Origin of the sequence: Paenibacillus sp. FSL H7-0350, from assembly GCF_038593195.1 — a bacterium.
Classification (GTDB): domain Bacteria; phylum Bacillota; class Bacilli; order Paenibacillales; family Paenibacillaceae; genus Paenibacillus_AQ.
This window is the reverse complement of the sequence record NZ_CP151972.1, coordinates 1326445-1787817: the sequence shown is the minus strand read 5'-3', so window position 1 is coordinate 1787817 and position 461373 is coordinate 1326445. Positions and strand designations below refer to the sequence as shown.

Below are 461373 nucleotides of genomic sequence, written 5' to 3'. Positions count from 1 at the left end.
AGACGCTACGAAAGCGGTAGATGCTGTTTTTGAAGCAATCACAGGTGCACTGCAAAGCGGCGATAAGGTTCAGCTGGTTGGCTTCGGAAACTTTGAAGTGCGCGAACGTTCCGCACGTAAAGGTCGCAACCCGCAGACTGGTGAAGAAATCGAAATTCCTTCAAGCAAAGTACCGGCATTCAAACCCGGTAAAGCGCTGAAAGACGGAATCAAATAAAGATTTCTACATATCTGCCCCATAGTCCTTGAATACCAACGATGCCGCCTTCCAGGGCGGCATTTGTTTTTGAAAGGCTCATAAACTTTGAGGAGGATTACAATGACTGAGAAGAAGAATGAAGTGAATCCTGCACCGTCCGGCAGCGACTATATCGTAGTCAAGGCCAAGGAGAACGGTGTTCAGGTCATCGGGCTGACCCGGGGGCTGGACACACGGTTTCACCATACGGAGAAGCTGGACAAAGGCGAGGTGCTCATTGCCCAATTCACCGATCACACCTCAGCAATGAAAATCCGCGGCAAGGCTGAAATTTGGAGCAAACACGGACAATTAGAGAGTGAAAGCTGAAAAGCAGGCATAGCCTGCTTTTTTTCAAAATATAACTAGGTAAGGGCCGATCCGCGGCGCCGTATAATCCTGCATAGCAGCGGAAACTATGAGTAGGGGGCATGTTATGAACCGGAGCTGGCTGATCGGAACGGCGTTGCTGCTTAGTGCGGCTACTACCTTGCTGTTGCCGCAACTGGCCGGCAACGTTATAACTGCCCAGAGCAAGTATAGCGCAGTACAGACGATAGGTCCGGATGGCCTCATACTGGAGAATGACAATCTGGTAGATGCGCTGAGTGAGATTCCGCTGAGTCTGATGATTGACAAGGCAGGCTGGGAGAACCGGGTATTGTCTCTCGATCTCAAGGTGAACGGTGATGCCCACGAACCGCAGGAGCTGTACCGCAATATGGCTCTGGCTATCGGGTTCGCAATTCAGGAGACCTCGAACGTGGACCAGCTGCTGCTGCGTGTGGTGGCAGAGGACAGGTGGCTGGATACCCGCCGCCTGCTCCTCGCCGGTGATATCCGCCGCAGCGAGTGGACTCCCCTGATGCAGGAGGCGCTGGAGAACGCAGGCAATTCGCCTCTTCCCGATTCGCTGAAGAACGGCTTCCGCATTAGCGAAAGTGAGCTGTGGAAAAAACAGTTCATTTATCCCTGAACCGGGTAATTGAAACTAGAAGGCTCCACCCGTGCGTGACAAAAAAACATGTGATATAATAGACAAGATTGTGAACAATGAGTTTGACAAACGTCAATGGCTTCGGAGGCTAAAATGAAACCGTACCGCATACCGCAACTGGCTAAACCCTACACCGACTACGATATGATTCAGCGGCATACGGAACTGCCGCCGTTCTCAGACGGGCGGGGTCATTTGTTATATATTTTTCTCGGCAGAGGCCGGGGGGCAGACTTCCAGCAGGCAGAACTGTTCACCCTGGTGACTGGACTCGTCCAGCTTGGACTGGATACACATGAGAGCATTGACCGGAATCATGAAGAACCCGGCGGCGATATTATGCGCACCCGCCAGCTGAAGGTTCTGGCCGGTGATTATTTCAGCAGCTGGTTCTACCATCTGCTCGCGAAGCAAGGTCAGATTGAAATGGTGGGCACGCTCAGCGCGGCTATCGCTGATTTCAATGTGATGAAGGCCAATCTTTACGGCAAGATGAGCGGAACGCTTGTCCCGGCCGAACAATACTTGAAGCACACGGTACAGCTCAATATGCGGCTGTTTCTTTCTTTTACACCGCTGATTGAAGAGTCCCTGAGAGACGTCTGGCAGAAGCTGCTGGCCGAATTCAGCCAGTGTGAGACTGCAGCCCAGGAATTGCGCCGGGGGGCAGCTCCGGGAAGTGCGCTTACGGGCTATGCTTACTGGAAGGTGATGGAGTCGGCGACCGAAGAGGAGCGTCAGCGTCTTAAGGGGCAGACTCTGGACCCCAAGGACTGGCAGAAGCTGAAGCTGAGGTGCAAATGTGATACACTGCTGACGGACAAGCTACATAGTTCGCTTGCGTCCATTCAGTCGTTATTGCAGAGCATCAGGGATGAGGAACTGGCGGGTCAGCTTAGATCAGCACTGGACCGCCTGCTTCTGCAAATGAAAATTTCCGGACAAGCTGCCGTGGAGGGTTAGAGAATGACAGTAGATAAAGCTACCGTAACAGGCGGGCAAGGCGAGAAGCCGAAGGAGCAATTTGTCCATTCGGTATTTGAGAGCATTGCCGGCAAATATGATCTGATGAATGATATTCTGAGCTTCCGGCGCCATAAGGCCTGGCGGAAGTTCACCATGCGCAAGATGGGCATGAAGCGGGGGGACTCGGCAGTGGACCTGTGCTGCGGTACCTGCGACTGGAGCATTGCCCTAGCTGATGCGAGCGAGAACGGAAATGTTATGGGACTGGACTTCAGCGCAGGCATGCTGGAGGTGGGACGGCGCAAGGTGGAGGCGCGCGGACTGCAGGACCGTATCTCCCTGATTCAGGGGAATGCGATGGAGCTGCCATTCGGTGATAATTCCTTCGATTACGCGACGATCGGCTTTGGACTTCGTAATGTGCCTGATCCTGTTCAGGTACTAAACGAGATGAAGCGCGTGGTGAAGCCAGGCGGTATGGTGGTATGCCTGGAGCTGTCGAAGCCGATGAAGCAGCCGTTCAAAGGTATTTATTATTTTTATTTCCAGCGTGTGCTTCCTCTGCTCGGCAGGCTGTTCGCCAAGCGGTATGAGCAATATAAATGGCTTCCTGAATCACTGGCACTCTTCCCGGACAGGAAGCAATTAGAGGAGATCTTCCGGGATACCGGACTTACAAAAGTGGAATCGTTCCCCTTGAATGGTGGCATCGCGGCGTTACATCTTGGACTCAAGGAGAACTGTAATGTTTAAGAAAATCGGTATTTTTCTACAAATGATTAAATTTGAGCACACGGTTTTTGCTTTACCCTTTGCCTTTATGGGGGCTTTGCTTGGTTCAGTAGTTATGTTCGGGGAACTGCCCTCCTGGAGCCAGATCGGATGGGTAGTTGTTGCTATGTTCGGCGCACGCAGCGCGGCTATGGGGCTTAACCGGCTGATCGACCGGATCAGTGATGCGAAGAATCCCCGGACAGCGGGTAGAGCCATTCCGGCAGGATTATTGAAGGTTGGAGAGGTATCGCTGTTCATCGCTTTCTCGTTCTTTTTGCTGTTCTGGGCAGCCTTGAGGCTCAATCCGCTGTCAGCGAAGCTGCTGCCGATTGCTGTTTTTCTGCTGGTCATCTATTCCTTCACCAAACGCTTTACCTGGGCCTGTCATCTGATTCTCGGGCTTACGATTGCCCTTGCGCCTCTCGGCGGTTGGGTTGCGGTTACAGGAACGGTAGACTCGACTGCTATGATTTTCTATTTCACGATCGTATTTTGGACAGCAGGCTTTGATATCATCTACTCCTGCCAGGATGTGGACTTCGACCGCAAGGAAGGTCTGTATTCGATTCCGGTGCGCTTCGGGGTGGCCCGTGCGCTGGGCATTGCCAAGGTTTTTCATCTGCTGACAGCCCTGGGCTTCATCTCCCTGTTGTTCATCACGGATCTGAGCTGGTGGTATGTGGCCGGCATGGTGATTGCTTACATTATACTTTTCTATGAGCACTACATTGTGTCTCCGGGTGATCTTAGCAAGCTGCAGACCGCCTTCTTTACCATGAACGGCGTGCTTAGCATTGTGGTCTTTTCCTTTACTCTGATTGACCTGGTGGTGCAGTTCTACAAATGACCGAACTTAAGCCTAAGAACTTAGTGGTTGGCATTACCGGTGCGAGCGGGGCAATCTACGGCATCCGGCTGACAGAGACCCTGCTGTCCCTCGGTTATACAGTACATCTGGTTGTCAGTAATGCAGGCTGGCGTGTTTTCAAAGAGGAGTTGGGCTATGCCGTAACTGACCGGGAAGGACTGCTGAACGAGCAGTTCGGCAGCTATCCCGGTTCTCTTGTGTACCACCCGGTACAGGATATCGGCGCTTCGATTGCCAGCGGCTCCTTCCGGACAGAGGGGATGATTATTATGCCCTGCTCGATGGGAACACTGTCTGCTGTAGCGCATGGCAGCTCGGACAATCTGATGACGCGGGCTGCGGATGTCATGCTGAAGGAGGGGCGTCCGCTGGTTCTGGTTCCCCGGGAGACACCACTGCACGCGATTCACCTGGAGAATATGCTGAAGCTGTCGCGAATGGGTGTCAAGTTGATTCCGGCAATGCCGGCGTTCTATTACGGTCCTGCCACGATGGATGATCTGATCAATTTCATGGTGGGCAAGGTACTCGATAGCTTCGGAATTGAGCATACTTTATTTCGCAGATGGGGGGAATGAAGGATGACAGACCTGGAACACACCGTCATCGGCAAAATCAGCTATACCAATTCATGGCCGGTCTATCATTATTTCGATCCCTCTGCTTTAAGCTTTCCTGCTGAAATGGTGAGTGAGGTGCCTGCTGTGCTTAACCAGGGCATGGCAGCAGGAGATATTCATGTCGGGGCTTTATCCTCCTTTGCTTACGCAGCGGCCAGCGACCGGCTGCTGCTGCTGCCTGGTCTGTCTGTCAGCGCGGATGGTCCGGTGCGGTCGATATTTCTTTTCTCCAAAAAGCCGCTACAGCAGATTGGCAGCGGAACGATAGCCGTGACGAACACCTCGGCTACCTCGGTCAATCTGCTGAAGATCCTGATGCACAAGGCCTTTAGGGCCAGCCCGGAGTACATCAGCAGCAATCCCGATCTGAATACCATGATGCAGCAGGCGGATGCTGGTCTCCTGATCGGCGACCATGCCATCCGCGCCTCCTGGCAGGATCAGGGCTATGAAGTGACGGATCTGGGTGAGCTGTGGAAGGAATGGACCGGCCACAGTATGACCTTTGCTGTATGGGCGGTTAACCGCAAGGCTGCAGCCCGGAATCCTGAGGCTATTGCTGAGATTGCTGAAGCCTTCGAGCGGAGCAAGAGACGCGGCCTGAATGATCTGGGACCGGTAATTCACGAAGCCTGCTGTACGATCGGGGGCACGGCCTCCTATTGGAGAGATTACTTCCGTAATTTATGTTATGACTTTGGGGAAAGGCAGCAGGAAGGTCTGAACCTCTATTTCCGCTATGCCTATGAAATGGGCCTGCTGCCGCAGGAAGTGAAGATGGAGCTTTGGAGCCACAATCTGCTGACACGGGTGAAAGAATGAAGCGACTGCAAATATTCGGCTTGCTGAACAAAGATATGGATCAGATTGAGAAAGAGCTGTACCGCAGTGTCCAGGGGGATGATGACCTGCTGAGCGAGACTTCGCTGCATCTGCTGAGAGCAGGGGGCAAGCGGCTCCGGCCGGTATTCGTTCTGATGGGCGGCAAATTCGGGACCTATGATCTCGATAAGCTGAAGCGTGTCGCTATTCCGCTGGAGCTGATTCACAGCGCCTCGCTGGTCCACGATGATGTCATTGACGATGCGGAGCTCCGGCGGGGAGAGCCTACCGTCAAGGCGAAATGGGGCGACAAGATCGCCATGTACACCGGTGACTATATTTATGCCAAGGCACTTGTGATGACTTCAGGGCTGAAGAATCCCCTGATTCATCAGATTCTCTCCAAAGCCATGGTAGAGATGTCCATCGGAGAGATGGAGCAGATCCGCGACTTCTTCAACAGCGGACAGAGCGTGCGCCATTACCTGCGGAGAATCCGCCGGAAGACAGCACTGCTGATTGCTGTCAGCTGTCAGCTTGGCGCTCTGGCTGCAGATGCGGAGCCGGGAACTGCCAGGCTCCTCTATAATTACGGATATAACGTTGGGATGGCGTTTCAAATCCGTGATGATCTGCTCGATCTCTCCGGAACGGAGAAGCAAATTGGCAAGCCGCCCGGAAGCGATATGCGGCAGGGGAACATCACTTTGCCTGTCATCTACAGTCTGCAGGATGAGCGGCTCCGCGGCCGCCTGCTGGAAGAGCTTGAAGCGATTCGTGAAGGGAAGAGCGGGGTCGGGCGCGCGATTGATCTGATTCTCTCCGGCGACGGGATCTCCCGTGCAGAGGAGCTGGCTTCCCGTTATATCGCCAAGGCACTTGATGCGCTGGAGCAGCTGCCCAGCAACCGGACGAAGCGCAATTTGCGCGATATCGCCTTTTTCGTGACCGGCCGGGCTTATTGAAAATATAAGAGCCGTTTCTACTTGTCTTATAACACACCTGCAAATTTACGTTCACAGATGCCGGGGTTTCTGATAATATCAGACCATAAACCGCCCATTCATTTAGAATAAGGGAAATTGGAGAGTGACTCTATGGAACAAACGTATCTGATGATCAAACCGGATGGTGTACAGCGCGGACTAATCGGACGCATCGTTGCCCGTCTGGAAGACAAGGGATTCAAGCTGGTCGCTGCCAAGCTGATTACCGTTACTGAGGAGCAGGCCAAGAAGCATTATGCGGAGCATGACGGCAAGAATTTTTTCCCGGAGCTGGTAAGCTTCATCACTTCCGGCCCTGTGTTCGCCATGGTATGGGAAGGGGATGATGTCATCGCATTATCCCGTCTCCTGATCGGCAAAACTAAAGTCGGTGAGGCCCTGCCGGGCACCATCCGCGGGGATTATGCCAGCCACACTCCGCTTAATCTGATCCACGGATCGGATTCACCGGACAGTGCAGCACGTGAAATCGCCAATTTCTTCGCTCCGGATGAGCTGGCACAGTATCATAAAGACATCGCGGCCTGGATGTAAGATCCAGGCAGGAGACAGGAGAAAATTATGGCTGAACGAGACGAATCCTCATTAACCCCAGACCCTGATTACACCGGATTTATTCATAATATCAAACAAAGCACCGGCATTGATCTTGCGCAGTATAAGGAAGCACAGATGAAGCGTCGGCTGACGACGCTCCGTATGAAGAACGGGTTCAACACCTTTAACGAATTCTATGCGGCCATGATGAAGGACAAGACACTATTCTATGAGTTTCTGGACCGCATGACGATCAATGTCTCTGAATTCTGGCGGAATCCGAACCGCTGGGAAGTATTGAGGGATGTGATTCTGCCGGATCTTCAGCGTTCCGGCCGCAGACTGAAGCTATGGAGTGCTGCCTGTTCGACGGGGGAAGAGCCCTATACACTGGCGATGATTCTCTCGGACAAGAATATTCTGGCCCAGACCGGAATTCTGGCAACAGATATTGATGACGGGGCGCTGGCCAAAGCGAAACAGGGAATCTATCTGGAGCGCTCCTTGAAGGATGTGCCCAAAGATGTGGCAGACCGGTATTTCACCCCAGAAGGCCCAGTCTTCAAGGTCAGTGAAGGACTGAAGAAAAATATCGATTTCCGCAAGCAGAATTTGCTGTTGGATAAATTCGACGAAGGCTTCGATCTGATTATCTGCCGCAATGTCATGATCTACTTCACCGAAGAAGCCAAGAATAAGCTGTATCACAAATTCTCGGCCAGTCTGCGGCCCGGAGGCTATCTGTTCGTAGGCAGTACGGAGCAGATCTTCACACCAGCGCAGTATGGCTTTGAATCGACTGAAACCTTCTTCTACCGCAAGAAATAGCATCTGTCTTCTGGAAATATAAGGAATTATACGTTTCACTCGATAACTTATCCTTCTATTTCTCGCTGAAACGAACCGTCCCTGAAAAGGACGGTATATCCGTTTCCACTTGTGTCTCCCTTGGTGCAGGGTATACTTTTGGTGTTTTTCAGTGATACTGGGAAGTAGCAAGAAACCTAACGCCAAGTGAAAGGTCGTTAACCCAGATGGACAAAAGCAAGGTCATCACCGCGTACCGGCGGGGGTTCCTCACCGTCCGCGAATGCGGGCAGATTCTCGGCATTGAGGAGCTGCAGCTCCAGAGCCTGCTCACTGCGGAAGAGGGCAGAACCGGCGGCCGCCTTCCGGCACCAGGCAGCGACAGTCTGGAGACAGGCTCCTGAACGGAGGAGAACAGCAGCGCCGCTTCTACTCGAAAGAGCAGGAGCGGCGCTTGTTTTGTATAGCAGGCAGCGGCTGTTCCGTCTATTGCTTTCTTGTCAAAGCGGGGAGCCTATACTATAATAAGCAAAGACATTTAACATTTTAGCGGTTTACAGTCTAAAAGTGTGAAGGGGGAACGCAGCATGAGTTTACGCTACTTAACAGCGGGGGAAACGCACGGCCCCCAGCTTACAGCCATTATTGAGGGATTGCCCAGTAATTTGACACTTGATTTTGAAGAGCTTAATTTCCAGCTGCACCGGAGACAGAAGGGCTACGGCCGCGGACGCCGGATGCAGATTGAGAAGGATACTGCCCAGATTGCCGGCGGTGTACGCCACGGCTATACTACCGGAGCTCCTGTAGCGCTCATTGTGGAGAACAAGGACTGGACACACTGGAAGAACATTATGAACATTGAGCCGATTCCGGGCAGTGACGAAGAGAAGCGCCGGGTAAACCGTCCGCGTCCCGGTCATGCGGACCTGAACGGCGGACTTAAGTATAATCATACCGATCTGCGTAACGTGCTGGAGCGCTCCAGCGCCCGTGAGACGGCAGCAAGAGTAGCCGTAGGCGGAGTAGCCCGTCAGCTGCTTGCAGCCTTCGGAGTGAAGATTGCCGGACAAGTCATCCGGATCGGAGAGATTGAAGCACCTGCTAACGATCTGCCTATCGATGAGCTGATTGCCCGGACTGAAGAATCCTCTGTGCGGGTAGTGGACAAGGAAACGGAGCAGAAGATGGAGGCTTACATAGACAAGATCAAGGAAGAGGGCGACTCCATCGGCGGGATTGTGGAATGTATTGTCGAAGGTCTGCCTATTGGCCTTGGCAGTTATGTACAGTCCGACCGCAAGCTGGATGGTGCCATCGCCGGAGCCGTGATGTCGATCAATGCCTTCAAGGGCGTGGAGATCGGGATCGGCTTCGAAGCCGGGAGGCTGCGCGGCTCACAGGTCCATGACGAGATTATGTATGAAGCCTCTCAGGGTTACTACCGGGCGAGCAACCGGCTGGGCGGGTTCGAAGGTGGAATGACCAATGGAATGCCAGTGGTCGTTAGAGGGGTAATGAAGCCGATCCCGACGCTGTACAAACCGCTGCAGAGTGTGGATATCGATACGAAGGAGCCGTTCACAGCCCAGGTGGAGCGCTCAGACGCCTGTGCAGTTCCGGCGGCTTGTGTCGTACTGGAGAGTGTAGTAGCCTGGGAGATTGCCAAGGCGTTCCTGGACAAATTCGGCGGGGACTCTCTGGAAGAGATCCGCGCGAACTATAATAATTACCTGGCTCAGCTGGAGAGCTACTAAGATGCGCAGCATTACTGTGGATTTAGGCGAACGTTCTTATCCGATTTATATCGGCAGCGGTCTGCTGCAGAGTATCGGCGAACGCTGCACCGAAGCCGGGTTCGCGCAGCGAAGCCCGCTCCTGGTGGTGAGTGATACAGAAGTAGCCCCGCGTTATCTGGAGCAGGTGGAGGCCTCTCTCCGCAGCAGCGGATATACGGTGGTCAGCCATGTCATTCAGGCGGGTGAAGCTTCGAAGTCACTAGCCGTCTATGAAGAAGTGATTACCACTGCCATTCAAGGCGGTCTGGACCGCAGCTCAGCCGTGATGGCGCTTGGCGGGGGAGTTGTTGGCGATTTGGCCGGCTTCGTTGCCGCATCTTATATGCGGGGAATCGGGTTCATGCAGATTCCAACGACCATTCTCGCCCATGACAGCAGTGTAGGCGGGAAGGTGGCCGTTAACCATCCGCTGGCCAAGAATATGCTGGGTGCCTTTTATCAGCCGTCTATGGTGGTATATGATCTGGACACCTTAACTACGCTTCCACCCCGGCAGGTCGCTTCAGGCCTGGCTGAGGTGGTCAAGCACGGGCTGATCCTGGACCGTGAGTTCGCTTACTGGTGCCAGGCGAATGCGGACGAGTTGTTGGCACTGGACCCCGGGGCGCTGGGATATGCGCTGGAACGCGGTTGTGCCATCAAGGCGGATGTAATCGGCGGTGATGAACGCGAGCACGGACAGCGAGCGATTCTGAATCTGGGGCATACCATCGGACATGCCATCGAAGCTGTCGGCGGCTATGGAACCTTCCTGCATGGAGAGGCGATTGCCATCGGGATGGCCGGATCTGCTCTGCTCGCAGCGAAGCTGGGCCGGGACAGACAGATCTACGAAGATACCGTATCCATGCTCACCGCCCTGTCGCTGCCCACCCGGCTGCCTTTGCAGTATAGCGGGGAAGAGCTGATGGAAGCGATGATGCATGACAAGAAATTCAAGGAAGGCCGAATGACTTTTATCGTGCCGGAGGCCATTGGTGAAGTTAGCATCATCAGTGATGTGCAGGCAAGCGATGTATCAGAGGTCATAGCCCAGCTTAAGAAGGAGGGGAGCCCATGGTGAACCGGGGCATACGCGGTGCAACGACCGTAACCCAGAATGAAGAGACAGAAATTCTACGTGAAACGGTGATCCTGCTGAGGGAAATTGTGGAGCGTAATGATGTGATCGCAGAGGATATCTGCAGTGTGTGGATTACGATGACTACGGATCTGGATGCGACCTTCCCGGCACGGGCGATCCGCGAGATTGAAGGCTGGGAGATGGTTCCGCTGATGTGTTCCGTGGAGATCCCTGTGAAGGGCAGCCTGCCGAATTGCATCCGCCTGATGGTGCAGGTGAACACCGACAAATCCCAGCGCGATATCCGGCATGTCTATCTGAATGAAGCCCAGCGGCTTCGCCCGGATCTCTCACAGAGCAAGTAATAAATTATAGTTACGGGGTTGTCAATGACTACCGTCATCATGTATAGTGAAGTTAGCCGAGTAAAGCAGAGTTTAGAATGAGTTGAGTAGAGTATAGTTGAGCAGAGTGTAGGACTTATAGCAGAACAGACCCTTAATTGTCAGTGTTCTTTTTTGGCATACCTGTATAGCCGTAACTTATGATAAGTTGCATCTGCGCTATCCCTGTATCCATCGAGGAATCTCTTGCATTCGGCTTTGTTCATGCCGGTCCGAGGCGCTAATTCACATACTGACTATCAACAAACCTCTACTCCGGTAGAGGTTTTTCTGTATTTCGGACAATATCCGTTATCCCCCTAGGAGGTTACCCAAGTGACGAATCCGAGCATTGAAGAAGTGGTGTCGCTGTCGCGCGAATATAATCTGATCCCGGTCGTAACAAGATTGCTGGCTGATATGGAAACGCCGATCCGGCTGTTCCAGCGGTTTGCAGAGCAGGATCGCGCATTTTTGCTGGAGAGTGTAGAGGGCGGCATTCAATGGGCGCGTTATTCTTTTATCGGCAGTGATCCGTTCCTGATGATCTCCGGCAAAAAGGGGCAGATCCAGGTGGAGGTTGGCGGCGAGAAAAAACAGCTGTCCGGCAAACCTGTCGAGGAGCTGAAAGCGCTACTCCGTTCCTACCGCAGTCCCAAGCTGGACGGCATGCCGCCGTTCACGGGCGGAGCCATCGGATTCTTCGGCTATGATCTGCTGCAGTATTATGAGAAGCTGTCCGCACATGCGGTAGATGACCTGAATATGGATGACATCCGTTTTATGTTCTGTGACCGTATTATCGTCTTCGATCATGTGAAGCAGCAGATCCTGCTGGTGGGTAATCTTCATATTAAGGATGGCGATACGGATTCGGATATCCGGGCTAACTACGAGGAACTGAGCAATCGCTTAGTGAATCTGGCAGAAGAGCTGCAAAAGGAAGGCCCGAAGGAGAACGTCAACCGCCGCAGCATTCCGCAGGATATTGAGCTTGGAGAGATTCACTCGAATCTCACAAAGGAGCAGTATATAAGCAACGTAGAGCAGGCCAAAGAATACATCCGTGCCGGAGATATCTTCCAGGTGGTGCTGTCACAGCGGATGCACATCGAGACAGAGGTCTCTCCGCTGCATGTGTACCGGATGCTGCGCATTCTGAACCCTTCTCCCTATATGTATTATCTGAAAATGGATGAAGAGATCATCGTCGGCACCTCGCCGGAAGCGCTGGTCAAGGTGGATGGCGGACGGGTGGAGACCCGGCCGATTGCCGGTACCCGGCCGCGCGGAGCGACGGCGGCAGAGGATCATCAGCTCGCCGCAGAGCTGATGGAGGACGAGAAGGAACGTGCGGAGCATCTGATGCTTGTAGACCTGGGCCGCAATGATCTGGGGCGGGTCTCGAAATTCGGCAGTGTGAAATGCAATACATTCATGGAGATCGAGAAATACTCGCATGTCATGCATCTGGTCTCGAATGTGACCGGAACGCTGGCCGAGGATAAGGATTTCTTCGATGCCTTCCTCTCCTGCCTTCCGGCAGGTACGGTATCGGGAGCGCCGAAGCTGCGGGCGATGGAGATTATTGCTGAGCTGGAGCGGGAAGCCCGCGGCGCTTATGCCGGGGCAATCGGATATCTAGGCTTCTCCGGGAACATGGATTCCTGCATCACGATCCGCACGATTATCTTCCGCAAGGGCCGTGCTTATGTGCAGGCCGGAGCAGGGATTGTCTGGGATTCCGTGCCGGAGAAGGAATATGAGGAGACGGTGAACAAGGCCAAAGGAATGCTGAAGGCAATCCGTATGGCGGAAGCGATGTTCCCCGCTGAGGTGAAGGAGAAGCAAGTCATTAACCAGGATTATATGTACGAATATACCCCGTGAACCGGGAATTAGCAGAGATGAGATCAGAAGAGCAGAGAATGCTCCATAAAACTTAAAACTTTTAGGAGGACATCCACTATGGACGCAAGCCAGTTACTACAATCAGGAATTGCCGGTTTAATCGAGGGTAAGGATCTTACCCGTACGCAGGCCCGGGAGATTATGGGCACGATTATGGAAGGTGCAGCTTCACCAGCGCAGATCGGGTCGCTGCTGACCGCGCTGCGGATCAAAGGGGAGACCGTTGAAGAAATCACCGGCTTCGCAGAGGCGATGCGCGGTTTCGGCACACAGGTGCTTACAGAGCGGAGCCAACTGCTGGATACCTGCGGCACGGGCGGCTCCGGCATTCATAAATTCAATATCTCCACAGCTTCGGCAATCATCTCTTCCGCTGCTTCTGTAAGAGTGGCGAAGCATGGCAACCGTTCGGCATCCGGCAGAGCGGGCAGTGCAGATGTGCTGGAGGCGCTTGGTGTTAATATTCATCTGAATGCGGAGCAGGCGCGGCAATGTCTGGATAGTATCGGCATCTGCTTCCTGTTCGCACAAATCTATCATCCGTCCATGAAGCATGCCGCTGCTCCCCGCCGTGAGCTGGGTGTGCGGACGGTCTTCAATATGCTGGGCCCGCTGACCAATCCGGCCGGAGCAGACCGGCAGCTGATGGGCATCTACGACCGTAACAAGACAGAGACGGTTGCCAAGGTCCTGGGTGAGCTCGGCTCCAAGCGGGCGATGATTGTCAGCAGCCTGGACGGCCTGGATGAGATCAGCATCTCGGCACCGACTCAGGTCTCCGAGCTGAAGCAGGGCGTAGTCAGCACCTACGTAATTACACCGCAGGAGCTTGGCCTCAGCCAGCATCCGCTGGAGGATGTCATGGGCGGTGATGCCGCAGAGAATGCGGCGATTATCACTACAGTGCTGGAGGGTAATATCAATCCGTACCGTGATATCGTACTCGCGAATGCCGGAGCTTGCATCTATGTCGCCGGTCTAGCGGATACACTTAAGGAAGGCGTGGACCGTGCCAGAGAGGTTGTGGATTCAGGGGCGGCCCTGAGCAAGCTGGAACAGTTAAAAGCGATGACAAAGGAGCTTGATTATGTATCTTGACCGGATTGTTGCCACGAAGGTAAAAGAGGTAGAAGCGTTAAGCGTGCAATTCTCGCTCGCTGCGGCGGAGCGCTCCATTGCAGGTTTGCCTGCTACCAGAGGCTTCCGCAGTGCCCTGACTGAACGCCGGAACCGGGAGATGGGGCTGATCGCCGAAGTGAAGAAGGCCTCGCCGTCCAAGGGGCTGATCCGGGCCGATTTTGATCCGGTGACGATTGCCCGGGGTTATGTAGCGGGAGGGGCCGATTGTCTGTCCGTGCTGACGGACAAGGATTATTTTCAGGGCAGCGGCGTGTATCTCCAGCAAGTAAGAGAGGCGGTGAAGCTTCCGCTACTACGTAAGGACTTCATTATCGATGAAAAGCAGATCTATGAGGCCCGCCTGCTTGGAGCAGATGCCATTCTGCTGATTGCGGCCATTCTGACCCCGCAGCAGCTCGCCGCGTTCACTGACTCTGCTGCCGCGCTTGGGCTCGATATCCTGATTGAGGTCCATGACCGCAGCGAACTGGAGACGGTGTTGTCTACAGGTAAGGCCGAACATCCCGGGGTTCTGCTGGGCATCAATAACCGGAATCTCAAGACGTTCGAAACGTCGCTCTCCGCTACGGAGGAGCTGGCAGCCCTTCTACCCGCTGGTCTTCCCGTAATCAGCGAGAGCGGGATTACCGGGCCGGAGGATATTGCGTATCTCCGCAAGACACGGGCAACCGGTGTGCTGGTCGGAGAATACCTTATGCGCCAGCCGGATGTAGAGCAGGCAGTCTATCAGCTGCTCGGTCCGCTTCCTGCCGGGAAGGATCGTGTGCAGCGTGACTGAACCTCTCGTAAAAATCTGTGGACTTCAGGGCGTTGAAGTGCTAAAATCTATGAATAGTTTGCCGCTCGATTATATAGGCCTGGTATTTGCACCCAGCCGCCGAAGGGTTACCGCGGGTGTGGCTGCGGAGCTGATTGCAGAGCTGGGCAACTGGAAGTCTGAGCCTGTGCCCCGACCGGTGGGCGTATTCGTTAACCCCGGCCTTTCTGAGCTGGCAGAGCTGCTTCAAACGGTACGGCTGGATGTTGTGCAGCTTCATGGACAAGAGAGTCCGCAGTTCTGCGCGGAGGTCAAGGCGGCTTTTCCCCAGGTTAAGGTCTGGAAGGCTCTTTCGGTTGCCGGACGTAATACTGATACAGGGGATGAGATTCAACCTCTGCTGGACAGCTATGCGGGCATCATTGATGCACTGCTGCTGGATACCTATGATCCGCAGGACAGCGGCGGAACGGGCCGTACATTTGATTGGGAGCAGATCCCCTTATACCAGCAAGCGGCGGCGAAGCATGCGCTGCCTTTATTTATAGCCGGAGGCTTGCATCCGGACAATGTGAACGAGCTGTTGGACGGCTACGCCCCTTATGGCGTGGATGTCTCCAGCGGAGTAGAGAGTAACGGCAGTAAGGACATTGCCAAAATGACAGCTTTCGTAGAAAGGGTGAAGCAATCATGATACAAGTACCGGACAAAAATGGACGTTTTGGTTCTTTTGGAGGCCGCTTCGTTCCTGAGACCTTGATGACTGCACTGATTGAGCTGGAAGAGGCTTACCATAAATTCTCGGCAGACCCGTCCTTTCAGGAGGAAATAGATTATCTGCTCAAGCAATATTCGGGGCGCGAAACCCCGCTATATTATGCAGAGCGGCTAAGTAAACAGCTTGGCGAGGCCAAGATCTATCTGAAGCGGGAGGACCTCAATCATACAGGCGCCCACAAGATCAACAACGCTATCGGACAAGGCATCCTGGCCAAAATGATGGGTAAAACCAAGGTGATTGCCGAAACCGGCGCAGGCCAGCACGGAGTAGCTACAGCTACGGTAGCCGCCTTGCTCGGTATGGAATGTAAGGTGTTCATGGGCGAAGAGGATACCCGCCGCCAGGCGCTGAATGTCTTCCGGATGAAGCTGCTCGGGGCAGAGGTTATTCCGGTGACCTCCGGCTCCAGAACGCTGAAGGATGCCGGGAATGAGGCGCTCCGCTACTGGGTGAGCAATGTGGAAGATACGTTCTACGTGCTTGGCTCTGCGGTAGGCCCCCATCCGTATCCGATGATGGTCCGCAACTTCCAGCGGATTATCGGGGATGAGACCCGCCGCCAGATTCTCGAGGCCGAAGGGCGTTTGCCGGATCTGCTGGTTGCCGCAGTAGGCGGAGGCAGCAATGCCATCGGTATGTTCTATCCGTTCATGGAGGATGAGCAGGTGGCGATGATTGGTGTTGAAGCTGCCGGTAAAGGCGTAGACACTCCGTTCCATGCAGCAACCATGAGCAAGGGAAGCCATGGCGTGTTCCAGGGCTCGATGAGCTATCTGCTGCAGGATGAGCATGGACAGGTCATCGAGGCCCATTCCATATCGGCCGGACTCGATTATCCGGGCGTGGGGCCTGAGCATTCCTATCTCAAGGACATTCAACGTGCCCAGTATGTACCGGTGACCGATGCGGAAGCGCTGGATGCGCTCAAGCTGCTCTGCGTGACGGAAGGTATTATTCCCGCCTTGGAGTCGGCTCATGCCATTGCCCATGTGGTGAAGCTCGGCAAGACGCTGACCAAGGAAGATATTGTGGTGATCTGCCTGTCGGGACGCGGCGACAAAGATGTCGAATCCATTATGGCTTATACGGAAGGGGCGGAGCAGCAATGACAACTGAGACGACAAACCGGATGGACCTGACGTTTAACCGATTGAAGGCGGAAGGCCGTACTGCCCTAATTCCGTTCCTTACCGTAGGCGATCCTGATCTCGAGACTACACTGGATATTATCGCTGAGTTGGAGGCAGCCGGAGCGGATATTCTGGAGCTTGGTGTTCCTTACTCCGATCCGCTTGCCGACGGTCCGGTAATCCAGCGTGCGTCCGCAAGAGCGCTGCGCAGCAAGGTTCATCTGCGCACCTGTATGGAGACGGCGCTGAAAGCAAGGCAGGCAGGCAGCGGGCTGCCGTTCATCCTGTTCACGTATTATAATCCGGTGCTGCAGATGGGGCTGGATACGTTTTTTGCGGAGCTGAATACCCATGAGATCAGCGGGCTGATTATTCCAGACCTGCCGGTTGAGGAATCAGAAGATATGCGTGCACGCAGCCGTGCCGCCGGAGTGAATCTCATTCCGCTCGTGGCCCCGACCTCCAGCGAACGGATTGCCCGGATCGTATCCGGCGCAAGCGGCTTTGTCTATTGCGTATCCTCGCTCGGTGTAACCGGGGAACGCTCAAGCTTCCACAGCGGAGTAGATGAGTTCATTGCGTCCGTCCGCCGGTCTACGGACCTGCCGGTCGCTGTAGGATTCGGAATTTCTACTGGAGAGCAGGTATCCCGTTTTGCCAAGATCTGTGATGGTGTAGTAGTGGGTAGCGCCATTGTCCGCAAGGTCGAGGAGGTTATTCCCCTGCTGTCCCAGCCTCAGACGAGAAGCGCCGGACTGTTGCAAATTCGTGAATTTGTGGCACAATTAAGACCTAATTAACTTTTGGAGAGCGAGGATCACCCATGAATCCAAAACCGAATATTGTTGACCTTCCTGTCTACAAGCCCGGGAAACCAATTGAAGAAGTCAAGAAAGAGCTGGGCTTAAGCGAAGTCATTAAGCTGGCATCCAATGAGAACCCTTACGGGGCTGCACCAAGTGCAAAGGCCGCTATTGTAGCGGAGCTGGATAACCTCTTTTTATACCCGGACGGCTCTGCCGCTGAGCTGACGGCAGCGCTGGCTAAGCATCTGGGCGTGGCGGGTGACCGTATTATTTTTGGATGCGGATCGGATGAGATTATTGCTCTGATTGCCCGTGCCTTCTTCCTGCCCGGTGACGAGACGATTATGGCCGATCAGACCTTCTCTGTATATAAGAGCAATGCCGATATAGAAGGGGCAGTAACCACAGAAGTCCCGCTTAAGGACGGAACGCATGATCTGGATGCGATGCTGGCGAAGATTACTGACCGGACCAAGATCGTCTGGATCTGCAATCCGAACAATCCGACCGGTACCATTGTGCCCGAGGATGCTCTGATTTCGTTCCTGGATGCAGTACCTGCTGGCGTTATGGTAGTTCTGGATGAGGCCTATTACGAATATGTGACCGATCTCAGCTACACCGACGGCATTAAACTGATCGACAAATATCCTAATTTGGTAGTCCTTCGTACCTTCTCCAAGATCTATGGTCTTGCTGCGCTCCGTATCGGCTATGGTGTAGCCAGCCAGCAGGTGATTTCTCTGATTAATCAGGTGCGTGAGCCGTTCAATACGACCCGCCTGGCTCAGGTGGCAGCAGTGGCAGCACTTTCCGATCAGGAATATGTGCAGCAGTGCCGTGCGCTTAACAGTGCAGGGATTGTGCAGCTTGAGGCGGAATTCGCGCGTCTCGGGCTTACGTCGTTCCCGGCTCACGGCAACTTCATTATGGTGGATGTACGCAAGCCTGCTAGTGAAGTCTTCGATACGTTGCTGCGCCAAGGAATCATCGTCAGAACAGGCTTCCACCGGTATCCGACCTACCTGCGGGTGACCATCGGCTCCGCCGAGCAGAACACAGCCTTCGTAGCTGCCCTGGAGCAAGCGCTGAAGGAGCAGGAAGTTCGCGCATAACCGTGAGGGCTCAGAAGCTGGATTGACGATACCACAGAAGGCAGGTAGTACTAAGAACATGACGACAAAAATAGCAATTTTCGGTGTCGGCCTGATCGGCGGCTCACTGGCCCTTTGCTTCAAAGGCAAGGAGGGTCTGACCGTTGTAGGCCATGCCCACCGGCCTGAATCTGCGACTAAATATGTGAGCAGAGGTGTGGTTGATCAAGCAACATTATCACTTGAAGAAGCAGCACTGGATGCGGATTATATTTTTCTGTGTGTGCCGGTTGGAATGCTTGAGGACTATCTTCAGCGGTTAAGCAGGTTGCCGCTGAAGCCGGGCTGCATCATTACAGATGTCGGCAGCACCAAGGCCAGCATCGCCGCGTGTGCCCTTACACTGGATATTCCCGGTGTACATTTCATTGGAGGCCATCCCATGGCCGGATCAGAGCGTTCAGGCGTAGAGGCAGCCTCCTCCTTACTGTTCGAGAATGCGTACTACGTGCTCACGCCCCCGCCAGGCGTACCTGAAGAGGCATACCAGGCTCTGGAGTCGCTCCTGCTACATACGAGAGCCCAGATTGTCCGGCTTGATCCAGAGCGCCACGATGAGATTGTTGGAGCGATCAGCCATCTGCCGCATATTATTGCGGTAGCCCTAGTGAATCAGATTCATGCATATGACCATTCGGATTCCTTGTACAGCACACTTGCTGCGGGGGGCTTCCGTGATATTACCCGCATTGCTTCGAGCGATCCGATCATCTGGCGCGATATTCTGCTGAATAACCGCTCTGTGATGCTGCGGCTGCTGAAGGATTGGAACGATGAAGTGTCCTCATTCATTCATCTGCTGGAGAGCGGGGATGGTGCAGGGATCGAGTCGGCCTTCCAGGAGGCGAATCAATTTCGCAGCCAGCTTCCTGAGCGGCGCAAGGGAATGATCACTCCGCTGTTCGATCTGCATATTGATGTACCCGATCATCCCGGCATTATCGGCCGCATTGCTACGGAGCTGGGCGACCAGGGCATCAACCTTAGCAATGTGCAGATTATTGAGAGCCGCGAGGATGTTCCCGGGATCATGCGCTTGTCCTTCCGCCAGGAGAACGATATGGAGCGGGCCAGAATTTTGCTGCAGGAGAATGATTATACCGTATATATGTAAAAGTAGGGCCGGGGCCGGATGCTCCGGCTCTTATTTATAAATGGAGGAAATCCAACTGCTATCAGAGGATGCCCCGGCTCCCGCAACAAACAAGCGCTCAGTAAATACCCAAATGTTCGTAAAAATGGACAAAAAAAAGACCGCTTACATAATAAGCGGTTACAGTTCACAATTTCTTGGAACCGTGTAGTGTTTGGATAGGAGTGGAGAGAAACCATACTGTACTTTTATTATATGTATCCGTTTACATTTTGTCAACACTTTATTCAAAGAAAAAAAAGACCGCTTTCATCGGTCTGTCTGTGCTTCTCTCAAAGTCTATTAATTTCCTCCTGTTAGAAACTGTGCTATACTGGGTTAAGTATGTTTATAGATTCCTTCCAAGTATAGGTAACCGCTTGCTGAACAAGTGGTGACGGGCTGTGTTGTCCTTTAGGGAGAATGCTGCCATTCTTCTGTCTAGAAAATGAATTGAAGGTTGGAAGCCTTAAATAACGGTAAGTTGAATATACATAGGAAGATTGGATTTTTGTGCTGCAAATTTGAAGGAATGCCGCAACTTTTTGTTACCTGCCCGGTATAAGTAGATACGGACCGGACGGGATTACACGTGCAAGGGCGAGGAGGGCCGACTCACCATGACGGATTCCCAGTTGATCCAGCTAATCAAGCAAGGCGATACAGAATTATACTCGGAACTCATGCGACGATATCAACGCAAGATATTGGCGTTTGTGTACCACATGCTGAAGAACTCCCATATGGAGCTGATTGCCGAAGACCTCTGTTCAGAGACCTTCTACAAAGCCTTCCGGAGTCTTCATTCCTTCAGGGAAGTGGATGCTTCGTTCTCCACATGGCTGTACACGATTGCCCGCAATACAGTGCTGAGTGAACTTCGTAAGAACCGTGCCGGGAATGTATCGCTCGAAGAGAGCGGATATACGCCTGTGGCACCGCTTGATGTTGCCCCGGAACAGGCAGCATTACGCAAGGAACGGATGGAACTCGTCCGCGAAGCAATTAACAATCTCCCGGAGAAACAGCGTTCCGCGCTGATTCTGCGTGAATATGATCAGATGGATTACCAGGAAATTGCCGTGATTTTGGATCAGAGCGTTAGCTCAGTGAAGTCACTGCTGTTCCGGGCAAGGAGCAGTGTGAAGCTGCAGCTCGAATCCTATTTCTATGAGCCTGAAGTTGAAGAGCAGGCTGAGAGGGTGTAAGGCCTATGAATTGCAGGGAAGCGCAGGATTCCATTCCACAATTGTGGGACGCTCCCCCCACAGATCCCAGGCGGATTAGACTTGAGAGACATATCGCAACCTGCTCCTACTGCAGTGCTGAATGGGCGCTGTGGCAGGAGACCAGTGAGCTTATGCAGGATACAAGATTTGATGTCAGCGACGAGCGGGCAGAAGCGATTAACAGTAAGGTAATGGAGCGGATCTATCTGGAGAGCCCCTGGCTTATGCCCGGTGACGGGAAGTCTGCGGGGAGTTCGGCCGTATTCCGGCATCGCTTAACCCTCTGGATTGCCTGTTTCTTAGCGGTGTTTATCTCCAGCTTCTTATATTTCACCGTGTTCAAGACTCCCTCGAATACGACGGCGGCACAGAGCGGAATCGTTGAGACAGGTGTGGCAGGCTTAACGCTGGACTGGTCTTCTTCATATCCGGTGGAGTCTGAGGGCGGGATCATTGAGCCGCTGGTGGCCAATATGGGCCCTGCACATCCGCAGTACTGGATGGTATTGTCGACGCTGGGCGTCGGATTATCCATATTCCTGCTGGTCCGTCTGAACCGGTACCGCAGACAATGAGAACCCCCTTCCCGAGTATGGAGAAGAGGGTTTTTGATTTGAATATAAGAATTTATATGTTGCACACTATAAATTATCCTTCTATTTCTCGCTGAAATGGTACCATCCTTTAAAAGGACGGCAATGCCGTTTCCACTTGTGTTAAAAAAGAAGACATTTGTTTTCATTCGTGTTACATTATTAAGCAAACATCAAAGGGAAGGGAACGGTGATAGGCGATGCTGATCGGCTTAATACGCCATGGGCTGACGGATTGGAATGCGGTAGGTAAAATTCAGGGACAAAGTGATATTCCGCTGAATGATGAAGGCAGGCTGCAGGCTGAGATGCTGGGTGACCGGCTGCTGCGTGAGCCTTACCACTGGGACTATTGTATTACCAGCAGCTTGTCGCGTGCAGCAGAGACCGGCAAGATCGTAGCGGCCAAGCTGGGTATTCCTCTGCTTGAGCCGGATGACCGTATCCGTGAGCGTGCCTACGGCCAGGTGGAGGGCATGACAGCTGAAGCCCGTGAAGCCAAATGGGGCAAGGATTGGAAGCTGCTGTCTTTGGGGCAGGAGAGCGATGAGGCACTTCAGGTCCGGGGTCTTGCATTCCTGGAGGATATTACGGCCCGCTTCCCGGGTAAGAATGTTCTGGTCATCTCCCATGGAGGATTCCTTGCGCAGCTCTACACCGCGCTTTACAAAGACAAATATTCGGAACGGCTCGGCAATCTCTCACTCACGATTCTGGAGAAGAACGAGCAGGAATGGAATCCTTTAGTGTACAACTGTACCCGTCATATATTACAAAAACAGCATTAACCCGACCCTTCGGGTTATTTTTTTTGCGCAAAAGGAATAAAAAGGGCTGTATTTCCCATAATGGTAGTAAAACAGTGAGGCGATGAGAGATGAATCTGGCGGATATGCTCACTTATGCAGACATTGGTCAGCTGACCGCCATTGCGGGACGCTATCAGTGTGAGTGCAAACGGAATTCCAAACATGATTTGATTCAGAGTATATTGATCACCTTGGGCAGCCGGGAGTTCATGGAGTCTCATATTAAGGGGAGTTCCTCGGGAGAGCTGCGTTTGCTGAACAGCCTGCTCTTCGATGAACGCAGTCACTTCAGCCTGGAGGATCTGCTGGCTGCCGCCAGGCAGGCTTCCTTCGATGTCCCGCCCGGCAAAAGCGGTGACTACCGCGAGCTGGTCAGCCGGCTTAAGAACAGCGGCTGGCTATTCAGCGGAGCCTCCCAGCAGAGCCGGTATCTGTTCCAGGTCCCGCTGGATCTGAAGAAGCGCTTCCGTGAGCAGATGGGCCAGTATTTGCAGCAGCGAATTGTTCCTGTCCCGGAGCCGGCGGTGTATAGGGGGGAGGGGGATTTGCTGGCCGGAGATCTGCTGCTGTTCCTGCGGTATGTGAAGGAGAATGAGCCTGAGCTGAACCAGGAAGGCGCGCTCTATAAGCGCAATCAGCAGGGAGTGATGAACGCGCTGCAGATTGCGGAGCCCTTGCTCGGCAAGGGTGGCTGGAGGTTCGGCTACGGCAGGGCTTGTGAGCATTATCCGCCCAGATTTGCCCTGCTGTATGATTATGCCCGCCACCGCCGCTTTATCTCTGAGGAAGGCTACAGGCTTCAGCTTACAGCCGCAGGCGAGTACTTTCTGGCGGAGGGAAAATCCGAGAAGCTGATGCAGTTATTCTCCTTTTGGTTAAGACTGTATAAAGGGGCTATTCCCAATTTGCCTTCGCTGGTCTACTGGATCAGTCTAAGTGCCGGCAGATGGGTGACCACAGCCTCGCTGTCAGAAGGGATCGGCTGGCTGATCAAGCCCTTTTATTACGATGACGCCGCTTCCATTCTCGAACAGCGCATCTTGCGGATGATGCTGCATCTGGGCATGCTTAAGCTTGGTGAGGAACCCGCAGGAACAGTGGTCATGATGACACCCTGGGGATGTGAGGCGGCAGTGCCGAAGCATCTGCTCAGGTAAGGGGGAGAGAGATGCGGATTGCCTATGGGAGTTACATACCGCAGCTTGACGAATCAGTATATGTGGCGGAAGGCGCAAAGCTCGTTGGCGATGTAAGAATAAGCAAACAATCCAGTGTCTGGTTCAACGCCGTACTTCGCGGTGACCTGGCACCGGTGATTATCGGGGAGCGCTGCAATATCCAGGACGGCGTGGTCGGCCATGTGGCGGAAGGATTGCCGCTGGTGCTGGAGGATGACATCTCGGTCGGGCATTCAGCAATCATCCACGGCTGCCGGATAGGCAAGGGCACATTAATCGGAATGGGTGCAATTGTACTGAACGGAGCAGAGATTGGTGAATATGCTTTAGTAGGAGCCGGCTCCATTGTAACCGAGAACAAAATCATTCCTCCGTACACGCTCTCCTTGGGCACACCGGCCAAAGTGGTCCGTGAATTGACTGAGCAGGATCTGCTGAGGATGGCACGCACAAGTGAAAGCTATGTAAAAAAAGCATTGGAATACGGAATTTCTTAAACAGCGGAGGTGTATCGAATGGACAAAATGAAGGCTACTTATGAAGTGATGCTGGGGCTGGCCGCGGAAATGGTGTGGGATGAAGCGTTAAGAAAGCGTCGTACCGACATGTTGTACCGGAAGATCGACACGGCGCTGGCTGCTGGTGATGAGGCGGCTTTCCGGAATCTGACTGAAGAACTGAAAAGTTTGGCATAGGAAATGCGCCTGGCGCATTTCTTTTTTTCTGTAATAGGGATTGCCAAGCCGTATACACTTGTTTATGATGCTTTTAAAGTAACAATGCATGCTGCGGGATGCGGCTAGAGGGGGCGAATCTATGAAATTCAGTGATTTTGACAGAAGAGCCTGGGAGATTGACGGTCAATATTATGATACCTGCATCATTCCGTATAGCGGACTTCAGGGTACGGAGAATCCGCCTGAGACCGCCACGTTACTTGAACGGCAGCGTGATTTCCTGGAATTGGCCGAACAACCGTACAAGGGGCGGGTCGTGACTTATCCGGCGGTACAGTATGCAGGGACCGGAATGACAGCTATTGTGAATGAACTTTGCCGAAAAGTCAAATCCAGCGGCTTCCAGTACGTAATCGTGATGTCTGCTAATGCAGGGCTGCGTAAGGAGGATGTTTTTGAAAGCGATTTACTCCTTTGCCTGCCTGAGATAATGTCTGATTCCAGAGCCTCGGTAAGCGCTTATGTACGTAGTGAAATCCAGGCCTTATGGCAGAATGGGAAATGAGTTAAATGTGACGGAAAATCAACAATTTACTAAAAAAGCACCGGAAACGCCTGTCACAATTTAGACAATATTCTTGACGGGTTTTGGACCCTAAGCTATGATTAGGATGAACTTATATGAACTGTGATATTTTTCATTGAAAACGGATTTTTTACCTAAAATACCTATGCAACAACTCTGCAGGTGCCTTCTCACATTTTGAAAAGGGGGTTACATACAGTATGAGCAGCCTTAATGAAGAAGAAGAGTCACTTCCGCAAGAACCGCCCAGCCGAAACGAGATGTCACGCAGACAGTTTTTGACCTATACGCTAGGAGGGGCTACCGCCTTTATGGGTGCCGGAGTTCTTTTGCCGATGGTCCGGTTTGCTGTAGATCCGATTCTGCAGAAAAAAGGCGAGGGAGAATTCATCAAGGTAGCGGAAGCGTCCAAAATTACAGAGGAGCCCCAGGAGTTCACTTTCGAGCTTCCGCAGCAGGACGGATGGTATGCCAGTACAGCGATGCTTACGGCGTGGATTCGTAAAGACGCGAACGGAGATATTTATGCGCTTTCACCCATCTGCAAGCATCTGGGCTGCACGGTAGGCTGGAATAATGACAAGGCGTTTCCAGATGAATATCATTGCCCTTGCCATGGCGCCCGCTATACGAAGCAGGGCCGGCAACTGGCGGTGGCTGCCAAGCCGCTGGACCAATACACCACCAAGATTGACGGAGGCTGGGTATATCTCGGTGAAATCGTCCCTAATACTGTTTCGGCGAAGGAGGCGTGAACGGCGTGTTCAAAAACGTATATAACTGGATTGACGAACGTCTGGATATTACACCGATCTGGAGAGATGTTGCCGACCACGAGGTCCCCGAGCATGTCAATCCCGCACACCACTTTTCAGCCTTTGTATACTGCTTCGGCGGACTAACGTTCTTCATCACTGTAATACAGATACTCTCTGGAATGTTTCTGACCATGTATTATGTCCCGGATATCATTAATGCCTACGCCAGTGTGGAATATCTGCAGACCAAGGTCGCCTTCGGTAAAATCGTCCGCGGCATGCACCACTGGGGCGCGAGCCTCGTCATTGTCATGATGTTCCTTCATACGATGCGTGTGTTCTTCACCGGTTCGTATAAGGCTCCGCGCGAGATGAACTGGGTAGTGGGGATGCTGATTTTCTTCGTCATGCTGGGACTGGGACTGACCGGTTACCTGCTTCCGTGGGACAATAAGGCGTACTTCGCCACCAAGGTTACGCTGGAGATCGCCAATTCGGTTCCGTTCATGGGGCCGGTGCTCAAGGAGCTGATGCAGGGCGGCAATATTGCCGGCGCCGAGACGCTGACTCGGTTCTTCGCCTTACATGTATTCTTCCTCCCGGCGGTTCTGCTTATACTGCTTGTCGGGCACTTCATTATGATCCGCAGACAAGGCATATCCGGTCCGCTATAAAATAACGTATAGGAGGCACGGTCATGGCACACGGAGACGACTCCAAAGAGAAGGTGGTATTCGTCGGGGATTCCCGGGTCCGCAGAGGAAACGGATTCATTACCCCGCCGGATTATACGGCGTATCCGGGCAAATCGGAAGCCTTTATCCCTAACTTTCTGCTCAAGGAATGGATGGTTGGCGTAGTGGTGCTAGTGGGAATTCTGGTTCTGACCATCTCGGAGCCGGCTCCGCTCGGGTTCCCTGCCAATCCGGCAGCATCGGTTATTCCGATTCCCGACTGGTATTTCCTGTTCCTCTATCAGTATTTGAAGCTTCCTTATGCTTCAGGTGATTATATCGTGCTCGGAACGCTGGGCGTGACAGGCGTGGCCTTCGGGGCCCTGCTATTGGCTCCTTTCCTGGATACCGGCCCGGAGCGGCGGTTCTACCGCAGACCGATTGCATCCTCGCTGATGTTCCTGTCCCTCGCTGCAATCGTCTATTTAACCAACACAGCCTGGACAGAATACAAGCATGAGATGGCTGAAACCGGCCAGATTCCAGAGGATGTTCAGCGCGAAGAAAAGGCCGCCGAGAACAAGGCCGCGGGCTTGCCAACCACAAGTGCCGTCAAACCGAAAGCTATTGCCATTGTGGACAAGGATGATCCGGCCATGGAGCTCTATAAGAAGGCTACCTGCATCTCCTGCCATGCGGCAGAGCTAAAGGGAGCGAATGGTCCCTCACTTCGCGGTGTAGGCGATAAGCATGATCAGGCGGCGATCCTTGCTATTATAAAAGAAGGTAAGGGCCAGATGCCGCCAATGGTTGAGACAGCTATGGGGGCAGGACTGACCGAGCAGGATATCGATGAGCTGGCCGGCTGGCTTGCCAAACAAAAAAGCGGACAGTAAAATAACAGTAACGCAGGACCTGATCGTATATGCGCTCAGGTTTTTGTTATGTCATGAGTGTTGTAATGAGATCAGTCTTGTAATGAAATGAAGCTGCTACAGTCGGGGGGAAGTTGTTCGTATGCCGGGTCATTGGTTTGAGAAGTTATTTAGGGACCGAAGAATAATATGGCTGCTGTTTATCGTGAATCTGCTGGGGACGGTCTACGGATATATGTGGTATGGCAATCAGCTCACGTTCACAGCGCAGACTGATCCGCTCTGGCTGCTGCCGTTCGTTCCCGACAGCCCTACGGCTAGTCTGTTCTTCACAGCTGCACTGCTGCTGTTGCTCTATCCGCCAAGAGGGCTTACAGGAACGCTGGTGCGTGAGCTGATTGAAGCGTTGGCTGTGTTAACATCGGTGAAGTACGGGATATGGGCGGTCAGTATCATTGTGGCCGGTGGTTATCAGGGGGATTCCATTACCTGGAAGGACTGGATGCTGATGATCTCCCATACCGGAATGGCTGTGGAAGCCCTGATCTATGCCCGGTTCTTCACCTTCCGGAGGATGCTGCCAGTGGCGCTTGCGTGGACGTTCGCTAATGATATAGTGGATTATTCACAAGGCGTGTATCCATGGCTGCCCTCAGTGCTTGATGATGATCTTATCGTTGTTCAGTACTCCACCATGGGGCTTACGCTGTTCAGTACGGCCGCTGCCTGGCTGTTCTGCGGCCGGACAAGGCGTCCGGCACTTCCGCACAGAACTGCCGTGAAGCGCTGAGCCTCCGTTCTAACTCTTGTCCTTCCGCCATACATTAAGGTGGGAGGGATGTCTTATGCCGCGCAGAAAAGTATTCATAATGTCAGGAATCCTGCTGTGCTGGCTGCTCGCCGGTATTAGCGGAGGCCGCGTTCAGGCTGAAGCAGGGGATGCCGCTGCAGACCAGGGAAGTACAGCTTACATAGAAGCAGCCGCAAGTGTACCCAGTGATCCCGCTGCGCTTACGGCCAGAAGCGGAGCGCAGCGGCTGGAGCAGTCGGCGGAAGCTCTGTACGGCTATGTGCTTGAAGGCGATGTGCTGAAGGCCCGCCAGGAAGCAGAGGAGATTTCACAGATCTTCATCTCTTCATCCTTTGAAGGGATGACCTCAGTAGAGGGGGTCAATGCTCTATCATCTGTGATCCTGGATATGAAGTCGGCACTGGCTGCGGCCCAGCCGTCCCCGGAGAGATGGGAAGCGGCTGCGGCGAAGCTGCGGCTTGCCGCTAACAGCCTGAATCATCCCCGCCAGCCCATGTGGCTGCAGTATTATAAGCTGGTCCGTGAGGATCTGAACGATATGGAGCAAAGCGCCGCCGCGAATGACATGAAGCGCTGGACAGCGGCGCTGGCAAGACTTCAGAGCCGGTATGCGAATATCCGGCCTGCGGTCATCATCTCCCGGCCTGCTGAAGCGGTGAACGCCTTTGATTCCTGGCTGTCTTACGCAGGAGGGGTGGCAGGTTCGGAGCAGCCAGTGGAACGGGCCCGCCTGCTCGAGATTGTATCCTATGGGCAGGATGCAGCAAGAGTAATGTTCGGCAAGGAGCGGAACGAGCCGGTTCTGTCGCTGCCGCTGGCTCCGCAGCAATACGGGGGCTGGGCTCTGCTGGCAGGCGCGTTCATCTTTACGGTGCTGGTGTATACGGCTTATCGTAAGTACCGCGGCCAAAAGCGGGATTTGAAGACCGTGTAGCGTTAAGCTGAGGTAACAGAGGATACAAAAGAGGGCGGACTCCACTAGCAGCTATTGCCTGCTTGCGGGGGGCCGCCCTTATGTGTGTGTAGATCAGGTCTCCCGGAAGCCTTCGCCATGAACATCATGAACGTCACTGATTATTACGAAGGCTTTAGGGTCCACAGACTTCACCAGCAGGCTGAGCCGGCGGATCTCCTGTCTGGAGACCACACAGTAGACCATGTGCTTGGCCTGCTTAGAATAGGCGCCGATTGCCGGGATCAGCGTCACGCCGCGTTCCAGCTCTGCGGTGATCAGCTCGGCAATCTGCGGAGCCTCGTCGCTGATAATGGTGAAGGCTTTGGCGGCGTAGGCCCCCTCCTGAATGAAATCAATTACACGTGAGGCGATGAAGACTGCCACGAGAGTGTATAGTATTTTTTCGCGGGGAATGTAGAGCAGGGAAGCCCCGATAATGATGATATCTACGGCCAGAATAATCTGACCCATACTCCAGCCGAACTTGCGTCCGAGTATCCGTGCAACAATATCTACACCCCCGGTGGTGCCCCCGAAGCGGAAGACAATCCCCAGACCCAGACCCAGGGTAACCCCTGCATATAATGAAGCAAGAATAAAATCATGCTCGGTACTGAACGTCACAATCCACCCTGCCTTGATCATCCGCTCAAATAACCAGAGGAAAAAAGACAGGGCGCCGATGCCTAGTCCCGTATAGACGATCTGATTCGCCCCGAGCACCCTCCAGCCGAGCAGAAAGAGCGGGAGGTTCAGCAGCAGTGTGGTTAAGAAGATCGGGATGTTAAAGGCGTAATTGAGCAGGATGGTAATCCCGGTAACTCCGCCCTCCATCAGCTGGTTGGGAATAATGAAATACAGTAGTCCGAATGCGTATATGGCCGTGCCCAGCATGATGGGGGCCACTGTTTTGCTGACTGTGCTGATTTTAACGGTTGAACTCATAACATCCCTCGCCTACGCCTCTAAATGGGCAATTTATATGTAATGATCCCCCCGGAGAGCACGTAAGCTCCAGGCGTCATTGCAAAAAAGATTTGTCTTCAAAACGTCTTTACGATAACATAGGGGCAAACAGAAGGCAAGAATACACGGGGGTGAAAGGGAAATTTATGGATAAAAGTCTTGGTGACATTCAGCGTGAGGTGGATGCCTATATCTCACAGTTTAAAGAAGGCTACTTCAGTCCGCTGTCGATGCTGGCCCGGATGTCCGAGGAAGTCGGAGAGCTGGCGCGCGAAGTGAACCATCAATTCGGCGAGAAGCCGAAAAAAGCGGATGAAGCTGATAATTCGATTGAGCTGGAGCTGGGCGACATTCTCTTCATTACCGTTTGCTTCGCCAATTCACTCGGTATAGATTTAACTGAGGCACATAATAAGGTTATGCATAAATTCAATACGCGTGATGCCGGGCGCTGGACACCCAAAAACACCGATTAGGCCTATGCTACATATGCTGTACCAAACGAACGGGATTTAGCCGTAAGGATGGTGAGGATATGGATCATAATGATTATGTAAAAGCGGCCTACCGCTCGATACTGCGCAGTGACTTTGCTGAGGCCATCATCTTGTTCGAGGCGGCCATTGCTGCTAGTCCTGATGATGCAGAAGTCAGATACCGCTGCTCTATTACCTATGCCCGCAGTGGCATGCTGGATAAAGCACTTGAACATGCTATAGCCGCACGCAGGCTGGATGGGACCAAACCGGACTATCAGCTGCATCTTCAGCATCTGCAGGCCCTTAAGCTTGTACAGGAAGCGAAGCGGCTGCTGGAGGATGAAGCAGCGGACAGTGTGAATCCGTACCATCCGATTACACTGCTGAAGGAAGCTGTATCGCTTGACCCTCTCTACGGGGATGCTTATGTATGGCTGGCGATTGCGCACAGCCGGATGAATGAACATCTGCAGGCGATTGCAGTATTGAAAGAAGTCATGTCGCTGCACCCGGATGACAGCGGACTGCGTCTGCTGATGAAGGATCTGCAGAAATCGCTGCAACACTATATACAATAATAACAGAGCCAGGGAAAGCGGGGAGAATTCATTTGAGTGACAAGATCAGGATTGTTGTTTCCGGAGCCGGAGGCAGAATGGGCAAAGAGGTTGTGAAGCTGGTATTGCAGGATGATGAACTCGAGCTGGCAGCAGCGGTTGACCGCTCTGCACATGGCAGAGATGCGGGACGGCTGGTTGGCCTTGAGGATTGCGGTGTACTTGTGACTTCGGATCTGGAGACTGCGCTTGCAGATACAGAGGCTGATGTGATGGTAGATTTTACCATTCCACAGTCGGCATATAGCAATACTGCACTGGCGGTCAAGTACGGCGTCCGTCCGGTTATCGGTACCACCGGCTTCACGCCGGAGCAGATCGCCGGGCTGGACAAGCAATGCCAGGAGCAGGGAATCGGCGGATTAATTGCGCCTAACTTCTCCATCGGTGCGATCCTGCTGATGAAATTCGCTGCCCAGGCCGCCAAGTATTTCCCTCATCTCGAAATTATCGAATATCACGGAGACCAGAAGCTGGATGCTCCTTCAGGAACAGCGATTAAGACGGCAGAGATGATCTCTGAGGCGCGGCAGGAGCTCCGCCAGGGACATCCGGAGGAAGAAGAGACTATTGAAGGCTCGCGCGGCGGGTATTATAACGGCTTCCGTATTCACAGTGTGCGTCTTCCGGGTGTTTTTGCCCAGGAGGAGGTTGTGTTTGGCGGGTTCGGACAGTCGCTGAAGATCCGTCATGACTCCTATGAGCGTGCGGGTTATATGCCTGGAGTCAAGCTCGGGATTCAAAAGGTGATGGGCTATACCGGCATGATTTATGGTTTTGAGCATTTTATAGAATAGACGGGGAGAGAAACAGAATGTTGAAAATTGCTTTTATCGCACATGACCGCAAAAAAGATGAAATAGTTAATTTCGTAACCGCTTATGAGCATGTCTTCGAAGGGCATAAATTATTCTCCACCGGAACTACGGGCCAGCGCATCATGGAAGTGACCAAGCTCTCCATTCACCGGTACATGTCCGGGCCGCTTGGCGGCGACCAGCAGATCGGCTCGATGGTCGCTACGGATGAGCTGGATTTGATTATTTTCCTGCGGGATCCGCTGATGGCCCAGCCGCATGAACCGGATATTACGGCGCTGCTCCGGCTGTGTGATGTGTACGGGATTCCAGTTGCCACGAATATTGCTACAGCAGAAATCCTGGTGAAGGCTATTGACCGGGGAGATTTCGGCTGGCGTGAGCTGGTACATAAATATAAGCCGGGTGTGGACGAGTCATGAAGCTTGACATCCTGGTATTCGGTGCGCATGCGGATGATGCCGAGATCGGCATGGCAGGTACGATTGCCAAGCATACTGCCTCCGGCTTCAAGGTGGGAATGTGCGATCTGACCCGGGCAGAGATGTCTTCGAACGGAACGGTGGAGCTTCGGGAACAGGAGGCACAGCAGGCTGCCGTAGTGCTGGGCGCGGCGGTGCGAACGAATCTGGGGCTGCCTGACCGTGGCCTGTATATGACAGAGGGCCATTTGGCGGCTGTAACAGCGGAAATCCGCCGTTATGCTCCGTCCATCGTATTTGCTCCTTACTGGGAAGACCGCCATCCCGATCATATTGCCTGCAGTAAGCTGGTGGAGGAAGCGGTTTTTAATGCCAAGCTGCGCAAATATATGCCGGACAAGCCTGCCATTCCGGAGCCTGAGTTATATTTCTACTTCATTAATGATCTCGGGCGGACGGATCTGATTGTCGATGTGACTGCGCAGTATCCGCTGAAGGAGCAGGCATTGTCCTGCTACCGTTCCCAGTTCGGACTCGCTCCGGGTGAAGATGCCGTTGCAACGCCATTGACGGAAGGGTATATCGAGCGCGTCCGTTCAAGAGATATGCTGCTCGGCCAGCGCAGGCTCATTCCTTATGCCGAAGGGTTCGCTGGTAAGGTTCCGTATACTGTAGATCTGTTCAGCGCTGCACGCGGATAAGGCGCAACTCGACAAAGCCCGGAAAACAACTATAATTAATTCATATCGTTACTTGAAGTAATAGAGCTAAGTTAAATGAAGGGGCGGAGCTATGGAGCGGCTAAAGATAGGCATCACTTGTTATCCTTCTCTTGGCGGCTCGGGTGTGGTGGCAACTGAACTGGGCAAGCTATTGGCTGAAAAAGGCCATGAGGTTCACTTTATTACCCACAGCATCCCGTTTCGGCTGGGAACATTTCAGAAAAACATCTTTTACCATGAGGTAGAGGTTAACGATTATTATGTATTCCGCTATCCGCCATACGATCTGGCGCTGGCAACCAAGATGGCGCAGGTAGCCAAAATGCAGAATCTGGATCTGTTTCATGTCCATTATGCGGTCCCGCATGCGGTATGTGCTTATCTGGCCAAGCAGATCCTTGGCAATGATATCAAAGTGGTTACCACGCTGCACGGCACGGATATTACAGTGCTGGGCCAGGATGAATCCCTGAAGGATCTGATCCGGCTGGGCATTAACGAGAGCGATGCGGTAACCGCAGTCTCCCGTGATCTGATCAAGGAGACCCGCAAGGCGCTTGATATCACGCGTGAAATTGATCTGACTTATAATTTCGTGGATAAGCGTGTCTATTATCCCCGGGATGTAACGGATCTGCGCGGCGACTTCGCAGCCCCGGATGAGAAGATTCTTATGCATATCAGCAATTTCCGCCCGGTCAAGCGGGTAAGTGATGTGGTGGATGTGTTCGCCAAGGTGAACCGGCAGGTGCCTTCCAAGCTGCTGCTGGTTGGCGAAGGCCCTGACCTGCCTAAGATTCAAGCCAAGATCAGCGAGATGGGTCTCGACGATCATGTCCGCTTCCTGGGTAAGCAGGATGAGATTGCCCAGGTGATCTCTCTGGCGGACCTGCTTCTGCTGCCTTCTGAGAAGGAGAGCTTCGGGCTGGTCGCTCTGGAAGCGATGGCTTGCGGCGTTCCGACCATTGGCTCGCAGGCCGGGGGAATTCCGGAGCTGATTCAGCATGGCAAGACCGGATTCCTTGCACCGGTCGGCGATACGGAATCGATGGCAGAATATGCCGTCCGGCTTCTCTCGGATGAGGCGATGGCTGAGAGCTTCCGGCGCGCCTGCCTGGAGCGGTCCTGCAATGATTTCAGCAGAGATATGATCACCAATCAATATGAAGATATTTATTACCGTGTGCTCGGGCGCAAGGTATCCGGATTAGACCCGATCCTGGGGTAAGGAGTACGATATGGAATGGAGAATGGCACCACCCGGCATGGCTGAAGCCGCCGGGACTGTTATTGCAGGCCTAGCGGCAGGCGGCCATGAAGCTTATTTCGTCGGCGGCTGCCTGCGCGATGAGCTGCTGGGCCGTCCGGTGCATGATATAGACATCACTACCTCCGCACTGCCGGAGGAGGTGATGGCCCTGTTTCCGCGCTGTGTTCCTACCGGACTGGCGCATGGCACGATCACTGTGCTGCAGGAGGGCTACAGCTTAGAGGTTACGACCTACCGGACGGAGAGCGGCTATGCCGATCACCGCCGTCCGGAGCATGTTGTATTCGTCAGGGATGTGCGGGACGATCTCCGCCGCCGTGACTTCACGATCAACGCTATCTGCTGCGGTCTCGACGGCGGGCGGATTGACCCTTTCGGGGGGGAGCGTGATCTCAAGCTCCGCGTGATCCGTTGTGTAGGCGAAGCGGAGGAACGCTTCGAGGAGGATGCGCTGCGGATGCTGCGCTGCGTACGTTTTGCTTCTGTGCTGGATTTCGCGATCGCGAAGAATACCTGGCGCGGTCTGCTGCGCCAGCGTGACAAGCTGGCGCATATTGCTGTGGAGCGGGTGCGCGCCGAGGTGGAGCGCATCTTGGAAGGCCCGCACCCGCAGCGCGGGCTGGGGCTCCTGCTGCGCAGCGGCCTGCTGCCGCGCGGCAAAGCGCCGTTCCCTTGGACCGGCCGTGACCTGGCGGCTGCCGCCGCCTGCCTTGCCGGTCTCGGGAACCTGGAGAGCGCCCGCCTGCGCTGGGCGCTCCTGCTGCATGCCCTGGGATCATCGGCGGCTTCCGCCGATGAGCTCCTGCGGGCATGGACGTTCCCGGGGGCGACGCGCACTGGCGTCGTCGCCGTGCTCCGCGTCCGCGAAGCTTGGGACGCGGCGTTGTCCTCGGCGCGGCCGGAGGCTTCCGGCGCCGGGGAGTTGCTGCGGCGGCGGTGGATCGCCGCCGTGCTGGGCCATGGCCAGTCAGCCGCCGAAGGGTGGCTGACGCTGCTTGAGGCGGCGGGGGCTGACGCCGCGCCCGCTGTTGGCGCAGGGGCGCGCAGCCCGGCCACAGCCGCAATTGCGCGAGGCACGTCGGCAGATGTCCATGACTTTCTCGCTGACGCACCCGCCACGTCGGATGACGTCCCTGCCACAGTCGAACCCTCCACAGCGGAGGATGTGCCTGTTGCATACGCTGCCGCACCTGCCACATCGGCAGCCGTCCCTGAAGCGCCTACAATGGCAAGCTCCATCCCCCCTGTCACCACCAGCCTCCTGCGGTCCTGGACCGCAGAGATAAAGGTCCGCACGCTCGCTGAGCTGGCGGTGAGCGGCCATGAGGTGACAGCGGCGCTGGAGAAGCGTCCCGGCCCTTGGCTGGGCGTATTGCTGCACCAGCTTCTTCTGGCTGTCGCGGCAGGCGACCTTGCTAATGACACCCAATTACTGCTGCAAGCAGCGCAAAGGATGGATAGCGATGAATAGCGGTCATGCGCAGCGTTCCGGCGTGCTGAAGCGGGAGGCGTTCGTTCCCGGCTGGTCCAAGGGAATTCAGCGGCTGGATACAGTCGGTTCGACACAGGAGGAAGCCAAAAAACTTGCCGAGGGCGGCGCCCCGGAAGGAACAACGGTCATGGCCGAAGCGCAGACCGGCGGGCGCGGGCGGATGGGCCGCAAATGGCATTCCCCTCACGGCAAAGGAATCTGGATGAGCCTGGTGCTGCGTCCGGATCTGCCGCTGGCCGTGACTCCGCAGCTGACGCTGCTGGCCGGAGTGGCTGTCTGCACAGCGATCCGTGAGGTTACCGGGGTGCCTGCCGGCATCAAGTGGCCGAATGACCTGCTGGCCGGCGGCCGCAAAATCTGCGGAATTCTGCTGGAATCCTCACTTCGGGAAGGCGGGCTGCATTACTGTATCGCAGGTATCGGCATCGCTGCCAATCTGACCGGAGAAGATTACCCGGAGGAGCTGCGCGGGATTGGTACATCGCTGCTGATCGAAGGCGGCGGCATTCCTGTAGACCGCACGAGGCTTGCGGAAGCTGTGCTTGCGGAACTCGAATATTTATATCATGTCTATCTGGAGCAAGGCTTCCAGCCCGTGAAGGAGCTGTGGGAGTCGATGTCGGTAACACTGGGCCGTCAGGTAAGCTTGAACACTCCCCAGGGCCGCACCGAGGCCACTGCTGTCGGACTGAACGACAACGGCGGGCTGCTGCTGCGTAACGAATCCGGTGAGGTAGTGAGCGTACTGTCCGGCGAAATTGAAATGATTTAGAAGAGCATCAGATTTAACTAGTACCTCATCAGATTTAAATTAGTGGAGCAGAAACAGTTCTCCTTCAATTCACATCACATCTTTTCCAAGCGGGGGTTGTTCTTTAGGGCGTTTGGCTTAGCATAACGGACTGAGGTGCTCTTATGCATAAAGAAAGTCGTCACTTGGGCGGTTAACGGACCGCAAGGACCTTATCCCCTGCAATTCAGCTCCAAAACGTCTCGCACAAAGATGATAAGATCTCCTGAGTCCGTTACGCTGCAAAAGGGGCGTTATCGTGGGAATAAGGTCTCTTCAGTCCGTTAGATTTTTTGGGGTGAAAGGGTTTCATTACACGAACCCCTGAATCTCTGTTTTTAGCTGCGAATGCAGCCTTCTATTTCTCGCCGAAACGGTACCGTCCTTTAAAAGAACGGCTAAGCCGTTTCCACTTGAGGTGTTTATTTTTGTGTTTTTTTGGTATACTGTGCTCATGAGGCGGCATCGCATGGCGAGCTGTACTCACGTAAGTTGTATCTTTGAACAGGACATTGTTTACCGGATGTACCTTCATAACTGGATGTAACGGTTACGTTGGATTCTGCTCTGAGCCGTAAGGACCGAGACAGAAGGGACGATCGCGAGTGACTCTTTTTTGCCCTTCGGACCTTTTTAGCGGACCATGCTAAAAGGTTTTTTTGTTTGCGCGGAGAACGCGTATTTTATGGAAAAGGGGAATGAGAGTAACATGGCAGACAAACACGCACTGAATATTATCAAGATGAAAAAAATGAAAACGGACGGTGTGCCCCTGAGCATGCTGACCGCTTATGACTACCCTTCAGCCCAGTTGGCGGAAGAAGCCGGCATTGATCTGATTCTGGTCGGTGATTCTTTGGGGAACGTCGTGCTTGGTTATGATACCACGCTGCCGGTTACCATAGAGGATATGGTCTACCATACCCGGTCGGTGAAGCGCGGGGCGCCTAATACTTTTATAGTGGCAGATATGCCGTTCATGACCTACCACGGAAGCGTGGATGAGACCTTGCGCGGTGTGCGCAGACTGATGCAGGAAGGCCAGGCCCATGCGGTCAAAATGGAAGGCGGCCTCGAAATCTGCTCCGCAGTATCCGCTGTTGTCGCTGCCGGAGTTCCGGTGCTCGGCCATATCGGCCTGACCCCGCAGTCGGTCAATATGATCGGCGGCTACCGGATTCAGGGTAAGGATGCCAAGGATGCACAGCGGCTGATGGACGAAGCGAAGGCGCTGGAAGCCGCAGGGGCCTTCGGCATTGTGCTGGAGCTGGTGACAGAAGAGGTGGCTGAGGCGATCTCCCGGGCGGTCAGCATACCGACCATAGGCATTGGTGCCGGGCGTTACTGTGACGGACAGGTTCTGGTTTTCCATGATGTCCTGCGGTATGCCTCCCCTTACCGGGAGAAAAAATTCGTCAAAACCTACGCCGATGTAGGCTCCCTGATCCGTGAAGGCATCACCAGCTATGTTCAGGAAGTGAAGGACCGCTCGTTCCCTGCGGAAGAGCATGTGTTCAGCGCGGACGAGACGGTTCTGGAATCTTTATACGGCAATGCCGGCAAAGGAGCGAAATAACATGAGAGTCATCCGAACGATTGCTGAACTGCGCGAAGCGCTTGAATATATGCGTCAGGGGGGCCATGGCCCTGTTGGTTTTGTACCCACCATGGGATATTTGCACGAAGGACATGCCAGTCTGCTGCGTAAGGCAGGGGAGAAGAGCGGCACGGTGGTGATGAGTATTTTTGTCAATCCGCTGCAGTTTGGCCCGAATGAGGACTTCGCTTCCTATCCACGGGATGAACAGCGGGATCTGGAGCTGGCTGAACGTGAAGGTGCGGACCTGGTGTTCATCCCTAGTGTTGAAGAGATGTATCCGCAGCCGATCCGTACAGGCGTATCGGTCTCCGCGCTTACCACACAGCTCTGCGGCGCTTCGCGTCCGGGACATTTTGACGGGGTAACTACTGTGGTCAGCAAGCTGTTCCATATCGTGCAGCCGGATTACGCCTTTTTCGGACTGAAGGATGCCCAGCAGGTAGCTGTTCTCCGCCGGATGGTGTCTGATCTTAACATGAACGTGGACATCATCGCCTGTCCTATTGTGCGCGAGGAAGACGGGCTGGCGCTCAGCTCCCGTAATGTCTATCTGAGCAGCGAGGAGCGCAGACAGGCGCTGGTATTATCGCGTTCCCTGCGCGAAGTGCGCCAGGCTATGGAAGAGGGCGGCATCCGTACGGTAGATGAAGCACGCGGTCTGCTGGTCTCGGTCATTTCTGAATCGCCGTTTGCGGTCATTGATTATGCGGAGATTCTAACCTTCCCTGATCTGGAAAAGCTGGAAGGCGCCAGCAGGCTGACGGAAGCGGGCGGAGAGGTTATAATGGCTCTGGCTGTGAAGTTCGGCAGAACCCGTCTGATTGATAATAATGTATTTATTCCTAAGGAGGCGCACGCTCTTGTTTAGACATATGATGAAATCCAAGATCCACCGGGCAACGGTCACCGAAGCCAATCTCAATTATGTGGGCAGCATTACCATTGATGAGGATCTGATGGAAGCCGCAGACCTGCTGGAGAACGAGAAGGTGCAGATCGTGGATAATAATAATGGTTCCCGTCTGGAGACTTATGTCATTCCAGGTCCGCGCGGCAGCGGCGTCATTTGTCTGAACGGGGCAGCAGCTCGTCTGGTACAGCCCGGCGATACCGTGATTATTATTTCCTACGCTGTGGTGTCCTCAGAAGAGCTGGCAGCGCATAAGCCGACGGTGGTGTTCGTTGATGAAGGCAACAAGCCGGTGAAGCTGGCGGATCATGAGATTCACGCTACAATTGCCTGAAGTCCGCGCTTTGAGCCATGTAATCAATGGCAGGGATGAAGACACCTGTACTTGCTAAAAATGAAGGAAGGCAAGCTTAAGCTGACTTCATTATCAGTAAGGGTGGGATGTCCGGTGTTTCAACATTTATTTGCTGAGATGAACAAGATGCTCCAGGAGATCAAAACCGACTATCCTACTGCGGAGGGTGCCCGCCGAAGCGATCTTTTATCCAAGTATAATATGCTCCACCGAATCAGTGATAATGTAATGGATGAGTGGCTGCTCTTCGCTGAGAAGCTGAGCGAGTTCCGGGAACAGGCCGATTTCCAGGGTCCGCCAGAGGAGTTGCCGGAAGAGGAAGCGCCCGAGCTTGGGATGGATGCTTTTGTCAGGGGCCAGGGCTATTACAAGCTGCTGATGTACCGCAAGTGCATTGAACAGTTCAGGGAGGTTACGGCACAATATCCGGATAGCCTCGCTGCCCGCCTGTATCTGGCCATGGCTTATCTGCAGGAAGGTGAAGGCGAGATTGCCTGGGGACATCTGGATCACATGCTGGGCCTGATCCGTGAGGTGAAGCTGAAGGCGATGATCTATAATGCGCTGGGCTGTATCCGTGCTTCCCAGGAACGCTTTAATGAAGCCAGTGAGCTGTTTAGCCTGTCGCTGCTGCATGACCCGGATCTGCCGGAGCCGAATGTGAATCTGGAGGTATGCCGCAGACGGGGCGGGAAGCTGGAGTTTGGCCATCAGCTGGTTTCGCTTTTATAACTTTTTCCCGGTTCCTTTAGGCGATGCGCCCCACCACTTTCTGGGGTGTGCATCGCCTTTTTTCGTAACTTCTGTTATGCTGATAAAGAGTCTCAAGTGAAAGGGAATAGAACTTATAATGAAATTTGCCGTGCTTGATTTTGAAACTACGGGAACCCAATCTGTGGGAGAAATCATCCAGGTTGGCCTTGCCATTATAGAAGAAGACGGGACGATCTCCCGGGTGTATGGTTCCTACGTCAAGCCCGGAGCACCCATTCCTCCTTTTATTACGGGCCTGACCGGAATTACAGACAGTGATGTACAGGATGCGCCAGAGCTTGATGAGATGATGATGGAGCTGGTGCCGCTGCTGGATGATGTCGTCCTCGTCGGACACAATGTAGCGTTTGATTTTCATTTTTTGCAGAATGCGCTGGACCGCTGCGGCTACCTGCCGTTTCAGGGGCGGATTCTGGATACCATCGATTTTCTCAAAATATGCTTTCCCTCGCTGAGCACCTATCAGCTAGGCGCGGTAAGCAGCCACTTCGGCATTACGCATGACCGTCCCCATCAGGCTGACAGTGATGCGCTTGCCACGGCTATTGTGCTGCTTAAATGTCTGGAAGAGCTGCACAGTCTGCCGCTGTTGACTATTCAGCGGCTGAATGAGCTGTTCGCAGACGAAGACAGTGATTTGGCCTGGTATTTCGACGGTCTGCTGCGGGAGCGGGAGATGGAGACCTTTCAGCCGGAAGGAGAGCTGAGCTTCTACCGCCAGCTTGCGCTGGCTGTGGGGGATTGGGCAGAGTTGGCAACGCCCCGGGAGGAAGGAAACGTCAATCCGCTGGAGAATATTACCTTTGAAGAGTATATGGATGAGGTAACGAAGCGGCTGAAGGCTGTTCTTCCACAGTATGAGAGCCGTGAGGCCCAGGAGCTGATGATCCATGAGGTCATTACAGCGCTTGAGCAGGACAAGCATCTGCTGATTGAAGCGGGAACCGGCACCGGCAAGTCGCTGGGTTACCTGCTTCCGGCCATCTACCATAGTGTGAAAAGTGATCAAAAGGTGATGGTCAGCACTCATACCATTAACCTTCAGGACCAGTTGCGTGAGCGGGATATCCCACTCTTAACCAGCGTTGTGCCGTTCCCGTTCAAGGCCTCCATCTTTAAGGGAAGAGGGCACTATTTGTGTCTGCGCAAGTTCGAACATAGAATGAATAAAAAGGACTTTACGAGTCCAAGAGAAGAAGCGCTCACCGCTGCGCAAATGCTTGTCTGGCTGACCCAGACGACGACCGGCGATGATGAGGAGCTTAACTTAAGCGGACGGGGCGGCGATTTCTGGGAGACTGTAGCCAGTGATACCGACTCCTGCCTGGGACGGGCTTGTCCCTGGTTTCGCAAATGCTATTACCACCGGGCCAAGCATGAAGCCGGGATCTCTGATGTGGTGGTCACCAATCACTCCAAGCTGTTCGCAGATGTCAAAGCCGGGCATCAGCTACTTCCGGCTTACGATCATCTTGTGATTGATGAAGCCCATCATCTGGAAGATATTGCCGGCAAGCATCTTGGCATGCAGATGAAATATTTCACATTCGCCCATACCCTCACCCGCCTCTATAAGGATAGCCGGAGCGGGCAGCTGCCTGCCCTCCGCCAGAGTCTGCAGTCTTCGGGCAGTGAGCAGGCTTCCGAATGGAGCGGCGTGATCGACCGGATCTATCCCGATCTGCTGACGGTGAAGGAATCTTGGGATGCGCTCAGCGACCGGCTCTTCAGCCTGCTGCCCGAGCGCAGCGATGCCGGAGCCGGTGAAGCAGGCCAACTGGTGGCCCGCCTGCAGCCGGGCAAGAAGCCGAAGGATTGGGAGGAGTTGGCGGCCCTTGAGAATACGCTGAACCTCAGTCTGAGCGATATCATCCGCAAGGGTGACAAGATGCTCAGTGAGATGCGTGACACGGACAGCCAATCCTCCTCGGACAGTCTTGTGACCGATATCGGCGGGTTATTTAAGGATCTGGCATCCATTAGAGAGCAGATCCGCTTCTTCATGAGCCTGAACGATGAGAATATCGTGTATTGGCTGGAGGGAAGCGGTAATTATAAAGGCAAGTCGCTGCAAATGTATGCCGTTCCTGTAGATGTCAGTACCCAGCTCAGGGAGCTGTTCTTCGACAAGAAGAAGAGTATTGTCCTGACCTCGGCCACCTTATCCGTGGATAAGTCCTTCCAGTTCATGATCGATAACCTGGGCCTTGGTGAAGCTGCGGAGCAGGGGCGTCTGATGACAGCGCTGCTTCCGTCGCCGTTTAAATACCGGGAGCAGGCTCTGCTGGTCATTCCCCGCGACTTCCCGAGCGTCAAGGGAAGTATAGGGGATGCCCGTTTTGTGGACACGCTTGTTCATTCCCTCGCCGAGACTGCTGTAACTACACGAGGGCGAATGCTGGTGCTGTTCACCTCCTACAAGATGCTGCGCCAGGTCTATGACCCGCTGAAGGAGGCGCTTGCCTCCCAGGATATCGCGGTGCTCGGACAAGGTGTGGAGGGCGGCAGCCGGAGCAAGCTGATCCGCCGCTTCCAGGACAGCCCGGCTTCGGTCCTGCTCGGTACCAGCAGTTTCTGGGAAGGGGTAGATATTCCGGGAGAAGCATTGACCTGCCTGGCGATTGTCAGACTGCCGTTCCAGCCGCCGAATCACCCGCTGGCAGAAGCGAAGTCGGAGCTGCTTCAGGCACAGAAGAAGAACCCGTTCATGAAGCTGTCCGTGCCGCAGGCAGTCATCCGCTTCAAGCAGGGCTTCGGGCGGCTGGTCCGCACGGCGCAGGACCGGGGCATCGTAATTGTGTACGATACTAGAGTAATTGAATCGCATTACGGAAAGTACTTCCTGTATTCACTCCCCGGTCCCAAGATGGAGCATATGCTCACCGAGCAGATGGTCCCGAGAATTGCCGAATGGCTGGAAGACGGCGGGGTTTCCTAATTCATCTGCTATTGCTATTATTAATAAGTCATGATTAACCTGAAGATCCGTTCCCGCCCTGTCCTGCCGATCCGGCAGGCGGGGGGCACGGTTGCTATAATTGAACGGGTATAACACAACTATTAAGGAGGAGAATACATGAAATCGGATAAAATATCGGAGGCCGTCGTGCGCAGGCTCCCAGTGTACCTGCGTTTCCTGAACGATCTCCAAAAACGTGAAATCTCCACAGTCTCTTCTCAGGAGCTGGGCCAGAAGCTTGATCTGAATCCCGCCCAGATCCGTAAGGATTTGGCTTACTTCGGTGATTTTGGCAGGAAGGGTATCGGCTACGATGTATCCTATCTAATTGAGAAGATTCGCCATATCCTGAAGCTTGACCAGCAAATTAATGTTGCACTGGTTGGAGCCGGTAATCTCGGTCATGCCTTGTCTAACTACAACGCTTACTTGAAGGATACGATGAAGATTACTGCGATCTTCGATGCCTACCCGCCGAAGGTGGGCCAGCAGATCAACTCGCTGGTTGTGCAGCCGATGGAGGAGTTAAGCAGCACAATCCGCTCGCAGGGCATCCGCATCGGGATTATTACCGTACCTGACAGCGAAGCCCAGAATGTAGCTGATATTCTTGTGGACTCCGGCATTGAGGCGATTCTGAACTTCGCACCGGTTATTCTCAGGACGCCTGCCAATATCCGGATTCATGCCGCAGATTTCACCACAGATCTGCAGAGCCTGGCCTATTATTTGCATGATGGAAAGGATGAGGCAGAAGATGAGCAGTAAGATCACGATAATCAAGAACGGGCACTTCCTGGTTCCGGGCAGCGACAAGCCGGTTCTAAGCGGGTATATGACCCTGGAGAATGATCTGATTACTTACATAGGTGAAGCTGAGCCGGTAGTGGAGGATGGCGCTCAGGTCGTAGACGGCAGCCGTCTGCTGTTCATGCCGGGTCTGGTCAATACCCATGGGCATACGGCCATGTCACTGCTGCGCGGATACGGCGACGATATGGTGCTTCAGACTTGGCTGCAGGAGAAGATGTGGCCGATGGAAGAGAAATTCACTGGTGATGATGTATATTGGGGAACCTCGTTGTCCGTACTGGAAATGCTGAAGGGCGGCACAACCACCTTCCTCGATATGTATGATCATATGGACCGGGTAGCGGAAGTAACGGAGCAGTCCGGTATTCGTGCGGTGCTGATGCGCGGCGTAATTGGGCTGTGCCCGGAAGAGGTACAGCAAGCAAAGCTCGCTGAGGCGGTTGCTTTTGCCCGTAACTGGCACTGCAAGGCTGACGGCAGAATTACAACTATGCTCTCACCGCACGCTCCGTACACCTGTCCTCCAGAGTTTTTCATGAAGTTTGTGCAGGCTGCCCATGATCTGGACCTGCCGATGCATACCCATATGTCCGAGACGCGCCATGAAGTGGAGCAGAACGTTGCTGACTACGGCCTTCGTCCGGTCGCACATCTGGAGAAGCTGGGGATGTTCACCCGTCCTTCGCTCATTGCCCACGGGGTTCATCTGAACGATGAAGAGATCGGGATTCTGGCCAGCTATAACGTTGGCGTGTCGCATAACCCCGGCAGTAACCTGAAGCTGGCCAGCGGGGTTGCACGTGTTCCTGAGCTGCTGCGAGCCGGGGTTAAGGTCTCCCTGGGTACAGACGGCGCGGCAAGCAACAACAATCTGGATATGTTCGAAGAGATGAGGCTGGCGGCTCTGATCCACAAGGGCGTAAGCGGTGATCCTACAGCGGTACCGGCTCCTGAAGCGCTACTGATGGCCACGGAATACGGGGCGCAGTCTATTTTCCTAAGCGGGGTAGGCCGGCTTGCAGCAGGAATGAAGGCCGACTTCATCGCGCTTGATATTGACCAGCCGCATTTGCTGCCGCATACCGATCTGCTCTCCCATGCCGTCTATTCGGCAAGTGCCAAGGATGTGGAGCATGTATGGGTGAACGGCCAGCAGGTTGTGAAGCATGGACAATGCCTGACACTGGATGAAGAAGCTATCCGCCGCAAAGCACAGGAGACGTTCGAGAGCCTGCTTAAACGGTAATTCAGGAGAACGGGAAAGGAAGCAGCGTTGTGAAGAAGAAGAGGAGAAAATGGATCTGGCTGGGGCTTACCGTGGTGCTGCTCCTTCTGTTCGGATTAAGCCAGTTCTATGCCTACATTATGAAGGACCAGTGGAACGAGCGGAATGAGGCCAAGGAGCTGGCCCGGACGCGTGCCGGACTAACGGAGGTAACCAAGGCTCAGAAATCCGTCTGGAATGAGAATGAGATCTACTGGGTGCTAACCGGCAAAAATGAAGCCGGGATCGATCTGATGGTGTGGGTCCGTTTCACCTTGGAGGGCAAGCCTGCCGGAGGCGACAACGACCTGTATGCTGAAGAGCTGAGCAAAGGCACTTCCGAAGAGAAAATGCGCGGAATCATAGCCGATCAGTTACCGGACGTGAAGATCGAACGGCTGCTGCCCGGTGTATATAACGGGGAATATGCCTGGCAGCTATTTTACAAAAAAGACGGGCGATTCTATTACAACTTCTACCGCTTCAAGGATGGCAGCGCCATCGGTGAGGGGTACAGTTTGCCCAACCGTTAAGCTAAGCGCTCAGCAGAATAACATGCGGGGGAACAGATTATCTGTTCTTCCGTTTTTTTGTATCCATCATGTCGAAAATAATCTGGAACTGTTCTGGGACTGGTGGCAGACGGGGAACTGTGGCTTAATGGAGATATATGGTTTGAGATACATCGATTAATATACTTGAATTGATATACTGATTGTATTCCTCGAATGCTATCGCCAACCTGCATATATGTCTCTCAAGGAGGATGATGAAATTGGAAGTTTTAGCATATTTGGATCAGGCGGTGGATTTGTTTAAGGAAGAGCTGGGGGATAATCTGTCGGGGATTTATCTGCACGGTTCCCTGGCCATGGGCTGTTTTCAACCGGATTCAAGCGATATTGATCTGCTCATTGTCGTAGAGGACAAGCTACCCGCAGAGGTCAGTCATAGCCTTGCCGGTCGTATCGTAGCCTTTCATGACAGTCTGCCGAATAAGCGCGGAATTGAACTGTCTATCGTCCTGAAGACATACCTGCATAACTTTGTGTATCCTACGCCATTTGAATTTCACTTTTCAGAAGCTCATTTAGAGCGGTATAGAACCGATAAGAATTATCTGTGCGGCGGCTTTGAGGATGCTGATCTGGCGGCACATTTTGCAGTAGTCTACCATCGCGGGTTTATCTTGTACGGGGAGCCGATACGCGAGGCCTTTGCGCCGGTAGACCAGAGGTACTATCTGGATTCCATTATCAGGGATGTTGATGATGCGCCGCAGAATATTGGGAATGCTCCACTCTATTACACACTGAATCTATGCAGGGTACTCTACTATGTGCAGGAAGGTCATGTCTCTTCCAAGAAGGAAGGCGGGGAGTGGGGACTTCAGCATTTGCCGGAACGCTTCCACGGGCTGCTTAGACGGTGTCTTAAGGAATATAGCGGTGCTCGCGCCGAAGGCTATGAACTGGAGCTATTAACTGATTTTGCGGAATATATGATGGCTGAAATTGAGCGTTAGCCGGATGTAGTGTACGCCGGAATATGAAAGTAGCAGCGGCATTTCAGGATATAAATCTGAGCTGCCGTTTTTTCATGGTTCATGAAACATCCAGAAATTAGTATCAAAAATTTTAAATATATTCACAACTTTATGTAAAATCGTATATACACCTATGATATACTACTACTTGTATCAAGACATGCTTAAGAGCATGTCAGTCTCGGATTGGCGCTAGACACGCTGGCTGGTCTTTATTATAGAGTTAAGCTTGGTCATTATTGAGAGGAGGACGTTTCTTGAAACTTCGTCTTATGCCTGTGCTGCTAACGTCTCTGCTGTCTGCTGCATTATTGTTTGGTGGCTGGTATTCTTACCGTCAATTCGCGGTGCAGAAGCCGCTGCAGAAGCTGGTATCATCCTACCAGGGTGTGAAGGATTCCCATATTACTATTAAACGCAATGAAGTCACTTTGAAACTGGATTTGCAGCCGGGCACGAAATTACGTGAGCTGGTGCAGTATGTATCACGAGAAGGCAGCACCGCTATTGACGGCAGGACCCTTAAGCTGGATGTGGAACAGAAGCCGAGTGAACTGCTGGATGAGTATTGGGATAAAGCGATGTTCTCTGTAGCAGAAGCTATGGAGAGCCGGAAATATACATTGATACCAGCGAAGCTGGACGGACTGAAGGAGCAGGACAGTAAGTACAGCGGCGTTACAGCTACCACAGAGATTGACGACAACAATGTCTATGTAAGCCTGAGCAACGGCACAGAGAGCAAATTCATCATTCTGCCGCGTGCAGCAGCCAAGATGGGAGTGTGGAACAATGCCTAAGTACTGGAAAGAGGTTGTAGCCGGATTTGTTCCGGTCATGCTGATTTTTATGGCTTTTGTGGGAATTAATATCTTTCCTGTAATTATAGCGATGGGCATGGTTGCCGCGCTCCTGTTCATTGCCCATGCCCGCGGCGGTCTGACGGTCAATGCAGGTGCAGATAAGAAGCGTAAGAAGAACGGTCCCTCCAAGCTAACCTTTGAAGAGATCGGCGGACAGGACAATGCCAAGCAGGAGCTGCGTGAAGCGCTGGACTTCCTGATCCGGCATGAAGAAATCAGCAAGTTCGGGATTCGTCCGCTCAAAGGAATTCTGTTAACCGGCCCTCCAGGAACCGGGAAGACGCTGATGGCCAAGGCTGCGGCGCATTACACCGATTCTGTGTTTGTAGCTGCTTCAGGCAGTGAATTCGTCGAGATGTATGTCGGCGTCGGAGCCGGACGCGTGCGCGATTTGTTCAAGGATGCCCGCACACGCGCACTCAAGGAGAATAAGCAAAGTGCGATTATTTTCATCGATGAAATTGACGTTATCGGCGGGAAACGCGAAGGCGGACAGCAGCGTGAATACGATCAGACCCTCAATCAGCTGCTGACGGAGATGGACGGGATTTATAACAATGATACCCCGCGCATTCTGCTGGTAGCCGCAACGAACCGCAAGGAGATGCTTGATTCTGCGCTGCTGCGCCCGGGGCGTTTTGACCGCCATATTCAGGTGGATATGCCTGACAAGAAGGGCCGCAAGTCGATTCTCGACCTGCATGCCAAGAACAAGCCGCTGCATGACACCGTGAATCTGGATAAAATCGCCGAAGAAGCTTACGGCTTCTCGGGTGCGCAGCTGGAGAGCGTGATGAATGAAGCCGCGATCTACATGATGCGCGAGAATCTGACCCTGGTGGAGCAGCGTCATCTGTCGATGGCGATCGACAAGGTCATGATGGGTGAGAAGACCGACCGTGAGACCAACCATGAAGAGAAGAAGCGGGTAGCGATCCATGAGCTTGGACATGCTATTATGGCTGAGCTGCTGCGCCCCGGAAGCGTTAGCCAGGTAACACTGACCCCGCGCGGCCAGGCTCTAGGGTATGTCCGGCATAATCCGCAGACCGAGCAGTATCTGTACACGAAGGATTACCTGGAGAACCAGATCATGATTGCCCTGGGCGGAGCGGCTGCCGAAGAGATGTATTACGGAGGACGCAGTACCGGTTCCCGTGGAGACTTCGATCAGGCGCTGAATATCGTTGAGACCATGATGAAGTCAGGGCTCACCTCGCTCGGCATTGCGAATCTGCAAATGGTTACCACTGAAGAATTAATGAAGGAAAATAGTAAAATACTGGACGAGTTGATGATCCGCACGAATGACCTGCTGGAGAAGCAGAGAAATATATTTGATTACTCCCTTGACATTTTAATGAAGGAAGAAGTTCTCTCCGGAGAGCAATTTCGTTGTCAATTTCGTGACAGTGTCCTTTTACCGGCATAATTCTTTATGCCGGTTATTTTTTTTTACTTTTCAGACATGCTAAGATATCATTATATGTCGGGCTACTTATTTTTTCGACAGACAAGGTACAATACAGAAGTATAGATACCTGAAAGGATGGAGACTTTTACATGAATTTTAAGAAGATCGGTGTCATCGGCGGAGGCACAATGGGACAAGGGATTGCCGAAATGCTGGCAGCCAAGGGCCTGGATGTCATGCTGGTGGAAAAAACTGCAGAACGGTTGAACTACTCCTACGAAATGATCGAGACCAGTCTCGACAAGCAGCTGGAGAAATGGGCGATTACCCAGGCGGAGAAGAAGCTGATCCTGGCCCGTATCCAGAAGGTTACACACTTCGCTGAACTGAGCTCATGCGATATGGTCATTGAGACCATCGTTGAAGATCTGGAAGCCAAGCAAAAGGTATTCAATCAGCTCGATCAGGTGTGTCCGAGCCACATTATTCTTGCCAGCAACACGTCAACGCTTAGCTTGACTGAGCTTGCAAGCTCTACAATGTATCCGGAACGCGTTATCGGCATGCACTTCATACACCCTGTAGGTAAGGTGGATCTGGTTGAAATCGTGCGCGGTCTGAAAACCTCGGACAGCACATTTGAAGATACCAAAGCCTTTGTCGATGAGATTGTTGAGAAAAAAGGCGTTATGATCTACGAATCCCCCGGATTTGTATCTTCACGCCTCATTTGCCTGTTCATTAACGAGGCTATGCATGTGCTCCAGGAAGGGGTTGCCTCTCCTGAAGATATTGATGATGCTATGCGCATCGGCTACCAGTTCCAGAACGGGCCGCTTGAAATGGCAGACCGCTTCGGTCTGGATTCCGTTCTTGCCGCACTGGAGAACATGTTCCGTGAATACGGCGAGCTTAAGTACCGTCCTTCGACCATTCTCAAGAAGATGGTGCGTGCAGGACAACTGGGTGCGAAATCGGGCGAAGGCTTCTTCAAGTATGACAAGGATGGTGACCGTATATGAATATCTTAGTAATTAACTCCGGCAGTTCCTCATTGAAATACCAGTTGTACAATATGACAGATGAATCTGTACTCGCCAAAGGGCTGGTAGAACGTATCGGTATGGATTCCTCCATTCTGAACCACAAGCCGACCGGCAAGCAGGAAGTAACCGAAGTAAGCGAAATTCTGGAGCACAATACGGCAATCCGTAAAGTGCTTGCTTGTTTGACAGACAAAGAGCATGGCGTTATCGCATCCACCGATGAGATTAATGCAGTGGGCCACCGTGTAGTGCACGGGGGGGAATTCTTCAAATCCTCCGCGCTGGTCGATGCCGATGCGAAGACCAAGATCCGCCAGCTGTTCGACCTTGCGCCGCTGCATAACCCGGCTGCGATGATGGGGATTACCGCATCCGAGAATAATATGCCCGGTGTGCCGCAGGTCGTTGTGTTCGATACCGCCTTCCACCAGACGATGCCTGAGAAGGCTTATATGTATGCCATTCCGAGAGTGCTTTACAACAAATACAAAGTACGCCGTTATGGCGCGCACGGAACCTCCCATGATTTCGTCAGTAAAGCAGCTGCTGATTATCTGGACCGTCCGCTTGGCGAGCTTAAGATCATCACCTGCCACATCGGCAACGGTGCCAGTGTAACTGCAGTGGACGGCGGAATTTCAGTTGACACTTCGATGGGGATGACTCCGCTGGAAGGCCTGATGATGGGTACGCGCAGTGGCGACCTTGACCCGGCAATTGTTCCTTATGTGATGAACAAGGAAGAGCTGTCCGTCGGTGAAGTGAACTCCATGCTGAACAAGCACAGCGGACTTCTGGCCATCTCTGGCGTGAGCAGTGACATGCGTGATATTATTGACGGTGCGGAGAAAGGCGAGCCTAATTCGACGCTTGCTTTTGAAATGTACGAGTATCGTCTGCGTAAATATATCGGTTCTTATGCAGCTGCCATGAATGGGGTAGACGTAATTGTATTCACCGCTGGTGTAGGCGAGAATGCTTCCCTGCTGCGTGAAAAAGTACTGAACAATCTTACGTTCCTCGGAATCGAGCTGGATGCAGAAGCCAACAAGGTCCGTTCGGGTGATCCGCGGCGTATCTCTACTGCCAATTCCAAGGTACAGGTGCTTGTGGTTCCAACGAACGAAGAGCTGGTGATCGCACGCGATACCTATCGTATTGTGCAAGGTGTTAACGGCTAAATTAGAGGAGAGATAGTAGGCATGGCTAACAAAAGTGTAATCAAGAACGTGAATGAGCATGTCGGAGAGACTGTTGTCATCGGATGTTGGGTGAACAACAAGCGCTCCAGCGGTAAAATTCAGTTCCTGCAGCTTCGCGACGGTACCGGTTATATCCAGGGGGTTGTGGTGAAATCAGAAGTCCCTGAGCAGGTCTGGGATGATGCCAAGAGCCTCACCCAGGAAAGCTCGCTGTATGTGACCGGAATCATCCGTGAGGAGCCCCGCAGCCAGTCAGGCTACGAGCTGACGGTTACGGGCATTGAAGTTCTGCATCTTACCGAGAATTATCCAATCACACCTAAGGAGCATGGCGTCGATTTCCTGATGGATCACCGTCATCTCTGGCTGCGTTCCTCCAAGCAGCGGGCGGTAATGGTGATTCGTGCGGAGATTATCCGCGCGGTTCAGCAGTTCTTCAATGAGCGCGACTTCACGAAGGTGGACCCGCCGATTCTGACACCAACGTCAGCAGAAGGCACGACCAACCTGTTCCACACCAAGTACTTCGAAGAGGATGCGTATCTTACCCAAAGCGGACAGCTGTATATGGAAGCCGCAGCCATGGCTCTGGGACGCGTCTATTCGTTCGGGCCTACCTTCCGTGCAGAGAAATCCAAGACCCGCCGCCACTTGATTGAGTTCTGGATGATTGAGCCAGAAATGGCCTTCACCGATCATGAAGAAAGCCTGTGCGTGCAGGAGGATTTCATCAGCTTCGTGGTACAATCTGTACTTACGAATTGCCGGGCTGAACTGGAAGCGGTGGGCCGCGATGTCTCGAAGCTTGAGAACATCAAAGCACCATTCCCGCGTATCAGCTATGACGATGCGATTAAGTTCCTGAATGAAAAGGGCTATGAAATTGCCTGGGGCGATGATTTCGGGGCTCCTCATGAGACGGCGATTGCCGAGATGAGCGACAGACCGGTCTTCATTACCCACTATCCGGCTTCCTTCAAGGCTTTCTATATGAAGCCGCATCCTGATCGTCCGGAAGTGGTGTTGTGTGCGGATATGATCGCTCCTGAAGGCTACGGGGAGATCATCGGCGGATCACAGCGTATTGATGATCCGGCGCTGCTGGAAGCCCGCTTCAAGGAACATAACCTGTCGATGGACACCTACAAATGGTACATGGATCTGCGCACCTACGGCACGGTTCCGCACTCCGGCTTCGGTCTGGGGCTGGAGCGCACAGTAGCCTGGATCTGCGGTCTGGACCATGTCCGTGAGACGATTGCCTTCCCTCGTACACTGTACCGTCTTTACCCTTAAAGAATAGGGAAAGGGGGCTTAAGTATGGACGGAAAAGGTTGGAATACCTGGGGCGAGGGCGTAGCCTTCGGCCTGGAGAACGGAATGGCCGTCATTCCTTATGCACTCCTGAAATATTACCGGAAGCTGAATCTGACCGGCAGTGAATCCATGCTGCTGATTCATCTGCTCTCCTTCAGACAGGTGGAGGGGATTGACTTCCCTTCCCTGGAGGAGCTTCAGGCAGTAACCGGGCGCAGTATTCCGGTGATTGCCGGAGAACTGCAGAAGCTGATGAAGGAAGGGTTCATCAGCATCGACGGAGATAACGACGAGCTGAGGGACATCCATTATGAGCGTTATAATTTCTCCGGCCTATACGCGAAGCTGGGCGCTTATCTGGCAGAACTCTCACGGGAGAATGCCCAGGGGAAGCCCAGCCAGAGCGGGCGGGAGCCGGGGGCCCGGGCAGTGGCTCATTACTCCGGGGCTACTGCACCAGATGGTGGCTATGGCCGCCCGGCTGTGCCGGGTGACAAGGAGTCGGAGGACGGACGCAGTCTGTTCAGCATTTTCGAGAAGGAATTCGGGCGTCCGCTATCCCCCATGGAATGTGAAACTATTTCCGGCTGGGTGGATGAAGACCGTTATCCCGAGGAACTGATCCTGCTCGCCCTGAAGGAGTCGGTCTTTGCAGGAAAGGTCCATTTCCGTTACATTGACCGCATTCTGCTGGAATGGGCCCGCAACCGGGTGAAGAATGCCCAGGATGTCAAAGCCTATTCCCAGAAATTCCGGAGCGGCGGCAGATGAGCGAAGCGAGGTAGATATATGCCGGTCCAGGGCAAGGCCCCGCTGGTAAAGGTGTCCTTTAAGTCATATATATGGCTTAAGGGGCACTTTTTTTCATTTTTTGCTTGGAATTGGGAGTTAGCTGAAAGTGTGCGGGGAGCGGGGGTGAAGAGCAGAAGTGCCCCTGAAATTAGGAAAAGTTTGTTTAATGAGTAGATGAAGGGTACAAATACACTTGATTCAAGCAAAAGTGGCCGGATGAGCAAAATGAAAGGTATAAATGCACCTGATTTCGCCGCTCCCATCACACAGCCCGCAGTCCCTTCACGTGGAAGGAACTGCGGGCTGATGTGTTGTAGTAAGAATATCAAAAACTAGGACAAGAATTAGTGCAGCTCCTGCTCCAGAGCCGAGCCCATCTCGCGGGAACGTTCCGCACACCGGTTGACGGCGGCAATAACGGTCTCGAAGAAATCGCCGCGCTCCAGCACTTCAATCGCCGCCTGGGTAGATCCATTCGGCGAGGTGACCTTCTTGCGCAGAGAAGCAGGCTCTTCACCAGTCTGCTGAACCATTCGTGCTGCGCCCAGCACGGTCTGGACAGTCAGCTCACGGCTTTGCTCCAGCGGAAGCCCTCCGCGGATGCCGGCGGCAATCATCGCTTCCATCATGTAGTAGATGTAGGCTGGTCCGCTGCCGGAGATCCCGGTTAAGGTCTCCATCCGTTCTTCGTCAATAACCGCCGTCATTCCGACCGCTTCGAAGATATTAAGCGCTGTACGTCGGCTGTCCTCGCCAACTTCCTTAGAGAAGGCAATCCCGGTAGCACCGAGGCCGATGGAGCTAGAGGTGTTCGGCATGGTGCGGACCACAGGCTGCGGATTACCCAGTAAGCCTTGTATCGTACGGATGGTCAACCCGGCAATCACGGAGATCACGAGCTGATCCGGCGACAGCAGCGGCCCCAGGGAACGGAGCGCTTCGGCAGCGTCTTTGGGCTTCATGGCTAGAACGATGACCGGCGCAGACCGCAGAGCCTCGAGCTTGGACTCAGGAGCATTATAGCCGAGCACGCCGTATCGGCTGCGGAGTTCAGCCAGGCGCTCGCTGCTGCTGCGGTTCAGCATAATAATTCGGCCCGATTCCACTACATTCCGGGCAATCAATCCCCGCACAATGGCCTCAGCCATCGAGCCTGCGCCATAAAAAACGATATTATGATTGATGAGCGGAATTGCTGGTTGCTGGCACATGGCTGGCAGTCCCCCTATAAGTTGAGTGAGTTAACCCCTGATTTGGCCGGAGCCGTGAATCATATATTTGCTTGAAGTCAATGCAGGAAGTCCCATAGGCCCGCGGGCATGGAGCTTCTGGGTGCTGATGCCGATCTCGGCGCCGAAGCCGAATTCAAAGCCGTCCGTGAACCGGGTAGATGCATTGTGATATACAGCCGCAGCATCAATCTCCTGCAGGAAGCGTGCAGCATTCGCCAAGTCCTCTGTCACAATACATTCGGAATGCTTGGTGCCAAACTCCGCGATATGTCCGAGAGCCTCTTCTAGCGTGTCCACGATACGAATATTTAAAATATAATCGTTGTATTCTGTAGCGAAGTCCTCTGGCGTGGCAGGCACAGCCCAAGGGATAAGAGCAACAGTATCCTGGCAGCCGCGCAGCTCCACACGGGCCTCGCGGAAGGCTTCAGCGAGTGCGGCGAGATGCTCTTCGGCGTAAGCGCGGTGAACCAGCAGCGTCTCCATTGAATTGCAGACCGAAGGCCGCTGGGCCTTCGCATTCACGCTAATGCGCCGGGCCATTTCCGGATTAGCACTTGCATCCAGATAAGTATGGCATATGCCTGCCCCTGTTTCAATAACCGGTACGGTGGCATTTAGAACCACATTCTGAATTAGGGAGCTTCCTCCGCGCGGGATGATGACATCCAGCAGTCCGTTCAGCTTCAGCATTTCATCCACGGAGGAGCGGTTAGGATCTTCGATCAGCTGCAAGGCATCCGGCGGAAGGGCGGTACCTGCAAGTGCGCGGTGAAGCACCTCGGCGATGGCGCGGTTGGAGGAGAGGGCGGAGGAGCCGCCGCGCAGCACCACAGCATTGCCGGTCTTGAGGCACAGTCCGGCAGCGTCAACGGTGACGTTGGGGCGTGCTTCATAGATAATGCCAATCACCCCAAGCGGAACCCGTACCTTCTCGATGTGCAGGCCGTTTGGCCGTTCGATCGTCTCCAGATTGTCCCCTACCGGATCAGGCAGTGCGGCAATCTGCTGCAAGCCTTCGGCTATACTGTCAATCCGTTCCGCATCCAGGGCCAGCCGGTCGAGCATCGACTCCGGTGTCCCGTTTAGGCGGCCGCGTTCCAGGTCTTCGGCGTTGGCGGCAATAATGTAACCAGCTTCGGCACGCAGGGCAGCAGCCATTACCAGCAGAGCATCATTCTTCTGGGCGGTAGTCAAGCTTGCAAGTACCCCTGTGGTTGCTTTGGCCAGTGTTGTCTTGTTAACCACTTCACTCATGGCAATTCCTCCTAAAAGTTATGTTGGCAGATGAAAATACAGTAGGTTGTGTAAGATTAACGCAGCGTGATCCATTCGTCCCGGTGAATAACTTCCAGCCGGTGTACTTCACCGAGCTTGGGCACAATCTCGCGGCTGGGAAGCCCCTGAATGCTGCGGAGCTGGGTGTCATCGTAATTGACGATGCCCCGTCCAAGCAGCTTCGCATCCGGGCCGAGCACTTCGACGACATCCCCTGAATGGAAGCTTCCCTCAATACGTCTAACCCCGACCGGCAATAGGCTATGGCCTCCGTGGAGCAGCGCTTCAACAGCACCATCATCGATATATAGTGATCCGAGCGGGGTGGACATGAAGCCCAGCCATTGCTTTTTGACCGGCAGAGAAGCGAGTGTGGTGGCAAAATAAGTGCCTTTGCCCGTTCCGGCTGCGGCCTGTAATAAATCCCCTGGCTTCTTAACCTGGCCCACGAAGACAGGAACGCCGCCCCGCGTGGCAATCTTGGCCGCGTCGATCTTGGAGCGCATGCCGCCGGTGCCCACGCTTGAGCCTGCACCGCCTGCAATGGCATAGATCTCAGGCGTAATCTCTTCTATGTGCTCATACCGCACAGCATCCGGGTGCTTGCGGGGATCGCCGCTGTAGACGCCATCCATGTCGGTCAGGATCAGCAGGTGCGATGCCTTCAGAAGATTGGCAACCAGCGCCGATAAGGTATCGTTATCACCGAACTTCAGCTCATCCACCGATACGGTATCGTTCTCGTTGAACACGGGCACTGCGCCTTGCCGGAGTAATTCTTCAACCGTCATCATGGCGTTGTTCATGGCCCGGCGGCTGCAGAAGTCCGTACGGGTCAGGAGGATCTGAGCAGTAGGAATGCCGTGGCCTGCAAATGCCTCCTGATAAGCCTGCATCAGCATAACCTGTCCTACTGCTGCTGCCGCCTGCTTCTCATGCAGCAGCCTTGGGCGGGAATCATAGCCGATGCCCCGGAATCCCGCTGCGACCGCCCCTGAGGTGACCAGCAGCACTTCACAGCCGTCCTTGCGGAGCGCTGCAATCTCTGCGGCGAAGAAGGCGACCGCCTCACGATTGAGGCCGCCTTCGGGACCTGTGAGCGAGCTGCTGCCGATTTTGACCACAATTCTTGTCGTCATTGTCTTTCACTTTCCTCTCGAATTGAAATACCTGTAACGCCCGAAAATGACAAAAAGCCCCCATCCTTAGCTTAGCAAAGGACGAAAGCTTGATTAACTTCCGCGGTACCACCTTCATTGATGAGGGTTCATCCGACTTCATTCTCATAACGGGAGTATCCGTCCTGCAGGGCAGGCCGCTCAGGGGTAGGATTCAGAATGACCTTCGCGGTAAATTCTCCCAGCCTTCAGGAATTTACTCTCTGCACACGAATATACGTCCATTCTTACTGGTCCCGTCAGCACGTTTCACTATTTGACACTTAGGATACCATGGGGCAGCGGGGTTTGCAAAGAGGCGCAGACAAATTTTTTCATGCAGCGCAGGCAGCGCGATTTATGTTTATCCTGTGGGGCAGAGGACCTGTAGATGAGAGCACCGCCCGTATGCGTGCTAAGGCTAGTTATCGGTCAGACCGGCCACGGTAGCCTTGAATGTCTCGATAAAAGCTTCGGCGGCACGGGATAAGTACCGTCCGCGCCGGTAGGCAATGACCAGCGTCCGGCCTGGCACTGGCTCAGCCAGCGGAAGGTAGACCGGTACGAATTCACTCCTGGCAGCCCGTGCAATAAAATGGGGCACCAGGGTAACGCCCATCCCGGCAGCAACCAGCGACTGGACCGTCTCCATATTGTTGCTCTCGAAGACAATCCGCGGCTCAAATCCGGCCTCGCGGCATAACTCCACGGTCATTTTACGGAAGCCCTGGCCTTCCTTAAGCACGATAAACGATTCATCTTTAAGCTCGGCCAGGCTGGTACGGATGCCTAGCGGTTCACGGCCGGCTAACAGATGCCCCGGTGGAACGGCAAGATCGATCCGCTCCTCACCGAGCACCTCGTAGGCCAGGGTTGGAATTTCGAGTGGCAGGGAGAGTAGGCTGAGATCGGTCTGGCCGCTGGCTGTCAGCTTCTCCAGATTCATGGATGAGTCCTCCAGCAGGGTGATTTCAACCTCGGAGTATTTGCTCTTGAATACAGGCAGTACATGCGGGAGCAGATGTGCTCCGGTAATCGGCATGCTGCCGACCATTACGCGTCCTGTGCGAAGCTGGGAGATATCGGACATCTCCTGCCGCAGCAGTTCAACGGCATCGATGATCCCCTGGGCCTGTTCAACGAATTTCTCACCGGCATAGGTCAGCTCCACCGAGCTGGTATTACGCTGGAAGAGCAGCACGCCAAGCTCCTTCTCCAGCTTCGACAGCTGCTGGCTGAGCGAGGGCTGGGCGATATGCAGCTTCTCCGCCGCGCGGGAGAAGTTCCGTTCTGCTGCAATCTGCAGCGTGTATTGCAATTGTCTTAGTTCCATACATAAGCTCCTTTAATGAGTGGATCATCTGTTTATAAGTATAACCTATAAACCCTATAGAAATCATATCTTGGAATTATAAACGCACCGATGTTATATTTAGAACATTCAAGAGAGACTCCACGCTCTCTTCATAGGAACGATTCTACTATATGAGGTGAAATTCATGGGCAATAAGACAATGTTTGAGAAGATTTGGGACAATCACGTTATTCATCAGGAAGAAGGCAAGCCGAGCATTATTTATATCGATCTTCATCTGGTTCATGAAGTGACTTCCCCGCAGGCGTTTGAAGGACTTCGCCTGAGCGGCCGTCCGGTCCGCCGTCCGGGACTTACCTTTGCCACAATGGATCATAACGTGCCTACCAAGGACCGTTTCAATATTACTGATCCGATCTCCAAGCAGCAGATTGATACGCTTTCGCAGAACTGCCGTGATTTCGGCGTAAGATTGTTTGACCTGAATGATATTGACCAAGGTGTCGTTCACGTCATGGGTCCTGAGATTGGCCTGACCCATCCCGGCAAGACGATTGTCTGCGGAGACAGCCATACCTCCACACACGGAGCCTTCGGTGCACTGGCCTTCGGGATCGGCACCAGCGAAGTTGAGCATGTGCTGGCCACCCAGTGTCTGCAGCAGTCCAAGGCAAAGACCATGGAGGTTCGCTTCACCGGCAGCCGTAATCCGGGAGTGACCGCCAAGGATATGATTCTCGGCGTAATTGCCAAATACGGAACGGACTTTGCGACTGGCTATGTTATCGAATATACCGGCGAAGCGATCCGTGAGCTGTCGATGGAAGAGCGTATGACCGTCTGCAACATGTCGATCGAAGGCGGAGCCAGAGCGGGCCTGATTGCACCGGATGAGACCACCTTCAGTTATCTGCGCGGACGCCAATATGTGCCGCAGGGTGAAGCGTATGATGCCGCCGTTGAGACCTGGAAGGGCCTTGTTAGTGACGAAGGTGCCCAGTATGATACTGTGGTGGAATTCGATGTAGAAACACTTATCCCGCAGGTTACCTGGGGCACCAGCCCTGGTATGGGAACGGATATCAACTCCACCGTGCCGAATCCTGCTGATTTCACTACCGAGAATGAACGCAAAGCCGCCGAGAAGGCGCTTGAATATATGGATCTGGCTCCGGGTACGCCGATCTCCGAGATTGGAATTGATTATGTCTTCATCGGCTCCTGCACTAACGGCCGGATTGAGGATCTGCGGGCCGCGGCTGAAGTAGCCAAAGGCCATAAGGTATCTGACAAGGTTACAGCGATCGTGGTGCCAGGCTCCGGGCGCGTGAAGATGCAGGCCGAGAAGGAAGGTCTGGACAAAGTATTCACCGAAGCAGGATTTGAATGGCGTGAAGCTGGATGCAGTATGTGCCTGGCGATGAATCCGGATGTTCTGCAGCCGGGACAGCGCTGCGCCTCTACCTCCAACCGTAACTTCGAAGGACGCCAGGGACGCGGCGGACGCACACATCTGGTCTCTCCTGCCATGGCGGCTGCGGCAGCCATCAAAGGACGCTTCACGGATGTGCGTGACTGGAACTACAAGACGGAAGCCGTCAACTCATAATTGAGAGAGCAGGAGGATACAGCAAATGGAAGAATTCAAGAAGTTAACAGGAATTGTAGCCCCGGTAGACCGGGTTAATGTAGATACGGATGCGATTATTCCCAAGCAGTTTCTGAAACGGATCGAGCGCACAGGCTTTGGCCAATTTCTCTTCTACGAATGGCGTTTTGATGAAGCGGGAAATGACAATCCGGCATTTGAGATGAACAAACCGCGTTATGAGGGAGCTTCTGTACTGATCTCCCGCGCGAATTTCGGCTGCGGCTCCTCCCGGGAGCATGCTCCTTGGGCCATCATGGATTACGGGTTCAGAGTGGTCATAGCACCATCCTATGCCGACATCTTCTATAATAACTGCTTCAAGAACGGCATTTTGCCGATCAAGCTCTCGGAGACCCAGGTAGACGATCTGTTCAGCCGCACGGCCGAGCATGAAAGCTACACGCTTACTGTGGATCTGGAGAACAATAAGCTGAGTGATGAGTATGGTCTTGCTATCACCTTTGAACTGGATGAGCACCGCCGGCAGTTCTTGCTGCAGGGGCTGGATGATATCGGCTTGACACTTCAGCATGCCGATGAGATTGCCGCTTATGAAGAGCGACATGCAGCTAAGCTTTTTGCCTAAGAGATAAGATAAGTTAACGGGTGAAGCATATTTATTCTTATATTTACACAAAACTTCTATTTCCGGGTGTCGGAAATAGAAGTTTTTTTGCTATAATCGAGATATTATTGCCTGCGAAGGCAACTTTTGGGGGTTAGTGTCGTCTTAATCTTATCTGCAAATCTATCAATGGACCAAAGGAGAGGAAAGGATGAAGAAAGTCGGACAACGGGTGTTGCTTCTACTGCTGCTGCCACTGCTCCTCCTGTCATTCGCCGGCCACAAAGCTGCGGCAGCCGGAACAAACCCCGGTAAGATCGTGATGGACAGCAAGGAGCTTGCATTGCCTAAGGGGGTAATCCTCGAGAATGTGAATGGAAGCGTTATGATTCCGGTCCGTGTAGTGGTGGAGAATCTGGGCTTCAAAGTGCTGTGGGAACAAAGCAGCCGCAAGGTAACTCTCCAGCAGGACGGCAAGTCTGTACAGCTTGCAGTCGGCAGCACCACCGCTCAAGCTGATGGTGCTAACCTGACACTTAATGCTGCACCCAAGCAGAACGGCGGGACGGTACTGGTGCCTGTCCGCTTTGTCAGCGAGCAATTCGGTCTTAGCGTCGGCTGGGACAATACAGATAAGACAGTGTACTTGAGCGGAGGGGCAACGGAGGCTGCGCCAGTCACTTCAGATCCGCTGCCGTCAGCTACCGCAGCTCCATCCGTGTCAACCGGAGCGGATCCAGTGGCTGTTCAGTCTCCGGTACCGACCACTCCGCCTCAGACGGGCACAGAGACTGCGGAGGAAGTGAACGGAAGTATTATGGCTACTCCGACTCCTGCTGCTACATCACCTGTAGTGAAGGGGGCGGTATTCAGCGAGAACCGGCTGATTGTAGCCGCTGCTGGAGGGGCCAAAGCTACGGTTACAAGAGTTACCGGACCCGACCGGATTGTGGTGGATTTTGCCGGAGCGGCATTTGCCCCTGATTTCAGCGGGAGCTTCCCGGGCGTCTCTACAGGAGGAAGTCCGCAGGGTAAGCTGGATGTGAGCGGCTACCCGCTTGTGTCTGAAATACGCTATGCGTTGTTCAGCACCAGTCCCTCGACGGTCAGGTTCGTAATCCAGACTACAGGTTACCAGAATTATCAGGTAAGTACGGATGAGAGTACGGGATTAGTCACAATAGATCTCAATGCAACGGGTAGCGGGACCGGAACACCCGTGAATCCTGTGTTTTCCGGAAGACCGATTATTGCGCTGGATGCCGGACATGGGGGCAAGCAATCGGGTGCGGTCAGTCTTACCGGCAAGCTGGAAAAAACCTTTAATCTCGCAGTTATCCTGAAAGCCGGAGCTATTCTGACACAGGAAGGCTGGGCCGATGTCATCTACACCCGTACTTCGGATATCACTCTGGGTCTCCAGGATCGTGTGAACATTGCCCAAGCAGCGAATGCCACGCTGTTCGTATCTCTTCATGCCAATTCATTAGATGTATCCTATCCAAACAGGAGCAAAGTGAATGGCAGTGAGACGTACTATAGCCGCAGTGAGAGCCTGCCGCTTGCCGAGATTATGCAAAAGCATCTGGTCACGGGAACCGGCCTCAAAGACAATGGAGTGCGCTCAAAGAGCCTGCATGTTACCCGGGAGACCCGGATGCCTGCAATTCTGCTGGAGGCGGGGTATCTGACCAATCCGGGAGATGAAGCAGCCCTGTACAGCGAACAGATGCAGGATAACCTCGCGCGGGAGATTGTAGCAGGAATTAAGGAATATCTTGGTTTGTAACATTGCATGAGCGTGGTTGTCTGTAACCGCACTACATACCTTTTAGCTATAGGGAATACACAGACATTTCCGCGTTAGTTGGGATTTATTCGCAACTTTTAAGTTCTACGAACGTCTACACTATGTCGAAGGTTGTCAGTTGGCATGCCATCAAGAACGCCCGATTGGGGGCGGAATACTAGAGTCTTAGAGGTGAAGAATGAAGAAATTTGCTTTTATGCTGTTGCTGCTGCTCTTTGTTGTGGTACTGCCAGGGCATGGACAAGCCGCTGCTGGCCAGAACAAGATCTTCCTGGATGGCCAGGAACTGAATGCAGGACAAGACGTTCCGGTGGAAAATGTAAATAACTCCATCATGGTGCCGCTAAGAATGATCGCTGAGAACCTTGGATACAAGGTGGATTGGAATCAGACAAGCAAGACCATCAAGATTGAACAGCAAGGAAAGACCATTCAGCTGATCGTAGATCAGACTGCGGCATCCGTCGACGGTAAGACGGTAATTATGTCAACAGCCCCTCTCCTGCGGAACGGTACGACACTCGTACCGATACGGTTCATTGGAGAGCAATTCGGTCTTACGGTCAAATGGGATAACACGAAGAAGGTTGTAGATCTTATTACCCCGCCCATTCCCGAGCCTAACATTGACCCGGGACTAAGTAATGGGGACGGAGGGACGGTTGTAGTGCCGCCGGGAGAACCCTCAAGCAGCCTGAGCATGATCAATGGGATCAGCTTCAATGAGAACCGGTTCACGATTGCCATAGACGGATATGCCGAGCCGAAGATCTCCAAGATCAGCGGACCGGACCGCATCATCATTGATCTGCCGAATGCCACGTTCTCGGATATATTCGGAACAGGACAAATACTTGACCCTGACCTGAACGGGAACCTGACAGTTACGGATTATCCGGATGTCTCCGGTATCCGCTATTCGCTGTATAGCACTAATCCTTATACTGTCCGATTTGTAATTGATCTTAAAACTCCCAAAAATTATAGCGTAGAGGTATCGGGAGATTCCTCAAAGCTCATTGTCATTGATTTGAACGCACAGGCTCCAGGCGATACTTCAACGCAGCCGGGCAACAGCGGGCGCAAGCTGGTTGTACTTGATGCCGGACATGGCGCGAAGGATTCAGGGGCTGTAGGCATTACCGGCAAATACGAGAAGAATTTCAACCTGGCCGTAATTCTGAAGGCGGCTGCGCTGCTAAAGCAGGAGAACAAAATTGACGTGGTGCTGACGCGCAGCGACGATACCTTCCTTGAACTGAAGGAAAGGGCGGCAATTGCCAATAACCTCGGTGCAGATTTGTTCATATCCGTCCATGCCAACAGCAGCGGATCAGCGGCTTCCAGCGGAACGGAGACCTACTATCAGCGGGACGCGAGCAAGGCTCTGGCCAATGTGATGCACAAGTATCTTGTGCAGGCTACCGGGCTTAGCAACAGGGGAGTTCGTTACGGCAACTTCCATGTGATACGCGAGACAAAGATGCCTGCGGTACTGCTGGAGGTTGGCTATCTCAGCAATCAGAAAGACGAGGCTCTGCTGTTCACTGAAGCACTGCAGAACAATGTGGCCGCATCAATGGTCAGCGGAATTAAAGAGTATCTCGGGATTCAATAACAACGGGCGGCAGCAGGGGCCGCAGAGTCGGATGCAGACCCTATAATGCGGTCAAAAGGACTTTGCGGTCCCTCCTGCCCATATTCATCTGAGGGGGTTAATCAAATGAACAAGAAATTGACATATGCAGGGATCGCTGCAATGCTGCTTCTCGTAATTTCGGGCTGCGGCGATAAACCTACTGCTGCACCGGCCGATGCGTCCGGTCAGGATTCAACCTCGGTATCCAGCGGTGCTGAAGGAAACAATGCCGGGAATGACACTCCCACTGCCACACCGGCAGCTACAAGTACGCCTGAGCCTACAGCAACTGTGACTCCAGCGGCTACGGAGGCACCGGCAGTGCCTGAGAAGCAGAGCCTTAAGATCAAGACGTATTATACTGACCTGCAACAGAACGACTTAATTCCGGCTGAAGTCTCTATCAGCTTCAAGGATGCTAAGGAGAAATATACGGAAGCCTTCAAAACACTCCAGAAGAGCGATAAGGCTGACCAAATTCCTCTATGGAGCAAGATTGAACTGAAATCACTGGAATTCTCCAATGGACAGATTGTGATGGATATTCATAAGCCGGATGAGGCACAGCTTGGTGCAGGCGGCGAGTCTCTGGCGATTGGCGCGTTGTCACAGATGTTCTTCCAGTTCGATGAAGTGAAGAATATCGATGTGCTGGTAGATGGAGAACAGGTAGAGAGCCTGATGGGGCATGTGGATCTTGTGCATCCAATTACCCGCGAGAACAACGGATTGTAGGCATTAGGCAGGAATAAGCCGGATGGCTGACGAAATTACCAACATAGAAATCCAGATGAGCCATAGAGAGGGGAATATCGAATTGTCCGGTCCAAAACAATTAAAGCGTACGGTTCAATCTTATTCTGTAAAAGCGGTATCTGCCGTTCTGGCCGGTGCGATGGTGCTTGGCGGGGCAGGGGCTGCCTTTGCCGATAATTCTTCAACCGGAGCAGCCGTTGCTGCTGTAACTCCGCAGACGGCTGCAACTGGTTCAGGGATCTTCAGTGATGTCAAGACGGGCTTCTGGGCCGAAAAGCATATCTACAAGCTGGCAACTCAGGGCATTGTGGTTGGCAATAACGGCCTGTTCCGTCCTGGCGATTCTGTGACCCAGCAGGAAGCAGTGCTGATGGCGCTGCGCTTCATGAAGCTGCAGGGAAATGTGAACACCAGTACCGAAGTTGCGCTGCCTAATGATTTTGTGGTTACGAACTATTATAAGCCATATGTAATCCTGGCCTTCCAGCACGGACTGCTGGATAAGACCACGGAGATGGCTGCAGATAACCTCAAAAGCTCGTGGGGCGAGCGGAAGGCCAGCCGTGAATGGGTTGCGGAGCTGCTGATCCGCGCGCTTGGCCAGAGTGCATCGGCGTCAGCGGCTGCAAGCCGGCCGACAGGCTTTGCCGATGATGCCAAAGTGTCCGCGAACAAACGCGGCTACATTAATACAGCGGTGGAGCTGGGACTGGCGAATGGGTTAACCGGCAACCGCTTCGATCCGCAAGGCGCTGTGACCCGTGCGCAGCTGGCTACCTTCTTTAGCCGTGCTGAAGCGCATAATAGCCTGGAATACGACAATACGTTCAAAGGAACGGTCAGTTCACTCAAGGACAGCAAGCTGGGATTGTACACTAACGGCAGTACGCTGGAATTCACTCTGAATGCCAATACCGCCTACTACACCAGTACCTCCGAGAATCGCATCTCATTGAACGAGATCCAGCCCTATACGAAGGTGACTGTAATTGGAGCTACCTATAGCGCAGCTTATGTAGAACTCACAGATCCGGCAGTCCAGGTTGAGCAGGCTGAAGGTGTGTTCACCAAGCATACACCGGGTATCATCTGGGTCGATTCCGCGAACGGATACGATCAGTATCCCTACGATTCAGACACGGCTTTCCTGGATGTGAACGGAGCGGTTATTCAGCCCGCTTCCATCACCGCCGGCAGCAAGCTTACGCTGCTGCGTGAAACCTTCACCGGTTCCCGCAAGGTTGTGAAGGTGCAGGTCACCTCCGGTATTGTGAACAAGACGGCTAAAGGCACGGTTCAAAGCGTTGACACTGCAGCCAAGAGCATCACATTTAAGAATGCCGACGGCACAGTAGAAACCTTCAAATGGGAAGATGGGACTACGCTGTTCAGCTCCCCGAACTCTATCATTCAGCCCGCAGAGCTGAATGCCGGTGCTGCTGTCTCTTATACCATCAAGGACAATACGATCCGTTCGGTGGAAGTAACCTCTGGTGTTGAACGCGTAGTGAAGGGCTTCATTTATGAGCTGACAGATTCAACGATTGTCTACCAGAAGAGCAATGGCACCCGTGAGGTCAATCTGCTGGCTGCCACACCGGCTATTGTGATTCCTAACGCCGTAAGTCCGGTAATCGCAGACCTGATCGCTGACAAAACATCCGGAGACAATGTGCAGCTAACGCTGAACGGCAATGATCAGGTGACCAAGATTGAGGTGCTCAGTCGCCAGATTGAACAATATGTGGCTGCTAGCGTTGTGGATTATAACACCAAGACCCAGTATCTGACCTTCACGGACAATAACGGCAAGGCTCATGTGGTCAAAATGGATGAGAAAACTAAGATGTCGTACGGCGGAATGCTTACCTCTTCACTGTCCACCATGGGGCCCAGATTGGTTGAGAACCGCAAGATTGATGTGACCTCTATTAATGAGCGTGCAATGTCTGTTGAACTCACAACCAAATATTCCGGCACCCTGACGGCTATCAATACTTCAACCAAAACGATTGTGTTCAAGCTGGGCAACGGACAATTGCTGACGATGTCTTATCCGCAGGCCATTGAAATGTTTGGCAAAAGCGGCGCCGTCATCACCGATGTTCCGCTCAATGTGCCGGTTACGGCAGTGCTTGCCAGCAACCAGGAGCTCATCTCTGTGCTGCGTGTGAATGGGTCGTCCCAGTTCGAGATTGCTACCATCAATGCGGGCACTAACAAGATGACCGTGAAGCTGGAGGGTGGCAGCAACAGCAGCGAGTTAAACCTGGTGAATGTGCCGCTTACCAACGAAGCAGGCCAGAAGATCGCACTGACTGAGCTGAAGGCCGGAGATTTCGTGAATCTCAGCTTCGACGGTTCCACACCGCTGTCCCTGCAGACGGTTAAACAGGTTGCCGGACAGGTAACGGCAGTGGATGCCGCAGCAGGTACATTCACTGTGAAGGATTATACGGGAGCCTCCCAGCCTTATACTGCGGGCAGCGGAGTAAGAATCCTCCGGGATGGTGTTGCAACGAACGCTCTGAGCGGTCTTACCACAGCAGACCGGGTATTGGTGCGTAAGGATGCGACTGGTGTAGTGATCATCTCCGTGTTCAGTCAGTTGAACCGGACGTTCGCCCGTTATGAGAGCGCGACGAATGAAATATACACTAAACGTGCCACGCTGAATGAGAATAATAAGTTTGGACTTGCCCTGAATGCATATATTCATCAAGGTGACACGACTTTACCCGTGCAATCTCTCAAAGAAAATGATAATATTATAATGTATTTCAATAACGACAAGGTTGTAGAGATTGTGAAACAATAATCGTTTTGGTGATTTTCCGTGTGAAACACCGTCTTGATCCTTGAATTTTCCCTGGATCAAGGCGTTTTTTTTGAAATATAAGGGCAGTACGGTGTTCGCTTGAACGCTACGAAAGTATACGATATAATGTATCTTTGCTTATATTTCTTCAGACTTGAGTAGATATGCTGCAAGAGGACTTGCAGTCATACCTGCTCCGTGGAGGGGACGCTATGAAAGCTGCAGAGGTCCGCCACATCCTGGACACTATCGGTGGCATGTTCCCTGATGCACATTGCGAGCTGAATCACAGCAATGCTTTTGAGCTTACCATAGCGGTGCTGCTTTCAGCCCAATGTACGGATGCAACAGTGAACAAGGTGACCGAGGACCTGTTTCAGAAGTACAAGGCTCCGATCGACTATATCTCAGTACCGCTGGAAGAGCTGGAGCTGGATATCCGGCGGATTGGTCTATTCCGCAACAAGGCCAAGCATATTCAGAACCTCTGCGCAATCCTGATTGAGCAGTACGGGGGTGAGGTGCCTCAGGCCCATGATTTGCTGGTAACTCTGCCTGGTGTCGGACGCAAGACTGCGAATGTGGTCGTATCGAATGCGTTCGGAGTGCCAGCGATTGCCGTGGATACTCATGTGGAACGGGTAGCCAAACGGCTCGCACTTGCGGGCTGGAAAGATTCCGTGCTGGAAGTGGAGAAGAAGCTGATGAAGGCGGTGCCGCGTGACGAATGGACGCTGACGCACCACCGGCTGATCTTTTTCGGGCGATATCACTGTAAGGCTCAGAATCCCGGGTGCCAGATCTGCCCGCTGCTGGATGTATGCCGGGAGGGCAAGAAACGTATGAAAACTGCTGTAATCAGGAAAGCTAAGGATCATACGAAAGCTAACCAAGAATTAGAGAAGAAGAGGATGGGATAGAGATGAAGTGCATTTCTGTATACACCGATAATTTTGAAGCATTTTCCGATATTTTTGACCGCGTAGTGGACAGCCCGATGGAAGAGAACGAAGAACAGGAAGTGGAAGGTATCACAATCAGCCATTCCGGCGATGTGCCTGAGTTCTACCTGGAGCGTATGTCCGCGAAGCCAGAGGTTGTAGTAATGAAAGACAAATCCCGTGGTTTGACCATCCTGCAGCACGGCAAAGTCTTTGAAATCCTGCTTCCAGTGCTGGAAACAGCTTAATTTGGTTAGAGTTAGGTAGAGAGCCGGCCCTTTGGGCCGGCTCTCTTTGCGTTTCACGAAGCTCTAGTGCGGCTGACTATTCTAAGTAATGTCTAAGCCTCAGAGTATACGCGATATAGACCATAATAGAAGGGAGAAAGAGCATGGCGCACAGCAACATAGACACACTCGTCAGATGATGAAGCAGCTCAAGATTCCATACGTGAATGGACAGGTATCTCATTAGAAAGGTAATTAACATCAGCAGGGTGACTGTGCCAGCTATAATTTTACTGGTATGAGTAATTGTGCGGTATTTCTCATAGAGAGTAGAACGGTCAGTATGAATGGGAACTGTGCCGGGTTCCGCAGCAAATATATGCATATTTCCGGCAGAACATACATACGCCCAGCCGCTGTCGGCAAAAAGCTCATGGTATTCCTGCACCTCCTGCTGAAGTACATGCTGGATATCCAGACAATAAATCCGTCTTCGGGCTGTTCCTCTACGGACAATGTAACCAGACCCTAAGCGGGAAAAACGCTCCAGTATCCAGCCCTGTTCCGACAATCTGCTTAATTTATCCATTTCCTCTTGCTCGGCAAAAGCCAAGCCCCAAGACATAATATAGCGTGTCTGCTTATTGTTTCCCCTCATTGTAGCTCCTCCTTCGCATTTAGCTGTGCCAATCTCCCGTGTTTTGACATTCTTAACCGTCGTTCAATCTCAGCTTCTACCATAGCCGTTCCCGCTTGAGTAAGCTGATAGGTCTTGCGCCGTTCATCGTCGTCTTCGTGTAAAAGGATGTAACCGGATTTCTGCAGCTTCTTGATGAGTGTATATAATGTCGCAGGACCCATGGTGATCTCGCCTTCGGTAAGCTCTTCGATGTATTTCATAATTGCATAGCCATGCTTAGGTAAGAGTAAAGCGAGCAGGATGTAGTAAGCAGAATCGGACATTTGCTCAGTTTTCAAGGGGGTATTCTTAGGCATACCATTCCTCCTATCAAAAATATTGAGATCGAATGATATATCCATAATGGATATATCCGTCATGGATATAGTATATGATTATGGTATTATCTGTCAAGCGATATATGGCATCTGCGAAATCTAGTTTTTCGTGAAGGTTTATAGGTGATTTTGTAAATGTGGATATTTGATTTGTGACGATCTGATGATAAAATATAATTATTCTATTCTTGCAGTGAAATAAATCATACAAATGTAATAATTATGAAAGAAGCTATAGAACGCAGCAAAGGCGGGGATGTCGTGGGAGCAGAACGGGAAAGAGTGGAGCAGGTTACAGCGGGATCATCAGCGCTTAGGCTGCTGGAGGAGCGCATGAGGCAATGGGGAGAACAGAAGAGTGCGCAGATTGTAGCAGATCTAAGGGTTAAAGAGCACGCAGATGAGCTGACGCTGGCATTCTGCGGACATTTCTCGGCAGGGAAGTCAAGCATGATTAACAAGCTCTGTGGTAAGCCTGTGCTGCCTTCGGGTCCGGTTCCAACCAGTGCGAATATTGTATCGATCCGCAGCGGAGCACCGCAGGTGCTGCTGCATCCGGTGGACGGAAGTTCCGGAGGGAATCTTGGGGTGATCAAGACTACGCCTGACCGGCTTCAGGATTACTGCCGCCAGGGGACTGAATATTCAGCGATAGAGGTGTGGGAGGATGTCCCGGTGCTGGGGGCTCACGGTGTGCTGATGGACACTCCCGGCGTAGATTCGACAGATGAGGGCCATCAGGCGGCGACGCGCTCGGCGCTGCATCTGGCGGATGCCGTGTTCTATGTGATGGATTACAATCATGTGCAGTCGGAGAATAATCTGGCGTTTGCCAAAAGCCTTAGTGACTGGGGAAAGCCGCTCTACCTGATCATCAATCAGATCGACAAGCACAGGGAGCAGGAAATCCCGCTGGAGGAATACCGGGGGCAAGTGGAAAACGCTTTCCGGGAATGGGGGGTTCATTCTGCGGGGCTGTTGTTCACTTCACTTAAGGTGGAGGGGCATCCGCTGAATCAGTGGAAGGATCTGCTGTCGTTGATCTCCGGTCTGCTGGAGCAGCGGCAGGTACTGCTTGAATATAGCTTGTCCCGTTCCATGCATCATACGGCGGATGCTGTAATTGCGGATTATCGTGAGCAGCAGCAGGAGGAGCGGGCTGCGCTGCTCGAAGAGGCAGACGGTGCAGCGGCTGAAGCTGTGGAAGCAGAGCTCCTGGCAACGATGCAGGAGGAAGCGTCGCTGGAGAAATTGCCTGAACAGTCGTGGGTCGATCTGCGCAGCAGGCTGGACGCTCTGCTGGGCAACACGAATCTGATGCCGGCCGATCTGCGGGATGCAGCGGGCGCATACATCGAGAGCCTCCAGCCTGGCTTCCGGCGCGGCCTGCTCTTCACCGCTGCGAAGCGGGAGAAGGAGCAGGGAGCGCGGCTGCTGCACTGGCATAGCCTTCAGCAGAGAGAGATCACTGCCCAGCTGGAGTGGCACACTCTCGAGCTCGTGCGCGAATGGGCGGAAGGCCTGGAGCTATGGCAGGAGGAAGCGGAGCCTATGCTGAAGCAGGCCTTCCCGGCGGTGAGCCAGCAGTGGCTGGCGGATCAGGTGAAGCCGGGAACCGGGGCTTCGGGCGAGGCGCTGCTTAATTTCTGCCGCACGCTTGCGGCAGAGATTAAGGCGCAGTTCCGCCGCGCGGTCCTTGCCTTCGGCGAGCCGCTGCTGGATGCGCTGCCGCCGCTGGTGGAGGAGCGGCGCGCGGAGCTCACGCGCCGCGGGGCGGCCCTGCAGCGGCAGGCGCATGCGCTCGCCGCGCTGGCCGCTCTGGACCGCGCGGCTGCCGCTCGCGCGGACGCCCTCGCGGCGCTGCTGCCGCCGCGCCGCACCCTCACCCCCGGCGCGCTGCCGGGGGTGCCGCCCCTGGCGGCTGGCGCGCCTAGCGCCGCCAGCCTGGAACCGCCGCCGCGCGTGGCAGCGGCGGCAAGCTAGCGCCGCCCCGGCTTGGGCGGCGGGCACGACACAGCCGGCGGGCGGGCGCGCCGCCGGCTGACACAGGCCGCAGCGGCGCTGCACGCGGCGGCCGGGGTGCTGCGGAGCGAGCCGGCTATGGCCTCGGCGGCGCGCAGCCTGGCGGCGCGGGCGGAGGATCTCGCCGGCGGCCGCTTCACGATGGCGCTGTTCGGAGCGTTCAGCGCCGGCAAATCCTCCTTCGCCAACGCCCTGCTGGGCGAAGAGGTGCTGCCCGTGTCGCCGCATCCGGCAACAGCTGCCGTCGGGCGGATTCTGGCGCCGGAGGGCGGCTTCGCCCATGGGGCGGCGGCCATCACCATGAAGCGGGCGGAGGAGGTCTGGGAGGACATCCTCCATTCCTTCAGTGTGCTGCAGCTGGCACCGCCGCAGCACCACTCGTGGACCGCAGCCGTAGCCCGGCTGCAGACCGGCGGGCTTCATCCGTCCGCGCTGCCGCATGCCGGCTTCCTGCGGGCAGCTGCCGCCGGATGGGAGGAATCCCGTCCGCTGCTCGGGACAGAGCGGACCGTCAGCCTGGCGGAATACCGCAGCCTGGTTGCAGACGAGAAGCGCGCCTGCTTCGTGCAGAGTACTGATCTGTATTATGACAGTCCGCTGACACGGAGCGGCATTGTATTAGTGGATACGCCGGGTGCGGATTCCTTACATGCCCGGCACACCGGTGTTACCTTCGGCTACATGAAGAACGCCGATGCCATCTGCTTCGTGACCTACTATAACCACGCCTTTTCCAAGGCTGACCGCAGCCTGCTTGCCCAGTTGGGTAGAATCAAGGACAGCTTCGCGCTCGACAAAATGTTCTTCATCATCAACGCCGCAGACCTCGCAGCGGACGAGGCTGAGCTTGAAGAGGTGAAGCAGCATGTGGCGCAAAATCTGCGGGCCGGAGGCCTGACCTCACCGCGGATTTACAGCGTGTCCAGCCTGCTTGCGCTGAAGGGCAAGACAAGCGGAGCGGGGGAGGCTTACGAGGCCTCCGGGTTCGGCAGCTTTGAAGCCGCACTCTCCGCGTTCGCCGGTGATGAACTGCCGGGACTGTCTTTGGCAGCAGCCAAGGACAGCCTAAGCTCGGTGCGCGGGCGCGCCGAAGAATGGCAACGCCTTGCGCTGATGGAAGCAGACCAGCAGGCGGAAGGAATGAAGCAGTTCCGGCAGCGCCGGGAAGCGGCGAATCTGCGGCTGGCTGCGCTTGCGCAGGAAGACCGGCCGCTCCGGGACCTGCGCCGTGAAGGTGCAGAGCTTCTCTATCATGTCCGGCAGCGGATTGCTTTTTCGTTCGGGCGTTCCTTCCAGGAGTCCTTCCATCCATCCATTCTCCGGGAAGACGGAGGGAACCTGAAGGACATCTTCATCGCCTGCGGGCGGGAGCTGGAGCGCAGTCTTCTGCGTGAACTGGAGCAGGAGCTGTGGGCAACGACCCTGCGGCTGGAGTCGGCAGGGCGCAGATTCGTGACCCAGGCGGCCACAGCGGCTGCAGCCGAGCTGTCCATCCCGGATCAGGAGCTTCAGCTGCTGGAGAATCCGGATGAGCGCTGGCCCGCACCTGCGAAGCTGAACTGCGTTCTGGCTCCGCTGGACTGGGCCGGACTGTGGAGCCGCTTCAAATCTCCGCGCCACTTCTTCGAGGGACCGGGCCGGGCAGAGATCCGCGCGGCTGCCGAGCCGTGGTTCAAAGAAGCGGTGGCTGCGGCGGCGCAAGGACAGGAGGACTCTCTGTTGACATTCTACACCGATGCAGCGGCAGCGGCCTTATCCCAGGCCGCAGACCAGCTGCGTGAAGGCCTGTCCGAACAGGAGGCAGCCATGTCAGCGCTGCTGAAAGGGGGTGATGGTGCGGAGCATTGGGGCCGGATCGCCCAAGAATTACGGCTCCAGGAGCAGACTTTCGTTGAAATATAAAAAATTATAGGTTTTTCACTTGATAAACCGTTTTTAATTGTCTGTTGAACAGCGATCTGTGAAGTTTGTAGGAAAATGTCGAAGAACACTTGCAATCTGGTGGATGATGGATGAAAATAAAGAAGACTGAAAATTTACAATCAAACTGCGACATTTTACAGAAACAGAGAAGTCAGCAGACAAATTTGCGAAAAGAGGTTGGAGTCGACAATGTGGGGAGCTCCTTTATCAGCCCGGAGTAAAAAGCTGCTGCTGCTCGGCAGCGGTGAACTGGGTAAGGAAGTCATTATCGAAGCTCAGCGCCTTGGCGTAGAGACCGTAGCTGTGGATCGTTATGAAGCGGCACCCGCGATGGGCGTGGCCCACCGCTCTTATGTACTGGACATGCTGGATGCAGAGGCACTCAAGCAGCTTATCCGTACTGAGAAGCCGGATTTGATTGTACCGGAGATTGAAGCCATTGCTACAGGGGCGCTGGTGGAGCTGGAGGAAGAAGGATTCCTCGTTGTTCCTACCGCCCGTGCTGCTCGGCTGACCATGGACCGCGAAGGCATCCGCCGTCTGGCGGCAGAAGAGCTGGGCCTGCCTACAGCGGCCTACCGGTTCGCTGACAGTCTGGATGAACTTCGTCAGGCCGTGTCAGAGCTGGGAACGCCTTGTGTGATTAAGCCGATCATGAGCTCATCAGGCAAAGGCCAGAGCGTGTGCAGAACACCAGGCGATGCGGAAGGCTGCTGGAATACGGCGCTTGAAGGCGCACGTGCGAAGGGGACACGCGTCATCGTGGAGGCTTTTGTTACCTTTGAGAGCGAGATTACACTGCTTACCGTCCGTTCGGTTAGCGGAACCGTATTCTGTCCGCCGATCGGCCACATTCAGCAGGATGGCGATTATGTAGAGTCCTGGCAGCCGCATCAGATGAGCGGGGCGCAGCTGGAAGAGGCTGAGGCTATCGCCCGGGCGGTTACCGATCAGCTTGGCGGTTATGGAATTTTTGGTGTGGAGCTGTTCCTCACCGCGGATGGGGTTCTGTTCAGTGAAGTGTCCCCCCGGCCGCATGACACAGGTATGGTTACAATGATTACGCAAGATTTGTCGGAATTTGCTCTGCATGTCAGAGCCATTCTTGGATTTCCGCTGGAAGCGGTACGTTTGTTGACACCGGGAGCTTCGGCCACCCTGAAGACGGATGGAACCGGACAAGCTTTTGCGGTGACCGGGATTGAAGAGGCATTGGCCCTTCCCCGCACGCAGGTCCGGATATTCGGTAAGCCGGAGATCCGCCCAGGGCGGCGGATGGCAGTAACACTCAGTTCAGCGGAAGATGTTGAAATCGCGCGGATGACGGCCAAGCAGGCTGCGTCTAAGCTACAAGTGGAGGTATACAAGGATGAACAGTAGTACTCAGGAGCAGGTACTGCAAATTCGCAAATGCGGCATGAATGATCTGGAGAGAGTGACAGCCCTTTTGCGTGAATTCGGCTATCCGACAACGCTTAGCGTGATGAAAGAGAGAATGGAAGGCATGGAGCATGATCCGTTCCACTGCACACTGGTCGCAGAGCTCAATAACGAAGTTGTGGGAATGATCGGTTTACGGCAGGTGAAGTCCTACTACAAGCATGCCGATTGTATTACGGAGATTACCGCGCTGATCGTATCAGAGGAGCTTAGAGGACAAGGCCTTGGCAAAAGACTCGTGAGCGCAGCGGAAGAATGGGCACGCCATCAGGGCTGCTGCCAGCTGTTCCTGCGGAGCGGCAACCGCGTTGAACGTGCACCTGCACATGCGTTTTACCGCCATATCGGCTTTGAAAAGACAACTGGCTACCGCTTCAACAAAGCCCTGCTATAATCCTATACGTGTAACCGAACATCCCCATCCCGGCGTAATCGGGATGGTTTTTTTTTGGAGATAGCGTGACAACCCCGCCACTGCTGGTCTGGAATGCTCCCCGCTCCGCCTTTTCCCCGAGGTCGCCCCAGGAATTTAGTGGGAAAAGAGCATCTATTTCGCCCGAAATCCCCCTATCTAGAACAGCAGTTGGAAAAAGTACATCTATTCGTCGGTAACCCCAGCGTTATGAGCAAATCCGCAGAAATAAATGTCATTTATCTACTGAAATTAGCCTTAATGGTTAATATGATCAAATTAAGTGCGCGAAATCCACTTGTTGATTAAAAAGAGTACAACTCAAAGCTTGGTCGTCGCTGCGGTGAACATTTGGCCCTCCGGCCGCTATCGCTCCTATAGTTCCAAATTTCCCCTCCGCTTCTTTTGCTTTTTGTTAACTTCTTAAGTGCTCTAACCTATGTACATAATTTCCGCTTGCGTTATATCAGGACACGCTATATAGTAAATTGCTCCTTCTATATAAACATAGATCGGACCATTTGAATCAGCTATTATAGTTCTGTGAACCTCCATATCCTATGCCGAAGAGGGATGAAGCATGTACAAATTAATACTCGCCGAAGACGAGGAAGATGTAAGAGAAGGAATTATTGCCCAGATTGACTGGGAGCAGTACGGCTTCGAGGTTGTTGAGCAGGCCGAGAACGGGCGGGAGGCGGCGGATGCGATCGACCGGCTGCTGCCGGATGTGGTCGTTACCGATATCCAGATGCCTTTTATGAACGGGTTGCAGCTCGCAGAATGGATACGCAGCCGCCATCCGAATACGAAGATTATCATTCTGACCGGCTATGATGAATTCGAATACGCCCAGAAGGCGATCAAGCTGCAGATTGATGAATATATCCTGAAGCCCTTCTCGTCCCAGGAGCTGATTGATGTTCTGCTTAAGGTTCGCGCGACGATCGAGACCGAGATCGCCGAGAAGGAGAATGTGTTCGTACTGAGCGAGCATTACCGTAAGAGCCTGCCGCTTCTGCGTGAGCAGTTCCTCTCTACCCTGGTGTCCCGCCGTTTGCGTTCTGCAGAGATCGCTGAGAAAAGCACTGAGTACGGCATCCCCCTTACCGGTGAATTGTTCCAGTCCTCGGTGATCAGCATCGATTATATCCGTCCGGACCGTTCCCCCGGGCTTCAGGAAGGGCGGCCCGTGTCCCTGCGGGATACCGGAGACCGTAATCTCCAGCTCTATGCTGTGCTGAACATCGCGGAGGAGATCTGCCAGAAGCATGACTTCGGCAAGGTATTCATCCACCGGGATGATGTTGTGCTGCTCTCGGTCAGCCAGAGCCCGGAGGAGAGCGACATCACCGCCAGAACCTTTGCCATTCTCGAAGAGATCTGCCAGAATGTGCAGCGCTTCCTGAAGCTGACGGTAACTGCCGGGGCCGGCACTGTCTGCAAGGCACCGTCCATGCTGTTCCATTCCTTCGGGGATGCGCTGCAAGCGCTTGATTACCGGCTGATCCTCGGCAACAACCGGGTCATCTGGATTGAGGATGTGGAGTCACGGTCCAGCCGGATGCTGGACTATGATGAGCTGACCCAGCAGTCGCTGATCCGCACGATCAAGCTGGGCACCGTCCAGGAGCTGCGCGAAGTCGTGGACGAGCTGTTTCGGGGACTGGATACGGAGCAGGTGTCGGCGCAGGATTATCAGATCTTCCTGCTGGAGATCATCACCTCCATTCTGCGGGTGGCGAAGGAATCCGGGAGCGGAACGAATGATTTTATCGGACCCGGCCTGACCTCGCTAAGCGATATGAACAAATTCAACAACCTGGAAGAAGCCCGGCAGTGGATTATTACCGTATGTACCCGGCTGATGGATTCCATTGCATCGGGGCGCCAGTCGAGCTACAAGCAGCTCATAGACCAGGCTAAGGAATATATCCGCAGCCACTATGAAGAATCCGATATGTCCATCGGCAGGGTATGCCAGCATCTGCATATCAGCACGGGCTATTTCAGCAGCATTTTCAAAAAAGAAATGAAGATGACCTTCGTCAGCTATCTGCTGCAAATCCGGCTGGAGGCCGCGAAGGAGCTGCTTCGTTCCACCGAGCTGAAGGCGTTCGAGATCGCCGAGCGGATCGGCTTTGCCGACCCGAATTATTTCAGCTTCTGCTTCCGCAAGAAATACGGACAATCCCCTAAAGAGTATAAGAACAGCGCGCGGGGAGAATAGTCATGAACAAGCCGAAGGGTTATTTCTTCCCGCTGCGGCCTGGGCCTGGCAAGAGCGGCAGGCTGCGCCTGTCCTCGAAGCTGCGGAGCATTCAGCTGATTATCACGCTGACGTTCATGGCGGTGACTGCGGCGGTGGCCGTGATCGTCAGTGTGATGCTGTACGGCAAATTCGCCAACACGGCGGAGGAGAATGCCAATCTCAACATGCAGCAGATCATTGAACAGGTGAACTATAACCTGGAGCTTTACGTGAAGGGGATGGGCAGTATTTTTGCGACCGCCGAGAAGCAGATTACCTCTACGCCCTCCATCGATTCCCCGCTGCTCTATGAACGGATGGATACACTGATGAGCAGCCGCGAGGATCTGGTGTCTGTGGCTGTTTTTACCCCGCAGGGACAGTACGTCGTAGGGACGCCGGGGCAGACGATGCGCATGAACACGGGGCTGGAGAGCCAGAGCTGGTTCACTACAGCCAAGCGCACCTCGGAGATCTCCTATTCCGCCCCGCATATCCAGAATCTGTTCAAGGGCAGGTATACCTGGGTGGTCTCCATCTCCAAGCTGATTCAGTACAGAGAGAACGGGGAACTGAGAACCGGGGTGCTGCTGCTTGACTTCAACTTTAGAACGATTGACGAACTCAGCAAGCAGGTCAAGCTGGGCAAAAGAGGCTACGCCTACATCCTCGATCCGCTTGGCAATATCGTCTACCACCCGCAGCAGCAGCTCATCTACGCCGGGCTGAAGTATGAGAATGTGGAGCCGGTGCTGGAATACGCCTACCGCAGCTATCTGGACGAATCAACCGGGGAGAAGCGGTTTATTACCGTACGCACACTGGCGCAGACCGGCTGGAAGATTGTCGGGGTAGCCTATTACGATGAGATTGTCACTACCAAGCGGGATCTGAACCAGTTCCTGGCGTGGTTTCTTGGTGTTGTGCTCGTCTGTGTTATTGCGGTCTCGGTCTTCCTGTCCTGGCTGATTGCAAGCCCCATCCGCAAGCTGGAGCGTACCGTGAAGCAGGTGGCGGAGGGGGATTTGAATACGCCGATTAATGTCAGCGGAGCCTATGAGGTAGAGCAGCTGTCGAGGCGCTTCAACATGATGCTCCAGCGTATCCGCCAGCTGATGGAGCAGATTATTTATGAGCAGGAGACGAAGCGTAAGGGCGAGCTTGAGGTGCTGCAATCGCAGATCAACCCGCATTTTCTGTACAATACGCTGAATTCGGTTATCCGGCTGGCCGAACGCGGCAAAACGGATGAAGTCGTCACCATGATCCAGTCACTCTCAAGATTCTTCCGTATCAGCCTCAGCAAAGGCAAGAATATTATTACCATCCAGGAAGAGCTGGACCACATCCGCCATTACCTGGTGATTCAGAGCTTCCGCTTCAAGAATAAATTCCGTTATGAGATCACGGCGCAGGAGGAGGTCCTGGAGTGCCAGACGATCAAGCTGATCCTGCAGCCTATCGTGGAGAACGCGCTCTATCACGGGATCGAAATGCTGCCGGACGAGGGGCTGATCTCGATCACCGCCGGGCTTCAGGACGGGCTAATTATCATCAAGGTCAGCGACAACGGCCTTGGCATGTCCAGGGAGACGGTGAACGGCATTCTAAGCGGAAGCGTCAAAAGCACCAGCGGATCAGGGGTCGGCGTCCGGAATGTGCATGAACGGATCGGCCTGTATTACGGGCGGGAGTACGGGCTTGCTTTTGAGAGTGAGCTGGAAGAGGGGACGGTTGTTACGATTGTGTTCCCGGCCCGCCCGGCGGGAGAGGCTACGGATGAGCAGAAGGAGGAGACGAACCTGTGAAAAGCCTGCGTGTATGGCTCACCGTGCTGCTGTGCGGTGTGCTGTGGATCTTTGTGTCCTCTTGCTTCAATGCCTCGCCAGCTTATATCAGCACCAGCAAGACGCGGAATATCCACCTGATTGTCAAGATGAACCAAGGGGACTACTGGAACACCTTGAAGCTGGGAGCAGAGGCTGCGGCGAAGGAATTCAATGTCAATCTCACCTTTAAGGCACCGGATTCGGAGAGTGATATTGAGGAGCAGGTCGTCATGGTGGAGGAGTCCATTAAGGAGAAGGCGGATGTGATTATTCTCGCGGCCAGCAGCTATATGGGACTGGCACAGGTAGTGGACCAGGCGGCGTATTCCAGAATTCCGGTCATCTCAGTCGATGCGGAGGTCGGCTCGGCCAAGGTTCGGACTTACGTGGGATCGAACGGCTACGAGGCCGGACAGAAGTCCGCCGAGCGTCTGATCCAGCTGCTGGGGGGCTACGGCGAGATCGGGATCATTAACTTCACCAATTCGTCGCTTACCCCGGACTCCGGCAAGAATGGCAGTATCGACTATGGTGCGCGGGATGCAGATGAGCGGGAAAAGGGTTTTCTGAATTACGCCGCCCGCTTCCCGAATGTTAAGGTCGTACCGATCGCCTACACCTCCTCCAGCACCTCCGACGCCGAGAATCTGACCCGGGAGATGCTGAACAAGTATCCCGAGCTGCGTGGTATTGCCACCCTGAATGAGATTGCTTCACAAGGCGCGGCCAGGGTGATTCAGGGCCTGAAGAGGGATAGTGTGCAAATGATTGCTTTTGACAGCTCGCCCTCCATGATGGAATCGCTTCAGGATGGCACTGTGCAGGCTACCGTCATCCAGAATCCGTTCAGCAACGGGTATCTGGCAGTGAAATATGCTGTGGAGGCACTCGAAGGGATGGATATTCCCGAACGCGTGGACACCGGCACCAAGCTTATCGATCTGGAGAATATGCTGTGGCCGGAGAATCAGAAGCTGCTGTTCCCGTTTGTAAGATAGCAGAATTTTCATGAAACTGAGTAGGATTTTATATTCGCAACCGTTTTCACGTAGGGCATAATAAGGATGTACCCGGGACACACCGGGTTCATCCAAATAAAGAAATATCCTCAGGAGGTCAATTAGACATGAAAAAAATCACTTCCGTTTTACTTGCCAGTGCATTGCTGGGTGCTGCTCTCGCAGGCTGCGGCGGCAACAATAACAAGGCGTCTGATGCTGCTAACACAGGAACTGCGGCTAACACAGCGAATTCGGGTTCAACTGAGACTCCAAAGGTCGGCGTAGCGATCTACAAATTCGACGACACGTTCATGACGGGTGTCCGCAACGCCATCGATGCTGCTGCTAAGGGTATTGCCACGGTTGATATCGTAGACAGCCAGAATTCCCAGCCAACACAGAACGATAAGGTGGATCTGTTCATCACCAAGAAATATAACGGCATGCTGATCAACCCGGTAGACCGCACTGCTGCTGGCGTCATCATTGACAAGGCCAAGACAGCGAACATTCCAGTGGTTTTCCTGAACCGCGAGCCGCTGCCGGAAGATATGAAGAAATGGGATAAAGTCTACTACGTAGGCGCCAAGGCTGAAGAGTCCGGCACCATGTCCGGCCAGCTGATCGTGGATTACTGGAAGGCACACCCTGAAGCCGACAAGAACGGTGATGGCGTACTGCAATATGTCATGCTGAAGGGCGAACCGGGACACCAGGATGCCGAGCTGCGCACCACGTACTCCATCCAGGCGATTGAAGATGCTGGCATCAAGGTAGAGAAGCTGGCTGAAGATACCGCGATGTGGGATCGTGTAAAAGGCCAGGAGAAAATGGCAGCCTTCCTCGGCTCCCACGGCGACAAGATTGAAGCCGTACTGGCCAACAACGATGACATGGCACTCGGCGCCATCGAAGCTCTGAAGGCTCAAGGCTACTTCAGCGGCGATAAGTACATGCCGGTTGTAGGCGTGGATGCCACAGCTCCTGCGGTTCAGGCTTTGCAGGATGGAACGATGCTGGGTACTGTACTGAACGATGCCAACAACCAAGGTAAAGCAGCGATTACCCTGGCCGCTCTGCTGGCCAAAGGCGAAACACCAACCAAAGAGAACGTAGGCTTCGACATCACAGACAACCAGTTTGTATGGATCTCCTACAAAAAAATCACCAAAGACAACGTAGCAGACGCGAAATAATTCGTTAACAGGTGCAAGGATACAGATACAGATACATTTCATAGATACCAGTCCCGGAGGGCGCTGTACCGCGCTCTCCGGAATTCCTTACGGGTAGGGAGCAGGATGGAACCGCTGTGCCTCTCATGGAAAAAGAAAAAAAGCGTAGGGGGCGTAACAACATGGCAAATACGGAATTTTTGCTGGAAATGAACGGTATTACCAAAGAATTTCCCGGCGTTAAGGCGCTGGATGGAGTCAGCATTAAGGTTCGTCCGGGCTCGGTTCATGCACTTATGGGCGAGAACGGGGCAGGCAAGTCCACACTGATGAAATGTCTTTTTGGAATCTATTCACCGGATGCCGGTGAGATCTTCCTGGATGGCCAGAAGGCCTCCATCACAAGTTCGAGCGAAGCACTGAAGCACGGCATCTCGATGATCCATCAGGAGCTGCACCCTGTACCTTTCCGCAGTGTGATGGAGAATATCTGGCTGGGGCGTTTTCCGACCAAGGGCATCGGGCCGCTTCAGTTCATTGACCACAAAAAAATGTTCACAGACACAGAAAACTTATTTAAAGATCTGGATATCGACCTGAATCCCGAAACGCTGGTGGGCAAGCTGTCTGTATCCAAGATCCAATCTATCGAAATCGCGAAGGCGGTCTCTTTTCACTCCCGCGTTATTGTCATGGATGAGCCAACCTCGTCCTTAACGAGCGTGGAAGTGGAGCATTTGTTCCGGATCATCCGGGACCTGCAAAAAAGAGGCGTAGCTATTATCTATATATCTCACAAAATGGAAGAAATCCTGGAGATCTCCGATGAAGTGACGATTATGCGTGATGGTAAAAAGATCGGTACCTGGCCTTCGGCCGAGCTGACCACGGACCTGATTATCTCCAAGATGGTCGGGCGCGATCTGACGAACCGTTTCCCGGAGCGCACCAATGTTCCAGGCAAGGTGTTCATGAAGGTAGAAGGCCTGACCTCACCGGAGCCCAGATCCTTCAAGGATGTCTCCTTCGAATTAAGACGCGGGGAGATTCTGGGGGTCGGCGGTCTGGTCGGCGCACAGCGAACCGAGGTCATGGAAGCGTTGTTTGGACTTCGCGCGGTGAAATCCGGCTCCATCTCGATAGACGGCAAGAAGGTGAAGATTAGCTCTCCGCAGGATGCCAAAAAACACGGGCTGGCCTTGTTGACCGAGGAGCGCCGCGTGACGGGGATTTTCCCGGTGCTGTCTGTGCATGAGAACGGCGCCATCGCCAACCTGGACCGCTACAAGACGCCTTATCTGCTGCTGAACGGCCGCAAGAAGAAGGTTGAAGTCGATAAAATGATTGAAAAGCTGCGCACCAAAACACCAACGACCAAGACGCAGATTATGAACCTCTCCGGCGGGAATCAGCAAAAGGTGCTGCTGGCCAGATGGCTGCTCACTGAGCCTGAGGTGCTGCTGCTCGATGAGCCGACACGCGGAATTGACGTCGGTGCGAAGTTCGAGATCTATACGATCATTGCCGACCTGGCGAAGCAGGGGAAGAGTATCATCATGATCTCCTCGGAAATGCCCGAGCTGCTGGGGATGTCTGACCGTGTCATGGTAATGTCGGAAGGACGGCTGACAGGAATATTAGAAGGTACGCAGGCTACAGAAACCGAAGTGATGCGTCTCGCTGCACAGCATTAATCAGGAGCTACAGCTCACAGGACGGCGAAGGCAATAGGGCTGCTGCAAGGCTGAAGAAGCTCAGCAACGAATGCTTAAACTTCGCGTAACAATTAAGGAGGAACACAATTATGACTATTAAAAGAGCGCAGTCCTTCGTGACTCAAAACGCTATCTACATCGTGCTGGTACTGCTGATCATGGGGATTATCATATACGAGCCAAGCTTCATGTCCATTAACACCTTGCGGGATGTACTGATCCAGTCCTCCACACGCGTTATTATTGCTCTCGGGGTGGCCTTTATCCTGATCACCGCCGGGACCGACTTGTCGGCAGGCCGGGTGGTCGGCTTCACAGCGGTGATCTCAGCTTCCATGCTGCAGATACCCGACTACTCCCGCCGTTTCTTCCCTGATCTGCCGCAGGTGCAGGTCTGGCTGCCGATTCTAATCGCCATTGTGGCCGGTCTGCTCTGCGGGCTCGTCAACGGGATTATTGTCTCCAAGCTGAACGTTCCGCCATTTATCGCCACTCTGGGTACGATGCTGATCGTATACGGCCTGAACTCCCTGTACTTCGATATGGACCCTAACCAATCCCAGCCGATCGGCGGCCTGCGCCGGGACTTCACCGATATCGGCTCCGGCTTCATCGGCAGCGGCCAATATTCCATCCCGTACATCGTACTCATAGCCCTCGGAGTCGCGGCGATCGTCTGGGTGCTGTTCAACAAAACCAAGCTGGGCAAAAACATGTACGCCATCGGCGGCAACATGCAGGCAGCCAAGGTATCCGGGATCAACGTCTCCAAGAACCTGATCTACATCTACGCCATCGCTGGTGCCCTGTACGGTCTGGCCGGTGTGCTTGAAGCTGCAAGAACAGGCGGCGCTACCAACAACTACGGGAACATGTACGAGCTTGACGCCATCGCAGCCTGCGTCGTCGGCGGCGTATCCACCACCGGCGGGATCGGCACCGTACCGGGTGTCCTGGTCGGGGTTATTATCTTCACCCTGATCAACTACGGCCTGACCTTCATCGGCATCAGCCCGTACTACCAGCTGATCATCAAGGGCTTGATCATCATCGCTGCGGTATCGTTTGATATGCGTAAGTATTCTTCGAAGAAGTAGCTTGGGGTTCGGTGATTAGTCGTAACTGCGGGGATTTTGGACTTTCGGCCGCTGCTGTCCCCAGATTTCTTGATTTAAACCGCTAATCGCGGTAGAAATCCGGAGACAAAGGCGGACGCTCCCGCTCCTACAGTTCCAAAATCCCCTCCGATACTCCTATCACCTCACCAAGGGTGGGGTAGGCAGCCAAAGAGCGTTTGCGGTACCCTCGCAAACGTTTTTTGGCTTGTCCCGATTTGTCGCAGCGTTGCTCCAAATCATCTGATTATACGTGCCTGCGGTGGTGAGTATTGGACCTCCAGATGCTACCGCTCCTCCAGCTCTCGAATTCCCTCCGCTACTCGGAACAGGTGATCATGATTTGTTGCAATAAATGCAACTCCGGCGAGCTGGAACAGGGGACTCGGGGGGATTGCTGCACGAATTACAACATTTTCTCTTCTAAGTGGGGTGTGGGCGAGCAAATGCTGCATTTCATACAACAATGTTAGTTTAAAGTCGGTGCAGGGAGTCGAATGTTGCATTTTGGGCAGAATTGTGCAGCTTCCCGTAACTAATTATTAGTTTTTATTCTGTTCCAGAGGCGAAGAGGTTAGCGGTAGACAGCAGCTGTTAGTGCCCAGGTGGCAGACAGTTAGCAGTCAGACGGCGGACAGCGAGTGGCAAGAGGTTAGAAGTCAGGCAGCGGTTAGGTTCGACATGTATGCACATTTACTTATTTATCCAATCCATAGAATAGAGTTTTATACTTTTATCTTTTATAGAGTTTTACTAATCCTTTGCCAGCCCAGCAGAAAGATTAGTCTCATATTTCAAGGGCAGGCACAGCAGCCCTTGTATCCCCGGCACACACCCTCCGAAAGGGTGTGTTTGTGTTGCCCTTAAGGTTCACCAACAGAAAGGCAGCAGTAACGGAGGGGATTTTGGAACTGGAGGAGCGGGAGCGTCCGCCTTTAGGTTTGGATTTCTACCGCGAGCAGCGGTCCGAATCAGGAAATCCAAACTGGGCAGCGGCCGGAAGTCCAAAACTCACCGCAGTTACGACATCGCCTTTCTGTTTTATTAACGTTTTATTACCGCTTTATTATCGCCCAAGCACAGACACACCCTTTCCCCCTCACGTTCATATTCTATAGGCAAAAGCCTTTGTAAAGGAGAAATACAGCATGCTGAGGATTAAGCTGAACGAGCTGGGAAAAGGGAATGACAATGGTCTGATTGTGGCGGAGGTATGGCGGTGGGACGGTATCGGCTGGAATGAGTGTATTCCGCAGCAGGAGGAGGATTTCATCCGGGCGGAAGAGGATTTGTTCGCGACGATCCCGGCAGAGGCGGGCTTATACCGTGTAGACTACTCCAAAAAGCCGCTGGAGGCGCTCATTGTGCTCCCGGATGACGGCGGAGGCCTGCGGGCAGAGCTGCTGCATCCGGCTCCTTTTAACCTTAAGGACGGGACGCTGTGGGGATATATCAACAACGACGGCCGGATTGTGATTGAGCCGAGATATGACTATGCAGAGGAGTTTCAGCAGAATGGCCTGGCGGTGGTGCAGCGGGGAAATGTCAGCGGTCTGATTGACAGCTCCGGGCGGGAGCGGGTCAAACCGGTCTATTCTTTTATTGGTCCTTTTTCCGAGGGGCGGGCCGTGGTGTCGGATGCGAAGGGCTACACTTTTATTGATGAAAAAGGCAAAGAAGTGACGTCCGCGCGCTATGACTATCTGAATTCGCTGCACGAAGGCCGCGCACTGTTCTCCAAGCAGAATACTACCGGAGGGAACTCGCTGTATGGCTATCTGGATGCCCAGGGCAAACAGGTGCTGCCAGCCATCTATCTGGACGCCGGGGATTTCTCGAATGGGACTGCACTAGTCAAAATAGCCGAAGGGGAATATGCGCTGATTGATGTTCATGGCGCGATGCTGCATACGTACAAACATCCTTTTGTCGGGTATCCGGGGGATGGGCTGCTGGCCTTTCAGGCAACGCAGGATGGAAAATACGGTTATCTCCACACGGACGGTACGATTGCTATCCAGCCGCAGTATACGGCAGCATTGCCGTTCTCGGAGGGCCGGGCGGTGATTAACACAGCTGCGGATTACGGCAACGCCTACGGTCTGATCGATAAGCAGGGTAAAATGATTATTCCCGCCGTCTACTATGAGGTGCAGCAGCTGGGAGAGAACCGTGTGGCGCTGGGGACCCCGCTGTATGCGGATCAGCCCTACAGAGGCTCCAGCTATGTTATAGCCGATGCGCTGACCGGACGGATTCTCAGCACCCACCCGCTGCTGGGCGTGAACAATTATCAGCAGGGACTCGCGTCGGTGTACGATGCCAAGGATACGTATTTTATTGATACCAGCGGGAAAAAATCCGCCCAGCCTCCGGTCATCCCTGGCTCAGGGTCACTGTCCTTCAGCGGCAGCCTGATCCGTGCGGATATTGATCTGCGGACCTCCTATTATGACCGTAAAGGCAAGCAGGTCTGGCGTCAAAACGGGGTCATACCGCTCAGACCGCCATACTCTGTGCTGGAGAAGAAATACAAGCCGAACCGGGATTATCTGGTCTATTATCCGGTCGTGGAAGGGATCGCGGTTGCCGAGATCTCGAAGGCAGTAAATGACAAGCTGCGCATCCTGTCGCTCCCATACGGCGCGGGGACGGGTGGAGGCACACAGGATTTCAGCTATACGGGAGATTTCGCCGTATCCTTCTTCCGCAAGAATCTGCTGGTGCTGGAGCTTAGCGGTTATCATTTTCCGTTCGGCGCTGCGCACGGCATGCCTACCCGGATCTACGAGCATATCAACCTGCGCACCGGCAAATTCTACACGCTCAGCGATCTATTCAAGCCCGGCAGCAAATATGTGCAGAAGCTCAGTGACATTGTCGGCAAGCAGATTGCGAATGATCCGCAGTATTCCTATGTTTTCCCTGATACGTATAAAGGTATCACAGCGGATCAGCCCTTTTATGTGGATGCGGAGGCGCTGTATCTGTATTTTGCCCCTTATGAGATTGCTCCTTATTCGGCAGGATTCCCAACCTTCCGCATTCCGTATGCAGAGATTATGGGCCTGATTTCGACCGAAGGGGAGTTCTGGCAGTCTTTTCATTAAAATAAATATTATATCGATTGTACTTTGAAGTTTTCTTATAGGGGTGGGCGTGACTCCAGAGAATGTTTGGTCCTCCGGCCGCTGTTGTCCCCAGATTTCTTAATTTGTACCGCAATTTGCGGTGCAAATCCGGTGACAAAGGCGGACGCTATCGCTCCTACAGTTCCAAAATTTTCCTTCACCACTTCCCCTTTAAGTATTTTCTATGCTCAATCTCTATAGAAGCGCCGATATATAGGGTAGACACAGCCGTCCTGAAAAGGACGGCAATGCTGTTTCATATGCCGCTGCTGGAGGGGACAAGCCTCTTTATCTATAAAATTACAAAATTTAGAAGCGCACAGCTGATAGTTTTGTGTTACAATGACTTAGGAACAGATTACAACTTTGTAACATTTGTGGACCGACACCCCTGGCAGCACGAGATACCACAACAAAGATTAAGGAGATGGCAGAATGAAAAGCAATACTTTGAGAAGAGTGATAGGTGGAAGCGTAGCCGCAGTTATGGCGCTTGGTATTTCTCTTCCATTACAAGCAAACGCAGCAGCAGCCGGTGCCCCTACGGCAGCCGGATCAGATATGAATTTCACACAGCTCATGGAATATTTCACGCAGAACAATTCGAAGACTTTTGTACTGGGTGGTAATACTTACACTGTCACTAAAACCTTTGTATACACAACGCCAGTTGCAGCTTCCCCGGCAGCACAGCCGGTAGCTCCGGCTAAGCCGGTTGTCACAGCTGCACCAGCGGCTACAGCAGCCCCGGCAGCAACAGCTAAGCCAGCACCGGCACCCGTTGCCACTGCAAAACCTGTGGTAACCCCGGCTCCGGCTCCATCTGCAGTTCCTGCGGTTGGTACTAACGCCTCAAGTTACACACAGCAAGTAGTTGCTCTGGTGAACAAAGAGCGCGCTGCAGCTGGACTAGCCCCTGTCTCTGCATTGGACAGCCTGAACAAAGTGGCTGCGGCGAAGGCAGCGGACATGCGCTCGAACAACTATTTCTCACACACTTCTCCAACCTACGGATCACCTTTCGATATGATGTCGGCCTTCGGCATTACGTATAAGGCGGCTGGTGAGAATATCGCTATGGGCCAGAAGACCCCTCAGGAAGTTATGACGGCGTGGATGAACAGTCCGGGTCATAAGGCTAACATCCTGAGCGCGAATTTCAACTATATCGGCGTTGGTTTCGATAATAACTACTGGGTCCAGGAATTTATCGGTAAATAATCCGAAGTATCTCAAAGTAACGTTAACTCCGCCCTCCGGCACTGCCGGGGGGCGTTTTTATGTTTTTTAGGATATGGAAGTAATATTGGTCTTTGCACGATCAGCGCAGCGCTATCGTGCCGCCCTACTGCTTTCACCGTTTAGGTGTGAAGCGGCGGAGGGGATTTTGGAACTGTAGGAGCGAATGCGTCCGCCTTTGTCTTTGGATTTCTACCGCGAGGAGCGGTTTGAATCAGGAAATCCAAAGACAACAGCGGCCGTAAGTCCAAAATCACCGCAGCCGTGCCCCCCACCTAAACTCACCTCTTTCGTTTGCAAATTGTGCAAAGAAGAATTATGTTTATCTACATAGTTAATAATGCTGTGAATAATGGGCTAAGCAGAAGAGTACGGCAGATGGAGGGATAGCATTGAATGATTCCAAATGGACCTGGAGGACAGTGAGCCTGGTGTCCATCCTGGCAACTTTACTGTTGATTACAGGATTTGTGTATGCAGTGGGCGATATCATGAACCCGAAGGGGGAGCAATTCCTCTCCTCCCTTCCGCAGGAGACGGCTGCAAAGGCAGCCGCGGTAAGTGACGAATACAAGATCCTGGCGCTTGGCGATTCTCTGGCCAAAGGGACCGGCGACAACTCTGGGCAGGGCTTTGTTAAGCGGACCGTGGATGCCTTGTCGGCCAATGGAGGAAAGGCAGAATTGCTGGGCAATATGGGCATTAACGGCCTGACCACAGCTGCCTTGCAGAGCAAGCTTCAAGAGGAAGGGGTGCAGTACGCGCTGCGTCAGGCGAATGTGATCCTGATCTCCATTGGCGGGAACGATCTGTTCCGGGGCTCGGATATTCTGGGCACAGGCGGGAGCAGCGGACAAGCAGCCGCTTCAGCGAAGCCTTCGGAGCAAACGGCACCTCAGAGCACAGCCCCTGCGAATAACAAGGTAGAAGGCGTAGCGCCGGTTCCAACCGCATCTGCGGGTGATCTGACCCCGGAATCGCTCCTCTCCGCTCTGCCCGGGGCCGCTAAACGGCTGGGCAGCATACTGGATACAGTTGCAGAAGTGAATCCGCAGGCCCAGGTCTATTACATCGGACTGTATAATCCCTTCGGAGATATCGAGGGGCTGCTAATTCCCGGTAATCAGGCGGTAACGGCGTGGAATAATGCGGCGATGGATATGATCAACAGACATCAGAACATGACGCTGGTCCCGACCTTTGACCTGTTTGACCGCCATTTGGCGAAATACCTGTCGAGCGATCATTTTCACCCGAACGGGGACGGTTATCAGCGGATGAGCGAGCGGATTGTACAAGCAGTTCGTTGATCAAGAGATTATTCGAACAGAAATGACTGTGGCAAGGAGCTGTATAAAATGGCGAGAACTATTCATGAGGCACCGGGGGAAGAAGTCGTCCTGTCCGCCCGGGGTGTCCGCAAAAAAATCGGCCGCAAATGGATTATAGATGATGTCACGTTTGATGTGAAAAAAGGCGAGATTTTCGGCTTTCTCGGTCCGAATGGAGCCGGCAAAACCACAACCATCCGCATGCTGGTGGATCTGATCCGCCCGAGTGAAGGGATGATTACCGTCTGCGGCTACAATGTGAACCGGAATCCGGAAAAAGCGCTGCAATACGTCGGCTCGATCGTCGAGAATCCCGAGGTCTATACGTATCTGACGGGCTGGGAGAACCTGCAGCATTTCGCCCGTATGCAACCCGGAGTAGACGCGCAGCGGATTAACGAGGTCGTTGAAATCGTGCGGCTCGATCAGCGCATTCAGGATAAAGTCAGCACGTATTCGCTCGGGATGCGCCAGCGGCTCGGTATTGCCCAAGCCCTGCTCGGCCGTCCCCGGCTGCTGATTCTCGATGAGCCGACCAACGGCCTTGACCCCAAGGGGATCAAGGAGCTGCGCGAATTCATCCGTAAGCTGGCAGACGAAGGACTGGCGGTCTTTGTGTCCAGTCATTTACTGAGCGAAATTCAGCTGCTGTGCGACCGGGTAGCCATTATCAGTAAAGGCCGCGTACTCGCTGTAGGCGCTGTAGACGAGCTGGTTGCCCGTAACTCACCGTATGTCCTGTGGGAGCTGGAGCCGCTTCAGCGGGCAAGAGACATCATGGCTAGTCGGCCGGATATCGCTCTGCTTCATCTGGACGAGGTTACCCTGGATGACTCGGTCATCGCAGGCATGGGCGTGAATTCCCTGGTTACGGTGATGGACGAGGAGCTGATCCCGGAGATTGTCGCCGTGCTGGTTGCACAAGAGGTGGAAGTCCGGGCTGTGCATAAAATCAACCCTACACTGGAACAGCTATTCTTGAAGCTAACGGAAGGTGAAGCCATTGACTAACCTGCTGCCGCTCATCCGAAATGAGTGTCTGAAGATTATTAAAAAGAAACGTTTCTATGTCATCTTGCTCATCTTGCTCGTGCTGGTCCCAATGTTTACCTATGCACAAATGCGTATAGCCGAACGCAGCCGTGACAAATTTAACTCTGACTGGAGACTGGAGATCCAGCAGCAGATTACCGACAACCAGAACTCACTCGGCAGCGACCGGATACCGGAGGAATGGAAATCGTACCGGCGGATTTTCCTCCAGCAATTACAGTATTATCTGGATCATGATGTGAATCCGAATGAGCCGAGCGGAGTGACGTTCACCCGGGAGTTTGTCAATAATTCCGTCTCTCTGTTTATTCCGCTGCTGATCATGGCGGTTGCTTCCGACCTGGTCTCCGGGGAGCGGACGACAGGCACGATCAAAATGCTGCTGACCCGCCCGGTCAGACGCTGGAAGGTGCTGTTCAGCAAAATGGCGGCGCTGCTGATGTTCGTCTCGCTAATAGTCCTGTCCGTATTCGTAATCAGCTATCTGATCTCGGGGCTGGCTTTTGGCTATAAGGGGTTCAATGTTCCGGTCTTCACAGGCTTCCAGCTAAACGGTGATACTGTGGATATGACTAAGGTTCATGCCGTAGAGCAGTGGAAGTACCTGCTGATGCAGGGCGGTCTGATCTGGTATGTCAGCATCGTAGTGGCCCTGCTGGCCTTCATGGTATCGGTGCTGGTCCGCAGCACGGCAGCGAGCATTGTAGTGATGATGGCTGCGCTGATTGCTGGAACCATCCTGACCAACATGGCTTCCGCCTGGACGGCGGCCAAATATTTATTTATGGTCAACATGGAGCTGACTACTTATTTAGCGGGCACTCCTGCGCCGATTGAGGGCATGACACTGGGCTTTTCGATGGCGGTTCTGGGCATTTGGGGGCTTGCGGCCGTAATCATTTCATTCGCCGTCTTTACGAAACGGGATATTTTGAATTAGAATGTACAAAGTGAACGAAAACGTTTGTTTGCATTTTAGAGAGATAGGAAGACAAGAGAAGGAGGAGCATGAATGCTCGAACAGATCGATATGTTTGCAAAAGTCTCTAAGAACGGCGAAGCAGCCCGGACTGGATACGATGCTGACGACATTCAGGTGCTCGAAGGTCTGGTTGCGGTCCGCAAACGGCCCGGCATGTATATTGGCAGTACGAGTTCCTCGGGTCTGCACCATTTAGTATGGGAAATAGTAGATAATGCCGTAGATGAGCATTTGGCGAAGTTTTGCTCGAAGATTGATATCACCCTCCGCAAAGACGGATCGGTAACCGTGATTGACAACGGACGCGGAATACCAACCGGAATGCACAAGACAGGAGTCCCAACGCCGCAGGTGGTATTCACTATTCTGCATGCAGGCGGCAAATTCGGAGGCTCTGGCTACAAGAAGTCGGGCGGCCTGCACGGTGTCGGGGCTTCGGTAACCAATGCGTTGTCCGAGTGGCTGGAAGTAGAGATCTACCGGGAAGGCAAAATTCACCGCCAGCGCTTTGAATACTGGATCGACAAGAGTGGCAAAGAGCATGTCGGTGAGCCTGTAACCGGTCTTGAGATACTGGGGAATACGAATAAAACCGGTTCGAAGATTACCTTCAAGCCGGATATTCGCGTCTTCTCCGCAGGGATATCGTTTAACTATGATACGCTGGCGGAACGGGTGCAGGAGATTGCCTTCCTGAACTCAGGGCTGCGGATCAATCTGAGCGACGAGCGCAGCGGGCGTCAGGATGAATTCTTTTATGAAGGCGGCGCCAGCCAGTTCGTGCAATTCCTCAATGAAGGCAAGGATGTCCTGCACGATGTGATCCATTTCAGCTCCGAGAAGGACGAGATCGAAGTGGAAATCGCGCTGCAGTATAATGCGGGATATACGGAGACCATTGCTTCATTCGTGAACTCCATACCTACACGCAGCGGGGGGACACACGAGACAGGCTTCAAGACAGCCTATACCCGTGTGCTGAATGATTACGCCCGCCGGACGCAGCTGCTCAAGGAGAAGGACAAGAATCTGGAGGGCAATGATCTGCGCGAAGGCATGATGGCGGTCATCAGCATCAAGATGTCGGATGTGGAATTTGTCGGACAGACGAAGGATCAGCTGGGGAGTGCTTCTGCCCGCAGTGCCGTGGACTTCATTGTCTCGGAGAAAATGGCCCGCTTCCTGGAAGAAAACCCCCAGGTGGCGCAGAGCCTGCTGAAGAAATCGATTCAGGCCTCCAAGGCCCGTGAAGCGGCCCGTAAGGCCCGTGATGAGATCCGCAGCGGCAAGAAACGCAGCGAGAGCTCGAACCTGGGCGGCAAGCTGTCGCCTGCACAGTCCAAGGACGTTACACGTACCGAGATCTTCATCGTGGAGGGCGATTCGGCCGGAGGCTCTGCGAAGCAGGGCCGGGATTCCAAGATTCAGGCGATCCTGCCGCTGAAGGGCAAGCCGATGAACCCGGAGAAGGCCAAACTGCTGGATATCCTGAAGAACGATGAATACAAGGCGATTATTTCGGCAATCGGTGCGGGAATCGGGCCTGATTTTGCCGTGGAGGACAGCAATTATTCCAAAATCATTATTATGACCGATGCCGACACGGACGGAGCGCATATCCAGGTGCTGCTGCTGACCTTCTTCTACCGCTACATGAAGCCTCTGATCGATGCCGGTAAAGTCTATATCGCTCAGCCGCCGCTGTATAAGCTGACGCGTAAATCGGGTAAGCTGGAGACGGTCCGCTATGCCTGGAGCGATGAGGAATTGCAGAATTATCTGAAGGAATTCGGGAAGAATTTCGAGCTGCAGCGGTACAAAGGACTGGGTGAGATGAACCCGGACCAGCTGTGGGAGACCACGATGAATCCCGATTCGCGTACGCTGCTTCAGGTGCAGATCGAGGATGCCGCCAAAGCCGAACGCCGCGTCTCCACTCTGATGGGTGATAAAGTCGATCCGCGCAAGCGCTGGATTGTCGAGAACGTCGACTTCACGGAGATCGTGGAGTAAATGTAAGAGAGTAATGGGAAGTGACGATTACTTCCGCGTTTTTAATTTTTTGATGATTGGTTTACGCGCAGCGGTTGGTTCTTGAATTCAATGGATTGTGAACTATGTTTTGTTAAACTGATACAAGGGAAAGTAACGGAGGGGATTTTGGAACTGTAGGAGCGTCAGCGTCCGCCTTTGTCTCCGGATTTTTACCGCGATCAGCGGTTCTAAATCAGAAAATCTGGAGACAACAGCGGCCGGAAGTCCAAAATCACCGCAGTTACGGTCTTACCTGTTATCAAAATATTGTTTGGTTTTTGAATTTAATAACGCAAGAGCGCAGCGGTTAGATCATCAATCTTTAAAAAAGCGGACAGAATGAGGAACAGAAGGTGAAGAGGATATGAGCAGTTTATCAGAGCAATTTTTGCCGGCTTTTCTGGAAGAGGTCGTCGGTGACCGGTTTGGCCGGTATTCCAAATATATCATTCAGGACCGGGCGATCCCCGATGTGCGCGACGGGCTGAAGCCCGTGCAGCGCCGGATTCTGTATGCCATGTACGATTCCGGCAATACGCCGGATAAGCCATACCGCAAGTCAGCCAAAACCGTCGGTGATGTCATGGGTAACTACCATCCCCACGGGGACTCCTCGATCTACGACGGGATGGTGCGGATGGCACAGCCGTGGAAGATGGGGCATGTGCTGGTAGATGGACATGGCAACTGGGGTTCCATGGATGATGACCCGGCAGCGGCAATGCGTTACACAGAAGCGCGTCTGTCTCCGATTGCCATGGAGATGATGCGCGATATTGAGAAGCGCACCGTTCTGTTCAAGGACAACTTCGATAATACGGCCAAGGAGCCGGTGGTGGTTCCCTCCCGTTATCCGAACCTGCTGGTGAACGGGACCAGCGGGATCTCAGCCGGATTCGCCACGGAGATTCCCCCGCATAACCTGCGGGAAGTCATTGACGCTTGTATTGCTGTCATGCAGAAGCCGGACATTGCACTGGAGGATATCATGACCTTCATCAAAGGGCCGGATTTCCCGACAGGCGGAACCATTATGGGCGGAGACGGCATTATGGATGCTTACCGAAGCGGTAAAGGCCGTATCTATCTGCGTTCCAAGACGGAGATTGAGAACCTGCGCGGCGGGAAGCAGCAGATCGTAATCACCGAGGTGCCTTTCCAGATCGTGAAGTCACGGCTGGTGACCTCCATGGAGAACATCCGTCTGGAGAAAAAAATCGAAGGAATCGCCGAGGTCCGCGATGAGAGCGGCCGTGAGGGCCTGCGCATCGTGGTGGAGCTGAAGAAGGAGGCAGATGCACAAGGCGTCTTAGCCTACCTGCTCAAAAAAACCGACCTCCAAGTCACCTACAACTTCAATATGGTTGCCATAGTTAATAAGGCTCCGCAGCAGCTGGGGCTCAAAGCGATCCTTGAAGCCTACATTGCCCATCAGCGTGAAGTGGTCACCCACCGTACCCGGTTCGATCTGGAACGGGCGGAGGACCGTGCCCATGTCCTGGAGGGACTGGTCAAGGCGCTGAATATTCTGGATGAAGTCATCGCTGCCATCAAGGCTTCGAAGAACCGTCAGGATGCCCAGAATAATCTGGTATGGATGTTTGGCTTCAGCGAACGGCAGGCGGATTCCATCCTTACCTTGCAGCTCTACCGCCTCACTAATCTGGAGATTAACTCCCTTCAGAAGGAACTGGATGAGATGCTGGCCCGGATTGCTGTGCTTCAGGGGATTCTGGATAGCGACAAGAAGCTGATTACCGTTATCCGCAAGGAGCTGCTGGAGATCCGTGACAAATACGGAATCGACCGCCGTTCCCTGATTCAGGGAGAGGTAGAGGAGCTTAAGGTCAACATGGAGGTTCTGGTTAATGCGGAGGATGTGCTGGTTGCACTCTCTGCGGACGGTTATATCAAGCGGACCGGTATGCTGTCATTCACCCGTTCGGGCGGGGAGCGCCACTCTTCAGGTGTGAAGGATGGCGATCATATCGTCAAGCTGCTGGATCTGAATACCCGGGAGAGCCTGCTGGTCTTCACCCGCAAGGGTCAATACTTCCTGCTTCCCGTTCATCAGATTCCAGAGTTCAAATGGAAAGATCCGGGGACGGCCATCGTTAACGTGCTCGGACTGGCGAAGGGAGACGGTGTCGTCAGTGTGCTGCCAGTCGGCAACCTGGAGGATCCGCAGGCAAGTCTGGTCTTCATCACCCGCAAGGGCCAGGTGAAGCGTACAGAGCTTAAGGAGTACTCTACAAGCCGTTCCGGAGCCGTTGCCGCCTGCAAGGTGGCCGAAGGCGATGAGATCATTACAGTCGCGCAGAGCAGGGGTGACAAGGACATCGTGCTGGTTACCCGTGACGGTATGAGCATCCGTTTCCGTGAGAATGAAGTGAATCCTATGGGCCGGGTGGCCACAGGAGTTAGGGGAATACAGCTCCGTGAAGGAGATGAAGTGGTCTCCTGCTTCTGGGTCAGTGAGGATGAAGGCGAGATTCTGGCTATATCCGACATCGGCTATGCCAAGCGTTCCCTGATGGTGGATTATCCTTCCCAGAGCCGCGGAGGCAAAGGGATGCCAACCTTCGAGTTCAAGGAAGGCAAGCGTGTCCGCCCGAATGGCAGCAGGCTGGCAGGCGCATTCTATTGCAAGGAGCCGCTGGAGCTGACCGCTATCACCCAGAGCGGCGTTGTACATTCGTTCTCCTCCGAGTCGGCACCGATTGCTGAGCGCCGTTCTACAGGCAAGCAGCTGGTTGCTGTCGAGAAGAAGGACGAGATCTCTATTCTTTTTCAGGCCGTCAAGTAAGAATATAAGACCGCATGGAATGGTGCGGGCAGCTCAGGATTAACGGGTTGCCTGCGCTTTTAATTTGGGGGCAACAGTTGCAGATAAGATTTTATTTTTCGTCCTTGAAGGATTTGGAATTTTTCTGGCGAAAAAGTTAATATACCGGATAGAGATCCGCAGGAAAGGAAGGAATAAGTGTGCACTCCACTGAATTCAGTAAAATCTGGCATAAGATATTAAAGGACTATAAGCTACATATGGACAGCAAGCTTGCCCCTACACTGACTGATGCCCAGCTAACCGTACTGGAATTGCTGCAGGAGCGTGATGCGATGAAGCCTTCTGATTTGGCCCCTCATCTGGCGACCAGCCCGGCGGCCGTGACGATGCTGCTTGACCGGATGGAGAAGCATAATCTGATTGTTCGTGAACGCGATGCCGCGGACCGCAGAATTGTCTGGGTGAGCATCACCGAGACAGGCCAGCAGGAGACGCTGCGCGGACTGAAGGTCCGCAGTGACTTTTTTGCAGAAGCGCTGGACCCCATTTCCTCCCATAACCAGCAGCTGCTGCTCTACCTTATGGGAAAGATGGCGGTTGCCCCGGCAGTGGACGCCGCAGCTTCGGTACAGTCCGTATAAGCACCAACTGAGAACCTATTCATTTAATAATGTAAAAAAGCAGGCTGTCCGTTAAAGGATAGCCTGCTTTTGAATTTGCGGAGTCCATAGATTCCAGGGATAGGACCGGGGAGGCAGGGAGAGCAGCTCCACTTCCTCTTTGGTCACCGGATGCGGGAACCGGGTGAGAGCGGACCATAAGGCAATCTGCTGTCCCGGTCTGTTCACGGCCGCGCCGTACTTCTGATCTCCATAGAGCGGACAGCCAATGTTGCTGAGCTGAACGCGGATCTGGTGGGAGCGGCCGGTCAGCAGGTCAATCCTCACCAGAGAATAGCCTTCTGCGGTACCGATCACGGTATAATCAAGGATGGCTTGCTTGCCGCCCGGCGTCCCCTCCCGGACAGCCTGGACGGTATTGCTCTTAGGGTCCTTCAGCAGCGTATGCTCCAGCCGGCCCTCTGCGCCCGGAAGCTGACCATGCACCACTGTCAGATACACCTTCTGGAAGGCATGGGTGCGGACACTCGCAGATAGCCGGGAGGCTGCCTTCGAGGTCTTGGCGAAGATCATCGCCCCGCCTACAGGCCGGTCAAGCCGGTGAACCAGTCCCATGAAGACGTTGCCCGGCTTCGCGTAGCGTTCCTTCACATCTTCCTTCAGCAGGGTCAGGAGATCCGGGTCGCCTGTAGCATCCTCCTGAACGGGAATGTTGACCGGCTTAACAATGCCTAGCAGATGGTTGTCCTCATAGAGAATCTCGAACCGGGAGGGGCTGCTGCCGGACTCTCCTGCTGTACCGTTATTCGTTCCGGTCATGGCTTACGCCTCCCAGCGGCCCAGAATTCCGCAAGGCAGATTCATGCCGGAGGCTGTAATCGGCAAGCCGATCTCACCGGAATTCAGCTTGCCGCCATAGCGCTTACCCATGGTCATCGACAGCATGTTGCGCAGTACGGTTGGCGAGATACCGGTCGTGTAGGAGTTAATCAGCATGAATAACGGACGGTCGCTCATTATCTCCATGCAGCTCTCCAGGAAGGGATAGAGACTGGATTCGAGCTTCCACATTTCTCCGCCCGGCCCTCTTCCGTAGGACGGAGGGTCCATAATAATAGCATCGTATTTGCTGCCGCGGCGCTGTTCGCGCTGGACGAATTTGAATACATCATCGGTAATGAAGCGGAGCGGCTTGTCAGCAAGACCGGACAGGGCTACATTCTCCTTGGCCCATTGCACCATTCCTTTGGCCGCATCAACATGCACGACGGAGGCTCCGGCACTTGCTGCCGCAACAGTGGCTCCGCCGGTATATGCGAACAGGTTGAGGACGGAGATCGGGCGGTTAGCCGCTGCGATCTTGTCCATCATCCAGCGCCAGTTGGCCGCCTGCTCCGGGAACAGCCCGGTGTGCTTGAAGTTCGTCGGGCGGAGGTTGAACTTCAGCTTGCCGTAGCTGATTTTCCAGTCCTCCGGTATCGTCTTCTTCATCTCCCACTGTCCGCCTCCGGCGGAGCTGCGGTGATAATGTCCGTGCACATCCCGCCATTTGGCGCTCTCGCTGGCCAGCGGCCAGATGATCTGCGGGTCCGGCCGGCGCAGGATAATATCGCCCCAGCGTTCGAGCTTCTCCCCGCCCCCGGTATCGATCACTTCATAGTCTTTCCAATCACTGGCTATATACATTATTAATCCATCCTTCAAAAAGTCATTTAGCCTTTATTGTACAACATTTAAGCCCGCAGCTACAAACAAAATGGTTGCAAAGCTGCGACTATTCCCAGTGTAGCCAACAAGCAGCAGGCGTATAATATTACCAGGAAATGCAGGACAGATCCGTTTACAAGATAATCATTCGATAAGCAGAGCGCTTATTCCATCGAAAAGCTGGCGTTCTGGCGCTTCGTACAGGGATTGTGTATGATCTGAATACAAGGTTACAGCAAGGGAAGGAGGCTGCACTCAGTTGTATAATCTTTCGGCGCTGTATCATCCGATTACAGCCAATCCGGCCGGGGGCGGCGAGTATCTGCCGGGCAGGCTGCTTCAGCCGTATATCCGCTGCTTCTGGGAATCAGGAGCACAGCCCCCGCCGCCGCAGCGGACGGAGACCGTTATACCTGACAGTTGCATGGATATTATATGGGAATGGGATGAGCGGACAGGGGAGTCGGGCGGTATTTTTTGCGGGATTAATGACAGTCCGTTCGAGACAGGACAAGCAGCACAGCCTATGTCGGCGCAGCGTTTCGCTATCCGGTTTCATTTCTGGGCTGTTCATCTCTTCGCAGACGAGCCGCTGACAGAGGTACTGAATGTGCATGTTCCGGTAGAGCATTATTTCCGGACCTTCCGTAAGGAACTGGGAGACAGGCTCCAGCATATCCGTACAATGACTGAGCGCATTGCTGCTGCTGAAGTCTTCCTTCTGCGTAGACTGGAACGGGGAAATCGGAGCAGTGACGGGATGATGAACGCGGTTCATAGGCTGCTTACTTCACGCGGGATCATGACGGCAGGGGCACTGGAGAGCAGCTCGGGCTTAAGCAGCCGCCAGCTTGAACGGCTGTTCCGGCAGCATATAGGTCTTCCGCCCAAAAAAGTGGCCGATCTGATCCGCTTCCAGAATGTCTGGCTGGATCTGTACCGTTCTGAGCAGACCCAAGGTGTAATGCAGGATCTAGTGTTCACCTACGGGTACAGCCATCAGTCGCATTTGATCAACAACTTCAAGAAATTCGCAGGCAAGACCCCGCTGGATGCGCTGAGCCATGCCCGGAGCTGATGTCGCTTTTTTGCAATACAAGCCATGCAGGCAGAAGTACAATGAGCATAGAACGGCTGACACCAGCCCGATCACATCACAAGCAATGAAGGGAAGGATATCATTATGATCACAACATTTGACGGCATCAATCTGTACAGTAAAGACCCCGCAGCTCTGGTAGCATTCTACTCGGAGGTACTCGGCATTCCTGTTCCATTCGAGGGCTATGGAGAAGCTGGCGGGGCCAAAATTGCGATAGACGCCAGCCAGCCCGGCATCATTATATGGAACGCTGACAAGTGGGAGAACCTTACTACCGGAACCGTTAATTTGGTATTCTCCTGCGGGAGTCTGGATGAAACGTACGAGCAGCTGAAGGCGAAAGGACTGGATTGCCAGCCTCCGGCAACCATGGAGTACGGCGGTAAAGAGATGAATTTCCGTGATCCCGACGGCAACGCAATTACCTTGCTGGAAGGCGGGTATTAATCGTTCCACACTTCATATGACAATAGCAATAATGAGCAGCGTCAGCTCCGGGCAGCAGTTATGTCCTGAGCTGGCGCTGTTTGTGTTGTGCGGGAAGGATGACCAGGATAAGAGCAGAAGCGCTTTTTAATTGTTGACAATGATAATCATTATCAAATAGAATGAGATTAGCACAGCGTGAAGTAAGCAAGACGAGGTTGGCTTAGGAGACCGGATATAGAGAATAATTTCATTTGTACCTTGGGAGGATTAAAGTCATGGCTAAAGTGCTAGTGGCATATGCCAGCTTAACTGGCAATACGGAGGAAATCGCTGAACTGATCGTGGAAGGAATACGCGCGGCAGGCGGAGAGGCGGTACTGAAATCGGTCACCGACTGTAATGCGGATGAGATAAAAGCTTATGAGGCTGTACTGCTGGGAGCATACACATGGGGAGACGGCGAGCTGCCGGATGAATTCCTGGATTTCTATGAAGAGCTGGATGGGCTTGATCTTAGCGCCTGTAAGGCGGCGGCCTTCGGAAGCGGAGATACCGGGTACGAGATCTACTGCGGAGCGGTGGATCAGATTGAAGAGAAGCTGAAGGAGCGCGGAGCCGAGATTGTGCAGCCCAGCCTGAAGATTGAATACGGTCCGAATGCAGCGGAGAAAGAGGCTTGCCGCACCTACGGGCGCCAGTTCATCGAGACCTGCGCGGCGGTCTCTTAAGGATGGGCGCGGCGGCAGGAGACTTCACAGGAACGAAGCCGGATACTGAAGCTGGCCGGTATAGACGCCTGAATGATTACCGCATGGAGCACATCATGCTGGGCGGGGCCGAGGTGGCCGGCAGCGGAGCTCCTGCTACCGGCCTTCCCCGCTGGAGACAGCAGGTTCAATATGCAGTCGGACATACGCTTAATGACTTCTACAGTCTCCGGCCCGAGGTGCGCCGGGAGACGCCGGTCCAGTTTCTGCTGGAGCGCCGCTGGCCGCCGAAGGGCAACGCTTTTCCTTCCCTAATGCAATACTGGGATGTCAAGCAGGCAGTGGCCGATGAGTTGATGCGGATTGTCACGGGCAGTTTCGCCCGGGAGATTCCGGTGATGCGTTTCGAGCAGTGGCATGTTCCTGTCCGGGAGCTTGAGATTGAGCTGGCGGTGATTTTTCAGCTGGCCTGGAATTCGGAGCTTACGGGACGCAGTCTGAATATCCAGAAATTCATGGTACACGCTGACCAGCAGGTGATTACCGGATTTCTGCATATGGCGAATGTATTCTGCCATAAGGCTTACGGGAAGCCGGCGGAGACGATCGCCATCTACTCGCTGCTGGATGGCCGCAGGCAGCTGTATGACGGGGCAGACATGCCCCTGCAGGAATCGCTGGATTATGTGCGCTTGCTGTCTGTCTTCCTGGAGCGGGAAGAGCAGGCAGCAGGCTGCGTGAAATGCAGCAACCGCCGCAGTGACCGGGATGAAGCCCAGGTGCGGGGCTATGGACTGATGTAGAAGCAGACGCTGAAATGAAGACGACACAAAAAGCATCTCCTTCCGGGTCATTTGACCGTGAGGGGATGCTTTTTGCTTGTTTAGGAATTGTATGCGAAAAACAGCATACATTGTGCTCGCGCGCAGGTATATGGGCCCAATGTATGCTTCTTGAAATAATCGCTGCGAGGCTAACTGTTTAAAGGAAAGGTGTAATAATCCTGCTGGTTAAGCACGACGAATCCGCAGCTCTCATAGAGCTTCAGCGCATTCGGGTTATCCAGCGCAACCTCCAGATTCACTCCGTTATAATTCCGCTGCTCCCGCTCGATGGTCTGCTGGAGGGCACTCCGGCCGATGCCGAGACCGCGCAGCTTTTTGTCCACCACAAATCCGTAGATCCAGGTCTCGTTGTCCTCGGACCACAGGCGCATTTTCCCGGCGGGCTGGCCGCTTAGCTCAATGATAATGTGCTCCTGTGAGCCTTCCTGTTCATTTAGCTCATACATTTCAGCGGCGTCCTCTTCGGTCATCTGGAATCCGTCGCAGTCGAAGGCGATGAGCAGAGGCGTCTCCTCAGGGCGAGCAGGCCGGAGCAGCACATTGCCGGAGGCTGAACTGACCTCTGAGGCTCTGACTTTGCTGCCCTTACCCTCCCATTTCATCTGAAACTCCGAATGGCTGAGGGCAACCGGCAAGGTCTTCAGATAGGCATTGCCTGAAGCCGAAGCCGCAGGGGTGTTCAGCAGCAGTGTCTTCACTTTGTCCTGCCGGATGATGGTCTCTGCCTGCTTCCAGAGGGAGCTGAAGATCCCCCGGCGGCGGTAGCCCGGCCGGACCATACCGCAGACCTCCATATCACCGCTGATCCCGTACAGGCCGATGAATCCGGTCAGCACATCATTGTCATAGGTCACCAGGTATTGCGCACCGCCTGCTTCTCCGGGATGCCGAAGCATGTCCCAGTTCAGCTTCAAGGCAATGCCCTCATATTGCTCGCAGCGCCGCTGCAGCTCTTCAATCTGTGTCAGTGTATCTGTATTCGTCAAACGATCTTCCTCCTATTTGAGCACATCCTTGTATTCCGTGTGCTTCTCGAATTGATGGGCCGCATACGGGCACACCGGTACAATCTTGACATTCTGCTCACGGGCCAGGTCTACAACCGCCCGAACAAGCTTCTCTCCCGCACCCTGGCCGCGCAGATCTTCGGAGACAAAGGTATGATCAATCACCAAATTCCCTGTGTTCTCTTCGGTTCTGTATGTAATCTCGGCCAGGTCTTTTCCGTCACCAGCGATATAGAAACGTCCTTCTCCCTTAGGAATCAGTTCCATGTATCTTCACTCCATTCAGGATATAGTGCTTTTATTTTACTACCCTGTGCTGCAAAAAGCGAGAAAGGAGAAGAGCGGCACCGGAGGCCATTTTTAGTCTGTTATTTAGCATAATCATTTTTAAATATGGATTGGATTTGAAAAATACCCTATTTTGACTTGTTTATTTCCCGGTGCTATACTGATTCCATAGCAGGCAAATATGGTTAATAAGAGACTGATTAGACATAAGGGCTAATTGGTCTTGTTTTTTATTGCAGCTATGCTGACACTACTTGGCGTACGCCGCCCCCGGGCGATTTGCCCGGCTTTACGAACGAAGGGCGTAGCGCTCAAAAAACTATTAGGAGGAAATATCATGAATACCACAGTACGCTTGACTGAAAGATCCGGATCGAATTCTTCCCAGCGCAGTAAAGGTTTTGTACCGGTTGTAGTATACGGTGCAGGTTCAGATACCCAGTCCTTCTCAGCAGATGCCAAAACACTTAATGATATTCTCGGCAAAAACCCGCGTGCCATCCTGAAGGTCGAATTCCCGGGCTCCGGCTCGAAGAATGCAGTTATTCAGGAAGTGCAGCGCCAGCCGTTATCCCGTACACTGCTTCATGTAGATTTGCAGCAGATTGATATGAAGGCGGAGCTGGATACCAAGGTAGCCTTCAACTTCACCGGTGACCCTGCCGGCGTCAAGAGCGGCGGCGTGCAGCAGATCGAGCTGTATGAGCTGGACATCCGTACCCTGCCGGACAAGCTGGAAGCTTCCTTTGATGTAGATATTAGCAGCCTGGAGATCGGTGATCAATTGCTGGTATCCGATCTGCCGAAGCATGAAGGCTGGGAGATTCTTACCCCTGAAGATACGTTGATTGTACGGATCTCGCCTCCGCTCGTGATGGAAGAGCCGGCTGATGAAGCTGCTGTCGCTCCAGCCGAGGGAGCAGCCGAAGCTGAGAAGTCTGAAGAATAAGACTTTTCTGGCTGCAGCCATCGAATCGCTATAAGCAGAGCACTCCGCAGATAGCCTGAGATAACGGCTGTATGGAGAGTCATAGTCTTTGATCAACCAGGAGCAGACATATCCTTAGCAGGGAATGGTCTGCTCCTTTTTGCAGAACGCGATCTGGTACATCCTGGAATTACATATGAGAGAGTAGGAGAGTGCATTCATGAATCCTAATATAATCAAGCTGGTAAGCGGCTCCAATGCGAAGCTGGACGAGGCTTCCACCCAGGCAACCGTGAAGATATCCTGCAGCAGTTCTCCGGCTATTCTGGATATCAGCTGCTTCATGGTGGGCGAGAACGGGAAGGTACCGTCCGATGATTTCTTTATCTTTTATAATCAGCCGGCTGACCCCAAGCACACGGTCGTATTCAATTCTATTGATAAATACAGCGGGGAGTTCGCAATTGATCTAAGTGCGCTTAGCGCCTCGGGCATCGATAAATGTGTCTTCGCGGCTACGCTGGACGGCCCCGGAACCTTCGCCGATGTCAGAGGTTGCAGGATCAGCGCGGCAGGGAAGGACACGGAGCTGGTGTATGAGATTGTGGAAGGCAATGCCGAGACCTCGCTCGTGCTGGCAGAGCTGTACCGCCACGGCGGGGGCTTCAAGCTGCGCGCGGTCGGACGGGGCTTCCATGGCGGACTGAAGCCGCTGGCGGAAGCGCACGGGGTTGAGGTAGAAGACGAGGCGCCGGATAACGGCAGCGGAGCAGAGGCTGGGCCGGTATCAGGCCATACCGAAGCAGCGGCTACATACAGCGGACCCCCTAAGGATGCAGTCCAGGAGGAGGCTCCCCGGCCAGCACTGAATTTGACGAAGATTGATCTTCTGAAGCAGCAGGTTGGAATTTCACTGCGCAAGAAGAATCTCGACCAGGAGAAGGCAAGGGTGGCCGTGGTGTTCGATGCATCTGGCTCTATGGCGCAATTATATGCGAAGGGAGTCGTGCAGCGGGCTTTTGAACGGGTGCTGGCTGTGGCGGCTAAGATGGATGATGACGGGATGCTGGATGTCTGGTTCTTCGCCACCAAGAGTAAGAGAATGCCGAGCGTGAATGAACACGGCTATGAGGATTATGTGAAGCGGACCTATCCGGGACCGAAGATGTTCGGGGGACTGGGCATCGGGAACAACGAGCCGGTGGTTATGGCGGATCTGATCAAGAAATATACGAAGGAGGAGCCGGGCGACCTGCCGGTCTATGTGGTGTTCTTCAGCGACGGGGGCATCTATGAGACGCCCAAAATATCGAAGCTGCTGATCCAGAGCTCGAAGCATAATATCTTCTGGCAGTTTGTAGGGCTGGGCAATGCCGATTATGGCGTACTCCGTGAGCTTGATGATCTGCAGGGCCGTTATGTGGATAATGCCGACTTCTTCGCGCTGGATGATCTGGACGAGGTGAGCGATGAGGACCTGTATGACCGGCTGTTCAACGAGTACCCGAAATGGCTGCGGGAAGCGCGGCAGAAGGGCGTTGTGCGTTCTTAGAATGGAGTATAGAGGGCAGATCCGAAGCCGGGGAAGGGCTGGGGTCTGCCCTGTTTTTTAAAAATATAAGTATTTATATGTTTCACACGATAAGTTATCCTTCTATTTCTCGCTGAAACGGTACCGTCCTTTAAAAGGACGGCTATGCCGTTTCTACTTGTGCATGAGTGGAGAGGAGAAGTCGCCTTTGAACAGGAGGGGGCAGTTTCAGGCTGCTTGTTAGTTTACAACGTAACAGTGTTATGTTACGATAGATGCAAGGAGTGGTGATATGGAAGAGGATTTAATCTCCAAAAAAGAGCTGCTCGATGAGACGGGAATCTCTTACGGGCAATTGTACCGCTGGAAGCGGAAGCAGCTGATTCCTGAGGAATGGTTCATCCGCAAATCTACCTTTACGGGACAGGAAACCTTTTTTCCGCGTGCGCGGATTTTGGGGCGGGTGCAGCATATTTTACAAAAGAAGGATGATCTCTCCCTGGATGAATTGGCAGATAAGCTGTCAGAGCCGGCATCCCCGTACAGAATAAGGTTAACCGTATCCCAGCTAAAAGAACGTAACATTGTTACGGTTAGCAGTCTGGAGCGGTTCGGTAGACCGGAGGCTGAGGATTTACCGTTGACCTTCGAGCAGATTCTGAATGTATTCGCGGCAGATGGTCTGCTCAGCAAGGGGGAGCTAAGCTGGGAGGAAGCAGACCGGCTCTATCAGACGCTGGAGAGTCATGCGCCGGGATACGGGGAGAAGGGGTGGGAGCTGTTTTTTGTGCGGAAGATGGGGGTTAGCTTCTTCATTATGGCATTGCCGGGCGCGGGGTTGGCCTTCGATGAGGGGGTACGGGTGGTGAGCAGGCTTCGTTCTGCCGATCTGGCGGAACTACTGAATGGGCGCTTGAGTGAAGGCGGCTTATAGAGCAAGGAATAGTAAACTAGAGGAGGCTGGACCATGGAGAAGAGTGAACTGCCGGATCTGGTGATGGATGGGGTCAACACGGCTGCCGGGGGCAGATATCACAGCGTGAATATCAACGGCGTCAGTAAAATTAACGGAGCGCTCCACGCACATACCTATAGCTGCGACGGCGTGATGAAACAGAAGGGCGACCTCACGGCCGATGAGCTGGAGATGAACGGAACCCTCAATCTGAAGGGCAATCTGCAGGTTGGTGAAATGAAGCTGAATGGAGTGGTGAATGCAGAGGGTAGTCTGCGGGGAGAGCGCTGTGTAATGGACGGGATGCTGAAGCTGAAGGGCGATTGTGAACTGGAGGAGCTGACCGGTGAAGGGGTATTCACGGTGGGGGGCCTGCTCAGTGCGGGCCGGATTGAGTTCGGGCTACAGGGGCAGTCTGAGGCGGGGGAGATTGGCGTAGAGAGCCTGGTGATCCGCAAAAAAGGCAATGCAGCCTGGGGCAGACTATTAGGCGGGATGATTCCTAAGCTCAAAATCGGGCTGCGGGCCAAGCTCATCGAGGGCGATACGCTAGATCTGGAATACGCGAGTGCAGATGTAGTTAGAGGCGGGACGGTTATTATCGGAGAGGGCTGCTCGATTGGCCGGGTGGAGTATAGATCGGGACTGACTGTACATCCCGGTGCCCAGGTGGGAGAGGAGGAGAAGATCGGTGAATGAAGCGGTAGAACGTCATGATCTGAAGATACTTGGGACTTCGAGCTCTGTCGGCGGAGTTTTTAAGGATGTGAAGGTGACGGGAGAATGTACCTTTGGCGGAGATGTGGATTGCCATAAGCTGGCGCAGACCGGAGAGGTTGCGATTAAGGGCAATCTTCGGGCGCAGGATATCAAAATCACCGGAGAGTGTGAGGTCAAGGGCAGGGTGGACGCAGCCAGCCTGCGCGGACAAGGAGAGCTTACGGCAGGCGGCGGGCTGCGGATTGAGGATATCAAGCTGACCGGCGGGATTATAGTTACGGGCGATTGTGAAGCAGAGCAGGTGCAGCTTACCGGAATCCTGGAGGTCAGCGGACTGCTCAATGCGGAGAAGCTCGACCTGACGTTGTTCGGCCCCTGTAGAGCGGATACGGTCGGCGGCGGCAGGATCTCGATCAAGCGCAGCCGTTCCGGCGCGTTGCTCAGACCCGGGAAGAAGCTGAGCTTCACGGCCCGGCTGATCGAAGGGGATCAGATTGAGCTTCAGCATACACAGGCGCAGACTGTCCGGGGCGGAAGTATTGTGATCGGCCCCGGCTGCGAGATTGAGACGGTGGAGTACCGGGAGGTGCTGGAGGTTCATAAGAGCTCAATAGTACGGAACACGGTGAAAATGTAGCGTTAATCCTGCCGGGCGGCCTTGAACCGCAGCACGGTTCGCAGCTTCTCCGGGCTGGCACGCCGGGCATCCGAGATATAGATTTCGCGGTGCAGGAGAGACTCCCGCAGCAGTCCCTGGGCAGCGCAGAACTGCTCCATTCTGGTAAAGCTGTGCGGTTCATCATCATAGGAGCCGATATGCGTCATTTGTACACTGAGGCCGTCTTCGCAGCGGGCGAAGACAGCCTTGTCCAGCAGCGGATGCGGCTTACTGCGCTTGACCTGCTCCAGGACTACAGCGGCCAGCGCCGGGGTCATGAAATCCGGCTGGCGGATCATTAAGGTGTATACCAGCTCGTTCTTATCAAGAACGGCTAAGCGGCGTCCGGCTTCGCTGAGATCCCATACCCCTTCCAGCGGGAAGACGGTGTAGTCGTAGTAGCCTTCGGGTGCGGGGCCTTTTTTCGGCAGCATTTTGACTGCGTAGGATAAGGAATACAGCACAGCGACTGCTTCCGCGAATGCGCTGCCGTTGGGATTACCTTCACCCTGCAGGGTGAAATAAGGGAAGGCGGGTACCTGAATCAGTCCCGGTTCGGCAGGAGGCAGGTATAGGGCTTTGTCTTGTTTTCTCCATTCGAACTTCATATGGGTCACCTCATTCATAGGATTGTGCTGCATTTAGCATATCATGCGAACCGGACAGGTGTATGTCAGGTTGGAGGCTGGAGGGGCAGTAGTACATAGAAAGTATATATTCGAGGAGGGTTTATATTGAGCGGAACGATGGAATGCGTGGTTGCTGCGAAGGCGGCACTCGGAGAAGGTCCTCATTGGGATCACAGGAAGGGCAGATTGTATTGGATGGATGTTGACAGCAATGAATTACATCTCTATGACCCTGGCAAGGGTACAGATGATATTCATTCCTTTGAGCGAAAGGTAAGTGCAGCCGTACCGGCGGAGCGAGGCGGCTGGATTCTGACGATGGAGGACGGGATCTACAGATATATGGAGCATCAGCCTGTGGAGCTGCTGGCAGTGGTGGAGTCCGGAATTCCCGGGAACCGGCTGAATGATGCCAAATGCGACAGCCGTGGACGGTTGTGGTTCGGCTCGATGAACAGAAGGTTTGCGGGAAGAGACGGCAGCCTGTATGTAATGGAATCCGCTGGTAAGGTCCGGCAGGTGTTGACTGGAATCGGCATCTCCAACGGCTTGGCCTGGAACGACAGCTTAGGGGTCATGTATTACATTGACACGTTGACCAAGGGGATCGATGTGATGGATTATTCGCTGGCAGACGGCTCGGTAAGCGGGCGCCGGACGGTCATCCAGTTGGCGGAAGGCGAAGGCTGGCCGGATGGAATGACGATCGACAGTGAAGGCATGCTCTGGGTCGCCCACTGGCGCGGGGGCTGTATCTCGCGGTGGAATCCCCATACAGGCGAGCAACTGGAGAGAATTGAGGTTCCGTCGCATTACGTAACCTCCTGCACATTCGGCGGCGAGAATCTGGACGAGCTGTACATCACTACAGCATGCGGATACATGAGTGCAGAAGAGCTTGAACGCTGGCCGCAGGCGGGCGGATTGTTCCGGTTCAAGCCGGGAGTGAGGGGCCGTGAGGCTAATCGGGCGGCTTTTTAGGGAGGACAGCGGGAGAGAAGTCGGGCGGGTAGTCTTGCCTAGCACCTAATAGCAGAAGTGGAGTTGTTTCTACGGCGGATATTCTGCCTGTGAGCAGCTCTTTTTATGTTCCGCCTTTTTATTTTCAGAATAAACAAAATATGGTATTGTATCTATATATTGAAACGCTTCCACGAAGAGCGGTGAGAAAAGCGGAACCCAGTATCAATCATTATTCCTATCAAAAGCAAGGAGGACTTCGATGATTAAGGCTGTTGTCGTAGATGATGAGCGTCTGGTGCGCAGGGGTTTCATCTCACTGCTGGATTGGCCGTCCCTCGGGGTGGTGATTACCGGAGAGGCCGGGGACGGGCAAGCAGCGCTGGAGCTGCTGCGCGAGCAGGAGACAGATCTGCTGTTCGTGGATCTGTCGATGCCGGGTATGACCGGGTTCGAGCTGATCCGAGAGGTGAGGCTGCGGTATCCCGCGGTACGCTGCGTAGTGCTGACCTGCCATCATGAATTCGATGAGGTGCAGGAGGCGCTGCGGCTGGGAGCGGTGGATTACATTGTCAAGACGCTGCTGGAGCCGGAGAATGCCGATGAAATCATCCGCAGACTGGTGGAGCGGATCAGGTGGGAGGACGGGAACAAAAGCACCCCTGCAAAGGCAGAGCATAGGGTGATCGCTGAGGACAAGGCGCTGCTCTATGTGCCGCTTACGGCGGAACTAAAGGAAGAGCAGCTGTATGCGCTGTCTCTGGTGAGAAATTCCACACTACATGCTATGCAGGGGATGTGGCTGTCTCCGCTGCCGTATCCTGTGGATGCAGCGCGGATCGGAGGAGAGGTGGGAGCGGTGCTTGGGACAAGCTGGACAGCGGCGCTGCTGGAGGGGGTGCGCGGTCAGCCGCTGAAGAGAATCGCTGCGGTGCTGGAACAGTCGGCCCGTCAGGCGCTGTTCTATGCTGCGGGCGGCCAGGCGGTCCCGAGGCTGCACTATGGTGAACTGCAGGCGCTGGCCGTGCGGCAACGGCCGGAGACGGGCGGCCCTTCCGCGCTGGGACAGGCGCAGAATCTCCGCTGGACGCTGGAGCGGAGAGAATGGGACCTGTTCCTCAGCGGGGTTGCGATGCAGCAGCCGGACCCTGAGGCAGTGGCGGACTTTGGCCAGGAGCTGCTGCGGAGCTGGAGCCGGCTGCTGCTTACAGCGGAGGAAGCGCAGCAGCTTGCGCTGGCGGCAGAGTGCAACCGGCACTGGCGGCACTGGCAAGTCTGGCTGAATCAGTTCGCGGGGCATGTCCAGCGCCGGATGATTGAGCTGGGCCTGAGCCAAGAGGTGATGCTCTGCCTGATCACCGCTGTGCGTTATATGAGGAGCCATGCCGGGGATAAAATCAATCAAGGCGATGTTGCCGCTGCCATCCATATGAGCCGCGGCTATTTCAGCCGGTGCTTCGCCCGCTTTGCCGGTGAGACTTTCGGGGAGTGCCTGCGGCGCATGCGGCTGGAGCTGGCGAAAGCGCTGCTGCTGGAGACCCCTGTCCCGGTGTGTGAAATTGCCTGCCGGTCCGGCTTCGGAGATGAGCGTTATTTCAGCAAGCTGTTCCGGGAGCATGTCGGCAAGCTGCCGAGTGAATACCGCGCTGAGGGCAGGCTTCAAGATGCACGCTTCGCAGCTGAACCCGGGGACAGCAAGGACAGCCTGATTTTCTCCACTTAATTAATACACTCAACCCTGCCCGTTCAGCCGGTCTGAGTTGCGGGTGACCTTGCGGAGCAGATCTAACAGCACATCCAGCTCACTCTCGGTGAGATCCATGGACAGCTCGCGGTTGAAATCGTCCAGCAGCGCCTGGAAGACAGGGGCGAAGTCGAGCGCCTGGGGAGTTGGATACAGCAGGAAGGAGCGGCGGTCATTCGGGTCCGTCCGGCGTTCGATATATCCCGAGGCCTCCAACAGCTTGACGGAGCGGGTAGTTGTTGCTTTATCGCATTTAATCCGGCTGGTCATCTGATCCTGGGTGATCCCTGGATGACTCAGCACCAGCTTCAAGAAGCTATGCTGGCCACCGCTGCCGATTCCGTAGGGAAGCAGCTCCTTGGCCAGTATTTTTTGGTTCTGACGGTGGAGATGGGAGATCAGCTTCCCGATGGGTTCTCTGATCGGTTCACTGTTTGGTTCTCTGTTTGGTTCAATGACCGGTTCTTTATTTGAAGTCACAATGGACACCTCGCTGAGGATTATAACGGTAGCCTGCCTAAGAAAACCGTATGCCTCAGATCTTACCGTAATTTTGTTGCGTACGCAACTAATTTGCAGTACACTGTGTAGGATTAGTTTGTTGCGTGTGCAACTATATTACATTGGATACAAGAGGTGTTATAGGATGAGCAGCTTAGAGGCGACCTATCAGGAGGATGCCGGGATACAGAAGAAGCGCTGGCTGATTCTGATCGTTCTTAATTTGTTTACTTTTATGTCTACACTGGATGGAAGTATTGTGAATATTGCGCTGCCGGTGCTGGTGAAGGAGCTGGGGCTGCCGGTAGCCCAGGTGGAGTGGGTGACAACCGGATATCTGATGGCGATCTGTTCAGTGATTCTGTTCTTCGGGAAGCTGGGCGACATCGCCGGCAAAATCAAGATGTTCAAGCTGGGCATGGTCGTCTTCACCCTCGGCTCGCTGCTCTGCGGATTAAGCCACAACTTGCCGTTACTCATTGCTTCGCGTGTAGTGCAGGCGGTCGGCGCTTCGATGACCATGGCGAACAGCCAGGGCATTGTTACGGATATTTTCCCGTCAACGGAACGCGGCAAGGCTCTCGGCTTGATTGGAACCTTCGTGTCCCTCGGCAGTATAGCGGGGCCCAGCCTGGGCGGAATTATCGTATCATCGATGGGCTGGGAGTATATTTTCTGGGTTAATGTGCCGATTGGAATTCTGGCGATTGCGCTGGGCTGGAAGGTGCTGCCGAAGGATCTGGTACGTGTGAAGTCAGGGATTGATGTTCCCGGCAGCCTGCTGTTTGCCGTCTTCATTGTTTCTCTGTTCGCAGGACTACTGCTCGGCCAGCAGCTTGGATACGGGGATACGCGGATTCTTGCCGCACTCACCGCTGCGGTAATTACCTTCATCGTCTTCCTGATCGTGGAGCAGCGCAGTGCTCAGCCGCTGCTTCAACTTACCCTGTTCAAGAATCCCTTGTTTTCATTGAGCATATTCTGTGCCTTTCTGGTGTTCGTCTCGAACTTCTGCTTCAATATTATCGCACCGTTCTATGCGCAGAATATGCTGAACATGTCTCCCTTCGATGCAGGGTTCCTGCTTATGCTGTACCCGATCTGTATGGTGATAGTTGCTCCGTTAAGCGGGGCGTTGTCCGACAAAATCGGTTCGGAGCTGCTCACCTTCGCAGGGCTGATCGTGATGGTGGTAGCCCAGTTCGGGCTGGCCCGGCTGCATGAGGGCAGCCCGGTTATGCTGGTCGGTGTCTGGATCGCCATGCTCGGCATCGGCAGCGGGATGTTCGGCTCACCGAACAACTCGCTGATTATGTCCACAGTGCCGCGAACACAGCTGGGCTCGGCAGGCAGCGTGAATTCGCTGGTCCGTAATGTGGGGATGGTTGTCGGAATTACCGTAGCCACTTCGATCCTGTTCAATGTAATGAGCAGTAAGGCCGGCTACCGGGTAACCGGGCTGGTGGAAGGACATCCGGAGCTGTTTCTCTCGGGGATGCATGTAGTCTTCCTGACTTCGTCCGGAATCTGCCTGTTATCGGCGCTGCTTACCGGTTGGCGGCTATTCTCTTCGAGAAGGGCTAAGAACCTGAGCGTATAGAGTGTATACAAGAGCAGGGCTGCGGAATTTCGCTGTTCTGCTTTTTTTTGAAAAAAATCAGAGTTTTGGGGCCCCCGCAAAGACCTGATTCATCATCGAGCTAAAGCTTCACTTTGTGTAATGTTTTCGGGGTCCCCGCAAAGTATTTGAATTCACTCCGAAGCATTACTTCACTTTGTGGGGAGAGTTTGTGGGGATGTTTTGTCACAACATCCGGCTCCATCTTGTCTACAGTTATGAAGAGCAACACAACCACAATGGAGGCGACCCAATATGAGTCTACGAATGAATTATCGTGAGGTTAACGGTCCGGCGTTCCGGGCAATGATGGCGCTGGAGCAGCATGCAGGAAGCCGCAGCAAGGATAAAGTGCTGTATGAACTGGTTAAAATACGGGTCTCCCAGATCAACGGCTGTGCGTTCTGTCTGGATATGCATGGCAAGGATCTGATGAAGCTGGGCAACTATGCCGATCATATTCTGCTGCTGAGTGTGTGGCGCGAAGCGCCGTTGTTCAGTGCGAAGGAACGTGTGCTGCTGGAATTCGCCGAGCAGGTCACGCTGATCAGTGAAGCGGGCGTTCCGTTGGAGCTGTATAATAAGATGCTTACGCATTTTAGCGAAGAGGAACTGGTAGACTGGATTATGGCGATCAATACGATCAACAGCTGGAACCGGATTGCCATTACGACCGGGATGTTCCCGGGCTGCTTCGGCTAAGGATAATGACAGGAGTGTAAGGAAGGAGAGCTGCGTGAAGTGGACAGGGGTAAAATAACGGCTCAGGCCCAGACACCTGCGGCTGAGAATTCGGGTATGGAGGAGCTGTACCGGAATTATAAAAGCTATGCCTTCTCCATTGCGTACCGGATGTTAGGCGTGGTTGCCGATGCGGAGGATGCGGTGCAGGATATGTTCGCCGAGCTGCAGCACCGGGACCGGAGCGGCATTCAGAATATCAAAGCCTATGTGGCCAAAGGCGTGACGAACCGCTGCCTCAATATGCTGAACTCGGCTCGCAGCCGCAGAGAGACTTATATCGGGGAGTGGCTGCCGGAGCCGGTAAGCGAGGGATACGATGGCCCGGAAGCGGCGGCAGAACGTAAGGATAATTTGTCGTATGCCTTTCTGGTGCTGCTGGAGCGCCTGTCTCCCACGGAGCGTGCGGTATTCGTACTGCGGGAAGCCTTCGAATACGACTATGAAGCCATTGCCGGAATGGTAGGCAAATCGGGCAGCAACTGCCGGCAGATCTTCAGCCGGGCCAAGCGAATCCTGCAGACAGAGCCGGCTTCCCGGTTACCCTCGCTCCGATATGGAGCAGTCACCGAGAAACTGCTGGTCCGCTTCACTGCCGCGTTCACCTCCTATGATGTGGGCAGCATGCTGGAGCTGCTGGGCGAGCATCCGGTCCTGGTTGCCGACGGCGGGGGCCGCGAGGTGCATACGATTCTCCGGCCGATGACCGGCCGCCGGGGAGTTACTGCACTGCTGACCTCGAAGCGGGTTATGCACTATTTGCGGGAATGGAAGCCTTCCAGCGGGCTTCTGAACGGTGAGCCGGGTCTGATCTTCACGGATCAGGGAGTCGTGAAGTGCGTGCTCTGCCTGAGCACGGATTCCAGCGGAGAACGGATTCAGAACCTGTATCTCTTAATGGACCCTGCGAAGCTGTCCCACATTACCGTACCGCCAGAGCCGCCGCAGCGCTGATGCCCGGTAACAACTAATAAAGACACGTTACTCTCCCTGATCGGGAAGGCAACGTGTCTTATTAGTTGTTAGGGGTGATATGAAGAATAATTCAAATCACATCATCCGCGATGTAAGTCTTCAGCTCCCAGTGAAATTTAGAGATAGTTGTAGAACGTACACTTAAAAACAGCGAAAATTCACACATGCCACGTTTAAATGTAGTCTGTACAACTAAATCTGCCTAAAAGTGTGAGTAGTAAAAATAAACGGCCTTATAGATGTACTATATACAACTAAACTCAGAATGGGTCGAAAATCAGTAGGTTTAGATGTACAGAATGCATTTAAGCCTGCACGCCCACTTAGTTCTTGAAGCTATGGATTGGCGCGGGAATCCGTCCGCCGCGGTTGACGAAGCCCGCACAACTGAACGGATTGACAGCCATGACTGGAGCGTATCCGAGCAAGCCGCCGAATTCGACCATCTCACCGACGTCCTTGCCGATAACCGGAATGACGCGAACCGCCGTGGTCTTGTTGTTGACCATACCGATGGCGGCTTCATCGGCAATGATGCCTGCGAGGGTCTCTTTGCTGGTGCTGCCGGGAATGGCAATCATGTCAAGGCCTACCGAGCAGACACAAGTCATAGCTTCAAGCTTCTCCAGAGTCAACGCCCCGCGCTGGACCGCCTGGATCATGCCGTGGTCTTCACTGACCGGGATGAAAGCGCCGCTTAAGCCGCCGACATAGGAGGAGGCCATGACTCCGCCTTTTTTGACATTATCGTTAAGGATGGCCAGTGCAGCAGTGGTGCCTGGAGCACCGGCTTCCTCCAAGCCCATGACCTGGAAAATCTCTGCTATAGAATCGCCGATCTCAGGCGTAGGCGCCAGCGACAGGTCGATGATGCCGAAGGGCACATTGAGGCGCTTGGAGGCTTCCTGGGCGACCAGCTGGCCGACACGTGTGACCTTGAAGGCGGTACGCTTGATTGTCTCGCACAGTGTCTCGAAGTCCTGTCCCTTCACTTCTTCCAGCGCCCGCTTGATCACACCCGGGCCGCTTACGCCCACGTTAATCACACACTCCCGCTCGCCCACCCCGTGGAAGGCGCCGGCCATGAACGGGTTATCCTCGACTGCGTTACAGAATACAACCAGCTTGGCACAGCCGATGGAGTCGCGGTCCTTCGTGCGCTCCGCCGTCTGGAGAATGATGTCACCCATCAGCTTCACTGCGTCCATGTTGATGCCGCTGCGTGAGGAGCCGACGTTGACGGAGGAGCAGACTCTCTCGGTTACCGCCAGCGCTTCCGGGATACTGTCAATCAGAATCCGGTCGCCCTTGGTACAGCCCTTCTGCACCAGCGCGGAATACCCGCCGATGAAGTTGACGCCTACCTCCTTGGCAGCCTTGTCCAGAATCTGGGCGACAGGCACGTAGGTATCGGTATGTACAGCCCCCGCAGCTATCGAAATCGGCGTCACGGAGATCCGTTTGTTGACAATCGGCACCCCGAATTGGCGCTCCAGATCCTCACCGGTCTTCACGAGCTTCTCGGCAGAGCGGGTAATTTTGTCATACACCTTCTGGTTGAACACCTTCATGTCGGTATGGGCACAGTCCATCAGGCTGATACCCATCGTAATGGTGCGGACATCCAGATTCATTTCCCGGATCATTTTATTCGTCTCCTGAACTTCTACAATCGAGATCACTAGCGCTCACTCCTCTCCTCGCCGGTTAAATCCGGTGCATAATATTGAAGATATCCTCATGCTGCAGCTTGATTTCCACACCGATGTCTTCCCCTACCTGCTGAAGCTCCTCCACAATCTCCTCGAACGACTTACTGGGGGCAGAGATGTCCACGATCATCATCATGTTGAAATAATCCTGCACAATCGTCTGGGAGATGTCCAGAATGTTCAGATTGTGCTCTGCGAGGTATGTACATACTTTGGCGATAATGCCTACCTTGTCTTTCCCGAGTACAGTAATAATCCCCTTCAATTGAAAAGCCTCCCGTTATCCATGATCTATAATCTTCGCTCATTGCCGCATTAACGGAATGAACGATTTTAATTATTATGTCAAATCAAGGATAGGTTATCAACCAAAGCTTTTGTGTCGGGCTGATCAGAGATTTGAGCTTGCATTTTCCTGAGGTTATAATAACATTGACACTTGATGTAAAATATGATTTATTGGATTTTTGTAGGATAAGCTGGACTGAAGGAGCTATTATGACAACGAGAAAATATAAAGAGCTGGTTGAAGAGCGTACCAGAGAAACGCTGCACAAATGGTCGGAACAGTCAGCAGTCGAGGAGAGGGATATCTACCGTTTCCTGCATAACTTGAAGGGCACCTCGGGCACTGTGGGTCTCGATGCTGTAGAGAGATTCTCCGGCAATGCGCTGCTCTATTTCTCGGATGATAACCATAGAAGCTGGACGGAAGCAGAGTGGGGCGATTATATTTATCCGCTGCTGGAGCTGTTTAAGGAGCCGGAGCCTGTGGGTGCGGTGCCTCCGCTGACTCCGGGGATCGCATTGTCCCATGGCAATGTCCATCAGCAGTTCGAGATTTTGATCGTGGACGATGATGTGGAGCTGGTTTCTATTTTGCGGGAATCGCTGGAGCGTAAGTCCTATTATGTCAGCATTGCGCTGTCGGCCGGACGCGGACTGAAGCTTTTTTATGAGACGAAGCCGGATTTGATTCTGCTTGATATTCTGCTGCCGGACCGCAGCGGGATTGATGTACTGAAGCAGATTATCGGCAAAGCCAAGAAAGAGCGGATTCCGATCATTATTATCAGCGGCGAGCATTCGATTGAGGTTCAGAAGTATGCCTATTCGCTGGGTGTCATGGATTACATACAAAAGCCGGTAGACATCGAGCTGTTCCTGGTCTTGATCAAGAACCGCTTTGAGCTGAAAAAAGAATGGCAGGAATCCATTATTGTTGACGAACTGACCGGGGCGTTCAACCGCAAGTACTTCAACCAGACAATGAAGCAGCTGATCGCCGATTTCAGACGGACAGGCCGGACCTTCTCCCTCGCTCTGCTGGATCTGGACCTGTTCAAGCAGGTTAATGATACTTACGGGCATCTGATGGGAGACGAGGTGCTGCAGAGCTTCTCGGAGCTGGTGAAGCAGTCCATCCGCACGGAGGATACCTTCTGCCGCTATGGCGGGGAGGAGTTTGCCCTGTTCATGCCCAATACTCCTGCGGAGCAGGCGCTGCTTGTGATGGAGCGGATTCAGGAAGTCTTCGCTGCCCGGGAATTCCAGGCCAAGCGTGAGAGCTTTCATGTAACGTTCTCCTGCGGAGTGACCGAGATCACCGGAGCGGTGCAGGATGCCGATATATTGGTAGAGGAAGCCGATCTGGCGCTATATGCCAGCAAGCATAACGGCAGAAACCAGAGCACTCTGTACAGCGAGGAACTGCTGCTGGGCCAGCGCGAGACGCTGCTGAATGTCATTATTGTGGATGATGATCCGCTGATCCGCAGAATCGTGACGACCCAATTCGCTGCCTGGCAGCCCGGGGCTAACGCAAGAGTGAAGGTTACGAGTTATGCGGACGGTGCGCTTCTGCTGGAATCGGACTGGTATGCTCCTGAAGAGAAGTATGTTATTCTGCTGGACGGTGTCATGCCGGGGCTTGACGGGCTGGAGGTGCTGGAGAAGATCCGCAGCAGTTATCCTGAGCTGAACATCCTAGTGATTATGCTTACCGGCCGTAATAACCAGCGGGATATTATCCATGCTCTGCAGATGGGGGCGGACGATTATGTCATTAAGCCGTTCCATCTGCCGGAGCTGCTGACCCGGATTGAGCGCCTGTCCCACCGGTTTCTGTTCTAAATGTCTAAATGCAATGCATCCCAAGCAGGGATGACTGAAAGGTGAGAGTGGGCTATGGTACAAAAGGTACTGATTGTAGATGATGAAGAGGTTCTGCGCATGCTGATTGAGGATACGCTGGAGGATCTGGAGAATGTGGAGGTTCATACCGCCGAGAATGGGGGCGAGGCGCTCGCCAGGCTGGCGGCAGAACCTTATGATCTGGTCATTCTGGATTACATGATGCCTGTAATGACCGGCATTGAAGTGCTGTGCGAGCTGGACGGGGAGCTGAAGAGCCGGACGCCGATTATGATGCTGACCGCCAAGGCACAGGAGATGGACCGTAACCGGGCCAGAGAGGCGGGAGCCCGATATTTTATGCCCAAGCCTTTCAGCCCGATGGAGCTGTTGCAGCTCGTGGAGGACATTCTGAGTGAGAAACCTTAAGCTTAAGCTTGCCGACCGGAGCATCAAAACGAAATATTACCGGATTCTTCTGCTCCTGTTCGTTGCCATCATGGCGGGAGGAATCGGGCTTGTCTTCTATATCAATGTCCAGCAGGAACAGCTGGATCACAAACGTGAAGTGCTGCAACATAAGACGGGGACGATCAACGAGCTGGCGGTGACGCTGAACGAGGTCTTTTTCCGGGCGAGAGGTTATGTGGCTACTCAGAGTGACAATGAGCTTGCGCTGCTGAACGCTGCGCTTAAGAGGCTTGACGGTATTCTGGAGCAGTACTCCTCCCTGAAGCTGTCAGCTGAAGAAATCCGGTACAGAGATGACCTTAAGGTGTTCTATGAACAGTACAAAAGCCAGACCTTGCCCGAAGTGATGCGGCTGGTGAAAAATAATGATTACGTGGGAATCCGGAGCTTGTCCCAGAGCGGCAGCACCAAGGCTGTGAACGAATACCTGGGCTATACCAAGCAATTCGAAACCAATTCGGATGCGCTGCTGAATGAGCTGAACTCCCGCTCCATCAGGCAGGCGGATACATTCACCTTCATTGCTTTTCTGCTTAGTACCTTGTTGCTGCTGTTCTTCACCCTGCTGATCTGGCGGATGCTCAAAATTATCATCGATCCGATTGTGAAGCTGGAGGAAGCAACGAATTCGCTGGCTGCCGGGGATGCGGTTCTGCTCGGTAAGCTGCATAAGCAGGATGAGATCGGGCGGCTCTATGACGCCTTCCTGAATATGGCCCATAGCATCCAGGACAAAGAGGAAGAGCTGATGATGCAGAATGAAGAGCTGCACGCCCAGCAGGACGAGCTGCAGGACCAGCAGTACAGGCTGGAGCGGTCACTCAGTGAAATCGAGAGCATGATGAAGGCGCTGAATCAGACCTCTGCCGTCGGCATTCTGTCGAACAAAGGCGTGTTCACTTACACGAATGATAATCTGAGCGTCTATACAGGGTACAAGAGCTCCGAGGTTATCGGATACACCTACCGGTTGTTTGAGCTGCATAATATTTCGGATTCCCAGGTGGAGCAGATGATCCGCAAGCTGTCGACCGGCGGAGTGTGGAGCGGGGAGACGAAGCTTGCGGCGAAGGACGGTTCGCCGCTCTGGCTGCAGCTGACAATCATGCCTTACTTGAACGATGAAGGCCAGATATACCAGTATATCCTGATTGCCAATAATATTACTTCAATGAAGAATGTGCAGCAGGAGCTGGCGGAGACGCTGAAAAGCACGGAGCAGACGTCCATGATGCTGGAGCTTAACAATCAGCTGAATCATGAAATTACCTATACGCTCGACAAGCATGAATTCGCCGAAAAGTTCAACAAATTCATGAACCGTCTGTTCTCGTTCGACTCCAGTCTTTTCCTGCTGGTCAAGGATAAGATAGCGGTGGTCAAAGGGGTACCGCCGGAGAATGTGGAGCGGTACATCGGTGAGGGCAGCAAGGAGATTCTGTACCGCCTGAGCGTGGAAAAGTCGTATGTGGTGAAGCGGGTAGGCTCGGTCAGAGAGCAGGGGATCTCCGCCAATGAGGTATATTGTTACGACTACTATACAACTGTAGTGAATGCGGAGGATGAGATTCTGGCGGTCTTCTGCGGAACCCGCATCGGACATCCGTTCACAGAGGAAGAGACCAGTGAAATTCAGGGGATAATGAACCGGGTCGCCCTGGCCATTGAACGCCTGTTCATGTACGAGGAGATTGAGAATGGCCGCAAGCTGAATCAGGATATTGTCAACAACGTCAATGAGGGCATCCAGTTTGTCAGCACGGACGGCGTCATTCAGCACATCAACAAGGCGCTGAGCCAATTGTTCAGCTATGAGGACTGGACGGAAGGCATGCTGATTCCCAAGGAGCGCTGGATGGAGCACTTCACCCTCAGGGTGAATGAATCCGAAGAGCTGGGGCGCTTTTACCTGAAAGCGATGTCCGAGCATACCGTTGACTCCAGTGCGATGAAGTATTCTATCGGCAAGGAAGACTTGAAGCATGTGGATGCCTATGCCATACCGGTCTTCCGCCGGGAGGTCCGGGTGGGGACGCTATTTGTCCACCGTGACATTACCCGCGAATATGAGCTCGATCTGATGAAGTCGGAACTGGTCAGCACGGTCAGCCATGAGCTGCGGACTCCGCTGTCGAGTGTACTAGGCTTCACGGAGCTGCTGCTGTCCAAAACGATGAAGCCGGAGAAGCAGCTGAAATATCTGGAGACGATTCATAAGGAAGCCAAGCGTCTGACGGAGCTGATTAACGACTTCCTGGACCTGCAGCGGATGGAGTCCGGCACACAGCTGTACAATGTGGAGAAGGTCAACCTTAGTGAAACGGTCCTGAGTGTCATAGATCAGTACAAGCTGAGCGGTACCCACCATATTCTGCTGGAGGATGAGGCTCTGAATCCAGAGGTTGAAGTAGACAAGGATAAAATTATCCAGGTGCTGACCAACCTGCTGAGCAATGCGATCAAGTTCTCGCCGGGCGCAAGTGAAGTGAAGGTCATGCTTCATAACGAACCGGGCAACATTATGGTGAGGATTCAGGACCATGGACTCGGGATTCCGAAGAATCAGATCGGGCAGCTGTTCCAGAAATTCCGCAGAGTGGACAATAGTGCATCCAAGCGGATTGGCGGTACGGGGCTCGGCCTGGCTATCTGCAAGGAAATTATTGAGAAGCAGAAGGGAACAATCGGGATTGAGTCTGTTGAAGGCGAAGGTTCGACGGTATGGTTCCGTCTTCCGTTGATGCAGGCCGAGACCGGCCACCCGGAGGAGGAGCCTTCCCATAGATGGAACGCCAGCAAGGAGCAGAAGCCGAATGTAATGATTGTGGAGGATGATTACAGCCTGTCGCTGCTGCTCTCGGAGGAGCTGAAGGGCAAGGGCTTCCGGGTCACCCATCACTATCATCCGCAAAAAGCTTTTGACCAGGCCGTCAAAACGCCCTTCGTAGCGATTATTGTGGATCTGATGCTGGGCGATGAGCTGGACGGCTGGGATCTGATCTGCATGCTCAAGAATGATCCCCGGACCGAGAAGGTGCCGATTGTCATCTCCTCGGCGCTGGATAAGGACAATAAGAGCATGATGGATAACGTGCGGAAATATCTGACCAAGCCCTATCCGCCTGGCGAGCTGTCGGGTACGCTTCAGGAGATTGTGGACATTCAGCTGAAGACAGGCGAGGTGCTGTTCCCGGATAACGGTGAGGCCGGACATGGTTCGGCGCTTGGCGAAAGCTAGAGTGAGTATCGAGTAGTGCTGAGTATCTGCTTAGTGAGTATATGGGTAATGCAATAATATGATGGAATATAGTTATAGCGGAACAAGTCTCTTTCGGGGGGCTTGTTTTTTTGTATGCTTATTCGGTTCCCGGCAAAACTTGCTTTAGAGTAGACTCTAAGGGTTATAGTGAATATGAAGCAGCCAATCTAGCAGGAGTGAAAGGGAGGAATTGCGATGAAGTACAGTTATTTGGGTAAATCGGGGCTGAAGGTGAGCCAGTTGTGTCTGGGGACAATGAATTTCGGGCCGGAGACGGAGGAGAAGGAAGCCTTCAGAATTATGGATGCGGCCCTCGATGCGGGAATTAATTTCTTCGATACAGCGAATGTATACGGCGGCCAGGACCGGCGGGGCTGGACGGAGGAAATTATCGGCCGCTGGTTTCAGCAGGGCGGCGGACGGCGCGAGAAGGTAGTGCTGGCCACCAAGGTCTACAATGACATGTTCGACGAGCAGGACGGTCCTAATTCCGGCTCAGGCTTGTCTGCCTACAAGATCAGACGGCATTTCGAGGGCTCGCTGCGGCGCCTGCAGACCGATCATATTGAATTATATCAGATGCATCATATCGACCGGAACGTATCGTGGGACGAGCTGTGGGGAGCATTCGAGATCCTCGTGTCCCAGGGTAAAGCCGACTATATCGGGTCCAGCAACTTTGCGGGCTGGCATATCGCTGCTGCCCAGGCGAAGGCGAAGGAGCGCCATTTCCTCGGCCTTGTCTCCGAGCAGCATCTCTACAACCTGCTGGAACGGACGCCGGAGCTGGAAGTGCTGCCCGCCTCACAGGAGCTGGGCCTGGGTGTCATTCCGTGGAGTCCGCTGGCCGGAGGCCTGCTGGGACGTAATGCACTCGCCAAGACCGGGGTGCGCAGCGCCCGTTCAGCCAAGCTGGAGCAGCACCGCAGCCAGCTGGAACAGTTCTCCGCGCTCTGCAAAGAGCTGGGGGAGCATGAAGATCAGGTTGCTCTGGCCTGGGTACTGGCGAATCCGGCTGTGACCGCACCGATTATCGGGCCGCGCACGATCCAGCAGTTCGAGGACTCTCTGCGGGTGACCGAGATTACGCTGGATGAGGCCACGCTGAAGAAGCTGGATGAGATTTTTCCGGGACCGGGCAAGCCGGCACCGGAAGCGTATGCCTGGTAAGCAAAGTCAACGAATGTTAACCATGCCTAAGGTAAGCAGGGTTTGGAACCCGGCATATCCCGCAGCAGGTGTATGATACGGAATCATCTGACCAATTACGGCCGGACTGTCCCTGATGGGATGGTCCGGCTATATTTTTGTAAGTATCCAGATAAATGTGGTAGACTGATCCTGTGAGTTGAACAACTAGAGAAGATAGGGGAACTGCCGATGCTTTTTTATCTGATAGCTGTCCTCGTTCTGATGCTTGATCAGGCAACGAAATGGATAGTGCGTACCCATATGGAGCTTGGGGAGATGCTTCCCTCCTGGACACCGCATTTGCGGTTTGTATACTATGAGAACAGCGGCGCGGCCTTTAGCTCATTTCAGGGGTTTGGCAAATATTTTGCGATTGTTGCCGTGATTTTTGTAGCAGCAATCTTCTATTACCGGCGTCAGGGTAAAATCCGCGGCCCCTTGCTCGAAGCAGCCAGCGGCTTCCTGGTAGGCGGGGCCATCGGTAATGCCATCGACCGGGTACTCTATCACCAGGTGACTGATTTCCTGGTCTTCGGGGACCGGGGAGGGATTCTTAATCTGGCCGATCTGGCGATCAATGCCGGAGGCCTTCTGATCCTGGTGTACCTGCTTGTGGACCATTTCCGGCAACCCGCAGCCCGCAGACCGTTATAAATTCCAGCCTCTTAGCACTCCGGTCTATCATTTTATCTAATGCAACTTATCATAATTAGTAATGAACCCGGCTAAATCAGAGCGTTTTACTATGATTTAGCCGGGTTTTGTGCATTTTATGCAAGTATTTACCTTTTTAAGAACATGATGGCTGTTATAAGATTCGTTGATCGTTTGCCGGTATTGTGTTAGCCTGAGTTCATGATATTAAGAGGAAAGAAGATTGCACGCTAAGGAGAGGTCGATATTGTTGCAACTACAAGTTACGAACAGTCCTTTTAATGAGAACCAGGCAGAGCTGCTGAACCAGCTTCTGCCTACGCTGACACCTTCACAACAGGTATGGTTAAGCGGGTATTTATCTGCGCTGTCGGTGCAGGGCAACCAGGGATCAAGCGTCCAAGCAGTATCCGCTGCTCCAGCAGTAGTAGTAGAGTCAGCAACAGCCGCTTCGCAGCAAGCATCGCGTGAAGTGACCGTATTGTTCGGCTCCCAGACCGGCAACTGCCAGCGGCTCGCGGTGAGCCTCTCCCGCAAGCTGGAGGAGCAGGGATTTAAGGTCACAGTCTCTGCAATGAACAGCTTCAAGCCGAATGGACTGAAGAAGACAGAGAACCTGCTGCTGCTGGTTAGCACCCATGGCGAGGGGGAACCGCCGGATAATGCCCGTGCCTTCCATGAATTCCTCTACAGCAAAAGAGCACCGCAGCTTCCAGGCCTGCGCTTCTCGGTACTCGCGCTAGGCGATACCTCCTATGAATTCTTCTGCCAGACCGGCAAAGACTTCGATCAGAAGCTGGAGGAACTGGGCGCTCAAAGGTTAAGCCCGCGTGTAGATTGCGACCTCGATTACGATGAGCCAGTGGCCGAGTGGTTCGGCCAGGTCATCAGCTCGCTTAACGGCGCACAGAACGTTTCAGGAATTGCGGATGCAGCGGTTCAGGCTGCTGAGAGCGCGGAGTCGCTGGAATCAGGCTTTTCACGAAATCATCCTTTCCATGCCGAAGTACTGGAGAATCTTAATCTGAACGGCCGCGGCTCAGACCGCGAGACCCGTCATCTGGAGCTGTCGCTTGCCGGATCGAATATCACCTTTGAGCCGGGGGATTCGCTTGGCGTCTATCCCGAGAACCATCCGCAGCTGGTAGAAGAGATCATTGCCGCTATGGGCTGGGATGCGAATGAACGTGTTCCGCTGAACAAGAAGGGCGAAGAAGGCACGCTACAGGAAGCGCTGCTGCGGCATTATGAAATTACGGTGCTGACGAAGCCGCTCCTGGAGCAGGCTGCCACGCTTAACTCGGCACCTGCCCTGAAGGACCTGCTGGCCTCCGGGCGGGAACAGGAACTGAAGGAATATATCCAGGGCCGTGATCTGCTGGATCTTATGCAAGACTATGGACCCTGGAATGCTCCGGCCAGCATCTTCGTGACCATCCTGCGCAAGCTTCCGGCCCGCTTGTATTCCATTGCCAGCAGCTACAATGCCAACCCGGATGAAGTACACTTCACGGTGCGGGCTGTGCGTTACGAGTCACATGGCCGTGAGCGTTACGGTGTCTGCTCGGTACACTGTGCTGAGCGTGTACAGCCGGGTGCTACTTTGCCGGTATATATCCAGAACAATCCGAACTTCAAGCTGCCCGCTGATTCCAGTGTACCGGTAATTATGATCGGTCCGGGCACAGGCGTTGCCCCGTTCCGTTCCTTCCTGGAGGAGCGTGAGGAGCAGGGTGCTGAGGGTCCGAGCTGGCTGTTCTATGGAGACCGTCATTTCGTTACAGACTTCCTCTACCAGACGGATTGGCAGCGGATGCTGAAGGACGGTGTCCTCAGCAGGCTGGATGTGGCCTTCTCACGCGACACTGAGGAGAAGGTGTATGTACAGCACCGTATCCTGGAGCAGAGCAAGGAGCTGTACCGCTGGCTGCAGGAAGGGGCACATATCTATGTGTGCGGCGATGAGAAGCATATGGCTCATGATGTGCATTCCGCACTGCTTACAGTGATCCAGGAGGAAGGCGGACTAAGTGCAGAAGCGGCTGCCGCCTATCTGGAGACCCTTCAGCAGGAGCAGCGTTACCAGCGGGATGTTTATTAAGCGGGACTTAAGCGGAAGAGGAGAGAATCAGCAATGGCAAACAATGAACCAGCGGTGAAGCCGATTGGCGGACCGCCGAGTGATGTTGAACATATTAAGCTGGAGAGTAATTATCTGCGCGGTGCGCTTGTCGAGACCCTTAGCAATCCGATTACAGGAGGTCTGCCGGAGGATGACAACCGGCTGCTGAAATTCCACGGCAGCTATATGCAGGATGACCGGGATCTGCGCAGTGAGCGGGAACGCTCCAAGCTGGAGCCGGCGTTCCAGTTCATGCTGCGGGTAGTAGCGCCCGGTGGTGTGGCGTCTGCTGCACAGTGGCTGGTCATGGATGAGCTGGCCCATAAGTACGGCAACGGGACACTGCGCCTGACGACACGGCAGGCTTTTCAGATGCATGGGGTGCTGAAGTGGAACCTCAAGAAGACGATCAGAACGATCAACGACACCCTGATGACCACGCTTGCGGCCTGCGGAGATGTTAACCGTAATGTGATGAGCGGTCCGAACCCGTATCAGTCGGAGGTTCATGCCGAGGTCCAGGAGTGGGCCCACAAAATCAGTGATCATCTTGCCCCGCGTACCCGTGCGTATCATGAGATCTGGCTGGACGGCGAAAAGGTTGTGGACAGCAAGGTGGTTGAGCCGATCTACGGCCCGGTCTACCTGCCCCGCAAATTCAAGATTGGCCTGGCGGTGCCCCCATCCAATGATGTAGATGTGTTCTCCCAGGATCTGGGCTTCATCGCCATTCTGGAGGACGGCAAGCTGGCTGGCTTCAACGTCTCGGTCGGCGGCGGTATGGGAATGACGCATGGCGATACGAATACGTATCCCCAATTGGGACGGATCATTGGCTTCTGCCGTCCGGAGCAGATGATTGATCTGGCCGAGAAGACAGTTACGATTCAGCGTGATTACGGCAACCGTTCAGTCCGCAAGAACGCCCGCTTCAAGTATACGATCGACCGGCACGGGCTGGAGTGGTTCAAGGGAGAGCTGCACGAACGGCTGGGCTGGACACTGGAGCCGGCGCGCGACTATCACTTCGATCATAATGGCGACCGCTATGGTTGGGTGAAGGGGATGGACGGCAAATGGAACCTGACGCTCTATATCCAGAGCGGACGGATTCAGGATCAGGAGGGCTACCTGCTGATGACCGGCCTGCGCGAGATTGCCAAGATTCACAGCGGAGACTTCCGGCTGACCCCGAACCAGAATCTGATTATCGGCGGAGTGACCCAGGCGAAGAAGCGCAAGATTACAGAGCTTGCCAAGCAGTACGTGCTGACGGACGGGGCCCATCATTCTGCACTGCGCAGAAGTGCGATGTCCTGTGTAGCCCTGCCGACCTGCGGGCTGGCTATGGCGGAAGCAGAGCGTTATCTGCCGCACCTGCTGGATAAGCTGGAGGTTATCATAGATGAAGCCGGGCTGCGCAATGAAGAGATTATCATCCGTATGACCGGCTGCCCTAACGGCTGTGCCAGACCGGCGCTGGGCGAGATTGCTTTTATCGGGAAAGGTCCGGGCAGATATAATATGTACCTGGGTGCAGGCTTTACCGGAGACCGGCTGAACAAGCTGTATAAGGAGAACATTGACGAGCGGGAGATTCTGGACACTCTTGGGCCGATTATTCATGGTTATGCCAGAGAGCGCCTTGCCGGTGAGCACTTCGGCGATTATGTGATCCGAAGCGGGTATGTCAAGGCAGTTACTTCGGGGCTCAACTTCCACGACTAACAGCTGATGCCTGGCGGTCTGTATATGCTATAACTACCAGTAACTTGTACGGAATAGCCATCATAGGAAGGTTAGTTATGAGCCTGTTTTCTGGTGTTTTTGCGGAAGACAGGTTTATTTTGTTTGTTTATTTGGATTTTCGGCAGTTTTCTTACATAATATAGAGTAGCAATACCCCATTATAACCAAGAGCCATTATATATAGTGAGTAATGGATTCTGTACAGAAGAGGCGAATTGAATGATCATTATGAAATCAATGGAAGAGATTGAGAAGATGCGGGCAGCCGGCAAAATCCTGGCGGAATGCCACCGGCAGATTGCCGGGTTGATTAAGCCGGGAATTACGACCTGGGAGATCGACCAGTTTGCCGAGAAGTTCATCCTCTCCCAAGGGGCGACCCCGGAGCAAAAAGGCTATCACGGTTACCCATATGCCACCTGCGCATCTGTGAATGATGTCATCTGCCATGGCTTCCCGAAGCATGAGGAGCTGAAGGATGGAGATATTGTAACGATTGATATGGTAGTCAACCTGAACGGCTGGCTGGCGGATTCGGCCTGGTCCTACGGAGTGGGTACAATTAGTGAGCAAGCGGAGAAGCTGCTCGCGACGACCAAGGAATCTCTGTTCAAAGGCATCGAGCAGGCTGTAGCCGGCAATCGAATAGGCGATGTAGCACATGCTATCCAGGTATATGCCGAATCTAACGGCTATTCTGTCGTCCGGGACTTCATCGGTCACGGGATTGGCTCTGAGATGCACGAAGCACCTGAAGTGCCTCATTACGGCCCGGCCGGTAAAGGCCCGCGGATTAAGGAAGGCATGGTGTTCACCATTGAGCCGATGCTCAATACAGGCAGCTACCGGACCAAGGTGGATGCAGACGGCTGGACAGCGCGCACCATTGACGGAGGCCTGTCGGCCCAGTATGAGCATACGCTGGCGGTCACCCCGCAGGGCACGATTATTTTGACAGAGCTATAGAAGAATTAAGGGGTTAAAGACCCGCATCACGCAGCAAAGGCAGGGCCGTCCATGTAGGACAGTCCTGCCTTTGCTGCAGCTGCATCTGAGTTAATCTGTAATATTCCGTGTGTAATACTCGATGATATCCTTGCGGCGGATGATGCCGAGGAAGATTCCGCTGTCGTCCACTACCGGGACGAAGTTCTGGTCTGCTGCCAGGGTCAGCATATCCTCCATCTGCGCGTGGATCTCTACGCTCTCGTTATGCACATGACGCTGAATGGAGCCAACAGTCACCTCGTTCATATTCGCGAAGCTCAGACCATCGGTGTTCTTCAGTTTCCATAGCAGATCGCCCTCCGACAAGGTCCCAACATATTTACCGGCATCGTCAATAATTGGAATGGCCGAATAATAATGATTCTCCAGCTGATCCAGCGCTTCCCGCATAGAAATCGAGGAGGTGATGAATGCCACTTGATCCTTGGGCAGCAAAAATGAGGATATTTCCATAAGTTAGTCTCCTTTACAGTAGGATGAAATACATAACGTTATTACAATTAAAACATAGAACAGGATGTAAGCGCATTAAAAATCAGGTTACAACTTTGAAATGTTACGTTTACGCTGGGATTATGAGGCCGCAGAAAAAAAGGATATGCTGTCCTTCCAAGGGAAGAACCGTCATATCCTAAGCGCTTTTGTGAATAGGAAACTACTAAGGGAGTTAGCCGTTCTGGCCGTTGTCGTGGCTAATCTGCCAGTGAATGCCGAATTTGTCCTTCAGGTTCCCGTAGGCCTTGCTCCAGAAGGTCTCCTGCAGCTCCATGTGTACAGTTCCGCCTTCCTTCAGCTTGTTGAACCAGAGACGAATCTTCTCTTCATCGGTATCCGTCACCGTTAGGCTGATATTATTCCCTTCCGTGAACGGCATGCCGGGGAATACGTCAGAGAACATGACCGGGCTGCCGGCAATCATCAGATTGGCGTGCATGACAAGATGTTTAGCTTCTTCCGGTATGGGATGGGACGGATCGGGCGGAGCCTCGCCGAAGGTCATGATATGCGGAGGTTCGGTCCCGAATACTTCAGCGTAATATTCTACAGCCTCCCGGGTATTGCCATTGAAATTCAGGTACACATTAATTGCCACATCTGTCACTCCTCTTGTGTTAAATTAAGGCAAGGACGTTACGGTCCCATTGTATCATGTGCCTGTGTAATCACAAATATTCGGGGCAGGCTGTGCCATCATCGCGGAGGAGAAGCCGGAGGATTCTCGGGGACTCCGTTTAGGATATGATCTACCCATGCATAACAACGGTCCAGATCTTGTGCGGAGATGAGGTCAGAGCGGTGCTCGAACATGATTTTCACTTCACTGTTCTCCTCACGGATAATGGTGAGATAGTCTTCGATAGGGGCCCAGCCCTCCCCGGTGCTTAACTCCGGCAGGACCGGGTAATGGCCGTGCTGGATAGTTTCGTTAATCTGAACATTGGACAAATGGATCAATGCCGCATATTTGGTGTATTTTCTCAGAAGGGCTCGGGCATTGAAATTAGGGTCAAGCTTATCCTGCTGATACAACCGGCCCGTATCCAGACATAGCTTAATATCCGGATAGGCAAGCAAGAGCTGTTCCAGAAAATTATGCTGGCAGATATAACTGTTCAGTCCGTCGAACTCCAAAATGGGCTGGAACCGGTACTCCCGGCCCTTCCGGCTAAGCCAGTCGAAGAGAACTTTGCTGTGCTGTATCAGTTCATTCAGAGAGAGGTCATTCTCATAAATATATTCTTTCCTGTCAGCAAATCGCCAGGAGCTCCAGTCCAACTGAGGATCTAGGATAACCGGCTTGGGATAATGAAATAATACGTAATCGGGTTGTAGCCTCACCATATAATCCAGCTCTTCCTGGATCTGCTGGAATGCTTCAGAACGCACGTAATCATCCGGTGAGAGAAATAGGGCATCTCTTAGTCTGGCAGGATTGGCCCGGAGCGGGTAATGGACTCCTGTGTGGAATCCGTACTTCTGTGCTGCATCAATCAGCGTCTGGCAAGCTTCATCGGACGGGAAAGAACAAGCCTCAATGCCATAGAATTCGGCTTTGAAATCCCTGTGGAACTTGCCATAATCAAATCCTCCATATTGACCTATCATAAATCGCTTCATTTATACACCCCGCATATAATAATTGATCCTAAGGATAAAGAATTCGCCGAAATCCCGTGTTCACCTGCAACTATTAATGGGCAAATTTCCCTGATTTATGCTATTATTATAGAGTTATCGCTAGCCAGTCACACTAAAGGAGAAATGCCGCATGAAAGGGATCAGACAGTTGCTGCCGGGTGAGGAGAAGCTGATTACTCCCTTGATCCGGGAGGCGTTTGATATACATATTGCCGCCAATTATTCGGCGCAGGGTGTTATTGAATTCTACAGGTACATTGAGCTTGCCGCCATTATTAGGCGGATGCAGGAGGATCACGAGATCTACATCGCGCTTAGCGGGCAAGAGGTTACAGGAATCATAGAGCTGCGCAATCATCAGCATATCTCTCTGCTGTTCGTGAAGAATGCTTATAAGGGAACCGGAATCGGCAAGACCCTGCTGCGGTATGCGGTAGACCGGATGAGGACGGGAGGGAGCACGCAAATTACGGTGAACTCTTCCCCGAATTCTACTGGCTTCTATGCCTCCCAGGGATTCGTATCGCTTGGTGAAGAGGAAGAAGAACACGGGATACGTTCACTGAGCATGAAGCTGGATTTGAAGGAATAATGGGTTCTGTTGCCCCGCACAGATGCTCCATACGTCATGGAAATGGACGGTGGGGCATTTTTTTGTGTGCGGCCAGCAGGAATAAACTGGAGTGTTATCGAATATTAGCGATTATCAACAAAATTCGACTTTCAACTACATACATACGCGGGGGTTTGCGCAATGAAAACATGGAAAAAGACAGCATTCTTGATCGTTACCTTCGGACTGATCTTTCTGCTCCCGTTATTCGGAAGTCTTGCGAAATGGAAGGGGATGCCGCCGGGTTACGGGGATTTCCCGGCCCAGAAGGTCGAAGCGGACCCCGGATTCAGCCTGCTGTATTTCTCGCTCGCCTGCGTCGTGGCCCTGATCATCACACTGGTTCTGGTATTCCCCGGATGGTTCGGCTTCAAGAAGACGGAGGAGGCACCCCGGAAGGCGGGGGCGGCCACTCCTTTTCCTGTCTGGTTCTGGTGGAGTCTGCCGGTGCTTGCGCTTAGCTGGTTCCTGATGTGGGCACGGGTGAAGCTATTTATCTCTCTGGAGCATTACACCTTTGTTCCCCTCTGGTGGTCTTTTATCCTGATTCTGGACGGGCTGGTCTACCGGAGAAATCACGGAGCCTCGATCATCTCGCGCAAGCCTCATGTCATGCAGCTGCTGGCGGTGGTGTCCTGCTTCAGCTGGTTTGCTTTTGAATACCTGAATTTCTTCGTGCTGGAGAATTGGTATTACCCTAATAATGAAGTGTTCTCTAACTTCGGCAATGTGTTCTGGTTCTCCTTATCCTATACCACCGTCCTTCCGGCCATCTTCGAATGGTACTTACTCCTCAAGACCTTCCGTCTGCTGCGCAACCGTTATAGTCATGGGCCTAAGCTGAAGGTGTCACGCATGTGGCTGATCATCTATTATATTCTCGGGCTGATTCTGGCCTTCGGCATGGGCTATTATCCGTACCTGCTGTTCTGGGTACTGTGGGTTGCGCTGGTTCCGATGCTGTCCGCAGCGATGGCGCTTGCCGGTTACTGGACTCCCTTCACCCCGGTGAAGAACGGGGACTGGTCCAAGGTGATTCTGGTGGGACTGGCTACGGTGTTCAACGGCTTCTTCTGGGAGTTCTGGAACTTTGGCAGTGAGTGGTTCCATGATGATGCCCCTACCAATCCGAATTACTGGAAATACTCGGTGCCGTATCTGGACAAATTTCATATTTTCTCCGAGATGCCGGTTCTGGGCTATTTCGGTTATCTGTTCTTTGGGCTGAATTGCTGGATTATCTGGCTGATCGCTGCCTATGTATTTAAATTCGATGCCGATATTGAGGTTACGGGAGAACAAGGCTAAAGGTGGAGTACAATGATTGCTAATGACCATTACCAGGTCCTGGAGACCATTTCAGATAATCCTATAAAAGCCGTGTACCGGTGCACAGAGGCTTCCTCCGCAGAAACGGTCATTCTCAAGGTGTTAAAATCGGAGTTTGCCGGCACCGAAGCGGTGATGCGCTTCAAGCAGGAATATAAGCTGCTTACAGAGCTTAGCACTAGCACAGAAGGGGTTATCCGTCCCCTGCGGCTTGAGGAGCAGAACGGCCTGTACGTCATGGTCCTTGAGGATATAGCCGGACGTTCGCTGAAGCGGATTCTGGCGGAAGAGCAGCCGGGGGAGGAGGCGTTACTGAAGCTGGCGGTCAAGGTTGTGGATATTCTGGGCTCCATTCATGAGCAGAACGTGATTCATAAGGATATCAAGCCGTCGAATATCATCTGGAACCGGGAGCGGGATATTGTTCAGGTGATTGATTTCGACCTTGCGGTGAAGCTCTCCAAGGAGAGACGGGATTTCCAGAACAGCGGCGTGCTGGAGGGCAGTCTGCCGTACATCTCACCGGAACAGACCGGCCGGATGAACCGCAATATTGATTACCGGAGTGACTACTATTCACTGGGCGCCGTCCTGTATGAGATGATGACCGGCATCATGCCGTATCCATCATCCGAGATGCTGGAGCAGATCTACTCCATTATTGCGAAGGAGGCACTCTCTCCCTACAATGCAACCGGAGGCAGGGTTAGCAGCGGCTTGTCGGCTGTCATTATGAAGCTGATGGAGAAATCGTCAGAGGACCGGTACCGGAGTGCTCACGGCATCAAGGCCGATCTGAAGAAATGCCTGGCCGGGCAGGAGGATTTCGAGATTGGAACGGAGGACCTCCTGAACACCTTCCGCATTCCGCAAAAGATAGTCGGCAGACAGCAGGAGCTGTCCTGTCTGGAAGCGGCCTTCCGCAGCAGCGTTAATTCGAATTCCCAGCTTATGCTGGTCTCCGGTGATGCGGGTGCAGGCAAAACCGCACTGGTCCATGAGCTGCACCGGACGATTAGCCGGGAGAAGGGGCTGTTCGCGGAAGGGAAGTTCGATCAGTACAATAAGAACATTCCGTACAGTGCGCTCATCCAGGCCTTCCGCAGGCTGGTCAGCCAGCTGCTGGAGAGTCTGGATGAGGACTACAAGAGTGAGGTCAGCCGCTCGCTGACCCGGCTGCTTGACGGCAACGGCGGTGTGATTACGGGATTAATCCCTGAGCTTGCCGCCTGGATCGGGACCCAGCCGGAGCCTGAGCCGCTGAGTCCGGCCGAGGAGACGAACCGGTTCTTCCTGACCTTTGCCAAGTTCGTACAGGGAGTGACGCATCCGGACCGGCCGCTGGTCCTCTTCCTGGATGATGTCCAGTGGGCAGATTACTCCAGCCTGCAGCTCGTGGAGAAGCTGGTGCTGGATAACCATCTGCAGCGGATGTTTGTGATTTGCTCCTTCCGGCAGAATGAGATCCACGAAGGTCATCCGCTGTTCGCCGCGATGGTTAAGATCGGCAAAAATCGTGAAGTTGGACGTATTCATCTTCAGCCGCTGCAAGAGACGGATGTGCAAAGCCTTGTGGCTGACACGCTGTACAGCAGCATGGAACGGGTCGAAGGGATTACTGGATGGTTATACAAGCGGTCGAAGGGGAATTCCTTTTTCCTGACGGAAATGCTGAAGGATCTTCACCGGCGGGGGATTATCTATTTCGACAAGCAGAACGGGGAATGGAGCTGGAGCCTGGAGCGGCTGGAGGCGCTGCCGGTCCATGACAGTGTGGTGGATTTCCTGGTTGGACAGCTACAGCATCTCCCGGGGGAGGTCCGCCATATCCTGATGCTTAGCTCGGCGGCCGGCAGTGTGTTCGATTACGGGATGCTGATGCTGATCGGAGAAGAAGCGCCGGAGGTGATTGCTGCTGCGATTACACGGGCGGTCCAGGAAGAATATATCGTGCCTGCCGATCATAAATACGCCATATTCTCGGCTACACTTGCTGAATCCGGGCGCGAGGCTGCCCAGATGGGCATCCGGCTGAAATTCGCCCATGACCGGATTCAGCAGGCCTTCTATCAGCTGCTTGATCCTGAACGGGGGAAGAGGCTTCATCTTAGTATCGGCAGGCTGCTGCTGCGGAATCTCGGAGCGGAGGAAATCGAGGACAAGCTGGTCGATATCGCCACCCATATTAATAAAGGGCTGGAGTTAGTCACCGATAGCTCGGAGGCGCGTGAGATCGTCGCTCTGAATCTGCGGGCAGCCTACAAGGCCAAGGCAGGGTACGGGTATGATTCGGCCTTCCTGCTGCTTGAAGCGGCAATGGAGTTGCTCCCGGAGCAGATCTGGAGCACAGATCCGGGGCAGGCGGCGGAGATCTACAGGTTGTATGCGGAATGCAGCTATCTCACTCATCACATCGATCAGGGGGACCAGGCTTGCCGTCTGCTGCTGGAGCAAACTACGGAGCGGATGGCTATTGCGGAAATCTATGAGATGCAGACCAATCATTATATGTACCTTGGCATGATGCCTGAGTCAATTGCTTCGGGGAGACGGGGGCTGAAGGCGCTCGGAATTAAGATTCCGGCCAAGGTTGGAATACCGGCCGTCCTTAAGGAACTGCTGGCCGTTAAGGCTGCGCTGCGGGGGAGAACACCAGAGACGATTTTTGCACTGCCGGAGATGCAGGACCCGGAGATGAAGCTGGTGATGCGGCTGCTGGTTAACTTTATACCGCCTGCATTTATCTCCGGAGAGACCTCGCTGTTTGGTCTGGTGGTGCTGAAGAAGGTGGGCTTGACGCTGAAATACGGGAATTCGCCTGAGTCGGCGCTTGCTTTTATCGGCTATGCCATGCTCTTGTCCGGCTTCGGGGATACCCGGGGGGCCTTCGCTTATGGACGTCTCGGGATCAGAATTAACGACAAATTCAATGATCTGCAGTGGAAAGGCGCGGCGCATGTTCTGTATACGCTGTTCAGTCACGCCTGGACCGAGCCTTGGGATACGCTGCAGGACTGGTTCGGCACCTCCATTGAAGCCAGTCTGCGGACAGGAGATCTGCTCTACTTGGCCCATTCCGCCTTCTATGTGAATCTCTGGAATCCGACGATGGACATCCCGGCTTTGCTTCAGGAAAGTGCCCGTACGATCTCTATGATCGAGAATACGAAATACAGGGAGTCGCTTGCCACAGCGCAGCTGGCCCGCCAGTATTATCTCAGTCTTGCCGGAGAGCTGCATGAGCGTACCTCATTTAACAATGAAGACTTCAGTGAAGAGGTCTACCTGCACGAATTGCAGGAAGCGAGGTATTACTCGGGAATTGCCATCTATTATATCTACAAAATGAAGCTGCTGTTTCTCTACGAGAAGCATGATGAAGCGCTGGAGTATATCGAGCGGGCGTATCCGATTATCGGGACGCTGGCCGGATCGGCTTTTATGGAGGAGTTCGCACTGTACACCTTCCTGAATCTGGCTTATGCTTACAAGGATTTGGGTGTGAACGACAAGTGGAAGGCCAGGTCCAAAATGCGCAAGGAACTCAGCCGGGTACGCAAATGGGCCAGCAATGCACCGGGAACCTTCCGCCAGCATGAATATCTGATGAGAGCCGAATGGGCCCGGATCTCCGGGAACAGTACCCGCGCAGGCTATTATTATGATCTGGCGATTGAGGCCAGCGAGCAGGGAAGCTTCGTCCGTTATAAGGCACTCTGCAACGAGCTGGCGGCCCGGTTCTATATGGACAAGGGCTTCAACGAGTTCGCCGCTTATCTACTCAGACAATCCGAATACTATTATTCGGTCTGGGGGGCCAAGGAGAAGATCGCGTTCATCAAAGAGCGATACCCCGCTCTTGCCCAGAAAATCAGCACCAAGGAGTTCATGCACGGCAGGACGGTGACCGATTATACCGAGAGTATTGATCTGAATTCCATTATTCTGGCTTCACAGGCCATCTCCAAAGAAATTGAGCTGAACCACCTGCTGGAAGCGCTGATGGAGATTGTAATCATGAATGCCGGGGCGCAGCGGGGCTGCATCCTGATGACTTCCAAGGCGAATCTTCTGGTCGAAGGGGAATATAAAGCGGACACGGACCGGATCTCCGTGGCCATTCATGAGTCGCATCAGCTGGACAATTTGCCTGCCGCGATCATCAGACAAGTGGAGAAGAGCCGGGAGAGCCTGATCTACAATGATGCCTATTCCGAGACTCCGTTTGTGAATGATCCCTATATTGTGAGGCAGCAGCCGAAATCGATGGTCTGTATGCCGCTGATTAACCAGAATAAGACGATTGCCATCATCTATCTGGAGAATAATCTGGTGACCGGCGTATTCACCGAGGAACGGATGAAGATTATTAATCTGCTGTCCAGAGAGATGGTCTTCTCGCTTGAGAACGCCAGTCTGTATACGGAGCTTGAGCGTTCAGAGGAGAAATACCGCCAATTGGTCAACAACCTGCAGGACGGGGTGTTCGTGGTCCAAGATATGCGGTGTGTCTATGTTAATGAGGCGCTGGAGCAGATGCTCGGCTATAAGGCGGGCGAGATGCTGGAGCAGCCCTTCGGGAATTTCATTACGCCCCCGGAGCGGGAGAAGGTGATGCATTATTATGCCAGACGAGTCGAGGGCAAGCAGGCACCGGAAGAGTACGAGACAAGGCTTGTGCATAAGGATAAGTCCCTTGAAGTCATCGCCATTCACAAGGTCGTCAGAATCATGTATCAGGATAAGCCGGCGATTCAGGGAACGATCAAGGATATCACTGAGCGAAAGAAGGCGGAGGAGGAGCTACGGCGGCACAAGGAGCATCTGGAGGAACTGGTGGCCGAGCGGACGAAGGAGCTGGAATTCAACAACGGAGAGCTGAGCAAGTATATCGGGCTAATTGAACGGATCTCCATCACCGATGAATTAACCGGCCTGTACAACCGCAGATACTTCAATAAGCTGTTCCTGGATAAGGTGGATAAGGCTGCTGCCGGCAAACAGTATTTAACCTACTTGATGCTGGATATTGATTATTTCAAAAAATTCAATGACACCTACGGGCATTATGAAGGCGATACGGTACTGCGCAGAATAGGCGGGGTACTGAAGGAGCTGGCTGAACAGGCGGACGGAACCGCGTTCCGGCTGGGCGGGGAGGAATTCGGGATTGTGGCCGCCGGACTGACCCCGCCAGAGTCCAGCGCGTACGCCGAATTGATTAGCCGAAGCATCGCGGAGCTGGGGATACAGCATGATCTCAGTCCGGAATACGGCAGAATTACTGTCTCTATTGGCGTAGCCGCCGTACTTGTGGACGGTCTGCGCGAGGAGGATATCTATAAGCTGGGTGACGATGCGCTGTACCAATCCAAGGCGCAAGGCCGCAACTGTGTTACTTTGTTCGAGCGATAAGCGATGTACATAAATAAATAGGATTAGGGAGCTGTTGAAGCAATGAGTACAGAATATGAATTAGAACACGAATCCGAACAGGAAATAGGACAAGAATCAGAAATGGAGCAGCTGCGGAAGGCGCTTGAAGTATCTTTGCCCCTGGTGCAGCGGCTGTTCCCGCTGGATGTAATGTTTGCCTTGGCAGATCGGGACAAGTTCATTTATTATCTGCAAGGGAAGGAATTGATAGCCAAGATTGAACTGGGTTCTCCGGTACCGCCCAGCGGGGGAATCCGGGCTGCGCTGGAGAGCGGGGAAGAAGTTAGCACTACGATTCCAAGAGAAATCTACGGAATCCCTTTTAAATCGTCATCCATGCCTATCCGGGACCGGAACGGGGTTGTGACAGGGGTATTCACGATCGGAATCAGCCTCAGTAATCAGGTAACGCTCAGCGATGCAGCGAATGCGCTGGCAGTGACCTCTGATGAGATCAGCTCGACTTCGGTAGAGATTGCGGGCACGGCCTCGGATCTGGCGAATACCGTCGGCGATCTGAAGGAGCTGGGCCAGAAGGTGGTTGAGGACCTGCAGCAGACGGACGAGATTCTCGATTTCATCCGCAAGGTAGCAGATAATTCCAACCTGCTCGGGCTCAATGCAGCGATTGAAGCGGCGCATGCCGCTGAGCATGGACGGGGCTTCGGTATCGTGGCCCAGGAAATCCGCAAAATGTCAGTGTCCAGTGCTTCATCGGCGAAGGATATTGCCGGCATTCTGCAGATGATCAAGCAGAAGATTAACCAGATGGATGCCGTGCTTACGGATTGTCTGGCGCAAAGCGAACGTCAGGCCGCAGCCACAGAGGAGATTACCGCCTCCATGCAGCAGCTCGCAGCTTCCGCCGTGGAGATTGAGAGTATCGCTCGTCTGATCTAGTCCGCACCTGTCTTTAGTGTCAAAGAGTTCCTCCCCTGCATACAGTATCTGGACGAATGCCCAGTGTTACTTAAGGCTACAATCCAGTCTGAGGAGGAACTAATCATGCTAGATCCAGTATTGCAGGCACCGGACCTGAAGCTTGCCGCCGATTCTAATCAGGTGCTTAATTATAAGCGGGATGCGAACAATTATATTACGCAGCTTTTTGGCGAACAGCTTCCGGCGATACGCAACGGGTTCTTCAATGCCCATATGAGCAGAGGCTTCATTGTTCAGCCGCACTGGCACACGAATGTGACGGAGATGATCTTCGTGATTAGCGGGGAGCTAATTGCCTCCGTGTTCGATCCGTTCACCCAGAAGCTAATGACCTATCATCTGAAGGCCGGACAAATTGCTGTCTTCCCGAAGGGCTGGTTCCACTGGATTCTGGCCGAGAGCGAACAAGCCCATTTCCTGGCGATCTTCGATGCGCCGACACCGGATATTGTGTATGGTTCAGACTTCCTGCGGGCTGTGCCCAAAGAGGTCATCCAGCGCGCTTATTGTATTAATGAAGAGGAGTACGCCATGGCTGTGGCTCCGCTGAAGGAATCGATTATTCTTGGACCCCCTCCGGGCTGCGCCGCCCCAGGATCTGCCGGGGAAATGAATATGGGCCCGCCCGCCAAAAGTATGCCCGCCTACGCAGCCCAACAACCGGCTGCTGCATTCTACCCTTATCCGATGTATCCCCGCCGTTAGGCGGCGGCTACGCTATACGAATTGTTCTGAACAGAAAAAGCAGGCCAGGGAGGAATTCCTTGGCCTGCTTTTCTAATGGATACAGGGTATGCGCGGTTTATTTCGCTTCTTCCAGCTTGTAGTTAAGGTCCTTATATTGTTTCAGCAGTGCGGACAGTGCCTGCTTAATTGCTGCTGCATCTGTGGCTTGTGCAGCCTCTGCCAGGGCAGCCTGCTCTTTGAATACGCCGTCGATATATGCCACATGTATGGTTACCGCATTGGCAAGCTTGCCGGATTCCAGATGGTTAAGCCCCGCTAATGTGAGGTTAACAGCTCCTGAGGCAGACAGGGCTGCCTCAGCGTGGCCCCCGGCTGTCCCGTATTCCGGTATAGTGGCAAGCGGAACCGTTTCGGCATCTGTCAACGTTCCAGTCGTTGCTAATTGCACCTCCATAATGCCGGTTTTGTCTGTCCATGGAGTGGCAGACATTGACGTGGTGATATCCACGCTAAGCGCCTTCGTGCTTGTTAAGGCATGGTAGCGGCTGAGTGTATCCTGCCAGTCCTGGGATGTGTCCGGTGCATAGCTGTCCACCAGCGCCAGAACCTGCGGTTCAAGCAAGGGGAGCAGATTACTGCCAGTTGTGGCTGCAGCGGCCGTGCTTATGGTGGCAGTGGGTCCCTGTGCGGGGGGCGAAGCGGTTCCCGTATCCGCGAAGACCGGGGTGGCGATACTGGACAGCAGCAGGGTGGATAGAGCCATTCTTTTCACGATTAGACGATTCATGTACGAACACTCCTTCAGGTGGTTTGTCTTACAGCTCTCACTATAGCGGGCTTCTGTGGCAGGAGAGGGTCAGTAATGTGGAAAAACAATGTCATTGCCCTATCCCGCTTAGCCGCTTGCTATAATGGTGAAGAGACAAATCACGGAGGTTACCTGGATGAACAATCAAACGGTCATTGCCGTTGTGGACGATGACGAGAATATACGCAATCTGGTGGAAGCTTATTTACATAAGGAGAATTACCGGACGGTTGGACTTGGAAGTGCCGAGGAGGCGTGGGATTTATGGAGGAATGATCCTCCCGGCATGTGGGTGCTCGATATTATGCTTCCGGGAATGGACGGCTATGAGCTGTGCAGGCGTATCCGCGATGAGGCGGAGGTGCCGATTATTATGATCTCTGCCAAGGATAATGAAGTGGATAAAATCCTGGGTCTGGAGCTTGGCAGCGACGATTATCTGGTCAAGCCCTTCAGTCCCCGTGAGCTGGTAGCCCGGATTAACCGCCAGTTGAAAAGGTGGGAACGCCTTCACCCCTCTCCGTCTGCGGCTGCTCTGCCTGCAGTGCATTCAGGGATAGAGCTGGGAAGTCTGCTGCTGCATCCTGCGGAGAGAAGATCCTTCTGGCAAGGAGCTGAAGTGGAGCTGACCAGCAAGGAATTCCTGATGCTGATGGTCTTTGCGGGAAGTCCGAACCGGGCCTTTACGCGCGAAGAGCTGCTGGGCCATGTCTGGGGAGAGGATTATTTCGGCAGCGACCGCGCTGTCGACCATCTGATCAAGCGTATCCGCAAAAAAATGGACGGCCTGCCGCTGGAATCGGTCTGGGGACACGGCTACCGTATGAGAGAGGTGCAGGAATGATGGGGATGGCGGAAAGGCTAAACCTGCGGATGAAAAAGCTGAAGCTGGTGCATCAGATCAACTTTGCTTTTGGGCTGTCTCTGCTGCTGGTCCTGTCCATCACGGGAGTGATGATCCATTATGTGCTGATGGACCATTTCATTGGCACGGAGCAAGAGGGATTAAGGACGCTGGGTGCTTCCCTTACCGCGAGTCTGGAGCAGGCTCCATTCACCGAAGGAGGTGCATTCACATTGGGGAAAAGCGAGCCGCTTACGGCTCCATATCCTACGCTCTCCAGCGGAGTACAGGCCATCGTGAGCGACCAGCAGGGGAATGTGGTCTCGGGAAATCTCCCGGCTCTGCCCGTGCAGTCCGGGGTAACGGTGGATGTCACAGCTATGAAGCAGGGGAGCCTGCAGAGCTTATGGGATGGCAATGATCCGCGTTATCTGGTGCAGGTCAACACGCTTCCCCAAGGTAAGCTCACCCTGCTGACGCCTGTCAGCAGAATCAAGGTCATCGAGCAGTCACTCTTGAAACGGCTGATTCTTGTCTTTGCTGCGGGAGCGGCAGTAATGCTTCTGTTCAGCCTGTTCATTACGCGGAAGCTGATTCATCCGCTGATCAACCTGCGTCAGGAGCTGGGGAAAGTGAAAAACCGCCGGTTTGCCGAGGTGAATCTGATCCGGGCAGGCGGTGAAATCGGATCTGTCGCCAGGGCGGTATACGAGATGGCCGGTGAGCTGCACCGGTTCAACCGGGTGCAGAAGCAGTTTTTCCAGAATGCTTCGCATGAGCTGAAATCTCCGCTGATGTCGATAGCCGGTTATGCGGAGGGTATTAGGGATGGGGTATTTGAAGGAGAGGCCGTCCGTAAAGGACTGGATATTATTCTGAGTGAAAGCGGGCGCTTACGTGACCTGGTCAGCGAAATGACTCTTCTGGCGAAGCTGGACAGTGAAGAGGATATTTATAAGGCGGAGGATACGGACCTGGAGGCGCTGCTGAGCGAGGCGGTGGAGCGGGTCAATCCGCTGCTGGCGGCAAGGAAGCTGTCGCTGCATCCGGCAGTCTCCGGGGACCACGGGGGGACGGTAAGAGCGGACCGGGATAAGCTGCTGCAAGCTCTGCTGAACGTATTGTCCAATGCGGCCCGATATGCCGGGAAGCGTATTGAAGTAGAGGTGCATACAAGCAGGGGGAGGATTGTATTAACGGTTGCTGACGATGGTCCGGGCATTGCAGAGGAGCTGCTGCCCAGCCTGTTTCACAGGTTCGTCAAAGGGAAAAATGGCGAATCCGGGCTGGGACTCGCCATCGCACGTGCTATTGTGGAACGCTGCGGCGGAGAGCTTAGTGCCCGGAACCGCCCGGAGGGCGGCGCAGTCTTCACCTTTGAGTTCCCGCCATCTGCGGGCAGGGTTTAGTACTCGTTGAACATTGCGGCTATTTCATCGTAGCCGGTGGTTTGCGTCAGGGCGAGGGAGAGCAGGATTCTGGCTTTTTGCGGGACCAGGCTGTTGCAGGGAATAGAATTGGCAGACAAATCAATGTAGGAATCCTTGAGTGTAATTCCGCTGGAAATCCGCGAGCAGCGGACTACCGGGATGTTATTGTTCTTCAGCTCCCCCACCTTGTCAATCCAAGGCTTGCTGTAGATCCCTCCGCCTGCTCCGGCAATGACAATCCCCTTGGAGACCGTAGCCAGATAATCCAGAATTCCGGGATTGGCATCCACATGGAAATAAGCTACGGACACTTCGGGCAGCTCCTGGATTACAGATACATCGAACTGGGTTGCGGTGGTATGCCGCTTCAGGGTGCGCGTATAGAAGAAGGCATGGCTGTCACGCATATATCCCAGGCAGCCGAAATCGCGCTCATCGAAGGCGTTGGCCTTGAAGGTGTTCACCTTTTGCACATCCCGCCCGCTATAAATGCCCTCAGCAAAGACAACCATCACGCCTTGGCCGGAGGCCTCAGGATTCGCTGCCAGCGCTACGGACTGATACAGATTCAGAGGGCCATCGGCGCTGATTGCGGTAGCCGGGCGCATAGAGCCGGTAATAATTACCGGCTTGTCAGTCTTGATCACCAGATTCAGGAAGTAGGACGTCTCATCCAGGGTATCGGTGCCGTGGGTGATGACGAAGCCGTGCACATCCTCCCTGAGCGCAAGCGTGTTAATGTAGGTTGCCAGGGTAAGCCAGTGTTCGCTGGTAATATCAGCGCTGCACAGATTGCTGACCTGTACCCCGGCGCAGTTCGCCAGCCGTTCCAGATGCGGCACACTATCCAGCAGGTCCTGCACGGGCAGGGCGCCGGGCTCGTAATTCAAGGTTTTATGGGCTTCGCCGCTGCCGGCAATCGTACCGCCGGTGGCGAGGATGACTACATTTTTGAGGCCGGGATTATAGTAAGGGGAAGCCTCGAAATTCACTTCAGGAATAGTATTAATCATAGGTCGTTTCCTTTCAGGTTGAGCCAGGATTCAAGTCATTCGCATGACAATGAGTGTATTATAACATTCATTTATTCATGCGTGACATAGTAAGGTATAATAAGTAGAAAAATATAGATGGGAAGATCTGTATGTTCAGGGTAGAGGAAGTAGCGCAGGGAGTGTGGGCCGCAATTGTTATTCCGGGCCGGGGCGCGGTAGGCAATGCGTCGATCATCGATCTTGGGGATTGTACAGTCGTAGTAGATACCTTCAGCCTGCCGGCAGCAGCCAGGCTTCTGCGGGAAACGGCCGAGAATCTGACAGGGAAGCCGGTCAAGTACATAATTAATACTCATTATCACGGGGATCATCATTACGGTAATCAGGAGTTTCCAGGCAGCATCATTCTATCAACAGAGCTCACCCGTGAGGTGCTGACAACCCATGCACCACCTGCTCTGGAGGAATGGCAGGAAGGTCTGCAGAAGCAGATCACAGGATTACAGGAGATAAGCAATGCTGCTACGGATTCCCGTCTACAGCAAGCGCTCGTTAATGAAATATCCGACAAACAGGCGTTGTTGGAGGCCACGCCAACAATCCGCAGACTGAGAGCAGGGATGACCTTCAGGGATAGTCTGGATATTCACGGATCATCGCGTTCCCTGCATCTGTTCACGTATGGCGGCGGTCATACCCTCAGCGATGCTATGGTGTACGTTACAGATGTTCAGGTGCTGATCGCAGGAGATCTGGTTCTGAACAGATTCCACCCGGCGATGCTCCATGGATTCCCGGAAGCATGGACAACTATTGTAGAGCGGATTGGCAGGGAGATTGATTTCAAACGGCTGATTCCCGGTCATGGGGAGGTTGCCGGACGGGAGAGCATCCCTGAAATGCTACGCTATCTCACAGAGATCCAGGAGTATGCTGCAGCAGCAGCCCGAAGCGGGGAAAGTGCAGAGCACTGGATGGCCAAGGGAATCCCGGAGCCTTTTAATACATGGGAGGGCTCTCATATCTTCGAGTGGAATTTCCGCTGGCTGTTCAATATCTATACTAATTCCTAAGAAAAGAGGAGATAAGCATGCTGAAGCTAGATAGCCGGGATTACGCCCTTGCCTGGACGCTGTTAAAGGAAGTGAAGATTAACACCCTGTTCGCTGAAGGCGTTCTGAGCGGGCAGACGACAGGTAGTGTGTATGTGGACTCGCTCCATAACCCCCGTACCTTCTACGTGGCTCATGAATACGGGATGTCGCTGGTCTATGGGGATTCGGTGAATGAGGAGTTTAACCGGAGCTTGTCGGACTATATTACGAACAAGACGGGGCACCGGCATTCAGCAGAATGGCTGCAGGCTGATCCGGCAGGGGGCTGGGACCCGCTGATTGAAGCAATGCTTACTGAGCATAATTCACGGCTTGATGCGGCGGATTCACGCAGAATGTACATACAGACCCGGGTGAATTTTACGTTCGAACCGGAGGTCTATAACCGTGCGAAGGCGCAATGGTTCCGGCAGGATGCGGAGATTGTCCAGATGGACGGAGAAGGATTCGGCGAGCAGGAGGGTGCAGTGATTCCCAGGTATTTCTGGCTTGACGCAGAGCGCTTCCTGGCTTCAGGCAAAGGATACACTTTATGGTGGGAGGGAGAGCAGGCCTCCAGCGCATTCTCGGCTTACCGGACAACGAATCAACTGGAGATTGGAATTGAATCGGCACCGGGTCACCGGGGAAATCATTTTGCCTTCTCAGTGTGCTGCAAGTTAATTGACTACTGTCTGGAGCAGGGACTGGAGCCGGTGTGGGGCTGCCGCCAAGAGAATGTGGGCTCTTACAGACTGGCGCAAAAGCTGGGCTTCAAGCCGCTATTGAACATACCCTACTACCGTTTGGCCGAGCTTCCCGCCTAACAAAGAGCAGCAACTCCCCTTATGGATGGGGGATTGCTGCTCTTTTGCATTAAATGGGAAAATCGTCAAATCCGCCGTGCATCCACAAAGCAATGCAGGTGCAGCGGTGACAGCACCTTCAGCCCTTCACCCAGCCCAAAGCCTCTGCCTTCGGCCAGCTGGCGGCCTTGCTCGCCGAAATAGATCCGGTACATGGCGAGCTGCTCTTCATTGAACTGGCTGACGTGCAGGGCCATGGCCGCGAACTTGCGCTCGAAGTGGTCCGTAATGTCGATGACCGTATTAGGCTCAGCGGTGAAGTAGAAGCCGATGGCCTTCGGCTGCCATGGCCGGGTAAGGGTACCCCTCGGATACAGGGGAAGCCCGGAAGACAAGACAGCCTGGGCTGCGGCTCTGCCTGTAACGATATGATCATAATGCGCCTCATAGCTCAGCCAAGGATCAGGACACAGTATCGCATCCGGCTGGACCGTCCGGATGATCTCGGCAATCTCGCCCGCGAGGGCGGGGATATGCTCCAGTGTTCCGTCGCCATGGTCCAATTGGTGGAAAACTGTCGCTCCCAGCAATCTCCCGGCTGCTTCTAGTTCGCTTGCTCGGATGGCGGCGATACCGGCGGAAGACAACTGCTCATCCAGCGCGCCCAGATCTCCGTTCGTGACGGTAAGATAATGAATCTCGCAGCCCTGCTGCGCGAATGAGGCAATGGTGCCGCCGATGCCTACCTCATTATCGTCCGGGTGCGGCTGTATGCATAATACCGTCCGGCACCCGCTAAGATCTGGAGGAGACATCAACGCTGCTAGTGTGGATATATCCATAATCCAAATACCTCCCTATTAATCTGTGGCAAGGGTATAGTTAGTCCCTCTAAAGGTTGGATGAAGAGAAATTACTCAACCGGGCCTACTCCTTATGGACCGGAAGCCGTTATTTACAAGAAACAGACTTATTTGGTTGCCTTGCGGACTAAGGCGCCCTTATTTGCTCCATAATCAATGTTATGGCGCGGAAAATCCGGCAATAAGGGCCGTAGTCCCTTACTTGCTCCAATCTTGCCTTTTGGCAGAAATAAGCGCAGCTGAGTCCGTTACACCCAGCCGCACCCCTGACCATGAACGATTCAATCAGGGAAAAGTAAATCCCCGCCATCATCTCTCCTCCATCCGCTCATCTCCCCACCAGCCCCACTACAGGGACCGGCTATGATTCAGATCGCTCAGGATCTGCACCCGCTGCTTCTCCGTTATATTGTAGAACAGAATCGGCAGAATAGCGGCCAGGAAGCAGAGAGCAGGCAACAGGAACATCACGAAACTAAGGCCGTGCTGGAGCTGCGGAGTCGCCGGCTGATTCTCCACGTAGCTGAGCAGACCGAGACTGGCTCCAATAATCATCCGCGACACCGCTCCGCTGAACTTGGTAATGAAGGTGTTCGTGGAGAACACAATGCCCTCGCCCCGGAAGCCCAGCTTCCATTCCGAATAATCAATCGTATCGAGCAGCATTGAGGTACTGGCAATCGTTGTCATGCCGGAGAAGAAGAAGCTGACCCCGAAGAACACTAGCGTGTTCAATACGTTATGGTCACCCAGCAGATAAGGCAGAATGCAGGCTACACTCCCCAGAATACAGGAGATAATGAATACCTTCTTTTTGGCGAAGCGGCGCAGCAGCGGCGGCGTAGCGATCATCCCCAGCAGCATACCGGCCACCAGAGCGATCCCGACCTGTGTGGCATACCCCGCATCTCCCCAGACATAGACCACATAATAGAGCTGAATACTCTGCCGGATGCCGTTCACCAGGTTGATAATCAAGAGAGAGGCGAGTAGGGTGAGCAGCGGCTTGTTTTTGTATACCGTTTGCAGGTTCTGGCGGAATGAGATCTTCTCAGCGGAAGGGACGACCCGTTCCTTGGTGAGCATCCCGGTCAGGACAATCGACAGCGCCGCGATGACCCCGATAATGATTGCCGAGTACAGGTAAGCCTGCGTATTCCGTTCACCGCCGAAGGCGAGGAGAAGCTGGATACCTCCGATGGTGATAACGACCGCGCCGAGTGTTCCGCCGATTTTGCCCAATGTGACGAATAAGGTCCGTTCTCCCGGATCAGTGGAGACTACGGATGACAAGGCCCAGAGCGGTGTGTCACAGACCGTGTACAGCATTCCCCAGAGCAGATACGAGACGGTAGCGATTACAAGGGTCACCGTCCGGGAACCGCCGAAGTCCCAGAAACAGAGGATGGTCGCCAGCGCGATCAGGCAAGGGGCAAACAGCAGATAAGGCCGGAATTTCCCCCATCTGGAGCGTGTTTTATCGGTAATCATGCCCATGAGCGGATCAAGACAAGCATCGATAATGCTTGCTGCTACCAGAATGACACTGGCGGTGGTTGCCGGAATTCCCAGCAGATCCGTATAGAAGAACAGGATGTACATCGACATGAAGCTGTAGAGCATATTCTGGCCCAGCAGACCGCCTGAGAACACCAGTTTTTCGGCCACAGGTACTTTTGATGACATGGCAGGCCTCTTTTCGCGGAGGATAAAATTGGATTGAATCAATTGCTAATTATGTTTATTTATAACTTATTTCTATGTTCTGTCAAGCGGATTCTGCATCAAACTACGGAATAGTGAAGATTTCGATTTGTAAAGGGTAGGATTAAACTGAGTTTTATGAAAAAAATATGAAAAACTCAAATTGGAATATAAATTTTTTGATATAAAATGTCGAAATATAGCTAATGATGTCCCGCCGGCTGATAGGGGAGTGTAAGATTAACGCCGACAAGAAGGACGCTATGATGTAACCACAGGGGGAAGCCACATGAAATGGTTCGGGAATTTGAAAACAGCTACAAAGATCGTCACCGCTTTTTTGATCGTCTCTTTAATCCTGGCAGGACTTGGAGTCTATTCGGTCTTATCCCTGCGCACCAGCAATCAGAATATGAAAGAAATGTACAGCAACAATCTGATCTCGGTCAGAGATCTGTCTGCCGCCCAGATTAGCTATCAGCTTAACCGGGTGTATATCCGTGATATGAGCAATACAACAGATACGGTGAAGATTGCTGAGTTTAAACAAAAAATTGCTGATGGCCGCGAGGAAATCACCCGGAAGGTGGATAACTACCGTCCACTGGCGACGACTCCCCGCGAAGTTGAGCTGCTGGCCTCTTTTGACCAGGAGTATGCAGGCTATGAGAAGCTGTTCGAGCAGGCGCTGGTTCTGGCGGAGCAGGATGATGTCGCTGCCTTCAATACATTTGTGAGCACACAGTTGGCCGTCCAGGGGCAGACCGTGCTGAACAATCTGGATGGCCTGATCAAGGTGAACGTTGAGCTGGCAGAGACGGCAAACAACCTTTCACAGTCTGCGTATTCCTCGGCGTTCATCCTTACGATCTCAGTGGTCATCGCGGCGGTTATCCTTAGTATTATAATCGGCTACCTGATCGCAAGATCGATTTCCAGACCCCTGATGCAGATGCTGCATGTGGCTACTGAAGTGGCTAATGGTAATCTGACGCAGCAAGCGGATATATCAACTAAGGATGAAGTCGGACAGCTTGCCACAGCCCTCAACCGGATGGTTCATAACCTGAAGGAATTAATCAACGGGATTGTGATGAATTCACAGAGCGTTGCGGCCTCTTCCGAACAGATCTCAGCAAGCACCCAGGAGATTGCCAGCACCAGCACGAACCAGTCGGCGGCGGCGACCAATATCACCGAGCTGTTCAAGGAGCTGTCGCTGGCGATTGATTCTGTAGCCTCCAGTGCTGAGGAAGCGGCAGAGCTGTCCAATGATACGGTGCGGACCGCCCGCGAAGGCGGATATGTGGTGGAGACTTCGCTGCAGGGGATGCAGAGCGTCAATCACCAGATGAAGCAGCTTGAAGACGACTCCAGCAAAATCGGGGATATCATCGAAGTGATCGACGATATCGCCGAGCAGACCAATCTCCTGGCCCTGAACGCAGCGATTGAAGCGGCACGTGCCGGAGAACAGGGACGCGGCTTCGCCGTGGTGGCGGACGAGGTCCGCAAGCTTGCTGAACGCAGCAGCGATGCCACGAAGGAGATTACAAAGATTATCAAGGTCATCCAGGAGAATACCAAGCAGAGTGTCCGGGCGGTGGCTGAGAGTGTCGAGCAGGCCTCGATGACCAGCCAGGCCTTCGAGCAAATTATTCAGATGGTCAATACCTCCGCACTCAAGGTTAACGAGATTGCTGCCGCCTGCGAAGAGGAATCCGCCCAGGCTGCGGAAGTAATGGACTCGGTTCAGTCCATTGCGGCTTCCAGCGAGGAGTCGGCAGCGGCTTCTGAGGAGACGGCGACAACCTGCCAGGCTCTAGCCCTGCTGTCTGAGGATCTGGCCCAATCGGCAGCCGCATTCAAGACCCATTAATTCAATAGACGGAAGGTGAAGCCATGTCATCCTTACAGAAGGAACAATACATCGAGCTTGCGGTAGGAGCCGAGACCTGTGCCATTCGTATTGAAGAGATTCATGAGATTATCAAAATGCTCAGTATTACAGATATCCCCTTTAGCCGGAATGAAGTCAAAGGTGTAGTCAATCTGCGCGGCAAGGTGGTCTGTGTCATGAGCCTGCGCAATCTGCTGGGAATGGCTGATGAGCCGTATACCCGGAGCACAAGAATTATTGTGGTCAACTACCGCGAGGAATTCGTCGGACTGATTGTAGATAAGGTGAACAAGGTGACTACGTACGCCGAGATTCATCCGCCGGCCGGCGGACATAACCGCAGCCGCGATGCGGTGTTCCACGGAGTGGGGCAGCGGGATGATCAGCTGATCGGTATTCTGAAGCTCGAAGAAATATTGGGCGGGTAAAAAGGGGAACAAGCAATGATGATGGAACTGTCGGCTTACCGCGATATATTCATAGAAGAGCTGAACGAGCAATTAGAGCGGATCGACCAGTCCCTGCTTGCGTTGGAGCATGCTCCAACCGCTGAGTTGATTCAGACGATCTTCCGTGCAGCCCATACGATCAAGGGCTCAGCCTCCACAATGGGCTTCCGTGAGATGAGCGATCTCACGCATGAGGTGGAGTATGCGCTCGAGTGGGTGCGGGAGAAGAAGCCGGAGATTACCGGCAATCTGATTGATACGCTCTTCCGGGCACTGGACGCGATGAAGCTGCTGCGTACTCAGTATGTTCGCGGAGAGGGCTTCACAGATTGCTCCGCTGTGGTGGCGGAGATCAAAGCGCTGATTAATAAGCCGGCTGAACTTCAGCCGGTCCGGCTTCCGGTCTTAAATGCAGCGGAGCTGCTTCAGGCGGATGAGGCTGTGGCAGCAGGATACTTGCTGCTGGCTCTTGTAGTCACCTTGAGAGAGGACTGCCAGATGAAGGCGGCCCGGCATTATATTCTCTTACAGCGTATGGAAGAGGTCTGCGGGCCGGTGATTGCTGCTGCCTTGGCGCCACCGGCGGCGCCTGGAGCCGATGAAGACGCCCGCTACAGCCAATTTGCTGTAGTCGCTGCTTCCCCGCGCGAGATCCGGCAGGTGTCCGAGCAACTGGCAGGGGAGACAGATGTCGAAAGTATTGTCATTACACCGTTCGTGCCCGCACCTGTTGCCGGGACTGACATCCAGACTACGGCCGAACCGGTGCCTGCTGAATCTTCGTCCTCTGCTCCGGGCAAAGGTAAATCCCATGAGGTACAGTCAACGGTCCGGGTGAGTGTGGAGCGGCTGGATCATTTAATGAATCTGGTGGGAGAGCTGCTGATTGAGCAGACCTCTCTGGCCGATCTGAGCGCTACGGGACAACGTACTGATCCCGCCAAGGTTCTGCCTGATATCGGCTCGATATCGGATCATATGGGCGGAATTATCAAAGAGCTTCAGGAAGGGGTCATGAAGACCCGGATGCTGCCGATGGATCAGCTGTTTAACCGTTTTCCGCGGCTGGTCAGGGATTTGGCCCAGAAGCTGGGCAAGGATATTGAACTGCAGATTCAGGGAGGCGAGACCGAGCTGGACCGGATGATCATTGAAGAGCTAAGTGATCCGCTAATCCACTTGATCCGTAACAGCGCCGATCACGGAATAGAGAGTCCAGAGGTGCGTGTGCAGCAGGGCAAGGCTCCGAAGGGCAGAATTACGCTTACTTCTTTTCATGAGGAGAATCAGGTCGTGATTCGCCTGGAGGATGATGGGCAGGGCATCGATGCCGCCCGGATTACAGCCTCTGCGCTCAGCAAAGGGATCATTACAGAAGAGCAGGCAGGGTACTTAACCGCGCAGGAAGCCGTTAGCCTGATCTTCGAGCCGGGCTTCTCCACAGCCTCCGAAGTCAGTGAAGTGTCAGGGCGGGGCGTGGGAATGGATATTGTCCGCAGTCAGATTGGACGTCTCAACGGAATCATAGATATTCAGACCGAGCCGGGGGCAGGCACTCTGTTTACGATCCGCCTGCCGCTTACACTGGCCATTATCAAGGGACTGCTGGTCAAGGTCTCCGGGCGTGTGCTGATCCTCCCGATGTATAATGTGGCCGAGATTGTGCGGATCGCTCCCGAAGAGATTCAGGTCGTTCAAGGGGAGCAGGCGATTATCAACCACGGGCGGATTGTTCCGCTCTCCTGGCTCAGAGACAAGCTGCATTATCCGCGTACAGAGCGCCGCTCCAAGACGATTCCGCTTGTGATTGTAAGATCTGTTGACCGGATCGCTGCGTTCGCTGTTGATGAAATCATCGGCAACCAGGAGGTCGTCATCAAGTCCCTGGGCGCGTATCTGGGGACGATGAACCATCTGTCCGGGGCAACCATCCTGGGCAACGGCCGGGTCGCCCTGATTCTGGATGCCTCTTATCTCGTTAGCCACTGATTACTTTCCGAGTGCCGCAAGCTGGTATAGAACTGGCAGTAATGGTGAAAAATATGGAAAGAAACACCGGAAAGGGGTGAAGAGTTGGATATTACAATGGCTTCAGATGAAGTTATCAGTAGGATCAAGCAGCTTCAATCTGGTGGGGGCAACATGAACAAAAAGCAGATCAAGCAGCAGGAGCCCGAGCTGATGAGAAGTGCGCTGTATTATTTTCCAAGCTGGGAACACGCCATGAAGAACGCAGGACTGCTGTAAGGGAATAAGCAAAGCCAAAAAACCGGAACAGTCGCAGCAAGTATTGCGGCCCTTCCGGTTTTTTTGAAAATATAAGAATTTATATGTTTCACACGATAACTTATCCTTCTATTTCTCGCTGAAACGGTGCTGTCTTATTAAAGGACGGCAAAGCCGTTTCCACTTGTGTTACAGTCTAAGGTTATAGAGGTCTACTTCCGGTTACTCATAGGCCCCGGGCTCTTGAACTGCAGCTCGATGGCCTGCTGGTTCAAATGAAGCTCAGCCATATACGCCTTGATCTTAACCTGCAGCTTATGCAGCATTTCAGTATGCATATCATCAATACGGTCCTCTATACAGAACGCTGAACAAGCCAGAAAGCCGTCTGTATAGGTTTTGGTGTCATCCACTACCGTATTCAGTTTTTCTTTGTAGATCCGTTTTACCGGTCCGCTCTCCGGCTTGATCTCATAATAGCGGTTCGTTTCCACCAGCAGCCGCCAATGGCTTACCTCAAGGCCATATTCATCCTTTTCCAGCTGCACGGTCACTTTGAAGATTTTGATAGGATTGTTCATGTTGTTGTTCCATTCTTATTGTGGGATTGAGAGATTATAGCATGTACAGACCGCGATGCCCACTGGAAGATTATAATAGTATAATTCCGCAAAATGGCTTACAATTAATCCATTATTGTCCTGAAGCGGCAATACGTTAGTCTACTATAAAGGAGATCAGAAATGAAGAACACTGCTGCACAAGGACGTCCTATCGTTTACTCGCTGGTATGGGGAGTAGTCCTGACCCTGGCTGTATCCGTTGCCTCCGCTGTATCCATGGTTATGGAGTTCGGCGACATGGGGATAAGGAATGCCCAAGCCTGCGCCTTTCTGGTTATGGGTATTATTGTAACCCTCTATATGAAAAGAAAGGATTCCACGCTCGTCAGCTTCGGCTTCCGCAAGCTGGAGGCCAAGCCGTCCAGAGCGGTACTGTTCTACATCCCGCTGCTCATAATTGCGGTGGCCCAGCCGCTGATGAATGGAATCAATGTCGAGCTTGGAGCGCCTGAAGTGATCAGCATTGTTATTATGACGCTGCTGGTGGGCTACACTGAGGAATCTATTTTTAGAGGAGTGATCTGGAATTATCTTAGATCTAAAGGCCCTCTGTTCTATATTGTGTTCTCATCCATCTTCTTCGGAGTTCTACATATGGCTAATGCCTTTGGCGGAAATAATCTTATACATACGCTTCTCCAGGTTATCAATGCGCTGCTGCTGGGTTGTGTGCTCGCCTTGCTAATGGAGACAGGCCGGAATATTGTTCCGCTGATCGCGTTCCACTTTATCTACGATGCGCTGGCTATGGTCAGCAATGAGAATCTGGAGCATGAGGTACTAATCGTCTCTATTCTTAATATTCTGTATCTCCTCTATGGAATTTATCTGCTCATGGTATTAAGCCGCAAGTCCAGAAATCATAGTCTCACTCTGTAGATGCACCGGCCTGTCTGGAGAGAAAATCATCAGTCTGGCCGGTATTGTTCTGACAAAATGATAGCGCATACATGATAATGAGCAGCTAACTGGAGTAAATAATCCGTAAACGAAGCAATTTATAGAGATAGGCACTTTATTTACAATTCTCCTGAAATATCGCAGATTCTGCGGGGATATGCAGGTTTTTGAAAGTTTAAATTTAAGCATTCCTGAGGTATAATGTAGACATCACCACAGGAACCACAGCAACAAGAGCCCCAAGCATTACAAGTGGTACCGCAGGTGATGGTCTCATTCCTAAATTTAGCAATGAATGAAGGAAAGGAGAGAGCCCCGATGTACTAGCGTTAGCGAAGCATGCCGGAATCGGCTGCTGATGAAGAAGGTGGATGATAACATCTTCTGGCAGATCGTGGGTATGCGGGAACCCAAGAAGCAAATCTTTATTGGAAGAAGAACGAAGCTAATTATTCAAGCAAGAGAAGGTTCTTGCGGAAGAAAGAGCGTGATTCCAATGAAAAAGGTTAGCGAAGCGTACAACTGCGATTCATCACAGTAGGGAAAACGTCCGTGAAAACGTTTTTCGTGAAATCGTGTACGCGGGAATCCACCCCATATGCAGGACATGGAGCAATACTCCGAAATGGAGCGAACGGGCAACACGGAAGCATGAAGGAAACATGATATTGAGAACAATCACCATGTCAGGGATATGGCTTTTGTTACTTGGAGGAAATGATTGAATTGAATAGCGTAATCAACACATGAATCCCCGGGCCTTAAGCAATAGGCAGCGGGGATTTGTGCGTATGTACATAAAAACCCCCTTCTCTCCTACCCGGAGGGAAGGGGATTTTTTGATGGGAAAGCCGCTGCTGCTTGGTTTTGAAATAAACCAACTTAGGCAACACTGGATTACATAACTATGCCGATACGCAGCAGGGAGAGGCACACATGAAATTTCATGAACAACATCCCAGTCACTTGCACAATGAGCATCCTCAGCAGCTGAGCCGGGAAGCTCACATCAATACGGAGCTGATCTGCCGCAGACTGGGGAACAGCTCGGATATAAGCGTCCGTTCGCTTCGTCTGGATTGGACCCATGCACAGCAGGAATGCGTCATTCAATTAATCTTCCTGGACGGAATGGTGAATAACCAGGTCCTGGAGGAGTCATTTATTCCGGCGATTCAATCGGCACCGCCCGCCCCGGACGGGCACAGCCTGCTGGACTATTTCAGCAACCACATCCTGAGTGCGGGACAGGTTAGAACGGCTGGGGACCTGAGCGGAGCGGTCAAGGATATTTTATCCGGCTGTGTCCTCGTGTTGATTGATGGCTGCGAAGAGGCCCTTGCGCTTGCCATCCAGGGCTATGAGAAGAAGAATATTGATGAAACCAAGACGGAAACGGTGATTCGTGGGCCGCAGGAAGGCTTCACCGATGATCTGCGCACTAATATTACGATGATCCGCAGGAAGATGAAGGATGAGCGGCTGAGAATTGTAACCCGTTCGGTGGGGCAAGTCACGCAGACGGATATTTCAATCCTCTATATCGAGGGGCTGGCCGATCAGCAGGTGCTGAACCGGATAACGGAGATGTTCGATCAGATCGGGCTGAAGACTGTCCTGGAAGGCGAATTCATCGAGGAGTATCTGCAGAGCAACAAATACACGGTGTTTCCGACAGTGCTGAACACGGAGCGGCCGGATAGCATCACGGCAGGCCTGGCTGAAGGCAGAGTTGCCATTATAGTGGATGGGACACCCTTTGTCATGATTATTCCCTCTCTGTTCCTGGATTTCATCCAGTCGGCGGAGGACAGCTATCAGCCTTATCTGTTCTCCAGTCTGATTCGGATCTTGCGGCTTACCGCTGTAATTATCAGCATCTTTGCTCCCGGACTATACATTGCCATTACAACCTTCCATCAGGATCTGCTGCCTACCCGGCTGCTGCTGAGCATTATGTTTCAGCGCGAGGGCGTGCCGTTCCCGGCTTTTGTTGAAGCCACGCTCATGGAGATCACCTTCGAAATCATACGTGAAGCCGGAATCCGTATGCCCCGTAACATCGGTCAGGCGGTATCCATTGTGGGTACTCTGATTGTAGGGCAGGCGGCGGTAGACGCCGGAATTGTCTCGGCAGGGATGGTTATCGTGGTGGCGATCACCGGAATTTCAAGCTTCGTCATTCCGGCCTATAATATGTCGATCCCCATCCGGCTCATCCGGTTTCTATTCATGGGGGCGGCGGCTTCCTTCGGAATATACGGGATCACTGTGGGGTTCGTCATTCTGACTGTGCATATCTGCAGCCTGGAGTCTGCGGGTGTCCCTTACATGCGGCCTTATGCGCCTTATTTGAAGAGCGAGCAGGGAGATGGTGTCTTCCGCAGTCCTTACTGGTCCGGTTCGCGGAATAAACGCACCAGGAACGGGGCTTAGCCATGAGAAGGATGGTAATCCTGATCTGTGTGCTGGTCCTGATGAGTACGCCGTTAACGGGCTGCTGGAGCCGCAAAGAGCTTAGCGATTTGGCAGTCGCCATCGGTCTTGGCATTGATCGTACGGACAAGGGCTACCGGGTAACCGTGCAGATTGTCGCGCCCAGTCTGGCGGCTGCCAGCAGCGGTGGTTCGGGAGGACCTCCGGCCCTTGTGGTTGCTACGGAGTCAGCAACGATTATGGAAGCTCTGCGCAAATTGACCACTATGCTGCCGCGTAAGATATATCTATCCCATCTGAGCATGCTGCTGCTGGACGAGGCCATGGCCAGGGAGGGCATCCGCAAGCCGCTGGATTTTCTGTTCAGGGATCACGAAGTCCGGCCGGATTTCGATGTGGCCATCGTCCGGGAAGGGACGGCTTACGATGCCTTATCCATCATGACCCCGCTGGAACGGCTGCCGGCCAGAGATCTATATGATTCACTTAATGGGTCTCAGCGGAACTGGGCACCAACCTCGGCGGTACGTCTGCTTGATCTGATGAAATGGTTCGATCTGGACGGCCAGGAGGCCGTATTGACCGGTCTGCATCTGGTGGGGGATCTGGAGAAGGGAAAGACGAAGGAAAACGTCGATTCCATTAACAGCCCGCTCAAATTTGAGTACCGGGGCATCGGAGTGATGAAGGATGATGTTCTGCTCGGCTGGCTGAATGAATCGGACAGTAAGGCTTACAACTATGTGACCGGAAAGGTTAAATCGACTGTAGGCAAGGTGGATTGTCCGGACCTGGATGGAAATTTTGTAATGGAGGTACTGGATGCCAAGACCTCGATTAAGCCTGAAGTGCGAAACGACGAGCCTTCGGCCACTGTCAAGGTGAGAATTGAGGCTAATGTGGGTGAGGTGGAGTGTAACCTTGATTTGAACAGCCGGGAGACGCTGGGGAAGATGAAGGAGATGGCCATAGTACGGACGGAGGCGCTAATTGCTACTGGAATAAGGGATGTGCAGAACCAATTTGGCGTAGATATCTTTGGCTTTGGCAACAAATTTCATCAGAAGCATCCCCGGTACTGGAGTAAATGGAAGGATCAATGGAATGAGAAATTCAGCAGGATGGATGTGAAGGTGGTTGTGGAATACATCATTAAGGGTCGAGGAAGAATCGTAAATCCGCCATTAAAGGAACCGGACGCATGAATGCTTGTCTAATCTCAATCAATGTGCTGTTATGGATGTGGCAATTCAGCCGGTACCGCAAGAGACGGGGCAGACTCCGGGAGAGAACGCTTGTGTACGCTCTGTACGCGCTAGCACTGGGCTTAAATATTGTGTCGGCCAAAGACGGGTTCACTCCGGATCTGCTGCGGCCGTTCATTAACCTGCTGCAATTCTTGAAGCCATGGGACATTCTAGGCTAAATGGAAGTAGATTCAACAAAGGAGGGGATGTACAGATGAGCTCCCGGCAGTTAATGATGCTGCTGACGCTGCATTATTGGGGAAGTGCCTTGCTGGGGCTGCCTTCCATGATCATCGGATTGTCCGGTAAAGATTCCTGGGCGCCGATTCTGCTGGGTATGCTGATTCAGCTGCTGATCATCCGGTTATTTGTGGCGCTGTATTCCGAGATGAACGGCGATACCCTGGGGCAATTTCTAAGCCGTGTTCTGGGGAAGGCGGGCGGTAAAATCATGCTGGCCCTGTATATATTCTGTGTGCCTTTTCTCATCTTCATCTTGACACTCCGCAGCCTTGGCGACTTTACCAGCAACGACCTGTTTGTAGAGACTCCGCCATCAGCGATCTATGTCCTGATCCTGTTCGCCTTGGTCTATTGCCTGTATAAAGGTATTATTGCGGTCGGCCGGTCTGCTGAGATTACTTTCCCGGTTGCCATGGCCCTCCTATTGCTGTTCTTACTGTCCCTGCTGCACGGTGCGGAATGGACGAACTTCCTGCCCGTCTTTGAGAAGGGGGTGCAGCCGGTATTTCAGGGCACGGTTATGTTCCTGAGTTATCCGAGCAGCGAGGTGGCCTTAAGCCTGTTCCTGGTTTCCTTCATCAAGGACAAAGCTTCTTATCGAAAAGCGCTCGTCCACAGCACCTGGATTACCAGTATCGCCCTGCTCCTGCTGACGGTGCTGATTATTGCGGTGCTGGGCGAAAGCCTGCCGCCGAACATGCCTTATGTCAGCCAGTTTGCGGCCAAGACAGTAACGATAGGCGGATTCTATGAGCGGATTGAGACCATAGTCACGGTCATCTGGTTCATCGTTATTTTTTACCGGCTGATTCTTACCCTCTTCATCGCTGCCTATGGCTGTGCTGAGTTATTCGGAATTAAGCAATACAAGGGACTGCTGATTCCGCTGGCCTTGGTCACCATTCCCTTGGCGATGAATATCTGGGATAATCCCTCGGTGATTGCCGAGTTAAATGATGTCTGGTATCTCAATGTATTCTTCTTCAACCTGCTGTGTCCGCTATTATGGTATGCTGCCAGCAAGCTCAGGAGCAGGCTTAAGTAGACCCCAATAAAGGCACGATATAGTCACGGAACACATCCGCTGGAGGATTATTCTTCCCGCGCTTGTTATCCTGGGTCAGCACAGCGATAAGCTGAAGCTCCGGCACTACATATATGAATTGTCCGGCGTACCCGCGGGCGTAATAGTAGTCTACCAGACTGAATTCTCCGGCTGCTGTGCTGCGGGACAGGGCATCTGTCCACCAGTGCCAGCCGTATCCCCCGTGACGGGGAGGCTCCGTGTGCATGACTGGCTGTACCGAACGTACGGCCCAACTGCCGGATATGATCTGCGAATTCTTCCATACTCCCTGCTGCAAATAGAGCTGTCCAAAATTTAGCAGGTCTGCCGGACGCAGCTTCAGCCCGAAGCCGCCGGTATGGATTCCCTGGGGGTCCGATTCCCAGTCATAGTCCCGGATACCGAGCGGTCCGAAGAGAACCTGTTCGGCATAGCTGGCTGTGCTCTGTCCTGTGGCTTGTACCAGAATCGAAGACAGTAACTGCGAGATTCCAGAATTGTATTCCATCCGGGTGCCCGGCTCATCCGCAAGCGGCTGCTCCAGCACATAATTCACCCAATGCGGGGTACGGGTCATCTTCGGGAAGGAGTTGGCCCCGCCGAACTCCGTCCAGCGAAAGCCTGCGGACATGGTCAGCAGCTGCTCGAGCGTAATGTCCTGCTTCCGTGCGTCCTTATCGCGAAGAACCTGCGGGAAAAAGCCGCTTAGCGGGGCCGAAGGGCCGGGCAGCAGCCCCTGGTCTATGGCGATGCAGATCAGCGCGGAGAGGATGCTCTTGGTGCAGGAGTTGATCTTGGCCAGCTCGGAGGCTGTGCGCTGATCTCTATAATGCTCGAAGATCAGCCTGCCTTGCTGCTGAATCAGACAGCTGCGAAGATTCAGGGGTGCAAGTGAGGCGGATAGGGTGGACAGGTTCATTGGGATTATCCTTTCTGCATATACATATATAGGCACGACCACCGAGTGAATGGTGGCCGTGCGCCGAAAGATTATGCGGGACATGTTGGAGCTTTAAGTGTAATTGGTACAACTCAGACGTCTGGTTTACCACGAATGGAGTAACAAAGTGCAGTTAGGCCGCCCCCAACTCCCTCTACTGTTCTAAACCGAAATGTGTCTCAATTCTGGCAAGCATCTCTTCGGTAGTGGTCTGGGCATTTCGTATATAATACTGGACATGCTGCTGTCGTGCTTGCTGTAAAGATTTGCGGCTATTCGCAATAATTCCATCCATAGTCTCGCGCTTAGCGCGTTCCGGGTCTGAGAGGGCCGGGAAGAGATCCAGCATTCCCCGCACATGATCACGGTTGAAATAATCCCTGTGGATGAGTTCATCCTCTGCATATAAGTATACGATCCGGTTATCATCGGCAATCCCCCGAAGAAACTCTGGAGCAATATCTGTATCAATGATTATAGGCTTGCTGTTGCCCATCTGTAGCAGCTCCAGCAGGATGAATTCTACACTTTCTTCCGCTGCCGAGACCAGCCATTGATTCCTGTCATTGCCTTGCCCGAGGAAATACCATTCCCAATTGACGAAATACCTTAGAATGGCCGGATGGTCCTGCGGATTAGCGAGTTGCTTATATTCAAACGCATGATCATCAGATGAATAGTAGTTCATTCCCCGCTTAGTGGAGATTAGCCCGGCCATAGTACTTTTCCCCCCGCAAGGTCCGCCGCAAATCCAGTATACGTGCTTCAAATATTGTTTTATTAACCGGTCAGACATTCTCATTGTTCATTCCCCCTGTAGATGATTAGTTAACAGTAAGGGATACTCTGATTCTGCTTGCATGAAATGTCCAGGTTGCTGGCATCTGCGTACACCACCTTTGATGAATTCCCCTGTATTATCTCAATCTGACGCCGGGAAGTCCAATTTGTTTATACACATTTATTACCAGCCGCGGCTTGCCATAGTCAGTTATTATAAGAAGTACGTCAGGCATACAGGAGCGGAGGAGATTTATGGTTCAGGATCATGAATTGCGGATACGTCCAATAGCTGAAGGGGATCTGCCCAGGCTGTGGGAGCTCGCTTATAAAGAGGAAGCGCCGGAATGGAAGAAATGGGATGCGCCTTATTATGAACATAAGCGGGTTACATGGGAGACGTATTACGGGAAGCGAGCCGAAATTATTGGATGTGGGAACAATTGGGTTATAGAAGTAGAGGGTGTTATTATAGGCGACGTCAGCTACTACTGGGAGCATGAGCCGTCATACTGGCTGGAGATGGGGATTGACATCTATGATCCTGCTTTTTGGAGCAGCGGTTACGGGACTAGAGCGCTCAAGCTGTGGATCAGCCATTTATTCACTACCCTTCCGCTCGTCCGTGTCGGCTATACCACCTGGTCCGGGAATGAGCGCATGATGAAAGCAGGAATGAAGCTGGGTATGACAATGGAGGCCAGGCTGAGAAAATGCCGATATTATAACGGAATATTCTATGATTCTATCCGGATGGGGCTGCTTAGAGAGGAGTGGGAGGATACTTTGAAAGAGTAAATATGAATGTTTGTGAAAAAAGACACAATTTCGTGAAAATTATCACGTTGTATTCATAAAATTTTAATATATAATAAGATTAACTTAAAGAAACAGGGGGAATTAAAATGAAATTATTTAAAGTATTAGTAGTAGCAGGCGTATCGGTAGCTTTGTTGTCGGGTTGTGGATCGGATAAAAACAATGCAGACAAAGGGGCAGCAGCAACAACTGCACCAGCAACAGAGCAGACAGATGCAGTTACCTCCGCTTCAATCGTGAACCAGGCAGATGCTTTCATTAGTGCAGTAAGCGACAAGGGAACCTGGATCGTTGCTATTCTGAATGATCTGACTGTGGACAAGGATGTAGTGGTAGCAGGCGAATTCCACGACAAGAACGATACAGCAAAGCCAATCTACCGTAAGCTGGCCCTGTACGCACAGGATGCAGACCACAAAGTTACAGCTACTTACACTCTTACAGCACCGAAAGTAACTGTACAGAGCGAGAACTTCCGCGTTCAAGGCGGTACGATCAAAGGTGATGTCTACGTAGAAGCTAACGGCTTCAACGTGTACAAGGATGCTACTATCGACGGCAACCTGTATTTCTCCAGCGAAGATGTAAAGGCAACGGCTGTACTTGAAGGTAAAGTAACCGGAGCTACTGAAGTTAAATAATATCATTCATAGCATAAATGTGAATGACATAAGCCAGCAGATGAAGGCCCACTTGGAGCCTGGTCTGCTGGCTTTTTGCAAATATAAGAATGTATATGTTTCAAGCTATACATTATCCTTCTATTTCTCGCCGAAACGGTACCGTCCTTTAAAGGGACGGCAAAGCCGTTTCCACTTGATGAATAAATATATGTTTACAGCTTGCTGCAGGGGTAATTTTGTAATCTGACCGGAAATATTCTATAGTTAGATGGAAGCCTTTGTAAGCGTAAACACTTGGGATTGGGGATGTATAAAGAGATGAAAACTACCCGTAGATGGGGGATAGCAGCCGGAGTGATTCTTGCTTCGGTAGCGGTACTCTATATCTTATTATATATGTATGAAAAACCAGGCGGCTGGTCTGACCGGCGGATGTCGCAATCCTTAGGGCTGAAGCAGACCCTCCAGATTCCGCTTGGCGGCAGTCCGGAGGAAGCGGTGCGGTTGTTCCGTGAGTCGGATTCCATGACGGTGGTACATGAGGAGACTGTCGGCAGGGGAGAGCTTGTGTTCCTTACCCGGTCAGGCCAGCAAGAAGGCGGCGATCTTCAGGTAGAGTATGTCCGCAAAACCTGGCTTGGATGGAAATGGGTCTGGGGAGCAGGGTATGGACAGGGCGAAGCTCCTTCCCCAGCGGCTATGAATTATATGAGGGTGCCTGAAATAGAGCAGGTCTCCACGCCGTTTCCTATGGTATTCGGAGAGGTGCTGGACCCAGCCATTAAGCAGATCGTTGTTCAGCAGAAGGAAGCCGGGACGGACAAATCCGAAGCGAAGCTGATTACAGCGGCTTCCGGCCGGATGATCTGGTTCGCTTTTCAACCGGCGACGGCGGGCGTTCCGTTCGAGATCGAAGGACTGGATCAGGCCGGGAAAATAATCGCAACCAAGGTTATTACAGATGTCCGGGGGAGCGGGACAATTGTGCCCCCGGTAAATAGATAAATTTCCGAAGGAGGAATGTCGATAGACTCCAAGTCATCCTGCAGTAAGTGATTCCGTTAGTAGTGCCGATCCCATGGTTCCAGCCTCTAAAGAGCTGAATTGTAGATGGTAGAGTTCAGCATAGAGTCCGTTTCGCTCCAGAAGTTCATCATGAGTCCCTTCCTCGGCGATTGTCCCCTGGTCAAGAACTATAATCCGTGAGGCATCCCGTACCGTTGACAGTCTGTGGGCTATCACGAGGGTGGTTCTGTCTGTCATTAGCCGTTCGAGTGATTGCTGCACCAGCCGTTCGGACTCATTATCAAGTGCTGATGTAGCTTCATCCAGCAGCAGGAGCGGTGCATTACGCAGGAATGCTCTGGCGATGGCCAGGCGTTGCCTTTGACCACCGGATAAGGAGGAGCCATGTTCACCAATCATTGTGTCATAGCCTTCCGGCAGGCGCATGATAAATTCATCTGCACCTGCCAACCGGGCGGCTTCTCGTATCTCCCCGTCACTTGCCTCAGCTGCGCTGAATGCAATATTCTCCCGGATACTGCCGGAGAATAAGCAGGGGTTCTGCGGCACATAGGAGATCATCCGGCGGGCCTCTTCCAGCTGACCGTTTATGTCATTACCGCACACACTAATACTGCCGGCTTGCGGTTCGTACAGTCCGCAGCATAATCGCACCAGCGTTGTTTTACCCGAGCCGCTGGGTCCGACAACAGCGACGGTCTCGCCATGCTGTAGCTGGAGATTAATCTCAGATAAGCCGGTCTTCTCCTTGGACTGAGGCCCAGCGAAGCTATAGCACAGCCCTTGTATTCTTAATACATTTCCCTCAGTAGTGGCAACTTCTCCAGGGGAAGAGAAGCGGCCGCTGTATGCTTCTCCTTCCAAAGCAGCATCAAGAACTTCAAATACACGATCAGCTGCACCGAGTGATTCCTGTACCCCGCCCCAGGTCTGCGACATTTCGACGAACGGCCATTGAACTCGTCCCATCAGGAGGATGAAGGCAAGCACTTCACCTGCCGTGGTCTCTCCCCGCATCGCTGATCTTGCAATAAGTACAGCACAGCCGATCATTACAGCGTTGTTGATGAAAGCGGAAGAATGCCAGAGCAGGGCATTCAGCAAGGTTCTTTGCTTTTGAAGCTGGTTCAGCTTTCTGCGTTCAGTGGCATACCTGCTCAGCAGCATATTCTCCAGTGAAAATGAACGGACGACCTTCATCCCTTGGGTAGTCTCCTGCAGAATTCCCCGTAACAGAGCTTCCTGGGCATAGATCTGCGTGAACAGCTTGCGTAGTCTGCGGTCAAAGAAACGTCCTGACAGAAAGACCACGGGTCCCGTGCCAAGGGCAAGCAGTGCGAGCCATACATCCATACTGGCTAAATACAGAAATGCTACCAAGCAGAGCAATAGATTATAACCCAGATCGTAAACCAGACTACTGATCATTCCCATGGCTGTTCCCGCATCCTTAGTATTACGCGAGGTCAGATCGCCGGAGTGCATAGCTTGCAGCTGGCTATAGGGCAGCCGGTGACTGGTGTCAAAGAGCTTTGCCCGGAAATCCCAGGACATACGGCTGTGAACGGTGAAGCGGAGGTAATGCTGCAGCATAAGACAGATGATAGTCACTAGACAAGCCAGAGAACAAATGACGGTTATCCTTGTCAAGGACTGCATATCGGTATTGTTAATAGTATCAATGAAAACCTGCTGAATCGTTGCAAACCCTACATCCAGAGCAAGCTTGGCTGTGAGCAATACTACAGCTGTCAGAAATCCGAGCCGGTATGGCTTGATATAAGGGAGTAGCCGCTTGAGCGCTTCCCGAAGCCGGATTCGCCCAGTTGAAGATAAATTAGCATTCATTTTGTAATCCTCCTCCGGCAATTGCCTCTGTCTGGACACCTGCCTGGGCCATAGCGTGGTACTTGCCCTGCATGGCCATCAGTTCTCCATGTGTCCCTTGTTCAGCAATCGCTCCTGCTTCCATGAAGTAAATATGATCCGCATGCCTGATGGTTGACAGCCGGTGAGCAATCACCACCGTGGTCCGGTTCATCATCAGCACCTGCAAAGCCTGCTGAACAACCTCCTCATTATGGCTGTCAAGGGCAGCAGTAGGCTCATCAAGCAGCAACAGCCCCGGTTCGCGGACGAAGGCCCGGGCAATGGATAGCCGCTGACGTTCACCTCCTGATAAAGTAAGCCCCCTTTCACCGATGATCGTCTCATATTGCAGGGGAGTTCCCATAATGAACTCGTGAATACCCGCATTATTGGCAGCGGATATAACTTCTTCACGGGATGCCCTGGGTCGTCCCCAGGCAATATTCTCGTATAGCGTACCGGAGAATAGATAAGGCTCCTGGGATACGTAGGCGATATGTCTGCGCCAGCTATGCGGTGGAATCGTATGTAAAGGCATGCCGCCATGATGAATGCTCCCTCCATCAGGCACATAAGCTGCAAGCATTAGCTGAAGAATGGTGCTTTTGCCGCTGCCGCTCGCACCTGCAAAGGCAGTTACCTTTCCGGGCTCAATCCGCAGATGGATGCCGGCTAATACGTTGTGTTGTCCGTACCCGAAGGTGATATTACGGAATATAAGGGGCAGCTGACCGGCTACAGGCTGATTATCTTCAGTCCATGCTTCAGAGTGCTGTTCTGCAGCGTCTGTATTAGCCGGGCTCTCACCTTCCAAGGGCAGATCCATAATCTCAAATAAACGTTTACCTTGTGCCAGTGAAGCTTGTAATTCAGTCCATAGATTGGCAAGCTTGGATATCGGGTTAGAAATTTGCTCAAAACAGATAAGAAAAGCGGCAACGGCCCCTACATCAAGCCGGCCTCCGACTACCAGATAGCCACCATAAGATAGAACATAGAGCAATCCGCCGAGGGTAACAGCCAGAGGCATATTGTATCCTACGGCTTCAACCCGTGATACTGACAAATGAACAGTGTTAAACTGACGGACTCTATGGTTGAACTGCCCTAGCAGGCGGGAAGCAAGGGAGAAAGCACGCACGACCTCTGCGCCCTGTATCGAATCTTGAACGAATGCCTGTTGTTCACTCTCAATACTCTGGCGCTGCTCATTCATCCTGCGAAGCCTGGAGGTAAAGGGGAGCATGACCAGCGGGACTAGCGAACAGATAAGTATAGTACCTAGGGTTAGAACAAACTGCAGAGACAGAAGATAAGTCAGCAGAAAAGCGATTTGCAATAGATTGCTGATCAGTTCGATGGTCTTCCTGTTAATTCCTTGCTGGGCGGCTGGCGCAGAATCGTTCATCCGGCTGATCAGATCGGCGGAATGATAACGGTCTAGCTCTTTCATCTGAATGTTCATTAATCTTGTCAGCAGGGAGACCTGAAGCCTGGAGGTGGATTTGATCTCCAGCAGTCCTGAGAGATAGGTATTCAGAAAGTGGACTCCAGCATCGATAACTATAATGACAACGGCAAAAGTCATCGCGGCTGCAAGACCGGAAGTGTCATGGTGTGTAGCCGCATTAATAATACGCCGTAGAATTTCAGCAATACCTACGCTTGTAAGTGAGGTGATGGCTGCAAAAAAACAAAGGATGATATACCAGCCAGTATAAGGTTTGCCTAGCTTCAGCAAACGGATAAAGATATTCTGGGCAGCGGCGGGCTGTTTATCTAGTGGTACTGCTCCGGTATTAGTGGTCCGATTCAAGGGGAACCCCTCCAGTTAATAATTGAGTCTTAGTCCAGCATGACTTTTGTTGTTAAGGCAAGCAGATTGCGCAAAGTATCGGTTCTGAGCACATAATACAGGCGGTGATCCACCCGTTCGATGTCTAGAAGATCCAGGAAAAACAGGAAGTTGGCATGATAATTCACAGCAGCAGGTGTGATACCGAGCGCAGTCGCAATTTCCTTACCATAGTGCGGCCGCTGTTTGAGTAGAAGCAGGAGATCCAGGCGCCGTTTATCCGAGAAGGCTTTGAGGAACAGCTCTGTCTTCTCCCGGTCGGCAACGGGTCCGTATACGCGGTCATTGTGTACGCCGAAGATGACCCAGCCTATCAGCCCGGTTTCCGTATGGAAATTGTAGAAGCTGTTGTTCACCTGTGAAACAAAGCTGACATGGAAGGTAGCAGGGAAGTCAAAGAGTGCAGGCTCATTCTTATGAAGTTCACGAATAAAAACCTCCGGATTACTACGGAACTGGGCCTCATAACGAAGTGAGGCCTGTTCAGAGATTGCTTGAATCCGGTCTTTCCAGTGAATGAAAACATCCTGATGGAATTGACGCAGAAGCTGTATGTAACGCAGCTTGGTTTCTTGCGGACGAGCAAGGCATTCAAGCAGCGGACCATGGGCTTCTATCACTTCAGGCTGAGGTTGCGTGTCGGAAGCAAGTTCCAAGAGCTTATTGAGATCCTTTTTGACCACCTCCCAATCGTTGCCCTTCAACAATGCCTCCATATTATCGTGGTAGACACCATAGACCATCTCTGAAACGATGTGCTCAGCAGGGCTGTCCGCTAGTCTGTTGATCCATTCTTCGGCAGTCTGCGCTTCTGGATAGGAACAGGCGGATTCAAATAACGGGAAATCCAGTGCATTGTGAAAAAAGTTGTGACGGAAAAAAAACATCAGCTCACGAGTGAAATGAGGTGACAATAACTTTCGGGCATCTTCAAAATAGGTCCCCAGCAGCTCATCAATTTCGATTTTATATTCCGCTGCCAGATCTGCCAGCTGATCCTCACAGGCCAACATTCCCATGGAAACAATAAACTCAATAGCCTCGTTATACGCAAAACGGATATTTTTCATCAGTGTCTCTTGCAAAGAATAGTTCATTTGTTCCTCCTGTTTAAACTCTTTGTTATAAATATTGAATATTAATTATTAATGATCAACATTTAATATTTACTTAATGTTAAAATAAGCTAAAAACAGGAGTTTGTAAAGTAGGAATTATGTTCGGATGAGAATTGTATGGATGGTGAGCCTTTCAGTTTACGGGTGGAACGCCAAATAACTGCCTCACCGGAAGCCCTAAACAGGACTTTGATGAGCCAGTTCGACCGCTGAATTGCGGCTTTTGGAAGAATTTTAATGGAGGAGACCGGAAATAGTTATGCTAGAGTTACCAGAATATACACCCGGCGTGACAAGGACTATAGTACATTATTGCAGCTTGAACTACTTGAAATGGTCATCCCATTAGAGCAAAAGCAAGATCCCCATGATGATAAAAAATGATCCAATCCACAAGAGTACGGCTCCGGTGAAGCGTCTGGAGCTAAGATAGGCCTCGCTCGGTTCGGCATCCCCCTTCATCTTCCAGCCTTCATTCATCCGCCAGAAGGCGTCGGGATTTCTACGAACAAATAAACCTCCTGCATTCAGTAACAATCCCATCAGTATGGTGAAAACTCCGTTAAATATTTCGATGATAATCAGCTCCTTAGTTAGTGTTATTTCCTCTGGAGATCGATAGTCCTTTAATAAACTACGTACATATTGAGTCATCCGTTGCGGAGAATGCGGCCTTTTCTATGAACAGATCGTGATTTGAGGTAGAATGAAGGGAATATGCGGATTAACGAAATACCTGCTGAGGGAGAGTCCTTTGTGTTCAAAATTATGCTGATTGAAGACGATATTACGCTGTTCGGGGAGATCCGGGAGCGTCTGGCCCAATGGTCGTATGAGGTGTACGGGGTTACGGACTTCGGTAAGGTCCTGCAGGAGTTCTCTGAGGTGAAGCCCGACCTGGTGGTGATTGATATCCAGCTGCCGCGCTTCGATGGCTTCCACTGGTGCCGGATTCTGCGCAGCCACTCCAAGGTGCCGATTATTTTCCTCTCTTCCCGGGACCATCCGAGCGATATGGTGATGTCCATGCAGCTGGGTGCCGATGATTTCATTCAGAAGCCCTTCCATTTCGAAGTGCTGATTGCTAAGATTCAGGCCATTCTGCGCCGTGTCTATAATTACAGCATGGAAGGCACAGAGCTGAAGACCTGGCGCGGAGCGGCGATTGAGTTCGTGAAGAATACGGTTACGGGGAGCGGGGGAACGGCGGTGCTCACGAAGAATGAGATGCTGATTCTCAAAATCCTGCTGGAGCGCAAAAACACCATTGTAGAGCGTGAGGAGATCATCACCAGCCTGTGGGACAATGAGCATTTTGTCAGCGATAATACGCTGACTGTGAATGTGAACCGGCTGCGCAAAAAGCTGGAGCCGCTCGGCCTGGATGCCTATATTGAGACCAAGGTCGGTCAAGGGTATATGGCGACAGAAGAGGCGGAACAATGATAAGGAAATATCTGAGCGAGAAACGGAGCTGGCTGCTCCTGCTGGCCGCCTTCCAGCTGATTATTATGTTCGTAGCCTACATTGACTCTGCCATCCCGCTGCTGCCGATCCTGTACATTGTACTCCTGAATACGCTGCTCTGTCTGGCCTTCGTTTTCCTGCGCTATTCCCGGGAGACCCGGTTCTATAAGAGCCTTGCCTCTTGGGATCAGATCTATGAGCTGCAGGCGGTCCTCGAGCCGGGTAGTCCGATGGAGCGGCTGGTCCATGAGGCGGTAAGCGCCCAGACGGACCGCTACAAGCGCGAATCCTCCATGAATGTCCAGCTGCTGGAATCGGAGAAGGACGAGCTGCTCAGCTGGATACATGAGGTTAAGACTCCGCTGACTGCTATGCAGCTCATGATAGAACGCCTGCCGGATGAGACTCTGCGGAGACAGATGATGTACGAATGGCTGCGCATCCACCATCTGCTTGACCAGCAGCTGCATCAGAAGCGCATTCCCTTCATCCGTAATGATCTGTTCATTGAGAAGGTCGGTCTTGCTCCTATTCTTAATAAAGAGATCCGGGCACTGAAATCCTGGTGCATCTCCAAACGCATCGGGTTCGACATGGAGCTTGAAGCTGAAACGGTACTGACAGACGGCAAATGGCTGGCCTTCATGCTTCGGCAGCTCTTGACCAATGCTGTGAAATACAGCGAAGCCTCCGATATCGTCATCCGGAGCCGTGAAGAGGGCGGCCATGTTGTGCTTATGATTGAAGACAGCGGCCAGGGGATTGATCCCAGGGATCTGCCGCGGATCTACGATAAGGGCTTCACCTCATCGCGCTTCCGCCAGGAGGGGGCAGCTACCGGCATGGGGCTGTACCTGACCCGGCAGGTTGCGGAGCCGCTGCTGATCAGACTTCACGCTGCTTCCGTGCTTGGGCAGGGGAGTGTATTTACGCTGACCTTTCCAAGGGAAAATGACTTTCAGCGCCTGACAGGCATGTGACAATAGTGTCACATGCCTATTCCGTTTGTTCGGCGAAGCGCAGGAAAATGATCATCCACCCGCTTATGATAGAAATATAGAAAAGGAGTGGGGAACAGATGCTTATTATGCAGGCTAACAAAATCTATAAAACCTATGGCAACAAATTCAATAAACAGGAAGTTCTGAGGGGCATTGATCTTCAGGTGGACAAGGGTGAGTTCGTAGGAATCATGGGACCCTCGGGTTCAGGCAAAACGACGCTGCTGAACGTTCTCTCCTCGATTGACCGGGTAAGCAAAGGCACGATCGAAATTGAGGGCAAGGAATTCACGGGGATGAAGGAGAAGCAGCTCGCCGAGTTCCGCAAGCATCATCTCGGGTTTATTTTCCAGGATTATAATCTGCTCGACACCTTGACGGTCAAGGAGAATATCATGCTGCCGCTGTCGATTACAGGCATCTCCAAGAAGGAGGCGCATCAGAAATTCGACCAAGTGGCCGGTGAGCTGGGAATCCATGAGCTGAAGGACAAATATCCGGCGGAAATCTCCGGCGGGCAGAAGCAGCGTACGTCGGCGGCGCGGGCGTTCGTGCATGATCCGAGCATTATTTTTGCCGATGAGCCTACAGGAGCCCTGGATTCCAAATCTGCGTCCGATCTGCTGAACAAGCTGGCCGCCATGAACAGCAAACGTGAAGCTACCATTGTCATGGTTACGCATGATGCCGTTGCCGCAAGCTACTGCAGCCGCGTGGTCTTCATCCGGGACGGGCAAATCTACACTCAGCTGAACAAGGGGGAGGAATCGCGGCAATCCTTTTTGGGTGATATTATCAGCACGCAGGGCGTACTTGGTGGTGTCGCGCAATGAGTCTGAATTATATTATCCTGCGGAACCTTAAAAAGAATGTTAAGAACTATTATCTCTACGTCTTCGCCCTTATTTTCAGTGTGGCCCTGTACTTCTCCTTCGTGACTCTTCAGTTCGATCCTTCTATGGATGAGGTCAAAGGCTCCGTCAAAGGCGGGGCTGCCATCGGCGCATCCTCCGTCCTGCTGGTTGCGATTGTAGCCATCTTCCTGCTCTATGCGAACACGATCTTCATCAAGCGCCGAAGTAAGGAGATCGGGCTGTTCCAGCTGATCGGACTGACCAAGAGCCGAATCTTCGTGCTGCTGAGTGCGGAGAATCTGATTCTGTATTTCGGGTCGATGTTCGCTGGAATCGGCGCAGGGTTCGTGATGTCAAGGCTGATCCTGATGATTCTGTTCAAAATCCTGGAGGTTGACCAGCTGGCAGCTCTTCACTTCTCACCCGAGGCCTTGCAGCGGACGGTGCTGGTGTTTGCCGCCGTGTACGTACTGATTATGATCATGAATTACACCTTCATCCGTGCCCAGAGCATTCTGTCGCTGTTCAAGGCAACGGCCACTTCCCAGACACGTATTCAGCGAATGTCGCTGTGGGAGGTTGTGATCGGCGTCCTTGGAATCGGCAGTATTTTGGGGGGATATTATATCTCCGGGGAGCTGTTCAGCGGCAAATTCACGGGCATGAACGGATTGATGTATGCGATGATTGCCATCCTCACACTGGTGATTATCGGAACTTATCTGTTCTACAAAGGCTCGGTCAGCTTCCTCTTTAATCTCATCCGCCGCAGCAAAAAAGGCTACCTGTCCATTCGGGAGGTATTATCGCTCTCTTCCATTATGTTCCGAATGAAATCGAACGCCCTGCTGCTGACGGTCATCACTACAGTATCTGCGCTGGCCATCGGCCTGCTCTCCCTAAGCTATATCTCTTATTATTCGGTGGGGGCCTCTGCCAGAGAGAGTTCACCGCATGATTACGGTTTTCTGCAGAAGGCGGATGAGACGGCATTCCGGAAGGTGCTGGATCAGGCTGGCATTGGGTATGCTACTCTGGAAATTCCAACGGTCCAGGTAGAAGTCGATCTTAAGAATGTTTTGGATACTAGAAATACCCCGGGTAATGAAACCATTCTCTCAGCAACTGTGATCAGTGACAGCAGTCTGAAGGACATGGATTTGCAGCCGGGCGAGGTACAGATTAAAGGGTATACGACTACAAAGCAAACTATGCTGAGGCTCAAGAAGGAGGGGGAGCTCTATTTCTCCACCAAGGATGGTGTGATGAAGCAGCAGCTCGCGGGTTTATCAGAGGAGACTGTGCTGCCGTTCTATTTTGGCGGGGGAGTCTTGGGGGTGTTCGTGGTGGATGATTCTGTCTTCCAGGAATTACTCCAGCATAAAGACCCGGATGAGCAAAAAAGAGTGAAAGGCGGAGGAATCTACTACGGTATCAATCTTACGGGATCTTCGCAGGCCAAGCAGGCGTATGAGATGTATAAGCAGCAAAAGCCAGAGCTGCAAAGCTTCTCACAATATGAGTTTGAGTTCAACCAGCGGACCAATATGGGCCTCATTATGTTCATTGTCGGCTTCTTGGGCCTGACGTTCCTGATTACCTCCGGCTGTATTCTCTATTTCAAGCAGATGGATGAAGGCGAGGAGGAGCGGGAAGGATATACGATCCTGCGCAAGCTGGGCTTCACTCAAGGAGATCTTCTGCGCGGCATCCAGTTCAAGCAGCTGTTCAATTTCGGTATACCGCTGATTGTCGGCCTGTGCCACAGTTATTTTGCGGTAAAATCCGGCTGGTTCCTGTTTGGAACCGAGATGCTGACCCCGATGTTCGTAGTGATGGGACTATATACCGTGCTGTATTCGATCTTCGGCCTCCTGTCGGTCCTGTATTACAAGCGGGTAATCCGGGAATCACTGTAATTATATGCAACGATGAGGATGGCCTTCGGGCTGTCCTTTTCTATTTTGCTGTCCGGCTCTTGCCTTACGCAAAACAGGCAGAGATAATGGTATAATAAGACTGAATTGGAGGCTGGACTGGCTGAAGCTTTCTACTGAATCCTTACACCGACAAGGACTCTCCTCGGGATAAGCAGTCTATTCTCGACATTCGGGCCAAGACGACTGAGGGCGAAATTATCAATGTAGAGATGCAGCTGTTCAACAAATACGACACCGAGAAAAGGACCCTTTACTATTGGAGCAAACAAAAGTAGCAGACTATCAGATTATAGACAGAAGAGGTGGGGGCGTGTCAGTTACAGTTGGGGAGATTAAATCGATTAACCGTTATCCGGTGAAATCCTTTGCGGGGGAGGCGCTGGAGTCCTGTAAGGTTGTAACTTACGGAGTGGAGGGGGACCGGTATTGTTCCTTTTATGATATGACCAAAAAAGACTGGTCGCAGTATATCACTGCCCGGAAGATTCCCAAAATGATGTCCTATAAGGCTGAATATACGGGGGAAGATATTCGCGTGACGGCTGCAGATGGCCGGGTATTCGGCTGGAATCAGGAGCTGCTGGATGAAATTCAAAGTCTGACTTCCACAGAAATTACCATGTCTGAGTTCATGGCACCACACCCGGAAGAGAAGCACCCGGAGCTGTTATCGGTAGATGGAGCGAGTATTCTGCTGGTGACGGATAAGAGCCTGAAGAAGCTGGAAGCCCTGTGGGGCAAGCCGGTCGATCAGCGCCGCTTCCGGGGCAACTTCCTCGTGGAAGTGACTGAGGACTCGCTCGGGGAGGAAGAGTGGCTCGGCCGCCGTCTGTCGATAGGCAGTACAGTGCTGCAAGTGGATAGCTATTGTGAGCGCTGCGTGATGATTACCACGAACCCGGATACCCTCGAACGGGACAGCTCCCTGCTTAAGCAAGTCTACAAAGAGCTGAAGCAGCAGTTCGGCGTCTATGCTTCCGTCATCACTCCGGGAGAGGTCCGGCTCGGTGATCAGATTGTGATGCTGGATAACTAAGCTGGACAGACGTCCTACGTTCCTGTCAAAGGTGAGCGGTCACCTACATAATGACTTTTGCGACTATAATGTTGTAAGTTTTACAACTTTGATATCTCAGCAGCGGCACCGTTGGGAGAATTGTTGCACAGATTGCAGGAATTGTCCGGAATAGCTGCCTTATGCGAAGGAATTGCTGCATTTTATGCAATATTCTCGGGTTAGCGGGTGTTCGATCCGGGGAATGTTGCAATTAGTGCAGGATTGCAGGATATGTAATTACGGACAGTTAAAGGGGGTGAGCGAGATACTGGAACTATCCATGGAACATGCGGATGAGCTGGTGAAGGTGACACATGCATTGTCTACGGAGCTTAGGTTAAGAATGCTTGCGCTGCTCAACAGCCGGCGGATGAATGTGGCGGAGCTGGCGGAAGCGCTGGAGGTCCCGGTATCCACGGCAGCCTCCAATGTGAAGGTGCTGGAGCAGGCAAGGCTGATTGAGACGGAGCTGTTGCCAGCGTCACGCGGCGCAATGAAGGTGTGTAGCCGGATCTATGATGATATTAAGATCACGATCAATGCCCCGCAGCGCCGCCTGCAAGCCGATCAAGGCGAATATTGCTATGAGATATCCATGCCGATCGGCAATTTCACAGCCTGTGAAGTGGCACCTACCTGCGGGATGGTCAGTGAGAACGGACCGATTATTACGGAGGATTCACCGGCGGGATTTTTTCATCCGGACAGAGTGCAAGCCCAATTACTCTGGCTGCGCAAAGGTTATCTCGAATACCGCTATCCGCTGGAGATTCCGCAAGGAGCGGTGCTTCACCGGATTCAGTTCTCCATGGAGATCTGCTCGGAGGCACCGAATTACGAGAATGAGTGGCCTTCGGATATCACACTGTGGATTAACCAGGTGGAGGTGGGGACCTGGACCTCGCCCGGTGACTTCGGCGGCAGACGCGGGAAGCTGAATCCCTCGTGGTGGATCGATACGGGTACCCAGTTCGGCGCACTCAAGACCTGGAGCGTAGACAACATCCGCAGCACGATCGACCATCAGGAGCTATCCGCTGTTAATCTGGAGCAACTGCAGCTCACAGGCCAGAACCACGTGGATCTGCGGCTGGGCGTGAAGGAGGATGCCAGGTACAAGGGCGGAATGAACTTGTTCGGCAAGAAGTTCGGCGACCATGAGCAGGACCTGGTGATGAAGATTTTTTATAGTGTGAAGGCCTAACGGGAACACGAATTGGGCTTATTGTGAAGAACCTGCTGCTTCCGGTGGGTTCTTTTTCGTTTTTGATTAGAAATTGGCGATGGCGCAGGCATTTTGTTCTGATAAGCATTGTGCATTGACATTTCGGCGGATTCTGCAATAATCGATACATAATTATTGTATTAAAACAAAATTATTGTTTATAAGGAGCGTGCGCATTTCCATGACAACCCGGCATTATATCAAGGATTATCCGCGGCCGCAGTTCGTACGTGACGCCTGGCAGAGTCTGAATGGGGAATGGGATTTCCGGTATGACGATGACAACACGGGGGAACGGGAGAGATGGCATGAGGAGCTGCACGGCGAGCTGAAGATTCAGGTTCCGTTCACGTACGAAACGGAGGCGAGCGGAATCGGCGAGACTGTGTTCCATCCGTATGTGTGGTATGAGCGGGAGGTACAACTACCTGACAGCTTGGGCAACAAGCGGGTGCTGCTGAATTTCCAGGCGGTGGATTATATCGCAAAGGTGTGGGTGAACGGCAGCTATGCCGGGGGCCACCAAGGCGGGTACGCGGCTTTTACACTGGATATTACCGATGATCTCAACACGGGAGCCGGAGCAGTGAACCGTCTGACGGTCAAGGCAGAGGATAGCCAGAGCTGTACACAACCACGGGGCAAGCAGCGCTGGGTGGATGAGAATTTCGAGTGCTTCTATGTGCAGACCACGGGAATCTGGCAAAGTGTGTGGCTGGAGTATGTATCCCCTTCGTATCTTAAGTCTGTCAAAATCACCCCGGATCTCGATAACCGCTCGGTACATTTTGAATACAATACCCATGGAGCGAGCCCTGATCTCCGGTTGGAGACGCGGATCAGCACCGGGGAGAAGACCTTCAAGCAGGTCTCGCTGCAGGTAGACCGGGCCTCACTACAGCTGGATGTCGAGCTGACGCATGAAGCGAACGGGCCATGGAAGCTCCAGTCCTGGTCGCCTGCCGCACCGGTGCTGTACGAGGTAGAGTTCGTTCTGTACCAGGCGGAGCAGGTAATAGACCGGATCTACTCTTACTTCGGACTCCGCAAAATCTCCATCGAACAGGGCAAGGTGCTGCTCAACAATACGCCAGTGTATCAGAAGCTGATTCTGGACCAAGGCTATTGGCCGGACAGCCATCTGACCCCGCCATCGGAGGAGGCGCTGATTGCTGACATTGACGCGATTCTCGCAATGGGCTACAACGGGGTCCGCAAGCATATGAAGATTGAGGATGCGCGCTTCCTGTACTGGTGTGATGTGAAGGGGCTGCTGGTCTGGTCGGAGATGGCGGCCACCTATGAGTTCAATGATGAAGCAGTGGAGCAGTTCACGAAGGAGTGGACAGAGATTGTCCGGCAGCAATATAATCATCCCTCGGTGATCACCTGGGTGCCTTTTAATGAATCCTGGGGCATTCCGCAGGTCTACACGAACAAGCGTCAGCAGCAATTCACTGAGGGCATCTATCATCTGACCAAAGCGATGGACCCGGATCGTCCAGTGATCGTCAATGACGGCTGGGAGCATACCATCAGCGATATTATTACCCTCCATGACTATGAGGAGAGCGGTGCTGCGCTGCTTGCGCGTTATGCAGATTCGGACAGTGTGCTTGGCGGCAGTTCCTCGTTCAATAACTGGAAATACGCAATGGCCCAGGGATACGAATACCGGGGTCAGCCTGTCATAGTCAGTGAATTCGGGGGCATTGCCTTCGACACCGGCGAAGGGTGGGGCTATGGGGAGCAGGTGAGCAGCACTGGGGCGTTTATTGAACGATTCCGCAGCATCACACAGGCGATCAAGGATACCCCGTACATCTGCGGGTACTGCTACACTCAGATTACGGATGTCCAGCAGGAAGTGAACGGACTATTGACGGCGGACCGGACACCGAAGATTTCGCTCGAAGAGATTCGTAAGATCAACCGCTAGCAAGGTCTATCCGCAGAGCGGAGATTAAGTGACCAGCTCCGGGACCGGACAGAACCCGGGGTTCGCAGCGCACAGAGCTGTGGTGAAGTCCGGCCGGGTTAACCTCAGCACAGCGAAATAACTACGGATGACATGGTTCAGCTCAGGGCTGCCATTCTGAAAGGACAGGGATTTCAAAGTCTGTACATGGGTGTAATAGTATTTGGTCTTCTGCTTAGGCAGCTTGTAGACGGTTGGCGGAACATACGTTGTGATGTCAAAAAGATTGGCATAGCGGTAGCTGCTGCGCACATACCGGCTGAAGGCCTTGGAGAAATCCGGGTCCCCGACACGCGGAGACCCGTAGGTATACAGCCGCGGAGCGGTGAAGGCAGAATTGGCGGCAACATCCAGCGCACATAGGGTGGCCAGTGCCCCGCCAAGGCTATGGCCTGTTACATATAGCGTCTTCTCCGGGGTCAGAGTACCAAGCACAGAGAGAATGGCATCCCGAGCGGATGCATAGATATCGGTGAAGCCCCGATGAGTCATGCAGGGCTCTTGAATGTATTTGAATTTCTTTTGCGCGGCATTCATGTTCGAGAGCCAGTCATTGGTGGAGATGCTTCCGCGCCAGGCTATAATGATCTCCTGCGGAGATTCCAGAATGAAGCCGAACAGCTCCCAGACATTGCCCATCGATTTCGCCTGGAAGCTGTGCACGGCCGTGAAGCCATCCGGCACCACGAACGCACCCTCCACATTGGCAAATTGGGTATAGGTCTGTCCGCAGACAGCCGCCAGCACAATCGCCCATTCTTCTTCATTTCTACTGTTACGCATTCCGCATCCCGCCCTTCTTTTCTATCTGTGTATGATTAGAAGGCGGGATTGGTGCAGCCCTAACTCCACCTCAAGCATAAATAAGCCCGGTTCAGGAGATATCTCCCGAACCGGGCTTTGTCCATTTACTCGCTCAGTTCCGTCTCTTCCACCGGGCGGTCCGGCAATTGCGTCACATAACTGTCGGACATGCGCAGCAGCTCCAGCGCCCGGGTAAATTCATCCTCCGTCGATTGAAGCAGATCCATTCCGTCACCGGACAGGGTGTAATGCTGGCCGTCCTCGAACCCGCTGCCTGACAGAAACAGCTCTTCATTATTAACGAAGGACCCCGTAGGGAGATAATAGCGCTGCGGCAGCAGGTTGTATGCTGTCTGATTAAGCAAATCCTGTCCGAAGTGGATATGATAGTCCAGCGGGACCCCAAGCAGATTCGCAACGGTCGGCAGGATGTCTACCTGGCCGCCTAATTGCTCCTTCAGTGCCGGTGTCGTAACACCGGTGGCTGAGATGATCAGCGGAACATTAATCAGATCACGCTCAGTATAATCATGCTCCAGGATTTCCTGCAGCAGGACTTTATCCCCATCCTTCAGTGAGAAGATCGGAAGCCCCCGGTGATCGCCGTAGAGGACTACTACGCTGTTATCCCACACACCGCTGCTCTTCAGCTCGTCGATGAATTGGCCCAGTGCATAATCCGCATAGTTCTCGGCCCGGATGTAGTCGCCGACCAGCGTTCCCTCGTAACGCTCCGGCAAGGTCATCTTGTATTTGCTCTCCGGGATGGAGAACGGATTATGTGACGACATTGAGATGACATGCGCATAGAAGGGCTGTTCACGCTGATCCATCCGCGCAAGCTCCGCAGAGGTCTTCCTGTACAGGACTTCATCCGAGGAGCCGTAGAAGACCGCATCCTCTTCGCCGAAGTAGGCTTTGTCGTAATATTGATTGAAGCCCAGTGCCTTGTACAGCTCCCCGCGGTTCCAGAACTCTACATTATTGGTATGAAAAGTTGCGGTGTCGTAGCCCTGGGCCTCCAGCAGCTTCGGCAGACTGGGCAGAACCTTCGGAGCATACTTATCTGTGGCCGGACCGTCCGGCGGCACATAAAAGGAAGTGTTGACGATGAATTCGGCATCTGAAGTATTGCCCTGGCCTACCTGCTGAAAGAACCGGGGGAAGTAGTAGCTCTCGCCAGCCAGCTTATTCAGGTTAGGCGTAATTTCGGTTCCGTCCACCGACAGGTTGATCAGGAAGGTCTGCAGAGATTCCATTTGCAGGATGATCAGATTCTTGCCCTTGGCAGCCCCGAACAGGACCCGACCCGCCTTCTGCTGGATGCCCTTCGTCATGTCGATGCCGGCCTGGGAGATCTGTGCAGGGTCCATAGGCTCTTCTGCGGGTTCACGCAGCAGGGCGTAGGCTTCATAATTGAGAATGCCCATTTGCTCTGCCTTGACGTTCTCATTCATACTGGCTTTGTTGGGGAAAATATTCATCATGCACAGCATAAGCGAGATGCAGAACAGGACAGCCACCGCCTTGCGGTTGCTGGGGCGGGACATGGAATGCTTCCAGGCGAGTGCTTTTTTGCGTCTGAGCATGATCAGGCTGATGATAATGATGTCTACGAAGATAAGCATATATTGCGGATGCACGACGGCGAATATACTTTTTTTGACGGCGCCTACCTGCTTGACCTGACCGAAGACTTGGGACGTAGCAATCATTCCAAAATGATTATGATAGACGATGAGAGAGAAGAACAGGACGGTAATGAGCAGATTGACGATCAGATAGATGGCGACCTTATGCTTGGTGGCGAACCATTCGATGAGGCAGAACAGCAGCAGCACGAACGGGATTTCCTTCAGCCAGGTGGTCCAGGTCGGACCGTCCTCGAACAGGTAATACCAGGCGAAATAACTCTTCACGAGCATAATCAGCGAGAAGAACAGAATCGACCTTTTTCGTAGAGAACGTGATTCCTTGTAAGGCATTGCGTATGCGCATCCTTTTCTATATAATCCATTAATTTTATTACAAGGCCGAGTTCAAAATCAATCGGATTTAAGGGCAGTTTGGTGAAAAATAAAGGTGAAAATTCGCCGCATATACGTTATTCTCTAAGAAGCATCCGGGAAGTTGAGCCGTTGATAAACGAAGCAGGAGGAACAACCATGACCAAAGAATTCTCGCGCCAATATACAGACAGTGTGAAGCAGGAACTATTGAACAGACTCGGCCTGAAGCAGGTGTATTTCAAGGGACAGCAGGGCGAGGACCTGTTATATGAAGCAACGGGCTTTGACCGCGGAACCTCGCATAAGTTCTGTGTTAGAACGCGGAAGGGCACCGTTGACGAATGGGTAGGCGGGAAGTGGATGAAGGTCCGCAGCTTCTCGATTGCCAGCAAACAGGAGGGATCTGAATGAGCAGCCATTCCCATTTGCAGTTACAGGTACAGCCTTTGACAGAGATCAAGCATCTGAAGATTCATGGCAGAACGACTGGAGCGCTCAACCCCCTGACGTTATTCTGGACGGGCAGTGCGATAGAGGTGAACCTCAGGGCCTCCGAGCTGTGGCTTGAAGTGGAGTCCGGTTACGATTATCACGAGTCCTGGATCAGTATAGTGATCAACTCCGTTCCCGTCAGCAGACAGATGGCGAATGCCGGAAGGCACTGGATCTGCGTATTCAGAGGGATGAACCCTGAGACTGTGAAGAATATCCGGATTGTAAAAGAGGTCCAGGCGATGAGCGGCGACCCCGGCGCCTATCTTCAGTTCCATGCGGTCCGCACAGACGGCAGCTTCCTGCCTGTTGAAGCGAAGCCGTACCGGCTGGAGTTCATCGGTGACAGTATCACCTCAGGTGAGGGCGTCATTGGTGCCAAAAGTGAAGAGGACTGGATTCCCGCCTGGTTCAGCGGCGTTCATAACTACACAGCGATAACTGCCGAGGCCGTGCAGGCCGAATTCCGGGTGATCTCACAGAGCGGATGGGGCGTGCTCTCCAGTTGGGACAACAATCCTGGAGGCAATATCCCTGACATCTACGAGCAGGTCTGTGGTCTGCTGACAGGTCCCCGTAATGAGGCACTTGGGGCACATCAGGTGAATGATTTTGCTGCCTGGCAACCGGATGTGGTTGTAGTTAACCTGGGCACCAACGATGACGGCGCGTTCAACTCCCCGGAGTGGCTGGAGGAGGACACCGGGCGCATCTATAAGCAGCGGCTGAATGAAGATGGAAGCTATCATGAGGAGGATCTGGCCGCCTTCGAGGCCGCGGTTACGAGGTTCTTGGCGAAGCTGAGAAGCTATAACCCCGGGGCGCATCTTCTCTGGGTGTATGGTATGCTGGGCCTCTCCCTGATGCCGGCGATCTACCGGGCGGTGGATGGATACATGAGGTCTACGGGCGACAAGAACGTGTCGGTGTTCCAGCTGCCTAATGTGACGTATGAAACAATGGGAGCACGGACCCATCCGGGCCTGCCGGCGCACGAGCAGACTGCCGGGGAGTTAAGCGGCTATATCCGGGGACTTTTGTCAGAAGCTTAAGGATGGCAGCATATCCTTTCAATAGGATAGATTACAGGAGCGCTCATCAGCTGATGGGCGTTTTGTGCTGCAATCTGCTTGACAAAAAAACCGTCTGGACGGTATAGTAAATGATGAGGTGATGATTGTGAACAGTAATTCCAAACGCAGCCTGATTCTGGCTGCAGCTTCAACGGTTGTTAGGAATAGCGGAATTGAGAAGCTTACACTTGAAGCGGTGGCTGCTGAAGCAGGAGTGAGCAAGGGCGGTCTGCTGCACCATTTTCCGAATAAGGACGCATTAATCCAGAGCATGGTCTCGGGCATAACGAGTGGTTTCTCAGCCGATGTTCAGAAGAGGGCGGCCCAGGATACACGGGAGCAAGGGAAGTGGAGCCGTGCTTATTTGCAGTCTACCGTAGAAGCTGATCAGGACGGGCAGGACATGAATGTTGCTCTTAACGCAGCGCTTTTTACAAACGGGGTTCTGCTGGATGAACTAAGGGAACAGTATTCTGTATGGCAACAGAACATAGAGAATGATGGTATTGATCCCGTGATGTCTTCGATTGTCCGGCTGGCAGTAGACGGCCTGTGGTTGTCGGAGGTGTTCGGAATCGGCGAGATCGGTGATGAAATGCGTGGCAAGGTGATCCGTAAATTACTGGAAATGATTGATTAGGAGGCAACCCCATTGAATTCTTATGTGTTATTATCGTTAGCTATTGTAAGTGAAGTCTTCGGCAGCTCCATGCTTAAGGCCTCGAACGGCTTCAAGAAGCTACTTCCTTCCATTGCGGTGGTCGCTGGCATGGGCCTGGCGTTCTTCAATCTGTCACTGGCGCTGAAGGACATCCCTCTCGGGACAGCTTATGCCATCTGGTCTGGCGTGGGAACGGCGTTAACCGCATTGGTTGGAGTGCTGGTCTATAAGGAACGTCTGAATGTGCGAAAAATAGCAGGCTTAATCCTCATCATTGGCGGTGTGGTTCTGCTGAAGCTGTCAACGGGGGTGTAGAGATGAGAGGTTACTTAGCGCTAAGCATCGCCATTATCTCGGAAATCTTCGGAACGACGATGCTCAAGCTCTCTGACGGATTCAGCAGCCTGCTGCCATCCATCGGCGTGGTGATTGGAATGGGCCTGGCTTTTTACTGCTTATCGATCAGTCTTCGTACCATACCTCTGAGCCTGGCTTATGCCGTCTGGTCTGGCGTAGGTACAGCGCTGACGGCACTGATCGGCATCCTGATCTGGAATGATCCGTTCAATCTGCTCACCGGCATCAGTCTGCTGATCATCATCGGAGGGCTGGTGCTGCTGAATTCATCGGATAAAGCCGGCCGGGAGAGTGCCTCTTAAGCTGAGGAGAATTAGTTCTTGCTTATCAAGCCTTCGGTATGCTGAAATGGAAGTAGGCAACGTGTAGGAAGTGAGCGAGAAGGAGCAACCGGAATGAGGAAAATGTACCTGATAGCCGCCGTATGGCTCAGCCTATTGCTGCTGGCGGCATGCAGCGATGGCGCCGGGAAGGGTTCAGGCGGGAAGATTGCCGATACAGGTCTAAGTGCGGCCCCGGCTGAGGATTCGGCCATTCGTGTACCCCGAAGTACGAGTCAACCGCAAAGCAGCAGCCAGCCCTACCTGGGCAGGGTCTATAAGGTTGTGGTAGATCCGGGGCACGGCGGGGATGATCCCGGGGCTGTCTCTGTCAGCGGACGTATGGAGAAGGATTTCAATCTGGGCCTGTCAGAGAAAATCGCAGCCAATGTGGAGCAGGACCCGCAGCTTGAGATCCTGCTTACCCGGACCGGAGATGCTTTTATCTCCTCACAAGAGCTGTTCCGGCCCCAGTTCGCCAATAATTTGCCCGCAGACCTGTTCATCTCCATTCATGGCAATACCTATGAGGATGCATCGGCATCGGGTACAGAAACCTTTTATTATCATGAAGAATCCTTGGCTTGGGCCGAGACAATACATAAGCATGTCATTCAAGCTACCGGCCTCAAAGACCGCGGCGTGAAAAAAGGGAATTTCTTCGTCCTGCGCGATACGGTAATGCCGTCGGTGCTGCTGGAGCTGGGCTACCTGACGAATCCCGGCGACGAGGCGAAGATGTGGACCTCCGGGTTCCAGGAGAGCGTGGCCTCCGCTGTTGTAGATGGGATTAGGGAGTATCTGGGGCTGGAATGATGGATCACTATGATGTCAAAATGCATAAGGAGAAGCCTATGAACCGGAGTTTAATTCTCGGATCAGGAGGATCAGGCAAGTCTACCCTGGCCCGTCAGCTTGGTGCTCTTCTACATCGGAGAGCAGACTGAGGCGTGCGGATGTCATTATTTTTCTGGATTTACCCCGGATGTTATGTATGTACCGGATTGTGAAGCGTCGTGTCATGTACCGTAACCAGACCCGCCCGGATATGAACGAAGGCTGCCCGGAGAAGCTGGATTGGGCTAAGGAGTTGCTTCATCATTTCGCAGAATGCTGATCAGCGCCGCACATACAATCCCTTGCGGTCCAGCTGCAGCTCACTTGAGATCAGAAGCAGGATCAGTTCCTCGATTGCAGATAGAGTGGCTATTAAGCATACAGCTATTGTCCAGATCGCCTGATTCACATAGGGAAGCAGCAACGGTGTAAGGAATAGCAGCAATCCGGCCAGCTTGTTCCCGTAGGTATGAATGCTGCCGTAGGTGCTGAATTTGCGCAGCGCGGTCAGGATGGAGGCTCCCCGGATAACGGCAATCAGCACGATCCACAGGAGGAGGCCGAAGGTCAGACCAAGGAACGGATATAAGGTATAGAGTGCAGTGCCTGCCAGCGTCATATCGGCCACGGAATCGAGCTTGGCACCGAGGCTGCTAACTGTACCGGACATTCGGGCAATAGGGCCATCCAGCAGATCGGTAATTCCGCACAGGAGGTAGACTACAGTGAAGCCCGTGCCCAGCGGCGCCAGGTACAGCAGCAGAAGAGCCAGCCCGATCCGGCTGAGCGTGATGCAGTTGGGGACAAGCTTCATGGCAACCTCCCTTTTTAACCGCGTAATAGGGACTTCCTGTCTCGCTTATTCGTATATATTCTATGCTTCATTATGCCTCTAAATTAGCGGATTGTCTTGAATGATTATGGATTTGGGAATTATTCATGCGGCTATGAAAGTATCCGTTAATATGGTGCAGGAACTGTCGGATGCTGTCCCGGTACAGCTGTTAATCTGATGGTGAGGAAAGGGAGGTACACAATGAATCTGCTGGAAGATATGAATGCTGCACTCTTCTACATTGAAGAGCACCTGGACGACGAGATCGATGTAAAAGTGGCAGCGGGCTACGCGTTATGCTCGGAGTATCATTTTACACGGATGTTCTCCTTCCTGGCCGGTATCCCGCTCTCCGAATATATCCGCCGCAGACGTCTCACGCTGGCTGCCTTCAAGCTGCAGGGGAGCCAGCACCGGATAATTGATGTTGCCTTGGAGTATGGATATACTTCGCCGGATGCATTCACCAAAGCCTTTCAGCAGCTTCACGGCGTAACGCCTTCAGAAGCAAGAACGGCAGGGACACCCCTGAAGGCCTTTCCTCGAATGACTTTTCAGTTGACCATCAGAGGAGGCAGTGAAATGAATTACCGTATTGAGGAGAAAGAGGCTTTCCGGATCGTTGGGCTCAAGAAAAGGGTAGCCATCCAGTTCAGCGGGGTGAACCCGGAGATCGCTGCCATGTGGCAGAGTCTGAGCATGGAGATGATAGGCGAGCTGAAGGGGCTGTCGAATATCATTCCGGCGGGAATGATCAGCGCATCGGTGAATTTCTCGGAAGGACGGATGGAGGAACGCGGGGAGCTGGATCATTATATTGGTGTTGCCACCACTCTGGAAGCTCCGCCATCCTACGCCAAGCTTGAGGTTCCTGTGTCTACGTGGGCTGTATTTGAAGCAGTGGGGCCATTCCCGGACACACTTCAGAATATCTGGGGTCGGATCTACTCCGAATGGTTCCCTTCTTCCAATTATGAGCAGGTCGAGGGGCCGGAGCTTCTGTGGAATGAAGGCAAGGATACCGGTTCGCCAACTTTTAAAAGTGAAATATGGATTCCGGTGCGGGAAGCAGGGCGCTCTTAACGGTGCAGGTATCCAGCAGGACCGGGCGCCGCTTGGGTAGAGGTGAAAAATTGGCGGTAGGCATGATATACTAGGCTGGCGGACACAGGTTACTGTGGCCCCGGCTTTTTTGCCAAGTAAGAATTTATATATGTTTTGGGGTCCCTGCAAAGTACCTGAGTCATCACCTACGCTAAAGCCTCACTTTGTGGGGGTACTTTGCCAGGAGAAGGGCAGGTATACATAACAGGTAATTAACTGAGAGGAAGGATTAGAATGATTGAATTACAGTCTAGTGAGTATAGTAGAATCAAGCATCTTCTAGCGCATAGAGAAGGAGAATTCATCTTTGTATTTGTTCATGGGGTCATAGATCTTGATCAGCCAGGCAGAATATTTGTGAATAACTTAGATCAGCCGACTGCGGGGCTTGTCACAAGCCGAGGCGGAAAATATTATCTGTTCGGGCAGGAAGATGATGAGCAGTTCAATCGAAGCCTGCTTGATTTCTTAGCCAATCCGGCCAATCACGCGAATTTCTATGATTTGTACTTCTCCTCCAGTCAATGGCTAGCGCTGCTGAAAGAACCTTTGAAAGACAACACAGTGGAGCTCAGTAGAACTCATTATAAGATGAACAGTAACGCTAAAGCGCCTGCTGACATTCAGGAGGATTCTGGAGAATTTGTTTTAACTAGAATTGATGAGCAGTTGTTTGAACGCTACATTCAGGAGATGGATGATAGTTACCGGTTACTGTGGACTTCGGCTGAGAGCTATCTGGACAGGGCCTTTGGTTATTGTTATTTGAATGAGAGCGGATTTGTAAGCGCTTGTAATACTTTTTATGTGGGTGGCGGCTATATTGAACCGGATATCATCACGCACAAGGAATACCGTAATCAAGGGTTGGCGTTCAGACTGTGTCAAGAATTCATAGCGCTTGGCCGTCAGCGGCAGCTAACAACATATTGGGATTGTGATACCGGCAATACTGGCTCCAATCATCTGGCCGCTAAGTTAGGTCTGGTGAAGGTAGGCGAAGTTCCTATTCTGTGGTGGCATGAGAGTAAGGAAGTCATTGCGAAATATTTAGCCACCTACAACTATACTACCTAAGGAACGGGGAGACAGACAATTCATGGGAGGAACGAATGTATGGGATGCGGAGTGGGAGGTTAGCGAAGAACAGGCGCGGACGCTGATCGGCAGACAATTCCCTCAGCTGTCTTCGAAGCAAGTGAAGCGACTAGGCTGGGGCTGGGACAATACGGTTTTTCTCATCGGTGACGAGTACGTGTTCCGGTTTCCAAGAAGGACGTTTGCAGTTGGCGCGATTCGTATGGAGGGGAAGCTGCTGCCGAAGCTGGAGGCCTATTTGACTATCCCCTATCCGAAACCGTTGTTTTATGGCGAAGCAAGTGACGAATACCCGGCACCATTTCTTGGCTATGCTCACGTGCCAGGCGATTTCCCCATCGGTTTGACGGAAGAACGCCGGGCTTTATCGGCAGAGACGCTGGCGAAATTTTTGCGGAGATTGCATGAGTTCCCGGTGCAGGCGGCGCTGAAGTGCGGAGTTCAGCAAGATCATCGAAGCTTGACGGACATAGCATCGCGCAAAGTGAAATTGGAGGGCTTTCTATCGAAGGTGGTTGGACACTTGTCGCCGGAGGAGTCAGGTAGGATCGAAGCGTATATTAGCAGGCTGCAAAAGGACCGTGTCGAGGCGGTGAATGTACTGCTGCATGGCGATCTTCATTTCAAAAATATGCTTGTGAATGAGAACGGAATCGTCTCCGGCATCATTGATTGGGGAGATCTGAGCGTAGGCCATCCGGCTTGCGATTTGAGCGTTGCTTATAGCTTTTTACCACCTTACGCCCGCGGCGTGTTTTTCGAAACGTACGGAGGAGCGGACGAGGAAACGAAGCTGCTGGCGCGGCTGATCGCGGTATACATCCCCATGCTGATCCTAATGCAAGCGGTCGATGACGGAAATGAAGCGATTGCGGCAGAGGCGAAATCCAACATCATGCGGGCACTGTCGGATTAGGCTCATTATTTCGTTGCGGCTAGAATTCACCATAGCTCTTTGAAGATAGACATTGTGGAGGTGACCACCCTGAGGCCTATATATTACTTGCTGCTGGCCGTACTGCTCATAGCTGGCTGTAGCACGAATAAGGATGCACAACCCGCTCCGGAACAGCCGGAGGTATTGGGAGAGATGCCTGAGGACATGCCTGCTGATTTCGATTTTTTCGTCCGGTACGGGTATGGGGAGGTCACCAAGAATGAGATTAATACGTATCAGGATACCGTGGTAAAAGATCTGATTATGAACGGAACAGCCACAGCGGATATTACATTGACCGAAGATGAAATGCGTAGCATTTATGAGCGGATGAGAGGCATCGGCATCATGGGGAAGCTTGCGCTTGTGCCCCTCAAGCAGGGCTGTGCGGTGGTTCCTTACCAGGAAGATAGCTGGAGGATCACTGTCAACGGGTTCACACGGAATTGGTCCTGGTCCGGCGGGAAATGTGAGCTTACGGAAGATGCAGAGCAGCTGCTGGAGCTGCGGACCTTCATCGCGGAGATTGTAGCCGGTAAAGAAGAGTACCAGGCATTGCCCGAAGCTGAAGGCGGCTATGACTAAGGAGAACAGCATATAGAGTGTACGACTGCAAGCGTACTCCGCAAGTCCGATCCCAAGGGATCGGATTTTTGGTTTAATGGGATAGGGAAACAGCAACCGGATAGTGGAGGAGGGGGTTTAAATTCAGTTTAAATATGCCGGTTACTATCCTTATAGATTCAGCAATCAAGGAGGAATGAAGCATGAAGCAGACACAATCAGCAGGGCAGAGCAGCAGCTACGCCATTGAAGCGCAGGGATTGGTCAAAATCTACGGGAGCAACCGGGCCGTGGATGGGGTGGATCTCAAGGTGGGCACAGGAATGATCTATGGGGTGCTGGGTCCCAATGGTGCCGGGAAGACAACCGTAATTCGCATGCTGGCGACCCTACTGCGGCCTGACGCAGGTTCGGCGCGTATCTTCGGACATGATGTGGCAAAAGAACCGCAGATCGTGCGTCAGTTAATCGGAGTGACGGGTCAATATGCATCGGTGGATGAATCGCTTAGCGCAACGGAGAATCTGGTGATCTTCTCCAGGCTTCATGGCCTGGGGCGTGCGGAGTCGCGCAGCAAGGCCTCTGAGCTGCTGGAGGAATTCGGCTTGACGGAAGCAGCGAAGCGCCCGCTGAAGAATTTCTCCGGAGGGATGCGCCGGCGGCTGGATCTGGCGGCCAGTCTAATTGCGCAACCGCCGCTCATTTTCCTGGATGAGCCGACAACGGGACTTGATCCCCGGACGCGCAATCAGATGTGGGAGACGATCCGCAGGCTGGTGAATACGGGATCAACGGTCCTGCTGACGACCCAATATCTTGAAGAAGCGGATCAACTGGCGGACCGGATTGCCGTGATTGATACCGGTAAGGTGGTTGCAGAGGGAACCGTTGATGAACTCAAGAGCTCGGTTGGCAGCTCCTCGCTTCACCTGAAGGTGGTCCAACCGCAGCAGTTGCTGAAGGCGCAGCAGATTGTGGAGCAGGTGCTTCAGGTACGCTCTAACCTGTCCGCAGAAGCAGCCAAAATTATTGCACCGATGGGGAACGTGGACCGGGTAACCGATCTGCTGATCGCCCTTCGCGAGGCCAGCATACCGCTCCTTGAGATGAGTGTGCAGAAGCCGACGCTGGATGAAGTATTCTTGACCTTAACCGGTCATGGCGTCAAGGAAGATGCGGGGCTTGTCACGGATAGCGCACAGAAGAAGGGGGTACTAGCATGAGTACTTTAATCAAGCCGGGTGTAGACCGTAATTTAAAAAACCATACCAGCTTCGGCCAAGTGGTACGTAATTCCTTAACGATGGCCTACAGAGGACTGCTCAAGATCCGGCGTACACCGGAGCAATTGTTTGACGTCACGTTTCAGCCGATTATATTCACCTTGATGTTTACATATATCTTCGGCGGGGCGATTGCCGGTGATGTGGCAAGTTATCTGCCGGTAATCATTCCGGGAATCTTGGTGCAGACCGTAATTACGACCTCTGTCGTCACCGGTGTCCAGCTGCGGGAGGACATGGAGAAAGGGGTGTTCGACCGCTTCAAATCGCTGCCGATTGCCCGGATTGCCCCTCTCGCAGGAGCGCTGTTAGCAGATACTATACGTTATACGATTGCTACGGTACTCACCTTCGTAATGGGCTACATCATGGGCTTGCGGCCGGAAGGCGGCATCGGCGGGGTTGCCCTGGCGGCGGTTCTGGTCATCGGCTGCTCCTGGGCCATCAGCTGGATCTTTGCCTTTTTCGGTGTAATCGCCCGCACGGCATCCAGTGTACAGGGGATTTCAATGATCGTGTTATTCCCGCTAACGTTCCTCTCGAATGCCTTCGTGCCGGTTGAAACGATGCCGAAATGGCTTCAGTGGTTCGTGAATAACAATCCGATCTCGCATCTGGTCACTGCTGTCCGTGAACTGGTCAACCATGGAACGGTAGGCAGTGATCTGGTCTACTCCCTGATCGGAGCCGCTGTGATTGTGGCGGTCTTCGCTCCAATTACCGTGCGTGCGTATATGCGCCGGACGTAAGCCTGGTTTAGTAAGACGTCAACGAATGCAGGGATGCATCGGTTGGCGTTTTTTTTGTTGTATAGAAAATTATAGTTTCCTGCTGCTGTGGAAAAGGTGAGTGTAAATTTGTGGATAAGAGTTCTTTGAATGATTTGTAGAATAAATAAGATGCTGAATATAATTTAGTGAAAACCCTGTGCTTCAAATAGATAACGGATCAGCATTTTTAAACACTGTGTGCCTTGCCCCATAGTTGCATCCCGGATAATCAAGTTCCCTTGTTCCATATACATTTTGTACACCTCCAAGACTCCAGATCAGCATAGCTTCATCTTAACATGCCATGATTTCTACGAGAATGGAGAGCATTGTTTTATGGAAATTGTACAAGGGTTAAGAGCACTAGCAGCGATAGATTCAGCAACAGCCCCAGTATAGATAATTTGTTCCGCTTAACAATTCCAAGCACGCTGATGCAAATAGCGATCAGCAGAAGGAAGTATACCAGGTAGAGGGAAGTATCGGCGTAGAGCGTCAAGACCTTGTACCCTACGTCATTTACAAACTCACCATCATACAGATTCTTATATCTGCTGTTAGCATAAATGAATACACTGGTGATACAAACTGAGGAGAATAACACAGGAATAGCCGTTAGACCTCTTGTCTTTTTCTCATATCTGCCTGCTGTAATGGACCATACTCCATAGATGACAAATCCCGCAAGCAGGCAGATGAAGTACATCTGATAGAACATCAGCCCTTCCTCCCGGTCCCCGGTTCCGCCTCCATCCGGTCCTGAAGCATATAATAATAAGTTTGTAATGACCAGCATGAAATTCAGGAGTGCGTATTTAACAGTACTGATTCCTATTCCCTTAAGTTCTCTCATCTTACCTCCGCTAACTTGGGTTACTCTTCAGATGTCTCATTGTCGGTTTGTTTATTAATAGTGACTTCATTTCTATCGATTTCTACTTGATAGTTAATTACTTTGCCTTGTTCGAATTTTTCACTGACCTCTTTACTTACTGAGTAGTTCTTTTTCGGATTGAGCGTAATCTTAAGACTATGATTTCCATTCTTGATCCTGAACTTTGCGACTTCTCCAAATTTGATATTACTATCAATTTGAGAATTAATGTGAATATCGTCTTTTTGATCTACAGTCACAACTACACTTTTCAAAAATAATGGGCTGTTATTAGTAATTGTCAAATTATACTCTTCATTATCTGCTGCCGTGAGATTATTGGAAGGTTCGCCTTCGCACCCGGATAATAAGGTGACTGAAAGTATTAAGAGTATAGTTGGAATTCTGAACGGTTTAAAAGTCATAGGTACCTTCTCCAAATCTGTAATTTATAAATCTGCCGATATCTTTCTAATCAATATAATACAAAATATAGGATATAGTAAGTTTAAGATCCAAAATATTACTTTCCAGAAAATCGAACTCTATGAAAAATTGTTGCCATACATGAATGAACAGCTGAAGGCAGCCTATTTCAGTCTTTTGACCACAACGCCTCAGTTGTATCCTTATCTGGTTCAAGTAGAGCAGGTAGAGAGGTTGAACGGCTTCCGCAGCTTTGACTTTCAGATTACGCTGAGAGCCTTCCCTACGGTGGGACCGCATATCAGCGTGGGCGAGGATCTGTTTACCTATAGAATCTCATCATCACAAGTTAAGCTAGTAGAATACAAACACCTAAAGGGACCGGAGCGGCATCCATTTTCCGCCAAATTACCTGGATATTTTAAGGTGAAATACAAATGAAGCAGGCTTTTTTCAGAAACCTTCTGGAGTTGTTGCGCGTTAGCCTTTATAATATGACGAGAATATAGAATAAAGGAAAAGGTGTAACTTCATGAGCATATTAAATGTAGAAAAGCTTAGTCACGGCTTCGGCGACCGGGCCATCTTCACGGATGTCTCTTTCCGTCTGCTGAAAGGTGAGCATATCGGTCTGATCGGCGCCAATGGTGAAGGGAAATCGACCTTCATGAACATCATTACCGGTAAGCTGCAGCCGGACGAAGGCAAGGTGGAATGGGCGAAGCGGATGCGCGCCGGTTATCTGGATCAGCATGCGGTGCTTCAGCAGGGGCAATCCATCCGGGATGTGCTGCGCGGGGCCTTCCAATATCTGTTCGATATGGAACAAGAGATGAACGACATGTACGGCAGGATGGGAGATGTGACCCCTGAGGAACTGGAGCAACTGCTGGAGGATGTCGGAACGATTCAGGACATGCTGACCAGCCAGGACTTCTATATGATCGATGCCAAAATCGATGAAACCGCACGCGGGCTCGGTCTGACCGATATCGGTCTGGACAAGGATGTCAACGACCTCAGCGGCGGTCAGCGGACCAAGGTGCTGCTGGCGAAGCTGCTGCTGGAGAAGCCGGATATTCTGTTGCTCGATGAGCCTACGAACTATCTGGATGAACAGCATATCAACTGGCTGAAGCGCTACCTGCTGGATTATGAGAATGCCTTCATCCTGATCTCGCATGACATTCCGTTCCTTAATAGTGTGATCAACCTGATCTACCATATGGAGAACCAGTCGCTGTCGCGTTACGTGGGCGATTACGAGTATTTCCAGCAGGTGTACGAAGCGAAGAAGTCGCAGCTGGAATCCGCGTTCAAGCGCCAACAGCAGGAGATATCAGAACTAAAGGACTTCGTTGCCCGCAACAAGGCCAGCGTAGCTACCCGCAATATGGCGATGTCCCGGCAGAAGAAGCTGGATAAGATGGAAGTCATCGAGATTGCCAAGGAGAAGCCGAAGCCGCAGTTCAATTTCAAGCAGGGGCGGACCTCCGGCAAAATGGTTTTTGAGACCAAGGATCTGGTCATCGGATATGATTCCCCATTGTCGCGTCCGCTGGACCTCAGCATGGAGCGGGGGCAGAAGATTGCCCTCGTCGGTGCGAACGGTATTGGTAAAACCACGCTGTTGCGCAGCATTCTCGGACAGATTCAGCCTATCTCAGGCACAGCCCGTCTTGGCGATCTGCTGGAGATCGGGTATTTCGAACAGGAAATGAAGGAATCGAATTACAACACCTGTATCGAGGAGATCTGGAACGAATTCCCGTCCTACTCCCAATTCGAGATTCGTGCAGCGCTGGCGAAGTGTGGTCTGACCACCAAGCATATTGAGAGTAAAATTGCTGTCCTGAGCGGCGGCGAGAAGGCCAAGGTACGTCTGTGCAAGCTGATTAACCGGGAGAGCAATTTGCTGGTACTCGATGAGCCTACCAACCATCTCGATGTCGATGCGAAGGAAGAATTGCAGCGTGCGCTCAAAGCCTATAAAGGCAGCATTCTGCTGATCTCCCATGAGCCTGAATTCTACCGGGATATCGTGACCGATACCTGGAACTGCGAATCATGGACGACTAAAGTCTTCTAGAGAACCGAACCGGCAATAACGCCGGTGTTGAGCTTGACCCGTAGGAGGGGCACTTTGCAAAAAGTGACTCTTACGGGTCATTCGTATTACAGTGGAGTAAGAATGCAGGGGGATCCTATGAACGCAGTGAATGAGGAGACAGTCGTGAAGCCATCCAAACGCAGTCTGGTCAATATTATTATTGACGGCATTTCTGGTATTTTTCTTCCCATAGTTAATATATTGAGCGCGGCAGGAATCATGAAGGGGCTGCTCGCGGGTGCGGTTGCACTGGAGCTCGTCAGCAAGACGGAAGGGACCTACACGGTGCTGAATGCCATGGCGGACAGCCTGTTCCATTACCTTCCGCTGCTGCTGGCGTTTACGGCAGCCCGTAAATTCGGGGCCAATCCTTTTACGGCGGTCGTGATAGGCGGGGTTATGCTGTATCCCAGTCTGACTACATTATTCGCGAACAACGAAATCATTGAGTTTATGGGCATGAGCATTAGGCCGGTGAATTATCCTGCAAGCGCTATTCCCATCATTCTGGCGGTAGGCCTGCTGGTCTATGTCGAGCGATTCTGTGTCAAAATATTGCCGGAGGTCATCAGCGGCTTCTTCACTCCGCTGATCTCTGTGGTTGTGGTCTCATCGGTGACGCTGCTGGTATTCGGACCGATGGGGGCGCTGGCCGGGGATGCCCTGGCAGACGGGTACCGTACAGTGTACAATTTCAGTTCAGTCGGCGCTGGAATGGTACTGGGGGCGGTCATTCAGCCGATGGTGATCTTCGGACTGCACTGGAGTCTGGTGCCGCTGGCGATCAACAATATCAGCACAGGCGGATCAGACACGATCCTTGCGCTGATGGGTCCTGCTGCCTTCGCCCAGGCGGGAGCCGCGCTGGCGGTATTTATCAAAGCCAAAGACAAGCAGTTCCGTACCCTAAGCCTGTCGGCATCCATATCGGCCTTGTTCGGTGTAACGGAGCCTGCCATGTTCGGGGTCAATCTGCCGCTGCGTAAGCCGATGATTATTGTCTGCTGCGCAGGCTCGATTGGCGGCGGGATGGTCGGGATGTTCGGCTCGTCTGCGATTTCATTCGCTTTTCCGGGGCTGGCGACGCTGCCTGCTTATCTGGGGGACGGATTCGGCGGCTTCCTGATCGCATGTACCACCGGATTCCTGATTGCCCTGATAGCCACGCTGTGTGTAAAGCTTGGACCCGAGCCGGCCATCGAACCCCTTGCCAAATCCTAGCTAAGGAGGATTACATATGAGAGCCATTAGAAGAACTAAGACGGTGGAGGGGACTTCCATTCCCGGAATCATCCATAACGGAGGAAGTTACTTCTATATTAATGTAGATGTGTACGAAGACGGCATGGTCAACTGCTGGGAGCTTATAGATCTTAAGGGCTTATCCGGCAAAATACAATCGGGCTGGCTGACGCCGGCAGCCCCGGCAGGAGAGCAGCTGTCCATTCATGGTCTGGGGGCGTATACCATGGAGTCGGCGAAGTGGACTTATAATGAAGCAAGCTATTATCAGCATATTCAGGATACGGTGGCCCGTCTGAATCCTGAGCTTACGAATATCTATGACATTTCGGAGCGGGAGCAGGAGCGCAATGAGGCGCGCCGGATTGCCCATTCACCTTCCGCTACGGAATTCTATGTCAACAGCGAAATGTTCTACCAGACGACGGAGGGCAAAAGTGTCCATCTGTTCATGAAGTATGGCGGTAAGAATTATTTAGCCGATGTCGTGGTGTACATGGACGGGCGGGTAGCCATTTATAACCTGCCGGATGAAGTGGAGTACAAGCTGGAGGAGCTGGATGCTCTTGTTGCAGATAAGACCTTTTTCACGACAATGGATACTCCTGTAACGGTACACATTCTGCAATTGGGCGAGGTTATGTTAGGCGAAGCCCTATACTCTGCCGATGTGGAAGAGAAGCTCAAAGAGCTGCACAACCTCCACAAGAAGCTAAACGGCGAACAAACGGCCCATGAAGCGTGCCGGGCAGCCTATTATGCTTATCTGGAGAATCCAGGTGAATACTACCGGGAGCAGCTTAGAATCAAATATGAGCTAGTGCCGGAGCATGAACGGATGTATCTGGGCGATATGGATTCGAAGGATTGGGATTACCAGCGAATTCTGTATCATCCTGAAGAGACAAGGGAAGTATGAACGGATTAAAGTAAAGAGATAGAGGTGGCAGGATGGAGACAATCAGCTTTCATTATGGACGGCATATTTCCAAGGTGGCGAGGGCCCTATATTTCCACTCGTGGAAATCTATATTGGCCATTGGAGTTCAAGCGGTATTTATAGCGGTGTGTATGATTCTGTATATTCAGAACCAATCGGTCATTCTGCTCGGCATATCGATCACGCTGATTCTGACCATGGGGATGTCGATCGTGATGCGAACCTTGCTTTTACCGAAGATTTTGTCGGCAGATACAAGGTACAATAAGGAATTTGAATATCTTTTCGATGCAGAGGGAATCAATTTCAGTCCGGAAAAGGATGCGTCCGTGATGACATGGGACTCCTTCACCCGGGTATGGGAGAACCAGAGTTATTATCTGCTGTTCCATGGGCCACAGGAGTATTGGTTCGTTGCGAAGCAATCGTTCGAGGATGCTGCACAGGAGAATAAGTTCAGAGCGTATGTGTCAGATCACCGTAAGATTGTCAGTGGCGTGATTTGGTGACAAGTAGAAACGGCCTTGCCGTCCTTTTAAAGGACGGTACCGTTTCAGTGAGAAATAGAAGGACATGCTACCCGCGCATGTCCTTTTCTGTACCTGGAAGCGTGGGAGCGGATGACTAGCCGCAGCTATACCCGCCAAAAGCTTGTGCAATCCGCCTTGTCGGCGATATTGAACTCGATTAACTGTCTCAGCAGGCCGTAATCCACCGGATTCGTCCATTTCATGCGGATCAGCAGCTTGGTGTGATCTACTCCGCCTTGCTTCAGGACCTCCTCGAAATGATCCATGCCCGCTTTTTCCGGGGCGACGGCCATATGCCCTTTGGCTACACTGAAGCCGATAATGTACGTTCCGTGATCGGTGAACATCGGCTGGTTCCAGGCGATTCTAGGTTCAAGTTGCGGGAATTCCTGCAATACCCAAGCGAGTACTTCCTCCACCGTAGCCCGGTGCACCGGATCATCAATCTTCGCCAGATACTCTGCAAACACATCCATGGTTCATCCTCCTGATCTCTGTGAGCCCTTATGCCATCCATGATATCTTCTAGCTGCTGGATAGTCAAAAATTTTAATGAATAAATTTGATTAAGGGGTTAACGGAGTAGGAGATCAATGATTTGCAAAAATAGAGAATGAATGAGGGAGCATCCTTTGGGGGACAGTCCTCTTTCATTGTTGTTTAGAAATTTGCTGCAAGAAGTGCAACAATGCTGTCTATTATAAGCGCCCCATACTGAAATCCTGCATAAAAGGCAACAAAACCAGCTCTAGTTTGCTCTGAATACTGGAATTCCTGCAAATGATGCAATAATGTACCAAATATAGTAATTATTCTTAAGTAATCTTGCAAGAAGTGCAACAATGTTGCTTAATACAAGCGGTCGATGGGAGAATAAACACTTAGACTCAGAACATGTTGCTAAAAAAGCACATGGGCCGGTTAAATGTCGTCAGACCCTCATCCCTTCCTCATTCCAGCATTTCCCTGTATGATAGAAGAAGCTTGTTGTTCTTAAGGATAATTAGAAGGGGGTTATAGGATGGATAAGATGATCGTGTTAAAGGGTAAACGTCCTGCTGAATTGCTGGCCACTATAAGCGTGATTGCCCTGATGTTATTCTGGATATGGTATATCCTTGGGTTTGACCGAACTACTCCGCTGGAGCATTTTTTGGTCTATCTCGTCGTCGGAATCGCAATCGCCGTTGCGGGAATTATGATATATCGTTTGTTTACCTTTAGCAGGGCGTTCAACATTGAAATAAGGCCGGAAGCTCTACAGATCAAGGATATAGAGATTGAAGCCTCTACTGTTAAGCGGATTTACATCAAAGGCTACTTCATGCCCGTGATCGCAGTTAAGCCCAGAGCCTATCTGCTGGTTGCTTATAAATATTGTTTTCACTTCCCCGAGCAGGAAGACCAGGGGATACGGGCGCTAACGGAATGGGCAGAGCATCATCAGATCGAAGTGGTACATAAGAAGTTTGTGAGATGGTTGTAGTTAACTAAGGGACGGAGAACAGGAGGAGCTGCTCACATGAAAGTCGCCGGATTCAGTCACATCACCCTTCTGGTACAGGATCTTCAGTCTTCATTGAAATTCTATGAAGGGATTCTTGGGATGAGCGTTAGACACCGCGGGAGGTCGGATGCTTATTTGGAGTGGGGCAGCGCCTGGGTATGTCTGGTGGAACGGACGGAGGCCGGGCAGCAGCCGGGAGGATATCCCGGGATGGATCACGTAGCTTTTTATATCGCAGAGGAGGATTTCAAGGAAGCTGTCGGCATCTTGCAGAAGCATCACGTTGAGATCGTCAGAGGACCTGTTGAGCGGGGAACCGGCTGGTCGGTGAATTTCCTGGACCCGGACGGAATTCAGCTGGAGCTGCATACTTCCACTCTGGATGAACGGATGAAGGTCTGGCGTTAGGCGGAGTACAGTCAACATAATAATCAGAATCGGGGATGCGGGATGAATAAACCTTTTCATGAAATGCTGACATCGGAAAATGAGCTGAGAGAGCTTCTGGGCTATCCGAGTGAAGTGGTGAAGCGCAAATCGATCCATTATCTGGATCATCACTGCCGTGATTATATAGCGATGTCCCCTCTATTATTCTTGTCCACAGCAGATGAACACGGGTCTTGCGATGTCTCTCCGCGCGGGGATGCGCCCGGTTCGGTGCTGGTGCTGGATGAAGGGCATCTGGTCATTCCGGAGCGGCCGGGGAACCGCAGACTGGACTCTTTGCTGAATATCCTGGCTAATCCGCAGATTGGTCTGATTTTTATTATCCCGGGACTGGAAGAGACCCTGCGGGTTAACGGGCAAGCTTATATCATTAAGGATGAGCCTATCCTGGATCGGATGCGAGCCAGAGGCAAGCGGCCTGCGCTGGGAATTGGAGTGAAGGTGGAGGAATGTTATATGCACTGTGCCAAGGCCTTCAAAAGATCGCAGGTCTGGGACCCCGGCACATGGCCTGCTGAAGCCCTGCTCCCATCTGCTCCGGCCATCATTGCGGCGCATGTGAATACAGCGGAGTTCACGGAGGATGTGGTGCGGCGCGGTATAGAGGAGAGCTACGAGAAGCGGCTGTATTAAGAAGGGGAGGGAATAGCGGGAATGGATACAGAGCGGCTGATACGGATTTTTGACAGGCAGGCCACGGACTATGACCGTAAAAGAGAAGATCCGAAGCAGCGGCGCTGGCGCCAGAAGCTAATCGGTTCTGCGAGGGGTGAGGTGCTGGAGCTTGCCGTCGGAGCCGGGGCGAACTTCCCGTTCTATCCTCATGGCGTCAAGATCACAGCTGCGGACTTCAGTGGAGCTATGGTTGAGAAGGCCAGACGGGCCGCCGGACAGTACCGCCTGGATGCCGAGTGTATATGTGCGGATATCGAAGATATGAGCTTTGCTGCGCATTCGTTCGATACCATTGTCTCTACGCTGTCCTTATGCAGCTATAAGAACCCGCTGAACCTGCTGGAGAAGCTTAACCGCTGGTGTAAGCCGGACGGCACCATCCTGCTCCTGGAGCATGGAATTGGTTCTAACCTTGTGGTCACTACGCTGCAACGGGCGCTGAATCCGCTGCTCTATCGAATATACGGCTGCCATCAGACCCGGGATATTCTCGGACTGATCCGGGAGTCGGGGCTGCAAATCACTAGAGTGGAGAGCTCTTCGCTGAATATGGTGCATTTGATCTGGGCGGGGCCGCAGCAGCTTTAAAAGCTGTTGGAAGCGATTGCTGTATTCACACAACTAGAGCTGTCCTCCAGCCATTCCATGGCTAGGAAGACAGCTCTTTAGGCTAGAATCAGACGGCTGTCCAGCCCCCGTCCACATATAGCGTCTGGCCTGTCGTGTAGCTGGAAGCATCCGAGGCGAAGTAGAGGACAGCGCCGTTCAATTCATCGGGGTTGCCGGGACGTCCCATGGGGCATAGCGTATTATACTGCTCCAGGAAGTGGTCCTGATAGAGTGCGCGGGTCATCCCGCTGGGGAACAGGCTGGGTCCGACCGCATTCACCGTGATCCCGTAAGGAGCAAGGGTCGCACCCATGCCGCGGGTCAGATTCACGACTGCGCCTTTGGAGGCATTATAGGCATGCAGAGCGGCCAGCTTGCTGCCCTTCACACCACAGATGGAAGCAAGGTTGATAATGCGGCCTTGCTGGCGTTCTTTCATGGCCGGGATCACTGCTTTGGACATGAGGAAAATACTTTTCACATTGGTACCCATCACCCGGTCCCATTCCGCTTCGTCCAGTTCCTCGACAGAGCCTGCGGAGGCGACTCCGGCATTATTCACCAGGATATCTAGCTGTCCGAAATGCTCCAGAATGCTTGCTACCGCCGATTCAATCTCTGTTCCGCGGGTTACGTCACATTGGACCGGAAGCACCCGGCGGCCCTGGGCTTCAATCTGTTGCCGCGCCGGTTCCAGCTTGTCTACTCTTACATCCAGCAGGGCGACGTCCGCGCCTTGCCCGGCCAGAGCTTGAGCCAATTCTGCGCCTATCCCCCCGGCTGCTCCTGTCACCACCGCTACTTTTCCACTCAAATCAAATGGATTTCTCACTGGCACACCTCCATTAATTCCACCAGTCCCAGCGCAAGTTGGAGTAAGGAAGGAACTGTACAGGATCTACAGCAGTCAGGACCTCACCGCGTTCAAGGACGGTATTGCTGACCGTGTAGATGCCGCCCAGCATACGAACGACTTCCAGTTCAGCCCAAGGGTCATGCGGAGAGTCATGCAGGTGAATCTCTACTTCTGCCGCTGTGCGCACGCTGACATCCATAGAGGCTGTCTGCCGGATCAGCAGCGGTCCAAGATCGAAGCCTCGGCCATCCGGAGACTTGGAATACTTCATGTTGAAGACAGGCAGTCCGTCACCATAATGCTCGGAGATGATGCGCTGTCCGTTCCCGGCATTCATTTTCCCGCTAAGCGCGGCCTCTACATGGAAGAATTCAGTGCCCCGCCGGGAGACGCTGCCTGCCACATGCTGATCCTCCTTCTGCAGGCTGATGTCGGCCATCTTCTTGGGGAAGCCGTAAATCTCACGCCCCAGGCCCATCGCGATATCATCGCTGATCGGCATGGAGAGGCAGTAGGTGCCCGGTTGCCCATTGTAGGCTGCCAGGACGAAGACCGCGGCTTCCCGGTAAGGCTCGCAGAAGCTGGTGCGGGGATAGTTAGCTACAAAAGCGTGCACAAGCGGCCTTGGACCCGGCGTAAGCGGGGCGGGCAGAATGCTGCGGATCACTTCGGGCGAAGTCTCCCAATAGACGGTTAGGGTCTCGGCATTATAGAAGGTCGTAGGTGTATTGATTCTTTTGGTAATTTCATTCACATCTTTTACGAAGCTGCTCATCTGAATCTCCTCCTGTGTTATAGGGTCACGAATAATGTAACATGACTATTCCAGTGATTATATATATGGAAAATATAAAAATAAATGGGAATCTTGTGCGCGGCGCACTATAATAAGCAGGGGGTGAGAGCGATGAGTGTTACCTTTGAACAGATTAGCAGACATTTTAGTAAGCACGCCGTACATATCCAGTGGAACAAAGCATTAACGACTGCCTATTCAGATACGATGCTGATCACGAAGAGCCTGACGCATTTTGCACCTGAATATATCTATGTGGGCTACCAGTCCGGATTACCGGATGATGCTGAGGGGGTGGATCAAGCCAGCCTGATGCTAATTAATGACATGGTGGAGCCAGCATCAGGCCAGCAGCAGATATATAGCGGACAGAACCGTATGGAATTCGGGGCGGAGGAAGATGTGTTTGAGCTCTATAATCAGATCCGGGAGCTGTTCCTGGAAGAAGCTGAACGGGAGCAGGCTAAGAGCAGGATGCTTGCGGCCTGTGTCGCCGGCAAAGGATTGGATGTAATCGTGTGTGCTGCGGCAGAGCTGATGGGCAATCCGGTGATTATCATCGATGTAAGCTATAAGGTTCTGGCTGCTTCGGATTGTAGCGGGGTTACCGACCCCATCTGGAGCGATAATCTGCACAAAGGCTATTGCTCCTATGATTTCATTGCTGCCGTCCACCAACTGAAGAGCGTGCAGACCGGCATAGAGTCGCTGGAGGCTTATGAAGTGGAATGCAGCGGAAGCCAGGTGACCAAGCTGGTCGCCAAGATTAGGATCGGCAGCAAGCCTGTCGGAAATGTAATTGTGCTGGGCGACACACGCCCGATTGAACAGAGGGATCATGAGCTGGCGGGTTTTACGGCCGGGCTGGTGGCGGCGGAGCTGGCGAAGAACAGCTTTTACCGGAACTCCAGCCAGGCGGAATATGAAGAGCTAATCTATGGATTACTGGAGAATGAAGAGAACGGACCGCTGCTTATTCAGGAGAGTCTGCGGAGCGGTATGCATCTGCCCAAGGGCAGATTGTCCGTTCTGGTGCTGGATCTTGCGGGGTATGATGCTTCGGTTTCCGGCAAACACACCGGTTATTTAAGAGATCAGCTGCACCTGCATTTCGGGGAGGAGCGGCTGATCTTTTACCATGAGCATATGGTGGGGGTGAGTGATGGTGAGTGTGTATCTTCCAGGTCAAAAGAGGTTGATCCAAGCTTGCGCGAATTTCTCGTCAGCCATCAGATCCGCCTGGGGATCAGCCGGGAATTCAGCGATCTCACGGACTGCCGCAAATATTATCTGCAGGCGCTCAAGGCGCTGGAGATCGGGCGAATTGTCTGGCCTGCGGAGCCGCGTGTGCTATATGCTGATGTGCAGCTGTATGACCTGTTATCCCCGCATGCGCAGCATGATTCCCGGGATGTCAGCCATCCGGCGCTCACAGTCCTGCGTGAATTCGATGAGAAGCATCATGCGGACCTGTATCATACCCTCTATTCCTATTTGAAGAATAACCAGCAGCTGCAAAAGACCGCCGACGAACTATTCGTACACCGCAACACTTTGCGGTACCGCTTACGTCAGATCGACGAACTGATTCAGCTTGATTTGAGCCAAATCGATCATGTTCTGAGGCTGTATATGTCCTATCAAATGACAGATTATTTGGAAAAGCTCGGTGGGAGAGGGAGCCCTTGTTGCTCCTGATTCAGGCGTGTTACTTACCCATATTATGGGAATGCATCTTTTTGAATTTTATTTGGAGCAAATGATAAAATATAACAAAATATTAGAAGAATATGCTAAAATAGTTCTATCTTAAAAAAGAGGTGGAAAATAATGATACATCAGATTAGTGGCGGAACATCATCTCTAGAACTCTATGAGGATTATCTAGTAATTAAGCCAAGTAACATACAAAAATTAGGAGGGCATACTCAAACAATTCCATTGGATTCTGTGGTAACAATCAGCATAGTTAAGCCTTTTCTAAAAGTGCCTTATTTACAAGTTATTACACCGGGTCTTCAAACATCCAAATCTGATAATACAAAAGGAGCAAGTGCAAACGTTGTATTGATTCAGCCTGGAAAAATGAAAACCGCCGAAAAAATTCGTGAATATATAGCAAGCTATAAATCTGAGAGAAGCAATCGCCAAGCGCCGCCTGCATCTACTGGTTCGATTGATGATCTGAGACAGCTTGCAGAGCTTCGAGATTCTGGTATCATAACTCCAGAAGAATTTGAAGCCAAGAAAAAACAGATACTTGGTCTATAAAAACAACATTCCTTAGCAAGGTACCTCTTTTAATAATGGTACCTTGTTTTTATTTAACTCGATGATAAAACAAACAAAGATTTCGACTCCGGATTAACCACACCATTTATTACGCATCAGCTTCATACACACCAGAGGCTCTTCCTCCACTTCCCTGCAAGGCTCACACCCCTCAAACCCGAACTTTCGCACCGTTGCCATCGAAGCAGCGTTCTGCGGATGGGTCAGGATATAGATACAGTCCACGTCAAGCTGTGTGAAGCACGTATTGAGAAGAATGGGCAGGGTCTCCGACATATAACCCAGTCCCCAATAGTCCTTCCAGATGTCATACCCAATCTCCACTTGCTTCCGCTCTGCGTCCCAATAATGATAGCCGCAAGTGCCAATGAAGGCCTGGGTCTCCCGGTCAAACATTCCATAACGGTGATGGCCTTTGCCCTCAGGCTGGGAGTAATGCTCAATGATCTCCACAGCTTCGTTGTAATCACAGGGCGGCTCACTGAAGTATCTGCACATGTCCGGGTCCGAGAATTGCCGGTAGACAGCAGCGATGTCGGACTGATTCAGTAGGCGGAAGTGTAGACGTCCGGTTGTAAAAGGTTCGGATAGATTCATTTATGTTCACTCCTATTTATGACAAACTGGCACATACCGTAATTATGTGTATTTGAAATGATATTGTCTATGTAGCAAACTCTTTAATAGACAAATGTATATATGTGGAATAATATGTTTTTATATGGATAATAAGGAGGGTTTGAAGTGGGAGAGTTGAAACTAGATAACATAGATAACCTTGATTCACTTGCAAACATGTTAAGACTAACCTTTGCGAATGAAGATTGGCACAATATGATTGGAGTTGCTGACAGGCTCTACGAAGCGTCTAGTGTTTTGTACTACTATCAGCTTACGCAGTCATCCCGCAAATCATCTCAAGACAGGCCCTTAATCTACTACCTTGGATATTCACAGTTATGTAAGGGCGTAGCTTATCAGAAGCTGAAACGATATTCAGAATCATGAGATTGCATCCTGAAATATAAAGATCTTTCATGGGTCAAGGGCGTAGAGGAGAAAGACAAGTTTATTATACAAGATTTTAGTGTATTTGCCTAGGAAACAAATACACCATTGACTTGATGGAAGGCAAAGAGGAAGTGCTGAAAGAGTATGTTCAGTATTTAAAACAGTATCCTAGAGAAATAATTGCCGGAATGGTCACAATATTCGAAAGTGCTATTAAAAACAATTTATCCATTGAGTGGGCTCTAACAGATTTGTCAGACGAGTTGAACGCTATAGAGACTTATCCGGATAATAAAATAACAGCAAGATATTTGATGAGATATTTGTGCTTATTTTCACTATATAAATTTTATCAGGAAGATTATAAGGATGCGATTGATAAGAACCTGGAAGCTCTGGCTTCAAGTGTAGTTCTTGGAGATAACATATCAATAAAAAAATTGATAGCTCTTTTTGAGTCGTTTAGAGAATTTGCTAATAGTGAGCAGGTTAAACGGTATCAAAAGCAAATGAAAAAATTTCTAGAATGCTGATGATTTAAAGAGACAATTAACAGCTCGCCTTGCAGAGATGCAGGGTTTTTTGCATGAAGTGGATTGTTAATGTATGGTAAAATATAAGCACTACGTCAACTTATTGAAAGGGGTGTACCTATGAGGCCAACCAGATGGACAAGAAGCCTGGCAGCCGCGCTTGCCTCCGCACTATTATTGACAAGTACCGGGATTACCGTTCTTGGCGCTTTCCCGCAGAAGATTGAGGCAGCGGCGGTGAAGCCTACAACAGCCTTTATTTTATTTGAACAGAGATTGCAAAAGCCGTCTTCACTTGGCCTGGCCCAGGCTACGCTGGTTAACCGGATCGGCCAGATGACGCAGACAGAGGCGAATCTGGCTGTGCTGCATCTGGAGAATGCACTGAAGGCTTACCTGCCTGTGGCAACCAAACGTATGAATGCGCCTGTCGTCCAACTGAATATCAAGAACATATATACGGCAGGCATGCCTATGGCGCTGGCACGCTCTAAGGTGAGACAGGCCGAGGTGCGTATGGTCCTCCAGGATCTGGAGGGCATGGGCTACAAGCTGGTGGAGGATGGGGGATTCGTACCAGCCATTCCTTATAAGAGCTTCAAAGTCTTCAAACCTTATGTCAGTAAGGATCTGCAGGTCTATATTGACCTGATGGCGACAGAGTCGGAGCAGCCGATGGTAGCTGGCGAAAGATTGATGGTGGACTGGTACCAGGTCATTGAGCGGGCCGTGCAATATGAGGATTTTGTGCAGATATATAAGACTTCTAACCGTGCTGCGGCGATGACGGAAGTGCTGGAACGCGCCAAGAGAATTGTGTTTAATGGTGCGCCCAAGACCCCGCTGTTCGACAAGAAGACACAGGTCATTCTTGAAAAGGCAGCGATCGCTTATGAAAATACACTGTCGGAGGCTGGCCCGGAGAGAATTGAGGGCAGCAGACTGCTGACCCAGCTTGATGATTTCCTGCTGCTTGTAATGAAGAATGGCGATAAGCGCACACAGGCTATTATTGATTATCTGAAAGCGATGTAAGAGGGACGAACCCTATATACTGTAGTAGAGGAACCGGGCTGCTTACCCATGCAGCTACGGTTTTTTTTGGTTATTTAGGAAATTGTGATTTACGTCTGCCAGTGGATAAGAGCTCTTTACGGAGGAGGGGACTGGTATGTAATCGGAAAACCGATTAGAATCGGCACCCGCGAGTTGTGAGGACCAAATGTAATCGAAAAACCGATTACAATTTAATGCTCCTCATGGCTACTGCTCCCTCCAGCTAGCAAATTGGCAAATATAAGTGAGGTAAAACTTAAGATGATCAAAGGACAAGTAACCTATCATCCCAAGGGTAATTTATGTGTGTGGTCTGGCTGAATAGACCCTGAGTACATATGATCCTATAGGCCTGAAGCATCATTAATCACAGAAAAGGAAAACGATTACAATTATAATGTAAGCGTTATCTAATGATCTTGTTCATTTATACGCAAAAGGAGGAAGACGGCTTGAGTGTCCCGAAGGTTTCCTTTAACATGCTTGTCTTTATCGGTTTTAGCCTTCAGTATGCATTGATGCATCTCTTGTCTGCAGGTGAGGTGATTGTGATTTCATCCGCTGAGCTTATCATTTATATGCTGCTTACCTTTGCCGGGCTCGGCAGGTTCTTTCGGCGCAGGAGGAGGGTTCTGAATGAGAGGGGCTGCGGAAGCACCGGACTTTTTTTCAGCGTGTTATGGACGGTGTCACTTTGCTCCCAGTTCCGTAAGGAGAACTACCCGGATGCGCTGACTATTATTAATTCACTGGGCGTGTCAGCGGCCGGGCTGATTCTGCTTACTGAGATTATTATTCTGTTCAAGGTGTAAGCCAGCTGTACATGAAGAAGCCCCTGTCCTAGGTGAAGGATAGGGGCTTCTTCATGTAACAACGGATAGGATTAATAGATATAATCATGCTTCATCAAGTAGGTGAGAATGAGCTCGGTGGACTGATCCTCGCTATGCTGCTCGGTATCCACAATTATCTCGGGCCGGAGCGGTTCCTCATAGGGGGCAGTCAGGCCGGTGAAATGCGGAATCTCTCCGGAAAGCGCTCTACGGTATAAGCCTTTGACATCCCGTCTTGCACATTCCTCGAAGGAGCATTTGACGTAGATTTCCACGAAAGGCTGGATGCTCTGCCGGATTTGCTCCCTCATGTCCCGGTAAGGGGAGATGAAGGAGGCCAGGACGATGATATCGTTGCGGGTCAGGAGCTGCGCCAGATAGGCTGCGGTTCTTACATTCAGCGACCGGTCTTCTTTAGAGAAGCCTAACCCGCGGAACAGTTGATTCCTCAAAACATCACCGTCGAGCAGTTCTGTCCTCACGTTCATTTGCTGCAATCTCTGACTCAGGCAGCGGCAGAGTGTGGTTTTTCCAGAGCCGGACAGGCCGGTGAACCATAGTGTTACTCCGGTATGCAATGTGCAGCCCCACCTTCCATGTCAAACGATTAGGTTACCAGTTGTAATCTGTCTCATAGCCCATGGGGAAGAGCAGATGGCCTGCCACCTCTTTGAAGCAAGTCTTCACCTCTTCATTGAACTCGGTCCGCCAGTTCCCGGTTGTGCCGGTGCGGAAGGTATAGGAGGCCTTAGGGTTAATGTTCTGCACCATAGCGTCCAGAATTGTGTCTAGCGGTAATGGCAGCGGCTTGTCAGCCCAGAGATAATGAATCAGCTGCTCCATCGTCCGGCGGCGTGAGCTGTGGCTGTCTACCAAATGTTCAAAGGCGATCTGTAAACAGTCCGCTTCCCCGCTCCATCCGGTGAACTGCCCATACCAAGCGGCAATACTCGGGTAATGAAGCTCTGGTATTCCCTGGATTAAAGCAAGAAATTGCTGATTCCTGTCCGGCAGAGAGAGCAGATAGGGGCGCAGCGGATGATTAGGGTATTTGTCTGTTATGAAATACGTATACGAGATTACAATATCTCTTAGGTCACGGTTTAGGAATATCGGCTTGATCTTCAGCTCCCGAAGCATACCTGACCACCGGGGTGAATAGTACACATGCCCTGCTGTGAAATGTCCGCTGCGGACGAACTGCAGCCGCTGGTAGTGTAGGCCGGAATCTTCCGGATAGCCTTCATAGAATTCATGAGGGTTCTGCGTCATTCCCGGAATGCCTTCTAAGATCTGCTTCATCAGATGGGTACCGCTCTTGGGGACCGAGTTCAAAAATACTATAGGATATTCACCCGAAGGAACGAATGTATTCATATTCTTGTGCGTTCCTTTCTCTTAAATAGCTGCTAGTCATACTCCTCTGTTTATCATATGAAGCTCCGACTATTACTGACTAGACATTGTACATAAAAAGTTAGGAAAAATATGTATGTCCAAGCGTTGCTCCTGCTGAATTTACAAGTCCTGATAAACTATATTTATGAGTTCAATCTTTAAGGTCTGAATCGCCTCTTCCCGCGGCAGCATAATGAACCGGGATAAATATTCGATGTCCACCGAGAACAGGCTAAGGATATCCTCCATGGACGCTTTATCGCCGCTTTGCGCCTTTTTTACAGTCTCGATGAAAGGGTAAGATTTTCCTTCAGGACTTCCAGTCCCTTGCGCTTCCATTTACTAACCCCCTGTTGAGTCATTTGCAGCTCGGCTGCTACTTCTTGTTCGGGCATTCCTTCTATGACTGTTTTTTGGATGATATATCTGCATTTCTCCCAAGGCAGCATATCCAGAAGCTCATCGACGAACAACTCAGATACGACCATACTTTCAAAGCTGTTGTCGTAGACCTCATTATCGTAGAGCGGATTACTTTCCCGTATCAGCTGAATACGCGTCTTATACTGAATTCTCCATGCTGAGCGTTTTAATAATTTCCTGCAGGTTTCAACTAGCTCGTCATCACAGGTAACCATGAATTTTCCTCCCCATGTTCAATAGTACCTTCATTCTCGGGTCTAGCGGAGCCTGTTCCCCCAGGCCTGACCTAACTCTTCGCTGATCCCCTCACATAACAAGTAAAATATTCCATAGATTCCACAACTGACAAAAACAAAAATTTACATGATTACTATATTTCTAGCGAAAGTTGTAAAAATTAATTCCCGGTTACCTAGTATTACGAGAATAAAGAATAATAGATTGTCGAATTATCCATTTAGGAGGCGATGACGATGAGTGACTATGTAACACCTCAGATGATGAGCACCCTGATGACCGTGCTGATTATTCCATTGCTGGGGCTGCTGGCGAGGTCTGTAATTGCTTATATTAAGCGGGAAATTGCCGGGCTTGAGCAGAGAATCGAGAGTGAGGCATTGAACAGCCTGCTTCAGCGGGCGGGGGATGCTGTTGAATCCGCCGTGATTGCCGTCAATCAGACGTTCGTGGAGACGCTCAAGCAACAAGGTGACTTCGACACGGAGGCGATGAAGAAATCTTTTCTGCTGGCCAAAGAGAAGGCGTTAGCGATCCTCGGAGAATCCGCACGGAAGGAGCTGAGTCTTGTGATCGGGGACCTCGAAGCATGGCTCGAAACGAAAATCGAAGTTTGTGTGAACCGGAATAAACAGTTGTAAAATCCCGTCCGCGGTTCCCTTTGATTAGTAAAGGAGGGCCAGGCTTCACCATGATCAGTATGCTCATTACTAAAAAGTTAGGGGATGTATGATGAAACATTCAAAAAGGAAATGCAAGCTTATGCAGCAAGGACGGTTGGGCATAATCAGCAGATGGCTGTGTCTCTCGCTTCTAATTCTGATGCTGGCGCCGGGCGCTGTATTCGGGTCGGGGAAAATAGTCCATAACATTCTTCCAGGGCCTGAAGCGGACACTGCCTCTGCAGCAGTGTATGAGGCAGAGCCGCCTATACCGCAGCCGCAGCTTCATCGGGGGGCAACGGTTAAGGATTCGGTCTATAGCTCCGTCTATCAATCGGTGTATGAGATAGACCCTACCTTGGGAGTCATCCTAAATCCTGGAGCCTATCAGATGAGTCTGATGGCGCTCAGTAATGTCGAGGGGTCGATGAGCCCGGTATCGCCGCTGCTGCAGCAGATCCGGTTGTCGCAAGCCTCGGGTGTAGTTCCAGGGGGGCGCGGCTTCATGCTTCCGCAGGTAGTGGCGGTCAAGGATCTGGCGGGTAATCCGCTGCCGGGTATTCCCGTTACCTTCACCGTCTCGGAGGACAGTACAATTACTGCGGTCATGCGCGGGCTTAACAGTACTGGAATTACAGTGGTGTCGGATGCAAACGGATATGCATCTGCGGCTAACAACTATACAGGTTATATAGGCGAAGGCTATCAGGTCTATTCGAAGGGAACCGGGGTCATTAAGACCATGGAGGTAAAAGCTGCCGTTCCCGGTCTTCAGCCGGTTACCTTCAAGGTAGAGGTCGGTGCCGTAGGCTCTAACCTGATCGATACGACGCCACCTTCCATTAAGGCCACAGCGGTTACGGATAACGGTACTCTTTACATTGCCGGGACCTGGACCAGTCAATCCGTGATTGTACATTATACGGCAGAGGATACGTTGTCAGCGATCAAATCACTGACCCCGGATCAGAAATTCACCGCTGAAGGAGCAGGCCAGACAGCAACGGGCAAGGCTGTTGACAGTGCGGCTACCAGTGATGAGGATAAGAACCATTATTCCATCGCAACCTTCGGTCCCATCCATATTGATAAAAGCGCTCCGGTTACAGAAGTAGCTGTAACAGGCGCTGAATCCGGCAGCTGGAGCCGGGGGAAGGTAGCACTGCATTTTACCGCTGAAGATCCATATTCCGGTGTGGATGCTGTGTATTACAAGCTGGGTGAGAATGCAGCAGTGAGAACTTCCGGCTCCAGCGCGGCGCTGGAGCTGGAACAGGAAGGAGCGACGACCGTCAGCTACTGGGCAGTGGACAGAACCGGGAATGCAGAAGCTCCCCGCACGGTAGTGGTGCAAATTGACAAGAGTGGTCCGCTGATCGCCAGTATTCTCAGTCCTGAAGCGAATGAGAAGGGCTGGAACAGCACGGATGTTACGGTCTCTATTACCGCATCAGATGTCCATTCCGGAGTGAAGGAGATCCACTATAGACTCGGAGCGGATGGCGAAGAACAGAGTGTGGCAGGCAGCACGGCTGCTTTTGACGTCTCGGTGGAGGGAATTATCCCTCTGGAGTTCTGGGCCGTTGATCATGCAGGCAACCTGACCGCTATACAGAAGACCGAAGTGAAGATTGACAAGACGGTCCCGGTCATTACCGTTCCGGCGAATATTATAATGGAGGCGAAGGCGGTACGTACCCCTGCCGATATTGGAAAAGCCTCCGTTCGGGATATCTCGATTGCGGATGTTCTCCTGACGAATGATGCACCTGCAGACTATCCAATCGGGACAACTACCGTAAAATGGACGGCGGTGGACCCGGTAGGACTGACTTCCTCACAGGTTCAGAGAATTACTGTAAAAGACACTACAAAGCCGGTACTAACCGTGCAGGGAGATATGGTTGTGGAAGCTACAGCGGTTAAGACGCCGCTTGTGGTCACCGGAGCGTCGGCTACGGATATTTTCCCGGTTATTGTGGTGAGTGACGCGCCGAAGGAATTCCCCATTGGTCCGACTACCGTTACTTGGACGGCGACCGATGCCAACAGCAATGTGACTACAGCAACACAGAAGGTCACCGTAGTAGACAGAACTAAGCCGTTACTGACGGTTCCAGCGGACATTACAAAAGAAGCTGTAGGCCGAAGAACTGTGGCAGATCCGGGGAAGGCCGCCGCCACAGATATTTTTAAGGTGAATGTTACGAATAACGCGCCTGAGGATTACCCGGTGGGCGTAACCAAGGTAAGCTGGACGGCTAAGGATGAGAATGGAAATATCTCTACAGCAGATCAGCTGATCCGCATTACCGATACCACCAAGCCTGTACTGACAATTCCGAAGGATATTACCGTAGAAGCTACGGCTAGACGGACGAAGGTGAATATTGGGCAAGCCGAAGCCAGCGATCTGTTCGATGTACTGCTAACCAAGGATGCCCCGGCGGATTATCCGGTGGGTGTAACCATGGTTACCTGGACCGCCACAGATGAACATGGCAACGTCACCGAGAAAGTGCAGAAGATTACAGTTACAGATACAACGCCTCCACAGTTAACTGTGCCTGGAGACATCACCGCCGAGGCAACCGGCATTAAGACTCCAGTGGAGCTGGGGGAAGCGTCTGCCAAGGATATTTTCAGTGTTACTGTAACCAATAACGCCCCGGAACGCTTCATCTTCGGGACAACAGTCGTTACCTGGACGGCTACAGATGAGAATGGCAATACCACCAAGACCACGCAGACCGTTAAGATCGTAGACACGACGAAGCCGCTGGTCACACTGCCAGGAGGGATAACGGCAGAAGCTACGGGAGCAAAAACGAAGGTAGACATCGGCCAGCCGGTGGTTACAGAAATTTTTGCCGTGACAATCAAGAATGATGCTCCGGCGGAATTCCCGCTTGGAACCACCAAAGTGACATGGACGATAACGGACGAGCATGGCAATGCAACTAAGGGAACGCAAGAGGTCAAGATCGTAGATACGACCAAACCGGTCATTACAGCACCGGAGGATCTAACGGTAGAGGCCACAGCGGTCAGATCCAAGGTCGCTCTGGGCGAGCCGGTGGTCTTCGATCTGTTCGAGACTGAGATTATTAACGATACTCCGGCTGATTTCCCGGTCGGCACCACGCTGGTTACCTGGATGGCCAGTGATCCAAGCGGAAATGTGGCAATTGCGAAGCAGAAGGTGACGGTTGTAGATACGACTGCGCCTAAGCTGTCTGTCCCGGTAGACGTCAAGGCAGAGGCTACAGGAATCAGAACTCCGGTTGTGACTGGAGAGGCCACGGCTACGGATATTTTTCCGGTTTCTATAACGAGCAATGCTCCCGAGAATTATGCCGTGGGCGTTACCGAGGTGATCTGGACGGCGAAGGATGCCAACGGTCTGGTAACTACCGGCAAGCAAAAGGTGACTGTAGTGGATACCACCTTGCCGATTCTGACGGTTCCGCAGGATATCAGTGTGGAAGCTACCGCAGTGAACACTCCGGTTCAAATCGGCAAGGCTACGGCAACGGATCTGTTCCCGGTCACGGTGGTCAGCAATGCTCCGGCCAGCTACCCGCTGGGTAAGACCATTGTCACCTGGAAGGCGACAGATGCGAACGGCAACTTCAGCACCGGCACGCAGACGATTACGGTAAAAGATACAACGGCCCCGGTAATCGCTGATATTCCGGACTACATTGCAGAAGCTACCGGACAGACGATGCAGATTAAGCTGCCGGTGCCAGCGGTCACCGATATCTTCGGGATTGCCGCAGTGAGCAGCAATGCCCCGGCTTCCTATCCGCTTGGCGTGACTGAAGTCACCTGGACAGCGAAGGATGTGAACGGCAACGTATCCATGCGTAAGCAAAAGGTTACTATCTTGGATACCACGAAGCCTGTACTTACAGTACCGGAAGATATTAATGTAGAAGCGGCGGCGGTAGAGACTCCGGTGGAGATCGGAGAGGCCACGGCTACAGATATTTTCAAGGTGACGGTGAAGAACAATGCCCCGGAAGCTTATCCGCTTGGGGTAACAGAAGTGATCTGGACGGCAACCGATGCGAACGGCAATGTGACCACGAAGGTGCAGAAGATTAAGGTTGTGGACACGACGAATCCGACACTTACTGTGCCGGAGGATCTGACAGTGGAAGCAGCGGCTGTTGAGACTCCGGTGGAGATCGGTCAAGCGTCTGCTACAGATATTTTCAAGGTGACGGTGAAGAATAATGCTCCGGAAGCGTATCCGCTGGGCGTAACAGAAGTGATCTGGACGGCAACGGATGCGAACGGCAATGTGACTACGAAGGTGCAGAAGATTAAGGTCATGGACACGACGAAGCCTGTGCTTGCTGTACCGGAAGATATTACTGTAGAAGCGGCGGCGGTAGAGACTCCGGTGGAGATCGGCGAGGCCACGGCGACAGATATTTTCAAGGTGACGGTGAAGAATAATGCCCCTGAAGCGTATCCGCTGGGCGTAACAGAAGTAGTGTGGACGGCAACGGATGCGAACGGCAATGTGACTACGAAGGTGCAGAAGATTAAGGTCGTGGACACGGCAAAGCCGGCACTTACTGTGCCCGAGGATCGGTCCGTAGAAGCAACGGCGGTAGAGACTCCAGTGGAGATCGGTCAAGCGTCTGCCACGGATATTTTCAAGGTGACGGTGAAGAATAATGCCCCCGAAGCGTATCCGCTGGGCGTAACAGAAGTAGTGTGGACGGCAACGGATGCGAATGGGAATGTGACTACGAAGGTACAGAAGATTAAGGTCGTGGACACGACGAAGCCTGTGCTTGCTGTACCGGAAGATCTGTCCGTAGAAGCAACGGCAGTGAAGACTCCGGTGGAGATCGGCGTGGCAAAGGCTACGGATATTTTCAAGGTGACGGTGACATCGGATGCTCCAGCTGCTTATCCGCTGGGAACAACGACAGTTACCTGGAAGGCCAAAGATATCAATGGTAACGAGGTAACCGGGGTTCAGCGGATTACCGTAGTGGATACGACACAGCCCTTGCTGAAGTTCGAAGGACCACTGCAGCTGACCAAGGAAGCAACAGCTCTGGAAACGCCGGTAGAACTGGAAGTGCCAGTGGCACTGGATTTCTTCCCGGTTACTCTAACGACAGATGCTCCGGGAGAGCATGGCGCAATCACCTCAGAGGAGAGCTTAACCGCGAATTTCCCTATCGGTACTACGATTGTAAAATGGACTGCTATAGATAGCAGCGGAAACTCCGCAGTGGGCATCGTGAAGGTGACCATTGTCGATACGGTCAAGCCTGCTCTTAAGCTTCCCGCTGACATTACTCTAGAAGCATCAGCCCTAAAGACGCCGGTGGAGATCGGCGTGGCAACAGGAACTGACATTTTCAAGGTAACAGTAACTAGTAATGCCCTTGAGAGCTATGCGCTAGGAATCACTGAGGTTACTTGGACCGCTACGGATGCGAACGGCAATGTTAGCACGGGTGTGCAGAAGATCACGGTGGTGGATACCACGAAGCCGGTATTGAAGCTTCCGGCGGACAAGACGGTGGAGGCAACGGCGCTGAAAACTCCGGTGGAGACCGGCGTGTCAACAGGAACTGACATCTTCAAAGTAACGGTAACCAGTAATGCCCCTGAGAGCTATGGATTGGGAGTGACCGAAGTGGTCTGGACCGCTACGGATGCGAACGGCAATGTTAGCACAGGCGTGCAGAAGATTACGGTGGTGGATACGACGAAGCCGGTATTGAAGCTTCCGGCTGACAAGACGGTAGAAGCAACGGCGCTGAAAACTCCGGTGGAGATCGGCGTGGCAACGGGGACTGACATTTTCAAGGTAACAGTAACAAGTAATGCCCCTGAGAGCTATGGATTGGGAGTAACCGAAGTGGTCTGGACCGCTACGGATGCGAACGGCAATGTTAGCACTGGCGTGCAGAAGATTAAGGTGGTGGATACGACGAAGCCAGTGTTGAAGCTTCCGGCTGACAAGACGGTGGAGGCATCGGCGCTGAAAACTCCAGTGGAGATTGGCGTGGCAACAGGGACGGACATTTTCAAGGTAACAGTAACAAGTAATGCCCCTGAGAGCTATGCGCTAGGAACCACTGAGGTCACTTGGACCGCTACGGATGCGAACGGCAATGTTAGCACAGGCGTGCAGAAGATTAAGGTGGTGGATACGACGAAGCCAGTGTTGAAGCTTCCGGCTGACAAGACGGTGGAGGCAACGGCGCTGAAAACTCCGGTGGAGATCGGCGTGGCAACGGGGACTGACATTTTCAAGGTAACAGTAATAAGTAATGCCCCTGAGAGCTATGCGCTAGGAATTACTGAGGTCACTTGGACCGCTACGGATGCGAACGGCAATGTTAGCACAGGCGTGCAGAAGATTACGGTGGTGGATACCACGAAGCCTGTGTTGAAGCTTCCGGCGGACAAGACGGTAGAGGCAACGGCGCTGAAAACTCCGGTGGAGATCGGCGTGGCAACGGGGACTGACATTTTCAAGGTAACAGTAATAAGTAATGCCCCTGAGAGCTATGCGCTAGGAATTACTGAGGTCACTTGGACCGCTACGGATGCGAACGGCAATGTTAGCACGGGTGTGCAGAAGATCACGGTGGTCGACACCACCAAGCCAGTGTTAAAAGCTCCAGCAGATGTTGCTGTTCCGGCAACCGGAACCAAAACGCTTGTGAACCTGGGCCAAGCTACAGCGAGCGACATCTTCGGAGTTGTGCTGAAGAATGATGCTCCGGCTGACGGCTTCCCGTTAGGGAAAACAGTGGTCACCTGGACGGCTACGGATGTGAATGGCAATGTATCGACGGCGGTACAGAATGTAACTGTCACTCAGACGTTCAAGGTTCAATCGTTTAATGCGAGCCGAAGCAGCGTGACGAATACGATTTTCCCGAGAATATCCTTTGAGAATACCAGCAAGTCGACCCTGCAGCTCTCCAGCATCAAGCTTAGATATTACTACACCATCGATGGAGAGAGATACCAGAGCTTCTATACGGATTATGCCAGAGTATCAGGCTCAAATACCAGGGTGATTCAATCGTATGTCACAGGAAGCTTCCAGAAGACAACAGGCAAAACCGGCAGTGATTATTACCTGGAAATCGGCTTCACCAGCGGTGCGGGAAGTCTTAAGCCTGGAGAAAGTGTAGAAATTCAGTGCAGATTCTGGAAATCGGATTTCTCTAATTACTATCAGACTAATGATTATTCCTTCAATGGACTGGCCACGGGCTTCACAGATACCAGCAAAATTACGGCCTACTCCTATGGCAATCTGATTGCAGGAATGGAACCGTAAGCGGCTAAGTACAGCATTGCACGGCCTCCAGGCTGCTTCCAGATCAGAGGTTGCAGCTTGGAGCTATTCATTAACGGGAGATCAACCAGCTCCATTAGCGGGGGTACGATATGCCAGACGACATGAATGAAATCCTTCAACGGTTGACCCGGGTGGAAACCAAGCTCGACATCATGAACAGTGCAAGGGATATTGCGCTTGAGGCTATGCAGAGCAGCAAATCAGCGCATTTGCGGATGGATGAGATGCGGGATGAGCTGTCCAGATTGAAGCTCAGGCAAGGGGAGAATCAGCGCTGGCTGGTGGGCACGATCATTAGCAGCGTGGGGATGTGTATTGCCGCAGCGGGACTTTTGATGAAAATATTAATCGGGTAGCAGACAGGAAGAAGGAGATGGGGGAATGGCCAAAGGCTTTGATTGCGCAGCACCGCTAACACGCACACTGGCGAAGAAATTCAAGGAGGATGGCTACGAATTCGTATGCCGTTACCTCGTGCCCTCCGGCTGGAAAAGGTTAACCCAGGCGGAGGCGGTTGCTATCAGCGCTGCGGGGCTGCAAATTGTCTCTGTGTATGAAACGACCGCCAGCCGTGCGCTGGGAGGCCGTGCAGCCGGTCTGACAGACGGGGCGATTGCCGCACAGACAGCCCTTGCGGTTGGACAACCTGCCGGGAGCCGGATCTACTTTGCCGTTGATTTCGACGCTTCTGCGAAGCAGATGGACACGGTGATCCAGTATATTACGGCAGCGGGAGAAGCCGCCCGGAATTACCAGTCGGGTGTCTACGGGAGCGTTACGGTTATTGAAGCTGCAATGGCCGCTAAGGCCTGCACCGGTTTTTGGCAGACGTATGCCTGGAGTAAAGGCCGGAAAGCGGAGGGTATCCACATTTATCAATACGACAACGGTCCCAAGGGACTAGGTCAACCGGTTCACGGAGTGAATGTAGACCTCAACCAATCCAGCGGAGAAGCCGGCTGGTGGAGTACGCAGTCTGCCACGGTTCCTGCACCAGGCAATGCAATCGGAGAGGGGAAAGACTATATGATGAAGAAAGAGGATGCGGGTAAGATCATTGCTTTTCTTCAAGCAGCCTATATGGCAGCAGGTAATGCAGAGTCTGGAAAAGAATTTCACCGTCTGGCGAATGAGCTGCGCAAAGCCTCGGGCCAAGCGGCAGACCCGAATAATCGTTAATCCGCAGCAAGGGTTACAGGCTGCCTTAGGGCGGCCTTTTTGACATGTGAATATACATAAATATTAGAAATATTGGATTTATTTATAATTCCGGCTGTAAAAAGTGCTATGGATTTTACTTTATCTATAGGATCGATTTTTTACAGAGGGGGGACTCCATTGCAGACCCAAGCAACCGTAAGTAAGGAGAAAGATAAAGCGTCCGGCGGCCATAAACCATACAGCAATCCGCAGGTATTCATTCGTCCGGCAGCCGCGAAACAACCGGACCCGGTAGAGATTATCCGGCGTGTCCGCCAGAATCCGGATTCCTTAAGCCGTGAAGACAAGCTGGCGCTCCAGCGAACACTCGGCAACCGGGCCGTGGTTCAATTGTTATCGAGTCTGAAGGAGGATGGCAAGAAGAAAGAGCAGGCAGATCAGGGAACCCAGGCGGCTGGAGCAAGTAAGAGCTTGGCCGCAGAAGCTCAAGTGGAAGAGCATACGGATTCACCGGAACCGGTGCAAGCAGAAGCAGAGCAAGCCAGCACTCCGGCTGAATCCAAGATGCAGCGTAAGGAGGAGCCGGAGGGGCAGGCAGCAGACGCTATTGCGTCTGTCACACAAACTAAGCCTGCTAGTGGCGGCAGTTCTTCAGGTCCCGTAGCCGTCAAAAAGACGCCAGCGCCTGCCCGGACGAAGGGGAGAGCAGAGGCCACTGTAGAGGGGCAAGCTAAAACGGCAGAACGAGAGGAAAACGCTCCGTTTGCGGAAGAAGCAAGAGGAGAGCCGTCTGGGGAACCGTTGAATTCCGGGAAGGCGGAGGAGTCCGCAGCAGCTCAGGGAGAGGATGCGCTGGAGCCAGCCAAGAAGTCCGCCGCCTCCAAAGGAGCAGATGCACCGAAGAAAGCGGCCAAGGAGCCATCGTTTGGAGCAGCACTCGGTGCCTTAGCGGGAGATGGGAAGGAGAAGCCGGCGAAGGGCAAGACGGTGAAGATCAGCGGTGAAGATCCGGGGCAGATTCTGGATCAGCTGACACAGGTTCAGCCCACAGAGCTGGGGGATGCCTATGCCCAGGCTGTGAATGTATCCTCCGGTGCCTTCACGAAGCAGACGCAGAAGACCAAGCAAGGGCTGCCTGCTGTTCCGGTACCGACCGGCTTGAAAGGGAAGGTCCTGCAGGCCCGGAAGAAACCGGCAGCGCTGAAGCACACTGTGAAGGAAGGCTTCAAAAGCGAGCGTACCGGCGGGGCTGTTAGTGCAGGCAAGCTGGATAAAATGAACATTAGTTCATCCGGTTCCGGGGGCAATCCGGAGGCGATGTTAAGCGAGATCCGCTCCGCAGCCGCCCAGCCGCCGGGAATCAGCATGACCGGGGAGGCAGATCCCTCCCAGCTGGAGGGTTTTCATCAGGAGGCCTCCCAGCAGGTGAGCGCAGCCAAGCAGGCGGAGATGGGCCAGATCAAACAGCCGTTCGGGGAGAATGAGATCTATCCCGAGCCGGATGGCACCGTGGTGAAGGCTGATGCAGGGCTGAAAGGCGGGCAGGCACCCGGGGCCAAAAAACTGCCTGCGCTGGCACTGCCTGCAGATATGACTGCCGGACTGAACCGTAGTCTGGCACCAGAGATGAAGAAGCAGCTTGGTACCAAGCAGGCGGAATATAAGAAGGAACAAGCCAAATTCGATAGTAAAGTGCTGAGCTCCAAGGCCGACAGCCAGGCGCAAATCCGGCAGGCCGAGACCGAGGCGAAGAACAAGCAGATTAGCCAGCAGACTGGAGCCAAAGCAGAAGTCACCCAATTGCAGGGCGAGTGGAAAAAGGAGCTGGATGCTGCCGAGACGGACTATACCAAACAGGCCGGGTCAGCCGCCCAGCAGAAGAAGCAGGAGATCAACAGCGTCCGCACAGACAAAGAGCGGGAAGCTCAGAAGAAGCAGTCTGAAGCGGAGCGGGAAGCGACGCAGGCCTACAGTAAAGCTAAGAAGGAAGCAGACGGCAAGCATGAACAGGAGAAGGCCAAGGAAGAGAAGAAGGGCGGCTTCCTCGGCTGGGTGAAGGATAAGCTGGAAGCTGTCGTCGAAGTCGTTAAGAAAGCAGTCAACTTCATTTTTGAGGGTCTCCGCAAAGCAGTTAAGTTTATTTTTGACAAAGCGAAGCAGGCTGTGCTGGGCATCATTGAACTGGGCCGCAAGCTGATTACAACCCTGATCAAGGGACTGGGTGTGCTGCTTAAAAAGCTGGTGTCTGTTGTATTTGCCAAGTTCCCTGGTATCGCCGCAAAAATATGCAGCAAAATTGACGGAGTTGTCAATAAGGCCATTAAAGCGGTCAACCAGCTAGCCCAGAAGCTCAAGACCAAGGTCACTCAAGTTATGGATTTCCTGGCCGCTAAGGTGGATCAGGCGCTGGCAGCAGTGCAGAACTTCTATTCCAAGCTGATCTCCACCCTAGGCAGTCTGCTGATTGCCACGTTCCTGGATGTGTTGTCCCGGATTGGAGCGCTCGGCCAGGCGGCGAAGCGTTCCTTCAGCCATCTGGAAGGAAAGATGTGGGAGTATCTGCTTGGGGTAGATATCTCCAAGCCAATGGGCGCTGGAGCAGCTGAAGGCGGAGCTGTAGAGCAGGCTGAGGGAGCTGGCGCTGGTGCGGCAGCGGGCGAGAAGCTGACCGCTGAAGATATCGAGATGGAATCGGTGGAGCAGGGCGAGATGGACCCTGCACTGGTGCAGGAGGCAAACCTGAAAGACGGAGAAACCAAAGAGATGTCCGGCAGCCGCGACCCGGCTACAATGGACAGCATAATGGCGGAATTCGACACCGGAGCAGCCAACCAGAGCCTTGGCGGCAAAATTGCAGACGGTGCGAAGCTGCGCGCAGGCAATGCGAAAATGTTGTTTGACCAAATTAAATCATTTGTAATAAAATGGATGAAGGCCCATGGATTACAGCTGCTTGCGGGCATAGCGGGAGTATTGGTTGCTGTTGGCGCAGCTTTTGTCATCAGTGGCGGTGCCATTACTGTTCTTATTCCCCCTATTATTAATATTATCACGGTTGTGATGCAGGCTCAGGCAATTGTTTCTATTGCGCAAGCCTTAGCGCAAGCCGCCGGCTACATCGGAACTTACCTGAGCCAGGGCTGGCAGAAGATGATCGAACCTGCCGCGATTGCGCTCGCTACTGCATTGGCGATGGGACTGGTTGAACTGGCGATGGCGGGTGGCTTCAAAGCTGTCGGAGCCGACCTCAAGAAAGCCGGACAAGCTGTCAAGAAGGGCGTCGGAGCGGCAGCCAGCGGGGTGAAGAACGTTGTAGGCGCAGGAGCCAAAGGCATCAAGAGCCTGCTGAAATCCGGGGCCAAGCTGGCCTCCAAGAGCGGCAGCATGATTATACGTAATGGTAAAATCGTGATCAAGAGCCTGCAAAAGGGGCTCGTGAAGGGGGCCAAAAATCTCCGGGGCCTGCTGGACCGGATTCTGCAGAAATTCAAGTTCAAGAAGTTTAAGCTGGTGCGCAAGGGCAAGCATATCCGTCTGTATGGCGAGGTTAATCCTTGGGTGTTGCTGGCTGATGGAACGATATTAGAAGTAGATGAAAAGCAATTAAAAGAGCTTAAACGTAGTCGAAAGAAACCAATTACTCTTACTAAATATGAGAGTACTAAACTTAAAAAATTTGATGCTAAAGATCTGGAGGAAATTGCTCAGTTTGCGGATGGAAACAAAGCCCGGCTAAAAAGAGCTGTTCGTAAAAAGAGCAAGCTAGCAAACAAACTTGATACTGTTGGAGAAATTAGCGATAAATTTGACCTTAGGGTTGCAAAAGAATACGAAAGAAAAATTGCCTATAAAGATTTCAATCATGACAAGGGAGACTTTGGCGAAGAGGTTGCGAGGATTGTTGCCAAAGAAAATAACCTAGGTAAGGATATTTCATCAATGTTTCAAAAAGGTAGGAACGGAATTGATGGAACATTTTTATCCCAAGGTCCACCACCAAAATTGACAATGATTGAATCTAAAGCATCAGAAATGGGAAGCTTTTCATATTCTAAAGCTCAACTATCAGGCGGCAAAGAGTATTTTAAGCAGATGCTACATGGGGGCACCAGGTATGATGGTTTTCTTGAGAAATTTGAGCAATTAATTGAAGAAAATCCTGAATTGAAATTTGAGTTTATTAGAGTTGAAACAGATATTAAGAGAACCTCAATGGGTTTTGGTGTAGATGTATTGAAAATAAAAGTTTGGAACAAACAGTAGGGGAGGAAATCATGTTTAATCAAAAAAAGGCGGAGTTGGCGTATAAGAAATATGTTAAAAATTTTGAAGATAGGGATATTTATGAAAAAAGTATAGTTAAATACAATGGATTGAAAGATGGAATTGAACAAATCATTAAAACTAATGAAAAAGAGAAAGATCATATTCTACTAGTTAGGATTGGTTCGATTTTTGCGCATTACCATTTATTGTGGAAGAAGGATATATTAATCGATGGAAGTCATTCAATAGATAGTTTAAAGCAACTACAAATAGCTTTATTTTATCAGTGTCTGTCGCGAGATATATATATAATTCGTTATCCAAATATGATGGTAACTTACAGTTTTAAGGATATCATTTCATGCTTAATACACTTTACAATGTTCGGTTGGGAACAAGAGGAGCATATCTTGTTTAACTTTATAGCAGAACATATAGGAGATAGCTCCATTTCAGCTAATAATTTAAACAGGCACACCTGGTTTCTATTAGAGCTTTATTTGCTGTATAGAAATCAATTGATTATGGATACCAATGAAGATGTGTTTATTGCTGTAGAAGAAGAACTTATAGAACGGGAGGCCCCACACGATCTGATACCGGATGATCTGGGAATTTACGATGAAGTACTGAAAAGCTGGTCAACTCCCGTAGAAGAAGAAATAACTGCTTTGATAGGACAAATGATCAATTATCATTCCGAGCTGGCCTCTGAACTGGGGAAATCTATTGAATTTGGTGACTACCGATATGGATTCTATCCATATGAAATCTTGTTCCTAATTCATGTAAGGAAAAAGAGTGGGCTGCCAGTTCCTCAACACTTTGAGGATATATTGATGAATACTCCAGAAGCGAAAATGGTGTTTAAAGATCCTGAGCCATATCCGGAGAAAGATCCTCTACTGGTGCAAATTGATAGCTTTTATCGTAAAAATTATCCGGATTATTTCTTGAATCAATATGGGGAAGAGCTGTTTCAATAATGCATAACGGAGGATAAGCAGATGTTGGATAAAGGAATACTGGAAGTCCTATTTCCGGGCCAGGAGGATGCAGTAGCGATTCTGGAAGGGGAGGATCGTACAAGCCATTATGAAAGAGTATTAAAATATGGCTTGTCGAGCGGAGCCTTTCTCTTTCTGGATTACAAAGGAGAGGAAGACAATGAAATTGTAAATTATATTTTGGATTATGAGTTTGAGCGTGGAATAGAGCTTGCAACACAAGATGAACTGGAAGCGCTCGGTGAACTGGAGTATGAATTCTTGCCTGATAAGATCCGGGAAACGAACAGCCTATTAAAAAATAGAAATTACGGTTTATTTGTCTTCCCATCATTAGGAGATTATTATGCATTGTTCATCTCCCGGTTAGAGAATAAAGCGGTACTAACCAGTGCAGAACTGCTAGATGTTGAGATGGTTCCTCCAAGGGAAAGATATATCCAATACTACACGGGGACGGAGGTATAGCTGATACTCCGCTTCCAAGAACATTAGGATAACATAATGGGGAAAGGTTAATCTAAAGGATTTTGTATCCGGTGATTAACCTGTTTTTTTTCTCCCCAAGTTGTACTCCCCCGGCTAAAACTCACTAAAATCATATGTAATAAAACTATTAAAAGAAAATGTTTTAAACTTTCAGGGCAGTCATCGGGATCTTGGCAGGGATCGTGGTCGCAGACCATTGTCCAGGCCTCCGTTTACGTCGGTACCTACCTGAGCCAGGGCTGGCAGAAGATGATCGAACCTGCCGCGATTGCGCTCGCTACAGCACTGGCGATGGGATTGGTTGAGCTGGCAATGGAGCTGGGCTTCAAGGCCATCGGAGCAGGAGTCAAGAAAGCCGGACAAGCAGCGAAAAAGGGTATTGATGCAGCCGCGAAGGGTGCCAAGAACTTAGCGGGTGCTGGAGCCAAGGGCATCAAGAGCTTGCTGAAATCCGGAGCCAAGCTTGCATCCAAGAGCGGCAGCATGATTATACGTAATGGTAAAATCGTGATTAAGAGCCTGCAAAAGGGGCTCATGAAGGGGGCCAAAAATCTCCGGGGCCTGCTGGACCGGATTCTGCAGAAATTCAAGTTCAAGAAGTTTAAGCTGGTGCGCAAGGGAGATAACGTACTTCTCTATGGAGAAGTTAATCCTTGGGTTTTGCTAGCTAATGGAAGCATCAAAAAAGTAAAGGATATTGACGGTAAAAAAGCTGGGATCAGTACTCAGGCTGAGTATGACAAAATCAAGAATCTTAAATCTTCTGAGAGAATAGAAGTCTACAATAAAGCAATAGCTAAAGAAGATGGTAAGATTGATTTTGATAGTCTTTCTAAGACAATTGATTCACAACAGTGGTCTGCTGATAAAAAAAATTATTCAGTTGCCTACGAAATGAACTTACCTAAACACATGTATCCAGAGATGAGTGATGCTAGACATTTTCAAGAAGCAAATAAGAGACTGCATGAAGCTTTCCAAATTGATTCTAATTTTGCTCGAGAAATGGAGGAGCTTTATCCAGGAATAATTGAGGGTGTCAAACCAGGAAAAAGAGGAGCTTTCCCAAGAAAAGCACCGACTCCGGAAGTTACTTGGCATCATGAGCCATACAGAGAAGGTATATTGCAATTAATCCCCTTTGATCAACATACATCAAAGGGGGAGATACAATCAGTGCTGCATCCTGATGGAAAAGGGGGGGGGGAAATTTGGGGGGGAGGAAGAAAAAGAAAAAAATAATATCTGGAATTTGATATAGCACTTTTCTCTATGAGAATGGGAATAGTTGAAAGGAGATAAAATGGAATTTATCGATTTACGAAAAGTACTAAGCAATATTAAAGAGTACAATTGGTCTGATGCATTATATCTTCCTGAAGATGAGACTTGGGATTTGGAAACAAAAGCTGCTATCATAGATCCAGATGATGTAGAAGATGATTCTGACGAAGTACCTTTATTTGCAAAACATAATTACTTAATGTACGCATTAGATATTCAAACTATAAAAGGAATTATTAATAATGCACTAATGCAAAAAAACGATTGCACACATTCAGATCTACTTGAAGCCTTTTTGTACTATTATGATAATGATGCTTTTATAGTAATTAATAAACATCATAAATAAATTAATTTAGTTATTTTAAACTTGATGGGCTTTAAGCCTATCAAGTTTTTTAGCTATTAGTTCCTTTTTCACCTCGCATTAAAACTTCTAAATCCCCCCAGTTGTATTCCCCCTCCCAAAACTAACTTTATATATGAAGTAGAAATATAGAGTGAGGACAAAAGTGCCGATGAAATTCAAAAAAATGGCTAAAAACTTTCGACAGGAAACAGCGGAAGCCACCGGTGATGTGGAGCTAGAAGAAGCATTCGTTCTAGAAATCACCTCTGCTCATACTGAAACTTTTCCTGAAGAATCGTCCAAGCAAGAAAGCACCGAACCTGCACCGACTTAAACCTCCAACCAGGAGCAACTGGTCGAAAAACAGGTACTGCTGGAGCCACGACTCAAGCTCAGGTGCTTGAAACACCGCATCCGTACGCAGATCTGGCTCTATGTACGAAGAAATCCGCAGCTGATCTCAACGCTCGGCAATCTGCTGATTGCGACTTTCCTGGATGTGCTTGTCCGTAAAGGAGCGCTCGGGAAGGCGGCGAAGCGTTTGTTCAGCCATCTGGAAGGGAAGATGTGGGAGTATCTGCTCGGAGTAGATATTTCGGGGCCAATGGGGGCTGGAGCAGCAGGAAGCGAACCTGAAAGACGGAGAAGAGAGGGAGATGTCCGGCAGCCGCGACCCGGCTACAATGGACAGCATTATGGCGGAATTCGACACCGGAGCAGCCAATAAGAGCCTTGGCGGCAAAATAGCCGATGGTGTCAAGCTACGTGCGAATAATGCGAAAATGTTGTTTGACCAAATTAAATCATTTGTAATAAAATGGATGAAGGCCCATGGATTACAGCTGCTTGCGGGCATAGCGGGAGTATTGGTTGCTGTTGGCGCAGCTTTTGTCATCAGTGGCGGTGCCATTACTGTTCTTATTCCCCCTATTATTAATATTATCACGGTTGTGATGCAGGCTCAGGCAATTGTTTCTATTGCGCAAGCCTTAGCGCAAGCCGCCGGCTACATCGGAACTTACCTGAGCCAGGGCTGGCAGAAGATGATCGAACCTGCCGCGATTGCGCTCGCTACTGCATTGGCGATGGGACTGGTTGAACTGGCGATGGCGGGTGGCTTCAAAGCTGTCGGAGCCGACCTCAAGAAAGCCGGACAAGCTGTCAAGAAGGGCGTCGGAGCGGCAGCCAGCGGGGTGAAGAACGTTGTAGGCGCAGGAGCCAAAGGCATCAAGAGCCTGCTGAAATCCGGGGCCAAGCTGGCCTCCAAGAGCGGCAGCATGATTATACGTAATGGTAAAATCGTGATCAAGAGCCTGCAAAAGGGGCTCATGAAGGGGGCCAAAAATCTCCGGGGCCTGCTGGACCGGATTCTGCAGAAGTTCAAGTTCAAGAAGTTTAAGCTGGTGCGCAAGGGAGATCACGTACTTCTCTATGGAGAAGTTAATCCTTGGGTTTTGCTGGCTAATGGAAGAATCAAAAAAGTTGACGATATTGACGGTAAAAAGGCTGGGATCAGTACCCAGGCTGAGTATGACAAAATTAAGAGTCTAAAGCCTTCTGAGAGAAAAGAAGTCTATAATAAAGCAGTAGCGAATGAAGACGGCAAGATTGATTTTGATAGTATTAAAGAACCGTATCAGAAGTTTACAAAAGAATAACTTTCGACTAAACCTCGGAATTCTCGCGATCCGAAAAAATGGAAAGATGCTGGTGGTAGCATAACAATTGATGAGTATGGGACATGGACCTATGTTAATAGTGAAGGGGTATCTGTTAGTTATCCAGGAGGTTACCCAGATTTCAAACCTTATGCACACCCTGATGTAGCACCGGTTAAAGTTAAAATTGCGAGCCCAACAAATCGACCAGCGGATTATAGGGCAGCGAATTTAGAAGCTCACTTAAGCAAAACTTCTAATCCACCAGTCCCAGCTTTAGATGAACCACCTAAAGGCTATGTGTGGCACCACGTCGAGGATGGAGAAACAATGATATTAGTAGACGAGAGAGTCCATCAAGAATTCACCCACAGTGGAGGAGTTTCAAAAGTTAACGGGAAAAAGTAAAAATATAGATAGGAGAGTGCAATCATGACGCGGATTATTGATTCTAATGGACCTTTATCTTTTGAGCAAATTGAGAAGTTTGAGTCGAAACATGGAATAAGTCTCTCAGAACAGTACAGAGGTTTTCTACATGAATATAACGGGGGGCGCCCTATACCGAAAATGTTCAAAATATCGGATGAACAGGGACCAGACATAGTGAGGATTTTTTTTGGTATCGGTGACATGTCTAATAGTTTAGATAAAAACATAAAAATATATGAAGATAGACTCCCAATAGGATTTGTTCCTATTGGTTGCGATCCTGGAGGCAATGTAATCTGTATTGGAACAGATGAAGAATTTACAGGTAGAATTTATTTCTGGGATCATGAGGAAGAGTCTGAAGATCCTGATGATATGAGTAATGTTCATTTGATTGCCGATTCATTTTCTGAGTTCCTTGATCAATTGTATGGGGATTCCTGCGATTACTAATAATTATAAAATAGGCCGATTACAGTTCATTGACTGAATAATCGGCCTATTTTTTCACTGTGGGCTCTCACAAAATCGGGTTTGAATTCTCTTGAAGGCTCTGTAGAAGTTCAAGAAGTTTAAGCTGGAGCGCAAGGGTAAGCATTCAAGAAGTTGACAGTTTGGATGGAAGAAAAGCTGGGATTAGTACTCAGGCCGAACTGGATAAGATTAAAAGTCTGAAACCATCTGAAAGAATTGATGTTTATAATAGAGCAGTCGCCAAACCAGATGGTAAGATTGATTTTGATAGTATTAAAGTGCCTGATGAAAATATGCTGTCTCCTAATGGGAAATTTAAAGATGCAGAATTAGAGACAGACTATGAAAAATATGTGAAACGCAAAAAGAAAGAACGAAAAAAACCAAGAGATCGAACGGAGTGGAAAGAAGCAAGAGATTACTGGTTAAATGATTCTCCAATGGCGAGAGGAAATTCATTTAATAAAAAATCAGTTCTTGAAGAGTGGTACCCGTGCAATGAGGTGCATTTAAGTAATGGGAAACGTTTAGACTCTTATGATCCTGAGAAGGGGTTAATCGTTTCTAGAAAGGCCACCGATTTGGATGAAATAGAAATCGCAACTTTTGAGTCTTACCTTAAAGAACTAAAGGATAAGTATAAACCGGGTACTATTATTAGAAGTAATAAATATGCCGATTTTAAAATTCCAATTGATGGGAAACCTCTTGTTGGTAAGCAAATACTTGAGATACCCGCTTCTAATCTTAGTTCACCGAATATAAAATCCTATATTGATTTGGCTAAAAAATACAACATTGAATTAAATTTTAGGGGGGAATAAAAGTTGCTCGATACAAACATTAAAAAAGTTTTGAATAACATCAATTTCATTGAACGTTACAAAAATTTATCTGAAAAATATCAATTCGATTACAAAGATAGTTTTGAAAGTTATGATTACAATCATGTCCTAGAAATTTTAAGCGAATTAGGGTATGCGTTTAAATTTGATAAAAAGGAGAAATTTTTCAGATTAATTGAAACTGTAGCTGAAAATAAATTTCAATTTACTATTTCGCTTAAATATGGTGCAATGGAATTTATTTGGTCGGCATGGAAGAATACAGATCTTTTGGTTGGTGGAACTTGGGGAATAATAAAAGAACAGCTGAATGCCCAAGATAATGAAAAGTTTAAAAAACCGATTTTTCGAAACTACTATGAGTTAAAAGAAATACTTGCTGAAGGGCTTCGTATCTATGAGGATTTTAAACGAGAGTTTGGACTAATACAAAGCTAAGGTCTGACAGTCAGAAAAAAATGCTATTAAGATAATTTTCTATCTTTGTAGGCTGAATCCGGAGCCAAGCTGGTCTCCAAGAGCGGCAGCATGATCATGCGTAACGGTAAAATCGTGATTATGAGCCTGCAAAAGGGGCTCATGAAGGGGGCCAAAAAGCTCCGGGGCCTGCTGGACCGGATTCTGCAGAAGTTCAAGTTCAAGAAGTTTGAGTTGGAACGCATAAAGAATCATATTATTCTCTATGGGATATTTAATCCGCGTATTAAGCTAATAGACCTTAAAACGAAAGATCCTGATAAATTTCAAAGCGCTTATGATAATGCGATGGAGGATGCTGCCAGAAAACAATCTAAGTATAATAAGAAACCTAACAAACCGAGAAATTATAAAAAAATGGAGCCTCATGAAGATGGAACCACTACCTATACTTTTCTTTCTAAAAAAAGTGGTAAGGAGTATAGAGTTAAATATGATGCTGAAGGATATCCAATACTTGATTCCAAGCATGATATAACTTTACCTGAAAAATATTACCTTGAGTCTGATAAAGTTCAATTCGATTACCTTTCAAAGGAGTTATATAAAGAAATATTAGAAAACCCAGAACTCGCAAAAAAATTTACTGCAGCTGAAAGAAATCTACTAAAAGAAGGCAAAGTACCGGATACTTTTACCTGGCATCATCATCAGGAAGCAGGGCGGATGCAAATTATAGATTATTTTGAGCATCAAGTTTCTGGTCATACAGGAGGCAGAGCCATTTGGGGGGGGGGACGAAAAGGAAGAAAAGGTAAGATAAAAAAGAATATATTGGAGATGATGGTATGGGAGTGAATAAGTGGATTAATGGCGAAGAATTACACGATGAAACACTAATAAAATTAGTTGAAAATAATTTTGGAGTAAAGTTTCCAGAAGATTATAAGAGATGCATTCAACTGTATAACGGAGGTTACCCAGAACCGAATTGCTTCGATATGAACGACGGTGAACAGGGAGTATTAAATAATTTATTAAGCTTCACAAATGATAATTTAAATATAACAATGTTTTATGATTTTGAAGAAGAGACTTCAATTGCCGGACTTGTACCTATTGCAAGAGATCCGTTTGGAAATTTATTATGTTTCGATTATCGCTTAAAGGTTCAGTCACCTGAAATAATATTTTATGATCATGAGGAGATTGGGGAGGATGCAATAATTCCTGTTTGTAGTACATTTACAGAATTACTAAATGGATTATATTCTGCAGAATAGAGGGGTTGTATCTATGGAAATTGAATTTGAGTTTTCATTTGAACCGGTTTTAGAGCAGGAGCTAGTTGTTTTTGAATCAAAGTACAATCTCATTTTGCCAAGTGATTATAAGAGATTTATAAAAAAATATAATGGTGGTAAAAGCGTTTTGAGAAGATTTCAAACGTTGGATGAAGTCGTAACTTCTTCAATTATGCTTTTCTTTCCATTTGATGTAAGAGAAGAGCATAATATCGAAGGATTCTATCAAAAATATAATCTAACTAATATAATTCCTTCAAATTTTCTCCCTATTGGTAGAGACCCTATGAACAACATCATATGTTTGGCTGTTAGCGGAGAAGATATAGGAAGAGTATATTATTGTGATCTAACCCATTTGGATGAAGATAAAGGTTTAATCAAAGAGTTAGTAAGATTAACAGCATTGAGCTTTACAGAATTTATACAATCACTATATAAAACAGAATAATATTCATACAGAGGCTGTCCCAAAAGTAGTCTTTCTACGAGTAAAGACAAACTCTTCACATTTTTCACACAACCTCTAACTATCAATCCATCAGGTCGATTTCAGTTTAATAACTGAATAATCGACCTTCTTTTTTCTTTATTCTCTCAGTAACTTTTTGGAAAGCTTCCGATGACTATTAAAATCATCACCGTATACCTGCAGGCAGATGCGATTAAATCCGTGGCGCAGACCCTTGTCCAGGCCTCCGGCTATATTGGTACCTACCTGAGCCAGGGCTGGCAGAAGATGATTGAACCTGCGGCCATCGCGCTCGCAACGGCACTGGCCATGGGACTCGTTGAGCTCGCAATGGAGCTGGGCTTCAAGGCCATAGGAACAGGAGTCAAGAAAGCCGGACAAGCTGTCAAGAAGGGCGTCGGAGCGGCAGCCAGCGGGGTGAAGAACGTTGTAGGCGCAGGAGCCAAAGGCATCAAGAGCCTGCTGAAATCCGGGGCCAAGCTGGCCTCCAAGAGCGGCAGCATGATTATACGTAATGGTAAAATCGTGATTAAGAGCCTGCAAAAGGGGCTCATGAAGGGGGCCAAAAATCTCCGGGGCCTGCTGGACCGGATTCTGCAGAAATTCAAGTTCAAGAAGTTTAAGCTGGTGCGTAAGGGCAAGCATATTCGTCTGTATGGCGAGGTTAATCCTTGGGTGTTGCTGGCTGATGGGACTATGAAGGACATCAAGGAGCAGGACTTCAATAAAGAATTTAAAAAATTAAAGAAAGATGGAATGAAGCCGGTTGAACTCGATCGCTTTGCTCATTCCAATCTTAAAAAGCTAGATGATATTGAAAGACTTAAGGTTGCCGAGCTTGCAGGGGGAAATAAAGCTAGCTTAAACAAAATCATTACTGCAAAAAGCAAGCTTGCCAATAAACTTGACGCAACGGATGATATAAGCGAAAAATTTGATCTCAAGCTGGCTAAAGAGCATGAAAGAAAAATTGGTACAACATCAACTGTTTATAATCATGACAAAGGAAACTTTGGTGAAGAGGTAGCGAGAATTGTCGCTAAGCAAAATAATCTCGGCGATGACGTCTCGTCACTATTTCAGAAGGGTAGGAACGGATTAGATGGTGCGTTTTTATCTAAAGGACCACCACCAAAGCTAACTATTATTGAAGCAAAGACTTCGGAGAGAGCCCACTTTGTTTACTCTGATGCTCAGAAGTCAGGTGGAGGACAGTATTTCGAGAAAATGCGATTTAGTAATGATCCCAGATATGCTGGTTTTAATGATAGGTATAAACAGTTAAAGGAGGAAAACTATGAATTAGAGATAGACTTTATCAGGGTTGAAGCTGATTTAAAGAAAACGGATATTGGTTTTGGAGTAGATGAGTTGAAAATCAGGGATTGGTCAAAAAGAATAGAATAATTTTTATGAAGGAGAATCTAATGCTAAATTCTAAAAAATTAAGCATGTCCTATAAAAAATATCGCAATAACTTTGTCAATGAAAGCTTTATTGAGCATGGGAAAACGGAGTATGAGAGGTGTATAAGTAAAATTGTTGATATTGTTGAATCCAATAATGTAGACAGGGATCATGTCTTGTTAATTAATCTTGGAACGATATACGATAACTATTTAATGACATGGAAGGAGGACGTATTAGTCCAAAATACAAATCGTATTGAAGGATTAAAAATGATGTATCCCGCTGTATTTTATCAATGTATATCGCAGGAGTTATATAGAATCCGATATCCTAATTCGACAGTGGATTATACATTTAAGGAAATAATTTCGACCTTAATTCATTTTACAATGTTCGGTTGGCAGAAAGAAGAAAGAATTCTTTTTGATTTTATTGCTGCATATATATCAGATCGTTTTATTTCATCTAATGATTGGAACAAGCACACGTGGTTTTTGCTGGAGCTATACTTACAGTATAGAAATAAAACTCTTTTAGGGGCTAGCCGGAATGTCTATACTTTTGTCAAAAAGGAGCTTGAGAGCAAAGACCTCAGAAATGATCTTCTACCTGACGATTTGGGGATTTACGATAAAGTACTGAAATGCTGGTCAACTCCTATAGAAGAAATAACCGCTTTGATAGGACAAATGATCAATTATCATTCCGAGCTGGCCTCTGAACTGGGGAAATCTATTGAATTTGGTGACTACCGGTATGGATTCTATCCATATGAAATCTTGTTTCTGCTCCATGTTAGGAAGAAGAAGGGGTTAGCGGTTCCACAACATTTTGAAGAGCTGTTGATGAATACACCTGAGGCGCAAATGGTGTTTCAGGAGCCAGAGCCATACCCGGAGAAAGATCCTCTACTGGTGCAAATTGATAGCTTTTATCGTAAAAATTATCCGGATTATTTCTTGAATCAATATGGGGAAGCGCTTTTCCAATAATGCATAACGGAGGATAAGCAGATGTTGGATAAAGGAATACTGGAAGTCCTATTTCCGGGCCAGGAGGATGCAGTAGCGATTCTGGAAGGGGAGGATCGTACAAGCCATTATGAAAGAGTCTTAAAATATGGCTTGTCGAGCGGAGCCTTTCTCTTTCTGGATTATAAAGGAGAGGAAGACAATGAAATTGTAAATTATATTTTGGATTATGAGTTTGAGCGTGGAATAGAGCTTGCAACACAAGGTGAACTGGAAGCGCTCGGTGAACTGGAGTATGAATTCTTGCCTGATAAGATACGGGAAACGAACAGACTATTAAAAAATAGCAACTACGCTCTATTTGTCTTACCATCCCTGGGAGATTATTATGTATTGTTCATATCCCGATTAGAGAATAAAGCGGTATTAACCAGTGCAGAACTGCTAGATGATGAGTTGGTTCCTCCAAGAGAAAGATATATCCAATACTACACGGGGACGGAGGTATAGCTGATACTCCGCTTCCAAGAATATTAGGATAACATAATGGGGAAAGGTTAATCTAAAGGATTTAGTATCCGGTGATTAACCTTTTTTTCCTCCCCAAGTTGTACTCCCCCGACTAAAACTCACTAAAATCATATGTAATAAAACAGATTAAATGAAAATATTTAAAACTTTCAGGGCAGTCATCGGGATCTTGGCAGGGATCGTGGTCGCAGACCATTGTCCAGGCCTCCGTTTACATCGGTACCTACCTGAGCCAGGGCTGGCAGAAGATGATCGAACCTGCCGCGATTGCGCTCGCTACAGCACTGGCGATGGGATTGGTTGAGCTGGCAATGGAGCTGGGCTTCAAGGCCATCGGAGCAGGAGTCAAGAAAGCCGGACAAGCAGCGAAAAAGGGTATTGATGCAGCCGCGAAGGGTGCCAAGAACTTAGCGGGTGCTGGAGCCAAGGGCATCAAGAGCTTGCTGAAATCCGGAGCCAAGCTTGCATCCAAGAGCGGCAGCATGATTATACGTAATGGTAAAATCGTGATTAAGAGCCTGCAAAAAGGGCTTATGAAGGGGGCCAAAAATCTCCGGGGCCTGCTGGACCGGATTCTGCAGAAGTTCAAGTTCAAGAAGTTTAAGCTGGTGCGCAAGGGCAAGCATATTCGTCTGTACGGCGAGGTTAATCCTTGGGTGTTGCTGATTGACGGGACTATGCAGGACATCCCAAAGAAAGACTTCGAACAGGAGTTTAAGCGATTAAAGCAAGAGGGTAAGCAACCGGTTAAGCTTAATGCTGCAGAACATAGCAAACTAAATAAATTAGATAGTGATAAGCGAATAGAAATCTCAAAGAATGCTGACGGAGATAAAAGTAAGATTGATTTTGATAGTATTAAAGAACCGACTCCTGAAAAAAATCTAGAAATAAGCCGAAAGAAAGACTTCCTAGAACAGGTGGTAAATGGGAAGGAGAACCTGGGAACGGGAAATGGTATTCTGATCATTCAGAAGTAAAGGAAGTAATAGGAGACGAGCCTATAATATTCAAAGATGGCAAGCCTGATTTTTCAAGATGGTCAAATTATGAATTAGAATTTGAATTGGGACAATTAAATGGAACTGATGCTGATTTTAAACTTGTTTATAATAGGCTCGTAGAACTGGGATTAGCTAAAAATAAAACTCAAGCCAAGGCACTATTAAAGTCTCAAGGATTGACGCCTCACCATTTAAGTAATACAGAAATACAAATGATTCCGTCAAAACTTCATGGAAATATACCACATAAGGGTTCGGCATCTGAAATGAGAAACGCAATGGATTAAACCACGTCAAAAAGATCTAAAGAGAAGAAAGTAGTAGCAAATATAAACTTAAAGGAGCTCAGATAACGAATGAAAGAGATAAACAAAACCTTTAATCGTATGGAAGAACATTTAAATGCTATAGGATTACCAAGTAGAGATATAGTTGATCCCATGGTTCGTGTTTCTAATATTGAAAATAAATACAATATTTCATTTCCTGAATTGTATAAGCTTTTTGTACTTAAATACGGAAATTCTATATTCAATGAAAGTGTTACCTATAAATCAATAGAATTATCTCCTTGTGTAGATAAGAATGGCCTTAGTACTTTTGATTCTTTTTTTGGTTTTGATGGTGGCGTGGATGACCTGGAAAATAAAATTAATCAGTATTATGAAAGAATTCCCAGCTCGTTAGTGCCTATTGCGGACGATGGGAATGGAAATCTTATATGTATCGGTGTAAAGGGTAATTACAATGAGAAAATTTATTTTTGGCATCACGAAGATGAATTGAGTGCAAATTTAATGCTTAATGAAAAAAAATATAGAAATATTGGTTTAGATGATTATTGGGATAATATATTTTTAATTTCAAATACTTTTACTGATTTTATTAATAGTCTTGAAATTGAACAGCCAGAAGAACAAAATGTTGAAGTGAAAATTGTAAGAGAAAGAATGAATAGTGACTTTATTGCTAATATGTTAGCCGCTAGAGCAGAATTGGAGGCAAAAGAAAAAGAAAGAAAAGACAAGAAAAAGGGCAAGGGCTGAATATGGAAGCTGTAGGGAGACTCTTTACTAATTAAATCACCAAAATCAGTAAATCTCTTTTCAGACACCTGCGGCAATCGCGCTCTCAGCAGCATTGGAGTCAAGGTCATCAAGAGCTAATGGGGAAGCGAATGAAAAAGATTTAGGAATTCTAAAAGAATAACAATATCAATTATTGAAGCTTATTCCCTTTAAAGTAATGGGTTAATAAGCTTCTTTTCTTAATATAGTTCATCATAATTTTAATTTCCCCCCTCCCTCCAGTTGTAATCCCCCTCCCAAAACTTACTTTATATATGAACAAGAAAATATAGAGTGAGGACAGAACTGCCGATGAAATTTATTAAATGGGCTAGAAGCTATCGAAAGGAAACAGCGGAGGCTGCTGATGGTGTGGAACGGGTCGAAGCTGCCGAGCTTGGCACAAGCGCTGCTCTTGCTTCCGCTCATGAACCAGCAGTTCCTGAAGCAAATTCCGAAGCAGCAGCTCCCCGAGAGGAGAGCGGCGAACCCGCTCCGCCCTACAGCTCGAACCAAGAGCATCTCGCAGAAGAGCTGCAACTGCTGGAGCTCCGGCTCAAGCTCAGGTACCTTGAAGGACCGCAGCCGCACGCAGAGCTGGAGCTTGTGGACGAGGAGATCCGCAGTTTGCTGGATGTCCAGCCGGAAGATGAGCGTTACATCAATCTCTTAACAGCGGAAATAGCTCAGCTGGAACGGAAGATCGCTGCCAGACTGAGGACTAATTTCCACCCATCAGCAGAGCATTCACCCAGTCCCGCGCCCAGGCTCATGCTCCCGGAGGTCGCTTCTGCACTTAACCTGTCAGGGCTGGAGGTAAGCATCCTGGTTGCTTGTCTGGCGCCTGAGCTGGACGGCAAGTACGGGCGAATCTATGCCTACCTGCAGAATGATATGTCGGACAAGCGCCCTTCGGTGGGTGGGGTCCTGGAGGTATTCGCCGGGGCAGAGGAGGAGCGGCAGGCGGCCCGCTTGCTGTTCGATGTCCGTGCACCGCTGATGAAGCTGCTGCTGGAACGAAGAGGGGAGTACGGCGACAGCCGCATTCCGTTAATCGCCCGGCCGCTGAAGCTGGAGGATTGGGCGGTGAATCTGCTGCTCGGCTATGAGGTGCTGGATGAGCGTCTGACGAAGGCGGCGAAGCTTAGCGCGGTGCCTCTTCCCCAGCAGATCCATTTTCCGGCTGAGCTGGAGCAGAAGCTGCTGCGGTTCGTGAAGCATTACAGCTGCTGCGGAGCCGGCAGCCCTGATAGCTCCAGCAGCCTGCTATACATTAGCGGGCCGGATGAGGCTCTGAAGCTGGGCGGTATCCGCGAGGTCTGCGGCACCCTGGGACTCTCTGTCCTGGTTGCCGATCTGGAGAAGCTGCTGCGCCCTGAGGCTGATTTCAGTGAAATGCTGAGACTGCTTGGACGGCATGCGCTGCTGATGAAGACGGCCCTCTGCTTCACTGGCTTCGACAGCCTGGTGACAGAGGATGACCGATACAGTCTGCAGATCCGGCTCCTTATGGAGATGCTGGCAGACTGTGCACCGCTGACGTTCATCCTTGGAGAAGCGCAGTGGGGAATCAGCTTCACCGGAATTCCGCTGAACTTCATGCAGATCGACTTGCCCTTTCCGGATGCGGCGGCCCGCAAGGCTGCGTGGACTGTCTTGGGTCAGGAGTATAAGCTGTCTCCGCAGATGGAACTGGATGAAGTCAGCGGCAGCTTCCGCTTCACGGCAAGCCAGATCCGGGCCGCTCTGAACGGCGGTGAGAACATCGCCGTCTGGAACGGCTTCAGGGAGAACGGGATCAGCACGAAGGATCTCTACGAAGCCTGTTACTTCCAGTCCAGCCGCAGAATCCAGGCACTGGCCTCGAAGGTCCAGGCCATGTATACCTGGGACATGCTGGTGCTTCCCGAAGAGCAGCTGAATCAGCTGGAGGAAATCTGCCGTCAGGTGAAATACCGCGCACTCGTCTATGGAGAGTGGGGCTTTGCAGGACGGCTGTCGCTCGGCAGAGGGCTGAACATCCTGTTCTCGGGGCCGCCAGGCTCCGGGAAGACGATGGCCGCTGAGGTGATTGCAACTGAGCTGAGTCTGGAACTCTACAAGATCGATGTCTCACAGATTGTGAGCAAGTACATCGGGGAGACCGAGAAGAATCTGTCGCGGATTTTTGATGAGGCGGAGACCTCGAACGCCATTCTCTTCTTCGACGAAGCGGATGCCTTGTTCGGCAAGCGCTCTGAGGTCAAGGATGCGCATGACCGGTATGCGAATGTGGAGATCAGCTACCTGCTGCAGAAGATGGAGGAGTATACGGGAATTGTGATTCTGGCGACCAACCTGAATCAGAACCTGGACGATGCCTTCGCCCGCAGGCTGCACTTCAAGCTGGAATTCCCGTTCCCGGAGCAGCAGCAGCGCGGCCGGATCTGGCGGGGAATGTTCCCGGCGGGAGCGCCGCTTGATCCTGATCTGGATTATGGCTTCATGGCAGAGAAGTTCATTCTGGCCGGAGGCAACATCAAGAACATTGCCTTGAATGCAGCCTTTTATGCGGCGCATGAAGGCTGTTCCATCGGGATGAAGCAGATCATGCTGGCAGCCAAGCGGGAGTATCTGAAGCTGGGCAGAACCTTTTTGCAATCGGATTATGCGCCCTATCACACACTGATCGAGGTGAAATAAGCATGGCCGTGGATACAGGTACGGTAATAAGAGATGTCAGCACCAGCCTGAAGGCACTATTGAAAGCACATGTACCTGAGCTGAACGATGACAGCTTCATCAGCTTCGGCTCTCCGAGTGACATTGACAGCTCAACGATGAAGCTGTCCATGTGTTTGTACTATTTGAGCCATAGCCCGAGTATGCGCAACAGTGAGAAGGAAGCGACCGGCGGCAAGAATGAGTTCATGTATCCGCCGGCTTATCTGGATTTGTACTATCTGCTCACGCCATACGCCAAGGACAGGGAGACCGAGCAGCTGATCCTGGGCCGGATCTTTCAGCTGTTCCATGAGCATCCGGTGCTTAGCGGCAGCGATCTGCGGGGGAACCTGGCCGAATGCGGCAATGAGAAGATCCGGATCTCCTATAACAACCTGACGATTCAGGATATCAAGCAGCTGTGGGAGGTGTTCCCCGGGAAGCCGGCTAAGGTGAGCCTGTCCTATCTGGTGTCGCCGGTGCGGCTGCCTGCGGATAAGACGATCCTGATCCCACGGGTTGAGGTGAAAGAGCTGGGCGTTCATCCCATGTAGACCAAGCTGGCAGAGACTGCTTCTGTGAAGGGAGTGATTCATGGAGGGAATGACATGCAAGGCACCCGTACCAGCGGATATTCCGCAGACAAAGGCAGCTGTGCCTAACCGGATTGTGTAAGCTGATCTAACTTTAGTTTATGCTTTCTCAGCCAGTTATGCCGAAGGTTTCTCTCAGAAGCAGAAGCTAATTAAACTTTTTTAGGAGGGTAAGAGATGGCAAATTATTTATCGCCAGGCGTATATGTGGAGGAAGTCTCAAGCGGGGTCAAGCCGATTGCCGGTGTGGGCACCTCAGTCGGGGCCTTCGTCGGAATCGCAGAAAAAGGGGTCATCGGCAAAGCGGTACTGGTCACCAACTGGAGCCAGTTCGTCAATGAGTTCGGTCAGTTTATCCCTAATGGCTATCTGGCTTATGCCGTGTATAACTTTTTTGCGGAAGGAGGCACCTCCTGCTACGTAGTGAGAGCGGCATCCACCGATATCCGGCCGGCTTCGCTTGCGGTTCGCGATACCGATAATCTGGATTTGTTCAAGGTAGTTGCACGTTCGGAAGGGGAGTGGGGCAACCGAATTTCGGTCAAGATCAGCCCGTCCTCCAACAAGCAGCAATTTGGCTTCAAGATGATTGTGCAGTATTTGCTGGACAGTGATTTCAATAATGAATACAGCGGAGAAGACGAAGAGGGCAAAATCGTCGAAATCTTCGACAACATGCTGCTGATCAATTTTGAAGAAAAGGTGAATCAGGTATCCGCCTTTGTCAGTGTGAAGCCGCTGGTGGACCTGACCATTCTGGAGAATATGGAGAAAACGCCGGCGTTCAATGAAGCAGCCCTGTCCCTCAGCGGCGGTGTGAACGGGATGTCCCCGATTGACTTCCTGGGGGATGCGGTCAAGCGGGCCGGTATCCACGCATTCGATACGATTGACGGCATCAACATTGTAGCGGCTCCAGACCTTGCAGATATGGCGTACAGCCGGGGCACCATCCTGGATATGCTGAATTACTGCAAGCTGAGAAAAGACTGCATCTTCATCGTAGATCCTCCGCATGGCTTAAGCCCGCTGGAGGTCAAGGATTTCAAGGAGGGGGCGGGCGATTATTCGGGCAATTCATTCAATACGTCGTACGGTGCCCTGTACTATCCTTGGGTCTACATTAATGATCCGCTGACCGGGAAGCAGAAGCTTGTGCCGCCGTCCGGGGCGATTGCCGGTACGTACGCTTATGTCGATGCTGTTCGCGGTGTCCACAAAGCACCGGCTGGCACCACCGACGGCTATCTGGATTCCGTAGTAGGGATTGAGAAGATCATCACGAAGGCGGAGCAGGAGCTGCTGAATCCCGGCGGCATCAACGTGATCCGCTCCTTGCCGGAAGGCATCTGTGTCTGGGGGGCCAGAACGTTGTCCGCCGATTCGGAGTGGAGTTACGTCAACGTCCGGCGGCTGATGATGTACATTGAAGAGTCGCTGGATGAGGGCAGCCAGTGGGTCGTGTTTGAACCGAATGATCCGAGCCTGTGGGGCAAGGTCAAACGCAATCTCACCGCCTTCCTGACCCGCGTATGGAGAGATGGTGCGCTCTACGGAACCACGCAGGAAGAGGCCTTTTTCGTCAAAGTGGACGAGGAGAACAATCCGCCTGCTGTAAGGGATGCCGGCCAGCTGATTATCGAAGTGGGCGTAGCCCCGGTCAAACCTGCTGAATTCGTAGTCATCCGGGTCAGCCAGAAGACCTTATCCAAATAAGAGATTGAGAGGAGATTTATGCTATGGCAACCGGCAAAAGATTGGATCCCTACCGCAATTACCGCTTCCGCGTTGTAATTGACGGCATTCAGACCGCAGCCTTTGCGGACGCAACGATTCCGGATACATCCACAGAGGCTGTAGATTACCGGGAGGGCATCGATGCCCCGCATGCGCGCAAGCTGTCGGGCTTGACCAAATTCGGGAACATTACCTTGAAAAAGGGACTGACAGACTCCTTGGAGCTCTACAACTGGCGCAAGTCGATTGAGGACAAAGGCGCGCTGAAAAACCGCAAGAGCTTGTCCATCATCCTGGTGGATGAAGAAGGCAATGACAAGGCGCAGTGGGATATCCTCGAAGCCTGGCCGATCAAGTATGATGTCAGCGCCCTTAGCGCTAAAGGCAACGAGGTCTCTGTCGAGTCGATGGAGCTGGTGCATGAAGGGGTTCGCAGAGTGAAATAGCCTTCCCGCTTATCGTCATCGTCACTGTGGATGTGATGCAATACGCCAAAACATAAGCTGGACGGTATGGACATCATATTCACGGCCGGGGACGCCGGAAGGAAGCGAAGGCATGAGGATGGTCTTGATGAGGAAGTGAGGGAGAACATGGAACTATTACAAACTGAATTCAGCTTCACCCTGCCCAAAGGGTACGTGGATGAAGCGGGCACGCTGCATAAGCAGGGCACCATGCGTCTGGCTACCGCAGCCGATGAGATTACACCGCTCCGGGATTCCCGGGTTCAGCAGAACCCCGCGTATCTGACAGTCATTCTGCTCTCCAGAGTGGTCACCGGACTAGGTGGACTGGGCATGATTACGCCGAGAGTCATCGAAGAATTGTATACGTCGGATTTTGCTTATCTGCAGGATCTGTACAACCGGATTAACCAGAACGGGAGCAATGCGGTTCATGCGCAGTGTCCCAAGTGTGAGCAGCGCTTCGAGCTTGAACTGGAACCGCCGGGGGAATAGTCGGCTACCCCCTTGACCGCCTCTACGAGGAGGTAGCCTTTCTGACCTACTATCTGCACTGGGACTATACGGCGGTGCTGAACCTGGAGCATGCTGAACGGGACCGCTGGTGCAGTGAAGTCAGCCGGATCAACCAGAAGCTGAGTGGCGGGGAAGAGAAGAAGAACTTCTTTGAGGCTTAGGAGAGGATAACATGAAGGCAAATATGCTAAATATCGGCGCCAAAAGAAGCTGGGTGCCCGGGTACCGGGAAGATCCCTTTCTTGCTTATAACTTCATCGTGGAAATTGACGGGATCTCCGTGGCGGGATTCTCAGAGGTCTCAGGCCTTAGCGTGGAGACACAGGTGGAGCGCAAAACCTTCGGCGGTGAGAATCATAAGGAATTTGTGTTCCTGGGACCGACCAAATACTCGGATCTGACGCTGAAAAACGGGGTCACGAATGATGAGTATCTGTGGAACTGGTATCAGAATGTGGTGAACGGGGTCATCCGGCGGCGCAGCGGGTCCATCTGTCTCTTGGATCATTCCGGCACGCCCAAGGTGTGGTGGAACTTCATCGAAGCCTGCCCCATCAAGTGGGAAGGACCGGCGTTCAACGCCAGCAGCAGCGCGGTAGCCGTTGAGAGCCTGGTTCTGACTCACAACGGGCTGTACAGGTACCGGTAATGAGCCGGAGTATTCGGATGGCGGCAGCTCCTGCGAATCAGAAGCAGACTGAGTTCATTCAATCGATTCTGGCAAAATACGGCTTGACCCGCTGGCGGAGCAAGCTGAAGAGTCTGATCCTGCGGCACGATCCGCTATATGCTGCGCAGCCGGAGACATTGCAGCGTACGGACCTGGTGACCAACCATATCCATCAGACATTCTATTATAAGGTAGTGCCAGAGAAGGTACAGCCGGGACCGGCAAGCCGCATCCTGTTGGTGACTCAAAGCGGCATCAGGCCTGGACTAAGCGCTCCATCTGCTTCTCCTGGTCAAGCTGAGGATCTGCGGAGCGGGCTTCATTCAGCAGCCGGACGACTTAACTCCGTACAGGTGCTGCAAGAGAGAGTCTGGCAGTATAGAAGTAATAAACATCAGGTAACAACGGAGTATCGCAAACAGAATGCAGCACTTCATCCGGCTGAACCTGTAACTGTTCAGCCTGCCGGATCAAGACCGGCGCAAGTCTCTGCACCGTCCGGGTTGTCTGTTCTGAAGCCACTGCCTTCAGGCGCTACTGGCGAAAGAAGCCAGAGAGACCGTCAGACCAGAGGCGATCTGCGGACTGCTTCTGTCCTTCCAGGGCAGCAAGACAGGATAACAGGCAGACCGGCACATGCAATTAATCATCATCATCAGCTGGTTCAGGTAATGCAGCTGCTGCGGAGCTATGGCCTTAAGCAAGAACGGGAGACCGGAGCGGAAGCACAGCCCTTGAGGCAGCAGCCAGGGCATCCGGTACGGGCACAAGCATTGAAGCATGAACGGGAGACCGTCCCAGGCTCAGCCGGGACCGCTGTGGAAGCACAGCTTAAGACTCCCACGCTAAGCTTCAAGCCCGGTAATCTGTCGCTTCCGCATTCAAGCGTAAGTACCAGCCTTCAGCTCGGCTTAGGTCAGCAGCTGACGGCAACGCTTGAGCAGCTGGAGAGCAGGCAGGAGCTTCTGAGCCCGCTGCCCGCTGCCGTTAGTACGGTTCATCAGAGGCAGCCGATGAAGTCATTTCAGCTGGCGCAGCCGCAGATCCTGCTGCCGATTGGGGGCGCGTCAGGTGCACCAGCTGCGGCCGGGCAGGCGGCTTCTGCGCGAACGGCTGGAGCCGCAGGACGGGCAGCTCCAAGAGGGCCGGGACCTGCGGCTCCGGTGGAGGCCAGCCTGATCTACGCTGCGGACCGGACAGTGCTTCCGTCCGCCCCGCAGCGAAGAAGGCCGGCCAGTCCGCTTAGGGCGGATGGCCCTGCTTATGAACCGGACCTTCAGCCTGCCGCCAGTCTTAGCCGCCTGGTATTGCGGAAGCCTGAAGCACCGCGCGCGGCTCTGCCGGAGCCCATGCAACAGCAGCTGGAGCGGGTGCTGCAGGAACATGCGGCAGAGCCTCCGGCGCAGACCTTCACCAAGGCCGTTCCGCCGCCGGTCATGAATGCAGCAGAGCTGAATCAGCTGGCTGAGCGGGTCTATCAGGTGCTGGAGAAGAGAATGGACATACGCAAGGATCGGAGGGGGCTAAGATAATGGCGGAGAAAGCGAAGATCATTCCTCTGGATATGCCCGTCGGAGCCATTGAGGTGATGTTTAACCCCAATGAGTACACCGTTTCTTTTGAAGGCAAATATACCGGGGAGAAGAATAACAAGCAATTCCAGATTACAGAGACACCGGAGTTCAAGGTCTCCTTGTTCTACGATACCTACGAGCAGCGCAAGGATGTCCGCAAGAAGACCCGGCAGCTGACCTCGCTGCTTGATCCTAAGGTCAGCGGCAAAAGCACGAAAAAACCGCCGGTGTGCATGTTCGTCTGGGGCGGCTTCACCTACCGCGGCTTGCTGAGCAAGATCGAGCAGAAGTTCACGATGTTCATGGATAACGGCACGCCTGTCCGCTCGCTGCTGGATGTGACCTTCATTACAGATGAGCCGGATAAGTCGGTGGAGGACAGCCAGGGCTTGAATGCCTGCCGGAAGCTGTGGGTGGTCAAAAGCGGGGACCGGCTCGACCTCATTGCGAATGAGGCGCTGAAGGAGCCGCTGGCCTGGCGCAGAATTGCCGAGCTGAACAGGATCGCCAATCCGGTTGGCTTTCCTGGCAAAAATGATATCGGGAGAACTCTGGTTATCCCGGATTAAGGCGGGGATTGCATGGGCACCAGTGTAGCGAATTACAAAATTGAGCTGAACGGAAGCAAGCTGTCCGCTGAACTGACAGCGGCAGTGGAAGGCGTCACGCTGGAGGATGAGCTTAATCTGCCGTCGGTATTCTCTATCCAGATGAATATGGTGAATGCCGGAAGCGGCATGTGGCGGGGAACAGATCTGACGAGCCTGAAGCCGGGCGACCAGCTGAAGCTCTCCCTTGGACTCGACCAGCCGGAGCCGATGATCAGCGGGGAGATTACCTCGCTGGATCTGAACTTTGCGGAGCACTCGGTGCTGGATATCCGCGGATATGATCTGCTGCACCGGCTGCGTATGGGGACGAGAAGCAAAGCTTTTCTGAAGAAGAAGGATAGTGATATTGCGGGGGAAATCGCCAAGGAGCATGGATTGACCCCTGTGGTGGAGGATACCGGAACGGTGTATCCCTACCTCTACCAGAATAATCAGAGCAACTATGAATTTCTGCTGGAGCGGGCAGCCCTGCTTGATTATGAGCTGTTCGCGGCAGATAAGAAGCTGCATTTCGTCAAGTCGCGGTCCGTGAAGGCCCCGGTGCTGCCGGAGATGAGCTTCAAGAAGGATTTTGAACGGCTGAACCTGGAGCTGAGGGCTCTTACCCGGGGGAGTAAGGTGACACTTAAGGGCTGGGATGTGAAGGAGAAGAAGGAGCTTGAGGCTATCGCTAAGAGCGGAGAAGAGACGACCAGAATGGGCGGGAAGGAAGGCGGCTTCACCATCAGCACAGCAGCGGTCGGGGAATCACCGATTGTCATTATGGCCGAGAATCTGCTGGATATGAACGAAGCCAAGGTGCTGGCCGCCGCTGCTTACAACAGCCGCCTGCGCGAGTTCATTGCCGGGGAAGGCATGTGCTGGGGGAACCCGAAGCTCCGGGCAGGACAGACGGTGAAGCTGATGGGTCTGGGCGAGCGCTTCAGCGGAATTTATTACATTGTTGCCACGGTTCACAAGATCGACAGCAAGGGCTATACCACGACGTTCAAGGTGAAGAGGACTGGCCTATGAGTGAAGGACCCGGAATTAGTAATTTTATGGACAGCATCATGAACGAGGGACGGATCTTCGGCGTAATGGTGGGGATTGTCATCAATAATGACTCTACGAACCATGCGGACAAGCCCGGCCCCGGATTGGTGAAGGTGAAGATCCCGCTGATGGGGATGCCGGAATCCAACTGGGCGCGCATGGCGTCCTGGATGGCCGGGAAGGAGCGGGGAGCGTTTTGCCTGCCGGAGGTGGAGGATGAGGTGCTGGTAGCTTTTGAGAACGGGGATGTCAACCGCCCCTATATCATTGGCTCCTTGTGGAATGGCAAAGACATACCGCCGGAGACCAACAAGGATGGCAAGAATAATATCCGCCTGTTCAAATCCCGCAGCGGGCATGTTCTGCAGTTCGCCGATACCAAGGGGGAAGAGAGCATCACGCTTACCTCCGCCAAGGGCCACGTAATCAAGCTGGATGACAAGGGCGGCGCGGAGCAGATCCATATTAGCGACAAGTCAGGCAAGAACCGGATCATCCTGGATACGAAGGCGAATAAGGTATCGGTATCCGCTGGTGCAGATATTGAAATCTCGGCGGGAGGCAAGCTGTCCCTGTCCGCCAAATCCATTGCAATGAAATCATCGGCGGGTACCGCTATCGAAGCTTCGGCCGGGATGGAGGTCAAAGCCGCCGCCAGTATGACGATCAAAGGATCTGTGGTCAACATTAATTAGAGAGGGGGTGCCCTCTATGGGCCAGCCAGCAGCGAAGCAAGGGGACCGGATTCTGGCGACCGATACGCATATCGTCATGCTTCCGGCCGGTGGAGGCCTGGTTCCCACCCCGTTGCCGCATCCCTTCACGGGGATTCTGGACGGTGCGCTGAGCACGAATGTCAAGATTATGGGGCAGCCGGCAGCCACTGTGGATTCTACGGCTACGAATACGCCGGCTCATGTTCCGCAGGGAGGCCCGTTTCAGAAGCCGCCGACCAATAAGGGGACCATCAGCGCCGGAAGCACAACAGTATTCATCAACGGGAAAAAGGCTGCCAGAAACGGTGATCCGGCGGTGACATGCAATGATCCGGCCGACCTTCCGGCAGGGAAAGTGTCTGCTGCGGGGACGGTCTTACTAGGAGGCTGAGAGATGGAAGTTGTAGATTTTTTGGGACGGGGCTGGACGTATCCGCTTGCTGTCCAGCGGGGCAGCGTCCGATCCTCCGGTGGAGAAGACTCCATCCGGGAATCCATTATTCTGATTCTGTCAACGGCCCGCGGCGAGCGGGTCATGCGGCCGGATTTCGGCTGCAGACTGAACGAGCTGGTGTTCTCGCCCAATACCATGAGCACTGCAACCTTGCTGCGAAGCTTCATTGAAGAAGCCTTGCAGAACTGGGAGCCGCGCATTGAAGTGGACGACATTACGGTCACCCCGCGCTCAGACCGCTCCGAGCTTGAGGTGTCCATTGACTATTCAATCAGGGCCAGCAACAGCAAATATAATCTGGTCTATCCATTCTTCCTTGAAAGCGTGGGGAAATAATGCCAAACCAAATGCCTATTATTGATAAACGGGAACAGGAACAGCTGGTTCCCGAGCTACGACGCTTAATCTACCAATACTGCAGCCGGGAATGGACGGATGTGACGGAGCTTGAGGCAGACAAGAAGGCAGATGCCCTGGTCCATATCTTCACCGGGATGATGGGCAAAGTAATCAGCCGGCTGAATCAGGCGCCTGCGAAGAATTTCACCTCCTTCCTGAATCTGATCGGCATTCATCCTACTCCGCCCCGTGCTGCCAAAGTTCCGCTGCTCTTCCGGCTGAAGCCGGATTCGGGCAGCTATAACACGGTTCCGGCCGGAACCCGGGTATCCGCCCAGCCGGAGCAGGGGGCGGAGGTAGTTTTTGAGACGGATAAGGATTTGACCGTCATTATGGCGCAGCCTGTCCGGGCGGTGAGTCTCGATCCGCAGGAGGACCAGTGGAGCAATCAGGATCATCTGCTAGCCGGGGGAGCTGCCGGCAGACCTGCCCGGCTGTTCAGGGGGGATTCGACAGTTGTCCACAGATTGTATCTGGGACATACAGAGTTGCTCGGATTCCAGGAAGCGGGCAGCAGCTTATCGGTCTATTTCAACAAGCCGGATGCAGCCGCGTTGAGCAAGGCCGCGCCGGAGCAGGATAGAACCGGAGATCTGCTGAACCATATCGACTGGTTCTGTTTCGATGATGAAGGGAATTCTGTGCAGCTGTATCCTTCCTCGATAGCCGAAGCACAAGAGGACGAAGATGCTCTGTGGAGGGCGGTGGTCCGGTTCGACCGGCTGACTGGCGTGCATACGAAGACGCTGGCCGGGTACGAACCGTCCGGGGTGCTGCGGGAATGGCCGGGCAAATGGATTTTCGCTGAGCTGAAGAGGCCCATAACTGCCGGTACGCAAATGCCGGATATCGAAGATATCCGCCTGGAGCTTAACGTGGTGAGTCCGCAGCCGCTCCCGCCGGATGTGACGGTGAATAATGGGAACCTGCTGGATATGGGCAAGGATTATTATCCGCTGGGGGACAAGCCCAGAATCAATGATACGTTCTATATCGCCTGCGGGGAGGCCTTCTCGAAGCCGGGTGCCCGAATTACGCTGAGGGTAGAGCTGTCAGAGCCGGAGATCAGCAAGCTGCCGGACACACCGTATGTGAGAATCGGCTGGGAATATTGGAACGGGCAGGAATGGCTTGCGATCACCGGTCTTGAGGAGAGAACGGACGAAGGCGGTGCAGCTTATGGCGGCGCTGCCCTCCGTGCGGTCAGCAGCCTTACTGCCAGCGGAACGCTGAGCTTCGTCTGTCCGGGTATCCAGAAGCTGACGCTGGGCGGTGAAGAGCAGTACTGGGTCCGGGCCCGCATCACCGGCGGGAATTACGGCGAGGATGCGAAATACGAATATCAGGATGAAGAGGTCAAGCTGGGAGAAGGCAGCATCAATGTAGCCAAGCTCAAGGTGACCCAGGCCACATACGCGCCGCCTTCCATCCGTAAGCTCAGTATAGCCTACAGCTACACACTGGAGGCGCACCCGCAGACCGTGCTTACAGAGAATAACTTCAGCTTCGCTGACAAGTCGGCGGCCTGCCGCAACGAAGGCGAATATTTCAAGCCCTTCTATCCGTGCACCGAGACGGAGCCGACCTTCTACCTGGGCTTTGACCGTGATATCAGCGATCTGCCCGTGTCGCTCTTCTTTCCGCTAACCGGTGAACAGCTGGGACGTCCGGTAGTGGCGTGGGAGTATTGGGACAGCAGAAGATGGCTGACGCTCAGCGTGAATGATGAGATCAGAGGCTTCACCCGCAGGGAGATTCTGCAGTTTGCCGTGCCGGGAGATATTGCGAGACGGCCGCTGTTCGGCACGGAGCAATACTGGATACGTGCCCGGCTGGATGAAGGCCGGTTCGAGATAGTCCCGCAGGTGGACGCTATTCTCGCTAACGCGGTCTGGGCCCGCAATTCCAATACCGCTGCGGGAGAGCTTCTGGGCTCCAGCAACGGTGAGGAGAATCAGACCGTTCAGTTGTCCAAAATACCCGTGCTGCCCGGCCAGCTTCTCAAGGTCCGGGAAGCCACAGGTCAGGGGACATGGATACCGTGGGAGGAAGTCAATACGTTCTCCGTATCCGGTTCAGATTCAAGGCACTATATGCTGGACAGAAGCACCGGAATGATCATGTTCGGGGATGGACGGAGCGGAATGATTCCGCCTATGGGCACAGACAACATCGTGTGTGACTACAAGCATGGCGGCGGAGCGTCCGGGAATGTAGCCGCAGGCTCGGTATCCCGGATATGGGACAGCTACAGCTGGCTGGATTCCGTAACTAATCCGGTGGCGGCGGACGGCGGCTTCGATCAGGAGGAAGCAGAGCAGGCTGAGCTTCGCGGGCCGCATACGCTGAAGAGCTGGAACAGGGGCGTAACCGCTGAGGACATGGAATGGCTGGTGCGCGAGGCGATGCCTCAGATCGCCAAGGTGAAATGTCTTAGTGCTATGAACCGGGAGCTGGATTTCACCCCGGGTAGAGCTACCCTGATCGTGGTGCCGGAGACGGACGATCCGAGGCCGGTCCCGAGCCAGGAATTGCGCAGTGAGATTGAAGCCTATCTGTGTGAACGGATCTCAGCCCCTCTAAACACCGCCGAGCCGCGGATTGAAGTCATTGGCCCGGACTATGTCCGTACTGCTGTGGAGGCAACCGTAGTCTTTACCTCTCTGGACCAGCGGAAGGTAGCTGAGGGACGGATCATTGACAACCTGAAGCAGTTTTTTCATCCGCTGAAGGGCGCAGACGGGAACAAGGGCTGGGAGCTGGGACAGAACCTGTATGTCTCCGAGGTCTATGCCGTGATTAAGAATACGCCGGGTGTTGACTATGTATCGGATGTGCTCGTCAAAGCTTCAGTGCAATGCTTCACGCTGAAGCTGGAGCCGCTTGAGAACGGGCCGTATAAGCCACAGGCCGCTTATCCGAAATACAGTCTGGTCCGTTCTGAGGACAACGCGCTTCAATTTGCTCTTGCCGAGGCGGTGGATGCCGGGGATGAAGTGAAATCGCTGGTGCTCAGAGGGTTCAAGGAGAACGGAATCATCAGGCTCCGCTACAGATCCCGGAAGCCGGTAGAGCTGATTGTCCTCACCATCGACGGTGACATGCTCGAATGCCAGACCCTTGACGAAGAACCGCTTGCAGAGAGCTATCCCGAGGGCAGCGATCTGGAATTTGATCTTACGGATGATCTGACGGTCCGGACGTATATCCTGAGTAGGCTGGATTCGGGGGCGGTAACCTTTGTTGTGAAGACCGCTGTATTCGAGGAGAAGGATATTGTCTTCCTGAGCCGGACGGATGAATACATCAACACCACACCGCTCAAGATCCGTACCCTCACCAGCGGCAATATTCATCTGGAAGAGGATGAGCTGATCTGCGGCGGGCTGCATCTGGTGAACAAGCCGGAGGAACATCCCTTTCCGTATCTTATGGATAAGCGGGCGGGCCTGCTGCATGATTTGACCGCAACCACGGCAGCGTGCGGGCTGGAGACTATCCGCAGGGAAGAGCGGAGGTATCTGACGGGGCTGTCCGGTATTCCGGACACAGTGGTGCGGTGTCCGCATTGTAATACTTTGGAGCCGTAACTACAGAAAGGAGGAAGAACTTATGCCGCTTCCAGTATTGAAGCTGGATGATCTTAGCTTTGACCAGCTTGTGGCCGATGCCACTGCGCTGATTCCGCTCTACGATCCGGATTGGACGAACTATAATCCCTCCGATCCCGGCATTACCCTGGTGGAGCTGTTCGCCTATTTCACGGAGATGGTTCTCTACAGGCTTGACCAGGTGACCGATGAGAGCAGGCAGCAGTTCCTCAAGCTGCTTGGTATCACCCTGGAGGACGGGGAGGAGCTCGCCAGCGGAATATCACGCGGGGCGAAGCAGTTCTCCGAATGCTATAGGGCTGTGACGGCAGAAGATTACCAGCTGCTGGCGAGGCAGAGCCTGCTGGATATCCCGGGGATTCGGACCACGTATCCAGACCTTGCAGTCCGTACGCTCTGTCTGATTAATACGGATATGGAGAACGGCACCGGGCGGGATAAAGAAGCCTTCGGGCATGTGTCCGTAGTTCTGGTGCTCCAGACCGCGAATCAGCAGGATCTGCGCAGAGACATGGCGGAGATCAAGCAACAGGTTAAAGCCATCCTGGAGCAGAGCAAGCTGCTGACGACCCGAGTCCATGTTGTTGAGCCAGATTACCGGGATGTTGTGATTGAGATGACGGTTGCCGCCGGGAATCAGAGCATCGGAAGCATCGTCCATGGCAGCATTGCACAGTTTCTGGACCCGGTTAACGGGGGGGAGCACGGACAGGGCTGGCTTCCGGGGAGGAAGCTGTACGCCTCGGATCTGTATCATCTGGTAGAGGGAATCGCCGGCATTGATCATGTGACCAGCGTGAACCTGGACTCGCCTGACCTGCTGCCGTTCCAGTTATTTAAGCTGAAGGACCTGAAGATTGAGGTGGAAGCATGAGCAAGACAGACGGATACAGTTATGTCGAGTATCTCCCCCGGGTGTTCCAGCAGAAATCGGGGGAGCCGGATGAACAGTTTTTTCTGGGACGGTTCCTGAAGGCCTTCGAAGCCATGCTCTCGGGCAATACGGGGACGGCAGGCGCGGAATCTGCGGGAATGGAAGCTTTGCTGGACGGATTGCAACAATACTTCGATCCGCAGACGGCTCCCTCGCAGTTTCTGCCCTGGCTTGCAGGCTGGGTAGGCCTCCAGTTGGCGGAAGGTGTGGAGTATGACGGTGAGGAGGATAACCAGGAGCGCACGCTTGCCCCTACGCAGATTCTTCCGCTTGCGGACACCCGCAGCACCGTTAACCGCAAGCTGATCAGCAGCATCGTCCAGCTCTATAAGAAACGCGGAACCCTGGGCGGTCTGGCCGAATATTTGCAGGTTCACGCCGGTGAAGAGGCGGCCATCCATATCTATAGCTACGAGGAGCCTGTCCGTCTCGGTAACGCCCGGCGTATAGGCATTAATACGATGGTCGGGGCGGCTGAGCCGAGCTACTTCTCCGTCCATATCATCCTCCCGGCGTACAGCCGGAGCCTGCTGCAGCAGAAGGTGCGGAATCTGCAGGAGGTGATCCGGAAGGAGCGGCCCTTTTACACCAATTCCAGCTTGAATATTGAAGTTCCGTCTATGCGTCTGGGGGTCTATGGGCGTGTGGGGATGGAGACCTTAGTCGGGGGTATGACAGAGCAATAGAGATTATAGACCGGGAGGCAAGCGAATCATGGGAAAAGAATTAAGAAGAATGCGCTACTTTGACGGGCTCTTCCTGAACGCTGAGGATTACATGCTCGATCAGGAATTTCATCTGCGCCTGCAGCGGTTGCATAACCGCTATCTGCATACCTGGGGGATTGTATGCGGGCTCAAGGTACTGCCCTCTGCGAAGCCGGGGGAATCCATGAAGGTGAATATTGCAGAGGGGCTGGCCCTGAATCTGGTGCTGGTCAAGAATGGTGACAAGTATGAGAGCATCAGCCAGGAAATCCTGATCTATGAGGGGCATCCGGATAATCCGGTCAACCTCTCCGAGTATAACGCCAATGAGAATATCTACATCTGGGTCAGCTATGAAGAGGTGAAGGCCGACTACAGCATCGAGCGTGGACAAGGGGAACAGATCCATATCTGGGAGCGGGGGAAAATCAGTTATGGGACCACCAAGCCTGAGGGTACGGACACGATCCTTCTGGCCCGGGTGGTTCCCCGTACCGATGGGGCGGGAGTGACCATCGACAGTACATGTATATACGATTACGACAGCGATGCGGCCCGGACGCCCTTAAGAACCTATGCCGGTGCCGCCGGCAAGAAGCTGGTCACGGAGAAGCTGGTAATCCCGGTTCAGAGTGAAGACAGCATGGACAGCGCGGGGCTGAGTGAAGCCGTTCTGGCAGCGATGCCGTCCATGTCTACACTGCAGGCTGGCAAAGTGCTGGAGATCAGAGCTCCCGAGACACGCTTCACCGGGGCTATGAGCGTAGCCGGAGCGCTAACGATTGAGGGCGAGCTGATTCTGAAGAGCAAGGACAAGGCCCAGAGCGAGATGCGGATTATGAACAGCTTCGTCGAGGTAAATAGCCCCAACACGGATGATCCGAACTATGTATTTCCCGGTGCGCGTGATGGCGGTCTGGAGGTATACCGGGGCGACGAGGGCAAGCATGATGCGCGGATTGTCTGGGTGGAGGAGGATAAATGCTTCAAGGCCGGGCTTGGCAACGATCTAAAGACCATTGCCTACGGCAACGAGTGGGACAGCCTGATCAAGTCTGAATTCGCTGATCTGCTGCACCGGCACAGTAAGCTGTCTTCGCCATCAGGCCTGAGCTTAGGCTTCACTGGAGCGGGCAAGCTGTACAGTGATGCTGATCTTGCCCTTCAGGATGACAGAATCCTGCTGCTGAAGGGGACGAACCCGGACACGGTTGACCATTCGCATGGCCTGGGCTGGTTCGGCGCCGGGAAGCCCTTCGCTGCGGCAGAGGTAGAGGGTCCGGTGTTATTCGGCGGCAGCGGCGGGGCACTCGGTACTCGGACGGTTAATGCTGATGGCTCCCGCACAGACAAGCAGGCATTATCCTGGAATAAGAACGGCTATGTCGGCATCGGCCCGCAGAAGGTACTGGAGGATTCGCTGGATGTCGAGGGCAGCGTACGCCTGCTCAGCGGCCGGAACCCGCTCCGCTTCACCTCGGCTTGGACGGGCTTTCCCGACAAACAGACGAACGGTGCGGAGATCTGTAACGATACTACAGACTACAAGGCCCTGATGATAGTCGGCAATAACTCTGCCGGGCAGAAGAGAAAGGTCGCTATCTGGGACCGGCTGGATGTGAACGGATTTCTGTATGTGAACGGGACAATGCAGGCCTCCCAGGAGATTATTCCTAGCGCGGGGAACGGGGAGCACAGCGGCATTATATTCCCGGCCAATCCGGGCGGAGGCGGGTATGATCAGGCTTGGATCAAGTACTATCCCCGTACAGGCGAGGATTGCACACTGGAGATCGGTACCTCCAATGACAGGAGTGACCATATCTCTCTGATAGCTTCCGGTAATGTGGGCATCGGCACACTGGAGCCTGCGGACAAGCTGGACGTGGCAGGGGAAATGCGTATTCTGAGCGGGCAGAATCCGGTTCGCTTCACCTCTGGATGGACAGGCTTCACGGGTCAATCCCCCAAGAATGCCGAGATCAGTAACGATACCACGAACTACAATTCATTGATGATCGCGGGTAACGGGATGTCGGGAGTCCGCAGAGTCTCCATCTGGGACAATCTCGATGTCAATGGCTCCCTGCAGGTGAAGGGGGGCGCCTATATTGGCGGTGATCTTGAGATCAAAGGCAGTATCAAGACAGACGTATTTAACTTCGCCGGCAAATTCAAAAAGCTGGATGTGGCTGAGGAATTCGCCGCCACTGTTCGCTGCGCTGATTTCTGCATCGGTTATCCCGGACGCCGGGGGGCTCCCGGCCGGGCGCTAGTTGATAATGGCAGCCATCTGGTGCTCAATTACGGCAACGACTGGTCTTATGCTTCTGTCCACAGCAGCCTGGAAGTGAGAAATGCCCTGATCCCGAGCGCGGGCAGCGGCAACAACGGGATTATCTTCCCGTCCGATCCCGGCGGAGGCAGCGGCGACTCGGCCTGGATCAAGTACTATCCGACCAGCGGGGAGAACTGCGTGCTGGACATCGGAGTCTCTAATGATGCCGGCGACCGCATCTATCTTCATGCCAGCGGCGGGGTCTATGCCAACGGCAGCATGTACTGGTGGTCCTCGCGCGAGCTGAAGGACAATATTGCGGATATTCCGGTCAAGGAAGCGAAGCAGCTGCTGGACGGGCTAAATCCGGTCTCTTTTAAATACAAAGGAGGCACCAAGCAAAAGACCCTCGGCTTCATTGCGGAAGAAGTACCTGCTGTTCTGGCCGATCCGGATCAGCGGGCGATCAGCGGGATGGATATCATTGCCGTTCTGACCAGCGTCATGAAGGATCAGCAGAAGGCAATTACAAGAATGCAAAAACAAATCGACACCCTGCAGGGTGCCTAAACCTTAGGAGGATGAACTTATGAAAGAACAATTGGAAGCACGTATGAATGAACTGAAGGCAGAGCTGGAATCCGGGCGGCAGATGATCCAGGAGCTGGACGAGAAGCGTACCAATCTGGGATATACCCTGACACGCATCAGCGGGGCCATACAGGTGCTGGAGGAGCTGGCTGCCGCTGAAGAGGAGTCCGTTCAGGCCTAAGCAAGCTGTAACTATGAAGAGCCGGGAGGAGTGGGATTGTGCCAAAGGATATGAAACGCATGAATTATTTCAACGGGCTGCTGCTGAAGGAAGAGGATCTGACGCTGGATCAGAATTACCATAAGCGTGTGCGGCAGCTGCATAACCGTCATTTCCATGATTGGGGAGTCGTGGATGGGCTTAAGGTCACCATGCGGGACGGGATAACCATTGAGATTGCTCCGGGCTTTGCTCTCAACCGTGTCACCGACCCGGAGCACAATGAGGAGATCAGCCAGGAAATTATGGTCAGTGACGCTCACCCTAATCGGGTGATTAACCTCTCGAGGTACAGCACTTCGGATCAGATCTATATTTACATCAGCTATCAGGAAGAGCTGACGGATAAAGATCTGCTCAAGGGAGGAAATAATCCCATCCATGTGCTGGAGCAGGCCAAAATAGAAGTAAGCTCCCGGAAGCCCGCAGATGTACACCAGAATATCCTGCTGGCCCGGGTGAATCTGAAGCATTCCCAGGACGGGTCCTTAACAATCGGCGGGATCTATGAGACGGATGTTGACGGGTCTCAGCTGGTGACGAAGGCCGCAGGCGGGACGGTGCTTAAGGCGGATCAGATCATTATCGGCAAAGAGAAGAAGCCTGAGACGCCTTTCCTCAGCAATTCGAAGGACCTCGATGGCGAGGAAGGGAGCCGGCTTAATGTTCACGCTTTGCTGACAGAGTTCACGGGTGACATCAAGGCGGGGGCCATCAGCACTTATGGATCAGTGGATATAGACGGCACGTTATCTGTAACCTCGGGCAGCGCAGCGGTGTTCAAGGTGAATGAGTCCGGCGATCTGGAGGTCTCCGGCGCATCGACCATGGAGGGGCCCTTCTCCGCGAAGCAAGGGATTGAAGTCAGCGGTGGGATGGCGATGCTGGATGTTCCCCAGGTTATCATTGGCGGCAGCAAAGTCACCCTGAATCAGAATGTGGCTGAAGATGACCGGATGGGCATCGAGATCCTGCGCAAGGATCATTCCAGCGCCAAGCTGCAATGGGATGAGAAGAATAAGAGCTGGATGATTGGAACCGAAGTGCAGGCAGGTGACGACGCCAGCGGAATGTCCAAGGTGGCTTATGGCGCAGACTGGGAGCAGCTGCATCACGGTGCGAATGCGGATAGTCTGCATAGCCACAGCCAGCTGAAGGCTGCGGATGGCAAGCCGTCACTTCGCACGGACAACGAGGGGACGGTCCTAGTTGACCGGGGGATGAGCGTATCCGGGACGCTGGTATCCCAGAAGGATGGCCTGGAGGTCTTCCGGGGAGCCACGCTGCCCAATGCCAAGATAGCCTGGAATGAAGCTGTGAAATCCTGGCAGACCGGCACCGCTAACGGGGATATGACCAATATTCCTGACGGGAAGCAGTGGGAGGAGCTGACTGGCGGCAACCGGAATGCAGATGCTCTGCATACCCACAGGCAGTTCCATAATGAAGACAAGAGCCTGCTTGCGCTGGAGATCGGTGCGGACGGCAATGTGAATATCCCCCATGAGCTGATGGTCGGCGAGACTCTGACCGTGAACAAGCTGATCGTCCGGGAAGAAGAGGTGGTCATCCGGAAGGTTGAGCAGGAGGTAGCAGACAGCTTCCTTACGGTCAATAAGGCGGAAGACCACTCAGTTCTGGGTAACAAGGGAGGGCTGGATGTCTACCGGGGCAGTCAGCTTCCGGCAGCACGCATGGAGTGGAACGAAGCAGACCGCAAGTGGAGAATCGGGCTTGAAGGCAGCATGTCCGACATTCCCTACGGGAACAAATGGGACACGCTGACCAGCGGGTCCGTGGCGGATGCTTCCCACAAGCACAGCACACTGAGTACACCGTCCGGCGGAACGATTCTCTCGGCAGACGGACAGGGACGGCTGTCGGCATCCGGGAATATGGAGCTCGGCGGTACGCTGCTGGCCAAGGGCAGTACAACGCTGAAGTCGGACCTGAGTGTCGGAGGATCGGCCACGATTGAAGGTAATCTGACGGTCAAGGGCACCACTACCTTCGTCAAAAAGGAAGATCTGGTGGTGGTCAGCAACCGGATTGAACTTAATAAATTCGAGGGGAACAGTTCCTCCCTGAAACAGAGCAGTATTGAGGTCTACCGGGGCAAGCTGAACCCGAGCGCCAAGCTGCTCTGGGACGAGACGGATGGCAGATGGAAGCTGGGACTCGGCGATGAACTGTCCAATATAGCCTACGGAAGTAATTGGGATGCGTTGACCGGAGGGGTCAGCTCGGATGCCGATGGATTGCACCGGCACAATTCCCTGAGCGATAGCGCGGGCAATACGGCTGTCCAGGTTACAGCAGATGGTGATTTTGAAATGATCAATGATGCTGAGGTACAGGGCTCCCTGACCGTCAATAACGGGGTGGAAGTCAGCGGCGGTCTGGCGGTTCAGGGTCTGGTTAAGGTAGACGGCAACCTGATCGTCAAAGGCACCACGACCACGCTTAACCGTGAGGATCTGGTCGTCACCAATAACGTCATTGAGATCAACAAATTCGCAGGGGATACCCCGCCAGCCGCCGAGAGCGGCATCGAAGTGTTCCGGGGCGAATCGCAGCCGCCTGCCCGGATGTTCTGGAACGAAAGCGAGCGGAAGTGGAAGGTGGGTATCGGAAATTCGCTGGAGAATGTCGCCAGCGGCAGCTCCTGGGACAAGCTGACACAGATGGCGAGTGCGGATGCTCTTCATCTTCATAGCCAGCTGTACAATCCGAAGAGTGACATTCTGGCACTGAGCGCCAGCGCCGAAGGGGATGTGGATATTCACCATGACTTGACGGTGGGCAGCAATCTGACGGTAGCCGGAGAGTTGGAGATCCGGGGAACCTCGGCCAAAATTGCCACGGATGAGCTAGATATCGGCAGTCCCTGGATTACCCTTAATAAGGATGCTGGAACAGTCAAGTCTCTTGCAGGCGGCGGACTGGAGATCTATCGCGGCCCGGATCAGAATCCGGTCAAGCTTGCCTGGGATGAGGTCAAGGACCAGTGGCAGCTGGCAACACCTGCGGATAGTGCGGCGGTTGTAGTCGATTCATCCGGCAATATCCAAGCCTCCGGTGCAGTGAAGGCTGCGGGTGCTGCAATTACAGGAGCAGTCACTGCCGCCAGCGCGGCAATTGCAGGAACAGTGACGGTCGGAGACGGCATTGAGGTGCTGCAAGGCACCGAGACTAACGCGCAGATCAAGTGGGCCAAGGACCGCTGGAAGCTGGGCACTGCCGGCAGAACGGTACTCAGCCTGACCCGCAGCGGCAAAATGGGTGTGGGCACGGATAATCCGACTGAAGTGCTGGATGTGGCAGGCAAGGCGGTCTTCCGGACGGAGACAGAGGTCTCTGGCGCGGCATCCTTCTCAGGTAAGCTGACCGCTCATAGTGATGCTGTATTCGAAGGCACGGCTTCTTTTAACAAAGGGATAAATGCAGCGGGTGCCGTAATTAGCAATCATGCGGTGGTGTCCGGGAATGTGACTGCCGGAGGGTTCGAAGCTCCTCGCGGTCTGAATAAAGATGGAATTCTCCTGCCGAATGCCCGGATCTACTGGAATAATGAGCTGAATTCCTGGTTCTATGGCGATGGGGAGAAGTTCGCTGAGTTCGGCACCGGGAAGGGCGGCCAGCATCAGCTGTTCAATCCGCTAGGCAATGCGGTTACCTTGTCTTCGGATGCAAAGGGTTATATCGGCATCGGAACTACGGCCCCGCTGGCCCTGCTGGATGTTAGAGCAACTGGCGGAGACAGCTTGTTCAGTGTTACCAAAAACGGAGAGGTCGGCATCGGAACCTTAAGCCCTGACCCTAAGTCCAAGCTTGATGTTCAAGGCAATACAGTAATCCGTGGGGAGCTTAGTGCAGTCAGCGCCTCCATCTCCAAGGATCTGACGGTGAACGGGAATCTGACGGTGAATGGCGATGTTGTGACGATCAATGCGGCTCAGCTTGAGGTTGAGGACAACATTATAAGAGTTAACAAATATGACCCTAAGAGTGATCACATTGTTCAAAATGCCGGTCTGGAGGTATTCCGCGGCGGCAGCGCTCTTCCAGCCCAGCTGCTATGGGATGAGACTGCAGATGAATGGCTGGCCGGAGTTTCAGATACCCTGAAGACCATAGAATTCAAGGGACATATCCACCCCGAGTATGCTGCTCTGGCGGAGGCAATCACTGTTGATGGAGGCAATGTCGGGATTGGTACGGATGCCCGGGCCGCTAAGCTGGAGGTCAAAGGGAATGCCGTGGTCAGCGGATCATTGACGGTCACAGAGGCTTCATTAAGCGGTGGCTTGGCAGCAGCAAGTGCAAAGATCAGCGGCCTGGCTGCGCTTAAGGAAGTCACCGTCAGCGGAGGTTTCACCGCTCAGGATGCTGCCATCACCGGCGATCTTACCCTCAGTAAGGGAATTGCAGTGGACAGAGGAACGGATCAGAAGGCACAGCTGCTCTGGGATGAAGCTCAGGATGTCTGGACGGCGGGAATTGCAGGAAGCATGAAGCAGCTCTCCTACAGCGGCCATACACACCAAGAGCTGTCGGAGCTGACCGGGGTGCTGAAGATCGCCTCCGGGAATGTCGGAATCGGCACCGCAGCGCCAACGTCCAAGCTTGAGGTGAACGGCAATGCGGCGGTATCCGGCCGTATGACTGTTACAGACGCGGCAGTCAGCGGCATGTTAACGGCTGCGGATACCGAATTTAGCGGAATGCTCCGCACGAAGGATGCTGATGTTACGGGCAGCCTTACGCTTAGCCGGGGGATTGATGTGGGTAGGGGTACAGGTGCCAAGGCACAGATTGTATGGAACGAAACGATGGCTGAATGGCAACTGGGACTTGCAGGCAGCCTGAAACAGCTCTCGTACAGCGGTCATACGCATAAGGAGCTTACAGATCTGAACGCTGTGCTTAAGGTGGCTTCCGGCAATATCGGAATCGGCACCGCTGCACCGGCCGCCAAGCTGGATGTGAACGGTAATGCGGCGGTATCCGGGAAGTTAACCGTCACTGATGCTGTTGTGAACGGATCGTTATCCGTGAAGAACGCAGTGATCGATACATTACTAAAGGCAGCGGATACCGAAATTACAGGAATGTTCACCGCGAAGGACGCCGCCTTCACAGGCACATTGTCAGCAAAGGAACTGAAGCTCAGTGATACACTGACAGTGAAGGATGCCAAGATCAGCGGCAGCCTGACGGTTACCCGGGGGATTGAGCTTGACCGGGGCAAGGATAAGAAGGCACAGATTCTCTGGGATACTACGGCAAACACATGGCAGGCGGGCATTGAGGGAAGTATGCAGAAGCTGGTCTGCCAGGATTCTGTCTATGATGAACTTGTCCAGGTGGCGGGCGCATTAACGCTAGATTCCAGCAGCAATGTCGGGATTGGCAAAGCGCCAGCAGATAACTACAAGCTGGATGTGAACGGCAACCTGCGGGCAACGAACTTCGCGCAGACCTCCTCCCGGACCTACAAGGAAAACATTGCCAGCCTGCCGGTGAAGAAGGCGCTGGAGCTGCTGAACAAGCTGAAGCCGGTGACCTTCAACTACAAGACGGAGAACGGCAAGCAGCAGAATATCGGCTTCATCGCCGAGGATGTGCCACAGATTTTCTCTACTGCGGATCACAAGTCTGTAGTATTGATGGACATTATCGGCGTACTGACTACGGTGGTTCAGAAGCAGCAGAAGGAAGCTCAAGACATGCGTAAGCAGGTAAATGAGCTCAAGGTTCAGGTTACGGCCTTGGCCGGCGCTTAATGGCAACAACTCCTCAGCACATAAGGTAACAAAACAGCTCCTGCCGCAAATATGCAGCAGGAGCTGTTTTGTTAGGCAGAGTACCATAGTCATTTCTTGCTGCATGCCATCCACCGGAATGTCTTTCGCTTCTGCAGTCCAGACGGCAATTTGCGGGCAAATCTGACAGAGGATGTCAATGAAATTTAAACCCCATCGTTCCTGTAATGTCTGCTAATCGCACAGGCCAATTCCTGAATCTGCTCCTTCAGCTCCAGAGGCTCATGAATACGTATGGAAGTGCCGAAGCTCAACAGATATTTGGGAAGGTATTTATTCATAGAGGGAGCATCCAGCAGGAACCTCGCCTCCCGGTCGGTCCGCTCCGTAAGGTAGTGCCGCAGATGCCAGTTGCCGCATAGCTTGTTCAGCGCATCCGGCTCTCCTTCGATACGGATCATGAGCTGAGGAGCATTTTCTTCCAGCTCCAGCTCCAGCTGGGTGCGGAAATAATCAGATACCGAGAAGGGCTCCGGCTTAGGGAAGCAGGCTTCCGTTAACGCAAGCTTGACAATGCGGTCCACACGATAGGTCCGCATGGCCTGTGACCGGTGACAGAACCCAACCATATACCATTCCGAACGGTCGTAAGCCAGGCCATACGGATCCACTACACGCTCCTCGTTCTGTGCTGCATTCACTTTCCGGTAGGTGAGGTGAACCGTCTGGCCCGCCTTCACAGCCTGCTCCAGCTCCCGCAGCAAAGGGACGACAGACGGGGGGCGGGACGGAGCGATCACATCGAGAATGCCTGTCTGCAGCGACAGGTCTTGGCGCTGTTCATCGTGCAGTCCGTTCTCTACCTTTTTGAGTGCGTTTTCCAGCTCCAGGGCGAAGGGATAGCCAGCGCTTTGCGCGAATTTATAGGCATCGAGCAGCGCTCTCAGCTCCATGGAGCTGAAGAACAGGGGCGTCTCACTGAAGCTCTCCAGAATATGTACCCCGCCGTCATGCCCCGATTCGGCGACTACCGGCACCCCACTGGCACATAAGGCATCGATATACCGGTACACCGTGCGGACACTGATCTCCAGCTGATCTGCAATCTGAGCGGCAGTAAGCTTCTTGCCGGACCTCAGCATCCACAGCATTGCGAGCATATTATCCCATTTGGCCATCGGGTTATTCTCTCCTAAGTTCTCAATTCGTTAACGGTTGAGTCGTGTATTTTCCTTATATTTCTCGCTGAAACGGTGCCGTCCCTAAAAGGACAGTAAAGCCGTTTCTGCTTAGTCTACCATTTAGTATTCGGCTGTACCATCTGTAATATGCTATGATAGGAAATATGGTATTTTCTGAGAAATGAAGGGGGTACGTTATGATTACATTCAAAAAGCTCATGCAGATCATTGGAATTAGTATTCTTGTCACGAGCGTGGCTCATTCTCCTGCCCCCGCTGTTGCTGCCTCCGGTACAACTCAGTCCGCCACTGCTGGGGCACCCGCGATCCAGGTCTATCTGAACAAAGAGCAGATTACTTCAACCGCTGGGGGCGCTACGCTAATCAACAATACAGTCATGCTCTCGCTGGATAAGCTGTATGTGAGAGGGGCGACTATTACATATGACGAGCATTCCAGAATGCTCACCATTCAGAATCTGCTCACGCAGGGCAGCATGAAGATCGGCAGCACTCACGCTTCTGTCAACGGGAAGCAGATCACCTATTCCGCTGCCTTCCAGCAGGTGAACAAGCAGCTCTATATCCCTCTACGCTTCGTGAATGATGCGATTGGCGGGTCACTGGAGTGGGATGCCGTCCACCGTGAAGCGTACATCAGCTATCCTGAATTCGCCGGTGAAGGCCTGACTAACAAGAACGCATATTTCTTGAATGGGGTAGACGGCACCTTGTACAAAAGAGATATCACGGGTAAGGTTCATACGGTGGGAGCTTCTACAGCAAAGCTTGATCCATATTATATTGCAGGCACCCGGATTACTGCCGAGAAGATATCTGATGATGCCGACTTGGTGACCATTCAATATAGCAGCGGGGAGCCATCCATAAACCTGACCGTATACAATCTGTTCGTGAGAAAAGGGGTTATCCTGCGCCAATCTAAAGCGAATTACTGGCAGTTCTCCCCTGAGGATATCAAGATCTATGAAGGAAATGCCGTGATGAATGACGGTCATTCTGTTCGCTTAATCGCCCCGGATGGTTCCGTCAAGCAGATCTGGAATCACTCCAAGCTGGCAGGGACACCAGAAGCAACCTATACTATTGAAGGGATAAGCGGCAGTATTCTGATTGTCCGTTCTTCACAAGACGGCATACTTACTCTAATTGATACAGTAGCTAAGCAGGCGGTTGTTCTTTATGAGGAATTCGGTATCGATCCTACAGAGCTGGCCGGGTTCACATATGACGGAATTCAGTTCACCGGAGTAAGTGCAGATCGGTCTGAATTACAGTTTATGTTCACCAATAACAAGAAGGCGAGCAGCGTATTTACGTATCGGTTGGAGACTTAGTGCTTATATTATCGGTACGGGAAGATTCCAAGTGATCCATCCAGAACTCCTTCAGATAGCCGATAAAAGTATGGGTTGCTTTGGTGATGTAACGGTCTGCCCGGTAGATTAAGCTGAGCTTGCGGATGGGCGGCGAATCCAGGATGGGAATGGAGCGGAGTCCGCTGTTCTTTATTGCGTCCATGAGACTGCCCGGCTGCACGGTACCGCCAATTCCGGCCTGCACCAGCTGGATCAGCGAGGTGGCCGATCCGGTCTCCATAATCGGTTCCAGCGCGAAGCCGGCTTCCCGGCAGGTGTTCTCGACCAGCTCTCTGCCGATAAAAGTCCGCGGGTACATCACAAGCTGGATACTCTGAAGCTCAGACAGCTCGATATGGCTCTTGGCAGCGTAAGGGTGATCCCCCCGGACAATCAGATGATACGGCTCCCAGCCCAGATCAACCTTGGTTAACAGTTCATCGCGCGGCCCCTGGAGACAGATCCCGATGTCCAGCTTGTTATCCAGCACCTCCTGTTGAATGACCGTCGAGGCGAATACCTGAAGCCGTATATTTGGATAATCCTCGTGGAATTTAACCAGCAGCGGTGTTAACTGGTAATCAAGGTCGGAAGGCAGCAGCCCGAGCCGGATGGTGCCGCGGTTGTCTAGACGCAGTTCATCCATGGCCGCCTTGGCGCTGTGTTCATTCTGTACCATCTGGACTGCGTACTCCTTCAGGAGTGCACCAGCCTCGGTAAGGGCAATTCTTTTGCCGATCCGGTCGAAGAGGGGGAGCCCCAGCTCACCTTCCAGCACCTTGATCTGCTGGCTTAACGTGGGTTGGCTGATTCCCAGCTTCTCAGCGGCCCGTGTGAAATGCAGTTCTTGACACACAGCCAGAAAATAATGCAAATGGCGGGTTTCCAAATGAATCACTCCGTTCAGAGAATAATCATAGTTATATACTATTATAATAATAGAAATAATAGTATTGAACAATGTATGGCGCATATTTATACTCGAGCTATACAAGAATGACACAAATTATACTACTTGGAGTTGATATCGTTGCCTTTCCTGTTATTATTCATCGCCCTACTGGCTGCCTCATTAAATATGCGTCCGGTTATTACGTCCGTCTCTCCGCTGCTTAGCAATATTCAGGGGGACCTGGCAATGAGCAGCCTGCAGGCGAGTCTGCTGACTACGCTGCCTGTTCTGTGTATGGGCCTGTTCGCACCGGTTGCAGTGAGCATCAGCCGCCGTTTCGGAATGGAACGTACAATCTTTGCATCCATGGTGCTCATCGGGGCGGCAACTGCCGCGCGGGGCGTGTTATCCTCGGCCTCTGGGCTCATTCTGACCGCACTCGCAGCAGGTGTGGGAATCGGAATCGCCGGTCCGCTGTTGTCAGGCTTCATTAAGCGTTATTTCCCAGGGCGTACTGCTATGGTAAGTGTGTATTCTGCCGCGTTGGTGCTGGGCGCATCGCTGGCGGCAGGGCTGTCTGTTCCCTTGTTCACCTGGTTGGACAGTTCCTGGCAGCTGTCGCTGGCAGTATGGGCGGTACTCTCCCTGGCAGCTCTCCCGGCTTGGTGGAGAATTACAGCAAAGTCGCTGCAGCCGGAGGCTCAGAGTGTGCACGCCAAGCTGCCCGTGGCGAACAAGCGGGCCTGGCTGCTGACCGTATTTTTCGGCCTGATGGCCAGTGTCTTCTATTCGCTGACAGCTTGGCTGGCCCCGATAGCCATGTCTATGGGCTACAGCCGTCATGATGCGGGTAACCTGCTCACATTGTTCACCCTGATTCAGATTCCGGTAAGTATTCTGGTGCCAATCCTTACGTCCAGATTCCAGCGGCGCACCTTATGGCTGGTGCTGTGCAGTCTGTTCGAGCTAAGCGGACTGCTGTTGCTCCTCGGATCAGGCTCTCCATTCCTGAGTGCAGTCCTGCTCGGGATCGGTGCCGGAGGATTGTTCCCGCTGGCGCTCATGCTGCCGCTGCTCATGACGCAGCGGGCGGAAGAGGCCAGCGCCTGGTCCTCACTGAGCCAGGGCGGCGGCTATATTCTCGGAGCCTTGGGTCCCCTCGCAGTAGGCCGCATCCTGGATGCTTCGGGTTCATTCCGGCTTGCCCTGACCGGCCTGGCTGTGGTCACTGTGCTTATGATCGCGGTACAGCTCATGATCGGCAGAAGCTCCCGTGAAGGGCAACGCGCTAAGGAACAGTTAAATTGAGGGTGTGGACTTCCTGATCCATATGCCTGCACGGCAACCTGTATTTAGCTTCCGGTCTTCGCATAAGGCAGAACAACAACCGTTTCGTACTTCCCGGGCTTGACCGTCGTTCTCAGATGCCCGCCGTATTTGCCCGTAACCTGCTGAATAGTACTTAAGCCGATTCCGTGCAGCTCCGGATGGGCCCGGCGGCATGGCGCTGCTGTGCTGGCGGGGGCGGCCATGGAGTTGCCGATATAGATAACGAGGGCATTGTTGTTCGCATGGATATGAAGCTGAATGGATCTGTTCTCAGCCGGCCGGACCTGTCTCGCAGCATCTATGGCATTATCCAGAAGGTTGCCAAGTAATATACACAGATCATAGCGTTCAATGTTAACAGGTGCACCGGTGAGCTGTACCTTATGCTGCATGGCAATATCCAGGCAAGAGGCGTGGTGAAGCGCATGGCTGACCAAGGCATCCACCGCCAGGTTGCCGGTAGTGATGGTGTTGCAGGAAGCCTCGATCTGGTGCAGAATTCCGTTAATATGATCTGCGCCTTTTGCCGCATGGCCTGCTTCAATACAGGTGCGTATGTATACCAATTGCTTATTCATATCATGAATGATTCGCTTGATGTCCATGAAGGAATGTAAGGTATCCTGATAGCTGAGCTCCTGGGCTTCGAGCTGTCTGTGCAGACGGCTATTCACCTCAGCCAGCCGCGCGGCCTCATTCCTCCTCCTGAACCATAAGACCATTGTTATCCTCTCCCTTGAATTTCTTCCAGCACATACCCCGCATAGACATCCTTGAAGGCCTTCGACTGGGAGCGTCCAATAGGATATTCTTCGTCACTTGACATGACCACAGAGTTCGTATTGAATCTGCGGACATGCTCCAGATTGACAATAATGGAACGGTGAATCAGCAGGAACGGATTGCCCAGCTTGTCCGCATAGCTCTGCAAGGTGCCATTAATGAGGTATTCCTGGGAGACAGTGATGAGCTTCAGCTTATTTTGAGCGAGCGAATGCTTGATTTTGACAATGGCAATAATATCGGGCCGCCGCAGCACCACCTGATCGTCCCCTACCTTAATGGTGAAGAAGCGGTTCTGGCTGGAATGAATATAGCTGCACAGCTTAAGTATTTTGTCTTGGAATAATTCATAAGGGACCGGCTTGAGCAGGTATTGGAAGGTCTGAACGTCAAAGCTGTCCATAATGTATTCAGGATAGCTGCTCAGGAAAATAATTTGCACATCGCGGTCGGGCAGGGACCGGATAGCCTGAGCGGTCTCAATTCCGCTGATTCCGGTCATTTCGACATCCAGAATCAACAGGTGATAGGTGTATTCTCCCTGCATGGCTTTGTAATCCTGCAGCAGCTGTTCGCCGGCCTTATCCAGAGCCAGGCTGGCGATGGAGCTGCACAATGTATCATTCTCATACGGCGGCGCTCCCGCAGTATTACAACATATTAATCTGCAAATCGGCAAAGGCGAGAGCATAGTCCTGGTCGGTGAGAACGGCAGCGGCAAGAGCACCCTGGCTAAAATTATGGCGGGCCTGCTGAAGCCGACGGAAGGAAGTGTTCACAGTTACTGTGATACAGCTACCGCAGCTTTTCAGGATTATGCCAAATTCGAATTCTCGGTCCGGGATAATGTTGGCCTTGGCGATGTAGCGAGTATCAACGACAACGATAGAATCAAAGAAGCAACGGTTAAAGGCCAGATTCACCAGGTCATTCAGCAATACCCCAAGGGACTGGACACGATTCTGGGCAAAAAGTTCGATGCGGACGGAATTGAGATGTCGGAAGGCCAGTGGCAGAAAGTGGCGATCATCCGGGCGTTCATGCCCGAGGCTGATTTTATTATCTTCGATGAACCGTCTGCTTCCCTGGATGCGTTGTCGGAGATTCAGCAGTTCCGCAATATCGGCAAATATTTTCGCGGCAAAAGTGTTGTGCTCATCTCGCACCGGATCGGAATTGCCAAGCTCGCCGACCGGATCATATTTATGAAGCAGGGGGAGATCGTGGAAACGGGCACCCATGCCGAGCTGATGCAGCAACAGGGTGAATATTGCAGCTTCTTCAGGGGTCAGGCCAAATGGTATGATACGGGAGATCAGGTCATATGACTACGAAAATACTGGTTCATGTCCGCAACCTCAAGATGATCGTCAAGCTGTTCTGCACCAAAGATTTGTACCTGTCACTGGTGCTCATGGCGCTCAGTGCACTGCTGGCCCCGCTGGGAGCCTGGCTCTACAAGCTCCTGATCGATGGCCTCGCCTTCGTCCAGTCTGCCTCCGCCGTAACACACAACTGTTAATCCTTGTCGCCGGATATACCGTGCTGAAGATTGTCCTGGAAGGGATAGAGCATATTACGGCGCATGTTAACAATCGTCTGAAATATAACATTAACCGTGAATTCATCAGACAGGTGAACAAGAAGCTGTCTGTTATTGATATGGAAGAGCTGGAGAATCCGGCTGTCTATGATCTGTTGGAGCGGGTCCAGTCCAAAGTGAACAAGGGGATTCTGGCCTACGTCAACAACTCCTTGTCTGTCGTACTTCCTATGTTCTCCATGTTCTCCTTTATCGTGCTGCTGTTGAAGATCAATCTGTATTTTCCCGTTATTGCGGTGCTTGCCACCATACCGTATTTGCTGCTGATGAATGCACAGGGCAAGCGGAGCTACTTCCAGGCGGTTGAACAGAGCAAGCCGCTGCGCCGGTTGAACTATATGTACGATGTGCTGACAAGCCGAAGATATGCCAAGGAGATCCGCATGTTCGGATTAATTGATTATTTCAATGACCGCACGGAAGAGATCCGCAGCGAGGTATGGAGAGAGAAGTTCGGGCTGCTGCTGCATTATACGCTGGGCGGAGCGCTCGTTGATCTCTTGCGGAATATTGCGCTGGGAATCTGTCTGCTCATCACCTGCTTAGGCGTCTTAGAGAATAGAATGAGTATAGGCGATGTTATGCTGGTGATCACAGCGATGCAGGCCATAACGGGCGCACTGAGCAGTATGGTGAATAAAATCAGTTCCATGAACAATTACACACTGTATATGGAAGATATGCAGAATTTCCTGGATCTCCCCGAGAATGCCGGCGGCGGGCATAAGACGCTTGCGGATGCTTCCACCCTTCAGTTCAAGCATGTGGATTTCAAATACCCGGGCAGCGGGAGCCTTACACTTAAGAATATTGAATTAACGATCAACAAAGGCGAGAAAATTGCCTTAGTGGGCGAGAACGGCAGCGGTAAAACGACCTTCATTCATGTGCTGCTCGGCCTGTACAAGCCGACTTCAGGGGAGGTGCTGATCGGTGGAGACCCGTTAGCGGATGTCATTGATTCGTTCAGAAGGAAGACGGTCTGTGTATTTCAGAATTTCATTAAATACCAGTTCTCGGTCGCGGATAATATCCGGGCGGGAAATTTCGGACAAGAGTTCCAGAAGGAGTCGCTGCGGATCTTCCATATGGAGGACTTCATCGATCAGCTGCCGCAAGGCCTGGATACCCAGCTAGGCCAGCTGGAGAACAATGATACAGAGCTGTCGGGCGGACAGTGGCAGCGGCTGGCGATTGCCAGAGCGCTCGGCCGGGCGGACAGCGAGATTCTGATTATGGACGAGCCGACAGCCAGCCTGGACCCCAAGGTGGAGACGCAGATCTATGAAGAATTCTCCGCGCTGTGTGAGAACAAGACGACAATCATGATCTCGCACCGGCTCGGAGTGACCCGGCTCTGCGATATCATCTATGTATTCGACCAGGGGGAGATCTGTGAAGCGGGCTCGCACACAGAATTGATGAACCGGCGCGGGAAATATTATCAGATGTATACGGCCCAGAGCTATTTGTATGCTTAATGACATGGAATAAATAAGGAGTAAAAGGATATAATTAACATCAGATGACTACTGGAGTAGTATTGGAGTATGACTACTACAGTAGTCAAACGAAGGGAGGCTGGTGCATGGAGATTAAGCTGTATGATTCCGAGCTTAAGGTCATGGAGATTCTATGGAGGGAAGGCAAGCTGCCCGCAGGGGATCTGGCCGCAATTCTGAATCAGGAGACAGGCTGGAACAGGAATACGACCTATACAGTGATTAAGAAGCTGATTGCCAAGGATGCTATAGAGCGGACAGACCCCGGCTTTGTCTGCACAGCCCTGATTGCCAAAGAGCAGGTGCAGACGTATGAGACCAAAGAGCTGATTAACAAAATGTATGGCGGTTCGGCGGAGATGTTCTTCTCTGCATTTCTTAATGAGAAGAACCTCAGCAAAGCCGATATCGACAAGCTCAGGCAAATCGTGGAAAGCTTGCGCTGAGGCGAGGGATGATGGATATCTTACAGATAAGTATCTCAGCAAGCGTGCTGATCGTTCTAGTGATCGCGCTGCGCTCTGTGACCCTGCACAAATTACCCAGACAGCTCTTTCTGGTCCTGTGGGGCATTGTCATCGCCAGACTGCTAATTCCGGGTTCTGTGCCGATTCTTCCGCTGCTGTCACCTCAGGCAGAGGTTGCTGCTGCGATTGATCAGGTTAGCACGCACACAGCAGCCGTAGTGCAGTTGCCGGAACGCTCAGCCCTGCACACAGGGATGTTCGCCCGGGATATAGCATTCACGGCCTTTGCGGGCGGGGAGCCGGAGCAGCCGTTCCTAAAGCCGGAGCAGCTGGGTGTCATATGGCTTGGCGGCGCTGCACTGCTGCTTATGATCCTTGCGGTGATCTTCTACAGAAGCAAGAGAGAGCTGCGGACAGCACTGCCTCTGCAGAGACAGGAGCCTGTAATTGAGGCCTGGCGTGCCCGGCATCCCTTGCGGCGTAAGCTTACCATCCTGACATTTGACCGGATGGATACACCGGTTACGTGCGGAACCTGGCGTCCGAAGATTATCCTGCCTGCGAACCTGAATACCGGGAACGCACAGGCTATGGATTATATTCTCACCCATGAATATATGCATATCCGGTATTTCGATACAGTATGGAAGCTAGCTGCGTCCGTGGCTCTATGCCTGCACTGGTTCAATCCGCTGGTCTGGCTGATGGTTTTCTATCTAAACCGGGAGCTGGAGATGGTCTGTGATGCCAGAGTCATCCGTAAGCTGGGTGCAGAGCACAAGGCGGATTATGCGTTATGTCTCTTGGAGGTGGCGGAGCAACAGAGGGGGTTCATGCCCCTGTATATAGGCTTCAGTACAAATGCGGCCAAGGAAAGGATCGTGTCGATCATGAAACTTCAGAAAATGACGGTATTGACAGCAGCCATATCAGTCATTCTGGTGGCCGGAGCGGTATCTGCGTTCGCAGAGCAGTCCAGCGGGGCCGTGAGCGGAGTGCAACCAGACAGCGGCGCTGCGCAAATGAGCGCAATGGAGACTGGTGACAGCAGCGGGCCGGATGTGGCCGCAGCATCGTCGGATGGAAGCGGAGCTCTCACCGATTTCAATTACGATGCATTGAAGGATTATGTAGCCTACGGCTTAACGTATGACAAGGCCCAGGACCGCTTCCTGTACAACAGCAAGCATATCCGCCTGTTCATGGACCCTGACCTTCAGCATGAAGGCAAGTTCAACAAATTCTACTATGACGGGAACGGCTCGGCTGATTTCCGGGTCATCAGAGACAAGGACAACGCTGTTAAGGAGATTAAGCTGCTGGAAGACAGTGAGCTTCAGGCTTTGGCCAAGGCGTATGGCTTTGAACTGGGCAAGGAGGGCCTGAAATTCAGCAACGCCAACTAAGCTTTCGTTAGGATGGCACCTGCAAGTGAGCGCGCTTCCTTGAGCTTCATCTGGGAGTGCGCTTTTGCTATAATAAGAGCGGATTACAGAAGAACAAGTGAAGAGGAGAGGAAACACATGACCACGAAGCAACCCTCCGAGCAACTGGTGGAAATGCTGGGCCAGCCGTATGATCCCAAGCGTATTCAGGCCCTGCTGAAGCCTTACGGTGTCCGGAGACTGCCCACACCAAAAAGCTATTTCAACGACGAAATCGTCTGGACAGCGAAATCATCACTACGCATGGATCTGTACCGCGGACCCAAGCTGGAGAATCTGACCGGACTCCGGCATCCAGACCCGCAAGAATGGATTATCGGTGCTGTTCAATTCCTCGCACCCGGAGCGGATGACCGGGTCAAGACTCCTTATCCCGGGCTGCTTCCCGGGAGCCTTGCAATGAGCTCCTCTCCGGTACAAGCGATGTCGGCATACGGCCAGCCCGCGATGGATGAGGAATGTGAGTGGCCCGGCTTCTCCGGCCGGATTCTCGCTTGGCGGGGGCAGGGCATCAATATCGTCTTAGAGTATGAGGACAGCCTGAGCGGGCGGTAGCTGAAAAGCTGCACAGCCTGCCTGATCGGCTGCATCGGTGCTTGGACGAGCGACAACCCGGAGGTTTTTGCTCCGTGAATAGCATAAGAGGCTCTTAATGCGGACAAGCTCCTGCGAAATCGCAGGGGCCTGCAGGATAGGGGCACAGAAGCCAATCAACAAGGAAACCTAGCTTCGAAAAAAGGCACTTGTTCCTGCCGAATTATACCCCTTTCAAGCACCCCGTTAGTGCTCGAATAGTTGTACTTTTTCCACTAGATTCCCTCCGTGCGCAATAAACAGAACATTCCTTCCACTCTGCAATTCATACCACTGGGCATACTTGCTAATTTGTATTTACAAATTATGGAATACATGCTATCTTTGCTATGAAAGCGCAACCATGATCTGATAGTTTAACCAAGGTTTTACCATTTTGTTCATGGGGAGGAAAGAAGAAAATGAAGAAATGGCTCAAAAGAACAGGAACAATGCTACTAGCGTGTACGCTGCTGCTTGGAGGGCTTACTGCACCGCCTGCGGCCCGCGCTGACCCTGCACTGATCACCATCGAAAGCGAGAATGCCCAGCTCACCCCGGATCTGCAAGTGACGACCCAGATTTACGGAACGCCGAAGCCCGGATATTCGGGAAGCGGTTTTGTCTGGATGCAGAACTCCGGTACGCTAACCTACACTGTAACTGTCCCGGCAACCGGGATGTATACGATCTCGACCCGTTATATGCAGGAGCTGAGCCCGGATGGCAGACAGCAGGCATTAATCGTTAACGGTGCTGCGAAGGGTTCGTATATGCTGCCCTACACCACTACGTGGAAGGAGTTCAACTTCGGCTATCACAAGCTGAATCAAGGCAGCAATACTATTCAGGTAAAAGCAGGCTGGGGATTCGCTTATTTCGACGCCTTAACGGTGGATCATGCGAACCTGGACCCCCTGATTGTACAGCCGGTTCTCTCTGATGCTCAGGCCACGCTCGAAACCCAGCTCCTGATGAATTATTTGACGGAGGTATACGGGAAGCATATGCTATCGGGCCAGCAGGAGATTTACGGCGGAGGGAATGACGGCAACTCCGAGCTGGAGTTCGACTGGATTCACAATCTGACCGGGAAATATCCGGCAGTCCGCGGGTTCGACCTTATGAACTATAATCCGCTGTATGGCTGGGAGGATGGCACTACCACCCGCATGATCGACTGGGTGAATACCAAGGGCGGGATTGCGACCAATAGCTGGCATCTTACGGTTCCCCGTGACTTCACCTCCTATCAGCTAGGGGAATTTGTGGATTGGAAGCAGGCGACCTACAAACCAACCGAGACCAATTTCAATACCGCTAATGCTGTGATTCCAGGGACCAAGGAGTACAAATACTTGAAGCTGGCGATCAAGGACTTGGCGGAGCAGCTGCAGATTCTGCAGGACAACAATGTGCCCGTGATCTTCCGTCCTTACCATGAGGCAGAAGGCAACGGCGGGCTGAATGGGGAAGGCGCGTGGTTCTGGTGGGCTTCAGCAGGTGCGGAGGTGTACAAGCAGCTCTGGGATCAGCTCTATACCGAGCTTACAGAGACCTACGGCCTGCACAACCTGATCTGGACCTATAACAGCTATGTGTACAGCACTTCTCCGGCCTGGTATCCAGGGGATGATCAGGTGGATATTGTCGGCTACGATAAATACAATACCATTTACAACCGTTATGACGGACTGTCCGGCGTGCCGAATGAGGACGCGATTAGCTCGACTTTTTATCAGCTGGTGGATCTGACTGGAGGCAAGAAGATGGTAGCCATGACCGAGAACGACACCGTTCCCAGCGTGCAGAATCTGACCGATGAAAAGGCGGGCTGGCTCTACTTCCTGCCATGGTACGGAGAGCATCTGATGAGCACGGCGTTCAATTTCCCGGCTACGCTGACCACTCTGTATCAGAGTGATTATGTCATTACGCTAGACGAGCTGCCTGATCTGAAGGGGAATAACCCTCATCCGAGTGCGTCTATTACGCCATCCATGGTGGAATTTGACAAAGCTCAGGCGCATCAGGCCGACCAGACCGTCACTATGAATCTGAACGGCAACACGTTAACGGCCCTTCGTTCCGGCACTACCGTGTTGACTGAGAACGAGGACTATACCTTAAGCGGGAACACACTGCTGCTCACTAAGGCGTTCCTGGCAACGCTGCCGGTTGGCGAGCATTCGATCGTCCTGGATTTCAATCAGGGCCAAGATCCCGTGTTAAAAGTAAAAGTCATCGATACAACGCCAGGTGCTGCCATCTCACCAGACCATGCGGTGTTTGACCGGGCGGCGAATCTTGCACAGGATATTTCCGTAGCGCTTACCTTACAGGGGCATCAGCTGACAAGCCTGAAGAGCGGCAATTACACCCTTATCTCCGGTCAGGACTATACGGCCACAGACACTGCGGTTGTTCTGAGAAAGGCTTATCTTGCCACGCTGCCGCTCGGCCAGCATGCGGTCACTTTTCATTTTAGCGGCGGAGCAGAGGTTGTGCTTACTGTGAACGTAGAGGATAGCAGCGTTCCGCTGCCTTCAGGTGACTTGACCATTCAGGCCTACAACGGCAGCACCGGTGCTTCAACCAATGGAATCGCACCCAAGTTCAAAGTAATCAACACCGGGAATGCACCGGTCCAGCTCAGCGATGTGAAGCTCCGCTATTACTATACAATCGACGGCGAGCAACAGCAGAGCTTCTGGACCGACTGGTCCAGCATCGGAAATGCGAACGTCACCGGGACCTTCGTGAAGCTGGACACCCCGGCCGCCGGTGCGGATTATGCTCTGGAGATTGGCTTCACCAGTGCTGCGGGCACCCTGAACCCCGGCCAGAGCGCCGAGATCCAGACCCGCTTCGCTAAGATCAACTGGTCGGGCTACAATCAGGCCAACGACTATTCCTTCAATGCCACCAGCACCCAGTTCGCCGATCATGAGCAGGTTACGGGTTATGTGAACGGACAGTTGGTGTGGGGGATTGAGCCTTAACTTTAACTGCGCGCAAACGTAGATGTTGACCCATTCTCCGGGTTTCGTTTCGGCTGGATTAACCAATACTCTGTTTTATAATGGATATATTTTGATGTTCGGAATATCTATAGCGATGCTTGTGTCTTGCCTGATAATAAGAATGCAATCCAAGCAATTTCGTCGTCCATAAATAAGCTTGTAACCGTTTTCGTGTGACGCAATTACTATAAGAACGGAGGTTCTAATATGTTAGCCAAAATCAAAAAGTACGGAGTATACAGCGTAGCTCTAGTATTACTGGCTTCCACCTTGCTCGGCAGCACGGGTTCCCGCGCCTCTGCGGAAGAAACGTCAGCTGCGCTGACTTCAGACTTCAGATCGCTGCAGGCTTCACAGATTGTCAGCGAGATGGGGGCCGGATGGAACCTGGGCAACTCGCTCGAAGCTTCGGTGAACGGGATTCCCAGCGAGACCGCCTGGAATAACCCGGCCATTACGCCGCAGCTGATCCAAAAGGTCAAAGCAGCAGGCTTCAAAACCATCCGCATCCCGGTCTCCTACCTGAATTATATCGGGAGCGCCCCCGGCTATACGATCAACTCAGCGTGGCTGGATCGTGTGAAAGCAGTCGTGGATTACGCCTATAATGAAGGCCTGTATGTCGTCATTAATATTCACGGGGACGGCTTCAATTCTGTTCAGGGCAGCTGGCTTCTGGTGAATAGCGGCAACCAGACAGCCATTAAGCAGAAGTATCAGAAGGTGTGGCAACAGATCGCGAATAAGTTCGCTAATTATAGCGAGCGGCTGATTTTGGAGTCGATGAACGAGGTGTTCGACGGCAGCTACAACAATCCGAATCCGGCGTACTACGCCAACCTGAATGCTTACAATCAGATCTTTGTGGATACGGTCAGACAGACAGGCGGCAACAATAACGCCAGATGGCTGTTGATTCCGGGGTGGAACACAAATATCGACTACACGGCGGGCAATTACGGGTTCGTGCTCCCAACTGACAATTACAGATCATCCACCATACCCGGCTCGGAAAAAAGAATCATGATCTCCGCCCACTACTATTCCCCTTGGGATTTTGCCGGTGAGGAATCGGGGAATATCACGCAGTGGGGAGCGTCAGCGACGAACCCTGCCAAAAAATCCACCTGGGGACAGGAGGATTACCTGAACTCGCAGCTCCAATCCATGTACAATAAATTCACGACTCAAGGTTACCCTGTAGTGATCGGTGAATTCGGTTCGATTGACAAATCATCCTACGATTCAAGCAATAATAACTACCGTGCCGCCTATGCCAAAGCCGTAACCGCAACCGCCAAGAAGTACAAGGCCGTACCGGTCTATTGGGACAATGGCTATAACGGCCAGCATGGCTTCGCCCTGTTCAACCGTTATAACAACACCGTCACCCAGCAAGGCATTATCAATGCTATTATGCAGGGGATGCAATAAAGAGGACTCCGCCGGTATACAAGCAAGAAGCTCTTGGGATCATCCCAAGAGCTTTTTGCTTGCGCGCTGTACACAAGCTTCCGGCTATGCCGATGCTGTGTACAGCTTAGTGCCATACTGTCGTGCGGTCAACCGCCAGGCGGGTGGAAGGGTGGCCGGCGGCCGCGGCTTTGCCAATGGAGATTAACATAACCGGCACATAACGCTGTGCATCCAGTCCGAAGGCACCGGCAATCTGGTTTTTATCGTATCCGCCTATGGGATTGGTGTCGTAGCCGTGCGCACGCGCAACCAGCATGAACTGCATGGACACCAGACCGGCGTCAATTAATACGGTATCGCGTTTTTGTTCCAACGACAAGCTTTGCAGGAGGGGCAAGTAGGCAGCCATGAACTGCTCCTTCACCTCTTGTGGCATGTAGCCAGATGCAACCGTGTCGCTGAAGATTTCGTCCATATACTCGGGGAAATTCAGGTCACCGAATACAGCCACTACCGCGGAAGATGTCTCCACCTGCTTGCTGTTGGAGCTGGCCAGCGGAAGTAGCTTGGCTTTGGCTTCAGGACTTTCGATCACGACAAAACGCCAAGGCTGCAAGTTGACGGAGGAGGGGGCCAGCGAAGCTTCTTCCAGCATTTGCGACATTTCCTCCCGGCTGATGGTAACGGAGGAATCATAAAGCTTGACCGACCGGCGGCTTTTAACCACTTCCATGAAATCTTGAACTTTTTGTATACTGCTCATATTAGACAGCTCCTTCGAGGGATTAGAGGTTCTGGGCATTATGGTGCATCCGTTCCAGCATGTCTGCCAAAGCCTGGCGTTCTTCGGGATTGAAGCCGGCAAACAGTCCTTCCACTACTTCTGAATTAGCCTGCAAAAAATGATTAACATGCTGCCGGCCATTCTCATTGAGACTTACGAGAGTAATGCGGTTATCGTCCGGGCAGGTACGCCGGTTGACAAATTGGAGTAACTCTAGCTGCTTTAAATGGCGGGTCACCGCGGCACCGTCAATGCCAAGGGATTTCTGCAGGGCGCTCTGGCTTACTTCCTCGGTAGCAAGAAGTTCTTGCAGCAAACGGAAGCGGGAGGCACTAAGGCCGGTACAGCCGGAAAAAGCGCTGCTGATCCGGGTATTCAAAGACTGCATCCTTTGCAAAATACACTTTTCAGTTAAGCCCTCATTCATCGGTTCCCTCCTTTTGAAATTTAGTTGACTCCTCAATGATTGATGGGTCAATGATTGATACATCAAATAATATAAGGGATGAGATATAAAAAAGCAAGCGCTAATTATCCGTGATTTTGTGCAAGAACCTCCCAGATAGCTCAATCATATATCATTCATGCAATCTTTCGGGTTGTGCCATTGCGGGCTATACAGGTTGTTGGGAAAGTACAGGATATGTTATCGTAGCAGGGGAATTGCTGATTGCTGAAGTGATGAACTATATGAATCTGTTGTCCGTGGAGAAATAGAACCTGGAAGACAAGGAGAGAAGCTATGCTATGAATCGTGCTACTGGGACCCCGCCACCAGGCAAAAAAGAATTCAATCCGAAAGACGCTGTACTGGTTTTCCTCGCCTTCGCTCTGATCAGCGCAGCCGTTATCTTTGCCCTTGTTATCTACGAAGTCCTGAACCTGAAGGACCTGTTATCCTTTGAAAATCCGCTGCAACTGGCAATGTATGTTGTCCTTCCCCCAATCAGCTTGCTGCTGTTCGGAATCATCCTGACTCTAATTACGCCTGCCAGCTATATTGACGAAACGAACAAGAGCTATCAGAATTACTCGCTCACGGCAATCCTTGCCTTCACTTTTGCCGGTGCGTTATTTGAGGAGCTGCTCTTCCGGGGAATTATACAAAATGTACTCACCCTCTACCTTCCCAACCTCCGGGTCGCTATCGTACTCACCACGGTTCTGTTTGTGGGAATGCATGTCCAGTACTATACTAAGCCGCTAATGCTGTTGAACATCACCATCCCGAGTCTGGTCTTCGGGTGGGTCTATGTGCAGACGGATAATTTGCTGGTTCCGATCCTTGTTCATTTTCTGATGAATCTGGGGATTACGCTGTTGTTCAAATATAAGGTGATTCAGATGAGAGGGGAGAAAAATAGTGAATAAACTGACAGGAATTTGGTCGGTGGACTGTATGTACGGGCCTGGGGCGCAAGGGGATGAACGGATTATTTTTCAGGACAATGGGTTTGGTTGGATTGAGATCATGAATTGGGACTCGATATTGATTGAGACCTTCCATTGGACGGCGGAAGGGAACCAGTTACAACTTCGGGGGGAGCGGGTCTTGAGTAATTATGAGGCACCCCAATCTTCTGATCTTAATCTGGAGGGAGTGGGATTTGTAATTGAAGATGGGGATACACCCTCAGGTCGAACAATGCCGCGCTTACGCTTTTCCATACCTCTAATTGTGGATATTACGACATTGGGGTTAATGGAGAATAAGGTTGCAGAGGACTACTATTCACAGCGGTTGAAATTCGTAGAGAACAAGGTGGGGGAGTAGAATGGATTCCCTATCTGTCCGCGCAGAGATCGAAGAATTAATCAAGTCGCTGAAGCTGGACCGGAGCGGGCTACATGAAGTTCGCAAAGACCAGTGGAGGCACATTTTGAGTGAAATTGAGGAACGGTTTCTGGTAAAGACCCATCATACGCAGGGCTTACACTGGGGCTGGAACCGGCTGCAGGAACCCCAGTATAGCGCCAGCTTCGTAGACAAAGACTATGCCAAGCTAAGAGACATCATCCAAGATGAATCCATCTGGTTCATTGCCGAGGATCGGTATGATAAGCTGTGGATTTATGAGGGGAAGACGGTGGCGATTCTCCAGGTGATCCCTGAGTTATGCCACCTGAATGAGTATTACCTGATCTCCAAAAAGCTTCAATGGCTCCTCTGCGAAGATCACCATGACATGCTCCACCTGAGCGGCCAGCCGGTCATTGACCGGTGTATGAGATATGAAAGCTCTAACCCTTAGGGGATAAAGCTTTCTTCATGCAGATTATAAATTCCCATCCCGCCAGGAATGGCATTTAACCAAGATTCTTCGATATGATGATTTTCCCCCGTTTGGTTGACTCTTCACTTTTGCGATACGCTTGAAGAAGGCCTTGGGCAGTGAAGGGATAGGCCTCATTTATATGGATATTCAATTTATTCTCTTGCATTTGGCGGACAATGGATTCAAAATCGGTACGGTTAGCTCTTGCCTGGAAGAAGTAGGCGTGAATACCGCGGACCTTCGGTTGTTGATTGAGCGCGAATGCCACCAGTGAAATATAGGTTCCGCCATCCTTGATGACCGAGTAGTTCTTCCTTCCGATGTCTCCCGGTAACCCGGTACCGAAAGTGGCGGGGTCCATAGCAGAATCCAATACAAAATCAACAGGCTCTGTGATTTGGGTGGTGAAGTCGGTTTTCGAGTAATCGATCACCTCGTCAGCACCGAGTCCTTTGACGAAATCGTGATTATAGTCCCTCGCAGTTGCGATTACATATGCTCCATGTTGCTTCGCTAACTGGACTGCAGCATGTCCTACTCCTCCAGCGCCAGCTTGAATAAGGATGCGTTGTCCCGGTTGAAGATGGCCATGCTCAAACAGCGCTTGCCAGGCTGGCAAGGCAACGGCAGGCGCAGCGCCGGCCTCTTCGAAGGAAAGGCTCTCAGGAATAACGGCCAGGAGATCTTCCTCCACGGCAACATAGTCCATGTAGGAACCTCTCGGAATCATTCCCATGACATGATCCCCCGGCTTGAAATGCCGGACTTTCCCGCCAACCTCTTTAACAATGCCGGCTACTTCATTACCAAGAACAAGCGGTAATTGAAATTGATCCTGGAATTTATCGGCCATCGGACTCTCAAGAATTGCGCCGCTGCGAAATAGAACATCTGCGGGATTGATGGATGAGGCGCGCATTTCGACGAGAACCTGTGTGTCGGTGAGTGCGGGAACGGGTACTTCCAGTTCTTCTAGCGCTTCGGGAATTCCAAAGCTTGTCAAAGCAATAGCTTTCACGATTAAATCCTCCTCTTAAATTAAACATAAGAATGATTCACACATTGTTTAAGCAACACCTGTTTGATATGATAATAATATTGCCTGCTTGAGAGTTCAACCGGCAGAGTTAGAGGAAAGTTGCATAGGCAACACATTAAGATAATTGATGTTTAACAAGGAGATACAGGGATGGTAAATCAGGAAGATCCGAGGGTATTGCGTACACGAGAGTTAATTAGAACAGCGTTCAGAGATTTGCTGCAGAGAAAAGGATTTGATGCAATCACCATCAAAGATATCGCTCAGGAAGCAACCATTAACCGCGCCACTTTTTATGCCCATTTTGAAGATAAATATGCTTTGCTGGACGAAGTCACAGAACAGGCTTTTCATGAGAGAATTCCAGAGCAAGTGGTGAATGCACAGGAGTTCACGGATGATATATGTGAACAGTTGATCATAATGACGCACCAATACATCGTGGATTTTTATCGGATCTGCAGAATAGATTCCAATCCGATGGCTAAGCTGGTCGATGACAAAATAAAAAAACTGCTGCAGCAAACCATAGAAAACATTTTTCTGCGAGGGGAGGACCGTTATAGGGCGGACGTTCATCATATCAAAATGATGGCGGCCATGACAGGTTCAGCCATCTATGGCGCTGCACATTATTGGTTAAATGCCGGGGAGAAGAGCGGGACCGGTGTGCTTACAGACATTGCTCGTCCCTATGTAATGAACGGTCTGGGCAGGGAAATATTCAGGAGGTGAACCATGGAATGGATCAGTTAAATCAACAACTATGGGCTGCTGTTCAGCAAGGCGATATGGATCTTGTGACCCGTTTACTGGAAGAGGGGGCTGATATCGACGCTACAGATTCCTCAGGCAGAACACCTGCAATGATCGCTGTACACACGAATCAATTAGAGCTTTTCAAATTGTTGATTGAACAAGGGGCGGACATCGATATTCGCGATAACCGCTTAGACAATCCGCTTCTTTATGCGGGAGCAGAAGGGATGCTTGATTTCGTTAAGGTGGCTATTGCCGCAGGTGCGGATACATCCATCCTGAACCGGTTTGGGGGAACGGCACTGATTCCTGCTGCTGAACGCGGTCATGTGGACGTTGTGGAAGAGCTGCTGACCACTTCTGACGTCGATGTGAATCATATCAACAATCTTGGCTGGACGGCACTGCTGGAGGCGGTTCTTCTGGGTGATGGTGGAGAGGCACATCAGGCTATTGTACAACTGCTGATCGATCATGGGGCAGACGTGAATCTTGCCGATTCCGAAGGCGCTAGTCCGATTGAGCATGCCCGAAGAAGCGGTTATCTGGAAATCCTGGAAATGTTGACGAAAAGAGCAGGGAAGAGCGGTTGAATACTTCGTATATAAGACATTCTAAAGCTCTAATAACCTGGCATCGAGACCCCGGCAAATTTTCAAGAAATGAATGGATACGTGATATCGTTGTTGACTATGGGGAGATCAGACGGGGTCATGCAAGGGGGTACCTGGACCGTATTGGTCTGGATTACTCTATAACGCTATTTTCATATACTTTACTCATACTTGTTCCACAGAATTCCCGCAATCGCCTGCTAAGATGAAGATACTTTCAAAGAAGAGGTGATTGAAATGATCAAATGGACAAGAAGAGTAATCGCAGTGTTGGCAGTAGTGAGTGTAGTGGGCGGCTCAACAAGCGCATTCGCAGCAACGGCACCTGTTGTGAAATCAGTGAAAGAGGTGAAGGTGACTGCACCAGTGGTGAAATCTTCCACTCCAGCCAAGATAACTCCAGTGAAAGCTTCGACTCCTGCTAAAGCAGTAACCTCTGTGAAGAGTACAGCAGCCACTAAAAGTCCGGTCAAGTCTACAACGCCAACCAAGCACAAAGCAGCAGGAAAGACAGTAGCCTCACATGCCAAACACAAAACAGTATCCAAAGCTGTGACACCTTCCAAATCGGCCGGCAAGATCATCGTGACACCAAAGAAGAAATAATGCTAATGCATCCATTGCAGTCTTCCGCAGCAACATACTTATAAACACAGAAGGCGGGGCTCATGAAGAGTCCCGTCTTTTGATCTATACATCTAACTAACTCTAACCTCCGTCTACGGCGTGTCCAAAAATAGCTTCAGACAAATGGTTGTCCTCGATGAACTGTAAGATAAGCTTCGAACTGGTGGCAAAGGAACGGGGTTCACCAAGGATCGTGGAGGAGATTACGCCGACTATTTTATCACTCGAATCCATGACAGCACTGCCGCTGTTTCCGGGCCAGGTCTGCACATTGAATTCCATGGAGTGCGTGTACACATCGGGTGTTGACGCATTTTTCGATTTGCGGATTACGGCCACATCATCGGCGGTGAATGTTCCGTAGAGCGGTGTCCAGGGGTACCTCTTGGTATTCCCAGTCTCCGAATTTCCTATTGGCTTAGTAGGGTGCCCGATGACCGTCACCTTTTCATTGGCTGTTGGCACAAGCTTGAACTCCTTGAAATAGCTGTCCTGATAGGTTTTTGGGATTTTGTTAGCGTCAATCTTCAGCAGGGAGAGGTCATCCTTAAGATTTGTTGCCACAAGTGTGCCTAGCAGATACCCGTCCGATTTTTGCGCATAAAAAGTGATTTGGAAGCGCAATTTCTTTCCATTATAGCTGGCGGGGGCCACGTGATTATTAGTGATAATGTATCCGCCGGGTAACATGAAGCCTGCACCAATACCAATCTTTGTCTTGCTCCCTTGACCGGACATTACATACTTGTCTATCATAACGACACGTGTCAGATTCTTATAATTACGATAGGCTTCGGCTTGCTCTTCTTTGGATAATGCGGCGTTGCTAGTGTAAGGCCCGACCTTGATCCCGGATTGGATGACCGTCGTGGATGTAATGGAGACTTTGCTGACAGCAGAAGCTGCGGCGATGTGGATGCCCAATGTTAGAACTGCAACAGCCAGTAGGCATGAGAGGAATCTGCTAACCCTGCGAGTCATAATCACTCCCCCTTTAGTTGTATACTATTGAGGAGTGAGACATGTTGTGACGGTCAGTCTGCGGATATGTAAGAACAGAGCTTCACATTTTTTCGAAAAAGGGGAAGGCGAGGATTAAGACGAGTCCTATCTTTAATCTACCTATATAACCCTGTATGATAGAGCTAGATTAGGACGGTAAAGGGGTATACATTATGGCCAAAATAGTAGTCGTAGACGACGATCTTTTCATTTTACAGCTGCTCTCTGAATATTTGCGTAAGGAAGGGTATGACGTAACTTCGTTCTCTAGCGGCCGCACTCTGATCGAGCATGTCCGTGTAGAGCACCCGGATTGCCTGATTCTCGATATTATGATGCCCGGGATTGACGGTCTGGCGCTGCTCACCGAACTACGTACCTTCACCGAACTCCCTATTATTATGATCTCTGCACGCGGCGAAGAGAGTGACCGGATTCAGGGGCTGGAGCTGGGCTGTAGTGACTTCCTGAGTAAGCCGTTCAATCCGCGTGAGCTGGTGGGCCGGGTGAAGTCTATGCTGCGTCTGGCTAGAGCGGGCAATGCTGCTGCGGAGGAGATCTCCCAGGTAGTGACGGCGAAGCAAGTCTGCAAATCCGGGAATGTGGAGATTGATGCGGATTACCGGACAGTGAAGGTGAATACGGAGGATGTGAGTCTGACCTCCCGTGAATTCGATCTCCTGCTCTTCCTGGCCTCTCACCTGGAACGGCCTTTCGGGCGCGAGCATCTGATTCAGCAGGTGTGGGAATACGACTTTTTCGGGGATGTCCGGGTTGTAGATGATGTGGTCAAAAGAATCCGTAAAAAGCTCGCCGAGCACCACTCCACGCTTCTAATTGATACGGTGTGGGGCTTCGGATACCGTGCATCCGTGCGGAAGGTGTAGCCATGCGGACCATTCGCGGTAAAATGTTGTTCTCGCTCTGCATTGCCATGCTCGTCACTGTAGCGATTACGGTGATGCTGTTCGTGCATCTGATCGACGACATCCTGATGAATCAGGTGAAGGCTGAGCTGCATGGACAGGTAGGGAGGGCGCAGAAGCTGCTAAGCGATGGTGACCTCAACAATCTGAACAGCACGCAGTTCAAGTATGTCGTCAAGGGACTGATGATGAACGCGGACTATATGATTCTGGATGCGGATCAGAAGATTATTGACGCCAGCAATGAGAAAGAAGAAGGGAAGCAGCTGCATTACACGCCTACGGGGAAAAATGGAATAGCCCTCCTGCACGGCAGGAAGGTATTATATGCGCAAGAAAAGCTTAGAGGGCTGTCCGATGAAATCTTCATCTATTCGCCGCTATCTTCGCTTAGAGCCTTATACGGCTCACTAATGCGAACTACTTTGCTGTCTATCGGAGTCAGCTTTGTGGTGATTCTTGCGATCGGGTTGTTCGCCGTCTCACGGGTGGTGCGGCCGCTGAACCGGTTGAAGGAAGCCGTTGGGCGATATGAACCTTCCTATGCGCAGGGCAATCCATTTCCGCAGGGAGACCGGACCGAGATCGGGGAGCTGATGACCACCTTCCAGTCCATGTCGGGGCGTATCCAGCAGCATCAGCGCAACCAGCTTGAATTCCTGCAGAATATCTCACATGAGCTAAAAACCCCCCTGATGTCCATCCACGGCTTCGTGTTCGCCATTCAGGATCAGGTGGTCACGCAGGAGGAAGGCCTGGAGGTAATCACCACCCAGTCGCAGCGCTTGATTGATATGGTAGACAAGCTGCTCCAGCTCTCCCGGCTGGAAGCCGTAGACGAGCATTGGCCTGCCGCCACCGTTGACCTGCGAACCATGGCCGAAGAAGCCGCCATGCTGCTCATGCCGGAGGCCAGCCGGCGGGACCTGAAGCTCACCGTGGAAGGGGAGAGCCTGCAGGTTACGATTCCCGGTGAGCAGCTGTTCCGTATCCTGGTCAATCTATTGCAGAATGCGGTTAGGCATACAAAGGATCGGGTGGTTATCCGGGTAGAGCCGGAGGTTCCGGGAGCTGCGTGGGCGGTCCATATTGAAGATAACGGCCCGGGTCTGGCCGAGGAGGAGCGTGAAGCCGTTTTCGGGCGTTTCTATACCGGAGCTAATGGAGTAACTGGCCTCGGGCTAGCCATCTGCCGCCAGATTGCGGCACGGCTGAACGGGGAGCTGACCTATTCCCGCTCGGAGCTGGGCGGGGCGCGGTTTAGTTTTAGAAAGAAGGTTGGGTAATAAGTTGCCGCGTGTGTAAAGTAACAGCAGCAGAATTAGACTAAATAAGTCTTAGACTGCTGCTGTTGTCGTTCAACTAACCTTACCTGTTTGCGTAATGTTTCGTTTGTAAATTATGATACGGTTCACCGCGCTGTCTGTAACGGCAAGTTTTAATTCTTTTCAGGCAGATTGACTTTTATGTTCAAAAGTCTGGTTGTTGTTATCATACCCGCGTTTTCCAAAGTTCTTTTGGAAGCCTCGTTATAATACCAGCATCCGCAAACCGGCGAAAGGTCATGGCTATAACACCATTTTTTTAATTTAAGAATAATACTTTTTCCAATTCCTTGCTTGCGATACGCCTCGTTTGTAAACATGCCAATACTCGCCAGGCCATGAAGCATTTTGCTCTTTTCCAAAACCCCAATTCCCATTAGGGTAGCGCCACGGTAATACGTAAAGAGTTCCCCGTTAACTATCCTTTTTTCATATTGATCAAGGAATTCCCCGCACATATGTTGAATGGGGAGGAGTTCGTCCAATGTTGCCGGAGCAAAAACGTCGCTTTTATAAGATTCATTTTCCGGAATTTTTAGCTGGCTATCCTGAAAGAAGTAAGCCTGTTTGGTGAGTTGAAAGTCTTTATCCAAAGCCAAACTAAGAAACAACTCATCACAAGTGGGAACAAAGAGAGACTTCACCCTATACTGTTCAATCACTTGGCTGAATAACGTTTGGGCATCCTTAACATATGAGGGCTGAATGTAAAATTGCGTAAGCAGTTGGCCATCATGAATCGCAAAATAGCCAATCTCTCTTATTTCATCACAGATTACGTAAAAATCAGATGCAAGAATGTGATCCTCCAAAAAAGAGTCAAATGGCGAGGATAAGGTATGAGTATAATCATGGATGAGATGCTGTACTTCGTGCAGCAGGCACTTTGTAAATATCACGTTAATCACCTTCTCGAAAATTGATCGACCTTTCTTCATTTTAGTTCCTTTTCGTTGGGTAACAGCATTATTTTCATCGGCACTCTTCATACCAACCATCTTCAAGATTTTGAATAGTATCCAATAAAAGATCTGAAAATGTTGGAGCTATAAAATAAACAAAATCAGGGTCATGTACATAAAAGATAACTTGCCCAACTGTACCATGTTCTGTTGGGTCAAAGTCTAACATTAAATACATTGCCCCACCTACAACCTGTGCAAAAGGAAACCAACGCTTGTTAAATAAATAGGGCTTAATACGAGAATCTAGCTTACTAATTTCCTCATCGCTGTAATATTCGCTCATTAAATTATCGCGATCGCAGAAAAACTTTTTCGTGTCTCTAATATCATCTAAGGAAAGCAAGGTGAATGGAATAACACTATCTCCATATGAAGTATATAAAAGATTAAGCGGATAACCGCTGCCATCCTTAATTGCATAAAACTCCTTAAAATCTGTTGGTAATAAAATGTTAAAATCTCTTTCAAAGTCGTCAATCTGTTTATCCATTACTCCAGTAATCTTCTTGTAATCTTCAAAGTACTCAATGTCTTCATCCACAACTTTTTCAGCTAATAAATCCTCTATTTTTGTGTGTAATTCATCGATTTGAGAAATCTTACTCACCTCCAAATAGATTACACCTTAGAATACTAATCGCCGGGCATGTGCCAACCTGTTTCCTCATCCCAAATAACATCCGTATCATCTAGATGCACATGCCAATCCCCATTAGAAATACTTCTTCTAATATCCGTCAAACAGGTCAACCAATAAAACAGCGCATGCAATGTATCTTCAAAATTGTCTGATAGGGGCAGTTTTGTTGCACCTGCAAAGATTACTGTTGGTTCATCCTGGTCATAGTCATACACATGAAATGTTTCTCCAATATCCTTCATCTCAAAACCCACATTGTATTTATCAATGATGGCCGTGATCTCTTGCTCCTCACTGTTGGTAAGGTTATGATTTCTCGTACATGTGTAATAAATAGAAATCCCCATGCTACATTCCTCCACTATAAAAAATAATCACTCAAGAACTTATATTCTCTTTATTATGCCATATTAATCCAATACAAGTAAATTCTCATTGCATTAAATAGCCCACTCTATCAAGTAGATTCCATTCGCAATAACATCAAGAGATCCTCGCAGATTCCAGGTGTCGTGAATACAACCTCTTCACCATAAAGTTCTACAGGGATGTTATCTGGCACCGCTTGTACATGGCAAGTCAATCCTCCCGCCTCCCGTGCAATCAAACCAGCAGCGGCTACGTCCCACGGTGAGAGACTTTCTGTATGAGCATCTAACTTTCCGGAAGCCACATAACATATGTCTATTGTTGGAGCGGCGAAACGCCTAATGTCACGACAGTTTTTTCTGAGCCGGTTCACTCTTTCAATTGCTGGCTGAACTTGAGCTGGATCATGCGGGAAACCTGTACCAATGACAGCATCTAGTAGTGAAGTGCATTCACGAATTCTTAAAAGCTCACCATTGCAATAGGAGCCTTCTCCTTTAATTCCTATATAGGTACTATTCAAATCGGGTGCATACACGGCTCCTGCCAGTACTACTCCATCAAGGGCAAAAGCCAATGATATGCCGTAATGCGGCAGGTTCCGGGCAAAATTAACGGTTCCATCTAAAGGGTCAACCACCCAAACCGGACCGTCAAAATTGAACTTATCCCAGTTATGCACTCCATCTTCTTCCGAAAGAATTCGATGACCTTGAAATGTCCCCTTTATGGCTTCTTGAATGACTCTTTCCGATAGCAGATCAGCTGATGTTACGAGCTCACCTGCATTCTTGTAATTCACTTCAATTTTTTCACGGCTGCGCAAATCGGAAATTCTGTCACCTGCTTTGGTTACGGTCTGTTCTGCAAACAACGCTAATTCTCGAAGGTCGAACTTCATTTCGTTCTCATTCCTCCTTACAGTGCGTAATTTTTTCAGACATAGATCATATTCGTTCGGTATCACATCCCTTCTTAAGGATTAAATCTCGTTTTTTACTGTTTGGAACTAGCATTTCGGGATCAGATGGTCACGCAGGAGGAGGGGGGGAGATAATCACCAGTTTCCGGCTAGTTGAACGCGGGCTTCGTTACATGCACATACAATACGGTAAACCTTGACGCAGGGGTAAGGTTTTTTTACCGAATAGGTACTGCTAAAATGACATGCAACAATCGATTTACTTTAAGATGTTTCGTGATGTATCCGCTATCCTCTAATAAATCAATGAGCTTGGGGAGTAGAATAGAATCCTCATCACTTTCATGGACTGTGCTTTCTTCCCCGTCAATCATCAAATCCGCGATGCAGATCCGTCCGTGAGGTTTTAATACCCTGCGAATCTCCTGAATAGCGAGCGGCATTTGGTCACTCGTCAAATGATGCAGAGCAAAGCTCGAAACAATAAAATCAAATTTCCCGTCAAGGTACGGCAATGCCAGGAAATTGCCAAGCTTGGTCTCCATCTCTGGAAATTTGCGCTGACACTCCTTTAACATTTCGTTGGACTGATCCACTCCAGCCATCACCGCGCCTTCATGGATCAGTCGGCCAGCCAAATTCCCCGTACCCGTTCCAATATCCAATCCTCTTTCTCCATGAATGGCTGATACCCACTTTACGACAAGGCGCAGTGCCTCATCATAGTCCCCATATTTCCGTGTGTCCACTTGAACCAACTGATCGTGAACGCCAGCCAAGCGGTCATACCCCCACTTATCCTTCCATGTCCGTTGTTCCCTCAGTCTTCTCGAACCCTCCGCCAGAATGTAAATGTCATCTAGTGGAAGTGCATGGTCCTGCTTGAGGGTTTCAATCATTTGGTCTGTTGTCTCAATAATCTGCTGCATTTCGACCCACTTAGTGAACATGACAGATCGCTGGAGTTCCAACAAATATCGTAATTGACTGTTTCCTTTGGCTTCAATATCCAATAGTGCAGTCCTAATGTCACTAACCGGCATTCCTAATTCCCGGAGTGCAATGATCGTCTGCAAGCGCCAAATATCTTCTTCGTCAAACATCCGATACTGATTGTCATCTTGTTTGGAAGGAGCAATAAGACCTTTTTCTTCGTAAAACCGAATCGCGCGCTGAGATATTTTCAGCATATCAGCGACTTCTTTTATTTTCATGAGATAGACCCCTTTATGTTCTTGACCCTCACTCAACGTCAAGGTTTAGTATAAACCCTAGAAAAGGAGGCTGTCACGATGAAGACATTAATCAAAGGAGCGACGATCTTAACCATGGGAAACGAGGAACCCTATATTGGAGATATTCTCATCGACGGAGACCGCATAGCGGATATTCAGTCCATCATATCCACTGGGGCAGATGTGGTCATTCATGGCGAGGGTATGGCAGCAATGCCTGGGCTAATCAACGCCCACCAACACACACCCATGAGCTTGTTGCGGGGGTTTTCCGACGATTTGAAACTTATGGATTGGTTGAACCAAAAAATGCTCCCTGCTGAAGCACGAATGACTCCAGAGGACATTTATTGGGGAGCGAAGCTCGCGATGGCGGAAATGATTAAATCGGGTACTACTGCTTTCGCCGACATGTACATCCACATGAATGAAATCGCTGCAGCGGTAGAAGAGGTTGGTATGCGGGCTTCTTTAACACGGGGGCTCACTTTCCTCGAAAATGACAAAGGTCGGCGAATGTCCGAGGCACTCCATCTCATCCGTCACTGGAACGGTAAAGCAGAAGGCAGAATTACGACGATGCTGGGCCCACATTCCCCTTACACAGTTCCTCCGCAGCCCTTTAGAGAGGTTATCGATTTGGCGGAGCAGGAGAACATTCCGTTACATACTCATTTGGCCGAAACGAAGGAGGAAGTCATTACGATTCGGGAAAAGTATAATCAGACCCCAACCGAATATTTGTATCACCTCGGTTTGTTTGAAAAGGCGCATGTGCTCCTCGCACATAGCGTGCATCTAAATCGTCGTGATATCGGTTATCTGAAGAGTATGCGGGGTGGCGTGTCCCATAATCCAGTAAGCAATCTCAAACTTGGCTGCGGCATAGCGCCGATTAAGGATATGGCTGAGCAAGGGATTACTATAGGTTTAGGCACGGATGGGGCGGGCAGCGCCACTACGTTAGACATGTTTGAGGAGATCCGGGCAGCAACATGGCTGCAAAAGTTGGATTACGGCGATCCTACGAAGCTTCCCGCAATGGATGCTCTTCGCATGGCGACGGCTGGAAGTGCGGAATTGCTCCGCATTGCCCATGAGGTGGGCACATTGGAAATTGGGAAGAAGGCAGATATCATCTTGATTGATATGAGAAAACCCCACTTGCAGCCAATACACAACCTCCATTCACTGCTCGCATACTGCGCTAATGGTGCAGACGTGGACACCACCATTGTTAACGGAAAAGTGTTAATGCAAGGCCGTCAACTGCTCACCATTGATGAAGACGAGTTATTGGAGCAAGTATCGCTGCGCTCTAAGCGTATCGTTAAAGACATCTAATATTCCTGAGTACTTTATTTTCTTTAACATCGCCACAGAGGCTTGTTTTTGTTGAGGTTGTGATCTATGCTAATACTGCATAAAAAACAATATATTCCAACTTTATCAGTTACACTTGATTGGTAGGGGGCACTATGCTCCACAAGTATACGGATCACATTCAAATGGAGGCCTGATAATCATGATTTTGGAGGATTTGTATTATGGGAGTTTGCATCCCAATGAGCGGATTAAACCAAACGATCCGGAATTGCAAAGCTACAAAGTGAATCCTGTTCGTTGCATTCGGCATTATCTTTTGTCCAAGACTACAAAATAGGTGCGTTAATGATGATTGAGGTTTTTGGTGGGGAGAGAAGTTAACTAAAATAAAAAGGAGGGCCACACGATGAAACTAGGAGCAACCTTATACATCAAAAATACCATTGAAGCTGTAGCATTTTATTCAGAAGCCTTCGGACTTACCTTGGGCTACCATGAGAAATTCCCGGATGGCACATTTATGCATGCGTCTTTACTTAGAGACGGACAAGAAATATTTGCTGTCAGCGAATCACACAATGATAACTTGGTTAGAATTATGCTCTCATCATCATTAGAGGGATCACGCCCAACGATGAGTTATGGGATTAATTTTGAGCGTGAAGAAGAAGTGAAGAGAGCTTACGAAATGCTAGCGAAGAGCGGTACGGTGTTATTTCCGTTAGGCTCCCTTCCATGGAGCTCCTGCTGTGCAGAAGTCGTAGATAAGTATGGTGTGTACTGGTATATCGCTGTATAGATCTAGCCTTCAAGCTCCCTCTGCTCAATGAAGCTCACCGTATTTCCATCCGGATCAAGGAACCAGAACGAATAGGCACCCCACGGTCTACGCTCAGGTGGAGAGGTAATCCCGATACCGGGGATGGCTTGCTTTAGTCGAGCATATTCAGCCAAGACATCATGGACGTAGAACATTAGAGACATATTCTTGTCATTGACTACGTTCACTTGGCCCGGATTATAGACCGCAAGCTGAGCACTGTCAAATCCGTAATGCTGTCCTTCAGCAACATTTTGGATGAAATGGGTTACGCTCATTATCCTAACGGGCCAGTTCTGTCCATGTCTCGTTCAACCACTGAGCAAACTTTTCTTTCTCTTCGAAATGCGGATAATGCGCCGATTCTTGGAACACTACAAATTCCTTTTGTGGTGCTTTCAGTTCATCCAGATATTTACGTGCCTCGTTCACCGAAGTTAATTGGTCATATTTCCCCATCACAAAATAGACAGGGATCTGAATAGTATCCACCAGTTCCGTGAGATCACGATGTGTTACTTCTGTCATAAGTATAGGTTCTGAAACCGAGATGCCTCTGAAAAAGCGGACGGCATCCAGTAAATTATATTCCGTCCCCCAAAACAAGCCTTTAACCAAATCCGCCTTATCGTCAATCTGCCTTACTGATCCTCCATATTTTCTAATGGTGTCACGGGGAGTGATCGAGTCTCCAGTCGTAATTGGCTCTCTCAATAGTTCCAGATTTTCCGCCTCAGTATTATTGCCGGCAAGCCTCGCTTGATCAATTGCAAACTTCAAACTCTCCAACTCGCTATTAACCCAATTCCCCATCTGCCCGATTCCAATGTAGGCACTGAACTTGTCAGGCGCCTTGTTTGCAGCCTGCGCCGCAATGTATGTTCCAAAGGAGTGACCGATCAGCAATACTTTCTTCTGCCCAAATTCCTTCTCAATATAATCCGTAAGAGCCAGCAGATCATTCACTAACGTATCAGATGATAGATTTGAATAAACCTCTGAGAAAAGATAAGATTTCCCGCTGCCCCTCTGGTCATACTGAACAATAGTGAAATTCTGTTCTAGTACATCCTGGTATTTCCTTACATATGGAGTCTCTGGTACCCCCGGCCCACCATGCACGAAAATCACTAGCGGATTTCTCCGATCCTTCCCCCGGATCATTACTTCCTGCTTCTTACCATTAATCTCAATCTGCTGCAAAGTACTTACACTGTTATTTCCATTAATGCTAGGGGTCCATGTTGGGAAAACCAGCCCCACTCCAACAAGCACCACCATCAGAAGTAGACACAACATGAACACCCGCAAGGCTATCTTTACTTTTGATCTCTTCTTCTTCACTTTCGTACTCCTATCTACACTTATTTCAATTGTTTGTGTCATTCGATCTCATAAAACCGTTTCGCTATATTCGTCGCATTCGTGTGCCAATCAATTGCACCATCAATATGTATTACAGGACACGTTAGAGTTTCCGCCCATTGTTCAATTCTTGACAGCGAACGCGAAGCCACGAAATCTGTAAATTTCAAATGTTGCTCGTACATATCACCGCCTTTGCGGATACGTTCTCCATGTTCGTTATACGCTCGTTGCTCTACACGTTCCATACGCAGTTCAATTGGTGTTGAGATAAATACAGCGAGGTCGTAATACTTAGGAATTGTGTCGCCAAAATCACCCGTGACAGCGGTGAGGACAAACGAACGATATTTCTCAATGTCGGAAAGTATTAAACTCAAACAGTCCTCATAAGGACGGACTACGGTATATGGAATTACTGATTTTTTAAAGTGGTAATCCTCGTGATCCATATGCTTAGAGTTCAATATGTGCGCCAGTTCACGTCCAAGTGTAGTCTTTCCGCTTCCATTTGCCCCGAACAAAATTATTCCATGAGTTTTATTCATTTTGCTGCCCTCCAACGCTAATCTAGTACTTTAGTTATAGGTGCGTTAATGATGATTGAGGTTTTTGGTGGGAGAGAAGTTAACTAAAATAAAAAGGAGGTCCACAGAATTAAACTAGGAGCAACCTTATACATTAAGGATACCATTGAAGCTGTAGCATTTTATTCAGAAGCCTTTGGACTTACCCTGGGGTACCATGAGAAATTCCCGGATGGCACATTTATGCATGCGTCCTCACTTAGAGACGGACAAGAAATATTTGCTGTCAGCGAATCACACAATGAAACCTTGGTTAATCTCATGCTCTCATCATCATTAGAGGGATCACGCCCAACTATGAATTATGGGATTAGCTTTGAGCGTGAAGAAGAAGTGAAAAAGGCATACGTAATGCTAGCGAAGGGCGGCACGGCGCTGTTTCCGTTAGGCGCCCTTCCATGGAGTTCCTGCTGTGCTGAAGTTGTCGATAAGTACGGCGTGTACTGGTAAATTACAGTAGATCCTTCTTCTCAATGAAGCTTACCGTATTGCCATCGGGATCAAGGAACCAGAAAGAATAAGCGCCCCACGGTCTGCGTTCAGGTGGAGAGGTAATCCCGATGCCGGGGATGGCTTGCCTTAGACGGTCATATTCAGCCAAGACATCATGGACATAGAACATTAGAGACATATTTTTGTCATTGACCACGTTCACTTGGCCCGGATTGTAGACTGCAAGCTGAGCGCTGTCGAATCCGTAATGCTGTCCTTCAACGACTGGAGACTCCTTGAGCACGATTTTATAAAAAGCAGCCAGGCGCGGCGCATTGTCAGTGAGGATACAGACACCACAAAGTTTCATATGTATACCTTCTTCCTTATTTTAGACGACATAGGTTACGCTCATTATCCCAAATCCTGTTAAGCATCACAAGTTATTCATGCGTTGCTCTTACTAATAACATAGTTACAGCAAATAACCGGGGGATAGTCAACTTCGGTTCTTTGTTGTTGAAATCACCAATCGTGCAGGGAAGGGCTGCTGCAAGCCGTCATACTAGATAAGTGTAAATTGATCCAGATGACCCAACTTGAAGGAGCATAACGATGAAGAGAACAACTTGGAGAAAAGAAATACTGCTGAAAGGCATAGCGGTGCTGCTGATCGTGATCCTTGCTACGGCTGCATGTTGGCATGAGATTGGAACTCTTTTGGCCTCAGGGAAGGTTGACAATGAGTCCGTTATGGTGCAGAGCATCATGGACAAGACAGCGACTCCAGGTATAGCGATTCTATCCGCCAGTCACGGTAAGACCGAATTCAAAACCTACGGCAATGCCGATAAGGAGCAGAGAAGGCCGGTTACGGCGGAGTCACTTTTTGAGCTAGGCTCAACGACTAAGGCATTCACGGCTCTGGCTGTGAGTATGCTGCAAAATCAAGGGGACTTGGCTTATACCGATGATGTCTCGCAATATCTGCCAGAGTTTGCTCCGGCCTACAAGGGGGAGAAGGTTGAGATCACGATTAACCAGCTACTCGCACATACCAGCGGAATTCCGTCCTGGAGCATCCGCCTGATCCCTGAAGGTTCAGGTAAAGAGCAGCTTGCAGCGACCATACATACGATGTCCAGTCTAGCGCTGGATACCCAGCCGGGCAGTGCCTATCAGTACGCAACAGTGAATTACGATATTCTGGCAGCAATTATTGAACAAGTTACAGGGATGAGCTATCAGGATTATGTGACGGAGCACATTTTGAAGCCGCTGGGGATGAACGACAGTTATTTCTCGACAGGACAGGAACGGAAGCCGGAGCAGCTTGCGCAGGGGTATCGGGTGTTTTTTGGCAAAAGCATGGCTTACGATGCCCCTAGATACTACGGAAATATAGCCGCAGGTTATCTGGTGACGAGTCTGAACGATTTACAGCACTGGGTCAACGCCCAGATGGGAAGCAGCGCGATCCCGGATGATCTGCAGAAGGCCATTCAGCAATCGCATGAGCCTGACCTCCGAACAGCGGGACATGAAAGTGAAGACTTACTCTATGCCTTCGGCTGGAGCCAAGACCCGGAGACGCGGGTAATCCGTCATAGCGGCAGCAACCCAAATTATTCTTCCCAGGCGATCATTGATCCAGCGCGGAAGGAGGGGGTGTTCGTACTGGCTAATCTTAACTCTACCGCACCTGCGCTGATTGCCCAGAATATCTATAACCAGATGCAAGGGAAGCCGATGAAGGCCTTCAAGTATGACGACACCTATATCCTAATGGACGGGATAGCTTCGTTGTTAGTTGTGTTCACTGTGATTGGTATTGTGTTTAAGCTCATTCGGTTGGCGGGAGGGAGAAGCACATACACCATGGAAGAGAAGGTCATTCGCCATCAAAAGATCAAGGCGCGTATTACGCTTCTAATCAGAGCGCTGTTGCTAATATTTATGCTGGGCTGGCCTTTTTTGGTAAATTACAATTACACTATGATTAGTGTATGGATGTCCTATTCCGTATTGCTGTGGATGGGGCTGGCTTCGCTTAGCTGCGTATTGTCCATGATTCTGGCAGGCAGACATTGGCGTTAATTATAGAGAGGGAGATGATCCTTATTAATCGCTGTACAAAAATAATATTGAGTATGCTTTTATGTTCATTACTTGTGGCACTTACCGCTTGTGATAGTAGTCCTAAGAGTACCGTTACCATTCTTGGCGGAAAAGAAAATATTAAATATGCGACTCTAAATAGTGATCCAAAGGCCTCTTTATCCGATCAGACAGCTTCACCGTTTTCCTTTGCGTTTGAGGAAGAGAATCCTTCAGACATTCAATATTTGAAAAATGGCGAAGAGATTTCAATTGATTTTGGATCGAATCCGCCTGACACACTTTCCATAAGCGATGGATTACTTGATGCTAATGGAGATTATTTATATACATCCAAATTAATAACCGACGTTCCCTATGTTATAAAGAAAGGCGTGTATAGTTTCAATTTAGAAACGAACATCGCTTCTTCCTTAAGCTCTTACTATGAACAAGATAAAAAGGAATTTAGAGGTTTTATCATCAATGCATTCTGGGAGAAGCAGGAAAAGAAATATGCTTTTGCGATCCAATCAAGCGCTTACTGAAAGGGGCAGATGATGCGGAGGCTCGTTTTTGGCTAAAATAATTGACCGTAGTCTATGTTTTACTAACTTTGATACTATTCTCGATCATATAGTTAATAACTTTATCGCTCACATTAAATTTATCCAATACAGGCAGCCCGCGTTTAACGTTTTCGTGGTGCTCATCAATCTCTTCTTTCCAACTTCAAGGACGATCCATTGCGATCTAAACTTTCGGGCGGTACCTGATGGAAAGTCCTTGATTTTTTGTCGTACCCTTGAAACACTTATATCCCACTTCTGTGCTGCTTCGGATAATGTCAGGATTGTTTCATCGTTAAGATTGATATCGTTCATACATACACTGCTCCTATTCGTGAGGGAATATGGCTTGTTCTTATTATCAACTGAACTCGCAGGCCAGGCAAGGGAATGGAGACAAAGGAAATTCTGACTTAGGAAATAACAGTCGGATACAAGTTTCAAAAGGGAGCAAACAGACATCATGGAAAAAATGTATACTATATTCAGAATATTTGGAGGAGAAGGCGGGTATCATAAAATATTTAAAACTTTTCGATCTTTATGACGATAATAGAGGAAACATATCCCAAAAGGGAGTGCTTACCTTGAACAAGTTTATATCTGGGTTTATCACAGGCGCGTTATTGTTTGGTGGGGTTTCTGCTTTTGCTGCCTCATCAGGACTTATCGGTCAGAAAGTACAAGGTCTCTTTACAATTGAAAAGGCGGGGGTAAAGGTAGCTGATGCTGTAGTTATAAAAGGTTCAGCTTAGGCTCCTGTACGTGCTGTGGCAACTGCGATAGGAGCGGGGGTGATAGTAGAAGAGAAAAAAATAATTATGGAAGACTCAGTGTCGCAATGGGAGAACACGAAAAAGGAAAGAATGGTTATGCTTGAACAACTTAAAGCTGAACTGAACACACTCCAACAACAACTTTCTGATTTAGATGCTCAAATCAAGGCGCTGCAAAAAAACATACCCTTTGGAGAATATTAAATGAACAAAATTTTAATTATCATCTTTTCGAGTGCTCTTCTATTCGGGGGAGTTCATGGTATTTCTTTAGACAGCCTATCTTCATCGACATCTGTATCAGATAAGGCTGGGTTGAATGATCGCTTAGAAATGTTAAAGATTGAGCGCGATGAAATGGAATCTCAGATTCTAACAACAGAAAGCTTCATTGATAGTTACAAGAAAAATCAGGTGGATAAATGGAAAATTCAAATAGAGAAAAATCCAAACTCTCCCATGGTTCCCCAATGGCAAGAAGCATTTACTGACACTAGTGAATATTTGGAAGAACTTAAAGCTGATCTTGCCGCGCTTCGACAACAACTCATCAAGCTAGATTCACAAATAGAAGCACTCAGCCAATAAACCGTAGTACCGGAGTATCCTTAATCAATTACATTATAGTCATAAGAAAGCCTCTCCAATTTTGGAGGGGTTTTTACTCATGCTTGGAATGAGGAAAACAGGTGGTAGTGATAAAGAAACTTGAGTTATCCATTAGCCTCACAAGACCGACTGAAGAAATTACTGAAGCTACCATTACAATAATGGAGTTCTTTCCAGGGCGGCAGCTTGGTATTTTGCAGCAGGTTGATCAGAATATCGGCGATATACTGGCCGCGATGCAGCCGAAGGAAGATCAAGGACCTGTAGAAACGGCTAAAGAATCAACGTAGAAAGAATAAATTATCACAGCGCCGATTTAGGCGTTTTTATTTTGCCCTTTAATTGTATTTTATGGTTTGGGGGCTACTTATTATTAGGGAGAACTCATAGAGAGGTCGGGGGAGAATGGATGACAAGGTTCACATGGTAAAAGCAATAGCTGCAACTGCTGGGGCAACTGTAGGCTACTTATGGGGAGGGTGGACCGTTATGTTACAAGCGCTGCTTGTGCTAGTCATTGTTGATTTTGTAACCGGATGAGCCGCCGTCTGGATTATTGGGGAGCTACGCTCTATGAAAGGTTATATCGGCGTAGCTAAGAAGATATCTATTTTTATGATTATTACCGTTGCACATGTCATCAATATGGGGCTCGGAGATATATAATCCAGGGAAAATAATTTGGGAACGTGATTCTGCACCAGCACAATCTCCTTCAAGTGGGCAGGCTCCGTCAGGAGCAGACGGGAATGGCCGCGGTGAAAATGGCGAGGGTGGCGTAACTGGTCAAACAGGAGTATCGGGAGTAATGGGAGCAACTGCGCCGAATTTAACCTTAATTATTGGAAAGGTTCCAGGAAGCGGAGTAATAGTTGATTTTCAAGGTCAGGTCGGCGGGGCTGGAGGTATGGGACAACAGGGAGGTAAAGGAGGACATGGGGGGCCGGGGAGAGATGCTAAACAAAACCTAGTTACGTGTCTCAGTGGAGCGGGAGATGGGGGAGATGGGGGCACAGGTGGAACTGGAGGAGCAGGCGGAAACGGTGGACAAGGCGGAAAAGGCGGCACAATCAATATACTGTCGGTGTCTGAGAACTCTAATTCAATAGGTCAGAAATTTAGATTTCTGATTTCTGGAGGCGTAGGTGGACCAGGAGGACCTGCCGGACCGGGAGGCGTAGGTGGTTCTGGCGGCGGCGGCGATGAGGCTTCCCCACATTGTCAAGGCGATGGAAGTGACGGAAATACTGGTGCTGTAGGTACTACAGGCGTTGTTGGTAAACCAGGAGAAAAAGGAGTTGACGGTGACTATTTGATTGCACAGATAGATTCAGTTGAACTAGATACGGTAATCAAAGGTCTTACTAATCAGCCAGTAACAGCAACATAGAATTTTCTGGATTCTGAGCAATAGGGCGTCGCATCCCTATTGCTCTTTTTTAATGCTTAGAAAAAGGCATTCTGTCATAAAAAATTACCTACCATTCATTAAATCTGTCAGATAAGTTAATATGATTCTTCAAGTAAATCCTTAGAATTGTTACGTACATTGCCGACAGCTGTTGGAACTTTATAAGCCCTCATCTTGGATGAATCATAAAGCTTCAGCAGTCTTAATAAGGCTTCAACATCGTTATTGTCCCTCCCCAGCCAATCAGCCTCATCCTCCGGCCGGAGAATGACTGGCATGCGGTCATGAATATCCTCCATCAAACTGTTCGGAGTAGTGGTGATGATGGTGCAGGTACTGAGTTTCTTTCCCTCCGGATCTTCCCAGGTGTCATACAATCCGGCAAAGGAGAAGAGGCCGCCATCACTCATGAGGATTCTATATGGCTGTTTGCTGCTCCCGTCCTTTTTCCATTCATAGAAACCATCAGCAGGAATAATACAGCGCTTGGATTTCACTAAGCGTTTAAAGGCGGGCTTTTCACCTACTGTTTCCGACCGGGCATTAATCATCTTGTTGCCTATCTTCTCATCCTTGGCCCATACCGGCACCAATCCCCAGCGAAGCTCCCCAAGGCGTTTCGCTTCGTCTGTGGCGATCACAGCAGGGATATTATGCATTGGTGCTACATTATAGTTAGGTTTTAGAACGGCTATTTTGCTGTCATCGATCAGGTAATGTGTAATCAGTTCTTCCAGGGTAACTGTTATAGTAAATCGTCCACACATATAATCAACCTCCAAATAAGGATGTCTCTATATTAATTATAAAATGATGCGTTTAAACTTAGAGTCTGTAATGGCGTAGATGAAGTGAACATAAAAAACTCCTCATCCAATTATAGCTCTTGGCTACTTTGGATAGAGGAGGTAAGTATTGGGACTACTTATTCGGTTGCTGTATACTCACTTACTTCAAAGGTTAAGATCTTATCATGTATTACGTATTCTGTTCGTTTAAAAAATGGACCTTTGTTATTATCGTGTTTATCAATACCATACCGACTAGATCCAGAAGACGAATCATACCATGACAGAAATTCATTTAATTCAGACATAGGAATGTCAAATTCTTTTTCAAACCCATTATCCAAAGTGATTGTTAAAATAGAATGCATTCCTGAAGAAGTATCGGGAGTTGGAGTAGCGATTGCAGTTGCAGCTGGAGAAACCATATTGGAGAATACATCGAACTCAAAAACTTTTATATCATAATTTTTCCCTTCATTCACAAGAGCAACATAGGACACATCATTAATAGGTGTGTTAGTTAGATTACCATTTACAACTGCAGCATTATCGAATAAAACATTTTTACTATTATCGTAAAATTTAACACGGAAATAAGTGTCGTCATTGCAGATCAATTTATAACTACTAATGTTAACTGGACTGCTAAACTTATACCAGAGTGTATCGTTTTGTGTGCCTGCTTTTTGAACTGTTACGGAAGGCGAAGAAGGGTAGGTATCATTATTATCTGTAGCTTGATTAACAGTACTTTGCGTGTCATCCAAATCAGAACCTAAATTGATAGCTAAACCATTTAGTAGGCCGCCTGAGTAAGCGTAGGTTGGTGAATGAGTGGTGATTGTGCTGACTAAAGCAAATAATAGAGCAATTGCTAGAGTGGATGCTAAAATTTTGATTTTTTTTGACATATTTGTTTTCTACCGCTTTTGTCTTATAGTGATTTAATGATAATAAGGGATGTAGTACCTGTCTAAACATAATTTCTTATATATGGGATATATAGATTGAAGACATTAAAAGTACATAATTATGGGAAGATAGGCATAAACGTTTGTTTGGTTGTAATACAAACAAACGTTCCTGTTATATCGGAGGCGATCAGCCATGAGAATGAGCAGCGGTCAGACTATTGAAATCATATATCTGGACAAAGCGTGCAAGATTACGCAGCGGAAGATTGAGGTACGTGGGATTTGGGACGGCCGTATCCAGGCCACATGTCTGACCACCGGCGCACCCCGGGTATTCCTGGCCGCCAATATTCTGTCGTGGATTCCGGTACCGGAGCGGCAGTATGCTTGATGATACCCCGCGTAAGCTGCTGCGGATCATCGTCCAGTTTAAATACCATTTTAAACGTATGCCCTCGATCCGGGAGCTGGGGAGGTTAAGCGGACGGCGACCAACGGAGATCATCAGGGGTTTTAAAGTTTTAGCTGAGAAAAGTATATAGAGTGGGATGCAGGCAAGCCCATTGAGAAAGTCGCAGTCATTGAGATGTGGGAGCGCAACGTACAACTAGATACAGGGCCGCAAGATGGCACACAGGGCGGCAGGCGTGGCGGTAATGCTGATTAATGGCTGTACCATTAAGAGGAAGTATTTATGAGTAAGCTAGATGGTAACGAGCGGTGGAAGACAAAGATGCTCATGACGGAGCATGTGGAAGAGTATGAGCAAGCGGAGCGGGCGGCCACGAGTGACAAAGATGATATTAGAATTGCTATCGCGGCATATCGCGACAAAAATATATGAAATCAACCGTCTCTAATTATATAACACTTGAGGAACTTATGAGGATTTTAAGCACCCAAGAAGAAAAGGAAAGGTTTAGTACGGAATTGTTGAACAAAACGATCCCATGTCTACGGATTGGGAAATCAATGCTTACCTAAACTTATTAATTCAATAACCCGATAGTAGCGCTACTTGCCCCAAACTAACCCATCCCACCTGAACTTCAACCCCTAACTTCATGTTAGTGTCTTTTTCGTATGTTCCTAAGCTTCGCCATACTTCCGCCATGTTCTGGTTCCATCTACTCTGACATAATACGGTAAAGAACAGAGGTTGGTTTAACATCAGCTCTTTAAGGAGGAATTGGCATGTTTCATAAAACAGTGACGCTGCAGCCTTTTGCTGATATTTCGGTGCATACCCAGGGGTTCGAGATCGTCTCAGCTCAATTAGGTGGAGATGGCTGCATATATGTCCTGCTGATTAACCAGATCCCGGAACGGAAACGAGGAATGTTCGTCCAACCGGCATTGAAGGAACCGCATACCTACAAGGTTTTGATGGTAGAAAGTCAACATTACATCGATGAAATTACATTTCCGGATCAGCATTTTAATTATCATTATGTTCAGCCGCTCCGCAGACATCTGCTGCTGGTTGGAGCACGCTGCTCGTATTATGGTGCAGGTAAATATGATCTGAACGCCAAAGTATGTGATTATACAGGACGTATCGTTCGTGAGTTCCTGCTTGGAGATGGGATTCAGAATGTTCAGGTGACGGAGAAAGGAACCATCTGGACCAGTTATTTTGACGAAGGCGTGTTCGGGAATAACGGGTGGGATCAGCCTGTCGGTGAACACGGCCTTGTGGCCTGGGATGAGCATGGAAACAAATTGTACGAAGATCATGTGTCTAATATTGCCGATTGTTATGCTTTGAATGTTGTCCGTGAAGAGCAGGTCTGGTTTAATTATTATACGGACTTTTTACTCGGCTGCATCTCAGGCGGACCCAGTCAGCCCAAGGTTACGTTTATGAATCCTGAGATTTCCGGTTCGGCCGGGTTCTGCACGGATGGTTATCACTTCCTGTTCGATGGCGGTTACGGCAAACACGGAGAATATGTTATCAAGAAGCTTGAACAATCCAGCTTGACCAAAGGGCATAAGGTAAAGTTTCTGAATGAAAAATCCGTGCCGCTTGAACTAAAGTCGCAAGATTTCCGGGAAGACCGCGTGCTGTTCTGTGCAGATGATACATTGTATCAGATTTCGGTTAGTGATTTGCTCTGAGGGTGCGGGGTGCGGGGAAGTGACACGTACCCCATAATATGGTAGGGTTATTGCATTACGCGGAAATTGAGGGTGGCATACATAATGAAGGTTAAGATTTTATTTATTTTATTGACAGTTTCCTTAACAGTAAATGTAGTAATATTTTATGGATTATCGAAGTTTGATTTAGTTGAGAAAGGAAGTACAATTTCGAGTATCAATAAGTCAGCTTCAACTTCTATTGATATGCCTAACACAAGTAGTACTGGAATAAGTAGAACTAACACAAGTAGGAAAGAAGATTCATTGACAATAATAGATCAAGATATAATAGCAGCAACAGTAAAATCGGGTTACGGATATATCTATAGCTTAACTAATGATCAAATTATGAAGGCGATCAATGAAGGAAAAAGAGATCCTGGCTATATCGGCGAAGACTTCAAATTGCCTGTATTTTCATCCGCCAATAGAGATAGTGCATTTGAATACATGGGCGTATTTATTGATACACCTTACAGATATGTAGCCATATATTCAAGCGACCTATACGAGAATTATGGCAGGACGTCGTCTATTAATGAAGTGTATAAATTTATCGGCTATGATCATATTTCATTCTCTGCTTACTTATTCGATGGATGGGCTCAGAGGTTAGCCATGGAATTGAAACAGGAGGGTGAAATCATCCAACCCTATAAAACCGAAGATAATGAGAACGGAGATATCAAGAGCATCAATTTTGATGTAAATGATATAGATTTTCGGGAGCCCGCTTATTTGAAAATATACGAAAAAAGTAATCCCGCAAAATATGCTGAGTATAAGATCGCTTTCGAGAATTATGTGAAATAATATCCATTAGATTGAGGTGAGTGATATAACGATCCTGCCTGTTATAATATTTATCTTAGTATTTGTACCTTCCATTGTACTCATTGTGAGTATGCCGTATTTAACAAAAGAGACGATTAGTTTTGGAGTCACCGTCAGTGCTGTACAATTCTACAGTGAGCAGCTGCGCCAGATGCGGAAGTCGTATGCCAGGATTAGTGCTTTTTTACATACCATCCTGTTCATTGTTGGCATCCTATGCTTAATCTACAGTGATGAACATTCGAGGCAAGTCAGTTGGATCATTATTACCTATGCACTCGCCATGCTCGTAATCTCTCTGGTCATTAACATTAGGTATCATTCGAAAATGAAAAGCGTACTGTCTATGCTGCCTCCTGCTCCCGAATCATCGGTCATGGAGATGAAATCTGCATTTCGGAAAGGAAATGTCGGACTATCGGTTCAATGGTTCCTTATTCATGCTGTTATTATTATGGTTAGTATTGTAACAGTGCTGCGCAACTACGATTTGATTCCTGACCAGCTACCTGTCCATTTCGACAGCAGTTGGACTGTAGACCGCTATGTAGATAAATCTTATAGTATCGTGTTTATACCTGCGATGATGCAGGTGTTAGGGACACTTCTGTTCATTTATGAATATTGGAGAATGCGCAGAGGGAAGCAGCAGGTTAGAGAAGACGTATCTTACCGCCGTGCCTGGTCCAATTTTATGATTACAGCAAGCTTCTTGTTCGTTATCCTGTTATCCGTCGTGCAGCTAAATATGATCTCTCTGCTTCACATTAATTTTGTTATCCCCGTTGTCCTAAGCATTATTGCCTTTATCATCCTATATGCCTGCACCTTAACGTACTGGGCTGGTCAGCGTGAAAGCCGCAACACTTAATTAATAGTTGAGCGCTAGATCAGCCACACCTCAAATTTTGAGTACAAGCTGATCTAACGCGCTACAACGCAACGAAGTTGCTTTTACCTACAGCCTAACGTTATTTCCACTTAGTGGAGTCCTCAATCTGCCTTCCGCTTCTTCACCGGCACCCATACTTCAACTTCGGCATCCATAGGATTGCCATTGGTCAGTACCTCCGCAATTGGGTGTCCGGTATACACGTACTCATAATTATCGTTCAGGATGGCACCGAATGCCTCATCCTCCAGCCGGTCAAACGCAAGACGCGACAACCCGCCCTGACCCGACAATACTAAATACTCTCCTCCCGGAAAAAGCACTTCACCCGCAGCATCCGGCTCGGGCCCCAACGACTGAACGCCTGCAACATACAGGATCTTCCCATCCTCCTGAGCAATCGCGGCGAAGCCGTAGGGACTCTCAGACAAGGGAAGCAGAGAGGCCATGGAGCCGTTCTCCAGCGTGCTTTTGAAAAAAGCCGTTTTGAGCGGAGAATACGCCGGATCGTGCACCGCCTCGCCTTCACTTATAGCCGTCTTGTACCCGATGATGCGGAATGCTTCTTTCGTTTCAATTCTGGTCGAAATCATGACAATGTACCTCCTGGATCGTGGGATTTGTGTATTCCAAGCAAGCATAATCTACCAACTGTGACATCTGTATGGCATACTTGATTAGAGGTGGTTAGAATGAAAATGGATCGCTTGATTGCGCTCATTATGATCCTGCTGGAGCATGAGCAGATTAGTGCGCGCGAGTTAGCAGAGCGTCTCGAAGTCAGCAGACGAACGATTTACCGCGATATTGATACGCTGAACAGAGCCGGCCTGCCGATCTATACGCTCATGGGAGCATGGGGCGGTATCGGCTTGATGAAATCCTACAAAGTGGGCAAAACCTTGTTCACCCCGCAAGAAATTCAGAACCTGCAGAATGGGATGCAGAGCTACAAGCAGCTTTTTGGGAGAAGGGAAATGGTGTATGCAGCGGAGAAGCTGAACGCTCTCTACCCGGACAACGCAGAGCGCCAGCCGAATGCGCCGTTCGTCATGGATCTGTCCTTGAATCAAGGGAACGAGTCGCTGCGCACTCTATTCGGGATGATTGAGACGGCGATGAATGAGCACGCTGTGCTGGCTTTTGCGTATACGGATGCGCGGGGGCAGATTAGTGAACGGCGGGTGGAGCCGTATCAGGTGGTTTTCAAGGAGAACAGCTGGTACCTGCAAGCCTATTGTCTGGATAAGCAGGACTACCGGGTCTTCAAGCTGGCCAGGATGAGTGGTCTCCAGGTGACGAAGGAGCAGTTCGTTCCGAGAGCGTTCACCCCTCTTCCCATGGACGGAGGAGATTGGCTAAGTCAGGGCTGGCTGGAGGTTACGATCCGGCTGGACCGCTCCGTCATGGATCGCGTGATTGAACGGTTCGGCGCTGACCATATTCTGCGGGTGGATGAACACCACTGCTGGGCCAAGTATCCCATTATTGCGAATGACTATGGCTATGACCGGCTGCTCGCTTTTGGAGATAAATGTGAAGTGCTGGGGCCGCCCGAGATCCGTAGCGGGTTTAAGGCATATGTGCGGAGGATTATGAGTAAGTATGAGGATTAATGTAAACTGGAGGTGCGGAAGATGGGAAACACAGTTAGGGAGAGAAAAAAATTGGAGCAAGCGATTATCTGGCTTTAGCATTGTATGCGTTTGCAGGGTTTGGACTTGAGATCGTGTTATCTATGCTGTTGCCTTCGATCCTGGGAGTTAGAAGCTCTGAATACACGCTCATTCATCATTGTATCCATTGGGGACTAACCTGCTTGCTATGGGGAAGCATGGCCCTATTCCTGATCAGGCTCTCCAAGCGCAAATACGATTTTGACATGATGAACTTGCACGCAGCGCCGGACGTGAAGGAATGGTTGCTCGCGGTGGTGGTGTCGGTGATCGCCATTGCAGCTACAACTATCGTATGGGAGGGGTTTAAGCCGGTTCAGGAATACAAGGATGCGGTGAGGTTCGTTTTTCAGAATATCTATTACTTGTTCGAAGCTGCGCTGATCCTGCTGACGATTGCTTTTGGACAGAAATTCGGTGAAACGCTCTTCAAAAGAGACGGGCTGCCCTACGGAGGGATGTTCCTCGCACTCACTTGGGGCCTGATCCACATTCTGCTCCAGGGCGGGGCAACGGGCGTTTATGCGTTCTTCATGTCACTACTTTACGGAACGATATACATAATGTTGAGAAAGAATGTGCGGTATTCGTATTTGGTGATTGCGGTTGTGTTTGTTTTGTGAGGCAGAATGGGGAGAGGCTAGGGTGAATGAAATGAAGTATTCGATATGGATTGAAGCTGAAGAATGGGTTGAAGGGGAATGGAACTAGACGAATGCAGTCGTAAGCGGATTGAAGAGGTAATTGCACATTTAGTAGTTAGTGGTGAGTTATGAACTATCTCATTCTGAAAAAGTACCACAAAAGTCAATCATAAAGTGACACTAGGTTGTGAAAAACTATTTTATGAGGAGTAGTCGCATGCTTACAGATCTTATTCACAGACTTGGCCTCACATTGCCTGTTGCATTAGTTGAGGAGTTGGAGCTGCACAAGGAGAAACAAAAGGATCAAAACTACTTTTTGAGATTAATGGAAGCTGACGAAATTGTTGAATTAGTTGATTATTTGTCCAAAATAGAGGCTTATCGGGATATGATTCCTTTGTGGAGTGACGATCATTCAAACTATATTGGCTTGTACGTACAAGGCACATGCAAATACAGGATATGTTATATCGATCATGAGGAAACGGATGTATCTCCGGCCTTTAGAAGTATACGTTCATTTATAACGAAAATCGAAGAATATCCTGATCTGGATTGGCATGATTTGAATAAAGACTATCCAGCAGAATTTGAAGTTAGTCAAACTGAAATGAATGAAGACCTCGCTTGTATTGACGAGTTGAATCGAATGATAAGCTCTGACCAACTTATAAGCGATGATATTCGCTGTCAGTATATTTTTTCGATTATGGCATTAACGCCAAAAGGAAATCTTAATTCCATCATAAAATATCTAGACGATGAAGATATGTTTGTTCAAGAAAGAGCATGTGAGATTATTGGATTTCATACTTATATACCAGCTAAGGAAAAGCTGGTGAAGATCTCCAAAAACGGAATGCATAATGGGAAAATAGCAGCCAAAAGAGCATTAGAAAGGATAAGGGAAGACCGAAAAAATGAAATTTAAAAGCTCTGAATTGCTCGTAAATCGACTCGAACTACTAGGAAATAGAGTACACAAAAGTGAATTTATAAATGAGATAAGAACTAGAATTATGGAATTTATTAAGGAGATTCAAGCGATAAACAGTGAACTTTTGAAATCTGTTTATTTTTCTAAGTTGTTGGGGTTTTGTGATAATCAGAATAAAGGAGAGACAACATGCTGCCATCACTAACGTTTCTGAAACATCAATTAGAGGGGATTCTGCGTAATAAATTTGCACAGGGACATCAAACCTCCGGTTATTTAGCCCGATTGGAACAGCTTCCCTCAAGCTACGATGCTTATCTGGAATTCGCCCATAGCTTGGCTGATATTCCAATGCGGGACAACTGGCCTTACTATGAGCCGGACGATTTGCAGGAGATATGGCGGGAATGCGACCCGGATAGACCTCTAGGCCAGATCGGAGTATTGAATCTGAAGGACAGTGCCAAGCGTGTAGAGGCAGGCTTCCTCGCTTCAGTCTGTGGTTCAATGCTGGGCAAGCCGATCGAGGTCAATCCCACGTTGCCAGAATTACGTCAAGCGTTAACCGCTATAGGGGAATGGCCGCTGAATGATTATATTTCTGAAAAAGCTCTCCATGCTTTGGATCGTCGCCATTGGTCCTGGTTCGAGACGACGCGGGGGCGGATTCGCTATGTGGCACCTGACGATGATATCAACTACACCTTAATGGGAATGATGGCGTTAGAGCAATTCGGTAAGGGTTTTACGAAAAGAAACCTAAGAGATTTATGGATCAATCATCTTCCGATAAGTACAACCTGGGGACCGGAGAGGGCCATCCTGGTTCGGTCGGGGATAAGCTATCTAGAGCATGACCAGGAATTATTCAATCATTCTGAGATGGAATCTTGGCCCGACTTCCTGGTGCAAGGTACAGAATTATGCGGTGCGGCAATTCGTGCAGATACTTACGGCTATGCCTGCCCCGGTCAACCTGCGCTTGCGGCCGAGCTGGCTTGGCGTGATGCCAGTTTTACACACCGCCGGACAGGAATTTATGCCACGATGTTCATTGCCGCTGCAATTGCCGCCGCACATGTGCTGCGCGATCCGCTTGAAATAATAAGTACTGCACTGCAATTCGTCCCTAGAAGGAGCCGGTTCTATGAGATTACTGCGGATTGCCTGCAGATCGTAGGGGATGCAGATAACTGGCTGGACGCTTATCAGGACATTCATCAGAAGTACGCGAATCATTCCCACTGCCAGGTATATCAGGAAATCGGCACCTTGATAAATACCTTTCGATTTGCTGAGAATACCGGAGACGGAATATGCAAGCAGGTCATGCAAGGCAATGATACCGACAGCTTCGGAGCAACAGCAGGCTCGCTGCTCGGAGTGTATTTCGGCCCAGACAGCTTGGAAGCGAGATGGCTTGAACCTTTCCAGGACCGGATTCATACGGGCTTATCTTATTTTCATGAGCAACAACTCTCCCGCTTGGCTGAGCGCGTAGGGCGTTTGCCAGAGCTATTGCACACCGGTCAGCACCGTATTCAACCCAGCGAGCTGTATTTATGAAAGAGGTGAGTAACATAGCGAATTTAAGAAATGAAATAGCAGAAGCCATTGGAATAACATCTCCTAATCCCATAACTAATATCGAATATAGAATACTGGATTCAACGAAGGAAGATGGATATACAAGGAAATTAATTGAATATGATTCTTACGGAGACAAAGTTATTGCCTATCTTTTGCTTCCGGAAGTACTTGATAAAAACCCAGCGATTCTCATCCATCACCAGCATAATAGGGAGCATCATTTTGGAAAGAGCGAAGTGTGTGGATTAGCAGGAAATCCGTTGCAAGCTTTCGGACCGGAATTGGTCAAAAAGGGATTTGTTGTGTTAGCTCCTGACTCCATATGCTTTGAGGACAGACGTACAAATGCACACGGAATTGAACCTCTCTCAGGCGACGCTGACTTTTGGCAACATTATAATGAAATGTGCTACCGTATAATACAAGGCGATTGTTTGATGAAAAAAGTGATAGATGATGCTATGAATGGTATAACATTGCTTTCTAATCTCTCTTTTGTTGACAATGAGTGTATTGGCACACTTGGACATTCATATGGAGGTAATACTGTTCTATTTCTATCTGCGTTAGATGAACGAATAGCTTTTAGCTGTGCAAGCGGCAGTGCGTGTACTTATGCAAATCGAATCAGTAACAATGTTGGGATCGAGATGGCGAGTGTAATTCCGAACTTCCACAGTAAATACGATATATATGATTTAGTATCTTGTATTGCACCAAGACGACTGCTTATTGTATCTGCGGATGATGATAAATATTCAAGAGATGCTGCATATATTGTTGAAAAAGCCAGTCCAGCCTATCTAGAACAGAAAGCTCTACATAATTTGCAACACAAAAGATTTCAAGGCAGTCATGGATTAACGGAAGAAAGATTCGATTATATTATTGGCTGGCTTAAATCAAATGGGAGACATTGTTAATCGCGTAATTTATATTCCCGCCATACGTTTTCATAGTCTTGGCTTTTTATGAAATAACGGTCTTCGAAGACATTGCTTTTGTAGATTTTAAGACCAAGTTGAATTCCGTCTTCCGTATCAGTTACGTTTCCCGTATCTACCAGTGTGGTCTCATCCATCTGGTCATAAGTAGTTGTATAAAAGTATTTGTTTCCATCAATTGTGAGCCAAGTCACGGGATCGCTATTGGACAAATTATTGTTGCTTGTAGCTTTGGTATTTGAACATCCTAATAAAAGAAAGCAAACAGATATAATAAACAGAAGTTTTTTCATTTAATTAAGTCCTCCGGAGTTTTTCGTAAGCGCTATAAACATAGTTTATGGCGCTTACGAAGATTAGTTTAACTTTTGGAGTAAGGTTTCTTTTGGTTCGTTTGGTTAAGTAAATAGTCAGTACTCGTCATATGAAAATCTGCCAGCTTGATCAGAATCGCTGTGGGAATATCGACATCACCGCGTTCATAATTACTATAATCCGCTGGCTGCATTGCAAAAACTCCGCCATTTGAGTTTGCGTCAAATCCTTATCTTCGCGTAAATCCCGGATATGTTGATACATATCAAACACCTCCATCGCAAGCATATCTTAGCGAATTATTCGCTAGTGTAAACCTTTGAAACATCCAATAAAACAAAACATGACAATAAAGTACAAAATATACTATTGACTAATAGATTTATGCTATCCTTTATAGGATGGAATAAGATGCATTTTGAAGGGACGATTGTTTATGAGGAAAGTAATAGGATTGCTTATTTTTTGCATGATATTTATTAGTTTTTCAGAGATGGGAATTTCAGAAGCCAGCCAGCAATCAAAATATTTAACAAAGGAACAGAGTATCGTACCCCCGGTAACATTTTATGATAGTTCTGGAGAGAAGACAAACACATCGTTGAATTTTCTGACCAACGGTACATATGAATGGAAATGGACGATTCGCAGTGCACACCAATTTAGCTTTGATAAATTTTCGGACAATATGGTTTATTATAAGGACTTTAATGACATTTATACAGCAGTTGATGGAGAGGGAAAGAGAAACTGGATGTTTTTTGACGAACGGGCAAATGTATCTCGCACTACGAAGGGGACGCTTATTTCTACATTTTATGATCAAACAAGCACCCTTCAGATTATAGATGAAGAACCAAGAACTATTACTCAGCATGGATATATAAAAATATACAATTCAGATGAAACAGTTCGGGCAACTCTAAACTTTGTAAAACCTAATAGTCCTTTCTCAGAAATTTATTGGTTGGATAATAATGAGAATATAATTGTATTGGAACAAACAGGAATAGTTTCTTACAATAAAACCGGAAAGAAAAATTGGACGTATGAAACAGATGTTTTGGTTTCGGAGGATCGTCTTTTGGGCACAACAACAAATGTAGACAATATTTATTTTTCTGATTTAAACGGATATCTCATTGTTGAAATAGGCAATAAGATGATTTTATTGGATGATCAAGGCAAACCGGTTAATAGCGAGAAAATAGCGGGGAATTTACAAAGCTCATTCACAAATAATGATGATACCAATCAATGGAAAGGTGGCTCTTATGAAGCTGGTGAAGGTGCAATTCTAATCGCAAAAAATTTATCGGGGAAAATAAAATGGAGCTATAAATTGAGGAAATATGGACCACCTGAAAATATTGTTGCGAATTCTAAAGGACATGTGTTTTTTTCGGATAGTAACGGTAATATTTATGGACTAGACGAGATGGGAAATGAGATGTTCTGTTTATTACGTAATAATTCAGGGCTGACCCTCACTGAATTACTTGTGAACAATGAGGGCGACTTAATCGGAATCACAGATAATATAGGCATGTTTAAAATAGGTCTGAGGAAAGCTTCAATGCGTATTAATGGAGAGTTATTTAAACTCTCTAACCTGCCTATTGTGAAAAGTGGAGTTGTATTGGTACCCTATCGCGATTTACTTGAAAGATTGGGGTTCAAAGTAGTAGAGAACCAGAAAACACACGAAATCATAGGGAAAATGGTAAGTAAGGAAATTCGGTTTAAGCCAGGGGATACCACTGTATATCTTAATGGTAAACAGCGGAAACTTGCAGTTGGGGCTGAGATTCACAATGGAACAACTTATATTCCACTTCAACTCATTGCAGAAGTATCAGGGTTGGCAATGGAATGGGACCCAAGTATAAAAGAAGCGCGATTAGGCACAGCGTCTAGTATTGCTCAAAACGCAGTTGAACGCTTCTTGCTTCAAGTTGAACAGGGGGATGAGATTAAGATAAAGAATTCCTTAGTTACAAGTAACAATTTGAATTTGAAAGTTGCCAAACTTCTTGGAACTCATCACAGTTTTAAACAAATATATGATCTAAAATCAATCTCTGTTAAAGCTGTTGGTGAAGATGAAATGATTGTGGAAACTGTACAACGAAATCAACAATATTTTCAAGAAAATCAAGCAATACTTGATAAAGTAATGACAAATCATTTTACAATTAATCGGATGAAAGACGGACAATGGAAGATCAGTGATTTCGATTTATAGGTTTATGTCGATGTAGTCGGAACCCTAATGATCATGAATTTCCGGTCCCTTACTAAATACTTGCGAACGAAAAATTACTTATGTAATCTGAATATTTAAAGGAGGTAGGTAATCTAATGGGTATTATAAAATTTGCACTTTTTACAGATTTACATCATGATGTTATTCCAGATGGGTTAGAAAGATTAAATAGTTTTATAACAAGGGCACGTGAAGCAGAGGTGGATTTTATAATTGAGCTTGGGGATTTCTGTCATCCATGCCATAATAATGAAGAATTGCTATCAATATTTAATGGTTTTGAAAAGCCACATTACCACGTAATAGGCAATCATGATACTGACCTGTATACTAAAAAAGATGTTATAAATTGGCTTGGTATGGAACACTCATACTATTCATTTGAATGTGGAAATATAAAGTTTATAGTGCTTGATGCAGCTTTTATTCGATACGGTAATGAATTTGAAGTATATCATAAGCGTAATTATGAAGTAACAGATGGTATATATCCATCAATACCTGATTTTGAATTAATTTGGCTACAGCGAGAAATTTCAGAAAGCTTGCTACCTATAGTTATATTTTCACATCACAGCTTAGAAAACAGCTTTAGAAAACGTGGTGTATCAAACCGAGAAGAAGTACAAAGTATCATTAATCAAGCAACGGCTAATGGGAAGAAAATATTACTTTGTGTTAATGGTCACGACCATACAGATTCAATAGAAAAAATTAACGAAACTTATTATTTTACCCTTAACTCAATATCTTATAAATGGTTTGGTCCAGAATTTGAACATTTTTGCCACTCCAGTGAAATTCACGACAAATATCCATATATGAAAGATATTGTATTACATAGTGAACCTTTATCTGCTATTATATCAATTGATGAACAATACAATATTGAGATACAAGGTATGGAAGGTGGCTATCAAAAAATTACACCAAAGGAGTTAGGGATTACTGGTCCTTGGGATGGAAGAATAATTTCTCCTAATGTATCTTCTATGCGGTTATTGTTTGAATAGTATAAATTAGCTTTATTAACTTTTCGCATAAAAAGACACTAACTCTCGTTAGTGTCTTCTCTCTTCTATTGGGTAATACTAAGAATGGTACATCCTGCTTAAGGAGGTTACACAAATGAAGATTGAAGAAAGCCGGCAGCCTAATCGATTGACAAATGAAAAGTCCTCATATCTATTACAACACGCCCACAACCCCGTGGATTGGTATCCATGGGGAGAGGAGGCTTTTGCCAAAGCGCAGGCGGAGAACAAGCCAATCTTCTTATCAGTCGGCTATTCGACTTGTCACTGGTGCCACGTAATGGAACGCGAATCATTCGAAGACACAGAGGTCGCACAGCTCCTCAACAATCACTACGTAGCCATCAAAGTAGACCGCGAGGAGCGGCCGGATATTGATGCGCTGTATATGTCGGTGTGTCAGGCGCTGACGGGGAGCGGGGGATGGCCGCTGACGGTGCTGTTGACGCCGGAGAAGAAGCCGTTCTATGCCGGGACGTACTTTCCGAAGCGGCAGATGTTCGGGCGGATCGGGCTGATGGAGGTGCTTGAGCAGATTCATGCGAAGTGGGAGCAGGATGGCGAAGCGCTGGATAAGCTGGGCGATGATCTGCTGGCTGAGCTGCACACGCTGGATCACAAGAATGCGTACAATCCTGAAACTTCGGGCGGTATTCCCGGAGCGGAGCTGCTGCATGAGGCGTATGAGCTGTACCGGCGGCAGTTCGATGAGGAATACGGCGGGTTCGGCAATGCGCCGAAGTTCCCTTCGCCGCATAATCTGTCCTTCCTGCTGGCGTATAGCCAGCTGCATGATCAGCCGGAAGCGCTGCGGATGGTGGAGCATACGCTGGAGTCGATGTATAAGGGCGGCATGTACGACCATGTGGGCTTCGGCTTCGCGCGGTATTCGACCGACCGGGAGTGGCTGGTGCCGCATTTTGAGAAAATGCTCTACGACAACGCTCTCCTGGCTAACGTCTATCTGGAAGCCTTCCAGCTTAAGGGGAAGCCGCTGTATGCGGAGATTGCCGAGCAGATCTTCACGTATGTGCTGCGCGATATGACTTCGCCGGAAGGTGCCTTCTACTCCGCAGAGGATGCGGATTCCGAAGGGGTGGAAGGGAAATTCTATGTCTTCTCCCGCGAGGAGATTGAGGAAGCTTTGGGGCTGGAGGATATGCATTCCTACTGCAATGTTTACGGGATTACGCCGGAGGGCAACTTCGAAGGGGAAAATATTCCGAATCTCCTTCACGGTCTGCCGGAAGAGATTGCGGAGCGTATGGGCATGAATCCGCTTGGTCTGCGGACCCGGATGGAGGAATGGCGTACGAAGCTGTTCGAGTACCGGGAGCAGCGCATTCATCCGCTTAAGGATGACAAGGTGCTGACCTCGTGGAACGGACTGATGATTGCTGCGCTGGCCCTGGGGGCCAAAGCCCTCCAGAAGCCGGAATATGCCAAGGCCGCCGAACGTGCAGCGGACTTTATCTGGGACAAGCTGAGGCGTGAAGATGGACGGCTGCTGGCCCGTTACCGTGACGGGGAGTCAGCGATTCCGGCGTATGTGGATGACTATGCTTTCCTGATCTGGGGCTTCAGCGAATTATATGAAGCTACAGGTCATGCGGTCTATCTGGAACGGGCGCTGGTGCTGAAGGACGGACTCTTGGAGCTGTTCCAAGATACGGATGGCGGCGGCTTCTTCTTCACGGGTCATGACGGGGAGAAGCTGCCGGTCCGCTCGAAGGAATTGTATGACGGGGCGATTCCGTCCGGGAATTCGGTGGCGGCGAAGCTCTTATGGAAGCTGTCAGTTATTACTCAGGATATGGAGTTAAAAGAGATCGCGGAGCGCACCGCTGCGGTGCTTGCTTCCGCTGCATCAGAGTATCCGCCGGGGTATGCGATGTATTTGCAGGCCCATCTGGGGATGGTCTCCGGGGGCAGAGAATGGGTCCTCTCCGGCAAAAAAGAAGATCCCGCACTGCACGCCATGCTCGCTCAGGTCCAGCAGACCTATCTGCCGGACGCAGCGCTCATCGTCAACTGGGAAGGGGACAGCGGAGAGATGCTCCGTCTGCTGCCGCATCTGGCTGACAAACCGGCCATCCGCGGCGAAGCAACTGCCTATGTCTGCCGCAACTTTGCTTGCCGGACTCCGCTTACGAATAAGGAAGCGGTTCGGGAGCTGCTGGCTTCCGGCAGCCTAGAAGAGTAGTTCATATACGAAGAGCAGCCCTTCATCCGGGCTGCTCTTTGCCATACCTTATTGAACGAAAGGAGCATAGAACGAATCTGCAGGTATCGCCTGAGCGGCTCTAACCATGTATTCTCTCATGTCTGAGAGGACCCGTTTGCCCGGCCAGTGGTCCGGCAGCAGCTCATCCGGGAGATAGGGGTCGGCCATGAACAGTCCGCTTAACTCTTCACCCATTTGCAAATATAGCAAGAACAGCTGTAACGGTTGCCCCGCCTGAAGTCTATCCGCTAATCTCGGAGCGAACTCTTCCTTCAGCCAGACTGCTTTCTTCCGGTATAAGGCTTCGATGTCGTCCAGGTGCCAGATGGTCTGCGCTTTGAGCGGTGTAATCGTGCCTTCCTGAAATTGGCCTTGCAGGATGGACACCTTGCCTTCCAGCTCCAGCTTCTGGATCTGGGCTAAGACTTCGTCCTGATAGTTCCACGGTGAGATGTACACACTGTTATATAAAAGCCCATAACCCAGCTGCCCGAGTGCTGAGCGGAACAGGTCACGCTTCTTGCGCTCGGATTCGGGCACCTCCAGCATCACGACATCCCAGGTATGGTCCCACTGCTCCTGGTAACGGGCGGGCTTGCTGTTTATTGCCTTAATGTAGGCGAGGCCCTCGGCAGTGACGTTATACCAGGAGCGGGCCGGGGATGCGATATAGCCCTCTTTTTTCAAGCGGGATAGGGCATTGCGGATATAGGTGGAGGTGTACCCCCTGTGTTCATAGATCTCGACAAACTGCTGGGCGCCCATCTGCTCCACCTTAGATAACAGAAACAGCATTGTTTTCTCAACGGACAGCAACTTCTTCACACCTCTCTTGACAGCTGGCAGGAATAGATATATCATAAAAACAAACGAACGTTATTATTTATGTTATATTCGTCAATCGCACTGCTGGATTTGGATGTAGAGCAACTTGGTGTCATTGTAACGTAAACCTTGGGTTTTTGCACGATTCATTCCTAAGGACTTATTAAAATCTAATCATGAAGAGGAGAGGAATTCTATGAAAATTACCTTCCACGGCCATTCCTGTGTTCAAATTGAGGTCAACGGCAAATCGCTGATCATCGACCCGTTCATTAGCGGTAATCCGGCGGCGGTGACGACTGTAGAGGAGATTAAGACCGATGCGGTGCTGCTGACGCATGCCCATATGGATCATATGCTGGATGCCGCACCGATTGCTAAGCGCAATGATGTGCCGATTGTAGCGATTGTGGAGCTGGCGGGTTACCTTGAATCCCAAGGCGCACAGACGATTGGCATGAACATCGGTGGAACGGTAGATCTGGGGTTCGCCAAGGCGACGATGATCCATGCTTTCCATACCTCAAGCATCACCCTCGAAGACGGACAGAGTATCTATGGCGGCACACCGGCGGGCTTCATTATTGAGGCGGACGGACACACGGTACTGCATGCAGGGGATACAGGGCTGTTCGGCGACTTGAAAATGTTCGGGGAGCTGTATGACATCGATCTCGCGATCCTGCCCATCGGTGGACATTTCACCATGGGGCCGGAGCATGCGCTTATCGCGGCGAAATGGCTGGGAGCAAGACAGGTACTTCCGGTTCACCATAATACCTTCCCGCCGATCCGCCAGGATGTAGGAGCCTTCGTTCAGGCGCTGGAAGAGGCGGGAATACGCGGCTCGGCGCTTGGCTATGGAGAGACGCTGGAGCTGTAGCGATCCCCTCTAGCCGCCGTATAATTTCTGCATTAACCACAGGGCTGCCCCAAATCGCTATTTCATGGCTTTTGGAGCAGTCCTGTTCAGGTTATGCATATAATCTACTGGGCGAACCGCGACAGCTCACGGTTGAACCGCTCCCGTTCGTCATAGAATAATCCGTGTCCGCTGTTCTCAAACGGAATAAGTACTGAATTCCTGATCCCTTGGTGCTGCGCTTCCGCAAGCGGGTACAAGCAGACCTGATCATGGATGCCGTGAAGAATCAGCGTAGGTACATGAATTTGGGGGAGATCCAGGAATAGCTCTTCTTGCAGCCAAGCCTCAGAGACAGCGATAGTGGACCAGCTAGCCGCCTCTAGTCCTAAGAGGAAGAACCAGTCCGAGAACGCCGGAGAGACTTGGTGATAGAAGAAAATCTTGCCGAAATCCTGCAGCATATTTGGCCGGTCCTCATAAGTTGACTTAATAATCTGCTCTATAACTTCTCTGGTTGTGCCGTAAGGGAAGCCCGGCCGCTGAATCAGACTGGGGGCTGCCGAAGCGAATAGGGCCAGCTTGGAGACTCCGTATCCCTTATGCCGTGCCATATAACGGATCGCGACAGCCCCGCCGGTAGAATGCCCGCCCAGCGTAATATTGCTCAGCCCTAAGGCGCCGATTACGCAGCGGATATCATCAGCGAGACGGTTGTAATCGTATCGGCCCAGCGGTTTATCTGATTTGCCGAAGCCCCTCATGTCAAGGCCAATACAGCGATACCCTTGAGGTACCAGCTGGTTGTATTGATACTCGAACATCTGGTGGTTCGCAGGCCAGCCGTGAATGAACAGGATGGTTTTACTGCCTCGTGGATTGATATCATTGACATAGATCTTCACGTTCGGTTCTACTCTGATCCAATGTTCCATTTCGCTTCCCTCATTTACTGGAGTTGTCTGTTTGCCTCATTGTATTCAGCATGCTGGGGAAAGTGCCTAGAAGACTGGCTTAGGCTGGTCATTCATACGAAAGGGGAATACAATATTATGAATAAGATTCTGAACGGTATCCGCTGGCAGGAGCAGGGCGCAGATAGTGAAGGCCTAATAGCAAGGCTGGAAGAGGCGGCCGTAACACAGATGAAGGGCGGGTTGGAAGCCGAAGTACATAGAATTACACTGCCGGATACGAAGCTTGTGCTGAAAATTTGGAACCGTGAGTCCCGGCCGGACATCTCGATCCAGTATCAAGTGCTGGAGCAGCTGTTCCGGCAGGGATGCGCGGTCTCACGGCCGTATGCTTGGGGGCTCGACGCTGAGGGTCATCAGGTGCTGTTAACCAGCTTCGATGGTATGCCCGTTAAGAAGGTGAATGCCGACAGCCTTACAGCCATAGCAGCCAATCTGCTCGATGTACATAAGCTGGAGATCGATTCTTCCAGCAGCTTGAGGGTTCCTGCATATGATTTCGCAGATTACTTTTTCCCTTCCTGGGCAGAGCAGCCGGAGATCCGATCGCTGGCGCAGGAGCTGGCGGAGCGGGGCAAACTGACTGCTCACCAGCTCATTCATGGCGATTATCATCTGGGCAATGTTCTGGAGTCTTCCGGGAAGTTCACTATCATCGACTGGACCAATGTCCAGCATGGCGATCCGAGGTATGATATTGCGTGGTCTATTCTGCTCTTTAGAGTGTATCTGGCGGAGCGGAATGCCAGCGTCTACCGGTCAGCCTTTGCCGCCAAATGCAATTATAGCCCGGCAGAGCTGGAGCTGTTCGAGGCACTGGCTGCTCTGCGCTGGCTTCAGCTGCACCGGACAACGGGTGTCCCGGTGCAGCGGAACACGCTGAAGGTGATGCGGACGCTAATACGGGAGAACCGGTATTTGCCGGATAGTCTGTCTGAATCGTTGTAGCTGATACCCCGCTTGGCTATTTCCCGTCCTCACAAGCACTACGTTCTCCAACCAACCAGTGCAAGCAGAAACGGCTACGCTATCCTCTTAAGGACGGCGTAGCCATTTCTGCTTGCATGATAAGAAAGGTTGAGGAGTAAATATGCTCCCATAGAATGAGAAGCATTTCAGCCATTAAGCTGCTTAATTCTTACGCTCCGGGTTCTGCGGCTTCACACGGGCGGGCCGGGTGACCCAGTTGCTGCGGTTCATCGGCTTGACCGTATCAATCCGCTCGTTAATAACCTCAGCTTGTGTCTCCTCTGCCGGAGCAGACTCTTCGCTGCTGTCCGTGTCCACGGCAGCCGGGGTTTTCTTGGACAGGCCGGCACCATTATGCTTGCCGCGGTTCCATACTCTATTCTTGCTCATCTAAGTACACTCCATTTCTGTAACCATATGCTTCAACCATATCACAACTAGGACTAAGCACAAAACTCTGATTTTGACAAGTTATAAATTGTACTATTGATCTCCGGAAAGGGTAACTATAATGGTATAGAATTGAAAGGAGAGCATTCTGATGCCCATCAAGATAATAACGGATAGCGGTTCGGATCTACCCCCTGAATACACGAAGCAGTATGACATCTCCATTGTTCATTTGCCGGTCCATTTCGGCCATGAGCTGATGCCGGATGATATGAATGCCAAGGATTTCTATGACAAAATGCATGAATCGAAGGAGTTGCCTACGACTGCAAGCCCGAGTCCGCAGACCTTCCTGGACAGCTTCAAGCAAGTGGAAGCAGGCACTGACATTCTGGTCATCTGCATGTCCTCTAATATTAGCAGTACTTATCAGACCGCAATGATTGCCAAGGAGATGTACGAGGAAGAAGGACATCCGAATGCGATTGAAATTATAGATTCCAAGCTCTTCTCCGGCGGCTTGACCCTGATTGTCGCTATGGCGGCCAAATGGTCACTCACCGCAGCAAGTCTGGCTGAACTGAAGGACAGAGTGCTAAGCAAGGTCGAAGAGACGACTGCGTACTTCACACTGGACACCCTGGAAAATGTGATCAAGGGCGGACGGCTGAGCCGGATCTCCGGCGCTGTGGCTTCCGTGCTGAACATTAAGCTGCTCCTGAAGATCAGCGACGAGGGTATCGTTGAAGTGGTCGAGAAGACGCGCGGACTGCCCAAGGCACTGACTCATCTGCTGGCCAAGCTGGACCAGAAGCAGCATGATTATGAGCAGGCGGTAATCGCAATTGTGCATAGCAATTGTGAGACGCTGGCGCTGGAGATCAAGCGGCGTATTCTGGAGAAGCATCCCTTCAAGGAGGTTCTTCTGTCCACGATGGGACCCGTGATGGGAACCTATGCCGGGCAGGGCGGAATCGGCGTGGCATTTTAATTATATTAGGAAACTATAGTTTCCTGCTGCTGTGGAAAAGGTGTGTGTTGAACCAAATGTATATCAAAAAAAGCATACATTGTGCTCGCAAGCAGGCATGCGGCCTGAATGTATGTTAAAAACAGCATACATTGTGCTCGCGCGAAGGTAATCTTACTCGCCCTCAGGGTGATTTTGTCCTTATTCCCAGAGTAAAGCACTTGTAGAGTATTAATAACTAAGCCGTATACCGGACTTTCCGGTGTACGGCTGTTTGGTCTGAGTATGCGGATAGTATGAACGGCGGGAAGCAGGCTAGGCACACCGGACTGGGCAGGTGCATAGTATGAAGCAAATCCAATTACACGGAGGTCAACCACTTATGTCGACAACTTCTTCCGGCCAGCAAACGTCGGTAATCTATCAGGCAGACCCGGCGGTGGTTCAGCATCTGAACGGGGTCCGCGATTCGCTTCACCAGTCTTGTAAGCCGTATCTGAATCACAAAGTGCAGGTGCAGACCCTTGACGGTCAGATGCATGAGGGTACGATTGCCGGTATGGACAGCAAGCATATGTACCTGGCTGTAACCATAGCCACGGATATGGGCCGCGGATATTACAACCCATACTATAAGCCTTATCCTGGTCCAGGATATCCTGGCCCGGGCTACCCGTACCCCGGTACGGTGAACAGCAATGTGATTATGCCGCTGGTCTTGTTCGAGCTGCTGGCGATTTCGTTACTCTAAGCAAGGCTCATAGCCCCAGGATGTGAAAGGACCGGATCAGCCTATCGCTGATCCGGTTTTTCAGCTGTGCGGATGATATTCACCGGGAGATCTGCAAATTGCACACGTGAAAATAATCATGGAACCGCATTCATGAAAACGCTATAATTTAATGGAGTCTATCAAATCAAAGGGGAAACACAATGAGCAAAGGAAGAATGTTCTACAGCATCTTTATTCCTATATTAATTCTGGGCGTGGGACTGGTGGTCGGCTTCGGAAGCTATATCTACATCAGTACCATCGATTCAGTGGTCGAGCGGTTCTCCAGCAGCAAGCAGAGCTATATCGAGCAGATCAAGAACAATCTGGAGCATAAGATCCAAACGATAGAATATGCGTTCAACACCTATAGCACCACCAGCTCTTTTCAGGAGGTTGTGACCCACCCCATTACTGAGCAAGACTTCATCGCTTACCGGAATGTGAACTCGCAGCTGAATTATATCGCCTCCATGGCGGCTGAAGGGACGGAATATTCGCTGATCAGTCTGGTGCAGAACTGGCAGATCCTGAATGAGAAGCTCAGCAATCTCAGTGCCGAAGAGGTCCAGCAGCTCCGGGAGCAGTATATTGAGAATCAGGAGCAGAGCCTCTTCTGGATGAAGACGGACAAGGGCATCCGGTTCGTGAATACACTGCCGGTGTTCTCCAGTAAGAAGCAGGCGATTGCCTTATCCGACATTTCATTACATACCCTGAATGCCACGATGAAGAGCGAGGAGGATGCCTACGTCTACATTTTGAACAAGCATGGAGAACTGATGTATGAATCCGATCCTGGCAAGGGGCTGTTAGCCCCGGAGCAATTCGGTCGGCTTGCCGGAACGATCAATTCCATGGAGGACAAGGGGACGGTCCAACAGGAGATCTCCGGCCGTGACAGCCTTAAGCTTATCTATGCCAAGTCCTCGTATAATAACTGGATTTATCTTACTGTACTGGATCAGGCGGAGATTACCCGCTCTCTGGAGATGACCAAGTTCGGGATCTCCGCGATGGGGCTGCTGTTGATTCTCCTGATCTGGGTGGTGGCTTATATGATCTCCCAATATTTCACCAAGCCGATTGAGCAGCTCAAGCGCAGTCTGCCGGTTATTCCGCAGATGAATTCCAGGAATGAGCTGGAATATATCCGGCATTCTATTGATACGATGATCTCGGAGAAGGCTTCGCTTGAGAGTCTGATCGAATCGGAAATGCCCCGGCTAGAGACACAGTTGATCCTTAATCTGTTCCGCAGCCGCGTCTCGGCAGAGGAGCTGGAGCAGAGTCTGCTCCGGTTCGGGTACAGCCTGTCAGAGAAGCGCCGATATGCGGCGATGCTGATTCAGCTGGATAGTATGGGCGGCCGGGAGGCTTCGGACAAGGATGTCCTGCTGCTTGCCGTCAATAAGATGGTGGAGGAGCTAATCCCGCCTGGGCACCGGCTGCTGCCTATTATCCTGAATGATGATACCCAGGCCACGATCCTGACCTTCGCCGGGTACAGTGATGCCGGGATGAACAAGGAAGTGACTGATTATGCGGCAGCCCTGCTGAAGGCGGTGCGCGATTATCTTAAGGTGTCGATCAGTATCGGCATCAGCAACTTTTACAGCAATCTGTTAGAGAGTAAGGAAGCCGGGGAGATGAGCAAGCAGGCCCTGCATCAGCGGCTGAATCTGGGTAAGGAATCGATTATCTTCTATGAGGATATATCCATGGTCGTCTCCGGTCCGGTGTCGCTGCATTATCCGGCAGAGCTGGAGACGCAATTGTTCAATGCCATCCGGCTGGGGGATAAGGAGCAGGTCACCGCTGCGCTCTATCCGTTCCTGGCGGAGCTGATGGGCAAGAACAAGAGCACTCTGAAATTCGAGGTCATGCTGGTGCGGCTCGTGAATAACCTGATCCAGCTCGAACAGCATCTGGGAGTTAGCGTCCTGTTGACACAGGATAATAATAAGCTGTATCACCGCCTGCTGGACATCCGGAATCCCGAAGAGATGGAGCGGATGCTGGTGCAGGAGGTTATTTACCCCATGATGTACAGCATGAAGGACAAGACCAGCCAGCAGTTCCGCTGTCTCTCGGATAAGATCACCGACATTGTGCACGCGGAATATGACCGTGAGCTTACGCTGGAGGGGATCGGCGAGCGGCTTCATTACAATCCGAATTATCTAAGCAGCATCTTCAAAAAAGAGTACGGCACCGCCTTCAGCGAATACCTCATGAACTACCGCCTGGAGATGGCCAAACGGTGGCTGACGGAGACGGATATGACGATCAAGGAGATTGCCGAACGGCTGCAGTATCATAATCCGCAGAATTTCATCCGTTCCTTCCGTAAGAAGGAGCAGGTTACGCCTGGCGCTTACCGGAAGCTGAAGCAGGGCGAGTAGTGGTTGATTTTAGCGGGAATAGGGGATATTGGCTTAGGAGCTTGTATCAGGGGTCATGCAGAAACGGTACCGTCCTTGCTTCAAGGCGGTACCGTTTCTGCATATGTTCTATATTTTTGGATGGAAGCTGAACGGCGGACCGTCAGCCTTTGACTGCTCCGAGCAGAGCGCCCTTGGTGAAATGCTTCTGAACAAAAGGATAAGCGGCCAGCATCGGCACGGTGGCGATGACAATGACCGCCATTTTGATCGTCTGGGCCGGCGGCACAATATCGACTGAGCTTCCTTCGGCCTGCATCCCGCTGGAGACAATGACGATCTGGCGCAGCAGCACCTGGATCGGCCATTTTGCCGAATCATTCATGTAGAGGATCGCGTTCATGTACGTGTTCCAGTAAGCAACCGCGTAGAACAGGGAGATGGTGGCGATGGAAGGCAGGGCCAGCGGCAGCATAATCCGCATGAAGATTCCGAAGTCATTGCTCCCGTCGATCTTGGCGGACTCCTCCAGACTGTCAGGCAGCGCCTGGAAGAAGTTGCGCATGATAATCATGTTGAAGGCATTGACGGCAACCGGGAAGATCAGGGACCCGTACGAGTTGATCAGGCCGACGCTTTTGACGACTAGGAAGGTGGGAATCATTCCGCCGCTGAACAGCATGGAGAAGACGACGATGAAGTTAATCGTATTGCGGGCAGGCAGGTATCTCCTGGACAAGCCGTAGGCCATCAGCGCGGTAAGCAGCATACTGACTACGGTTCCTGCAATAGTGACACCCACGGATACCCCGAGTCCCCGGAAGATGGTAGGCGTCGAGAGAATGTAGCGGTATGCATCCAGAGAGAAAGTGGTCGGGAATAAGATGAACCGCTTGGCCATGACCTCCTGGGTGGTAGCGAAGGAGCTGGCAATGATATTGATGAAGGGCAATAAGCAGACAAGCGCAATCAGAACGAGTATGGCTGCGTTAACGAAGGTGAAGATCCTTCCGCCGACTGATTCTTTTCTACGTGAGCTATGGTTCATTCTGTGATCCTCCTCGTATTTCAGTACCTCTTCACTGTAACAAGGGGCAGAAATTACGTATATAATCCGGGCATGAGGTGTTCGCAGACCAGCCCTGTGCAGCACGCCTCCGCAGAATAATCATTAGCCTAGGCAGATAATCCTCAGAGGAGATCTGACCGGCCTTAATCCCGCAGCCACGCGGGTTCTGTAAACGCTATCACATAATGATTATATACGTAATGTAAGAAATTTCTTACGCTGGGATCGTAACAGGAACGAGCAAAGGAGGCTGACATGTGAAAGCAACAAGCATCACCGCAACACCAAATCTGACCATAGAAAAGGGGAAAGGCGCACGCGCTCTTACGGCTCTGAACAAATACAAGCTGCTGTATCTGATGATCCTGCCCGGGCTGCTGTATTTCATCATCTTCAAATATCTGCCCATGGGCGGGCTGATCATTGCGTTCCAGAATTATCAGCCGTTCCAGGGAATTACCGGGAGTGAGTGGGTCGGCCTGAAGCATTTCATCCGGTTATTTACGGAGCCTACGTTCATGCAGCTGCTGCGCAATACCCTGATTCTGTTTGCCATGAACATTGTGATCTTCTTCCCTCTGCCGATTATTGTAGCTTTGATGCTGAACGAGTTGAAGGGACGCTATCTCAAAAACTGGATTCAGACGATTATCTATATCCCGCACTTCATGTCCTGGGTCATCATTGTCTCTATTACGTATGTGTTCCTGACGGTGGATGGCGGGGTCATCAATGAGCTGATCGCAAGTCTCGGCGGCAACAAAATCAGCTTCCTCACCTCCTCCGAGTGGCTGCGGACGATCTATATCTTGCAGATTATCTGGAAGGAGCTCGGGTGGTCGACCATTATCTATCTGGCAGCCATTACTGTAGTGGACCCGCAGCTCTATGAAGCTTCAGAGATGGACGGGGCAAGCCGTCTGCGTAAGACCTGGCATGTTACACTGCCGGCCATCCGTCCCGTGATTATTACTCTGCTGATTCTCAAAATCGGCAGCACGCTGGATCTCGGTTTCGAACATATGTATCTGCTGCTGAATTCGCTGAACCGCAGTGTCGCTGAGATTTTCGATACCTATATCTATACGGCGGGCCTGAAGAACGGGCAATTAAGCTTCAGCACCACGATAGGTTTGTTCAAGGGTGTTGTCGGGTTAATTCTCGTGATGCTCTCCAACAAGCTGGCCAAGAAGATGGGCGAAGACGGCGTGTATTAAGGCTAAGGCTAACTATTTCTATCTACCAAAGGAGAAGTGTTATGAACAAAAAATGGGTCACTCTAATTGCAATCGCTACAATGGCTACCACTATGCTCTCGGCTTGCGGCGGAGACAAGGAAGAGAAGAAGAATGCCGCTGAAGAGGATCTGAACTCGACACTCGAAGTAACCTGGCTGAATATTCTGCACACGGCGTCACCGCCGACCGATACGATCAAATCTCTGCTTGAGGAATATACCAACAGCAAAATCACCTTCAACTGGGTGCCCGATGCTTCCAAGGAAGAGCGGATCACTACGGCGCTGGCCTCCGGGGAGCTTGCAGACATTGTCACCCTGACCATGATGACCAATTCATCGGTTAGAAGCTCACTGAAATCAGGGCTGTTCTGGGATGTGGGGCCGTATCTCGCAGAGTTCAGTAATCTGGCGAAGATTGCTCCTGAGCTGAAGGAAGCGGCTTCGATTGAAGGCGTACTGTACGGCGTTCCTTTCCAGAAGAATCTGGCGCGTTCCGGTCTAATTTTCCGCAAGGACTGGCTGGATAAGCTGGGTCTGCCGGTTCCGAAGACGCTGGATGAGGTGTATGAAGTAGCCAGAGCGTTCACAGAGGACGACCCGGACGGCAACGGTGTGAAGGATACGACAGGCTTCGGGGACAGATCAGAGCTGAAATACAGCAGCTTCAAAACACTAAGCTCCTATTTCGGCACGCCGAATGGCTGGAAGGTGGATGATAGCGGCAAGTTTACCCCTGAATTCGATACACAAGAGTATATCGACACGATGAATTACTCCAGAAAGCTCTACGAGAACGGATATCTGGCGCAGGACTTCGCAGTTACAGCCAAATCAGACCAGCAGCAGCAATTCGCACAGGGTAAAACCGGGATTTATACCGGTATGGTGGACATCACCAGTCTTAGAACACTGGCGCAGGATCTGCAGCCGGGCATGGAGCTGGTGCCGGTGAACAAGATTTCGGGTGGAGATGAACAGTATCATATCTGGTCCGAGGGCAGCGGGATCGGCGGATTGATGGCTTTTCCGAAATCAGAGGTGAAGACCGAAGCAGAGCTCAAGCGGCTGCTGAAGTTCGTCAATGACCTGATCGATGAGAAGGCGTTCATGCTTATGACCGGCGGGATTGAAGGCACTCACTTTGAATACGATGAGAACGGCGCCTTCAAGATTCTGAACACCGAGCTGTGGCAGGCGGATGTGCAGCCTTTCTCCTCCAGCAGACCTAGTGAGATTGCCTATACGCTTAAGGATGCGAACCCTGAGAAGCAGCTGGCTAATGAGCTGATCCGCGAGAATGACAAGTTCGCTGTGCTTGACCCGACTGTTCCCCTAGATTCGGCAACCAACAATGAACAGGGAACGGAATTGCAAAAGATCATCACAGATGCTACCTTCAAATATATCATGGGCCAATCCGATGAGGCGACCTTCAAGAAAGACGTACAGACCTGGAAGGATTCCGGCGGAACCAAGATCACCGAAGAATATGAAGCTGCATACAAACTGACACAGAAGTAAGTAAGTAGGGTTTATGCGAAGGCTAGAGTCTGAGAGGGGATGGGAAAAGGGATGCTGGTGGGCAAGGAGGGCTTTTGCGATTACTCTACCATTCAAGCGGCAGTCGATGCCCTGGAACGGCTGGACCCGGACATAGAGGCTACGCTCTACATTATGCCGGGAGTGTATAAGGAGGAGGTGCGGGTCTACCGCTCCTGTCTCCGTATCATCGGCATCGGACAAGTGGAGATCACGATGAACCGCTATGCCCGGGAGCTGGATGAGAAGGGGGAAGAGATCGGGACCTTTGCCACTCCCACCCTGTTCCTGGGCGGCCAGAAGCTGGTGCTGGAGAATCTGACTATTTCTAATACAGCGGGACAAGGCAGTGAGGTAGGACAGGCTGTGGCGGTGTACGCCCATTGTGATGAGACGGTATTCCGAAATTGTACATTCAAGGGCCATCAGGACACACTGTTCACTGGTCCGCTGCCGCCGGCTCCCAGAGAGCGTCTGCTGTTCGGCGGGATTCCGCTCAGGGAGCAGCACGCGCAGTACCGCCAGCTGTACCAGCACTGTCACATTGAGGGAACGGTAGATTATATTTTTGGCGGAGCAACGGCCTACTTCGAGCATTGTACGCTGCACAGCCTGCGGGGTAGCGGAGGCCATGCAGGCTACATCACGGCAGCCTCCACTCCCGAAGGGCAGGCCTACGGCTACGTGTTCAGCCATTGTTATCTGAGCGCTGAGCCGGGCACAGCTCCTGTATTCCTGGGCCGCCCATGGCGGGAGCATGCCAAGACTGTCTTTGTGGATTGCCGGATGGGCCAGCATATCCACCCCCAAGGCTGGGCTCATTGGGGCGAGCCTGCCAATGAGCAGACGGTCAGGTATGCGGAGTACACTTCTGAAGGAACTGCGGCGATTCTGAGGCAGCAGCGTGTGCCTTGGGCTGAGCTGCACGGAAGCGGCGCATCGCGGGTTGGCAGGGACGATGTACTGGCCGGGTTCCATACGCCGGAAGGATAAATTATCTTGTGGATATAAGGCGCTGACAATAAAAGGTAGGGAAACTAAACAGCAGAAGAAAATAAAAGGGATGACCCCGCTACCCGGGGTCATCCCTTTATTCGATCAAGTCTTCAACGCTTACGTGTTCACAACTGCTGTAATCTCTTCGTCCAGCTCCAGCCGAACATCTTCACGGTAGGCTCGGATGCCGTATTCGCTGTGTACGTAGCGAAGAATGGACTCAATCATGTTGGACTCTACCAGGTACTGGCTGCGTCCTTGTATCCAGACCTCTGCGGTGTATCCGGTGTCCTCGTCCCAGCTCAGTTCCACCTGGACTTCCTCCACCCGAACAGCCTTGCGTTCCGCCATATGCAGGCAGATCGCATTGATAATCTCGTCCATACTGAGAACGGTAACACCCATTAGTAGCGTCCGTCTCTTTCCTGCATTCTGCGTCGTTCCTGTCTGCGCTTGAAGAAGGACATAATCAGCGTAATCACGAAGTAGATGGCCAGCATGTTAATCAGGAATCCTATGATATTTCCAAAAGCACCCATTCCGGCGAACATTCCGCCGAAGAGGAAGCCGGCGATCCCGCCGATCATCAGGCCTTTCATCAGTCCGCCGCCGCTGAAGAAGCCGCGGTTTGCATTCGCAGCAGTACCAGTGGTACTGCCTTTGGTGCTATCGCTTTGTTTCACATTATTCGTTGTTGATTTCTTCGGGGTCGTCGTGAACCCCCGGCTTCCTGATTTGAAGCCCCCGCCACGGCGGGCATCTGCGAAGTCAGGAACAGTGACGGCGAAGAACAGTGTGAAGGCCATGACAATCATCATTACACGTTTCATTGGTTTCATTTAGTACGAGAACCTCCTAGAAGTTTGGTAACACCCAGTTTACCTGGCGTATGCCTGATAATACGAAGAGTGGAGGTTAAGGTTTCAATTTTTAAAATATAAGAATTTATATGTTTCACACGATAACTTATCCTTCTATTTCTCGCTGAAACGGTATCGTCCTTAAAAGGACGGCAAAGCCGTTTCCACTTGTTATCACAAATATAAATGTTATCATCCGGCATTGGCCTATGAACCCGGACACAAAAAAAGCGCGGGTCCGGGACCCGCGCAAACAGCAGTATCAGAGAGTTGCCTTAGTCCGCGTAGCCGTCCGAGACAAGCTCAAGCGCTCCGGTAGCCGGATCGATGATCATGCCGTGAATAGGTACGTTTGGGGGGAGTAAGGGATGGCGCTTAATCAGCTCCACAGTCTGAATTACCCCTTCCTCGACATTGTCAAACCCGCGCAGCCATTTCGTCAGCTTAATTCCCGAATTCTCCAGGGTGCTGAGCACTTCATCAGACACTCCACGCTCCTTGATAGAGTTAATCATCTTGTCCGCGTTCAGGGAAGCCATGCCGCATTCATAATGCCCCACGACGATGACTTCGTCTGCATCCAGCTCGTATAGCGCAACCATGACGCTGCGCATAACGCTGCCGAACGGCTGGGAGATGACGGCTCCGGCGTTCTTGATGATTTTGACATCGCCGTTCTTGAAATTCATGGCCTTAGGCAGAAGCTCAACAAGCCGGGTGTCCATGCAGGTGATGATCAGCATTTTTTTATCCGGGAAGCGGCTGGTCAGATAGCTCTCATATGCCTTTTCCTCTACAAAATGCTTGTTGAACTCCATAATGTCTGTAATCTGACTCATGAGCATGCGCCTCCTTAATTGATTAAACTGTAATTCATTGTACTGCGTCTAGCCGTGAACATAAAGGGCTACCTGTAATCAAATATTGCAAAATCTAAGCGGAGTCTGTCTCCGTGCCTGTGAGCCGTTAACTGCTTCAAATTTGAAGAGAAACAGCCCGAATTTGATTATACCGATTATAAAAAGTATCATCAAGAGGAGTAGAAAAAAATGACAAGGCAGGTGCTCAGACATGGAACAGCAGGTCCGGGAACAATGGGATAAATTCAGCGAGCTATTATTTAAAATCAGAGGCTATTATGAAGCAATTGGACTTCTGGGCTGGGATCTGCGTACAGGCGCGCCCCGCAAAGGCGTAGAGACCCGTTCTGCCACGCTCGGTATGCTGAGTGGAGAGGCGTTCAGACTCCAGGTATCTGAGGAGATTGGAGCGTTCACAGAGTATCTCAGCCGCCCGGAAGTAGCGGAGCAGTTGGACGGCAATCAGAATAAGATTGTCAAGGATACGCGCAAGGAGTACCAGCGGAGCAAGAGCATTCCTTCCAAGACCTTCGAGGAATATTCGGTGCTCACCGCCCATGCGCAGACCGTGTGGGAAGAGGCTAAGGATGATAATGATTTCGCCTCCTTCGAGCCATATCTGACCAAGATTGTGGCCTTCAAACAAGAGTTCGTTGATTACTGGGGCGTACAAGGCTCGCGGTATGACACACTACTGGATATGTACGAGCCGGATTTGACGGTTGAGAAGGTGGATGCCATCTTCACCCGTCTGCGCAGCCGTCTTGTTCCGCTGGCCGAAGCGATCAATGCTTCGCCGAACAAGCCGGACACCGAATTCCTGAGCCAAATCTTCCCCAAGGAGCAACAGGAGAAGTTCGGCCTCTTCTTACTCGAACAGATGGGTTATGATTTCGAGGCAGGACGTCTGGATGAGAGTGTGCATCCGTTCGCAACGGGCCTGAACCCCGGCGATGTCCGAATTACAACGAACTATCTGCTCGACAATGTGACCAGCTCCATCTTCAGTTCGCTGCATGAGGGCGGACATGCTCTGTACGAGCAGAATTTCGGTGAAGAGCTGATCGGTACACCGTTGGCACAGGGCGCCTCCATGGGAATTCATGAATCCCAGTCCAGACTGTGGGAGAATATGATCGGCCGCAGCCGGGCCTTCTGGCAGCGTTACTATGGCGATCTGCAGCAGCATTTCCCGGAGCAGCTTGCGAACGTGGAGATGGAAGACTTTTACCGGGCAATCAACAGCGTAGGCAATTCCTTCATTCGGATCGAAGCCGATGAACTGACGTATAACCTGCATATTATTGTGCGTTATGAGATTGAGAAGCTGATTTTCAATGAAGGGCTTGAAGTCAAGGACTTGCCTAAGACCTGGAACGCGAAGTATCAGGAATACTTAGGTATTACACCGCCTACGGATGCGCTTGGCGTGCTGCAGGATGTTCATTGGTCCGGTGGAGATTTCGGCTATTTCGCTTCCTATTCCTTGGGTAACATGTATGCGGCCCAGATGCTGAACACTCTGCGCAAGGAGCTGCCGGAGTTCGAAGAGCTGATTGCTGCCGGTAACCTGCTGCCGATCAAAGAATGGCTGACGGGCAAGGTATACCGCTACGGCCAGAGCCTGACCCCTTCCCAGATTATCGAGCAAGTCACAGGCGAACCGCTGAATCCCGATTATCTGGCAGATTATCTGGAAGCGAAGTATACAGAGCTCTACAAGCTATAAGATTTGAATAAGCCTTGCTGCATCAGCAAATGATGGCTTCTTAAGCGATTAAATGATACAGCAGCAGCCTGCCCTGCGGCGTCCCTAAGCTGGAAGGACTTCGGAGAAACGGCTATAATAGAAGGAAACCGCAAACGGAAGGAATCGTGGTATGGCTAATACTCACACTTACAGCCGCAAGGAAGAAGTAGCTAATGCGGTTACTCACGGGATCGGCGCCGTCTTAAGCATTGCTGCGCTGGTGATGCTGGTCGTATATGCCGTTCAGAACGGCACGGCTTGGCATGTAGTCAGTTTCTCCATTTACGGCGCTACTATGCTGCTGCTGTATTTTAATTCAACCATGGTGCATAGTCTCAGGGAGGGGAAGGCGAAGGATTTCTTTGAATTCCTTGACCACTCCTCGATTTATTTATTCATTGCCGGAACGTACACCCCGTTTATGCTGGTGGCGATCCGCGGACCGCTGGGCTGGACCTTATTCGGTATCGCTTGGGGAGTGGCGGTGTTTGGTGTCTTCTTCAAGGCATTTTTCGTCAAAAAATTCCTGTTCATGTCCACCATCTTCTACATTGCGATGGGCTGGATGATCGTAATCGCCTGGAGCCCTCTGTCCCAGGCTGTCGCCAGTGGCGGGATGACACTGCTGGTAGCAGGGGGGTTGATGTACACCCTCGGCACCGTCTTTTATGTATGGCGGGGCTTCCCGTACCATCATGCAATCTGGCATTTATTCGTGCTTGCCGGAACCGTTCTGCACTTCTTCGTTGTATTGTTATACATTCTCCCTATTCATTAATGCGGGAAGTTAGGGCAGGTATGGCGCCTGATTTCAACACGGGAATGCCGGTATTGGGCAAAGTGAAAGATGACAAGTAAAAAGACTTGACATCTTTCTTTGTTTTCGGTATCATAAGGGACGTTGTGAAGCTGTAAAGTGTTTTTCCTTGACGAAGGGAGTGCCCTTAATGAGTCAGGAGAATAGGCTCGAGAAAACCAACCGGATTAACCTGTTATTTGCTTTCTATGAACGGCTGCTTACTGACAAGCAACAGACGTTTCTCAAATATTATTTCCATGATGATTTCTCCCTGGGGGAGATCGCAGCGGAATTTGAAATTAGCCGCCAGGCTGTGTACGAGCATATTAAGCGGGCGGAGCAAGTGCTTGAGAATTATGAAGAGAAGCTTGGACTCCTGTCCAAGCATGAAGACCGCAACAAATACTTAGAAGAACTGCGCAGATTGCAGGATACGGCAATGCTGCCTGAGCAATATAAACAGCAGTTCATGGAACTCATGGAACAGCTGCAGAAGTTAGAGTAGGAAGAAGGGAGCGAGCCGCCTATGGCATTTGAAGGATTAACCGGAAGATTGCAGAATGTGTTCAGCAAACTGCGCGGCAAAGGGAAAGTATCCGAAGATGACGTAAACGAAGCGATGCGTGAAGTGCGGCTGGCCCTTCTGGAAGCCGATGTTAACTTCAAGGTCGTCAAGGACTTTGTGTCTAAGGTGAAAGAGAAGTCTGTTGGCACGGAAGTGATGGACAGCTTCACGCCAGGCATGGTTATCATCGATATTGTGAACAAGGAACTGACTGAGCTGATGGGCGGAAGCCAGGCGAAGCTGGCTAAGTCGAACAAGCCGCCGACGGTCATCATGATGACGGGTCTGCAGGGCGCGGGGAAGACGACCACATCCGGTAAGCTGGCGAAGCTGCTGCAGAAGGGCAATCACCGCCCGCTGCTCGTAGCCGCCGATATCTACCGTCCGGCTGCAATCAAGCAGCTACAGGTGCTCGGAGAACAGATCAAGGTTCCTGTCTTCTCGCTGGGTGATCAGACCAGTCCGGTAGAGATTGCCAGACAAGGTGTTCAGCATGCGAAGGATAACAACCTGGATTATGTCATCATCGATACGGCAGGCCGCCTGCATATTGATGAAGAGCTGATGGAAGAGCTGAAGCAGATCCATAACGTGGTAACTCCAGACGAAGTGCTGCTTGTAGTCGATGCCATGACCGGTCAGGATGCCGTGAATGTGGCGGACAGCTTCAACAAGCAGCTGGAACTTACCGGCGTAGTGCTTACGAAGCTTGATGGTGACACCCGTGGTGGTGCTGCGTTATCCGTCAAGGCGGTCACCGGCTGCCCGATCAAATTCGCCGCTCTCGGCGAGAAGATCGATGCGCTGGAGCCGTTCCATCCGGAGCGGATGGCTTCACGGATACTCGGCATGGGCGACATGCTGTCGCTGATCGAGAAGGCTCAGGCCAACATCGATACCGAAAAAGCCAAGGAAATGGAACGTAAGATGCGCAATGCAGAGTTCACGTTCGATGATTTCCTGGAGCAGATGGATCAAGTGAAGAAGCTTGGACCGATCGATCAGATTCTTGATATGCTTCCCGGCATGAACAAGGCCAAGGGCATGAAGGACCTGAAGGTGGATGATAAGCAGATGGGCCGTGTCGAAGCCATTGTTCATTCCATGACCAAGGCCGAGAAAGCCCAGCCTGAGATTATCAACCACAACCGCCGCAAGCGTATTGCGGCAGGCAGCGGTACCAACGTCGCTGAGGTGAACCGGCTCATCAAGCAATTCGATGAAATGCGCAAGATGATGAAGCAGTTCTCCGGCATGATGGGCGGCGGAGGCGGCAAGGGTGGTAAGAAGAACGCCATGAAGCAGCTCAAGGGCCTTGCCGGCAAAGGCGGAATGAAGTTCCCGTTCCGCTGACCTTAATCTTTCAGGTTTAATGTTTAGGTTCTAGGTTTAAGATTTACCCCTAGATCTGAAATAGTACAACATCAGAAGATCGAATGATCTTTTGACCTTGACCTTTAGTCTTTCTAATAGATCTGAAATAGTACAACATCAGAAGATCGAGTAGTCTTTTGACCTTAATCTTTTGATCTTAAAATCTTTAAAACCTCGTTGCCAGGGAACGCCGCCAGTCAAGCGTATCCCGCAGGGAGGAAAAGCGGTCTCCGCTCGAACCCATCCAAGTCCCGCCAATCTGAACGCCTACGCTAGTTGCACTTAGCGGGTGTCCAGAGGGCAGAGCCCTTGGGGCCCTCCCTTCGGGAAGGGAGGGTTTGGGAGGGATCGAAAAAAGGTTTACCAAACTCTTTCCCTATATTTCGATATTCTTTTAAGGAGGTGAATTTCGTGGCAGTACGTATTCGTTTGAAAAGAATGGGAGCACATAAAGCGCCTTTCTACCGTGTAGTGGTTTCCGATTCCCGGTCTCCTCGTGACGGCCGTTTTATCGAGGAAATCGGTTATTATAATCCGATCGAAGTACCGGCAGTCGTTAAGATTGACGAAGAGAAGGCTCTTAAATGGCTTCAGACAGGTGCACAAGCATCTGATACCGTCCGCAACCTGCTTTCCAAAGCTGGCGTGATGAAGAAGTTCCATGAGTCAAAGCTTCAGAAATAATGACTGATTGCGAGGGTCCTCTATGGAAGAATTAGTTGGTGTTATTGCTAAGGCTTTAGTGGATCATCCGGAGGATGTGGCCGTACGGACCGTGGAGAAGGATCACCTGATTGTCTATGAGCTCTCCGTGCATCCTGATGATGTCGGTAAGGTCATCGGCAAGCAGGGACGGATCGCCAAAGCGCTTCGTACCGTAGTCACATCTGCAGCAGTCAAAAGTGATAAACGCGTTACCGTGGATATTTTATCTTAAGGATGCGCACAAGGAGGGGCTAGGGATAGTATATCCCGGCTCCTTTTTGTTGAAAATATAAGAATTTATTAGCTGTACGCAATCAACGTGAAGGAGATGAACACATGACAGAAGAGTTAACCGTAGGCAGACTGGTGAATACGCACGGCATTCGCGGAGAGGTCAAGATCCTGTCGCATACCGATTTCCCGGAAGTGCGGTTTGCACCCGGCAACAAGCTGCTGCTGATTCCCGCAGACGGAAGCCCGAAATTCGAGGTTACGATAGAATCGGCGAAAGAACATAAAGGAATGTATATCGCCAAGCTGAAGGGGTATACGAATATTAATGAGATCGAGAAATACAAAGGCAGTATGCTCAAGGTGCCTAGTGATAATCTGGTTGAGCTGCCGGAGAACGAGTATTACTTCCACCAGATCGTAGGCTGTGAAGTCTACACGGATGAAGATGCCAGCCAGCCGCTGGGAACGATTACAGAGATTCTGCAGCCCGGGGCCAACGATGTCTGGGTAGTGAAGCCGAAGAAGGGCCAGGATATTCTGATTCCGGTTATTAACGATGTAGTGCTGGACGTCAATATTGCAGACAAAAAAATCACCGTGCATCTCATGGAAGGGCTGCTCCCATGATCCGCATCGACGTGCTGACGCTGTTCCCGGATATGTGTGAAGGCGTCTTCGGCACCAGCATTCTCGGTAAGGCCCGTGATAAAGGCATTGCTTCACTGAACACTGTGAACTTCCGCGACTTCTCGGGCAACAAGCATAATAGCGTAGATGACACGCCTTATGGCGGAGGGGGAGGCATGGTGCTGAAGCCTGACCCTATCTTCGCAGCGGTGGAGCATGTGCTGGCTCAGAATAACGCTGGCGGGGAGCATGGGGACAACGGGGATACAGAGGCAGTGAAGCCGCGTATTATTCTGATGTGCCCCCAGGGCCGGACCTATAACCAGCAGATCGCCGAAGAGCTGGCACAGGAACAGCACCTGATCTTCATTTGCGGTCATTATGAGGGCTATGACGAGCGAATCCGTGAGCATCTGGTGACGGACGAGCTGTCGATTGGCGACTATGTGCTGACCGGCGGTGAGCTGCCTGCCTTGACCGTAATAGATTCGATCGTGCGGCTGCAGCCGGGGGCGCTGGGTAACGAGACCTCTGCAATCTCTGACTCCTTCAGCACCGGGCTGCTGGAGTACCCGCATTATACCCGGCCGGCAGAGTTCAGGGGCTGGAAGGTGCCGGACATGCTGCTCAGCGGACATCATGCCAATATCGAAGTGTGGCGGCGTGAGCAGGCGCTTCAGCGTACCCTCGAACGCAGACCGGATCTGCTGGAGACGGCTGAGCTGACAGTGAAGGACAAGCAGACGCTGAAGCGGCTGCAGGAGCAGGCAAGCCTTAAGAATAATTAACTGTAAATTTGGGCCTGAATAGAGTCATAGCTGGCGTCTTTTTAACGTATATTACGTTAGGGAGGCGTTTTTTGCTGTGTGCTGGGGATTGTAAGACATGTTTCATGAATGTGACAGGTAGGCAGGAAGAGTAGCTTTTTATTTGAAAATAGAAGCAGGGGTGTGTCGGTACCCATGTAGAGGGGTAATAATAAGAGGCGCCGCAAGAGTAGATGCAGCTTAAGACACAGCTAGCTTAACTATCGAAAGGAATGACTGAAGTGACTACGAATACGCATGAACCATTCAAGCCAGCCGTGGACACAGTCCACAACAAAGAAGCGGAGCCGCTCCGCACAGTAAGTGATATTATCGATTTCTATAAGAATCGTAAATCATAACTAAGATGTGCAAGGAATGAATTAGACCCTGGTATCAGGTTCCATAGCCTCAGTAATACAGCAGATTACACCAATAACCGCTTGAACAGAAGGACTTAAGGTCCTGATGGCTCAAGCGGTTATTTTTAGATAATAAGCAGGTAAATAAAAAAGACCGTCCGAAGACGGTCTCTCTACCCGAGGCGCTAGTTTGTAACTTTGATCCGTATCCCGCGCCACCAAGGCTAAACCATTCAGCCGTTGGTCCGGGTAAGGGATACGTTCAGCATGTCATGCTTGATGTGAACGCACCTCCTTTCCTTGTGCCAAGAGTATAGCACAGCCTTTACGGAAAATCCATTAAATTTTAATAACATCCGAAAAAATATTGAACTCCATAAAAACGCTGAACTCTATTTGAAACTACTGCACTAGTGAGGTATATTTATAGTATAAGTAGTTAGTAACCGCTTACAGTCATATTATGTATTAGATGAACGTATGTTAATCGTAGGTATGCGGCAGACGTAAGTATGAAGGAATGGATTGATTTGAAATGTCGGGGTATAGCGCAGCCTGGTAGCGCGCACCCTTGGGGTGGGTGAGGTCGCAGGTTCAAATCCTGTTACTCCGATTATTCCCGTTTTCGTTTAAAATAAAAAACACTTCCGTCAGCGCAGCACGCTCTGTAGGAAGTGTTTTTATTTAGGTGATAAGGCTATGTGCGGTTAAACTAGAACCTGCCCCTGTCTCTATCCCGGCGGGTAAGCATAATGACTCCCGTAACCAGTGAATACAAGGCAACAACCATAAGCAATACAATGGCCCAAGTATAATTGCGCACCGTGTAGGTGAGCGAAGCGAAAATGATAAACCAGGCGATCCGCAGTACTCCTTCATTAATAAAACGTCTGCCTGCTGTACTCATGATTCCTGCCTCCTTATGGATTGTAGAAGATTGTTCACAACCGTAAGCGGTTAATTGTTTTGTTACTTTAATATTACCCCTTTTTACACAAAATTGATACACAATGTTCACAAGTTATTCATTTCACAGCTAATTTAATTATAGACAGCTGCTGCGTGACGATAGCCGTTACCGGCTTATCCCTCCCCTCATAAGATACAGAACCACGATTAAGGAGGAAACAGCAGATGGAAGCTTATTATAATTGTCTCCATTGCAAGGATAAGCGTGTACGCATTATGACTTCTGACGGCAAACGTCATGAAGGAATTATTGTGGATGTGGACCGGAATAATGTGTATCTGAAAACAAAGGGCAATGGTAGAATGCAAACTTCGGCCTTCTATCCGGGCGGTGCAGGAAACTACTATGGCGGATACTATGGCTACGGCAGTCAGATCCTTACCTTGAGCCTGTTCACGCTTCTGGCGATTGCGCTAATCTGACGATGGCCTGAACAACACAAAAAAGTGGGCTCCTGGAAGTCAGGAAGGCCCACTTTTTGCGTGAATAAATTATAGGATGATATAGTATACGGGTAAAATGCGCTCAAGGTAGAGGCTGTTAATTAACGGATATAGCTCCGATCTGCGTGGTTAACGATAGCAGCGGACCGCCGCCATTATAATCCTTAGATGTACCGTTGTCAGCGCCGGAGATGTGGCCAAGTTCGCTGCGGGCTTTGACCGTACATGCGGTTGATGCTGACAGATCGGCGGAGATTCTTCCGATATCGCTCTTGGCCTTGAGGCTGCTGCCCTTGGTCATGCTGGATACTCCAAGCTCAATACTTCCCGTATTCGACTCCACACTGGACTTGCCTGTGAACACGGTGTCTTGAAGGATGATGCTGCCCACATTGCTGTTAATCTCAAAAGTCCCCTCGAGCCCGCGGAGCTGAACGGTGCCTACATTATTATCAATCTCAAACCGGTCAACGGTCTCTGGAATCCCGATTACATAATTAATGCTGAAGTTGGAATCGCCGTACTCATGCTGCGCCCATTCCCAGAGATCCTTCTTTGCATTGCCTTCACCATGAGCAGAGACGATGAGAGCGTCACCTTTATGTTCAATAGAAACTTCCGTATGATCCAGTACACCGGATACCAGCTTGTGGCCTGTCTGCTCATGGACAATGACGGTGGCCTGGACAGTAATCTCGTCACCTGAAGCGGGCGCCACTGCGACTTCCCCCACCGAATTATCTAACTTAAGGACAGAAGCCGAAGCAATAGGCAGGGAGGTGGAGAACTTCCGGCTGATTCCGCTAGTGTTCATTTGATCTTCAATCATGCCCGCTGTGTTCTCGATGGCGTCGCCTACAGCATCACTGGCATCGCTGAGACTCTGCTTCACGGCTTCTGCCGCTTCCTGGGTGAAGCTGCCGGAGATCGTCTGCTCCAGTTGGCTATCCGCTGCTTCCTTGCCGGGAAGCTCCCGGCAGCCGGTAAGTGCAATAGAAAATACGGCCATTGCTGCAATAATTGCTGTGCTGTGATGTTTCTTCATTATATAGGCCCTCCTAAAGGCATGATTATTTGCTTATGTATACTCAGTATTATATATTATGGGAAAACACTGGATAACAGCCTGGCGGCGGGTTGTTGTACTGGACTATAGTCCAGTAAGCCTGCGGCTACATTTCAACTCTGCATTATGGTACACTAGCGTTAGATTAAGGAACGGAAGAATGAAATGTGACAGCTGGAGGGCCGGCACGGAAGCAGACCCGGGAGACGGTCTGTTTACTATTTTGACTGAACAAGTCAGAGGGGCGGATGAGCCAAATGCAGTATGCAGCTTTCCTGATCGTTGTGTTGGTGGGCGCAGTTGTCTATACCGTGTACCGCAGCCGGATGAGCCAAGAACAGACTGAAGCGCCGAAGCAGGGGAAGGCCAGTAATGTGATTTCTATGGAAGGGCACCGTAAGGCCAAGCAGAATGCTGCGGATCAGCAGTGCTCCTCCTGTAAGAAGAAGAACGGCAAGCTGATTTTTTATGCCCAGGATGACGGAAGTGTGGTCGGACTCTGCAAGGATTGCAAGGTGAAGGCGAAGAAACGGGATATGCTGCCGCTTTAAAGAATAAATATATGTTGCATGAGCCTGTCTTTTATGATAAAATTACTTCTGTTGTGTGGAATACGGTGGTCCTCTGCGGATAATGAGGGAGAGCAACGGCTCTCCGGAAGAGGCAAGAACACCTGTACGGAAGGAGGAAGTCCTTAATGAATATCCTACAAGCAATTACACAAGAGCAACTTCGTAAAGATATCCCGAGTTTTCGCCCGGGTGACACTTTGAAGGTGCATGTAAAAGTTATCGAAGGAACTCGTGAGCGTATCCAGTTGTTCGAAGGCGTTGTAATCAAACGTCGCGGCGGCGGTATCGGTGAGACTTTTACGGTTCGTAAAATCTCTTATGGTGTTGGTGTGGAAAGAACATTCCCAGTTAACTCCCCTAAACTCGAGAAAATCGAAGTGGCTCGCCGCGGTAAAGTTCGTCGTGCGAAGCTGTACTATCTTCGTGACCTGCGCGGTAAAGCTGCAAGAATTAAAGAAATTCGTCGCTAGAATAGTGACAAAGGAAAGGGGCTTGAATTCAAGCCCCTTTCGTTTATTTCTTGTAATTAAAGAATTGTGCTCCCCGCAAAGTACCTGAGTAAGAATCGAAGTTCAAGCATCACTTTGTGGGTTTTTAGACATATGTGCCTTAGGAACAGCTTCTCCGAAAAGGCCTCCTGAAGGAGTAATCGCGGGGGAGTTTTTGGCAGGAGCTTTTTTGTATTGTATAGTGGAGATAACAATTATTGGAGAGGACGGTGAACTATGCAGCAGGATTTGCAGCAAGGGCAAGGCGAAGTGATTGATTCAAACGGCCAGAGCCCCCGGAAGCCAAAGAATGAAGTCCTGGAATGGATTAAAGCGATAGCGATTGCATTGGTTCTGGTTATTCTAATACGCTGGCTTTTGTTCAAACCGTTTATCGTAGACGGCCCTTCCATGAAGCCTAACTTCCATACCGGCGAAAGAGTGATTGTTAACGAAATTCTCTACGATATCCGCAAGCCGGAGCGCGGAGAAGTCATTGTGTTCCATGTGCCTTCAGAGGGCCGGGATTTCATTAAGCGTGTCATTGGTGTGGCAGGCGACACAGTCACAGTTGAAGGGGATGTCGTTACAGTTAACGGAGAGCCTGTGAACGAAACGTACATCCAAGGCGCGATTGATGATGCGCATAATAACAACATTTTGTACAACAATAAGAACTTCCCGAATGAGCAGTTTACGGACAATAAGGTGCCGGAAGGCCATGTGTTCGTAATGGGGGATAACCGCTCTGACAGCACGGACAGCCGGATGATCGGTTATGTGCCGCTGGGGGATATTGTCGGCCGTGCAGACCTTATTTTCTGGCCGGTGAAGAATATTTCATTAATAAATCATTAATTCATTACGAAGCTGACAGAAGTCAAAGGAGGTGACGGCATTGGCCATTCAATGGTTTCCTGGTCATATGACGAGGGCTAGACGGCAAATCGAGGATAAGCTGAAGCTAATTGATGTTGCAATAGAACTGCTTGATTCCCGTCTGCCGATTTCGAGCCGCAATCCGATGATTGACGATATTTTGCGGGACAAGCCAAGACTGATTATTCTAAATAAAGCAGATCTGGCCGATCCGGAAGCTACGCGCAAGTGGCTGGCTTATTTCAAGGAGCAGGGTCATGTTGCCTATCCGGTAGATGCTTCTACTGGCACTGGAATTAAAGAAATTCCGGAGCAGGTGAAGCTGCTGCTAAAGGACAAGATCGACCGGCAAATTGCCAAGGGCATGAATCCGCGTGCGATGCGGGCACTGATTGTGGGCATTCCCAACGTAGGCAAATCGACTCTCATTAACCGGATGGCAGGAAGAAATATTGCAATTACCGGTGACCGTCCGGGGGTTACCAAGGGCCAGCAATGGATTAAGACCGGCGGTAGTCTGGAACTATTGGATACGCCGGGGATTCTTTGGCCGAGGTTCGAGGACCAGGCGGTAGGCTATAAGCTGGCAGTAACCGGGGCCATTAAGGAAGAAATCCTGAATATTGAGGATATCGCTTATTATGCGGTGAAATATCTGGTGAAGGATTACGGAAGCCGGTTCAAGGAGCGCTTCGATATCAGTAAGCTGCCGGAGGACTTAGAGAACCCGGATGAAATCGTAGCCGTTATGGAAGCGGTAGGGCGTAAGCGCGGTTGTCTGATGAGCGGTGGCCGTGTAGATCTGGAGAAGGCTTCACGCGCGCTGCTGCATGAGCTTCGTGCCGGGAAGCTTGGACGCTTCACGCTGGAGACACCTGAATAGTAGAATGTAGTATGGAATGGAAGAGCCATCCGTGAATGTGGGGTGGTTCTTTTTTTGCGTATTAGAGGGTTGAGGAAGAATGGGCTGGAAGTCGTTAGTGCTGTGAAGTGTGAGAAGGAGCGCGAAAAGACATTGGGAGAGTTGGAGAGAACAAGGGTGGGGGTATGAGAAGATGCGTGAAGCAATCATGTAAGAATTGCAACTTTTCTCTATTAATATTGGACGGAGCAGCAGAAGTGTTGTTTTTCATACAACTTTTTTGGATTTGCGCAGTATTAATGAAGGGATTGTTGTATTCAGTGCAGAATTTTAAGATTCTGAGACTGGGATTGGATGGAAATGAGTGCAAGTTCGAAGCTCTTTTGGGATTCGCATTCTGTCATATATTCGTAGGAAGATCATAGATGTAGCTTATTTTAATTTTAGTGGGCAGGTGGAGAGACGATGAGTGAGATAGATATGCTTGGGTATGAAAAAGAAGGCTGGGGACAATCTTTCCGTCACATCGCAGGTGTGGATGAAGTGGGCCGGGGGTGTTTGTTCGGGGATGTGGTGGCTGCAGCGGTAATTTTGCCGGTGGGGCTGATTATTGAGGGTGTGGATGACTCTAAGAAGCTGACGGCCAAAAAGCGGGATGCTCTGTATGAGACCATTATGGAGCAGGCGCTGGCGGTAAGCTTAGGGCATGTGGGGGCAGCGGTGATCGATGAAATTAATATTAAGCAGGCTTCGCGTTTGGCGATGCGCCTGGCGGTAGAAGGTTTAAGCCAGCAGCCGGACTATATGCTGATTGATGCGGAGAAGGTGGAACTGCCCTTGCCGCAGCGCGCCATCATCAAAGGGGATGCCAACAGCCAGTCGATTGCTGCCGCCTCCATTATAGCCAAGGTGACCCGTGACCGGCTCTGTGAGGGCTTGTGGGAGGAATTATACCCGGATTATGGGATTAAAGTACATAAAGGATATGCTACCAAGCTGCATCGTGAACAGATCAAGCTACTTGGTGTAACTCCGATGCACCGGCGCAGCTTCATCGGCAATATTCTGGCGGAGCAGGAACAGCTGGCTTTATTCTAAGCGTGTGACCCAGATAATCACAAATGAAGGCGAAATACCGATATAAATAGAAAGAAGGGAGGCGGACAACATGAACATCGGATCACTGGTTCGCGGTTTGCTTGGCGACAGTAAGGCGGGAGAGGCCAAATCTGTAGAGCTTAAGGAAGGTCAGGTTGTTCGCGGCGTTGTGCTTAGCGTATCCGATTCCGGAAAAGAAGCGGTGGTGCAGATTCAGGGAACGCCGGTACGGGCTGAACTGGAAACACCGCTGGCAGCCGGTCAGACGCTGAACCTGCAGGTGGGTGCACCAGGAGAAGGCGGCTTGCCGGTGCTTAAGCCGGTATCTCTTGGGGAGGCGGCTATGGTCTCGCCGCAGAGTATGGGCGAGGCACTCGAGTCGCTTGGACTTGCCAATTCCAAGACGGGCCGGGAGATTGTTCAAGCGATGCAGGCTGGAGGACTGGCTTTCACTAAGGAGACTGCGGCGAAGCTGGATGCAGTAATGAATGCCAAACCTCCCGGTGTCCCTGCTTCAGAATGGCTGGAGGCGGCTGTAATCTCGGTGAAGCGAGGCTTGCCTGTAACGGCTGAGACGGTGAAGGGGCTGCAGCAGGCTGTATTCGGACCGAAGTTGCATGATCTGCTGGCGAAACTGGAGACTGCGCTGAACGTATGGGTGAAGCAAGGGGCGGAAGGCGACGGATCAGGTCAAGCTGCGGGGAATAGCAGACCTGCGGCAGGGCTGCTGACAGGCGGAGTGAATGCTGGGCTGGCTGGCAATGGAGGGACTGCCGGGGTGAATACTCAGGCGGGACAGAGCGGTAATGCGGGCACTTCGCAGGCTGTGGGTGCCAATGGACAAGCTGCATTGGTATCAGCGGGAGATGCAGAACCTGCAGGAAGCGGGGATGCGGTTGGAGTGCGTGAAGGTGCAGGGAACGCAGCTGGAGCACGTGGCGGAGGTGCGGGGAACGTAGCAGGAACGCATGGTGAAGGAGCGGGAAGCGTGGCTGGAGCGCGAGAAGGCGCGGGAATCGCGGCGGGAACGCGTAGTGAAGGTGCGGGAAATGCAGCCGGAGTGCGTGAAGGAGCGGGGAACGTAGCAGGAGCGCGTGGCGAAGTTGCGGGGAGCGTGGCAGGAACGCGAGAAGGAGCGGGGAATGTAGCTGGAGCGCGTGGCGAAGGAGCGGGAAGCGTGGCTGGAGCGCGAGAAGGCGCGGGAATCGCGGCGGGAACGCGTAGTGAAGGTGCGGGAAATGCAGCCGGAGTGCGTGAAGGAGCGGGGAACGTAGCAGGAGCGCGTGGCGAAGTTGCGGGGAGCGTGGCAGGAACGCGAGAAGGAGCGGGGAATGTAGCTGGAGCGCGTGGCGAAGTTGCGGGGAGCGTGGCAGGAACGCGAGAAGGCGCGGGGAATGTAGCTGGAGCACGTGGCGAAGTTGCGGGGAGCGTGGCTGGAGCGCGAGAAAGCGCAGCAATCGCGGCGGGAACGCGTGGCGAAGGTGCGGGTACCGCAGCTGGAGTGCGTGAGGGCGCAGGCGTTGCCGCGCAGACGCAGAGCGCTGCGGGGCCTGCCCTGCTTGCGAAGCTGCAGGGTGTGCTCTCCGAGCTGCGCGGCACTCTGCCGCAGCTCGCCGAAGCGCCGCCCGCCTCCGGCGCGGCGGGCGGCAGTGCAGCCCCTGCGGCTGCGCCGCCGCAGGGGGAACCCGCCGCCACCCAGGGGACTGACCCCTGGGTGGGGCGGATCTTGAAGCTGCTCGGTGCGGAGCACGAGCAGCAGATCCTGCGCGGCGGCGGGGCGCACACCGCCGCTGCGCAGGCAGCGTCCGGCGGCGCAGAAGATGCCGCCGGTACGCTCAAGGGCGTGCTGCTGCAGGTACTGGGCAGCAGTGAGGCCCCGCCCGCGGTGAAGGAAGCCGCGGGCCAGCTGGTTCAGCAGCTGACAGGCCAGCAGCTGCTGCTGAATACAGACCGCACCGCGCCGTTCGCGCAGGTGACGATGTTCCTGCCGCTTCACGGGCCGGATGGCCGGGAGACGGCCTCCGTCCAGATCCAGTCGCGGCGCGGCAGCAAAGGGGAGCTCGACGCGGCGAATTGCCGCTTGTGGTTCGATCTGGACATGAAGCAGCTCGGCCAGACGATGGTCGATGTGCAGGTGGTGGACCGCATCGTCAGCCTGAAGCTGCATAACGATGAACCTTGGGTACTGGAGCTGCTGGAGGGCCGCCGCGAGGAGATGAAAGCGGCGGTCGAAGGCATAGGCTATCAGCTGTCCAGCTTGCGCACGGAGGCATTGCCGGAACGGAGCGTGGCCGCTGCTGCGGTGAAGCCGTCCGATTATGCTCCTCAGGAGTACAAAGGAGTAGATTACCGCATATGAGTGAGTCTGAGCAGAAGGTTCCGCAGAATCTTAAGAAGGCAGTGGCGCTCAAATATATTCCAGGGCAGAGCGAAGCACCGGTGGTTGTTGCTAAGGGGCAAGGCTCGGTTGCGGACATCATCCTGCAAAAGGCAAAGGAAAACGGAGTGGCGGTCCAGGAGGATGCTGCGCTGGTAGAGGTGCTGTCGAAGCTGGATCTCGACCAGCAGATTCCGCCTCAGCTCTACCAGCTGGTGGCTGAGATTCTCAGCTATGTATACCAGAGTGACCGGACAGCCGGGGAACGGAGACAGAAGTGAGCCATAACGGGGATGGCAGAACCTACACCCGCCAGGAGAAAGGCGCTGCTGCCGAGCAGGCGGCCCGAATGTATCTGACTTCACGGGGCTACCTCATCCGGGATTATAACTGGCGCTGCCGTAGCGGAGAGCTGGATATTATCGCAGAGTATGAAGGCGCTCTGGTCTTCATTGAGGTGCGCAGCCGGAGCGGTTCAGCCGTGCAGGGCACTGCGGAGGAGTCGGTCGATGCGCGCAAAATCCGTCAGGTGAGAGAGACAGCCCGGGTCTATCTGCATATGCAGGGACTGCAGCCGGCTGCAATTGCCTTTGATGTGATTGCTGTACAGCTTCAGCCGGACTTAAGCATCGGCTCCCTGCGGCATCTCCGGGAAGCCTTTTAACGGTCTCTGTTTGCGAAAAACGGGTAGAATTTAACAATTATCCTTGACAGATGCCGGACTTCATGGGTCATTTCTCAAAAGAAGTGGGTAAACATTAGTGTAACTTTTAATGCCACCATGAGGAGGGCTGCCGGAATGAGGAATCAACCAATGAATATACAGGTAAGCTTTACTTGCCAAAATTGTGAGCATAATATAGTAACGGAACTTGGCGCAGAGCCCTTATCCGTTGTATGCTGCAGTAATTGTAATAAGACATTTACCGTTATGCGGCCTGCAATAGCGGAAGAGATATTGATTGACTGGGAGAATGAAGCGTTATTCCACAAGATGCGTGCTGAGAAAACTCAAGACAGCAACAGCAGCCTCTTGTCACTGGTCATCAATGTGATCGAGCTGCTGACCTGGCGCGACAAGGGCAACGGACAAGTGGAGGCTATTAAGGAAATGCGCAAATGGCTGATCGAGCATGAGGAAGCGCCGCCCGTGGCAGAATTAATACAAATGGATGTGAACCGGCGCGGAGCCAAACGGAAGTGGAATGAATAAGGAATCAGGCACTTAGCGAAAGCGGGGAGCGGTCTTGTCCAAAGTATTTTTTACCTCAGATCATCATTTTGGCCATAACCTGATCATTGATTTTGAATCGCGGCCTTTTGCCGGTGCGGAAGAGATGGACAAGGTGATGATTGCGAACTGGAATGCTGTCGTAGGCAAGGAGGACACAGTTTTTCATCTTGGGGACTTTTCCTTCAGGAATCAAGAGGATACCCGGAGCATTGTGGCTGCCCTGAACGGGTACAAGATATTGATTCTTGGCAATCATGACCGTGGACGCGGACGGAACTGGTGGCTGGAAGCCGGGTTTGATGAGGTCAGTGAGTATCCGATGATATACAAGGAGTTTTTTCTGCTCTCGCATGAGCCGATGTATATGAACAAGCATATGCCTTACGTGAATGTGCACGGACATATTCATGGACAGAAGTATGAAGGCAATCATCATTTTAATATCTGTGTGGAACACTGGAATTACACCCCGCTGTCCTTTGAGCAGATCAGGAATTCGGTGGTAGCCAGTGAAGAAGGCTGAATAAAATGATTCTTTGGTCATGATTGCGCAATTATGCAAGACTATTAAAAGCTGATTTTTGTGCAGCGTTATATGCGCAATAACCTTGCATCTTGTGTAGGGTTACGGCTATACTGAGTGTAATTAAGCTTACGGAAAAAGAGGAAGCACCTTTTTTCCTGGAAACGAACGCCCGCTGCGGGCGTATTTCTGGAGAAGAGGTGCTTATTTGTGTACGGAAAAATGCATAGCGCATGCCTGTATGGCATTGAAGGTGTAATGATTGGAGTAGAGGTGGATCTGGCTAACGGCTTGCCGCAGACCATTATTATCGGCCTGCCAGATTCGGCAGTCAGGGAAGCGGTCGAACGGGTGCGGGCCGCTGTCAAAAATTGCGGGTACAGCTATCCCCAGCAGCGGGTGACGATTAATCTGGCCCCGGCGGATCTGCGCAAGGAGGGCTCGGCGTTTGATCTGGCGATTGCCCTGGGGATACTGACGACCAGCGGCCAGCTTGTCATGCCGGAAGCCGGGCAGATGCTGCTGATTGGTGAGCTTGCGCTGGACGGAAGTCTGCGGCCGGTAAATGGGGTATTATCCATGGCCCAGGCTGCGCGGCAGGCCGGAATTCATGCTGTCCTGGTGCCACCCGGCAATGCGGCGGAAGCTGCGTTGATCGCGGGAATGAAGGTGTACACTGCCGGGCATCTGCGGGAGCTGCCTCAGCCCGGTCAGATTATTCCGCCGAATTCGGTTGAACGATCTGAAGTGGCCGGGTCTGAGCTGCTGCAGGCTGATTTACCGTTTCCAGTATCAGTATCTGTGAGTGCTGAAGCGTCTTCCAGGAAACGTCCGCCCGTTCTGGCTTTGTCCCTTGACCATTTGAGATATCGTTCTGAGCCAGCGGAGAAGATTCCTTCCCAGCTTGGGGTGAAGCAGCTAATGAATGAAGATTACAGCGATGTTATTGGCCAGAATCATGTGAAGCGGGCGCTTACGATTGCGGCTGCCGGGATGCACAATATTATTCTGATCGGCCCTCCAGGTACGGGGAAGACCATGTTGATTAAGCGGTTACCCGGAATTCTTCCCGATCTTACCGATCAAGAATCGCTTGAGGTGATGAAGATATTCAGTGCTGCCGGGAAGCTTAGAGACGGCGGAGGCGGCTTGCTGCGGGAACGTCCGTTTCGTTCACCGCATCATACCATCTCAGCAGCCGGATTGATCGGCGGGGGAGGAATTCCGAAGCCGGGGGAAGTTAGCCTTGCGCACCGCGGTATTCTCTTCCTGGACGAGCTGCCCGAGTTCTCCCGGACTGTGCTTGAAGTGCTCCGTCAGCCGCTGGAGGATGGGATTGTCACAATCAGCAGGGCACGGGCATCCTTCACCTTCCCGGCCCAGTTCCTGCTCGCTTGCTCCATGAATCCCTGCATGTGCGGATTTCTTGGTAATGGCAATGCGGAACAGAGGTGCAGCTGCAGTCCGGCCAAAATCGCTAAGTACCGGGGCAAAATCTCGGGTCCGCTGCTGGACCGGATGGATATGCAGGTTGATGTGCCGCGTCCAAGAGAAGGCGACAGAAGTGTACCTCCGGTCTCAACGGCACAGATGCGTTCTGCGGTTCTGCGGGCTCAAGCCATTCAGGCGAAGCGGTATAACACTCTGCCGATCTCCTGGAACAGCGAGCTGTCAGGGGCGGCGCTTCGCCGTTATGCTGCGCTGCGGCCGGAAGAGGAGATGCTGCTCAGCAGTATTCTGGAGAGTCTCGGGCTTAGCATGCGGGCGCATGACCGGATTATTAAGCTGGCCCGCACGATTGCCGATTTGGAAGGAACGGAGGAGATTAGCGCTGCGCATCTGGCCGAAGCAGTCCAATACCGCAATCTGGACAGGCAGGTCATGGTGGAGGAGGAAGCCTGACACGCCAAAACCCCCGTCCGGGGCCGCCGGGCAGGGGGATGGCATTCTGAAACGGTACCGTCCTTTAAAAGGACGGCAATGCCGTTTCCACTTGGGAAGCTATTCTTACAGCACGTTCAGTTCAACTTCGATATTGCCGCGGGTCGCGCGGGAGTAAGGACAAGCTCCGTGAGCTGCTTCTACGAGTTGCTTGGCGGTCTCACGGTCAACACCCTTGACAAGAACATCCATCTTTACGGCAATGCCGAAGCCGCCGTCTTCCACTTTACCGAAGCTGACAGTAGCCGTAACTTCTGAGCCTTCGATCTTTACCTTGCCCATACGTGCAACCATATTCAGCGCGCTGTCGAAGCAAGCGGAGTATCCGGCTGCGAACAGCTGCTCAGGATTGGTACCTTCACCGCCGGCGCCGCCCATTTCGCGTGGTGTGCTAATCGCAAGATTAAGCTTAGGGCTGTCGGATTCGATAGAACCTTGTCTGCCGCCTACGGCTTTTACTGTTGTTTCGTACATTTTCTGTTGGATGGTCATCATATTTAATCGCTCCCGTTCGTTTTCATAATGTATTGTACACAACTTAATTTAACACAATTAAAATAAAAGTCAATCTATTTCCCGCTATTAACATGATATTATGGATGAATTGTGATAAACTAATGTCACAAAGGCAGGTGAAGAAGAAATGCAAAAAGAATCTACTACAACCCCTGAGCTTATGCTGGAGAACCAGCTCTGCTTTACGATTTATGCCTGTTCGCGTGAATTTACGAAGCTATACCAGCCTCATCTGGATAAGATCGGATTAACGTATTCGCAGTATCTGGTTATGCTGGTCCTGTGGGAGAGACAGCAATGTACAGTCAAGGAGCTGGGTGAAGCTCTGTTCCTCGATTCAGGGACGCTGACTCCGCTGCTCAAGCGTCTGCAGGCTGCAGGACTAATTTTGCGTGAACGTTCTTTGCAGGATGAGCGGAAGGTGCTGATTTCATTAACAGCCCAAGGCTTAGCGCTGCGGCAGGATGCTATGGGCATTCCCGGCAAAATGGCAGAAGGCACGATGCTCTCCCCGGTAGAGTTCATAGACTTGCTGGGACAGTTCAAAAATCTCCTGAACCGGGTGCATGAAGCTAACGTTAGCAATTCGAAATCGTAGTCTCGCTCCCATATAAGAGTATAGGTTTCACCGTCCTGAATAAGGGCGGTAAAGCCGTTTCTGCATGGATGTCAATGCAATCGTTCGCATTCCGGCATGAAACCGAGCGAAAATGTATGTATAAATAGTGAAAGTTTTTAAGGAAAGCGTTTTTAAAACATGTTACAATATTCTGGGTTTCACATTCTGGCATATAGGTAATTATAGATATCACCTTGTGATAGGAACTATATGCTACTGGCAGAGAACTGTACCGTTTGCAGCGTATGCTTCAGGCGCCGGCGCTCTGCTTGTACCGGGATATTGCCGGTTAACAACCGGTCTGGACCCGGCTTTGGACAATCAAAACGGAATGCGGAATGACCGCAGGCTGCCTGCACAGGTCACCGCAACACTTTAGGAGGCTTCCGGAATGAATATCCACGAGTATCAGGGAAAAGAAGTACTTAAGAAGTATGGCGTAGCCGTACCGAACGGAAAAGTTGCTTATACAGTGGACGAAGCAGTGGAAGCTGCCGCAGCGCTGGGTACACCTGTGGTTGTAGTCAAAGCGCAGATTCATGCTGGCGGACGCGGCAAGGCCGGCGGCGTCAAGGTGGCGAAGAACAGTGATGAGGTTCGCGCGTATGCGTCCGAGATCCTTGGCAAGACACTGGTCACCCATCAGACGGGACCCGAAGGCAAGGTAGTGAAGCGGCTGCTGATTGAAGAGGGCTGTCAGATTGTCAAAGAATATTATATTGGTCTGGTTGTGGACCGCGCTTCCGGACGTGTCGTCATGATGGCATCCGAAGAGGGCGGTACGGAGATTGAAGAGGTGGCGGCTACACATCCCGAGAAGATTTTTAAGGAAATCGTGGATCCGGCGGTGGGGCTTCAGACCTTCCAGGCGCGCAAACTGGCTTACAGTATCGCTATTCCTCCCGAATTGGTGAACAAAGCAGTCAAGTTCATGCAAGCGCTATATCTGGCTTTTGTGGATAAAGATTGCTCAATTGCGGAGATCAACCCGCTGGTTGTTACTGCTGACGGTAATGTGATGGCGCTTGATGCTAAGCTTAACTTCGATTCCAACAGTCTGTTCCGCCACAAGGATATCCTGGAGCTGCGTGATCTGGACGAAGAGGATGCCAAAGAAATCGAAGCGTCCAAATTCGACCTCAGCTACATCGCACTGGACGGCAACATCGGCTGTATGGTGAACGGTGCGGGCCTGGCGATGGCAACTATGGATATCATTAAATATTATGGCGGCGAACCGGCCAACTTCCTCGATGTAGGGGGCGGTGCGACAACTGAGAAGGTAACGGAAGCTTTCAAAATCATCCTGTCCGATGACAAGGTGAACGGTATCTTTGTTAATATTTTCGGCGGAATTATGCGTTGTGATGTCATCGCTACCGGTGTAGTCGAAGCGGCAAGACAGCTTGGCTTAACCAAGCCGCTGGTCGTACGTCTTGAGGGCACGAATGTGGCACTGGGCAAGGAGATTCTCGCCGGCTCCGGACTGAATATCGTTGCTGCTGATTCCATGGCGGACGGTGCCCGCAAAATCGTTGCTCTTGTGTAAGCATAGCTGCCTTTGTGGGGAGCCAGTCTCGTATTCGACAATATAAGTGAGGATGTGACCTATCGCATGAGCATTCTTGTAGATAAAAATACGAAAGTCATCACCCAGGGAATTACCGGCGCTACGGGTTTATTTCATACAAAAGGCGCGCTGGACTACGGTACTCAGATGGTTGGCGGTGTAACACCGGGCAAGGGGGGCACTACGGTTAAGATTACCCTGGACAACGGCACCGAGAAGAGTCTGCCTGTCTTCGACACGGTTGTTGCAGCTAAGGCTGCCACTGGTGCAACTGCAAGTGTCATTTACGTACCGCCTGCTTTTGCCGCAGATTCGATTATGGAAGCGGTGGATGCAGAGATGGACCTGGTCATTTGTATCACAGAAGGCATTCCGGTGCTCGATATGGTCAAAGTGTCCAGATACATGGAGGGCCGCTCCACAGTGCTGATCGGTCCCAACTGTCCGGGTGTCATCACGCCTGGAGAATGCAAAATCGGCATTATGCCTGGTTATATTCATAAGCCGGGGTATGTCGGTGTAGTCTCCCGAAGCGGAACCTTGACCTATGAGGCCGTACATCAGCTGACGGAGCGCGGAATCGGCCAATCCTCAGCGGTGGGCATCGGGGGGGACCCGGTGAAGGGCTCGGAGTTCATCGACATCCTTAAGCTTTTCAATGAAGATCCGGGCACCAAAGCTGTTATTATGATCGGTGAGATCGGCGGCACAGCTGAGGAAGAAGCAGCTCTGTGGATCAAAGAGAACATGACCAAGCCTGTAGTGGGCTTCATCGGCGGGGTCACGGCACCTCCGGGCAAACGGATGGGTCACGCCGGGGCAATCATTTCTGGCGGTAAAGGGACGGCGAGCGAGAAGATCGCTGTGCTGGAGTCCTGCGGCATTAAGGTAGCGCCAACACCTGCTGAAATGGGCTCTACCCTCGTCAGTGTGCTTGAGGAACGCGGCATCCTGAATGCCTTCACAACCCACTAGAGCGCTTCTACGCTAGTTCGAAATGTTTTGGGGTCCCCGCAAAGTACCTGAGTTATCATCGAAGCTAAATCTTCACTTTGTGGGGTTGTTTGGTCACAGCTTTTCCTGCTGAAGCAGGTATAATGAATGTTGAAGGTAAGCAACCTTTTGTCCCGGATTATGCGGATGAAAGGTTGCTTTTTTTGGTTTAAGTCAGGTTGGGTTTAAGACAATAAGGAAGGCTGGCCCTTCCGCACGGGGAGAGAATACATATGGAACTTCGGGAGCTATTGTTCGGTCTGCATGAGATGGAGGGGATAGGGTGGAAAAGTATCGACAAGATCCGCCGGGCGGGTCTTTTGACGAATGCTGTCTTCTCCTGTTCTGCTGAGGAATGGGAGCGGGTTGGAATCAACGGTGTAATATCCGCGCGCCTGGCTGTAGACTTTAATGAAGCATGGGTGCTGAAGCGCCGCTCTTTAATGGAAGAAAGCGGTGTAGCGATGGTCACCATTCTGGACGATCACTATCCTATGCAGCTGCGGGAAACCCCTCAGCCGCCTTGGGTATTGTACTATCGTGGCCGTCTGGAGCTGGCTTCCCGTCCTTCTGTTGCTATGGTTGGGACCCGGGTGCCTACCGCTTATGGGCGCAAAGTGGGGGAGATACTGGCGGGACAGCTAAGTGCAGCCGGTCTCACGGTTGTAAGCGGCCTGGCGAGGGGGATTGACAGTGTCTGTCATGAAGCGGCGCTAGGCGGAGCAGGAGGGACTATTGCCGTGGTGGCAACCGGCCTCAATAAGGTCTATCCTCCGGATAACCGTGAGCTGGAGCGGCAGATTTCGCGGGAAGGGCTGGTTCTTAGCGAATATCCTATCGGAACTCCGAGTCATCCCGGATTATTCCCGCAGCGCAACCGGATTATCGCAGGTCTGTCACTGGGAACACTGGTAGTGGAAGCAGATAGCCGCAGCGGGTCCCTGATCACCGCTGATGCTGCGCTTGAAGCAGGTAGGGATGTGTTTGCCGTACCGGGGCCGCTGACCTCTCCCAAGAGCAGAGGGGCACTGGAGTTGATTAAGCAAGGTGCGAAGCTGGTAACCTGCGCCTCAGATATTGTGGAAGAATACGTCTCCTACCTTCCTTCCAAGGGGGCTGAATCAGCTTTAGCAGGAGCATTAGAGCAAGAGAGTCCAGCCGATCTGATGGAAAAGAAATTGACAAGTGAGGAGCTGCACCTTTACCATATACTGCATCAAGGCCCGTTTACACTCGATGAACTGCTGGCGTCAACGAGGTGGGATTTTGGACATTTGCATTCAGTTCTGTTATCTTTAATCATAAAAAAAGCGGTAACACAATTACCGGGTGCAATTTATAAGGTAATTTAATATAGAAGTAACTGTGGTAAGCATAGACATCCTGGTTCAGCCGGGTCCGAGGACTGGTTCAGGAGGTGATCTGCTTACGAACTTTTGGGAGGAAAACCTATGGCAGATGCGTTGGTTATTGTAGAATCACCATCAAAAGCAAAAACGATTGGTAAATATCTGGGCAGCAAATATATTGTTAAGGCATCAATGGGGCATATCATAGATTTGCCAAAAAGCCAGATCGGTGTGGATGTGGAGAATCAGTTTAATCCCAAATATATAACGATCCGGGGCAAGGGTTCTATCTTGAAGGAACTTAAGGATGCCAGCAAAAAAGTCAAAAAAGTTTATCTCGCAGCTGACCCGGACCGCGAAGGGGAAGCCATTGCCTGGCATTTGGCAAATGCACTGAATTTGGACAACACTCAGGAATGCCGGGTGGTCTTCAATGAAATTACCAAGCAGGCGGTGAAGGATGCCTTCAAGACACCGCGCAAGATAAATATGGATCTGGTGAACGCCCAGCAGGCGCGGCGGATTCTGGACCGGCTTGTCGGTTACAAGATTAGCCCTCTATTATGGAAGAAAGTCAAAAAAGGCCTCTCCGCCGGACGGGTACAATCGGTAGCGGTCAAGATTGTGATGGACCGGGAGAATGAAATTTCCGAATTCATTCCTACAGAATACTGGAGCATTACTGCTAAGCTAGCGATTCGGGATTCTGAATTCGAAGCCAAGTTCCACCGGCTGAACGGCGAGAAGAAGGAACTGGGCCAGGAGAGCGATGTGCAGGAAGTGCTGGAAGCGATTAAGAACGCGGCCTTCCAGGTCAAAGAAGTAAAGGAGAAAGAGAGACAGCGTCATCCATCCGCTCCGTTCACGACAAGCTCACTGCAGCAGGAGGCTGCCCGTAAGCTGGGCTTCCGCGCGTCCAAGACGATGTCTGTCGCACAGCAACTCTATGAGGGAGTTGAGCTGGGCAAGGAAGGCACTGTCGGATTAATCACTTATATGCGTACGGATTCCACGCGTCTATCCACTACAGCCCAGGATGAAGCCAAGGAGCTGATCCAAGCCAAATACGGTGAGAAGTTCATTCCCGAGACGCCGCGCCAATATTCCAAGAAGGCTGCGGGCGCCCAAGATGCGCATGAGGCGATCCGTCCGACTTCTGCACTGCGCGAGCCGGATATGGTCAAGGAATTCATGAGCCGTGATCAATTCCGGCTGTATAAGCTGGTATGGGAGCGTTTTGTGTCCAGTCAGATGTCTTCTGCGGTGCTGGATACATTGTCGGTAGACATAACAGCCGGTACAGCGATATTTAGAGCGGTAGGGTCCAAGGTCTCGTTCCCGGGCTTCATGAAGGTGTATGTGGAAGGCAATGATGACGGCACGACAGACGAAGAGAAATTTCTGCCGCAGCTGAAGGCAGGCGATGAGCTGGTGAAGCGCGAGATCGAGCCGAAGCAGCATTTCACCCAGCCGCCGCCAAGATATACAGAAGCCCGTCTCGTCAAGACGCTTGAGGAACTGGGCATAGGCCGTCCAAGTACCTATGCGCCGACCCTGGAGACGATCCAGAAGCGCGGGTACGTGGCGATTGAAGAGAAGAAGTTCATGCCGACTGAGCTTGGAGAGCTAATCATAGAGCAAATGGAAGAGTTCTTCCCAGAAATTCTCAATGTGGAATTCACCGCCCATATGGAAGGGGATCTTGACCATGTGGAGGAAGGTGCGGAGAATTGGGTGAAGGTACTCGCCCAGTTCTATGAATCCTTTGAGAAAAGACTCCTATATGCGGAAGAAGAAATGAAGGAAATTGAGATTGAAGATGAGGTCTCCGATGAACTGTGTGAGAAGTGCGGCAAGCCAATGGTCTATAAGCTGGGCCGGTTCGGCAAATTCCTGGCCTGCTCCGGATTTCCGGAATGCCGCAACACTAAGCCGATCATTAAGGATATCGGTGTAAGCTGTCCGAAATGCCATGAAGGCAAGGTAGTGGAGCGGCGCAGCAAGAAGGGGCGCGTCTTCTACGGCTGCGATCAATATCCGGGCTGTGACTTTGTCTCCTGGGATAAGCCGTCAGTGAAGCCTTGTCCTGCTTGCGGCTCCTGGATGATCGAGAAGCGCAACAAGCAGGGAACCAAGCTGCAGTGTACTTCATGCGATCATACAGAGGCTGTAATCGACAGCGATGAGTTAGCAGAATAATAGGGTTACAGGAGGAACGGAAATTGACAGAAAAAGCACAAGTAACCGTTATCGGCGCAGGTCTGGCCGGGAGTGAAGCCGCCTGGCAGATCGCTTCGCGCGGAGTTCCAGTCAGACTATATGAGATGCGCCCAGTGGTGAAGACACCGGCGCATCATACGGATCAGTTCGCCGAGCTGGTCTGCAGCAACTCACTGCGGGCCAATGGCCTTGGGAACGCGGTGGGTGTACTTAAGGAAGAAATGCGGCGTCTAGGCTCCCTGGTGCTGGGTGCAGCCGATAGGCATGCTGTTCCGGCAGGAGGCGCTCTTGCTGTTGACCGGGACGGCTTCTCCGGCGAAATCACGTCCACGCTGCATAACCACCCTCTGGTGGAAGTCATAAACGAAGAACTTACGCATATACCGGAGGAAGGGATTGTTGTTATTGCCACCGGGCCGCTGACTTCACCCTCCTTGTCTTCGGAGATTAAGGCACTGCTGGGTGAGGAATACTTCTATTTCTATGATGCAGCAGCGCCGATTGTAGAGAAAGACAGCATCGATATGAGCAAGGTCTATCTGGCCTCCCGCTATGATAAAGGCGAAGCCGCCTATCTCAACTGTCCAATGACAGAAGAGGAATTCGATGTTTTTTATGATGCGCTGATCTCGGCCGAGACGGCTGCACTCAAAGATTTTGAGAAAGAGATTTACTTTGAAGGCTGTATGCCGATTGAAATTATGATGAGACGCGGAAAGCAGACGGCACTGTTCGGCCCTATGAAGCCTGTAGGACTGCTCAATCCTCACACAGGCAAGCTGCCTTACGCGGTTGTGCAACTGCGCCAGGACAATGCTGCCGGTACGCTGTACAATCTGGTTGGTTTCCAGACTCATCTGAAGTGGGGCGAGCAAAAACGGGTATTCTCGCTTATTCCGGGCCTGGAGCAAGCTGAATATGTGCGTTATGGGGTTATGCACCGCAATACCTTTATTAATTCTCCCAAGCTGCTTCAGCCGACTTACCAGATGAAGGGACGGGAAAGACTGTTTTTTGCCGGCCAGATGACCGGGGTTGAAGGTTATGTAGAATCTGCGGCTTCCGGTATGATCGCCGGTATGAATGCAGCGAGAGCTGCGCTTGGCGAAGAGAGCCTGATCTTCCCTGAGGATACGGTGCTGGGCAGCATGCCCGCCTATATCACTTCGGCCGATCCTGAACATTTCCAGCCGATGAATGCCAACTTCGGCCTGCTGCCGAAGCTGGAGGCCCGGTTCCGCAGCAAAAAAGAGAAGAACGAACGTCTGGCTTACCGGGCGCTTGACAGCCTTGCTGCTTATGCTGCAGCCCATGAATTGACGTATACAGAGCCGGAGCCGGTGGATACTGATCCGGCAGAAGCGGATAGTCCGGCACAATAGGTTCAGACCTGTATCACCTAATCTGAGGAGGGTGTCCATCATGTTACCCAGCTTTCATGCAACTACGATTTGTGCGGTAAGACATAACGGCCATGCGGCGATTGCCGGTGATGGCCAGGTTACGTTCGGAGAGAGTGTCATTATGAAGACGACGGCCAAGAAGGTCCGCCGCTTGTACAGAGGCCAGGTTATTGCCGGGTTCGCAGGCTCCGTTGCTGATGCGATTACCCTGTTCGAGAAGTTCGAGGGGAAGCTCGAGGAGCATCACGGCAATCTTCAGCGGGCGGCGGTGGAGCTGGCCAAGGATTGGCGCCAGGACCGCATTCTGCGCAAGCTGGAAGCGCTCATGATCGTAATGGATAAGGAAGGCATGCTGCTGATCTCCGGCAACGGTGAAATTATCGAGCCGGATGATGATGTGCTGGCGATCGGCTCCGGCGGTAACTTTGCGCTGGCTTCCGGGCGGGCACTTAAGCGTCATGCTCCTCAAATGGGTGCCGGTGACATTGCCAGAGAAGCGCTGCAGATTGCATCCGAGATCTGTGTATATACCAATTCCAATATCATTGTCGAACAGTTATAGGCAAGGTGCCATATATAAAGGGAGGAAGTCACAATGGTGAATCAATCGCTTACGCCACGCCAGATCGTAACAGAGCTTGACAAATATATCGTAGGTCAAAAGCAGGCCAAGAAATCAGTGGCTGTTGCCCTCCGCAACCGGTATCGGCGGAGTCTGTTGTCCGAGGAGCTGCGGGATGAGGTTGTGCCTAAGAATATACTAATGATTGGACCTACCGGTGTAGGTAAAACAGAGATTGCCCGGCGTCTGGCCAAGCTTGTTAACGCCCCGTTCATCAAAGTTGAGGCCACCAAATTTACGGAAGTCGGCTACGTGGGGCGCGATGTGGAGTCGATGGTCCGCGATCTGGTTGAGACCTCTATCCGTATGGTGAAGCTGGAGCGCACCGAAAAGGTGAAGGACCGCGCAGAAGAGCTGGCGAATGACCGGATTGTGGCGATCCTGGTCCCGTCCTCCTCGAAGGGTAAATCGCAGCGCAATCCGTTTGAGATGATTTTTGGCGGAAACAACGGCGGGACGGAAGATACTAAGGAAGAGCCGGAGGACGGAAGCCTGAGCGAACGCCGCAGAGGGATCAAGTTCAAGCTGCTTGCCGGCCAGTTGGAAGATGATGTCATTGAGATTGATGTCGAGGACACGACGCCTTCGATGATGGATATGTTCGCGGGCCAGGGGAACGACCAGATGGGCATGAATATGCAGGAGATGTTCGGCAACCTGCTGCCTAAGCGTACGAAGAAGCGTAAGTTGCCGATCCGTGAGGCCCGCAAGGTGCTGATCCAGGATGAAGCGGCCAAGCTGATTGACACAGACGACATGATTCAGGAGTCAGTAGCCCGCGCAGAGCAATCCGGGATTATTTTCATCGATGAGATCGATAAGGTAGCCAGCCAAGGCAAGGGCTCAGGTCCCGATGTATCTCGTGAAGGCGTGCAGCGTGATATTCTGCCAATCGTCGAGGGATCAACAGTCATGACCAAATACGGGCCTGTGAAGACAGACTACGTGCTGTTCATCGCTGCAGGCGCTTTTCATATTGCCAAGCCTTCAGATCTGATCCCTGAGCTTCAGGGACGTTTCCCGATCCGTGTGGAGCTGAGCAGTCTTACACTTGAGGACTTTGTATCTATTCTTACGGAGCCTGAGAACGCACTTACGAAACAATATGTACATTTGCTGCAGACGGAGAACATTGAAATCCAGTTCCAGAAGGAAGCTATTCAGGAAATTGCCAAGATCGCGGCCTCCGTGAATCAGAATATGGAGAACATAGGGGCACGGCGTCTTCATACAATCCTGGAAAAGCTGCTGGAGGATCTATCATTTGAGGCGCCTGAGCTGACGCTCGACAGGGTGGTCATCACTCCGGAGTATGTTCGCGAAAAACTGGCAGGAATCGCGCAGGACCGCGACTTAAGCCAATATATCCTTTAAGATGACAGAGCCATAAAATCATCAATATAGGTAATTCGAATTATGGTTATGTAAATTTGATTCTAAATTCATGCATAAAAAGTTAAAAAATTCTATAATAAAGCAGTAAATGTAATATAAAAGGAAAATAATTGTAAAAACATGCTTTAAGCCCTCTCTTTTCTGAAAAGATAGGGCTTATTTCTTATTGTAATAATATACAAATTCTAAGAGAATCAATGTATGTGAGATTGATATAAGAATCATTCATCGACATGGTTCGACTTAATGACGAATATGTTGTGAAAAAAATGACTTTATTTGTCGAAAATAAGCAGGGATTTGAACAAAGTTGTGGAATTCTTTTCATTATGATAGGTTTGGAAGGGGGATTACTATGGGTTTGCTGAACAGTGTCAGTTTTCAAAGATTACAAGGAGGCCTTGATGCCGCCACCAAACGACAAAGTGTTCTGGCTAATAATGTAGCAAATAATGATACACCAAATTTTAAACGTTCAGATGTTAGCTTTGAGAGCTTCCTGAGAGATCAGGAGGGCGGACTTAAAGCTACTCTGGGTGCGAAGGTTTCAGACTCCCGCCATTTCCGCTTCGGGACAGTAACCGGCATGCCGGCTGCTGTGGTCAGTACCGATGAGACTACATCTATGAATAACAACGGCAATAATGTGGATATGGATCGTGAACAGGCGCTGAGCGCCGAGAACCAGCTGAGATACAACTCTTATGTAGAACAGCTGAACAGTCAGATCACAATGATGCGTACAGTTGTACAGGGAGGGTAATAAATAATGAACTTTGGCAGCAGCTTTGGTATTAGCGCCTCGGCTTTAACCGCCCAGCGTCTGCGGATGGATGTGATCTCCTCCAATATCGCCAACGCCGAGACCACAAGAGCCTCCGTGGTGGACGGCAAAGCCGTACCTTACCGCCGTAAGCTCACAGTTCTGGAAACTACCCAGGCTGACAGCTTCGCGAATATACTCGGCTCCAAGATGAGCGGCGGCAATGATGGCGTCAAGGTGAAATCGATTATCGAGGATTCTTCTCCGCTCAAGCCCGTATATAATCCGAGCCATCCTGATGCGGACGCTGACGGTTATGTATATATGCCGAATGTGGATGTGACCAAGGAAATGGTGGACATGCTGTCTGCCTCGCGTTCTTACGAAGCGAATGTTACGATGCTGAACGCATCCAAATCCATGGTGACCAAGGCGCTTGAAATCGGCCGGTAAAATGAATTGACTGTCTAGGAGGAGAAGAATTGATACAGAATTTATTGATCGGGAACCAGGCGGTTCAGCCGCTCGCTATGAAGTCCGTAGCTGCAGAATCCTCAGCCGTGCAAGAGCCGGGACAGAGCTTCGGTTCATACCTGGAGAATGCGCTTAACCAGGTAGCAGATCAGGAAGAACAGGCGAAAGACATGAGTAACAAATTTGTACTGGGAGAGGTCAACATTGATGAGGCTATGATTTCGTCCCAACAGGCATTGCTGAGTTTGCAGTTGACTACACAAGTCCGGAACAAAGTAATTGAAGCCTATCAGGAAATTATGAGAACTCAAATCTAAATGATCCTAGCTACGTTTCGGATGGGGTGACACTGTGAATGAAAGATTGGCCCAGTACCGGGAGAAGATAACCCAGTATTGGAACAGATTCAGCGGTAAACAGAAGATAATGTTTTTCTCCACTCTGTTTATTATCATTATAGTAATCGTAGTTACGACTATGCAGTTATCGAAGGTAGAATACGAGGTTGCTTTTCAGGACCTGGACAGTACCGATTCAGCGGGAGTTATGAGTTATTTGGATACATCAGGGGTGTCTTACCGTTTAAGCCCGGATGGCAAAAGTATCTCCGTTCCCAGCACGGATGCTGCACGTATCAAGATAGCTGTTGGTTCTCAGGGGATCGTTCAGCAAGGGTCAATCGGGTACAAGGTGTTCAATGAATCCTCGTCCATGATCGGCACTACAGACAGTGAATTCAATGTTAAATACAACAATGCGCTTAATGGTGAAGTTGAACAGCTGATGAGAAGGATGCAGGGGATTAAAGACGCCAAGGTTCTCATTACTCTGCCAAAGGAGACGGTATTCGCCTCACAGGAGGATCAGGAGAAAGCGCAGGCTTCCGTGGTGATGAGCTTTGATCCGGGATTCAGACCCTCCCAGGAGAATATTGACGGTTACTTCAATCTCGTGAAGACCGCTGTCCCGAATCTTCCCATCGACAACATTACGATCACTAACAACGAGGTGGAACTGAAACCGACGGCCAAGGGCGGCCAGGCGGGGATCTCCAGCCAGGTTGAAGAGAACTTCGCACTCAAGAAGAAATTCGAAGATGATGTCAAGAAAGATGTCAAACAATTCCTGAGTACCCTGACAGGTCCCGACAAGGTCGATGTCCTGGTGTTCTCCAAGCTTAATTTCGATAAGGAGAACAGAAAGGAAGATGTTGTAGTACCGGTGGATGCTGAGAATATGAAGGGGATTGAGATCAGCTCGCAGATTATCAGCAAAACGTTCTCGGGCCAAGGGAACACATCCGGAGGAGTCGCGGGTACAGGGTCTGAAGATGTTGCAGGTTATCCTGCTGGGGCTGACACAGGTGCTTCTTCTTCTGAGGAATCATCGGAGACAAGGAACTTTGAAGTTACGAGAATCACCAAAGATATTATCGCAAGTCCATATACTGTAAAAGATTTAACCATAAATGTCGCGGTTGAACCACCTGCAGGACAAACAACTTTGGACGAGGCTACTTCAGGAGCGATACAAAACATTCTGGTCAACATTGTCCGCGCCTCGCTGGCAGATTCAGGTATTACTTATACAGACGCGGACCTGACCAAAAAAGTTTCGGTATTCTCGCAACAATTTGGAGGTGCCACTGCCGAGAATACATCCGGAGGACTGGCAACTTGGATGATCTGGGCCATCGGTGCGGCTGCTCTGCTGGTCGGTGCAGGCGGAGGTTATCTGATCTACCGCAGCCGCAAGAACAAGCAGGAGGAAGAGGTGGAAGAAGATATTCCGCTGCAGGTTCCTACCGAGTTCCCTTCAATTAATATGGATAGCGTGACGAATGAAAGTCAGGTCCGCAAGCAGCTGGAAAGTCTGGCGAAGAAGAAGCCGGATGAATTCGTAAATCTGCTCCGCACTTGGCTTGCTGAAGAACAGAGGTGAAGAGATGGCAAAAGCTAGCCAGCAGGGACTCAGCGGCCGTCAAAAGGCGGCGATCCTGCTTATCACACTAGGGCCTGAAGTATCGGCACAAATATTCAAGCATCTGCGGGATGAGGAAATCGAACAGCTGACGCTGGAAATTGCGAATGTACGCAAAGTGGACAGCGGGGAAAAAGAGTCGATCATGTCCGAATTCCATCAGATCTGTCTCGCACAGGAATATATCTCTCAGGGTGGTATCAACTACGCCAAGGAGATCCTTGAAAAGGCGCTCGGCTCGGCAAAGGCGCTCGAAGTGATCAACCGCCTGACAGCAACACTGCAGGTAAGACCCTTCGATTTTGCCCGCAAGGCAGATCCGAATCAGATTCTCAACTTCATCCAGAACGAGAATGTGCAGACCATTGCACTTGTACTCTCTTATCTGCAATTTGAACAAGCGGCCTCTATCCTGTCTTCTCTGCCTCAGGAGAAGCAGGCCGAGGTAGCCAGAAGAATAGCGATTATGGACAGCACCTCTCCAGAGGTCGTAACCCAGATCGAACGTGTGCTGGAACAGAAGCTGTCTGCTACAGTCACCCAGGATTATACGAATGCAGGCGGTATCGAATCGATTGTACAGATTCTAAACGGTGTTGACCGCGGTACAGAACGGACTATTCTCGATTCCTTGGAAATTCAGGACCCGGAGCTGGCCGAAGAAATCAAGAAGCGGATGTTCGTCTTCGAAGATATCGTCAATGTGGATAACCGTTCCATTCAGCGGATTATCAAGGATATCGACAACGCGGACTTGCAGCTTGCGCTCAAAGTGGCCAGCGAGGAAGTGCGGGATGTTATCTTCCGCAATATGTCTAAGCGTATGGCTGAGACCTTCCGCGAGGAAATGGAGTATATGGGACCCGTGCGGCTGCGTGATGTGGAAGAAGCACAGACCCGCATCGTAGGCACGATCCGCAGACTCGAAGAGTCTGGTGAAATTATCATCGCCCGTGGCGGAGGAGATGACATTATTGTCTAAGCTGATCAAACATTCTCAATATATTCCCGTAGATGTGCTGAAGCGTCTTGAACAGGCCAGACATCATGCAGGCCTGACTGAAGAGCCGGCTCCAGAAGAGCCTTCAGGTGAAGTCCACTACCAGGACCCCGCCAGGGAGGCAGCGGAGCAGTCCCGCAAGCAAATGCTGAAGGATGCTCAGGAGTTCGCGGAGAGTCAAGTCCGCAGCGCTTCCGAGGAAGCGGAGAATATTGTGGAATCAGCACGGACTGAAGCTGAAGAATGGTGGCGCGAGCGTAGAGAACAGGATGAGCTGCTGATCGAAGCCGTCAAATCCGAGGGCTATCAACAGGGGTATCAAGAAGGTCTGGCCCAAGCAGAGCAGGAGATGTCCCGGCGTCTCGCCGAGATGATGGACGAAGCGCAGACCGTGCTTCAGGAAGCGTACCGGGCAAGAGATGTAATTATTCAGGAGGCGGAGCCGTTTCTTGTAGAGCTAAGCTGTGATATTGCTGAGAAAATCGTGGACAAGCAACTCACCGTTGAACCGCAATTTGCGATGGATCTGATCCGTAAGAATCTGGCCCGCAAACGTGAGCAGGGGCTGATCTCACTCTGTGTGTCTCCTGCACAGTTTGCTTTTGTCAATGCGGCCCGTGAAGAACTCTCGCTTGCTGTGGACTCTCAGGCTGAGCTGCAGATTCTCCCGGATTCAACGGTCAGAGATCTGGGGTGTGTGATCCGGTCTTCCTTCGGCAGCATCGATGCCCGGGTTGATACCCAGCTTGCCGAAATTAAAAAAGAACTGCTAAGAATCGCTCTGGACTCAGATGAACACAGAAATGGGGACGACGATGCTTGACAGCAGAAGATACAAAGATCAGCTGCGTAACTTCGATCCGGTAAGGATTAACGGTAAGGTTACTCAGGTTATCGGGCTGATGGTGGAGTCGGAAGGGCCAGACGCCAGCATCGGTGATGTGTGTTATATCTATCCTGCCAAAGGAAGTAAGCCGCTTCAGGCAGAGGTTGTAGGGTTCCGTGATAACAAGGTGTTGTTAATGCCGCTTGGCGAACTGCAGGCTATCGGGCCTGGTTGTGATGTAGTGGGCACCGGCAAGCCGCTTAGCGTTCAAGTCGGCTCGGAGCTGCTCGGGAAGGTTCTCGACGGTCTGGGACAGCCGCTGGATGGTTCACTGATACCGGCCAGAATGCCGCACAGCTCCACCTTCAACATTCCGTCCAATCCGCTTAACCGTCCGCGGGTCGCCGAACCGATCAGCATTGGAGTCCGGGCTATTGATGGACTTTTGACTATCGGTAAGGGGCAACGTGTAGGGATTTTTGCCGGCTCGGGTGTGGGGAAGAGTACCCTGATGGGCATGATTGCCCGAAACACCTCGGCAGATGTCAATGTGATTGCGCTGATCGGTGAACGGGGCAGAGAGGTGCTTGATTTCATTGAGCGCGATCTGGGACCCGAAGGTCTTCAGCGTTCGGTGGTCATTGTGGCCACTTCCGATCAGCCTGCACTGATCCGGATTAAGGGGGCGCTGATCGCCACTACGATTGCCGAGTACTTCCGCGACCGTGGTCTGAATGTCATGCTGATGATGGACTCGGTAACACGTTATGCGATGGCGCAGCGTGAGGTAGGGCTAGCAGTCGGCGAGCCTCCGGCGATGAGAGGGTATACACCTTCTGTATTCGCCAGTCTGCCTAAGCTGCTGGAACGTGCTGGGACGGGCCCTACAGGCTCAATCACCGCGTTCTACACGGTGCTGGTTGACGGTGACGATATGAACGAGCCGATAGCAGATGCTGTGCGCGGCATTCTGGACGGACATATTGTTCTGAACCGGAATATAGCCAATAAAGGACATTTTCCAGCGATCGACGTTCTCGCAAGCATCAGCCGGGTGATGAAGGATATCGCCCCGGAGGAACAGATTGCAGCGGCCGAGAATGTGAAGCGCTTGATGGCGGTGTATAAGGATTCCGAGGATCTGATTAACATCGGAGCCTACCAGAGGGGCTCTAACGCGCAAATCGATGAGTCGATGCATTACATCGACAGCATCTGGGATTTCACCAAGCAAAAGGTGAACGAGAAGGTAACCCTCAGCGAAGTGCAGCAGACTTTAATTTCACAGTTCTCGAGGAGTTGATTGATCATGAGATTCCATTATACTTTTCAAAAAGTGGTGGACTTGAAGGGTAACGAAAAAACACAGGCAGAGTGGATGCTCTCAAGCGCGCTCGGAGAACTGCAGGCACAGGAAAAAAGCCTTGATGAATTAACTGGTCAGCGCAGCACGCTGATGTTGTCCCTGCAAAGTGCAGCACAGCAGAAGACACCGATGGCTAAGCTTCGTGAAATGCAGGATTACGTGGATTATCTCGACAAATGCATTGCCCGTAAGCATTCCGACATTAGTAGGGCACATGTCGAGGTTCAGAATAAGCAGGATCACCTGAGTACGAAGGTTCTGGATGAGAAGGTATGGCTCAAAGCCAAAGACAAAGCACAAACCGCATTTCTGCAGAATATGAGTTTACGGGAACAAAACGAACTGGATGAGATGGCTACCGTCCGCTTCGCGATGAAATCCCTCTAACCCGGGAGGTTTCCGCTAGTGGCAAATAATCAGATGGAACTTGAAGATGAAGGGTCGGCAGGCAAATTAGAGCGTTTTTTGTTCTTGATGATTCCAATCATTTTCACGCTTGTACTGCTTGGGGTACTGCTCACCCTATTTAATATGGATATCCGCAATAACGTGTTGGCGATTGCCAACAAAATTCCTGTTATAGAGAAATGGGTGCCTGATCCGCCCGCGGACCCGGCAGCGCCGGGTGAAGCCGCAGAGGAGAATCCGCCCGCAGAGAGTAAAGAGCAGGCCGCGAGCTCCGCGAGCACGATCAAAGAACTCAAAGCTCAACTTACCGCTGGGGAGGAAAAACTGAAGAAGGCTGAAGAAGACAAGGCGGCGGAGACCACCAAGGCCGAAGCACTTCAAAAGCAGGTTGATGAGTTAAAGACCGCTGCTGAAACGGCCGCAGCCACCGAGGAAGAGGAAGATCCTTATCTGAAGAAAGTGACGGATCTGGCTAAGCTGTATGCCGGGATGAAGGCCTCCAAAGCGGCGCCGATTATGGAGAATTTGACTACCGATGAGATGGTTCAAATCTTCAGTGTGATGAACAATGCCAGCAAAACGGCCATCCTGGAAAAAATGGATGCCAAAAAAGCGGCAGATGTCTCCATAAAGCTAAAAGAAACCACAAATTCAACCGATATGGCTATTGCAGCCCTGCAATCCCGGCTAAAGCAGGAGGCTGGTACTGCTACTCCCAAGCCTTCAGCTAATCTGGATCAGGAGAAGCTAGGCCAGACCTTCACCAGCATGCCCGCTGCGGATGCGGCAGTGCTGCTTGGCTCCATGTACAGCCTGAGTCCGGATAAAGTCATCACGGTGCTGAATACGGTCAGTGACTCGGTCCGCTCCTCCATTTTGGGGGAGATGACCAAGAAAGACAGCAAGCAGACAGCCAAAATTGTCAACCGTCTGATGGGCGGGAAATAACTTTTGAAGGGAGGTGAAAAAGATGAGTATTATTCTACAAACCTTAACCGCAGGCAATCTGGCTGCTTCCGGCGGAACAACGCAGGGGACAACCGGGACAGTTAACCCGTCGATGCCATTTGCCCAGACGCTTGTGCAGAGCATGGGGGGAGTTACGACTGCCAAAGGCACTGAGACTCCCGTAGCCGGTAATTTAGCTTCATTATTGCAGGGACTCCTCAGTGCTGTTCAGGCTAAGGGAGAAGAGGCAGGTAGTACAGATGTTAAGCAAACGAAGCTGCTGGAAGGTCTTGTGCAGGATATAGAGAAGCTTGACACCAGTCTGGAGGCTGATCCGGCACTAATTGCTGCGCTTCAAAGTTGGCTGCTTCAAGTATCTGCTCTTGTGTCCGGCAATCCCTCTCCAGGTTCACAGGATGCCTCAGCTACTGTTGCTGACACATCCATCAGCTTGTCGCCACTTGCCAAGAACCCTGAAACCCTGCGCTTTGCCATTCAAGATGAACTGAACAGCCTGGTTCAACGGGTTCAGATAGCAGCTGTCAGCGGGGATCAGGAGACTGCTGCCAAAGGAGCTGCGCTTCTAAATCAATTCTCAGCTATTATGGCGGAGAGTGCACCTGTTAATCACAAGTCCATGGCTAACAAGACTCCAGCAGTTGTTGATGCTCCAGCGGTGTCGCTTAAGCAGGCAACGGAAAGCGAGCCTAGGGTGGGAATGTATAGCAAGGGAGATTTGGCAACGGATGTCCGTAGGTTATTGGGGGCTTCAGCGAGCACAGGTTTCATGTTGAATGCAGCAGCTGTGGCTGGCAATTCCGAAGCTGTAACTGCACCTGAGGGTTCCACTCCTATTGCCGCGGTAGTGACTGCCACATTGAAGGAGACAGTGTCTGCCGAAGATCCTTTACTATCTGGAGAAGGGACGACTCAGGAGCCGGAGGTTGTAACGGCCGGCCAATTATCGCTGCGGCACGGAATTACTGCACCGCTGAAGGCGGAAGCCGCGCCAGTGCCGGTCCAGCAATTCGCCCAGGAGATGAACACCTTCATCAGCGGTAAGCTTGAGATTGTCAAGAAGGGCGGAGTGGCTGAAGCTACGATCACCTTATTCCCAGAGAATCTTGGACAAGTGGATGTGAAGATTACCATGCAAAACGGAAATCTGGTGGCACAGTTCATGACCCAGCATGCCGGAACCAAGGATATGCTTGAGCAGCAGATGAGCCAGCTTCGATTGGCATTGCAGTCCCAGGGACTTCAGGTAGAGCGCCTCGAAGTGACGCAGAACAACAACTCCCCTCAGTCACAGTGGACCGGAGGGCAGGGTCAGCAGACAGGCGCGGGCGGACAGCAGCAAGGCAGACGTTCGCGGGAACACCAGGAAGAATCGGCAGATGCCGTGCTCGCCGCAGAGCTTAATGGCGAATGGAAGGATTGGGTTTCTGCTACCCAGCAAGATACCAACCAGAGCGGCGGATTCTCAACCAAGATTTGATGAACAGAACAAGCGAGGTGAAATAATATGGCAACGAATCCCGTGTCTAACAGCAACCAGTGGAATTATGTAGCGAATGATAAGACACCCAAGACCACAGGCACCTCTACACTGGGCAAGGATCAGTTCTTGAAAATACTGATTACCCAGCTGCAGAACCAGGACCCGATGCAGCCGATGGAGGATAAGGAATTCATCGCTCAAATGGCTCAATTCTCATCTGTAGAGCAGCTTATGAACATATCCACCCAGCTTACAGCACTGAATCAGTCTCTTGGCTCTGTGTCAGGATTGATCGGGAAGGATATCACCTGGACGGATGCTGAGACGAAATTGCCGAAATCAGGCAATGTTGAATCGATTGTTGTCAGCAGCGGGGTGCAATACGCAGTGGTAGGCAAGGAGCGTATTGCTCTAACAGATATTACGCAAATTCAGAATGCTGGTACTACACCTCCAGCGGGCAGTGAGACTCCAGCGGCTAGCGAGAGTCCAGCAACCAGTGAGACTCCGGCAGCCAGTGAGACTGCGACAAACGGGGAGAGCGGGGAGACATCATGAGTGACAGAATAACTATCGGACAATTATATCCGGCAGCTGTACATCCTTCCGCCTTGCAACGTCAGCAATCTGTTAAGGGCTCCTCAAGTCCTGAAGCGTCGTTCGAGAGTGTGCTGCAGAAGAATATGTTGAAGTTCAGTAACCATGCAGCCAAACGCCTGGAGCAGCGGGGAATCGAGCTTGGCAGCCGCCAACTGGATCAGATCTCCTCTGCGGTAGACAAAGCAGCCGCCAAGGGCAGCAAAGAATCTCTGATTCTTATGAAGGATATGGCACTTATTGTTAGTGTGAAGAACCGGACAGTTGTTACAGCGATGGATGGCAATTCAATGAAGGACAATGTATTCACGCAGATTGACAGTGCAGTAATTATATCTTGACATCGGCTGGTCCTTACTGGAGAGCCGATAGTGGCTGCCGACCGACTGACGCGGCCACCACTCCAGCTTCATCTTTCAATTCTTAAGAGTCAGAAGACTCTATAACCGGGAGGACGATTAATAATGTTAAGATCTATGTACTCAGGGGTTTCAGGTATGCGCGGATTCCAGACCAAGCTCGATGTCATTGGTAACAATATTGCGAATGTCAATACCATCGGCTTCAAGTCAGGACGCGTGATGTTCAAGGATATCATGAGCCAGACGGTCTCCGGGGTTACAGCACCCGTGGATGGCGGACAAGGCGGTGTCAATGCCAAGCAGATCGGTCTTGGGGTGTCCATCGGTTCCGTTGACACCCTGCATACTGGGGGGAGTGCGATGACTACCAACAACCCTACAGATCTTCGAATTGAAGGAGACGGATTTTTTCTGGTGAAGCTCTCGGGCGATCAGGATGTTCCCTTCCTGACCCGTGCCGGAGATTTCCATGTGGATGCCAGCCGCAATCTAGTGACCTCGGACGGACTGCATGTCCTTAATTCAAATTCAGAAGCTATTCAATTAGACGAGGGTGCTACATCATTCTCTATCTCCAGTGATGGTACGATTTTGCAAACGTTGGGGGATGGGACAATAAATTCAGATTTATTGATCGGTGTTGCCAAAGTCAGCAATCCGGGAGGCCTTGAGAAAATCGGCGGCAACTTGTACCGGATGACCTTAAATGCAAGTGCTGAAGGTGCGCTGGAGCCGACAACTGCCAACAATGCAGAAGTAGGGACAGGTACTATCGTTGCCGGCCAGCTGGAAATGTCCAATGTGGATCTGACCGGTGAGTTCACGGAAATGATTGTTACCCAGCGTGGATTCCAGGCGAATTCGCGGATTATCACCACTTCCGATGAAGTATTGCAGGAAGTAGTTAATCTGAAGCGTTAAGCTTGATTATTAATATGTAACTTGCTGAAAAATAACGTTTTGCCCGCAGCGGAAATGTTATTGCAGTCGTGGGGGAGGATCTCCTCCCCCTATTTAGGTTAGGAGGCCTGTCATGATTTCGGTAACAAGATTGAACGGGGCGGGGATGTGGCTGAATGCCCTGCTGGTTGAAATGGTTGAAGAATCACCGGACACGTATATTACGCTGGTAACCGGCAAAAGACTGATCGTGCTTGAAAAAGCCGATGAAGTCATTAGCAAGATTAAGGAATATAACAGGGACATAGGCACACACGCTGCCACCATTAAAGTCCAGTCAATGGAGGAGCTTTCATGAAAAAGATGCTGCCATGGCTCATCACGATATTGCTGGCCGTTACACTTATCGTAGTCGCTGCATTCTTACTAATGGACAAAATTTTCCCAGGTGATGGGAATGAAGTGAGCAAGGCTGTCCAGAACGTGGAGACGAAGAAGATGACTGCTGATCAAATTGTTGAGATGACAGCCGAAATCAAAGATATCAAAACTAATCTTGCCGATCCCGATTACATCCTTTCAGTTGACATCGCGCTTCAATTAGATTCGGCGTCGTCCAAGGAAGAATTCGAAAAGATAAAATCTATTAAAATAACACCGCTGATTATCAAAGCGATTGCCGATGCCAAACCCGAGGAGTTGAATGGGGCCAGCGGCAAAGATCAGTTCAGCAGCAAACTGGTGAATATCATCAATAAGAACCTGACAGAAGGTTCCATCACCCAGATTGAATTCACCAAATTCATACTGGCATCTATGTAGCTGCAGGCGGGTCTATTCTTTGATGGGGGGGTGATTGAATTGGTTGATGTACTATCACAAAACGAAATTGATGCTCTGCTTGCTGCACTTTCATCCGGTGAAATGGATGCCGACGAACTTAAAAAAGAAGAAACCACTAAAAAGATCCGCTCTTATGATTTCAAACGGGCCGTGCGTTTCTCCAAAGATCATATCCGCAGCCTTACCCGGATTCATGATAACTTTGCCCGCTATCTTACAACGTACTTTTCGGCCCAATTGCGCACCTTCGTGCAGATCAATGTCGTTCAAGTAGAGCAGCTCCCTTATGACGAGTTTATCCGCTCCATTCCCAAAATGACGATATTGAATATTTTTGAGGCCGAGCCGCTGGAGGGCCGGATGGTGATGGAGGTGCATCCGAATATTGCTTTTGCAATGCTGGACCGTCTGCTTGGCGGCTTCGGAACGGCACCCTCCAAAATCAATGCGTTGACTGAAATCGAAACGACCATTATGGAGAGGATTTTCAGCAGATGCTTTGAAAGTCTGCAGGAAGCCTGGAAGACAGTGCTTGATATCCATCCCAGGATGGAGGCGCTGGAAACGAATCCGCAGTTTATGCAAATTGTATCGCCAAATGAAACGATTGCCCTGATCTCCCTCAGTACCAAAATAGGAGACACGACGGGGATGATCAACCTTTGTATCCCGCACGTTGTGCTGGAGCCGATTATGTCAAGGCTCTCGGTGCACCAGTGGTTTGTCTCCGAGAAAAAGGTGCGGGATGAGGTAGAGCTCGAAGCCATCCGGGCACGGGTTCACCGGGCGCAGCTTCCGATCGTGGCGGAGCTTGGCGAATCGAATTTATCCATTGCTGAATTTCTCGGGCTCAGCATCGGCGACGTGATTTCTCTTAACAAGACGGTGGATTCCGGTCTGTCGATTAAGGTGGGGGACAAGCTGAAATTCATTGGAAGTCCGGGGATGATCAAAGAACGTGTGGCTGTGCAAATAGACGAGATTGTCAGCGAAGGGGTTGAAGAGTTTGACGAGTAAAGATTATTTGTCCCAGGAAGAGATAGATGCTCTTCTTAGACAGTCTGCGGAAGGCAACTTGGCTCCTTCACCGAAGACCGTGGATGATTACTTAACACCTTTTGAACAGGATGCACTGGGAGAAATTGGGAATATCACCTTCGGAAGTGCGGCAACCGCACTCTCCACCCTACTGGGTAAGAAGGTAGACATTACTACCCCTAAGGTTTCCATTATTACACGCGGAGAGTTCGAGGAAGCCTTTCCCAAACCTCATGTGGCTGTTCACGTACAGTATGTCGACGGTTTCCAGGGCATCAATTCTCTGGTTATCAAGATCAGGGATGCACAGGTCATTGCCGACTTGATGCTCGGTGGGGAAGGAGATCCTAAGGACGAGGAACTGAATGAGATTCATATCAGTGCCGTGCAGGAAGCGATGAACCAGATGATGGGTTCTTCCGCTACCTCAATGTCAACGATCTTCAACAGATTCGTCAATATTTCTCCGCCAGGCATTGACATTCTTAACATGTCGAGCGGAGAAGGTGTAGGAAGCCTGCCGGATGATGAGACGCTAATCCAGATTTCCTTCCGCCTCAAGATCGGCGATCTGATTGATTCCACCATTATGCAGCTGCTGCCTGTACAATTCGCCAAGGATATGGTGACCATGCTGCTAGGCGATGTCAGCCAGGCTGACCAGGAAGCGGCCGTCTCCTCTGCGGAAGCAACACCGCCTCCGGCTGCGGCAGCCGCACCAGCGCCTGCACCGGAACCGGCACAGGCTCCGCCTACAGCTCAGCAGCAAATGCCAGCGCCGGAGGCGGGAGGGTACCCTCCGCAATATCCGCCGCAGGGCCAGGGAATGCCGCCTTATCCGGGAATGCCGGAAGGGGGATATTATTATCCTCCGGCAGGGATGCCGGCGTATGGGATGCAGGGCATGCCGCCTTACGGAATGCCGCCGCAGGGCATGCCCTATCCGCAGCCTCAGGCGCAGAATCCTGCACAGGGCCGTAATGTAAATGTGCAGCCTGTGCAATTTGCGAATCTGAGTGCAGGGGCTTTTGGCAATATTGACGAAAATAATTTAAATTTATTGATGGACATACCACTGAAGGTAACCGTAGAATTAGGAAGGACCCAGAAGCAGATTAAAGATATTCTGGAAATGTCGCAAGGTTCAATTATTGAACTGGACAAGCTGGCAGGTGAGCCTGTTGACATTCTGGTTAACAACAAGCTCATTGCCAAGGGGGAAGTCGTAGTTATCGACGAGAACTTCGGTGTCCGCGTTACGGATATCGTCAGCCAGTGGGACCGTATACAAAAATTACAATAAGCATACTTAGGGAGGATTTTGTAAAAATGGCTAACCGAATTCTAATCGTGGACGATGCAGCATTTATGAGAATGATGATCCGGGACATTTTGTCGAAAAACGGATTTGAGGTAGTGGGTGAAGCCCAGGACGGTTCACAGGCTATAGAGAAATTTAAGGAACTGCGTCCGGATCTGATCACGATGGATATCACCATGCCTGAAATGGACGGAATTGCCGCCCTTAAGGAAATCAAAAAAGTAGATGCCAATGCCAAAGTCATTATGTGTTCAGCCATGGGTCAGCAGGCTATGGTTATTGATGCAATCCAGGCCGGTGCCAAAGACTTTATTGTGAAGCCGTTCCAGGCAGACCGTGTCATTGAAGCCATCAACAAAACGCTGGGTATATAGGAACGAGGTATGTTATTTGCTTCCGGAACGCTCGGAGACAGTAGTAATGCCCTGCTGAATTTATTGAAGGTTGTTTTTTTTCTGGCAGTCATTGTTATTCTTATCGTGCTGCTGATCCGTTTTCTGGGACGCCGCAATCAGACTCTGATGAGCGGCCGTTCCATCCGTACGCTGGGTGCGCTGGGGCTGGGTCCGAATAAGTCGATTCAGGTCATTGAGCTGGGCGGCAGCCTCTATCTGATCGGAGTGGGCGAGGACATCACTATGATGGATAAGATCACCGATCCGGCAGAGGTGGCGCTGATTATATCCGCTTTTGAAGACCAGGCCTCAGGAACAGACAACTTCATTGCACCGCTTATCGGCAAAATCAAGTCCAAGCTGCGCGGTGAGGTGCCGTCCCAGGAAATTGAGATTCATGAGACTTCGTCTTTCTATGAGACGCTGCAATCCAAGCTTGCCCTGTCGCCAGAGCGCAAGGAGAAGCTGGAGGAACTGCGCAGGGATGAGGATCTCAGGAAAGAGTCGGAGGATTTATGAAAAAAAAGCTGATTCTTTCTTTTTTGTTGCTTGGTATTTTCAGTGTGCTGCTCCTGCATCCGGTTCATGCTGACCCGATTCCTAATATCAATATCTCGGTGGGAGACAATGATGCTCCAAGCGGGGGTACGAGCTCCATCTCTATCCTGCTGCTGGTAACGGTGCTTAGCATTGCTCCTTCATTCCTGGTGCTGATGACCAGCTTCACGCGGATTGTGATCGTACTGGGGTTCGTGAGAACCTCACTGGGTACACAGCAGATGCCACCGAACCAGGTGCTTGTAGGACTGGCTCTGTTCCTAACCTTGTTCATTATGTCGCCGACACTGGCAACTGTGAACGAGACGGCCTTACAGCCCTATATGAAGGGCACTCTGACCCAGAGCGAAGCTCTGAACAAAGCGCAGGAGCCGATTAAGGAATTTATGTTCAAGCAGACGAATACGAAGGACCTGCTGCTGTTCATGAACTATACCGGCAATAACGCTACAGTGAAGCCAGCCAGCTATAATGATATTCCTTTAACAGTAATGGTACCTGCTTTTGCAATCGGCGAGATGAAAAAGGCGTTTACCATGGGCTTTATGATTTTTATTCCTTTTCTTATTATTGATATTGTGGTGTCCAGCACCCTGATGGCCATGGGGATGATGATGCTGCCGCCGGTAATGATATCGTTGCCTTTCAAAATTATGCTCTTTGTGCTGGTGGACGGCTGGTACCTAGTAGTCAAATCACTGCTGCTGAGTTTTAACACCTGACTTGTAAGAGGAGGTACATGGGATGAATGCGGAGTTTATTATCGGCCTGGCCGGCCAAGCCGTATATTTAGTGCTGGAGACCAGCGCCCCCATGCTGATTCTTGGTCTGGTGGTAGGACTGATCGTCAGTATTTTTCAAGCCACAACCCAGATTCAGGAGCAGACCCTGGCGTTTGTTCCCAAAATCGTTGCCGTACTGCTTGCTTTACTGCTGTTCGGTCCGTGGATTATAACGAAGCTGGTGGATTTCACCAGCCAAATTCTGGGCAGTCTCTATATGTATATCGGTTGAGTCTATGAATATAGAGACCCTGGTGCAAAGTTTTCCTGTCTTTCTGCTGATTTTTTGTCGAATTACCGCCTTTTTTGTTGTCGTTCCTGTCTTTTCGTCGCAAAGCGTGCCGACAACGTTCAAAATTGGTTTGTCTTTTTTTGTATCGATGGTCATCTTCAGCTCAGGCAGCATGAATATTACAGTTCCGCAGGATCTGGGGTTTATCCTCCTGATTATCAGGGAGGCATTAATCGGGCTGTTGCTTGGGTTTATCGCCTACCTGATGTTTATGACGATTCAGACTGCGGGCTCTTTTATCGATATTCAGATCGGGTTCGGGATTGCGAACGTCATTGACCCGATGACCGGGGCATCGGCACCGATTATCGGTAACTTCAAGTATATGATTGCACTGCTGCTGTTCCTGAGCATGAATGGCCACCATTACCTGCTGGATGCTATTGTATACAGCTATAAATGGGTGCCGATCGATAATGACCTGTTCCTCAAAATGATCGGCGGAAGCTTGTCAGAGTTTCTGATCCGCACCTTTGCTCAATCCTTTATGCTGGCCTTTCAAATGTCGGCTCCGCTGGTCGCTGCACTGTTCCTGACGGATGTAGGCCTGGCCTTCCTGGCGAGAACGGCTCCGCAATATAATGTGTTTGTCATCGGTGTCCCGCTCAAAATCATTATCGGTCTGGCGCTGCTTCTTATACTGATGCCGGGGATGGCTGCGCTGTTCCAGAATCTCTTCGAGATTATGTTCGAGTCCATGCACAACTTGCTTGGCCTCATTGGGAAGAGTCCTTAGGCTACGGTAAGGAGAGATTGTCTTGGCAAAACAGGCAAGATACAAACTGAACCTTCAGCTGTTCGGAGGAGATAAGACAGAGAAAGCCACTCCGAAGAAACGGCAGGACGCCCGCAAGAAGGGGCAGGTTGCCAAAAGTGCTGAAATGTCAGGCGCAGTGGTCCTCTTCTCGGCGCTGCTGTCACTGAGCGTCTTCGGCGGCTTCATGAAAGAACGGTTTATCAAGCTCTACACAGATGTGTTCCAGAACCGGATGATGCTTGAGGTAACACCGGAGAATATCACTACGCTGTTTAACCAGTACGGGCTGCAGATCCTCATTCTGCTTGCTCCGCTGCTGGGCATCACCTTCCTGCTGGCGCTCGTGGCTAACTTCGCACAGGTAGGCTTCATGGCTTCAGGCGAAGGAATTACGCCTAAGTTCAGCAAGATAAACCCCATCAAAGGCTTCAAAAATATTTTTTCCATGCGTTCCGTAGTAGAGTTCCTCAAATCTATCTTCAAGCTCATCCTGATTGCCTATCTGGTCTACAGTACGCTTTGGGGACAGAAGGAGAGTTTTGCACGCCTCTCGCATGTCGATGCGGAAGGGGCATACGCCTTCGTTGCGAAGCTGACCATGAGCCTGGGCATCAAGATTGCAGCGGCTCTTTTTATAATGGCGGTACTGGACTATATCTATCAGAAATACGAGCATGAGAAGAGTCTCAAGATGTCCAAGCAGGACATTAAGGATGAGTACAAAAAGATGGAGGGCGACCCCATCATCAAAGGCAAGATCAGGGAACGTCAGCGCAGAATGGCGATGCAGCGGATGATGCAGGAGGTCCCCAAGGCTGATGTTATCATCACGAACCCGACCCACTTTGCAGTCGCCCTGAAGTATGACGGTTCCACAATGGAGGCTCCTCAGATTATAGCCAAGGGCCAGGATTATGTGGCACTCCGCATCAGGGAACTGGCCAAGGAGCATGGTGTTGTAACGATGGAGAATAAGCCGCTGGCACGGGCATTGTTCCAGAGAGCGGAGATCGGTGATGTAGTGCCGGCCGATCTGTTCCAGGCAGTTGCCGAAGTGCTGGCCTATGTATATAAGCTTAAAGGCAAGAGGAGATAAGCCGGGGGAGGTTAAGGACATTGAAAGCTAAAGATTTAACAGTTCTACTGGGCATTATCGGTATTGTGCTTATGATGATTCTGCCCATCCCTGTCTGGCTTTTGGATGTACTGTTAATTGTCAATATCTCGATAGCCCTGACCATTATATTGGTCGCCATGAATACCAGAGATCCGTTGCAGTTCTCAATATTTCCTTCACTGCTCCTGATCACAACGCTGTTCCGCTTAGCGCTGAACCTGTCAACAACCAAGCTGATTCTGGCTGATGGCCATGCCGGGGAGGTCGTAGCGACCTTCGGAAGCTGGATTGCCAGGGGACAGATCGCTATCGGGTTCATTGTCTTTCTGATCCTGGTTGTGGTTCAGTTCATTGTTATCACCAAGGGTTCGGAGCGCGTGGCCGAGGTAGGCGCCCGCTTCACGCTGGATGCGATGCCCGGTAAGCAGATGAGTATTGACGCGGATCTGAATGCGGGGATGATTAATGAGCAGCAGGCACGGGAACGCCGCCGTAATGTCGAACGCGAGGCGGATTTCTTCGGAGCCATGGATGGTGCGAGTAAGTTCGTTAAAGGGGACGCCATTGCCAGTATCATCATCCTCATTATCAACCTGATCGGCGGCTTCATTATCGGTATGACCGTTCATGGTATGTCGTTCCAGACAGCACTCTCAACCTACTCTGTCCTGACCATCGGTGACGGTCTGGTCAGCCAGATTCCGGCCTTGCTGATCTCCACGGCTTCCGGTCTCATCGTTACCCGCGCGGCTTCGGAGGGCAATCTGGCCGAGGATCTGACCGGACAATTGCTGTCCTATCCGAAGCTTCTATACATAGTGGCTGCGACCATTGCGTTTCTGGGGTTCTTTACCCCGATTACGATTATGTCCACGCTTCCTTTGGCGGGGCTGATGGCTTATGCGGCTTACAGTATGGGACAGAAGGCCAGCAGGCAGCAGATTGCCGATGAACAACTGGTCGAGGAGAAGCAGATCGAAGAGGTGCGAAGTCCCGAAAGTGTTATCAATCTGCTTACGGTGGACCCGATCGAATTCGAATTTGGTTATGGTCTGATTCCTTTGGCGGATACGGGGCAGGGCGGCGATTTGCTCGACCGTATCATCATGATTCGACGGCAATGTGCACTGGAGATGGGTCTTGTCGTGCCGGTTATTCGTATACGCGACAATATTCAACTAAAACCGAATGAATATGTCATCAAAATTAAAGGAAATAACGTTGGCGGCGGTGAATTATTACTTAATCACTATCTTGCCATGAGTCCCGGGTATGATGACGAGTCGATTAGCGGGATTGAGACTATCGAACCATCCTTTGGTCTGCCTGCCTTATGGATCGATGAGTCGGTGAAGGAGCGGGCTGAGTTATCCGGTTATACCGTGGTTGACCCGCCTTCCGTTGTAGCCACGCATCTGACCGAGCTGATCAAACGGTATGGACACGAATTGCTGGGCCGTCAGGAGACGAAGCAACTGGTCGACAATCTCAGGGAGAATTACCCTGTGCTGGTGGACGAGCTCATTCCTTCCATTCTTGCTGTCGGGGATGTTCAGAAGGTGCTGGGCAAGCTGCTGCGGGAGAAAATATCCATCCGCGATCTCGTCACCATCTTCGAGACGCTTGCTGATTACGGCACTTATACTAAGGACCCTGATATTCTGACTGAATATGTACGGCAATCTCTCTCCAGACAGATTACCCAGCAGTTCTCTCAGACGGGGGAGACCCTGCGTGTCATTACCGTAGGTCCCGGGCTTGAGAAAAAGATTTCCGAGAGCGTACAGCAGACCGAGCAGGGCAGCTACTTGGCGCTTGATCCGGTATCTACCCAAACCGTCTATCAGCGGCTTACAGAGCAGATCAACCGTCTCCTGCAGTCCGGCCAGCAGCCGATTGTACTGACCTCTCCAACGATTCGCATGTATCTGCGACAGGTTATTGAGCGAACCATGCAGGATATCCCTGTGCTCTCCTACAGCGAGCTGGAGCCAAACATTGAAATTCAAAGCGTCGGGGTGGTGAACTTATGAGAGTGAAGCGTTATGTGGTCGATACGATGCCTGACGCCATGCATTCGATCCGCAGCGAGCTTGGAAGCGATGCCGTTATTTTAAGCACCAAAGAAATAAAGGTTGGCGGATTCATGGGTATGTTCACAAAAAAGAAGATTGAGGTTGTGGCTGCTGTGGAGAACGGTGCAAAGGCGGCTGCGCAGGAGAAGATTCCTGCACCGCCGATGAACGTACCGCGAAATGCAGTGCCAGAGGCCTATCAGAAGGCTGCCTCAGCCGCTGCTCCTCCTCTCCCGCCGCCTGTGACGGTAAGGGAGGCGGCAGCAGCCAAGTCGTTTGCCGAGATTGCCGCAGCACTGGCTGATCCACTGGAGCAGGGCGGAGGTGTCGCTGTGATGCCGCCTTTAGCCAAGACTGAGCCGCCGGTTATCCGCACTGAGGATATTGCAGCAGGCCAGCCGTCTGTACCGCAGCCGGAGGAGAGCCGGAAGAAGCTTGCAGCCATCTATGAATCGCTTGCAGCAGAACAGCCTGAACCTGAGAGTGCGAGTGCCTCTGCCACTGAGAGTGATGTCCTGCGGGAGATCCGGGATATGAAGCAATGGATGGAACGTATCGCACGTTATTCCTCAAGGGCTGCCGAGCTGCCGGATGCGCTGGAATCCTTACGTAGCCGCCTGATTGACCAGGAGACTGACGCTGTTCTCGTAGAGGAATGGATCGGATATGTTCTGGAGAGTTACCGTGAGGAAGGAAGCAGCTGGGGGCCGGAGCAATTCGAGGCTGTGCTTAGAGAGCAGATTGACGGTTTTCTGGCGGGACGAATTGCCGGCGGTATTGCCCCGGATACCCGGATTGTATATATTGCCGGGCCGACAGGGGTCGGCAAGACGACAACGATTGCCAAGCTGGCAGCGGAGCAGCTGTTCAAGCAGGGACGAAAGGTCGGGCTGATTACCTCGGATACTTACCGGATATCAGCCGTTGAACAGCTTAGAACCTACGCCTCCATTCTCAACGTACCGCTGGAGGTTGTCCAATCACCTGGAGATCTGCAGCGGGCGATGTTCCGGCTGGAGAGCTGTGATCTGGTGCTCATGGATACCGCCGGACGCAATTTCCGCAATGAAATGCTGGTGGCTGAACTACAGAGTCTGCTGGCCAAGGAGCTTAAGAGTGAGACCCTGCTGGTGCTGAGCCTGACCTCGAAGAGCCGTGACATGAAAAAGATCGCGGAGCACTTCGGCAGATACCAGCTGGATAAGGTTGTATTCACGAAGCTGGATGAAACTGGGAGCTATGGCCCGCTGTTCAATGTTCTGAATGATTACCCGCTAAAGCTCTCTTATATTACCAACGGACAAAATGTTCCTGATGATCTTCTAATGGCAACAGGGGAGCAGATTGGCGGCATGCTGCTGGGAACAGGGGGCGGGTGATGGACCAGGCGCAGGCGTTAAGACGGCTGGTCTCCAGTCAGGATACAAGGCAGGCTCCCGGAAGCGGTGCCTCTGCACGGATCATCACGGTATGCAGCGGGAAGGGGGGAGTCGGGAAGTCGAATTTCACCCTTAACTTCGCGCTTGCACTGAAGGCCATGGGACGGAGAGTTCTTCTGTTCGATGCCGATATCGGCATGGCTAATATTGATGTCCTTATGGGTGTCTCATCCAGATACAATCTGTACCACCTGCTCAAGCGGGAAGCAGATATCGGACAGATCATTCAGCTCGGACCGCAAGCGTTGCCCTTCATTGCAGGGGGTTCCGGGATGGACGAACTGTTCACACTCTCGGAGGCGGATCTGAATTACTTTACCACACAGATTGCAAGCATTGCCGATACCATGGATTTCATCCTGTTCGACACAGGGGCGGGGCTGTCCAAGGAAACGATGAAATTCATCACTTCTGCCGACGACTGCCTGGTGGTCACCACACCTGAGCCTACAGCAATTACAGATGCGTATGCACTGATGAAGGTTGTTCATAATTCGCATCCGGAGGTCTCGTTCAGACTGATTGTCAATCAGGCAGGGGATGAACGGGAGGCACGGGCTACCAGCGACAAAATCCGGATGGCGGCCAGCCGGTTCCTGCAGCTTGAGCTTCCCTTCCTTGGTTACATCAGCAGCGATCCGCATGTGGTACAGGCGGTTAAGAAACAAATTCCATTCTCAGTGGCTTTTCCGAACAGTATTGCAGCCAGGGATGTGCAGAGGCTTGCACAGAGTTATCTGGCTGTTGATTCAGTAGAAACCGCTAAAGTACAAGGCATCAAGGGATTCATCAGCAAGTGGTTGAAACGAAACAGATAATTGTTCTGAATTTGAGGGACAGAGGTGGAAAGCTATGAGGCCATATAAAGTTCTGGTTGTTGATGATTCTGCATTCATGCGCAAGATCATTTCCGATTTAATAGAGAATGATGCCGACTTTCAAGTCACAGCGACAGCTGCTAACGGACGTGAGGCGATTGAGAAGGTTAACGAGCTTTGTCCGGATCTCGTAACCATGGATGTGGAGATGCCTGAAATGAATGGCCTGGAGGCGCTAAAAAGTATCATGGCCCAGCGTCCGCTCCCGGTGATTATGCTGTCCGGTATCAATGAAGAGGGTATGAAGGAGACGATTCTGGCCTTGGAGTGGGGGGCTTTCGATTTCATCCGAAAGCCGTCCATTTCAAACTCCCAGGATATCATCGCTGTCGGAGAATCCCTCCGGGAGCAGATGAAGGAGGCGATGCTGGCGCGCGAGCGGCGTGAAGCCCGCGCTTCTGCCGTCAAATTGCCTGAGCCTCCTTCTCCTGCTGTTGAACTAACTGCTCCGCGGGCTAGTGTGGAACCGGTGAGACGAAAGCTGGAGCCCTCCAAGAGAGAGGCGGATAAAGCACCGCTTCAGGGCACGGAGAAGCCGAGGGTCAAGGCACCGATTGAACCGCCTGCTGACAAACGGAAGCCGGAGGCCGGAGCTGAGCCAGTTACTGCGAAGCGGGTAATCAAGCCCGCGCCAGTAGTGCCCAAATCGGCTCCCGAAAGGTTTAAAGGCCGTTCCAAGGAAGTGCAGGGCGCCGGATGGACTGGACAACGTGCAGCTGCTGAAATTGCTGCAGGTTCGTTCGTTGAACCTCCTGCAGCATCAGGAGGCCAGGTAAGCGGAAGCCGGGGCGTGCGTAAGCTGGTTGCTGTAGGCTGCTCAACAGGAGGTCCGAGAGCACTTAAGGCGTTCCTGGAGAACATCCCTGGAGACTTCCCGGCACCAATTGTCATTGTCCAGCATATGCCGCCTAACTTCACCAAATCGCTGGCCCAGCGCCTGAATACCTTTAGCGCGCTGGAGGTCGCGGAAGCGGAGCACGGTATGGTTCTCCGGCAGGGAGCAGCGTATATAGCCCCCGGGGGCTATCACCTGACAGTGGTTCCTGCGCCTGGCGGCCAATACATGATAGAGCTTACTAAGGAAGAGGTCCGCAATGGACATCGTCCTTCTGTAGATACACTGTTTGAATCGGTATTGAAGCTTACCTCGCTGGAACGTCATGCCGTCATTATGACGGGGATGGGCAGCGACGGGGCCCGTATGATGAAAGCACTCTACGATTCAGGGGTGACATCAACCTTTGCAGAGAGTGAAGAAACCTGTGTGGTTTACGGAATGCCGAGGTCTGCAGTAGAGTTGAAGTGTGTAAGACACATCCTGCCTTTGCAAGAAATTGCTCCAAGGCTGGTACAAGCCGTTAAATAATGGAATAGCGAACTCGAAGGGGAGGTACCCGCTCATGGACATGAACCAATACTTATCCATGTTTATTGATGAGTCAAATGATCATCTGCAGTCTTTGAACGAGAGCATGATGGGGCTGGAAGCGAATCCGGAGGATCTGAGTATTGTTCAGGTGATTTTCCGCTCCGCCCATACCTTGAAAGGTATGGCGGCTACAATGGGTTTTGAAGATTTGGCTTCGCTTACGCACCAAATGGAGAATGTGCTCGATTTGGTGCGCAATAACAAACTGCGGATGCAGGACTTCATTTTTGATACCCTGTTCAAAAGTATTGACGCTCTGGAATCCATGGTGGAGGATATCACCGGCGGGGGGGCGGGCAAGGCCGATGTAACAGCCATTGTCTCTTCCCTGCAGACTATCGTTCGCGGAGAGGTTCCTTCTGCCGGCAATGCTTCTGCTGAAGTCACTGCTGCTGCGTCCGGCAATGCCAGTGCGGCCCAGGTGTTCCTGGATGAATTCCAGTACTCTGTGCTGGAGCAGTCCCTTCAGGAAGGCCATCAGGTGCTGTATGTGGATGTGGCTATCCGCAAGGACTGTCAGCTCAAAGCCGTACGTGCCTACATGGTCTTCGACCTTTTGGAGCGTTCAGGAGAAGTCGTCAAATCCTTCCCTTCGGTTCAGGACATAGAGCAGGAGAAATTCGATTACGGATTCTCCCTCTACTACATAACCCAAAAGGATGCAAGTGAAATTCAGAAGATGATTCTGAATTTGTCGGAGATCGAAGCGGTTACTGCTGTGGCGCTTGATCAGGAGTCACTTCGCCAAATGGGACAAGACACTGCGGCAGCTACCGCCGAAGCGCCTGCCCCGGCTCCGGTGCAGGAGGCTGCTCCCACAGCTGCCGGTATTGCTTCACCTGCTGCTTCTGTGCACCCCAAGGAAGAGAACGGCAAAGCTGCCCCGGCCCGGGCAGGAGGAGCGCCGTCGCCTTCACGGACCATCCGTGTTGATATTGAGCGCCTGGATGTGCTGATGAATCTGTTCAGCGAGCTGCTTATTGACCGTGTCCGGCTGGAGCAGCTGGCCTCTGAGGTCCAGAACGGTGATCTTACCGAGACAGTCGAGCATATGGGCCGGGTCAGCGGAGATTTGCAGAATATTGTCATGAAGCTGCGCATGGTTCCGGTAGACACCGTATTTAACCGGTTCCCGCGTATGATCCGCGATCTGGCGAAATCGCTGGACAAGAAGGTGGATCTAATCATCACCGGCGCGGATACAGAGATGGACCGTACCGTAATTGATGAGATTGGTGATCCATTGGTGCATCTCCTGCGTAATGCGGTAGACCACGGGATTGAATCTATCACGGACCGTATCGCTGCCGGGAAGTCGGAGACAGGAACCGTTCATTTACGAGCATTCCATAGCGGCAATCATGTCTTCATTGAGATTGAAGAGGATGGTAAGGGCATCTATCCCAAGAATGTACTGGCCTCTGCCGTCAAAAAGGGTGCAATTACCCAGGAACAGGCTAATACGATGTCGGATGACGAAGCGTACCAGCTGCTCTTCGCGCCGGGCTTCAGTACGGCTGAGGTAATCTCTGACGTATCGGGACGTGGCGTGGGTCTGGATGTGGTCAAAGCCAAAATCTCTTCGCTGGGCGGCAATGTCACCATCTATTCAACACCGGGCAAAGGTACGAATTTCTCCGTTCAGCTTCCGCTGACCCTGTCGATCATTGCAGCAATGCTGGTTCGGCTTGGCTCAGAGAAATATGCCATTCCGCTCTCTTCCATCGTAGAGACTGGAATTGTGAAGCAATCCCAGATCCGCACCATTCACGGCAACCGGATGCTGGAGTTCCGGGGTAGCCATATTCCGCTGGTCTCCCTAAGCAAGATCTTCTCTATTCCGGACTATGATGAAAGCACGGAAGAGGAGACGGAGATCGTGGTTGTCCGCAAAGGAGAACGGCTGGTTGCCTTGGCCGTGCAGGACTTCATTGGCCAGAACGAAATTGTAATCAAGAACCTCGGCAAGTATTTGCCTGAGGTGCAGGGGATTTCCGGAGCCACCATTCTTGGAGACGGACAAGTAGCGCTTATTATCGATCCGAATGCTTTTATCAAATAATCAGGTTAGAACAGGGAGGGTCATTCCATGGCTGAAGATATTAAAGTAATTGTATTCAAGCTTGGCACTGAAGAATACGGCATTGAAGTAGAGAAGGTCCAGACGATTGAACGCATGATGCCGATTACCCGCGTACCGAAGACCTATTCATTTATCAAAGGTGTGATCAATCTGCGCGGTGTCGTGATTCCGGTTATTGATCTGCGCGGACGATTCGGCATCGAGGAAGCGGAGCACACCGACCAGACCCGAATCATTATCGTAAATGTGAATGAGATGGAAGTGGGCTTCATTGTCGATTCAGCCAACGATGTCATCGACTTGAACCGTGACATTATCGATGTACCGCCGGATGTTGTGGGCGGCATCAAGGCGAAGTATCTGGACGGAGTAGCTAAAATAGGGGATGACCGTCTGCTGATTATGCTTAACCTGTCTGAAGTGTTGAACAAGAGTGAAATCGTGCAGCTGGAAAGCCTGGAGGGCTAGCCTATGGAGCTATTCAAGAATTTCAAAGACTTCAAAATGGATGTGCTTAAGGAAGTTGGGAATATCGGTGCCGGCAATGCAGCCACGGCCTTGTCCCAGCTGCTCAATAAGCCGATTGACATGGCCGTGCCGAAGGTACAGCTACTCAGCTTCGAGGAGATCACCGATAAGGTGGGCGGAGCGGAGGAACTAGTATACGCGGTATTCCTGCGTGTGGAAGGTGAAGCCCCGGGCAACCTGTTCTTCATCCTTACCCCGGAAGCGGCAAGCAGTCTGCTCAGCCGGATTGCCGGAATAGAAGTCTCCGGCGGCGATGAGTTGAGTGAGATGGAGTTATCCGCACTAAGTGAGATCGGAAATATTCTGGCCGGCTCATATCTCTCTTCCCTGGCGGACTTCACTTCCCTGTCCATGTATCCGACAGTGCCGGCGCTTGCGATGGATATGGCTGGTGCCATTCTTGGCTACGGGCTGCTGCAGTTCGGTCAGATGGGTGACGATGCTCTGCTGATCGATACGACTTTTTTAGAAGGCCAAAATGAAATTGAAGGACAATTCTTCCTTATTCCCGATCCGGAATCGTTCCCCAAAATATTCAAGGCTTTAGGAGTACCGTTCGACAATGATTGAAGAGCAGAGCATCATTAAAGTAGGTATGGCGGATCTGAACGTAGGCAGCCAGGACAGCCTTATTCGTACGACCGGTCTTGGCTCCTGCGTAGGACTGACTCTGTTTGATCCCGGTAAAAAGCTGGCGGGGATGGCTCATGTTATGCTGCCCTCGTCAGAGATTGCCCGGGAGGGACAGCTGAATATCGCCAAGTTCGCAGATACTGCTGTACCTGAGCTTTTGGCCCGCCTGCTGGGGCTGGGGGCGGTTAGAAGCCGGATTGTGGCTAAGATGGCCGGGGGCTCGCAGATGTTTGCTTTTGCCGGAGGGAGTGACACCATGAGGATCGGGCCTCGGAATGTGGAATCCTGCAAGCTTGCTCTGGACAACCTTCGTATTCCTCTTATCGCGGAGGACACGGGCGGCAATTATGGGCGCACGATAGAAATCTCTTGCACCACAGGAGTGATTTTTATCCGCAGCGTTCAAAAAGGCCCGAAGGAAATTTAGCCATGAGCAGGAAACTATTGCTGAATATTGTGGCCGGACTGATCGGATTTCTACTAACCTTCCTTGCGAATAACGGACAGAACCTGCTGGGTACCAGCCTGATCCGTGGCATGTACGGATTTATTATCTGGTTTGTGCTTGCTTTCTTCCTGAGATGGGTATTGGGTTTTATTATCGGAAAAGAATCCTCAGACCCCGAAGCCAGTTTGTTCGATAACGAAGAGTCACTTGGCGTGAAGCTTGATATTAGTACACCTGAAGAGGATCAGGAGCTCAAGGACCTGCTAACCCCAAAACGGGAGGCGGTCAGTGAAGAGCCTGGGGGGTTCACGCCTTTGCAGCCTCCGAAGCTAGTCTCTATGAAAGATCCTGAAGAATTGGCCAAGGCCGTTCGTCACCTGAAAGAAGAATAAGCGAGTGTTGCGGCGAAAGTCCGTCATCTTGCGCCGCATGTTTGCCCGCTGACTAAACTTTGGGAAGGGTGAAAGCCGTTGAACGAGCGTAAAGCAGCTCAGTCGGAAACAGACCTGCTTTGGGAGCAGTGGAAAGAGCACGGCGATCCTGAAGCTAAAAAAAAGCTGATTGAGAGTTATCTCCATATTGTTGATTACGTGTCCAGCCGTCTGGCAGTAGGGTTGCCCAAAAACGTCTCCAAGGACGATTTGGCCAGCAACGGTGTCATGGGACTCATTGATGCCATCGAAAAATTCGACTACAAGCGGGGGCTTCAATTCCAGACCTATGCCTCGTGGCGGGTACGGGGAGCAATTCTCGATTCTCTGCGGCAAAGTGACTGGGTTCCCAGATCCGTACGCGAAAAAGCGAAAAAAATCGAGGATGCCTACCAGCAGCTGGAACAGAAGTATTTGAGATCGGTAAGTGACGATGAAATGAGCCAGTATCTGAATATTTCGGAAACGGAGTTTCAGACGATGCTGCAGGATGTTGCAGTAATGTCGCTCTGTTCATTGGAAGATCCTATACGTGAAGAAGAATCAGAGACACGAATGTCCATATTGGTAGATGACAAGGCCAAGAATCCGGACCGGAAAGTAAATGAGTTCTACCTGCGGGATACGCTAACCAAGGGCATCGAGAAACTAACAGTGAAAGAACGGACCGTCGTGTCCCTTTTATATTATGAAGATTTATCTTTAAGCGAGATTGCGGAAGTGATGTCACTGTCTCCTTCGCGAATCTCCCAGCTTCATTCCAAAGCTATTTTGCGGCTAAGAGGAACACTTGAGAAGAACCGGGACCTTCTAATGCAAAATGATTAACCGGGTGACGGTGACAAGGGGGAGCAGAAATTGATCGGTCAATATGTATTGAGCCAATACCTAAGCATTACTTTTTCGGAGGATAAGGGGATTGCTTACCTTCAGTTCACCAAGAAGGATGAGAATTTCACCTGTTCGGTCGAGGACCTTGAGAGCTTCCTGTTCAGTCACAATATTCGTTTTGGTATCCAGCATGATATTGTTCAGCGGATTAGCAGCAACCCGGAAGAATATTTCTGGAACCGGGTGCCCATCGCGATTGGACAGCCTGCTGTCAATGGTAAGGACGGCCGGGTTGTGCTGACCGTTGATATGGAGGAGGACCGCAAGCCTCTGGAGAAAGAGGATGGCAAGGTGGATTACAAAGAGCTGGTCCGTCTGCATAACGTGAGGAAGGGCCAGCTTATTGCCAAGGTTATTCCGGCAGAGAACGGCGTGAACGGCAAAATGGTAACAGGGGAAGAGCTTCCGTTCCGGGCAGGGAAGGAGGCTCATTTCAAGGTAGGCAAGAATGTGGTGGTGGATCAGGAAGAGACCTCCATGTATTCGGCGATTGACGGATTGGTTACGCTGACAGACAAAGGGAAAATCAATGTATTTCCAGTGTATGAAATCAATGGGGATGTGGATTACAGCACAGGGAATATTGATTTCGTAGGAACAGTGGTCATCCGCGGCAATGTGCTTACCGGTTTCACTGTCAAATCCGCAGGAGATATCCGGGTGGTCGGCGGGGTAGAGGGGGCCGAACTGATATCGGGCGGGTCCATCGAGATTACCGGCGGCATCATTGGATATAATAAAGGCCTTGTAAGCGCCGGTAAAAATGTTAAGGTCTCGTTCATCCAGGATGGCAATGTTGTGGCCGGGGAGGATATTGTAGTCTCCCAAAGTATTATGCATTCCAGCATCCGGGCAGGCCATGATGTGCTGTGTAACGGGGCCAAAGGCTTAATCGTAGGCGGTATCGTACAGGCAGGCGAACGCGTGATCGCCCGTACCATCGGCAATACCATGTCTACAGCTACAGCGATTGAAGTGGGCGTTGTTCCCGAGCTGAGAAATGAGATCAACGAACTGCGCCAAGAGCTCCGGCAGCTTCTCGAGAATGAGGACAAGACCAATAAAGCGCTGTATCTGCTTAATCAGCTGGCGAACAACGGCCAGCTATCGCCGGATAAGGTGGCACTTCGCGTCAAACTTAATGCAACCAAGCAATCCCATATGCGTGATGAAAAGAGAATTAAAGAGCGTGTGCTGGAGATCGAGCGCATGCTGGAGGACACCGGCAGAGCAAAGGTTGATGTGGTCAAGACGATCTATGGAGGCTCTAAGATCGTAATCGGCAGGTATACCAGGTTCGTCAAGGACCCGACAGAGCGGGTATCCTTCATTTATAGTGAAGGGGACATATCCATAATACCGTATGTGTAATGGCGGGCAGCCGAGGCGGCCTGCTATTCCTTGATTCTGAAACCAATGAGTGGAGAAGAGGGATCTTATGAGTCTGAAACCGGTGGAACTGCAAATTGCATTGCCCCGTACCCATGATGCGGGCAAAGTTCAGAACAACCTTCAGCAGCGTCCTGCACTCGACCAGCAGCAATTGGCAGGCCAGAATGTCAAGCATAGTCAAGAAATCTCTCTGCGCAGCACTGAGGTTGACGAGTCTGCCGAATCGGCGCTGCGGGACGGCGGTAAGGGGAATGGCTCTGGCAGTCAGCCTCATCCGCGAAAGCCGGACAAGCAGGAGAATACTCATGATGCTGAACATCCCTATAAGGGGCACCGTATAGATTTCAGTCTCTGATTGGGACCAGAATAACCGCAAATGCAGTTAAGACATCCTATGAATTAAACGCAGAAGGAGATTACACATTTGGAACCATGGGTATACATCGTGCTGGTAGGCGCAGTTGCTATTGTTTATGCCCTGCGGCTGCCGGCCAGGACGGGCAAGGAAGACTCGGAGAAGAAGAGCCTGAAGGAGACGGAGGCGGCTCTCGAGCTTTACATGGCTGATATCGAGCATGAGAATTCCGAGCTGCTGAAGCTGGTGGGCAGTATTAAGACACAGTCACAGAGCAATAAGGTGGCCCTTCAGGAAGAAATCGGTGTATTGCGTGAGCAGGTGGGCGAACTGCAGAGGAGCCTGCTGCTGATGGATACGCGGCTGACTGCGGAAGAGAAGGGACTGCTTCAGCTGGCTGCCACCTTCTCGCGGGAAGCTTCGTCCGGCCATACAGAGAAGCCCCAGAACATGGAGCAGGCGGCTGCGGCAGTACCTCCGGCTAAGCCAAGGCCCGTCAGCTCCATTAAGCTGCGGTATCCCCGGCTGTTCGAGCTGCATGAGCAGGGGAAATCAATCGATTCTATTGCCAAGACCGCCGGCCTGCAGCGGGGCGAAGTGCAGCTGATCCTGCAGCTTGCCCAGCAGGAGGAATCCGTATGATTAAGAACCGGTTCTTTATGCTGGGACTAGGGATCGGGCTGATAGCCGGCGCGCTGCTGCTGCAGCTGATGATAGCCGGGCGGGCTCTGCCTCTAACCAAAGAAGAGCTGATCCGGCAAGCTGCTAGTATGAACCTGACCATTGTAGATCCGGCAGAAGCTGCTGCAACAGCAACGCCATCCCCGGAGAAAGCGGTCGAGGCCAAGACCTCCGGGGCGCCAGCAGCAACACCAGCCTCTACGCCTGTTGTTCCGCCCAAGCCGGCCGCAGCGCCAAGCGTCGCAGCGACTCCGGGCAAGCCTTCAGCTCCTGCGCAGCCGCAGAGCACGGCATCGCCTGTTACCAAGACTCCGGTTACGCCTGAAGCGCCTGCGGCTGTGGTGGACGGGGTAATCTCTTTGAAGATTCCCACTGGAATTACTCTAGCCCAGACGGCAGATCTGCTTGCGGAAGCCGGGGTTATCGAGGACAAGAACAAGTTCCTCCAGACGGCCGACAGCCGTAAGGTGAACACTATCATTCAATACGGCAGTTACAGCTTCAACAAGGGAGAGAGCATCAACTCCATTATTGACAAGCTGATTACCGTAAAAAAGTAATCGTTGCATAGGTTGTTTTAATATGATATATTAATTGACGGTGTTAAAACACACGCCGGTTGATTTCGACAAGAGGTGCTTTCTTCTGAAGAAAGTCTTGCTGAAAGATGACGCGCGGCGGAGGAGACACACAATAAACCAAAACTAGGAGGTGTGTGAAGATGGCAGTAATCTCCATGAAGCAGCTTCTCGAAGCTGGGGTACACTTCGGTCATCAGACTCGTCGTTGGAATCCAAAGATGGATCGTTATATCTTCACTGAAAGAAACGGAATTTACATTATTGACTTGCAAAAAACAGTCAAGAAGGTAGAGGAAGCTTACAACTTTGTAAAGAGCGTCGCTGGCGACAACGGCACAATCCTATTCGTAGGAACAAAGAAGCAGGCACAGGATTCCGTAAAAGAAGAAGCTGAACGTTCGGGTATGTTCTTCATTAACCAGCGTTGGCTCGGTGGTACCCTGACTAACTTCCAGACCATTCAGAAGCGTATTGACCGCCTGAAGAAACTGGAAGCTTGGGAAGAAGACGGTACCTTTGCAGTATTGCCTAAGAAAGAAGTTATCCTTCTCCGCAAAGAGAAAGATCGTCTTGAGAAATTCCTGGGCGGTATCAAGAACATGAAAGGTCTTCCAAGCGCGCTGTTCATCATTGACCCGCGTAAAGAGCGCATTGCAGTGGCAGAAGCTCGCAAATTGGGTATTCCTATCGTAGCTATCGTTGATACTAACTGCGATCCGGATGAAATTGACTACGTAATCCCAGGCAATGACGACGCTATCCGCGCCGTGAAGCTCTTGACTGGTAAAATGGCTGATGCTGTTGTTGAAGCTCATCAGGGCGAAGACACAACTACAGCTTAAGGTAGTAGCCGGAACATAAAACATGAACTTAAATGAAAAGGGTGGTTGGCAGGTGGATAACCTCTCACTGCCCTTTTTTTAAAATGCAAGTAAGTATCGCTTGATGTCCTCGCATGACAACGACTATGACCCTGGAGGGAATAACAATGGCAGTAGATGCAAAAGCAGTGAAGGAACTTCGCGAAAGAACAGGGGCAGGAATGCTCGATTGTAAGAAAGCGCTGGAAGAAGCAAACAACGATATCACCAAAGCAGCAGAATTGCTTCGTGAAAAAGGATTGTCCGCAGCAGCCAACAAAGCAGGACGTATTGCTACTGAAGGTACTGTAGAATCCTATATCCACGCTGGCGGCCGTATTGGCGTTCTGGTAGAAATCAACTGCGAAACTGACTTCGTAGGTAAAACGGATTCCTTCAAAGAATTCGCACGCGATATCGCTATGCAAATCGCAGCAGCGAACCCGCTGTATGTTCGCCGTGAAGAAGTACCTTCTGCAGACGTAGAGAAGGAAAAAGAAATTCTTAAGGCACAAGCGCTGAACGAAGGCAAGCCTGAGAAGATCGTTGAAAAAATGGTGGAAGGCCGCATCAGCAAGTTCTATGAAGAATATTGCCTGATGGAGCAATCCTTCGTTAAAGACCCGGACAAGACAATCTCCCAGTTGCTGAATGAAAAAATCAGCACCATTGGCGAGAACATCACCATCCGCCGCTTTGTTCGTTTCGAACTGGGTGAAGGTCTTGAGAAGAAAGTCGATAACTTCGTAGAAGAAGTTATGGCACAAGTAAAACAATAATAACTGCATGTCATTGAATAAGAACTGAATACAGGCAAGCATCAAAAGAGCGGAACACATACAAGTAGTGTTCCGTCTTTTGTAGAAAGTGAGGGTATATAATTGGAACAACCGGTATTTAAGAGAGTAGTCCTTAAGGTAAGCGGTGAATCGCTCGCCGGACAGAATGGCTATGGCATCGATGCCGATACGATCATCTCTATTGCAGAGCAGGTCAAAGAAGTCGTGGAGCTTGGAGTTCAGGTTGCGATTGTGTGCGGCGGTGGCAACATCTGGCGCGGAATCGCCGGAAGTGCAAGCGGTATTGACCGGGCAACAGCCGATTATATGGGGATGTTGGCAACAGTGATGAACTCGCTGGCATTGCAGGACGCTTTGGAACAGATCGATGTCCCAACCCGGGTTCAGACCTCTATCGCCATGCAGCAGATTGCTGAGCCCTATATCCGCCGCCGGGCGATCCGGCATCTGGAGAAGGGCCGCGTAGTTATTTTTGCCGCAGGGACAGGGAATCCGTTCTTCTCGACCGATACTACGGCAGCGCTTAGAGCAGCCGAGATTGAAGCCGAGGTTATCCTCATGGCCAAGAATAAGGTTGACGGCGTCTACTCAGCAGATCCGTTCAAGGACAGCACAGCCGTGAAATACGAGCAGCTGACTTACATGGATATTCTGAACAAAAACCTGGGGGTTATGGATTCTACCGCTTCCTCACTCTGCATGGATAATAATATACCGCTCATTGTGTTTGCTATTACAGAGCAAGGCAATATCAAACGCGTCGTTCTCGGCGAAAAGATCGGAACGATCGTTAAAGGGAGTGTAAATTAAATGCCACAATCGGTTAAGAAAAATGCCGAAGAGCGTATGGAAAAAGCGATTCTCTCGCTGAAACGCGACTTGGCAACACTGCGGGCAGGACGCGCTTCGACGTCGCTGCTGGATCGCATCCAGGTTGAATATTACGGTGCTCCAACTCCAATCAATCAACTGGCTAACATCAGCACACCGGATTCCCGGACCCTGCTGATCCAGCCGTGGGACAAAACCTCAATGTCAGACATCGAGCGGGCAATTATGAAATCGGACATCGGGATTACACCTGCTAATGACGGTACAATCATCCGCCTGTCGATTCCTCCGCTTACCGAAGAACGCCGCAGCGAGCTGGTGAAATTCACCAAGAAGTTCGGGGAAGAAGCCAAGGTAGCGATCCGCAACATCCGCCGCGATGCCAACGATGACATCAAAAAGATGGAGAAAAACGGCATTTCAGAAGATGAATCACATGGACATCAGGAAGATATCCAGAAAACAACGGATAAGTTCATAGCTGAAGTCGACAAAGTGCTCTTGTCCAAAGAAAAAGAGATTATGGAAGTATAACGAAATTCATGAGACTTCAGGCCCCTCCGTTAATGGTGGGGTTTGTCTCTTTCTGATAAGAGCTTGGAGGAAACGGAAATGATCAAACGGATTCAAGAATGGCTGAGCCGTAAAGACAGGCAGGAGCCAGTCGAGATTTCACCGGATAATATTCCCCGGCACATAGCGATAATTATGGATGGCAACGGGCGCTGGGCGAAACGGCGCGGTATGCCTCGGGTTGTAGGCCATCAGAACGGGATGAAGGCGGTCAAACGTGCTACGATTGCAGCGAATGACCTGGGCGTTGAATTCTTGACCCTGTATGCTTTTTCTACGGAGAACTGGAGTCGGCCGAAGGATGAAGTGGATTTCCTGATGCGTCTCCCCGTTGAATTTCTGGCGATTGAATTGGACGAATTAATTGAAAAGAATGTACAGGTTCGCGTAATGGGCGATATCGACTCGCTGCCTTCCCATACGCGCAAAGCGATGGAAGAAGCGGTAGCCCGCACACAGAGCAATACCGGACTTATTCTGAATTTTGCACTCAATTACGGCGGGCGTAAGGAAATTGAGGATTGTATGCGCGGCATGGGCAAGGATATTCAGGCAGGAGTCCTGTCCCCTGAAGAGATTACTTCAGAGCTGATAGACAGCAGAATGTTATCCGGCGGATTACCTGATCCTGACCTGCTGATCCGTACCAGCGGTGAAATGCGGCTTAGTAACTTTATGCTGTGGCAGATCGCGTATAGTGAATTTTGGTTTACGGATGCATACTGGCCGGAGTTCGATAAGACGCATCTGATCCAGGCTGTTGCTGAATATCAGCGCCGCACACGCCGTTATGGTGGACTGAAGTAGCCTGATGGGAGAGGGATTCTTTGAAGCAGCGATTGATTACCGGAATTGTTGCCGGGGCCTTGTTTTTAGGGTTATGCTATTGGGGTGGCTGGCCGTATCAGCTGATGCTGACTGCCATGGCCCTCATCGGCTATTATGAATTTGTCAAAATGACGGGTACAGCAACCTTCGGACTGACTGCTGTATTGGGTTACGCCTCTGTAGTAGGCTTTATGATTCCTTGGGATCTTCTGGGGACGAATAAGTTATTCTCCTGGGAACAGGGGATATGGCTGGTATTGCTGCTGTTCCTGCTGGTCACTGTCTTCAGCAAGAATAAGCTGGATATCAAAATCACCGCGATGATGTTCACGGGCATTGTTTACATAGGAATGGGGTTCTCGTATATGGGAATCGCCCGCAGTGCGGGCGATAGCCATGGCCTCTTCTGGACGATCCTGCTGCTGTGCTGTATATGGGGCAGTGATGCCGGAGCCTATTTTGTCGGCAGAAGCTTCGGGAAGAACAAGCTGTGGCCTGCAATCAGTCCTAACAAGACTATTGAGGGCGCACTTGGCGGAGTATTGATTTCTGCTGTCATTTCGATTGTGTTTGCTTTACTGGTTCCTGATCTGCTGACTACGGGGCGCGCGCTGCTGATTGGAATTGCTTGCGCTGTGCTCGGTCAGCTCGGAGATCTTGTACAATCTGCCTATAAACGGGTGTACGGTATTAAGGATTCAGGCTCACTCTTGCCGGGTCACGGAGGCATCCTGGACCGCTGCGACAGCTGGATCATCGTATTTCCTTTCGTACATATCGTAATGCTGATGCCTTACTATTAACGACAGGGAGAAGGAAAGCAACTGTGAAAAGAATTAGTATTCTCGGCTCCACGGGTTCCATCGGTACCCAGACGTTGGATGTGGTAGCGATGCATCCGGAAGCTTTTGAAGTCGATGGACTGGCGGCGGGAAGCAATACTTCACTGCTGCTGGAACAGGTCCGCCGCTTCAAGCCGCGCCGTGTATCGGTATCCACGAAGGAGCTTGCAGAGGAGATCAGATCCAGTCTGCCTGCCGGTGTAGAGCTGTATAGCGGAAGTGAAGGTCTGGTGGAGATTGCTGCCGGAGGCGATGCACAGACGGTCGTAACTGCGCTTGTAGGAAGTGTAGGACTTCAGTCCACGCTTGCGGCGATTGAAGCCGGCAGACACATTGGACTGGCTAATAAGGAGACGCTGGTGACCGCCGGTCATCTGGTTACAGAACTGGCTGGACGCAAAGGCGTGAAGCTGCTGCCAGTGGACAGTGAGCATTCGGCGATTTTTCAATGCTTAAATGGGGAGAATCGTAAAGATGTGGCTTCAATTACCATCACTGCCTCGGGCGGCTCGTTCCGTGATTTTAAGCGTGAACAGCTTACGAATGTAACCGTAGCAGACGCACTGCGTCACCCTAACTGGAGCATGGGGGCCAAGATTACTATTGACTCGGCAACCATGGTTAACAAAGGTCTTGAGGTTATTGAAGCCCACCATTTGTTCGCCCTTCCGTATGAGCAGATTGATGTGGTGCTGCATCCGGAGAGCATTATTCACTCGTATGTGGAGTTCTGCGACAGCAGCATTATTGCTCAGCTCGGGACTCCTGATATGCGGGTTCCTATTCAATATGCGCTCACCTATCCCGACCGCTGGCCGTCTCCTGCGAAGCGCTTGTCTCTGGCTCAGGTAGCCAGCCTGACCTTCCGGGAGATGGATTATGAGCGCTATCCGGCGCTGAAGATGGCCATTGACTGCGGCTTAGCGGGTGGTACATTCACAACCGCCTTCAATGCAGCCAATGAGGTCGCCGTAGCCCGCTTCCTGCGCGGTGAGATTCCCTTCCTGCGGATTGATGAGATTATTGATGAAGTGCTTCAGCGTCATCACAATGAGGCGAACCCCGGTCTGGAACAGATTCACAGTAGCGATTTAGCCTCCCGGGAGCTTGCGGCTGTCCTGTAACGGGATAAGAGGCTTTTATAAACGGTGAATATGGCTGTACCCTGAAAAATAGGTGTGGACTGTTGATTCTCTTGTGCCCTGCCTTGGAATAATGATAAATTAAGAGGACATACTTCGGTCTTACACCTTAAGGGGGAATGTTGCGCTATGGAGATGGTAAGAGTTGTTTTTTTAACGGTGTTTATGTTCTTTGTTTTGGTGACTGTCCATGAATGGGGACATTATTATTTTGCCAAACGTGCCGGAATTCTTGTACGGGAATTTGCGATCGGTTTCGGTCCGAAACTGTTCTCTTATAAACGCGGTGAAACCCAGTTCACGCTTCGCCTGCTGCCCTTCGGGGGATACGCCCGGATGGCCGGTGAAGACCCCGAGATGGTTGAGATCGGCCCGGGGCAGACCATTGCCGTCCGGCTGGGCCAGGATAACAAGGTGAAGAATATATACATCGATTCACTGGATACGCGCAGAAATGTTATTCGCGGTGAAGCGCAGTTCACCGATCTGGAGAATGAACTGAAAATCCGCCTCGATGTAGACGGTGAAGTGACCACTTATGATGTGAATCCGCAGGCGATGATGATCAAGGGCACCCAGCAGACGCAAATTGCGCCTAGGGACCGCCAGTTCGGCGGCAAAACCGTCGGTCAGCGTGCGATAGCGATCCTGGCCGGTCCAGTGATGAACTTCATTCTGGCGTTTGTGCTATTTGCACTTCATCTGCAGATGGCCGGAATCCCGGTGGAGAATCCGACCTATGTGAAGATCGGTGACGTCAGCTTAGGAATGCCTGCGCAGGAAGCAGGTCTTCAGAAGGGCGATATCGTCGTCACTGTGGACGGGCAAGCCATCGGCGGAGATTACCAGAAGATGATCAAGCTGACCTCGGCCTCCAAAGGCAAAGAAATGAACTGGACGCTGAAGCGCGGCGAAGAGACCTTAAATGTAACCATGATTCCCCGCGGAATGGAAGGGGAGCAAGGCGGCAAGGTTGGAATTACGCCAGAGCTGCCTACCCGCAAGGCCGGAGTGGGGGAGACGATTACCAAGTCCGGTACAGCTATGGTCGACACCACCAAGCTGATTTTTATCGGCTTCAAGCAGTTGATCAATAAATTTAATATGGATGATATCTCGGGGCCAGTAGGCACATTCCAGTTGACCGGACAGATTGCCCAGCAGGGCATTCAGTATCTTACCTACTGGGCGGCTATTCTTAGCCTGTACTTAGGGATCTTCAACCTGTTGCCGATTCCTGCATTGGATGGCAGCCGGCTTGTCTTCCTTGGTGTTGAGGCACTGCGAGGCAAGCCGGTCGACCCGAGCAGGGAAGGCATGGTCCACTTTGTAGGCTTTGCCCTGCTGTTCCTGGTGATGATCGCTGTTACGTATAATGATATTTTACGCCTCATAAGCGGCTGACGGATGTCATATCATTTTTATCCCGTGATGCATTGGATTGGGCTTCACAGCTAATGTGCAATCTGAGGGGCGAATAATAGGAGGATTTCTTCACATGGCCAAAGACAAGCAGTTCGTTACAGAGATCACGCCGCAGGGCGAGGATTTCTCACGCTGGTATATCGATGTTATCAAAAAAGCGGACCTGATGGATTATTCACCGGTCCGCGGCTGTATCGTATTCAAACCGGACGGCTATGAAATCTGGGAGCATATCCAGGAGGAAATGAACCGCCGCCTGAAGGCTACCGGTCACCGGAACGCCTACTTCCCGCTATTCATTCCTGAGAGCTTTTTCCAGAAGGAGAAGGAACATGTGGAGGGCTTCAATCCGGAGCTGCCTTGGGTCACTGAGGCCGGAGGCGATGTGCTGGAAGAACGTCTGGCAATCCGTCCTACGTCCGAGACCATGTTCGGTCATATGTATTCCAAATGGATTCAGTCTTACCGCGATCTTCCGGTGCTAATCAACCAATGGGCCAACGTGGTCCGTTGGGAGAAACGTACCCTGCCGTTCATCCGCACGACGGAATTCCTCTGGCAGGAAGGCCATACCGCGCATGAGAATGAGACGGAAGCACGCGAAGAAACGATGAAGATGCTTGATAACTACCGCGACTTCGTGGAGACCTTTCTGGCTATTCCGGTAGTGACCGGACAGAAGACGCCATCCGAGCGGTTCGCCGGTGCTGTGGATACGTATTCCATTGAAGCGATGATGAAGGATGGACGGGCCGTTCAGGCCGCTACCTCACATTATTTGGGTACCAAGTTCGCGGTTGCTTTTGATATCCAATATCTGAACCGGGAGAATGTACTGGAACATGCGCACACCACCTCATGGGGCTCTACCACGCGTCTGATTGGTTCGCTCATCATGGTGCATGGTGACGACCGCGGATTGGCCCTGCCGCCGAAGGTAGCGCCTACGCAGGTCATTATGATTCCAATCGGACCGCCTAAGACCCGCGAAGCGGTCATCGGACGTACCGACGAACTGTTTGGTGAACTCAAAAGTGCCGGAATCCGTGTGCGTGTAGATGACCGTGCGGATGTAACCCCGGGCTGGAAGTTCAATGAATATGAAATGCGCGGCGTCCCTGTCCGTCTGGAGCTTGGACCGCGTGATATGGAGAATGGAGTCTGTGTGCTCGTATCCCGGATCAGCGGTGAGAAGAAGGTCATTCAGCAGGAGAACCTGGTTGAAGAAGTGAACGCCATGCTGGAGCAGGTCCATCGGGAGATGTATGAGCGGGCACTGAAATTCCGTGAGGATCATTTCTATTCCGTAGACACTCTTGAGCAGATGAAGAATTCTATGGAGGAGAAACGCGGCTTTGCGCTTGCAGGCTGGTGCGGCTCTGAAGAATGTGAGGATAAGGTCAAGGAAGAGACCGGCGCAGGCAGCCGTAATATTCCGTTCCATCCGTCAGAAACGAAAGAAACCTGTATCTGCTGCGGCAAGCCTGCCCAGCATACGGTTGTATTTGCCAAAGCGTATTAATCGGCAACCTTATAATTGTTAACTTTTTTATATCAGCTTCTGGCGAGAGGAGTCGGCGGGCCGCAAGTACCCAATGCTTTTCAAGCCGGAGGCTTTTTCTTACAATAGAATGACGTCGAAGTCTTACGCCAATTATTGCCGAGTTAGGTGGGGAATGCATGGAGCAGAACGTGGAGAGAAGAAAGAGATTTGAGCTGTTGATGAAGCAGGGGGAGATTCCGCCTGCCATGATTGATCCTTATTTTGTAGACGGACAGATTGAACGGGTGGAGATTAGCCGCGGCAACCATGACTGGCATATCGTGATTGCGAAGACAACCCTGATTCCCGCCCAGACCTACCGGGCCTTTATCCTAAGAATGCGTGAGAAGCTGCAGCATATTGCCAAGGTCAGCTTCTTGTTCCTATATGATGATACTGTAAGCAGAGCCGATATTGTGCAGGAGTACTGGGGCATGTTCCTCGAGTGGGTCCAGCGTGAGATTCCTTCCGTCAACGGTTGGCTGACGCGTTCCAGTCAGGAGCTGCGGGACGGAACGCTCATCCTTAGCCTGAATGATACCATGTCGCTCGAGCTGGCCCGTAAAAAGGGTATCGAAGCCGCCATTATTAAATATTATGATAAATATTTCGCACTTCCCCTCAAGGTCAAGCTGCAAATGGCCGAGGACGAGAGTAAGAGCAAGGCGGATGCCTATGAGGAATTCCAGCAGAAGCTCCAGCAGGAGCAGCGTGAGCTGGTAGAGCTGATGATGATGAATAGCGAGCCGGACGAGCCTGAAGAAGCCGGGGACCCGAATGAGGTCATTAAGCTTCAGGTAGGGAATGACATCAAAGAGCAGGCCGTCTCCATTCTGGAAATTCAGGATGAAGAGAAGAAGATTACGATCCAGGGGACGATCTTCGGGCTGGACCGCAAGGAACTGCGTAACGGAAATACGCTGTTCACCTTCTGCATCACAGATTTTACAGATTCCCTGCAGATGAAGATGTTCGCCAAGACCAAGGAAGAACTGAAGATCATGGGCCAGTTGGCTAACGGCAAATGGGTCCGGGCGCGCGGCAAAGTGGAATATGACCGGTTCATGCAGATTCCTGAGCTGGTGATGATTCCTTCGGATCTGACCGAGGTGTCGGCGCCGCCTGCCCGTAAGGACAATGCCAAGGAGAAGCGTGTGGAGTTCCACTTGCATACGACTATGAGCACGATGGATGCGGTAGCACCGATTGATGCCTATGTCAAAACAGCTGCGAAATGGGGCCACCCGGCACTTGCAGTTACCGACCACGGCAATGTTCAGAGCTTCCCGGATGCGAATCACGCCGCCCATAAGCATAAGCTCAAGATGCTCTACGGGGTGGAGGCTAATGTCGTCAATGATGCGGTCAATATCGTGGAGAATGCGCAGGCGCTCGAGCTCAAGACGGCAACCTATGTCGTCTTCGACATTGAGACCACGGGGCTGTCCATCACACGCAACAACATCACGGAGCTTGCGGCGATCAAGATGTGTGAAGGCAAGGAACTCGACCGTTACACCACCTTCGTCAATCCGCATGAGAAAATCCCCTACCACATCCAGCAGTTGACGAACATTACGGATGAAATGGTCAAGGATGCCCCGGATCTTGCGCCGGTACTGGGGGAGTTCGTGGAGTTCGTAGGAGACAGCATTCTCGTTGCGCACAATGCGCGGTTCGATATGGGCTTCATTCAAGCTTCTCTGAAGAAGCTGGGGCAGCCGGAGCTGCCAAATCCTTCACTGGATACGCTGGAGCTGGCGCGTCTGCTCTTCCCCAAAATGAAGAACCACCGGCTCAATACGCTTGCTGACAAGTACAAGGTACTGCTGGAGAGCCATCACCGTGCGGTGGATGATACGATTGCACTGGGCGGGATTCTGAACGGTCTGCTGTCCGATGCGGAGAAGATGAAGGGCATGACCCGGCTGGACCGGCTGAATGATTATGTAGGCAATGACTTGTCGAATGTACGGCCGTTTCACTGCGGAATCTATGCACTGAATCCGATCGGCAAAAAAAACCTCTACAAGCTGATCTCTATGTCGCATACCGAGTACTATAAGCGCGTACCCTGCATTCCCAAATCGAAGCTTGAAGAACATCGTGACGGACTGCTCGTCATATCCGGCTGTGAGCGGGGCGAGTTCTTCGAGGCTGTGCTGAACAAGACCGTGGAAGAGGCAATTGAGGTTGCCCAGTTCTATGATGTGCTGGAAATCCAGCCGCTGACCATGTACATGCATCTGGTGGATAAAGGGTTCGTAGCGAGTCCAGAGGACCTGCGGGGTGTTGTACGCAAAATTTGTGAGATCGGCGAACAGATGAATAAGCCGGTGATAGCCACTGGGAATGTGCACTATCTGGAGCCGCGCGATAAGCTGTTCCGCGATATTACGATCCACGGGATTACGGGGTTCAGTCCGCTAAAAGACCAGAACAAGCCGGATGCCCACTTCCGTACAACCGATGAGATGCTTGCCGAGTTCGAATACCTGGGTGCAGCCAAAGCGAAGGAAGTCGTGGTCACGAATACTGTTGAGCTGGCTGAGCGGTTCGAAGAATACGATCTGTTCCCAAGCGATCTCTTCACGCCTATTATTGAAGGTGCGGATGATGAGATCCGCAATACCTGCTATGAAACAGCCAAATCGATCTACGGCGAGGAACTGCCGGAGGTTGTGGTTGCCCGTCTGGAGAAGGAGCTTGCCCCTATTATTAAATACGGGTTCTCCGCCAACTATCTGATCTCGGAACGGCTTGTCAAAAAGTCGAACCAGGACGGTTATCTCGTCGGTTCCCGTGGCTCGGTAGGCTCGTCTGTAGTGGCAACATTCCTTGGAATCTCGGAGGTTAACCCGCTTCCGGCTCACTATATTTGTACCAATTCGGAATGCCGGCACAGCGAATGGTTCCTGGACGGAAGTGTGCCGAGCGGGTTCGACTTGCCGGATAAGGACTGTCCCGATTGTGGCGGGAAGCTGAAGGGAGAAGGTCAGGATATTCCGTTTGAGACCTTCCTGGGCTTCAAAGGGGACAAGGTTCCCGATATCGACCTTAACTTCTCCGGGGAGTATCAGCCGAACGCCCATAATTTCACCAAAACAATGTTCGGCCCGGACAATGTATTCCGCGCGGGAACCATTGGTACGGTAGCGGAGAAGACCGCCTTCGGCTTCACCAAGAAATATGAAGAACATCACCAGAAGCGCTGGCGCGGCGCAGAGGTCGGACGGCTTGCCGCCGGCTGTACCGGTGTGAAGCGCAGTACGGGGCAGCACCCCGGCGGTATCGTAGTTTTGCCGGATTACATGGAGATTGAAGATATCACTCCCGTGCAGTTTCCGGCGGATGATGTTACAGCCGAGTGGAAGACTACCCATTTCGACTATCACGCCTTCGATGCGAACCTGCTGAAGCTTGATATTCTCGGCCACGATGATCCGACCATGATGCGGATGCTGCAGGATCTGACCGGTGTGGACCCGACGACCATTCCAATGAATGATCCGAAGGTAATGAGCATGTTCAACTCCACGGATGCTCTCGGGGTAAGACCCGATCAGATTCGTACCCCGGTGGCCACTTATGGAGTGCCGGAGATGGGAACGAAGTTCGTCCGCCAGATGCTTGTTGAAGCCAAGCCTTCCAGCTTTGCCGACTTGCTGCAGATTTCCGGGCTGTCCCATGGAACCGGCGTGTGGCTGGGAAATGCGCAGGAGCTGATTAAGAACAATACCTGTAACATTAAGACGGTAATCGGCTGCCGTGATGATATCATGCTCTACCTGATTTATAAGACGGGGATGGATGCCAGTCTGGCCTTCAAAATTACAGAGAGCGTGCGTAAAGGGAAGGGCTTGCCGCCGGAATGGATTGAGGAGATGAAGAATTGCAAGGTGCCGCAGTGGTACATTGATTCCTGTCTCAAAATCCAGTACATGTTCCCGAAGGCCCATGCCGCGGCTTATGTTATTTCAGCGGTGCGCACAGCCTTCTTCAAGCTGTATCATCCGATAGAATACTATGCGACTTACTTCTCGGTCCGCGCGGCGGATTTCGATATCGAGCTGTGCTGTAAAGGCTACGAAGCCATTGCGCGCCAGCTTGTGGAGATCGAATCCAAGGGCTTCCAGGCGCTGCCTAAGGAAAAAGCCATGCTTCCGGTCCTGGAGATGGCCCTGGAGATGACCGCACGCGGCTTTACCTTCAAGAACATTGATCTGTACCGCTCGGATGCTACCAAATTTACGGTGGACGGCACCAGCCTGATTCCTCCGTTCTCCTCGCTTGCGGGAATCGGGGATAATGCTGCAATTAATATCGCCGCTGCCAAGGATGCAGGAGAATTCCTCTCCATTGAGGATTTCCAGCAGAAATCCAAGGCCAGTAAAACGGTGATTGAGCTGCTTACGGGAATGGGCTGCTTCCGGGGATTACCGGAGAGTAACCAGCTTTCACTGTTCTGACAACCGGCTCAAGTGATGGCATATACAGCCCTTTAATGTCCTCTTAGAAAGGGGAGTCAAGGGCTGGTACTTGTCAGTGCTGCCTCTCTATGGTATAATTTTTTTGGTAATAATGAGATAAGTCCGTTGTGTAAAGAGTGGGGAAACCCACTCTTTATCTTTGGTATATAGCAAAAGACAAGTTCGTGGAGGTAATCTTCTTTTGAGCACACCCAAATCCAAAATTAAACAAACGGTAGAGCAGCTGCTCGGGTCCTATCTCGAGGACAATGGTTTCGAACTGGTGGACGTTGAATACGTGAAGGAAGGCTCCAACTGGTTTCTGCGCGTATTCGTAGACAAAGAGGGCGGCATCGATATCGATGACTGCGGTACTATCAGCGAATATATCAGCCAGAAGCTGGATGAGAATGATCCGTTCTCTGAAGCGTATTTCCTTGAAGTCTCTTCGCCGGGAGCTGAGCGTCCGCTCAAGAAAGCTGCGGATGTCACCAAGGCGGTAGGCAAGGACGTATATGTAACGGTCTATGAGCCGATTCAAGGAATCAAAGAATTCGAAGGTCGTTTGCTCTCGTTCGAGAACGAGGAACTGCTCATCTCCGCGGGCAAAAAAGAACATGTGGTACCTTACGCCAAGGTCGCCAGTGCGAGGTTGGCCATTATTTTTTAACGTCTTGAAAGGGGGACCGGAATTTCATGAGTATGGAGTTTATTGAAGCTATGAATGAACTGGAAAGGGAGAAAGGCATCAGCAAGGATGTGCTGTTTGAAGCCATCGAAGCGGCGCTGATCTCCAGCTATAAACGCAATTTCAATGCGGCGCAGAATGTGCGTGTGGATATGAACCGTAACACAGGCGTAATCAAGGTGTTTGCCCGCAAGCTGATTGTGGAGGAGGTTCTCGATGCACGGACCGAGATCTCGCTCCTGGCTGCCCGGGAGATCAACCCGCATTTCCAGCTGGAGGATATCGCCGAGCAGGAAGTCACGCCGCGTGATTTCGGCCGCATTGCCGCCCAGACTGCGAAGCAGGTGGTTACCCAGCGTATCCGCGAAGCGGAACGTGGCCTGATCTATAACGCTTTTATCGACAAGGAAGATGATATTGTAACCGGCCTTGTACAGCGTCAGGATATGCGCAACATCTATGTGGATCTTGGCAAAATCGAGGCGGTTCTTCCGCTGAGCGAGCTGATGCCTGGAGAAAAGTTCAAGCAGAGCGAGCGTATCAAAGCTTATATCACTAAGGTGGAGAACACGACCAAAGGGCCGCAGATTATGCTGTCCCGCAGTCATCCAGGTCTCCTGAAGCGTCTGTTCGAGCTGGAGGTGCCGGAGATTTTTGACGGGGTGGTGGAGATTCGTTCCGTTGCCCGCGAAGCTGGCTTCCGCTCCAAGATCGCCGTGTTCTCACGCAATCCCGAAGTGGACCCGGTCGGCTCTTGCGTAGGGCCGAGAGGCACACGTGTACAGACCATTGTGACTGAGCTTCGCGGTGAGAAGATTGATATCGTCAGATATTCCGAGCTGGTGCAGGAGTACGTAGCCAATGCGCTTAGCCCGTCCAAGGTGCTTGAGGTTCAAGTCTTTGAACCTGAGAAAATGGCCCGCGTCATTGTTCCTGACTATCAGCTGTCACTGGCCATCGGCATCAAGGGGCAGAATGCCCGTCTTGCCGCTAAGCTGACCGGCTGGAAGATCGATATCAAGAGCGAGACGCAGGCGGAGCAGGAATACGGCAGACCCAGATCGTCCAATGATGAAATGCATCAGGATTCCGTCTCCATCGATTAATGAATGCTGACTGACGGGAGGTGCTTTGTTATGAAGCAAAGAAAGGTGCCGCTGCGTAAATGCGTTGCCAGCCAGGAGATGATGCCCAAGAAAGAGCTGATTCGCGTGGTGAGAACGCCTGAAGGCGAGGTGCTGATTGACCTGACAGGCAAGAAGTCGGGCCGTGGCGCTTATATCTGCGGTAAACTGGAATACTTTAAGCTAGCACAGAAGACCAAAGCACTTGACCGGGCATTGAAATGTCAGGTCAGTCCTGAAATCTATGCCCAGCTTGCCCGGGATTTTGCATCCGTGGAGGAGCAGTTTTTGGCAGCGAAGGATAGTGAGGACAATGAGTAAGACACTTTCTTATTTAGGGCTTGCGATGAGAGCAGGCAAGATTGTCACCGGCGATGAGGCTGTGCTTAAGGCAGTACGGTCTTCAGAGGCGAAGCTGGTCGTCCTGGCAGGTGACGCTTCAGATAATACCCAGAAGAAGTTCCGCGATAAATGCGGGACCTACGATATTCCACTAGTAATCGCATTTCACCGGGATGAACTCGGTGCAAGTATTGGTAAGGACCAGCGCGTAGTGCTGGCCGTTACGGATAAAGGATTCGCGGAAATGATCTCCAGAACGCTTGGAGATACTGTCGGAGGTGGAGTTATTGACTAAAGAAGATAATAAGGATAAGCTGCGCGTATACGAATATGCAAAGTCTTTGAACATGAGCAGTAAAGAAATTATTACCATTCTGAAGCGTTTGGATGTCCCGGTGAATAATCATATGAGTGTCATGGAGAATGGCTCCGTGAACAAAGTTGAACAGTTCTTCAAGGACATCAAGTCAAACGCTGCAGCCAAGCGGGACACCGGCACCAGCAGCCGTCCGGTAACTACCGGAACGGTAACCGCCGAAGTACGCAGTGCTCAGAATACCAACAAAATTCAATCGGAAAAGCAGGTAGGTATGAACAGTAACCAAAACAACAACCAATCGACGACGTCCCCAAGGCCCCAAAGCGGACAAGATTCCCGCAGAACACAAACATCAGGCTCCGCTCAGAATTCTCGCCCGCAGGGCAGTTCAAGCAGCAGCCGTCCACAAAGCAGTTCGACTGGCAGCCGCCCACAGGGCAGCTCCACTGGCAGCCGCCCACAGGGCAGCTCCACTGGCGGCAGCCGTCCACAAGGCAGCTCCACTGGCGGCAGCCGTCCACAAGGCAGCTCCACTGGCGGCAGCCGCCCACAGGGCAGCTCCACTGGCGGTAGCCGTCCACAAGGCAGCTCTACTGGCGGCAGCCGCCCACAAGGCAGCTCCACTGGCGGCAGCCGTCCGCAAGGACAAGGCGGCGCACCACGTACAGGTGACCGTCCGCAAGGTCAAGGCAATGCAGGCGGAGGTTTCTCACGCAGCGACGGCCCTAAGAAGAACACCACTGGCGGCAGACCTGGCGGCAACAACAGCGGCCAGAAACGTTACGACGACAACAAGGGCGGCAACTATCGCGGCCGTGGCGGCAAGAACAACCGCGGCAGAAACCAGCCGACCGTATATCGTGAGAAGATTGACAACACACCTAAGAAGATCATTGTCCGTGGCAGCATGACCGTGGGTGAAACCGCGAAGCTGCTTCACAAGGATGCTTCGGAAGTGATCAAGAAGCTGATCTCGATGGGGGTTATGGCCACAATCAATCAGGAGCTTGATATCGATACGATTCTGCTGCTGGCCGGCGAATTCGGCGTAGAAGTAGAAGTGAAGATTCCGGTTGATGAAGACAGCTTCGAGACCGTGGAAGAGAACGATTCCGAAGATGATCTGATGACCCGGCCACCGGTTGTAACGATCATGGGTCACGTTGACCATGGTAAAACAACCTTGCTCGATGCCATCCGTTCCACGAATGTATCCGGCGGCGAAGCAGGCGGAATTACGCAGCATATCGGTGCCTATCAGGTTGAGATTAATCATAAGAAAATCACATTCCTTGATACTCCGGGCCATGAAGCTTTCACCGCCATGCGTGCCCGTGGTGCCCAGGTTACAGATATGACGATTATCGTTGTAGCGGCAGATGACGGCGTAATGCCTCAGACTGTAGAAGCGATCAACCATGCCAAGGCAGCCGGACTTCCGATCATTGTGGCAGTTAACAAGATCGACAAGCCGGGCGCAGACCCTGACAAGGTGAAGCAGGAGCTTACAAGCTATGAGCTGGTGCCAGAAGAGTGGGGCGGCGATACAATCTTCGTCAACCTGTCGGCTAAGCAGCGCATTAACCTTGAAGAGCTGCTGGAAATGATCCTGCTCGTTGCCGAAGTAAATGAGTACAAGGCGAACCCGGACAAACGGGCACGCGGTACTGTTATAGAAGCTGAGCTTGACAAGAACCGCGGACCGGTTGCCCGTATTCTCGTGCAGAATGGTACGCTGAAGGTCGGAGACGCATTTGTAGCGGGTAACTGCTTCGGCCGCGTACGTGCCATGGTGAATGACAAGGGACGCAAAATCAAGGAAGCGGGACCTTCCACTCCAGTGGAAATTACCGGTCTGACCGAGGTGCCGCAGGCGGGCGATCCGTTTATGGCCTTCGAAGATGAGCGTAAAGCACGCGCGATCTCTGACAGACGTTCTACAACGCAGCGCCAGTCCGAGCTGAACACGAACACCCGCGTTACGCTGGATGATCTGTTCAAGCACATCAAGGACGGCGAGATCAAGGATCTCAACGTTATCATCAAGGGTGACGTTCAGGGTTCGGTAGAGGCGCTGAAGGGCTCCTTGGCCAAGATCGAAGTCGAAGGCGTACGCGTGAAGATCCTTCACAGCGGTGCCGGCGCGATTACGGAATCCGACATTACCCTGGCAGCAGCCTCCAATGCTATCGTGATCGGTTTCAACGTTCGTCCGGATGCCCAGACGAAAGCGGCGGCCGAGCAAGAGAAGGTGGATGTGCGACTGCATAACATCATCTACAATGTCATTGAAGAGATCGAAAGTGCCATGAAGGGCATGCTTGATCCTATATTTAAAGAAAACGTTATCGGTCATGCCGAAGTGCGCAACGTATTCAAAATCAGCAAAGTGGGCAGTGTCGCAGGTTGTATGGTTACCGACGGCAAAATTGCCCGCAATGCTGAAATGCGCCTGATCCGCAGCGGTATCGTTGTCTTCACAGGCAAAATCGACACCTTGAAGCGTTTCAAAGATGATGCAAAAGAAGTGGCACAGGGTTATGAATGTGGCATAACTTTGGAACGCTATAATGATGTCGTTGAAGGCGACATTATCGAAGCATTCATCATGGAAACGGTAGAGCGCTAAGCGAAGAGGTGAAATAAGATGTCTAAAATCAGAGCGGGACGGGTTGGCGAGCAGATTAAGAAAGAGCTGAGCCAGCTCATCCAAAGCGGACTGAAGGACCCGCGTGTCGGGTTCGTAACTGTAACTGGCGTAGATGTGACGAACGATCTGTCACAGGCCAAGGTATACCTGAGCGTATTCGGGGACGAGGAGCAGAAATCAGACTCACTTAGAGCGATTGAGAAGGCCAATGGCTTTCTCCGCTCGGAGCTTGGTAAAGCGATCCGCCTGCGCCATACGCCTGAGCTGATCTTCAAGATTGACGAATCCGTTGCTTACGGAAGTCACATTGAGAAGCTGCTCGGCGAAATCGGCAAAAACGAATAGGCCACGGAACATAAAGGAGACGGCGAATGCAGAGCTATGAACAAAGTCTCCAGCAGACGCGTAAGTTTCTGCTGGAACACGACGATTATCTTGTAGTGTCGCATGTTCAGCCGGACGGAGATGCAGTCAGCTCCACCCTTGCGGTGGGCTGGCTTCTCTCATGTCTGGGCAAAAAATATCTGATGCTGAATGAAGGCCAGATTCCGCAGCGAATGGAATACTTATGGCATGCCGATCAGATTGTCAATCTGTCTGAGGGTTCGTTGCCCCGCCAGTACAGCCATGTGATATGTGTTGACTGTGCGGATTTCCAGCGTGTAGGGCTGACCCAGCAGCATTTCACCAGTGATGCACTGATCTTGAATATTGACCATCATCCAACGAACAACGGCTACGGCGCGGTGAACCTCATCAAGCCGGATGCGGCAGCGACAGCAGAGATACTGTTCGATCTGCTGAAGACCTTTGAACTCAAGTGGGATATTGATATTGCCACAGCCATTTATACTGGACTGTTAACGGATACCGGCGGTTTCCGTTACAGCAATACTTCTCCTAAAGTGATGGCGGCGGTATCCGAACTGCTGACACTGGGTGTGAATGGACCGGACCTGGCTGAGACCCTGCTGGAAGAGATGACGCTTCCCCAGGTGAAGGTGCTAAACCGTGCACTTAGCACATTACAGCTCAGCTCTGAAGGAGATATAGCCTGGGTGTATGTTACACCTAAGGATATGCTGGACTCTGGAGCGGCCAATGAGGACCTTGAAGGGATTGTCAACTATCCGCGGAATATCCGCGGTGTAGAGGTAGGCATTCTGTTCAAGGTTATTGATGACCATGCGGTGAAGGCCAGTCTTCGTTCAGCAGGTAAGGTGGATGTGGCCGCACTTGCGCAAGCCTTCGGCGGCGGAGGACACACCCGGGCAGCAGGCGCGCGTATTAATGGAACTCTGGAAGAAGCTGTGACACAGGTGCTGGAGGAGGTCAAACGTCATTTATGAGTGAGCTTACAGGAGTTCTGGCTGTATATAAGCCGGCAGGGTTCACTTCACATGATGTTGTGGCCAAGGCGCGGCGCATTCTGGGCATGAAGCGGATTGGACATACCGGGACCCTTGATCCTCAGGTAACCGGAGTATTGCCGCTCTGTCTGGGCCGGGCTACTAGAGTAGTGGAGTATATTCAGGAGCTGCCCAAGGAATATGTCGCCACGCTGCGGCTGGGAATGGCCAGCGATACAGAGGATCTAACCGGGACGATTACGGAATCCGTGGAGGAGGTTCATGTCACAGAAGCCGAAGTGCTGGCTGTGCTGAACTCCTTCCAGGGCGTGATCTCACAGGTGCCGCCGATGTATTCCGCAGTGAAGGTGGACGGCAAGCGTCTGTACGAGCTGGCCCGGGAAGGCAAGACCGTAGAGCGCAAGAGCCGTGAAGTGGAGATTTATGAGATTGAGATGCAGCAGATGGTCTGGAATGGCAACTATCCGGAGATCACTTTCCGGGCGTTATGCTCCAAGGGGACCTATATCCGTACCCTCTGTGTAGATATCGGACGTAAGCTCGGTCTTCCTGGTGTAATGGTGAAGCTGGAGCGGACGATGTCTGCCGGGATCTCTGCCAGTCATTGCCTGACTCTGGAGCAAATTGCGCAGCACAAGGAAGGCGGCACACTGGATGAGCATCTGATTGCTGCTGACGAGGCGATTTCACATTTGCCCAGACATACCGTTGCCGCTGAGAAGAAGAAAGCAGCCCTGCAGGGGCAACGTCTGTCGACCCGGTTTGTAATGCCGGAAGTGAAGCAGGCCGGAGATTTCCGTCTCTATGATCAGCAAGGGGAGTTCCTCGGTATTTATGCTCTGGAGGCTAACGGAGCTATTGCACCTGTCAAGGTGTTTGCCCAGGTCTAAACTTTAATTTATTTGCGAATGTAGGTGAGAAACAGCGTGAGAACCGTAACGTTAAGCTATCCGATGCTGCCTGAGGCGGCAGCACAGTATGCGCAGCCTCAAGTAGTTGCCCTGGGACAGTTCGATGGACTGCACCTCGGGCATGCCAGTGTTATCACATCAGCTGTTGCTCTGGCCCGCGAGGCAGGTGTACCCGCAGCGGTGATGACCTTCTACCCCCATCCCAAGGATGTTATGGGCAAAGGGGATTATGAGGGATACTTGACCCCCTCTAAGGATAAGCAGGAGCTGCTTGCCGGGATGGGTGTTGAGCTTTTATATATAATTGAATTTAATGAAGAGCTCTCCCGGGTAAGTCCGGCGGACTTTGTCTCTGTGATGCTGCTGCCGCTGCAGATTGTAACTGCAGTTGTAGGGTTCGACTTCCGCTTCGGCTACAAAGGTGAGGGAGATGCGGACAGGCTCTCGGAGCTGGGACAAGGTGCGATGAAGGTAGAGACGGTCGCCCCGTTCCTGCTTGAAGGAGAGAAGGTCAGTAGCTCAGGTATCCGCAAGAGCTTGCTGAGCGGGGAACTGGGTAAGGCTAATGCCTGGTTTGGACGTTGTTATCACCTGCGCGGTACCGTAGGGCACGGGGAGAAGCGGGGCCGGACCATCGGCTTTCCGACAGCCAACCTGCAGCTCGAAGACCGCTATGTTATTCCGGCCAAGGGCGTATACGCCGTCAAGGTCTTTTACCGGAATGAGGTCTTGTACGGGGTGATGAATGTCGGCGTGAAGCCAACGTTTCACGAAGGCGTGACCACTCCGAGCTTTGAGGTACACCTGTTTGATTTTGCCTCAGATATCTATGGGCATGAGCTTAAGGTGGAGCTGGTTTCCTATATCCGGTCTGAACGCAAGTTCGGGTCCATCGATGCCTTGATTGCACAGATCGGTGCAGATGCTGAGACAGCCAAAGGGCTGCTGGGATATCATTCCTAATCTTTCCGGACAAGCCGTTTACTTTTGTCTGTGAAGGTGCTATACTGATTAACGTTGCTGGAATGACAGCATCAGAACCTTAGCTTGGTTACTTGTTCTCACCGACGGTGACGAGGCTATTGGCGATTATAATGAAGGAGGTGAACAGGATGGCATTGACTCAAGAACGTAAACACCAATTGATCGACGAGCACAAAACTCACGAATCCGATACTGGATCCCCTGAGGTGCAAGTTGCTATCCTTACGGAGAACATCGTTAATTTGACTGACCACTTGCGTACGCACAAGAAGGATCATCATTCCCGCCGCGGACTGCTGAAGATGGTTGGACAACGTCGTAAACTGCTGGCGTATTTGAAGAACAAAGACATCAGACGTTACAGCGCCCTGATCGAAAAACTGGGATTGCGTCGTTAATTTTCCATAAGCTCAGCCCAAAAGCAGCCTGGTTGTATACCGTATGTCCTTCTTACGAGCGACAGCGGGACAGCCGGGTTGCTTTTTGAAAATTTAGGGTAAACTTTTACAGCTGACAAGTTGATAGCATTCGCAAAAACGGCTATAGCACTTCTGCGGAGGACAAGCCGTTTTTGCTTGTAGAACATACAGGAACGTATTATTACCATTCAAGGAGGGGTTTTATGGAACAACGTGTGGAAATGCAGCTGGGCGGAAGACGCCTTGTGCTGGAAACAGGCCGTCTGGCCAAACAAGCGAACGCAGCCGTGATGGTGCGTTACGGGGATACTTCAGTATTGTGTACGGTTACAGCATCCAGTGAGCCTAAAGATCTGGATTTTTTCCCGCTTACAGTGAATTATGAGGAAAGATTATATGCAGTAGGCAAAATCCCGGGCGGATTCATCAAACGTGAAGGACGTCCGAGCGAGAAAGCAATTCTGTCCAGCCGTCTGACAGACCGTCCAATTCGTCCATTGTTCCCGGAAGGATTCCGCAATGACGTTCAAGTCTTGAACCTGGTAATGAGTGTGGATCAGGACTGTGCGCCTGATATTGCGGCCATGATCGGTACTTCCGCTGCGCTCAGTATCTCTGATGTGCCGTTCAACGGACCCATCGGCGGCGTGGCTGTCGGCCGGATTAACGGGGAATTCATCATCAATCCTGATCAAGCCCAGCAAGCAATCAGCGATATCTATGTGGTTGTGGCCGGTACGAAGGATGCCATCATGATGGTAGAAGCAGAAGCCAATGAAGTGACTGAAGAAGTAATGCTTGAGGCGATCATGTTCGGACATGACGAGGTCCGCAAGATTGTGGCAGTGATTGAACAACTCGTAGCCGTTGCCGGTAAAGAAAAGATGGCTGTGAAGCTGCATGCGGTTAATGCGGATGTGAATACAGAGGTTCGTGCTTTTGCGCAGAGCCGTCTGGTGGAAGCTGTAAGAATTGCCGAGAAGCATGCCCGTCAGGATGCTATTGATCTGGTGAACAACGAAGCGGTGGCGTATTTCGCAGAGAAATACATAGAAACTCCAGAGCTTCTTAAGGATGTTAAGGAAGCCCTGCATGATATCGTGAAGGATGAAGTTAGACGTCTGATCACACATGACAAGGTTCGTCCGGATGGACGGAAGCTGGACGAGATCCGTCCGATCGAATGTGATACAGCTCTTCTGCCGCGCACGCATGGTTCCGGTCTGTTCACACGCGGCCAGACACAGATCCTCAGCGTATGTACACTGGGCGCACTGGGCGATGTGCAGATTCTGGATGGTATTGATCCGGCTGAAACCAAGCGCTTCATGCACCACTACAACTTCCCTCCGTTCAGCGTAGGGGAAGCCCGTCCGCTAAGAGCACCGGGACGCCGCGAGATCGGGCACGGGGCACTCGGCGAACGCGCGTTGTCCAAGGTGATTCCAAGTGAGACTGAATTCCCGTACACTATCCGTTTGGTATCCGAAGCGATTGAATCCAATGGCTCCACCTCCCAGGCAAGTATCTGTGCCAGTATTCTGGCGATGATGGATGCAGGGGTACCTATCAAGGCGCCTGTAGCCGGTGTAGCGATGGGTCTGATCAAGGACGGGGAGCATGTATCCATCTTGACCGATATTCAAGGCATGGAAGATCACCTCGGCGATATGGACTTCAAGGTAGCGGGTACAGCAGAAGGCGTAACGGCGATTCAGATGGATATCAAAATCGACGGCATCGACCGCAAGATTCTGCAGGAGGCGCTTGAGCAGGCACGAGAAGGCCGGATGTTTATTCTGGGCAAAATGAATGAAGCGATCGCAGCTCCAAGAACGAGCCTGTCTAAATATGCTCCGAAGATCATTATCATCAATATCAATCCGGACAAGATCCGTGATGTAATCGGTGCCGGCGGTAAAATCATCAACAAGATCATTGAAGAAACCGGCGTGAAGATTGACATCGAACAGGATGGCCGCGTATTTATCGGTTCTTCTGATGAAGCTATGATCCAGAAGGCCCGTGGCATCATTGAGGGTATTGTAAAGGAAGTTGTGGTCGGTGAGATTTATGTGGGTACGGTTAGACGCATTGAGAAATTCGGCGCTTTTGTTGAATTGATCCCTGGCAAAGACGGCCTTGTGCATATTTCCCAGCTGTCCACAGACCGTGTGGCGAAGGTGGAAGATGTTGTGGCGATTGGCGACACGATCACCGTGAAGGTAACAGAGATCGACCAGCAGGGCCGCGTCAACTTGTCACGCAAAGCTGTACTGACTTCAGAGAGCGGAGCGAAGGCGTAAGAAGCATTACGCTGACGCTTCACCGTTATCCTTACTATAGATAAGAAGAAGAGACAGAAGCAGTACAGTTCTGGCTCTTTTTTTTGGAAAAGTATACGCTGCGTTACCGTCCTGACTGACGGTTATACCTTACCCGCTTGCAGGCGTCATAGATGCAGTATGCATAATTTGCACTCTGCATACATAGGCTGGGACAAAGCGTCCCCGCACGGCTTGACCCTGGTGCGGAGACGAAACAGACCGTTTGTGCCAGGGAGGTATAACGTCATGAAGACGGACAAGGCGGCGCTCGTGCTGGCTTGCATCGCAGTAGTAATTGGAATTGGCAGCACGAACGGACCCGTGAAAGAGATGATTGCCGGGCTTAAGCCTCAGGCGGATGCAGCCGTAATGAGCTATGCTCTGAATCAGACAGAGGATGATCTGCGCGCTCAGATTACCCGCCGGGCCGAGGCGCTGAATGCGCAGCCGGTGAATGCTGTTGTGGACCGGGTATGGAAAGCCATACCGGGGTATAACGGGCTGGAGGTCGATGTGGAGGCAACCTACCGGAGCGCGCTTTTACGGGGACCCGAAGCAGGGCTTAAGCTGATGTACCGCCAGATTAAGCCTAAGGTATCACTGGATGATCTGGGAGCACAGCCGATCTACCGGGGGAATCCGGCGAAGCCGATGGTCTCGCTGATGATTAATGTGGCCTGGGGGAATGAGTATATCCTTCCGATGCTGGACATTCTGGATGCGGAGAAGGTGAAGGTCACTTTTTTTCTGGACGGAAGCTGGTTAAGCCGCAACAAGGAGCTTGCAGCAGAGATGCTGAAGCGCGGGCATGAGGTAGAGAACCATGCGTATACGCATCCTAAGATGAGTATTCTAAGCCGGACGCGTGCCACTGCAGAGATTGAGAAAACGCAGAAGCTGCTGAAGGAAAGCCTGGGTGTGACGAATAAGTGGTTTGCTCCGCCGTCAGGAGACTTTAATCAGCAGACGGTGGAAATCGCCGCCTCACTGGGACTGAAGACGGTATTATGGACGCTGGATACGGTTGATTGGCGCAATCCGTCCCCGGAATCAGTTGTTGCCAAGATCAGCAGGCGGGTAGAGCCGGGAACCCTAATTTTAATGCATCCGACGGCATCCTCCTCGCAAGCGCTGAGAGGGATGATCCGGGGGATCAGAGCCAAGGGCCTGCAGCTGGGAACCGTCAGTCAGACGCTCTCCGCTGAGCGTATCGTGACTGCGGAAGTTGAGTGAACGCCCTATTTCTGATAGGATAAGAGGCGCGAATAACAAATACAGACAGAACAAGGCTGTGCCAGGAGGATTACACATTGGACAAAATATTATTATCAAACGGACTCCGGGTGGTTACCGAGAAGATCCCGACCGGCCGATCCGTATCTTTCGGAATCTGGGTTAAGACGGGCTCCCGCAATGAGAACCCGTTAAACAACGGGATTTCCCATTTCATCGAGCATATGCTCTTTAAGGGGACAGACCGCTATAGCGCCAAGGATATTGCCGAACAGTTCGATGCCATTGGCGGGAACGTCAATGCTTTTACCTCGAAGGAATATACATGCTTTTATGCTAAGGTGCTGGATGAGCATCTGCCGATTGCTGTGGATGTGCTGGCAGATATGTTCTTCCGTTCACGGATGGATGCCGAGGAACTGGCCAAGGAGAAGAATGTCATCCTGGAGGAAATCGCCATGTGCGAGGACACACCGGATGATCTTGTCCATGAGCTGATGTGTGCTGCCGCTTACGGCGAGCACCCGCTGGCCTATACGATCCTCGGGCTGAAGGACCGCTTGCTGGAGATGACGCCGGATGATCTGCGTGCTTACATGAAGGAGCAGTACACCATCGAGAACACAGTGATCAGCGTAGCCGGTAATATTAACGACGGGCTGATCCCGCTGCTGGAGCAGCATTTCGGTTCCTTCACGAATCATGGTGAAGCGCCGGAACTGACTGAGCCTGCATATCAGGGGGAGCTGGTATTCCACAAAAAGAAGACCGAGCAGAATCACATCTGCATCTCCCTGCCGGGTGTCCGCAGCGGCGGGCCGCTGCAATATCCGATGGCGCTCCTTAACAATGCGTTCGGCGGCGGCATGAGCTCCCGGCTGTTCCAGGAGATCCGTGAGAAGCGTGGTCTGGCCTATTCGGTCTTCTCGTACCACAGTGCCCAGGCTGACAGCGGCTTGTTCACGGTCTATGCCGGGACAGCGCCGAAGCAGACCAAGGAAGTAACGGAGCTGATCAAAGAGATGTTGCGTGATCTGGCTGTGAACGGTTTGAGCGAGGACGAACTGCGTAAAGGCAAGGAGCAGCTCAAGGGGAGCCTGATTCTCAGCCTGGAGAGCACGGGCAGCCGGATGAACCGGATGGGCAAAAATGAGCTGATGCTCGGCCGTCAGGATACGCTGGATGAAATGATAGCCAAAATCGGAGCTGTAACCATGGAGGATATCGATGCTCTGCTGGACTTTATGTTCGCACAGCCGTTGTCCCTGGCAATGGTTGGTTCCACAGATAAAGCGATAGCCAATGTTAGGAGAGATGATCTTGCCTCATTACGTACAAATTAACAAACTGCCAGGGAATGAGGATGTTCTGCTGCCCTGCAAAATGTCCGAGCAGGCCTCGGGGTATGACCTGTATGCCGCTGTAGGAGAGCCTGTAGTGCTTGCTCCGGGCGAGCGGACACTGATCCCCACTGGCATATCACTGGCGATGCCAGGCGGGCTGGAGGCGCAGATCCGTCCGCGCAGCGGGCTGGCCCTCAAGCATGGCATCACCTGCCTGAACACACCGGGTACCATCGATGCGGATTACCGGGGCGAAATTAAGGTGCTGCTGATCAATCTGGGACAGGAGCCGTTTGCGATTGCCCGCAACGAGCGGATCGCCCAGATGGTATTCCAGGCTGTGCCGGAAGTGACTCTGGCGGAAGTGGATGAGTTGTCCGACACGGCGCGCGGAGCCGGCGGCTTCGGGCATACTGGCAAATAAGCCCTCCTTAACTTATAGCTGTACTAATAAGCTTGCGGAAATGCACCTTCGGGTGCAGCCGCAGGCTTTTTTTAAATTTATATGTTTTGGGGTCCCCGCAAAGTACCTGAGTCATCTTCGAAGCTAAAGCCCCACTTTGTGGGGTTATTTTGTTAGCTTAGTTAAGCTATAGGTATTGCCAGGAATTAGAATTCTTCTCCGCTCTTCACCCATCGGCGGCTTCCGGCATAAGATGCTCTATAGTCGAATGTGGTTGTGGAAAGGAGCGTCATCCCTATGCTTACTGGCATCAGGATCGTGTTCCTGGGCGGGGACGCGAGACAAATTGAAGTGATTCGGAAATGTGTGGAATTGGATGCGGCCGTAAGCGTTGCCGGATTCGATACATGGGATGCCCCATGCCCGGGGGTAAGCCTGGAACTGCTGTCGACTGAGCTGCTTGGTCAAGCGGATGTGCTGGTGCTGCCGGCGGTCGGCTGCGATGAGGAGGGGTACATTAACGCGTTATATTCTTCGGAACGCCTCCAGCTGAAGGAGGAGCATATTGCGGCTCTGCCGTCCCGGGCAATCGTATACACCGGCATGGCTAAAAACTATTTGCGCGGCCTTTGTGCCGTTCATTCCCTGAAGCTGGTGGAACTGCTGAACAGGGACGATGTGGCGATCTATAACTCTATTCCGACAGCGGAGGGAGCTTTGGTGATGGCCATACAGAACACGGACTTTACCATACACGGCTCCACATCGATGGTGCTGGGAATGGGCCGGACCGGGTTCACCATGGCCAGAACGCTCCAGGGAATGGGAGCAACGGTCAAAGTAGGCGTCAGGAAGCAGGAGCACTTTGCAAGAGCGGCGGAAATGGGCTGGAAGCCTTTTATGACAGAGGATTTGCTGCTGCATGCACCAGAGGCGGATCTGATCTTCAACACCATACCCGCTATGATTATCAACGCTCAGGTCCTGTCCCGGCTTCAGCCGCACTGCGTGATCATTGATTTGGCGTCCGCACCGGGCGGATGCGACTTCCGTTATGCCGAGAAGCGCGGGATCAAGGCGATGCTGGCACCGGGCCTGCCCGGGATTGTTGCCCCCAAGAGCGCCGGAATCATTATGGCAGGTGCACTGGTACAGTCGATATCGGACGAGACTTTAATCAGGGGGGATGAATGAATGGATTGGCACGGAAAAACAGTAGGTTATGCCATTACCGGCTCACACTGCACCTTCGCTGAGGTGATGCCGCAGATTCAGCGGTTCATGGACTCAGGAGCGAATGTGGTGCCGATTGTGTCTGCTTCGGTACTGAATACGGACACCCGCTTTGGAACCTCGGAAAATTGGTTAAAACAGTTGAAAGATATAACAGGGAATGATATCATTTCTACAATTGTTGAAGCGGAGCCGCTGGGTCCTTCCAAGCTGCTGGATGTGCTGACGATTGCTCCCTGCACAGGGAACACAACAAGCAAGCTGGCGAATGCGATGACGGACAGTCCGGTGCTGATGGCAGCCAAATCACAGATGCGCAACGGGCGTCCGCTGGTGCTGGCGATCTCGACGAATGACGGACTCGGACTTAACGCGGCGAATATTGCGAAGCTACTGGTAGCCAAACATATTTATTTCGTCCCGTTCGGACAGGATAACCCGGAGGGGAAGCCGAATTCGCTGGTGGCGCAGATGGATCTCATTCCTGAGGCCTGCTACGCCGCCCTGCAGGGCAACCAGTTGCAGCCTATGCTGGTACAACGATTTCATTCTGCATAGCTTATATAATCAGCACAGGATTGGCCCGGAAGAGCGAATTTTAGCTGACGGACCCATAAGCTTCATTTCTGCCGTCCTCATCCCGGGGGCGGCACAAACAATTTTACGCTATAATAAGAGTCAGGTTATCGCGGCTACGAACACTTCTGCCTCGCGGGGTGATTTATTTCACGTAGGGTTCAGTAGTTCTGCTGAGAGAAGTAATGGAGGAATTATACATGGGTATTTTGGTGCAAAAATTCGGCGGAACCTCACTCTCCACAACAGTGGCCAGAGAACACGTAATCCGTCATGTCAAACGGGAGCTGGCCAGCGGGTTCAGCCTGGTGGTTGTAGTCTCGGCTATGGGCCGCAAGGGGGAACCCTATGCTACAGATACACTGCTTGATCTGGCGGTTCAGAGCGGGAATTCACTGCCGGACCGGGAACGGGATCTGCTGATGTGCTGCGGGGAGATCATCTCGGCGGCCAATCTGTGCGGTCTGCTAGAGCAGGAGGGCATTCGGTCGACGGTGCTGACAGGGGCGCAAGCCGGATTCCTGACCGACAACAGCTATGGCAATGCCAGAATCCTGGATGTGCGGACAGAACGCATTCTACGGGAACTGCGTGAGCATAAAGTAGTAATAGTAACCGGTTTCCAGGGCCAGACTGAAGCGGGTGATTTCACCACGCTGGGCCGCGGAGGAAGCGACACCTCAGCTACAGCCCTTGGGGCCGCGCTGCGTGCGGATATGGTAGATATCTATACGGATGTGGACGGAATTCTCACCGCTGATCCGCGGATTGTGGAAGATGCAAGGCAGCTTACTTATGTCAGCTACACCGAGATTTGTAACATGGCGTATCAGGGAGCCAAGGTCATTCATCCGCGGGCTGTGGAGATTGCCATGCAGGCCCAGATTCCGGTGCGTGTACGCTCGACCTTCTCCGAAGCGGAAGGGACGCTTGTGACCCATCCAGAGGGCTTCAGCGATGTATCCCATGGAGTCGTGGACCGGTTCGTCACTGGTGTTGCCTATGTCAGTAATATTACGCAGATCTCGGTGGAATGTCCGGAGGGTAACGGCACCGGCGTGCAACTGCAGATTTTCAAGAGTATGGCCGATAACGGAATCAGCGTGGACTTTATCAATGTGACACCGACCGAGGCCGTATATACAGTGTTCGATGACAAGTCGGAGCAGGCGATTGCCGCGCTTCAAGAGCTGGGCCTGCGTCCCAAGAGCTTGTCCGGCTGTGCCAAGGTCTCCGTCATCGGCGGAGGCATCAACGGCGTTCCGGGAATCATGGCGCATATCGTCGAGGCGCTCAGCTCGCAGAACATCCAGATTCTGCAGTCTGCCGATTCCAACACAACCATCTGGGTTCTCGTGAAAAAAGAAGATATGGTGCAGTCGGTTCGCGCCCTGCATGCCAAGTTTGAATTGCACCGCTGACAAGGAGGAATTCAAAGTGGATTTCGGAAGACTGATCACCGCAATGGTAACCCCGTTTGACGGGGAAGGAGAAATCAACTGGGAAGCAACTTCAAGGCTGGTCGATGTTCTGATCGAGGAACAAAAGTCTGCTGCGCTCGTAGTCTGCGGAACCACCGGCGAATCGCCGACCTTAACCGATAAGGAGAAGCTGAAGCTGTTCTCCTTCGTGAAGCAGCAGGCAGGCGGACGCTGTAAAATTATTGCCGGTACCGGCAGCAACAGCACCAGACATTCCATAGAGCTCACTAAGGAAGCCGAGAAAATCGGCGTGGACGGTGTGCTTCTGGTCGTCCCTTATTACAATAAACCGAATCAGGAAGGGCTCTATCAGCATTTCTCTACAATTGCTGCCGCGACTTCGCTGCCCTGCATCTTGTACAATGTGCCGGGACGAACGACAGTAAGCATGAGTGTAGCTACCACCCTGCGTCTGGCGGGGATTCCTAATATTGTGGCCACGAAGGAATGTGCTTCGGTAGACCAGATTACTTGGATTGCCTCAGCTTGTCCTGAAGACTTCCATGTCTACACCGGAGATGATTCCGCCGGCCTCGCGACGCTTGCTGTGGGGGGCCACGGTATCATCAGTGTGGCCAGCCATGTTGTGGGAGCGCAGATGTCGGAGATGATCGAGGCCTTCAACTCCGGCGATGTCCGCCGTGCAGGCGAGCTTCACCGGCAGCTGTTTCCGGTCTTCAAGGGGCTGTTCGAGTGTCCTCAGCCGCTGCCCAATCCCTCGGCAGTGAAGTATGCACTGGGGCTGCGCGGGATGGATGTCGGCTCGGTCCGTCTGCCGCTGGTTTCACCGACGGAAGAAGAGGGGGCTTTCATTGCGGCCTTACTAAGACAAGATAGTCCAGGCATGGATAAGTGAATTAGGTGAAGATAGTTACAAAGGCAACCGGTCGCTCTCATGGAGCGGCCGGTTTTTTGATAATAAGGACTTCATGCACCGCAGCTCATTTGGTATTTATTTCTCCTGCATTAACTCTATGTTAAAAAAGTCAGGTATTGCAGCGATTTTTGCTTGTCTTTTCCTCAAATATTGGCTGTTTGTTAAGGAAAGAATAGGACCAGGTACAGGGTGACTTGTCTTTTGCCAAAAAAATCATGTATAATGAACTTAAGTGACTTGGTGCGGTTAATTGAATATGCGGTAATCTTCCGGCAATGCGGATTTATTGCATTGTAAGACAGGATAGGTCCTTGAATAAGTCTGTGCTAAATATGCCGGATTTACGCGCGAGGGGCGCGGTGGTGGAATTTTGAGGGCATTTGCCCGCTTCAAGAGGATATTACTGCCCGGATTCGGGAGTTTAGACTTGCGCAAGTATACAGACTTACCGGGAATTCCTTGTCGAAATAAGGAGTTAACAGCAATTTGATGTATATTACAGCGCCGCTGAAATATTGAAGCTCATTGTTAACAAATAAAAAGTATGACGTCCAACATCATAGGAGGGTTAGATTCATTTGTCCAAAAAAAACAATAACAACAACGACAAACTGACGATATTCGCACTTGGCGGAGTCGGTGAAATTGGCAAGAACATGTACGTAGTTCAGTACGGTAACGACATTGTAGTCGTAGACGCCGGTCTGAAGTTCCCTGAAGAAGATATGCTGGGTATTGATATCGTAATACCGGATATCTCCTACCTCACTGAGAACCGTGACAAGGTAAGAGGAATTGTACTTACCCACGGACATGAGGATCACATTGGCGGATTGTCTTATGTGCTTAAGAACCTGAATGTTCCTGTATACGGAACAAGACTGACCCTGGGCCTTGTAGAGAACAAGCTCAAGGAAGCGAACCTGCTGGGTGAAACTAAGCGGATTCTGATTAACGAGGATTCCGAGGTTGAACTGGGCACATCGCTTAAGGTAACCTTCTTCAGAACGAATCACAGTATTCCGGATTCTGTCGGGGTATGCATTGAGACACCAGAGGGCAACGTTGTCCACACCGGTGACTTCAAGTTCGACCACACGCCAGTCAACGGTCAATTTGCCAATCTGCACCGCATGGCTGAGATCGGATCGAAGGGCGTTCTGGCCTTGCTGTCAGACAGCACCAATGCCGAGAAGCCGGGCTTCACACCTTCGGAGAAGAATGTCGGCATCGTGCTGGAGGATATTTTCCGCAAAGCTGAACAGCGTGTGGTGGTAGCAACCTTTGCTTCCAACGTGCATCGTATTCAACAGGTAGTGAACGCTTCTGAAGCAACCGGACGCAAAATTACCGTTATTGGACGAAGCATGGTTAACGTAGTATCCATTGCTTCCGAGCTTGGATATCTGCATATCCCTGACGGCATGCTCATTGAGCCTGAAGAGATGAACAGAATGGCAGGCAACCGTGTTGTAGTACTGTGTACAGGCAGCCAAGGCGAGCCGATGTCGGCGCTGACACGCATGGCGCGTTCCAGCCACCGCAAGGTAGATATTATGCCGGGCGACACCGTTATTATTGCGGCTACACCGGTACCGGGTAATGAGAAATATGTAGGCCGTACCATTGATGAATTGTTCCGTCTGGGTGCCAACGTTATATACAGCGGCTCCAACTCCGGCGTTCACGTATCCGGTCACGGCAGCCAGGAAGAGCTGAAGCTGATGCTCAACCTGATGAAGCCGAAATACTTCATGCCTATCCACGGTGAATACCGGATGCAGCGCAAGCATGCACTTCTGGCGGAGTCTGTTGGCGTAGAGCCAAGCAATATCTTCATCACCGAGCTGGGTGAAGTGATTGAGATCTCCGGTGGAGCTGCCCGCAGAGCGGGTAAGGTAACTGCCGGTAACGTACTGATCGACGGGCTGGGTGTCGGCGATGTAGGTAACATTGTGCTGCGTGACCGTAAGCTTTTGTCGCAGGATGGTATTCTGGTGGTTGTGGTTACCCTCAGCAAGCAGAACGGAGCGATTGTCTCCGGTCCTGACATCATCTCACGCGGATTCGTATATGTGCGGGAATCGGAAGGTCTCCTGGACGAAGCGAACCGCATTGTCTCGGGAACGCTGCAGCGTCTGATGAGTGAGAAGGTCAATGAATGGGCTTCCCTGAAGACTAGTGTCAAAGACTCTCTCGGCCGTTTCCTCTATGAGCAGACCCGCCGCAGACCGATGATCCTGCCGATTATTATGGAAGTATAAGAGAAGCATTTCTTAACAATATAGCTTTTTGGCAATAGCCTCTTTTCCCGGAAATATTGGACGGTTTCTGGGGAAAGGGGCTTTTTTATGTTTTTTTCGCTGCACAAAACAACATTTGGGCAACCTGACCGTTATACAGGCAAGGAGGTGCAGCATGGAGCCAAGAGACATGGAGAAGGTGCTCCAACCCAAACTGGCGGAGATCCGCCGCTACTTGATCCGCCTCGGCGCCGGAGCCTCAGATGCAGAAGATATTGTGCAGGACACGGTGTACAAGGCGCTGCTGTATCTGGATGCGATCGATGAGCGCAAATTCAGCGCATGGTTGTACAAGGTCGCAATTAACCGGTATTTTGACCATTGCCGCAGTCAGAAGAGATATCAGTATAGCGGCGAGGAAGTGGAGGAACATCCGGCCCATGAGCAGGAGTTGCCGGAAGTGGTGCTGCTGCGCAGGGAACGGAAGGAAGAGATTGAAGGAGTGTTGGCGCGGCTCCATCCGGTGAATAAGCAGCTGATTCTGCTGAAATATGAAATGGAGTTATCCTACAAGGAGATCTCCGCCATGCTCGGCATTTCTGAAGGAAGAGTGAAAGCTACTCTTTATAGGGCCAGACAGCAATTTCAACAATTATACGGAGGTGAGGGCGAATGACAGCCCCATGGGAAGAAGCAGAAGACCAGAATATTATCCAGACCCTGAAAAAAACCAAACGGAAGAGTATGATTCGCAGTATCCTGATTTCAGTTGTGGTCAGTGTGCTTATGCTGATTGTCGTATTCTACGGTGCAGCGCAACTGGTAGGCCGCCTGTCCTCCAATGCCCTGTACAGTGAGCAGCAGTATATGAGGATCAGCAGCCCTAATGAATTTAATTCAGGCACTAGGGACAATAGAGGTTTTCTATCAGGAGTCCTTGAACTTCAAACCTATAAAATCGTCGATGATGTGCCCGTTCCCTGGAAGAATAGATGGCTCAATTACAACGCCTGGTGGTTCCCTTTCACAACAGGTGCCTATGGAGGCTCTAATAATCTAACCGTACAGGATGCCAAGATGAAGCAGGAAGGTTATGAGTATTACCGGGCGTATAATTCCTATAACGGGCAGAGGGAGCTTGCATTCTATATTCCAGGCGTCGATTACGGCGGTAGCATTCTAAATGATCTTCCCGAGCTGGACAAGATGAACGCAGACAAACGGGTGGAACTGGCCGTATCCTTTGACAAGGATTATTCGTTTGAAGAGGTGAAAAGCCTGCTACCCGCAGGCGCAAAGCCAGTCTGGTACTGGGTCGATACGTATGATGACCGCGAGGGGTTCAACTTCAAGCCGTATCCAAATGAGAATGATCCCGCTAAAATGAACTATCCGGCCCCGATGAGTGCGAATTATGGAGTCTACGGATTTGGTGTTCAGCCGGATTGGGATCAGGCGAAGCCTGATGATTTCATTGGCTCAGTGGAGGTCGGTGTTAGCAAGAAAGACATTCATTATAGTGAATATCAGCGGATCTACAATTATTTGAAAAAGGATAAGGCGGCGCCGGAAGCCGGTGATGTCCGGATATTGGGCGTAGTTGTGACCGGCAAGGCTGACAGCTTGAAAAGTCTGAAAGGCCAGGCTTATGTGCATGGAGCAGTACTGGGAGCCGTGGTGGACAAATATTAACCGGCAATGACGGCGGACGTTCTGAGGAGCGCCCGCCGTCTCTATGTGATAGTTCAAGGTTATGGTGTATAAGGAAGTCCTCCGGAATGTCATACTAACAGAAATCAGAATCCTGAAGCACACGGGTGTTGCAGGCAGAAGGGGAGCGCTGTGTACGATGGAAATTACAGAAGCAAGCAAGGCGGGCGGAGGGCGTAACGAAGAAATCCTGCCAGGGGAGATAAAGCCCGCAGTGAATGAGCCGGTTCCTCCTGGAATACCGGGACCTGTGGGGGTGCTTAAGGAATTGGGGCAGACAGCGGTTCCGACAGGAGAGCCGGATATTTTTTGTATGACGATTATTGGACAGATTGAAGGGCATTTCGTCTTGCCGCCGCATAACAAGACCACGAAATACGAGCATATTATTCCCCAGCTTGTTGCCGCCGAGCAGAATAAGACCATCAAGGGGCTGCTGATTATTCTTAATACGGTTGGTGGGGATGTAGAGGCTGGGCTGGCTATAGCGGAGATGATCGCTTCCTTGTCGAAGCCTACGGTCACAGTTGTTATCGGCGGCGGTCACAGCATCGGCGTGCCTATAGCGGTATCCTCCACGTATTCTATTATTGCTGAAAGTGCAACCATGACGATCCATCCGATCCGGATGAACGGCCTGGTGATCGGCGTGCCGCAGACCTTCGAGTACATGGAGCGGATGCAGGAGCGGATGGTGAAATTCGTGACCTCTCATTCCCGCATCACGGAATCACAGTTCAAGGATCTGATGTTCAAGACCGGAGAGCTTAACCGGGACATCGGTACCGCAGTAGGTGGTCAGGATGCCGTCAGATTCGGCTTGATGGATGAAGTGGGCGGAATCGGCGCCGCGTTGGCCCACCTGAACCGGATGATTGCCGCTGTGCCAGCTATGACGAACGATTCGCTTCCGCAAGGGGGGCTGACCCAATGACTTTTTATACCATTCTGCCAATGGAGCAGGTGTTCGAGGGGGCGCTCAGTTATGCCACTCCCGTGCAGGAGATGACTATTCAGGGCATGCTGATGCAGGTTGAACTGCTGGATGGAGGCCAGGCGAAGGTGGTCCGGCTGCTGCAGTGTCCGCTGGATAAATATCTGGATGCGGCCTTCTCCCCGGGTGCTATCGTTCAACTGGACCGCTAAGTGCGAACAAACAGCCTAAAGATGCATATTCTGACAAAAGAGAACATAGGTACGCCACGCCATTATATGGTATAATGTTGACTCGGGGGTGGCTGGCGTGGCTAAACGGAGAAGAAAGAAGAAGAAAGCACTGCTGGGCAGTGTTTTAAAATATGAAATCTACGGAATTCTGCTGATTACGATTTCCGTCATTGCTTTGTCAGGGGAAGCGGCTGTCGGCCGTACGCTCTCAAGCATGGCGGGCTATTTGCTTGGGAGATTCTATTTTGTGCTGCCGCTGGCGGGTATTTTCTACGGCCTGATGGTAATGATTCACAGGAAATGGCCGTCCACCTGGAACAGCCGCTATACCGGCGGCCTGCTCCTGCTGTTGTCCATGTGCCTGATGAGTACCATATCGGCTATGCAGCAGAAGCTGGGTCCAATTGGGATGCTGCATCCGGGCAATGTACTGTCTCAAATACATAATGATTTATCCGGCGCCCTCTCACCGGGCGCCGGCGACAGCAGCGTATACATGCTGGGCAAGGATATCAGCGGGGGGTACATCGGCGCGCTTGAATACGCTGCGCTCCTATGGCTGTTCGGCAATCTGGGCGCTAAGCTGCTGATGATTGTATTGCTGGCCATCAGCTTCATGCTGATTACTAATCTCTCCTATGTAGAGCTGTTTACCTTACTCCGGGTAAGGGCCGTCAAGCTGATTGAAGGAATTAAGCTCCGGGCGGCTAACCGCCCTGCTGCTGTTCCGGTGGTGAACAGCAGACCGGCTAGAGCCAGCAGAGTTACAACGCCTGAACCTGCGGATGATGACGATTACTTCGAAGAGGATGACGGATCGGATCAGCAGCTGCCAAGACGCGGACAGTCGAAGCTGCTGGGTAGAATTACCGGATGGTTCAGCGGGTCTGCCCGCCAGAATCAGCCGGAAGTCATGGATGATCTGGAGGTAGAGCTGCCCGATATTATCATTACTGATCCGCGTACGGGTCCGGTCATCTCCGGAATGACAGCAGCGGGAGGTGCTCCTCTGGAGGAGTATGGCGAGGAGGACTTCCCGTATGAGGAGCTTGAGCCTGTTACGCCGATCATCCGGGACTTCTTCGAGCATATCCGCTCTGAAGGGCTGAATGCCGAGGACCGGGAGGAATGGAGCGAGTTCTCACCAGCGGCGCGTGGCGGTGCCGCCACTGGTACAGGCGCTGGTAACCTGACGAGAGCGGGAGCAGATCCTGCTCCGTCAGGGGGATCCGAGGAGGATATCCTGCCTGTGGAGCTGGACGGGCTGTTGGGAACGTCAGAGGAGGGGGCATCGGCTCCGGTTATACCGCCTCCACCTCCGCCCAAGCCGTACAAGCTGCCGTCGTTCCGTTTGCTGGCTAAGCCCAATAACGGGGCGAAGGCGGGCGATCAGAATGATTATATGCAGACGGCACGCAAGCTGGAGGCTACACTGGAGAGCTTCGGTGTAAGGGCGAAGGTGCTGGAAGTGGTTCGTGGACCAGCGGTGACCCGGTATGAGATTCAGCCGGATATCGGCGTGAAGGTCAGCCGGATTGTCAATCTCACCGATGACATCGCGCTGGCACTGGCTGCCAAGGATATCCGTATGGAAGCGCCGATTCCCGGCAAATCAGCCATCGGCATTGAAGTGCCGAATTCAGAAGTCTCGGTCGTCACCATGCGGGAAGTAATGGAGACACAGATTTTCCAGGAGGCGGATTCGCGGCTATCCATTGCTTTCGGACGGGATATCTCAGGCCAGACGATTATCGGCAATCTCGCCAAGATGCCCCATCTGCTGGTAGCAGGAGCAACCGGCTCCGGTAAATCGGTCTGCATTAATGGTATTATTACCAGCATTCTATATAAGGCTAAGCCGAATGAAGTGAAATTCCTTATGGTTGACCCTAAGATGGTTGAGCTGAATGTATATAACGGCATTCCGCATTTGCTCGCCCCTGTAGTTACAGACCCTAAGCGTGCCAGTCTGGCGTTGAAGAAGATTGTGGTGGAGATGGAGAAGCGGTATGAACTGTTCTCCAAATCCGGCACACGCAATATGGAAGGCTATAACAACTTGATGAAGGATAATCCGGCAGCAGTACTGCCGTATATCGTTGTCATCGTGGACGAGCTTGCCGATCTGATGATGGTTGCCGCCAATGATGTAGAGGATGCCATCTGCCGGCTTGCCCAGATGGCGCGGGCGGCGGGGATTCATCTGATTATCGCCACACAGCGTCCTTCGGTGGATGTTATTACCGGCCTGATTAAGGCGAATATTCCTTCGCGTATTGCCTTCGGAGTCTCCTCGAATGTGGACTCCCGGACCATTCTGGATATGCCGGGTGCCGAGAAGCTGCTCGGACGCGGCGATATGCTGTTCCTGCCGATGGGGGCTTCCAAGCCGATCCGTGTTCAGGGTGCTTTCATGAGCGATCAGGAAGTGGAGACGATTGTGCAGTATGTCAGCAGCCAGGGGGAAGCGAATTATGATGAATCGCTTGTGCCTGAGGTAGACGACACCTTGAGCGAGGATCAGGAGCCGCAGGATGAATTGTATGAACAGGCTGTCCAGATTGTTCTGGAAGCCAAGCAGGCCTCTGTATCGCTGCTTCAGCGGCGTATGCGCGTCGGTTACACCCGTGCCGCACGCTTGATCGACTCAATGGAGGCCAGAGGCGTAATCGGCCCTTACGAGGGCAGCAAGCCGCGTGAGGTGCTGATGTCGCTGGAGCAGTATCAGCATGGTAGACTGAGTTCATAAATGCAAAAAGCTGTCCCGCAAGCCATTTGCTGCTTGGGACAGCTTTTTATTTTAAGGTTCTTTTCGATAACATTGATGTTATGTGTCCCGAACAATCCCAGCATAAATTGGTGAGTTGTTCATTTTTTATCAGGCTTACGTTTGGAGTATATGTACAAGAATATCTTGATGTTGCTCTGAAAGCTGCAACAAGGTGAATTTCCCGTCTTTGATAAGGGAATTAATTAAGTCTGCCTCTTGTCTTGCGAGGTTATATAGAGAGCTGTCAATTCTGCCCTGAAGCAATGCTTCATCGAGTTCATCCGAATCCTTTTGGATTACTTCACCTGACGGCAAAACGACAATATCTAAGAACAAATCGTCCATCCAAGGCACGTTATCCTCACTTACACCATTCCTATAGCATATATCAATATACCACTGTACAATTTGCCCTTGCTCGTCAAACATTGTAGTCACTGAATGATGCTTATCAAGAGGGAATTGTTGAAGCCACGAATAACCATCATTTACAATGCAAACCTTTTGATCAAAGTATTTTACGTACAACGGCTCTTTAACTTTGGCAATCTTCAGAAGTGATAAGTAGCCTTTAAAATTATCCGTTTCAAGATATGACTGGGCGTATTCTCTTTCCAATACACGTTTCCAATCTGAACGGTCTCCATATTTTCTTTTCAAATGTACAACTCCCCTCTCCTAAGAAGTATTCTTTCCTCATTGTATCAAAGCGGAGAATCAGCAACAATATTTATATAAAAGACCTTATTATAGGATGTTTTACATCTAAAAACAGAGCAGCGATTCTCCAATATAAGGGGATCGCTGCTCTGTTTGATTTGTGCCTACGTTTATTTTGCGAATGATGCCATTGGTATTACTTCACCCGCGGTGCTGCAAGCAAATGCTCAACCATGTAATCCAGCTGTGCATTCAGGGAGTAGATATCATTATAGTAAGATAATCCGAAGTCGATATTCATCAGCCGGCCTTCCTTGACTGCCGGAATGCTGTTCCAGAGCGGGTCCCCCGTCAGATCAGTCATCCCGTCATAGGATGAACGGAAGATATAATCTCCGCTGTAATCGGAAATGACTTCAAAGGATACAGACTCGCCGCCTACATCAGTCTTGCTATCTATTTTTTGCTGAATTTTCTCCGGTGCCTTCATGCCAAGATATTCATATAAGACCTGTGAACCCCGGCCATACTGTTTGCTCATAATCACTAACATACTGCGGTTTTCGCCGCCTTCCATGATGGAGATCGTCGAATCCAGAATTCCCGCTTCCTGCAGCTTCTGCTTACTGTTCTCCACCTTGGCATTGAAGTCGTTTAAGAGGCTGGTGGCCTGATCTTCTTTGTTAAGAGTGTATCCAATGAAGCTGACCCGCTCAGCGGTAGTCATTTTCTCATAAGGCACCAGCACGGTGGGTGCAATGTCATGCAATGCATTGTAGGTCTCCTCGGATGGAACGATAATCAGATCGGGATCAAGTGATAAGACAGTTTCCGGGCTGGCCTCGAACCAACTTCCCAGCTTCTGTACATCCTTCAATTCGTTCTCGAACGCAGCGCCTTCATTTACACTAGACACACCTACGGGCATAATGCCCAGCGCCAGAACATCGCCCAGCAAGTACAGCACAACGACACGCTGAGGATCGGCGGGCACCTCGATGTCTCCTTTTACCGTAGCGATTGTCCGGGTCTGTGCCTCGACTGCGGTGTGGTCTGGAGAAGTTGTGGCGAGTGATGTGGCTGCAGGAGAAGAGGCCGGCGATGGGCTGGCATTGCCTGCTGCGTTAGAACCGGTATTCCCTGAGGCACAGGCACTTAATACTATGGTGAAGCATAACAACAAGGTAAACATTAGAGATGGCTTGGCCGTTCTGAACATGGATGACGCTCCTTTTAGTTCATATTGATAATGATTATCATCATCAATATATCGGAGAGTTCCTTCACGGGCAATGTCATATGCAGACAGCGCAGATGGCATATCCCGCCAAGGTAAAGCAGCCTGCATAGAATTTTTGTACCTCACCGGCGAGTTTCCGAAGTGCTTCTTGAACATTTTGCCAAAAGAATATGCATCCGGGTAGCCTACAGCAGCAGCAATATCATGCAGTGTGGACTCTGTGCCCAGCAACAGCTCACGGGCTTTGTCCATGCGAATCTGAACCAGATATTGGGCAGGGCTAGTCTGAAGCCGCTTGCGGAATAACCTTGATAATGTCCTCGGGCTGGTGCCCAGAGTGCCGGCAAATGTATCCAGGGTGAACGGCCTGTTGTAAGAATCGTGCATATAGCGTACAGCCTGGTCGAACACATCTGCTCTAAGCGGGTGCAGCTCCTGCCCCTGGATCTGATGAAGCAGCTCATGGACCCATTGATAGAACAGGGCTTTGACATGCAGATGTTCCAGGGTGCGGCGTGTCTGCCAATCACCATACATCCGGTCTAGAATCTCATACAGCGGAAGGGGATGGACAGGACTGAAGTGATAGGTTCCGGTAAAAGGTCTGCTGCGTTCCAGAAGCGCTGTTAGGTTGCGCCGGGCGGGCAGGGTTAACGTTGAACGGTACATAATAAGGTAATAATCCATTATTTCCTGTGTTTTCAGCAATTTGATAATGGTACCTTTGCCCCCGTGAAATACATTTGCGCCGCTTACTTCATAGGGGCTGTCATCTATAAGCACACTTGCGCTGCCGCGAACGATATAAAGGTATGTACTAGCCGGAAGGCGGTACTTCAGCGGAAGTTGTCCAGAAGTGAACGAGGCCTTGCGGATATCGATAACTTCTACAGTAGCATGATTCCACAGTACAATATGGTCCTTAAAATCCATGTTTCTTCTCAACTCCTGTTGTTTCTTAGCTCAAGTATAGTTGATAATCGTTCTCAGTTGCAATGGATTTACCGTTCCCTGCTTTGCGGTCATGCATAGGAAGTCCTGCCAGTCGTCATAATAACTTTAGCCATTCATGCAGAACTTCCAAGAGAAAGGTAGAGCGAATCCCATGACAAAACATAAGCAGTGGATCATTGCCGCAGTTACCCTTGCCCTTGCAGCTGCACCGTTTGCAGGTGCAGTCTTCAAAGATCATGATTTGATCTTTGCCAAGCCATATGCAGCAGAACAGGTTGCCGCAGACATCCCTGATGAAGAGGAGGAAGTCATGCCTGTGTTCGGCACAACTCCGCTTATGGTAGGCTCCTCGGGGCAGGATGTCTATGAGCTTCAGGGAAGATTGAAGCACCTGGGTTATTTTAACGGGAAGATTGACAGTCAGTTCGGGACCAAAACCAAAAATGCCGTCACCTGGTTCCAGTGGAAATTCGGCCTGAAGTCTGACGGGGTGGTCGGGGCCAAGACGAAGCTTAAGCTGTACAATGCGACTACAGCCTGGAAGCCGACAGCACCGGGGGCAACTACCGCCCAGAAAAAAGCGCCCTCCGGCGCAGCTGCGGCCAAATCCAATACGGCTGAGCTGGCCTCCGGCAATACGATGGGCCTGTCCGAAAATGACCTCAAGATCATGGCTAATGCGGTTTACGGTGAGTCACGCGGGGAGCCTTTTGAAGGTCAGGTGGCCGTAGCTGCAGTCATTCTCAACCGTGTGAAATCCCCAAGCTTCCCGAACACGCCTTCGGGCGTCATTTTCCAGCCGGGAGCCTTTACCGCCGTAGCTGACGGCCAGATCTATCTGGAGCCTAATGAACAGGCACGCAAAGCAGTACAGCAGGCACTGAGTGGCTGGGACCCGTCGGGCGGCTGTATCTATTACTTCAATCCCAAGACGGCGACCTCCAAGTGGATTTGGTCCCGTCCGCAGGTGAAGACAATCGGCCAACATATCTTCTGCATGTAGCTTAAAGTGTCTGTATACAACCCTCCGTAAGAGCAACCGGTACGCTGTCCTCCGGTTGCTTCCTTACTTTGGAATGGTTTAGAATGGATAATACTTCATAAACTTGTTATAGAGCATCAATCCACGCTGCAAAGGAGTTTTGGACTTGACTAATAATGGATTTCAACATGGCCATGCCGCAGGCATGCGTATACATGTTCTGCCGACCAAGGCGTTCAAGACGTTCGCCATCTCACTGTATGCAGGCGTTCCGCTTGAAGAAAGTACAGTAACCTCAACAGCACTGGTTCCGTTTGTACTCCGCCGGGGGACAGCGTCCTACCCGGAGACTACCCAATTCCGTGAGCGTCTGGAGGAGCTGTACGGTGCAGGCTTCGGCTTCGATATTTACAAACGCGGGGATTACCAGATTGTCCAGTTCCGGATGGATACCATCAATGATTCCTTTGTGCAGAGCAAGGAGAGCCTGCTTGGGGAATCCTTTGCCTTTCTGGGAGAAGTATTGACCCGTCCCCTGCTTGAGAGTGGAAGCTTCCGGGCTTCTTATGTAGCTACAGAACGCGAGACGATCCGCAAGAAGCTGGAATCCATTGTGAATGATAAAATCCGCTACGCGGCAGAACGCTGCATTGAGGAAATGTGCCACAACGAGCCTTACCGGCTTCATCCCCTCGGCCAACGGGCCGATCTGGATGCTATTACGCCTGAGACGCTGTACCAGAGCTATACCTCCTGGCTGAATGGAGCTACGCTCGATCTGTATGTAGTGGGCGACACCACACCTGAGGAAGTCGAGAAGCTGGTGACAGCTCATTTCGGCCGGGCCCATCACTCTGAAGCTGGAGGCTACACCTCGGACTTCACTCCAGTAAAGGTTACGGAAGTGCGGACGGTGGAGGAGAAGCTGGATGTGAATCAAGGCAAGCTGAATATGGGGCTGCGGACCTCTATTACCTACAAAGATGACCGGTACGCTTCCGCGCTGATGTACAACGGCATTCTTGGCGGTTACCCGCATTCGAAGCTGTTTGTCAACGTGCGTGAAAAGGAGAGTCTGGCGTATTACGCCTCCTCCCGTTATGACGGGCATAAAGGCATCGGGACGATTCAATCGGGGATTGAGACCCAGAACTACGGCAAAGCCGTTGATATTATCCGCAAGCAGCTGGATGAGCTGAAGGCCGGCAATATCACTGACCTGGAGCTTAGCCAGACCAAGGCGATGATCCGCAACCTGTTGTCCGAGATTCAGGATTCGGCGTTTGAGATGATCTCCTTTGATTTCAACCGCCAGCTATCCGGCAAAGACCGTTCTGCCCAGGAGCTGATGGAGCAGGTTGACGGTATGGGGGCAGCTGAAGTTAAGGCGGCTGCGGATACTTTTGAGCTGGATACGATTTATTTCCTGACAGGGAAGGAGGAATAGGAATGGAGAAGCTCCATTACGAACGGCTTCAAGAAACAATTTATCACGAGGTTATGGATAACGGACTGCAGGTGTATGTGCTGCCGAAGCCGGCTTTTCTCAAAACCTACGCCACCTTTGCCACGAAATATGGATCAGTAGACAATCACTTCAAGGTTGCAGGCGGCGAGGAGACTACAGTGCCGGACGGAATTGCCCACTTCCTGGAACATAAAATGTTCGAGGAGCCGGAAGGCGACATATTTGCTACCTTTGCGTCCAATGGCGCATCGGCGAACGCCTTCACAAGTTTCGACCAGACGGTCTATCTTTTCTCGGCCACAGAGAATATTGAACAGAATCTCAGCACCCTGGTTGATTTTGTGCAGCGTCCTTATTTCACCGATGAGAACGTGGAGAAGGAGAAGGGGATTATTGGGCAGGAAATCAATATGTATGCCGACAATCCAGACTGGCGCGTCTATTTCGGGCTGATTGAAGCGATGTATGCTACCCACCCGGTTCACATTGATATTGCCGGAACTATCGAATCCATCTCAACCATCACGAAGGAAACGCTGTACACCTGCTACAATTCCTTCTATCATCCCAGCAACATGCTGTTGTTCGTTGTCGGAGGGGTGGACCCCAAGCAGGTATTTGAACTGATCCGCAGCAATCAGCAGGGCAAGAGCTATGAGAAGCAGGGTGAAATTACTCGTATCTTCGCGGAGGAGCCTGATCAGGTAGCCTCAAAGCATGTGGAGAGCAGACTTGCTGTTTCCATTCCCAAAATGATGTTCGGATTCAAGGATAAGGTGGATGGTCTAAGCGGTGAAGCAGCGGTGCGCCGTGATCTGACCACGAAGCTGATGCTGGACCTGCTGTTTGGCAGCAGTACGGCATTGTATCAGAAGCTCTATGACGAGGAATTGATCTCGGACAGCTTCGGCCATGAATTTAACAGCTCTGCGGAGTATGCATTCTCGGCGATCGGCGGCGATACCAAAGATCCGGGACTGCTGCTTGAACGGATTAAGGAAGAGGTTCTACGTATTCTGGAGACGGGCTTCGCGGAGAAGGATTTCGAACGGGCCCGCAAAAAGAAAATCGGCGGCTTCCTGCGGATGCTGAATTCGCCGGAGAGCATTGCCCATGAGTTCACGCGGTACCAGTTCCGTGGAGGAGATCTGTTTGAAGTGCTTCCCCTGTATGAATCGATCACTCTGGATGAAGTCAATGTCCGGCTTCATGCCCATGTGAACTGGGAGCAGCTGGCCGTGTCGCTGGTGGTGAGTCCTTAATGATGTTACCGGGAGAGGACAGCAAACCGATTGGCGAAATGACAGTGCTCATTACCGGGGGCAGCGGGGGAATCGGCGGCGCGATCGCTGAGCGTTTTGCTTCGGTGGGAATGAACATTGTGATACATTATATGAATTCGCATGAAGCGGCAAATGATGTGGCCCGGCGCTGTCTGGCGCTGGGGGCAAAGGTAATGACCGTAGCGGCGGACATGAAAGACCGCAGTCAGCTCGTACGCATGGCCGAAAGGCTGGAGAGCAGCGGCATGATGCCGGATATCCTGGTCAATAATGCCGGGAAAGCTCATTATGGCATGTTAGCCGATCTGACCGAGGAGGAGTGGGACGATATCATGGCGGTGAATCTGAAGGGCACCTTCATGTGCAGCCAGATTTTCATGCCTTATATGGTCACGCAGCGTTACGGCCGGATCATTAATGTGTCTTCCGTATGGGGGATCTCGGGCGCATCCTGTGAAGTGGCTTATTCAGCAAGCAAGGGCGGAGTGAATGCTTTTACCAAGGCGCTCGCCAAGGAGCTGGCCCCCTCCAAGGTCACTGTGAACGCTGTTGCGCCTGGAGCGGTCCACACGGCCATGCTATCCAATTTGCAAGCGGATGAGCTGAAGATGCTGGAGGACGAGATCCCTGCGGGGAGACTGGCTACCCCTGAGGATATATCCTCGCTTGTTTATTTTCTGGCGCTGCCTGAATCGGGTTATATTACGGGGCAGGTCATCAGTCCGAACGGCGGCTGGATTACTTAATTACCGGTATAATGCCAGGAACCATGAACCTGCTCTGGAGAAATGCTCCAGCATAAGAACTTCCGGCTTGAGACATATTATAACTGTTGCTTCTAAATCTCAATATCATTACAAACCTGAGGAGGATTTAAGATGTCAACAGATTCCGTAGTGAAGAACTTTGATACCTGGAAAAGCTTTTTGGGAGACCGGGTCATTCAGGCCGAAAAAATGGGGATGAGCGACGAGACCATCACCAAGCTGGCGTTCGAAATCGGGGAATTCCTCGACAAGAAGGTCGATCCGGGCAACTATTCCAACCGGGCCATTAAAGAGCTGTGGGATGTCGGAACGGATGATGAGAAGCATACCATTGCCGGACTCATGGTCAAACTGGCGAAGAAAAACGCATAGTTACGCGGAAGAAGCTCCCCTTGCGGGAGCTTTTCTGCAATTATTACAATCGTGTCCTTGCCTTTCAATTTTTTTTTCTATATCATTAACATGACCCGTGTATCTGAAACAACATGCAGGGAAAAGGAATCTATGAGGTGCGCACAAGTGGAATATAAACAATGGTATATGGAGTATAAGATACATAAGAACAGACCCGGTCTGTTAGGCGACATCGCTTCTATGCTGGGTATGCTGGAAGTCAATATTCTGACGATTAACGGCGTAGAAGGCAAGACGCGCGGAATGCTGCTGGAAACAAGCGACGATGAGAAGATCATGCTGATGGGCGAGATGCTCAAGAAAGTTGATAATATAACGGTTACGGCACTCCGTACACCGCGGCTTGTAGACCGGTTGGCCGTCCGGCATGGGCGGTATATCGACCGTGATTCAGATGACCGTAAGACCTTCCGCTTCACCCGCGATGAGCTCGGGCTGCTGGTGGATTTCCTCGGTGAGGTGTTTAAAAAAGAAGGTAATCAGGTTATAGGACTACGTGGCATGCCGCGGGTAGGCAAGACGGAATCAATCATTGCCGGCAGCGTCTGTGCGATGAAGCGCTGGACGTTTGTCTCCTCAACACTTCTGCGCCAGACGGTCCGCAGCCAGCTCGCCGAAGACGAAATGAATCCGCATAATGTATTTATCATTGACGGGATCGTCAGCACTATCCGCTCGAACGAGAAGCATTATAACCTGCTGCAGAATGTCATGAGTATGGCAAGCACCAAGGTGATTGAGCATCCTGATATTTTTGTGCGGGAGTCCGAATTCACCTTCGATGACTTCGATATCATTATTGAGCTGCGCAACGCACCGAACGAAGAGATATTGTACGAGTCGTTTACGACAAGCTACAGTGAAGATCTTTAATATATTTAATCAGGAGCATTGCTCACACAACATTCAGGAGGTGATGGTATGTCGGAACTGGGCCGGCATTTGAAGGAGGCTCGTCTGCAAAAGGGGATGAGTCTTGATGATGTCCAGGAAGTAACAAAGATCCGGAAAAAATATTTGGAAGCCATCGAAGCAGGGGATTATAAAGTGCTTCCGGGCAGTTTTTATGTCCGGGCCTTTATTAAAACCTATGCCGAGGCGGTCGGGGTTAACCCGGATGAACTGATGGAGGAGCACGGCAATATGCCTGCCGCCCCCGTCGATACTACTATGGAGACCGTGATCCAGAAGCGGAGCCGCAAGCCTGAAACGGAGCGTAACGCCAAGTGGCTGCCGACCTTGCTTATGTGGACCTTTCCGATTTTAATTCTGGTGGTCATCTATTTATATGCTACTTCATCGAGTAATCAACAGGACCCGAAGCAGGCGGATACCGCAGACATGACTTCGGCAACGCAAGATCCGGCCAAGGTGAAGCCTTCACCTACTGCCGCTGGCGGAGGTGCAGTGCCTTCAGCGACAGCAGATGCGGCAGCTACACCTGATGCAGGAGCGGCGGCAACCACTGCGCCTGCTGCAACTCCAGAGCCGTCTCCATCGGCTGCTCCGGGGGCTGTTACCGTTACTCAAGACCGTAAATCGGGCAAGACGACGATCTATAAGGTCTCTGCGCCTGCCGGAAGCCAGGTTCAAGTAGTGATTGCCTCAACCGGAGTCAGCTGGCTTGAAGTGTACAAGGGCGAGAACTCCAAGGGGGAAAAGCTCAGCTTCGGGAACACCAAGGCCGGCGATAATCTCAGCTTCACGCTGGACAGCGAAGGCATGTATATCAAGTCGGGATATTCACCGGCTACGGCCATTTCGGTCAACGGACAGGCAATCACCGACGGCAAAACCTCCTCGCGTCTGCTGCTTGAACTGGATAGCGGGACGGATGGCGCTACTGGCGGGAGTACTACCGGAGAATAGTAGATCCAATGTATAGTCTTTGGCAGATTGGAGAACCTAGAAGTGTTTAACAGTTTTCTCGCCAAAGTGAGGTGTATTCTCTCATGACCGTCAGCTGGATTGTAACAGGGCTTGGTATTATTGTCAGTCTCCTGGGGTATTATTTGACACCGGGCGCCTGGGGATATGGTATTCTGGGCTTTGGACTGGCACATGTTCTGCTGGGGATTCTGGATATGTTCCGGGCTCCTGCACGCAGCAGATAATATTTAGGTGAGCGTCTCCCGGGCGGGTTCCGGGAGGCGTGTTTTTAGGTGCAAATTTAAGAATTTATATGTTCACACTATAAATTTTCCTTCTATTTCTCGCTGAAACGGTACCGTCCTTACAAAGGACGGAATGCCGTTTCCACTTGACTCTTTTCCAATATTAGACTTAGGAGCGCCTATCTCATATAATAGGAACAGACTAATTGTAACTAAAGGATGTGGAACCATGAGTTCAGAAAGTTCATTTGATATCGTATCCAAGATGGATATGCAGGAGCTGACCAATGCGGTTCATCAGACCGAGAAGGAAATTGAGAACCGGTTTGATTTCAAGAACAGCAAGAGCAGCCTGAAGCTGGAGAAGGATGCGCTTGTAGTCGCCTCAGAGGATGAATACAAGCTGAACGCAGTAATTGATATCCTCCAGACCAAGATGGTGAAGCGGGGAATCACGCTGAAGAATATGGATTTCGGCAAAGTGGAGCCGGCTTCGCTCGGCACGGTGCGCCAGCGGCTGGGGCTGCGGCAAGGGATAGACCAGGAGAACGCGAAGAAGATCAATATTCTGATCCGCGATTCCAAGCTGAAGGTCAAGAGCACCATTCAGGGTGATCAGATCCGTGTGACCGGCAAAAGCCGCGACGATCTCCAGCAGATTATCCAGCTTTTACGCAAGGCTGATTTGCCGCTTGACTTACAGTTTAACAATTTAAAGTAAGATCATGTGCCCCGCAGTGTATACTTACCTTACTTGCGGGGTGCTTTATGTTTTTTTGACACTTATTTATGGCTATAATATACTAGCTAAGCAGTTTTGAAGAACATGCTGTAATACCGGATTCGTATGGACTAGGGGAGGAACCTTCAGTGAATTTACCCAACCGTATCACATTAGCGCGTATTTGCCTTATCCCAATCATGATGTTTTTTCTGCTGGTGGACTTCAGCTTCTATCCGGAACCGATACATTGGGGCTCCTTTCAGCTTTCAATTAATCACTTGGTCGCGGCGGTTATTTTTCTGCTGGCAGCCAGTACCGATGGAATTGACGGTTACATAGCCAGAAAATATAACATGGTCACTAATCTGGGCAAGCTGCTCGATCCCCTAGCGGATAAGCTGCTGGTCTCGGCCGTGCTGATCTCATTGGTCGAGATGGGAAGATGCGATTCCTGGATTGCCATTGTTATCATCAGCCGTGAGTTTGCCGTGACCGGCCTGCGCCAGGTGGCACTGCTGGAAGGGAAGGTAGTGGCTGCAAGCAAATGGGGAAAGGTAAAAACAGTGATTCAGATTGTTGCCATTTCACTGCTGCTGCTTAACAATTTCCCGTTCCAGTTCGTCAGCATTCCTGTGGATGACATTGCCATCTGGGCGGCAGCCATCATTACCATTTACTCTGGCATTGATTATTTCGTGAAGAATAAGGAACTGCTGGATTTGAACAAAGCCTGAGATGCTGGAACAGGTTGAACCTTGCAGAATACCTACAATCAGGAGGAGAACGTCAGCTATGAAAGCAGAGATTATTGCCGTTGGAACAGAACTATTACTTGGACAAATCGTGAACAGCAATGCCCAGTTTCTTTCAGTAGAGCTGGCTGCATTAGGCATTGACGTTTATTTTCAGACCGTTGTGGGAGATAACAAAAGCCGCCTGCTGGAAGCGATCCGGATTGCTCAGAGCCGGGCGGATGTTATATTGTTCACCGGTGGCATCGGTCCGACCGAGGATGATCTGACCAAGGATGCGCTGGCTGCGGCGCTTGGCCGGACCCTGCACATTGACCAGCTGGCCATGGATCATGTGCAGCGCTTCTTTGATGACCGCAAGATTGTAATGACTGAGAATAACCGCAAGCAGGCGCTTGTCATTGAAGGGACGACTCCTCTGTCCAATGATACAGGCCTTGCGGTAGGGATTGCTTTTGCAGAAGAGGACAAATATTATATCGTGCTGCCGGGTCCGCCCCGGGAGATGAAGCCGATGTTCACGGATAAGGCCAAGCCATGGCTTCAGCAGCATGCACTTACTAGTGAAATGCCGCTCTACTCGAAGATGCTGAAGTTCGCCGGGATTGGCGAGTCGCTGCTGGAGGACAAGCTGATTGATCTGATCCGCAGCCAGAGTGATCCTACGATTGCCCCGTATGCCAAGGAAGGCGAAGTGACCGTGCGCATCTCTACCAAGGCGCCGTCCGAACGGGAGGCTATGGTCAAGCTCGATGCTCTGGAGAAGACGATTGCGGATATTCTGCCGGAGAATCTGTATGCCAACATCGATGTGCCGCTGGAGCAGCTGATTGTGGACTGGATGGCGGATGCGGGGCTCACTCTGAGTGCTGCCGAGAGCTGTACGGGCGGGCTGCTGATGGAGAGTATTACGAATATCCCGGGCAGCGCCTCCATGTTTGCCGGGGGGATCGTGTGTTATTCCAATGATATTAAGAAAAAACTGCTGAATGTGCCCTCCGCTATGCTTGAAGGCCCGGATGCCCCGGGAGCCGTGAGCCGCGAGGTTGCGGAGGTGCTGGCTGAGCAGGTGCGAATGATCGGTGACACGGACTTCGGCTTATCGGTTACCGGTGTAGCCGGACCGGGATATTCCGAGCGCAAGCCGGTGGGGCTTGTGTTCGTAGGACTGGCTGAGAGGGGCTGCAAGACAGAGGTATACGAGCTGAATCTGAAGGGCACCCGTGATAACATCCGCCTGCGCACCGTTAAGGCGCTGCTGTACCGCCTGTGGCGCCGGCTGGAAGAACGCAAGGTTGCCACTCCGCTGGAAGGCTCGGCCTTGCAATAACGGTTCAAGGCGGTATATAATTTATGTATGCGGAAGAACCGTGGCTTGAGCAATCATGCTGCGGTTTTTTGTTTTATATTATATATAACAAATTATCCTAAGGTTGTTCCTATTCACGTGATGAGCAGAAGAGAGGTACCTGCAAAAGTCTTGCATCCGGAAGGAGGCCTATGTCTTACAATAAAAGGGAGTATTATCCCTGTGAGTAAAAAAAACGAATGTATGTTCGAAAAAAGACTTGGCAAGACCTTCAATACACGTTATTATAATACTATAAACAGTGAAGGAAGTGGTCTGATTGTCAGATCGTCGTGCAGCGCTTGATATGGCGCTTCGTCAAATAGAAAAACAATTCGGTAAAGGTTCGGTAATGAAACTGGGAGAATCCACTCACATGAAAGTGGAAGTTGTACCTAGCGGATCTTTGGCACTTGATATTGCACTAGGTATTGGCGGACTTCCCAAGGGACGTATTATTGAAGTATATGGACCGGAATCTTCCGGTAAGACGACGGTTGCACTTCATGCGATCGCTGAAGTACAAAAGCAGGGCGGACAAGCTGCCTTCATCGATGCTGAGCATGCGCTTGATCCTAAGTATGCTAAGGCGCTTGGCGTTAACATTGATGAACTGCTGCTGTCCCAGCCTGATACAGGTGAACAGGCCCTCGAAATCGCTGAAGCGCTTGTACGCAGCGGAGCAGTAGACATCATTGTAGTTGACTCTGTAGCAGCATTGGTACCGAAGGCAGAAATTGAAGGCGACATGGGTGATTCTCACGTAGGCTTGCAGGCCCGTCTGATGTCTCAGGCATTGCGGAAGCTGTCAGGTGCCATCAACAAATCCAACACCATTGCGATCTTCATTAACCAGCTTCGCGAGAAGATCGGGGTAATGTTCGGTAACCCTGAGACCACTCCGGGTGGACGCGCTCTGAAATTCTACTCCTCCGTCCGTCTGGATGTGCGCCGGGTAGAGGGTATCAAGATGGGTAATGATGTCGTGGGTAACCGTACGAAGATCAAGGTTGTGAAGAACAAGGTAGCGCCTCCGTTCAAGCAAGCAGATGTAGATATCATGTACGGCGAAGGGATTTCCAGAGAGGGAAGCCTTGTGGATATCGGTACAGAGATGGATATCGTTAACAAGAGTGGTGCCTGGTATTCCTATGAAGGCGAACGTCTGGGTCAAGGACGTGAGAATTCCAAGCAGTTCCTGAAGGAACATCAGGATATTGCCCTGCTGATCGAGAACAAGATCCGTGAGGCAAGTAATCTCACGACTCTGGTAGAGGCACCATCCGAAGCGGCTGTGGCTGCGGAGCAAGAGGAAGAAGAGAAGCTGTTGCTTGAGATTGAGTAATTAAATCCCCCTCTACTTCTAATTGAATAATGAAGTCAAGATGGATAGGCGCCCTGTGAAGATGTAACAGGGTGCCTTTTCGCAAATATTTCAGCTTAAGTAGGTGATTGGCAGGATGGTTATACAATTGGATGAGGAATTCGAAGAACAGGATGAGCAGGTGCTGGCGGATTTCCCGGGAGATCAAGAGCTGGTAATTACACGGGTAGAGCGGCTCAAGAAGTCTAACTATCGTTATCTGATCCATTTCGGAGACTACAACATGACTGTTCATGAAGATGTCATGATTAAATACCGGATGATTACCGGGAGTACTTTTGTAAAAGCGGATCTGGAGGATATCGTTGCCGCAGACGAGCGCCAGCGGGCGTATGTGGAGGGGCTTAGGTATCTGGAGCGCAAGCCCAGAACGGGACAGGAGATGGCCCGCCGTTTAAGGGAGAAGGAAATAGGGGAGACTGTTATTGCCGAAGTTCTGCTCCGGCTGCAGGAGGAACGTCTGCTTGATGATCCCTTATACGCTAAGCAGTGGGCGGAGCAGCGGATTGTGAATCAGCGTAAGGGCAAAATGTGGATCAGGCAGGAGCTGCGCGAGAAGGGGATCGATAAGTCGCTGATTGCGGAAGCGCTGGATGAGATCACACCCGAGCAGGAGCTGGAGAGCGCACTGCAGACCGGACGGAAGAAATGGAATATGATCCGGGGAGATGTGAACGACAAACGCCGGAAGACAGGGGCGTTCCTGATGCGCCGGGGATTCTCAGGTGAAATGGTACGCCAGGTGATCGGGATTTTGCGGGATGAGCAGGATTCTGAGGGGGAAGAAGAGGAGTTTTACTTCCCGGATTGATTCTCTTGACTTTAATGCGGTTATCGACTCTCTTGACAAGGTCTTTTTATAAATAATAAAATATAACATGAATCGGCATAAACTAAGAATCCTTTTTCCTTCCCAAAAAGCAGACTCTTATGTTCCGGTTCGCGTACAACTCATATGAAATGTAATCGCCGGATAAGGCGGGCAATGTGCATGTGCAGCATGTGCAGTATGGCAATCGGTGTATTACCGGTTTTTTGTATGGTGATGAACGGATAGTTTAACAACTGCACAAATACCCAAGGGAAGAACCTTGGAGGATATCAACGAGGAGGTGAACAGATGGAACCATTGATCTGGGTCATTATCGTTCTCGTTGTAGCTGCAGCATTCTTTGGATTCGGTTATTTTATTCGTAAATCCCTTGCAGAAGCTAAGATTTCCAGCGCAGAGAAAGAAGCCGTAGTCATCGTGGAGAACGCGAAGAAAGAGGCGGAGGCGCTGAAGAAGGAAACGGTACTCGAAGCTAAGGATGAAGTTCATAGAATCCGTACCGAAGCTGAGAAAGAAACTCGTGAACGTCGGAATGAAATTCAACGGCAAGAGCGACGTTTGCTGCAAAAGGAAGAATCGCTGGATAAAAAAATGGAATCGCTTGAACGAAAAGAAGAACAAGTAGCTAACAAAGAGAAACGAATTGATGAAACCCAACAGCAAATTGATGTTATTTACAAGAATCAGGTTACTGAACTGGAGCGTATCTCCAATCTGAGCATCGATGATGCCAGAAGTATCATTCTCAGCAATGTAGAACAGGAAGTTCGCCATGAAACTGCTCAGATGATCAAGGAAATTGAACAGCAGGCCAAGGAAGAAGCGGACAAGAAAGCCCGCGAGATTATCACCTTGGCGATTCAACGCTGTGCGGCTGATCATGTGGCTGAAACTACGGTATCTGTCGTTACCTTGCCGAATGAAGAGATGAAGGGCCGGATTATCGGTCGTGAAGGACGTAACATCCGTGCGCTGGAGACTCTGACCGGCATTGATCTTATTATTGATGATACGCCGGAAGCCGTTATTCTGTCAGGATTTGATCCGATCCGCCGCGAAGTGGCCCGTACGGCACTCGAGAAGCTGGTGGCAGACGGACGTATCCATCCTGCACGTATTGAAGAAATGGTGGAGAAATCCCGTAAAGAAGTAGATGAACGGATTCGCGAATACGGTGAACAAGCTACCTTCGAGGTTGGCGTTCATGGTCTGCACCCGGATCTGATCAAAATTCTGGGCCGCCTGAAATTCCGCACGAGCTACGGTCAAAACGTACTTAAGCACTCCATGGAGGTTGCTTATTTGACTGGACTTATGGCCGGTGAGCTTGGGGAAGACATCGTGCTTGCAAAACGTGCCGGACTGCTGCATGATATCGGCAAAGCGCTTGATCATGAAGTGGAAGGTTCGCATGTTGAAATCGGCGTCGAACTGGCGAAGAAGTACAAGGAACATCCGGTGGTTATCAACAGTATCGCATCCCATCATGGAGATTGCGAAGCTACCTCGGTTATTGCTATGCTGGTTGGAGCTGCTGATGCTTTGTCGGCTGCCCGTCCAGGTGCACGCCGTGAGACCCTGGAAACGTACATCAAACGTCTGGAGAAGCTGGAGGAGATCTCGGAATCCTTCGAGGGTGTCGAGAAATCCTATGCCATTCAGGCGGGCCGCGAGGTTCGCGTAATGGTACAGCCTGAGAAGATTGATGATGCCGAAAGCTTCCGTCTGGCCCGCGATATTACGAAGATGATTGAGAGTGAGCTGGATTATCCGGGTCATATCAAGGTTACGGTAATCCGCGAGACACGCGCTGTAGAATATGCGAAATAAATAAGGAAATCGGCCCCCTTGCGGGGCCTTTTTTCTTGCGTGCACGCCGTGAGTTGCTGGTATATCCATTCACATTGGAGCCTGCTGAACAATCTAATAGGCTCTACCAGGCGCCACTCGCGCCGTGGAGTTTGGAATGAAGCAGAATAGGTGAAATTATACTTAAGCAGCGATTTATGGTTGGCAGAGCATACACAAACCAAAAATTTAGGAGGAGAAGATTATTAAAGTTTTATTTATCGGAGACATTGTAGGCAATACAGGCAGAAAAGCGCTGCGTGAAATGCTGCCATCCCTGAAAAGTAAATATCAGCCGCATATCATCATTGCCAATGGTGAGAATGCCGCTGCCGGAAGAGGAATCACCGCTGCCATCGCTAACGAATTTTTCAACTGGGGTGTCCACGGCATTACGATGGGCAACCACACCTGGGACAACAAGGATATCTTTGAGTTCATCGACGACGAGCCGCGGATTATCCGTCCGGCTAACTTCCCGCCGGGAACACCGGGTCGGGGGTACACCGTCGTTAAGGGAAATGGCAAGCAGCTGGCGATTGTGAATCTGCAGGGCCGCACTTTTCTTCCGGCGATCGATGATCCGTTCCGGGTAGGCGAGGAGATTGTGGAAGAGCTGCGCAGAGAGCATAAGTGCATTCTGGTGGATTTCCATGCGGAAGCAACCTCTGAGAAAATAGCGATGGGCTATTTTATGGATGGACTGGCTTCGATTGTAGTCGGCACACACACTCATGTGCAGAGCAACGATGATGTGATCCTGCCTGGAGGTACAGCGTATCTTACAGATGCGGGTATGGTTGGTTCAAGAGAAGGGATTCTGGGTATGGAAAAGGATGCGATCATCTATAAATTTACAACTCAGCTTCCCTCCCGGTTTGTAGTCGACGAAGGCAAATGGCAGCTGCATGGTCTATTCGCAGAACTTGATGAAGCTACAGGCAGAGCGACACGACTGGAGAAGATCCGGCTGCGTGAGGATGAATGGGTGATGAGCTAATTCGGTAAAACTCATTTTGTTTTGGGTAAAGTGTGATATTTATTATATCGAAAAAGAGTATCTTTTGAACTATTTTCTCCGGAGAGGTCCGCAAAAAGAAGGAATTAATTCTTCTGAAGCGAATAACATCTACTGTAGTGGAAGAAGAACACCATCATTTTCCCAGGGGAGGTACTTACTATGGATGTATTAAAAGTATCAGCTAAATCCAATCCAAATTCCGTTGCTGGCGCATTAGCAGGTGTTCTTCGCGAACGTGGATCGGCCGAGCTACAAGCTATTGGAGCAGGAGCACTGAACCAGGCCGTTAAGGCCGTTGCCATCGCCCGGGGATTTGTCGCACCTAGCGGAGTGGACTTGATCTGTATTCCGGCTTTTACGGATATAGTGATTGATGGGGAAGACCGGACGGCAATCAAACTTATTGTAGAACCTAGATAATCAAGTGAATGTGAATCATTTAGATTAAGCCTGTTTACACTGTAAACAGGCTTTTTGCTGTGCTGACTGCTGCTTCCTTTAGGCGCATATATATAAAATAGACACTGGGCCGTCAACGGTTCATTCAGATATTCATAAGGTGAAGGAAGAAGGAGAGCTGACCTATGATAGGAAACAGGAAGCTGCGGGTAGCGGATTTTCATTGTGATGCTCTGAGTAAGCTGCAGGCGACTCCAGGGATAGACTTCAGGAATGATCCCCGGCTGGATGTGACCGCAGAGCGGCTGGTGGAGGGAAATGTCGGACTGCAGGTTTTTGCCATCTATTTGTCTGCGGTGCGCGGAAGGGCCAAATTCGAGGATATTCTGGGGCAAATCGAGTGTTTTCATCAGAAGGTTGCTTGTCCTGGAGGGCTTCAGTGGCTGCGATGGAAGGAGGAAGTGCAGGAAGGCAGCTTAACTGCTTCAGCCTATGGAATGCTCTCTCTGGAGGGCGTAGACGGTCTGGAGGGCAATCTGTTCTATGCCCAGTTATGCTTCGAGCTGGGTGTGCGTTGCCTGGGGATTACCTGGAACTATGCTAACTGGGCCGCGGACGGCGTGCTGGAGCGGCGGAATGGCGGTTTCACCGAGCATGGCCGGAAGCTGATCGACTGGTGCAACCGGAGTGGAATGCTGCTGGATGTGTCGCATTTAGCCCCGACAGGCTTCTGGGAGCTGCAGGAGCTCAGTGCCCGTCCGTTCATTGCTTCGCATTCCAATTGCGCTGCGGTCTGCAGTCATCCCCGCAATCTGAGTGATGATCAGCTGAAGGCTTTGATTGCCAAGGACGGGCGAATTGGGCTTACCTTTGTCCCCTGGTTCGTGCGGGATGGAGGAGGGACCAAGCGGGAGGATATGCGGAGGCATATTGAGCATGTTTGTGGTCTTGGCGGGAGCGGACAGCTGATGTTCGGCTCGGATTTTGACGGGATTGACTCGTGGGTAGAAGGGCTGGAGCATCCGGGACAATATGCGGAGTTCGCCGATATGCTGTTGAAATACTATCCCGAAGCTGATGTACGGGGCTGGCTATATGAGAATGCGCTAGGGTTCTTGAGGGAACAACTGCCTTCTTCCGCAGATAGAGCCTCTGTTCTCGCCAGGAAGTGACTATGAATTGGAAAAACCAGGATGAAGCATTCACAGAATCGTAATATGCCCGGAAAAAAGCCTCGCATTGTGATGCGGGTCTTTTTATTTGTGGGTAAATAGATGTATAATGTTCAGTGGCTTGTACAGATACTAGAGAAAATACAAGGAGTGACTTAAAAATGAGCAAGACTGTACCCGTAGGTGTGTCGGCCCGGCATATTCACCTTACGCAGGAGCACGTAGAAGCATTGTTCGGCCCAGGTTACCAATTGACCGAGTTCAAACCTCTGTCCCAACCCGGACAATTCGCAGCGAATGAGCAAGTGGCTGTAATTGGTTCGAAAGGGAAGTTCGACAAAGTTAGAATCCTCGGACCTGCCCGTCCGGCTTCGCAGCTGGAAGTATCCCGCACAGACTCCTTCAGCCTCGGCGTGAAGGCACCTGTCCGTGAATCCGGCAATATTGAAGGAACACCAGGAATTACGATTAAAGGACCTGCCGGTGAAGTTGAGCTGGAGACTGGCGTTATTGTAGCAGCGCGCCACATCCACTTCCACACTTCCGAAGCAGAAGCTTGGGGCATTGCCGATAAGCAGCTCCTGAAGGTACGTCTGGGCGGCGAACGCGGCCTGGTGCTGGAGAACGTGATTGCACGCGTATCCGACAGCTTCAAGCTGGATATGCACATCGATACCGATGAAGCTAACGCTGCAGGTGCCAATAATGGCGATACCGCTGAAATCCTAGACTAGTATTTTATTATAGTGAAGACAAGAGCAGGGGACCCATCCTCTGCTTTTTTGTTATATATTTTTTTGAAAAGAAAGAAATGAAAGTTTTCATATTCGCTTTTCTGTGTTATCATTATGTGTTATAACTTTGCTGAGCGCTATGTGGAGACGCCGCAAAAGGAATACACAGTACTGGAATTAAGGATTCACCAATATATGTATGCACAATGAAGGAGATAAAATGACATTTAACGATTTGAACCTGATCCCCCCGATTCTTAAGGCGCTTAGCCTGGAAAACTATACATCCCCAACCCCTATTCAGGAAGAGTCTATTCCTGCGGCATTAGCCGGCAGAGACATCCTGGGCTGTGCACAGACCGGTACCGGTAAAACGGCGGCCTTCTCATTGCCGATTATTCAGCTGCTGAGCCAGCAGCCGGGCAGAACTGGCGGAGGCAAACGCATCCGTTCCCTGATTCTTACGCCTACCCGTGAGCTGGCGCTGCAAATTCAGGAGAACATTCAGGCCTACAGCAAGTTCACAACGATCCGTTCGACAGCCATTGTCGGTGGAGTATCACAGAAGGCGCAGGAGCGGGCGCTTGCCATCGGTGCCGACATTCTGATTGCTACACCGGGCCGACTGATTGACCTGATCAGCCAAAAGCGTGTGGATCTGCAGCATGTGCAGATTCTGGTGCTGGATGAAGCGGACCGCATGCTGGATATGGGCTTCATTCATGATGTGAAGCGGATTATCGCCAAGATGCCGCTCAAGAAGCAGACCTTGTTCTTCTCGGCGACCATGCCTACAGAGATTTCGCAGCTGGTCAAGACACTGCTGGTCAATCCGGTGAAAATCGAGATCACTCCGGTATCCTCCACAGTAGACAGAATTGAACAGTCGATTTATCTGCTGGAGAACGGAAATAAGCAGAATCAGCTGAACCGTCTGCTGCAGGACCCGTCGATTGTATCGGCACTGGTATTCACACGCACCAAACGCGGCGCGGACCGGGTAACCCGGGATTTAACCCGTATTAATATTACAGCACAGGCCATTCACGGCAACAAATCACAGAATGAGCGCCAGAATGCGCTGAGAAATTTCAAGAGCGGAGCGACCCGCGTGCTGGTAGCTACAGACATCGCTGCGCGCGGAATTGATATTGATGAGCTATCTCATGTTATCAACTTCAATCTGCCGAATATCCCGGAAACCTATGTTCACCGGATTGGCCGGACCGGCCGTGCGGGGATGAGCGGTATCGCCATCTCGCTGTGCGAAGCGGAGGAAATTCCGTATCTGAAGGATATCCAGAAGCTGATCGGCAAGACGATTCCGGAGGTCAAGGATCATGCGTACCCGATGTCTAAGAGCAATCTGGCATTGCTGGCAGACCGTCCCGGCAAAGCACCGGTCAAACCGTCGCAGAAAGCCAAGACGAATCCGCCCCGCAAGCCGAAGTCGGAATGGTTCGCACAAGGCAAACAGCAGGGCGGCAGTAACGCAGGTGGCGCTAAGGGTGCATCGGGCAGCGGTAATGCAGGCGGTGGAACTAGAAGTGCATCGGGCAGCGGGTATGCTGGCGGTGGAGCGAGAGGTGCTTCGGGGAGCCAGGCTAATGCCAGCGGCCGTCCTAGTGGCATCCAGAGTCAGAAATCACCCGGCGGCTCATATGGCCGTTCAAACCCATCAGGCAGCAGACCTGGCGGCAGCCAGAGCGGTCGTCCGTCCAGCCGTCCAGCGGCTAAAGCGGGCCGCTCGTAATCGACTTGCAACTTGCAGTAATACTAGACAGTAATGCTAAACCCGATCTAAAAAAACCCGCCATTCTCAGTATCTCACTGAAAATGGCGGGTTTTTGTCTGTTACATGACTCTTGTCTGTTACATCGCTTCTTGTCTGCCCATGACAGCTTCCCCTGCAAGGTAGGCGCCCAGCTCTTCGCGCAGCGCGGCGCTGATGGAAGTCATTGGCAGGCGCAGCGTATCCGAGGAGAGCTCTCCGAGTTCGCTGAGCAGCCATTTGATCGGGGCTGGGTTGGACTCCTTGAACAGCAGCTTCATCAGCGGCACCAGCTGATCATACGCAGCCTGTGCAGCCTCAACCTGACCGGCTCTGTACTGCTCGTAGATACTGAGGAAGCGGCCGGTATATACATTGGCTGAGGCCAGCATGCCTCCGGCGGCTCCATAGCCCAGCATCTCGAAGAAATGCAGATCGTCGCCGCAGAGCACAGGCTTGCCGCCGCTCCTCGACAGCTCGGAGACGAGCAGGGGGGAGCCGGAGCAGTCTTTTAAGCCTACGACATTATTCATCTCCAGGATCGTACGGGCGGTGTCCAACGTCATGCCGACTCCAGTGCGGCCCGGGATATCGTAAGCCATAATGGGCAGACCCACCTCTGCCGCCTTGCGGAAATGGGCGATGATGCCTTCCTGAGACGGACGGCTGTAATAAGGGACAACCACCAGTGCGGCATCGGCACCTGCGTTCGCCGCCAGCTCAGTACGGGCTACGGTAGAGTATGTATCATTCGTACCTGTGCCCACCACGAGCGGGATAGAGCTGGACTTCAAAAGTTCCCGTGAGGCATCCACGAGCGACTGTAATTCCTGTATATTGACTGTCGGCGATTCTCCAGTGGTTCCATTGACGACCAGACCATGAATATTGTTCTTGATGATGTTGTTCACATAACGCTGATACGATTCCAGATCAAGCTCACCAGCAGCATGGAACGGGGTGACCACGGGAACATAAATTCCATAAATCTGTTCTTCTGTTAACATGAATATCGTCCTCCAAAAATGTAAAATCCGTTTGTTCTACTGTACCATGGATTCTTGCATCGTTGTTAGCTATAATAAATGATGTGGGTTATCAATAATATCGATGTTAGGGTGAGAGACGATGGACTTAACGTATATGCGGACCTTCCGCGAAGTAGCCAAGCGGCAGAGCTTCACGCGCGCGGCTGAGGAGCTGGGCTATGCACAGTCCAGTGTCACAATGCAGATACAGAAGATTGAGAAGGAATACGGCGTGCCGCTTATCGAACGTCACGGCCGCGCCTTGCGCCTGACACCGCCGGGGGAGGAGCTGCTTAAGCTGTTCGTGGAGATTCTGGAGCTCTATGACCGCTCTAAGGAAACGATCGCCCAGCAGATCGGCGGAACGCTTACGATTGGAACGATTGATTCACTTGCGGCCTTCTATCTGCCGCCGTTCCTGCAGCAGCTGCGGACGATGTTCCCTGGTCTGAATATTCATCTGCAGACCGAGCAAGAGGCCAATCTGATCTCCAAGATCAGGGACGGCGAGGTCGATATCGGCCTTCTGCTGGACCGCAGCACGGTGGATAGCGCGCTTACGCGGACGATCATCCGCGAGGAGCCGCTTGTCCTTGTGGCACCAGCCAGCCATCCGCTGGCCCGGCTGGAGCAGGTGACCCTACAGGATCTGAATAACTGCGAGCTGATTGTCTCCGAGGAGAGCTGCATTTACCGCAGCCTGTTCGAGAACCTGCTCCGCGACCACGGGATCGTGTTCCGGATTGGTTTTGAGCTGTCGAATTTGGAGGCGATTAAGCGTTGTGTGCGCAATGGCCTGGGCATAGCGCTGCTGCCGCGGATTGTGGCTGAGGAGGAGATCGAGCGGGGGAACCTGTCCGAGCTGTCTTTTGCCCACCCGGAGATTCATTTCGATTTGCAACTGCTGCTGCATCCGAAGAAGTGGAAGTCCCTGCCGCTCCAGTCGCTGATTCAGATGCTGCTTGAGGATGCCAAGGCGAAGACTGTGGCGTTGTGAAAGTAACATACTGAAGCGGGGAGTCGCCTCGTACCAAATTCATACCACTAGAAGAGCACTGCCGTATCACCCTCAAGTAGGGTGCGGCAGTGCTCTTTTTCGAGTTATAAGCAAAATCGGTTGCTCCACGCTATGCATAAACGTTCTAGTTGTCGCGATGATGGTACTTAAGAACAGCAGGTTCCTTTGGTAAATATGTTGTAAGAATTACAACAGGGGGAATGCTGCCTTTCGTACAACAATTGACGATTACGATCGTTAGTATAAGGGGCAAGTTGCATTTTGTGCAGGATTCGAAATGGGAATTGCGTTAATCCTGCATAGACTTACTCAATGGCGGCTAACAGTTTTTGGTTGCCAGCAGGCTGCTCCGGAAGCTCTCCATCTGCACCGAAGGATGCCGGTCCTTGTTATGCACGGCATAGATATAACGCGGCGCCATTTCCCCTTGAATAGACAGCATCTGAATTAGTCCCTGCTGCTCCT

Annotated in this window: 451 protein-coding genes, 1 tRNA gene and 3 pseudogenes (2 of these 455 cut by a window edge); 377 read left to right on the top strand and 78 right to left on the bottom strand. The window is 51.4% G+C overall.

Annotated features, from left to right (window positions below; genetic code table 11):
* The 35 genes from NYE24_RS08395 to NYE24_RS08225 all read left to right on the top strand — a co-directional run.
* Positions 1–217 carry the 3' portion of an HU family DNA-binding protein gene (locus tag NYE24_RS08395; RefSeq protein WP_019909963.1) on the top strand. Its footprint begins 56 nt before the window's first position, so the window shows 217 of its 273 coding nt (coding positions 57–273); the start codon falls outside the window, past its left edge; the stop codon is at positions 215–217.
* A 102-nt stretch (positions 218–319) separates the two neighbouring features.
* Entirely contained in the window at positions 320–568 is a 249-nt protein-coding gene (gene mtrB / locus NYE24_RS08390) for a trp RNA-binding attenuation protein MtrB (protein WP_051478165.1), read from the top strand.
* A gap of 106 nt (positions 569–674) precedes the next feature.
* Positions 675–1214: a hypothetical protein gene (locus NYE24_RS08385; protein WP_342478466.1), complete on the top strand. Its 540-nt coding sequence runs from the start codon at positions 675–677 to the stop codon at positions 1212–1214.
* A 114-nt stretch (positions 1215–1328) separates the two neighbouring features.
* Complete coding sequence (locus NYE24_RS08380; protein WP_036698136.1) at positions 1329–2198, top strand: heptaprenyl diphosphate synthase component 1; 870 nt, start codon at positions 1329–1331, stop codon at positions 2196–2198.
* A 3-nt stretch (positions 2199–2201) separates the two neighbouring features.
* Positions 2202–2954: a demethylmenaquinone methyltransferase gene (locus NYE24_RS08375; RefSeq protein ID WP_036698135.1), complete on the top strand. Its 753-nt coding sequence runs from the start codon at positions 2202–2204 to the stop codon at positions 2952–2954.
* Positions 2947–3822 carry a UbiA-like polyprenyltransferase gene (locus tag NYE24_RS08370; protein ID WP_036698133.1) on the top strand — a complete coding sequence of 292 codons (876 nt, stop codon included), beginning with the start codon at positions 2947–2949 and terminating at the stop codon, positions 3820–3822. The genes NYE24_RS08375 and NYE24_RS08370 overlap by 8 nt, the downstream gene beginning before the upstream one ends.
* Complete coding sequence (locus NYE24_RS08365; protein ID WP_036698131.1) at positions 3819–4421, top strand: flavin prenyltransferase UbiX; 603 nt, start codon at positions 3819–3821, stop codon at positions 4419–4421. Before NYE24_RS08370 ends, NYE24_RS08365 begins: the two co-directional genes overlap by 4 nt.
* A gap of 3 nt (positions 4422–4424) precedes the next feature.
* On the top strand, positions 4425–5285 hold the full coding sequence (locus NYE24_RS08360; RefSeq protein ID WP_036698130.1) for a menaquinone biosynthesis protein: 861 nt from the start codon (positions 4425–4427) through the stop codon (positions 5283–5285).
* Positions 5282–6250, top strand: coding sequence for a polyprenyl synthetase family protein (locus NYE24_RS08355; protein ID WP_036698129.1), 969 nt, complete (start codon positions 5282–5284; stop codon positions 6248–6250). The genes NYE24_RS08360 and NYE24_RS08355 overlap by 4 nt, the downstream gene beginning before the upstream one ends.
* A gap of 132 nt (positions 6251–6382) precedes the next feature.
* A complete protein-coding gene (gene ndk, locus NYE24_RS08350; RefSeq protein ID WP_036698128.1) occupies positions 6383–6826 on the top strand; it encodes a nucleoside-diphosphate kinase in 444 nt (147 codons plus the stop codon).
* Between the two features lie 27 nt (positions 6827–6853).
* Positions 6854–7657, top strand: a complete 804-nt coding sequence (locus NYE24_RS08345) for a protein-glutamate O-methyltransferase CheR (RefSeq protein ID WP_036698127.1) — start codon at positions 6854–6856, stop codon at positions 7655–7657.
* 206 nt (positions 7658–7863) lie between these two features.
* Positions 7864–8040, top strand: coding sequence for a hypothetical protein (locus tag NYE24_RS08340; protein ID WP_179090429.1), 177 nt, complete (start codon positions 7864–7866; stop codon positions 8038–8040).
* A gap of 183 nt (positions 8041–8223) precedes the next feature.
* Positions 8224–9393, top strand: coding sequence for a chorismate synthase (aroC, locus tag NYE24_RS08335; RefSeq protein ID WP_036698126.1), 1170 nt, complete (start codon positions 8224–8226; stop codon positions 9391–9393).
* Between the two features lies 1 nt (position 9394).
* On the top strand, positions 9395–10498 hold the full coding sequence (gene aroB, locus NYE24_RS08330; RefSeq protein WP_342478465.1) for a 3-dehydroquinate synthase: 1104 nt from the start codon (positions 9395–9397) through the stop codon (positions 10496–10498).
* Entirely contained in the window at positions 10492–10863 is a 372-nt protein-coding gene (gene aroH, locus NYE24_RS08325) for a chorismate mutase (protein WP_036698124.1), read from the top strand. Before aroB ends, aroH begins: the two co-directional genes overlap by 7 nt.
* A gap of 354 nt (positions 10864–11217) precedes the next feature.
* Positions 11218–12771: an anthranilate synthase component I gene (trpE, locus tag NYE24_RS08320; protein ID WP_036698123.1), complete on the top strand. Its 1554-nt coding sequence runs from the start codon at positions 11218–11220 to the stop codon at positions 12769–12771.
* Positions 12772–12849: 78 nt separating this feature from the next.
* Positions 12850–13890 carry an anthranilate phosphoribosyltransferase gene (gene trpD / locus NYE24_RS08315; protein WP_036698122.1) on the top strand — a complete coding sequence of 347 codons (1041 nt, stop codon included), beginning with the start codon at positions 12850–12852 and terminating at the stop codon, positions 13888–13890.
* Positions 13880–14710, top strand: coding sequence for an indole-3-glycerol phosphate synthase TrpC (gene trpC / locus NYE24_RS08310; protein ID WP_342479215.1), 831 nt, complete (start codon positions 13880–13882; stop codon positions 14708–14710). The genes trpD and trpC overlap by 11 nt, the downstream gene beginning before the upstream one ends.
* The gene (locus NYE24_RS08305; RefSeq protein WP_036698119.1) at positions 14703–15383 is read left to right on the top strand and encodes a phosphoribosylanthranilate isomerase; all 681 of its coding nucleotides are present in this window, start codon (positions 14703–14705) and stop codon (positions 15381–15383) included. The genes trpC and NYE24_RS08305 overlap by 8 nt, the downstream gene beginning before the upstream one ends.
* Positions 15380–16579, top strand: a complete 1200-nt coding sequence (gene trpB, locus NYE24_RS08300) for a tryptophan synthase subunit beta (RefSeq protein ID WP_036698117.1) — start codon at positions 15380–15382, stop codon at positions 16577–16579. The genes NYE24_RS08305 and trpB overlap by 4 nt, the downstream gene beginning before the upstream one ends.
* Complete coding sequence (gene trpA, locus NYE24_RS08295) at positions 16576–17400, top strand: tryptophan synthase subunit alpha (protein WP_036698114.1); 825 nt, start codon at positions 16576–16578, stop codon at positions 17398–17400. Before trpB ends, trpA begins: the two co-directional genes overlap by 4 nt.
* Before the next feature lie 23 nt (positions 17401–17423).
* Complete coding sequence (gene hisC / locus NYE24_RS08290) at positions 17424–18521, top strand: histidinol-phosphate transaminase (protein ID WP_342478464.1); 1098 nt, start codon at positions 17424–17426, stop codon at positions 18519–18521.
* Positions 18522–18579: 58 nt separating this feature from the next.
* Entirely contained in the window at positions 18580–19674 is a 1095-nt protein-coding gene (locus NYE24_RS08285) for a prephenate dehydrogenase (RefSeq protein WP_036698108.1), read from the top strand.
* 638 nt (positions 19675–20312) lie between these two features.
* A complete protein-coding gene (locus NYE24_RS08280) occupies positions 20313–20900 on the top strand; it encodes a sigma-70 family RNA polymerase sigma factor (protein WP_036698105.1) in 588 nt (195 codons plus the stop codon).
* Between the two features lie 152 nt (positions 20901–21052).
* On the top strand, positions 21053–21496 hold the full coding sequence (locus tag NYE24_RS08275; protein WP_051493856.1) for a hypothetical protein: 444 nt from the start codon (positions 21053–21055) through the stop codon (positions 21494–21496).
* A gap of 218 nt (positions 21497–21714) precedes the next feature.
* The gene (locus NYE24_RS08270; protein ID WP_076156638.1) at positions 21715–22302 is read left to right on the top strand and encodes a histidine phosphatase family protein; all 588 of its coding nucleotides are present in this window, start codon (positions 21715–21717) and stop codon (positions 22300–22302) included.
* 89 nt (positions 22303–22391) lie between these two features.
* The gene (locus tag NYE24_RS08265) at positions 22392–23480 is read left to right on the top strand and encodes a hypothetical protein (RefSeq protein ID WP_342478463.1); all 1089 of its coding nucleotides are present in this window, start codon (positions 22392–22394) and stop codon (positions 23478–23480) included.
* A gap of 11 nt (positions 23481–23491) precedes the next feature.
* Entirely contained in the window at positions 23492–23998 is a 507-nt protein-coding gene (locus NYE24_RS08260; RefSeq protein ID WP_076156645.1) for a gamma carbonic anhydrase family protein, read from the top strand.
* Between the two features lie 18 nt (positions 23999–24016).
* Positions 24017–24196 carry an IDEAL domain-containing protein gene (locus NYE24_RS08255; protein WP_036698090.1) on the top strand — a complete coding sequence of 60 codons (180 nt, stop codon included), beginning with the start codon at positions 24017–24019 and terminating at the stop codon, positions 24194–24196.
* 121 nt (positions 24197–24317) lie between these two features.
* Positions 24318–24743: a DUF2487 family protein gene (locus NYE24_RS08250; protein WP_036698088.1), complete on the top strand. Its 426-nt coding sequence runs from the start codon at positions 24318–24320 to the stop codon at positions 24741–24743.
* Positions 24744–24964: 221 nt separating this feature from the next.
* Positions 24965–25519, top strand: a complete 555-nt coding sequence (locus NYE24_RS08245; RefSeq protein WP_036698085.1) for a ubiquinol-cytochrome c reductase iron-sulfur subunit — start codon at positions 24965–24967, stop codon at positions 25517–25519.
* A 5-nt stretch (positions 25520–25524) separates the two neighbouring features.
* Complete coding sequence (locus NYE24_RS08240) at positions 25525–26196, top strand: cytochrome b6 (protein ID WP_036698729.1); 672 nt, start codon at positions 25525–25527, stop codon at positions 26194–26196.
* A gap of 23 nt (positions 26197–26219) precedes the next feature.
* A complete protein-coding gene (locus NYE24_RS08235) occupies positions 26220–27092 on the top strand; it encodes a menaquinol-cytochrome c reductase cytochrome b/c subunit (protein WP_036698083.1) in 873 nt (290 codons plus the stop codon).
* 121 nt (positions 27093–27213) lie between these two features.
* Positions 27214–27861, top strand: a complete 648-nt coding sequence (locus NYE24_RS08230) for a DUF1405 domain-containing protein (protein ID WP_342478462.1) — start codon at positions 27214–27216, stop codon at positions 27859–27861.
* Between the two features lie 55 nt (positions 27862–27916).
* Complete coding sequence (locus tag NYE24_RS08225) at positions 27917–28816, top strand: sporulation protein YpjB (protein ID WP_076156659.1); 900 nt, start codon at positions 27917–27919, stop codon at positions 28814–28816.
* A gap of 93 nt (positions 28817–28909) precedes the next feature.
* On the opposite strand, the gene NYE24_RS08220 is transcribed toward NYE24_RS08225, so the two are convergent.
* Complete coding sequence (locus NYE24_RS08220) at positions 28910–29782, bottom strand: YitT family protein (RefSeq protein ID WP_036698082.1); 873 nt, start codon at positions 29780–29782, stop codon at positions 28910–28912.
* Between the two features lie 167 nt (positions 29783–29949).
* Between NYE24_RS08220 and NYE24_RS08215 the strand changes: the two genes are divergently transcribed.
* From NYE24_RS08215 to NYE24_RS08105, 23 genes are all read left to right on the top strand, one after another.
* Entirely contained in the window at positions 29950–30279 is a 330-nt protein-coding gene (locus tag NYE24_RS08215; protein WP_036698080.1) for a nucleotide pyrophosphohydrolase, read from the top strand.
* Positions 30280–30338: 59 nt separating this feature from the next.
* The gene (locus NYE24_RS08210; RefSeq protein WP_036698078.1) at positions 30339–30860 is read left to right on the top strand and encodes a tetratricopeptide repeat protein; all 522 of its coding nucleotides are present in this window, start codon (positions 30339–30341) and stop codon (positions 30858–30860) included.
* A gap of 32 nt (positions 30861–30892) precedes the next feature.
* Complete coding sequence (gene dapB, locus NYE24_RS08205) at positions 30893–31696, top strand: 4-hydroxy-tetrahydrodipicolinate reductase (RefSeq protein ID WP_342478461.1); 804 nt, start codon at positions 30893–30895, stop codon at positions 31694–31696.
* 17 nt (positions 31697–31713) lie between these two features.
* The gene (gene mgsA, locus NYE24_RS08200; protein WP_036698074.1) at positions 31714–32139 is read left to right on the top strand and encodes a methylglyoxal synthase; all 426 of its coding nucleotides are present in this window, start codon (positions 31714–31716) and stop codon (positions 32137–32139) included.
* On the top strand, positions 32136–32840 hold the full coding sequence (gene bshB1, locus NYE24_RS08195; protein WP_076156664.1) for a bacillithiol biosynthesis deacetylase BshB1: 705 nt from the start codon (positions 32136–32138) through the stop codon (positions 32838–32840). The genes mgsA and bshB1 overlap by 4 nt, the downstream gene beginning before the upstream one ends.
* A gap of 91 nt (positions 32841–32931) precedes the next feature.
* Positions 32932–34089, top strand: coding sequence for an N-acetyl-alpha-D-glucosaminyl L-malate synthase BshA (bshA, locus tag NYE24_RS08190; RefSeq protein ID WP_036698071.1), 1158 nt, complete (start codon positions 32932–32934; stop codon positions 34087–34089).
* A 10-nt stretch (positions 34090–34099) separates the two neighbouring features.
* The gene (locus tag NYE24_RS08185) at positions 34100–35602 is read left to right on the top strand and encodes a CCA tRNA nucleotidyltransferase (protein WP_342478460.1); all 1503 of its coding nucleotides are present in this window, start codon (positions 34100–34102) and stop codon (positions 35600–35602) included.
* Entirely contained in the window at positions 35595–36395 is an 801-nt protein-coding gene (locus tag NYE24_RS08180; RefSeq protein WP_051493853.1) for a biotin--[acetyl-CoA-carboxylase] ligase, read from the top strand. Before NYE24_RS08185 ends, NYE24_RS08180 begins: the two co-directional genes overlap by 8 nt.
* Positions 36396–37122: 727 nt before the next feature.
* Positions 37123–37989, top strand: coding sequence for a 3-methyl-2-oxobutanoate hydroxymethyltransferase (gene panB, locus NYE24_RS08175; protein WP_036698723.1), 867 nt, complete (start codon positions 37123–37125; stop codon positions 37987–37989).
* A gap of 1 nt (position 37990) precedes the next feature.
* Positions 37991–38881: a pantoate--beta-alanine ligase gene (gene panC / locus NYE24_RS08170; protein ID WP_036698067.1), complete on the top strand. Its 891-nt coding sequence runs from the start codon at positions 37991–37993 to the stop codon at positions 38879–38881.
* Complete coding sequence (gene panD, locus NYE24_RS08165; protein ID WP_036698065.1) at positions 38874–39257, top strand: aspartate 1-decarboxylase; 384 nt, start codon at positions 38874–38876, stop codon at positions 39255–39257. Before panC ends, panD begins: the two co-directional genes overlap by 8 nt.
* 114 nt (positions 39258–39371) lie before the next feature.
* Positions 39372–40010 carry a hypothetical protein gene (locus NYE24_RS08160; RefSeq protein ID WP_036698721.1) on the top strand — a complete coding sequence of 213 codons (639 nt, stop codon included), beginning with the start codon at positions 39372–39374 and terminating at the stop codon, positions 40008–40010.
* A 118-nt stretch (positions 40011–40128) separates the two neighbouring features.
* Complete coding sequence (gene dinG, locus NYE24_RS08155; RefSeq protein ID WP_342478459.1) at positions 40129–42990, top strand: ATP-dependent DNA helicase DinG; 2862 nt, start codon at positions 40129–40131, stop codon at positions 42988–42990.
* Between the two features lie 138 nt (positions 42991–43128).
* Positions 43129–43779: a redox-sensing transcriptional repressor Rex gene (locus NYE24_RS08150; RefSeq protein WP_342478458.1), complete on the top strand. Its 651-nt coding sequence runs from the start codon at positions 43129–43131 to the stop codon at positions 43777–43779.
* Complete coding sequence (locus tag NYE24_RS08145; protein ID WP_342478457.1) at positions 43769–45070, top strand: amidohydrolase; 1302 nt, start codon at positions 43769–43771, stop codon at positions 45068–45070. The genes NYE24_RS08150 and NYE24_RS08145 overlap by 11 nt, the downstream gene beginning before the upstream one ends.
* Before the next feature lie 29 nt (positions 45071–45099).
* On the top strand, positions 45100–45621 hold the full coding sequence (locus NYE24_RS08140; protein WP_342478456.1) for a DUF5590 domain-containing protein: 522 nt from the start codon (positions 45100–45102) through the stop codon (positions 45619–45621).
* A 242-nt stretch (positions 45622–45863) separates the two neighbouring features.
* The gene (locus tag NYE24_RS08135; protein WP_342478455.1) at positions 45864–46613 is read left to right on the top strand and encodes an aminoglycoside adenylyltransferase domain-containing protein; all 750 of its coding nucleotides are present in this window, start codon (positions 45864–45866) and stop codon (positions 46611–46613) included.
* Between the two features lie 278 nt (positions 46614–46891).
* Positions 46892–47434: a hypothetical protein gene (locus NYE24_RS08130; RefSeq protein ID WP_342478454.1), complete on the top strand. Its 543-nt coding sequence runs from the start codon at positions 46892–46894 to the stop codon at positions 47432–47434.
* Positions 47427–48929 (top strand): AAA family ATPase, encoded by a 1503-nt coding sequence (locus NYE24_RS08125; protein ID WP_342478453.1) that lies wholly within the window; start codon positions 47427–47429, stop codon positions 48927–48929. Before NYE24_RS08130 ends, NYE24_RS08125 begins: the two co-directional genes overlap by 8 nt.
* Before the next feature lie 131 nt (positions 48930–49060).
* Complete coding sequence (locus tag NYE24_RS08120; RefSeq protein WP_036698052.1) at positions 49061–49933, top strand: 3-hydroxyacyl-CoA dehydrogenase NAD-binding domain-containing protein; 873 nt, start codon at positions 49061–49063, stop codon at positions 49931–49933.
* Positions 49930–51138 carry an acetate kinase gene (locus NYE24_RS08115; protein WP_036698050.1) on the top strand — a complete coding sequence of 403 codons (1209 nt, stop codon included), beginning with the start codon at positions 49930–49932 and terminating at the stop codon, positions 51136–51138. The genes NYE24_RS08120 and NYE24_RS08115 overlap by 4 nt, the downstream gene beginning before the upstream one ends.
* 21 nt (positions 51139–51159) lie before the next feature.
* Complete coding sequence (gene asnS / locus NYE24_RS08110; RefSeq protein ID WP_342478452.1) at positions 51160–52455, top strand: asparagine--tRNA ligase; 1296 nt, start codon at positions 51160–51162, stop codon at positions 52453–52455.
* Between the two features lie 24 nt (positions 52456–52479).
* Entirely contained in the window at positions 52480–53247 is a 768-nt protein-coding gene (locus tag NYE24_RS08105) for a DnaD domain protein (protein WP_036698046.1), read from the top strand.
* Positions 53248–53612: 365 nt separating this feature from the next.
* On the opposite strand, the gene proC is transcribed toward NYE24_RS08105, so the two are convergent.
* The 4 genes from proC to NYE24_RS08085 all read right to left on the bottom strand — a co-directional run bounded on the left by proC (position 53613) and on the right by NYE24_RS08085 (position 58268).
* Entirely contained in the window at positions 53613–54479 is an 867-nt protein-coding gene (proC, locus tag NYE24_RS08100; protein ID WP_036698044.1) for a pyrroline-5-carboxylate reductase, read from the bottom strand.
* 30 nt (positions 54480–54509) lie between these two features.
* Positions 54510–55757 (bottom strand): glutamate-5-semialdehyde dehydrogenase, encoded by a 1248-nt coding sequence (locus NYE24_RS08095; RefSeq protein ID WP_036698043.1) that lies wholly within the window; start codon positions 55755–55757, stop codon positions 54510–54512.
* Between the two features lie 56 nt (positions 55758–55813).
* Positions 55814–56917, bottom strand: coding sequence for a glutamate 5-kinase (gene proB, locus NYE24_RS08090; protein WP_342478451.1), 1104 nt, complete (start codon positions 56915–56917; stop codon positions 55814–55816).
* A 439-nt stretch (positions 56918–57356) separates the two neighbouring features.
* Positions 57357–58268: a LysR family transcriptional regulator gene (locus NYE24_RS08085; protein WP_342478450.1), complete on the bottom strand. Its 912-nt coding sequence runs from the start codon at positions 58266–58268 to the stop codon at positions 57357–57359.
* Between the two features lie 166 nt (positions 58269–58434).
* On the opposite strand from NYE24_RS08085, the gene leuC reads away from it, so the two are divergent.
* The 8 genes from leuC (at position 58435) to NYE24_RS08045 (ending at position 68678) form a co-directional block, all read left to right on the top strand.
* Complete coding sequence (gene leuC / locus NYE24_RS08080; RefSeq protein WP_076156712.1) at positions 58435–59859, top strand: 3-isopropylmalate dehydratase large subunit; 1425 nt, start codon at positions 58435–58437, stop codon at positions 59857–59859.
* Positions 59860–59884: 25 nt separating this feature from the next.
* A complete protein-coding gene (gene leuD, locus NYE24_RS08075) occupies positions 59885–60487 on the top strand; it encodes a 3-isopropylmalate dehydratase small subunit (protein WP_076156715.1) in 603 nt (200 codons plus the stop codon).
* Positions 60488–60677: 190 nt separating this feature from the next.
* Positions 60678–62255 (top strand): N-acetylmuramoyl-L-alanine amidase, encoded by a 1578-nt coding sequence (locus NYE24_RS08070; protein ID WP_342478449.1) that lies wholly within the window; start codon positions 60678–60680, stop codon positions 62253–62255.
* A 199-nt stretch (positions 62256–62454) separates the two neighbouring features.
* Complete coding sequence (locus NYE24_RS08065; RefSeq protein ID WP_342478448.1) at positions 62455–63894, top strand: N-acetylmuramoyl-L-alanine amidase family protein; 1440 nt, start codon at positions 62455–62457, stop codon at positions 63892–63894.
* A gap of 105 nt (positions 63895–63999) precedes the next feature.
* Positions 64000–64650, top strand: a complete 651-nt coding sequence (locus tag NYE24_RS08060) for a GerMN domain-containing protein (protein WP_342478447.1) — start codon at positions 64000–64002, stop codon at positions 64648–64650.
* A gap of 22 nt (positions 64651–64672) precedes the next feature.
* The gene (locus NYE24_RS08055; RefSeq protein WP_342478446.1) at positions 64673–67489 is read left to right on the top strand and encodes an S-layer homology domain-containing protein; all 2817 of its coding nucleotides are present in this window, start codon (positions 64673–64675) and stop codon (positions 67487–67489) included.
* Positions 67490–67701: 212 nt separating this feature from the next.
* On the top strand, positions 67702–68409 hold the full coding sequence (nth, locus tag NYE24_RS08050; RefSeq protein ID WP_036697993.1) for an endonuclease III: 708 nt from the start codon (positions 67702–67704) through the stop codon (positions 68407–68409).
* 2 nt (positions 68410–68411) lie between these two features.
* A complete protein-coding gene (locus tag NYE24_RS08045) occupies positions 68412–68678 on the top strand; it encodes a hypothetical protein (protein WP_036697991.1) in 267 nt (88 codons plus the stop codon).
* A gap of 76 nt (positions 68679–68754) precedes the next feature.
* On the opposite strand, the gene NYE24_RS08040 is transcribed toward NYE24_RS08045, so the two are convergent.
* On the bottom strand, positions 68755–69315 hold the full coding sequence (locus tag NYE24_RS08040; RefSeq protein ID WP_076156726.1) for a DUF2812 domain-containing protein: 561 nt from the start codon (positions 69313–69315) through the stop codon (positions 68755–68757).
* The gene (locus NYE24_RS08035) at positions 69312–69653 is read right to left on the bottom strand and encodes a PadR family transcriptional regulator (RefSeq protein WP_036697987.1); all 342 of its coding nucleotides are present in this window, start codon (positions 69651–69653) and stop codon (positions 69312–69314) included. Before NYE24_RS08035 ends, NYE24_RS08040 begins: the two co-directional genes overlap by 4 nt.
* Positions 69654–69896: 243 nt before the next feature.
* Here NYE24_RS08035 and NYE24_RS08030 point away from each other — a divergent pair, with 243 nt between their 5' ends.
* The 18 genes from NYE24_RS08030 to NYE24_RS07945 all read left to right on the top strand — a co-directional run bounded on the left by NYE24_RS08030 (position 69897) and on the right by NYE24_RS07945 (position 97756).
* On the top strand, positions 69897–71657 hold the full coding sequence (locus NYE24_RS08030; RefSeq protein ID WP_342478445.1) for a dynamin family protein: 1761 nt from the start codon (positions 69897–69899) through the stop codon (positions 71655–71657).
* A 12-nt stretch (positions 71658–71669) separates the two neighbouring features.
* Positions 71670–73598, top strand: coding sequence for a dynamin family protein (locus NYE24_RS08025; RefSeq protein ID WP_342478444.1), 1929 nt, complete (start codon positions 71670–71672; stop codon positions 73596–73598).
* Between the two features lie 210 nt (positions 73599–73808).
* A complete protein-coding gene (gene purT / locus NYE24_RS08020; RefSeq protein ID WP_076156731.1) occupies positions 73809–74999 on the top strand; it encodes a formate-dependent phosphoribosylglycinamide formyltransferase in 1191 nt (396 codons plus the stop codon).
* Positions 74989–75453: a GNAT family N-acetyltransferase gene (locus NYE24_RS08015; protein WP_036700727.1), complete on the top strand. Its 465-nt coding sequence runs from the start codon at positions 74989–74991 to the stop codon at positions 75451–75453. Before purT ends, NYE24_RS08015 begins: the two co-directional genes overlap by 11 nt.
* Positions 75454–76051: 598 nt before the next feature.
* Entirely contained in the window at positions 76052–77701 is a 1650-nt protein-coding gene (locus NYE24_RS08010; protein ID WP_342478443.1) for a response regulator, read from the top strand.
* A 2-nt stretch (positions 77702–77703) separates the two neighbouring features.
* Positions 77704–79530: a sensor histidine kinase gene (locus NYE24_RS08005; RefSeq protein ID WP_084649087.1), complete on the top strand. Its 1827-nt coding sequence runs from the start codon at positions 77704–77706 to the stop codon at positions 79528–79530.
* Positions 79527–80549: a substrate-binding domain-containing protein gene (locus NYE24_RS08000; protein ID WP_342478442.1), complete on the top strand. Its 1023-nt coding sequence runs from the start codon at positions 79527–79529 to the stop codon at positions 80547–80549. Before NYE24_RS08005 ends, NYE24_RS08000 begins: the two co-directional genes overlap by 4 nt.
* A gap of 128 nt (positions 80550–80677) precedes the next feature.
* Positions 80678–81748: a galactose ABC transporter substrate-binding protein gene (locus tag NYE24_RS07995; protein WP_036700733.1), complete on the top strand. Its 1071-nt coding sequence runs from the start codon at positions 80678–80680 to the stop codon at positions 81746–81748.
* Between the two features lie 161 nt (positions 81749–81909).
* Positions 81910–83421 (top strand): sugar ABC transporter ATP-binding protein, encoded by a 1512-nt coding sequence (locus NYE24_RS07990; protein ID WP_342478441.1) that lies wholly within the window; start codon positions 81910–81912, stop codon positions 83419–83421.
* A 110-nt stretch (positions 83422–83531) separates the two neighbouring features.
* The gene (mglC, locus tag NYE24_RS07985; protein ID WP_036700737.1) at positions 83532–84539 is read left to right on the top strand and encodes a galactose/methyl galactoside ABC transporter permease MglC; all 1008 of its coding nucleotides are present in this window, start codon (positions 83532–83534) and stop codon (positions 84537–84539) included.
* A 1166-nt stretch (positions 84540–85705) separates the two neighbouring features.
* A complete protein-coding gene (locus tag NYE24_RS07980) occupies positions 85706–87667 on the top strand; it encodes a WG repeat-containing protein (RefSeq protein ID WP_341025832.1) in 1962 nt (653 codons plus the stop codon).
* Positions 87668–88123: 456 nt separating this feature from the next.
* Positions 88124–88909 (top strand): CAP domain-containing protein, encoded by a 786-nt coding sequence (locus tag NYE24_RS07975; protein ID WP_342478440.1) that lies wholly within the window; start codon positions 88124–88126, stop codon positions 88907–88909.
* 410 nt (positions 88910–89319) lie between these two features.
* Complete coding sequence (locus NYE24_RS07970; RefSeq protein ID WP_051494024.1) at positions 89320–90237, top strand: GDSL-type esterase/lipase family protein; 918 nt, start codon at positions 89320–89322, stop codon at positions 90235–90237.
* 48 nt (positions 90238–90285) lie between these two features.
* Positions 90286–91269, top strand: coding sequence for an ABC transporter ATP-binding protein (locus NYE24_RS07965; RefSeq protein ID WP_036700740.1), 984 nt, complete (start codon positions 90286–90288; stop codon positions 91267–91269).
* On the top strand, positions 91262–92251 hold the full coding sequence (locus NYE24_RS07960; RefSeq protein ID WP_036700746.1) for an ABC transporter permease: 990 nt from the start codon (positions 91262–91264) through the stop codon (positions 92249–92251). Before NYE24_RS07965 ends, NYE24_RS07960 begins: the two co-directional genes overlap by 8 nt.
* Before the next feature lie 72 nt (positions 92252–92323).
* Entirely contained in the window at positions 92324–94306 is a 1983-nt protein-coding gene (parE, locus tag NYE24_RS07955) for a DNA topoisomerase IV subunit B (protein ID WP_342478439.1), read from the top strand.
* Positions 94307–94691: 385 nt separating this feature from the next.
* Positions 94692–97133, top strand: coding sequence for a DNA gyrase subunit A (gyrA, locus tag NYE24_RS07950; RefSeq protein ID WP_036700755.1), 2442 nt, complete (start codon positions 94692–94694; stop codon positions 97131–97133).
* Between the two features lie 179 nt (positions 97134–97312).
* Entirely contained in the window at positions 97313–97756 is a 444-nt protein-coding gene (locus tag NYE24_RS07945) for a MarR family transcriptional regulator (RefSeq protein ID WP_036700758.1), read from the top strand.
* 51 nt (positions 97757–97807) lie between these two features.
* Here the strand turns inward: NYE24_RS07945 and NYE24_RS07940 are convergent, their stop codons facing one another.
* Positions 97808–98554, bottom strand: a complete 747-nt coding sequence (locus tag NYE24_RS07940) for an RluA family pseudouridine synthase (RefSeq protein ID WP_036700760.1) — start codon at positions 98552–98554, stop codon at positions 97808–97810.
* A 3-nt stretch (positions 98555–98557) separates the two neighbouring features.
* Positions 98558–99421 carry a class I SAM-dependent methyltransferase gene (locus NYE24_RS07935; protein WP_036700763.1) on the bottom strand — a complete coding sequence of 288 codons (864 nt, stop codon included), beginning with the start codon at positions 99419–99421 and terminating at the stop codon, positions 98558–98560.
* A 280-nt stretch (positions 99422–99701) separates the two neighbouring features.
* Here NYE24_RS07935 and NYE24_RS07930 point away from each other — a divergent pair, with 280 nt between their 5' ends.
* The 4 genes from NYE24_RS07930 (at position 99702) to NYE24_RS07915 (ending at position 102483) form a co-directional block, all read left to right on the top strand.
* Entirely contained in the window at positions 99702–100520 is an 819-nt protein-coding gene (locus tag NYE24_RS07930; RefSeq protein WP_342478438.1) for a helix-turn-helix domain-containing protein, read from the top strand.
* 105 nt (positions 100521–100625) lie between these two features.
* Positions 100626–100991: a VOC family protein gene (locus NYE24_RS07925; RefSeq protein ID WP_036700766.1), complete on the top strand. Its 366-nt coding sequence runs from the start codon at positions 100626–100628 to the stop codon at positions 100989–100991.
* A gap of 257 nt (positions 100992–101248) precedes the next feature.
* Complete coding sequence (locus tag NYE24_RS07920) at positions 101249–101701, top strand: flavodoxin (protein WP_036700768.1); 453 nt, start codon at positions 101249–101251, stop codon at positions 101699–101701.
* Entirely contained in the window at positions 101650–102483 is an 834-nt protein-coding gene (locus NYE24_RS07915) for a hypothetical protein (RefSeq protein WP_342478437.1), read from the top strand. The genes NYE24_RS07920 and NYE24_RS07915 overlap by 52 nt, the downstream gene beginning before the upstream one ends.
* A 170-nt stretch (positions 102484–102653) precedes the next feature.
* Here NYE24_RS07915 and NYE24_RS07910 read toward each other — a convergent pair whose 3' ends face one another.
* The gene (locus NYE24_RS07910) at positions 102654–103511 is read right to left on the bottom strand and encodes a GNAT family N-acetyltransferase (RefSeq protein ID WP_076156761.1); all 858 of its coding nucleotides are present in this window, start codon (positions 103509–103511) and stop codon (positions 102654–102656) included.
* Between the two features lie 12 nt (positions 103512–103523).
* Complete coding sequence (locus NYE24_RS07905; RefSeq protein WP_342478436.1) at positions 103524–103799, bottom strand: GNAT family N-acetyltransferase; 276 nt, start codon at positions 103797–103799, stop codon at positions 103524–103526.
* A gap of 358 nt (positions 103800–104157) precedes the next feature.
* On the opposite strand from NYE24_RS07905, the gene NYE24_RS07900 reads away from it, so the two are divergent.
* From NYE24_RS07900 to NYE24_RS07880, 5 genes are all read left to right on the top strand, one after another.
* On the top strand, positions 104158–104769 hold the full coding sequence (locus NYE24_RS07900; protein WP_342478435.1) for a 50S ribosomal protein L25: 612 nt from the start codon (positions 104158–104160) through the stop codon (positions 104767–104769).
* 199 nt (positions 104770–104968) lie between these two features.
* A complete protein-coding gene (locus NYE24_RS07895; RefSeq protein WP_036700776.1) occupies positions 104969–106300 on the top strand; it encodes a VWA domain-containing protein in 1332 nt (443 codons plus the stop codon).
* Positions 106301–106571: 271 nt separating this feature from the next.
* Entirely contained in the window at positions 106572–107213 is a 642-nt protein-coding gene (locus tag NYE24_RS07890) for a DUF4004 family protein (RefSeq protein WP_036700777.1), read from the top strand.
* A 33-nt stretch (positions 107214–107246) separates the two neighbouring features.
* Positions 107247–107933, top strand: coding sequence for a hypothetical protein (locus tag NYE24_RS07885; RefSeq protein WP_051494026.1), 687 nt, complete (start codon positions 107247–107249; stop codon positions 107931–107933).
* On the top strand, positions 107926–108591 hold the full coding sequence (locus tag NYE24_RS07880; RefSeq protein WP_342478434.1) for a hypothetical protein: 666 nt from the start codon (positions 107926–107928) through the stop codon (positions 108589–108591). Before NYE24_RS07885 ends, NYE24_RS07880 begins: the two co-directional genes overlap by 8 nt.
* A gap of 2 nt (positions 108592–108593) precedes the next feature.
* On the opposite strand, the gene NYE24_RS07875 is transcribed toward NYE24_RS07880, so the two are convergent.
* Positions 108594–109253: a GyrI-like domain-containing protein gene (locus NYE24_RS07875; RefSeq protein WP_342478433.1), complete on the bottom strand. Its 660-nt coding sequence runs from the start codon at positions 109251–109253 to the stop codon at positions 108594–108596.
* 93 nt (positions 109254–109346) lie between these two features.
* On the opposite strand from NYE24_RS07875, the gene NYE24_RS07870 reads away from it, so the two are divergent.
* Together NYE24_RS07870 and NYE24_RS07865 are read left to right on the top strand one after the other, a co-directional pair.
* Positions 109347–110222, top strand: coding sequence for an SMP-30/gluconolactonase/LRE family protein (locus tag NYE24_RS07870; RefSeq protein WP_235218566.1), 876 nt, complete (start codon positions 109347–109349; stop codon positions 110220–110222).
* Positions 110223–110463: 241 nt separating this feature from the next.
* Positions 110464–111924: a response regulator gene (locus tag NYE24_RS07865; RefSeq protein ID WP_076156769.1), complete on the top strand. Its 1461-nt coding sequence runs from the start codon at positions 110464–110466 to the stop codon at positions 111922–111924.
* Positions 111925–111933: 9 nt separating this feature from the next.
* Here NYE24_RS07865 and NYE24_RS07860 read toward each other — a convergent pair whose 3' ends face one another.
* The gene (locus NYE24_RS07860) at positions 111934–112425 is read right to left on the bottom strand and encodes a MarR family transcriptional regulator (protein WP_235218567.1); all 492 of its coding nucleotides are present in this window, start codon (positions 112423–112425) and stop codon (positions 111934–111936) included.
* 166 nt (positions 112426–112591) lie between these two features.
* Between NYE24_RS07860 and NYE24_RS07855 the strand changes: the two genes are divergently transcribed.
* From NYE24_RS07855 to NYE24_RS07845, 3 genes are all read left to right on the top strand, one after another.
* Positions 112592–114046: an MFS transporter gene (locus NYE24_RS07855; RefSeq protein WP_342478432.1), complete on the top strand. Its 1455-nt coding sequence runs from the start codon at positions 112592–112594 to the stop codon at positions 114044–114046.
* Positions 114047–114319: 273 nt separating this feature from the next.
* Positions 114320–114766: a carboxymuconolactone decarboxylase family protein gene (locus NYE24_RS07850; protein ID WP_036700804.1), complete on the top strand. Its 447-nt coding sequence runs from the start codon at positions 114320–114322 to the stop codon at positions 114764–114766.
* Positions 114767–114796: 30 nt separating this feature from the next.
* Positions 114797–115759 (top strand): sigma-70 family RNA polymerase sigma factor, encoded by a 963-nt coding sequence (locus NYE24_RS07845; RefSeq protein ID WP_342479214.1) that lies wholly within the window; start codon positions 114797–114799, stop codon positions 115757–115759.
* Positions 115760–116103: 344 nt separating this feature from the next.
* Here the strand turns inward: NYE24_RS07845 and NYE24_RS07840 are convergent, their stop codons facing one another.
* Together NYE24_RS07840 and NYE24_RS07835 are read right to left on the bottom strand one after the other, a co-directional pair.
* On the bottom strand, positions 116104–117459 hold the full coding sequence (locus tag NYE24_RS07840; RefSeq protein ID WP_235218574.1) for a PFL family protein: 1356 nt from the start codon (positions 117457–117459) through the stop codon (positions 116104–116106).
* A 28-nt stretch (positions 117460–117487) separates the two neighbouring features.
* Positions 117488–117757, bottom strand: coding sequence for an ACT domain-containing protein (locus NYE24_RS07835; protein ID WP_036700808.1), 270 nt, complete (start codon positions 117755–117757; stop codon positions 117488–117490).
* A 233-nt stretch (positions 117758–117990) separates the two neighbouring features.
* Here NYE24_RS07835 and NYE24_RS07830 point away from each other — a divergent pair, with 233 nt between their 5' ends.
* The 8 genes from NYE24_RS07830 (at position 117991) to map (ending at position 130037) form a co-directional block, all read left to right on the top strand.
* Entirely contained in the window at positions 117991–119625 is a 1635-nt protein-coding gene (locus NYE24_RS07830) for a diguanylate cyclase (protein ID WP_036700811.1), read from the top strand.
* 54 nt (positions 119626–119679) lie between these two features.
* Entirely contained in the window at positions 119680–120054 is a 375-nt protein-coding gene (locus NYE24_RS07825; protein ID WP_076156774.1) for a response regulator, read from the top strand.
* Entirely contained in the window at positions 120041–123334 is a 3294-nt protein-coding gene (locus tag NYE24_RS07820) for an ATP-binding protein (RefSeq protein ID WP_341025807.1), read from the top strand. The genes NYE24_RS07825 and NYE24_RS07820 overlap by 14 nt, the downstream gene beginning before the upstream one ends.
* A 216-nt stretch (positions 123335–123550) precedes the next feature.
* Positions 123551–124525, top strand: coding sequence for an aldo/keto reductase (locus NYE24_RS07815; RefSeq protein WP_036733015.1), 975 nt, complete (start codon positions 123551–123553; stop codon positions 124523–124525).
* Between the two features lie 210 nt (positions 124526–124735).
* Positions 124736–125200 carry a signal peptidase II gene (lspA, locus tag NYE24_RS07810; RefSeq protein WP_076156784.1) on the top strand — a complete coding sequence of 155 codons (465 nt, stop codon included), beginning with the start codon at positions 124736–124738 and terminating at the stop codon, positions 125198–125200.
* Positions 125201–125450: 250 nt separating this feature from the next.
* Positions 125451–127301: an assimilatory sulfite reductase (NADPH) flavoprotein subunit gene (locus NYE24_RS07805; RefSeq protein ID WP_342479213.1), complete on the top strand. Its 1851-nt coding sequence runs from the start codon at positions 125451–125453 to the stop codon at positions 127299–127301.
* Between the two features lie 33 nt (positions 127302–127334).
* Positions 127335–129050, top strand: a complete 1716-nt coding sequence (cysI, locus tag NYE24_RS07800; protein WP_342478431.1) for an assimilatory sulfite reductase (NADPH) hemoprotein subunit — start codon at positions 127335–127337, stop codon at positions 129048–129050.
* A gap of 240 nt (positions 129051–129290) precedes the next feature.
* On the top strand, positions 129291–130037 hold the full coding sequence (map, locus tag NYE24_RS07795; RefSeq protein ID WP_036733023.1) for a type I methionyl aminopeptidase: 747 nt from the start codon (positions 129291–129293) through the stop codon (positions 130035–130037).
* A gap of 90 nt (positions 130038–130127) precedes the next feature.
* On the opposite strand, the gene NYE24_RS07790 is transcribed toward map, so the two are convergent.
* The 3 genes from NYE24_RS07790 to NYE24_RS07780 form a co-directional block, all read right to left on the bottom strand.
* Complete coding sequence (locus NYE24_RS07790; protein WP_036700824.1) at positions 130128–130532, bottom strand: CBS domain-containing protein; 405 nt, start codon at positions 130530–130532, stop codon at positions 130128–130130.
* Positions 130533–130746: 214 nt separating this feature from the next.
* The gene (locus NYE24_RS07785; RefSeq protein ID WP_342478430.1) at positions 130747–131172 is read right to left on the bottom strand and encodes a VOC family protein; all 426 of its coding nucleotides are present in this window, start codon (positions 131170–131172) and stop codon (positions 130747–130749) included.
* 98 nt (positions 131173–131270) lie between these two features.
* On the bottom strand, positions 131271–132197 hold the full coding sequence (locus tag NYE24_RS07780; RefSeq protein ID WP_342478429.1) for a sugar phosphate isomerase/epimerase: 927 nt from the start codon (positions 132195–132197) through the stop codon (positions 131271–131273).
* Positions 132198–132348: 151 nt separating this feature from the next.
* Between NYE24_RS07780 and NYE24_RS07775 the strand changes: the two genes are divergently transcribed.
* From NYE24_RS07775 to NYE24_RS07755, 5 genes are all read left to right on the top strand, one after another.
* Complete coding sequence (locus NYE24_RS07775; RefSeq protein WP_342478428.1) at positions 132349–132810, top strand: GNAT family N-acetyltransferase; 462 nt, start codon at positions 132349–132351, stop codon at positions 132808–132810.
* Between the two features lie 162 nt (positions 132811–132972).
* A complete protein-coding gene (locus tag NYE24_RS07770; protein WP_342478427.1) occupies positions 132973–134139 on the top strand; it encodes a small-conductance mechanosensitive channel in 1167 nt (388 codons plus the stop codon).
* 12 nt (positions 134140–134151) lie between these two features.
* A complete protein-coding gene (locus NYE24_RS07765) occupies positions 134152–139575 on the top strand; it encodes a diguanylate cyclase (RefSeq protein ID WP_342478426.1) in 5424 nt (1807 codons plus the stop codon).
* Between the two features lie 42 nt (positions 139576–139617).
* Positions 139618–140496 (top strand): methyl-accepting chemotaxis protein, encoded by an 879-nt coding sequence (locus NYE24_RS07760; RefSeq protein WP_051494029.1) that lies wholly within the window; start codon positions 139618–139620, stop codon positions 140494–140496.
* Positions 140497–140601: 105 nt separating this feature from the next.
* Positions 140602–141243: a cupin domain-containing protein gene (locus NYE24_RS07755; RefSeq protein ID WP_083677889.1), complete on the top strand. Its 642-nt coding sequence runs from the start codon at positions 140602–140604 to the stop codon at positions 141241–141243.
* Between the two features lie 97 nt (positions 141244–141340).
* Here the strand turns inward: NYE24_RS07755 and NYE24_RS07750 are convergent, their stop codons facing one another.
* Positions 141341–142012 carry a hypothetical protein gene (locus NYE24_RS07750; protein WP_342478425.1) on the bottom strand — a complete coding sequence of 224 codons (672 nt, stop codon included), beginning with the start codon at positions 142010–142012 and terminating at the stop codon, positions 141341–141343.
* A 157-nt stretch (positions 142013–142169) separates the two neighbouring features.
* Between NYE24_RS07750 and NYE24_RS07745 the strand changes: the two genes are divergently transcribed.
* On the top strand, positions 142170–142877 hold the full coding sequence (locus NYE24_RS07745) for a response regulator transcription factor (protein WP_342478424.1): 708 nt from the start codon (positions 142170–142172) through the stop codon (positions 142875–142877).
* Between the two features lie 29 nt (positions 142878–142906).
* Positions 142907–144286: a HAMP domain-containing sensor histidine kinase gene (locus tag NYE24_RS07740; protein ID WP_342478423.1), complete on the top strand. Its 1380-nt coding sequence runs from the start codon at positions 142907–142909 to the stop codon at positions 144284–144286.
* Here NYE24_RS07740 and NYE24_RS07735 read toward each other — a convergent pair.
* Positions 144283–145320, bottom strand: a complete 1038-nt coding sequence (locus NYE24_RS07735) for an asparaginase (protein ID WP_036700840.1) — start codon at positions 145318–145320, stop codon at positions 144283–144285. The two genes, NYE24_RS07740 and NYE24_RS07735, sit on opposite strands and share 4 nt — an antisense overlap.
* Positions 145321–145451: 131 nt before the next feature.
* On the opposite strand from NYE24_RS07735, the gene NYE24_RS07730 reads away from it, so the two are divergent.
* Both NYE24_RS07730 and NYE24_RS07725 read left to right on the top strand, forming a co-directional pair.
* Positions 145452–146375, top strand: coding sequence for an MBL fold metallo-hydrolase (locus NYE24_RS07730; RefSeq protein WP_036700842.1), 924 nt, complete (start codon positions 145452–145454; stop codon positions 146373–146375).
* Positions 146376–146392: 17 nt separating this feature from the next.
* Positions 146393–147223 carry a GNAT family N-acetyltransferase gene (locus tag NYE24_RS07725; protein ID WP_076156820.1) on the top strand — a complete coding sequence of 277 codons (831 nt, stop codon included), beginning with the start codon at positions 146393–146395 and terminating at the stop codon, positions 147221–147223.
* 65 nt (positions 147224–147288) lie between these two features.
* On the opposite strand, the gene NYE24_RS07720 is transcribed toward NYE24_RS07725, so the two are convergent.
* Positions 147289–148044 (bottom strand): PIG-L deacetylase family protein, encoded by a 756-nt coding sequence (locus tag NYE24_RS07720; protein ID WP_341025789.1) that lies wholly within the window; start codon positions 148042–148044, stop codon positions 147289–147291.
* Positions 148045–148413: 369 nt separating this feature from the next.
* Positions 148414–149751 (bottom strand): glycoside-pentoside-hexuronide (GPH):cation symporter, encoded by a 1338-nt coding sequence (locus NYE24_RS07715; protein WP_342478422.1) that lies wholly within the window; start codon positions 149749–149751, stop codon positions 148414–148416.
* Positions 149752–150058: 307 nt separating this feature from the next.
* Here NYE24_RS07715 and NYE24_RS07710 point away from each other — a divergent pair, with 307 nt between their 5' ends.
* From NYE24_RS07710 to NYE24_RS07700, 3 genes are read left to right on the top strand one after another with little or no spacing between them, the layout of a single operon-like run.
* Positions 150059–151648: a methyl-accepting chemotaxis protein gene (locus tag NYE24_RS07710; RefSeq protein WP_036700853.1), complete on the top strand. Its 1590-nt coding sequence runs from the start codon at positions 150059–150061 to the stop codon at positions 151646–151648.
* A gap of 23 nt (positions 151649–151671) precedes the next feature.
* Positions 151672–152097 carry a chemotaxis protein CheW gene (locus NYE24_RS07705; protein WP_036700854.1) on the top strand — a complete coding sequence of 142 codons (426 nt, stop codon included), beginning with the start codon at positions 151672–151674 and terminating at the stop codon, positions 152095–152097.
* Positions 152098–152112: 15 nt separating this feature from the next.
* Entirely contained in the window at positions 152113–154107 is a 1995-nt protein-coding gene (locus NYE24_RS07700) for a chemotaxis protein CheA (protein ID WP_235218569.1), read from the top strand.
* A gap of 449 nt (positions 154108–154556) precedes the next feature.
* Here the strand turns inward: NYE24_RS07700 and NYE24_RS07695 are convergent, their stop codons facing one another.
* Entirely contained in the window at positions 154557–154925 is a 369-nt protein-coding gene (locus NYE24_RS07695; protein ID WP_076156834.1) for a hypothetical protein, read from the bottom strand.
* 162 nt (positions 154926–155087) lie between these two features.
* Between NYE24_RS07695 and NYE24_RS07690 the strand changes: the two genes are divergently transcribed.
* The 6 genes from NYE24_RS07690 to NYE24_RS07665 all read left to right on the top strand — a co-directional run bounded on the left by NYE24_RS07690 (position 155088) and on the right by NYE24_RS07665 (position 160838).
* Positions 155088–155846 (top strand): CPBP family intramembrane glutamic endopeptidase, encoded by a 759-nt coding sequence (locus tag NYE24_RS07690; RefSeq protein ID WP_342478421.1) that lies wholly within the window; start codon positions 155088–155090, stop codon positions 155844–155846.
* Positions 155847–156225: 379 nt separating this feature from the next.
* A complete protein-coding gene (locus NYE24_RS07685) occupies positions 156226–156408 on the top strand; it encodes a hypothetical protein (protein ID WP_036700859.1) in 183 nt (60 codons plus the stop codon).
* A 395-nt stretch (positions 156409–156803) separates the two neighbouring features.
* Positions 156804–158303, top strand: a complete 1500-nt coding sequence (locus tag NYE24_RS07680; protein WP_342478420.1) for a spore germination protein — start codon at positions 156804–156806, stop codon at positions 158301–158303.
* A 2-nt stretch (positions 158304–158305) separates the two neighbouring features.
* Complete coding sequence (locus tag NYE24_RS07675; protein ID WP_342478419.1) at positions 158306–159508, top strand: Ger(x)C family spore germination protein; 1203 nt, start codon at positions 158306–158308, stop codon at positions 159506–159508.
* Positions 159505–159729 (top strand): hypothetical protein, encoded by a 225-nt coding sequence (locus NYE24_RS07670; RefSeq protein WP_342478418.1) that lies wholly within the window; start codon positions 159505–159507, stop codon positions 159727–159729. Before NYE24_RS07675 ends, NYE24_RS07670 begins: the two co-directional genes overlap by 4 nt.
* Before the next feature lie 35 nt (positions 159730–159764).
* Positions 159765–160838 (top strand): endospore germination permease, encoded by a 1074-nt coding sequence (locus NYE24_RS07665; RefSeq protein ID WP_342478417.1) that lies wholly within the window; start codon positions 159765–159767, stop codon positions 160836–160838.
* Here NYE24_RS07665 and NYE24_RS07660 read toward each other — a convergent pair.
* Together NYE24_RS07660 and NYE24_RS07655 are read right to left on the bottom strand one after the other, a co-directional pair.
* Positions 160831–161778, bottom strand: a complete 948-nt coding sequence (locus tag NYE24_RS07660; RefSeq protein ID WP_036700869.1) for a serine hydrolase — start codon at positions 161776–161778, stop codon at positions 160831–160833. The genes NYE24_RS07665 and NYE24_RS07660 overlap by 8 nt on opposite strands.
* A 175-nt stretch (positions 161779–161953) precedes the next feature.
* Positions 161954–162517: a hypothetical protein gene (locus NYE24_RS07655; protein WP_235218570.1), complete on the bottom strand. Its 564-nt coding sequence runs from the start codon at positions 162515–162517 to the stop codon at positions 161954–161956.
* A gap of 317 nt (positions 162518–162834) precedes the next feature.
* Between NYE24_RS07655 and NYE24_RS07650 the strand changes: the two genes are divergently transcribed.
* The 3 genes from NYE24_RS07650 to NYE24_RS07640 all read left to right on the top strand — a co-directional run bounded on the left by NYE24_RS07650 (position 162835) and on the right by NYE24_RS07640 (position 165026).
* Complete coding sequence (locus NYE24_RS07650; RefSeq protein WP_036700872.1) at positions 162835–163377, top strand: GNAT family protein; 543 nt, start codon at positions 162835–162837, stop codon at positions 163375–163377.
* Between the two features lie 107 nt (positions 163378–163484).
* On the top strand, positions 163485–164039 hold the full coding sequence (locus tag NYE24_RS07645; RefSeq protein WP_076156857.1) for a hypothetical protein: 555 nt from the start codon (positions 163485–163487) through the stop codon (positions 164037–164039).
* Positions 164040–164339: 300 nt separating this feature from the next.
* Entirely contained in the window at positions 164340–165026 is a 687-nt protein-coding gene (locus NYE24_RS07640) for a hypothetical protein (protein ID WP_235218571.1), read from the top strand.
* 33 nt (positions 165027–165059) lie between these two features.
* On the opposite strand, the gene NYE24_RS07635 is transcribed toward NYE24_RS07640, so the two are convergent.
* The 4 genes from NYE24_RS07635 to NYE24_RS07620 form a co-directional block, all read right to left on the bottom strand.
* Positions 165060–166895, bottom strand: coding sequence for an ABC transporter ATP-binding protein (locus NYE24_RS07635; RefSeq protein WP_342478416.1), 1836 nt, complete (start codon positions 166893–166895; stop codon positions 165060–165062).
* Positions 166885–168732, bottom strand: coding sequence for an ABC transporter ATP-binding protein (locus tag NYE24_RS07630; RefSeq protein ID WP_342478415.1), 1848 nt, complete (start codon positions 168730–168732; stop codon positions 166885–166887). Before NYE24_RS07630 ends, NYE24_RS07635 begins: the two co-directional genes overlap by 11 nt.
* A gap of 29 nt (positions 168733–168761) precedes the next feature.
* A complete protein-coding gene (locus NYE24_RS07625; protein WP_342478414.1) occupies positions 168762–169868 on the bottom strand; it encodes an ArsR family transcriptional regulator in 1107 nt (368 codons plus the stop codon).
* Positions 169869–170234: 366 nt separating this feature from the next.
* Positions 170235–170543, bottom strand: a complete 309-nt coding sequence (locus NYE24_RS07620; protein WP_051494033.1) for a DUF6199 family natural product biosynthesis protein — start codon at positions 170541–170543, stop codon at positions 170235–170237.
* Between the two features lie 102 nt (positions 170544–170645).
* On the opposite strand from NYE24_RS07620, the gene NYE24_RS07615 reads away from it, so the two are divergent.
* The 8 genes and pseudogenes from NYE24_RS07615 (at position 170646) to NYE24_RS07580 (ending at position 179372) form a co-directional block, all read left to right on the top strand.
* Positions 170646–171335 (top strand): response regulator transcription factor, encoded by a 690-nt coding sequence (locus NYE24_RS07615; protein ID WP_076156952.1) that lies wholly within the window; start codon positions 170646–170648, stop codon positions 171333–171335.
* A complete protein-coding gene (locus tag NYE24_RS07610; RefSeq protein WP_342478413.1) occupies positions 171332–172336 on the top strand; it encodes a sensor histidine kinase in 1005 nt (334 codons plus the stop codon). Before NYE24_RS07615 ends, NYE24_RS07610 begins: the two co-directional genes overlap by 4 nt.
* Before the next feature lie 98 nt (positions 172337–172434).
* The gene (locus NYE24_RS07605) at positions 172435–173190 is read left to right on the top strand and encodes an ABC transporter ATP-binding protein (protein WP_036700878.1); all 756 of its coding nucleotides are present in this window, start codon (positions 172435–172437) and stop codon (positions 173188–173190) included.
* On the top strand, positions 173187–175130 hold the full coding sequence (locus NYE24_RS07600) for an ABC transporter permease (RefSeq protein ID WP_342478412.1): 1944 nt from the start codon (positions 173187–173189) through the stop codon (positions 175128–175130). Before NYE24_RS07605 ends, NYE24_RS07600 begins: the two co-directional genes overlap by 4 nt.
* Before the next feature lie 131 nt (positions 175131–175261).
* A pseudogene (locus tag NYE24_RS07595) lies at positions 175262–175420 on the top strand (PD-(D/E)XK nuclease family transposase); the annotation flags it as partial.
* A gap of 41 nt (positions 175421–175461) precedes the next feature.
* Positions 175462–176187 carry an MOSC domain-containing protein gene (locus NYE24_RS07590; RefSeq protein WP_036700882.1) on the top strand — a complete coding sequence of 242 codons (726 nt, stop codon included), beginning with the start codon at positions 175462–175464 and terminating at the stop codon, positions 176185–176187.
* 277 nt (positions 176188–176464) lie between these two features.
* Positions 176465–177412, top strand: a complete 948-nt coding sequence (locus NYE24_RS07585; RefSeq protein ID WP_342478411.1) for a helix-turn-helix domain-containing protein — start codon at positions 176465–176467, stop codon at positions 177410–177412.
* A gap of 202 nt (positions 177413–177614) precedes the next feature.
* Entirely contained in the window at positions 177615–179372 is a 1758-nt protein-coding gene (locus NYE24_RS07580) for a sugar-binding domain-containing protein (protein ID WP_342478410.1), read from the top strand.
* A gap of 24 nt (positions 179373–179396) precedes the next feature.
* Here NYE24_RS07580 and NYE24_RS07575 read toward each other — a convergent pair whose 3' ends face one another.
* Both NYE24_RS07575 and NYE24_RS07570 read right to left on the bottom strand, forming a co-directional pair.
* A complete protein-coding gene (locus NYE24_RS07575; RefSeq protein ID WP_036700885.1) occupies positions 179397–180194 on the bottom strand; it encodes a lipase family protein in 798 nt (265 codons plus the stop codon).
* A gap of 125 nt (positions 180195–180319) precedes the next feature.
* Positions 180320–182200: an LTA synthase family protein gene (locus tag NYE24_RS07570; RefSeq protein ID WP_342478409.1), complete on the bottom strand. Its 1881-nt coding sequence runs from the start codon at positions 182198–182200 to the stop codon at positions 180320–180322.
* 180 nt (positions 182201–182380) lie between these two features.
* Between NYE24_RS07570 and NYE24_RS07565 the strand changes: the two genes are divergently transcribed.
* The 7 genes and pseudogenes from NYE24_RS07565 to NYE24_RS07535 all read left to right on the top strand — a co-directional run.
* Positions 182381–182635, top strand: coding sequence for a hypothetical protein (locus NYE24_RS07565; protein ID WP_036733179.1), 255 nt, complete (start codon positions 182381–182383; stop codon positions 182633–182635).
* Positions 182632–183768 (top strand): GDSL-type esterase/lipase family protein, encoded by a 1137-nt coding sequence (locus tag NYE24_RS07560; protein ID WP_342478408.1) that lies wholly within the window; start codon positions 182632–182634, stop codon positions 183766–183768. Before NYE24_RS07565 ends, NYE24_RS07560 begins: the two co-directional genes overlap by 4 nt.
* Positions 183769–183895: 127 nt before the next feature.
* Positions 183896–184429 (top strand): TetR/AcrR family transcriptional regulator, encoded by a 534-nt coding sequence (locus NYE24_RS07555; RefSeq protein WP_342478407.1) that lies wholly within the window; start codon positions 183896–183898, stop codon positions 184427–184429.
* A 12-nt stretch (positions 184430–184441) separates the two neighbouring features.
* The gene (locus NYE24_RS07550) at positions 184442–184765 is read left to right on the top strand and encodes a multidrug efflux SMR transporter (protein WP_342478406.1); all 324 of its coding nucleotides are present in this window, start codon (positions 184442–184444) and stop codon (positions 184763–184765) included.
* Positions 184766–184767: 2 nt separating this feature from the next.
* Positions 184768–185109, top strand: a complete 342-nt coding sequence (locus tag NYE24_RS07545) for a multidrug efflux SMR transporter (protein WP_342478405.1) — start codon at positions 184768–184770, stop codon at positions 185107–185109.
* Positions 185110–185202: 93 nt separating this feature from the next.
* On the top strand, positions 185203–185943 hold the full coding sequence (locus NYE24_RS07540) for an N-acetylmuramoyl-L-alanine amidase (protein WP_342478404.1): 741 nt from the start codon (positions 185203–185205) through the stop codon (positions 185941–185943).
* 38 nt (positions 185944–185981) lie between these two features.
* Positions 185982–186205 (top strand): annotated as a pseudogene (locus tag NYE24_RS07535) (AAA family ATPase); the annotation flags it as partial.
* A 39-nt stretch (positions 186206–186244) separates the two neighbouring features.
* Here the strand turns inward: NYE24_RS07535 and NYE24_RS07530 are convergent.
* On the bottom strand, positions 186245–186778 hold the full coding sequence (locus tag NYE24_RS07530; protein WP_036700899.1) for a CDP-alcohol phosphatidyltransferase family protein: 534 nt from the start codon (positions 186776–186778) through the stop codon (positions 186245–186247).
* Positions 186779–187000: 222 nt separating this feature from the next.
* On the opposite strand from NYE24_RS07530, the gene NYE24_RS07525 reads away from it, so the two are divergent.
* From NYE24_RS07525 to NYE24_RS07500, 6 genes are all read left to right on the top strand, one after another.
* Complete coding sequence (locus NYE24_RS07525) at positions 187001–187882, top strand: AraC family transcriptional regulator (protein WP_341025756.1); 882 nt, start codon at positions 187001–187003, stop codon at positions 187880–187882.
* 255 nt (positions 187883–188137) lie between these two features.
* Positions 188138–188980, top strand: a complete 843-nt coding sequence (locus NYE24_RS07520; protein WP_342478403.1) for a GNAT family N-acetyltransferase — start codon at positions 188138–188140, stop codon at positions 188978–188980.
* A 22-nt stretch (positions 188981–189002) separates the two neighbouring features.
* Positions 189003–189917 (top strand): phosphotransferase, encoded by a 915-nt coding sequence (locus tag NYE24_RS07515; protein ID WP_342478402.1) that lies wholly within the window; start codon positions 189003–189005, stop codon positions 189915–189917.
* Between the two features lie 39 nt (positions 189918–189956).
* Positions 189957–190523, top strand: a complete 567-nt coding sequence (locus tag NYE24_RS07510; RefSeq protein WP_143804280.1) for a hypothetical protein — start codon at positions 189957–189959, stop codon at positions 190521–190523.
* Positions 190524–190705: 182 nt separating this feature from the next.
* Positions 190706–191725, top strand: a complete 1020-nt coding sequence (locus NYE24_RS07505; RefSeq protein ID WP_036700908.1) for a daunorubicin resistance protein DrrA family ABC transporter ATP-binding protein — start codon at positions 190706–190708, stop codon at positions 191723–191725.
* Positions 191722–192534 (top strand): ABC transporter permease, encoded by an 813-nt coding sequence (locus tag NYE24_RS07500; protein ID WP_036700910.1) that lies wholly within the window; start codon positions 191722–191724, stop codon positions 192532–192534. The genes NYE24_RS07505 and NYE24_RS07500 overlap by 4 nt, the downstream gene beginning before the upstream one ends.
* Before the next feature lie 355 nt (positions 192535–192889).
* On the opposite strand, the gene NYE24_RS07495 is transcribed toward NYE24_RS07500, so the two are convergent.
* Positions 192890–193408 carry a hypothetical protein gene (locus NYE24_RS07495; RefSeq protein ID WP_036700912.1) on the bottom strand — a complete coding sequence of 173 codons (519 nt, stop codon included), beginning with the start codon at positions 193406–193408 and terminating at the stop codon, positions 192890–192892.
* Between the two features lie 20 nt (positions 193409–193428).
* On the bottom strand, positions 193429–193854 hold the full coding sequence (locus NYE24_RS07490) for a hypothetical protein (RefSeq protein ID WP_342478401.1): 426 nt from the start codon (positions 193852–193854) through the stop codon (positions 193429–193431).
* A gap of 142 nt (positions 193855–193996) precedes the next feature.
* Here NYE24_RS07490 and NYE24_RS07485 point away from each other — a divergent pair, with 142 nt between their 5' ends.
* The 5 genes from NYE24_RS07485 to NYE24_RS07465 all read left to right on the top strand — a co-directional run bounded on the left by NYE24_RS07485 (position 193997) and on the right by NYE24_RS07465 (position 198656).
* The gene (locus NYE24_RS07485; protein ID WP_342478400.1) at positions 193997–194296 is read left to right on the top strand and encodes a DUF3888 domain-containing protein; all 300 of its coding nucleotides are present in this window, start codon (positions 193997–193999) and stop codon (positions 194294–194296) included.
* Positions 194297–194387: 91 nt separating this feature from the next.
* On the top strand, positions 194388–195944 hold the full coding sequence (locus tag NYE24_RS07480; RefSeq protein ID WP_036700916.1) for an ABC-F family ATP-binding cassette domain-containing protein: 1557 nt from the start codon (positions 194388–194390) through the stop codon (positions 195942–195944).
* Between the two features lie 117 nt (positions 195945–196061).
* On the top strand, positions 196062–197186 hold the full coding sequence (locus NYE24_RS07475) for a PTS transporter subunit EIIC (protein WP_036700918.1): 1125 nt from the start codon (positions 196062–196064) through the stop codon (positions 197184–197186).
* Between the two features lie 16 nt (positions 197187–197202).
* Positions 197203–198126: a hypothetical protein gene (locus tag NYE24_RS07470; protein ID WP_342478399.1), complete on the top strand. Its 924-nt coding sequence runs from the start codon at positions 197203–197205 to the stop codon at positions 198124–198126.
* A gap of 32 nt (positions 198127–198158) precedes the next feature.
* Entirely contained in the window at positions 198159–198656 is a 498-nt protein-coding gene (locus NYE24_RS07465; RefSeq protein WP_036700923.1) for a YcxB family protein, read from the top strand.
* A 125-nt stretch (positions 198657–198781) separates the two neighbouring features.
* On the opposite strand, the gene NYE24_RS07460 is transcribed toward NYE24_RS07465, so the two are convergent.
* Positions 198782–199153 carry an iron chaperone gene (locus NYE24_RS07460; protein WP_036700926.1) on the bottom strand — a complete coding sequence of 124 codons (372 nt, stop codon included), beginning with the start codon at positions 199151–199153 and terminating at the stop codon, positions 198782–198784.
* A 545-nt stretch (positions 199154–199698) separates the two neighbouring features.
* Here NYE24_RS07460 and NYE24_RS07455 point away from each other — a divergent pair.
* Genes NYE24_RS07455 through NYE24_RS07440 form a run of 4 tightly spaced genes read left to right on the top strand, consistent with a single transcriptional unit; the run spans position 199699 to position 201897 of the window.
* Positions 199699–200163: a hypothetical protein gene (locus NYE24_RS07455; protein ID WP_342478398.1), complete on the top strand. Its 465-nt coding sequence runs from the start codon at positions 199699–199701 to the stop codon at positions 200161–200163.
* A 36-nt stretch (positions 200164–200199) separates the two neighbouring features.
* Entirely contained in the window at positions 200200–200592 is a 393-nt protein-coding gene (locus NYE24_RS07450; protein WP_342478397.1) for a VOC family protein, read from the top strand.
* Between the two features lie 42 nt (positions 200593–200634).
* Positions 200635–201267, top strand: a complete 633-nt coding sequence (locus tag NYE24_RS07445) for a pyridoxamine 5'-phosphate oxidase family protein (protein ID WP_036700933.1) — start codon at positions 200635–200637, stop codon at positions 201265–201267.
* Positions 201268–201288: 21 nt separating this feature from the next.
* Positions 201289–201897, top strand: a complete 609-nt coding sequence (locus tag NYE24_RS07440; protein ID WP_342478396.1) for a class I SAM-dependent methyltransferase — start codon at positions 201289–201291, stop codon at positions 201895–201897.
* Positions 201898–201985: 88 nt separating this feature from the next.
* Here NYE24_RS07440 and NYE24_RS07435 read toward each other — a convergent pair whose 3' ends face one another.
* Together NYE24_RS07435 and NYE24_RS07430 are read right to left on the bottom strand one after the other, a co-directional pair.
* Positions 201986–202750 (bottom strand): 3-oxoacyl-ACP reductase family protein, encoded by a 765-nt coding sequence (locus tag NYE24_RS07435; RefSeq protein WP_342478395.1) that lies wholly within the window; start codon positions 202748–202750, stop codon positions 201986–201988.
* Between the two features lie 13 nt (positions 202751–202763).
* The gene (locus tag NYE24_RS07430; protein ID WP_051494037.1) at positions 202764–203549 is read right to left on the bottom strand and encodes an acetoacetate decarboxylase family protein; all 786 of its coding nucleotides are present in this window, start codon (positions 203547–203549) and stop codon (positions 202764–202766) included.
* A gap of 132 nt (positions 203550–203681) precedes the next feature.
* Between NYE24_RS07430 and NYE24_RS07425 the strand changes: the two genes are divergently transcribed.
* Entirely contained in the window at positions 203682–205268 is a 1587-nt protein-coding gene (locus NYE24_RS07425) for a helix-turn-helix domain-containing protein (RefSeq protein WP_342478394.1), read from the top strand.
* A gap of 132 nt (positions 205269–205400) precedes the next feature.
* Positions 205401–205841 (top strand): SHOCT domain-containing protein, encoded by a 441-nt coding sequence (locus NYE24_RS07420; protein ID WP_051494038.1) that lies wholly within the window; start codon positions 205401–205403, stop codon positions 205839–205841.
* A 93-nt stretch (positions 205842–205934) separates the two neighbouring features.
* On the opposite strand, the gene NYE24_RS07415 is transcribed toward NYE24_RS07420, so the two are convergent.
* Entirely contained in the window at positions 205935–206459 is a 525-nt protein-coding gene (locus NYE24_RS07415) for a GNAT family N-acetyltransferase (protein WP_051494039.1), read from the bottom strand.
* A gap of 147 nt (positions 206460–206606) precedes the next feature.
* Here NYE24_RS07415 and NYE24_RS07410 point away from each other — a divergent pair, with 147 nt between their 5' ends.
* The 4 genes from NYE24_RS07410 to NYE24_RS07395 all read left to right on the top strand — a co-directional run bounded on the left by NYE24_RS07410 (position 206607) and on the right by NYE24_RS07395 (position 209274).
* Positions 206607–206870 (top strand): hypothetical protein, encoded by a 264-nt coding sequence (locus NYE24_RS07410; protein ID WP_342478393.1) that lies wholly within the window; start codon positions 206607–206609, stop codon positions 206868–206870.
* A gap of 116 nt (positions 206871–206986) precedes the next feature.
* Positions 206987–207406 carry a hypothetical protein gene (locus NYE24_RS07405; protein WP_342478392.1) on the top strand — a complete coding sequence of 140 codons (420 nt, stop codon included), beginning with the start codon at positions 206987–206989 and terminating at the stop codon, positions 207404–207406.
* Positions 207407–207526: 120 nt separating this feature from the next.
* Positions 207527–208441: a hypothetical protein gene (locus tag NYE24_RS07400; RefSeq protein ID WP_342478391.1), complete on the top strand. Its 915-nt coding sequence runs from the start codon at positions 207527–207529 to the stop codon at positions 208439–208441.
* A 473-nt stretch (positions 208442–208914) separates the two neighbouring features.
* Positions 208915–209274, top strand: coding sequence for a hypothetical protein (locus NYE24_RS07395; protein ID WP_036700948.1), 360 nt, complete (start codon positions 208915–208917; stop codon positions 209272–209274).
* 71 nt (positions 209275–209345) lie between these two features.
* Here the strand turns inward: NYE24_RS07395 and cysC are convergent, their stop codons facing one another.
* The 4 genes from cysC to NYE24_RS07375 all read right to left on the bottom strand — a co-directional run bounded on the left by cysC (position 209346) and on the right by NYE24_RS07375 (position 211331).
* Complete coding sequence (gene cysC / locus NYE24_RS07390) at positions 209346–209873, bottom strand: adenylyl-sulfate kinase (RefSeq protein ID WP_076156917.1); 528 nt, start codon at positions 209871–209873, stop codon at positions 209346–209348.
* Between the two features lie 34 nt (positions 209874–209907).
* Positions 209908–210672, bottom strand: coding sequence for a hypothetical protein (locus NYE24_RS07385; RefSeq protein ID WP_076156920.1), 765 nt, complete (start codon positions 210670–210672; stop codon positions 209908–209910).
* 141 nt (positions 210673–210813) lie between these two features.
* The gene (locus tag NYE24_RS07380; protein WP_235192101.1) at positions 210814–210942 is read right to left on the bottom strand and encodes a hypothetical protein; all 129 of its coding nucleotides are present in this window, start codon (positions 210940–210942) and stop codon (positions 210814–210816) included.
* 29 nt (positions 210943–210971) lie between these two features.
* The gene (locus NYE24_RS07375) at positions 210972–211331 is read right to left on the bottom strand and encodes a sigma-70 family RNA polymerase sigma factor (protein WP_036700953.1); all 360 of its coding nucleotides are present in this window, start codon (positions 211329–211331) and stop codon (positions 210972–210974) included.
* A 258-nt stretch (positions 211332–211589) separates the two neighbouring features.
* Between NYE24_RS07375 and NYE24_RS07370 the strand changes: the two genes are divergently transcribed.
* The 44 genes from NYE24_RS07370 (at position 211590) to NYE24_RS07155 (ending at position 264115) form a co-directional block, all read left to right on the top strand.
* Positions 211590–211994, top strand: coding sequence for a hypothetical protein (locus tag NYE24_RS07370; RefSeq protein ID WP_342478390.1), 405 nt, complete (start codon positions 211590–211592; stop codon positions 211992–211994).
* Positions 211995–212115: 121 nt separating this feature from the next.
* Entirely contained in the window at positions 212116–219351 is a 7236-nt protein-coding gene (locus tag NYE24_RS07365; protein ID WP_342478389.1) for an HYR domain-containing protein, read from the top strand.
* A gap of 110 nt (positions 219352–219461) precedes the next feature.
* Entirely contained in the window at positions 219462–219728 is a 267-nt protein-coding gene (locus tag NYE24_RS07360) for a hypothetical protein (protein WP_036700963.1), read from the top strand.
* 25 nt (positions 219729–219753) lie between these two features.
* The gene (locus NYE24_RS07355) at positions 219754–220551 is read left to right on the top strand and encodes a DUF1906 domain-containing protein (protein WP_342478388.1); all 798 of its coding nucleotides are present in this window, start codon (positions 219754–219756) and stop codon (positions 220549–220551) included.
* Between the two features lie 159 nt (positions 220552–220710).
* On the top strand, positions 220711–224796 hold the full coding sequence (locus NYE24_RS07350; RefSeq protein WP_342478387.1) for an HNH endonuclease: 4086 nt from the start codon (positions 220711–220713) through the stop codon (positions 224794–224796).
* Positions 224797–224807: 11 nt separating this feature from the next.
* The gene (locus NYE24_RS07345) at positions 224808–225785 is read left to right on the top strand and encodes a hypothetical protein (RefSeq protein ID WP_342478386.1); all 978 of its coding nucleotides are present in this window, start codon (positions 224808–224810) and stop codon (positions 225783–225785) included.
* A 21-nt stretch (positions 225786–225806) separates the two neighbouring features.
* A complete protein-coding gene (locus tag NYE24_RS07340; protein ID WP_342478385.1) occupies positions 225807–226274 on the top strand; it encodes a hypothetical protein in 468 nt (155 codons plus the stop codon).
* Positions 226275–226544: 270 nt separating this feature from the next.
* Complete coding sequence (locus tag NYE24_RS07335) at positions 226545–227537, top strand: hypothetical protein (protein ID WP_342478384.1); 993 nt, start codon at positions 226545–226547, stop codon at positions 227535–227537.
* Positions 227538–227598: 61 nt separating this feature from the next.
* Entirely contained in the window at positions 227599–227928 is a 330-nt protein-coding gene (locus NYE24_RS07330) for a hypothetical protein (RefSeq protein ID WP_342478383.1), read from the top strand.
* 169 nt (positions 227929–228097) lie between these two features.
* The gene (locus NYE24_RS07325) at positions 228098–228262 is read left to right on the top strand and encodes a hypothetical protein (protein WP_342478382.1); all 165 of its coding nucleotides are present in this window, start codon (positions 228098–228100) and stop codon (positions 228260–228262) included.
* A gap of 66 nt (positions 228263–228328) precedes the next feature.
* Positions 228329–228655, top strand: coding sequence for a hypothetical protein (locus NYE24_RS07320; RefSeq protein WP_342478381.1), 327 nt, complete (start codon positions 228329–228331; stop codon positions 228653–228655).
* Positions 228612–229586: a hypothetical protein gene (locus tag NYE24_RS07315; RefSeq protein ID WP_342478380.1), complete on the top strand. Its 975-nt coding sequence runs from the start codon at positions 228612–228614 to the stop codon at positions 229584–229586. The genes NYE24_RS07320 and NYE24_RS07315 overlap by 44 nt, the downstream gene beginning before the upstream one ends.
* A gap of 60 nt (positions 229587–229646) precedes the next feature.
* The gene (locus NYE24_RS07310; protein ID WP_342479212.1) at positions 229647–229994 is read left to right on the top strand and encodes an HNH endonuclease; all 348 of its coding nucleotides are present in this window, start codon (positions 229647–229649) and stop codon (positions 229992–229994) included.
* Positions 229995–230018: 24 nt separating this feature from the next.
* Positions 230019–230471: an SMI1/KNR4 family protein gene (locus NYE24_RS07305; protein ID WP_076162491.1), complete on the top strand. Its 453-nt coding sequence runs from the start codon at positions 230019–230021 to the stop codon at positions 230469–230471.
* A 161-nt stretch (positions 230472–230632) separates the two neighbouring features.
* Complete coding sequence (locus NYE24_RS07300) at positions 230633–231316, top strand: hypothetical protein (protein ID WP_076162489.1); 684 nt, start codon at positions 230633–230635, stop codon at positions 231314–231316.
* Positions 231317–231319: 3 nt separating this feature from the next.
* On the top strand, positions 231320–231775 hold the full coding sequence (locus NYE24_RS07295; RefSeq protein ID WP_076162487.1) for a hypothetical protein: 456 nt from the start codon (positions 231320–231322) through the stop codon (positions 231773–231775).
* 90 nt (positions 231776–231865) lie between these two features.
* Positions 231866–232612, top strand: a complete 747-nt coding sequence (locus NYE24_RS07290; RefSeq protein ID WP_342478379.1) for an HNH endonuclease — start codon at positions 231866–231868, stop codon at positions 232610–232612.
* Complete coding sequence (locus NYE24_RS07285) at positions 232603–233037, top strand: SMI1/KNR4 family protein (protein ID WP_036701029.1); 435 nt, start codon at positions 232603–232605, stop codon at positions 233035–233037. The genes NYE24_RS07290 and NYE24_RS07285 overlap by 10 nt, the downstream gene beginning before the upstream one ends.
* Before the next feature lie 13 nt (positions 233038–233050).
* Complete coding sequence (locus NYE24_RS07280; protein ID WP_076162483.1) at positions 233051–233509, top strand: SMI1/KNR4 family protein; 459 nt, start codon at positions 233051–233053, stop codon at positions 233507–233509.
* Between the two features lie 171 nt (positions 233510–233680).
* Positions 233681–234937 carry a hypothetical protein gene (locus NYE24_RS07275; RefSeq protein WP_235218576.1) on the top strand — a complete coding sequence of 419 codons (1257 nt, stop codon included), beginning with the start codon at positions 233681–233683 and terminating at the stop codon, positions 234935–234937.
* A gap of 20 nt (positions 234938–234957) precedes the next feature.
* On the top strand, positions 234958–235932 hold the full coding sequence (locus NYE24_RS07270) for a hypothetical protein (RefSeq protein WP_342479211.1): 975 nt from the start codon (positions 234958–234960) through the stop codon (positions 235930–235932).
* Positions 235933–235953: 21 nt separating this feature from the next.
* Entirely contained in the window at positions 235954–236421 is a 468-nt protein-coding gene (locus tag NYE24_RS07265) for a hypothetical protein (RefSeq protein ID WP_342478378.1), read from the top strand.
* Between the two features lie 269 nt (positions 236422–236690).
* Positions 236691–237422, top strand: coding sequence for a hypothetical protein (locus NYE24_RS07260; RefSeq protein ID WP_342478377.1), 732 nt, complete (start codon positions 236691–236693; stop codon positions 237420–237422).
* 86 nt (positions 237423–237508) lie between these two features.
* Positions 237509–237733, top strand: coding sequence for an HNH endonuclease (locus NYE24_RS07255; RefSeq protein WP_342478376.1), 225 nt, complete (start codon positions 237509–237511; stop codon positions 237731–237733).
* A 69-nt stretch (positions 237734–237802) separates the two neighbouring features.
* Positions 237803–238492 (top strand): SMI1/KNR4 family protein, encoded by a 690-nt coding sequence (locus NYE24_RS07250; protein WP_076162503.1) that lies wholly within the window; start codon positions 237803–237805, stop codon positions 238490–238492.
* A gap of 333 nt (positions 238493–238825) precedes the next feature.
* Positions 238826–241195, top strand: coding sequence for an ATP-binding protein (locus NYE24_RS07245; protein WP_342478375.1), 2370 nt, complete (start codon positions 238826–238828; stop codon positions 241193–241195).
* A 2-nt stretch (positions 241196–241197) separates the two neighbouring features.
* Complete coding sequence (locus NYE24_RS07240) at positions 241198–241770, top strand: DUF4255 domain-containing protein (protein ID WP_342478374.1); 573 nt, start codon at positions 241198–241200, stop codon at positions 241768–241770.
* Positions 241771–241986: 216 nt separating this feature from the next.
* Positions 241987–243525 (top strand): phage tail sheath C-terminal domain-containing protein, encoded by a 1539-nt coding sequence (locus NYE24_RS07235; protein WP_036701046.1) that lies wholly within the window; start codon positions 241987–241989, stop codon positions 243523–243525.
* Positions 243526–243548: 23 nt separating this feature from the next.
* On the top strand, positions 243549–243992 hold the full coding sequence (locus NYE24_RS07230) for a phage tail protein (RefSeq protein ID WP_019910188.1): 444 nt from the start codon (positions 243549–243551) through the stop codon (positions 243990–243992).
* 147 nt (positions 243993–244139) lie between these two features.
* A complete protein-coding gene (locus NYE24_RS07225) occupies positions 244140–244508 on the top strand; it encodes a hypothetical protein (protein ID WP_036701224.1) in 369 nt (122 codons plus the stop codon).
* Positions 244505–244690 (top strand): DUF6760 family protein, encoded by a 186-nt coding sequence (locus NYE24_RS07220; protein WP_076083189.1) that lies wholly within the window; start codon positions 244505–244507, stop codon positions 244688–244690. The genes NYE24_RS07225 and NYE24_RS07220 overlap by 4 nt, the downstream gene beginning before the upstream one ends.
* 11 nt (positions 244691–244701) lie before the next feature.
* Positions 244702–245178 (top strand): phage tail protein, encoded by a 477-nt coding sequence (locus NYE24_RS07215; protein ID WP_036701048.1) that lies wholly within the window; start codon positions 244702–244704, stop codon positions 245176–245178.
* On the top strand, positions 245178–246731 hold the full coding sequence (locus NYE24_RS07210; RefSeq protein WP_342478373.1) for a hypothetical protein: 1554 nt from the start codon (positions 245178–245180) through the stop codon (positions 246729–246731). The genes NYE24_RS07215 and NYE24_RS07210 overlap by 1 nt, the downstream gene beginning before the upstream one ends.
* A complete protein-coding gene (locus tag NYE24_RS07205) occupies positions 246731–247342 on the top strand; it encodes a LysM peptidoglycan-binding domain-containing protein (protein ID WP_036701053.1) in 612 nt (203 codons plus the stop codon). Before NYE24_RS07210 ends, NYE24_RS07205 begins: the two co-directional genes overlap by 1 nt.
* Before the next feature lie 12 nt (positions 247343–247354).
* On the top strand, positions 247355–248398 hold the full coding sequence (locus tag NYE24_RS07200; protein WP_342478372.1) for a hypothetical protein: 1044 nt from the start codon (positions 247355–247357) through the stop codon (positions 248396–248398).
* On the top strand, positions 248395–249114 hold the full coding sequence (locus NYE24_RS07195; RefSeq protein WP_051494044.1) for a phage baseplate assembly protein V: 720 nt from the start codon (positions 248395–248397) through the stop codon (positions 249112–249114). The genes NYE24_RS07200 and NYE24_RS07195 overlap by 4 nt, the downstream gene beginning before the upstream one ends.
* Positions 249115–249130: 16 nt before the next feature.
* A complete protein-coding gene (locus tag NYE24_RS07190; RefSeq protein WP_036701058.1) occupies positions 249131–249526 on the top strand; it encodes a PAAR domain-containing protein in 396 nt (131 codons plus the stop codon).
* Positions 249527–249529: 3 nt separating this feature from the next.
* Positions 249530–249925, top strand: a complete 396-nt coding sequence (locus NYE24_RS07185; protein ID WP_036701060.1) for a GPW/gp25 family protein — start codon at positions 249530–249532, stop codon at positions 249923–249925.
* Between the two features lie 11 nt (positions 249926–249936).
* Entirely contained in the window at positions 249937–253578 is a 3642-nt protein-coding gene (locus NYE24_RS07180) for a putative baseplate assembly protein (protein ID WP_342478371.1), read from the top strand.
* 22 nt (positions 253579–253600) lie between these two features.
* Entirely contained in the window at positions 253601–254473 is an 873-nt protein-coding gene (locus NYE24_RS07175; RefSeq protein WP_342478370.1) for a hypothetical protein, read from the top strand.
* Complete coding sequence (locus NYE24_RS07170) at positions 254470–255219, top strand: phage tail protein (RefSeq protein WP_076160509.1); 750 nt, start codon at positions 254470–254472, stop codon at positions 255217–255219. Before NYE24_RS07175 ends, NYE24_RS07170 begins: the two co-directional genes overlap by 4 nt.
* A gap of 28 nt (positions 255220–255247) precedes the next feature.
* Positions 255248–258088: a tail fiber domain-containing protein gene (locus tag NYE24_RS07165; protein ID WP_342478369.1), complete on the top strand. Its 2841-nt coding sequence runs from the start codon at positions 255248–255250 to the stop codon at positions 258086–258088.
* Between the two features lie 19 nt (positions 258089–258107).
* Entirely contained in the window at positions 258108–258290 is a 183-nt protein-coding gene (locus NYE24_RS07160) for a hypothetical protein (protein ID WP_036701070.1), read from the top strand.
* A gap of 38 nt (positions 258291–258328) precedes the next feature.
* Positions 258329–264115 carry a tail fiber domain-containing protein gene (locus NYE24_RS07155; protein ID WP_342478368.1) on the top strand — a complete coding sequence of 1929 codons (5787 nt, stop codon included), beginning with the start codon at positions 258329–258331 and terminating at the stop codon, positions 264113–264115.
* Positions 264116–264300: 185 nt separating this feature from the next.
* Here the strand turns inward: NYE24_RS07155 and NYE24_RS07150 are convergent, their stop codons facing one another.
* Positions 264301–265272 (bottom strand): YafY family protein, encoded by a 972-nt coding sequence (locus NYE24_RS07150; protein WP_342478367.1) that lies wholly within the window; start codon positions 265270–265272, stop codon positions 264301–264303.
* 200 nt (positions 265273–265472) lie between these two features.
* Between NYE24_RS07150 and NYE24_RS07145 the strand changes: the two genes are divergently transcribed.
* Positions 265473–266633, top strand: coding sequence for a copper amine oxidase N-terminal domain-containing protein (locus NYE24_RS07145; protein ID WP_342478366.1), 1161 nt, complete (start codon positions 265473–265475; stop codon positions 266631–266633).
* On the opposite strand, the gene NYE24_RS07140 is transcribed toward NYE24_RS07145, so the two are convergent.
* Positions 266611–267552, bottom strand: coding sequence for a LysR family transcriptional regulator (locus tag NYE24_RS07140; RefSeq protein WP_342478365.1), 942 nt, complete (start codon positions 267550–267552; stop codon positions 266611–266613). The two genes, NYE24_RS07145 and NYE24_RS07140, sit on opposite strands and share 23 nt — an antisense overlap.
* Before the next feature lie 132 nt (positions 267553–267684).
* Between NYE24_RS07140 and NYE24_RS07135 the strand changes: the two genes are divergently transcribed.
* The gene (locus tag NYE24_RS07135) at positions 267685–268854 is read left to right on the top strand and encodes an MFS transporter (RefSeq protein ID WP_342478364.1); all 1170 of its coding nucleotides are present in this window, start codon (positions 267685–267687) and stop codon (positions 268852–268854) included.
* Positions 268855–268898: 44 nt separating this feature from the next.
* Here NYE24_RS07135 and NYE24_RS07130 read toward each other — a convergent pair whose 3' ends face one another.
* A complete protein-coding gene (locus NYE24_RS07130) occupies positions 268899–269597 on the bottom strand; it encodes an ATP-binding protein (RefSeq protein ID WP_342478363.1) in 699 nt (232 codons plus the stop codon).
* 2 nt (positions 269598–269599) lie between these two features.
* Positions 269600–270274, bottom strand: a complete 675-nt coding sequence (locus NYE24_RS07125; RefSeq protein WP_342478362.1) for a LytTR family DNA-binding domain-containing protein — start codon at positions 270272–270274, stop codon at positions 269600–269602.
* Here NYE24_RS07125 and NYE24_RS07120 point away from each other — a divergent pair.
* The 8 genes from NYE24_RS07120 to NYE24_RS07085 all read left to right on the top strand — a co-directional run bounded on the left by NYE24_RS07120 (position 270261) and on the right by NYE24_RS07085 (position 279705).
* A complete protein-coding gene (locus NYE24_RS07120; RefSeq protein WP_342478361.1) occupies positions 270261–270986 on the top strand; it encodes an ATP-binding cassette domain-containing protein in 726 nt (241 codons plus the stop codon). The two genes, NYE24_RS07125 and NYE24_RS07120, sit on opposite strands and share 14 nt — an antisense overlap.
* Complete coding sequence (locus tag NYE24_RS07115; RefSeq protein WP_036701080.1) at positions 270983–271180, top strand: hypothetical protein; 198 nt, start codon at positions 270983–270985, stop codon at positions 271178–271180. The genes NYE24_RS07120 and NYE24_RS07115 overlap by 4 nt, the downstream gene beginning before the upstream one ends.
* 20 nt (positions 271181–271200) lie before the next feature.
* Entirely contained in the window at positions 271201–272742 is a 1542-nt protein-coding gene (locus tag NYE24_RS07110) for an ABC transporter ATP-binding protein (protein ID WP_036701081.1), read from the top strand.
* Between the two features lie 107 nt (positions 272743–272849).
* Positions 272850–273209 carry a BlaI/MecI/CopY family transcriptional regulator gene (locus NYE24_RS07105; protein ID WP_036701083.1) on the top strand — a complete coding sequence of 120 codons (360 nt, stop codon included), beginning with the start codon at positions 272850–272852 and terminating at the stop codon, positions 273207–273209.
* Positions 273210–273217: 8 nt separating this feature from the next.
* The gene (locus tag NYE24_RS07100) at positions 273218–274636 is read left to right on the top strand and encodes a M56 family metallopeptidase (RefSeq protein WP_342478360.1); all 1419 of its coding nucleotides are present in this window, start codon (positions 273218–273220) and stop codon (positions 274634–274636) included.
* A gap of 117 nt (positions 274637–274753) precedes the next feature.
* A complete protein-coding gene (locus NYE24_RS07095) occupies positions 274754–275230 on the top strand; it encodes a hypothetical protein (protein ID WP_342478359.1) in 477 nt (158 codons plus the stop codon).
* Positions 275231–275670: 440 nt separating this feature from the next.
* On the top strand, positions 275671–278250 hold the full coding sequence (locus NYE24_RS07090; protein WP_342478358.1) for a glycosyl hydrolase: 2580 nt from the start codon (positions 275671–275673) through the stop codon (positions 278248–278250).
* A gap of 228 nt (positions 278251–278478) precedes the next feature.
* Positions 278479–279705 carry a glycoside hydrolase family 5 protein gene (locus tag NYE24_RS07085; RefSeq protein ID WP_342478357.1) on the top strand — a complete coding sequence of 409 codons (1227 nt, stop codon included), beginning with the start codon at positions 278479–278481 and terminating at the stop codon, positions 279703–279705.
* 106 nt (positions 279706–279811) lie between these two features.
* Here NYE24_RS07085 and NYE24_RS07080 read toward each other — a convergent pair whose 3' ends face one another.
* Together NYE24_RS07080 and NYE24_RS07075 are read right to left on the bottom strand one after the other, a co-directional pair.
* A complete protein-coding gene (locus tag NYE24_RS07080; protein ID WP_156949745.1) occupies positions 279812–280489 on the bottom strand; it encodes a nitroreductase family protein in 678 nt (225 codons plus the stop codon).
* Positions 280473–280898 (bottom strand): MarR family transcriptional regulator, encoded by a 426-nt coding sequence (locus NYE24_RS07075; protein ID WP_342478356.1) that lies wholly within the window; start codon positions 280896–280898, stop codon positions 280473–280475. The genes NYE24_RS07080 and NYE24_RS07075 overlap by 17 nt, the downstream gene beginning before the upstream one ends.
* 320 nt (positions 280899–281218) lie before the next feature.
* On the opposite strand from NYE24_RS07075, the gene NYE24_RS07070 reads away from it, so the two are divergent.
* The 3 genes from NYE24_RS07070 to NYE24_RS07060 are packed head-to-tail and all read left to right on the top strand — an operon-like array spanning position 281219 to position 282723.
* Positions 281219–281842 (top strand): CPBP family intramembrane glutamic endopeptidase, encoded by a 624-nt coding sequence (locus NYE24_RS07070; protein WP_342478355.1) that lies wholly within the window; start codon positions 281219–281221, stop codon positions 281840–281842.
* A complete protein-coding gene (locus NYE24_RS07065) occupies positions 281835–282245 on the top strand; it encodes a hypothetical protein (RefSeq protein WP_341025695.1) in 411 nt (136 codons plus the stop codon). Before NYE24_RS07070 ends, NYE24_RS07065 begins: the two co-directional genes overlap by 8 nt.
* Before the next feature lies 1 nt (position 282246).
* On the top strand, positions 282247–282723 hold the full coding sequence (locus NYE24_RS07060; RefSeq protein ID WP_342478354.1) for a DUF6756 family protein: 477 nt from the start codon (positions 282247–282249) through the stop codon (positions 282721–282723).
* A 55-nt stretch (positions 282724–282778) separates the two neighbouring features.
* Here the strand turns inward: NYE24_RS07060 and NYE24_RS07055 are convergent, their stop codons facing one another.
* Positions 282779–283765 (bottom strand): NADP-dependent oxidoreductase, encoded by a 987-nt coding sequence (locus NYE24_RS07055; RefSeq protein WP_076160467.1) that lies wholly within the window; start codon positions 283763–283765, stop codon positions 282779–282781.
* 171 nt (positions 283766–283936) lie between these two features.
* Here NYE24_RS07055 and NYE24_RS07050 point away from each other — a divergent pair, with 171 nt between their 5' ends.
* The 3 genes from NYE24_RS07050 (at position 283937) to NYE24_RS07040 (ending at position 285765) form a co-directional block, all read left to right on the top strand.
* A complete protein-coding gene (locus tag NYE24_RS07050; RefSeq protein WP_342478353.1) occupies positions 283937–284521 on the top strand; it encodes a TetR/AcrR family transcriptional regulator in 585 nt (194 codons plus the stop codon).
* A gap of 8 nt (positions 284522–284529) precedes the next feature.
* Positions 284530–285138 carry an ankyrin repeat domain-containing protein gene (locus NYE24_RS07045; protein WP_342478352.1) on the top strand — a complete coding sequence of 203 codons (609 nt, stop codon included), beginning with the start codon at positions 284530–284532 and terminating at the stop codon, positions 285136–285138.
* A gap of 258 nt (positions 285139–285396) precedes the next feature.
* Positions 285397–285765 carry a hypothetical protein gene (locus tag NYE24_RS07040; protein WP_036701106.1) on the top strand — a complete coding sequence of 123 codons (369 nt, stop codon included), beginning with the start codon at positions 285397–285399 and terminating at the stop codon, positions 285763–285765.
* A 102-nt stretch (positions 285766–285867) separates the two neighbouring features.
* Here NYE24_RS07040 and NYE24_RS07035 read toward each other — a convergent pair whose 3' ends face one another.
* The gene (locus NYE24_RS07035; RefSeq protein WP_342478351.1) at positions 285868–286767 is read right to left on the bottom strand and encodes a serine protease; all 900 of its coding nucleotides are present in this window, start codon (positions 286765–286767) and stop codon (positions 285868–285870) included.
* A 194-nt stretch (positions 286768–286961) separates the two neighbouring features.
* Between NYE24_RS07035 and NYE24_RS07030 the strand changes: the two genes are divergently transcribed.
* Both NYE24_RS07030 and NYE24_RS07025 read left to right on the top strand, forming a co-directional pair.
* Positions 286962–287675 carry a response regulator transcription factor gene (locus NYE24_RS07030; RefSeq protein WP_036701110.1) on the top strand — a complete coding sequence of 238 codons (714 nt, stop codon included), beginning with the start codon at positions 286962–286964 and terminating at the stop codon, positions 287673–287675.
* 2 nt (positions 287676–287677) lie between these two features.
* Positions 287678–289000, top strand: coding sequence for a HAMP domain-containing sensor histidine kinase (locus NYE24_RS07025; protein WP_036701112.1), 1323 nt, complete (start codon positions 287678–287680; stop codon positions 288998–289000).
* Positions 289001–289152: 152 nt separating this feature from the next.
* Here the strand turns inward: NYE24_RS07025 and NYE24_RS07020 are convergent, their stop codons facing one another.
* The 5 genes from NYE24_RS07020 to NYE24_RS07000 all read right to left on the bottom strand — a co-directional run bounded on the left by NYE24_RS07020 (position 289153) and on the right by NYE24_RS07000 (position 293149).
* A complete protein-coding gene (locus NYE24_RS07020; RefSeq protein WP_342478350.1) occupies positions 289153–290028 on the bottom strand; it encodes a GNAT family N-acetyltransferase in 876 nt (291 codons plus the stop codon).
* Positions 290012–290611, bottom strand: coding sequence for an SMI1/KNR4 family protein (locus NYE24_RS07015; RefSeq protein WP_342479210.1), 600 nt, complete (start codon positions 290609–290611; stop codon positions 290012–290014). The genes NYE24_RS07020 and NYE24_RS07015 overlap by 17 nt, the downstream gene beginning before the upstream one ends.
* A gap of 26 nt (positions 290612–290637) precedes the next feature.
* On the bottom strand, positions 290638–290991 hold the full coding sequence (locus NYE24_RS07010) for a hypothetical protein (protein ID WP_076160443.1): 354 nt from the start codon (positions 290989–290991) through the stop codon (positions 290638–290640).
* A gap of 110 nt (positions 290992–291101) precedes the next feature.
* Complete coding sequence (locus NYE24_RS07005; protein ID WP_342478349.1) at positions 291102–291914, bottom strand: inositol monophosphatase family protein; 813 nt, start codon at positions 291912–291914, stop codon at positions 291102–291104.
* A gap of 239 nt (positions 291915–292153) precedes the next feature.
* The gene (locus NYE24_RS07000) at positions 292154–293149 is read right to left on the bottom strand and encodes a MerR family transcriptional regulator (RefSeq protein WP_076160437.1); all 996 of its coding nucleotides are present in this window, start codon (positions 293147–293149) and stop codon (positions 292154–292156) included.
* Between the two features lie 78 nt (positions 293150–293227).
* Between NYE24_RS07000 and NYE24_RS06995 the strand changes: the two genes are divergently transcribed.
* Together NYE24_RS06995 and NYE24_RS06990 are read left to right on the top strand one after the other, a co-directional pair.
* Positions 293228–294514 carry an amidohydrolase gene (locus NYE24_RS06995; protein WP_076160420.1) on the top strand — a complete coding sequence of 429 codons (1287 nt, stop codon included), beginning with the start codon at positions 293228–293230 and terminating at the stop codon, positions 294512–294514.
* A 388-nt stretch (positions 294515–294902) separates the two neighbouring features.
* Positions 294903–295295 carry a VOC family protein gene (locus tag NYE24_RS06990; protein WP_341025683.1) on the top strand — a complete coding sequence of 131 codons (393 nt, stop codon included), beginning with the start codon at positions 294903–294905 and terminating at the stop codon, positions 295293–295295.
* Between the two features lie 2 nt (positions 295296–295297).
* On the opposite strand, the gene NYE24_RS06985 is transcribed toward NYE24_RS06990, so the two are convergent.
* Genes NYE24_RS06985 through NYE24_RS06975 form a run of 3 tightly spaced genes read right to left on the bottom strand, consistent with a single transcriptional unit; the run spans position 295298 to position 297229 of the window.
* On the bottom strand, positions 295298–295594 hold the full coding sequence (locus tag NYE24_RS06985; RefSeq protein WP_051494047.1) for a VOC family protein: 297 nt from the start codon (positions 295592–295594) through the stop codon (positions 295298–295300).
* 4 nt (positions 295595–295598) lie between these two features.
* The gene (locus tag NYE24_RS06980) at positions 295599–296660 is read right to left on the bottom strand and encodes an alpha/beta hydrolase (protein ID WP_342478348.1); all 1062 of its coding nucleotides are present in this window, start codon (positions 296658–296660) and stop codon (positions 295599–295601) included.
* 38 nt (positions 296661–296698) lie between these two features.
* Complete coding sequence (locus tag NYE24_RS06975; protein WP_342478347.1) at positions 296699–297229, bottom strand: AAA family ATPase; 531 nt, start codon at positions 297227–297229, stop codon at positions 296699–296701.
* Positions 297230–297337: 108 nt separating this feature from the next.
* Between NYE24_RS06975 and NYE24_RS06970 the strand changes: the two genes are divergently transcribed.
* A complete protein-coding gene (locus NYE24_RS06970) occupies positions 297338–297718 on the top strand; it encodes a VOC family protein (protein ID WP_341027958.1) in 381 nt (126 codons plus the stop codon).
* 1 nt (position 297719) lies between these two features.
* Here the strand turns inward: NYE24_RS06970 and NYE24_RS06965 are convergent, their stop codons facing one another.
* Positions 297720–298070, bottom strand: a complete 351-nt coding sequence (locus tag NYE24_RS06965) for a VOC family protein (protein WP_051494048.1) — start codon at positions 298068–298070, stop codon at positions 297720–297722.
* A gap of 245 nt (positions 298071–298315) precedes the next feature.
* Between NYE24_RS06965 and NYE24_RS06960 the strand changes: the two genes are divergently transcribed.
* Both NYE24_RS06960 and NYE24_RS06955 read left to right on the top strand, forming a co-directional pair.
* Positions 298316–299797, top strand: coding sequence for a serine hydrolase domain-containing protein (locus tag NYE24_RS06960; RefSeq protein ID WP_342478346.1), 1482 nt, complete (start codon positions 298316–298318; stop codon positions 299795–299797).
* A 47-nt stretch (positions 299798–299844) separates the two neighbouring features.
* Entirely contained in the window at positions 299845–300345 is a 501-nt protein-coding gene (locus NYE24_RS06955; protein WP_342478345.1) for a hypothetical protein, read from the top strand.
* 108 nt (positions 300346–300453) lie between these two features.
* On the opposite strand, the gene NYE24_RS06950 is transcribed toward NYE24_RS06955, so the two are convergent.
* Positions 300454–300681, bottom strand: coding sequence for a helix-turn-helix domain-containing protein (locus tag NYE24_RS06950; RefSeq protein ID WP_342478344.1), 228 nt, complete (start codon positions 300679–300681; stop codon positions 300454–300456).
* A 29-nt stretch (positions 300682–300710) separates the two neighbouring features.
* Here NYE24_RS06950 and NYE24_RS06945 point away from each other — a divergent pair, with 29 nt between their 5' ends.
* The 5 genes from NYE24_RS06945 to NYE24_RS06925 all read left to right on the top strand — a co-directional run bounded on the left by NYE24_RS06945 (position 300711) and on the right by NYE24_RS06925 (position 303141).
* Positions 300711–301121 carry a hypothetical protein gene (locus NYE24_RS06945; protein ID WP_341025673.1) on the top strand — a complete coding sequence of 137 codons (411 nt, stop codon included), beginning with the start codon at positions 300711–300713 and terminating at the stop codon, positions 301119–301121.
* Between the two features lie 15 nt (positions 301122–301136).
* Positions 301137–301346, top strand: a complete 210-nt coding sequence (locus tag NYE24_RS06940) for a hypothetical protein (protein WP_342478343.1) — start codon at positions 301137–301139, stop codon at positions 301344–301346.
* Positions 301347–301730, top strand: a complete 384-nt coding sequence (locus NYE24_RS06935; RefSeq protein WP_341025670.1) for a hypothetical protein — start codon at positions 301347–301349, stop codon at positions 301728–301730.
* A 101-nt stretch (positions 301731–301831) separates the two neighbouring features.
* The gene (locus NYE24_RS06930) at positions 301832–302041 is read left to right on the top strand and encodes a hypothetical protein (RefSeq protein WP_342478342.1); all 210 of its coding nucleotides are present in this window, start codon (positions 301832–301834) and stop codon (positions 302039–302041) included.
* Between the two features lie 518 nt (positions 302042–302559).
* Positions 302560–303141 carry a hypothetical protein gene (locus NYE24_RS06925; RefSeq protein WP_342478341.1) on the top strand — a complete coding sequence of 194 codons (582 nt, stop codon included), beginning with the start codon at positions 302560–302562 and terminating at the stop codon, positions 303139–303141.
* A 116-nt stretch (positions 303142–303257) separates the two neighbouring features.
* On the opposite strand, the gene NYE24_RS06920 is transcribed toward NYE24_RS06925, so the two are convergent.
* Positions 303258–303929: an SOS response-associated peptidase gene (locus NYE24_RS06920; RefSeq protein ID WP_342478340.1), complete on the bottom strand. Its 672-nt coding sequence runs from the start codon at positions 303927–303929 to the stop codon at positions 303258–303260.
* Between the two features lie 158 nt (positions 303930–304087).
* Complete coding sequence (locus NYE24_RS06915) at positions 304088–304861, bottom strand: hypothetical protein (protein WP_342478339.1); 774 nt, start codon at positions 304859–304861, stop codon at positions 304088–304090.
* A 196-nt stretch (positions 304862–305057) separates the two neighbouring features.
* Here NYE24_RS06915 and NYE24_RS06910 point away from each other — a divergent pair, with 196 nt between their 5' ends.
* The 5 genes from NYE24_RS06910 to NYE24_RS06890 all read left to right on the top strand — a co-directional run bounded on the left by NYE24_RS06910 (position 305058) and on the right by NYE24_RS06890 (position 308714).
* Positions 305058–305255, top strand: coding sequence for a hypothetical protein (locus NYE24_RS06910; RefSeq protein WP_342478338.1), 198 nt, complete (start codon positions 305058–305060; stop codon positions 305253–305255).
* A 303-nt stretch (positions 305256–305558) separates the two neighbouring features.
* Positions 305559–305708, top strand: a complete 150-nt coding sequence (locus tag NYE24_RS06905) for a hypothetical protein (protein WP_156949748.1) — start codon at positions 305559–305561, stop codon at positions 305706–305708.
* Positions 305709–306058: 350 nt separating this feature from the next.
* A complete protein-coding gene (locus tag NYE24_RS06900) occupies positions 306059–306985 on the top strand; it encodes a hypothetical protein (RefSeq protein ID WP_342478337.1) in 927 nt (308 codons plus the stop codon).
* A gap of 84 nt (positions 306986–307069) precedes the next feature.
* Complete coding sequence (locus tag NYE24_RS06895; protein WP_076160394.1) at positions 307070–307822, top strand: hypothetical protein; 753 nt, start codon at positions 307070–307072, stop codon at positions 307820–307822.
* A 91-nt stretch (positions 307823–307913) separates the two neighbouring features.
* Positions 307914–308714 (top strand): DUF1648 domain-containing protein, encoded by an 801-nt coding sequence (locus NYE24_RS06890; RefSeq protein WP_083678094.1) that lies wholly within the window; start codon positions 307914–307916, stop codon positions 308712–308714.
* Between the two features lie 122 nt (positions 308715–308836).
* On the opposite strand, the gene NYE24_RS06885 is transcribed toward NYE24_RS06890, so the two are convergent.
* Positions 308837–309328, bottom strand: coding sequence for an effector binding domain-containing protein (locus NYE24_RS06885; RefSeq protein ID WP_076160390.1), 492 nt, complete (start codon positions 309326–309328; stop codon positions 308837–308839).
* Between the two features lie 105 nt (positions 309329–309433).
* Between NYE24_RS06885 and NYE24_RS06880 the strand changes: the two genes are divergently transcribed.
* The 5 genes from NYE24_RS06880 (at position 309434) to NYE24_RS06860 (ending at position 314508) form a co-directional block, all read left to right on the top strand.
* Entirely contained in the window at positions 309434–310351 is a 918-nt protein-coding gene (locus NYE24_RS06880) for a YafY family protein (RefSeq protein ID WP_342478336.1), read from the top strand.
* A gap of 80 nt (positions 310352–310431) precedes the next feature.
* Positions 310432–311034, top strand: a complete 603-nt coding sequence (locus NYE24_RS06875) for a hypothetical protein (protein ID WP_342478335.1) — start codon at positions 310432–310434, stop codon at positions 311032–311034.
* Between the two features lie 238 nt (positions 311035–311272).
* The gene (locus NYE24_RS06870) at positions 311273–311989 is read left to right on the top strand and encodes an SMI1/KNR4 family protein (protein WP_076160385.1); all 717 of its coding nucleotides are present in this window, start codon (positions 311273–311275) and stop codon (positions 311987–311989) included.
* Positions 311990–312184: 195 nt separating this feature from the next.
* Complete coding sequence (locus NYE24_RS06865; RefSeq protein WP_342478334.1) at positions 312185–313561, top strand: ADP-ribosylglycohydrolase family protein; 1377 nt, start codon at positions 312185–312187, stop codon at positions 313559–313561.
* On the top strand, positions 313558–314508 hold the full coding sequence (locus tag NYE24_RS06860; protein ID WP_036701164.1) for a prolyl oligopeptidase family serine peptidase: 951 nt from the start codon (positions 313558–313560) through the stop codon (positions 314506–314508). Before NYE24_RS06865 ends, NYE24_RS06860 begins: the two co-directional genes overlap by 4 nt.
* On the opposite strand, the gene NYE24_RS06855 is transcribed toward NYE24_RS06860, so the two are convergent.
* Complete coding sequence (locus tag NYE24_RS06855; protein ID WP_036701166.1) at positions 314505–314822, bottom strand: hypothetical protein; 318 nt, start codon at positions 314820–314822, stop codon at positions 314505–314507. The genes NYE24_RS06860 and NYE24_RS06855 overlap by 4 nt on opposite strands.
* Positions 314823–315280: 458 nt before the next feature.
* Here NYE24_RS06855 and NYE24_RS06850 point away from each other — a divergent pair, with 458 nt between their 5' ends.
* The 3 genes from NYE24_RS06850 (at position 315281) to NYE24_RS06840 (ending at position 320347) form a co-directional block, all read left to right on the top strand.
* Positions 315281–317089 carry a copper amine oxidase N-terminal domain-containing protein gene (locus tag NYE24_RS06850; RefSeq protein ID WP_342478333.1) on the top strand — a complete coding sequence of 603 codons (1809 nt, stop codon included), beginning with the start codon at positions 315281–315283 and terminating at the stop codon, positions 317087–317089.
* Positions 317090–317205: 116 nt separating this feature from the next.
* Entirely contained in the window at positions 317206–318123 is a 918-nt protein-coding gene (locus NYE24_RS06845; RefSeq protein ID WP_342478332.1) for a metallophosphoesterase, read from the top strand.
* Positions 318124–318238: 115 nt separating this feature from the next.
* Positions 318239–320347 carry a thioredoxin domain-containing protein gene (locus NYE24_RS06840; RefSeq protein WP_342478331.1) on the top strand — a complete coding sequence of 703 codons (2109 nt, stop codon included), beginning with the start codon at positions 318239–318241 and terminating at the stop codon, positions 320345–320347.
* A 48-nt stretch (positions 320348–320395) separates the two neighbouring features.
* Here the strand turns inward: NYE24_RS06840 and NYE24_RS06835 are convergent, their stop codons facing one another.
* Complete coding sequence (locus NYE24_RS06835) at positions 320396–321193, bottom strand: PaaX family transcriptional regulator C-terminal domain-containing protein (protein ID WP_162174501.1); 798 nt, start codon at positions 321191–321193, stop codon at positions 320396–320398.
* 196 nt (positions 321194–321389) lie between these two features.
* Here NYE24_RS06835 and NYE24_RS06830 point away from each other — a divergent pair, with 196 nt between their 5' ends.
* Complete coding sequence (locus NYE24_RS06830) at positions 321390–322076, top strand: metal-dependent hydrolase (protein WP_036701172.1); 687 nt, start codon at positions 321390–321392, stop codon at positions 322074–322076.
* A gap of 104 nt (positions 322077–322180) precedes the next feature.
* On the opposite strand, the gene NYE24_RS06825 is transcribed toward NYE24_RS06830, so the two are convergent.
* A complete protein-coding gene (locus tag NYE24_RS06825; protein WP_342478330.1) occupies positions 322181–322990 on the bottom strand; it encodes an alpha/beta hydrolase in 810 nt (269 codons plus the stop codon).
* 117 nt (positions 322991–323107) lie between these two features.
* On the opposite strand from NYE24_RS06825, the gene NYE24_RS06820 reads away from it, so the two are divergent.
* Entirely contained in the window at positions 323108–323977 is an 870-nt protein-coding gene (locus NYE24_RS06820; RefSeq protein ID WP_342478329.1) for an aminoglycoside phosphotransferase family protein, read from the top strand.
* Positions 323978–324160: 183 nt separating this feature from the next.
* Here the strand turns inward: NYE24_RS06820 and NYE24_RS06815 are convergent, their stop codons facing one another.
* Positions 324161–324388, bottom strand: a complete 228-nt coding sequence (locus tag NYE24_RS06815) for a hypothetical protein (RefSeq protein ID WP_342478328.1) — start codon at positions 324386–324388, stop codon at positions 324161–324163.
* Positions 324389–324539: 151 nt separating this feature from the next.
* Between NYE24_RS06815 and NYE24_RS06810 the strand changes: the two genes are divergently transcribed.
* From NYE24_RS06810 to NYE24_RS06800, 3 genes are all read left to right on the top strand, one after another.
* Positions 324540–325379 carry a DegV family protein gene (locus NYE24_RS06810; protein ID WP_036701180.1) on the top strand — a complete coding sequence of 280 codons (840 nt, stop codon included), beginning with the start codon at positions 324540–324542 and terminating at the stop codon, positions 325377–325379.
* 361 nt (positions 325380–325740) lie between these two features.
* On the top strand, positions 325741–326109 hold the full coding sequence (locus NYE24_RS06805; RefSeq protein ID WP_036701181.1) for a hypothetical protein: 369 nt from the start codon (positions 325741–325743) through the stop codon (positions 326107–326109).
* Between the two features lie 182 nt (positions 326110–326291).
* On the top strand, positions 326292–328535 hold the full coding sequence (locus tag NYE24_RS06800) for a helix-turn-helix domain-containing protein (RefSeq protein WP_342478327.1): 2244 nt from the start codon (positions 326292–326294) through the stop codon (positions 328533–328535).
* Between the two features lie 142 nt (positions 328536–328677).
* Here the strand turns inward: NYE24_RS06800 and NYE24_RS06795 are convergent, their stop codons facing one another.
* Positions 328678–329562, bottom strand: coding sequence for a carbohydrate ABC transporter permease (locus NYE24_RS06795; RefSeq protein ID WP_036701185.1), 885 nt, complete (start codon positions 329560–329562; stop codon positions 328678–328680).
* A gap of 278 nt (positions 329563–329840) precedes the next feature.
* On the opposite strand from NYE24_RS06795, the gene NYE24_RS06790 reads away from it, so the two are divergent.
* The 3 genes from NYE24_RS06790 to NYE24_RS06780 are packed head-to-tail and all read left to right on the top strand — an operon-like array spanning position 329841 to position 333355.
* Positions 329841–330800: a sugar ABC transporter permease gene (locus tag NYE24_RS06790; protein WP_036733537.1), complete on the top strand. Its 960-nt coding sequence runs from the start codon at positions 329841–329843 to the stop codon at positions 330798–330800.
* 41 nt (positions 330801–330841) lie between these two features.
* Positions 330842–332344: an extracellular solute-binding protein gene (locus NYE24_RS06785; protein WP_036701190.1), complete on the top strand. Its 1503-nt coding sequence runs from the start codon at positions 330842–330844 to the stop codon at positions 332342–332344.
* Between the two features lie 51 nt (positions 332345–332395).
* The gene (locus tag NYE24_RS06780) at positions 332396–333355 is read left to right on the top strand and encodes a pectinesterase family protein (RefSeq protein WP_342479209.1); all 960 of its coding nucleotides are present in this window, start codon (positions 332396–332398) and stop codon (positions 333353–333355) included.
* 120 nt (positions 333356–333475) lie between these two features.
* Here NYE24_RS06780 and NYE24_RS06775 read toward each other — a convergent pair whose 3' ends face one another.
* The 3 genes from NYE24_RS06775 to NYE24_RS06765 form a co-directional block, all read right to left on the bottom strand.
* Positions 333476–333763, bottom strand: a complete 288-nt coding sequence (locus tag NYE24_RS06775; protein ID WP_036701193.1) for a YxcD family protein — start codon at positions 333761–333763, stop codon at positions 333476–333478.
* Positions 333763–334188 carry a hypothetical protein gene (locus tag NYE24_RS06770; protein WP_076160551.1) on the bottom strand — a complete coding sequence of 142 codons (426 nt, stop codon included), beginning with the start codon at positions 334186–334188 and terminating at the stop codon, positions 333763–333765. The genes NYE24_RS06775 and NYE24_RS06770 overlap by 1 nt, the downstream gene beginning before the upstream one ends.
* Positions 334189–334493: 305 nt before the next feature.
* Complete coding sequence (locus NYE24_RS06765) at positions 334494–335057, bottom strand: carbonic anhydrase (RefSeq protein WP_036701195.1); 564 nt, start codon at positions 335055–335057, stop codon at positions 334494–334496.
* 232 nt (positions 335058–335289) lie between these two features.
* On the opposite strand from NYE24_RS06765, the gene NYE24_RS06760 reads away from it, so the two are divergent.
* The 10 genes from NYE24_RS06760 (at position 335290) to NYE24_RS06715 (ending at position 342913) form a co-directional block, all read left to right on the top strand.
* Entirely contained in the window at positions 335290–336807 is a 1518-nt protein-coding gene (locus NYE24_RS06760) for a carboxypeptidase M32 (protein WP_036701196.1), read from the top strand.
* Between the two features lie 151 nt (positions 336808–336958).
* Entirely contained in the window at positions 336959–337606 is a 648-nt protein-coding gene (locus tag NYE24_RS06755) for a hemolysin III family protein (RefSeq protein WP_342478326.1), read from the top strand.
* 169 nt (positions 337607–337775) lie between these two features.
* Positions 337776–338132 (top strand): putative DNA-binding protein, encoded by a 357-nt coding sequence (locus NYE24_RS06750; RefSeq protein WP_036701198.1) that lies wholly within the window; start codon positions 337776–337778, stop codon positions 338130–338132.
* 21 nt (positions 338133–338153) lie between these two features.
* A complete protein-coding gene (gene ffh, locus NYE24_RS06745) occupies positions 338154–339545 on the top strand; it encodes a signal recognition particle protein (protein WP_036701200.1) in 1392 nt (463 codons plus the stop codon).
* Between the two features lie 432 nt (positions 339546–339977).
* Complete coding sequence (gene rpsP, locus NYE24_RS06740) at positions 339978–340250, top strand: 30S ribosomal protein S16 (RefSeq protein WP_036701203.1); 273 nt, start codon at positions 339978–339980, stop codon at positions 340248–340250.
* 22 nt (positions 340251–340272) lie between these two features.
* Positions 340273–340503, top strand: a complete 231-nt coding sequence (locus NYE24_RS06735) for a KH domain-containing protein (protein ID WP_020432321.1) — start codon at positions 340273–340275, stop codon at positions 340501–340503.
* Positions 340504–340607: 104 nt separating this feature from the next.
* Entirely contained in the window at positions 340608–341132 is a 525-nt protein-coding gene (gene rimM / locus NYE24_RS06730) for a ribosome maturation factor RimM (RefSeq protein WP_036701208.1), read from the top strand.
* Positions 341132–341920, top strand: coding sequence for a tRNA (guanosine(37)-N1)-methyltransferase TrmD (gene trmD, locus NYE24_RS06725; RefSeq protein ID WP_036701255.1), 789 nt, complete (start codon positions 341132–341134; stop codon positions 341918–341920). Before rimM ends, trmD begins: the two co-directional genes overlap by 1 nt.
* Positions 341921–342171: 251 nt before the next feature.
* The gene (locus NYE24_RS06720) at positions 342172–342300 is read left to right on the top strand and encodes a hypothetical protein (protein ID WP_341022736.1); all 129 of its coding nucleotides are present in this window, start codon (positions 342172–342174) and stop codon (positions 342298–342300) included.
* A gap of 539 nt (positions 342301–342839) precedes the next feature.
* Positions 342840–342913: transfer RNA gene (locus tag NYE24_RS06715), tRNA-Pro, on the top strand.
* A 99-nt stretch (positions 342914–343012) separates the two neighbouring features.
* Here the strand turns inward: NYE24_RS06715 and NYE24_RS06710 are convergent.
* On the bottom strand, positions 343013–343207 hold the full coding sequence (locus tag NYE24_RS06710) for a hypothetical protein (protein ID WP_036701210.1): 195 nt from the start codon (positions 343205–343207) through the stop codon (positions 343013–343015).
* Between the two features lie 227 nt (positions 343208–343434).
* Here NYE24_RS06710 and NYE24_RS06705 point away from each other — a divergent pair, with 227 nt between their 5' ends.
* A complete protein-coding gene (locus NYE24_RS06705) occupies positions 343435–343692 on the top strand; it encodes a hypothetical protein (RefSeq protein ID WP_036701211.1) in 258 nt (85 codons plus the stop codon).
* A gap of 118 nt (positions 343693–343810) precedes the next feature.
* On the opposite strand, the gene NYE24_RS06700 is transcribed toward NYE24_RS06705, so the two are convergent.
* A complete protein-coding gene (locus NYE24_RS06700) occupies positions 343811–344758 on the bottom strand; it encodes a hypothetical protein (protein WP_051494052.1) in 948 nt (315 codons plus the stop codon).
* Between the two features lie 278 nt (positions 344759–345036).
* On the opposite strand from NYE24_RS06700, the gene NYE24_RS06695 reads away from it, so the two are divergent.
* The 11 genes from NYE24_RS06695 (at position 345037) to NYE24_RS06645 (ending at position 354714) form a co-directional block, all read left to right on the top strand.
* Positions 345037–345330 carry a hypothetical protein gene (locus NYE24_RS06695; RefSeq protein WP_036701213.1) on the top strand — a complete coding sequence of 98 codons (294 nt, stop codon included), beginning with the start codon at positions 345037–345039 and terminating at the stop codon, positions 345328–345330.
* A gap of 146 nt (positions 345331–345476) precedes the next feature.
* On the top strand, positions 345477–345821 hold the full coding sequence (gene rplS / locus NYE24_RS06690; protein WP_036701215.1) for a 50S ribosomal protein L19: 345 nt from the start codon (positions 345477–345479) through the stop codon (positions 345819–345821).
* Between the two features lie 255 nt (positions 345822–346076).
* The gene (gene lepB, locus NYE24_RS06685) at positions 346077–346697 is read left to right on the top strand and encodes a signal peptidase I (RefSeq protein WP_036701218.1); all 621 of its coding nucleotides are present in this window, start codon (positions 346077–346079) and stop codon (positions 346695–346697) included.
* 40 nt (positions 346698–346737) lie between these two features.
* Complete coding sequence (ylqF, locus tag NYE24_RS06680) at positions 346738–347601, top strand: ribosome biogenesis GTPase YlqF (RefSeq protein ID WP_036701219.1); 864 nt, start codon at positions 346738–346740, stop codon at positions 347599–347601.
* Between the two features lie 444 nt (positions 347602–348045).
* Positions 348046–348678, top strand: a complete 633-nt coding sequence (locus tag NYE24_RS06675) for a ribonuclease HII (RefSeq protein ID WP_342478325.1) — start codon at positions 348046–348048, stop codon at positions 348676–348678.
* 70 nt (positions 348679–348748) lie between these two features.
* On the top strand, positions 348749–351037 hold the full coding sequence (locus NYE24_RS06670; protein ID WP_342478324.1) for a DNA ligase: 2289 nt from the start codon (positions 348749–348751) through the stop codon (positions 351035–351037).
* A complete protein-coding gene (locus tag NYE24_RS06665) occupies positions 351034–351336 on the top strand; it encodes an EscU/YscU/HrcU family type III secretion system export apparatus switch protein (protein WP_036692460.1) in 303 nt (100 codons plus the stop codon). The genes NYE24_RS06670 and NYE24_RS06665 overlap by 4 nt, the downstream gene beginning before the upstream one ends.
* Positions 351333–351719 (top strand): YraN family protein, encoded by a 387-nt coding sequence (locus NYE24_RS06660; protein ID WP_076158262.1) that lies wholly within the window; start codon positions 351333–351335, stop codon positions 351717–351719. Before NYE24_RS06665 ends, NYE24_RS06660 begins: the two co-directional genes overlap by 4 nt.
* Before the next feature lie 267 nt (positions 351720–351986).
* Positions 351987–352268, top strand: coding sequence for a hypothetical protein (locus NYE24_RS06655; RefSeq protein WP_083677976.1), 282 nt, complete (start codon positions 351987–351989; stop codon positions 352266–352268).
* A 34-nt stretch (positions 352269–352302) separates the two neighbouring features.
* Positions 352303–352812 (top strand): phosphoesterase, encoded by a 510-nt coding sequence (locus NYE24_RS06650; RefSeq protein ID WP_342478323.1) that lies wholly within the window; start codon positions 352303–352305, stop codon positions 352810–352812.
* A gap of 210 nt (positions 352813–353022) precedes the next feature.
* Positions 353023–354714: a YifB family Mg chelatase-like AAA ATPase gene (locus NYE24_RS06645; protein WP_342478322.1), complete on the top strand. Its 1692-nt coding sequence runs from the start codon at positions 353023–353025 to the stop codon at positions 354712–354714.
* 105 nt (positions 354715–354819) lie between these two features.
* Here NYE24_RS06645 and NYE24_RS06640 read toward each other — a convergent pair whose 3' ends face one another.
* A complete protein-coding gene (locus NYE24_RS06640; RefSeq protein WP_036692467.1) occupies positions 354820–355248 on the bottom strand; it encodes an organic hydroperoxide resistance protein in 429 nt (142 codons plus the stop codon).
* Between the two features lie 148 nt (positions 355249–355396).
* On the opposite strand from NYE24_RS06640, the gene NYE24_RS06635 reads away from it, so the two are divergent.
* The 79 genes and pseudogenes from NYE24_RS06635 (at position 355397) to NYE24_RS06245 (ending at position 436974) form a co-directional block, all read left to right on the top strand.
* Positions 355397–355867: a MarR family transcriptional regulator gene (locus NYE24_RS06635; RefSeq protein ID WP_036692468.1), complete on the top strand. Its 471-nt coding sequence runs from the start codon at positions 355397–355399 to the stop codon at positions 355865–355867.
* A 412-nt stretch (positions 355868–356279) separates the two neighbouring features.
* Positions 356280–357437, top strand: coding sequence for an ADP-forming succinate--CoA ligase subunit beta (gene sucC / locus NYE24_RS06630; RefSeq protein WP_036724647.1), 1158 nt, complete (start codon positions 356280–356282; stop codon positions 357435–357437).
* A 66-nt stretch (positions 357438–357503) separates the two neighbouring features.
* Positions 357504–358433: a succinate--CoA ligase subunit alpha gene (gene sucD, locus NYE24_RS06625; RefSeq protein ID WP_342478321.1), complete on the top strand. Its 930-nt coding sequence runs from the start codon at positions 357504–357506 to the stop codon at positions 358431–358433.
* Between the two features lie 251 nt (positions 358434–358684).
* Positions 358685–359803 (top strand): DNA-processing protein DprA, encoded by a 1119-nt coding sequence (dprA, locus tag NYE24_RS06620; protein ID WP_342478320.1) that lies wholly within the window; start codon positions 358685–358687, stop codon positions 359801–359803.
* A 99-nt stretch (positions 359804–359902) separates the two neighbouring features.
* Positions 359903–361999, top strand: coding sequence for a type I DNA topoisomerase (topA, locus tag NYE24_RS06615; RefSeq protein ID WP_076158269.1), 2097 nt, complete (start codon positions 359903–359905; stop codon positions 361997–361999).
* Between the two features lie 23 nt (positions 362000–362022).
* A complete protein-coding gene (gene trmFO / locus NYE24_RS06610) occupies positions 362023–363402 on the top strand; it encodes an FADH(2)-oxidizing methylenetetrahydrofolate--tRNA-(uracil(54)-C(5))-methyltransferase TrmFO (RefSeq protein WP_076158272.1) in 1380 nt (459 codons plus the stop codon).
* 40 nt (positions 363403–363442) lie between these two features.
* Positions 363443–363985, top strand: coding sequence for an ATP-dependent protease subunit HslV (hslV, locus tag NYE24_RS06605; protein ID WP_036692475.1), 543 nt, complete (start codon positions 363443–363445; stop codon positions 363983–363985).
* 33 nt (positions 363986–364018) lie between these two features.
* A complete protein-coding gene (gene hslU, locus NYE24_RS06600) occupies positions 364019–365419 on the top strand; it encodes an ATP-dependent protease ATPase subunit HslU (RefSeq protein WP_342478319.1) in 1401 nt (466 codons plus the stop codon).
* A 376-nt stretch (positions 365420–365795) separates the two neighbouring features.
* The gene (gene flgB, locus NYE24_RS06595) at positions 365796–366203 is read left to right on the top strand and encodes a flagellar basal body rod protein FlgB (protein WP_036692479.1); all 408 of its coding nucleotides are present in this window, start codon (positions 365796–365798) and stop codon (positions 366201–366203) included.
* Between the two features lie 6 nt (positions 366204–366209).
* Positions 366210–366656 carry a flagellar basal body rod protein FlgC gene (flgC, locus tag NYE24_RS06590; RefSeq protein ID WP_036692480.1) on the top strand — a complete coding sequence of 149 codons (447 nt, stop codon included), beginning with the start codon at positions 366210–366212 and terminating at the stop codon, positions 366654–366656.
* A gap of 29 nt (positions 366657–366685) precedes the next feature.
* Positions 366686–366994, top strand: coding sequence for a flagellar hook-basal body complex protein FliE (fliE, locus tag NYE24_RS06585; protein ID WP_036692482.1), 309 nt, complete (start codon positions 366686–366688; stop codon positions 366992–366994).
* A 34-nt stretch (positions 366995–367028) separates the two neighbouring features.
* The gene (fliF, locus tag NYE24_RS06580; RefSeq protein ID WP_036692483.1) at positions 367029–368618 is read left to right on the top strand and encodes a flagellar basal-body MS-ring/collar protein FliF; all 1590 of its coding nucleotides are present in this window, start codon (positions 367029–367031) and stop codon (positions 368616–368618) included.
* Between the two features lie 4 nt (positions 368619–368622).
* Positions 368623–369639 carry a flagellar motor switch protein FliG gene (gene fliG, locus NYE24_RS06575; RefSeq protein ID WP_036692485.1) on the top strand — a complete coding sequence of 339 codons (1017 nt, stop codon included), beginning with the start codon at positions 368623–368625 and terminating at the stop codon, positions 369637–369639.
* Positions 369632–370480, top strand: coding sequence for a FliH/SctL family protein (locus NYE24_RS06570; protein ID WP_036692487.1), 849 nt, complete (start codon positions 369632–369634; stop codon positions 370478–370480). Before fliG ends, NYE24_RS06570 begins: the two co-directional genes overlap by 8 nt.
* Entirely contained in the window at positions 370473–371786 is a 1314-nt protein-coding gene (gene fliI, locus NYE24_RS06565) for a flagellar protein export ATPase FliI (RefSeq protein WP_036692488.1), read from the top strand. The genes NYE24_RS06570 and fliI overlap by 8 nt, the downstream gene beginning before the upstream one ends.
* A 6-nt stretch (positions 371787–371792) precedes the next feature.
* Entirely contained in the window at positions 371793–372236 is a 444-nt protein-coding gene (gene fliJ, locus NYE24_RS06560; RefSeq protein WP_036692490.1) for a flagellar export protein FliJ, read from the top strand.
* A gap of 18 nt (positions 372237–372254) precedes the next feature.
* On the top strand, positions 372255–373205 hold the full coding sequence (locus NYE24_RS06555; protein WP_235218363.1) for a kinesin: 951 nt from the start codon (positions 372255–372257) through the stop codon (positions 373203–373205).
* A gap of 22 nt (positions 373206–373227) precedes the next feature.
* Entirely contained in the window at positions 373228–374703 is a 1476-nt protein-coding gene (locus tag NYE24_RS06550) for a flagellar hook-length control protein FliK (RefSeq protein WP_342478318.1), read from the top strand.
* A gap of 27 nt (positions 374704–374730) precedes the next feature.
* Positions 374731–375264 carry a flagellar hook capping FlgD N-terminal domain-containing protein gene (locus NYE24_RS06545; RefSeq protein ID WP_036692493.1) on the top strand — a complete coding sequence of 178 codons (534 nt, stop codon included), beginning with the start codon at positions 374731–374733 and terminating at the stop codon, positions 375262–375264.
* Positions 375261–375644: a TIGR02530 family flagellar biosynthesis protein gene (locus NYE24_RS06540; RefSeq protein WP_076158282.1), complete on the top strand. Its 384-nt coding sequence runs from the start codon at positions 375261–375263 to the stop codon at positions 375642–375644. The genes NYE24_RS06545 and NYE24_RS06540 overlap by 4 nt, the downstream gene beginning before the upstream one ends.
* Before the next feature lie 123 nt (positions 375645–375767).
* Positions 375768–376586 (top strand): flagellar basal body rod protein FlgG, encoded by an 819-nt coding sequence (gene flgG, locus NYE24_RS06535; RefSeq protein WP_076158285.1) that lies wholly within the window; start codon positions 375768–375770, stop codon positions 376584–376586.
* Between the two features lie 112 nt (positions 376587–376698).
* Positions 376699–376923 carry a flagellar FlbD family protein gene (locus tag NYE24_RS06530; RefSeq protein WP_036724671.1) on the top strand — a complete coding sequence of 75 codons (225 nt, stop codon included), beginning with the start codon at positions 376699–376701 and terminating at the stop codon, positions 376921–376923.
* The gene (locus NYE24_RS06525) at positions 376920–377387 is read left to right on the top strand and encodes a flagellar basal body-associated FliL family protein (protein ID WP_036692501.1); all 468 of its coding nucleotides are present in this window, start codon (positions 376920–376922) and stop codon (positions 377385–377387) included. Before NYE24_RS06530 ends, NYE24_RS06525 begins: the two co-directional genes overlap by 4 nt.
* Positions 377388–377426: 39 nt before the next feature.
* Positions 377427–378425: a flagellar motor switch protein FliM gene (fliM, locus tag NYE24_RS06520; protein WP_036692509.1), complete on the top strand. Its 999-nt coding sequence runs from the start codon at positions 377427–377429 to the stop codon at positions 378423–378425.
* Positions 378415–379749 (top strand): flagellar motor switch phosphatase FliY, encoded by a 1335-nt coding sequence (gene fliY, locus NYE24_RS06515; protein WP_036692512.1) that lies wholly within the window; start codon positions 378415–378417, stop codon positions 379747–379749. Before fliM ends, fliY begins: the two co-directional genes overlap by 11 nt.
* Before the next feature lie 26 nt (positions 379750–379775).
* On the top strand, positions 379776–380141 hold the full coding sequence (locus NYE24_RS06510; protein ID WP_036692515.1) for a response regulator: 366 nt from the start codon (positions 379776–379778) through the stop codon (positions 380139–380141).
* A gap of 9 nt (positions 380142–380150) precedes the next feature.
* A complete protein-coding gene (locus tag NYE24_RS06505; RefSeq protein ID WP_342478317.1) occupies positions 380151–380681 on the top strand; it encodes a flagellar biosynthetic protein FliO in 531 nt (176 codons plus the stop codon).
* Positions 380678–381442: a flagellar type III secretion system pore protein FliP gene (fliP, locus tag NYE24_RS06500; protein WP_036692519.1), complete on the top strand. Its 765-nt coding sequence runs from the start codon at positions 380678–380680 to the stop codon at positions 381440–381442. Before NYE24_RS06505 ends, fliP begins: the two co-directional genes overlap by 4 nt.
* A gap of 22 nt (positions 381443–381464) precedes the next feature.
* Positions 381465–381734, top strand: coding sequence for a flagellar biosynthesis protein FliQ (gene fliQ / locus NYE24_RS06495; protein ID WP_036692523.1), 270 nt, complete (start codon positions 381465–381467; stop codon positions 381732–381734).
* A gap of 4 nt (positions 381735–381738) precedes the next feature.
* Entirely contained in the window at positions 381739–382530 is a 792-nt protein-coding gene (fliR, locus tag NYE24_RS06490) for a flagellar biosynthetic protein FliR (RefSeq protein ID WP_036692526.1), read from the top strand.
* A gap of 22 nt (positions 382531–382552) precedes the next feature.
* Positions 382553–383647 carry a flagellar biosynthesis protein FlhB gene (flhB, locus tag NYE24_RS06485; RefSeq protein WP_084648837.1) on the top strand — a complete coding sequence of 365 codons (1095 nt, stop codon included), beginning with the start codon at positions 382553–382555 and terminating at the stop codon, positions 383645–383647.
* Positions 383648–383667: 20 nt separating this feature from the next.
* Complete coding sequence (flhA, locus tag NYE24_RS06480; RefSeq protein ID WP_036692533.1) at positions 383668–385701, top strand: flagellar biosynthesis protein FlhA; 2034 nt, start codon at positions 383668–383670, stop codon at positions 385699–385701.
* The gene (gene flhF, locus NYE24_RS06475) at positions 385698–387122 is read left to right on the top strand and encodes a flagellar biosynthesis protein FlhF (RefSeq protein WP_342478316.1); all 1425 of its coding nucleotides are present in this window, start codon (positions 385698–385700) and stop codon (positions 387120–387122) included. Before flhA ends, flhF begins: the two co-directional genes overlap by 4 nt.
* A complete protein-coding gene (locus tag NYE24_RS06470; protein WP_036692542.1) occupies positions 387119–388000 on the top strand; it encodes a MinD/ParA family protein in 882 nt (293 codons plus the stop codon). The genes flhF and NYE24_RS06470 overlap by 4 nt, the downstream gene beginning before the upstream one ends.
* A gap of 34 nt (positions 388001–388034) precedes the next feature.
* On the top strand, positions 388035–389426 hold the full coding sequence (cheB, locus tag NYE24_RS06465; protein WP_342478315.1) for a chemotaxis-specific protein-glutamate methyltransferase CheB: 1392 nt from the start codon (positions 388035–388037) through the stop codon (positions 389424–389426).
* Positions 389427–389460: 34 nt separating this feature from the next.
* Positions 389461–391551, top strand: a complete 2091-nt coding sequence (locus tag NYE24_RS06460; protein ID WP_342478314.1) for a chemotaxis protein CheA — start codon at positions 389461–389463, stop codon at positions 391549–391551.
* A 27-nt stretch (positions 391552–391578) separates the two neighbouring features.
* Positions 391579–392040: a chemotaxis protein CheW gene (locus NYE24_RS06455; RefSeq protein WP_036692546.1), complete on the top strand. Its 462-nt coding sequence runs from the start codon at positions 391579–391581 to the stop codon at positions 392038–392040.
* A gap of 3 nt (positions 392041–392043) precedes the next feature.
* Positions 392044–392670: a chemotaxis protein CheC gene (locus tag NYE24_RS06450; RefSeq protein ID WP_036692548.1), complete on the top strand. Its 627-nt coding sequence runs from the start codon at positions 392044–392046 to the stop codon at positions 392668–392670.
* Positions 392663–393160, top strand: coding sequence for a chemotaxis protein CheD (locus NYE24_RS06445; RefSeq protein WP_036692550.1), 498 nt, complete (start codon positions 392663–392665; stop codon positions 393158–393160). Before NYE24_RS06450 ends, NYE24_RS06445 begins: the two co-directional genes overlap by 8 nt.
* A gap of 2 nt (positions 393161–393162) precedes the next feature.
* Positions 393163–393573 carry a hypothetical protein gene (locus tag NYE24_RS06440; protein WP_036692553.1) on the top strand — a complete coding sequence of 137 codons (411 nt, stop codon included), beginning with the start codon at positions 393163–393165 and terminating at the stop codon, positions 393571–393573.
* A gap of 78 nt (positions 393574–393651) precedes the next feature.
* Positions 393652–394440, top strand: a complete 789-nt coding sequence (locus tag NYE24_RS06435; RefSeq protein WP_036692554.1) for a FliA/WhiG family RNA polymerase sigma factor — start codon at positions 393652–393654, stop codon at positions 394438–394440.
* A 30-nt stretch (positions 394441–394470) separates the two neighbouring features.
* On the top strand, positions 394471–395874 hold the full coding sequence (locus NYE24_RS06430; RefSeq protein ID WP_036692557.1) for a FapA family protein: 1404 nt from the start codon (positions 394471–394473) through the stop codon (positions 395872–395874).
* A 67-nt stretch (positions 395875–395941) separates the two neighbouring features.
* Positions 395942–396250, top strand: coding sequence for a hypothetical protein (locus tag NYE24_RS06425; protein WP_036692560.1), 309 nt, complete (start codon positions 395942–395944; stop codon positions 396248–396250).
* A 69-nt stretch (positions 396251–396319) separates the two neighbouring features.
* Positions 396320–396892: a hypothetical protein gene (locus tag NYE24_RS06420; RefSeq protein ID WP_036692562.1), complete on the top strand. Its 573-nt coding sequence runs from the start codon at positions 396320–396322 to the stop codon at positions 396890–396892.
* The gene (locus tag NYE24_RS06415) at positions 396889–397491 is read left to right on the top strand and encodes a peptidase (RefSeq protein ID WP_342478313.1); all 603 of its coding nucleotides are present in this window, start codon (positions 396889–396891) and stop codon (positions 397489–397491) included. The genes NYE24_RS06420 and NYE24_RS06415 overlap by 4 nt, the downstream gene beginning before the upstream one ends.
* Positions 397492–397652: 161 nt before the next feature.
* Entirely contained in the window at positions 397653–398354 is a 702-nt protein-coding gene (rpsB, locus tag NYE24_RS06410) for a 30S ribosomal protein S2 (protein WP_036692565.1), read from the top strand.
* Between the two features lie 146 nt (positions 398355–398500).
* Entirely contained in the window at positions 398501–399151 is a 651-nt protein-coding gene (gene tsf / locus NYE24_RS06405) for a translation elongation factor Ts (protein WP_036692572.1), read from the top strand.
* A gap of 102 nt (positions 399152–399253) precedes the next feature.
* Positions 399254–399982 carry a UMP kinase gene (gene pyrH / locus NYE24_RS06400; protein ID WP_036692582.1) on the top strand — a complete coding sequence of 243 codons (729 nt, stop codon included), beginning with the start codon at positions 399254–399256 and terminating at the stop codon, positions 399980–399982.
* Positions 399983–400537 (top strand): ribosome recycling factor, encoded by a 555-nt coding sequence (gene frr, locus NYE24_RS06395; RefSeq protein WP_036692586.1) that lies wholly within the window; start codon positions 399983–399985, stop codon positions 400535–400537.
* Between the two features lie 78 nt (positions 400538–400615).
* Positions 400616–401383: an isoprenyl transferase gene (locus NYE24_RS06390; RefSeq protein ID WP_076158312.1), complete on the top strand. Its 768-nt coding sequence runs from the start codon at positions 400616–400618 to the stop codon at positions 401381–401383.
* A gap of 20 nt (positions 401384–401403) precedes the next feature.
* The gene (locus tag NYE24_RS06385; protein WP_076158315.1) at positions 401404–402207 is read left to right on the top strand and encodes a phosphatidate cytidylyltransferase; all 804 of its coding nucleotides are present in this window, start codon (positions 401404–401406) and stop codon (positions 402205–402207) included.
* Between the two features lie 23 nt (positions 402208–402230).
* Positions 402231–403370: a 1-deoxy-D-xylulose-5-phosphate reductoisomerase gene (locus NYE24_RS06380; protein WP_341025630.1), complete on the top strand. Its 1140-nt coding sequence runs from the start codon at positions 402231–402233 to the stop codon at positions 403368–403370.
* A gap of 147 nt (positions 403371–403517) precedes the next feature.
* On the top strand, positions 403518–404792 hold the full coding sequence (gene rseP / locus NYE24_RS06375; protein ID WP_036692599.1) for an RIP metalloprotease RseP: 1275 nt from the start codon (positions 403518–403520) through the stop codon (positions 404790–404792).
* A 94-nt stretch (positions 404793–404886) separates the two neighbouring features.
* The gene (gene proS / locus NYE24_RS06370) at positions 404887–406335 is read left to right on the top strand and encodes a proline--tRNA ligase (protein WP_036692605.1); all 1449 of its coding nucleotides are present in this window, start codon (positions 404887–404889) and stop codon (positions 406333–406335) included.
* 158 nt (positions 406336–406493) lie between these two features.
* Positions 406494–410825, top strand: coding sequence for a PolC-type DNA polymerase III (locus NYE24_RS06365; RefSeq protein WP_036692610.1), 4332 nt, complete (start codon positions 406494–406496; stop codon positions 410823–410825).
* A 202-nt stretch (positions 410826–411027) separates the two neighbouring features.
* Positions 411028–411495, top strand: a complete 468-nt coding sequence (rimP, locus tag NYE24_RS06360) for a ribosome maturation factor RimP (protein ID WP_342478312.1) — start codon at positions 411028–411030, stop codon at positions 411493–411495.
* Positions 411496–411521: 26 nt separating this feature from the next.
* On the top strand, positions 411522–412619 hold the full coding sequence (gene nusA / locus NYE24_RS06355; protein ID WP_036692613.1) for a transcription termination factor NusA: 1098 nt from the start codon (positions 411522–411524) through the stop codon (positions 412617–412619).
* Positions 412620–412649: 30 nt separating this feature from the next.
* Complete coding sequence (locus tag NYE24_RS06350) at positions 412650–412958, top strand: YlxR family protein (protein ID WP_036692616.1); 309 nt, start codon at positions 412650–412652, stop codon at positions 412956–412958.
* Positions 412951–413269, top strand: a pseudogene (locus NYE24_RS06345) (YlxQ family RNA-binding protein); the annotation flags it as partial. The gene NYE24_RS06350 and the pseudogene NYE24_RS06345, both read left to right, overlap by 8 nt.
* A complete protein-coding gene (gene infB, locus NYE24_RS06340; protein WP_342479208.1) occupies positions 413267–415927 on the top strand; it encodes a translation initiation factor IF-2 in 2661 nt (886 codons plus the stop codon). The pseudogene NYE24_RS06345 and the gene infB, both read left to right, overlap by 3 nt.
* A gap of 18 nt (positions 415928–415945) precedes the next feature.
* The gene (rbfA, locus tag NYE24_RS06335; protein WP_036692621.1) at positions 415946–416293 is read left to right on the top strand and encodes a 30S ribosome-binding factor RbfA; all 348 of its coding nucleotides are present in this window, start codon (positions 415946–415948) and stop codon (positions 416291–416293) included.
* Positions 416294–416319: 26 nt separating this feature from the next.
* Positions 416320–417297, top strand: a complete 978-nt coding sequence (locus NYE24_RS06330) for a bifunctional oligoribonuclease/PAP phosphatase NrnA (protein ID WP_036692623.1) — start codon at positions 416320–416322, stop codon at positions 417295–417297.
* Positions 417294–418208 (top strand): tRNA pseudouridine(55) synthase TruB, encoded by a 915-nt coding sequence (truB, locus tag NYE24_RS06325; protein WP_342478311.1) that lies wholly within the window; start codon positions 417294–417296, stop codon positions 418206–418208. Before NYE24_RS06330 ends, truB begins: the two co-directional genes overlap by 4 nt.
* Before the next feature lie 36 nt (positions 418209–418244).
* Positions 418245–419192, top strand: a complete 948-nt coding sequence (locus tag NYE24_RS06320) for a bifunctional riboflavin kinase/FAD synthetase (protein WP_036692627.1) — start codon at positions 418245–418247, stop codon at positions 419190–419192.
* 149 nt (positions 419193–419341) lie between these two features.
* Entirely contained in the window at positions 419342–419611 is a 270-nt protein-coding gene (gene rpsO, locus NYE24_RS06315) for a 30S ribosomal protein S15 (RefSeq protein WP_019910460.1), read from the top strand.
* A 224-nt stretch (positions 419612–419835) separates the two neighbouring features.
* Positions 419836–421938, top strand: a complete 2103-nt coding sequence (gene pnp / locus NYE24_RS06310; RefSeq protein WP_341025627.1) for a polyribonucleotide nucleotidyltransferase — start codon at positions 419836–419838, stop codon at positions 421936–421938.
* A 267-nt stretch (positions 421939–422205) separates the two neighbouring features.
* Positions 422206–423192 carry a polysaccharide deacetylase family protein gene (locus NYE24_RS06305; RefSeq protein WP_036692631.1) on the top strand — a complete coding sequence of 329 codons (987 nt, stop codon included), beginning with the start codon at positions 422206–422208 and terminating at the stop codon, positions 423190–423192.
* A gap of 77 nt (positions 423193–423269) precedes the next feature.
* On the top strand, positions 423270–424535 hold the full coding sequence (locus NYE24_RS06300; protein ID WP_076158328.1) for a pitrilysin family protein: 1266 nt from the start codon (positions 423270–423272) through the stop codon (positions 424533–424535).
* A complete protein-coding gene (gene dut / locus NYE24_RS06295) occupies positions 424513–424959 on the top strand; it encodes a dUTP diphosphatase (RefSeq protein WP_179090466.1) in 447 nt (148 codons plus the stop codon). The genes NYE24_RS06300 and dut overlap by 23 nt, the downstream gene beginning before the upstream one ends.
* Positions 424960–425235: 276 nt before the next feature.
* The gene (dpsA, locus tag NYE24_RS06290) at positions 425236–426132 is read left to right on the top strand and encodes a dipicolinate synthase subunit DpsA (RefSeq protein ID WP_076158330.1); all 897 of its coding nucleotides are present in this window, start codon (positions 425236–425238) and stop codon (positions 426130–426132) included.
* Complete coding sequence (locus NYE24_RS06285; RefSeq protein WP_036692637.1) at positions 426133–426729, top strand: dipicolinate synthase subunit B; 597 nt, start codon at positions 426133–426135, stop codon at positions 426727–426729.
* Between the two features lie 218 nt (positions 426730–426947).
* Entirely contained in the window at positions 426948–428168 is a 1221-nt protein-coding gene (gene dapG, locus NYE24_RS06280; protein ID WP_342478310.1) for an aspartate kinase, read from the top strand.
* 16 nt (positions 428169–428184) lie between these two features.
* Positions 428185–429084, top strand: coding sequence for a 4-hydroxy-tetrahydrodipicolinate synthase (gene dapA / locus NYE24_RS06275; RefSeq protein WP_342478309.1), 900 nt, complete (start codon positions 428185–428187; stop codon positions 429082–429084).
* A gap of 599 nt (positions 429085–429683) precedes the next feature.
* Positions 429684–431369, top strand: coding sequence for a ribonuclease J (locus NYE24_RS06270; protein ID WP_036692641.1), 1686 nt, complete (start codon positions 429684–429686; stop codon positions 431367–431369).
* A 154-nt stretch (positions 431370–431523) separates the two neighbouring features.
* Complete coding sequence (locus tag NYE24_RS06265; protein WP_036692643.1) at positions 431524–432024, top strand: RNA polymerase sigma factor; 501 nt, start codon at positions 431524–431526, stop codon at positions 432022–432024.
* Complete coding sequence (locus tag NYE24_RS06260; RefSeq protein ID WP_036692655.1) at positions 432021–433040, top strand: anti-sigma factor; 1020 nt, start codon at positions 432021–432023, stop codon at positions 433038–433040. Before NYE24_RS06265 ends, NYE24_RS06260 begins: the two co-directional genes overlap by 4 nt.
* Before the next feature lie 157 nt (positions 433041–433197).
* The gene (locus NYE24_RS06255) at positions 433198–433992 is read left to right on the top strand and encodes an ATP-dependent Clp protease proteolytic subunit (protein WP_342478308.1); all 795 of its coding nucleotides are present in this window, start codon (positions 433198–433200) and stop codon (positions 433990–433992) included.
* Positions 433989–434204, top strand: a complete 216-nt coding sequence (locus tag NYE24_RS06250) for a YlzJ-like family protein (RefSeq protein ID WP_036692657.1) — start codon at positions 433989–433991, stop codon at positions 434202–434204. The genes NYE24_RS06255 and NYE24_RS06250 overlap by 4 nt, the downstream gene beginning before the upstream one ends.
* A gap of 97 nt (positions 434205–434301) precedes the next feature.
* Positions 434302–436974 carry a DNA translocase FtsK 4TM domain-containing protein gene (locus tag NYE24_RS06245; protein WP_342478307.1) on the top strand — a complete coding sequence of 891 codons (2673 nt, stop codon included), beginning with the start codon at positions 434302–434304 and terminating at the stop codon, positions 436972–436974.
* A gap of 135 nt (positions 436975–437109) precedes the next feature.
* On the opposite strand, the gene NYE24_RS06240 is transcribed toward NYE24_RS06245, so the two are convergent.
* Positions 437110–437655, bottom strand: a complete 546-nt coding sequence (locus tag NYE24_RS06240; RefSeq protein WP_342478306.1) for a DUF402 domain-containing protein — start codon at positions 437653–437655, stop codon at positions 437110–437112.
* A gap of 196 nt (positions 437656–437851) precedes the next feature.
* Entirely contained in the window at positions 437852–439828 is a 1977-nt protein-coding gene (locus NYE24_RS06235; RefSeq protein ID WP_342478305.1) for an AraC family transcriptional regulator, read from the bottom strand.
* 172 nt (positions 439829–440000) lie between these two features.
* On the opposite strand from NYE24_RS06235, the gene sleB reads away from it, so the two are divergent.
* The 19 genes from sleB to NYE24_RS06140 all read left to right on the top strand — a co-directional run bounded on the left by sleB (position 440001) and on the right by NYE24_RS06140 (position 458844).
* Positions 440001–440852 carry a spore cortex-lytic enzyme gene (gene sleB / locus NYE24_RS06230; RefSeq protein ID WP_036692692.1) on the top strand — a complete coding sequence of 284 codons (852 nt, stop codon included), beginning with the start codon at positions 440001–440003 and terminating at the stop codon, positions 440850–440852.
* A gap of 184 nt (positions 440853–441036) precedes the next feature.
* Positions 441037–442278: a pitrilysin family protein gene (locus NYE24_RS06225; protein WP_342479207.1), complete on the top strand. Its 1242-nt coding sequence runs from the start codon at positions 441037–441039 to the stop codon at positions 442276–442278.
* Between the two features lie 2 nt (positions 442279–442280).
* Positions 442281–443561: a pitrilysin family protein gene (locus tag NYE24_RS06220; protein ID WP_036692663.1), complete on the top strand. Its 1281-nt coding sequence runs from the start codon at positions 442281–442283 to the stop codon at positions 443559–443561.
* On the top strand, positions 443561–444328 hold the full coding sequence (gene fabG / locus NYE24_RS06215; RefSeq protein ID WP_036692664.1) for a 3-oxoacyl-ACP reductase FabG: 768 nt from the start codon (positions 443561–443563) through the stop codon (positions 444326–444328). Before NYE24_RS06220 ends, fabG begins: the two co-directional genes overlap by 1 nt.
* Positions 444329–444460: 132 nt before the next feature.
* The gene (locus NYE24_RS06210; RefSeq protein WP_036692667.1) at positions 444461–444721 is read left to right on the top strand and encodes a DUF3243 domain-containing protein; all 261 of its coding nucleotides are present in this window, start codon (positions 444461–444463) and stop codon (positions 444719–444721) included.
* A 147-nt stretch (positions 444722–444868) separates the two neighbouring features.
* A complete protein-coding gene (locus NYE24_RS06205; protein WP_036692668.1) occupies positions 444869–445636 on the top strand; it encodes a DUF3388 domain-containing protein in 768 nt (255 codons plus the stop codon).
* A gap of 48 nt (positions 445637–445684) precedes the next feature.
* A complete protein-coding gene (locus NYE24_RS06200) occupies positions 445685–446632 on the top strand; it encodes a RodZ domain-containing protein (protein WP_036692669.1) in 948 nt (315 codons plus the stop codon).
* Positions 446633–446715: 83 nt separating this feature from the next.
* Positions 446716–446877, top strand: coding sequence for a hypothetical protein (locus NYE24_RS06195; RefSeq protein WP_179090467.1), 162 nt, complete (start codon positions 446716–446718; stop codon positions 446875–446877).
* A 229-nt stretch (positions 446878–447106) separates the two neighbouring features.
* Positions 447107–447598 carry a YajQ family cyclic di-GMP-binding protein gene (locus NYE24_RS06190; protein ID WP_036692670.1) on the top strand — a complete coding sequence of 164 codons (492 nt, stop codon included), beginning with the start codon at positions 447107–447109 and terminating at the stop codon, positions 447596–447598.
* A gap of 149 nt (positions 447599–447747) precedes the next feature.
* The gene (pgsA, locus tag NYE24_RS06185; protein ID WP_036692672.1) at positions 447748–448335 is read left to right on the top strand and encodes a CDP-diacylglycerol--glycerol-3-phosphate 3-phosphatidyltransferase; all 588 of its coding nucleotides are present in this window, start codon (positions 447748–447750) and stop codon (positions 448333–448335) included.
* Between the two features lie 58 nt (positions 448336–448393).
* Complete coding sequence (locus NYE24_RS06180) at positions 448394–449683, top strand: competence/damage-inducible protein A (protein WP_036692673.1); 1290 nt, start codon at positions 448394–448396, stop codon at positions 449681–449683.
* A gap of 298 nt (positions 449684–449981) precedes the next feature.
* Positions 449982–451046, top strand: coding sequence for a recombinase RecA (gene recA, locus NYE24_RS06175; protein WP_036692675.1), 1065 nt, complete (start codon positions 449982–449984; stop codon positions 451044–451046).
* 115 nt (positions 451047–451161) lie between these two features.
* Positions 451162–451896: a RecX family transcriptional regulator gene (locus tag NYE24_RS06170; RefSeq protein ID WP_036692677.1), complete on the top strand. Its 735-nt coding sequence runs from the start codon at positions 451162–451164 to the stop codon at positions 451894–451896.
* A gap of 309 nt (positions 451897–452205) precedes the next feature.
* A complete protein-coding gene (gene rny / locus NYE24_RS06165; RefSeq protein ID WP_036692679.1) occupies positions 452206–453747 on the top strand; it encodes a ribonuclease Y in 1542 nt (513 codons plus the stop codon).
* 223 nt (positions 453748–453970) lie between these two features.
* Positions 453971–454765, top strand: coding sequence for a TIGR00282 family metallophosphoesterase (locus tag NYE24_RS06160; RefSeq protein WP_036692681.1), 795 nt, complete (start codon positions 453971–453973; stop codon positions 454763–454765).
* A 180-nt stretch (positions 454766–454945) separates the two neighbouring features.
* Positions 454946–455206, top strand: coding sequence for a stage V sporulation protein S (locus NYE24_RS06155; RefSeq protein ID WP_019910496.1), 261 nt, complete (start codon positions 454946–454948; stop codon positions 455204–455206).
* 164 nt (positions 455207–455370) lie between these two features.
* Positions 455371–456357: a membrane dipeptidase gene (locus tag NYE24_RS06150; RefSeq protein ID WP_342478304.1), complete on the top strand. Its 987-nt coding sequence runs from the start codon at positions 455371–455373 to the stop codon at positions 456355–456357.
* 161 nt (positions 456358–456518) lie between these two features.
* A complete protein-coding gene (locus tag NYE24_RS06145; protein WP_036692683.1) occupies positions 456519–457091 on the top strand; it encodes a phosphate propanoyltransferase in 573 nt (190 codons plus the stop codon).
* Positions 457092–457311: 220 nt separating this feature from the next.
* Positions 457312–458844: a DEAD/DEAH box helicase gene (locus NYE24_RS06140; protein WP_036692685.1), complete on the top strand. Its 1533-nt coding sequence runs from the start codon at positions 457312–457314 to the stop codon at positions 458842–458844.
* A 119-nt stretch (positions 458845–458963) separates the two neighbouring features.
* On the opposite strand, the gene dapA (NYE24_RS06135) is transcribed toward NYE24_RS06140, so the two are convergent.
* A complete protein-coding gene (gene dapA, locus NYE24_RS06135) occupies positions 458964–459869 on the bottom strand; it encodes a 4-hydroxy-tetrahydrodipicolinate synthase (protein ID WP_076158351.1) in 906 nt (301 codons plus the stop codon).
* Positions 459870–459990: 121 nt separating this feature from the next.
* Between dapA (NYE24_RS06135) and NYE24_RS06130 the strand changes: the two genes are divergently transcribed.
* The gene (locus NYE24_RS06130; RefSeq protein WP_036699185.1) at positions 459991–460887 is read left to right on the top strand and encodes a LysR family transcriptional regulator; all 897 of its coding nucleotides are present in this window, start codon (positions 459991–459993) and stop codon (positions 460885–460887) included.
* Positions 460888–461227: 340 nt separating this feature from the next.
* Here NYE24_RS06130 and NYE24_RS06125 read toward each other — a convergent pair whose 3' ends face one another.
* Positions 461228–461373, bottom strand: the 3' end of a protein-coding gene (locus tag NYE24_RS06125; RefSeq protein WP_083677978.1) for a LysR family transcriptional regulator. The gene runs 745 nt beyond the window's last position; 146 of the gene's 891 nt are visible here — the last part of the coding sequence; its start codon lies beyond the right edge, outside the window; the stop codon is at positions 461228–461230.

Excerpts from the sequence above, each read along its gene's own strand:
- dprA (WP_342478320.1), top strand. The coding sequence starts at position 358,685 with ATGGAACTTCGGGAGCTATTGTTCGGTCTGCATGAGATGGAGGGGATA.
- NYE24_RS06890 (WP_083678094.1), top strand. The coding sequence starts at position 307,914 with ATGCCGTATTTAACAAAAGAGACGATTAGTTTTGGAGTCACCGTCAGT.
- NYE24_RS08115 (WP_036698050.1), top strand. The coding sequence starts at position 49,930 with ATGAATATCTTAGTAATTAACTCCGGCAGTTCCTCATTGAAATACCAG.
- NYE24_RS07745 (WP_342478424.1), top strand. The coding sequence starts at position 142,170 with ATGAACAATCAAACGGTCATTGCCGTTGTGGACGATGACGAGAATATA.
- NYE24_RS07290 (WP_342478379.1), top strand. The coding sequence starts at position 231,866 with ATGATCATGCGTAACGGTAAAATCGTGATTATGAGCCTGCAAAAGGGG.
- NYE24_RS07965 (WP_036700740.1), top strand. The coding sequence starts at position 90,286 with ATGGCGAGAACTATTCATGAGGCACCGGGGGAAGAAGTCGTCCTGTCC.
- NYE24_RS07265 (WP_342478378.1), top strand. The coding sequence starts at position 235,954 with ATGTTGGATAAAGGAATACTGGAAGTCCTATTTCCGGGCCAGGAGGAT.
- frr (WP_036692586.1), top strand. The coding sequence starts at position 399,983 with ATGCCACAATCGGTTAAGAAAAATGCCGAAGAGCGTATGGAAAAAGCG.
- NYE24_RS06770 (WP_076160551.1), bottom strand. The coding sequence starts at position 334,188 with ATGAAACGTGTAATGATGATTGTCATGGCCTTCACACTGTTCTTCGCC.
- NYE24_RS07405 (WP_342478392.1), top strand. The coding sequence starts at position 206,987 with ATGGAAGGCAAAGAGGAAGTGCTGAAAGAGTATGTTCAGTATTTAAAA.
- fliQ (WP_036692523.1), top strand. The coding sequence starts at position 381,465 with ATGAATGCGGAGTTTATTATCGGCCTGGCCGGCCAAGCCGTATATTTA.
- NYE24_RS07620 (WP_051494033.1), bottom strand. The coding sequence starts at position 170,543 with ATGACTCAATATGTACGTAGTTTATTAAAGGACTATCGATCTCCAGAG.
- NYE24_RS08245 (WP_036698085.1), top strand. The coding sequence starts at position 24,965 with ATGAGCAGCCTTAATGAAGAAGAAGAGTCACTTCCGCAAGAACCGCCC.
- NYE24_RS07105 (WP_036701083.1), top strand. The coding sequence starts at position 272,850 with ATGGAGATTAAGCTGTATGATTCCGAGCTTAAGGTCATGGAGATTCTA.
- NYE24_RS06820 (WP_342478329.1), top strand. The coding sequence starts at position 323,108 with ATGAATAAGATTCTGAACGGTATCCGCTGGCAGGAGCAGGGCGCAGAT.
- bshA (WP_036698071.1), top strand. The coding sequence starts at position 32,932 with ATGGAGCGGCTAAAGATAGGCATCACTTGTTATCCTTCTCTTGGCGGC.
- NYE24_RS06265 (WP_036692643.1), top strand. The coding sequence starts at position 431,524 with ATGGAGCCAAGAGACATGGAGAAGGTGCTCCAACCCAAACTGGCGGAG.
- NYE24_RS07690 (WP_342478421.1), top strand. The coding sequence starts at position 155,088 with ATGAAGAACACTGCTGCACAAGGACGTCCTATCGTTTACTCGCTGGTA.
- lepB (WP_036701218.1), top strand. The coding sequence starts at position 346,077 with ATGCAGCAGGATTTGCAGCAAGGGCAAGGCGAAGTGATTGATTCAAAC.
- NYE24_RS07195 (WP_051494044.1), top strand. The coding sequence starts at position 248,395 with ATGAGTGAAGGACCCGGAATTAGTAATTTTATGGACAGCATCATGAAC.
- NYE24_RS08235 (WP_036698083.1), top strand. The coding sequence starts at position 26,220 with ATGGCACACGGAGACGACTCCAAAGAGAAGGTGGTATTCGTCGGGGAT.
- NYE24_RS07545 (WP_342478405.1), top strand. The coding sequence starts at position 184,768 with ATGAGAGGTTACTTAGCGCTAAGCATCGCCATTATCTCGGAAATCTTC.
- NYE24_RS07560 (WP_342478408.1), top strand. The coding sequence starts at position 182,632 with ATGAGCAGCCATTCCCATTTGCAGTTACAGGTACAGCCTTTGACAGAG.
- NYE24_RS08220 (WP_036698082.1), bottom strand. The coding sequence starts at position 29,782 with ATGAGTTCAACCGTTAAAATCAGCACAGTCAGCAAAACAGTGGCCCCC.
- NYE24_RS07665 (WP_342478417.1), top strand. The coding sequence starts at position 159,765 with ATGAGCTCCCGGCAGTTAATGATGCTGCTGACGCTGCATTATTGGGGA.
- proC (WP_036698044.1), bottom strand. The coding sequence starts at position 54,479 with ATGTGCCAGCAACCAGCAATTCCGCTCATCAATCATAATATCGTTTTT.
- fliI (WP_036692488.1), top strand. The coding sequence starts at position 370,473 with ATGCTTGACAGCAGAAGATACAAAGATCAGCTGCGTAACTTCGATCCG.
- NYE24_RS07490 (WP_342478401.1), bottom strand. The coding sequence starts at position 193,854 with ATGACTTTTAAACCGTTCAGAATTCCAACTATACTCTTAATACTTTCA.
- rimM (WP_036701208.1), top strand. The coding sequence starts at position 340,608 with ATGACAGAAGAGTTAACCGTAGGCAGACTGGTGAATACGCACGGCATT.
- NYE24_RS06960 (WP_342478346.1), top strand. The coding sequence starts at position 298,316 with ATGAAGAGAACAACTTGGAGAAAAGAAATACTGCTGAAAGGCATAGCG.
- NYE24_RS08035 (WP_036697987.1), bottom strand. The coding sequence starts at position 69,653 with ATGCCTAAGAATACCCCCTTGAAAACTGAGCAAATGTCCGATTCTGCT.
- NYE24_RS07830 (WP_036700811.1), top strand. The coding sequence starts at position 117,991 with ATGACAACGAGAAAATATAAAGAGCTGGTTGAAGAGCGTACCAGAGAA.
- rpsB (WP_036692565.1), top strand. The coding sequence starts at position 397,653 with ATGGCAGTAATCTCCATGAAGCAGCTTCTCGAAGCTGGGGTACACTTC.
- NYE24_RS06425 (WP_036692560.1), top strand. The coding sequence starts at position 395,942 with ATGAGTCTGAAACCGGTGGAACTGCAAATTGCATTGCCCCGTACCCAT.
- NYE24_RS06910 (WP_342478338.1), top strand. The coding sequence starts at position 305,058 with ATGAGAATGAGCAGCGGTCAGACTATTGAAATCATATATCTGGACAAA.
- trpA (WP_036698114.1), top strand. The coding sequence starts at position 16,576 with ATGACAACTGAGACGACAAACCGGATGGACCTGACGTTTAACCGATTG.
- NYE24_RS07460 (WP_036700926.1), bottom strand. The coding sequence starts at position 199,153 with ATGGATGTGTTTGCAGAGTATCTGGCGAAGATTGATGATCCGGTGCAC.
- NYE24_RS06170 (WP_036692677.1), top strand. The coding sequence starts at position 451,162 with ATGGTTATACAATTGGATGAGGAATTCGAAGAACAGGATGAGCAGGTG.
- NYE24_RS07325 (WP_342478382.1), top strand. The coding sequence starts at position 228,098 with ATGAAATTCAAAAAAATGGCTAAAAACTTTCGACAGGAAACAGCGGAA.
- fliJ (WP_036692490.1), top strand. The coding sequence starts at position 371,793 with ATGAGATTCCATTATACTTTTCAAAAAGTGGTGGACTTGAAGGGTAAC.
- NYE24_RS08030 (WP_342478445.1), top strand. The coding sequence starts at position 69,897 with ATGAAAGAAGCTATAGAACGCAGCAAAGGCGGGGATGTCGTGGGAGCA.
- NYE24_RS06545 (WP_036692493.1), top strand. The coding sequence starts at position 374,731 with ATGGCAACGAATCCCGTGTCTAACAGCAACCAGTGGAATTATGTAGCG.
- NYE24_RS07605 (WP_036700878.1), top strand. The coding sequence starts at position 172,435 with ATGCTTATTATGCAGGCTAACAAAATCTATAAAACCTATGGCAACAAA.
- NYE24_RS06900 (WP_342478337.1), top strand. The coding sequence starts at position 306,059 with ATGTTTCATAAAACAGTGACGCTGCAGCCTTTTGCTGATATTTCGGTG.
- ffh (WP_036701200.1), top strand. The coding sequence starts at position 338,154 with ATGGCATTTGAAGGATTAACCGGAAGATTGCAGAATGTGTTCAGCAAA.
- NYE24_RS07050 (WP_342478353.1), top strand. The coding sequence starts at position 283,937 with ATGGTAAATCAGGAAGATCCGAGGGTATTGCGTACACGAGAGTTAATT.
- NYE24_RS08215 (WP_036698080.1), top strand. The coding sequence starts at position 29,950 with ATGGATAAAAGTCTTGGTGACATTCAGCGTGAGGTGGATGCCTATATC.
- NYE24_RS07085 (WP_342478357.1), top strand. The coding sequence starts at position 278,479 with ATGTTAGCCAAAATCAAAAAGTACGGAGTATACAGCGTAGCTCTAGTA.
- NYE24_RS08125 (WP_342478453.1), top strand. The coding sequence starts at position 47,427 with ATGCCTAAGTACTGGAAAGAGGTTGTAGCCGGATTTGTTCCGGTCATG.
- NYE24_RS07190 (WP_036701058.1), top strand. The coding sequence starts at position 249,131 with ATGGGCCAGCCAGCAGCGAAGCAAGGGGACCGGATTCTGGCGACCGAT.
- gyrA (WP_036700755.1), top strand. The coding sequence starts at position 94,692 with ATGAGCAGTTTATCAGAGCAATTTTTGCCGGCTTTTCTGGAAGAGGTC.
- NYE24_RS07130 (WP_342478363.1), bottom strand. The coding sequence starts at position 269,597 with ATGGTCTTATGGTTCAGGAGGAGGAATGAGGCCGCGCGGCTGGCTGAG.
- NYE24_RS06845 (WP_342478332.1), top strand. The coding sequence starts at position 317,206 with ATGGGTATTATAAAATTTGCACTTTTTACAGATTTACATCATGATGTT.
- NYE24_RS06920 (WP_342478340.1), bottom strand. The coding sequence starts at position 303,929 with ATGTGTGGACGATTTACTATAACAGTTACCCTGGAAGAACTGATTACA.
- NYE24_RS06455 (WP_036692546.1), top strand. The coding sequence starts at position 391,579 with ATGGCTGAAGATATTAAAGTAATTGTATTCAAGCTTGGCACTGAAGAA.
- NYE24_RS07090 (WP_342478358.1), top strand. The coding sequence starts at position 275,671 with ATGAAGAAATGGCTCAAAAGAACAGGAACAATGCTACTAGCGTGTACG.
- NYE24_RS08095 (WP_036698043.1), bottom strand. The coding sequence starts at position 55,757 with ATGAGTGAAGTGGTTAACAAGACAACACTGGCCAAAGCAACCACAGGG.
- NYE24_RS07365 (WP_342478389.1), top strand. The coding sequence starts at position 212,116 with ATGCAGCAAGGACGGTTGGGCATAATCAGCAGATGGCTGTGTCTCTCG.
- NYE24_RS06830 (WP_036701172.1), top strand. The coding sequence starts at position 321,390 with ATGAAAATTACCTTCCACGGCCATTCCTGTGTTCAAATTGAGGTCAAC.
- NYE24_RS06815 (WP_342478328.1), bottom strand. The coding sequence starts at position 324,388 with ATGAGCAAGAATAGAGTATGGAACCGCGGCAAGCATAATGGTGCCGGC.
- hslU (WP_342478319.1), top strand. The coding sequence starts at position 364,019 with ATGGTGAATCAATCGCTTACGCCACGCCAGATCGTAACAGAGCTTGAC.
- NYE24_RS07225 (WP_036701224.1), top strand. The coding sequence starts at position 244,140 with ATGGAACTATTACAAACTGAATTCAGCTTCACCCTGCCCAAAGGGTAC.
- NYE24_RS07710 (WP_036700853.1), top strand. The coding sequence starts at position 150,059 with ATGAAATGGTTCGGGAATTTGAAAACAGCTACAAAGATCGTCACCGCT.
- NYE24_RS07455 (WP_342478398.1), top strand. The coding sequence starts at position 199,699 with ATGGATAAGATGATCGTGTTAAAGGGTAAACGTCCTGCTGAATTGCTG.
- proS (WP_036692605.1), top strand. The coding sequence starts at position 404,887 with ATGGCCAAAGACAAGCAGTTCGTTACAGAGATCACGCCGCAGGGCGAG.
- NYE24_RS08055 (WP_342478446.1), top strand. The coding sequence starts at position 64,673 with ATGGCTGACGAAATTACCAACATAGAAATCCAGATGAGCCATAGAGAG.
- NYE24_RS08045 (WP_036697991.1), top strand. The coding sequence starts at position 68,412 with ATGAAGTGCATTTCTGTATACACCGATAATTTTGAAGCATTTTCCGAT.
- NYE24_RS07185 (WP_036701060.1), top strand. The coding sequence starts at position 249,530 with ATGGAAGTTGTAGATTTTTTGGGACGGGGCTGGACGTATCCGCTTGCT.
- NYE24_RS06330 (WP_036692623.1), top strand. The coding sequence starts at position 416,320 with ATGCAGAGCTATGAACAAAGTCTCCAGCAGACGCGTAAGTTTCTGCTG.
- mglC (WP_036700737.1), top strand. The coding sequence starts at position 83,532 with ATGACTATTAAAAGAGCGCAGTCCTTCGTGACTCAAAACGCTATCTAC.
- NYE24_RS08265 (WP_342478463.1), top strand. The coding sequence starts at position 22,392 with ATGAATCTGGCGGATATGCTCACTTATGCAGACATTGGTCAGCTGACC.
- NYE24_RS06905 (WP_156949748.1), top strand. The coding sequence starts at position 305,559 with ATGAGTAAGCTAGATGGTAACGAGCGGTGGAAGACAAAGATGCTCATG.
- NYE24_RS07695 (WP_076156834.1), bottom strand. The coding sequence starts at position 154,925 with ATGAACAATCCTATCAAAATCTTCAAAGTGACCGTGCAGCTGGAAAAG.
- NYE24_RS06350 (WP_036692616.1), top strand. The coding sequence starts at position 412,650 with ATGAAGCAAAGAAAGGTGCCGCTGCGTAAATGCGTTGCCAGCCAGGAG.
- NYE24_RS07720 (WP_341025789.1), bottom strand. The coding sequence starts at position 148,044 with ATGGATATATCCACACTAGCAGCGTTGATGTCTCCTCCAGATCTTAGC.
- NYE24_RS08230 (WP_342478462.1), top strand. The coding sequence starts at position 27,214 with ATGCCGGGTCATTGGTTTGAGAAGTTATTTAGGGACCGAAGAATAATA.
- NYE24_RS07740 (WP_342478423.1), top strand. The coding sequence starts at position 142,907 with ATGAAAAAGCTGAAGCTGGTGCATCAGATCAACTTTGCTTTTGGGCTG.
- NYE24_RS08250 (WP_036698088.1), top strand. The coding sequence starts at position 24,318 with ATGAAATTCAGTGATTTTGACAGAAGAGCCTGGGAGATTGACGGTCAA.
- NYE24_RS07465 (WP_036700923.1), top strand. The coding sequence starts at position 198,159 with ATGGAGACAATCAGCTTTCATTATGGACGGCATATTTCCAAGGTGGCG.
- NYE24_RS06925 (WP_342478341.1), top strand. The coding sequence starts at position 302,560 with ATGGGAGCAACTGCGCCGAATTTAACCTTAATTATTGGAAAGGTTCCA.
- NYE24_RS06985 (WP_051494047.1), bottom strand. The coding sequence starts at position 295,594 with ATGAGCGTAACCCATTTCATCCAAAATGTTGCTGAAGGACAGCATTAC.
- flgG (WP_076158285.1), top strand. The coding sequence starts at position 375,768 with ATGTTAAGATCTATGTACTCAGGGGTTTCAGGTATGCGCGGATTCCAG.
- NYE24_RS06720 (WP_341022736.1), top strand. The coding sequence starts at position 342,172 with ATGACTGAAGTGACTACGAATACGCATGAACCATTCAAGCCAGCCGTG.
- NYE24_RS06235 (WP_342478305.1), bottom strand. The coding sequence starts at position 439,828 with ATGGATTTTAAGGACCATATTGTACTGTGGAATCATGCTACTGTAGAA.
- NYE24_RS06505 (WP_342478317.1), top strand. The coding sequence starts at position 380,151 with ATGTTATTTGCTTCCGGAACGCTCGGAGACAGTAGTAATGCCCTGCTG.
- NYE24_RS07425 (WP_342478394.1), top strand. The coding sequence starts at position 203,682 with ATGAGTGTTACCTTTGAACAGATTAGCAGACATTTTAGTAAGCACGCC.
- NYE24_RS07115 (WP_036701080.1), top strand. The coding sequence starts at position 270,983 with ATGACTACGAAAATACTGGTTCATGTCCGCAACCTCAAGATGATCGTC.
- NYE24_RS08010 (WP_342478443.1), top strand. The coding sequence starts at position 76,052 with ATGTACAAATTAATACTCGCCGAAGACGAGGAAGATGTAAGAGAAGGA.
- NYE24_RS07485 (WP_342478400.1), top strand. The coding sequence starts at position 193,997 with ATGAATGAACAGCTGAAGGCAGCCTATTTCAGTCTTTTGACCACAACG.
- NYE24_RS07280 (WP_076162483.1), top strand. The coding sequence starts at position 233,051 with ATGGAAATTGAATTTGAGTTTTCATTTGAACCGGTTTTAGAGCAGGAG.
- dapG (WP_342478310.1), top strand. The coding sequence starts at position 426,948 with ATGGGTATTTTGGTGCAAAAATTCGGCGGAACCTCACTCTCCACAACA.
- NYE24_RS07850 (WP_036700804.1), top strand. The coding sequence starts at position 114,320 with ATGAGTCTACGAATGAATTATCGTGAGGTTAACGGTCCGGCGTTCCGG.
- NYE24_RS07500 (WP_036700910.1), top strand. The coding sequence starts at position 191,722 with ATGAGTACTTTAATCAAGCCGGGTGTAGACCGTAATTTAAAAAACCAT.
- NYE24_RS06210 (WP_036692667.1), top strand. The coding sequence starts at position 444,461 with ATGTCAACAGATTCCGTAGTGAAGAACTTTGATACCTGGAAAAGCTTT.
- NYE24_RS07355 (WP_342478388.1), top strand. The coding sequence starts at position 219,754 with ATGGCCAAAGGCTTTGATTGCGCAGCACCGCTAACACGCACACTGGCG.
- ndk (WP_036698128.1), top strand. The coding sequence starts at position 6,383 with ATGGAACAAACGTATCTGATGATCAAACCGGATGGTGTACAGCGCGGA.
- NYE24_RS07335 (WP_342478384.1), top strand. The coding sequence starts at position 226,545 with ATGATCGAACCTGCCGCGATTGCGCTCGCTACAGCACTGGCGATGGGA.
- NYE24_RS06200 (WP_036692669.1), top strand. The coding sequence starts at position 445,685 with ATGTCGGAACTGGGCCGGCATTTGAAGGAGGCTCGTCTGCAAAAGGGG.
- NYE24_RS07270 (WP_342479211.1), top strand. The coding sequence starts at position 234,958 with ATGCTAAATTCTAAAAAATTAAGCATGTCCTATAAAAAATATCGCAAT.
- NYE24_RS07480 (WP_036700916.1), top strand. The coding sequence starts at position 194,388 with ATGAGCATATTAAATGTAGAAAAGCTTAGTCACGGCTTCGGCGACCGG.
- NYE24_RS07610 (WP_342478413.1), top strand. The coding sequence starts at position 171,332 with ATGATAAGGAAATATCTGAGCGAGAAACGGAGCTGGCTGCTCCTGCTG.
- NYE24_RS07475 (WP_036700918.1), top strand. The coding sequence starts at position 196,062 with ATGAACGCAGTGAATGAGGAGACAGTCGTGAAGCCATCCAAACGCAGT.
- NYE24_RS07580 (WP_342478410.1), top strand. The coding sequence starts at position 177,615 with ATGACAACCCGGCATTATATCAAGGATTATCCGCGGCCGCAGTTCGTA.
- NYE24_RS07345 (WP_342478386.1), top strand. The coding sequence starts at position 224,808 with ATGTTTAATCAAAAAAAGGCGGAGTTGGCGTATAAGAAATATGTTAAA.
- NYE24_RS06945 (WP_341025673.1), top strand. The coding sequence starts at position 300,711 with ATGGCTTGTTCTTATTATCAACTGAACTCGCAGGCCAGGCAAGGGAAT.
- NYE24_RS07430 (WP_051494037.1), bottom strand. The coding sequence starts at position 203,549 with ATGAGCAGCTTCGTAAAAGATGTGAATGAAATTACCAAAAGAATCAAT.
- truB (WP_342478311.1), top strand. The coding sequence starts at position 417,294 with ATGAGTGAGCTTACAGGAGTTCTGGCTGTATATAAGCCGGCAGGGTTC.
- NYE24_RS06755 (WP_342478326.1), top strand. The coding sequence starts at position 336,959 with ATGGCTAATACTCACACTTACAGCCGCAAGGAAGAAGTAGCTAATGCG.
- NYE24_RS07660 (WP_036700869.1), bottom strand. The coding sequence starts at position 161,778 with ATGAACCTGTCCACCCTATCCGCCTCACTTGCACCCCTGAATCTTCGC.
- NYE24_RS07650 (WP_036700872.1), top strand. The coding sequence starts at position 162,835 with ATGGTTCAGGATCATGAATTGCGGATACGTCCAATAGCTGAAGGGGAT.
- NYE24_RS06665 (WP_036692460.1), top strand. The coding sequence starts at position 351,034 with ATGAGTGAGTCTGAGCAGAAGGTTCCGCAGAATCTTAAGAAGGCAGTG.
- NYE24_RS07210 (WP_342478373.1), top strand. The coding sequence starts at position 245,178 with ATGAGCCGGAGTATTCGGATGGCGGCAGCTCCTGCGAATCAGAAGCAG.
- NYE24_RS06255 (WP_342478308.1), top strand. The coding sequence starts at position 433,198 with ATGGAAATTACAGAAGCAAGCAAGGCGGGCGGAGGGCGTAACGAAGAA.
- NYE24_RS07765 (WP_342478426.1), top strand. The coding sequence starts at position 134,152 with ATGATTGCTAATGACCATTACCAGGTCCTGGAGACCATTTCAGATAAT.
- NYE24_RS07445 (WP_036700933.1), top strand. The coding sequence starts at position 200,635 with ATGAATAAACCTTTTCATGAAATGCTGACATCGGAAAATGAGCTGAGA.
- NYE24_RS06145 (WP_036692683.1), top strand. The coding sequence starts at position 456,519 with ATGAGCAAGACTGTACCCGTAGGTGTGTCGGCCCGGCATATTCACCTT.
- NYE24_RS06525 (WP_036692501.1), top strand. The coding sequence starts at position 376,920 with ATGAAAAAGATGCTGCCATGGCTCATCACGATATTGCTGGCCGTTACA.
- NYE24_RS06450 (WP_036692548.1), top strand. The coding sequence starts at position 392,044 with ATGGAGCTATTCAAGAATTTCAAAGACTTCAAAATGGATGTGCTTAAG.
- NYE24_RS07235 (WP_036701046.1), top strand. The coding sequence starts at position 241,987 with ATGGCAAATTATTTATCGCCAGGCGTATATGTGGAGGAAGTCTCAAGC.
- NYE24_RS07505 (WP_036700908.1), top strand. The coding sequence starts at position 190,706 with ATGAAGCAGACACAATCAGCAGGGCAGAGCAGCAGCTACGCCATTGAA.
- NYE24_RS08255 (WP_036698090.1), top strand. The coding sequence starts at position 24,017 with ATGGACAAAATGAAGGCTACTTATGAAGTGATGCTGGGGCTGGCCGCG.
- NYE24_RS07360 (WP_036700963.1), top strand. The coding sequence starts at position 219,462 with ATGCCAGACGACATGAATGAAATCCTTCAACGGTTGACCCGGGTGGAA.
- NYE24_RS06155 (WP_019910496.1), top strand. The coding sequence starts at position 454,946 with ATGGATGTATTAAAAGTATCAGCTAAATCCAATCCAAATTCCGTTGCT.
- NYE24_RS07750 (WP_342478425.1), bottom strand. The coding sequence starts at position 142,012 with ATGAATCGTCTAATCGTGAAAAGAATGGCTCTATCCACCCTGCTGCTG.
- NYE24_RS06885 (WP_076160390.1), bottom strand. The coding sequence starts at position 309,328 with ATGATTTCGACCAGAATTGAAACGAAAGAAGCATTCCGCATCATCGGG.
- NYE24_RS07940 (WP_036700760.1), bottom strand. The coding sequence starts at position 98,554 with ATGACCGGAACGAATAACGGTACAGCAGGAGAGTCCGGCAGCAGCCCC.
- flhF (WP_342478316.1), top strand. The coding sequence starts at position 385,698 with ATGAGAGTGAAGCGTTATGTGGTCGATACGATGCCTGACGCCATGCAT.
- trpC (WP_342479215.1), top strand. The coding sequence starts at position 13,880 with ATGTATCTTGACCGGATTGTTGCCACGAAGGTAAAAGAGGTAGAAGCG.
- NYE24_RS07565 (WP_036733179.1), top strand. The coding sequence starts at position 182,381 with ATGACCAAAGAATTCTCGCGCCAATATACAGACAGTGTGAAGCAGGAA.
- NYE24_RS07990 (WP_342478441.1), top strand. The coding sequence starts at position 81,910 with ATGGCAAATACGGAATTTTTGCTGGAAATGAACGGTATTACCAAAGAA.
- NYE24_RS07230 (WP_019910188.1), top strand. The coding sequence starts at position 243,549 with ATGGCAACCGGCAAAAGATTGGATCCCTACCGCAATTACCGCTTCCGC.
- NYE24_RS07030 (WP_036701110.1), top strand. The coding sequence starts at position 286,962 with ATGGCCAAAATAGTAGTCGTAGACGACGATCTTTTCATTTTACAGCTG.
- NYE24_RS08060 (WP_342478447.1), top strand. The coding sequence starts at position 64,000 with ATGAACAAGAAATTGACATATGCAGGGATCGCTGCAATGCTGCTTCTC.
- sleB (WP_036692692.1), top strand. The coding sequence starts at position 440,001 with ATGACAAAACATAAGCAGTGGATCATTGCCGCAGTTACCCTTGCCCTT.
- NYE24_RS06895 (WP_076160394.1), top strand. The coding sequence starts at position 307,070 with ATGAAGGTTAAGATTTTATTTATTTTATTGACAGTTTCCTTAACAGTA.
- NYE24_RS06965 (WP_051494048.1), bottom strand. The coding sequence starts at position 298,070 with ATGAAACTTTGTGGTGTCTGTATCCTCACTGACAATGCGCCGCGCCTG.
- NYE24_RS08185 (WP_342478460.1), top strand. The coding sequence starts at position 34,100 with ATGGAATGGAGAATGGCACCACCCGGCATGGCTGAAGCCGCCGGGACT.
- NYE24_RS07735 (WP_036700840.1), bottom strand. The coding sequence starts at position 145,320 with ATGATTAATACTATTCCTGAAGTGAATTTCGAGGCTTCCCCTTACTAT.
- bshB1 (WP_076156664.1), top strand. The coding sequence starts at position 32,136 with ATGAAGCTTGACATCCTGGTATTCGGTGCGCATGCGGATGATGCCGAG.
- NYE24_RS07035 (WP_342478351.1), bottom strand. The coding sequence starts at position 286,767 with ATGACTCGCAGGGTTAGCAGATTCCTCTCATGCCTACTGGCTGTTGCA.
- NYE24_RS07705 (WP_036700854.1), top strand. The coding sequence starts at position 151,672 with ATGTCATCCTTACAGAAGGAACAATACATCGAGCTTGCGGTAGGAGCC.
- NYE24_RS07315 (WP_342478380.1), top strand. The coding sequence starts at position 228,612 with ATGGACAGCATTATGGCGGAATTCGACACCGGAGCAGCCAATAAGAGC.
- flgC (WP_036692480.1), top strand. The coding sequence starts at position 366,210 with ATGAACTTTGGCAGCAGCTTTGGTATTAGCGCCTCGGCTTTAACCGCC.
- NYE24_RS08015 (WP_036700727.1), top strand. The coding sequence starts at position 74,989 with ATGAACAGTAGTACTCAGGAGCAGGTACTGCAAATTCGCAAATGCGGC.
- NYE24_RS07530 (WP_036700899.1), bottom strand. The coding sequence starts at position 186,778 with ATGAAGCTTGTCCCCAACTGCATCACGCTCAGCCGGATCGGGCTGGCT.
- topA (WP_076158269.1), top strand. The coding sequence starts at position 359,903 with ATGGCAGATGCGTTGGTTATTGTAGAATCACCATCAAAAGCAAAAACG.
- fabG (WP_036692664.1), top strand. The coding sequence starts at position 443,561 with ATGATGTTACCGGGAGAGGACAGCAAACCGATTGGCGAAATGACAGTG.
- NYE24_RS07400 (WP_342478391.1), top strand. The coding sequence starts at position 207,527 with ATGAGGCCAACCAGATGGACAAGAAGCCTGGCAGCCGCGCTTGCCTCC.
- NYE24_RS06750 (WP_036701198.1), top strand. The coding sequence starts at position 337,776 with ATGAGTCAGGAGAATAGGCTCGAGAAAACCAACCGGATTAACCTGTTA.
- NYE24_RS07890 (WP_036700777.1), top strand. The coding sequence starts at position 106,572 with ATGGAAGAGGATTTAATCTCCAAAAAAGAGCTGCTCGATGAGACGGGA.
- NYE24_RS07150 (WP_342478367.1), bottom strand. The coding sequence starts at position 265,272 with ATGGCCAAATGGGATAATATGCTCGCAATGCTGTGGATGCTGAGGTCC.
- NYE24_RS06390 (WP_076158312.1), top strand. The coding sequence starts at position 400,616 with ATGATCAAACGGATTCAAGAATGGCTGAGCCGTAAAGACAGGCAGGAG.
- NYE24_RS07215 (WP_036701048.1), top strand. The coding sequence starts at position 244,702 with ATGAAGGCAAATATGCTAAATATCGGCGCCAAAAGAAGCTGGGTGCCC.
- NYE24_RS07240 (WP_342478374.1), top strand. The coding sequence starts at position 241,198 with ATGGCCGTGGATACAGGTACGGTAATAAGAGATGTCAGCACCAGCCTG.
- NYE24_RS07540 (WP_342478404.1), top strand. The coding sequence starts at position 185,203 with ATGAGGAAAATGTACCTGATAGCCGCCGTATGGCTCAGCCTATTGCTG.
- NYE24_RS07775 (WP_342478428.1), top strand. The coding sequence starts at position 132,349 with ATGAAAGGGATCAGACAGTTGCTGCCGGGTGAGGAGAAGCTGATTACT.
- NYE24_RS07370 (WP_342478390.1), top strand. The coding sequence starts at position 211,590 with ATGAGTGACTATGTAACACCTCAGATGATGAGCACCCTGATGACCGTG.
- NYE24_RS07790 (WP_036700824.1), bottom strand. The coding sequence starts at position 130,532 with ATGGAAATATCCTCATTTTTGCTGCCCAAGGATCAAGTGGCATTCATC.
- NYE24_RS07730 (WP_036700842.1), top strand. The coding sequence starts at position 145,452 with ATGTTCAGGGTAGAGGAAGTAGCGCAGGGAGTGTGGGCCGCAATTGTT.
- NYE24_RS06735 (WP_020432321.1), top strand. The coding sequence starts at position 340,273 with ATGGAAGAATTAGTTGGTGTTATTGCTAAGGCTTTAGTGGATCATCCG.
- cysI (WP_342478431.1), top strand. The coding sequence starts at position 127,335 with ATGGCAAACAATGAACCAGCGGTGAAGCCGATTGGCGGACCGCCGAGT.
- NYE24_RS07330 (WP_342478383.1), top strand. The coding sequence starts at position 227,599 with ATGGAATTTATCGATTTACGAAAAGTACTAAGCAATATTAAAGAGTAC.
- fliP (WP_036692519.1), top strand. The coding sequence starts at position 380,678 with ATGAAAAAAAAGCTGATTCTTTCTTTTTTGTTGCTTGGTATTTTCAGT.
- NYE24_RS07755 (WP_083677889.1), top strand. The coding sequence starts at position 140,602 with ATGCTAGATCCAGTATTGCAGGCACCGGACCTGAAGCTTGCCGCCGAT.
- NYE24_RS07040 (WP_036701106.1), top strand. The coding sequence starts at position 285,397 with ATGATCAAATGGACAAGAAGAGTAATCGCAGTGTTGGCAGTAGTGAGT.
- NYE24_RS07675 (WP_342478419.1), top strand. The coding sequence starts at position 158,306 with ATGAGAAGGATGGTAATCCTGATCTGTGTGCTGGTCCTGATGAGTACG.
- NYE24_RS07975 (WP_342478440.1), top strand. The coding sequence starts at position 88,124 with ATGAAAAGCAATACTTTGAGAAGAGTGATAGGTGGAAGCGTAGCCGCA.
- NYE24_RS06840 (WP_342478331.1), top strand. The coding sequence starts at position 318,239 with ATGAAGATTGAAGAAAGCCGGCAGCCTAATCGATTGACAAATGAAAAG.
- NYE24_RS06550 (WP_342478318.1), top strand. The coding sequence starts at position 373,228 with ATGAGTATTATTCTACAAACCTTAACCGCAGGCAATCTGGCTGCTTCC.
- NYE24_RS08005 (WP_084649087.1), top strand. The coding sequence starts at position 77,704 with ATGAACAAGCCGAAGGGTTATTTCTTCCCGCTGCGGCCTGGGCCTGGC.
- NYE24_RS06445 (WP_036692550.1), top strand. The coding sequence starts at position 392,663 with ATGATTGAAGAGCAGAGCATCATTAAAGTAGGTATGGCGGATCTGAAC.
- sucC (WP_036724647.1), top strand. The coding sequence starts at position 356,280 with ATGAATATCCACGAGTATCAGGGAAAAGAAGTACTTAAGAAGTATGGC.
- NYE24_RS07640 (WP_235218571.1), top strand. The coding sequence starts at position 164,340 with ATGAAAACTACCCGTAGATGGGGGATAGCAGCCGGAGTGATTCTTGCT.
- NYE24_RS08120 (WP_036698052.1), top strand. The coding sequence starts at position 49,061 with ATGAATTTTAAGAAGATCGGTGTCATCGGCGGAGGCACAATGGGACAA.
- NYE24_RS08275 (WP_051493856.1), top strand. The coding sequence starts at position 21,053 with ATGCAGGATACAAGATTTGATGTCAGCGACGAGCGGGCAGAAGCGATT.
- NYE24_RS06950 (WP_342478344.1), bottom strand. The coding sequence starts at position 300,681 with ATGAACGATATCAATCTTAACGATGAAACAATCCTGACATTATCCGAA.
- NYE24_RS06800 (WP_342478327.1), top strand. The coding sequence starts at position 326,292 with ATGAGCAAAGGAAGAATGTTCTACAGCATCTTTATTCCTATATTAATT.
- NYE24_RS07645 (WP_076156857.1), top strand. The coding sequence starts at position 163,485 with ATGAAATTATTTAAAGTATTAGTAGTAGCAGGCGTATCGGTAGCTTTG.
- NYE24_RS08280 (WP_036698105.1), top strand. The coding sequence starts at position 20,313 with ATGACGGATTCCCAGTTGATCCAGCTAATCAAGCAAGGCGATACAGAA.
- NYE24_RS08345 (WP_036698127.1), top strand. The coding sequence starts at position 6,854 with ATGGCTGAACGAGACGAATCCTCATTAACCCCAGACCCTGATTACACC.
- sucD (WP_342478321.1), top strand. The coding sequence starts at position 357,504 with ATGAGCATTCTTGTAGATAAAAATACGAAAGTCATCACCCAGGGAATT.
- NYE24_RS06825 (WP_342478330.1), bottom strand. The coding sequence starts at position 322,990 with ATGGAACATTGGATCAGAGTAGAACCGAACGTGAAGATCTATGTCAAT.
- NYE24_RS07450 (WP_342478397.1), top strand. The coding sequence starts at position 200,200 with ATGAAAGTCGCCGGATTCAGTCACATCACCCTTCTGGTACAGGATCTT.
- NYE24_RS06675 (WP_342478325.1), top strand. The coding sequence starts at position 348,046 with ATGAGTGAGATAGATATGCTTGGGTATGAAAAAGAAGGCTGGGGACAA.
- NYE24_RS08145 (WP_342478457.1), top strand. The coding sequence starts at position 43,769 with ATGAGCAGTAAGATCACGATAATCAAGAACGGGCACTTCCTGGTTCCG.
- NYE24_RS07875 (WP_342478433.1), bottom strand. The coding sequence starts at position 109,253 with ATGCAGCACAATCCTATGAATGAGGTGACCCATATGAAGTTCGAATGG.
- NYE24_RS06140 (WP_036692685.1), top strand. The coding sequence starts at position 457,312 with ATGACATTTAACGATTTGAACCTGATCCCCCCGATTCTTAAGGCGCTT.
- NYE24_RS07165 (WP_342478369.1), top strand. The coding sequence starts at position 255,248 with ATGGGAAAAGAATTAAGAAGAATGCGCTACTTTGACGGGCTCTTCCTG.
- NYE24_RS06195 (WP_179090467.1), top strand. The coding sequence starts at position 446,716 with ATGACCGTCAGCTGGATTGTAACAGGGCTTGGTATTATTGTCAGTCTC.
- NYE24_RS07415 (WP_051494039.1), bottom strand. The coding sequence starts at position 206,459 with ATGAATCTATCCGAACCTTTTACAACCGGACGTCTACACTTCCGCCTA.
- dinG (WP_342478459.1), top strand. The coding sequence starts at position 40,129 with ATGAAATTTGCCGTGCTTGATTTTGAAACTACGGGAACCCAATCTGTG.
- NYE24_RS06990 (WP_341025683.1), top strand. The coding sequence starts at position 294,903 with ATGAAACTAGGAGCAACCTTATACATCAAAAATACCATTGAAGCTGTA.
- NYE24_RS06180 (WP_036692673.1), top strand. The coding sequence starts at position 448,394 with ATGAAAGCAGAGATTATTGCCGTTGGAACAGAACTATTACTTGGACAA.
- NYE24_RS07375 (WP_036700953.1), bottom strand. The coding sequence starts at position 211,331 with ATGGTTACCTGTGATGACGAGCTAGTTGAAACCTGCAGGAAATTATTA.
- parE (WP_342478439.1), top strand. The coding sequence starts at position 92,324 with ATGCTCGAACAGATCGATATGTTTGCAAAAGTCTCTAAGAACGGCGAA.
- NYE24_RS06190 (WP_036692670.1), top strand. The coding sequence starts at position 447,107 with ATGAGTTCAGAAAGTTCATTTGATATCGTATCCAAGATGGATATGCAG.
- NYE24_RS07685 (WP_036700859.1), top strand. The coding sequence starts at position 156,226 with ATGAAGAAGGTGGATGATAACATCTTCTGGCAGATCGTGGGTATGCGG.
- NYE24_RS07045 (WP_342478352.1), top strand. The coding sequence starts at position 284,530 with ATGGATCAGTTAAATCAACAACTATGGGCTGCTGTTCAGCAAGGCGAT.
- NYE24_RS07470 (WP_342478399.1), top strand. The coding sequence starts at position 197,203 with ATGAGAGCCATTAGAAGAACTAAGACGGTGGAGGGGACTTCCATTCCC.
- NYE24_RS07780 (WP_342478429.1), bottom strand. The coding sequence starts at position 132,197 with ATGAAGCGATTTATGATAGGTCAATATGGAGGATTTGATTATGGCAAG.
- NYE24_RS07625 (WP_342478414.1), bottom strand. The coding sequence starts at position 169,868 with ATGAACTATTCTTTGCAAGAGACACTGATGAAAAATATCCGTTTTGCG.
- leuC (WP_076156712.1), top strand. The coding sequence starts at position 58,435 with ATGGGCAATAAGACAATGTTTGAGAAGATTTGGGACAATCACGTTATT.
- fliR (WP_036692526.1), top strand. The coding sequence starts at position 381,739 with ATGAATATAGAGACCCTGGTGCAAAGTTTTCCTGTCTTTCTGCTGATT.
- NYE24_RS06935 (WP_341025670.1), top strand. The coding sequence starts at position 301,347 with ATGAACAAAATTTTAATTATCATCTTTTCGAGTGCTCTTCTATTCGGG.
- NYE24_RS07670 (WP_342478418.1), top strand. The coding sequence starts at position 159,505 with ATGAATGCTTGTCTAATCTCAATCAATGTGCTGTTATGGATGTGGCAA.
- NYE24_RS07180 (WP_342478371.1), top strand. The coding sequence starts at position 249,937 with ATGCCTATTATTGATAAACGGGAACAGGAACAGCTGGTTCCCGAGCTA.
- NYE24_RS07865 (WP_076156769.1), top strand. The coding sequence starts at position 110,464 with ATGATTAAGGCTGTTGTCGTAGATGATGAGCGTCTGGTGCGCAGGGGT.
- NYE24_RS07305 (WP_076162491.1), top strand. The coding sequence starts at position 230,019 with ATGACGCGGATTATTGATTCTAATGGACCTTTATCTTTTGAGCAAATT.
- aroH (WP_036698124.1), top strand. The coding sequence starts at position 10,492 with ATGGTGAACCGGGGCATACGCGGTGCAACGACCGTAACCCAGAATGAA.
- NYE24_RS06220 (WP_036692663.1), top strand. The coding sequence starts at position 442,281 with ATGGAGAAGCTCCATTACGAACGGCTTCAAGAAACAATTTATCACGAG.
- NYE24_RS07075 (WP_342478356.1), bottom strand. The coding sequence starts at position 280,898 with ATGAATGAGGGCTTAACTGAAAAGTGTATTTTGCAAAGGATGCAGTCT.
- NYE24_RS06810 (WP_036701180.1), top strand. The coding sequence starts at position 324,540 with ATGCCCATCAAGATAATAACGGATAGCGGTTCGGATCTACCCCCTGAA.
- NYE24_RS07995 (WP_036700733.1), top strand. The coding sequence starts at position 80,678 with ATGAAAAAAATCACTTCCGTTTTACTTGCCAGTGCATTGCTGGGTGCT.
- NYE24_RS06860 (WP_036701164.1), top strand. The coding sequence starts at position 313,558 with ATGAAAGAGGTGAGTAACATAGCGAATTTAAGAAATGAAATAGCAGAA.
- NYE24_RS07815 (WP_036733015.1), top strand. The coding sequence starts at position 123,551 with ATGAAGTACAGTTATTTGGGTAAATCGGGGCTGAAGGTGAGCCAGTTG.
- NYE24_RS07855 (WP_342478432.1), top strand. The coding sequence starts at position 112,592 with ATGAGCAGCTTAGAGGCGACCTATCAGGAGGATGCCGGGATACAGAAG.
- NYE24_RS06915 (WP_342478339.1), bottom strand. The coding sequence starts at position 304,861 with ATGTCAAAAAAAATCAAAATTTTAGCATCCACTCTAGCAATTGCTCTA.
- rny (WP_036692679.1), top strand. The coding sequence starts at position 452,206 with ATGGAACCATTGATCTGGGTCATTATCGTTCTCGTTGTAGCTGCAGCA.
- flgB (WP_036692479.1), top strand. The coding sequence starts at position 365,796 with ATGGGTTTGCTGAACAGTGTCAGTTTTCAAAGATTACAAGGAGGCCTT.
- dapA (WP_076158351.1), bottom strand. The coding sequence starts at position 459,869 with ATGTTAACAGAAGAACAGATTTATGGAATTTATGTTCCCGTGGTCACC.
- proB (WP_342478451.1), bottom strand. The coding sequence starts at position 56,917 with ATGACGACAAGAATTGTGGTCAAAATCGGCAGCAGCTCGCTCACAGGT.
- NYE24_RS07900 (WP_342478435.1), top strand. The coding sequence starts at position 104,158 with ATGAATACCACAGTACGCTTGACTGAAAGATCCGGATCGAATTCTTCC.
- cheB (WP_342478315.1), top strand. The coding sequence starts at position 388,035 with ATGAGGCCATATAAAGTTCTGGTTGTTGATGATTCTGCATTCATGCGC.
- NYE24_RS06150 (WP_342478304.1), top strand. The coding sequence starts at position 455,371 with ATGATAGGAAACAGGAAGCTGCGGGTAGCGGATTTTCATTGTGATGCT.
- NYE24_RS06995 (WP_076160420.1), top strand. The coding sequence starts at position 293,228 with ATGAAGACATTAATCAAAGGAGCGACGATCTTAACCATGGGAAACGAG.
- NYE24_RS07600 (WP_342478412.1), top strand. The coding sequence starts at position 173,187 with ATGAGTCTGAATTATATTATCCTGCGGAACCTTAAAAAGAATGTTAAG.
- NYE24_RS06225 (WP_342479207.1), top strand. The coding sequence starts at position 441,037 with ATGCGTATACATGTTCTGCCGACCAAGGCGTTCAAGACGTTCGCCATC.
- NYE24_RS07000 (WP_076160437.1), bottom strand. The coding sequence starts at position 293,149 with ATGAAAATAAAAGAAGTCGCTGATATGCTGAAAATATCTCAGCGCGCG.
- NYE24_RS07515 (WP_342478402.1), top strand. The coding sequence starts at position 189,003 with ATGGGAGGAACGAATGTATGGGATGCGGAGTGGGAGGTTAGCGAAGAA.
- NYE24_RS06695 (WP_036701213.1), top strand. The coding sequence starts at position 345,037 with ATGCAGTATGCAGCTTTCCTGATCGTTGTGTTGGTGGGCGCAGTTGTC.
- NYE24_RS07380 (WP_235192101.1), bottom strand. The coding sequence starts at position 210,942 with ATGGAGGATATCCTTAGCCTGTTCTCGGTGGACATCGAATATTTATCC.
- panB (WP_036698723.1), top strand. The coding sequence starts at position 37,123 with ATGGCAGACAAACACGCACTGAATATTATCAAGATGAAAAAAATGAAA.
- mgsA (WP_036698074.1), top strand. The coding sequence starts at position 31,714 with ATGTTGAAAATTGCTTTTATCGCACATGACCGCAAAAAAGATGAAATA.
- NYE24_RS07760 (WP_051494029.1), top strand. The coding sequence starts at position 139,618 with ATGAGTACAGAATATGAATTAGAACACGAATCCGAACAGGAAATAGGA.
- NYE24_RS07920 (WP_036700768.1), top strand. The coding sequence starts at position 101,249 with ATGGCTAAAGTGCTAGTGGCATATGCCAGCTTAACTGGCAATACGGAG.
- dpsA (WP_076158330.1), top strand. The coding sequence starts at position 425,236 with ATGCTTACTGGCATCAGGATCGTGTTCCTGGGCGGGGACGCGAGACAA.
- tsf (WP_036692572.1), top strand. The coding sequence starts at position 398,501 with ATGGCAGTAGATGCAAAAGCAGTGAAGGAACTTCGCGAAAGAACAGGG.
- NYE24_RS06850 (WP_342478333.1), top strand. The coding sequence starts at position 315,281 with ATGAGGAAAGTAATAGGATTGCTTATTTTTTGCATGATATTTATTAGT.
- NYE24_RS06640 (WP_036692467.1), bottom strand. The coding sequence starts at position 355,248 with ATGATGACCATCCAACAGAAAATGTACGAAACAACAGTAAAAGCCGTA.
- NYE24_RS07575 (WP_036700885.1), bottom strand. The coding sequence starts at position 180,194 with ATGCGTAACAGTAGAAATGAAGAAGAATGGGCGATTGTGCTGGCGGCT.
- NYE24_RS06655 (WP_083677976.1), top strand. The coding sequence starts at position 351,987 with ATGCGGCCTGCAATAGCGGAAGAGATATTGATTGACTGGGAGAATGAA.
- NYE24_RS06440 (WP_036692553.1), top strand. The coding sequence starts at position 393,163 with ATGAGCAGGAAACTATTGCTGAATATTGTGGCCGGACTGATCGGATTT.
- NYE24_RS07160 (WP_036701070.1), top strand. The coding sequence starts at position 258,108 with ATGAAAGAACAATTGGAAGCACGTATGAATGAACTGAAGGCAGAGCTG.
- NYE24_RS06250 (WP_036692657.1), top strand. The coding sequence starts at position 433,989 with ATGACTTTTTATACCATTCTGCCAATGGAGCAGGTGTTCGAGGGGGCG.
- aroB (WP_342478465.1), top strand. The coding sequence starts at position 9,395 with ATGCGCAGCATTACTGTGGATTTAGGCGAACGTTCTTATCCGATTTAT.
- map (WP_036733023.1), top strand. The coding sequence starts at position 129,291 with ATGATCATTATGAAATCAATGGAAGAGATTGAGAAGATGCGGGCAGCC.
- NYE24_RS06870 (WP_076160385.1), top strand. The coding sequence starts at position 311,273 with ATGCTTACAGATCTTATTCACAGACTTGGCCTCACATTGCCTGTTGCA.
- NYE24_RS07770 (WP_342478427.1), top strand. The coding sequence starts at position 132,973 with ATGAAAACATGGAAAAAGACAGCATTCTTGATCGTTACCTTCGGACTG.
- NYE24_RS06460 (WP_342478314.1), top strand. The coding sequence starts at position 389,461 with ATGGACATGAACCAATACTTATCCATGTTTATTGATGAGTCAAATGAT.
- NYE24_RS08085 (WP_342478450.1), bottom strand. The coding sequence starts at position 58,268 with ATGGAACTAAGACAATTGCAATACACGCTGCAGATTGCAGCAGAACGG.
- NYE24_RS06510 (WP_036692515.1), top strand. The coding sequence starts at position 379,776 with ATGGCTAACCGAATTCTAATCGTGGACGATGCAGCATTTATGAGAATG.
- NYE24_RS06530 (WP_036724671.1), top strand. The coding sequence starts at position 376,699 with ATGATTTCGGTAACAAGATTGAACGGGGCGGGGATGTGGCTGAATGCC.
- nusA (WP_036692613.1), top strand. The coding sequence starts at position 411,522 with ATGAGTATGGAGTTTATTGAAGCTATGAATGAACTGGAAAGGGAGAAA.
- NYE24_RS07285 (WP_036701029.1), top strand. The coding sequence starts at position 232,603 with ATGGGAGTGAATAAGTGGATTAATGGCGAAGAATTACACGATGAAACA.
- fliG (WP_036692485.1), top strand. The coding sequence starts at position 368,623 with ATGGCAAAAGCTAGCCAGCAGGGACTCAGCGGCCGTCAAAAGGCGGCG.
- NYE24_RS08065 (WP_342478448.1), top strand. The coding sequence starts at position 62,455 with ATGAAGAAATTTGCTTTTATGCTGTTGCTGCTGCTCTTTGTTGTGGTA.
- NYE24_RS07420 (WP_051494038.1), top strand. The coding sequence starts at position 205,401 with ATGATACATCAGATTAGTGGCGGAACATCATCTCTAGAACTCTATGAG.
- NYE24_RS06975 (WP_342478347.1), bottom strand. The coding sequence starts at position 297,229 with ATGAATAAAACTCATGGAATAATTTTGTTCGGGGCAAATGGAAGCGGA.
- NYE24_RS07070 (WP_342478355.1), top strand. The coding sequence starts at position 281,219 with ATGAATCGTGCTACTGGGACCCCGCCACCAGGCAAAAAAGAATTCAAT.
- NYE24_RS07715 (WP_342478422.1), bottom strand. The coding sequence starts at position 149,751 with ATGTCATCAAAAGTACCTGTGGCCGAAAAACTGGTGTTCTCAGGCGGT.
- NYE24_RS08285 (WP_036698108.1), top strand. The coding sequence starts at position 18,580 with ATGACGACAAAAATAGCAATTTTCGGTGTCGGCCTGATCGGCGGCTCA.
- panC (WP_036698067.1), top strand. The coding sequence starts at position 37,991 with ATGAGAGTCATCCGAACGATTGCTGAACTGCGCGAAGCGCTTGAATAT.
- NYE24_RS07245 (WP_342478375.1), top strand. The coding sequence starts at position 238,826 with ATGAAATTTATTAAATGGGCTAGAAGCTATCGAAAGGAAACAGCGGAG.
- NYE24_RS07680 (WP_342478420.1), top strand. The coding sequence starts at position 156,804 with ATGAAATTTCATGAACAACATCCCAGTCACTTGCACAATGAGCATCCT.
- NYE24_RS06775 (WP_036701193.1), bottom strand. The coding sequence starts at position 333,763 with ATGGGTGTTACCGTTCTCAGTATGGACGAGATTATCAATGCGATCTGC.
- NYE24_RS08210 (WP_036698078.1), top strand. The coding sequence starts at position 30,339 with ATGGATCATAATGATTATGTAAAAGCGGCCTACCGCTCGATACTGCGC.
- NYE24_RS07655 (WP_235218570.1), bottom strand. The coding sequence starts at position 162,517 with ATGGCCGGGCTAATCTCCACTAAGCGGGGAATGAACTACTATTCATCT.
- nth (WP_036697993.1), top strand. The coding sequence starts at position 67,702 with ATGAAAGCTGCAGAGGTCCGCCACATCCTGGACACTATCGGTGGCATG.
- NYE24_RS07385 (WP_076156920.1), bottom strand. The coding sequence starts at position 210,672 with ATGAATACATTCGTTCCTTCGGGTGAATATCCTATAGTATTTTTGAAC.
- NYE24_RS07010 (WP_076160443.1), bottom strand. The coding sequence starts at position 290,991 with ATGGGGATTTCTATTTATTACACATGTACGAGAAATCATAACCTTACC.
- NYE24_RS07260 (WP_342478377.1), top strand. The coding sequence starts at position 236,691 with ATGATCGAACCTGCCGCGATTGCGCTCGCTACAGCACTGGCGATGGGA.
- NYE24_RS07520 (WP_342478403.1), top strand. The coding sequence starts at position 188,138 with ATGATTGAATTACAGTCTAGTGAGTATAGTAGAATCAAGCATCTTCTA.
- NYE24_RS08040 (WP_076156726.1), bottom strand. The coding sequence starts at position 69,315 with ATGAGGGGAAACAATAAGCAGACACGCTATATTATGTCTTGGGGCTTG.
- NYE24_RS07340 (WP_342478385.1), top strand. The coding sequence starts at position 225,807 with ATGTTGGATAAAGGAATACTGGAAGTCCTATTTCCGGGCCAGGAGGAT.
- mtrB (WP_051478165.1), top strand. The coding sequence starts at position 320 with ATGACTGAGAAGAAGAATGAAGTGAATCCTGCACCGTCCGGCAGCGAC.
- rbfA (WP_036692621.1), top strand. The coding sequence starts at position 415,946 with ATGTCTAAAATCAGAGCGGGACGGGTTGGCGAGCAGATTAAGAAAGAG.
- trpD (WP_036698122.1), top strand. The coding sequence starts at position 12,850 with ATGGACGCAAGCCAGTTACTACAATCAGGAATTGCCGGTTTAATCGAG.
- NYE24_RS07020 (WP_342478350.1), bottom strand. The coding sequence starts at position 290,028 with ATGAAGAGTGCCGATGAAAATAATGCTGTTACCCAACGAAAAGGAACT.
- NYE24_RS07145 (WP_342478366.1), top strand. The coding sequence starts at position 265,473 with ATGATTACATTCAAAAAGCTCATGCAGATCATTGGAATTAGTATTCTT.
- NYE24_RS08375 (WP_036698135.1), top strand. The coding sequence starts at position 2,202 with ATGACAGTAGATAAAGCTACCGTAACAGGCGGGCAAGGCGAGAAGCCG.
- NYE24_RS07495 (WP_036700912.1), bottom strand. The coding sequence starts at position 193,408 with ATGAGAGAACTTAAGGGAATAGGAATCAGTACTGTTAAATACGCACTC.
- NYE24_RS08380 (WP_036698136.1), top strand. The coding sequence starts at position 1,329 with ATGAAACCGTACCGCATACCGCAACTGGCTAAACCCTACACCGACTAC.
- NYE24_RS06865 (WP_342478334.1), top strand. The coding sequence starts at position 312,185 with ATGCTGCCATCACTAACGTTTCTGAAACATCAATTAGAGGGGATTCTG.
- NYE24_RS07570 (WP_342478409.1), bottom strand. The coding sequence starts at position 182,200 with ATGCCTTACAAGGAATCACGTTCTCTACGAAAAAGGTCGATTCTGTTC.
- NYE24_RS07170 (WP_076160509.1), top strand. The coding sequence starts at position 254,470 with ATGAGCAAGACAGACGGATACAGTTATGTCGAGTATCTCCCCCGGGTG.
- NYE24_RS06880 (WP_342478336.1), top strand. The coding sequence starts at position 309,434 with ATGGATCGCTTGATTGCGCTCATTATGATCCTGCTGGAGCATGAGCAG.
- NYE24_RS07885 (WP_051494026.1), top strand. The coding sequence starts at position 107,247 with ATGGAGAAGAGTGAACTGCCGGATCTGGTGATGGATGGGGTCAACACG.
- NYE24_RS06710 (WP_036701210.1), bottom strand. The coding sequence starts at position 343,207 with ATGAGTACAGCAGGCAGACGTTTTATTAATGAAGGAGTACTGCGGATC.
- asnS (WP_342478452.1), top strand. The coding sequence starts at position 51,160 with ATGGCTAACAAAAGTGTAATCAAGAACGTGAATGAGCATGTCGGAGAG.
- NYE24_RS06670 (WP_342478324.1), top strand. The coding sequence starts at position 348,749 with ATGAACATCGGATCACTGGTTCGCGGTTTGCTTGGCGACAGTAAGGCG.
- hslV (WP_036692475.1), top strand. The coding sequence starts at position 363,443 with ATGTTACCCAGCTTTCATGCAACTACGATTTGTGCGGTAAGACATAAC.
- NYE24_RS07725 (WP_076156820.1), top strand. The coding sequence starts at position 146,393 with ATGCTGAAGCTAGATAGCCGGGATTACGCCCTTGCCTGGACGCTGTTA.
- NYE24_RS06795 (WP_036701185.1), bottom strand. The coding sequence starts at position 329,562 with ATGAACCATAGCTCACGTAGAAAAGAATCAGTCGGCGGAAGGATCTTC.
- NYE24_RS08225 (WP_076156659.1), top strand. The coding sequence starts at position 27,917 with ATGCCGCGCAGAAAAGTATTCATAATGTCAGGAATCCTGCTGTGCTGG.
- NYE24_RS07895 (WP_036700776.1), top strand. The coding sequence starts at position 104,969 with ATGAATCCTAATATAATCAAGCTGGTAAGCGGCTCCAATGCGAAGCTG.
- NYE24_RS08180 (WP_051493853.1), top strand. The coding sequence starts at position 35,595 with ATGAATAGCGGTCATGCGCAGCGTTCCGGCGTGCTGAAGCGGGAGGCG.
- NYE24_RS06855 (WP_036701166.1), bottom strand. The coding sequence starts at position 314,822 with ATGAAAAAACTTCTGTTTATTATATCTGTTTGCTTTCTTTTATTAGGA.
- NYE24_RS06260 (WP_036692655.1), top strand. The coding sequence starts at position 432,021 with ATGACAGCCCCATGGGAAGAAGCAGAAGACCAGAATATTATCCAGACC.
- NYE24_RS07275 (WP_235218576.1), top strand. The coding sequence starts at position 233,681 with ATGACTATTAAAATCATCACCGTATACCTGCAGGCAGATGCGATTAAA.
- NYE24_RS08385 (WP_342478466.1), top strand. The coding sequence starts at position 675 with ATGAACCGGAGCTGGCTGATCGGAACGGCGTTGCTGCTTAGTGCGGCT.
- leuD (WP_076156715.1), top strand. The coding sequence starts at position 59,885 with ATGGAAGAATTCAAGAAGTTAACAGGAATTGTAGCCCCGGTAGACCGG.
- NYE24_RS07080 (WP_156949745.1), bottom strand. The coding sequence starts at position 280,489 with ATGCCCAGAACCTCTAATCCCTCGAAGGAGCTGTCTAATATGAGCAGT.
- NYE24_RS07635 (WP_342478416.1), bottom strand. The coding sequence starts at position 166,895 with ATGAATGCTAATTTATCTTCAACTGGGCGAATCCGGCTTCGGGAAGCG.
- NYE24_RS07095 (WP_342478359.1), top strand. The coding sequence starts at position 274,754 with ATGACCACGAAGCAACCCTCCGAGCAACTGGTGGAAATGCTGGGCCAG.
- NYE24_RS07250 (WP_076162503.1), top strand. The coding sequence starts at position 237,803 with ATGAAAGAGATAAACAAAACCTTTAATCGTATGGAAGAACATTTAAAT.
- lspA (WP_076156784.1), top strand. The coding sequence starts at position 124,736 with ATGCTTTTTTATCTGATAGCTGTCCTCGTTCTGATGCTTGATCAGGCA.
- NYE24_RS06130 (WP_036699185.1), top strand. The coding sequence starts at position 459,991 with ATGGACTTAACGTATATGCGGACCTTCCGCGAAGTAGCCAAGCGGCAG.
- NYE24_RS08365 (WP_036698131.1), top strand. The coding sequence starts at position 3,819 with ATGACCGAACTTAAGCCTAAGAACTTAGTGGTTGGCATTACCGGTGCG.
- NYE24_RS07100 (WP_342478360.1), top strand. The coding sequence starts at position 273,218 with ATGATGGATATCTTACAGATAAGTATCTCAGCAAGCGTGCTGATCGTT.
- rpsO (WP_019910460.1), top strand. The coding sequence starts at position 419,342 with ATGGCATTGACTCAAGAACGTAAACACCAATTGATCGACGAGCACAAA.
- NYE24_RS07205 (WP_036701053.1), top strand. The coding sequence starts at position 246,731 with ATGGCGGAGAAAGCGAAGATCATTCCTCTGGATATGCCCGTCGGAGCC.
- NYE24_RS06780 (WP_342479209.1), top strand. The coding sequence starts at position 332,396 with ATGCTGGTGGGCAAGGAGGGCTTTTGCGATTACTCTACCATTCAAGCG.
- NYE24_RS07525 (WP_341025756.1), top strand. The coding sequence starts at position 187,001 with ATGAATCTGCTGGAAGATATGAATGCTGCACTCTTCTACATTGAAGAG.
- NYE24_RS08340 (WP_179090429.1), top strand. The coding sequence starts at position 7,864 with ATGGACAAAAGCAAGGTCATCACCGCGTACCGGCGGGGGTTCCTCACC.
- NYE24_RS06365 (WP_036692610.1), top strand. The coding sequence starts at position 406,494 with ATGGAGCAGAACGTGGAGAGAAGAAAGAGATTTGAGCTGTTGATGAAG.
- NYE24_RS06635 (WP_036692468.1), top strand. The coding sequence starts at position 355,397 with ATGCAAAAAGAATCTACTACAACCCCTGAGCTTATGCTGGAGAACCAG.
- NYE24_RS07005 (WP_342478349.1), bottom strand. The coding sequence starts at position 291,914 with ATGAAGTTCGACCTTCGAGAATTAGCGTTGTTTGCAGAACAGACCGTA.
- NYE24_RS06540 (WP_076158282.1), top strand. The coding sequence starts at position 375,261 with ATGAGTGACAGAATAACTATCGGACAATTATATCCGGCAGCTGTACAT.
- NYE24_RS06700 (WP_051494052.1), bottom strand. The coding sequence starts at position 344,758 with ATGAAGAAACATCACAGCACAGCAATTATTGCAGCAATGGCCGTATTT.
- NYE24_RS07120 (WP_342478361.1), top strand. The coding sequence starts at position 270,261 with ATGGAGCTGCACAATGTATCATTCTCATACGGCGGCGCTCCCGCAGTA.
- pnp (WP_341025627.1), top strand. The coding sequence starts at position 419,836 with ATGGAACAACGTGTGGAAATGCAGCTGGGCGGAAGACGCCTTGTGCTG.
- NYE24_RS07905 (WP_342478436.1), bottom strand. The coding sequence starts at position 103,799 with ATGGAACTGATTCCTAAGGGAGAAGGACGTTTCTATATCGCTGGTGAC.
- NYE24_RS07980 (WP_341025832.1), top strand. The coding sequence starts at position 85,706 with ATGCTGAGGATTAAGCTGAACGAGCTGGGAAAAGGGAATGACAATGGT.
- NYE24_RS08360 (WP_036698130.1), top strand. The coding sequence starts at position 4,425 with ATGACAGACCTGGAACACACCGTCATCGGCAAAATCAGCTATACCAAT.
- purT (WP_076156731.1), top strand. The coding sequence starts at position 73,809 with ATGTGGGGAGCTCCTTTATCAGCCCGGAGTAAAAAGCTGCTGCTGCTC.
- NYE24_RS07825 (WP_076156774.1), top strand. The coding sequence starts at position 119,680 with ATGGTACAAAAGGTACTGATTGTAGATGATGAAGAGGTTCTGCGCATG.
- NYE24_RS08070 (WP_342478449.1), top strand. The coding sequence starts at position 60,678 with ATGAAGAAAGTCGGACAACGGGTGTTGCTTCTACTGCTGCTGCCACTG.
- NYE24_RS07200 (WP_342478372.1), top strand. The coding sequence starts at position 247,355 with ATGGGCACCAGTGTAGCGAATTACAAAATTGAGCTGAACGGAAGCAAG.
- hisC (WP_342478464.1), top strand. The coding sequence starts at position 17,424 with ATGAATCCAAAACCGAATATTGTTGACCTTCCTGTCTACAAGCCCGGG.
- trpB (WP_036698117.1), top strand. The coding sequence starts at position 15,380 with ATGATACAAGTACCGGACAAAAATGGACGTTTTGGTTCTTTTGGAGGC.
- NYE24_RS06760 (WP_036701196.1), top strand. The coding sequence starts at position 335,290 with ATGGAACAGCAGGTCCGGGAACAATGGGATAAATTCAGCGAGCTATTA.
- NYE24_RS07175 (WP_342478370.1), top strand. The coding sequence starts at position 253,601 with ATGCCGCTTCCAGTATTGAAGCTGGATGATCTTAGCTTTGACCAGCTT.
- NYE24_RS07060 (WP_342478354.1), top strand. The coding sequence starts at position 282,247 with ATGGATTCCCTATCTGTCCGCGCAGAGATCGAAGAATTAATCAAGTCG.
- NYE24_RS08260 (WP_076156645.1), top strand. The coding sequence starts at position 23,492 with ATGCGGATTGCCTATGGGAGTTACATACCGCAGCTTGACGAATCAGTA.
- NYE24_RS06705 (WP_036701211.1), top strand. The coding sequence starts at position 343,435 with ATGGAAGCTTATTATAATTGTCTCCATTGCAAGGATAAGCGTGTACGC.
- rseP (WP_036692599.1), top strand. The coding sequence starts at position 403,518 with ATGGAGATGGTAAGAGTTGTTTTTTTAACGGTGTTTATGTTCTTTGTT.
- NYE24_RS08270 (WP_076156638.1), top strand. The coding sequence starts at position 21,715 with ATGCTGATCGGCTTAATACGCCATGGGCTGACGGATTGGAATGCGGTA.
- NYE24_RS06765 (WP_036701195.1), bottom strand. The coding sequence starts at position 335,057 with ATGAGTCAGATTACAGACATTATGGAGTTCAACAAGCATTTTGTAGAG.
- NYE24_RS08370 (WP_036698133.1), top strand. The coding sequence starts at position 2,947 with ATGTTTAAGAAAATCGGTATTTTTCTACAAATGATTAAATTTGAGCAC.
- NYE24_RS08105 (WP_036698046.1), top strand. The coding sequence starts at position 52,480 with ATGGACGGAAAAGGTTGGAATACCTGGGGCGAGGGCGTAGCCTTCGGC.
- NYE24_RS07700 (WP_235218569.1), top strand. The coding sequence starts at position 152,113 with ATGATGATGGAACTGTCGGCTTACCGCGATATATTCATAGAAGAGCTG.
- NYE24_RS07440 (WP_342478396.1), top strand. The coding sequence starts at position 201,289 with ATGGATACAGAGCGGCTGATACGGATTTTTGACAGGCAGGCCACGGAC.
- NYE24_RS06415 (WP_342478313.1), top strand. The coding sequence starts at position 396,889 with ATGATTAAGAACCGGTTCTTTATGCTGGGACTAGGGATCGGGCTGATA.
- NYE24_RS08150 (WP_342478458.1), top strand. The coding sequence starts at position 43,129 with ATGAAATCGGATAAAATATCGGAGGCCGTCGTGCGCAGGCTCCCAGTG.
- NYE24_RS08355 (WP_036698129.1), top strand. The coding sequence starts at position 5,282 with ATGAAGCGACTGCAAATATTCGGCTTGCTGAACAAAGATATGGATCAG.
- NYE24_RS06805 (WP_036701181.1), top strand. The coding sequence starts at position 325,741 with ATGTCGACAACTTCTTCCGGCCAGCAAACGTCGGTAATCTATCAGGCA.
- NYE24_RS06285 (WP_036692637.1), top strand. The coding sequence starts at position 426,133 with ATGGATTGGCACGGAAAAACAGTAGGTTATGCCATTACCGGCTCACAC.
- aroC (WP_036698126.1), top strand. The coding sequence starts at position 8,224 with ATGAGTTTACGCTACTTAACAGCGGGGGAAACGCACGGCCCCCAGCTT.
- NYE24_RS06785 (WP_036701190.1), top strand. The coding sequence starts at position 330,842 with ATGAACAAAAAATGGGTCACTCTAATTGCAATCGCTACAATGGCTACC.
- rplS (WP_036701215.1), top strand. The coding sequence starts at position 345,477 with ATGAATATCCTACAAGCAATTACACAAGAGCAACTTCGTAAAGATATC.
- NYE24_RS07925 (WP_036700766.1), top strand. The coding sequence starts at position 100,626 with ATGATCACAACATTTGACGGCATCAATCTGTACAGTAAAGACCCCGCA.
- NYE24_RS07025 (WP_036701112.1), top strand. The coding sequence starts at position 287,678 with ATGCGGACCATTCGCGGTAAAATGTTGTTCTCGCTCTGCATTGCCATG.
- NYE24_RS06305 (WP_036692631.1), top strand. The coding sequence starts at position 422,206 with ATGAAGACGGACAAGGCGGCGCTCGTGCTGGCTTGCATCGCAGTAGTA.
- NYE24_RS07935 (WP_036700763.1), bottom strand. The coding sequence starts at position 99,421 with ATGTATATAGCCAGTGATTGGAAAGACTATGAAGTGATCGATACCGGG.